473 protein-coding genes, 6 tRNA genes, 2 other RNA genes and 5 pseudogenes (2 of these 486 only partly in view) are annotated in these 441,603 nt (G+C 64.3%); 238 read left to right on the top strand and 248 right to left on the bottom strand.

Translation table 11 applies throughout. The features are described from left to right. The 8 genes from HMP06_RS03490 to HMP06_RS03455 all read right to left on the bottom strand — a co-directional run. Positions 1 to 660 carry the 5' portion of an SIMPL domain-containing protein gene (locus HMP06_RS03490; protein WP_176495847.1) on the bottom strand. It extends 69 nt beyond the left edge of the window, so only the first 660 of its 729 coding nucleotides appear in the window; it begins with the start codon at positions 658 to 660; the stop codon falls past the left edge of the window. Beyond that, entirely contained in the window at positions 654 to 2,492 is a 1,839-nt protein-coding gene (locus HMP06_RS03485; protein WP_176495846.1) for a M2 family metallopeptidase, read from the bottom strand. Before HMP06_RS03485 ends, HMP06_RS03490 begins: the two co-directional genes overlap by 7 nt. Before the next feature lie 52 nt (positions 2,493 to 2,544). Then, positions 2,545 to 3,303 carry an alpha/beta fold hydrolase gene (locus HMP06_RS03480; RefSeq protein ID WP_176495845.1) on the bottom strand — a complete coding sequence of 253 codons (759 nt, stop codon included), beginning with the start codon at positions 3,301 to 3,303 and terminating at the stop codon, positions 2,545 to 2,547. Continuing rightward, complete coding sequence (locus HMP06_RS03475; RefSeq protein WP_176495844.1) at positions 3,300 to 3,950, bottom strand: 2-hydroxychromene-2-carboxylate isomerase; 651 nt, start codon at positions 3,948 to 3,950, stop codon at positions 3,300 to 3,302. Before HMP06_RS03475 ends, HMP06_RS03480 begins: the two co-directional genes overlap by 4 nt. A 4-nt stretch (positions 3,951 to 3,954) precedes the next feature. Further along, entirely contained in the window at positions 3,955 to 4,545 is a 591-nt protein-coding gene (locus HMP06_RS03470; protein WP_176495843.1) for a DUF2238 domain-containing protein, read from the bottom strand. Positions 4,546 to 4,600: 55 nt separating this feature from the next. After that, positions 4,601 to 5,629, bottom strand: coding sequence for an aspartate-semialdehyde dehydrogenase (locus HMP06_RS03465; protein ID WP_176495842.1), 1,029 nt, complete (start codon positions 5,627 to 5,629; stop codon positions 4,601 to 4,603). A 58-nt stretch (positions 5,630 to 5,687) separates the two neighbouring features. Then, entirely contained in the window at positions 5,688 to 7,922 is a 2,235-nt protein-coding gene (locus HMP06_RS03460; RefSeq protein WP_176498346.1) for a S9 family peptidase, read from the bottom strand. Between the two features lie 89 nt (positions 7,923 to 8,011). Continuing rightward, positions 8,012 to 9,376, bottom strand: coding sequence for a DUF418 domain-containing protein (locus HMP06_RS03455; protein ID WP_176495841.1), 1,365 nt, complete (start codon positions 9,374 to 9,376; stop codon positions 8,012 to 8,014). Positions 9,377 to 9,497: 121 nt separating this feature from the next. Here HMP06_RS03455 and HMP06_RS03450 point away from each other — a divergent pair, with 121 nt between their 5' ends. After that, on the top strand, positions 9,498 to 10,361 hold the full coding sequence (locus tag HMP06_RS03450; RefSeq protein ID WP_176495840.1) for an alpha/beta hydrolase: 864 nt from the start codon (positions 9,498 to 9,500) through the stop codon (positions 10,359 to 10,361). A gap of 1 nt (position 10,362) precedes the next feature. On the opposite strand, the gene HMP06_RS03445 is transcribed toward HMP06_RS03450, so the two are convergent. Together HMP06_RS03445 and HMP06_RS03440 are read right to left on the bottom strand one after the other, a co-directional pair. Continuing rightward, positions 10,363 to 10,956: a M23 family metallopeptidase gene (locus HMP06_RS03445; RefSeq protein WP_232089850.1), complete on the bottom strand. Its 594-nt coding sequence runs from the start codon at positions 10,954 to 10,956 to the stop codon at positions 10,363 to 10,365. Positions 10,957 to 10,966: 10 nt separating this feature from the next. Continuing rightward, a complete protein-coding gene (locus tag HMP06_RS03440) occupies positions 10,967 to 11,980 on the bottom strand; it encodes a L,D-transpeptidase family protein (RefSeq protein WP_232089849.1) in 1,014 nt (337 codons plus the stop codon). A 25-nt stretch (positions 11,981 to 12,005) separates the two neighbouring features. On the opposite strand from HMP06_RS03440, the gene HMP06_RS03435 reads away from it, so the two are divergent. Further along, positions 12,006 to 12,602 (top strand): DUF882 domain-containing protein, encoded by a 597-nt coding sequence (locus HMP06_RS03435; protein WP_176495839.1) that lies wholly within the window; start codon positions 12,006 to 12,008, stop codon positions 12,600 to 12,602. Between the two features lie 82 nt (positions 12,603 to 12,684). On the opposite strand, the gene rplS is transcribed toward HMP06_RS03435, so the two are convergent. The 4 genes from rplS to HMP06_RS03415 are packed head-to-tail and all read right to left on the bottom strand — an operon-like array spanning position 12,685 to position 14,456. Beyond that, on the bottom strand, positions 12,685 to 13,077 hold the full coding sequence (rplS, locus tag HMP06_RS03430; RefSeq protein ID WP_176495838.1) for a 50S ribosomal protein L19: 393 nt from the start codon (positions 13,075 to 13,077) through the stop codon (positions 12,685 to 12,687). A 1-nt stretch (position 13,078) separates the two neighbouring features. Further along, a complete protein-coding gene (gene trmD, locus HMP06_RS03425) occupies positions 13,079 to 13,810 on the bottom strand; it encodes a tRNA (guanosine(37)-N1)-methyltransferase TrmD (protein ID WP_176495837.1) in 732 nt (243 codons plus the stop codon). Beyond that, a complete protein-coding gene (locus HMP06_RS03420; protein WP_176495836.1) occupies positions 13,807 to 14,184 on the bottom strand; it encodes a type II toxin-antitoxin system VapC family toxin in 378 nt (125 codons plus the stop codon). Before HMP06_RS03420 ends, trmD begins: the two co-directional genes overlap by 4 nt. Then, entirely contained in the window at positions 14,181 to 14,456 is a 276-nt protein-coding gene (locus HMP06_RS03415; RefSeq protein ID WP_176495835.1) for an AbrB/MazE/SpoVT family DNA-binding domain-containing protein, read from the bottom strand. The genes HMP06_RS03420 and HMP06_RS03415 overlap by 4 nt, the downstream gene beginning before the upstream one ends. 82 nt (positions 14,457 to 14,538) lie before the next feature. Here HMP06_RS03415 and HMP06_RS03410 point away from each other — a divergent pair, with 82 nt between their 5' ends. Continuing rightward, positions 14,539 to 15,444, top strand: a complete 906-nt coding sequence (locus HMP06_RS03410) for an NAD(P)/FAD-dependent oxidoreductase (RefSeq protein ID WP_176495834.1) — start codon at positions 14,539 to 14,541, stop codon at positions 15,442 to 15,444. On the opposite strand, the gene HMP06_RS03405 is transcribed toward HMP06_RS03410, so the two are convergent. From HMP06_RS03405 to ffh, 5 genes and pseudogenes are all read right to left on the bottom strand, one after another. Continuing rightward, positions 15,441 to 16,265: a TIGR04222 domain-containing membrane protein gene (locus HMP06_RS03405; RefSeq protein WP_176495833.1), complete on the bottom strand. Its 825-nt coding sequence runs from the start codon at positions 16,263 to 16,265 to the stop codon at positions 15,441 to 15,443. The genes HMP06_RS03410 and HMP06_RS03405 overlap by 4 nt on opposite strands. Before the next feature lie 2 nt (positions 16,266 to 16,267). Beyond that, on the bottom strand, positions 16,268 to 16,822 hold the full coding sequence (locus HMP06_RS03400) for a glycine-rich domain-containing protein (protein WP_232089847.1): 555 nt from the start codon (positions 16,820 to 16,822) through the stop codon (positions 16,268 to 16,270). Positions 16,823 to 16,889: 67 nt separating this feature from the next. Further along, the gene (rimM, locus tag HMP06_RS03395; protein ID WP_176495831.1) at positions 16,890 to 17,381 is read right to left on the bottom strand and encodes a ribosome maturation factor RimM; all 492 of its coding nucleotides are present in this window, start codon (positions 17,379 to 17,381) and stop codon (positions 16,890 to 16,892) included. 134 nt (positions 17,382 to 17,515) lie between these two features. Further along, a pseudogene (gene rpsP / locus HMP06_RS17870) lies at positions 17,516 to 17,983 on the bottom strand (30S ribosomal protein S16); the annotation flags it as partial. A gap of 41 nt (positions 17,984 to 18,024) precedes the next feature. After that, positions 18,025 to 19,497: a signal recognition particle protein gene (gene ffh / locus HMP06_RS03385; protein WP_176495829.1), complete on the bottom strand. Its 1,473-nt coding sequence runs from the start codon at positions 19,495 to 19,497 to the stop codon at positions 18,025 to 18,027. A gap of 311 nt (positions 19,498 to 19,808) precedes the next feature. On the opposite strand from ffh, the gene HMP06_RS03380 reads away from it, so the two are divergent. The 5 genes from HMP06_RS03380 (at position 19,809) to HMP06_RS03360 (ending at position 25,274) form a co-directional block, all read left to right on the top strand. Continuing rightward, positions 19,809 to 21,374: a putative bifunctional diguanylate cyclase/phosphodiesterase gene (locus HMP06_RS03380; RefSeq protein WP_232089942.1), complete on the top strand. Its 1,566-nt coding sequence runs from the start codon at positions 19,809 to 19,811 to the stop codon at positions 21,372 to 21,374. A 148-nt stretch (positions 21,375 to 21,522) separates the two neighbouring features. Then, complete coding sequence (gene mtaB / locus HMP06_RS03375; RefSeq protein WP_176495827.1) at positions 21,523 to 22,926, top strand: tRNA (N(6)-L-threonylcarbamoyladenosine(37)-C(2))-methylthiotransferase MtaB; 1,404 nt, start codon at positions 21,523 to 21,525, stop codon at positions 22,924 to 22,926. Continuing rightward, a complete protein-coding gene (gene ftsY, locus HMP06_RS03370; RefSeq protein ID WP_176495826.1) occupies positions 22,923 to 23,852 on the top strand; it encodes a signal recognition particle-docking protein FtsY in 930 nt (309 codons plus the stop codon). Before mtaB ends, ftsY begins: the two co-directional genes overlap by 4 nt. Next, complete coding sequence (locus HMP06_RS03365) at positions 23,849 to 24,484, top strand: inner membrane-spanning protein YciB (protein WP_176495825.1); 636 nt, start codon at positions 23,849 to 23,851, stop codon at positions 24,482 to 24,484. Before ftsY ends, HMP06_RS03365 begins: the two co-directional genes overlap by 4 nt. Before the next feature lie 61 nt (positions 24,485 to 24,545). Then, a complete protein-coding gene (locus HMP06_RS03360; RefSeq protein ID WP_176495824.1) occupies positions 24,546 to 25,274 on the top strand; it encodes a glycosyltransferase family 2 protein in 729 nt (242 codons plus the stop codon). Positions 25,275 to 25,313: 39 nt separating this feature from the next. On the opposite strand, the gene HMP06_RS03355 is transcribed toward HMP06_RS03360, so the two are convergent. Then, positions 25,314 to 25,916 carry a superoxide dismutase gene (locus tag HMP06_RS03355; protein ID WP_176495823.1) on the bottom strand — a complete coding sequence of 201 codons (603 nt, stop codon included), beginning with the start codon at positions 25,914 to 25,916 and terminating at the stop codon, positions 25,314 to 25,316. A gap of 67 nt (positions 25,917 to 25,983) precedes the next feature. Then, positions 25,984 to 27,030: a phage shock protein operon transcriptional activator gene (gene pspF / locus HMP06_RS03350; protein WP_176495822.1), complete on the bottom strand. Its 1,047-nt coding sequence runs from the start codon at positions 27,028 to 27,030 to the stop codon at positions 25,984 to 25,986. A 160-nt stretch (positions 27,031 to 27,190) separates the two neighbouring features. On the opposite strand from pspF, the gene HMP06_RS03345 reads away from it, so the two are divergent. The 9 genes from HMP06_RS03345 to HMP06_RS03305 all read left to right on the top strand — a co-directional run bounded on the left by HMP06_RS03345 (position 27,191) and on the right by HMP06_RS03305 (position 30,661). Then, positions 27,191 to 27,340, top strand: coding sequence for a hypothetical protein (locus tag HMP06_RS03345; RefSeq protein ID WP_176495821.1), 150 nt, complete (start codon positions 27,191 to 27,193; stop codon positions 27,338 to 27,340). A gap of 73 nt (positions 27,341 to 27,413) precedes the next feature. Beyond that, positions 27,414 to 28,082 (top strand): phage shock protein PspA, encoded by a 669-nt coding sequence (gene pspA, locus HMP06_RS03340; RefSeq protein WP_176495820.1) that lies wholly within the window; start codon positions 27,414 to 27,416, stop codon positions 28,080 to 28,082. 1 nt (position 28,083) lies between these two features. Continuing rightward, on the top strand, positions 28,084 to 28,356 hold the full coding sequence (pspB, locus tag HMP06_RS03335; RefSeq protein WP_176495819.1) for an envelope stress response membrane protein PspB: 273 nt from the start codon (positions 28,084 to 28,086) through the stop codon (positions 28,354 to 28,356). A 1-nt stretch (position 28,357) separates the two neighbouring features. Then, positions 28,358 to 28,735, top strand: coding sequence for an envelope stress response membrane protein PspC (gene pspC / locus HMP06_RS03330; RefSeq protein WP_176495818.1), 378 nt, complete (start codon positions 28,358 to 28,360; stop codon positions 28,733 to 28,735). Between the two features lie 33 nt (positions 28,736 to 28,768). Further along, complete coding sequence (locus HMP06_RS03325; protein WP_176495817.1) at positions 28,769 to 29,056, top strand: hypothetical protein; 288 nt, start codon at positions 28,769 to 28,771, stop codon at positions 29,054 to 29,056. An 11-nt stretch (positions 29,057 to 29,067) separates the two neighbouring features. Further along, the gene (locus HMP06_RS03320; protein ID WP_176495816.1) at positions 29,068 to 29,340 is read left to right on the top strand and encodes a hypothetical protein; all 273 of its coding nucleotides are present in this window, start codon (positions 29,068 to 29,070) and stop codon (positions 29,338 to 29,340) included. A gap of 197 nt (positions 29,341 to 29,537) precedes the next feature. Next, positions 29,538 to 29,807 carry a hypothetical protein gene (locus tag HMP06_RS03315; RefSeq protein ID WP_176495815.1) on the top strand — a complete coding sequence of 90 codons (270 nt, stop codon included), beginning with the start codon at positions 29,538 to 29,540 and terminating at the stop codon, positions 29,805 to 29,807. A gap of 29 nt (positions 29,808 to 29,836) precedes the next feature. Then, complete coding sequence (locus HMP06_RS03310) at positions 29,837 to 30,079, top strand: hypothetical protein (protein ID WP_176495814.1); 243 nt, start codon at positions 29,837 to 29,839, stop codon at positions 30,077 to 30,079. Between the two features lie 171 nt (positions 30,080 to 30,250). Further along, entirely contained in the window at positions 30,251 to 30,661 is a 411-nt protein-coding gene (locus tag HMP06_RS03305; RefSeq protein WP_176495813.1) for a SufE family protein, read from the top strand. Between the two features lie 236 nt (positions 30,662 to 30,897). On the opposite strand, the gene HMP06_RS03300 is transcribed toward HMP06_RS03305, so the two are convergent. From HMP06_RS03300 to HMP06_RS03250, 11 genes are all read right to left on the bottom strand, one after another. Then, positions 30,898 to 31,224: a hypothetical protein gene (locus tag HMP06_RS03300; protein ID WP_176495812.1), complete on the bottom strand. Its 327-nt coding sequence runs from the start codon at positions 31,222 to 31,224 to the stop codon at positions 30,898 to 30,900. Further along, positions 31,221 to 31,778 carry a J domain-containing protein gene (locus tag HMP06_RS03295; RefSeq protein WP_176495811.1) on the bottom strand — a complete coding sequence of 186 codons (558 nt, stop codon included), beginning with the start codon at positions 31,776 to 31,778 and terminating at the stop codon, positions 31,221 to 31,223. Before HMP06_RS03295 ends, HMP06_RS03300 begins: the two co-directional genes overlap by 4 nt. 157 nt (positions 31,779 to 31,935) lie before the next feature. Beyond that, positions 31,936 to 32,332, bottom strand: an RNA gene (gene rnpB / locus HMP06_RS03290) — RNase P RNA component class A. Between the two features lie 41 nt (positions 32,333 to 32,373). Continuing rightward, the gene (locus HMP06_RS03285; RefSeq protein ID WP_176495810.1) at positions 32,374 to 33,063 is read right to left on the bottom strand and encodes an N-acetylmuramoyl-L-alanine amidase; all 690 of its coding nucleotides are present in this window, start codon (positions 33,061 to 33,063) and stop codon (positions 32,374 to 32,376) included. 49 nt (positions 33,064 to 33,112) lie between these two features. Further along, a complete protein-coding gene (locus HMP06_RS03280; RefSeq protein WP_176495809.1) occupies positions 33,113 to 33,907 on the bottom strand; it encodes a CheR family methyltransferase in 795 nt (264 codons plus the stop codon). A 65-nt stretch (positions 33,908 to 33,972) separates the two neighbouring features. Further along, positions 33,973 to 35,052 carry a chemotaxis protein CheB gene (locus tag HMP06_RS03275; RefSeq protein WP_176498343.1) on the bottom strand — a complete coding sequence of 360 codons (1,080 nt, stop codon included), beginning with the start codon at positions 35,050 to 35,052 and terminating at the stop codon, positions 33,973 to 33,975. 14 nt (positions 35,053 to 35,066) lie between these two features. After that, positions 35,067 to 35,432, bottom strand: coding sequence for a response regulator (locus tag HMP06_RS03270; protein WP_176495808.1), 366 nt, complete (start codon positions 35,430 to 35,432; stop codon positions 35,067 to 35,069). 75 nt (positions 35,433 to 35,507) lie between these two features. Next, positions 35,508 to 35,936, bottom strand: a complete 429-nt coding sequence (locus tag HMP06_RS03265) for a chemotaxis protein CheW (protein WP_176495807.1) — start codon at positions 35,934 to 35,936, stop codon at positions 35,508 to 35,510. Then, positions 35,936 to 38,224 (bottom strand): chemotaxis protein CheA, encoded by a 2,289-nt coding sequence (locus HMP06_RS03260; RefSeq protein ID WP_176495806.1) that lies wholly within the window; start codon positions 38,222 to 38,224, stop codon positions 35,936 to 35,938. The genes HMP06_RS03265 and HMP06_RS03260 overlap by 1 nt, the downstream gene beginning before the upstream one ends. A gap of 69 nt (positions 38,225 to 38,293) precedes the next feature. Beyond that, positions 38,294 to 38,938, bottom strand: a complete 645-nt coding sequence (locus HMP06_RS03255; protein WP_176495805.1) for a histidine phosphotransferase family protein — start codon at positions 38,936 to 38,938, stop codon at positions 38,294 to 38,296. 84 nt (positions 38,939 to 39,022) lie between these two features. Then, positions 39,023 to 39,433 carry a Mov34/MPN/PAD-1 family protein gene (locus HMP06_RS03250; RefSeq protein WP_176495804.1) on the bottom strand — a complete coding sequence of 137 codons (411 nt, stop codon included), beginning with the start codon at positions 39,431 to 39,433 and terminating at the stop codon, positions 39,023 to 39,025. A gap of 16 nt (positions 39,434 to 39,449) precedes the next feature. Between HMP06_RS03250 and HMP06_RS03245 the strand changes: the two genes are divergently transcribed. The 3 genes from HMP06_RS03245 to mtgA all read left to right on the top strand — a co-directional run bounded on the left by HMP06_RS03245 (position 39,450) and on the right by mtgA (position 42,177). Then, complete coding sequence (locus tag HMP06_RS03245; RefSeq protein ID WP_176495803.1) at positions 39,450 to 40,400, top strand: RluA family pseudouridine synthase; 951 nt, start codon at positions 39,450 to 39,452, stop codon at positions 40,398 to 40,400. A gap of 57 nt (positions 40,401 to 40,457) precedes the next feature. Beyond that, positions 40,458 to 41,363, top strand: coding sequence for an RNA polymerase sigma factor RpoH (gene rpoH / locus HMP06_RS03240; protein ID WP_176495802.1), 906 nt, complete (start codon positions 40,458 to 40,460; stop codon positions 41,361 to 41,363). Between the two features lie 82 nt (positions 41,364 to 41,445). Continuing rightward, on the top strand, positions 41,446 to 42,177 hold the full coding sequence (mtgA, locus tag HMP06_RS03235) for a monofunctional biosynthetic peptidoglycan transglycosylase (RefSeq protein WP_176495801.1): 732 nt from the start codon (positions 41,446 to 41,448) through the stop codon (positions 42,175 to 42,177). Positions 42,178 to 42,275: 98 nt separating this feature from the next. On the opposite strand, the gene HMP06_RS03230 is transcribed toward mtgA, so the two are convergent. The 8 genes from HMP06_RS03230 to HMP06_RS03195 form a co-directional block, all read right to left on the bottom strand. Continuing rightward, a complete protein-coding gene (locus HMP06_RS03230; RefSeq protein WP_176495800.1) occupies positions 42,276 to 42,599 on the bottom strand; it encodes a YbaB/EbfC family nucleoid-associated protein in 324 nt (107 codons plus the stop codon). Then, a complete protein-coding gene (locus HMP06_RS03225; RefSeq protein WP_176495799.1) occupies positions 42,596 to 44,299 on the bottom strand; it encodes a DNA polymerase III subunit gamma/tau in 1,704 nt (567 codons plus the stop codon). Before HMP06_RS03225 ends, HMP06_RS03230 begins: the two co-directional genes overlap by 4 nt. 348 nt (positions 44,300 to 44,647) lie before the next feature. Then, positions 44,648 to 45,073: a hypothetical protein gene (locus HMP06_RS03220; protein WP_176495798.1), complete on the bottom strand. Its 426-nt coding sequence runs from the start codon at positions 45,071 to 45,073 to the stop codon at positions 44,648 to 44,650. A 208-nt stretch (positions 45,074 to 45,281) separates the two neighbouring features. Continuing rightward, positions 45,282 to 45,377: signal recognition particle sRNA small type (gene ffs, locus HMP06_RS03215), an RNA gene on the bottom strand. 40 nt (positions 45,378 to 45,417) lie between these two features. Further along, entirely contained in the window at positions 45,418 to 45,639 is a 222-nt protein-coding gene (locus HMP06_RS03210) for a hypothetical protein (protein WP_176495797.1), read from the bottom strand. A 58-nt stretch (positions 45,640 to 45,697) separates the two neighbouring features. Further along, a complete protein-coding gene (locus tag HMP06_RS03205) occupies positions 45,698 to 46,030 on the bottom strand; it encodes a 2Fe-2S iron-sulfur cluster-binding protein (RefSeq protein WP_176495796.1) in 333 nt (110 codons plus the stop codon). Continuing rightward, entirely contained in the window at positions 46,027 to 47,166 is a 1,140-nt protein-coding gene (locus tag HMP06_RS03200) for a cysteine desulfurase family protein (protein ID WP_443026495.1), read from the bottom strand. Before HMP06_RS03200 ends, HMP06_RS03205 begins: the two co-directional genes overlap by 4 nt. Further along, positions 47,124 to 48,158 (bottom strand): aminotransferase class V-fold PLP-dependent enzyme, encoded by a 1,035-nt coding sequence (locus HMP06_RS03195; protein WP_232089940.1) that lies wholly within the window; start codon positions 48,156 to 48,158, stop codon positions 47,124 to 47,126. Before HMP06_RS03195 ends, HMP06_RS03200 begins: the two co-directional genes overlap by 43 nt. Before the next feature lie 168 nt (positions 48,159 to 48,326). Between HMP06_RS03195 and HMP06_RS03190 the strand changes: the two genes are divergently transcribed. Further along, positions 48,327 to 48,983 (top strand): alpha/beta hydrolase, encoded by a 657-nt coding sequence (locus HMP06_RS03190; RefSeq protein ID WP_176495794.1) that lies wholly within the window; start codon positions 48,327 to 48,329, stop codon positions 48,981 to 48,983. Between the two features lie 104 nt (positions 48,984 to 49,087). Here the strand turns inward: HMP06_RS03190 and HMP06_RS03185 are convergent, their stop codons facing one another. Both HMP06_RS03185 and HMP06_RS03180 read right to left on the bottom strand, forming a co-directional pair. Further along, positions 49,088 to 49,255, bottom strand: coding sequence for a hypothetical protein (locus HMP06_RS03185; protein WP_176495793.1), 168 nt, complete (start codon positions 49,253 to 49,255; stop codon positions 49,088 to 49,090). 38 nt (positions 49,256 to 49,293) lie between these two features. Next, positions 49,294 to 50,262, bottom strand: a complete 969-nt coding sequence (locus HMP06_RS03180; protein WP_176495792.1) for a threonine ammonia-lyase — start codon at positions 50,260 to 50,262, stop codon at positions 49,294 to 49,296. Positions 50,263 to 50,399: 137 nt separating this feature from the next. Here HMP06_RS03180 and HMP06_RS03175 point away from each other — a divergent pair, with 137 nt between their 5' ends. From HMP06_RS03175 to HMP06_RS03165, 3 genes are all read left to right on the top strand, one after another. Next, complete coding sequence (locus tag HMP06_RS03175) at positions 50,400 to 51,623, top strand: type III PLP-dependent enzyme (protein ID WP_176495791.1); 1,224 nt, start codon at positions 50,400 to 50,402, stop codon at positions 51,621 to 51,623. A 125-nt stretch (positions 51,624 to 51,748) separates the two neighbouring features. After that, positions 51,749 to 52,792, top strand: a complete 1,044-nt coding sequence (locus HMP06_RS03170) for a 1,9-bis(guanidino)-5-aza-nonane synthase (protein WP_176495790.1) — start codon at positions 51,749 to 51,751, stop codon at positions 52,790 to 52,792. A 66-nt stretch (positions 52,793 to 52,858) separates the two neighbouring features. Next, positions 52,859 to 53,293, top strand: coding sequence for an MAPEG family protein (locus HMP06_RS03165; RefSeq protein ID WP_176495789.1), 435 nt, complete (start codon positions 52,859 to 52,861; stop codon positions 53,291 to 53,293). Between the two features lie 215 nt (positions 53,294 to 53,508). Here the strand turns inward: HMP06_RS03165 and HMP06_RS03160 are convergent, their stop codons facing one another. From HMP06_RS03160 to HMP06_RS03100, 13 genes are all read right to left on the bottom strand, one after another. Next, entirely contained in the window at positions 53,509 to 54,669 is a 1,161-nt protein-coding gene (locus HMP06_RS03160; RefSeq protein WP_176495788.1) for a putative 2OG-Fe(II) oxygenase, read from the bottom strand. 73 nt (positions 54,670 to 54,742) lie between these two features. Next, positions 54,743 to 56,635: an XrtA/PEP-CTERM system amidotransferase gene (locus tag HMP06_RS03155; protein WP_176495787.1), complete on the bottom strand. Its 1,893-nt coding sequence runs from the start codon at positions 56,633 to 56,635 to the stop codon at positions 54,743 to 54,745. 43 nt (positions 56,636 to 56,678) lie between these two features. Further along, a complete protein-coding gene (gene xrtA, locus HMP06_RS03150) occupies positions 56,679 to 58,208 on the bottom strand; it encodes an exosortase A (RefSeq protein ID WP_443026508.1) in 1,530 nt (509 codons plus the stop codon). Positions 58,209 to 58,218: 10 nt separating this feature from the next. Next, complete coding sequence (locus HMP06_RS03145) at positions 58,219 to 59,430, bottom strand: TIGR03087 family PEP-CTERM/XrtA system glycosyltransferase (RefSeq protein WP_176495786.1); 1,212 nt, start codon at positions 59,428 to 59,430, stop codon at positions 58,219 to 58,221. After that, positions 59,430 to 60,503 (bottom strand): FemAB family XrtA/PEP-CTERM system-associated protein, encoded by a 1,074-nt coding sequence (locus HMP06_RS03140; RefSeq protein WP_176495785.1) that lies wholly within the window; start codon positions 60,501 to 60,503, stop codon positions 59,430 to 59,432. Before HMP06_RS03140 ends, HMP06_RS03145 begins: the two co-directional genes overlap by 1 nt. Then, on the bottom strand, positions 60,500 to 61,345 hold the full coding sequence (locus HMP06_RS03135) for an XrtA system polysaccharide deacetylase (RefSeq protein ID WP_176495784.1): 846 nt from the start codon (positions 61,343 to 61,345) through the stop codon (positions 60,500 to 60,502). The genes HMP06_RS03140 and HMP06_RS03135 overlap by 4 nt, the downstream gene beginning before the upstream one ends. Before the next feature lie 61 nt (positions 61,346 to 61,406). Beyond that, positions 61,407 to 62,747, bottom strand: coding sequence for an AAA family ATPase (locus HMP06_RS03130; protein WP_176495783.1), 1,341 nt, complete (start codon positions 62,745 to 62,747; stop codon positions 61,407 to 61,409). Between the two features lie 39 nt (positions 62,748 to 62,786). Further along, positions 62,787 to 64,433 (bottom strand): hypothetical protein, encoded by a 1,647-nt coding sequence (locus HMP06_RS03125; RefSeq protein ID WP_176495782.1) that lies wholly within the window; start codon positions 64,431 to 64,433, stop codon positions 62,787 to 62,789. Further along, on the bottom strand, positions 64,430 to 65,350 hold the full coding sequence (locus tag HMP06_RS03120) for an AAA family ATPase (RefSeq protein ID WP_176495781.1): 921 nt from the start codon (positions 65,348 to 65,350) through the stop codon (positions 64,430 to 64,432). Before HMP06_RS03120 ends, HMP06_RS03125 begins: the two co-directional genes overlap by 4 nt. Next, positions 65,347 to 66,867, bottom strand: a complete 1,521-nt coding sequence (locus tag HMP06_RS03115; RefSeq protein ID WP_176495780.1) for an XrtA system polysaccharide chain length determinant — start codon at positions 66,865 to 66,867, stop codon at positions 65,347 to 65,349. Before HMP06_RS03115 ends, HMP06_RS03120 begins: the two co-directional genes overlap by 4 nt. A gap of 15 nt (positions 66,868 to 66,882) precedes the next feature. Continuing rightward, complete coding sequence (locus HMP06_RS03110; RefSeq protein ID WP_176495779.1) at positions 66,883 to 67,527, bottom strand: XrtA/PEP-CTERM system exopolysaccharide export protein; 645 nt, start codon at positions 67,525 to 67,527, stop codon at positions 66,883 to 66,885. A 118-nt stretch (positions 67,528 to 67,645) separates the two neighbouring features. Continuing rightward, positions 67,646 to 68,878 (bottom strand): pyridoxal-dependent decarboxylase, exosortase A system-associated, encoded by a 1,233-nt coding sequence (locus HMP06_RS03105; RefSeq protein WP_176495778.1) that lies wholly within the window; start codon positions 68,876 to 68,878, stop codon positions 67,646 to 67,648. Next, positions 68,875 to 70,374, bottom strand: coding sequence for an AMP-binding protein (locus tag HMP06_RS03100; protein WP_176495777.1), 1,500 nt, complete (start codon positions 70,372 to 70,374; stop codon positions 68,875 to 68,877). The genes HMP06_RS03105 and HMP06_RS03100 overlap by 4 nt, the downstream gene beginning before the upstream one ends. A gap of 107 nt (positions 70,375 to 70,481) precedes the next feature. On the opposite strand from HMP06_RS03100, the gene HMP06_RS03095 reads away from it, so the two are divergent. The 3 genes from HMP06_RS03095 to HMP06_RS03085 all read left to right on the top strand — a co-directional run bounded on the left by HMP06_RS03095 (position 70,482) and on the right by HMP06_RS03085 (position 72,414). Next, positions 70,482 to 70,754 (top strand): acyl carrier protein, encoded by a 273-nt coding sequence (locus HMP06_RS03095; protein WP_176495776.1) that lies wholly within the window; start codon positions 70,482 to 70,484, stop codon positions 70,752 to 70,754. 131 nt (positions 70,755 to 70,885) lie between these two features. After that, positions 70,886 to 71,647, top strand: a complete 762-nt coding sequence (locus tag HMP06_RS03090; RefSeq protein ID WP_332103021.1) for a hypothetical protein — start codon at positions 70,886 to 70,888, stop codon at positions 71,645 to 71,647. After that, positions 71,635 to 72,414: a hydrolase 1, exosortase A system-associated gene (locus tag HMP06_RS03085; RefSeq protein ID WP_176495775.1), complete on the top strand. Its 780-nt coding sequence runs from the start codon at positions 71,635 to 71,637 to the stop codon at positions 72,412 to 72,414. Before HMP06_RS03090 ends, HMP06_RS03085 begins: the two co-directional genes overlap by 13 nt. A 166-nt stretch (positions 72,415 to 72,580) precedes the next feature. Here HMP06_RS03085 and trxB read toward each other — a convergent pair whose 3' ends face one another. The 5 genes from trxB to HMP06_RS03060 form a co-directional block, all read right to left on the bottom strand. Further along, positions 72,581 to 73,546: a thioredoxin-disulfide reductase gene (gene trxB, locus HMP06_RS03080; RefSeq protein ID WP_176495774.1), complete on the bottom strand. Its 966-nt coding sequence runs from the start codon at positions 73,544 to 73,546 to the stop codon at positions 72,581 to 72,583. 100 nt (positions 73,547 to 73,646) lie between these two features. After that, a complete protein-coding gene (locus HMP06_RS03075; RefSeq protein WP_176495773.1) occupies positions 73,647 to 74,033 on the bottom strand; it encodes a VOC family protein in 387 nt (128 codons plus the stop codon). Between the two features lie 116 nt (positions 74,034 to 74,149). After that, a tRNA-Met gene (locus HMP06_RS03070) sits at positions 74,150 to 74,226 on the bottom strand. Positions 74,227 to 74,290: 64 nt separating this feature from the next. Then, positions 74,291 to 74,833, bottom strand: coding sequence for a 2'-5' RNA ligase family protein (locus tag HMP06_RS03065; RefSeq protein ID WP_232089845.1), 543 nt, complete (start codon positions 74,831 to 74,833; stop codon positions 74,291 to 74,293). Then, complete coding sequence (locus tag HMP06_RS03060) at positions 74,830 to 76,743, bottom strand: potassium transporter Kup (RefSeq protein ID WP_176498338.1); 1,914 nt, start codon at positions 76,741 to 76,743, stop codon at positions 74,830 to 74,832. Before HMP06_RS03060 ends, HMP06_RS03065 begins: the two co-directional genes overlap by 4 nt. Positions 76,744 to 76,938: 195 nt before the next feature. Between HMP06_RS03060 and ald the strand changes: the two genes are divergently transcribed. The 4 genes from ald (at position 76,939) to HMP06_RS03040 (ending at position 79,878) form a co-directional block, all read left to right on the top strand. Then, complete coding sequence (ald, locus tag HMP06_RS03055; RefSeq protein WP_176495772.1) at positions 76,939 to 78,045, top strand: alanine dehydrogenase; 1,107 nt, start codon at positions 76,939 to 76,941, stop codon at positions 78,043 to 78,045. Between the two features lie 10 nt (positions 78,046 to 78,055). Beyond that, the gene (locus tag HMP06_RS03050; protein ID WP_176495771.1) at positions 78,056 to 78,532 is read left to right on the top strand and encodes a DUF3237 domain-containing protein; all 477 of its coding nucleotides are present in this window, start codon (positions 78,056 to 78,058) and stop codon (positions 78,530 to 78,532) included. A gap of 6 nt (positions 78,533 to 78,538) precedes the next feature. After that, positions 78,539 to 79,786 (top strand): S1 family peptidase, encoded by a 1,248-nt coding sequence (locus tag HMP06_RS03045; protein WP_232089844.1) that lies wholly within the window; start codon positions 78,539 to 78,541, stop codon positions 79,784 to 79,786. 15 nt (positions 79,787 to 79,801) lie between these two features. After that, a tRNA-Pro gene (locus HMP06_RS03040) sits at positions 79,802 to 79,878 on the top strand. A gap of 151 nt (positions 79,879 to 80,029) precedes the next feature. On the opposite strand, the gene HMP06_RS03035 is transcribed toward HMP06_RS03040, so the two are convergent. The 4 genes from HMP06_RS03035 to HMP06_RS03020 all read right to left on the bottom strand — a co-directional run bounded on the left by HMP06_RS03035 (position 80,030) and on the right by HMP06_RS03020 (position 85,841). Then, on the bottom strand, positions 80,030 to 80,323 hold the full coding sequence (locus tag HMP06_RS03035; RefSeq protein ID WP_176495770.1) for a hypothetical protein: 294 nt from the start codon (positions 80,321 to 80,323) through the stop codon (positions 80,030 to 80,032). A gap of 112 nt (positions 80,324 to 80,435) precedes the next feature. After that, positions 80,436 to 81,380, bottom strand: a complete 945-nt coding sequence (locus HMP06_RS03030) for an autotransporter outer membrane beta-barrel domain-containing protein (RefSeq protein ID WP_176495769.1) — start codon at positions 81,378 to 81,380, stop codon at positions 80,436 to 80,438. A gap of 191 nt (positions 81,381 to 81,571) precedes the next feature. Continuing rightward, positions 81,572 to 82,924, bottom strand: a complete 1,353-nt coding sequence (locus HMP06_RS03025) for an IS1380 family transposase (RefSeq protein ID WP_176495742.1) — start codon at positions 82,922 to 82,924, stop codon at positions 81,572 to 81,574. Continuing rightward, positions 82,911 to 85,841, bottom strand: a complete 2,931-nt coding sequence (locus HMP06_RS03020) for a beta strand repeat-containing protein (protein WP_176495768.1) — start codon at positions 85,839 to 85,841, stop codon at positions 82,911 to 82,913. Before HMP06_RS03020 ends, HMP06_RS03025 begins: the two co-directional genes overlap by 14 nt. A gap of 465 nt (positions 85,842 to 86,306) precedes the next feature. Between HMP06_RS03020 and HMP06_RS03015 the strand changes: the two genes are divergently transcribed. Both HMP06_RS03015 and HMP06_RS03010 read left to right on the top strand, forming a co-directional pair. Beyond that, on the top strand, positions 86,307 to 87,209 hold the full coding sequence (locus HMP06_RS03015; protein WP_176495767.1) for a serine kinase: 903 nt from the start codon (positions 86,307 to 86,309) through the stop codon (positions 87,207 to 87,209). Beyond that, positions 87,209 to 88,069, top strand: a complete 861-nt coding sequence (locus HMP06_RS03010; protein WP_176498336.1) for a sulfotransferase domain-containing protein — start codon at positions 87,209 to 87,211, stop codon at positions 88,067 to 88,069. Before HMP06_RS03015 ends, HMP06_RS03010 begins: the two co-directional genes overlap by 1 nt. 93 nt (positions 88,070 to 88,162) lie before the next feature. Here HMP06_RS03010 and HMP06_RS03005 read toward each other — a convergent pair whose 3' ends face one another. Both HMP06_RS03005 and HMP06_RS03000 read right to left on the bottom strand, forming a co-directional pair. Continuing rightward, positions 88,163 to 89,674, bottom strand: a complete 1,512-nt coding sequence (locus HMP06_RS03005) for a CoA-acylating methylmalonate-semialdehyde dehydrogenase (protein WP_176495766.1) — start codon at positions 89,672 to 89,674, stop codon at positions 88,163 to 88,165. A gap of 68 nt (positions 89,675 to 89,742) precedes the next feature. After that, complete coding sequence (locus HMP06_RS03000; protein ID WP_176495765.1) at positions 89,743 to 90,273, bottom strand: phosphoribosyltransferase; 531 nt, start codon at positions 90,271 to 90,273, stop codon at positions 89,743 to 89,745. Positions 90,274 to 90,556: 283 nt separating this feature from the next. Here HMP06_RS03000 and HMP06_RS02995 point away from each other — a divergent pair. The 7 genes from HMP06_RS02995 to HMP06_RS02965 all read left to right on the top strand — a co-directional run bounded on the left by HMP06_RS02995 (position 90,557) and on the right by HMP06_RS02965 (position 96,387). Then, a tRNA-Ile gene (locus tag HMP06_RS02995) sits at positions 90,557 to 90,633 on the top strand. A gap of 502 nt (positions 90,634 to 91,135) precedes the next feature. Beyond that, complete coding sequence (locus tag HMP06_RS02990; RefSeq protein ID WP_269473396.1) at positions 91,136 to 91,771, top strand: curli assembly protein CsgF; 636 nt, start codon at positions 91,136 to 91,138, stop codon at positions 91,769 to 91,771. 15 nt (positions 91,772 to 91,786) lie between these two features. Beyond that, positions 91,787 to 92,749, top strand: coding sequence for a CsgG/HfaB family protein (locus HMP06_RS02985; protein WP_176495763.1), 963 nt, complete (start codon positions 91,787 to 91,789; stop codon positions 92,747 to 92,749). Between the two features lie 88 nt (positions 92,750 to 92,837). Then, complete coding sequence (locus HMP06_RS02980; protein WP_176495762.1) at positions 92,838 to 93,938, top strand: hypothetical protein; 1,101 nt, start codon at positions 92,838 to 92,840, stop codon at positions 93,936 to 93,938. A gap of 268 nt (positions 93,939 to 94,206) precedes the next feature. Further along, the gene (locus HMP06_RS02975; RefSeq protein WP_176495761.1) at positions 94,207 to 94,857 is read left to right on the top strand and encodes a hypothetical protein; all 651 of its coding nucleotides are present in this window, start codon (positions 94,207 to 94,209) and stop codon (positions 94,855 to 94,857) included. Positions 94,858 to 94,861: 4 nt separating this feature from the next. Continuing rightward, positions 94,862 to 95,425 carry a hypothetical protein gene (locus tag HMP06_RS02970; protein WP_176495760.1) on the top strand — a complete coding sequence of 188 codons (564 nt, stop codon included), beginning with the start codon at positions 94,862 to 94,864 and terminating at the stop codon, positions 95,423 to 95,425. Beyond that, a complete protein-coding gene (locus HMP06_RS02965) occupies positions 95,422 to 96,387 on the top strand; it encodes a hypothetical protein (protein ID WP_176495759.1) in 966 nt (321 codons plus the stop codon). The genes HMP06_RS02970 and HMP06_RS02965 overlap by 4 nt, the downstream gene beginning before the upstream one ends. Here HMP06_RS02965 and HMP06_RS02960 read toward each other — a convergent pair. Further along, on the bottom strand, positions 96,384 to 96,662 hold the full coding sequence (locus HMP06_RS02960; RefSeq protein WP_176495758.1) for a PqqD family protein: 279 nt from the start codon (positions 96,660 to 96,662) through the stop codon (positions 96,384 to 96,386). The genes HMP06_RS02965 and HMP06_RS02960 overlap by 4 nt on opposite strands. 235 nt (positions 96,663 to 96,897) lie before the next feature. On the opposite strand from HMP06_RS02960, the gene HMP06_RS02955 reads away from it, so the two are divergent. The 3 genes from HMP06_RS02955 to HMP06_RS02945 all read left to right on the top strand — a co-directional run bounded on the left by HMP06_RS02955 (position 96,898) and on the right by HMP06_RS02945 (position 100,198). Next, entirely contained in the window at positions 96,898 to 97,035 is a 138-nt protein-coding gene (locus HMP06_RS02955) for a hypothetical protein (RefSeq protein WP_176495757.1), read from the top strand. Positions 97,036 to 97,092: 57 nt separating this feature from the next. Continuing rightward, positions 97,093 to 99,021, top strand: a complete 1,929-nt coding sequence (locus HMP06_RS02950) for an asparagine synthetase B family protein (RefSeq protein WP_176495756.1) — start codon at positions 97,093 to 97,095, stop codon at positions 99,019 to 99,021. A 352-nt stretch (positions 99,022 to 99,373) separates the two neighbouring features. Beyond that, a complete protein-coding gene (locus HMP06_RS02945; RefSeq protein WP_176495755.1) occupies positions 99,374 to 100,198 on the top strand; it encodes a helix-turn-helix domain-containing protein in 825 nt (274 codons plus the stop codon). Here HMP06_RS02945 and HMP06_RS02940 read toward each other — a convergent pair. Then, positions 100,195 to 101,169 (bottom strand): polysaccharide deacetylase family protein, encoded by a 975-nt coding sequence (locus HMP06_RS02940; protein WP_176498335.1) that lies wholly within the window; start codon positions 101,167 to 101,169, stop codon positions 100,195 to 100,197. The two genes, HMP06_RS02945 and HMP06_RS02940, sit on opposite strands and share 4 nt — an antisense overlap. Before the next feature lie 74 nt (positions 101,170 to 101,243). Beyond that, on the bottom strand, positions 101,244 to 103,100 hold the full coding sequence (locus HMP06_RS02935) for a sensor histidine kinase (protein WP_176495754.1): 1,857 nt from the start codon (positions 103,098 to 103,100) through the stop codon (positions 101,244 to 101,246). A gap of 173 nt (positions 103,101 to 103,273) precedes the next feature. On the opposite strand from HMP06_RS02935, the gene HMP06_RS02930 reads away from it, so the two are divergent. Continuing rightward, the gene (locus tag HMP06_RS02930) at positions 103,274 to 103,741 is read left to right on the top strand and encodes an Lrp/AsnC family transcriptional regulator (protein ID WP_176495753.1); all 468 of its coding nucleotides are present in this window, start codon (positions 103,274 to 103,276) and stop codon (positions 103,739 to 103,741) included. A 53-nt stretch (positions 103,742 to 103,794) separates the two neighbouring features. Here HMP06_RS02930 and HMP06_RS02925 read toward each other — a convergent pair whose 3' ends face one another. Continuing rightward, a complete protein-coding gene (locus HMP06_RS02925; RefSeq protein WP_176495752.1) occupies positions 103,795 to 105,078 on the bottom strand; it encodes a hypothetical protein in 1,284 nt (427 codons plus the stop codon). A gap of 229 nt (positions 105,079 to 105,307) precedes the next feature. On the opposite strand from HMP06_RS02925, the gene yaaA reads away from it, so the two are divergent. The 4 genes from yaaA to HMP06_RS02905 all read left to right on the top strand — a co-directional run bounded on the left by yaaA (position 105,308) and on the right by HMP06_RS02905 (position 109,968). Beyond that, positions 105,308 to 106,060: a peroxide stress protein YaaA gene (gene yaaA / locus HMP06_RS02920; protein WP_176495751.1), complete on the top strand. Its 753-nt coding sequence runs from the start codon at positions 105,308 to 105,310 to the stop codon at positions 106,058 to 106,060. Further along, complete coding sequence (locus HMP06_RS02915) at positions 106,057 to 106,755, top strand: SDR family NAD(P)-dependent oxidoreductase (RefSeq protein ID WP_176495750.1); 699 nt, start codon at positions 106,057 to 106,059, stop codon at positions 106,753 to 106,755. The genes yaaA and HMP06_RS02915 overlap by 4 nt, the downstream gene beginning before the upstream one ends. Positions 106,756 to 106,846: 91 nt before the next feature. After that, positions 106,847 to 109,615 carry a DNA gyrase subunit A gene (gyrA, locus tag HMP06_RS02910; RefSeq protein ID WP_176495749.1) on the top strand — a complete coding sequence of 923 codons (2,769 nt, stop codon included), beginning with the start codon at positions 106,847 to 106,849 and terminating at the stop codon, positions 109,613 to 109,615. Continuing rightward, positions 109,612 to 109,968 carry a DUF952 domain-containing protein gene (locus HMP06_RS02905; RefSeq protein ID WP_176495748.1) on the top strand — a complete coding sequence of 119 codons (357 nt, stop codon included), beginning with the start codon at positions 109,612 to 109,614 and terminating at the stop codon, positions 109,966 to 109,968. The genes gyrA and HMP06_RS02905 overlap by 4 nt, the downstream gene beginning before the upstream one ends. A gap of 3 nt (positions 109,969 to 109,971) precedes the next feature. Here the strand turns inward: HMP06_RS02905 and HMP06_RS02900 are convergent, their stop codons facing one another. Continuing rightward, on the bottom strand, positions 109,972 to 110,403 hold the full coding sequence (locus HMP06_RS02900; protein WP_176495747.1) for a DUF488 domain-containing protein: 432 nt from the start codon (positions 110,401 to 110,403) through the stop codon (positions 109,972 to 109,974). Beyond that, a complete protein-coding gene (locus HMP06_RS02895; protein WP_176495746.1) occupies positions 110,400 to 111,029 on the bottom strand; it encodes a lysoplasmalogenase family protein in 630 nt (209 codons plus the stop codon). Before HMP06_RS02895 ends, HMP06_RS02900 begins: the two co-directional genes overlap by 4 nt. Before the next feature lie 242 nt (positions 111,030 to 111,271). Here HMP06_RS02895 and HMP06_RS02890 point away from each other — a divergent pair, with 242 nt between their 5' ends. The 5 genes from HMP06_RS02890 (at position 111,272) to trmFO (ending at position 117,117) form a co-directional block, all read left to right on the top strand. Then, positions 111,272 to 111,817, top strand: coding sequence for a GbsR/MarR family transcriptional regulator (locus HMP06_RS02890; RefSeq protein WP_176495745.1), 546 nt, complete (start codon positions 111,272 to 111,274; stop codon positions 111,815 to 111,817). A gap of 243 nt (positions 111,818 to 112,060) precedes the next feature. Next, positions 112,061 to 112,465 carry a hypothetical protein gene (locus HMP06_RS02885; protein WP_176495744.1) on the top strand — a complete coding sequence of 135 codons (405 nt, stop codon included), beginning with the start codon at positions 112,061 to 112,063 and terminating at the stop codon, positions 112,463 to 112,465. 183 nt (positions 112,466 to 112,648) lie between these two features. Continuing rightward, positions 112,649 to 113,467, top strand: a complete 819-nt coding sequence (locus tag HMP06_RS02880) for a fatty acid desaturase family protein (RefSeq protein WP_176495743.1) — start codon at positions 112,649 to 112,651, stop codon at positions 113,465 to 113,467. 700 nt (positions 113,468 to 114,167) lie between these two features. Beyond that, entirely contained in the window at positions 114,168 to 115,520 is a 1,353-nt protein-coding gene (locus HMP06_RS02875) for an IS1380 family transposase (RefSeq protein ID WP_176495742.1), read from the top strand. A gap of 283 nt (positions 115,521 to 115,803) precedes the next feature. Beyond that, positions 115,804 to 117,117, top strand: coding sequence for a methylenetetrahydrofolate--tRNA-(uracil(54)-C(5))-methyltransferase (FADH(2)-oxidizing) TrmFO (trmFO, locus tag HMP06_RS02870; protein WP_176495741.1), 1,314 nt, complete (start codon positions 115,804 to 115,806; stop codon positions 117,115 to 117,117). A gap of 143 nt (positions 117,118 to 117,260) precedes the next feature. Here the strand turns inward: trmFO and HMP06_RS02865 are convergent, their stop codons facing one another. Further along, positions 117,261 to 117,749, bottom strand: coding sequence for an EF-hand domain-containing protein (locus tag HMP06_RS02865; RefSeq protein WP_176495740.1), 489 nt, complete (start codon positions 117,747 to 117,749; stop codon positions 117,261 to 117,263). A gap of 60 nt (positions 117,750 to 117,809) precedes the next feature. Beyond that, complete coding sequence (locus tag HMP06_RS02860) at positions 117,810 to 118,469, bottom strand: squalene/phytoene synthase family protein (RefSeq protein WP_176495739.1); 660 nt, start codon at positions 118,467 to 118,469, stop codon at positions 117,810 to 117,812. Between the two features lie 123 nt (positions 118,470 to 118,592). Between HMP06_RS02860 and HMP06_RS02855 the strand changes: the two genes are divergently transcribed. Genes HMP06_RS02855 through HMP06_RS02845 form a run of 3 tightly spaced genes read left to right on the top strand, consistent with a single transcriptional unit; the run spans position 118,593 to position 121,896 of the window. Continuing rightward, complete coding sequence (locus HMP06_RS02855) at positions 118,593 to 120,572, top strand: TadE/TadG family type IV pilus assembly protein (protein WP_176495738.1); 1,980 nt, start codon at positions 118,593 to 118,595, stop codon at positions 120,570 to 120,572. After that, positions 120,569 to 121,159 carry a TadE family protein gene (locus HMP06_RS02850; protein WP_176495737.1) on the top strand — a complete coding sequence of 197 codons (591 nt, stop codon included), beginning with the start codon at positions 120,569 to 120,571 and terminating at the stop codon, positions 121,157 to 121,159. The genes HMP06_RS02855 and HMP06_RS02850 overlap by 4 nt, the downstream gene beginning before the upstream one ends. Further along, on the top strand, positions 121,156 to 121,896 hold the full coding sequence (locus tag HMP06_RS02845) for a TadE/TadG family type IV pilus assembly protein (protein ID WP_232089843.1): 741 nt from the start codon (positions 121,156 to 121,158) through the stop codon (positions 121,894 to 121,896). The genes HMP06_RS02850 and HMP06_RS02845 overlap by 4 nt, the downstream gene beginning before the upstream one ends. Positions 121,897 to 121,929: 33 nt before the next feature. Here HMP06_RS02845 and HMP06_RS02840 read toward each other — a convergent pair whose 3' ends face one another. Both HMP06_RS02840 and pdhA read right to left on the bottom strand, forming a co-directional pair. Then, positions 121,930 to 123,336, bottom strand: coding sequence for a pyruvate dehydrogenase complex E1 component subunit beta (locus tag HMP06_RS02840; protein WP_176495736.1), 1,407 nt, complete (start codon positions 123,334 to 123,336; stop codon positions 121,930 to 121,932). Next, the gene (gene pdhA / locus HMP06_RS02835; RefSeq protein WP_176495735.1) at positions 123,336 to 124,394 is read right to left on the bottom strand and encodes a pyruvate dehydrogenase (acetyl-transferring) E1 component subunit alpha; all 1,059 of its coding nucleotides are present in this window, start codon (positions 124,392 to 124,394) and stop codon (positions 123,336 to 123,338) included. The genes HMP06_RS02840 and pdhA overlap by 1 nt, the downstream gene beginning before the upstream one ends. A gap of 163 nt (positions 124,395 to 124,557) precedes the next feature. Here pdhA and HMP06_RS02830 point away from each other — a divergent pair, with 163 nt between their 5' ends. From HMP06_RS02830 to HMP06_RS02820, 3 genes are read left to right on the top strand one after another with little or no spacing between them, the layout of a single operon-like run. Continuing rightward, complete coding sequence (locus HMP06_RS02830; protein WP_176495734.1) at positions 124,558 to 125,856, top strand: MFS transporter; 1,299 nt, start codon at positions 124,558 to 124,560, stop codon at positions 125,854 to 125,856. Further along, a complete protein-coding gene (gene cysK / locus HMP06_RS02825; RefSeq protein WP_176495733.1) occupies positions 125,853 to 126,773 on the top strand; it encodes a cysteine synthase A in 921 nt (306 codons plus the stop codon). Before HMP06_RS02830 ends, cysK begins: the two co-directional genes overlap by 4 nt. Positions 126,774 to 126,797: 24 nt before the next feature. Next, positions 126,798 to 128,105, top strand: coding sequence for a cell wall hydrolase (locus HMP06_RS02820; protein WP_176495732.1), 1,308 nt, complete (start codon positions 126,798 to 126,800; stop codon positions 128,103 to 128,105). Between the two features lie 154 nt (positions 128,106 to 128,259). Here HMP06_RS02820 and HMP06_RS02815 read toward each other — a convergent pair whose 3' ends face one another. From HMP06_RS02815 to hisI, 4 genes are read right to left on the bottom strand one after another with little or no spacing between them, the layout of a single operon-like run. After that, complete coding sequence (locus tag HMP06_RS02815; protein WP_176495731.1) at positions 128,260 to 130,062, bottom strand: acyl-CoA dehydrogenase C-terminal domain-containing protein; 1,803 nt, start codon at positions 130,060 to 130,062, stop codon at positions 128,260 to 128,262. 4 nt (positions 130,063 to 130,066) lie between these two features. Beyond that, on the bottom strand, positions 130,067 to 130,495 hold the full coding sequence (locus HMP06_RS02810; RefSeq protein WP_176495730.1) for a MerR family transcriptional regulator: 429 nt from the start codon (positions 130,493 to 130,495) through the stop codon (positions 130,067 to 130,069). A 40-nt stretch (positions 130,496 to 130,535) separates the two neighbouring features. Then, entirely contained in the window at positions 130,536 to 131,051 is a 516-nt protein-coding gene (locus tag HMP06_RS02805) for a hypothetical protein (protein ID WP_176495729.1), read from the bottom strand. Next, entirely contained in the window at positions 131,048 to 131,410 is a 363-nt protein-coding gene (gene hisI, locus HMP06_RS02800) for a phosphoribosyl-AMP cyclohydrolase (protein WP_176495728.1), read from the bottom strand. The genes HMP06_RS02805 and hisI overlap by 4 nt, the downstream gene beginning before the upstream one ends. Positions 131,411 to 131,630: 220 nt before the next feature. Between hisI and purF the strand changes: the two genes are divergently transcribed. Next, positions 131,631 to 133,103 carry an amidophosphoribosyltransferase gene (gene purF / locus HMP06_RS02795; RefSeq protein WP_176495727.1) on the top strand — a complete coding sequence of 491 codons (1,473 nt, stop codon included), beginning with the start codon at positions 131,631 to 131,633 and terminating at the stop codon, positions 133,101 to 133,103. Between the two features lie 4 nt (positions 133,104 to 133,107). Next, positions 133,108 to 133,818, top strand: a complete 711-nt coding sequence (locus HMP06_RS02790) for an SDR family NAD(P)-dependent oxidoreductase (protein ID WP_176495726.1) — start codon at positions 133,108 to 133,110, stop codon at positions 133,816 to 133,818. Here the strand turns inward: HMP06_RS02790 and HMP06_RS02785 are convergent. Genes HMP06_RS02785 through HMP06_RS02775 form a run of 3 tightly spaced genes read right to left on the bottom strand, consistent with a single transcriptional unit; the run spans position 133,815 to position 137,422 of the window. Next, on the bottom strand, positions 133,815 to 135,011 hold the full coding sequence (locus HMP06_RS02785) for an SAM-dependent methyltransferase (RefSeq protein WP_176495725.1): 1,197 nt from the start codon (positions 135,009 to 135,011) through the stop codon (positions 133,815 to 133,817). The two genes, HMP06_RS02790 and HMP06_RS02785, sit on opposite strands and share 4 nt — an antisense overlap. A gap of 43 nt (positions 135,012 to 135,054) precedes the next feature. Beyond that, positions 135,055 to 136,422, bottom strand: a complete 1,368-nt coding sequence (locus HMP06_RS02780; protein ID WP_176495724.1) for a cryptochrome/photolyase family protein — start codon at positions 136,420 to 136,422, stop codon at positions 135,055 to 135,057. Between the two features lie 55 nt (positions 136,423 to 136,477). Next, positions 136,478 to 137,422: a histone deacetylase family protein gene (locus tag HMP06_RS02775; RefSeq protein WP_176495723.1), complete on the bottom strand. Its 945-nt coding sequence runs from the start codon at positions 137,420 to 137,422 to the stop codon at positions 136,478 to 136,480. Between the two features lie 34 nt (positions 137,423 to 137,456). On the opposite strand from HMP06_RS02775, the gene HMP06_RS02770 reads away from it, so the two are divergent. The 8 genes from HMP06_RS02770 (at position 137,457) to HMP06_RS02735 (ending at position 145,095) form a co-directional block, all read left to right on the top strand. Beyond that, on the top strand, positions 137,457 to 138,455 hold the full coding sequence (locus HMP06_RS02770; RefSeq protein ID WP_176495722.1) for an alpha/beta hydrolase: 999 nt from the start codon (positions 137,457 to 137,459) through the stop codon (positions 138,453 to 138,455). Next, positions 138,452 to 138,934 carry an RNA pyrophosphohydrolase gene (locus HMP06_RS02765; protein WP_176495721.1) on the top strand — a complete coding sequence of 161 codons (483 nt, stop codon included), beginning with the start codon at positions 138,452 to 138,454 and terminating at the stop codon, positions 138,932 to 138,934. Before HMP06_RS02770 ends, HMP06_RS02765 begins: the two co-directional genes overlap by 4 nt. Beyond that, positions 138,931 to 140,139, top strand: a complete 1,209-nt coding sequence (locus HMP06_RS02760) for a hydrolase (protein ID WP_176495720.1) — start codon at positions 138,931 to 138,933, stop codon at positions 140,137 to 140,139. Before HMP06_RS02765 ends, HMP06_RS02760 begins: the two co-directional genes overlap by 4 nt. Then, a complete protein-coding gene (locus tag HMP06_RS02755; RefSeq protein WP_176495719.1) occupies positions 140,136 to 141,152 on the top strand; it encodes an arginine N-succinyltransferase in 1,017 nt (338 codons plus the stop codon). Before HMP06_RS02760 ends, HMP06_RS02755 begins: the two co-directional genes overlap by 4 nt. 88 nt (positions 141,153 to 141,240) lie before the next feature. Beyond that, the gene (locus tag HMP06_RS02750) at positions 141,241 to 141,459 is read left to right on the top strand and encodes a hypothetical protein (RefSeq protein WP_176495718.1); all 219 of its coding nucleotides are present in this window, start codon (positions 141,241 to 141,243) and stop codon (positions 141,457 to 141,459) included. A 68-nt stretch (positions 141,460 to 141,527) separates the two neighbouring features. Continuing rightward, complete coding sequence (cysD, locus tag HMP06_RS02745) at positions 141,528 to 142,430, top strand: sulfate adenylyltransferase subunit CysD (RefSeq protein WP_176495717.1); 903 nt, start codon at positions 141,528 to 141,530, stop codon at positions 142,428 to 142,430. Beyond that, complete coding sequence (gene cysN / locus HMP06_RS02740) at positions 142,430 to 144,340, top strand: sulfate adenylyltransferase subunit CysN (protein WP_176495716.1); 1,911 nt, start codon at positions 142,430 to 142,432, stop codon at positions 144,338 to 144,340. The genes cysD and cysN overlap by 1 nt, the downstream gene beginning before the upstream one ends. After that, positions 144,337 to 145,095 (top strand): 3'(2'),5'-bisphosphate nucleotidase CysQ, encoded by a 759-nt coding sequence (locus tag HMP06_RS02735; protein WP_176495715.1) that lies wholly within the window; start codon positions 144,337 to 144,339, stop codon positions 145,093 to 145,095. The genes cysN and HMP06_RS02735 overlap by 4 nt, the downstream gene beginning before the upstream one ends. 117 nt (positions 145,096 to 145,212) lie before the next feature. Here the strand turns inward: HMP06_RS02735 and HMP06_RS02730 are convergent. Further along, positions 145,213 to 145,289 (bottom strand) — tRNA-Arg (locus tag HMP06_RS02730). An 82-nt stretch (positions 145,290 to 145,371) separates the two neighbouring features. Here HMP06_RS02730 and HMP06_RS02725 point away from each other — a divergent pair. After that, positions 145,372 to 145,887: a hypothetical protein gene (locus HMP06_RS02725; RefSeq protein WP_176495714.1), complete on the top strand. Its 516-nt coding sequence runs from the start codon at positions 145,372 to 145,374 to the stop codon at positions 145,885 to 145,887. Here the strand turns inward: HMP06_RS02725 and HMP06_RS02720 are convergent. Genes HMP06_RS02720 through hemB form a run of 4 tightly spaced genes read right to left on the bottom strand, consistent with a single transcriptional unit; the run spans position 145,884 to position 150,143 of the window. Next, complete coding sequence (locus HMP06_RS02720) at positions 145,884 to 148,088, bottom strand: fused MFS/spermidine synthase (RefSeq protein WP_176495713.1); 2,205 nt, start codon at positions 148,086 to 148,088, stop codon at positions 145,884 to 145,886. The two genes, HMP06_RS02725 and HMP06_RS02720, sit on opposite strands and share 4 nt — an antisense overlap. Further along, complete coding sequence (locus tag HMP06_RS02715; RefSeq protein ID WP_176495712.1) at positions 148,088 to 148,615, bottom strand: GNAT family N-acetyltransferase; 528 nt, start codon at positions 148,613 to 148,615, stop codon at positions 148,088 to 148,090. Before HMP06_RS02715 ends, HMP06_RS02720 begins: the two co-directional genes overlap by 1 nt. After that, entirely contained in the window at positions 148,612 to 149,154 is a 543-nt protein-coding gene (locus tag HMP06_RS02710) for a GNAT family N-acetyltransferase (RefSeq protein WP_176495711.1), read from the bottom strand. The genes HMP06_RS02715 and HMP06_RS02710 overlap by 4 nt, the downstream gene beginning before the upstream one ends. Next, positions 149,151 to 150,143: a porphobilinogen synthase gene (gene hemB, locus HMP06_RS02705; RefSeq protein ID WP_176495710.1), complete on the bottom strand. Its 993-nt coding sequence runs from the start codon at positions 150,141 to 150,143 to the stop codon at positions 149,151 to 149,153. The genes HMP06_RS02710 and hemB overlap by 4 nt, the downstream gene beginning before the upstream one ends. 110 nt (positions 150,144 to 150,253) lie before the next feature. Here hemB and HMP06_RS02700 point away from each other — a divergent pair, with 110 nt between their 5' ends. Next, positions 150,254 to 151,093: an SIMPL domain-containing protein gene (locus HMP06_RS02700; protein WP_176495709.1), complete on the top strand. Its 840-nt coding sequence runs from the start codon at positions 150,254 to 150,256 to the stop codon at positions 151,091 to 151,093. Between the two features lie 79 nt (positions 151,094 to 151,172). Continuing rightward, positions 151,173 to 152,066: a diacylglycerol/lipid kinase family protein gene (locus HMP06_RS02695; RefSeq protein ID WP_176495708.1), complete on the top strand. Its 894-nt coding sequence runs from the start codon at positions 151,173 to 151,175 to the stop codon at positions 152,064 to 152,066. Here HMP06_RS02695 and HMP06_RS02690 read toward each other — a convergent pair. From HMP06_RS02690 to HMP06_RS02665, 6 genes are all read right to left on the bottom strand, one after another. Further along, a complete protein-coding gene (locus tag HMP06_RS02690; RefSeq protein WP_176495707.1) occupies positions 152,063 to 153,529 on the bottom strand; it encodes an MATE family efflux transporter in 1,467 nt (488 codons plus the stop codon). The two genes, HMP06_RS02695 and HMP06_RS02690, sit on opposite strands and share 4 nt — an antisense overlap. A gap of 30 nt (positions 153,530 to 153,559) precedes the next feature. Next, positions 153,560 to 156,253 (bottom strand): valine--tRNA ligase, encoded by a 2,694-nt coding sequence (locus HMP06_RS02685; RefSeq protein ID WP_176495706.1) that lies wholly within the window; start codon positions 156,251 to 156,253, stop codon positions 153,560 to 153,562. Between the two features lie 127 nt (positions 156,254 to 156,380). Further along, positions 156,381 to 158,420 carry a S9 family peptidase gene (locus tag HMP06_RS02680; RefSeq protein ID WP_176495705.1) on the bottom strand — a complete coding sequence of 680 codons (2,040 nt, stop codon included), beginning with the start codon at positions 158,418 to 158,420 and terminating at the stop codon, positions 156,381 to 156,383. Positions 158,421 to 158,461: 41 nt separating this feature from the next. Next, a complete protein-coding gene (locus HMP06_RS02675; protein ID WP_176495704.1) occupies positions 158,462 to 158,962 on the bottom strand; it encodes a DUF2497 domain-containing protein in 501 nt (166 codons plus the stop codon). A gap of 35 nt (positions 158,963 to 158,997) precedes the next feature. Then, complete coding sequence (locus HMP06_RS02670; RefSeq protein WP_176495703.1) at positions 158,998 to 160,518, bottom strand: TolC family outer membrane protein; 1,521 nt, start codon at positions 160,516 to 160,518, stop codon at positions 158,998 to 159,000. A gap of 20 nt (positions 160,519 to 160,538) precedes the next feature. Continuing rightward, the gene (locus HMP06_RS02665; RefSeq protein WP_176495702.1) at positions 160,539 to 161,204 is read right to left on the bottom strand and encodes a protein-L-isoaspartate O-methyltransferase family protein; all 666 of its coding nucleotides are present in this window, start codon (positions 161,202 to 161,204) and stop codon (positions 160,539 to 160,541) included. Positions 161,205 to 161,389: 185 nt separating this feature from the next. Between HMP06_RS02665 and HMP06_RS02660 the strand changes: the two genes are divergently transcribed. Then, a tRNA-Cys gene (locus HMP06_RS02660) sits at positions 161,390 to 161,463 on the top strand. A 33-nt stretch (positions 161,464 to 161,496) separates the two neighbouring features. Here the strand turns inward: HMP06_RS02660 and HMP06_RS02655 are convergent. Then, the gene (locus HMP06_RS02655; protein ID WP_176495701.1) at positions 161,497 to 161,922 is read right to left on the bottom strand and encodes a (deoxy)nucleoside triphosphate pyrophosphohydrolase; all 426 of its coding nucleotides are present in this window, start codon (positions 161,920 to 161,922) and stop codon (positions 161,497 to 161,499) included. A gap of 58 nt (positions 161,923 to 161,980) precedes the next feature. On the opposite strand from HMP06_RS02655, the gene HMP06_RS02650 reads away from it, so the two are divergent. The 3 genes from HMP06_RS02650 to HMP06_RS02640 all read left to right on the top strand — a co-directional run bounded on the left by HMP06_RS02650 (position 161,981) and on the right by HMP06_RS02640 (position 162,709). After that, a complete protein-coding gene (locus tag HMP06_RS02650; protein ID WP_176495700.1) occupies positions 161,981 to 162,166 on the top strand; it encodes a Flp family type IVb pilin in 186 nt (61 codons plus the stop codon). A gap of 126 nt (positions 162,167 to 162,292) precedes the next feature. Continuing rightward, positions 162,293 to 162,460, top strand: a complete 168-nt coding sequence (locus HMP06_RS02645; protein ID WP_176495699.1) for a Flp family type IVb pilin — start codon at positions 162,293 to 162,295, stop codon at positions 162,458 to 162,460. A 78-nt stretch (positions 162,461 to 162,538) separates the two neighbouring features. Then, on the top strand, positions 162,539 to 162,709 hold the full coding sequence (locus HMP06_RS02640; protein WP_176495698.1) for a Flp family type IVb pilin: 171 nt from the start codon (positions 162,539 to 162,541) through the stop codon (positions 162,707 to 162,709). Between the two features lie 5 nt (positions 162,710 to 162,714). On the opposite strand, the gene HMP06_RS02635 is transcribed toward HMP06_RS02640, so the two are convergent. From HMP06_RS02635 to HMP06_RS02620, 4 genes are read right to left on the bottom strand one after another with little or no spacing between them, the layout of a single operon-like run. Beyond that, positions 162,715 to 163,662, bottom strand: coding sequence for an acetyl-CoA carboxylase carboxyltransferase subunit alpha (locus HMP06_RS02635; protein WP_176495697.1), 948 nt, complete (start codon positions 163,660 to 163,662; stop codon positions 162,715 to 162,717). A 12-nt stretch (positions 163,663 to 163,674) separates the two neighbouring features. Next, the gene (locus HMP06_RS02630; RefSeq protein ID WP_269473395.1) at positions 163,675 to 164,610 is read right to left on the bottom strand and encodes a tyrosine recombinase; all 936 of its coding nucleotides are present in this window, start codon (positions 164,608 to 164,610) and stop codon (positions 163,675 to 163,677) included. Then, positions 164,607 to 166,463 (bottom strand): hypothetical protein, encoded by a 1,857-nt coding sequence (locus HMP06_RS02625; RefSeq protein WP_176495696.1) that lies wholly within the window; start codon positions 166,461 to 166,463, stop codon positions 164,607 to 164,609. The genes HMP06_RS02630 and HMP06_RS02625 overlap by 4 nt, the downstream gene beginning before the upstream one ends. Continuing rightward, complete coding sequence (locus HMP06_RS02620) at positions 166,444 to 166,581, bottom strand: hypothetical protein (RefSeq protein WP_176495695.1); 138 nt, start codon at positions 166,579 to 166,581, stop codon at positions 166,444 to 166,446. Before HMP06_RS02620 ends, HMP06_RS02625 begins: the two co-directional genes overlap by 20 nt. Positions 166,582 to 166,671: 90 nt before the next feature. On the opposite strand from HMP06_RS02620, the gene HMP06_RS02615 reads away from it, so the two are divergent. The 4 genes from HMP06_RS02615 (at position 166,672) to HMP06_RS02600 (ending at position 169,258) form a co-directional block, all read left to right on the top strand. Continuing rightward, a complete protein-coding gene (locus tag HMP06_RS02615; RefSeq protein WP_176495694.1) occupies positions 166,672 to 167,226 on the top strand; it encodes a shikimate kinase in 555 nt (184 codons plus the stop codon). After that, positions 167,223 to 168,317, top strand: a complete 1,095-nt coding sequence (aroB, locus tag HMP06_RS02610; RefSeq protein ID WP_176495693.1) for a 3-dehydroquinate synthase — start codon at positions 167,223 to 167,225, stop codon at positions 168,315 to 168,317. Before HMP06_RS02615 ends, aroB begins: the two co-directional genes overlap by 4 nt. A gap of 114 nt (positions 168,318 to 168,431) precedes the next feature. After that, positions 168,432 to 168,575 (top strand): DUF2256 domain-containing protein, encoded by a 144-nt coding sequence (locus HMP06_RS02605; protein WP_176495692.1) that lies wholly within the window; start codon positions 168,432 to 168,434, stop codon positions 168,573 to 168,575. A gap of 245 nt (positions 168,576 to 168,820) precedes the next feature. Then, entirely contained in the window at positions 168,821 to 169,258 is a 438-nt protein-coding gene (locus HMP06_RS02600) for a hypothetical protein (protein WP_176495691.1), read from the top strand. A gap of 87 nt (positions 169,259 to 169,345) precedes the next feature. On the opposite strand, the gene HMP06_RS02595 is transcribed toward HMP06_RS02600, so the two are convergent. From HMP06_RS02595 to HMP06_RS02570, 6 genes are all read right to left on the bottom strand, one after another. Then, positions 169,346 to 169,675 carry a DUF423 domain-containing protein gene (locus HMP06_RS02595; protein WP_176495690.1) on the bottom strand — a complete coding sequence of 110 codons (330 nt, stop codon included), beginning with the start codon at positions 169,673 to 169,675 and terminating at the stop codon, positions 169,346 to 169,348. Then, on the bottom strand, positions 169,672 to 171,429 hold the full coding sequence (locus HMP06_RS02590) for a cation:proton antiporter domain-containing protein (protein ID WP_176495689.1): 1,758 nt from the start codon (positions 171,427 to 171,429) through the stop codon (positions 169,672 to 169,674). Before HMP06_RS02590 ends, HMP06_RS02595 begins: the two co-directional genes overlap by 4 nt. Then, a complete protein-coding gene (locus tag HMP06_RS02585; protein WP_176495688.1) occupies positions 171,426 to 171,863 on the bottom strand; it encodes an iron-sulfur cluster assembly scaffold protein in 438 nt (145 codons plus the stop codon). The genes HMP06_RS02590 and HMP06_RS02585 overlap by 4 nt, the downstream gene beginning before the upstream one ends. A 143-nt stretch (positions 171,864 to 172,006) precedes the next feature. Beyond that, the gene (locus HMP06_RS02580; protein ID WP_176495687.1) at positions 172,007 to 172,570 is read right to left on the bottom strand and encodes a CvpA family protein; all 564 of its coding nucleotides are present in this window, start codon (positions 172,568 to 172,570) and stop codon (positions 172,007 to 172,009) included. A gap of 336 nt (positions 172,571 to 172,906) precedes the next feature. After that, entirely contained in the window at positions 172,907 to 174,277 is a 1,371-nt protein-coding gene (radA, locus tag HMP06_RS02575) for a DNA repair protein RadA (RefSeq protein WP_176495686.1), read from the bottom strand. 10 nt (positions 174,278 to 174,287) lie between these two features. Further along, a complete protein-coding gene (locus HMP06_RS02570; RefSeq protein ID WP_176498332.1) occupies positions 174,288 to 174,692 on the bottom strand; it encodes an endonuclease domain-containing protein in 405 nt (134 codons plus the stop codon). A 162-nt stretch (positions 174,693 to 174,854) separates the two neighbouring features. Between HMP06_RS02570 and HMP06_RS02565 the strand changes: the two genes are divergently transcribed. Beyond that, positions 174,855 to 176,012 carry a glycosyltransferase family 4 protein gene (locus HMP06_RS02565; RefSeq protein WP_176495685.1) on the top strand — a complete coding sequence of 386 codons (1,158 nt, stop codon included), beginning with the start codon at positions 174,855 to 174,857 and terminating at the stop codon, positions 176,010 to 176,012. 92 nt (positions 176,013 to 176,104) lie between these two features. Here HMP06_RS02565 and HMP06_RS02560 read toward each other — a convergent pair whose 3' ends face one another. Continuing rightward, positions 176,105 to 176,428 carry a DUF2218 domain-containing protein gene (locus HMP06_RS02560; protein ID WP_443026507.1) on the bottom strand — a complete coding sequence of 108 codons (324 nt, stop codon included), beginning with the start codon at positions 176,426 to 176,428 and terminating at the stop codon, positions 176,105 to 176,107. Further along, entirely contained in the window at positions 176,428 to 176,988 is a 561-nt protein-coding gene (locus HMP06_RS02555) for a PadR family transcriptional regulator (RefSeq protein WP_176498331.1), read from the bottom strand. Before HMP06_RS02555 ends, HMP06_RS02560 begins: the two co-directional genes overlap by 1 nt. Positions 176,989 to 177,296: 308 nt before the next feature. Here HMP06_RS02555 and HMP06_RS02550 point away from each other — a divergent pair, with 308 nt between their 5' ends. Next, a complete protein-coding gene (locus HMP06_RS02550; protein WP_176495683.1) occupies positions 177,297 to 178,607 on the top strand; it encodes a replication-associated recombination protein A in 1,311 nt (436 codons plus the stop codon). Here the strand turns inward: HMP06_RS02550 and HMP06_RS02545 are convergent. Beyond that, a complete protein-coding gene (locus tag HMP06_RS02545) occupies positions 178,604 to 178,939 on the bottom strand; it encodes a YegP family protein (protein WP_176495682.1) in 336 nt (111 codons plus the stop codon). The two genes, HMP06_RS02550 and HMP06_RS02545, sit on opposite strands and share 4 nt — an antisense overlap. After that, positions 178,896 to 179,183 (bottom strand): BrnT family toxin, encoded by a 288-nt coding sequence (locus HMP06_RS02540; RefSeq protein WP_176495681.1) that lies wholly within the window; start codon positions 179,181 to 179,183, stop codon positions 178,896 to 178,898. Before HMP06_RS02540 ends, HMP06_RS02545 begins: the two co-directional genes overlap by 44 nt. A gap of 14 nt (positions 179,184 to 179,197) precedes the next feature. Between HMP06_RS02540 and HMP06_RS02535 the strand changes: the two genes are divergently transcribed. Both HMP06_RS02535 and HMP06_RS02530 read left to right on the top strand, forming a co-directional pair. After that, positions 179,198 to 180,058, top strand: a complete 861-nt coding sequence (locus HMP06_RS02535) for a hypothetical protein (RefSeq protein ID WP_176495680.1) — start codon at positions 179,198 to 179,200, stop codon at positions 180,056 to 180,058. A gap of 18 nt (positions 180,059 to 180,076) precedes the next feature. After that, a tRNA-Thr gene (locus HMP06_RS02530) sits at positions 180,077 to 180,152 on the top strand. Positions 180,153 to 180,207: 55 nt separating this feature from the next. On the opposite strand, the gene HMP06_RS02525 is transcribed toward HMP06_RS02530, so the two are convergent. From HMP06_RS02525 to HMP06_RS02430, 21 genes are all read right to left on the bottom strand, one after another. Further along, positions 180,208 to 181,140, bottom strand: coding sequence for a tyrosine-type recombinase/integrase (locus tag HMP06_RS02525; RefSeq protein ID WP_443026506.1), 933 nt, complete (start codon positions 181,138 to 181,140; stop codon positions 180,208 to 180,210). Continuing rightward, positions 181,035 to 181,280, bottom strand: a complete 246-nt coding sequence (locus HMP06_RS18065) for a hypothetical protein (RefSeq protein ID WP_443026505.1) — start codon at positions 181,278 to 181,280, stop codon at positions 181,035 to 181,037. Before HMP06_RS18065 ends, HMP06_RS02525 begins: the two co-directional genes overlap by 106 nt. 201 nt (positions 181,281 to 181,481) lie before the next feature. After that, positions 181,482 to 182,294, bottom strand: coding sequence for a hypothetical protein (locus tag HMP06_RS02520; RefSeq protein WP_176495678.1), 813 nt, complete (start codon positions 182,292 to 182,294; stop codon positions 181,482 to 181,484). Positions 182,295 to 182,351: 57 nt separating this feature from the next. After that, positions 182,352 to 182,639 carry a hypothetical protein gene (locus tag HMP06_RS02515; protein WP_176495677.1) on the bottom strand — a complete coding sequence of 96 codons (288 nt, stop codon included), beginning with the start codon at positions 182,637 to 182,639 and terminating at the stop codon, positions 182,352 to 182,354. Beyond that, a complete protein-coding gene (locus HMP06_RS02510; RefSeq protein WP_176495676.1) occupies positions 182,590 to 182,835 on the bottom strand; it encodes a hypothetical protein in 246 nt (81 codons plus the stop codon). Before HMP06_RS02510 ends, HMP06_RS02515 begins: the two co-directional genes overlap by 50 nt. Next, on the bottom strand, positions 182,832 to 183,596 hold the full coding sequence (locus tag HMP06_RS02505) for a hypothetical protein (protein ID WP_176495675.1): 765 nt from the start codon (positions 183,594 to 183,596) through the stop codon (positions 182,832 to 182,834). Before HMP06_RS02505 ends, HMP06_RS02510 begins: the two co-directional genes overlap by 4 nt. Before the next feature lie 105 nt (positions 183,597 to 183,701). Continuing rightward, positions 183,702 to 184,343 (bottom strand): hypothetical protein, encoded by a 642-nt coding sequence (locus tag HMP06_RS02500; protein ID WP_176495674.1) that lies wholly within the window; start codon positions 184,341 to 184,343, stop codon positions 183,702 to 183,704. Positions 184,344 to 184,386: 43 nt separating this feature from the next. Then, entirely contained in the window at positions 184,387 to 184,773 is a 387-nt protein-coding gene (locus HMP06_RS02495; RefSeq protein WP_176495673.1) for a hypothetical protein, read from the bottom strand. Further along, positions 184,766 to 185,053 (bottom strand): hypothetical protein, encoded by a 288-nt coding sequence (locus HMP06_RS02490; RefSeq protein ID WP_176495672.1) that lies wholly within the window; start codon positions 185,051 to 185,053, stop codon positions 184,766 to 184,768. Before HMP06_RS02490 ends, HMP06_RS02495 begins: the two co-directional genes overlap by 8 nt. Continuing rightward, entirely contained in the window at positions 185,050 to 186,807 is a 1,758-nt protein-coding gene (locus tag HMP06_RS02485; protein ID WP_176495671.1) for a helicase HerA domain-containing protein, read from the bottom strand. Before HMP06_RS02485 ends, HMP06_RS02490 begins: the two co-directional genes overlap by 4 nt. After that, complete coding sequence (locus HMP06_RS02480) at positions 186,804 to 187,049, bottom strand: hypothetical protein (RefSeq protein WP_176495670.1); 246 nt, start codon at positions 187,047 to 187,049, stop codon at positions 186,804 to 186,806. The genes HMP06_RS02485 and HMP06_RS02480 overlap by 4 nt, the downstream gene beginning before the upstream one ends. After that, a complete protein-coding gene (locus HMP06_RS02475) occupies positions 187,049 to 187,288 on the bottom strand; it encodes a hypothetical protein (protein WP_176495669.1) in 240 nt (79 codons plus the stop codon). Before HMP06_RS02475 ends, HMP06_RS02480 begins: the two co-directional genes overlap by 1 nt. After that, entirely contained in the window at positions 187,285 to 188,208 is a 924-nt protein-coding gene (locus HMP06_RS02470; protein ID WP_176495668.1) for a recombinase RecT, read from the bottom strand. The genes HMP06_RS02475 and HMP06_RS02470 overlap by 4 nt, the downstream gene beginning before the upstream one ends. 110 nt (positions 188,209 to 188,318) lie before the next feature. Next, positions 188,319 to 188,660 (bottom strand): hypothetical protein, encoded by a 342-nt coding sequence (locus HMP06_RS02465; RefSeq protein ID WP_176495667.1) that lies wholly within the window; start codon positions 188,658 to 188,660, stop codon positions 188,319 to 188,321. Then, positions 188,660 to 189,637 (bottom strand): hypothetical protein, encoded by a 978-nt coding sequence (locus HMP06_RS02460; protein ID WP_176495666.1) that lies wholly within the window; start codon positions 189,635 to 189,637, stop codon positions 188,660 to 188,662. The genes HMP06_RS02465 and HMP06_RS02460 overlap by 1 nt, the downstream gene beginning before the upstream one ends. A gap of 30 nt (positions 189,638 to 189,667) precedes the next feature. Next, a complete protein-coding gene (locus HMP06_RS02455; protein ID WP_176495665.1) occupies positions 189,668 to 190,057 on the bottom strand; it encodes a hypothetical protein in 390 nt (129 codons plus the stop codon). Beyond that, positions 190,054 to 190,212, bottom strand: coding sequence for a hypothetical protein (locus tag HMP06_RS02450; protein ID WP_176495664.1), 159 nt, complete (start codon positions 190,210 to 190,212; stop codon positions 190,054 to 190,056). Before HMP06_RS02450 ends, HMP06_RS02455 begins: the two co-directional genes overlap by 4 nt. Then, entirely contained in the window at positions 190,212 to 190,454 is a 243-nt protein-coding gene (locus HMP06_RS02445) for a hypothetical protein (protein WP_176495663.1), read from the bottom strand. The genes HMP06_RS02450 and HMP06_RS02445 overlap by 1 nt, the downstream gene beginning before the upstream one ends. Further along, positions 190,451 to 190,720, bottom strand: coding sequence for a hypothetical protein (locus HMP06_RS02440; protein WP_176495662.1), 270 nt, complete (start codon positions 190,718 to 190,720; stop codon positions 190,451 to 190,453). The genes HMP06_RS02445 and HMP06_RS02440 overlap by 4 nt, the downstream gene beginning before the upstream one ends. Before the next feature lie 88 nt (positions 190,721 to 190,808). Beyond that, positions 190,809 to 191,030, bottom strand: a complete 222-nt coding sequence (locus HMP06_RS02435; protein ID WP_176495661.1) for a hypothetical protein — start codon at positions 191,028 to 191,030, stop codon at positions 190,809 to 190,811. A 184-nt stretch (positions 191,031 to 191,214) separates the two neighbouring features. Then, the gene (locus HMP06_RS02430) at positions 191,215 to 191,703 is read right to left on the bottom strand and encodes a hypothetical protein (protein ID WP_176495660.1); all 489 of its coding nucleotides are present in this window, start codon (positions 191,701 to 191,703) and stop codon (positions 191,215 to 191,217) included. Positions 191,704 to 191,791: 88 nt separating this feature from the next. Between HMP06_RS02430 and HMP06_RS02425 the strand changes: the two genes are divergently transcribed. From HMP06_RS02425 to HMP06_RS02360, 14 genes are all read left to right on the top strand, one after another. After that, positions 191,792 to 191,959 (top strand): hypothetical protein, encoded by a 168-nt coding sequence (locus HMP06_RS02425; RefSeq protein WP_176495659.1) that lies wholly within the window; start codon positions 191,792 to 191,794, stop codon positions 191,957 to 191,959. A 121-nt stretch (positions 191,960 to 192,080) separates the two neighbouring features. Next, positions 192,081 to 192,476 (top strand): hypothetical protein, encoded by a 396-nt coding sequence (locus HMP06_RS02420; protein WP_176495658.1) that lies wholly within the window; start codon positions 192,081 to 192,083, stop codon positions 192,474 to 192,476. Beyond that, positions 192,476 to 193,237: a hypothetical protein gene (locus HMP06_RS02415; protein ID WP_176495657.1), complete on the top strand. Its 762-nt coding sequence runs from the start codon at positions 192,476 to 192,478 to the stop codon at positions 193,235 to 193,237. The genes HMP06_RS02420 and HMP06_RS02415 overlap by 1 nt, the downstream gene beginning before the upstream one ends. Then, positions 193,231 to 193,386: a hypothetical protein gene (locus tag HMP06_RS02410; RefSeq protein WP_176495656.1), complete on the top strand. Its 156-nt coding sequence runs from the start codon at positions 193,231 to 193,233 to the stop codon at positions 193,384 to 193,386. Before HMP06_RS02415 ends, HMP06_RS02410 begins: the two co-directional genes overlap by 7 nt. Before the next feature lie 38 nt (positions 193,387 to 193,424). Next, entirely contained in the window at positions 193,425 to 193,874 is a 450-nt protein-coding gene (locus HMP06_RS02405; RefSeq protein ID WP_176495655.1) for a hypothetical protein, read from the top strand. Between the two features lie 77 nt (positions 193,875 to 193,951). Continuing rightward, positions 193,952 to 194,440, top strand: a complete 489-nt coding sequence (locus HMP06_RS02400; protein WP_232089840.1) for a hypothetical protein — start codon at positions 193,952 to 193,954, stop codon at positions 194,438 to 194,440. Between the two features lie 34 nt (positions 194,441 to 194,474). Continuing rightward, complete coding sequence (locus HMP06_RS02395) at positions 194,475 to 195,374, top strand: DUF1376 domain-containing protein (protein WP_176495653.1); 900 nt, start codon at positions 194,475 to 194,477, stop codon at positions 195,372 to 195,374. Continuing rightward, positions 195,292 to 195,891: a hypothetical protein gene (locus HMP06_RS02390; protein WP_176495652.1), complete on the top strand. Its 600-nt coding sequence runs from the start codon at positions 195,292 to 195,294 to the stop codon at positions 195,889 to 195,891. Before HMP06_RS02395 ends, HMP06_RS02390 begins: the two co-directional genes overlap by 83 nt. Continuing rightward, positions 195,888 to 196,100, top strand: a complete 213-nt coding sequence (locus HMP06_RS02385) for a hypothetical protein (RefSeq protein WP_176495651.1) — start codon at positions 195,888 to 195,890, stop codon at positions 196,098 to 196,100. Before HMP06_RS02390 ends, HMP06_RS02385 begins: the two co-directional genes overlap by 4 nt. After that, positions 196,097 to 196,777 carry a hypothetical protein gene (locus HMP06_RS02380; RefSeq protein WP_176495650.1) on the top strand — a complete coding sequence of 227 codons (681 nt, stop codon included), beginning with the start codon at positions 196,097 to 196,099 and terminating at the stop codon, positions 196,775 to 196,777. The genes HMP06_RS02385 and HMP06_RS02380 overlap by 4 nt, the downstream gene beginning before the upstream one ends. A gap of 24 nt (positions 196,778 to 196,801) precedes the next feature. Beyond that, positions 196,802 to 197,014, top strand: a complete 213-nt coding sequence (locus HMP06_RS02375; RefSeq protein ID WP_176495649.1) for a hypothetical protein — start codon at positions 196,802 to 196,804, stop codon at positions 197,012 to 197,014. Next, positions 197,011 to 197,157, top strand: a complete 147-nt coding sequence (locus HMP06_RS02370) for a hypothetical protein (RefSeq protein WP_176495648.1) — start codon at positions 197,011 to 197,013, stop codon at positions 197,155 to 197,157. Before HMP06_RS02375 ends, HMP06_RS02370 begins: the two co-directional genes overlap by 4 nt. Then, positions 197,154 to 197,489 (top strand): YkgJ family cysteine cluster protein, encoded by a 336-nt coding sequence (locus HMP06_RS02365; RefSeq protein WP_176495647.1) that lies wholly within the window; start codon positions 197,154 to 197,156, stop codon positions 197,487 to 197,489. The genes HMP06_RS02370 and HMP06_RS02365 overlap by 4 nt, the downstream gene beginning before the upstream one ends. Positions 197,490 to 197,532: 43 nt before the next feature. Then, positions 197,533 to 197,829 (top strand): hypothetical protein, encoded by a 297-nt coding sequence (locus tag HMP06_RS02360; RefSeq protein ID WP_176495646.1) that lies wholly within the window; start codon positions 197,533 to 197,535, stop codon positions 197,827 to 197,829. Positions 197,830 to 197,957: 128 nt separating this feature from the next. Here HMP06_RS02360 and HMP06_RS02355 read toward each other — a convergent pair whose 3' ends face one another. The 11 genes from HMP06_RS02355 to HMP06_RS02305 all read right to left on the bottom strand — a co-directional run bounded on the left by HMP06_RS02355 (position 197,958) and on the right by HMP06_RS02305 (position 202,449). Then, positions 197,958 to 198,266: a hypothetical protein gene (locus tag HMP06_RS02355; RefSeq protein WP_176495645.1), complete on the bottom strand. Its 309-nt coding sequence runs from the start codon at positions 198,264 to 198,266 to the stop codon at positions 197,958 to 197,960. Next, complete coding sequence (locus tag HMP06_RS02350; RefSeq protein ID WP_176495644.1) at positions 198,263 to 199,795, bottom strand: DUF4942 domain-containing protein; 1,533 nt, start codon at positions 199,793 to 199,795, stop codon at positions 198,263 to 198,265. Before HMP06_RS02350 ends, HMP06_RS02355 begins: the two co-directional genes overlap by 4 nt. 117 nt (positions 199,796 to 199,912) lie before the next feature. Beyond that, the gene (locus HMP06_RS02345; RefSeq protein WP_176495643.1) at positions 199,913 to 200,125 is read right to left on the bottom strand and encodes a hypothetical protein; all 213 of its coding nucleotides are present in this window, start codon (positions 200,123 to 200,125) and stop codon (positions 199,913 to 199,915) included. Continuing rightward, complete coding sequence (locus HMP06_RS02340) at positions 200,122 to 200,481, bottom strand: hypothetical protein (protein ID WP_176495642.1); 360 nt, start codon at positions 200,479 to 200,481, stop codon at positions 200,122 to 200,124. Before HMP06_RS02340 ends, HMP06_RS02345 begins: the two co-directional genes overlap by 4 nt. After that, a complete protein-coding gene (locus HMP06_RS02335; RefSeq protein ID WP_176495641.1) occupies positions 200,478 to 200,834 on the bottom strand; it encodes a hypothetical protein in 357 nt (118 codons plus the stop codon). Before HMP06_RS02335 ends, HMP06_RS02340 begins: the two co-directional genes overlap by 4 nt. Continuing rightward, positions 200,831 to 200,968: a hypothetical protein gene (locus HMP06_RS02330; protein WP_176495640.1), complete on the bottom strand. Its 138-nt coding sequence runs from the start codon at positions 200,966 to 200,968 to the stop codon at positions 200,831 to 200,833. Before HMP06_RS02330 ends, HMP06_RS02335 begins: the two co-directional genes overlap by 4 nt. Next, on the bottom strand, positions 200,965 to 201,198 hold the full coding sequence (locus HMP06_RS02325) for a hypothetical protein (RefSeq protein WP_176495639.1): 234 nt from the start codon (positions 201,196 to 201,198) through the stop codon (positions 200,965 to 200,967). The genes HMP06_RS02330 and HMP06_RS02325 overlap by 4 nt, the downstream gene beginning before the upstream one ends. A gap of 57 nt (positions 201,199 to 201,255) precedes the next feature. Then, the gene (locus HMP06_RS02320; protein WP_176495638.1) at positions 201,256 to 201,663 is read right to left on the bottom strand and encodes a MucR family transcriptional regulator; all 408 of its coding nucleotides are present in this window, start codon (positions 201,661 to 201,663) and stop codon (positions 201,256 to 201,258) included. 35 nt (positions 201,664 to 201,698) lie between these two features. Next, entirely contained in the window at positions 201,699 to 201,869 is a 171-nt protein-coding gene (locus HMP06_RS02315; RefSeq protein ID WP_176495637.1) for a hypothetical protein, read from the bottom strand. Positions 201,870 to 201,935: 66 nt separating this feature from the next. Continuing rightward, on the bottom strand, positions 201,936 to 202,130 hold the full coding sequence (locus HMP06_RS02310) for a hypothetical protein (protein ID WP_176495636.1): 195 nt from the start codon (positions 202,128 to 202,130) through the stop codon (positions 201,936 to 201,938). 103 nt (positions 202,131 to 202,233) lie between these two features. Then, complete coding sequence (locus HMP06_RS02305) at positions 202,234 to 202,449, bottom strand: hypothetical protein (protein WP_176495635.1); 216 nt, start codon at positions 202,447 to 202,449, stop codon at positions 202,234 to 202,236. Positions 202,450 to 202,942: 493 nt separating this feature from the next. Between HMP06_RS02305 and HMP06_RS02300 the strand changes: the two genes are divergently transcribed. The 13 genes from HMP06_RS02300 (at position 202,943) to HMP06_RS02240 (ending at position 216,566) form a co-directional block, all read left to right on the top strand. Further along, positions 202,943 to 203,380 (top strand): hypothetical protein, encoded by a 438-nt coding sequence (locus tag HMP06_RS02300; protein ID WP_176495634.1) that lies wholly within the window; start codon positions 202,943 to 202,945, stop codon positions 203,378 to 203,380. 110 nt (positions 203,381 to 203,490) lie between these two features. Further along, positions 203,491 to 204,729: a phage terminase large subunit gene (gene terL / locus HMP06_RS02295; RefSeq protein ID WP_176495633.1), complete on the top strand. Its 1,239-nt coding sequence runs from the start codon at positions 203,491 to 203,493 to the stop codon at positions 204,727 to 204,729. A 10-nt stretch (positions 204,730 to 204,739) separates the two neighbouring features. Further along, positions 204,740 to 206,962: a phage portal protein gene (locus HMP06_RS02290; protein WP_176495632.1), complete on the top strand. Its 2,223-nt coding sequence runs from the start codon at positions 204,740 to 204,742 to the stop codon at positions 206,960 to 206,962. A 17-nt stretch (positions 206,963 to 206,979) separates the two neighbouring features. Further along, on the top strand, positions 206,980 to 208,584 hold the full coding sequence (locus tag HMP06_RS02285) for a hypothetical protein (protein WP_176495631.1): 1,605 nt from the start codon (positions 206,980 to 206,982) through the stop codon (positions 208,582 to 208,584). Between the two features lie 113 nt (positions 208,585 to 208,697). Further along, positions 208,698 to 210,332: a hypothetical protein gene (locus tag HMP06_RS02280; RefSeq protein ID WP_176495630.1), complete on the top strand. Its 1,635-nt coding sequence runs from the start codon at positions 208,698 to 208,700 to the stop codon at positions 210,330 to 210,332. A 90-nt stretch (positions 210,333 to 210,422) separates the two neighbouring features. Further along, positions 210,423 to 210,926 carry a hypothetical protein gene (locus tag HMP06_RS02275; RefSeq protein WP_176495629.1) on the top strand — a complete coding sequence of 168 codons (504 nt, stop codon included), beginning with the start codon at positions 210,423 to 210,425 and terminating at the stop codon, positions 210,924 to 210,926. Positions 210,927 to 210,957: 31 nt separating this feature from the next. Next, entirely contained in the window at positions 210,958 to 211,206 is a 249-nt protein-coding gene (locus tag HMP06_RS02270) for a hypothetical protein (protein ID WP_176495628.1), read from the top strand. Between the two features lie 3 nt (positions 211,207 to 211,209). Further along, positions 211,210 to 211,758: a hypothetical protein gene (locus HMP06_RS02265; RefSeq protein WP_176495627.1), complete on the top strand. Its 549-nt coding sequence runs from the start codon at positions 211,210 to 211,212 to the stop codon at positions 211,756 to 211,758. Next, positions 211,755 to 212,219, top strand: coding sequence for a hypothetical protein (locus HMP06_RS02260; RefSeq protein ID WP_176495626.1), 465 nt, complete (start codon positions 211,755 to 211,757; stop codon positions 212,217 to 212,219). Before HMP06_RS02265 ends, HMP06_RS02260 begins: the two co-directional genes overlap by 4 nt. Then, on the top strand, positions 212,216 to 212,635 hold the full coding sequence (locus HMP06_RS02255) for a hypothetical protein (protein WP_176495625.1): 420 nt from the start codon (positions 212,216 to 212,218) through the stop codon (positions 212,633 to 212,635). Before HMP06_RS02260 ends, HMP06_RS02255 begins: the two co-directional genes overlap by 4 nt. 67 nt (positions 212,636 to 212,702) lie before the next feature. Continuing rightward, positions 212,703 to 213,464: a hypothetical protein gene (locus HMP06_RS02250; RefSeq protein ID WP_176495624.1), complete on the top strand. Its 762-nt coding sequence runs from the start codon at positions 212,703 to 212,705 to the stop codon at positions 213,462 to 213,464. A gap of 5 nt (positions 213,465 to 213,469) precedes the next feature. Continuing rightward, the gene (locus HMP06_RS02245; protein ID WP_176495623.1) at positions 213,470 to 213,787 is read left to right on the top strand and encodes a hypothetical protein; all 318 of its coding nucleotides are present in this window, start codon (positions 213,470 to 213,472) and stop codon (positions 213,785 to 213,787) included. Positions 213,788 to 214,034: 247 nt separating this feature from the next. Next, entirely contained in the window at positions 214,035 to 216,566 is a 2,532-nt protein-coding gene (locus HMP06_RS02240; RefSeq protein WP_176495622.1) for a hypothetical protein, read from the top strand. A 4-nt stretch (positions 216,567 to 216,570) separates the two neighbouring features. On the opposite strand, the gene HMP06_RS02235 is transcribed toward HMP06_RS02240, so the two are convergent. The 3 genes from HMP06_RS02235 to HMP06_RS02225 all read right to left on the bottom strand — a co-directional run bounded on the left by HMP06_RS02235 (position 216,571) and on the right by HMP06_RS02225 (position 218,053). After that, the gene (locus HMP06_RS02235; RefSeq protein ID WP_176495621.1) at positions 216,571 to 216,786 is read right to left on the bottom strand and encodes a hypothetical protein; all 216 of its coding nucleotides are present in this window, start codon (positions 216,784 to 216,786) and stop codon (positions 216,571 to 216,573) included. Between the two features lie 428 nt (positions 216,787 to 217,214). Next, positions 217,215 to 217,784: a phage antirepressor N-terminal domain-containing protein gene (locus tag HMP06_RS02230; RefSeq protein WP_176495620.1), complete on the bottom strand. Its 570-nt coding sequence runs from the start codon at positions 217,782 to 217,784 to the stop codon at positions 217,215 to 217,217. A gap of 65 nt (positions 217,785 to 217,849) precedes the next feature. Continuing rightward, positions 217,850 to 218,053 (bottom strand): hypothetical protein, encoded by a 204-nt coding sequence (locus HMP06_RS02225; protein ID WP_176495619.1) that lies wholly within the window; start codon positions 218,051 to 218,053, stop codon positions 217,850 to 217,852. 71 nt (positions 218,054 to 218,124) lie between these two features. Between HMP06_RS02225 and HMP06_RS18060 the strand changes: the two genes are divergently transcribed. The 6 genes from HMP06_RS18060 (at position 218,125) to HMP06_RS17960 (ending at position 224,685) form a co-directional block, all read left to right on the top strand. Further along, on the top strand, positions 218,125 to 218,328 hold the full coding sequence (locus tag HMP06_RS18060; RefSeq protein WP_197940719.1) for a ribbon-helix-helix domain-containing protein: 204 nt from the start codon (positions 218,125 to 218,127) through the stop codon (positions 218,326 to 218,328). A gap of 77 nt (positions 218,329 to 218,405) precedes the next feature. Next, entirely contained in the window at positions 218,406 to 219,893 is a 1,488-nt protein-coding gene (locus HMP06_RS02215; RefSeq protein ID WP_176495618.1) for a DUF2460 domain-containing protein, read from the top strand. Beyond that, positions 219,893 to 220,753, top strand: a complete 861-nt coding sequence (locus HMP06_RS02210; protein WP_176495617.1) for a DUF2163 domain-containing protein — start codon at positions 219,893 to 219,895, stop codon at positions 220,751 to 220,753. The genes HMP06_RS02215 and HMP06_RS02210 overlap by 1 nt, the downstream gene beginning before the upstream one ends. Next, the gene (locus tag HMP06_RS02205; protein WP_176495616.1) at positions 220,750 to 221,190 is read left to right on the top strand and encodes a hydrolase; all 441 of its coding nucleotides are present in this window, start codon (positions 220,750 to 220,752) and stop codon (positions 221,188 to 221,190) included. The genes HMP06_RS02210 and HMP06_RS02205 overlap by 4 nt, the downstream gene beginning before the upstream one ends. Then, complete coding sequence (locus tag HMP06_RS17965; protein WP_269473394.1) at positions 221,190 to 221,315, top strand: hypothetical protein; 126 nt, start codon at positions 221,190 to 221,192, stop codon at positions 221,313 to 221,315. Before HMP06_RS02205 ends, HMP06_RS17965 begins: the two co-directional genes overlap by 1 nt. A 1-nt stretch (position 221,316) precedes the next feature. Next, the gene (locus tag HMP06_RS17960; RefSeq protein ID WP_176495615.1) at positions 221,317 to 224,685 is read left to right on the top strand and encodes a phage tail protein; all 3,369 of its coding nucleotides are present in this window, start codon (positions 221,317 to 221,319) and stop codon (positions 224,683 to 224,685) included. Here HMP06_RS17960 and HMP06_RS02195 read toward each other — a convergent pair. Continuing rightward, positions 224,650 to 224,925, bottom strand: coding sequence for a hypothetical protein (locus HMP06_RS02195; protein WP_176495614.1), 276 nt, complete (start codon positions 224,923 to 224,925; stop codon positions 224,650 to 224,652). The genes HMP06_RS17960 and HMP06_RS02195 overlap by 36 nt on opposite strands. Before the next feature lie 42 nt (positions 224,926 to 224,967). On the opposite strand from HMP06_RS02195, the gene HMP06_RS02190 reads away from it, so the two are divergent. The 7 genes from HMP06_RS02190 (at position 224,968) to HMP06_RS02160 (ending at position 228,310) form a co-directional block, all read left to right on the top strand. Continuing rightward, the gene (locus HMP06_RS02190; RefSeq protein WP_176495222.1) at positions 224,968 to 226,077 is read left to right on the top strand and encodes a hypothetical protein; all 1,110 of its coding nucleotides are present in this window, start codon (positions 224,968 to 224,970) and stop codon (positions 226,075 to 226,077) included. 255 nt (positions 226,078 to 226,332) lie between these two features. Then, positions 226,333 to 226,605 (top strand): hypothetical protein, encoded by a 273-nt coding sequence (locus HMP06_RS02185; protein WP_176495613.1) that lies wholly within the window; start codon positions 226,333 to 226,335, stop codon positions 226,603 to 226,605. Then, positions 226,602 to 226,811: a hypothetical protein gene (locus HMP06_RS02180; RefSeq protein WP_176495612.1), complete on the top strand. Its 210-nt coding sequence runs from the start codon at positions 226,602 to 226,604 to the stop codon at positions 226,809 to 226,811. Before HMP06_RS02185 ends, HMP06_RS02180 begins: the two co-directional genes overlap by 4 nt. A gap of 31 nt (positions 226,812 to 226,842) precedes the next feature. Then, entirely contained in the window at positions 226,843 to 227,124 is a 282-nt protein-coding gene (locus HMP06_RS02175; protein WP_176495611.1) for a DUF7940 domain-containing protein, read from the top strand. Beyond that, complete coding sequence (locus HMP06_RS02170) at positions 227,114 to 227,626, top strand: lysozyme (RefSeq protein WP_176495610.1); 513 nt, start codon at positions 227,114 to 227,116, stop codon at positions 227,624 to 227,626. The genes HMP06_RS02175 and HMP06_RS02170 overlap by 11 nt, the downstream gene beginning before the upstream one ends. A gap of 11 nt (positions 227,627 to 227,637) precedes the next feature. Then, the gene (locus HMP06_RS02165) at positions 227,638 to 228,081 is read left to right on the top strand and encodes a hypothetical protein (RefSeq protein WP_176495609.1); all 444 of its coding nucleotides are present in this window, start codon (positions 227,638 to 227,640) and stop codon (positions 228,079 to 228,081) included. Positions 228,082 to 228,139: 58 nt separating this feature from the next. Beyond that, the gene (locus tag HMP06_RS02160) at positions 228,140 to 228,310 is read left to right on the top strand and encodes a hypothetical protein (RefSeq protein WP_176495608.1); all 171 of its coding nucleotides are present in this window, start codon (positions 228,140 to 228,142) and stop codon (positions 228,308 to 228,310) included. 138 nt (positions 228,311 to 228,448) lie between these two features. On the opposite strand, the gene HMP06_RS02155 is transcribed toward HMP06_RS02160, so the two are convergent. The 3 genes from HMP06_RS02155 to HMP06_RS02145 all read right to left on the bottom strand — a co-directional run bounded on the left by HMP06_RS02155 (position 228,449) and on the right by HMP06_RS02145 (position 230,638). Then, positions 228,449 to 229,009, bottom strand: a complete 561-nt coding sequence (locus HMP06_RS02155) for a hypothetical protein (RefSeq protein WP_176495607.1) — start codon at positions 229,007 to 229,009, stop codon at positions 228,449 to 228,451. A gap of 436 nt (positions 229,010 to 229,445) precedes the next feature. Further along, positions 229,446 to 229,790 (bottom strand): hypothetical protein, encoded by a 345-nt coding sequence (locus tag HMP06_RS02150; RefSeq protein WP_176495606.1) that lies wholly within the window; start codon positions 229,788 to 229,790, stop codon positions 229,446 to 229,448. A 335-nt stretch (positions 229,791 to 230,125) separates the two neighbouring features. Further along, positions 230,126 to 230,638: a hypothetical protein gene (locus HMP06_RS02145; RefSeq protein ID WP_176495605.1), complete on the bottom strand. Its 513-nt coding sequence runs from the start codon at positions 230,636 to 230,638 to the stop codon at positions 230,126 to 230,128. Between the two features lie 277 nt (positions 230,639 to 230,915). Between HMP06_RS02145 and HMP06_RS02140 the strand changes: the two genes are divergently transcribed. From HMP06_RS02140 to HMP06_RS02055, 18 genes are all read left to right on the top strand, one after another. Continuing rightward, positions 230,916 to 232,148 (top strand): nucleotidyltransferase domain-containing protein, encoded by a 1,233-nt coding sequence (locus HMP06_RS02140; protein WP_176495604.1) that lies wholly within the window; start codon positions 230,916 to 230,918, stop codon positions 232,146 to 232,148. Continuing rightward, complete coding sequence (locus HMP06_RS02135) at positions 232,145 to 232,636, top strand: lasso peptide biosynthesis B2 protein (protein ID WP_176495603.1); 492 nt, start codon at positions 232,145 to 232,147, stop codon at positions 232,634 to 232,636. The genes HMP06_RS02140 and HMP06_RS02135 overlap by 4 nt, the downstream gene beginning before the upstream one ends. Before the next feature lie 89 nt (positions 232,637 to 232,725). Continuing rightward, on the top strand, positions 232,726 to 232,872 hold the full coding sequence (locus HMP06_RS02130) for a hypothetical protein (protein ID WP_176495602.1): 147 nt from the start codon (positions 232,726 to 232,728) through the stop codon (positions 232,870 to 232,872). 214 nt (positions 232,873 to 233,086) lie between these two features. Continuing rightward, positions 233,087 to 234,019, top strand: a complete 933-nt coding sequence (locus HMP06_RS02125) for a hypothetical protein (protein WP_176495601.1) — start codon at positions 233,087 to 233,089, stop codon at positions 234,017 to 234,019. After that, positions 234,016 to 234,873 carry a Stf0 family sulfotransferase gene (locus tag HMP06_RS02120; protein ID WP_176495600.1) on the top strand — a complete coding sequence of 286 codons (858 nt, stop codon included), beginning with the start codon at positions 234,016 to 234,018 and terminating at the stop codon, positions 234,871 to 234,873. The genes HMP06_RS02125 and HMP06_RS02120 overlap by 4 nt, the downstream gene beginning before the upstream one ends. After that, a complete protein-coding gene (locus tag HMP06_RS02115) occupies positions 234,870 to 235,136 on the top strand; it encodes a PqqD family protein (RefSeq protein ID WP_176495599.1) in 267 nt (88 codons plus the stop codon). The genes HMP06_RS02120 and HMP06_RS02115 overlap by 4 nt, the downstream gene beginning before the upstream one ends. Continuing rightward, a complete protein-coding gene (locus tag HMP06_RS02110) occupies positions 235,133 to 237,025 on the top strand; it encodes an asparagine synthetase B family protein (protein WP_176495598.1) in 1,893 nt (630 codons plus the stop codon). Before HMP06_RS02115 ends, HMP06_RS02110 begins: the two co-directional genes overlap by 4 nt. A 31-nt stretch (positions 237,026 to 237,056) precedes the next feature. Then, positions 237,057 to 237,332, top strand: coding sequence for a PqqD family protein (locus tag HMP06_RS02105; protein WP_176495597.1), 276 nt, complete (start codon positions 237,057 to 237,059; stop codon positions 237,330 to 237,332). Between the two features lie 19 nt (positions 237,333 to 237,351). Beyond that, entirely contained in the window at positions 237,352 to 238,047 is a 696-nt protein-coding gene (locus HMP06_RS02100) for an endonuclease/exonuclease/phosphatase family protein (RefSeq protein ID WP_232089838.1), read from the top strand. Between the two features lie 7 nt (positions 238,048 to 238,054). Next, positions 238,055 to 240,346 carry a patatin-like protein gene (locus tag HMP06_RS02095; RefSeq protein WP_176495596.1) on the top strand — a complete coding sequence of 764 codons (2,292 nt, stop codon included), beginning with the start codon at positions 238,055 to 238,057 and terminating at the stop codon, positions 240,344 to 240,346. Positions 240,347 to 240,423: 77 nt separating this feature from the next. Next, positions 240,424 to 240,753, top strand: a complete 330-nt coding sequence (locus tag HMP06_RS02090) for a hypothetical protein (protein WP_176495595.1) — start codon at positions 240,424 to 240,426, stop codon at positions 240,751 to 240,753. Then, positions 240,750 to 241,424, top strand: a complete 675-nt coding sequence (gene pyrF, locus HMP06_RS02085; RefSeq protein ID WP_176495594.1) for an orotidine-5'-phosphate decarboxylase — start codon at positions 240,750 to 240,752, stop codon at positions 241,422 to 241,424. The genes HMP06_RS02090 and pyrF overlap by 4 nt, the downstream gene beginning before the upstream one ends. Before the next feature lie 73 nt (positions 241,425 to 241,497). Next, the gene (locus tag HMP06_RS02080; RefSeq protein WP_176495593.1) at positions 241,498 to 242,136 is read left to right on the top strand and encodes a phosphoribosylanthranilate isomerase; all 639 of its coding nucleotides are present in this window, start codon (positions 241,498 to 241,500) and stop codon (positions 242,134 to 242,136) included. 137 nt (positions 242,137 to 242,273) lie between these two features. Next, complete coding sequence (gene trpB, locus HMP06_RS02075; protein WP_176495592.1) at positions 242,274 to 243,503, top strand: tryptophan synthase subunit beta; 1,230 nt, start codon at positions 242,274 to 242,276, stop codon at positions 243,501 to 243,503. Positions 243,504 to 243,633: 130 nt separating this feature from the next. Further along, positions 243,634 to 244,428, top strand: coding sequence for a tryptophan synthase subunit alpha (trpA, locus tag HMP06_RS02070; protein ID WP_176495591.1), 795 nt, complete (start codon positions 243,634 to 243,636; stop codon positions 244,426 to 244,428). Beyond that, the gene (accD, locus tag HMP06_RS02065; protein ID WP_176495590.1) at positions 244,425 to 245,282 is read left to right on the top strand and encodes an acetyl-CoA carboxylase, carboxyltransferase subunit beta; all 858 of its coding nucleotides are present in this window, start codon (positions 244,425 to 244,427) and stop codon (positions 245,280 to 245,282) included. The genes trpA and accD overlap by 4 nt, the downstream gene beginning before the upstream one ends. 134 nt (positions 245,283 to 245,416) lie before the next feature. Then, on the top strand, positions 245,417 to 246,751 hold the full coding sequence (locus HMP06_RS02060; protein ID WP_176495589.1) for a bifunctional folylpolyglutamate synthase/dihydrofolate synthase: 1,335 nt from the start codon (positions 245,417 to 245,419) through the stop codon (positions 246,749 to 246,751). Between the two features lie 68 nt (positions 246,752 to 246,819). Beyond that, complete coding sequence (locus HMP06_RS02055) at positions 246,820 to 247,287, top strand: DUF6628 family protein (protein ID WP_176495588.1); 468 nt, start codon at positions 246,820 to 246,822, stop codon at positions 247,285 to 247,287. Between the two features lie 108 nt (positions 247,288 to 247,395). Here the strand turns inward: HMP06_RS02055 and HMP06_RS02050 are convergent, their stop codons facing one another. Next, complete coding sequence (locus HMP06_RS02050; RefSeq protein ID WP_176495587.1) at positions 247,396 to 248,145, bottom strand: BTAD domain-containing putative transcriptional regulator; 750 nt, start codon at positions 248,143 to 248,145, stop codon at positions 247,396 to 247,398. Further along, positions 248,142 to 249,479, bottom strand: coding sequence for an AmpG family muropeptide MFS transporter (locus HMP06_RS02045; protein WP_176495586.1), 1,338 nt, complete (start codon positions 249,477 to 249,479; stop codon positions 248,142 to 248,144). Before HMP06_RS02045 ends, HMP06_RS02050 begins: the two co-directional genes overlap by 4 nt. Positions 249,480 to 249,542: 63 nt before the next feature. Here HMP06_RS02045 and HMP06_RS02040 point away from each other — a divergent pair, with 63 nt between their 5' ends. Then, positions 249,543 to 250,682, top strand: coding sequence for an aromatic ring-hydroxylating oxygenase subunit alpha (locus tag HMP06_RS02040; protein ID WP_176495585.1), 1,140 nt, complete (start codon positions 249,543 to 249,545; stop codon positions 250,680 to 250,682). 35 nt (positions 250,683 to 250,717) lie between these two features. Here the strand turns inward: HMP06_RS02040 and HMP06_RS02035 are convergent, their stop codons facing one another. Then, the gene (locus tag HMP06_RS02035) at positions 250,718 to 251,149 is read right to left on the bottom strand and encodes a response regulator (RefSeq protein ID WP_176495584.1); all 432 of its coding nucleotides are present in this window, start codon (positions 251,147 to 251,149) and stop codon (positions 250,718 to 250,720) included. A gap of 147 nt (positions 251,150 to 251,296) precedes the next feature. Here HMP06_RS02035 and HMP06_RS02030 point away from each other — a divergent pair, with 147 nt between their 5' ends. Both HMP06_RS02030 and rsmD read left to right on the top strand, forming a co-directional pair. Next, on the top strand, positions 251,297 to 252,565 hold the full coding sequence (locus HMP06_RS02030) for a pseudouridine synthase (RefSeq protein WP_176495583.1): 1,269 nt from the start codon (positions 251,297 to 251,299) through the stop codon (positions 252,563 to 252,565). Then, a complete protein-coding gene (gene rsmD, locus HMP06_RS02025) occupies positions 252,565 to 253,113 on the top strand; it encodes a 16S rRNA (guanine(966)-N(2))-methyltransferase RsmD (RefSeq protein WP_176495582.1) in 549 nt (182 codons plus the stop codon). Before HMP06_RS02030 ends, rsmD begins: the two co-directional genes overlap by 1 nt. 40 nt (positions 253,114 to 253,153) lie before the next feature. Here rsmD and HMP06_RS02020 read toward each other — a convergent pair whose 3' ends face one another. Beyond that, positions 253,154 to 254,812 carry an inorganic phosphate transporter gene (locus tag HMP06_RS02020; RefSeq protein WP_176495581.1) on the bottom strand — a complete coding sequence of 553 codons (1,659 nt, stop codon included), beginning with the start codon at positions 254,810 to 254,812 and terminating at the stop codon, positions 253,154 to 253,156. Positions 254,813 to 255,110: 298 nt separating this feature from the next. On the opposite strand from HMP06_RS02020, the gene HMP06_RS02015 reads away from it, so the two are divergent. Further along, positions 255,111 to 256,256: a glycosyltransferase gene (locus tag HMP06_RS02015; protein ID WP_232089831.1), complete on the top strand. Its 1,146-nt coding sequence runs from the start codon at positions 255,111 to 255,113 to the stop codon at positions 256,254 to 256,256. Here HMP06_RS02015 and HMP06_RS02010 read toward each other — a convergent pair. Beyond that, positions 256,232 to 257,383, bottom strand: a complete 1,152-nt coding sequence (locus HMP06_RS02010) for an aspartyl protease family protein (RefSeq protein WP_176495579.1) — start codon at positions 257,381 to 257,383, stop codon at positions 256,232 to 256,234. The two genes, HMP06_RS02015 and HMP06_RS02010, sit on opposite strands and share 25 nt — an antisense overlap. 48 nt (positions 257,384 to 257,431) lie before the next feature. Between HMP06_RS02010 and HMP06_RS02005 the strand changes: the two genes are divergently transcribed. Then, positions 257,432 to 259,816 (top strand): ATP-dependent helicase, encoded by a 2,385-nt coding sequence (locus HMP06_RS02005; RefSeq protein ID WP_443026494.1) that lies wholly within the window; start codon positions 257,432 to 257,434, stop codon positions 259,814 to 259,816. Positions 259,817 to 259,818: 2 nt separating this feature from the next. Here HMP06_RS02005 and HMP06_RS02000 read toward each other — a convergent pair whose 3' ends face one another. From HMP06_RS02000 to HMP06_RS01990, 3 genes are read right to left on the bottom strand one after another with little or no spacing between them, the layout of a single operon-like run. Further along, on the bottom strand, positions 259,819 to 260,922 hold the full coding sequence (locus HMP06_RS02000; protein WP_176495577.1) for a hypothetical protein: 1,104 nt from the start codon (positions 260,920 to 260,922) through the stop codon (positions 259,819 to 259,821). Then, positions 260,919 to 261,221, bottom strand: coding sequence for a HigA family addiction module antitoxin (locus HMP06_RS01995; RefSeq protein ID WP_176495576.1), 303 nt, complete (start codon positions 261,219 to 261,221; stop codon positions 260,919 to 260,921). Before HMP06_RS01995 ends, HMP06_RS02000 begins: the two co-directional genes overlap by 4 nt. Next, complete coding sequence (locus HMP06_RS01990; protein ID WP_176495575.1) at positions 261,221 to 261,508, bottom strand: type II toxin-antitoxin system RelE/ParE family toxin; 288 nt, start codon at positions 261,506 to 261,508, stop codon at positions 261,221 to 261,223. The genes HMP06_RS01995 and HMP06_RS01990 overlap by 1 nt, the downstream gene beginning before the upstream one ends. A 347-nt stretch (positions 261,509 to 261,855) precedes the next feature. Here HMP06_RS01990 and HMP06_RS01985 point away from each other — a divergent pair, with 347 nt between their 5' ends. From HMP06_RS01985 to HMP06_RS01975, 3 genes are all read left to right on the top strand, one after another. Beyond that, positions 261,856 to 262,206 carry a DUF3147 family protein gene (locus HMP06_RS01985; RefSeq protein ID WP_176495574.1) on the top strand — a complete coding sequence of 117 codons (351 nt, stop codon included), beginning with the start codon at positions 261,856 to 261,858 and terminating at the stop codon, positions 262,204 to 262,206. 107 nt (positions 262,207 to 262,313) lie between these two features. Continuing rightward, positions 262,314 to 262,583: a hypothetical protein gene (locus HMP06_RS01980; protein WP_232089830.1), complete on the top strand. Its 270-nt coding sequence runs from the start codon at positions 262,314 to 262,316 to the stop codon at positions 262,581 to 262,583. Positions 262,584 to 262,765: 182 nt separating this feature from the next. Further along, positions 262,766 to 263,731 (top strand): phosphatase PAP2 family protein, encoded by a 966-nt coding sequence (locus HMP06_RS01975; protein ID WP_176495573.1) that lies wholly within the window; start codon positions 262,766 to 262,768, stop codon positions 263,729 to 263,731. Here HMP06_RS01975 and HMP06_RS01970 read toward each other — a convergent pair. Then, positions 263,728 to 264,051, bottom strand: a complete 324-nt coding sequence (locus HMP06_RS01970; protein WP_176495572.1) for a hypothetical protein — start codon at positions 264,049 to 264,051, stop codon at positions 263,728 to 263,730. The two genes, HMP06_RS01975 and HMP06_RS01970, sit on opposite strands and share 4 nt — an antisense overlap. Positions 264,052 to 264,165: 114 nt before the next feature. On the opposite strand from HMP06_RS01970, the gene HMP06_RS01965 reads away from it, so the two are divergent. The 5 genes from HMP06_RS01965 to HMP06_RS01945 all read left to right on the top strand — a co-directional run bounded on the left by HMP06_RS01965 (position 264,166) and on the right by HMP06_RS01945 (position 269,403). After that, positions 264,166 to 264,582, top strand: coding sequence for a hypothetical protein (locus tag HMP06_RS01965; protein ID WP_176495571.1), 417 nt, complete (start codon positions 264,166 to 264,168; stop codon positions 264,580 to 264,582). A gap of 35 nt (positions 264,583 to 264,617) precedes the next feature. Beyond that, positions 264,618 to 266,897 (top strand): TonB-dependent receptor, encoded by a 2,280-nt coding sequence (locus HMP06_RS01960; protein WP_176495570.1) that lies wholly within the window; start codon positions 264,618 to 264,620, stop codon positions 266,895 to 266,897. Between the two features lies 1 nt (position 266,898). Continuing rightward, positions 266,899 to 267,315, top strand: a complete 417-nt coding sequence (locus HMP06_RS01955; protein WP_176495569.1) for a cupin domain-containing protein — start codon at positions 266,899 to 266,901, stop codon at positions 267,313 to 267,315. 61 nt (positions 267,316 to 267,376) lie between these two features. After that, complete coding sequence (locus HMP06_RS01950) at positions 267,377 to 267,868, top strand: pyridoxamine 5'-phosphate oxidase family protein (protein ID WP_176495568.1); 492 nt, start codon at positions 267,377 to 267,379, stop codon at positions 267,866 to 267,868. Between the two features lie 122 nt (positions 267,869 to 267,990). Next, positions 267,991 to 269,403, top strand: coding sequence for an MFS transporter (locus HMP06_RS01945; protein WP_176495567.1), 1,413 nt, complete (start codon positions 267,991 to 267,993; stop codon positions 269,401 to 269,403). A 47-nt stretch (positions 269,404 to 269,450) separates the two neighbouring features. On the opposite strand, the gene HMP06_RS01940 is transcribed toward HMP06_RS01945, so the two are convergent. The 3 genes from HMP06_RS01940 to eno all read right to left on the bottom strand — a co-directional run bounded on the left by HMP06_RS01940 (position 269,451) and on the right by eno (position 272,985). Then, on the bottom strand, positions 269,451 to 271,187 hold the full coding sequence (locus tag HMP06_RS01940) for a DUF885 domain-containing protein (protein ID WP_176495566.1): 1,737 nt from the start codon (positions 271,185 to 271,187) through the stop codon (positions 269,451 to 269,453). Positions 271,188 to 271,328: 141 nt separating this feature from the next. Continuing rightward, complete coding sequence (locus tag HMP06_RS01935) at positions 271,329 to 271,622, bottom strand: FtsB family cell division protein (RefSeq protein ID WP_176498328.1); 294 nt, start codon at positions 271,620 to 271,622, stop codon at positions 271,329 to 271,331. An 85-nt stretch (positions 271,623 to 271,707) separates the two neighbouring features. Beyond that, positions 271,708 to 272,985 carry a phosphopyruvate hydratase gene (gene eno, locus HMP06_RS01930; RefSeq protein WP_176495565.1) on the bottom strand — a complete coding sequence of 426 codons (1,278 nt, stop codon included), beginning with the start codon at positions 272,983 to 272,985 and terminating at the stop codon, positions 271,708 to 271,710. 143 nt (positions 272,986 to 273,128) lie between these two features. On the opposite strand from eno, the gene HMP06_RS01925 reads away from it, so the two are divergent. From HMP06_RS01925 to HMP06_RS01905, 5 genes are all read left to right on the top strand, one after another. Continuing rightward, positions 273,129 to 273,617, top strand: coding sequence for a hypothetical protein (locus HMP06_RS01925; protein WP_176495564.1), 489 nt, complete (start codon positions 273,129 to 273,131; stop codon positions 273,615 to 273,617). 22 nt (positions 273,618 to 273,639) lie between these two features. Next, entirely contained in the window at positions 273,640 to 274,002 is a 363-nt protein-coding gene (locus tag HMP06_RS01920; RefSeq protein WP_176495563.1) for a phage holin family protein, read from the top strand. Continuing rightward, entirely contained in the window at positions 273,999 to 274,331 is a 333-nt protein-coding gene (locus HMP06_RS01915) for a DUF3618 domain-containing protein (RefSeq protein ID WP_176495562.1), read from the top strand. The genes HMP06_RS01920 and HMP06_RS01915 overlap by 4 nt, the downstream gene beginning before the upstream one ends. Beyond that, complete coding sequence (locus HMP06_RS01910) at positions 274,328 to 274,843, top strand: hypothetical protein (RefSeq protein WP_176495561.1); 516 nt, start codon at positions 274,328 to 274,330, stop codon at positions 274,841 to 274,843. Before HMP06_RS01915 ends, HMP06_RS01910 begins: the two co-directional genes overlap by 4 nt. A gap of 80 nt (positions 274,844 to 274,923) precedes the next feature. Continuing rightward, positions 274,924 to 275,163, top strand: coding sequence for a DUF4170 domain-containing protein (locus HMP06_RS01905; RefSeq protein ID WP_176495560.1), 240 nt, complete (start codon positions 274,924 to 274,926; stop codon positions 275,161 to 275,163). A 209-nt stretch (positions 275,164 to 275,372) separates the two neighbouring features. On the opposite strand, the gene greA is transcribed toward HMP06_RS01905, so the two are convergent. The 5 genes from greA to HMP06_RS01880 all read right to left on the bottom strand — a co-directional run bounded on the left by greA (position 275,373) and on the right by HMP06_RS01880 (position 281,630). Continuing rightward, positions 275,373 to 275,849 carry a transcription elongation factor GreA gene (greA, locus tag HMP06_RS01900; protein ID WP_176495559.1) on the bottom strand — a complete coding sequence of 159 codons (477 nt, stop codon included), beginning with the start codon at positions 275,847 to 275,849 and terminating at the stop codon, positions 275,373 to 275,375. 81 nt (positions 275,850 to 275,930) lie between these two features. Then, positions 275,931 to 279,254 (bottom strand): carbamoyl-phosphate synthase large subunit, encoded by a 3,324-nt coding sequence (carB, locus tag HMP06_RS01895; RefSeq protein WP_176495558.1) that lies wholly within the window; start codon positions 279,252 to 279,254, stop codon positions 275,931 to 275,933. A gap of 1 nt (position 279,255) precedes the next feature. After that, a complete protein-coding gene (locus HMP06_RS01890) occupies positions 279,256 to 279,642 on the bottom strand; it encodes a ribonuclease E inhibitor RraB (RefSeq protein ID WP_176495557.1) in 387 nt (128 codons plus the stop codon). Between the two features lie 51 nt (positions 279,643 to 279,693). Continuing rightward, complete coding sequence (locus HMP06_RS01885) at positions 279,694 to 280,248, bottom strand: hypothetical protein (RefSeq protein WP_176495556.1); 555 nt, start codon at positions 280,246 to 280,248, stop codon at positions 279,694 to 279,696. A gap of 26 nt (positions 280,249 to 280,274) precedes the next feature. Then, the gene (locus tag HMP06_RS01880; RefSeq protein WP_176495555.1) at positions 280,275 to 281,630 is read right to left on the bottom strand and encodes a carbamoyl phosphate synthase small subunit; all 1,356 of its coding nucleotides are present in this window, start codon (positions 281,628 to 281,630) and stop codon (positions 280,275 to 280,277) included. 118 nt (positions 281,631 to 281,748) lie between these two features. On the opposite strand from HMP06_RS01880, the gene HMP06_RS01875 reads away from it, so the two are divergent. From HMP06_RS01875 to HMP06_RS01835, 9 genes are all read left to right on the top strand, one after another. Next, positions 281,749 to 282,216 (top strand): GatB/YqeY domain-containing protein, encoded by a 468-nt coding sequence (locus HMP06_RS01875; RefSeq protein WP_176495554.1) that lies wholly within the window; start codon positions 281,749 to 281,751, stop codon positions 282,214 to 282,216. 73 nt (positions 282,217 to 282,289) lie between these two features. After that, positions 282,290 to 282,700: an endonuclease domain-containing protein gene (locus HMP06_RS01870; RefSeq protein WP_176495553.1), complete on the top strand. Its 411-nt coding sequence runs from the start codon at positions 282,290 to 282,292 to the stop codon at positions 282,698 to 282,700. After that, complete coding sequence (gene dnaG, locus HMP06_RS01865; protein WP_176495552.1) at positions 282,697 to 284,586, top strand: DNA primase; 1,890 nt, start codon at positions 282,697 to 282,699, stop codon at positions 284,584 to 284,586. The genes HMP06_RS01870 and dnaG overlap by 4 nt, the downstream gene beginning before the upstream one ends. Continuing rightward, positions 284,586 to 286,622 carry an RNA polymerase sigma factor RpoD gene (rpoD, locus tag HMP06_RS01860; protein ID WP_176495551.1) on the top strand — a complete coding sequence of 679 codons (2,037 nt, stop codon included), beginning with the start codon at positions 284,586 to 284,588 and terminating at the stop codon, positions 286,620 to 286,622. The genes dnaG and rpoD overlap by 1 nt, the downstream gene beginning before the upstream one ends. Positions 286,623 to 286,767: 145 nt before the next feature. Next, entirely contained in the window at positions 286,768 to 287,655 is an 888-nt protein-coding gene (locus HMP06_RS01855; protein ID WP_176495550.1) for a hypothetical protein, read from the top strand. Positions 287,656 to 287,819: 164 nt separating this feature from the next. Further along, positions 287,820 to 288,482 carry a DUF6975 family protein gene (locus HMP06_RS01850; RefSeq protein WP_176495549.1) on the top strand — a complete coding sequence of 221 codons (663 nt, stop codon included), beginning with the start codon at positions 287,820 to 287,822 and terminating at the stop codon, positions 288,480 to 288,482. Between the two features lie 69 nt (positions 288,483 to 288,551). Beyond that, complete coding sequence (locus HMP06_RS01845; protein WP_176495548.1) at positions 288,552 to 289,400, top strand: AAA family ATPase; 849 nt, start codon at positions 288,552 to 288,554, stop codon at positions 289,398 to 289,400. Positions 289,401 to 289,579: 179 nt separating this feature from the next. Next, the gene (locus tag HMP06_RS01840; protein ID WP_176495547.1) at positions 289,580 to 290,137 is read left to right on the top strand and encodes a CHAP domain-containing protein; all 558 of its coding nucleotides are present in this window, start codon (positions 289,580 to 289,582) and stop codon (positions 290,135 to 290,137) included. A gap of 114 nt (positions 290,138 to 290,251) precedes the next feature. Then, positions 290,252 to 291,430, top strand: a complete 1,179-nt coding sequence (locus HMP06_RS01835; RefSeq protein WP_176495546.1) for a vWA domain-containing protein — start codon at positions 290,252 to 290,254, stop codon at positions 291,428 to 291,430. Here the strand turns inward: HMP06_RS01835 and HMP06_RS01830 are convergent, their stop codons facing one another. From HMP06_RS01830 to HMP06_RS01815, 4 genes are all read right to left on the bottom strand, one after another. Beyond that, a complete protein-coding gene (locus HMP06_RS01830) occupies positions 291,431 to 291,841 on the bottom strand; it encodes an endonuclease domain-containing protein (protein WP_176495545.1) in 411 nt (136 codons plus the stop codon). 74 nt (positions 291,842 to 291,915) lie between these two features. After that, the gene (locus HMP06_RS01825; protein WP_176495544.1) at positions 291,916 to 292,146 is read right to left on the bottom strand and encodes a hypothetical protein; all 231 of its coding nucleotides are present in this window, start codon (positions 292,144 to 292,146) and stop codon (positions 291,916 to 291,918) included. 68 nt (positions 292,147 to 292,214) lie between these two features. Beyond that, a complete protein-coding gene (locus HMP06_RS01820; protein WP_176495543.1) occupies positions 292,215 to 293,411 on the bottom strand; it encodes an exo-beta-N-acetylmuramidase NamZ family protein in 1,197 nt (398 codons plus the stop codon). Then, entirely contained in the window at positions 293,408 to 294,136 is a 729-nt protein-coding gene (locus HMP06_RS01815) for a DOMON-like domain-containing protein (protein WP_176495542.1), read from the bottom strand. Before HMP06_RS01815 ends, HMP06_RS01820 begins: the two co-directional genes overlap by 4 nt. Between HMP06_RS01815 and rimO the strand changes: the two genes are divergently transcribed. The 5 genes from rimO to HMP06_RS01790 all read left to right on the top strand — a co-directional run bounded on the left by rimO (position 294,127) and on the right by HMP06_RS01790 (position 299,214). Further along, positions 294,127 to 295,458, top strand: a complete 1,332-nt coding sequence (gene rimO, locus HMP06_RS01810; RefSeq protein WP_176495541.1) for a 30S ribosomal protein S12 methylthiotransferase RimO — start codon at positions 294,127 to 294,129, stop codon at positions 295,456 to 295,458. The genes HMP06_RS01815 and rimO overlap by 10 nt on opposite strands. Before the next feature lie 71 nt (positions 295,459 to 295,529). Next, the gene (locus HMP06_RS01805) at positions 295,530 to 296,930 is read left to right on the top strand and encodes a serine hydrolase domain-containing protein (RefSeq protein WP_176495540.1); all 1,401 of its coding nucleotides are present in this window, start codon (positions 295,530 to 295,532) and stop codon (positions 296,928 to 296,930) included. Next, entirely contained in the window at positions 296,927 to 298,315 is a 1,389-nt protein-coding gene (locus HMP06_RS01800) for a leucyl aminopeptidase family protein (protein WP_176495539.1), read from the top strand. Before HMP06_RS01805 ends, HMP06_RS01800 begins: the two co-directional genes overlap by 4 nt. Beyond that, entirely contained in the window at positions 298,312 to 298,704 is a 393-nt protein-coding gene (locus tag HMP06_RS01795) for a hypothetical protein (RefSeq protein WP_176495538.1), read from the top strand. Before HMP06_RS01800 ends, HMP06_RS01795 begins: the two co-directional genes overlap by 4 nt. Before the next feature lie 96 nt (positions 298,705 to 298,800). Next, positions 298,801 to 299,214: a hypothetical protein gene (locus tag HMP06_RS01790; protein WP_176495537.1), complete on the top strand. Its 414-nt coding sequence runs from the start codon at positions 298,801 to 298,803 to the stop codon at positions 299,212 to 299,214. A 96-nt stretch (positions 299,215 to 299,310) separates the two neighbouring features. Here the strand turns inward: HMP06_RS01790 and HMP06_RS01785 are convergent, their stop codons facing one another. After that, complete coding sequence (locus tag HMP06_RS01785) at positions 299,311 to 299,892, bottom strand: hypothetical protein (protein ID WP_176495536.1); 582 nt, start codon at positions 299,890 to 299,892, stop codon at positions 299,311 to 299,313. A 7-nt stretch (positions 299,893 to 299,899) separates the two neighbouring features. Further along, positions 299,900 to 300,634: a triose-phosphate isomerase gene (tpiA, locus tag HMP06_RS01780; protein WP_176495535.1), complete on the bottom strand. Its 735-nt coding sequence runs from the start codon at positions 300,632 to 300,634 to the stop codon at positions 299,900 to 299,902. Positions 300,635 to 300,763: 129 nt separating this feature from the next. On the opposite strand from tpiA, the gene HMP06_RS01775 reads away from it, so the two are divergent. Together HMP06_RS01775 and trpE are read left to right on the top strand one after the other, a co-directional pair. Beyond that, entirely contained in the window at positions 300,764 to 302,719 is a 1,956-nt protein-coding gene (locus HMP06_RS01775; protein WP_176495534.1) for a peptidylprolyl isomerase, read from the top strand. Further along, the gene (gene trpE / locus HMP06_RS01770) at positions 302,700 to 304,226 is read left to right on the top strand and encodes an anthranilate synthase component I (protein WP_176495533.1); all 1,527 of its coding nucleotides are present in this window, start codon (positions 302,700 to 302,702) and stop codon (positions 304,224 to 304,226) included. The genes HMP06_RS01775 and trpE overlap by 20 nt, the downstream gene beginning before the upstream one ends. 141 nt (positions 304,227 to 304,367) lie before the next feature. On the opposite strand, the gene HMP06_RS01765 is transcribed toward trpE, so the two are convergent. Continuing rightward, the gene (locus HMP06_RS01765) at positions 304,368 to 304,844 is read right to left on the bottom strand and encodes a hypothetical protein (protein ID WP_176495532.1); all 477 of its coding nucleotides are present in this window, start codon (positions 304,842 to 304,844) and stop codon (positions 304,368 to 304,370) included. A 109-nt stretch (positions 304,845 to 304,953) separates the two neighbouring features. Here HMP06_RS01765 and HMP06_RS01760 point away from each other — a divergent pair. The 4 genes and pseudogenes from HMP06_RS01760 to moaC all read left to right on the top strand — a co-directional run. Next, a pseudogene (locus HMP06_RS01760) lies at positions 304,954 to 305,532 on the top strand (anthranilate synthase component II); the annotation flags it as partial. Positions 305,533 to 305,618: 86 nt separating this feature from the next. Then, a complete protein-coding gene (gene trpD, locus HMP06_RS01755; RefSeq protein ID WP_176495531.1) occupies positions 305,619 to 306,614 on the top strand; it encodes an anthranilate phosphoribosyltransferase in 996 nt (331 codons plus the stop codon). Further along, a complete protein-coding gene (trpC, locus tag HMP06_RS01750) occupies positions 306,611 to 307,396 on the top strand; it encodes an indole-3-glycerol phosphate synthase TrpC (protein WP_176495530.1) in 786 nt (261 codons plus the stop codon). The genes trpD and trpC overlap by 4 nt, the downstream gene beginning before the upstream one ends. Further along, positions 307,393 to 307,860, top strand: a complete 468-nt coding sequence (moaC, locus tag HMP06_RS01745; RefSeq protein WP_176495529.1) for a cyclic pyranopterin monophosphate synthase MoaC — start codon at positions 307,393 to 307,395, stop codon at positions 307,858 to 307,860. The genes trpC and moaC overlap by 4 nt, the downstream gene beginning before the upstream one ends. 175 nt (positions 307,861 to 308,035) lie before the next feature. Here moaC and HMP06_RS01740 read toward each other — a convergent pair whose 3' ends face one another. Beyond that, a complete protein-coding gene (locus HMP06_RS01740; RefSeq protein ID WP_176495528.1) occupies positions 308,036 to 310,369 on the bottom strand; it encodes a TonB-dependent receptor in 2,334 nt (777 codons plus the stop codon). Positions 310,370 to 310,661: 292 nt separating this feature from the next. On the opposite strand from HMP06_RS01740, the gene HMP06_RS01735 reads away from it, so the two are divergent. Together HMP06_RS01735 and lexA are read left to right on the top strand one after the other, a co-directional pair. Then, a complete protein-coding gene (locus HMP06_RS01735) occupies positions 310,662 to 311,846 on the top strand; it encodes a molybdopterin molybdotransferase MoeA (protein ID WP_176495527.1) in 1,185 nt (394 codons plus the stop codon). A gap of 71 nt (positions 311,847 to 311,917) precedes the next feature. Beyond that, positions 311,918 to 312,595, top strand: coding sequence for a transcriptional repressor LexA (gene lexA / locus HMP06_RS01730; protein WP_176495526.1), 678 nt, complete (start codon positions 311,918 to 311,920; stop codon positions 312,593 to 312,595). A gap of 126 nt (positions 312,596 to 312,721) precedes the next feature. Here lexA and HMP06_RS01725 read toward each other — a convergent pair whose 3' ends face one another. Next, entirely contained in the window at positions 312,722 to 314,962 is a 2,241-nt protein-coding gene (locus HMP06_RS01725; RefSeq protein WP_443026493.1) for a ComEC/Rec2 family competence protein, read from the bottom strand. 41 nt (positions 314,963 to 315,003) lie between these two features. On the opposite strand from HMP06_RS01725, the gene gltX reads away from it, so the two are divergent. The 3 genes from gltX to HMP06_RS01710 are packed head-to-tail and all read left to right on the top strand — an operon-like array spanning position 315,004 to position 317,971. Further along, the gene (gltX, locus tag HMP06_RS01720; RefSeq protein WP_176495524.1) at positions 315,004 to 316,476 is read left to right on the top strand and encodes a glutamate--tRNA ligase; all 1,473 of its coding nucleotides are present in this window, start codon (positions 315,004 to 315,006) and stop codon (positions 316,474 to 316,476) included. 23 nt (positions 316,477 to 316,499) lie between these two features. Further along, a complete protein-coding gene (locus HMP06_RS01715; protein ID WP_176495523.1) occupies positions 316,500 to 317,786 on the top strand; it encodes a citrate synthase in 1,287 nt (428 codons plus the stop codon). Continuing rightward, entirely contained in the window at positions 317,783 to 317,971 is a 189-nt protein-coding gene (locus HMP06_RS01710; RefSeq protein ID WP_176495221.1) for a hypothetical protein, read from the top strand. The genes HMP06_RS01715 and HMP06_RS01710 overlap by 4 nt, the downstream gene beginning before the upstream one ends. A gap of 820 nt (positions 317,972 to 318,791) precedes the next feature. Here the strand turns inward: HMP06_RS01710 and HMP06_RS01705 are convergent. The 4 genes from HMP06_RS01705 to HMP06_RS01690 are packed head-to-tail and all read right to left on the bottom strand — an operon-like array spanning position 318,792 to position 322,816. Then, positions 318,792 to 320,171, bottom strand: coding sequence for a sensor histidine kinase (locus tag HMP06_RS01705; RefSeq protein WP_176495522.1), 1,380 nt, complete (start codon positions 320,169 to 320,171; stop codon positions 318,792 to 318,794). Beyond that, entirely contained in the window at positions 320,168 to 321,277 is a 1,110-nt protein-coding gene (locus HMP06_RS01700) for a DUF2336 domain-containing protein (RefSeq protein ID WP_176495521.1), read from the bottom strand. The genes HMP06_RS01705 and HMP06_RS01700 overlap by 4 nt, the downstream gene beginning before the upstream one ends. Positions 321,278 to 321,312: 35 nt before the next feature. Next, entirely contained in the window at positions 321,313 to 322,473 is a 1,161-nt protein-coding gene (locus tag HMP06_RS01695; RefSeq protein WP_176495520.1) for a hypothetical protein, read from the bottom strand. A gap of 49 nt (positions 322,474 to 322,522) precedes the next feature. Next, entirely contained in the window at positions 322,523 to 322,816 is a 294-nt protein-coding gene (locus HMP06_RS01690; protein WP_176495519.1) for an Hpt domain-containing protein, read from the bottom strand. 81 nt (positions 322,817 to 322,897) lie between these two features. Between HMP06_RS01690 and HMP06_RS01685 the strand changes: the two genes are divergently transcribed. Next, positions 322,898 to 325,225, top strand: coding sequence for a hypothetical protein (locus HMP06_RS01685; protein WP_176495518.1), 2,328 nt, complete (start codon positions 322,898 to 322,900; stop codon positions 325,223 to 325,225). 3 nt (positions 325,226 to 325,228) lie between these two features. Here HMP06_RS01685 and HMP06_RS01680 read toward each other — a convergent pair whose 3' ends face one another. From HMP06_RS01680 to panB, 5 genes are all read right to left on the bottom strand, one after another. Beyond that, positions 325,229 to 325,642: an Hpt domain-containing protein gene (locus HMP06_RS01680; RefSeq protein ID WP_176495517.1), complete on the bottom strand. Its 414-nt coding sequence runs from the start codon at positions 325,640 to 325,642 to the stop codon at positions 325,229 to 325,231. Positions 325,643 to 325,792: 150 nt separating this feature from the next. Next, complete coding sequence (gene der / locus HMP06_RS01675; protein ID WP_176495516.1) at positions 325,793 to 327,190, bottom strand: ribosome biogenesis GTPase Der; 1,398 nt, start codon at positions 327,188 to 327,190, stop codon at positions 325,793 to 325,795. 50 nt (positions 327,191 to 327,240) lie between these two features. Further along, a complete protein-coding gene (locus HMP06_RS01670; RefSeq protein WP_176495515.1) occupies positions 327,241 to 328,593 on the bottom strand; it encodes a PQQ-binding-like beta-propeller repeat protein in 1,353 nt (450 codons plus the stop codon). After that, complete coding sequence (locus HMP06_RS01665) at positions 328,590 to 329,291, bottom strand: tetratricopeptide repeat protein (RefSeq protein WP_176495514.1); 702 nt, start codon at positions 329,289 to 329,291, stop codon at positions 328,590 to 328,592. The genes HMP06_RS01670 and HMP06_RS01665 overlap by 4 nt, the downstream gene beginning before the upstream one ends. A gap of 87 nt (positions 329,292 to 329,378) precedes the next feature. Then, on the bottom strand, positions 329,379 to 330,239 hold the full coding sequence (gene panB, locus HMP06_RS01660; RefSeq protein WP_176495513.1) for a 3-methyl-2-oxobutanoate hydroxymethyltransferase: 861 nt from the start codon (positions 330,237 to 330,239) through the stop codon (positions 329,379 to 329,381). A 125-nt stretch (positions 330,240 to 330,364) separates the two neighbouring features. Between panB and HMP06_RS01655 the strand changes: the two genes are divergently transcribed. Both HMP06_RS01655 and HMP06_RS01650 read left to right on the top strand, forming a co-directional pair. Next, positions 330,365 to 330,799, top strand: a complete 435-nt coding sequence (locus tag HMP06_RS01655) for a hypothetical protein (RefSeq protein WP_176495512.1) — start codon at positions 330,365 to 330,367, stop codon at positions 330,797 to 330,799. Then, positions 330,784 to 330,996 (top strand): helix-turn-helix transcriptional regulator, encoded by a 213-nt coding sequence (locus HMP06_RS01650; RefSeq protein WP_176495511.1) that lies wholly within the window; start codon positions 330,784 to 330,786, stop codon positions 330,994 to 330,996. The genes HMP06_RS01655 and HMP06_RS01650 overlap by 16 nt, the downstream gene beginning before the upstream one ends. A gap of 4 nt (positions 330,997 to 331,000) precedes the next feature. On the opposite strand, the gene HMP06_RS01645 is transcribed toward HMP06_RS01650, so the two are convergent. The 6 genes from HMP06_RS01645 to HMP06_RS01620 form a co-directional block, all read right to left on the bottom strand. Beyond that, on the bottom strand, positions 331,001 to 331,396 hold the full coding sequence (locus tag HMP06_RS01645) for a hypothetical protein (RefSeq protein ID WP_176495510.1): 396 nt from the start codon (positions 331,394 to 331,396) through the stop codon (positions 331,001 to 331,003). Positions 331,397 to 331,718: 322 nt separating this feature from the next. After that, the gene (arsH, locus tag HMP06_RS01640; RefSeq protein ID WP_176495509.1) at positions 331,719 to 332,456 is read right to left on the bottom strand and encodes an arsenical resistance protein ArsH; all 738 of its coding nucleotides are present in this window, start codon (positions 332,454 to 332,456) and stop codon (positions 331,719 to 331,721) included. After that, positions 332,456 to 333,739: an arsenic transporter gene (locus HMP06_RS01635; RefSeq protein ID WP_176495508.1), complete on the bottom strand. Its 1,284-nt coding sequence runs from the start codon at positions 333,737 to 333,739 to the stop codon at positions 332,456 to 332,458. The genes arsH and HMP06_RS01635 overlap by 1 nt, the downstream gene beginning before the upstream one ends. Next, on the bottom strand, positions 333,739 to 334,179 hold the full coding sequence (arsC, locus tag HMP06_RS01630) for an arsenate reductase (glutaredoxin) (RefSeq protein ID WP_176495507.1): 441 nt from the start codon (positions 334,177 to 334,179) through the stop codon (positions 333,739 to 333,741). The genes HMP06_RS01635 and arsC overlap by 1 nt, the downstream gene beginning before the upstream one ends. 13 nt (positions 334,180 to 334,192) lie before the next feature. Continuing rightward, positions 334,193 to 334,525 carry an ArsR/SmtB family transcription factor gene (locus tag HMP06_RS01625; protein WP_176495506.1) on the bottom strand — a complete coding sequence of 111 codons (333 nt, stop codon included), beginning with the start codon at positions 334,523 to 334,525 and terminating at the stop codon, positions 334,193 to 334,195. Positions 334,526 to 334,644: 119 nt separating this feature from the next. Continuing rightward, entirely contained in the window at positions 334,645 to 335,406 is a 762-nt protein-coding gene (locus tag HMP06_RS01620; protein ID WP_443026504.1) for a COG4705 family protein, read from the bottom strand. 84 nt (positions 335,407 to 335,490) lie between these two features. On the opposite strand from HMP06_RS01620, the gene HMP06_RS01615 reads away from it, so the two are divergent. The 5 genes from HMP06_RS01615 to HMP06_RS01595 are packed head-to-tail and all read left to right on the top strand — an operon-like array spanning position 335,491 to position 343,036. Beyond that, positions 335,491 to 336,534, top strand: a complete 1,044-nt coding sequence (locus HMP06_RS01615; RefSeq protein WP_176495504.1) for an efflux RND transporter periplasmic adaptor subunit — start codon at positions 335,491 to 335,493, stop codon at positions 336,532 to 336,534. Beyond that, positions 336,534 to 339,635 carry an efflux RND transporter permease subunit gene (locus tag HMP06_RS01610; RefSeq protein WP_176495503.1) on the top strand — a complete coding sequence of 1,034 codons (3,102 nt, stop codon included), beginning with the start codon at positions 336,534 to 336,536 and terminating at the stop codon, positions 339,633 to 339,635. Before HMP06_RS01615 ends, HMP06_RS01610 begins: the two co-directional genes overlap by 1 nt. Beyond that, entirely contained in the window at positions 339,632 to 341,008 is a 1,377-nt protein-coding gene (locus tag HMP06_RS01605) for an efflux transporter outer membrane subunit (protein ID WP_176495502.1), read from the top strand. The genes HMP06_RS01610 and HMP06_RS01605 overlap by 4 nt, the downstream gene beginning before the upstream one ends. Positions 341,009 to 341,012: 4 nt before the next feature. Then, positions 341,013 to 341,687, top strand: a complete 675-nt coding sequence (locus HMP06_RS01600) for a response regulator transcription factor (RefSeq protein ID WP_176495501.1) — start codon at positions 341,013 to 341,015, stop codon at positions 341,685 to 341,687. Then, positions 341,687 to 343,036 (top strand): sensor histidine kinase, encoded by a 1,350-nt coding sequence (locus HMP06_RS01595; RefSeq protein WP_176495500.1) that lies wholly within the window; start codon positions 341,687 to 341,689, stop codon positions 343,034 to 343,036. Before HMP06_RS01600 ends, HMP06_RS01595 begins: the two co-directional genes overlap by 1 nt. Positions 343,037 to 343,335: 299 nt before the next feature. On the opposite strand, the gene HMP06_RS01590 is transcribed toward HMP06_RS01595, so the two are convergent. From HMP06_RS01590 to HMP06_RS01575, 4 genes are read right to left on the bottom strand one after another with little or no spacing between them, the layout of a single operon-like run. Further along, a complete protein-coding gene (locus tag HMP06_RS01590) occupies positions 343,336 to 344,586 on the bottom strand; it encodes a TolC family protein (RefSeq protein WP_332103020.1) in 1,251 nt (416 codons plus the stop codon). Continuing rightward, a complete protein-coding gene (locus HMP06_RS01585; protein ID WP_176495499.1) occupies positions 344,583 to 344,882 on the bottom strand; it encodes a DUF3240 family protein in 300 nt (99 codons plus the stop codon). The genes HMP06_RS01590 and HMP06_RS01585 overlap by 4 nt, the downstream gene beginning before the upstream one ends. Next, positions 344,875 to 347,949, bottom strand: coding sequence for an efflux RND transporter permease subunit (locus HMP06_RS01580; RefSeq protein WP_176495498.1), 3,075 nt, complete (start codon positions 347,947 to 347,949; stop codon positions 344,875 to 344,877). The genes HMP06_RS01585 and HMP06_RS01580 overlap by 8 nt, the downstream gene beginning before the upstream one ends. 10 nt (positions 347,950 to 347,959) lie before the next feature. Next, a complete protein-coding gene (locus HMP06_RS01575; protein ID WP_176495497.1) occupies positions 347,960 to 349,099 on the bottom strand; it encodes an efflux RND transporter periplasmic adaptor subunit in 1,140 nt (379 codons plus the stop codon). A 97-nt stretch (positions 349,100 to 349,196) separates the two neighbouring features. Between HMP06_RS01575 and HMP06_RS01570 the strand changes: the two genes are divergently transcribed. Further along, positions 349,197 to 349,853, top strand: a complete 657-nt coding sequence (locus HMP06_RS01570) for a response regulator transcription factor (protein ID WP_176495496.1) — start codon at positions 349,197 to 349,199, stop codon at positions 349,851 to 349,853. Beyond that, positions 349,850 to 351,202 (top strand): sensor histidine kinase, encoded by a 1,353-nt coding sequence (locus tag HMP06_RS01565; protein ID WP_176495495.1) that lies wholly within the window; start codon positions 349,850 to 349,852, stop codon positions 351,200 to 351,202. Before HMP06_RS01570 ends, HMP06_RS01565 begins: the two co-directional genes overlap by 4 nt. Positions 351,203 to 351,628: 426 nt before the next feature. On the opposite strand, the gene HMP06_RS01560 is transcribed toward HMP06_RS01565, so the two are convergent. From HMP06_RS01560 to HMP06_RS01550, 3 genes and pseudogenes are all read right to left on the bottom strand, one after another. Beyond that, positions 351,629 to 354,094: a glycoside hydrolase family 95 protein gene (locus tag HMP06_RS01560; RefSeq protein WP_176495494.1), complete on the bottom strand. Its 2,466-nt coding sequence runs from the start codon at positions 354,092 to 354,094 to the stop codon at positions 351,629 to 351,631. Positions 354,095 to 354,210: 116 nt separating this feature from the next. Further along, positions 354,211 to 354,531 (bottom strand): annotated as a pseudogene (locus tag HMP06_RS01555) (glucuronate isomerase); the annotation flags it as partial. A gap of 76 nt (positions 354,532 to 354,607) precedes the next feature. Further along, positions 354,608 to 355,633 (bottom strand): LacI family DNA-binding transcriptional regulator, encoded by a 1,026-nt coding sequence (locus tag HMP06_RS01550; protein WP_176498326.1) that lies wholly within the window; start codon positions 355,631 to 355,633, stop codon positions 354,608 to 354,610. A 305-nt stretch (positions 355,634 to 355,938) separates the two neighbouring features. On the opposite strand from HMP06_RS01550, the gene HMP06_RS01545 reads away from it, so the two are divergent. The 3 genes from HMP06_RS01545 to HMP06_RS01535 are packed head-to-tail and all read left to right on the top strand — an operon-like array spanning position 355,939 to position 358,195. After that, the gene (locus HMP06_RS01545; RefSeq protein WP_176495493.1) at positions 355,939 to 356,439 is read left to right on the top strand and encodes a hypothetical protein; all 501 of its coding nucleotides are present in this window, start codon (positions 355,939 to 355,941) and stop codon (positions 356,437 to 356,439) included. Continuing rightward, the gene (locus HMP06_RS01540; RefSeq protein ID WP_176495492.1) at positions 356,421 to 356,624 is read left to right on the top strand and encodes a hypothetical protein; all 204 of its coding nucleotides are present in this window, start codon (positions 356,421 to 356,423) and stop codon (positions 356,622 to 356,624) included. Before HMP06_RS01545 ends, HMP06_RS01540 begins: the two co-directional genes overlap by 19 nt. Continuing rightward, positions 356,621 to 358,195: a family 43 glycosylhydrolase gene (locus tag HMP06_RS01535; RefSeq protein WP_176495491.1), complete on the top strand. Its 1,575-nt coding sequence runs from the start codon at positions 356,621 to 356,623 to the stop codon at positions 358,193 to 358,195. Before HMP06_RS01540 ends, HMP06_RS01535 begins: the two co-directional genes overlap by 4 nt. On the opposite strand, the gene HMP06_RS01530 is transcribed toward HMP06_RS01535, so the two are convergent. From HMP06_RS01530 to HMP06_RS17850, 3 genes are read right to left on the bottom strand one after another with little or no spacing between them, the layout of a single operon-like run. Continuing rightward, positions 358,192 to 359,523, bottom strand: a complete 1,332-nt coding sequence (locus HMP06_RS01530) for a pectate lyase family protein (RefSeq protein WP_176495490.1) — start codon at positions 359,521 to 359,523, stop codon at positions 358,192 to 358,194. The two genes, HMP06_RS01535 and HMP06_RS01530, sit on opposite strands and share 4 nt — an antisense overlap. A 30-nt stretch (positions 359,524 to 359,553) precedes the next feature. After that, positions 359,554 to 362,574 (bottom strand): TonB-dependent receptor, encoded by a 3,021-nt coding sequence (locus HMP06_RS01525; protein ID WP_232089821.1) that lies wholly within the window; start codon positions 362,572 to 362,574, stop codon positions 359,554 to 359,556. Beyond that, positions 362,463 to 362,900: a hypothetical protein gene (locus HMP06_RS17850; protein WP_232089819.1), complete on the bottom strand. Its 438-nt coding sequence runs from the start codon at positions 362,898 to 362,900 to the stop codon at positions 362,463 to 362,465. Before HMP06_RS17850 ends, HMP06_RS01525 begins: the two co-directional genes overlap by 112 nt. A gap of 237 nt (positions 362,901 to 363,137) precedes the next feature. Between HMP06_RS17850 and HMP06_RS01520 the strand changes: the two genes are divergently transcribed. After that, entirely contained in the window at positions 363,138 to 363,971 is an 834-nt protein-coding gene (locus HMP06_RS01520) for an IS5 family transposase (protein ID WP_176495489.1), read from the top strand. A 326-nt stretch (positions 363,972 to 364,297) separates the two neighbouring features. On the opposite strand, the pseudogene HMP06_RS01515 reads toward HMP06_RS01520, so the two are convergent. The 6 genes and pseudogenes from HMP06_RS01515 to HMP06_RS01490 form a co-directional block, all read right to left on the bottom strand. Next, positions 364,298 to 364,541, bottom strand: a pseudogene (locus HMP06_RS01515) (integrase core domain-containing protein); the annotation flags it as partial. A gap of 75 nt (positions 364,542 to 364,616) precedes the next feature. Then, positions 364,617 to 366,122 (bottom strand): glycoside hydrolase family 28 protein, encoded by a 1,506-nt coding sequence (locus tag HMP06_RS01510; protein WP_176495487.1) that lies wholly within the window; start codon positions 366,120 to 366,122, stop codon positions 364,617 to 364,619. Between the two features lie 5 nt (positions 366,123 to 366,127). Next, a complete protein-coding gene (locus tag HMP06_RS01505; protein ID WP_176495486.1) occupies positions 366,128 to 366,400 on the bottom strand; it encodes a hypothetical protein in 273 nt (90 codons plus the stop codon). 30 nt (positions 366,401 to 366,430) lie between these two features. Continuing rightward, entirely contained in the window at positions 366,431 to 367,693 is a 1,263-nt protein-coding gene (locus tag HMP06_RS01500; protein ID WP_176495485.1) for an adenosylmethionine--8-amino-7-oxononanoate transaminase, read from the bottom strand. Further along, entirely contained in the window at positions 367,690 to 368,319 is a 630-nt protein-coding gene (bioD, locus tag HMP06_RS01495; protein WP_176495484.1) for a dethiobiotin synthase, read from the bottom strand. Before bioD ends, HMP06_RS01500 begins: the two co-directional genes overlap by 4 nt. Further along, positions 368,319 to 369,440 (bottom strand): 8-amino-7-oxononanoate synthase, encoded by a 1,122-nt coding sequence (locus tag HMP06_RS01490; protein WP_176495483.1) that lies wholly within the window; start codon positions 369,438 to 369,440, stop codon positions 368,319 to 368,321. Before HMP06_RS01490 ends, bioD begins: the two co-directional genes overlap by 1 nt. Before the next feature lie 194 nt (positions 369,441 to 369,634). Here HMP06_RS01490 and HMP06_RS01485 point away from each other — a divergent pair, with 194 nt between their 5' ends. Then, positions 369,635 to 369,970 carry a TfoX/Sxy family protein gene (locus HMP06_RS01485; protein WP_176495482.1) on the top strand — a complete coding sequence of 112 codons (336 nt, stop codon included), beginning with the start codon at positions 369,635 to 369,637 and terminating at the stop codon, positions 369,968 to 369,970. A 319-nt stretch (positions 369,971 to 370,289) separates the two neighbouring features. Here HMP06_RS01485 and HMP06_RS01480 read toward each other — a convergent pair whose 3' ends face one another. The 3 genes from HMP06_RS01480 to HMP06_RS01470 form a co-directional block, all read right to left on the bottom strand. Continuing rightward, positions 370,290 to 370,937 carry a DsbA family oxidoreductase gene (locus tag HMP06_RS01480; RefSeq protein WP_176495481.1) on the bottom strand — a complete coding sequence of 216 codons (648 nt, stop codon included), beginning with the start codon at positions 370,935 to 370,937 and terminating at the stop codon, positions 370,290 to 370,292. Positions 370,938 to 371,130: 193 nt separating this feature from the next. After that, complete coding sequence (locus tag HMP06_RS17845) at positions 371,131 to 371,310, bottom strand: hypothetical protein (protein ID WP_176495480.1); 180 nt, start codon at positions 371,308 to 371,310, stop codon at positions 371,131 to 371,133. Positions 371,311 to 371,391: 81 nt separating this feature from the next. Then, entirely contained in the window at positions 371,392 to 372,717 is a 1,326-nt protein-coding gene (locus HMP06_RS01470) for an MFS transporter (RefSeq protein ID WP_176495479.1), read from the bottom strand. A 119-nt stretch (positions 372,718 to 372,836) separates the two neighbouring features. On the opposite strand from HMP06_RS01470, the gene cyoA reads away from it, so the two are divergent. The 9 genes from cyoA (at position 372,837) to HMP06_RS01425 (ending at position 381,944) form a co-directional block, all read left to right on the top strand. Continuing rightward, a complete protein-coding gene (gene cyoA / locus HMP06_RS01465; RefSeq protein WP_176495478.1) occupies positions 372,837 to 373,973 on the top strand; it encodes a ubiquinol oxidase subunit II in 1,137 nt (378 codons plus the stop codon). A gap of 1 nt (position 373,974) precedes the next feature. Then, positions 373,975 to 375,999 (top strand): cytochrome o ubiquinol oxidase subunit I, encoded by a 2,025-nt coding sequence (gene cyoB / locus HMP06_RS01460; protein ID WP_232089817.1) that lies wholly within the window; start codon positions 373,975 to 373,977, stop codon positions 375,997 to 375,999. Then, a complete protein-coding gene (gene cyoC / locus HMP06_RS01455) occupies positions 375,996 to 376,634 on the top strand; it encodes a cytochrome o ubiquinol oxidase subunit III (protein WP_176495477.1) in 639 nt (212 codons plus the stop codon). Before cyoB ends, cyoC begins: the two co-directional genes overlap by 4 nt. After that, the gene (gene cyoD / locus HMP06_RS01450) at positions 376,631 to 377,020 is read left to right on the top strand and encodes a cytochrome o ubiquinol oxidase subunit IV (protein WP_176495476.1); all 390 of its coding nucleotides are present in this window, start codon (positions 376,631 to 376,633) and stop codon (positions 377,018 to 377,020) included. The genes cyoC and cyoD overlap by 4 nt, the downstream gene beginning before the upstream one ends. After that, entirely contained in the window at positions 377,017 to 377,715 is a 699-nt protein-coding gene (locus tag HMP06_RS01445; protein WP_176495475.1) for an SURF1 family protein, read from the top strand. Before cyoD ends, HMP06_RS01445 begins: the two co-directional genes overlap by 4 nt. Next, on the top strand, positions 377,712 to 378,998 hold the full coding sequence (locus tag HMP06_RS01440) for an ATP-binding protein (RefSeq protein ID WP_232089815.1): 1,287 nt from the start codon (positions 377,712 to 377,714) through the stop codon (positions 378,996 to 378,998). Before HMP06_RS01445 ends, HMP06_RS01440 begins: the two co-directional genes overlap by 4 nt. Beyond that, the gene (locus HMP06_RS01435) at positions 378,995 to 379,525 is read left to right on the top strand and encodes a response regulator transcription factor (protein ID WP_176495474.1); all 531 of its coding nucleotides are present in this window, start codon (positions 378,995 to 378,997) and stop codon (positions 379,523 to 379,525) included. The genes HMP06_RS01440 and HMP06_RS01435 overlap by 4 nt, the downstream gene beginning before the upstream one ends. 843 nt (positions 379,526 to 380,368) lie before the next feature. Beyond that, complete coding sequence (locus HMP06_RS01430; RefSeq protein WP_176495473.1) at positions 380,369 to 380,704, top strand: helix-turn-helix domain-containing protein; 336 nt, start codon at positions 380,369 to 380,371, stop codon at positions 380,702 to 380,704. Further along, a complete protein-coding gene (locus HMP06_RS01425) occupies positions 380,697 to 381,944 on the top strand; it encodes a type II toxin-antitoxin system HipA family toxin (protein ID WP_176495472.1) in 1,248 nt (415 codons plus the stop codon). Before HMP06_RS01430 ends, HMP06_RS01425 begins: the two co-directional genes overlap by 8 nt. A gap of 480 nt (positions 381,945 to 382,424) precedes the next feature. Here the strand turns inward: HMP06_RS01425 and istB (HMP06_RS01420) are convergent, their stop codons facing one another. Further along, positions 382,425 to 383,165, bottom strand: a complete 741-nt coding sequence (gene istB / locus HMP06_RS01420; RefSeq protein ID WP_176495471.1) for an IS21-like element helper ATPase IstB — start codon at positions 383,163 to 383,165, stop codon at positions 382,425 to 382,427. A gap of 13 nt (positions 383,166 to 383,178) precedes the next feature. Further along, positions 383,179 to 384,705, bottom strand: coding sequence for an IS21 family transposase (gene istA, locus HMP06_RS01415; RefSeq protein WP_176495470.1), 1,527 nt, complete (start codon positions 384,703 to 384,705; stop codon positions 383,179 to 383,181). A 176-nt stretch (positions 384,706 to 384,881) separates the two neighbouring features. Here istA (HMP06_RS01415) and HMP06_RS01410 point away from each other — a divergent pair, with 176 nt between their 5' ends. The 5 genes from HMP06_RS01410 (at position 384,882) to HMP06_RS01390 (ending at position 392,055) form a co-directional block, all read left to right on the top strand. Beyond that, positions 384,882 to 385,673 carry a hypothetical protein gene (locus tag HMP06_RS01410; protein ID WP_176495469.1) on the top strand — a complete coding sequence of 264 codons (792 nt, stop codon included), beginning with the start codon at positions 384,882 to 384,884 and terminating at the stop codon, positions 385,671 to 385,673. A 74-nt stretch (positions 385,674 to 385,747) separates the two neighbouring features. Further along, positions 385,748 to 388,372, top strand: coding sequence for an AAA family ATPase (locus HMP06_RS01405; protein WP_176495468.1), 2,625 nt, complete (start codon positions 385,748 to 385,750; stop codon positions 388,370 to 388,372). A 211-nt stretch (positions 388,373 to 388,583) separates the two neighbouring features. Next, positions 388,584 to 390,551, top strand: coding sequence for a site-specific DNA-methyltransferase (locus HMP06_RS01400; RefSeq protein ID WP_176495467.1), 1,968 nt, complete (start codon positions 388,584 to 388,586; stop codon positions 390,549 to 390,551). Then, positions 390,551 to 390,826: a DEAD/DEAH box helicase family protein gene (locus HMP06_RS01395; protein WP_176495466.1), complete on the top strand. Its 276-nt coding sequence runs from the start codon at positions 390,551 to 390,553 to the stop codon at positions 390,824 to 390,826. Before HMP06_RS01400 ends, HMP06_RS01395 begins: the two co-directional genes overlap by 1 nt. 63 nt (positions 390,827 to 390,889) lie before the next feature. Beyond that, positions 390,890 to 392,055 (top strand): IS3 family transposase gene (locus tag HMP06_RS01390; RefSeq protein ID WP_443026492.1). Its coding sequence is split into 2 segments (ribosomal slippage): positions 390,890 to 391,142 and positions 391,142 to 392,055, totalling 1,167 coding nucleotides; the frame shifts between segments, so codons are not numbered across the junction. A gap of 338 nt (positions 392,056 to 392,393) precedes the next feature. On the opposite strand, the gene istB (HMP06_RS01385) is transcribed toward HMP06_RS01390, so the two are convergent. Both istB (HMP06_RS01385) and istA (HMP06_RS01380) read right to left on the bottom strand, forming a co-directional pair. After that, positions 392,394 to 393,233, bottom strand: a complete 840-nt coding sequence (gene istB, locus HMP06_RS01385; protein WP_269473422.1) for an IS21-like element helper ATPase IstB — start codon at positions 393,231 to 393,233, stop codon at positions 392,394 to 392,396. Between the two features lie 17 nt (positions 393,234 to 393,250). After that, on the bottom strand, positions 393,251 to 394,738 hold the full coding sequence (istA, locus tag HMP06_RS01380; RefSeq protein WP_176495463.1) for an IS21 family transposase: 1,488 nt from the start codon (positions 394,736 to 394,738) through the stop codon (positions 393,251 to 393,253). An 80-nt stretch (positions 394,739 to 394,818) separates the two neighbouring features. Here istA (HMP06_RS01380) and HMP06_RS01375 point away from each other — a divergent pair, with 80 nt between their 5' ends. From HMP06_RS01375 to HMP06_RS01350, 7 genes and pseudogenes are all read left to right on the top strand, one after another. Beyond that, positions 394,819 to 395,301 (top strand): lytic transglycosylase domain-containing protein, encoded by a 483-nt coding sequence (locus HMP06_RS01375; protein ID WP_197940718.1) that lies wholly within the window; start codon positions 394,819 to 394,821, stop codon positions 395,299 to 395,301. A 292-nt stretch (positions 395,302 to 395,593) separates the two neighbouring features. Beyond that, a pseudogene (locus HMP06_RS18055) lies at positions 395,594 to 396,229 on the top strand (hypothetical protein); the annotation flags it as partial. A 180-nt stretch (positions 396,230 to 396,409) separates the two neighbouring features. Further along, a complete protein-coding gene (locus HMP06_RS18050; RefSeq protein WP_443026503.1) occupies positions 396,410 to 397,642 on the top strand; it encodes a DUF3363 domain-containing protein in 1,233 nt (410 codons plus the stop codon). Between the two features lie 68 nt (positions 397,643 to 397,710). Further along, the gene (locus HMP06_RS01365) at positions 397,711 to 398,295 is read left to right on the top strand and encodes a TetR/AcrR family transcriptional regulator (protein WP_176495461.1); all 585 of its coding nucleotides are present in this window, start codon (positions 397,711 to 397,713) and stop codon (positions 398,293 to 398,295) included. Positions 398,296 to 398,334: 39 nt separating this feature from the next. Next, positions 398,335 to 399,234, top strand: coding sequence for an NAD(P)-dependent oxidoreductase (locus tag HMP06_RS01360; protein WP_269473421.1), 900 nt, complete (start codon positions 398,335 to 398,337; stop codon positions 399,232 to 399,234). Then, on the top strand, positions 399,134 to 400,453 hold the full coding sequence (locus HMP06_RS01355; protein WP_232089808.1) for an MFS transporter: 1,320 nt from the start codon (positions 399,134 to 399,136) through the stop codon (positions 400,451 to 400,453). Before HMP06_RS01360 ends, HMP06_RS01355 begins: the two co-directional genes overlap by 101 nt. A 75-nt stretch (positions 400,454 to 400,528) precedes the next feature. After that, positions 400,529 to 401,428, top strand: a complete 900-nt coding sequence (locus HMP06_RS01350; protein WP_176495459.1) for a LysR family transcriptional regulator — start codon at positions 400,529 to 400,531, stop codon at positions 401,426 to 401,428. On the opposite strand, the gene HMP06_RS01345 is transcribed toward HMP06_RS01350, so the two are convergent. Continuing rightward, positions 401,420 to 401,632, bottom strand: a complete 213-nt coding sequence (locus HMP06_RS01345; RefSeq protein ID WP_176495458.1) for a helix-turn-helix domain-containing protein — start codon at positions 401,630 to 401,632, stop codon at positions 401,420 to 401,422. The two genes, HMP06_RS01350 and HMP06_RS01345, sit on opposite strands and share 9 nt — an antisense overlap. Before the next feature lie 207 nt (positions 401,633 to 401,839). Here HMP06_RS01345 and HMP06_RS01340 point away from each other — a divergent pair, with 207 nt between their 5' ends. The 16 genes from HMP06_RS01340 (at position 401,840) to HMP06_RS01265 (ending at position 415,704) form a co-directional block, all read left to right on the top strand. Beyond that, the gene (locus HMP06_RS01340) at positions 401,840 to 402,139 is read left to right on the top strand and encodes a DUF2285 domain-containing protein (RefSeq protein ID WP_176495457.1); all 300 of its coding nucleotides are present in this window, start codon (positions 401,840 to 401,842) and stop codon (positions 402,137 to 402,139) included. 117 nt (positions 402,140 to 402,256) lie between these two features. Beyond that, positions 402,257 to 404,251 (top strand): conjugal transfer protein TraG, encoded by a 1,995-nt coding sequence (locus tag HMP06_RS01335; protein ID WP_176495456.1) that lies wholly within the window; start codon positions 402,257 to 402,259, stop codon positions 404,249 to 404,251. A 12-nt stretch (positions 404,252 to 404,263) separates the two neighbouring features. After that, on the top strand, positions 404,264 to 404,698 hold the full coding sequence (locus HMP06_RS01330) for a CopG family transcriptional regulator (protein ID WP_176495455.1): 435 nt from the start codon (positions 404,264 to 404,266) through the stop codon (positions 404,696 to 404,698). 63 nt (positions 404,699 to 404,761) lie between these two features. Then, positions 404,762 to 405,298, top strand: coding sequence for a putative immunity protein (locus tag HMP06_RS01325; protein ID WP_176495454.1), 537 nt, complete (start codon positions 404,762 to 404,764; stop codon positions 405,296 to 405,298). A gap of 297 nt (positions 405,299 to 405,595) precedes the next feature. Next, positions 405,596 to 406,558 carry a P-type conjugative transfer ATPase TrbB gene (gene trbB, locus HMP06_RS01320; RefSeq protein ID WP_443026491.1) on the top strand — a complete coding sequence of 321 codons (963 nt, stop codon included), beginning with the start codon at positions 405,596 to 405,598 and terminating at the stop codon, positions 406,556 to 406,558. Continuing rightward, on the top strand, positions 406,555 to 406,887 hold the full coding sequence (locus tag HMP06_RS01315; RefSeq protein WP_176495452.1) for a TrbC/VirB2 family protein: 333 nt from the start codon (positions 406,555 to 406,557) through the stop codon (positions 406,885 to 406,887). Before trbB ends, HMP06_RS01315 begins: the two co-directional genes overlap by 4 nt. Then, positions 406,887 to 407,165: a VirB3 family type IV secretion system protein gene (locus HMP06_RS01310; RefSeq protein ID WP_176495451.1), complete on the top strand. Its 279-nt coding sequence runs from the start codon at positions 406,887 to 406,889 to the stop codon at positions 407,163 to 407,165. The genes HMP06_RS01315 and HMP06_RS01310 overlap by 1 nt, the downstream gene beginning before the upstream one ends. Before the next feature lie 10 nt (positions 407,166 to 407,175). Continuing rightward, positions 407,176 to 409,614, top strand: a complete 2,439-nt coding sequence (gene trbE / locus HMP06_RS01305; protein WP_176495450.1) for a conjugal transfer protein TrbE — start codon at positions 407,176 to 407,178, stop codon at positions 409,612 to 409,614. Continuing rightward, positions 409,611 to 410,372, top strand: coding sequence for a P-type conjugative transfer protein TrbJ (gene trbJ, locus HMP06_RS01300; RefSeq protein ID WP_176495449.1), 762 nt, complete (start codon positions 409,611 to 409,613; stop codon positions 410,370 to 410,372). Before trbE ends, trbJ begins: the two co-directional genes overlap by 4 nt. 10 nt (positions 410,373 to 410,382) lie before the next feature. Next, a complete protein-coding gene (gene trbK-alt / locus HMP06_RS01295; protein ID WP_176495448.1) occupies positions 410,383 to 410,745 on the top strand; it encodes a putative entry exclusion protein TrbK-alt in 363 nt (120 codons plus the stop codon). Positions 410,746 to 410,747: 2 nt separating this feature from the next. After that, positions 410,748 to 412,052 (top strand): P-type conjugative transfer protein TrbL, encoded by a 1,305-nt coding sequence (gene trbL, locus HMP06_RS01290; protein WP_176495447.1) that lies wholly within the window; start codon positions 410,748 to 410,750, stop codon positions 412,050 to 412,052. Beyond that, on the top strand, positions 412,052 to 412,735 hold the full coding sequence (gene trbF / locus HMP06_RS01285; protein ID WP_176495446.1) for a conjugal transfer protein TrbF: 684 nt from the start codon (positions 412,052 to 412,054) through the stop codon (positions 412,733 to 412,735). Before trbL ends, trbF begins: the two co-directional genes overlap by 1 nt. Continuing rightward, positions 412,735 to 413,793 (top strand): P-type conjugative transfer protein TrbG, encoded by a 1,059-nt coding sequence (gene trbG / locus HMP06_RS01280; RefSeq protein ID WP_232089936.1) that lies wholly within the window; start codon positions 412,735 to 412,737, stop codon positions 413,791 to 413,793. The genes trbF and trbG overlap by 1 nt, the downstream gene beginning before the upstream one ends. A gap of 80 nt (positions 413,794 to 413,873) precedes the next feature. Next, positions 413,874 to 415,010 (top strand): TrbI/VirB10 family protein, encoded by a 1,137-nt coding sequence (locus HMP06_RS01275; RefSeq protein WP_197940733.1) that lies wholly within the window; start codon positions 413,874 to 413,876, stop codon positions 415,008 to 415,010. Next, positions 415,007 to 415,234, top strand: a complete 228-nt coding sequence (locus HMP06_RS01270; RefSeq protein ID WP_176495443.1) for a DUF2274 domain-containing protein — start codon at positions 415,007 to 415,009, stop codon at positions 415,232 to 415,234. Before HMP06_RS01275 ends, HMP06_RS01270 begins: the two co-directional genes overlap by 4 nt. 197 nt (positions 415,235 to 415,431) lie before the next feature. After that, a complete protein-coding gene (locus tag HMP06_RS01265) occupies positions 415,432 to 415,704 on the top strand; it encodes a helix-turn-helix transcriptional regulator (protein ID WP_176495442.1) in 273 nt (90 codons plus the stop codon). On the opposite strand, the gene HMP06_RS01260 is transcribed toward HMP06_RS01265, so the two are convergent. Together HMP06_RS01260 and guaA are read right to left on the bottom strand one after the other, a co-directional pair. Then, a complete protein-coding gene (locus HMP06_RS01260; protein ID WP_176495441.1) occupies positions 415,694 to 416,950 on the bottom strand; it encodes a tyrosine-type recombinase/integrase in 1,257 nt (418 codons plus the stop codon). The genes HMP06_RS01265 and HMP06_RS01260 overlap by 11 nt on opposite strands. 318 nt (positions 416,951 to 417,268) lie before the next feature. Next, positions 417,269 to 418,840, bottom strand: a complete 1,572-nt coding sequence (gene guaA, locus HMP06_RS01255; protein ID WP_176495440.1) for a glutamine-hydrolyzing GMP synthase — start codon at positions 418,838 to 418,840, stop codon at positions 417,269 to 417,271. A 49-nt stretch (positions 418,841 to 418,889) separates the two neighbouring features. Here guaA and HMP06_RS01250 point away from each other — a divergent pair, with 49 nt between their 5' ends. Further along, positions 418,890 to 419,975 (top strand): 50S ribosomal protein L11 methyltransferase, encoded by a 1,086-nt coding sequence (locus tag HMP06_RS01250; RefSeq protein WP_176495439.1) that lies wholly within the window; start codon positions 418,890 to 418,892, stop codon positions 419,973 to 419,975. A 63-nt stretch (positions 419,976 to 420,038) separates the two neighbouring features. Here HMP06_RS01250 and rplQ read toward each other — a convergent pair whose 3' ends face one another. From rplQ to rpsL, 33 genes are all read right to left on the bottom strand, one after another. Next, positions 420,039 to 420,461 (bottom strand): 50S ribosomal protein L17, encoded by a 423-nt coding sequence (gene rplQ / locus HMP06_RS01245; RefSeq protein WP_176495438.1) that lies wholly within the window; start codon positions 420,459 to 420,461, stop codon positions 420,039 to 420,041. A gap of 120 nt (positions 420,462 to 420,581) precedes the next feature. After that, positions 420,582 to 421,649, bottom strand: a complete 1,068-nt coding sequence (locus HMP06_RS01240) for a DNA-directed RNA polymerase subunit alpha (RefSeq protein WP_176495437.1) — start codon at positions 421,647 to 421,649, stop codon at positions 420,582 to 420,584. 98 nt (positions 421,650 to 421,747) lie between these two features. Next, positions 421,748 to 422,137, bottom strand: a complete 390-nt coding sequence (rpsK, locus tag HMP06_RS01235) for a 30S ribosomal protein S11 (RefSeq protein WP_010164557.1) — start codon at positions 422,135 to 422,137, stop codon at positions 421,748 to 421,750. A gap of 54 nt (positions 422,138 to 422,191) precedes the next feature. Next, the gene (gene rpsM, locus HMP06_RS01230) at positions 422,192 to 422,560 is read right to left on the bottom strand and encodes a 30S ribosomal protein S13 (RefSeq protein WP_176495436.1); all 369 of its coding nucleotides are present in this window, start codon (positions 422,558 to 422,560) and stop codon (positions 422,192 to 422,194) included. A 199-nt stretch (positions 422,561 to 422,759) separates the two neighbouring features. Continuing rightward, the gene (locus HMP06_RS01225) at positions 422,760 to 424,124 is read right to left on the bottom strand and encodes a sensor histidine kinase (RefSeq protein WP_176498322.1); all 1,365 of its coding nucleotides are present in this window, start codon (positions 424,122 to 424,124) and stop codon (positions 422,760 to 422,762) included. Positions 424,125 to 424,138: 14 nt separating this feature from the next. Next, a complete protein-coding gene (locus tag HMP06_RS01220) occupies positions 424,139 to 424,831 on the bottom strand; it encodes a response regulator transcription factor (protein ID WP_176495435.1) in 693 nt (230 codons plus the stop codon). A gap of 241 nt (positions 424,832 to 425,072) precedes the next feature. Further along, the gene (locus HMP06_RS01215; RefSeq protein WP_176495434.1) at positions 425,073 to 425,723 is read right to left on the bottom strand and encodes an adenylate kinase; all 651 of its coding nucleotides are present in this window, start codon (positions 425,721 to 425,723) and stop codon (positions 425,073 to 425,075) included. Between the two features lie 33 nt (positions 425,724 to 425,756). After that, positions 425,757 to 427,109 carry a preprotein translocase subunit SecY gene (secY, locus tag HMP06_RS01210; protein ID WP_176495433.1) on the bottom strand — a complete coding sequence of 451 codons (1,353 nt, stop codon included), beginning with the start codon at positions 427,107 to 427,109 and terminating at the stop codon, positions 425,757 to 425,759. A gap of 260 nt (positions 427,110 to 427,369) precedes the next feature. Beyond that, positions 427,370 to 427,912 (bottom strand): 50S ribosomal protein L15, encoded by a 543-nt coding sequence (rplO, locus tag HMP06_RS01205; RefSeq protein ID WP_176495432.1) that lies wholly within the window; start codon positions 427,910 to 427,912, stop codon positions 427,370 to 427,372. 112 nt (positions 427,913 to 428,024) lie between these two features. Further along, complete coding sequence (rpmD, locus tag HMP06_RS01200) at positions 428,025 to 428,201, bottom strand: 50S ribosomal protein L30 (RefSeq protein WP_176495431.1); 177 nt, start codon at positions 428,199 to 428,201, stop codon at positions 428,025 to 428,027. A 6-nt stretch (positions 428,202 to 428,207) separates the two neighbouring features. Continuing rightward, positions 428,208 to 428,957, bottom strand: coding sequence for a 30S ribosomal protein S5 (gene rpsE / locus HMP06_RS01195; protein ID WP_232089804.1), 750 nt, complete (start codon positions 428,955 to 428,957; stop codon positions 428,208 to 428,210). A 2-nt stretch (positions 428,958 to 428,959) separates the two neighbouring features. Next, the gene (rplR, locus tag HMP06_RS01190) at positions 428,960 to 429,319 is read right to left on the bottom strand and encodes a 50S ribosomal protein L18 (RefSeq protein ID WP_176495430.1); all 360 of its coding nucleotides are present in this window, start codon (positions 429,317 to 429,319) and stop codon (positions 428,960 to 428,962) included. Then, entirely contained in the window at positions 429,319 to 429,852 is a 534-nt protein-coding gene (gene rplF, locus HMP06_RS01185) for a 50S ribosomal protein L6 (RefSeq protein ID WP_176495429.1), read from the bottom strand. The genes rplR and rplF overlap by 1 nt, the downstream gene beginning before the upstream one ends. A 1-nt stretch (position 429,853) precedes the next feature. Further along, complete coding sequence (rpsH, locus tag HMP06_RS01180) at positions 429,854 to 430,249, bottom strand: 30S ribosomal protein S8 (protein WP_010185507.1); 396 nt, start codon at positions 430,247 to 430,249, stop codon at positions 429,854 to 429,856. 10 nt (positions 430,250 to 430,259) lie between these two features. Next, a complete protein-coding gene (gene rpsN / locus HMP06_RS01175) occupies positions 430,260 to 430,565 on the bottom strand; it encodes a 30S ribosomal protein S14 (protein ID WP_176495428.1) in 306 nt (101 codons plus the stop codon). A gap of 1 nt (position 430,566) precedes the next feature. Continuing rightward, positions 430,567 to 431,133, bottom strand: a complete 567-nt coding sequence (gene rplE / locus HMP06_RS01170; RefSeq protein ID WP_443026502.1) for a large ribosomal subunit protein uL5 — start codon at positions 431,131 to 431,133, stop codon at positions 430,567 to 430,569. Between the two features lie 19 nt (positions 431,134 to 431,152). Then, positions 431,153 to 431,470: a 50S ribosomal protein L24 gene (gene rplX / locus HMP06_RS01165; RefSeq protein WP_176495427.1), complete on the bottom strand. Its 318-nt coding sequence runs from the start codon at positions 431,468 to 431,470 to the stop codon at positions 431,153 to 431,155. Position 431,471: 1 nt separating this feature from the next. After that, positions 431,472 to 431,840: a 50S ribosomal protein L14 gene (gene rplN, locus HMP06_RS01160; protein WP_010164574.1), complete on the bottom strand. Its 369-nt coding sequence runs from the start codon at positions 431,838 to 431,840 to the stop codon at positions 431,472 to 431,474. Positions 431,841 to 431,904: 64 nt separating this feature from the next. Further along, positions 431,905 to 432,177, bottom strand: coding sequence for a 30S ribosomal protein S17 (gene rpsQ, locus HMP06_RS01155; protein WP_176495426.1), 273 nt, complete (start codon positions 432,175 to 432,177; stop codon positions 431,905 to 431,907). Positions 432,178 to 432,187: 10 nt separating this feature from the next. Continuing rightward, positions 432,188 to 432,403, bottom strand: a complete 216-nt coding sequence (rpmC, locus tag HMP06_RS01150) for a 50S ribosomal protein L29 (protein WP_176495425.1) — start codon at positions 432,401 to 432,403, stop codon at positions 432,188 to 432,190. 1 nt (position 432,404) lies between these two features. After that, positions 432,405 to 432,839, bottom strand: a complete 435-nt coding sequence (rplP, locus tag HMP06_RS01145) for a 50S ribosomal protein L16 (protein WP_010164579.1) — start codon at positions 432,837 to 432,839, stop codon at positions 432,405 to 432,407. Between the two features lie 10 nt (positions 432,840 to 432,849). Then, the gene (gene rpsC, locus HMP06_RS01140; RefSeq protein ID WP_176495424.1) at positions 432,850 to 433,551 is read right to left on the bottom strand and encodes a 30S ribosomal protein S3; all 702 of its coding nucleotides are present in this window, start codon (positions 433,549 to 433,551) and stop codon (positions 432,850 to 432,852) included. Beyond that, positions 433,551 to 433,934 (bottom strand): 50S ribosomal protein L22, encoded by a 384-nt coding sequence (rplV, locus tag HMP06_RS01135; RefSeq protein WP_176495423.1) that lies wholly within the window; start codon positions 433,932 to 433,934, stop codon positions 433,551 to 433,553. The genes rpsC and rplV overlap by 1 nt, the downstream gene beginning before the upstream one ends. Further along, entirely contained in the window at positions 433,934 to 434,209 is a 276-nt protein-coding gene (rpsS, locus tag HMP06_RS01130; RefSeq protein WP_010164582.1) for a 30S ribosomal protein S19, read from the bottom strand. The genes rplV and rpsS overlap by 1 nt, the downstream gene beginning before the upstream one ends. Before the next feature lies 1 nt (position 434,210). After that, positions 434,211 to 435,065, bottom strand: coding sequence for a 50S ribosomal protein L2 (gene rplB / locus HMP06_RS01125; RefSeq protein WP_176495422.1), 855 nt, complete (start codon positions 435,063 to 435,065; stop codon positions 434,211 to 434,213). 4 nt (positions 435,066 to 435,069) lie between these two features. After that, complete coding sequence (locus HMP06_RS01120) at positions 435,070 to 435,381, bottom strand: 50S ribosomal protein L23 (RefSeq protein ID WP_176495421.1); 312 nt, start codon at positions 435,379 to 435,381, stop codon at positions 435,070 to 435,072. Next, complete coding sequence (gene rplD / locus HMP06_RS01115) at positions 435,374 to 436,000, bottom strand: 50S ribosomal protein L4 (RefSeq protein ID WP_176495420.1); 627 nt, start codon at positions 435,998 to 436,000, stop codon at positions 435,374 to 435,376. Before rplD ends, HMP06_RS01120 begins: the two co-directional genes overlap by 8 nt. 2 nt (positions 436,001 to 436,002) lie before the next feature. After that, positions 436,003 to 436,758, bottom strand: coding sequence for a 50S ribosomal protein L3 (gene rplC, locus HMP06_RS01110; protein WP_176495419.1), 756 nt, complete (start codon positions 436,756 to 436,758; stop codon positions 436,003 to 436,005). Positions 436,759 to 436,975: 217 nt separating this feature from the next. After that, a complete protein-coding gene (gene rpsJ, locus HMP06_RS01105) occupies positions 436,976 to 437,284 on the bottom strand; it encodes a 30S ribosomal protein S10 (RefSeq protein ID WP_007406109.1) in 309 nt (102 codons plus the stop codon). A gap of 161 nt (positions 437,285 to 437,445) precedes the next feature. Continuing rightward, positions 437,446 to 438,636 (bottom strand): elongation factor Tu, encoded by a 1,191-nt coding sequence (tuf, locus tag HMP06_RS01100; RefSeq protein ID WP_176495418.1) that lies wholly within the window; start codon positions 438,634 to 438,636, stop codon positions 437,446 to 437,448. Positions 438,637 to 438,741: 105 nt separating this feature from the next. Continuing rightward, positions 438,742 to 440,817 carry an elongation factor G gene (fusA, locus tag HMP06_RS01095; RefSeq protein ID WP_176495417.1) on the bottom strand — a complete coding sequence of 692 codons (2,076 nt, stop codon included), beginning with the start codon at positions 440,815 to 440,817 and terminating at the stop codon, positions 438,742 to 438,744. Positions 440,818 to 440,941: 124 nt separating this feature from the next. Then, complete coding sequence (rpsG, locus tag HMP06_RS01090) at positions 440,942 to 441,412, bottom strand: 30S ribosomal protein S7 (protein ID WP_176495416.1); 471 nt, start codon at positions 441,410 to 441,412, stop codon at positions 440,942 to 440,944. A gap of 57 nt (positions 441,413 to 441,469) precedes the next feature. Beyond that, positions 441,470 to 441,603, bottom strand: partial view of a 30S ribosomal protein S12 gene (gene rpsL, locus HMP06_RS01085; RefSeq protein WP_176495415.1) — the 3' portion only. Its footprint extends 238 nt past the window's final position; only the last 134 of its 372 coding nucleotides appear in the window; its start codon lies off the right edge, out of view — the gene reads right to left on this strand; it ends in the stop codon at positions 441,470 to 441,472.

Genomic DNA, 441,603 nt, shown 5'->3' with positions numbered 1-441,603 from the left:
CGTTGCGGCATTAGTCCGCGACGCGGTCACCACGATATCCTGACCGTTCTCCGCGAAGCTCGTCCGCTCGCTGATCCGCAAAATGCGGGAAACATGCAGGCCGAACGGCGTGGCATAGTCCGCCGCTTGCGCCTGCGCGACCGCAACCGCCGCTGCCCGCGCGCGCGACTTGAGCGGCGCGTCGTCAGCAAAATCGAACTGCGGGCCGTCAATCCCGCTCGCTCCGGCACCGGCCAGAGCATCGTAAACGCGCGCGACCATCGCCATGTCGCGCAGCTTGATGCTCAGCCGGGTCTGGGCGCGGTAGCCGATGATCACGTCAGTATCGTCACCGTCCTTGTCGGGCTTGAAACGCGGCCCGACCCGAAGCGCCTCTGTACGCATTGCAGCCTCAGGCACGCCTGCGGATCGAGCGGCCGCGATCAGGCGTTGCGCAACCTCGGCATTGCGCAAGCGAGCCTGGTCGGTCGAACTGCCGTCGCTCACCACATTGGTCGATAACGTCGCCTGATCGGGAACAGCCTTGATTGTGCCATGCGCGGAGACCTGCAACAGCGTCTCGCTGGACAACAATGGCGCTGTCTGGACGCCATTAGGCTGTTGCGCGCTGGCGCCACTCGCGGTGGCGCACAGGAGCAATGCGAGCGAATACTTTACCATCCGCTCGGCTTCCCCTTGTTCTGCTTGTCCAGCCACGCCTTCAGCGGCGCGAAATACTCGACCATCGCCTGCCCGGAAATCTCGCGGCTGCCGGTGAAGGTTTGCAGCGCGTCGGGCCACGGCTTGGACTGGCCCATCGCGAGCATCGCGTTCAGCTTCGCGCCGACCTCCTTATTGCCGTAAAAGGAGCAGCGATGCAGCGGCCCCTTCCAGCCCGATTGCTTGCACGCCGCCTGATAGAATTGGAACTGCAGCAAGCGCGCGAGGAAATAGCGCGTGTACGGCACGGCGGCCGGCACGTGATACTTCGCACCGGGATCGAACTTGGTCTCATCGCGCGGCACCGGCGGCACCACGCCCTGATATTTCAGGCGCAGGTCGTTCCAGCCCTTCTCATACCCCGTCGCCGGGATCGCGCCCGAGAACACGCCCCAGCGCCATTTGTCGATCAGCAGCCCGAACGGCAGGAACGCGACCTTGTCCATCGCCTGCTTCAGCAACAACCCGATATCCTTGTCGGGCGTCGGCACCTTCGCCTGATCGAGCAGGCCGATCTTCACCAGATAATCGGGCGTGATCGACAGCGCGACGAAATCGCCGATCGCTTCGTGGAAGCCATCGTTGGCGCCATTCTCATACAGGAACGGCTGCTTGTTATAGGCGCGCTGATAGTAATTATGGCCCATCTCGTGGTGGATCGTGACAAAATCGTCGCCATTCACCTTGGTGCACATCTTGATGCGAAGATCGTCCTTGCTGTCGACGTCCCACGCCGAGGCATGGCAAATCACTTCGCGGTCGAGCGGCTTGGTGATTTGCGAGCGTGCCCAGAACGTGTCGGGCAACGGCTTGAAGCCGAGCGAGGAGTAGAAGCCCTCACCGGTGCGGAACATCTTGACCGGATCATAGCCCTTCGCAGTCAGCAGATCGCCCGTGTCGTATCCGACATCGCCCGCCCCCTTGGGCGCGACCACGTCATAGATATTGCCCCATTCCTGCGCCCACATATTGCCGAGCAGATCGGCGCGGATCGGGCCGGTCTTGGGCTGCACCGCATCGCCATATTTGGCGTTCAAATTCCAGCGGACATAGGTGTGGAGCGCGACGTAGAGCGGCTCGACCTGCTTCCAGAGCTTGTCGGTCAGCGCGGCGAACTCGTCAGGCTTCATGTCATAGCCCGAGCGCCACAGCGCCCCGACATCGGCATAGCCGAGCTCCTGCGCGCCCTTGTTCGCGATCTCGACCTGCCGCGCATAATCGCCGCGCATCGGCGCGCCGACGTTATCGTGCCAGCTGACCCACATCTCCTTGGTCTTGGCGGGGTCACGCGTGGTGCCCATCGCCGCCTCGATGTCGCTGCCGTTGATCGGCTTGCCATCGAGCGTGCCGCGGCCCTTGCCGTAACCCGAGGACATGCGCGTCACGATCGTCGAGAGCTCGGTCGCGGCACCCGGCGTGGTCGGTGCGGGGAGCGTGAGGCCGCTGCGCAGGATATCGATCTTGCGCTTGGTGTCGAACGACAGACCCTGCAGCGACGCATATTTCGCCGCCTCGAGCGCGAAACGGACCCCCATCTCGGTCCCCTCCGCGCCGAATTTCGCGGCGATCGCGTCGGTATCGTCGGTGATGTAGGTCGCATTGATCCACGCCGCTTGCTGCGCCGGGGTCGAGAACTCGGCCAGTTCCTTCTCTGCGCGCGCGACGAAGGCATCCGCTTCGGCAACGCTCGGCGCAGCCGCCGCCGTTGCGGCGGGGGCCGCTTCCTCGGCAAAGGCAGGGACGGCCGCCAGCGACAGGATCAGGGCGAGCGAAGAAATTCCGGTGCGGATCATGCGAGTCCTCATGTGCAAAGCTGCCGCAACCTGTGCCGCAGCCCGCGTGCGGTCAACCCGTTACAAACGCTACGATCGCATCGCCGAGCTCGGGCTTGAGCACCGCGCTCATATGGTTGCCCGGCACTTCCTGAAAACGCGCGTCGCGCAGCACGGCGGCCAGTTCCTCGCCCGATCCATTGTCGTCATCATCCGCGCCGTTGACGACCAAAGTCGGCGTCGTGATCCCCGCCAGCACATTATGCGGCGTGTCCACGAAGGTGTCGAGGATGTGCAGCAACGCCACCGGGTCGCCTCCGGTGGTCTTGAGAAACGCCTCGGTCATCCATTCGCTGGATCCGCGCGCGAAGCTGCCGAGGTTGGTCAGCACGTTGCGGAAATATCCGCCCCTGCCCTGCGTCGAGGTGATACCCTGGTACCCCATGCCCGACAGCACCGCACGGCGCGGCGTCGCCCCGTTCGCCAGCATCCGCGCCGCCGTCCGCCCGCCGAGCGAATAGCCCACGAGGTCGTAGTCGGTTAGGCGAAGATGCTCGATCAGCGCAAACCCGTCGCGCATCAGCACATCGGGCGGATAGGCCGCAGCATCGTGCGGCTTGGCGCTCGATCCGTGCGCGCGCAGATCGGGCATGATCACCCGGAAACCCGCCGCCGCGACCTTTGCCGCATGGCCGTATTTGATCCAATTGATCGTCGCGTCGGAGAAATAGCCGTGGATCATCACCACCGGCCGCCCCTCTCCCACCTCGCGCCAGGCAAGGCGCGTGCCGTCGAAGCTCTCGAAAAACTGCGGGGTGATCGCGGTGCTCAAGCCCGCGTCTCCAAGCCTGCCGACTGCATCTTTGCAATCGCCAGATCGATACGATCCTGCCCGAAAAACGGCTCCCCGTTGAACACGAGCGTCGGCACGCCCCAATGGCCGGCGGCCTCCAGCGCGGCCTGGTTGGCGGCGATTTCGGCATCGAGCGCAGTGGCATCGTCACGCGCCTCGGCCTGCAGCGTTGCTAAATCGAGCCCCGCAGCCTCCGACGCCGCGCCCAGATTGGCGTCGCTGTGCCAATTCTCGGTCCCGCCCCAGATCATCTGCGACACCGCATCGGCAAAGGCAAAGCCGCTTCCGCGCCGCGTCGCCACCTGCCCCATCCGCACCACCGGAAAGATATACGGCTGCTCCGCCGCGATCTGCCGCGTGGCGATGTCCTGCACGATCGGGTCGGGGCGCGGGGGAAGCATCGGCACCCCGTCACGCGCAGCCAACCGCCACACATCCATGAAGGTGTAGCGCAGCCAATTGGGATGGTTGCGCTCGAAGAAGGTCGGCTCACGGATCGCCAGCGGGTAAACTTGGCGCAGCACGATATCGAGATCGTACCGCGCCATCGCCGCACGCCATTTCGGCATCGCCAGATAGGTGTACGGGCTGCGGAACGAGAAATAGAGGTCAGCGGTCAGCGTCATTGGCTCAGGATCCCCTCACATCGCGCGCGCGCCAAAAGCTGGCGATGAACGCGCCGAGCATGGCGATCGCCATGTCTTTCTGCGCGTCCCACACGTCCCCTTGCTGGCCGTTATACGCATCGGCCATCCCCGGCGCGAGCAGCATCGTCAGCAGCCATTCGAAGATTTCATAAAGCGCGCTGACGCAGCCAACGAACAGGACAGCGAACCACAGGCTGGTCCGCCACCCGGCACCCGCATAGCGCCGAACGATCTCGGCAACGGGCGCGACCCACAGCAGACCAAAGCTCAAATGCACCAGCCGATCGAAACCGTTGCGCGTCCAACCCATCGCGGCATCGATCGATTGCCCAGTAAGCGCTCGCCCCCACGCGTAGTAGGGAACGTTGGAATAGGTGTAGCGGCCGGCCAAGGTGTGCAGCAGGAGGAACGCCACCAACGACGCGACCGCGCAATCAGACAGCGGCCAGCGCCGCAGCAGCCACGGCGAGGCGAATAGCAGCAGCATCGTCGGGATATGCTGCAACGGCGCGATCTCTGGATACGGCTGCCACAGGTTCGCCGCGAACACCGCGACCGCCAGCGCGCAGATCATCCGACGCTGCGATAGCCGGACGATGCGCCAGCGATCGCGATAGGCGGCGATCAGATCACGCCGCCTTCTTCAGGAATTTCCGCCCCAGCAACTCCGCGATCTGCACCGCGTTCAGCGCAGCGCCCTTGCGCAAATTGTCGCTTACGCACCACAACGAAAGCCCGTTCTCGACGGTCGAATCCTCGCGCACGCGGCTGATAAAGGTGGCATATTCGCCGACGCATTCGACCGGGGTGACGTATCCGCCGTCTTCGCGCTTATCGACCAGCATCACGCCGGGGGCTTCGCGCAGGATCTTCTGCGCTTGGGCCGCCGAAATTTCGTTCTCGAATTCGATGTTGATCGATTCCGAATGGCCGACGAACACCGGTACGCGCACGCACGTCGCGGTCACCTTGATCTTGGGATCGAGGATCTTCTTGGTCTCGACGACCATCTTCCACTCTTCTTTGGTCGACCCGTCGTCGAGAAAATCGTCGATATGCGGGATGACGTTAAAGGCGATCTGCTTGGTGAACTTCTTCGCCTCGGCACTGTCACCGACGAAGATGTTGCGCGATTGCTCGAACAGCTCGTCCATCCCCGCCTTGCCCGCGCCGGACACGGATTGATAGGTCGATACGACGACGCGCTTGATCTTGGCGAAATCGTGCAGCGGCTTGAGCGCCACGACCATCTGCGCGGTCGAGCAATTGGGGTTGGCGATGATGTTGCGGCGGGTATAGCCCGCAATCGCTTCCGGGTTCACCTCCGGCACGATCAGCGGCACGTCCGGGTCCATCCGATAGAGCGACGAATTGTCGATCACCGTGCAACCGGCGGCGGCAAAGCGCGGGGCGTGGAGCTTGGTCCCCTCGCTACCGATCGCGAACAGCGCCATGTCCCAGCCGCTGGGATCGAAATTCTCGATATTCTGGACCTTGAGCTTGCGCCCGGTCTCGCCGAAATCGACCTCGTCGCCCTGGCTGCGCGACGACGCGACGACCGCGATGTCCGCCAGCGGGAATTCACGCTCCGCCAGAATATTGAGCATCTCGCGCCCGACATTGCCTGTCGCACCGACGACTACGATCCGATAACCCATAGAACCCTCCGATTTCGCTGCGCTCTTAGACGCAGCGGGATCGCAGCGCCAGATAGTGTTACTTCGCGGGCTTATCCCTCACGTTGCGGTCCAGGAACGTCAGGATCGTGTGCCAAAGATGCTCGCTGATCCCCGGCCCGCCGACACGGTGGGTGTAGCCGGGGTAGAACATCATCTCGAACGGGCGGTCCTTCTTCTGCATCTCGGCGGCGAAGGCCGTTGAGTTCTCGAAGAAGACGTTATCGTCCGCCATGCCGTGGATCAGCAGCAGCGGATCGGCGATCTTACCGGCATCCTGCAACGCGTCGGACGCGGCATAGGCTTTAGCATCCGCCACCGGCGAGCCCATGTAGCGCTCGGTATAATGCGTGTCGTACAGTTCCCATTTCGACACCGGCGCGCCCGACACCCCCGCCGCATAAACGCCGGGATTGGCCTGCAGCATCTTGAGCGTCATGTAGCCACCATAGGACCAGCCATAGGTCGCAATCTTGTCGGCCGCGACAAACGGCTGTTCCTTCAAGAACTTGGCGCCCGCCAGTTGATCCGCCACCTCGACCGTCCCCATCGCGCGATAGATCTGATCCTCGAACGCCTTGCCGCGGTTGAACGAGCCGCGATTGTCGATCTGGAAATAGATATAGCCGTGCTGGACGAGATATTGCGCGAGCGCCCCGCCCCAGGCGCGCGTTACCTGCTGCCCGGTGCCAGGGCCGCCGTAGTGCTGGAAGAATACCGGATATTTCTTGCCCGGCTCGAGCGGCGGGGTGATCATTTCCCAATAAAGCGGCGTGCCGTCCTCGGCCTTGATCGTGCCGAACTTGGTCTGCTGATGTGCGCTGAGATAGGGGTAATAAGGATGCCCCGGCGTCACCGCATTCTCGTTGATCCACGACAGCCGTTTTCCGGTGGCATCCGCCAGATAGAGCTGCGTCGGCTGCGTCGGGTTGGAGCGCGCGACGATGATCCGCGACGCCGCACCGTCCATCGAACCATTGTTCCACCAGCCCGTTTCGGTCAGCCGCGTGATGACGTTCGGATGCGCGATATCGACCGAATAGAGATGCTGTTCGAGCACCCCGTCCTTGTTGCCGACGAAATAGAGTCGCCCCTTGCCCTCATCAACGCCGGCGAGCGACTGCACCGCCCAATCGCCGCTGGTCAGTGCGGTCCACTTGCCCTTGGCGAAGCGGTAGAGATGGCCGAACCCGGTCCGCTCCGACCGCCAGATCAGGCTGCCATCCTTCATAGGGCGATAGGCATCGGACAGGTTGAGCCAGCTCCGCGCGCCCGATCGTTCGGTAAACAGGACGGTCGATTTGCCCGTCGCCGGATCGACCTTGAGCATGTCGAGCGTCTTCTGGTCGCGGCTCTGGCGCTGCACCAGCAGGGCCGATCCGTCCTGCGTCCAGTCGACCCGCGCCAGATAGATGTCGGGATTGCTGCCGAGATCGACCTTCACCCGGCCCGATCCATCCGCCTTCATCACATACAGCTCGACCAGCACGTTGGGCGTGCCGGCGGCGGGATAGCGCTGGTGATAGACCTTGGTGCCATTCGCGCCGATCGCCGCGCGCGTGACGATCCCGACGGGGGCTTCATCGAAGCGCTCGACCGCGATGTGCGTGTCACCCGGCGACCACCAATATCCGGTGCGGCGGTCCATTTCTTCCTGCGCGACGAACTCCGCCTCGCCCCAATGCACCGTGCCCGCGCCATCGGCCGTGAGCTGGGCCGCGACCCCGCCGTTTAGCGGCTGCACGAACAGATTCTGTCCGCGTACGAAGCTGACAAAGCCGCCCTTGGGGCTGACCGTCGGGTTGAGCTCGCCGTCGGGTGTGTCGGTTAGCCGCCGGGTCTTGCCGTCGAGCGTGGCGAGGTACAGGTCGCCATCGAGCGGCACCAGGATCGTTTTGCCATCGGGTGCCCAATCATAGGCGACAATGCCCTTCGATCCGGCGATGCGGGCGCGCTCGCGCTGCATCTTCTCGACTTCGGACAGCTCGGCGCCCGATCCGACCTTCTTCGAATCGACCAGCATCCGCTCCACGCCGGTGCGCGTGTCGAGCGCCCACAGATCGAACCGCTCCTTCTCGTCCGCGCGCGGTTTGAGCGAGGTCAGCAGCGTCCCGTCCGGCGAAAGCTTCAACCCGCGCGGCTGCACGCCCGACAGATCGGGGCTGCCGAACACGCGCGACAACGTCAGCTTCTGGTCGGGAATCTTGTCAGCGGCCATGACCGGCACCGCCACGCACGCGAGCATCACGCCCGCATAAGCCCAAATGCCGCGCATCATGCATCTCCAGTCCCGCTTATGTCCGCGCCCGACGAACGCAGGCGATGGCGGCGCTTATCGCGGGGCTTTTCAGCGGCGTAAAGGGGTCAGGCGAAGGCAGGATCGCCGCTGGGCGCGGCCGCCGCGAGCGGACGCTTGCGCCACGGCAGCACGCGGCCTTCCACCAGCGAGCGCCATGCCCATTCCACGGGTGCGATATCGCAGCGCTTGACCCAAAGGTTCGCGCCGATCAGCAACACCACGTTGATGACGAAGGCGGTGACCATCAGCGGCCCCCACGTCATCTTCCCGTACAGCCCGAGCATGAACGGCGGATAGAGCACCCACAGGCAGATCATCGTCTGCGCGATATAGATGGTGAGCGCCGTCCGGCCCGCCGCCACGAACGGGCGCAAAAATGCCGCACCAGACGCGGTCGTCACCAGCAGATTGATCAGCCCGACATGCCCCAGCGTCATCGCCAGCCGCGCAACTTCATAGGTCACCGGCGCGAGATGCGGCCCCGTTCCCGGCGGTGCCGTCATCGCGAAACCACCCCAGATGCGCAGCGGTATCGCGACGGCATAGGCGATCACCGTCAGCCAGACGTAGAAATTGCGCGACCGTCGTCCTTGCAGGATCCCCAATTTGTAGAGCGCGGCACCGATCAGCATCACGCTGCTGGCTTCCCACACGAACAGGATTTCGAGGAAATTCATCTCGAGTTCGATGATGATATGCCACTGCATCGCCGCCCAGGTCATGAAGGTGCCGGTGCGCGCGGCATCCTCGGCGGCGATGTCGGCCTTCGTTTTTGCCTTGGCCTTGGCGCGCTCCTTCTTGTTCTTGGCATCATCTGCCAGCAGTTTCTTGTCGGCCGCCGAAACCGGCTTGCCGGCAGCGACGCTCGTCTCGATCGCGGCGACCTGCGCGCGCGTCTGCAGTGTCTGATAATAACCGAAATATCCGCCCAGCGTGAGCGTCAGCACCGCGAGCAACAGCCCGATCGAAATCAGCCAGCGCGGCCGCAACCGCCGGAACAGAAACGCGACCAGCGCCGCGATCCCGTACGTGTGCAGGATATCGCCCGGCCACAACAGGATAAAGACATGCACCAGCCCAAAGGCGAACAGGATCAGGTTGCGGACATAGTACCGCCCCATGATCGCCCAGCCACTCGCCTTCTCTGCCGCCCGATCGGTCAGGATCACCATCCCCGCCCCGAACAGCATCTCAAGCAGGCACCGCGCCGTCCCGTTCGCCAGCACCTCGCGCAACCACCACGCCGCCTGATCGGTCGCCGACCAGCCGAGGTGCCGGATGTCGTCGAACGACGCGTAAAGCGATGCGCCCATATCGTTGATGTTCATGAACAGGATGCCGAGGATCGCGACGCCGCGCAGAATGTCGAGCACGGCGATCCGCGGCGCACCATCGGGCTCGGCGGCACTGGTCATGGCGAGATCGGACAAGCGCTTTTCCCCCCGGAAACGACGTCCTGTCATAGCGGAGACCCGTGTATCATGCAATTAGGACAGCGTTGGTTCATTTCGGGCGCGGCAGGGTAGTCGTGACATTCGGGGGAGGTGGAAAATGAAACGCTTCGATACGGGGTTTCGCGGTCTGGCCGCACTCAGCGCAGCGCTGCTCCTCGTCGCTGCCGCGACACCGCTGCTGGGCCAATCGATCCACGACCGCATCTATCCCGCGCCGACCGCGCCGATCGCCTCCGCGACCCTGCCTGCGGGCGCAACGCGCGTTACCGTCACCACCGCCGATGCCCGGGCGATCACCGGAGCCGAAATCGCCGCGCAACCGGGCAAACCCACCCTACTCGTGTTCCACGGCAACGGGTCGAGCGCGATGGACACGCTCCACTGGTTCGCCCCGCTGATCGCGCAGGGCTATGGTGTCGTCGCGGCGGAGTATCGCGGCTATTCTGGCAATCCCGGTCGCGCGGACGAAGTCGGGCTCGCGCGCGATGCCGACGCCTTCTATGCCGAGGCGCGGCGGATGGCGAACGGCGGGCGCGTGATCGTCGTCGGTCATAGCCTGGGTGGCGGCGTCGCGTTCGGCCTCGCGGCCCGGCAGAAGCTCGACGCACTCGTCACGATCGGCACCTTCACCAGCTTGCGCGCGATGACCCCGAAGATCGCCCGCGCCTTCATCTCCGACCGCTACGATAATCTCGCCGCCGTGCCCAAGCTCGACGAACCGCTCTTCATCATCCACGGCACCGCCGACGAAACCGTCCCCGCGCAAATGGGCAATGCGCTCCACAATGCCGCACTTGCCGCCAAGCGGAAGGGGTTCAGCCTTGTGATCCGCGGTGCCGACCATCACCCCGACGGCGCGACCATCGCGACACTGATCGACGTGATTGCAACGCACCTCGACCGGCCCGACGCCACGCTTCCGGCCATGCCGGAAACCGTGACGCTCTATCCCATCGGCTGAGCTATCGCGGAAGGGGTTTGCCCGCGAGATACGGATAAGGGTCGATATCGGTGCCTTGATACCAATGCTGTTCGGGCGTCGTGCGCGTCAGCCCGAAGTGCAGATGGTAATTCCCTACCCCGGCATTGCCGGTATCGCCGACAAACCCGAGCACATCGCCCGGCTTGACGATCTGCCCCTCGTGCACGCCGGGGGCGTAGCGCGCGAGGTGGGCGTAATAATAGGTCCAGTCCCGCCCGCGCGAGCGGACATAGAGCGCGGTTCCGCCAGCGACGCTCGTCCAGAGCTTCTCGATCCGGCCATCCGCCACGGCCAGCACCGGGGTGTCGGCCGGCGCGATCACATCGGTGCCATGGTGCGGGCGCGATCCATTGTCACGCGGATCACCCCAATTATCGCGGATCGCATCACGCGGCACCCCCGCCACCGGCACCGCAAGCACCGTCCCGCCGCCGCTTTGCACCTCTATCGCGGCGGGCGCGGCGGGCTCGCCGGCATCCCGAACCCCGGGGAGGAGGGTAAGCGCCGCGATCCACAGGCCGACCAGGCCAACCAGCAACAGCGCGATCGCAATGCCGATCCGCCGCAGGATCATGCGCCCGCCCTCATTTCTGGAACACCGCTGGCGTCCCTGATTTGACCATCAACGCAAGCCGGGCGGCGTCCCAATTGGTCAGGCGGATGCAGCCATGGCTTTCGGCGCGGCCGATCGTGCTCGGCTCGGGCGTGCCATGAATCCCGTAGTGCGGCTTCGACAGATCGAGCCATACCACCCCGACGGGGCCGTTCGGCCCCGGCGGCAGCAACGCCGCCTTAGCGCTCGCTTTGGCATCCCAGAACAGGTCGGGATTGTAATGGAACGGCGGGTTGTACGCCGGGCCGAGGATTTTCCAGGTGCCGATCGGCAAGGGATCGTGCTCGCTCCCCATCGTCGCCATGAACTGCGCGACGAGCTTGCCGTCCTTGTCGAGCACACGCAGCACTTCGTCCGATTTGTCGACGACGATCTTTGCGCCGACCGGCTGCTCCGCGTTGATGTTGAGGTTGGCCAGCGTCGTGCGCCACGCCTCCGGCAGTTTCGGATCATAGGATCGTGACGCCGGAACCGCGTTGGGAAACACCACTTTGCTCCCCGGTGCCAGCCGTGTCGTCGGGCTGTTCAGTTCGAGCAGGACGGCAGGGGTCGTGTGGAACATCTCGCCCAATTTCTCCATGATGGAGCGATAGCCGAGCGCCGGGAGCTTCGCCTGCACCTGCGGGTCCTTCGGCATCGGGTTGACGTAGGGACCAGCCAGCATTTCGGGCGTTAGCGCGATCGTCTGCGTCGGCCGCCACGCGCGGTGCGGATAGAGCGCACGTAGCGTGTTCTGGTCCATCTCCCCCGTCATCGGCAGACCCTGCTGCTCCTGAAACCCCTTCAGCGCCGCCACCAGCGACTTCCCCTGCCGCCCGTCGAGCACGCCCGGCGAGAAGCCGAGATGATCGAGAATCACCTGAACGTGCAGCGTCGAGCGATCGAGGCCGGCGGCCGGGGCCGACTTTGTTCCCGGGGCGGTCGCCCCAACAAGGCCAAGCGATGCTATTGCCAGACAGGCCGAACGCCTTAAGGTTTTTACCACGCCATCAATCCTCTACATATGTTTCATGCAGACAACGACAGACGACGCGCTTGTGTCCAACCTTGACGGCGGGGCGATCAAACTCTCCCGCCGGGCTCTCATCGGCGGGGCCTTAGCGGGCGGCGCCGCCCTCGCCTTTCCGCTTCCAGCGATGGCGGTCGGCACCGAATGGCGCCTCGCGATCCGCAACGTCCATAATAACGAGACGGTCGACGCGGTGTTCGCGCGCAGCGGCAGTTTCGTTCCTGAAGGGCTGGCCGAACTCAACCACGGCCTGCGCGACTGGCGCACCGGTCAGGCGACCGTGATGGACCGCAAGCTGCTCGCTTTGCTGGTGCAGCTGCGCGAAAAGCTGGAGTTGCGCGGCGGCGAGAAGATTGGCCTCATCTCCGGCTACCGCTCACCCGCCACCAACGCAGCACTCCGCTCCGCCGGGGGGGCGCATACGGGCGTGGCTACGAAGAGCCAGCACATGCTGGGCAAGGCGACTGACATCATGGTCCCCGGCGTATCGCTCGACCGGCTCCACGGTGCCGCGCTGGCGCTGGGCGGCGGCGGCGTCGGCTATTATCCGCGCGACGGGTTTGTCCATGTTGATACCGGGCGCGTGCGTCACTGGTAACGGCACCCGCCGCACCCCGAATGCAAAAAAAGGGCGTCGGAACCATGGTTCCGACGCCCTTTTCAATACTGGTACGAACCGCTTATTCGGCGGCGACGGTGCCCTTGGCAGGGCGCGTGTCGCGACGCTCGGCGATACGCGCCGACTTGCCGGTACGGCCACGCAGGTAATACAGCTTCGCACGCCGCACCGCACCCTTGCGCATGACTTCGATGCTGTCGATGTTCGGCGAATAGAGCGGGAAAACGCGCTCGACGCCTTCACCGAACGAAATCTTCCGCACGGTGAAGTTGGAGCCCATGCCCTTGTTCGAACGCGCGATGCACACGCCTTCGTAATTCTGCACACGGGTACGCTCGCCTTCCACGACCTTCACGCCGACCTTCAGCGTATCGCCGGGGCGGAATTCGGGGATCTTCTTGTTCTCGAGAAACTTGGCGATGTTCTCGGCTTCGATCGTCTGGATGAGATTCATCTCATGCGTCCTTCTTGTCTCGTCGCGCGCCAGAGGGCGACTGGACCCGAGCACCCTCATGGCGCTCCCACAGGTCCGGCCGCCTTAGCCGTGTTTCGGACTCGGCCATCGACTTGCGCCATGCCAAGATCCTCGCATGATCCCCCGATCGCAACACTTCGGGGATCGTGCGCCCTTCCCATTCAAATGGTCGGGTGTATTGCGGATATTCGAGAAGCCCCGTTTCGAAGCTCTCGTCCACGCCGCTAGAAGCCGCGCCCATTACGCCGGGAAGCAGCCGAATGCAAGCGTCGAGCAGCACCAACGCCCCCATCTCGCCGCCCGACAGGATATAGTCACCAATCGACACTTCCTCGATCTCGCGCGCGGCGAAGATGCGTTCGTCGAACCCCTCGAACCGCCCGCACAGGATAGTAACGCCCGGCCCGTCGGCCAGCGCCCGCACCCGCGCCTGCGTCAGCGGCGCACCGCGCGGCGTCATCGCCAGCAGCGGCGCACCTGGCGGCACGCTATCGATCGCGGCGGCGAGTATGTCCGCCCGCAACACCATCCCCGCGCCGCCGCCGGCCGGCGTGCCATCGACGGTGCTATGCTTATCGGTCGCAAAGTCGCGAATGTTGCGGGCGTCGAGGCTCCACTTCCCCTCCGCCAGCGCGCGGCCCGCGAGCGACACGGCGAGCGGCCCGGGGAACATGTCGGGATACAGCGTCAGGACGGTAGCGGCGAAGGTCACAGGGTCCAATTCTCGACCCTCAGGCCGGGCACGTCGGCGAAATCCGCCTCATTGTTGGTCACGATCGCGGCGCCAAGGCTCAGCCCATGTGCCGCCAGCAAGCGATCGAAGCGAGCGCGCTTGAACGGAAGCTGTGCGTACGCCCGAGCGGCTGCTTCATCGAAGGGCAGAATGGGAACCACGCGGACGAAGGCGTCCAGCACGGCCGGGCTTGGCGGCTTGCCGACATAGGTCCCAACGGCGATCTCCGCGAAGCTGATCGCGGAGATCGCCACGTCGCCGGGGTAACAGGCCGCCAGCCTGTCATTGAGCGGCGAATGCCGTTCGGCCATCGCATAGATCGCCATGTCGGCATCGATCAGGAACTTCGTCACGTATCGCGTGCCGCCAGACGTTTGGCGATCGTGCTAGGCCGTTCGTCGAAATCGCCATGCGGGATCAGCTTGGCCCCGGGCGCCTTCCCCGCAAAGCCGCTGATATCGATCGTGCGGCGCGGCGCATCGATCGGTTCGATCCGAAAAGACATGGGAGCCTCCTTGACCATTCGGACTTCGGTTCCCTCGGGAATACCCATGCCCTTGGGCAGCCGCAAGGCAACCGAATTGCCCGACTTGAATGTCGTGCCGTGATACGCTTCGTCGTCCATCGCAGCCTCCGTATACACGACATGTATATACCTTCATTCCCGACGTCAAGGAACATCCCTTTACATCACGCGTAGCGCAGCGATGGACGATTGCATCATCATCGGCGCCGGCCCCGCCGGTCTCACCGCAGCGATCTATCTCGCGCGCTTCCATCTCAAGATCCGGCTGTTCGACAACGGATCGAGCCGCGCCGCGCTGATCCCGCGCACCAACAATCACGCCGGCTATCCCGACGGCATCCCCGGCGTCGACCTGCTGCTGCTGATGCGTCGTCAGGCCGAACGCTTCGGCGCGGTGCGGGAGGAAGCGCAAGTCGATGCGATCGAGCCAGTCTCGGGCGGTTTTCGCGTTCATGTCGGCGACAAGGTTGCGCAGGCCCGCACCGTCCTGCTCGCCACCGGCGTCGTCAACAATCGGCCCGATATGCCCGACGACGTCCACGACGAAGCGCTCGCGCGTGGATTGCTGCGCTATTGCCCGATCTGCGACGGCTATGAAGTAACCGACAAACGCGTCGGCGTCATCGGTACGGGCGACCACGGAATGAGGGAAGCGCTGTTCCTGCGCGGTTTCACCAAGGACGTGACGCTGATCGCGCCCGGTGCGGCGCATGATCTGAACGACGCCTGTCGTGCCAAACTCGAAGAAGCGGGAATCGCCCATCTCGACGGCCCCTGCTCGTCCATCGCGATCGACGGCGATGTCCTGCGCATCGAAACGGCTGGCGGGCCGCAATGCTTCGACAGCGTCTACCCCGCGCTCGGTTCGGTGATCCGCTCCGAACTCGCCGTTGCGGCGGGGGCGCGGGCGACCGCGGAGGGCTGTCTCGAAGTCGACGATCATCAGCGCACCAGCATCCCCGGCCTGTTCGCCGCCGGGGATGTGGTGAAGGGGCTCGACCAGATCAGCCACGCCATGGGCGAAGCCGGGGTCGCCTCGACCGCGATCCGCAACTTGCTCGCCGAACGTGCGCCGCTGCTGCGTTAGGAGCCGCAGCCGCCACACCCGCCGCCGCCATCGCCACCGCCGCCACATCCGCTGTCGCTGCTGACCGACCCCTCACTCCCGCTCGAAGCGCGCAGCCGGTGATAGTCCGCCCAGGCCGATCCACTCAACACCATCGTGCCGAACAAGGCGACCGCAAGGCCAGTCTCCGCCGCCACCGGTGCGCGGCGCAGCCGCTTTGAACTCTCCTGTGCGGTATGCAACGCCGCCAGCCCGCTGCGCGTCCGGCGATCGACAACTGCGAACCGGATGAACGCGAAGATGGCCGTGAGAACCAGCAGGGCGCTCAGATATCCTACCGGGCGATCGCGCATCGTGCCGACCGCCCACTTGATCGCCCCGAAGGCCAGCAGCAGCAGATAAGGCGCGGTCTGAAAAAAGCGAAGTTGCCATGCTGTGCCGTCCTCGATCAGCGCCCCGGCCCGGCAGAGCGCCGCTTGTGCATCTGGCGCAGCGCGCGTGGCCGCTTGCTGTACTTGCGCCAGGCTCGTTGGCGACGGCAGGCTCAGAATCGCGCGTTCCGTTGCCGCCTGGCCCCGCGCTCCAGGCACGATCCGGAATTTGCCCATATCCTCCAAAACCAGCGTTCCCGCTGCAAGCAATCGCGCCACCGCAGCATCGGTCAGCCGTGTCGCGCCGCCCGCTAGATAGGCGAGCTGATCGACATCCGTGATCCGCCGCGTCCCGCCCTCGGGCCGCAGCCAGCGCGGGATCATCACTCCCGCGACCACCGTCGCCAGCAACAAAACTCCGTACAGCGCGAGAAACGCGCCTCCGGTCAGGTCGAAAGGTCCGAGTCCCATCCTCACCTCCACCACCACAGCAGGACCGCGACGAGGCCAATCCCGGTCGCGACCAGCAAACTCCATCGTGCTGCCCGGCGCGAGACGACGATCCCGTCGCGCGCATGCAGCCGGCGCGCGCGCGGATCCTCGATCAGGCGGCGCTGCGCATTGGGCCACAGATCGGCGGGGGCCGGGCCGAACACGGCCTCATAGCTCCGCAACGTCTGCGCATATTGTTCGAAATAGCGTCCTTGCTCGGCGCTGCCGCCCGCGGTCGGGCCGTGATGCAGCGCGCGGCCGAGCACATCGGGGCAGAACCGCTCCCAATAATCGCGGGTATAGGTAAGGTGCAGGTGCCACGCCTGATCAACCGCGTCGGAAGGCGTAACCGCATGCCCGGCGGTGACCGCGAGGAAACAGAAGCGGCGATATTCCTCGATGACGCGCGCGGCATGTGCCGCGCTCCAGCCATTCTCGCGCGCCAGTCGCGCCGCAAAGGTGAGAGCCGCGTCGTTTGGGCCGATGCTATAATGGGACAGTGCGCGCCACACCGGGTGGTCCAGGGAGATATCCAAGGGATCAGGAGATCCGCGCATCTAAACTCCCATTAAATTGATGGGAGTTCTTTGTCAAGCCGCGGCGCTATTCGATCCAGGCCGAATCGAGCACCAGACGTTCGTCATTCCATTCCGGCACGGCCTCGGCGCGCATCGGCACCATGAAGCGCTTGGCCGGCTTGCCCTCTTCGGCAGCGCGCTCGATTTCGAGGACGTCGCCCGCGCCAAAATCGTCGATCGCGACGACGCGTCCGATCGCCTCGCCCGCGCTCGACACGACCGCGAGGCCGAGCAGATCGGCATGATAATATTCGCCGTCATCAAGCGGCGGGAGTTCGGCGCGCGCGACGGTCAATTCGGTCCCACGCAGCGCCTCGGCGGCGTTGCGATCGGTCACTTCGGCGATCCGCGCGATCATGCCGTTGCTGCCGTGGCGCACCGATTTCAGCGACAGCGTGCCGCCGTTGAAGCTTTTATAACTGGCAAGGTCCTCGGTGAAGACCTTGAGACGGACCTCCCCCGTCACGCCATGCGCGCCGATGATGACGGCGAGCGTGACGGGGGCGTTCTTTTGCATCAGCCGTTTGCCGGGGTTTCTTCCGACGTCGCTTCGGCGACGGCTTCGGCTTCCGGGGTCGGCGCTTCGGTCGCGGCTTCTACTTCGGCAGCGACGACGGCTTCGGCCTCTTCATTGCTGTCGGCAGCAGGCGCGGCAGCAGCGGCTTCGGCGGCAGCAGCAGCCTCGGCAGCGGCGGTCGCCTTGGCTTCTTCCGCAGCGGCGGCCGCGGCAACCTTCGCTTCTTCCTCGGCAGCAGCGGCTGCGACCTTGGCTTGTTCAGCATCGGCCAGCTTCTTTTCGCGCTCTTCGATGCGCTCCACCGCCTTTTCGCCGGGCTTGCCCTTGTTCGGGTTGCTGCGGGCCGCGCGCTCACGCACACCAGCAACGTCGAGGAAACGCGCAACACGGTCGGTCGGCTGGGCGCCGACGCCGAGCCAATAGGTCGCACGCTCGCTGTCGAGCACGACGCGCTTGGCGTCATCCTTCGCGAGCAGCGGGTTGTACGTGCCGATCTTCTCGATGAACTTGCCGTCGCGTGCGGCGCGCGCATCGGCAACGACGATGCGGTAATACGGGCGCTTCTTGGAACCACCGCGCGAGAGACGAATGCTGACTGCCATGTTGAGTACCTTCTTCTTCTAATTGGTTGATTGTATTTACGTTATTTCTTCTTAAGCAAATTCTCGAAGCCGGGAGGAAGCTTGGTCTGGCCGCCGCCGAGGCCCGGAAGGCCGCCACCGCCGCCGCTGAGCATCTTGGCCGGGTCGATCCCGCCCATTCCGCCGCCGCCCATGCCGCCACCGCCGCCGAACATCTTGGCCATGCCGGCGAGGCCGCCCATCTTCTTGATCTTCTTCATCGCGCCAGCCATTTCCTGGTGCATCTTGATCAATTTGTTGACGTCCTGAACCGTCGTGCCCGATCCCTTGGCAATGCGGATCTTGCGCTTGGCGTTGAGCAATTCGGGCTTGCGGCGTTCTTTCGGCGTCATCGACGTGATCATCGCGTCCATCCGCAGCAGCACCTTCTCGCCGCCGACCGCATCGACTTGCGCCTGCGCCTTTTTCATGCCGGGGATCATGCCGGCGAGCGCACCGATGCCGCCCATCCGCCGCATCTGCGTCAGCTGCCCGCGCAGGTCGTCCATGTCGAACAGCCCCTTCTGGAGCCGCATCGCCATCTTCTCGGCATCTTCGACCTGGATCGCCTCGGCCGCGCGCTCGACCAGGCCGACCACGTCGCCCATGCCGAGAATGCGGCCCGCGACGCGCTTCGGGTCGAACGCCTCAAGCGCCTCGAGCTTCTCGCCCATGCCCGCAAACTTGATCGGTTTGCCCGTCACCGCGCGCATCGACAGCGCCGCGCCGCCGCGCGCATCGCCGTCCATGCGGGTCAGCACGATACCCGTCAGCGGGACTTGATCCGAGAAATTCTGCGCGACGTTGACCGCGTCCTGACCCGTCAGCGCATCGACCACGAGCAGGATCTCGGTCGGCTTGGTCACCTCGGCGACCGCGCGCATCTCGTCCATCAACGCCTGGTCGACGTGCAATCGACCCGCCGTATCGAGCATCAGCACGTCAAAGCCCTGCAGCTTCGCCGCCTGCACTGCGCGCCGCGCGATATCGACCGGCTGCTGCCCCTTTACGATCGGCAGCGTCTGCACCTCGGCTTGCGTGCCGAGCACCGCCAGCTGCTCCTGCGCGTTCGGGCGGTTGACGTCCAGCGACGCCATCAACACCTTCTTGCCCTGCTTCTTGGCAAGCCGCAGCGCGATCTTCGCGGTCGAAGTTGTCTTACCCGAGCCCTGCAGGCCGACCATCATGATGATCGCGGGCGGCGTCACACCGAGTTCGAGCTCGGCGGCATCCGCGCCGAGCATCTCGACCAGCGCGTCGTTGACGATCTTGACGACTTGCTGCCCCGGCGTCACCGAGCGCAGCACGTTCTGCCCGACGGCGAGTTCAGTTGCCTTGTCGACGAAATCGCGTGCAACCGGCAGCGCCACGTCAGCCTCGAGCAGGGCCACGCGCACTTCGCGCATCGCCGCACGCACGTCGGCCTCGGTCAGCGCACCGCGCCCCCGCAACCGATCGAACACACCGCCAAGACGGTCGCTCAGGCTCTCGAACATCCGAAAAAACCCTTCCAAAACACCGCGTCTGCACCGTAACGCAAAGAACGCCGGCGGACGAAACCTCGTCGGCCGGCGTAGCCCGATGGGCAGCCTTCACGGTCCTGTGCAGGAACGATCGGTCGGCGCAGTAGCGCAACGGAAGCATTTGCGCAACCATCCGGCTTAACACCATCTACATTGCTGGCGTGGCACGACACCATCTTGCACGGGGTGGGGCAGAGAGTGGCATAATGGCCGAGATCCAAACGACTGACACACACGCCGCCGAGCCGACCGGGCACGAACCGCGCGCGCCGCGCCGCGACATCATGAACGGCGCGATCACCGTGGCCTCGATCCTGATGTTCGTCGGCACCGGCAGCGCGGTACTATCGACGACGCTGCAGCATTATTTCAATGGCGGTGCCGAAACCGATCAGACCTTGGTGATCGCGCTGCTGCTCAATGTCGCGTTGATCCTGTTCGGCTGGCGCCGCCACCGCGAGCTGGCACATGAGGTCACGATCCGCACCGCCGCCGAGGAGCGCGCGCAACAACTCGCCTCGAAGGACCCGCTAACCGGCTTCCTCAACCGCCGCAGCCTGGCCGAAGACGGCGCGGCAATGTTCGTGCGGGCGCAAGCACGCGGCAAGGCGATGGCGCTGCTGATGCTCGATCTCGATCACTTCAAGACCGTCAACGACATGCACGGCCATGCCACGGGCGATGCGCTGCTGCAGCAAGTGGCGGTGCAGATTGCTGAGGCGATGCCCGGAGTCGCACTCACCGCGCGCTTCGGCGGCGACGAATTTGCCTGCGCCTTCCTGTTTGATCCAGGTCACCCCGCAACGGTCGAGCGGATCGCCGAAAAGCTCGTCAGCCGTCTCGCCCAGCCTTTCTATGCCGAGGGGCTGCAACTGCACATTTCGGTCTCTGCCGGCATTGCGCGTTCGGATTTCGATTGCGCCAGTATCGATGCGCTGATGCGCGCCGCCGACATTGCCATGTATGCGGCGAAAAACTCGGGCCGTAATCGCTTCGCCTGGTTCGACCAGTCGATGGAGCGCGAACTGCAAGCCCGTAACGATCTCGAAGTTGGCTTGCGCACCGCGATTCCCCGCGCCGAGATCGTCCCCTATTTCGAACAGCAGATCGATCTGGCGACCGGCCGCCTCAGCGGCTTCGAAGTGCTGGCGCGCTGGGAGCATCCGACGCGCGGGCTGGTCGGGCCCGATGCCTTCATTCCGATCGCCGAGGAGACCGGCATGATCGCCGATCTTTCGCTGTCGGTGATGCGCCAGGCGTTCCTGGCGGCAAAGGATTGGGACGGCGCGCTGTCGCTCTCGGTCAACATTTCGCCGTGGCAGTTGAAGGATGCGTGGCTCGCGCAGAAGATCATCAAGGTGCTGACCGAAACCGGCTTCCCTGCCAGTCGGCTGGAGATCGAAATCACCGAAACCTCGCTGTTCGACAATCTCGCGCTCGCGCAATCGATCGTCGGCAGCCTCAAGAATCAGGGCATCCGCCTCGCGCTCGATGATTTCGGGACGGGCTATTCGTCGCTGGCCCATTTGCGCGCGCTGCCGTTCGATCAGATCAAGATCGACAAGAGCTTTATCATGTCGATGGGCGACAATAGCGAAAGCGCGGCGATCGTCACCGCGATCACGCGGCTCGGCGACAGCCTCAACCTCCCGATTACCGCCGAGGGGATCGAGGACGCCCGGACCGAAGAGCGCCTGCGCACGCTCGGCTGCACCAAGGGCCAGGGCTATCTCTATGGTCGCCCGACCAGCATCGCCAACACGCGCCGCTTACTGGCGGAACGGCGCTTGCTGGCGGTGGCGGCGGTGGAGAAGTCGCCCGAGGTCGAGGACAAGCGCTTGGCGGGATAAACAACGCCGTGCTCTGGCGCAGGCCGGAGCCCTGGCCGAAGCCGCGCGGGCTGCCAACGCTCCGGCCCACGCCGGAGCACGTGCCGTTGCAGACTCATCGTAAGGCACCGCATGGACTTCGCGTCCCCCCGCCCCTAGATCGCGCGCAATGACCGTCGGTCCGCACATCATCAGCCTCGGCTGTCGCCTGAACATCGCCGAAAGCGAAGCGATCCGCACGCTGACGGCGGGGCGCGACATGGTCGTGATCAACAGTTGCGCCGTTACCAACGGCGCGGTGGCCGAAACGCGCAAAGCGATCCGCCGCGCGCGCGCCGATCGTCCAGGTGCGCAGATCGTCGTCACCGGCTGTGCCGCGCAAATCGATCCGAAGAGCTTCGCCGCAATGCCCGAGGTCGATCGCGTGATCGGCAATGCCGAGAAACTGCTGCCCGAAAGCTGGCAATCGAGTGATGCCATCTTGGTCGGCGATATCCAGCGCGTCCGCGACACAGCGCCCCACCTCGCCCCCGCATTTTCGGCGCACGCCCGCGCCTTTGTCGAGGTGCAGAATGGCTGCGCCCATCGCTGCACTTTCTGCATCATCCCGTACGGGCGCGGTAACAGCCGCTCCGTGCCTGCGGGCGCGGTGATCGATCGCATCAGCGCGCTGGTCGATGCCGGCCACCGCGAGATCGTTCTGACCGGCGTGGATTTGACCAGTTATGGCCCTGATCTGCCCGGCGCGCCGACGCTGGGGCTGCTGGTCGAGCGCATCCTGCACCACGTTCCCGCGCTCGACCGGCTGCGTCTGTCCTCGCTCGACGGGATCGAGATCGACGACCGGCTGTTCGCAATTCTGACGCAGGAGCCGCGCATCATGCCGCACGTGCACCTCTCGCTTCAGGCCGGCAACGACATGATCCTCAAGCGGATGAAACGCCGCCACGCGCGCGCCGAGAGCCTCGCGCTGGTCGAGCGACTCAAGACCGCCCGACCCGACATCGCGATCGGCGCGGATCTAATCGCCGGCTTCCCGACCGAAGACGATGCGATGTTCGCCGACACGCTCGCGCTGATCGACGATTGCGACGTGGTCCACGCGCACATTTTCCCGTATTCGGAGCGCGACGGCACCCCCGCCGCGCGGATGCCGCAAGTGCCGATGCCGGTGCGCAAGTCCCGCGCCGCGCTGCTGCGCGCGGCGGCTGCGCGGCGCAAGGCGGCGTGGCTTGCCAGCCTCGTCGGCACGACGCAGGACGTGCTGGTCGAACGCCCCGGCGACCGTGGCCATGCCGGGAACTTCGCGGAGGTGCGCTGGCCCCCCTCATCCGAAACGGACAGCCCCCTCCCCGTTCGCCCTGAGCCTGTCGAAGGGCACCTCTCCACCCAAGCGACATCGCCTGCGGAGAGCAGTGCTTCGACAGTGATGAGGTGGAAACGTCCCCCGGACGTTTCCAGCCGAGCCGGGGGCTCGGCGACCTCATCACCAGCACGAACGGAGGTGGGACGCGTTCACAGGATCCACATAAGCGCCACCGACGGCAAAACCCTCACCGGAACCCCCGCATGACCCCAAGCTGGCACGAAAAACTCCTCGGCGGGTTCAAACGCACGTCGGATCGGCTGATCGGCAATCTCGCCGCGCTCGGCACCGGTCCGCTCGACAACGCGACGCTCGACCAGATCGAGGAAGCGCTGATCGCCTCCGATCTCGGCCCCGAAACTGCCGCGCGGATCCGGGCACGCTTGTCGACCGGCGTGTTCGAACGCGACATGGAGGAGCTCGGCATCCGCCTCGTCGTGGCCGAGGAAATCGAGAAAGTGCTCGATACCGTTGCCAAACCGCTCGAAATCACCGGCTTCCCGCGCCCGCACGTCATCCTCGTCATCGGCGTCAACGGTTCGGGCAAGACGACCACGATTGCCAAGCTCGCGCATTGGCTGAAGGAGCAGGATTACGGCGTGATGCTCGCGGCGGGCGACACCTTCCGCGCCGCCGCGATCGGCCAGCTCGCGACCTGGGCGGAGCGTGCGGGCGTGCCCATCATCAGCGGCAAGGAAGGCGGCGACGCGGCAGGCATCGTCTATGAAGCCGTCAAGCAAGCCACCGCGACCGGCATCGACGTGCTGATCGTCGACACCGCCGGACGCCTGCAGAACAAGCGCGAGCTGATGGACGAACTCTCCAAGATCCGCCGCGTGCTCGGCCGCCTCAACGTCGATGCGCCGCACGACGTGCTGCTCGTGCTCGATGCGACCACTGGCCAGAATGCGCTCAATCAGATCGCGGTGTTCAAACAGGATGCCGGCGTCACCGGCCTCGTCATGACCAAGCTCGACGGCACCGCGCGCGGCGGCGTGCTCGTCGCGGCAGCCGAGAAATACGGCCTGCCGATCCACGCGATCGGCGTTGGCGAGGGTATGGGCGATCTCCGCCCGTTCGATTCCAACGAAGTCGCGCGGATCATTGCAGGCGTCGAGGGAGTCCGGAAATGACCACACCTGCCCCGCGCCCGCCGGTCAACCCATTGCTGCGACTCGGCATCGACGTAGCCCCGCTGGCGATCTTCTTCGCGGTCAATTTCCTCGCCCCCGGCCTGGCGCTGGAACGGCTGCTCGCGGCGACCGTCGCCTTCATGATCGCAATGGCGGTCGCTTTGGTCGTGTCGCGCTGGAAGACCGGGCACATCTCGCCGATGCTGTGGATCACCGCTGCGCTGGTGCTGATTTTCGGTAGCCTCACGCTGTATTTTCAGGACGGCACCTTCATCAAGATGAAGCCAACCTTCGTCTATGGAACGTTTGCGACGATCCTGTGCGTCGGGCTGGTCACCGGGCGGCCTCTGCTCCAGCAATTGCTCGACACCGCGTATCCCGGCGTCGACGCGATCGGCTGGCGCAAGCTGACGCGCAATTGGGCGATCTTTTTCGTGGCTATGGCGCTGCTCAACGAATTTGTCTGGCGCACCACCGCGCCCAACCCGACCGACGACACGACGTTCTGGGCGGGGTTCAAGCTGTGGGGCGCGATCCCGCTGACGTTGCTGTTCGCCTTTGCCAACATCCCGATGCTGATGAAGCACGGATTGAACGTGGGCGAGGAACCGCCGATCCCGCCTGAGGGCTGAATCGTAGCGCCAAGCCGTTGGGCTATGGCCACGCCGGTGATTGTAGAGCAGGAGCGCCAGCATGACTCAGGCCCTGCCTCGAACGATCAGCTTGGTGATCCCGGCCTATAACGAGGAGGCCTATCTTCCCGCCTGTCTCGACGCGGTGATGCGCAACGTCGCGAGCAAGGCGCTGGAGATCATCGTCGTCGATAATAACAGCACCGACGGCACCAAGCAGGTGATTGAGCGCTACCCTGCGGTGACCTATGTGTTCGAACCGCACAAAGGCATCACCCGCGCGCGCCAAGCTGGCTTGCTCAACGCGTCGGGAGACATTGTGGCTTATGTCGATGCCGACACCGTCCCCCCGCCCGGCTGGATCGAACAGATCGCACGCCATTTCGAGGCGGACAGCACGCTCGCCTGCCTATCAGGACCGTACAGCTTTTATGATCTGAGCGGAATCCGCGACCGGATTTCGACTGGCTGGTTCATTACCGCCCGACCACTCTACGCCCTCACCGGCTATATGATGGTCGGCGGCAATTTCGCGATGCCGCGCGCCATATTGCACCGGATGGGCGGCTTCGACGACAGCATCGAATTTTACGGCGAGGATGCCGACATCGCGAAACGCGCGAAGAAGTTCGGCAAAGTGCTGTTCTCGCCGTCGTTCGTCATGCCGACTTCGGGGCGGCGGCTGAAGAAACAGGGCCTGCTCAAAATGGCCGGGCTCTATTTCATCAATTACCTGTCGATCGTGTTTCGCAGCAAACCGGCGACACGAGGGTATCAGGACGTGCGCTAGGGAAAAGGGCCCCTCCCGAAGGAAGGGCCCCAAAGCACCTTATGCCTCGAAACGCTTGCCCGCTTCGTCCCAATTCACGACGTTCCACCAGGCCTTCAGATAGCCGGGGCGGTCGTTCATATAGGTCAGGTAATAGGCGTGCTCCCACACGTCGTTGGCGAGGATCGGCGTGCCCTTGTCCTTGGCATCGTCCATCAACGGGTTGTCCTGGTTCGGGGTCGACACGACCTTCAGCGCGCCGCTCTCGTCCTTGATCACCCACGCCCAGCCCGAACCGAACTGGCCCGCACCCTTGCCGTTGAAATCTTCCTTCAGCTTGTCGAGACCGCCATAGGCATCAATCGCCTCGGCCAGCTTGCCCGAAGGCTGCGTCGTGCCGGCCGGTGCCATGATCTTCCAGAAGAAATCGTGGTTCCAGAAACCGCCGCCATTGTTGCGCACCAGCGGCGGCAAGGTGGAGATCATGCCGAAGATTTCCTCGATCGTCTTGCCCTCCAGCTTGGGGTCGGCCGCGACGCCTTCGTTCAGCTTGGCGGTGTAGGCGGCGTGATGCTTGTCGTGGTGGTAGGTCATCGTCTCTTTCGAGATCGTCGGCTCCAGCGCGTCATAGGCATAAGGCAGCGGGGGAAGTTCGAACGCCATGGGGTCTTCTCCTGAGGTAACTCGATCAAGCAAACGTCACGCCTGCCAAATGGGTCCGGCGGCGTCGTTACGCAACCGATTCTGCGGCGGCACCCGAAATCAATCCGTGCCGCTTCAGCGCGTGGCGCAACTGGTCATAGCTCAGCCCCAGCGCCTCGGCGGTCGCGCGCTGGTTGAAGCGGTTTTCGGCCATCGCAGTCTGCAACAATTCGCATTCGAAACGGGCAAGGCGTGATTTGTAATCCATCGGCCCATCCTCCTTGGGCACGACGGTGACCGTCGCCTCAGCAACCGCGACCGGTGCCTCCGCCCCGGAAGCAACCGGCGCCGTAGTGGTGGGCCGATGCGGCGAATGAAACGGATCGAACTGGATCGCGTCGATCGGCCCGTCCTCATCCCAGCGATACACCGCGCGCTCGACAACGTTGCGCAATTCGCGGACGTTGCCCGGCCATTGATACGCAACCAGCGCCGCCTCCGCCGCCCGCGTAAAGCCCGGCCAGCCGTCGCGCTGCAATTCGGACGCCATGCGCCGCCCGAAATGCTCGGCCAGCACCAACACGTCGTCAACGCGCGCACGCAAAGGGGGCAAGGTCACGACCTCAAAGCTCAAGCGGTCGAGCAGATCGGCGCGGAACTGATGCCGCGCGACCTTGTCGGGCAAATGCTCGTTGGTTGCCGCCACGATTCGCACGTCGACCCGCATCGGCCGCGACGATCCGATCCGCGTCACCTCGCCATATTCGACCGCGCGCAGCAGCCGGTCCTGCGCCGCCATCGACAGCGTTCCGAGCTCGTCGAGGAACAGCGTGCCTTGATGCGCTTCCTCGAACCGCCCTGCCCGCGCCTTGGTCGCGCCAGTGAAGGCACCCGCTTCATGCCCGAACAATTCGGCCTCGATCAGCGTTTCGGGAAGTGCTGCACAATTCATGATGACCAATGGCTGGTCCCAGCGCGGACTCAAGCGATGCAAACGCTCGGCGACCAGCTCCTTGCCGGTGCCGCGTTCGCCGATCACCAGCACCGGCCGATCCAGCGCCGCCGCCCGGCTGGCCAGTTCGAGCGCGTCGAGGAAAGCGCTCGATTGCCCAATAACGTGATGCGTCCGTTCCATTCCCAAGTCTTGGCGTAAAATCCCAAGCCTTGGCAAGGAAGATTTCGTTCATCTGGCAGAAAGGCCCGGAAATCCGCCATTTTTGAAACTGGCACGCCACATGCAATGCTGTTGGCATAGCCCACACGGGCTGCACATTTTCAGATCAAGGAGACACCTCATGAACACCGAATACAAATCCAAGAACAGCGTTTCGCAAGTCCTCGTCGCCCTGGTTGCCACCGTCCTGCTCGGTTCGGTCGCGCTCGTCGGCGCAGTTGGGCCGGTCAGCGCTGCTCCCGCCCCCATCGCCGCCCTGACCCAGGGGTAAGGTGACGCCGGGGCGGCCGCCCCCATCCCGCCCCGGCACTTAATTTCTGCGTATCCTCGAAGGAGTAACACCAATGGGCATCTTCAGCCGTACCCGCGACATCGTCGCTGCAAACTTCACCGATCTGCTCGACAAGGCGGAAGACCCCGCGAAGATGATCCGCATGATCATCCTCGAAATGGAGGAAACCCTGGTCGAGGTCCGCGCCTCTGCCGCGCGTACCATCGCCGACCAGAAGGAGATGCGCCGCCACATCAGCAAGCTCGGCAGCTTGCAGGAAAGCTGGACCGAAAAGGCCGAGCTGGCGCTGTCCAAGGACCGCGAGGATCTCGCCAAGGCGGCTCTCGTCGAAAAGCAGAAGGCTGCCGACATGGCCGCACAATTGAGCAGCGAGATCGCCGTCCTCGATGAGTCGCTGCGCAGTTCGGAGGAAGACATCGCCAAGCTCACCGGCAAGCTCCGCGAGGCGCGCACCCGGCAGAATTCGATCGCGACCCGGCTCGAATCCGCACAGAACAAGTTCAAGCTGCGCGATCTCTATGCCGGCCCCAAGATGCACGATGCGTTCTCGCGCTTCGAGATCATGGAACGCCGCGTCGACATGGCCGAGGGTCGCGCCGAAGTCGCCGGCATGGGCGCCCCGCCCAAGTCGCTCGATGAGGAAATCGCCGAACTGAAGTCTGCCGAGAAAGTCGAGGCCGAACTGGCCGCGATGAAGGCCCGCGTCAGCAAGGACGGTTGAGATGGACGAGATCCTTGTTCCGATCTTCGTCTGCGGCACGCTCTTCGTCGGGATGCCGTGGGTGATCCTGCACTACATCACCAAATGGAAGCAGGCGCCCAAGATCACCAACGAAGACGAGAAACTGCTCGACGAACTCTACTCGCTTGCCCGCCGTCTCGAAGACCGGCTTGGCACCGTCGAGCGGATCGTCGCAGCCGACCACCCCGATTGGCGCAGCGGCATGCCGCTCGCCGAACCGACCACCCCCTATGATCCCACTCGGAGGAACTGAAATGTCCGCCAGCCGCACCAAATTCTACCTCGACAAACAGAACAGCAAATGGCTGGGCGTTTGCTCCGGGATCGCCGATTACACCGGCATCGACACCACCTGGGTCCGCGTCGGCACCGTCCTGCTGACCTTCGCCACCAGCGGATGGACGCTGCTCGCCTACATCGTCATCGCCTGCGTCGCCGAAAAGAAGCCGCTCGGCCTTTATGACAGCGCCGAGGATGCGAAGTTCTGGCAGGGCGTGCGCACCAATCCAGCGCGATCGACTGCCGAGGTCCGCAGCAAGTTCCGCGACATCGACCGCCGTCTCGCTGACATCGAGATGCTCTACACCAGCCGCAACAGCCGGCTCGCCGACGAGATCGACAGCCTGCGCTGATCGGATCCGGGGCTAACAGGGAAGGAATTTATCATGGGCGGTGGACAAATCTTCGTCCTGACCATCATCGCAATGTCGACGCTGGGTTGGGTCGTCACCACCTGGGTCCGGGCACGCCACGGCTACCCGATCGAGAATGAGTGGAGCGGCACGGCAACCCGCACCGACCCGAGCGCAGAGCGCAAGATCGAGCTGCTGAGCAGCGAGAACGAGGCGCTCCAGGGCAAGCTCAGCCGCCTCGAGGAACGCCTCGCCGTTCTCGAACGCATCGCCACCGATCCCGCCGAACGTGTCGCCCGCGACATCGACGCGCTGCGCTGAGAGGAAGTATCATGAGCCCTTACATCGTCTTCCTCATCCCGATCCTGGCGATCAGCATCGGTCTCGTCTCGGTGATCGGCGCCCAGTTCGTCCGGCCCTGGCTCAAGCTCAAAGAGCGCCAGATGGAACTCGAAGCGACGATGGTCGCCGAAAAGGCCGCACAATATGCGGCGCAGACCGAACGGCTCGAACAGCGCGTTCGCGTGCTGGAACGCATCATCACCGACCGCGGCGTCGATCTCTCGAACGAGATCGAAAGCCTGCGCGATACGCCCCTCAACTAACTCAACCCCCTTCTTCCCCGAGGATATCATGATCGTATTTTTCGCAGTGCTCGCCGTCATCACGGCGGGGGGTGTCTGGGCGACCGAAAGCATCGACCGCCCCCGTCGTCTCGAGCTTCGCCGCCGCCTTAGTGAAGCCGCAACGCAACCGCGCTGAGCCGCTTCCCTCTTCACAACGATAACAGGGAGTTAACAACATGAACCCATTTGAGATGGTCGTCGCGATCATCATCGTCGTCACGGTCGGACGCGTGCTTCAGGCCCGCTACGGCGTGGTCCGCACCAAGCGCGGCGAGAACTTCGCCTTCCGCGACGACAGCGCGACCCAGGCCGAGAACGACCGGCTCCGCGATGAGCTGAAGGCCATGAAGGACCGGCTCGCCGTCCTCGAACGCCTCGCCACCGACAACAACGACAGCGGCGCCCGCCTCGATCGCGAGATCGAGAAGCTCCGCGACCGCCCGTAATCATGACCCCTTTTTCAGGAGTAGGGATGATGACCGACCCGACCTTCTATGTGACCATGGCTGCCGCCGGCCTGGTAGGCCTCTCGATGCTGACCTTTGCCACCCTCACCGGCTGGCGCGGCTGGCTTGCCTTCAAGCAGCAGGAACTGCACGCTTTCGGCGAACCAGAGCGCAGCCCGGCCGTCCACAATGCCGGCGCCCGGATCGAGATCGCTGACCTGAAGGAACGGATCCGCAAGCTGGAGGCGATCGCGGCCGGGGTGGATCTCTGATCCTCCCCCTTCCCTACCACCTCTTTGCCTCCACCCCGGCGAACGCCGGGGCCCAGTCGGGAATTCGGAGCCAGCAGAGCGCGGTGCCCGACCACGAACCGCTCGAAACTGGCTACGACCTTCGCCGGGGAAGGATTGGCGGGGAAGCGGAAGCGCCGCTATAGCCCCCCCATGCAAACCCTCGCCGACCTCGAATCCGAATACAGCTTCCTCGAAGCCGACGACCGCTACCGCCTGCTGATCGATCTCGGCCGCGAACTGGAAGAGATGCCTACCCCGCTCAAGACCGACGCGACCTTGGTCCGCGGCTGCTCCGCCTCGGTCTGGGTCTATCCCACCGCCAAGGACGACGGGACGCTGCACTTTCTCGCGGATTCGAATGCGGCGATCACCAAGGGCATCATCGCTTTGGTCCTGCTGACGGTGCAGGATCAGCCGCCCGCCGCGATCCTCGCCACGGACATTCCCGGCGCGCTCGCCCCGTTCGACCTGAGCAAGCAATTGAGCTCCAACCGCACGCAAGGCATCCCCAACATGATCGCGCTGATCCGCGATACGGCGGCGCGATACGTAACCGGCTGAGGCGGGGGAGTTGGGGCTGTCCTACAAACGCTGATTGCATCAACATGCCGCAGCTCTTTGACATGTCCGGCTGCAAATAACCGCAGGTTGCGTGTCCATCCGACCGTTCGTGTCGAGCGAAGTCGAGACACCTGCCTCGCGATTGGGGCGGGTTTCTCGACTTCGCTCGAAACGAACGGGTTTATGGATAGCCTTCACCGGCGCGGATGACCGCCGTTGGTGCGACTCGTGTGACTTTAAGGATTTTCCGCTGCCATTTGGGTCGCTGCGTGCAGCCCCACTGCATCCACCACCGACTCGATGGCAGCACCCTCGCTGACCAAGAGCCATTCTCCCGGCTTGGCACCGTTAACGACCGTGACCGCTCCCTTGGGACACACGCCAAGGCACTTCACCTCAATGATCCCGAGAGCACCCTTCCGTCCCTTGCGCACACCAAGGTCCTGCCGCAACGCCTTGGCGAGTGACGTCTTGCCCTTCGGCCCGAACCCGCCATCCAATTTCTTCGAACATTTCTTGCAGACGAGGATCGTGTTGGCCCAGTCGGAGCGAACCGTCCTCAAACCGGCTTCCCAGATTCCGGCTTCCAGGTGCGCGCATCCTCCGCGGCCTTAAGCACGTCATACGCCGCCTGAATCGCAAGAAACCGCGCCGCGGCTTCCTTGTCGCCGGGTCTAACGTCAGGATGGTTCGATTTCGCCAGCCGACGCCACGCCATGCGCACCGCCTCGAAATCGGCATCGATCTCAAGCTCGAGCACATCGAGCGCGCGCATCTCGTCGCGCGACCGTGACCCGTCGCCCGGCCCTGCCCATTGATGATGGCGCGATTCGGTATAGCCCTCGGCAGTTTGCGTCTCGGCGCGCTCGCGTTCGGCCGCCTCCTCGGCGCTCAGGCCTTCGAAGTAATTCCAGCCGCGATTATATTCGCCAGCGTGCGTCTGACAGAAGTACCAGCGCTCGGGGCTGTTGGGGGATTTCGGCGCTGGGCAATCGCCCTTCTCGGTACAGCCATGCCGGTCGCACAGCCGCACGGTAGCCGCCGCAGTGCTCGCCTCGCCATAGGCACGCCAGCGCGGGAAGCCCCAGTCGACCGATCGTGATGTGGAGCGTGCCATAGCGGCCCATCTAAGCATCGCAGCGCGATAGCGCCATGACGCTTTTGCGACTCTTGCGCTTTTTCGCGGTGCCGGCCCGCTCCCCCGCCCGGCCTCCCATTCAGGATACGCTGTGGGAGGCCGGGCGGGGGAGCGGGCCGGCACCGCGACACAAACGAGCGCCAGAGGGCCTGTAAGCCGGGTTCTGTCCACCCCGCCATGCGACGGGGATAGGCGACCATTCCTCTAGGACGACGTTTGCACGCCGCCTCAAGCAATCAACCCGGGCGACGAGCAGAAACGATGCCCATGTGCCGCCCCTATTCGATCTTGCTCCCGGTGGGGTTTGCCATGCCGCCCCTGTTACCAGGCGCGCGGTGCGCTCTTGCCGCACCCTTTCACCCTTGCCTGTTCCAGTTACCCGATTTGCATCGAGAAAAGGGACATCGGCGGTCTGCTCTCTGTGGCACTTTCCCTAGGGTCACCCCCGCCGGGCGTTACCCGGCACCGTCGTTCCGCGGAGCCCGGACTTTCCTCGCGTGCCCGAAAGCACCCGCGGCCGCCCGACCCTCTGGCTGGGACGGCCCCTAGCGCGACTCTTGCGCGAAAGACAAACTCATTCGTCCCCGGTCGGCTTTGGCAACAGCAAGGCGAGCAGGATGCTGCGACACTCGCCATCAATGACGCCGTCGATCAGCTCGGGGCGGAAGCGGCGCTGGAACGCGACGATCGCGGCGAGCTTGTCGGACACATCATAGCCGAAACGTTCGAGCGCGACGAGGAAACCGGCATCGGACCATAAAGGGTCCATCAATTTCTGCGTCGGACGCGGCAACGCCAGGCGCACCTTGGCGAGGCGACTCCATGGGAACAGCTCGCCCGGGTCCTGCTTGCGCGTCGGCGCGATGTCGGAATGCCCGACGACATTGCCGCGCGTGATGCCGTGCCGCTCCTGGATGCTAGCGAGCAGCGGCACCAGCGCATCGATCTGCTCCTCCAGGAACGGGCGATAGCCGAATTCATGGCCGGGATTGACGATTTCGATCCCGATGCTGGCGGAATTGACGTCCTCGATCCCGCGCCAGCGCGCCTTGCCGGCGTGCCAGGCGCGCTTGTCTTCGGACACCAACCGCAGCACTTGCCCGTCCTCGGCGATCAGATAATGCGCGGAAACCTTGGCTTCGGGATCCCGTAACCGATCGATTGCGGCCTGCGCCGTCTGCATACCGGTATAATGCAGCACGACGATCGAGACGGGCAGCAGCCGCTCGTCGAAATTGGGCGAGGGCGTGTCGATGATGGTCATGGGCAGTCCCCGCGATAGCCGAACGTCAGCTTAAGCACGGACGCCGCGATCAAGGAACCCCGTGTGATGGCTCATAAAGGCCGCGATACCGTGCGCTCGGCCGAAACGCCTCGGTCTGCCCGATCACCGTCTCGCCCGCCCCGAGCACCAGAACGCCGCCTGGCCGGATCACCGTAGCAAAGCGCTCGAACGCCGTCCGTCGCAGCTCGGCATTCAGATAGAGCAGTACGTTTCGGCACAGGATCACGTCGAACCGGCCGATCGGGAGCGGATCGCTTACCAGGTTCATCGGACGAAACGCGATCCGACGGACGAGTTCGGGGTTGGCGACCCATGCGTCGCCCTCGGATTCGAACCAGCGCACCATGCGCCGGATCGGGAGCCCGCGCTGGATCTCGAACTGCGAATAGCGGCCCGAACGCGCCCGCGCGAGCGCGATGTCGGAGACGTCGGTCGCCACGATTTCGGGTGTCATCGTCGTGCGACCGACCCACTTTTCATCGAATAGCATCGCGAGCGATAAAGGCTCCTGCCCGAAGGAACATCCCGCCGACCAGATCCGCGGTCGGCGGCGCGGCTGCTCGGCGTGGATCCCTTCGACCGCCTCGGCGACCATGTCGAACACGGCGGCGTCGCGGAAGAACGAGCTTTCCTGATTGAGCAAGGCATCGGCTACCCGGTCGCCGATGTCAGACGAGCGTTGCGCGGCGCCGGCAAGCGCCTCGATGCTGTCGATCCCGAGATCACGCAGCAACGGCTTCAACACCGTCTCGACCCGCCATTCGCGGTTAGCGGCGAGTTGCTGGCCGGTGCGCGCTTCCAGGATCGCGGTCAGGACGGTCATAGCGCTCTTGGTCGAGGGTCGGGCTGTCGGCTGGCGGGGGGGCGGGGTGGCGGTATGTGGTGCGGTCATGCCGGACGTCGCCGCGCTGCGGCGAGGCGACCTATCTCGACCGGCGTCAGCACGGCGCTGGCGATGCCCGCGCCGACGATCGCGCCGGGCATGCCCCAAACGACCGAACTGGCCTGATCCTGCACGACGACCGCGGCTCCGCAGTTGATCAGTCTTTGCGCGCCTTCGCACCCGTCGCGCCCCATCCCGCTCAGCACGATGCCGAGAGCCCGGCTGCCATAGACGTCGGCAAGACTTTCGAACGTCGGATCGACCGAGGGCATGCAACCGCTTCGGCTCGGTTCGCTGGAAAGACGGACGGCGGTGGCGTCGCCGGTGCTCACGATCCGCATATGCGCGTTGCCGGGGGCGATGATCACGCGGCCGGGCCGAATCCGCATACAATCGGTGGCCACGTCGCACGGCCGATTGGCGAGCACCGCCACTTGCGCTGCAAAATAGGGCATGAACGATTCAGGCAAATGCTGCGTGATAAGGATCGGGACCGAGAAGGCCGTGGGTAATTCCCGTAACAGCACGCTGAGCGCGTGGATCCCGCCGGTCGATGCGCCGATCGCGACGATATCGAAGCCGTTGCCGACGCCGGTCAACGGCGCGGGTCCAGGCCGCTGCACCGGCAGATCTGCCGCAGTTTCAGACGTAAGCAAGCGCGTGAGTTTTTCGACCAGGGAAACCGAAAAACGCCCCGCAAAATCCCCAACGTCGGGCTTCACCAGCGTGTCTGCCGCGCCGAGCGCAAGCGCCTCGATCGTCGCTGCAGCGCCGTCGCTGGCGGAGGAGGAGACGATCAGCACCTTCGCCCCGCGTCCCGCCGCGATCAGATCGGGCAAGGCGACCAATCCGCTGATACCGGGCATCTGGATGTCGAGCACGATTCCATCGACCCGGTTCTGCCGCAGGAAGTCGAACGCGGCCGCCGCGCTTGAGACGGCACCTGCGACGACGAACCGGCCACCGTGTTCGACGGCGCGCGCGATCACGGCCCGCGCGACGACCGAGTCGTCGACGATCAGCACGTGCGGCGGCGCATTGCCAAAGGGGAGCGGATCAGGCCTGGGAGCAGTCTGGATGGGCATCATGCGCCGCCTCTTCAGGCCATGCCGACGATCTGAAGTTTGCTTTCCAGCGTTTCGCGGTCGAACGGCTTCATCACATATTCGTCCGCCCCGGCTTCGATCGCCGCGCGGATGTGCGCCATGCCATTCTCAGTAGTGCAGAACACCACCTTTGGGCGCGTCGGAATGCTGCTGTCGCGCAGCGCCCGCAGGAAATCCATGCCGCTCATCACCGGCATGTTCCAATCGAGCAGGATCACGTCAGGGGCCGAGACGAGGCAGGCGTCGAGCGCCTCGCGGCCGTCACCGGCTTCGCTCACCTGAAAGTTGAGTGTCTCCAGAATATGGCGTGCGACCTTGCGGATCACTTTCGAATCGTCGACGACGAGGCAGGTTTTCATGGAGTCACCCTGTTTAAGCACGCTTGCCGGTAACCTTGCGCCAAATGGGTAAGCGACCCGTTAATCCGCGAAAATTCAGGCAGCTATCGCGCCTGCCCCCGGGATGAGCGAATCGAGCGCAATCGCCAGGATCGGCTCGCCGTCACGCTCAACCAGCCCGCGACCGATCAGCCGCCACCCCTTGTCGAGCACGAGGCCCGTCGACAGCGGCATCAGTTCGAACGGTGCCACATCATCGAGCGCATCGACCAACACCGCGTAATGATGCCCGTCGACAATCGTGATAACCGCGCGCATCGCATCTTGCGGGCCAGGTTCGAGGCCGAGGGCAGCGCGCGTATCGATCACCGTCACGACTCTGCTGCGCAACGCCGCAAGCCCGCGCACGTGCCGTTCAGAACGCGGCACCGGCACGATCACGCCGATATCGACGACCGATTCGACTTGCCCGGACTCGATCGCCACGGTCCGTCCGGCGATCTGCGCGATCAGAAACAGCGCCATCATCGACCTCCCGCCGACCGTGCGACCGCCGCGAGCAGCCCCTGCCGGTCGTATCGGAAGACGCTGCCTTCATCGCCCTCCGCCTCGCGCCGCAAGCGCACGACAGGCGCGGACACCGCCGTGGTCGCGGTGTCGTCGGCCATACGAACCACGACCTGTGCGCGTTCGCCGGGCCGCAGCCCGGCGGTGACGCGGTATCCAGCACCTTCGAGCACCGGCTTCAGGAACGTCGTCATCCATGAGGATTCGGTGCCGTCGAGCAAGCATAACGGCGCGCCCACTTCGGCTCCGCCATGCGCATAGTGCGCAAAGATCCAGTGCAGATCGACAACTTCGACCTGATCGCCATCGATTGCCACCACCCCCGCGATCGGCCCTGGCTCCCGCGCGGCGACAATGGCTTCGGGAAGCTCGACGATATCGAGTGCCTCCCCGATCGCATAGCCGATCTCGATCCCGCCATCGCGCAAGCGCAGCACCGACACCGAGGACTTGGCCGCCCAATCCCCCAGGGCGACCAGCGGAATGATCGCATCCTCGACCGATAAACGCAATTGGCCAGCCGAGAAGCGGATCGATCCGGTCGATACCGGCTCGACCCGGTCGATCACCGACAACGGCACGATCCGCCGCGTGCCATCGAGATCGTCGAACAACAGCGCCTGGACGCCAGCGGCACGGATTTCCACCGCCACCTCGTCCGCCGCGGCTTCGCGGTGGAATTCCAGACCGGCCGCGTGTGCGATCCCCGCGCAATCGAGCATCAGCATCGGCAGCCCGCTGTCGGGCAGCGTCTGGCCCGCATAAATGCCGGTCGCCATGACGGCGGGCGAGGCCGGCTTGATCACCAGTTCCTCATGGTCGAGTACGGTATCGACCGCGAGTGCATAGCTGCCGCCCGACACGCTGACGATCACCAGCATCGCCGGTTCACTGGGCTCGAAGCCGAGCATCGCGCCGAGATCGATCAACGGCATCCGCCGATCCCGAACCGTTGCTGTCAGCGTGTCGCCGATCCGGTCGATCCGGATCGCGTCGCCGCCGACACGAACGATCTCCTCGATCGCCTGACGCGAGATCGCGAAGCGCTGATCGCGCACCCCAATCCCGATCGTCGCCATGATCGACAAGGTCAGCGGAACATGGATCGAGATCCGCACGCCCTTCCCCGGCGCATTGGCGAGATCGATCCGCCCGCCGATCTGTTCGACATTGGCGCGCACCACGTCCATTCCGACGCCGCGGCCGGAAATGGCGGTGACCGTATCCTTGGTCGACAGCCCAGGCTCGAACACCAGCTCGAGCCGCGCCTGCTCGCCAAGTGCGCGCAGCTCGGCTTCGCTGCGCAGGCCGCTATCGGCGATCTTGGCGACGAGGCGGTCGGTATCGATCCCCTGCCCGTCATCGCAGATTTCGATGATGATCTGGTTGCCCGACTGCCGCGCCGACACGTTAAGCCAGCCGTTTTCCCGCTTGCCCGCCATCCGACGCAGCGCCGGGGCCTCGATCCCATGGTCGATCGAGTTGCGGATGATGTGGACGAGCGGATCCCGCATCATCTCGATCATCTCGCGGTCGAGTTCGACGTCGCTGCCCTCGATGTGGAGCGTCACCGATTTGCCGAGTTCGGCCGCAGTATCGCGCACCATGCGCGGCAGGGCTGAAAACAACGCGTCGATCTTCTGCATCCGGGTCCGAGTCACGGTGTCGCGCATCTCGGCGACGGTCAGCGACAAGCGTTCGAGCGCCGCCTCTACGCTCGGGTTTGCGCCATCGTCGCGCATCCGCCGCGCAAGCTCGTTGCGCGCGAGCACCATGTCGGACATGCCGCTCATCATCCGGTCGAGCAAATCGACGTTCAGCCGCACGCTGCGTGTCGCCGCGCGCAATGTGGGTGCGGTCGCCGATACGACGGCTTCGGAACCAGTATCGAGCGCGGCGATCAACAAATCCTCGCCCGAATCGTCGAGCGCATGACCCGCATCGATCGCCTCGACGATCTCGCCGATCCGATCGACGATGGCGAGCACCGCGTTGACGAGGCGCGTGTCGGGACTCCGCTCGCCGGAACGGACTGCGGCGAGCACGTCTTCGGCGGCATGGCTAAGCCGTGCCAGCCGGGGCAGATCGAGAAAACCGCAGCTGCCCTTTACGGTATGGACGAAACGGAAAATCGCATCCAGCCGATCGCGATCGTCGGGCGCGGATTCCCACGCGACGATCTCGCCCGAGAGCGCTTCCAGCGTCTCGCGCGTCTCGGCGATGAATTCCTGTAGCAGATCGTCCATGAGCCCCCGCGGAACAGCAGGGTCTTGCATGGGCGGAGAGTGGTTAAGGAGCCGTTTAGCCGCGCCGGTTCAGGCGACTTTAAACGCCGCCCCGAACAGCAGGACCGCCTCATCCGGGTCCGACACCTGGACCATGCCGCCGCCTTCCTGAACAAGTGCATGGACGAGATAGGCCGCGGCCGCGCGCGGCGTGATCACCGCTTCGCCGTGCGTGCCGGTCAGCGCTGCGCGCATCTCTCCATCAAGCACGATGCGCGGGCCATCGGCACGCACGACGATCTCGACTTGACCATCGACACTCTCCGCGCCGACGTCGAGTTGGCCGCCGCGCACCAGCGCATCGCCCGCGATCAGCGCCAGATTCAGCAGCACCTTGATTGCCGGCTTGGGCAAAGTGGCGTCTTCGACCAGCCAGCCGAGCTTGACCTTATGCCCGTCGCCGAACAGCCCCTCGATCGCGGCGCGCGCTTCGCGCGCATCGACGGTCTCGCCAAATCCGCCTGCGGCACCAAAAGCGAGCCGGAAGAATTTGAGTTTGTTCGCCGATGCCTTGGCGCTATCGCTCAGCAACTCCAGGCAGCGCGCTCGCATTTCCGGGTCATGCTCGTCGGCCAACAGCTCGAGCCCGTTGTTGAGCGCGCCAACCGGGCTGAGCAAATCATGGCACAACCGCGAACATAACAGGCTGGCAAAATCGACGGAGGTCATCGTCATCTGGTGTTTGGCTTTCGGGTCAAAACGTGCCGCTCTTCTGACGATGCTGGCGCAGCGACGCAACCCACAGCGCAGCGACCCAACTCATGGTTCCACAATCTCGTGACGAACCGCGACGAAGCGGCGCTCGATCGCGCCGTTTTCGATCGCACAGAAAAATCCGGCTTCCCGTCGCGCGATGATCAGCCAGATCGCACCGTCCGTCATTGCTGCTGCAGCATCGCGCGCCGACGGCAGCGGCGGGCCAGAGGGATGCGAGTGGTAGCAGCCGACAATCCTTGGACCACCGCGACGCTCTGCCTTGTGCGCCGCAATCAATTGCACCGGGTCGATTTCGAAAGCGGACCGGGGATCGGGCGCCACATTGCAGCAGCGCAACGCTTGCTCGATCCGAGCAGGTGTGCCGAATAGCAACCCGCACACCTCATGCTCCGGGCTTCTTTCGGCTTCGTTTAGCAGTCCCACCAAGAGAGTGCTTGAAATCTCCAACGCCATGCCCAGATTCTAGTCCATGAACCGGGGGGTTGCCACCATTGAAGCGCGCGTCTCCGACGAGACCCCAAGCTTGCGCCTCGATCGCGCGCTCGCAGACGCCCTCCCTGAGGTTTCACGCGAGCGGCTTAAGGCGCTGATCACGAGCGGGGCGGTGACCGATGCGCACGGAAAGCTCGCCAGCGATCCATCGGGCAAGGCGATCCCCGGGGCAATCTACCACGTCACGTTTCCACCAGCCGCGCCATCCGAGAATGCGGCGCAGGACATCGCGCTCAACGTCGTGTTTGAAGATGAGTATCTGATCGTCATCGACAAGCAGGCCGGGCTTGTGGTGCATCCGGCTGCCGGCAATGCCGACGGGACGCTGGTCAACGCGCTGCTCCACCATTGCGCGGGCAATCTGTCGGGTATCGGCGGCGTGGCTCGGCCCGGTATCGTCCATCGCATCGACAAGGACACGTCCGGCCTGATGGTCGCGGCGAAGACCGACCGGGCGCATGAGGGTCTCGCCCGGCAGTTTCACGATCACAGCATCGACCGGCGCTACAAGGCGATCGTGTCTGGCCGCCCTGCCCCGCCGGCCGGAACGGTCGATGCGCCGCTTGCGCGGTCGCCGTCGAATCGCAAGAAGATCGCGATCGTCCCGGGCGGCAAGCGCGCCGTCACGCATTACAGCACGATCGAACGGCTCCGCGAAGGTGCTCTGGTCGAATGCAGACTCGAAACCGGCCGTACGCATCAAGTCCGCGTCCACATGGCCTCACTCGGCCACCCCTTGCTCGGCGATCCGGTTTACGGTAGAACAAAGCAGGGCCACAAAGCAGTTCTGGAAACCCTGGGTTTCCGGCGTCAGGCGTTGCACGCAGCCCGGCTTGGGTTCATTCACCCTGTCAAAAGTAACGCTTTGTCGTTCGATAGCGAAATGCCGTCGGACATGCAGGAACTCTTCGATACAATCTATATTTAGATTACCGTGCGGATGCAGCCTATTCTGGAGCAGCCGGCGCAAAAAGGGAGACTTACCATGGCAGCCCGCAGCAACGTCCCCGCGACGATCCCCGCCCTTGGCGGCGAGGCAAGCCTCAATCGCTATCTGAGCGAAATCAAGAAATTTCCGCTCCTCGCGCCCGAGCAGGAATATATGCTCGCGAAACGCTTCGAGGAGCATGGCGATACCGACGCCGCTGCGCAGTTGGTCACCTCGCACCTTCGCCTCGTGGCGAAGATCGCCATGGGCTATCGCGGCTACGGCTTGCCGGTGAGCGAGCTGATCTCCGAGGGCAATATCGGCCTGATGCAGGGTGTGAAGAAGTTCGAGGCCGACCGCGGCTTCCGCCTGGCCACCTACGCGATGTGGTGGATTCGCGCGTCGATCCAGGAATTCATCCTGCGCTCGTGGAGCCTGGTGAAAATGGGCACCACCGCCGCGCAGAAGAAGCTGTTCTTCAACCTGCGTCGGATGAAGTCCAAGCTCGATGCGTTCGAGGATGGCGATCTGTCGCCGGAGCATCTCGCCAAGATCGCCAAGGATCTCGGGGTGACCGAGGCCGAAGTCACCAGCATGAACCGCCGTATGGCGATGGGCGGCGACACCTCGCTCAACGTGCCGATGCGCGAGGATGGCGAGGGCCAGTGGCAGGATTGGCTGCAGGACGATGCGCCGCTGCAGGACACCGTCGTCGCCGAAGCGCAGGAGGCCGATGTGCGGCACGAAATGCTGACCTCCGCGATGAGCGACTTGAACGAACGCGAAAAGTTCATCCTGACCGAACGCCGCCTGACCGACGAGCCTAAGACGCTCGAGGAGTTGTCGCAGGTTTACGGCGTGTCACGCGAGCGTGTCCGCCAGATCGAGGTGCGTGCCTTCGAGAAACTGCAAAAGGCGATGATGCGGATTGCGGGCGACAAAAGGATGCTGGTCGCGGCTTGAGCCGAAGCGGGCCGGCCGGAAAATCTGCCTGTAAGTGGACAGTGCCGACCGGCTCCCCCTAGAAGACGGCATGAAAGCGTTTATGCCGTCTCCGATCTTGCCTGCATCACCGACATCGCGCCCGCGACCCCGCGGCATCGTGCGGCGGTTGGTCGGCTGGACTCTCCGCGCACTGCTCGGATTCGTCCTGATCTCGATTCTGATGGTCGTGCTGTATCGCTTCGTGCCGCCGCCTGTGACGCTGACGATGCTTGGCGATGCGATCGAGGGGCATGGCATCGACAAGTCGTGGCGATCAATGGACGACATAGACCCGAACATGGCGCGCGCCGCGATCGCGGGCGAGGATTCGCGTTTCTGCACGCATCACGGGTTCGATCTCAAGGCGATCGAGAAAGCCTATACCCGCAACGCGAAGGGCGGACGCATTCGCGGCGGATCGACGATCAGCCAGCAGACCGCGAAGAACGTATTCCTGATTCAGGGCGGAGGCTATGTCCGCAAGGCGTTCGAGGCCTATTTCACGGTGTTGATCGAGACGATCTGGGGCAAGCGGCGGATCATGGAGGTCTATCTGAACGTCGCAGAGACCGGTATCGGGACGTACGGCGTCGAGGCCGGAGCGCAGCGCTATTTCGGGCATGATGCGGGGCAATTGTCGCCGCAGGAAGCCGGGCGGATCGCCGCGATCCTGCCGCTGCCGAAGAAGCGCGCGGCGGTGGCGCCGAGTGGCTTTACCCGCCGTCACGGCAACGCGATTACGCGAACGGTGCGCGTCGTCCGCAATGGCGGGCTGGATGGGTGTCTGCGGTAAGAGGCCGTCGTGGCAAAGCCATGAGGTCGGACTCGCCGAAGCACGCCGGCCGAGCTTTCGCACGCGACAGCCGAGCGCGGTCGGCCGGCGCGCTGCGCTCAGAAAGGAAGCTTGAACCCTGGCGGCAGCGGGATGCCGCTCGTCATCTTCGCCATCTCCGCGCCCGAGGCCGCATCCGCTTTCGCCTTGGCGTCGTTGAAGGCGGCGACGACGAGGTCCTCGATCATCTGCTTCTCGCTCGGCTGGAGTAGCGATTCGTCGATCTCGATGCCGATGATCCGCCCCTTGGCCGAGGCACGCACCTTGACCAACCCGCCGCCCGCGGCACCTTCGACCTCGATCTTGTCGAGGCCGTCCTGCGCCTTGGTCAATTCGGCCTGGACGTTCTGCGCCATCGCCATGATCTCTTCGATGCTCTTCATGCACTCTTGCTCCGGTTTTTCATCAAACTCTCGATCTCGCTATCGGCGATCTCCGCCTCTGGAAACGCATCAAGCGCCGCGCGGACCATCGGACTCGCCAAGATTTCCGCTTTGAACGCCTCATATTGCGCCATGTCGAGCTCGCGCAGCGTCGGCGCGCCAGGCGTCTCGGCGGTGGCAATCTTCCAGTTGCGCCCGGTCGCGCTCTTCAGCGCCCCCGCCAGTTCGCCGATCAGGTCGGACGGGAGCGGACGGGCCGAACTCAGCACGAGATCGGTGCCCGCGAGGCTGACCAGGCTCGCGTGATGCCGGATACGCAGCGACAGGCCGATATTCTTGGTCCGCTCCAGCAGGCCGATAATCTCCTCGATCGACGCAGGCATCGCCGCTTCCGCCGATGCGCCCGTTGGCGCGGCAAGCGGGGCGACCGGCGCCGCGACCGACGGCATGAGGGCGGGGGGCGCGCCGTTCTGGATCATCCGCGCGAGGTCGCCCGGATCGGGCAGCGTCGCGGCATGGACCAACCGCAGCAGCGCCATCTCGCACGCCTCGATCGGCATTGCGGCGCGACCGACCTCCTCATGCCCCTTGAGCAGCAATTGCCACAGCCGGTGAAGCGACGCGAAGGAGAGCGATCCGGCCCAGCCTTGCAACGCCTCGCGCTCCTCGGTCGCTTGCCCCGGCTCGACCGCAGCCCCCAATTTGACGAGCGTGGTCGCGTGGACCGTTTCGAGCAAACCGCGCAGCACGCCGAGCGGATCGACGCCGAGATCATATTGCCGCCGCAGGGCCGCGAGCGCGCCGACCCCGTCGCCGGCGAGCAGCAGCGTCATCAAATCGCGGATCGCGCCGCGGTCCGACAGGCCGAGCATGTCACGCACTGCCGCCGCGCTCACTGCGCCGCCATCCATGTCGGCATGCGCGATCGCCTGATCGAGGATCGACAGGCCGTCGCGCGCCGACCCCTCCGCCGCGCGCGCGATCAGCCCGAGCGCTTCGGGCTCGGCGCTCACGCCTTCCATGTCCAGCACCCGCGCAAAGTGATCGGCGAGCTTTTCCGCCGGGATGCGGCGCAGGTCGAAGCGCTGGCAGCGCGACAGCACCGTCACCGGCACCTTGTTCACTTCGGTCGTGGCGAGCACGAACTTCACGCCCTCGGCGGGCTCCTCAAGCGTCTTCAACAGCGCGTTGAACGCGTTCTTCGACAGCATGTGGACTTCGTCGATGATGTAGATCTTGTAGCGCGCGACGAACGCCGTCATCCGCGAGGCATCGATCACCGCGCGCATGTCATCGACGCCGGTATGGCTCGCGGCGTCCATCTCGATCACGTCGATATGCCGGCCCTCGGCAATGCCGACGCACGGCTCGCAACGCCCGCACGGATCGATCGTCGGGCCGCCCTGCCCGTCCGGCCCGATGCAGTTGAGCGCCTTGGCGAGCAAGCGCGCGGTCGAGGTCTTGCCGACCCCGCGCACGCCGGTGAGCAGAAACGCATGCGCCAAGCGGCCCCGGCGGATCGCGTTGCCCAGCGTGGTGACCATCGCATCCTGACCGATCAGCTCCGCAAAGGTCTGCGGCCGGTATTTGCGGGCGAGGACGCGGTAGGCTTCGGTCTTTGCGGGCGCGGGTGGCTCGCCCAGGTCGAAGCCGGGGGTGTCGTCGGCGGGGCCGCCAAGAAGATCGGAGGAGTCGGACATTGTGCCCTATCTAGGGGTAGCGATGGGGATTGTCGAAGGGTTGGTTGGGGGCGGGGGTGGGCTTGTTGGAGGTGCCTAATTTTATGGCTAAAGTCGCACGAGTCACACCATCGGCGGGTTTTTGCGCGGCGTGAGCGCACGGAAAGTTAGGCTAGGGTTAGGCGTAAACGGAGTTTGCGCTGGACTTCAGTAGCGCGGAACGGCGCACGCCGTGCCGCCATGCGTCCAGCGGGTGATGGCGACAACGATAGGAAAGAGCAGTCGTGAGTTTGGCAGATCGCGCGGCTGTAGGACAGCTATGTCGGTTTGTGGTGGGAAGCGGAACGGCAGCTGCGGGACACCGCTAAGTCACCTCCCGGGGGGCGGCTTGTCGAAATGAGAGCCACAGAATATTTCCCAGCAACCGATCTTATACCGGAGCTGTATCCTTCTAATGACTGGATCGAAATCATCGAGCGCGCGAGACAGCTGTTCGTGGGCGGCATCAATATTTACGAAAGCGCGGCAGCTTGATGTGACAATAAGTTCACTTTTACTGACATGTCGATCCGCCTCCATCGCCTTAACTGCCGCGAGGACGACCGGGCCAAAGCGAGCATCAAAGGCCTTGCCCTGTTCTTTCTTAAGGCCTTGATCGCACAACCTCGCTCCGCTGGCATCAGCAGCCAACCAGTATATCTCACTTGGGACGTTTAATGTCTCGATTGCGTGGGCGGCCGCAGTCGGAGGTAAAGCTCCGACAACAAGCACCAGGCCATTCAGGAAGGCGATCATGGGTTCGACTCCTCACTCAATCTCGCCGCATCAATGACGACGGCGATTGGAATAGCGGTCAAGTCTTAATGGCTATAATTGGGCAAAAGCGGTCGATCGAAGTTTTCTGACATTGAAGCGACCCGGCAAAGCCGTGTCGTCGGACGGGCTTTGCCCGCCGGCCGCGCTTACCAGCGTGGCGCGCTGCGAGCGCGCTCTCGCTGGCTGCGCGGTGGGAGCCGGAACGACCCGGGGCGAAATCGTTGTGGCTGCTGCCTTCCGGCCCTGACCAGGTTGGCGACGACTCCGTCCGCCCGACTCCCACGGCGCATATGGCGGGGTCGGGCGGCGGGATCAAGGGCTGCTTAGCGACGGACCGTGCGGCAAGTGCGGATGCGCTTGTGATGGCGATACTTTACCGTGCAGACGCGGCGGGTGTGCGGGCGATAGCGGTCGCGCACGGTATAAACGGTGCGGCTGCGCTCGACCACGCGATCATGACGCTGGTTCATTTGCGCGCTGGCGCTGGCGGGAAGCAGTGCGGCGGCGGCGATCAGGCCGGCGGACAACAAGGCTGCGATTTTCATAGAATACCCTCTCCTGAAGTGCCGCCGCAACAATCCGCGCGGCACGGGAGCGTAATGATCAGCGGCCCTGCATGTTCCGCACCTCACCCGGAATGCGCACCGTCAGCCCGTCGAGCGCGTCGGTGAGCAGGATCTGGCACGCAAGGCGTGAGGTACGTGTGGCGCCGGCCGCAAGATCGAGCATGTCCTCCTCATCCTCGCTCGGCGGCGGGAGGCGCGCGAAATCTTCGGCAGCGACGATGACGTGGCAGGTCGAGCAGGCCATCTGACCCTCGCACGTCCCCTCCAGCGGCTGGCCGTCGGCTTGCGCGACTTCGAGCAGGCGGTCGCCCGGGTTGGCCGCGACCTCGCGCACCGCGCCGTCCAATCCGATGAAGCGAACCTGGATCATGCTGCGATTTCTCCTATACTCTGTTGCGCTTCGGCGGCGGCGATGATGCGGTCGATCGCCTCGGTCAACTCCGTCTCGGTCGTATAGCGCCCGAAGCCGAGCCGGATGGTGGAACGCGCCTGTGCTTCGCTGAGGCCCAGCGCGCGCAGCACGTGGCTGGAGCGGCCCGAGCCGCTGGCGCAGGCCGAACCGGCAGAGAAGGCGATGTCGCGCAGGTCTGACATGAGCCGCGCCACGTCGAGCCCGTCGCGGCGGAGGTTGAGGTTGCCGTGGTAGCGGTAGGTGGTGGAGCCGTTAATATGCCAGTCGCGCCCAAATCGACCGATGGCGCGTTCCCACAGCCGTTCCACATGCGCCGCATCGGCTTCGCGCCGTTCGGCCATCAACGCCGCCGCGCGCCCGAACCCGGCGCATAAGGCTGGCGAGAGTGTGCCGGAGCGCCCACCCTCCTGATCGCCGCCGTGGAGCAACGGGTCGAGCGTCACGCCGTCGCGGATCCAGAGCGCGCCGATGCCCTTGGGGCCGTGGATTTTGTGCGCGGAGATGGCGATGAGGTCGCAACCGGCGGGGATGGCCACGCGGCCATAGCCTTGCACCGCGTCGCACAGGAGAAGTGCTCCAACGCTATGCGCGGCCTCCGCGATTTGGGCGATCGGTTGCACGACGCCAATCTCGTTATTGACCAGCATCGCCGCGATCAGGCCGGTGTCAGGCCACGCCATGCTCCGCAGCATCGGAAGGTCGACGAGACCGTCGCAATCGACCGGCAAAACCGTCTGATTCCGGCCCAAGCGGCTCTCAGCCGACACGGTGTCGAGCACCGCGGCGTGCTCGGTCGCCAGCGTGACGAGTTCCCCGGATGCGCCCTTGATCGCCCAGTTGAGCGATTCGGTCGCGCCGCTGGTGAACACCACCCTGCCCCCGGCCGGCAGCAAGGCCGCAACTTGCTCGCGCGCGAATTCGACCGCTGCCTTCGCCTTGCGCCCCGCTGCGTGCGCCGAGTGCGGGTTGGCATGTTGATCGCGCAGCCACGGCAACATCGCGTCGAGCGCTTCGGGCGCGAGCGGGGTGGTCGCCTGATAATCGAGGTAGATCACGCACCGAACGCCCGCGCCGAGCGCGAGATCGCGCGCCATTCCTTGATGAAGCGGTCGACATCGGCCTCGCTGGTCGAGCGTCCGAAGCTAACGCGGACGACTTCGCGCGAGGCTTCCACGCTCCAGCCCATTGCGCCCAGCACATGGCTCGGCTTCATGCTGCCCGACGAACAGGCGCTGCCGGCCGAAACGGCGATGCCCGCCATGTCGAAGCGGATAAGCTGCGTCGCCGCGGCAAGGCCGGACATGCGGTACGATCCGATCGCCGGGTGGCGTGGTGCAGGGCCCGCCACGACGGTTCCGCCTGAGCGCAGGATCGCGTCGTCGAGTTTGGCGCGCAGCGCGAGCATGGCGGGAACATCCTCCGGCTCGGCCAGCGCGGCGGCAAAACCAAGCGCGCCGGGGAGGTTCTCGGTCCCGCCGCGATAGCCGCGTTCCTGCCCGCCGGTCGGGCTGAGCGTCGCCACGTCGCGCACCAACAGCGCACCGACACCCGGCGGCCCGCCGCGCTTGTGCGCGGAAATCGCGATGAAATCGGCGAGCGACGCAAGGTCCGCGTCTGCCCCCGGCGGCATTTGCGCGGCATCGACCAGCAGCAGCCCGCCACCGGCATGGACGATATCGGCGATGGCGGCGATCGGTTGGCGCACACCGGTCTCGCTATTGCACCATTGTACCGCGACGAGCGTCGGCTGCCCGGCGAGCACGCGCTGGAGCTTTGTTGGATCGACCCGGCCGTCGGGTTCGACGCGCACCACATCGGCCGCGTCGCCGCCCGCGCGAATCACCGCGTCATGCTCGACCGCCGAGATCAGCCGTCGCGCCACGACGCTCCGGCCGAGCGCGATCGCCAGCGCCTCGCTCGCGCCGCTCGTCAGGATCGCCTCCCCCGCCCAGCCATAAGCCGATGCGATCCGCGCCCGCGCATCCTCCAACGCAGCCCGCGCCGCGCGGCCCTCGGCATGGGGGGACGAGGGGTTCGCCCAGCGCCGCATTCCCTCCGCGACCGCCGCCATCGCGACGGGCAACATCGGCGTGGTGGCGGCATGATCGAGATAGAGCCGGGGAGCGGGAGCGTCGGTCAAAGGCGGTTCGGTTCCGGAATGATTGCGAAAGGGCGCGGTGTGCCTATATAGCGCGCAACTTGCCCTGCCCAAATATCTTGGGCCGCGCGCACATTTTTACAGTCAGCAGGTGCGATGCCCGAAGTCATTTTTCCCGGCCCAGACGGCCGTCTCGAAGGTCGTTTCATCCCCGCTCCGCGGCCGCGTGCGCCGGTCGCGATGATCCTTCACCCCCACCCGCAGGCCGGGGGCACGATGAACAACCACATCGTGATGGAGCTCTACAAGACCTTTCAGCGGCGCGGGTTTGCCGTGCTGCGCTTCAACTTCCGCGGTGTCGGGCGGAGCCAGGGCACGTTCGACAATGGCGTGGGCGAACTGTCCGACGCCGCGAGCGCGCTCGATTGGGTGCAGAGCTTCCATCCCGAGGCACAGACGACCTGGATCGCAGGCGTCAGCTTCGGCGCGTGGATTGGCATGCAATTGCTGATGCGCCGTCCGGAAATTCGCGGCTTCATTTCGGTCGCGCCGCCCGCCAACATGTACGACTTCACGTTCCTGGCACCGTGCCCGGCGAGCGGCATCATCATCCAGGCCGAGAATGACGAAGTCTCGCCCCCGCTCGCGACGCAGAAGCTGGTCGACAAATTGCGCACGCAAAAGCACATCACGATCCACCACGACACGATCCCCAAGGCGAACCATTTCTTCGAACATGAGATGCCGCAGTTGATGGGGTCGGTGGACAAGTATCTGGATATGCGGCTCGATCCGAATTCGCCGATTCGCTAGCCGCGCGAGGATTTAGCGAAAGCTAAATCCCGCTCAAAGCGGCGTGCGCGGCCGGCGTCGCTTCAACGTCGGCCGACGGCATGGGCTTTGCCCATGCCCCGCCGCTACATCGTCCAGATCAGCACATTTCCCACCAGTACCGCCGCCATCACCAGCATCAGCGCGCCTTTCTGCGTATTCTGGCGCTTGGCGATCAACATGCCACCGCCGATGAGGCAGGCGATCGCGGCGAGCATCGCGATGGCGGGGGCGAGTGATTCGAGGGTGGTCATGGGGGTTACTATCCAATCCTCCCCGGTACGGGGAGGATTTATAGGGTCCCCGCCAGCACCTGCCCGTAGGCCGCCAGATCGACATTGCCGCCGGACAGCAGAACGAGCATCCCCGGCTCGACCGCCACCCGTCCCGCCAGCAACGCCGCAAGCGCCACAGCGCCGCCGGGTTCGACCACCAGCCGCAATCGCTCCGCGGCCCAGCGTTGCGCTCCCCGAATCTCCGCTTCGCTCACCGCAACGCCGGTCGCACCACGGCGAGAAAGTACGTCGAAAGTCAGCTCCGACACGCGCTTCGTCTGAAGCGCGTCGCATGCCGTCGGCGGGGGCGAATCTCCGACTTCCTCGATCCAACCCGCCTCAAGCGAGCGGCGCATGTCGTCCCAGCCTTCGGGTTCCACCACCGTTACAGTCGCATCGGGCAAGGCCAGCGCCAGACCCGCCGCCAAGCCACCGCCACCGCACGGCACGACCACGCGAGTCGGCGCGCCGAGCCCCAGCGCCTGCATCTGCGCCGCCGCTTCAATCCCCGCACTCCCCTGCCCCTCGATCACCCACGGATCGTCGAAGCTCGGCACCAGCACGGCACCGCGCGCCTCGGCCAGGGCTGCGGCGATCTTCTCGCGGCTCCCGGTCGCGCGATCATAGGTCACCACCTCCGCCCCGAGCGCGAGAGTGCCCTCGCGCTTCGCTTTGGGCGCGTCCGACGGCATCACGATCAGCGCGGGCATGCCGAGCCGTTTGGCCGCCCAGGCGATTCCCTGCGCATGGTTACCTGAAGAGAAAGCGACGACGCCTTTGCTGCGGGAATCGGACTCAATTGCGGTCAGCCGATGCCACGCCCCACGCAGTTTGAACGCGCCCATCGGCTGCAGACACTCAGCCTTGAACGCCACCATAACACCTTGAATTTCCGTCACGAAAAGCGGCGATGGCGGCACGATCGCGGCGACCTTCGCGGCGGCATCGCGCACCCCGGCGCGGGTCGGCTGTCTTAAAATTGTCACGCACTGCCTCCGAGGGACCAAAACCGCTTTACAATAGAAAAGCGCAACCGTATTGCGCCCATCCGCTGCCCCATGGGACTTCCAACCGCAAGGCAGTGTTTCGTGAACTTGTCTGCGGACATTGGAGGTCCCTTGAATTGCACAATCTACATCGCGCGCTGGGGTTAGCGACCACCCCTTCGATCACCACTTCGGTTATCGACATCGCTAAGCAGCGGCCGGTTCAGCCGGTCACGCTGGTTCGTCCGCATGCGGCATCGCGTGCGGCCCGGTTCTTCGCCGAGAAGTTCCCGGGTCGTTCGATGTATGCCGTAAAGGCAAACCCGTCCCCTGCTCTCCTGCAGATCCTGTGGGACAGTGGTATCACGCATTACGACGTCGCCTCGATCGCCGAGGTGCGGCTGGTCGCGAGCACGCTGCCGGACGCGACCTTGTGCTTCATGCACCCGGTCAAGGCGGCGGAGGCGATTGCTTCGGCGTATTTCGACTATGGCGTGCGGACGTTCTCGCTCGACAGCGTGGAAGAGCTGGAGAAGATCGTCCGGGCGACCAACCATGCCGAGGATCTGACGCTGTGCGTCCGTTTGCGCGTGTCGTCGGAGCATTCGAAGCTAAGCCTCGCGTCGAAATTCGGAGCGGCCCCTAGGGAAACCAAGGAACTGCTGTTCCGCGCGCGGCAGGCGGCGGATGCGCTCGGCATCTGCTTCCATGTCGGCAGCCAGGCGATGACGCCCGAAGCCTATGCCAATGCGATGGAGCGCGTCCGCGCCGCCATCGTTGACGCAGCGGTGACGGTCGACGTGATCGATGTCGGCGGTGGGTTCCCCTCGACCTATCCCGGCATGGAGCCGCCCCCGCTCGAGCGGTATTTCGAGACGATCCACCGTGCGTTCGAATCGTTGCCGGTCAGCTATTCGTCCGAGCTGTGGTGCGAGCCGGGTCGTGCCTTGTGCGCCGAATATAGCTCGATCGTCGTGCGCGTCGAAAAGCGCCGTGGCGACGAACTGTACATCAACGACGGTGCCTATGGCGCGTTGTTCGATGCCGCACACCTCGGCTGGCGCTTTCCGGTCGAATTGCTGCGCGAGCCGGAAAGCCGGTCGAAGGACATGCCGTTCAGCTTCTACGGCCCGACCTGCGATGACATGGACCATATGGTAGGTCCGTTCTATCTGCCGGCGGACGTGCAGGCGGGCGACTATCTCGAAATCGGGATGCTCGGCGCGTACGGATCGGCGATGCGGACCGCGTTCAACGGCTTCGGATCGGACGAGACGGTGATCGTCGACGATGAGCCGATGGCGTCGCTGTATCTGGGCGACGAACAGCCAGAGGTCGCTTCGAACGTCGTCACGCTGTAACAGACTTAGGTAATGACTATCCGTTCCCCGGCGCAGGCCGGGGTCCTGGGTTACGCAGCCCTCCGCTTGTAACCCTGGACCCCGGCCCGCGCCGGGGAACGGCTGTGCTTTTGGAGACGCAAGAAATGAACGACATGTCCAACCGCAAGGCCGAGCTGCTCTCGACCACCGTCGAGCATATCGACATCACCAGCTTCGACGCGCGCCCGATCGTCGACGCGATGAAGAAGATGAGCTTCACCAGCCGCGACCTCGGCCGCGCGACCGACATCTATAACCAGATGCTCGCCGATCCCGAATGCTCGATCTTCCTCGTCATCGCTGGCTCGACCTCGGCCGGTGGCTGCATGGATCTCTATGCCGAGCTGCTGCGCAACAACATGATCGACGGCGTCGTCGCGACCGGCGCGTCGATCGTCGACATGGATTTCTTCGAAGGCCTGGGCCACAAGCATTATCAGGCGCTCGAAGTGCCCGACGACGACACGCTGCGCTCGCTGCTGATCGACCGGATCTACGATACCTATATCGACGAAGAGCAGCTCCAGGATTGCGACCACACGATCCTCGAAATCGCCAACTCGCTCGAGCCGCGCCCTTATTCGAGCCGCGAGTTCATCCGCGAGATGGGCAAGTATCTCGTCGAGAATGGCAAGAAGGACAACAGCCTCGTCAAGCTCGCGTATGAGCATGACGTGCCGATCTTTTGCCCGGCGTTCGTCGACAGCTCGGCGGGCTTTGGCTTGGTCAAGCATCAGGTCGACCGCGCCAAGGAAGGCAAGCCGTACATGGTGCTCGACGCGATCGCCGATTTCCGCGAACTGACCGACATCAAGATCAAGGCGGGCGTCACCGGCCTGCTGATGATCGGCGGCGGCGTGCCGAAGAACTTCATCCAGGACACCGTGGTCTGCGCCGAAATCCTCGGCCATGACGACGTGCAGGTGCATAAATACGCGGTGCAGATCACCGTCGCCGACGTGCGCGACGGCGCGTGCTCGTCCTCGACGCTGCAGGAAGCGGCCTCGTGGGGCAAGGTCAACACCGGCATCGAACAGATGGTGTTCGCCGAAGCCGGTTCTGTGATGCCGCTGCTGGCGTCGGACGCGTATCATCGCGGCCTGTGGAAGAACCGCGTAAAGCGGCGCTGGGGTGCCAGCTTCGATTGATCGGTTGCAAATCGAAACAGAGTAAGCGACCTATCCCCCCGGAAGCCAATTCCGGGGGGATTTTTCATGCCGCAACACGCTCAGATCATCGCGCCTGTGGTCGCACTTGTGGCGTGGTCGCTCGTCATGTGGGTGTGGATGTACGTCACGCGGATTCCGGCGATGCAGCGGGCCGGGATCGATACGGCCAATCTGGTCGGCGGCAGCGCTGCCGATTTGCGCGCGCGGATCGACCCGAAGGCGCAGTGGCCGGCCGACAATTACAACCATCTGCACGAACAGCCGACGATCTTTTATGCGATTGCGCTCAGCCTGGCGCTGATTGGTGCTGGAGATGGTCTGAATGCGACGATTGCGTGGGGTTATGTCGCACTGCGAATCGTGCACAGCCTGGTGCAAGCGACCGTCAACCGCGTGATCGTCCGCTTTGCGCTTTTCAGCCTATCGACGCTTTGCCTGATCGCGCTGACGCTGCACGCCGCGATTGCGGTGTTCCACTGACAGCGGCCGACGCGAGCGCCCCCCGTTTGGGTTGAGCCTGTCGCCCCCCACAAGCGGGCAGCAAGCCTAGGGCAGGATGACGTTAGCATGACCCGTTCGCCCTGAGCCTGTCGAAGGGCCCGTGCAACAAGCAAGGGCTCGCTTGTTGCGCGGGTGCTTCGACAAGCTCAGCACGAACAGATTGAGCCGCTGGATCTATCTAATGTCGTACCGCTCTAGCGGGGCAACAGGTCGGCCGCGACCGAGATGCGCGGCAGGGCCTCGCCCGACGGAACGACGTCATGAAAAAAATGCGATGGAAACAGGGTCAGCCAGCCCGAAACCGGCCTGACGTATCGAATACCCCAGCACGGCACATGGTTCGGTGCGCACTTGCCCACGACACCCAGCGCCAGCGCACCGCGATGGTCGGCCGCGGCAGTGATGCTGCCGGGCACCGACACATGATAGACCGCCGACACATACCCATCTCCGTGGATATGGACGCCGTTGACGCCGCGATTGCGCAATACGGTGTTCCCATAGAATAATTTGGCACTCGCCGGGGGCGGCGGCAGGACGTCGGCCAGTCCACGCTCGGCCCGCTTCGCCACGTAGGATTCCAGCGTGGTACGGATAATGTTCAGCAGCGTGGCCAACACGGGTTGTCGGCCCAGATCGGGCATGTACCGCAAACTGACATCGCCCGGGGACGCGCCAACGCGCAGAATTTCTTCTGACAATGCAGCGTTGAAGGCACCGATATCGGCATATCCGTCCGGCGCCGCGACGGGCAGGCGAAGGACATGACGATCGACATCGATCATGTGACGCGCGGCATCGGTCTTCCCCATCCGACTGTACGCCAGCGCCCGGTGCGCCCGCACCAGCGCCACATCCCCGATCTCCTTCTGTGCCTCATCACACGCTGCAAGTAAGCGCGCGCCATCGTCATCAAGCGCCAGCAACCGCAATAGCCCGTCGAACGCAGACCATCGTGTGCCACTGTCGCTACTGTCGCTGAGCGCGGCACGAAATGCGGCTTCCGCTGCGGGCACTTGCCCCATCAACCGCAAGACACGCCCGCGCTCGACGGTCAACGCCGCGCTCGGATCTACGCGGTCCGCGCGCCGGAGCGCATCGAGCGCCGCATCAAGTTGGAGACTTTTGCGATACCCGCGCACCAGCGAGGTCCAGCGCTCAAAACGGGTCGGATCGTCGCGCGCCGCAGAAGCGAAAGCGGCGGCGGCCCCAGCAAAATCGCGGTCGCGCATCAATGCGTCGCCCAGCAAGGTCTTCAACACCGTCGCGGTCGGATTGGCGACGATCAACGACCGCAACTGCTCTGCCGATACTTCTCGCACACGCGGCGCAGGATCGTCTTGGAACCAGATCATCGTACCCCCGTACAGAACAGGTGGATCGTGGCTCCGCTGTCGTCAATGCGCTAGGGCCTCGCGCTACGCCACTTCACGAAAACAACCGCGCCATCGATCGCTCCAGCATCACCAATTGCCACAGCGTGCGCCCATGGTCGGCGCGGCCTGCGCGGTGGTCCTCGGCGAGGCGGGCGATCGTGGCGGGGTCGAACCAGCCGGTGCCGACCAGCACGCGGGAGCGGGCAAGCGCCGCCGCCTCCCCCGCCAGCGGCCCCCGGAACCACGCACTGATCGGGGTGACGAAGCCCATTTTCGGGCGATAGAGAATGTCCTTGGGAAGATAGCGCTCCATCGATTTCTTGAGCAGCCACTTCCCCTGCCCGCCCCGCAAGCGCATCCCGACGGGGAGTTTCGCGGCGAATTCGACCAGGCGATAATCGAGCAGTGGCTCGCGCGCCTCCAGACTGACCGCCATGCTGGTGCGGTCGGCCTTGGTCAGGATGTCGCCGGGCAGCCAATGCTGGAAATCGGCATATTGCGCACGGTCGAGCGCGTCGCGTGCGGGGGCATCGCGCATCGATCGGACGTAGCGGTCCTCGGCGCGGTGTCCGCCGAGCGCGCTGCGGGCGGCATCGCTGAACAAGGCTGCGCGTAACGCGGGCGTGGTCACGCCGACCGAGCGGGCATAGCCCTCTGCGCCATCTTCGGCGAGCGCGAGCAGCGTGCTCTTCGCGCGGAGCGGGCGTGGTGCCCAATCGGCTTTGGGATAATAGCGCCCGAGCGTGCCGAACACGGTCTGGCGGATCGAGGCGGGCACGAGGCTCCGCACGCGTTCCTCCGCCGCTTGAAACTTGTAACGGCGATAGCCTGCAAACGCCTCATCCGCGCCATCGCCCGAGAGCGCGACCGTCACATCCTCGCGTGCGAGTTCGCATACGCGGTACGTGGCGAGCGCCGATGCGTCGGCGAAGGGCTCGTCGAACGCGTGGACGAGCGTGTCGATCAGGCTGAAATCGTCCGCCGCGACGATCCGCTCGCGGTGCTGCGTGGCGAAGCGGCGGGCGATCTCGTCGGCGTAGCGGCGCTCGTCGAGGCTGGCTTCGTCGAAGCCGATCGTACAGGTGCGCACCGCACCGCGCGATGCCTCCGCCATCAGCGCGACCACTGCCGAGCTATCGACCCCACCCGACAGGAAGGCCCCAAGCGGCACGTCCGACACCATCCGCGAGGTGACGGCATCGCGCAACAGCGCGAGCAGCTCTTCCTCAAGCGCCTTGGCGGAGCCGGTCGCGCGGCGGCTGAAATCCACGTCCCACCAGCGCGACGGCGCGGGTACGGACTTGCCGCGTTCGATCAGCAAAGAGTGGCCCGCGGGGAGCTTCTTCACGCCCGCGACGAGGCAGGTGTCGTCGGGGACGTAGCCGAACGCGAGATAATCCTCGACCGCGCTGATCTGCGGCGCGCGGCGCAGCAGTGGATGGGCGAGCAGGCCCTTCAGTTCGGACGCGAACGCCACCGCGCCATCGGACAGTTCGGCATAATGCAGCGGCTTCACGCCCAACCGGTCGCGCGCGAGGAACAGGCATTGCCGCCGCGCATCGTGCAGCGCGAAGGCGAACATCCCGTTCAAGCGATCGAGCATCGCAAGACCCCAGGCCGCCCAGCCGTGGAGCAGCACCTCGGTATCGCCCGCCGTCACGAACACCGCGCCCAGCGCCTGCAATTCGGCACGCAGCGCGGCGAAATTGTAAATTTCGCCGTTGTAGGTGACGGTCAGCGCGCCGTCGGCGCTGGCCATCGGTTGGGGAGAGCCCGCGACATCGATGATCGAAAGACGGCGATGCCCCAGGCCGACACCGGGCGCGGTCCACACGCCCGATCCATCCGGCCCGCGATGCGCCTGCGCGTCCGCCATCGCCTGGATCCTTGCGGGATCGACCGGCTTTGGGGTGGACGGATAATAAAGACCGGCGATGCCGCACATCAGGCGCGCTTACCGATCCCGGCGCGATCCGTCACCCCCGCGCTCACGGCATTCCCGCCGCGCGATCGGCGATGCGTTCGATCGGGCCGAGCGCCGCGACGAAACGCGCCATCGCCGCGCGCGGATCGGACCCCGGCGTGGCCTCGGCCGAGACATGCACCGCTACCGCGCGCTGCGGCCCGCCGAGCAGCTTGGCCCGAAGCGTTGCTAGCTTAACAACGGCCGGGCGATGGGTCAGGACGTCCCCTACGCGGTACCACGTCACGACTTGACGCTCGACCGGGCCGGGCGCGGTGATGCGCATCGCCGATCCGCCATCCAGATCGGGCAGGTCCGACACGCGGACCCAGCGGTCATCCTCACGCAACGGCCCGACGCCGAACGCAACGACCTCCTTGCCCTCGCGCTGGCTGCCATAAACGGCGATCGCCAGATCGACCGACTCACCGCTGGCATCGGTGTAGCGGCCGAACAGAAAATGATCGGCGTTCGGATAATTGGGCGACCAGGTGGCGCGGATGCTGGTCGCGCTGCGGTGCCAGCCGGGAACCTCCGGCAGCGCGATCCGATCCGGCAACGCCTGCGCACGCCCGGCGATTGCCGAAGACCATGCCGGGAAAACCGCAGCCGTCGCCAAGATCAAGGCTGCAGCAAGCGGCGCATCGAGGCGGAACCGCGGAACCGCCTGCAACCGCGCCGGATCGAACACCGGCGCATCGGGCGCGCGATCGAACCAGCGCCAGCCGATCGCGATCACCGCCGCCATCACCACGCCGAAGAACACCCAGCCATAGACGATATGGTCCATGCCCGTCGCTTGCTCGACCGAGGTGAGATAGGCCGCATAGATCGTCCCGAACGCCCGCAACCCATTGGCGAGGATCGGCACCACCAATGCGACGACCATGAAAATCGCGCGTCTGCGCCACGAGACGAAACAGACATTGGCGACCAGCGCGCCATAGGCGATCATCGCGATCACGAACTTCGCGCCGGAACATGCCTCGGCCACTTCGAAATAGCCGTTCGGAATGGTGATCAGCACGCCATCGACCTGCGCGGGGACGCCGAAGAGATGGAGCAACGGCATCGTCATCGCGACGGTCGCGGTTTGCAGCGGCTCCTCCAGCCCCTCGCCGAACGGCACGAGGAACACCGCGTAGCAAAGCGGAAACAGCAGCGCGCGCGCGACATTGGGGCCGAGCAACGTGACCACCGCACCCTGCAGCATCAGCACGATGCCGAGGTGCCGCGCGAGCGCCACGCCGCCCGCATCGCCGAGCAGCCAGCCGAGCCCGCCGAGCGCGACCAGCAGCAGCCCCGGTGCCCAGGCGACCGGGGTCAGCTGCGCTAGGCCCGCGCGGCGCTGCCACACCAGCCACGCCAGTACCGGCGGAATGAACAGGCAGTGCCCAAAGGTCGTGCTGGTCCACCATATCTTCGTCAGGGCAGTAACGTCATGCCAGAACAGCCCGACCAACAGCAGCGCCACGCCGCCCAGGATCGCGCTAGGCCGCCGCCATGCGGTCGGCACGGCGGGGTCGATCGCGAAGGCAGACGCGGGAACGGGAATGGTCACCGCATCACGCCACGACGCACCGCGACGGTGCCACGACTGCCAGGCCTAGGATTGCATCGAGCGGGGCGAGCCGCGCTTCCCAGCTATAGCGTGCCTGAACCTGCGCGCGGGCATCGCGGCCCATCTGCGCGGCTCCGTCCTGATCGTCGAGGATCGCGGTAATCTGCGCGGCGATCTCATCCCCGGTCCCGCCTACGCGAACCGTGTCGGAATGATCGATGCCCTCGGCCGCGGGAATCGAGGCGACCACCGGCCGCGCCATCGCCATCGCCTCGAGCACTTTGTTCTGCACGCCGCGCGCGAGCTTCAGCGGCGCGACCACCACCGATGCCGCGGCAAGCCAGCCGCGGACGTCTGCAACTTCGCCCGTCACGATCACGCCGGGCCGCTTGGTAAGCGCCTGCACCGCATCGCTCGGCGCGCGCCCGACGATGGCGAAGCGCGCATTCGGGTGGCGCTGCTGCACCTGCGGCAGGATCGCCTCAGCAAACCATGTCACCGCCTCGATATTCGGGCGGTAATCCATCTGTCCGGTGAAGACGATCAGCGGAGCGGTCGTGGCGATCGGTTCGAACGCGGCGGCGGGATCGAAGAAATCGGTGTCGATGCCGTTTTCGACGGCGTGGACGCGCGCGGCCCCGGTCGTGTCACGGAAAAGGTGCGCCTCGGCTCCGCTGACGAACAGGCTTGCATCGGCGGCTCCGGCGACGGCGCTTTCGTAGCGTTGCAGCAAGCGTGCCTCGCGCCCCATCATCCACGCCATCAGCCCGTGCGATTGCTTGGCATAATCGGCGAACTTGGCCGAATCCATGTCGACGAAATCCATGATGACCTGCTGGCGCGGATCCGCCGGCAGATATTGCGCCATCTGGCTGGAAAAGACGTAGATCGTGTCGATCGCGTGCGACGCCAAGGTGCGCTCGACCGCCGCGCGCAGCGACGCATCGTCGAACGCGGTCAGCGACACGGGTTTGCGCGATAGCAGCGCCTGCACCGCCGCCGTAGCGCGTGTTTTCGCGCGCCAGATGATCGTGGGGTTTCCGGTAACCTTGGCGAGTCCATCCGCCGGCTTCATGTCGCGCGCATCGTCGGCAAAGGCGATCAGATGCACGCGTTTGCGCGCAGCCAGGAATTTCAGGATGTGAAAGCCGCGGATCTTGTCGCCGCGATCGGGCGGATAGGGCACGCGGTGGCCCAGAAACAGGATGTCGCCCATCAGCCCAGGCCGCGCGAAATATGCGGCCCCACCAGGTTCGCGATCCACAGCGGCAGCGTCTTCCACAGCTCGACCTTACGGGCGTAGCGCGGGTCGAGCGGGTTGATCTCGCGCACCGGCTCGCCCGGTGCAGCGCGCTTGCCATAGGATAGTGGGACGCCCTCGAAGCCCCAATTCTTCTTGAACGCGGCGGGACCGGTACCCGCCTTGGAACGGCCGAAATCGAACCGTGTGCAGCCCTTGGCACGGGCGTGCGCCATCAGCGCGAAATACATCCGGTCGTTGGCGCGAAGGCCGCGCGCCGCGTGCGTGCCGCCGCCCCAATAGGGATAGACGGTGCCGTTGAAGTACAGGCTTAACACGCTCGCGACCGCGCGCCCGTCATGGCGGACGGTGAGGATATCGGCGGATTCACCAAATTCCTGCAGAACCGCGCGGAACAGCGCCGCCGGGAAGACCGGGGTGCCGAGATTGTGCACCGATTCGGCATAGACCGCATAATGCGCCTTCAGGTCGTCGCGCCCATGCCCGACCGTGATCGCCAGATCGGCATCGAGGGCCTTGCGCACCTCGGCGCGTTGCTTGCGCGGGATGGCGAGCAGTTCCGCCTCATCGCTGTCCGCCAGCGGACGGGTGAAACCAAGATAGGTGTCGGTATCGACATGCCACGCATCGCCCGGCAGCGGCCCGCCGCGCAGTTCAAGCGTCGGACACTTCAATCGCTGCGCCAGCGTCCAAGCGGCATCGCCCAATGCGGTGGTCGCCGCTGCGCTCTCGGCCAAAATACCGCCGCCAATCGCGAAGCCATTCGAGACCAAGGCCCGGCCGAACAGTGGCGAGCTGACCTCTGTCAGTGGCACGAAGCCGGCAAGCGATCCGTCGGCGCGTTCGGCGACGAGCGTATGGCTGGTCTGGCCGCAGCCCTTGGCGACGCCGAGGCTCCACGCCGTCAGGTGAAAGGGCGTCGCCTCCGGATGGGCGCGGACGAACGCATCGATCCGCGCGCGTTCATTCGCGTCGCGCAGATCGACCGCGCGGACCGCGACCAGCCCCGAGAGCGGCTGGACCGTCATGCGGCCAGCGCAATCGGCGGTTCGATCGGGTGAAGATCGCGCACGACTGCATCGACCCGGCCCCATTCGTGCCGCGACAACAGCCCGCGCAGTTTACCCGCCATTGCGCCCAGGCGGCTGTAATGCCGCAGCTTCGATTTGGCGGGGGCGTTGGCGACGCGCGGCTGGCCGGGGTCGATCTCCCACGGATGGAAATAGAACACGGCGGGCTGCCCCTGCCCCGCCACTTGCCGCACCGCATAATCGGTGAGCGCGGCGGGGAAGAGGCGGAAGAAGCCACCCCCGGTCGCCATCCGCCGCGAACCCAGTTCGGCGACCGTCACGGGCAATTCGATCAGAGCGGCATCGGCGAGCGGGCGAAAGGCGAAGCGCGGAGCCTCGGGCCAGCCGTAATGATCGTGGCGCAGCGGCGCGACGCTGGAGGAATAGGCATAGCCCTCCTCCGCCAGCACGTGATGCGCCCAGGGCGTGCGTGCGTCGATCGAGAAACTGGGCGCGCGATATCCGGTGATGGCGACGCCGCCGGCATCCTCCAGCGCCTTGCGCGCGCGGGCGATGTCGGCGCGGAAGCGGGCAGCGTCGAGCGTGAAGACGCGGTCGTGATCCCAGCCGTGACTCGCCAGTTCATGCCCCTGCTCGACAATCCGGCGGATCATAGCCGGGTAGCGTTCGGCCACCCAGCCGAGCGTGAAGAAGGTCGCCTTGGTCCCGGTTTCGGCGAACAAGGCCAGCACGGCATCGGTATTGCGCTCGACGCGCGGCAGCAGCGAATCCCAATCGTCCTTGGCGATCACCTTTTCGAAGGCGCCGACCTGAAACCAGTCCTCGACATCGACGGACATGCCATGAAGGGGGTGGCCGTGAAGAGGTTGGCCGTAAAGGGGTTGGCCGGGCCGCATCGCCTCAGCCCTCTGCGGCGTGGGGGGCAGCGACGTTCGGGCTCTGCTCGCCCTCGGCCCAATCGACCAGCAGCGTCAGCACGCGGCGCAGCGCCACGTCCTGTTCGTCCAGGCGCGCTTCGAGCGCGGCGATGCGCCCGGCGACATCGTCCTGCGCGGGTTCGGGCATCGCGACGGGTTCGGGCGCGGCAACCGGCTCGGGTTCAGCTTCGGCCATCGGCAGTGGCGCGATCCTGTCGGTCGGCTCGGGGCGCGTCAGGCGGATCGGCCGCGGTTCGGCGGGCGGCGGAATGTGCGCGATCGGTAGCGGACGCGCCGGCTCCGGCTCCGGCTCCGGCTCCGGCTCTGGCTCCGGCTCCGGCTCTGGCTCCGGCTCCGGCTCGGGCTCTGGCTCGGGCTCGAAAGCAGCGATCACAGGCTCGGGTTCATCGGCGACCGGCACATCGGGTTCGGCCTGAATTTCCGGTTCGGGCAGCGGTGCCGATGCCGGCGCAGCCACGAATGCCGGAACGGTGATCGGCTTCACGCCCGGCATGTCCCCGGCGATGTCGGCGACCACAGTCGCCACCGCGCGCCCGTCGATCGTATCGAGCTGCTCGATCGAACCGTAGAGCAAGACGCGACCGGCAAGCTGGTTGAGGCGGCGCGGCACGCCGTCCGATCCGGCATAGAGCGCGCCGAAAGCATCGGGTGTAAAATGCGGCCGCCCAGTCCAGCCGACGACGCCCAGGCGATGGCGCATGTACGGCTCGACCTCTTCGCGCTCCATCGGATCGAGATGGTGCATTGCGATCACGCGCTGGCGCAATTGTTCGAGCCGGTCCGAGCCGTGCAGCCGTTCGCGGAATTCGGGCTGGCCGAGCAGGAAGATCTGCAGCAACGCATGGCCGCCGGTCTGGAAATTCGACAGCATGCGCAATTCTTCGAGGCTCGACACCGGCAGCGCCTGCGCCTCATCGACGATCAGCAGCGTGCGCCGCCCGGTGCGCGCGGTCGCGTGCAACCCGCGTTCGATCGCGACCAGCAATTGCGCCTTGGTCAGGCCATCGCTGTCGACCTCAAGGCCGCCTGCGACCATCCGCAGCAGGTCCTCCGCCTCGATCTGGGTCGAGACGATCTTGATGACGTGCAGCCGCGTCGCATCGACCGTGGCCATCAAATGACCGACCAGCGTCGTCTTGCCCGCGCCGACATCGCCGGTGATGACAATGAAGCCCTCGCCTTGCGCCAGGCCATAGCCGAGATAGGCCATCGCCTTGCGGTGCGTCGCGGTATCGAACCAGAAGCGCGGATCAGGCGTCAGCGCGAACGGTCGGCCGCTCAATCCATAATGATCTTCGTACATGTTACCGTCCTCGCACGGGGTAATACTGTCCCAGGCGTTTCAGAATTGATACCGCACACCGACTTGGCCCTGCGCCGACAACTGATCGTCTGTGCCCTTTTGGCTGAACGAGTAGATGCCGGCCGACGCCGTCGTCGAGATGCGCCCGAAATTGCGATAATAGAGCCCGGTCGCGCCGGTGCTGAAGACGCCAGGGGCCGACGCAATCCCGCTATCGTAATAATTGGCGAAGACGTTGCCGTTCACGCCCGAGTTGCTGTCGATCGCTGCCGCCGCGAAGGCCTGCGCATAGTAGCTGTCATCGGTGACGCCGTTGATGTTGAAGCCCGTGCCGACCGGTGCCGAGAAGCGCCGCGTGGCATAGCCGCCGCCGACCCCGAAGCTTACCGCACCGCGCTTGGCGGCGATCACCGCATCGATTCCGCGTGCGCGGTATGCGGCGGTCGAGATCGACTGGAAAACGCCGTTCAGGCATCCGCCAGCCGAACCGCCCGCCGATCCGGCACCGGGCGCACCGGGATTGCCGAAGGTGCAGCCGCTAAACTGCTGCCCGAACGTGTCGCGCTGTTCGATGAAGCTGGTCGGCAAATTCGCAATCCCGTTGCGCAATTGCCGACCGAACGTATCGACGCTGTCATAGACGCCGACCTGAATGCCGAGCGCGCGCGATGCGGCATAGCTGAACGATCCGCTATAGGTCGTGCCCCCATAACGCCGCCCGGCGCGCGCCTGCAGCGTAGTGCGGCTCGACGGACGCCAGATCACTCCGGCGTCATAGATAATGCCATCGGTCTGATACGCGATGCGCTGCGGCGATGTCGGATCGGTGACGAAGCGACCGCGCGCGTCGGTGACGGGCACGCCGTTTCCGTCCCGCAGCGGGTCTTTCTGGCTGACGGTGATCTTCTCGTAACCAGCACCCGCAGTCAGCGCGAGCGTCGGCGCCACCGGCAGGACAAGGTCCACACGCGCGACCTTGCTCTCGAACTTCTGGTCCAGCTGCCCCGCAGTGCCGCGTTCATAGCCCACAGACACGTTGACGCCGACCGGCAGGATCGTGCCCGCCTTTACGCCGGCGCTGGCGTTGAAGACATGGCTTTGCGACGTGTCGAACGCATCGAGCCGGGGGCTGCCGGCGGGCACGCCGGTGACGCCGGGGGCTTCTACTTTGGTGAAGCCGTAGCGATAGCTCGCCGCAACCCCGACCGGGCCGACATGGCTGGCGAAATTGGGGCCGGCATAGACCGAATAGACTTGGCTGATATTGTCGACATTGCCCGCCAGTGTGCCGGGTGCCGCGCCGCGAATGTCGGAGCGGACGCGCGTCGCGATCGCGCCGCCTTCCAGCGTCAGGCCGGGCGCGACGATGAAGCTCGCGCGCGCCAAGCCGCTATGCACGTCGTCATCGCCGACGCGCTTGCTGTACGAAAAGCGGCGTTCGTAGCGATAGCTGACCTGAACCTGCGCGCGCTTGGTCTCGACCGAGGCACTCACCCCGGCGGCAACGGTCGAATAGGTCAGCACGTCGTTGTTCTTCAGGTCGGCAGTCACGACCTGGCCGATTTCGATAAACGGCGAAATCGATTTCCGGCGCTTCTGGTCTTGCGCGTGCGCGGGCACAGCGACGAGCAGGGCGATCAGCCCGGCACCCAGGACGGTCGATACAGATGCGATTGGGCGCGTCATGTCGCGTCCTCCTCCTTCGTGTAATAGGTGCCGAAGCGGCGACCGCCGGGTGCGAAGGCAACGGCATTGAGAACCAGTTGGACGTGTTCGCAGCCATCGAGCAGCGCGACCGCTTCGCGCAGGTCGCTTTCCCCGGTCCGGTCGGCGCGGACGACGAGCATCGCCTGCCCGGCATAGTTCGCCAGCACCGACGCAGGCGACGCGGCCAGCACCGGAGGCGAATCGAAGATCAGGATCCGCGTCGGATCGGCGGCAAGCAGTTGCGCGATCAGTTCGCCGGTACGTGCGCTGGCAACGAGTTCGGTGTCGGCGGTGGTCTTCGTCCCGCACGGCAGCAAGCTCAAGTGCGGCACGTCGGTGCGCACGACGCAGCGCTCGATATCGACCTTCGCATCGGCCAGCGCATCAAGCAGGCCCGGCCCTTCAGGCAGGCCAAGCCGCGCCATCACGTCGGGCTTGGCGAAATCGGCGTCGATCAGCAGCACCTCGACATCGCGTTCCGCCGCCAGGGAAATGGCGAGGTTGACCGCGCAATAGGTCTTGCCGTCATTGGGCTGCGCCGAGCAAACCAACATCGTGCGCGACAGATCGGCGTCGCTGCGCCGGATCGTGCGCGCGGTCGTCAGCAACTGCCGCTTCACCAGGCGAAATTCCTCGGTCAGCGCGTCGATCGGCGCACCCGGCACGATGATCCCGCGTTCGGCCAGCAAGGCGCGATCGATCGCCGTTACACCGCCGCGCGGTGCGAGCTTCACGAGCGCGGGGGGTGCGACCTGAGCCTTTGCAACCGGCGCTTGCACGACTGGCTGATCGGCCACCGGAGCGCTGCGCGCGCGCGCATGTTCGGCGAAGTCGTAGACCTCCGCCGCGCGTTCCAGCAGCGACGCCTTCACCTTGCGTGGTGTCATGTCGCTCATGCCGCCAATCCCCGCTGGAGCATCTCGACGCCGAGCAAGGCGACGTACGCCACGCCCAGCGCAGCAGCCCCGCCCCCATAATACATCAGCATCCGCCGACGTGTGGCCAGTTCGACCTTGGTCACCATTTCGCCGATCGACCCGATCACCGGCATCCCGGTCGCCTTTTCCAGCCGTCCGGCAGTCGCAAAGGTCGTCTTCAACTGGCCGAGCGCAAAGGCGATCGCGACGCCGACGCCGAGCGCAGCGATCAGCACGCCGGTCAGCAGCAACGGACGGTTGGGGGCGGCCGGCACGCGCGGTGCGGTCGGCGGATCGATGACGCTGAACTTGATCGAATCGGTCTGGCTTTGCGCTTGGCCGCGCAGCTTGATCCCCTCGCGATCGGCGAGCAGCTTGGCATAGCCGTCCTTGAGCACTTGATAGTCGTTCTCGATCTGCGACTGTTCGGCGGCGACTTGCGGGTTGCCCGCCAGCTTCGCGGTGATCGTGTCGAGATCGCCCTGCAGCTGGCTTTTACGTGCCATCAGCGACGCGACTTGCGCCTGCTTGTCGCCCTGCAGCGAGCGCAGCGAGATATACGCGGGATTGGACGACCCGCCGCCCGCGCCGCCACCGACCAGCGGCTCGCCACGCGCCGCCGACTGCGCGGACGCCAGCTGACTACGGAGCGCGATCACGTCGGGGTGGTTCTCGGTATAGCCGCGTGCCCGCGCATCGGCGAGCTGGCCCTGGATCGCATTCAGCCGCGCGCGGGCCGGACCGGCGCTGACGCTCCCGGCCGCGCCCGCGATATTGGCAGGGGTCCCCGCCATCTGCCCGTTGATCGCCGCCAGGCCCGATTGCGCGGCGGCAAGATCACTATCGACCTGCGCCATCGCCGAGCGCGCCGCGCTCATCCGGTCGGTGAGCGATCCGGTACCCGGCAAGCTGCCGAGATAGCGGTTCTGGAAATCGGTGCGCTTGGCATCGGCGTCGGCGAGCTGCTTCTGCCGCTCCTCCAATTGCGCATCGAGGAATTTCAGGCTGGTGCTCGTCTCGTCGCGATCACCCGACAGATTCTGTTCGACGAACAGATCGATCAGCTTCTGGACGATCTGCCGCGTGACCTTGGGGCTCGATCCGGTCGCGACAATCGAGAAGAGATTGTCCTGCTCGGCGGTGATCTTGATCGCCTTGGACAGGCCCGCGACGCGGTCCGCCACGTCGCGGTCGGTCTTGACTGTGTTCGCAAGATCGGTGCCGCGCACGACTTTTTCCAGGCTCATGGCCGAGGTGAGCGTCTGGCGAATCGTATCGACGTCGCGCTGCTGATCGGCGGCGCTGATGCCCACCGCATTGGGCAGGATCGTGTTCATCTGCACGAACACACGCGCCCGCGATTCGTAGCTATTGGGGATTTGCGCGACAGCGGCCCAACCGAGCACGGCCACGCCCCACGCGACCGCAAGCGCGATCCAGCGGCGTGTCCAGATCGTATGCAGCGCGATCCGCAGCTCGTCGTAAAGACCGTTCATCCCCCTGCGCGCTCCTTAAAACATGCTCTCGGGGATGATGATCACGTCGCCCGGTTCGAGCCGGACGTTCGCACGGCTATCGCCCTCCTTCAGCAGGGTCGACAGCTTGACGGTATATTCGACTTGCTTGCCGGTGTTACGATCGTAGCGGACCAGCTTCGCGCGGTTGCCCGCGGCAAATTCGCTCAAGCCGCCAACCGCGATCATCGCGTCGAGCAGCGTCATGTTCGCGCGGTACGGGATCGACGCGGGCTTCGCAGTGGCGCCGATGATGCGGACCTGCTGGCTGAAGGTGCCCGAGAAATTCTCGACGATGACCGAGACGATCGGGTCCTTGATATATTCGCCGAGCGCGATCTTCATGTCGTCGGCGAGCATCCGCGGCGTCTTGCCGACGGCGGGCATGTCGCTGATCAGCGGCGTGGTGATGCGGCCGTCGGGGCGCACCTGCACCTTGGTCGACAGTTCGGGGTTGCGCCACACGAAGATGCTGAGCTGGTCGAGCGGGCCGATCATATACTCTTCGCCCGGCTGTTCCTGCCCTGCGACGAAGGTGGCGGCGGGAAGTTGGGGGCGGCTGCCGCCGGCACAGCTCGTCAGCGCCATCGCAGCGACGCCAGCGACCAATACCCCCCGGAAAGACTTGAAGAAACGCGCCATGCAAACCTCCTGCCGCGCGGTTCCCCCGATACGTCACGTCTGACGTACCCGGACAGGGTCGCGGCTATCGTGCCGATATGCCGCGCGAGAGGTAAAGATTGCGTTAGGAATGGCGGACTTAGCCGCCGTGGGTGCCCACCAGCAGCTCGCGCGGGGCGGGATGGCCGAGGAAGCCGGTGGGGCTTGCGCTGAGGCCGTAGGCACCCGCCATGAACACTGCGACAAGATCCCCGGCCTGCGCCACGGGCAACGTCACGCGGTCGCCAAGACGATCAAGCGGGGTGCAGAGCGGGCCGACGACGCTGACGGTTTCGGTCGCGGCGTCGGGCGCGGCAGAGGCTATGGCAACGGGGTAGTTGCGCTTGACCACGGTGCCGAGATTGCCGCTGGCGGCGAGTTGGTGGTTCATGCCGCCATCGGTGACCAGGAAAGTTTCGCCGCGGCTTTCCTTCCGATCGACGATGCGGGTCAGGTACACGCCGCTCTCGCCGACAAGCCAGCGGCCGAGCTCGATCGCAAAGCCACCGTCTGCGCGGGTCAGCGGCGACTGCTCGATCGCTTCGCCGAGTGCCGCGCCGATCGCCATGACGTCGATCGGCATCTCGCCCGGGAAATAGGGAATGCCGAAACCGCCGCCGAGATTGGTGAGCTGCGGGACGGTGCCGACCTGATCCGCCAGCCGCTCGGCCAGGGCGAGCGCACCGGTCAGCGCATCGATCAGTGCGTTCACATCAAGCGTTTGCGATCCGGCGAAGATGTGAAGGCCCTGCCAATCCGCTCCGCCCGTGAGGATCGACTCGATCAGCGACGCGGCGCGATCGGCATCCACGCCGAACGGCGTCGCACGCCCGCCCATCCGCATCCCCGATCCGCGCAGTTCGAAATCGGGATTAACCCGCACCGCCACGCGCGGGCGGATGCCGAGCCGATCGCCGATCGCGCGCGCCCGCCGCCACTCGCCTTCGGACTCTAGATTGATCGTCGCGCCCGCCTCGATTGCGGCGGTCAGTTCGTCGTCGCGCTTGCCGGGTCCGGCGAAGCTGATCGCGGCGGCGGGCTTGCGCCGCAGCGCGATGCCCAATTCGCCGCCGGAGGCCACGTCCAGCCCGTCGACCAGCGGCGCGATGGCGTCGAGCAAAGACGCAAACGGGTTGGCCTTGATCGCATAATGCAGCTTCACGCGCTCCGGCATTGCCGCGCGAAACGTCCCGATGCGCGCCGAGATCACGCCGAAATCATAGACGAACAGCGGGGTATCGCCCGCGACCTTCGCCCAATGCTCGGCGTTTTCGCCCGCGATTACGAGCGGCGCGTGGGCGAATGCAGCGGGGATGGTGCCCATTGGCTTCATGACGCCACCTCCATCTTGAGCGCTGCGCGGTCAAGTTTGCCGTTCGCGTTGCGCGGCAATTCGGCGCGCCATTCGTAGCGCGACGGTTGCTGAAAACTCGGCAGATCGCGCCGGAGCCGCGCGCGCAAATCGGCTTCGTGTGTGCCGTCGCCCCGCGCCACCACGACGATCGCCTGCCCCAGCCGAGCGTCGGGCACGCCGATCGCCACCGCCTCGGCCGTCTCGCCGCCCGCCACGACGGCTTCCTCGATTTCGGTCGGGCTGATGCGGTTTCCCGCGCTCTTGATCATCTCGTCATCGCGCCCGACGAAACGGAATAAGCCGCCCGCATCCATTGTCACCGTATCGCCAGACCACACCGCCATGCCGCCAGACTCGGCCCAGGCGGGCGTCGGTCGAAAGCGCTGCGCCGTCCGCTCCGCATCGCCCCAATAGCCCTGCGCGACGAGCGGCCCGGCATGGACCAATTCCCCCGGCTCGCCGACCGCCGCCTGGCTCCCATCGGCGCGAACCGCCATCACCTCGGCAAAAGGAATCGCGCGGCCGATCGAATCGGGATGCGCGGCGACCAGATCGGGCGCGAGATAGGTCGATCGGAACGCCTCGGTCAGGCCATACATCGGATACAGGTGGGCCTGCGGGAAGCGTTGGCACAACCCGGCGATGATCGGCGCGGTCAACGCCCCGCCGGAATTGGTCAGCCTTTTCAAATTGAATGCGACCGCTTCTGGCCACTCGCTCACAAGCAATTGCACCCACAACGGCGGCACGCCTGCCAACGTCGTGGGCTCCAACCGCTCAACCGCCTTAACCACATCGCGCGCGGTCAGATAATCGAGCGGCGCATAGCTCGCGCCCGCCGCCCAGGTCGAAAAGATCTGGTTCTGGCCATAATCGAAACTGAGCGGCAGCACGCCGAGCACGCGATCGGCCGGCGTGAGCCCAAGGTACTGCGCGACCGAAATCGCGCCGAGCCAGAGATTGGCATGGCTGAGCATCACGCCCTTGGGCCGCCCGGTCGAACCCGATGTGTAGAGGATCGCAGCAAGCGTGTCGGGGTCGGCGGCGGAGGGCGGCAGTGCATCCGCGCTTTCAACGTCGCCCTCATCGAACGCCGTGCAGCCACTCGGCACATCCCCCGGCTCCAGCGACGCCAGCCGACCGGCCTGCGTCACCAACGCCACCGCCCCGCTATCGGCCAGGATATGCGCCACTTGCGCACGCTTGAGCATCGGGTTGATCGGCACGTGGACTAGCCCCGCACGCGGCGCCGCCATCGGCAGCACGCACGCCAGACGCGTCTTCGGCAGCCAGCTCGCCACGCGCGCACCCGGCGCAAACCCCCGCCCCTGCAGCCATGCCGCCACTTCGCCGGTCAGCCGCTCCAGCCCGGCGAAATCGAGCGTGCCGGCGCGATCGATCAACGCGACCGCATCCGCTGCCCCGCGCGATGGCAGCATGTCGATCGGATAAGGATGTGGGTCGAGTGCGATCATTGCACCCCTGATAGCCGCGACACCCCGCCCATGAACAGGCACCTCTTGGCATCTCCCGCACCAGTCTCTATCGCACCGCACCATAACAGAGCGAAACGGGCCTCGACTTGCTTCCTGAAGATTATCACCAGATCGAATCGACCATCCGCGCGGTGCTGCGCGACGTGCTTGGCCTGAGCGAGGCGCGCGTCGCCGCGTTCCACACTGAGACGCCGCTGTTCGGCGCGCTGCCCGAGCTCGATTCGATGGCGGTCGCGGGCCTGCTGACCGAGATCGAAGAGCGGCTCGGCATCCTGATCGAGGATGACGAGGTCGATGGCGAGATGCTCGAGACGTTCGGATCGCTCGTCCGCTTCGCGGCCGCGAAGGCGCCGCGGTAGCCGATGGCTGCACGACCTGTCCCTCCCACCGTTCGTGCTGAGCTTGTCGAAGCACCTGCGCCGCTGGGCAGGACGGCGCTTGCGGCGTGGGCCCTTCGACAGGCTCAGGGCGAACGGGATGCGGGGTTGGCGTGCGCTTGCCCCCGCAGGGCAGCCGGTTGAGGATCGACCATTACGACTGGAGCGGTGGCCGCGAGGCGATGCTCCGGTTCGGGCCTGCCACCGGCCCGGTTGTTGTGGTCGCGCTGCCGCTGTTCGAGGAAGCCAATCGCACGCGCGCCTTCGCGGTGACAATCTGCCGAGCGCTCGCGAAACGCGGCATGGCGAGCGTGCTGCCGGATTTGCCGGGTCAGGGGGAGAGCGAGACACCGCTCGAAAGCTTGTCGATCCTGGACCTGCAAACAGCCTATGATGCGCTGATCGCGGTGCCGGATCGCGAAGGACGGCGGAGTTACGGCGTTGGTATCCGAAGCGGGGCATTGTTGGACGCCCTAGGGCTGCTGTGCGGACGATGGCACTTTGCCCCGCAAGACGGCTCCGACCTGCTGCGTGACCTCACTCGCATGAAGCAGATGGAAATCGGGCCGTCGCGGACGCTGGGCGAAGACTGGTTCCTCGATGGAAGCATGCCGGAAGACGCGCCCGATCCTCCGGTGCGCATCGCGGGCAACCTCATTTCGACGTCGGCGCTGATGGAGCTGACCATCAAGACGCCGTTTGCTGAGGCCGGTATAGCGCTCCGCACCGTCCGCCTCGACACCGACCCGAAGCCCGCCGACCGCCATGTCCCCGGCACGCCGCTCTGGCGTCGGGCCGAGCCTGACAATGATCCCACGCTCGCTACCCTCCTGGCCGACGACATCGCCGACTGGGTCGCTGCATGCGAAGGCTGATGTCCTTTCCCTGCGCGGGCGACACGCTGTTCGGGACGCTGGATGAGGCGCCCGGCAAGACCGGACTGCTGATCGTATCGGGTGGCAATGAGATCCGCATCGGCGCGCATCGCGGGATGGCGTTGCTGGCGCAGCGGCTCGCGGCGCGCGGGATTCCGGTATTCCGCTTCGACCGGCGCGGGATTGGGGATTCGACCGGCAGCAATGGCGACTTTCTGTCCTCCGGCCCCGACATCGGCTGTGCCGCCGCGACCTTCAGCGCCGAGGCGGGAATCGAGCGGCTCGTCGCGTTCGGCAATTGCGATGCGGCCACTGCGCTCGCGTTGTTCGGGTCAACCGCAGGGATCGACCGATTGATCCTCGCCAATCCGTGGGTGGTCGAGCCGACCGACGATCTGCCCCCCGCCGCCGCGATCCGCAGCCGTTATGCCGAGAAGCTGAAGGATCCGCGCGAGCTGTTGCGGCTGGTGAGCGGTGGGGTGAATATTGCGAAGTTAGCCAAGGGGTTGACGCGCGTTGCTATTACGCCATCTGAGCCGAACGCACTGGCGCTGCGCCTCGCCACCGCGCTGGCCGGCTGGCAGGACCGCGCTACGATCCTGCTCGCGTCGGGGGATGCGACCGCGATCGCTTATCGCGACGCGATCGCGCGGACCGGGCTGACGTTGCCGACGTTCACGTGCGACACCGCATCGCACAGCTTCGCGCGCGAGGGCGATGCGGCGTGGTTGGAAGAACGGATCGTCGCGGCGCTGGGGCAGCGCTGAGATTCGCGATATGCCGCTTCCCGCATGCCGCTTCCCCGGCGCAGGCCGGGGCCCAGTCGAGGGGCAGAAGTAACAGCTGCCTGACCGCTATTACCTCCGCCATTCCAACTGGGCCCCGGCCTTCGCCGGGGAAGCGCAGGTGGGGGAAGCGCGACCTAAGGAAGCCCTACTCCGCAGCCTCGGCCAGTTCGAACTCGGCTTCCGCCAGGAACTTCTCGGCATCCAGCGCCGCCATGCAGCCCGTCCCCGCCGCCGTAACCGCCTGACGATAAATCTTGTCCATCACGTCGCCGCACGCGAACACGCCGGGCACGCTGGTGCGCGTCGATCCGGTCTCGACCAAGAGATAATGATCATCGTCGAGCTTCAGATGCCCGCGGAACAGTTCGGTCGCCGGGTGATGCCCGATCGCGACGAAGCCGCCCTCGGTATCGAGTCGCGACTTTTCGCCCGTCACCGTATCGATCAGATCGATCGCCACGAGACCGGCAGTGCCGCCGCCATCGACAAAGCTGTCGACTTCCTTGTTCCACAGCACGGTCACGCCCTTATGCGCGAACAGGCGTTCCTGCAGGATCTTCTCCGCCCGCAGCGAATCGCGGCGGTGGATTAGCGTCACGTCGGGCGAATGGTTGGTGAGGTACAGCGCCTCCTCGACCGCGGTGTTACCGCCGCCAATCACCGCGACCTTCTTGCCGCGATAGAAGAAGCCGTCGCACGTCGCGCAGGCGCTGACGCCCTTGCCCTTCAAAGCTTCCTCACTGTCAAGGCCGAGCCATTTGGCCTGCGCGCCGGTCGCGATGATCAGCACGTCGCCTTCGTAAATGTCGCCGCTATCGCCGACCAGCCGGAACGGGCGCTGCGACAGGTCGACCGACACGACCGTGTCGTACATCAACGTCGTGCCGACATGCTCAGCCTGCTTTTGCATTTGCTCCATCAGCCACGGGCCCTGGATGACGTCGGCGAACCCGGGATAATTCTCGACGTCGGTCGTCGTCATCAACTGGCCGCCGGGCTGAATGCCCTGGACGAGGATCGGCTTCATCCCCGCGCGCGCGCCGTAAATGGCGGCGGACAGGCCGGCCGGGCCGGAGCCGAGGATCAACATGCGGGTCGAATGGGTGGTCATAGGTGCTTTCTCGCCTCGTTCCGCGCCATTTCGAAGCGTCGGACCGGCCGGTTACATGGAATGCGGCGGAGCGACTCGCAAGGGCCGCTCCGCCAACAGCTCAGGCAGGGACGCGGTGCAATGCGCACAGCTTGTTGCCGGCCGGATCGCGCAGATACGCGAGATACAGCTTGCCCATCGCGCCGCCATCGCGAATCCCGGGCGCGTCCTCGATCGCCGTACCGCCCGCTGCAACGCCCGCCGCGTGCCACGCATCGGCTTCTTCCGGGGATGCTGCTGCAAAGCCGATCGTCCCGCCATTAGCGGCGCAGGCGCCCGCGCCGTCGATCGGCTTGGTTACGATGAGCAAACCGCCGCCATGCAGGTAGATCACCCGACCATAGGGATCGATTCGCCCTTCCTTGGCACCCAAGGCGCCGAGCGTTGCGTCATAGAATTTTTTTGAAGCGTCGATGTCGTTGGCACCGAGCATGATGTGGCTGAACATTGGCATCCCCTCAGAGAATTGCACCGCGCCGCTGCGGCGGTGTCGCCGCGGCGCTACCGCATTTCGGGGCACGGTGGAACCGATGATCGATGCTGAAGAACCGCGTTATAAAGCGGTGGTAGCGAAGGAGGGACTTGAACCCCCGACCCCAGGATTATGATTCCCGTGCTCTAACCAACTGAGCTACTTCGCCATGCCCGTTTGGGGGTGGACCCCTGCGTGCGAGGCGCGGGCTATAGGAATGCGCGCTCGAACGGTCAACCGCGATCTTGCGCGAACATGTGCCGCGACAGCGCTTCCCACGGGCCGCCGCGATACCAATAGGTCGCCAGCCCGGCGATTCGAACGTCACGTGGCCGGAATTCGCGATCGAGATCGGCTTGCAGCGCCTTGGCCACGGCAGGCTCGACCTTGTTCTGCACGGTGACGTGCGGCCGCCAGCCGGCGCGATCCTGTGGGGTCAGCAGCGGCGCAAAGGCATCGGCCAGTCGGTCGCGAATATCCTCCAGCGCGCTCGATTGGATCCGAAACGCCACGCCGCGGCCGAGCGACATCAGCCCCGCGATCCGCGCGGTCGGGGCAGCGACGCCCTTCGTTTCCGCAACCAACCGCTGCTTCAACTCGCGCTCCAGGCTCGGCGCGAGGTGATGGAACATCGTCAGATGCGCCTTCAACTGATTACGCTCAGGCGGGAAATGCCGGACGCGCAGGTCATCGAAGAAGGCCGTATCGGCCGCACCGAACAGTGCCGTCACGATGATCGGCGCCGGGCCGTCACCCCGATCTTGCTCCAGGGTCAAATCTCGACCTGGCTACCCAGTTCGACCACGCGGTTGGTCGGCAAACGGAAGAACTCCATCGCACTTTCCGCATTGCGCAGCATCCACGCGAACAGCTTTTCGCGCCAGATCATCATGCCCGGATGCGACGAGGCGAGCAGCGTCTGCCGCGACAGGAAGAAGCTGGTGTCGATCATCCGGAAATCCGCGCCGCAGCGATGCACGTTGGCAAGCGCCATGGGCACATCGGGCTCCTCGATGAAGCCATATTTCAGAACCATCCGGTGGAAACCAGAGCTCAGATCCTCGAGCGTGCAACGCTGCCCCTCGGCAACATAGGGCACGTCGGCGATCTTGATCGTCAGCAGGATGATCCGCTCGTGCAGCACCTTATTATGCTTGAGGTTGTGGAGCAGCGCGTGCGGCACGCCCTCGGGCGAGGAGGTCATGAACACCGCGGTGCCCGGCACGCGCGTTGCGGACGTCGCCGCCGACTGGATGAACACTTTGATCGGCATGGCCGATTCGCGCATCCGGTCGATCATCAGCTGCCGCCCCTTCGACCAAGTCGTCAGGAAGGTGAAGATGATGAACCCGACGAGCAGCGGGAACCAGCCACCCGACGGCACCTTGGTCAGGTTAGCGGCGAAATACGCCCCGTCCACGATGAAGAACAGCGCCAGCAGCGGCACGGAATAATAGATCGGCCAGTTCCACAACCGGAACAGCACGACCGTCAGCAGGCAGGTGTCGATCAGCATCGCCCCCGTCACCGCGATCCCGTAGGCCGACGTCAGGTTGGACGAGGTGCGGAAGAAGGCGACCAGCAGCAGCACCATCACCAGCAGCGCCCAATTGACCAGCGGGATGTAGATCTGCCCCACCGTCGCCGCGCTGGTATGTTCGATCCGCAGCCGTGGCATGAAGCCCAATTGGATCGCCTGCTGGGTCACCGAGAAGGCTCCGGAGATCACCGCTTGCGAGGCGATCACCGCCGCCGCCGTCGCCAGGAACACCAGCGGCAAACGAAAACTCTCGCCCGCCAGCATGTAGAACGGGCTTTCGAGGGCAGGTGCCCCGACGCGCGACAGCAACGCCCCCTGCCCCATATAATTCAGCATCAGCGCGGGCAGCACGAAAAACAGCCATGAGATGCCGATCGGCTTGCGGCCGAAATGCCCCATATCGGCATACAGCGCCTCCGCACCGGTTACCGCCAGCACCACCGACCCCAGCGCCAGAAAGGCACGCACGGGGTCGAGCGCGAAAAATTCGACCGCATAATGCGGCGAGAAAGCCCATAGGATGTCCGGCGTCTTCGCGATGCTCAGCACGCCGAGCGTCGCGATCACCGCGAAATACAGCAGCATGATCGGGCCGAAAAACAGGCCCACACGCGCCGTCCCGCTGCGCTGGATCGAAAACAGGCCGATGATGATCGCCATCGATATCGGCATCACCAGTCCACCTAGGCCCGGTGACGCGACCGCGAGCCCCTCGACCGCGGACAGCACCGAAACCGCCGGGGTGATCATCGAATCGCCATAGAACAACGCGGTGGCGAACACGCCGAGCAGGATGATGCCCTTCGACCAGCGCTTGTTCTTGGTCTTGCCGTTCACCAACGCGAGCAGCGCCAGGCTGCCGCCCTCGCCCTTGTTATCGGCACGCATGATGATCGTGACGTATTTCAGGCTGACTACGATCATCATCGACCAGAACATCAGGCTGACGACGCCCATGATGTGCGCCGGATCGAGCGCGAGCTTGTGGTGGCCAGCGAAGGTTTCGCGGAACGCATAAATCGGGCTGGTGCCGATATCGCCGAACACGATGCCGATCGCGCCAAGCGCGAGCTTGAGCGGGCCGTCCTTGCCGTGCGGATGCGGATCGCCGTCGGCAGACGCGAGATCGGAGTCGGACGCGGCCAATCCCTTGCCGACGCTGGGCTGAACACTGCTCACGCGGCTGCTATTCTTGTCCGGATTTCAGGGATGTAGATCATGGATAATGGCACAGTTCGAGGCCCCAATGGTGCGGCGCATTAGCACGCGCCTATTGCCCCCGCAACGCCAACTGTGGCAGCGCGCTTTCCAGTTGTTTCAAACGAAACCGGAGTCGATCTGATGCGTGTAGGCGTCCCCAAGGAAATCAAGAATCACGAATATCGCGTCGGGCTGACCCCGCCATCGGTATCCGATCTCGTCGCCGCCGGGCATAAGGTGATGGTGCAGACCGGCGCGGGCCTCGGCATCGATTTCGAGGATTCGGATTATGTCACGGCGGGCGCGACGATCCTGCCCGATGCAGCCTCGGTCTTCGCGCAGTCCGACATGATCGTGAAGGTCAAGGAACCGCAGCCGAGCGAGATCGCGCTGCTGGAACCGCGCCATGTCCTCTTCACCTATCTCCACCTCGCCGCCGACAAGCCGCAGGCGGAGGGGCTGATGGCATCGGGCGCGACTTGCATCGCCTATGAAACCGTCACTGCGAACGATCGCTCGCTCCCGCTGCTGAAGCCGATGTCGGAAGTCGCCGGGCGTATGTCGGTGCAGGTCGGCGCGCATTATCTGGAGAAGGAACAAGGCGGCCGCGGCATCCTGCTCGGCGGTGTGCCGGGCGTCGCCCCGGCCAAGGTCGCGATCCTCGGCGGGGGCGTGTCGGGCGTCAATGCCGCGCAAATGGCGGTCGGCATGCGCGCCGACGTCACGATCTACGACATATCGAACGCACGTCTGGCCGAACTCGACATGTTCTTTTCCAGCCAGATCAAGACCGCTTATGCCAGCAAGGCGGCGATCGCGGCGGCGGTGAAGAATGCGCATCTGGTGATCGGCGCGGTGCTGGTCCCCGGGGCGGCCGCACCGAAGCTGGTGACGCGCGAGATGGTCAAGGCGATGAAGCGCGGCAGCGTGCTGGTCGACATCGCGATCGACCAGGGCGGCTGCTTCGAAACCAGCCACGCAACGACGCATCAGGACCCGGTGTTCGAGGTCGACGGCGTAATCCATTATTGCGTCGCCAACATGCCCGGCGCGGTCGCGCGGACCTCGGCCTTCGCGCTCAACAATGCGACGTTGCCGTTCGCGCTGAAGCTCGCCAATCTGGGGGCGGAAGGCGCGATGAAGGCAGATCCCCACCTCGCCAACGGGCTCAACGTTTACAAGGGCAAGATCGCGTACAAGGCGGTCGCGGACGATCTCGATCTGCCGTTCGAGGCGTGGGTCGGCTGATCCGATGGAAATGCCCTCGGCCCTGCCCCCCGCCCTGCCCAACCGTCACCTGACCACGCTAACGCTCGACGTCGATTTTGCGAGCGTGGTGGCGATCGGGGCGACGGCGGCGGGGCATCGCGGCATCGCCCCGGTGCGTGGCGGGCGGTTCGAGGGCGAACGGCTCTCCGGGACCGTCGCGCCGGGGCATGACTGGTTCGTCTCGCGCACCGACGGGGCGCTGGCAATCGATGTGCGCCTGACGCTGACCACCGATGACGGCGCAACGCTGTATCTCGCCTACCAGGGCACGATGCGCGCCGCGCCCGAGGCGATGGCGCGCTTCCGCAAAGGTGAGCGCCTCGCGACCGAGGATTATAAGCTGCACGTCGTCGCCCGCTTCGAATGCGGCGACCCGCGCTATGCGTGGCTCAACGATATGATCGTCGTCGGGATCGGCGAACAGACGCTGGCCGGGCCGATCTACCGCCTGTTCGAGATCGGCTGAACCACGGTGCTGCGCCGCCTGACGCTCGGCGCGCTCCTCCTGTTCGCCCAGCCAGCCTTTGCGCAGGCACCCGTCGCACCGGTGCCGATCCTCGAAACCCCGGCCGAATCGCGGGAGCGCGATGCCGCCGAATATGCCCAGCAGTTCAACGTATCGCAGGCCGAGGCCAGCGCCCGGCTGACCGCGCAGGACGCCAGCGTTCCCGTCACCGACGCCATCGCCGAAACCTATCGCGACCGCCTCGCCGGAATCGCGATCGAACATCGGCCGACCTACCGCATCGTCATATACCTGACGGGCAGTGATCCCGCTCCCGGTCAGACGCTCACCACCGATGCCGGCACCGTGCCGATCGTGTTCCGCACCGGCGCCAAGGTCACGCGCGAGCGCGTCATCTGGGCGATGACCTATTATCAGGCCGCAATCCGCGCTGCGCTGCGGGCGCCGCCGGGCATGGGCCTCGATCCACGCACGGGCGAGCTGGTCGTCATCGTCGGCAGCCTGGATGCGGCCGATGGCACCGCAGCGTTGAAGGCCCGACTCGAGGCAATTGCGGGCGTGCCAGTGCAGATCCGCGTGCTCAACCACCGCGACGTCAATCTCGCCGCCGCGCTCCCCGAAGGCGGCGCGCGGGTCGAGGGGACCAACCCCGACGACGGCAAGCGCTACCTCTGCACCACCGGCTTCAACGTCACCGATGGCCTGCGCAGCGCCGTCACCACTGCCGCCCACTGCCTCGATCAGCTCAACTACCGCGATCCGCAAGGGGCCAGCGTACCGCTCGCTTTCGTCGGGCAATGGGGCTGGGGCTATCACGACGTGCAGATCAACACCGCGCCCGGTCCCCTGCCCCCGACCTTCTACGCCGACACCGCCAAGACCCGACTGCGCGCGGTAACCGGCCAGCGCAGCCGCACCAGCACGCGCGCGGGCGATTTCGTCTGCCACCGCGGCGAACGCACCGGCTTTAGCTGCGCGATCGTGCAACTGACCGATTTCGCGCCGGCGGGCGATCTGTGCGGCGGCCCGTGCCTGCCAACCTGGGTCACGGTCGCTGGCCCAACCTGCAAGGGCGGCGACAGCGGATCGCCGGTGTTCACCGGTACGACCGCGCTCGGTATCCTCAAAGGCGCGAGTTATCGTGCCGACGGATCGTGCGCTTTCTATTTCTACATGTCGCTCGATTATCTGCCGCAAGGCTGGTCAGTGCTGAAGGGCGATCCATCGCTTGCACTAACGCCCATCCCCCTCTAAGCGCGTCGCTCGCGTCGGGGAGTGGCGCAGTCCGGTAGCGCGCCTGCTTTGGGAGCAGGATGTCGCAGGTTCGAATCCTGTCTCCCCGACCATTTCCATTTTAAGCAATAATTTCAAGAAATCGGCCGCGTCTGATCGACTCGATTTGTAGCAGGCAAATGCGACCGGGCGCAGCGCTTGTTTGGTGCCATCTCTTCCCTCTGGGAATAGGTCACCGCCGCAGCGCCTGGTCTGATCAAGCGACTAGCGAGTAACTTCCGATATGTCCGCGCGCGCCTTCGCGACCGCGGCGGGCGTGCCGACTCGCCCGGCCTGGATAGCATCGGCGTCGGTCATCAGCCGCTCTCCCGCGGCAGACCCGGTTTCCGCAACCTCTGCGACATGCAGCTCGCGTCCGCGCACGATCGCCTCATCCACGCGGTTCGCACGGCGGCCCAATTGTGCCCGCCGGAGAGCTTTGCCGGAATGGCGTGTCGTCGGCGCGCGCCACGGTGTCCGCTCCCAGGAAGCGAACGGTACCTTATGGTCGCCCGCCATGGCGAGGATCGCAGCGCGATCGGCGTCGAGTGTAGCCGCGCTTTGGGGGTGCGCACGAAAATGGGCCGCTCCTTGCAGAGCGACCCATCCCTCGTTTCGTAGTGCGAACAGATCAGAAGCGGAAGCGAACGCCGGCGCGGCCGCCATAGCCTTCGTAATCGCCGCCATTGGCATAGCGACCTTCAAAGAAGCCGCTGATCGCGCCTTGCTGCGACCCGATGTTCACGCCGAGCGTGCCCTCGCCATAATCCCGCACGCGCTGATTGGCGAAGGCTGCGCTCTGGCCACCGCTGACGAAGACGACTTGATCCTGCCCCTTGAACTCATGGACATAATTGCCGCCGGCATAGACGGTGAACGTCGCTGCGCCGCGATCGGTGGTGAAGCCCAGGCGCGCGCCGCCCTTGCCGCGCACACCATCGGCATCGTTGAACGTGAACGCGCCCGACGCCACACCGAAATTGTCGATGTCGGAATGGGTGTAGGATACGCTCGCGGCTGGCTCGATCCACAGCGTCTTACCGACACGGAAGCCGACTTCGCCCTTGCCGCCATACACCCCGCCCTTCAGGCGCTGGTTGTAATTGCCCGAGATGCTCTGGTTGCGACCCCAGTAATAATCGTACTTACCCAGCGCGTTCACGAAGAACATCCCCGAGGCGTAGCTTGCATAGACGCCGCCGTTGACCGCGTCGAAATCGATCCGGTCCGCCGAATTGGCGAAATTCATGCTCGAATTCAAATACCCGCCGGTGACACCGAACGAGAAGGCCCCGTCACCCGACGGCGCGCCGAAATCGAGCCCGAGCTGACCACCGAAATAGTCCTGCTTATAGCCGAGATTGATCGGTGCGGTGATGCCGTTGTACGTGAAGCTGCGCGTGTTGGTACGCTGGTCGACCTGACCAATCGCCTGCGCCCAAAAGCGGCCACCCGCCCCGCCGGGGCCATTGGCCGCGACGTTGTCGCGCAATTCGCGCATGTGGCCCGACCAGGCATCGCCCGACTGCAGCCACAAATTGCGGACGCTCTCGGCGAACAGCGCCGTGCGATACACGCCGGCCCCCGGTGTACCGACCAGGCTAACCTGATCTATTCACCGGCAGCGTTTCTCAGCCGATGGGTCAGCGCAGGCGTCGTGTAGCCGCAGGCAGGGCGCATGGGTCCCAAGCGCCTGTCTCATCGCGGGTTCACAGTTTGGGGCGGAGTTGATGGGCGGGGTTCGTTTGGCGGCCACTGCCGCATCGATCATGGTCCCGTGGTGCGCAAGTTGAGCGCGATGGATCGGAACAGCGCGGCATCGGGACAGGCGCTTGCGAAGGCGATGCGGATGCGGCTGGTGGTTTCGACGACGCGCGCGGCGACCTTGAGCAGCCGCAGGCGGATGGTCGCGAACTCGGCGGTGCGGAGCGTGGCGGTTGCGGGCATAGCGTGCCGCACGGCCCACATCAGCCAGTAGGCGGCGGTGTGAAGGATGAGCCGCATCTGATTGGCGTTGGCCGAGCAGCAGGAGGTTCGGTCGCTCTTCAGCTGCGTTTTATGCAGCTTGATCAAGTTTTCCGCCTGGCCGCGGGCGCAGTAAAGCGTGTCATAGATCCGTTCAGCGCTGCCCTCGGCAAGCGAGGTGACAACGAGGCGGATGTCGAGGCCGAGGCTGCTCGCCTCGATGCGAGCAACGACGCGACGTTCGGTATTCCCCCAGGTTTTCGCAGCGTAGCGCGTCTCTGCGTAACGCCTTAGTTCGACCAGTCCCTGCAATGCCCGGTCGGTCGCGCAGGCATCGCCTTCCCGAACGATGACGGGATCGGCGTGGAGCGTGCGGTTGCCGGGCAGCCCGAAGATGTAGTCGATTCCGTTCGCCTCGCACCAGGCCATCGGCTCTGGCCGACCGTAATGACCATCGCCGCGCAGCGTGATCCGGGTATCGGGCCAGTGGCGACGGATACGTCGCACGAGCCGGCGAACATGGCCGGCGACTTCCTTGCCCGACGGCGTTTTGCCGGTGCGCAGCAGCATCGCAACCGGCCGCCCGGTAGCGGTGTCGTAGACATGGATCGGCAGGAAGCAGCGCTCGCCGTAGTGGCCGTTCCAGAAAGAGAGCTGCTGCGCGCCGTGTACGACGTCGACGGTATCATCGATGTCGAGCGTCACCGCCGCAGGTGGCACGGGGTAGCTCGCGCAATAAAGGTCGACCAGCGTACCGGTCAGACGGATCAACTCGCGCGTAGTCGGCGCGTTTTCCCACCGGCTCATCGTCGGCTGGCTGGCCAGCCCGAACGGATCACCCGGCAGTTTGCCGAGCGCCAGCTTGAACCCTGGATCATGCCGCAGGGCGTCGAGATCATTGGCGTCTTCATACCCACACGAGATCGCGAGCATGCGGGCGCGCAAGATGTCGGCGACCCGGTGGATCACCCGACCCTGATCGCGCGGATCAGCGATGCAGGCGGCGAGCCGATCCGCGATCCCCAACCGCCGCTCGGCCTGTGCGAGCAGTAGCACGCCGCCGTCCGACGTCAGCCGACCGCCGTCGAACGCGGCGGTGATTTTTCGACCACGAATGGCTGGGAAGGTGAAGGAGAACCCACTATCGTCGGCCATGGCGGTCGTGGCACTTTCTGTCTGGAGCAGAGGGATGGCGTAAGCACCCTTTCTCTACTCCAAACCAAAGACTTAGACCACGATCGCCACCACCGATTATCGCTCCCGATGAATAATCCGGGCTAAAGGCGAAGGTCGTCGGGTTGTAGATGATGCCGTACTGGATCAACCCCTGATCGACGTTCGCACTGTCGAGCGTGAACGCGCCCGCGTTCGACGCGGCACCGGCCTGAACCAGCACTGTGCCGGTCGAGGTGCTGAGCATAGCAGGCGTCGTGTTGAGCGCGGTGATCGAAACCACGGTCGAGCCGCTCGCCGCGCCACCAAGGCGAAGCTGATCCGCCGTTCCGGTTGCCGTGCCGAGCAGCACATCGACGCCGAGCGTTGCCGCGCCGCTGCCGCTATAGCTGCCAGGAAGCGCCAGCACGTCGCCGACATGGCCATTGCGCAGATCGACCAGGCCGTTGTTATTGAGCGTCTCGAGCCCGGTGAAGTTCACCGTGCCCGCGGTTGCCGACTGGCCGAGCACCCGGAGCGTCCCGCTGTTGTTGAACACGTCGTTGCCCGCACCGAAATCGCTGCTGGCATTCGCGTTGAACGTGCCGGCATTGGTCACCGTATCGGCATTGCCGGTCAGCAGGATCCGCCCGCTGATCGTGCCGCTGTTGGTGATCGTCGCCGCACCGCCGCTGATCGAAAGCGCATAATTGCCGCCCGAGATCGTGCCCGCGTTGGTCACCGTAGTGCCCGTGCCCGAGATGATCGTCGCGCCGTTATTGCCGCCCGAGAGTGAGCCCGAATTGACCGCCAGATTGGCAGTCGTCGCCGCCGCGACATTTACCCCATCGAGGGTGGCCGAGGTGTTGGTGCCGGCGAGCGTCACGCCGACCGAGCCAGCCGTGCTGTTAGCCACGATCGCCGCGGCATTGGCCCCGGACGTGGTCGTGCCATTGGACGCGACCGTCACCGCGCCGCCGCCATTGGCGACGATGCCGCGGCTGTTCGTGCCGGTCGTGGTCACCAGTGCCGAGATGATCCCGATCGTGCCCGACGTCGCAACGTTGATACCGTCCGAATTTGCGCCGACCGTGGAGATCGTCCCGGTGTTGTTCACCGTGATCGGGCCGGTCCCGGTAATGGCGACCGCAGTGCCCGTCCCCGTCGTGGCGGCGCCCGCGACCGTGGCGTTGATCGCGCCCGCGCCGCCGGTGATGCGCAGGGCATTGGCGCCGTTCGCGGCCTGGCGACCGCCCGTGAAGGTCACGGCACCGGTCGCATTGACCACCGTGCCGGTCGCGCCGGCTTCGGTCGCGGTGACCGTGCCGGTCGTCAGCGTCACGGCATTGGTGCCGGCATTGACGATGACGCCGTTACTGGTCGTCGCGACGTTGCCGATCGTCAGATTGACCGGTGCGGTCAGTGCCGTCACGATCGCACCTTGCGAGCCGACCCCCGTCGTCGTCACATTGCCCAAATTGCCGGTCACGCCTGCGCCGGTAACGGTGGCAGCGGTAACCCCTGCGCCATTGGTGCGAAGCGTTGCGCCGCTGCCGCGCAAGTTGATCGTGCCGGTTGAGGCGAGATCGAGCGCGCGCGCGGTATTGCCGCCAGCCCCGATGCCCGAAGTCGTGATGTTGCCATAGCCGACATCGATCGTGCCGGTGCCGGCGCGGCTGAACAGTCCGGTGGAACCGACGCCCGTCGTGGTGATGACGCCGGTGTTGGTCGTCACCGTGCCCGTCCCGCTGGTGTTTGCCGTAACGCCGTAGGACCCGACGCCCGAGGTGGTTGCCGAGCCGGTGTTGACCACCAGATTGCCGCCGCCCGAAGTCGCGAACACGCCGTTGCTATTGTCGCCGGTGGTGGTCAGCGCGCCGCAGTTGATGGTGCCCGTACCGGTCCCCTGGACCTGCATCGAAATCGCAGTCGCATTATTGCCCGTCGTGCTGACGCTGGGGCAGCCACCAATATCGGCCGAACCGGTGGCGTTGCCGATGAACGCGAAGATGCCGTTGTTGTTGGTGGCGGTGATCGCCCCCGTGCGGATCAACGCGGACCCGGTCGTCCCGAACACATTGGCTCCGACTCCGGCGCCGTTGACCGAATTGACCGCGCCGGTCGTGATCGTCGCATTTCCGGCAAACGACTGCCCAATCACGCCATAGCCGCCCGGCGTCGTGCCACCGTTGGTCGAGGTCGTCACGTTACCCGTCGTGATCGTCACCACGGCGCCATTGGCCAGGATGCCGCGATCGCCCGAATTGATATTGCCGACGACGGTGGTGTTCGTCCCCGTTCCCGAATTCGTGCGGATGCCGCGGCCGGTCGACGTGATGTTGCCTGCCGTAACCGAGATATTGCCAGTCTGAGTGGCGGTACCGGCGTCGATCGCCGTGCTGCCCGCTCCGGTCGTCGAGATATCCCCGGTCGTCAGCGTCAGCGCGCTATCGCCGATCGCAGCCACGCCGAACGCATTGGTTCCGGTCGTCGAGATATTGCCGAGCGTGGCGACCACTGGCTGACCGCCCGACGTGATGATCACACCGGTGGCGTTAGCGCCCGTTGTCGAGATGTTGAGCGCTGGGCTGCCGGTTGCTGGCGTGAAGCTGAGCGGTGCGCCGACTGTCGTCAGCCGGATCGCTGGCACGCCGGTCGTGGCGAACGTACCCGTGGCTGTGTAGGTCAGCGTTGCCGGGCTGCCGACGTTGATGGTCGTGAGGCCGGGGCCGGCAATGACCGCGGCGCTCGGCGGCAAGGTCTCGGTCAATACGGTAGTCGCACCGTCGACGCAGGTCACGGTCGTCCCGGTCTGCGAGCATGTCGTGGCCTGCGCATAAGCCGCCTGCGGCAGCGCGAGGATGGCCGCGGCGGTCGATGCGCCGCCAAGAAGTGCCAGTCGAAATGTCGAATTGAGCATGATCGTCTCCCCTTTTGTGGCAGCGTGCTACGCAGCATCGAAGCCTTGATTGGGCAGGCGTTAGGCACGTGGCTTGAACATCGTCAACGCCAAAATTTCCATTATAAAATATGTTTCTAGAGTCGGAACTTAAGAGGTTTTGCGGCGTATTTCTCTTCCCTTCGGACCTTCAAATCGCCCCCCCCCAGGTGCCGCCGATCCGCGCCTCGGACGAGGCGATGCCCGATCCTCGGAAGCGCGGATTGTGACGTGGCGCGGGAACGCAGGCGCATCGCCGTCCGACCGCTGCACGCCCAAGCTCTTTCACCCGTTTCGGCACTGCGCAAACCTTGCCGGGGCGCGCGCGCATCGCCTATGAGCCATGTCCGCTGCGCACGTCCTTTTCGATCCGTCTGCATGCGTTTGGCAGCCCGCGACCGTCCCCGCTGCGGACCTGCCGGGCGAGCGTCCCCGGAGGCCACCGCGATGAGCTATGGGCTTTGCGGGATGTGCGTGACGTCGCAACTCGAACTTCCTGAACTCGCACCGTGGCTGGGACCCGATCGCGCGCCGGACCTGGAAATCAGGATTGGCTCGGTTCCGCTACGACTGGCCGGGGCAACGTATGAAGGCCCGTTGCTGCAGATATCGTCCGATGGGTCGTGCCGATTGGCGATACCCGGCGTCGCAAGCTATCTGGCGCGCGGTGGCCGAGACATCACCGTGCAGCCGGAAATGGACGAGAATGCGCCCGACATCCGCCTGTTTCTGCTGGGGACGGTGTTTGCCTTCGCCTGTCACCAGCGCGGGCTGGTGCCGCTCAACGCTGGCTGCGTCGAAATCGACGGCGCGGCAATCGCCTTTTCCGGCGCGCCGGGGGTCGGCAAATCGACGCTTGCAGCGGCATTCCTGCGCCGGGGATTGCGCCTGCTGGCCGACGATCTGACGGTGATCGACGTCAGCGCGGAAGCCGGCCCGACGGTACTGCCGTCGTTTCCGCGCGTGAAACTGTGGCGCGATTCGCAAGAAGCGCTCGGCTGGGCGAGCGCCGCAGGAGAATGCGTCCGCAGCGGGATCGACAAGCTCCAGTTTCCGATCGGATCAGGATTCAGCCCCGCACCGCTTCGCCTCGGCGCGCTCTATCACCTCGCCCGCTCCCGCGAACCGCGCGCGCTGGAGGTTTCGACGCTGCGCGGCATCGACGCCGCGCAAGCGCTGCTGGGCGCGGTCTACCGGCACCAACGGGCGTTTCAAATGGGCTATGCGAAGGCGCTGACCTCGGCGGTATTTCGCATGGCTCCCGTGCCGAACCTGAGCCTTGCATGGGGCAGCGACCTGTCACGGGTGGATGAACTGGTCGACTGCATCGTGTCGCGGCAAAACCAATGATGGCCGCGGACACAGCCACGGCTGGATTCCAGTGGATCGCGTCCTATCCCAAATCCGGGAACACGTGGCTGCGCCTGGCGCTGCTTGCGCTGAGCCAGGGCGACGACGCGGTCGATCTGTCCCGGACCCATTCCTTTGCCCCGATGGCAAGCGCGCGCAGTGGCTTCGATGCCTGGCTCGATTTAAGTTCGAGCGATCTCAGCGATGCCGAAGTGACTGACCTTCGCCCGCATTTCCATGCCGCGCAGGCGCGAAGCTTGACCACGCCGCTGCTGCGCAAGGTTCACGACGCGTGGACCTACGCTCGCGACGGGACGCCGCTCTTTGCCCCGGCCGTCACGCACGCCACGATCTATCTGGTCCGCGATCCGCGCGATGTGGCCTTGTCGTTCGCGCATCACCGCGCCTGCTCGGTCGATGATGCAATCGGTTTGATGGCGGATTCCGCGTGTTGGCTGGCGCGAAAACGTCGCGGCGATGCCACCCAATTGCCGCAGCAGGTCGGATCGTGGAGCAGCAATGTGGCGAGCTGGCTCGATGCACCAGGCATGCCCACACCGCTGTTGATCCGCTACGAAGACATGCTGGCCGCCCCTGAGGACATGGTGCGTCAGGCTGCAGTCCATCTCGGCTGGACCACCGATTCCGCCGCGATCGCACGCGCGGTGGCGGCGACGCGTTTCGACGTCCTGCAGGCGCAGGAGGCGGCGGCCGGATTTCCCGAGAAGCCACAGAAATCGTCGAGCTTCTTTCGCCGCGGCGTTGCCGGCGGATGGCGCGATGCGCTGTCGCGCTATCAGGCATCCCGCATCTGCCGCGACCAGCAGGTGGTTATGGAGCGGCTCGGCTATCTTCCCTGACCATACCGCCCCCGACCGCGGTGCCTACCGAAACGAGCGCGGCAGAGGCGGCCGAAGACCAAAGGAGGCGACCCAGCGAGCCGCCCCCGCCCCTCACCCCATCGTCGGGATGACGAACGCGTTGGCAGCATCCCCCCCAAGGTTATTGGCGCCGCCATCGGGCCAGCGCTGCGTGACGGTCTTGACCTTGGTCCAGAACTTCACACCTTCCATGCCGTGCTGGTTGGTGTCGCCGAATGCGCTGCGCTTCCACCCACCGAAGGTGTGGTAGGCGACCGGCACCGGGATCGGCACGTTGATGCCCACCATTCCGACGTTCACGCGGCTCGCGAATTCGCGCGCCGCATGCCCGTTGCGCGTGAAGATCGCGACGCCATTGCCGTATTGATGCTCGCTCGGCAGCCGCAGCGCATGTTCGAAATCATCGGCGCGAACGATCTGCAGCACCGGCCCAAAAATCTCTTCCTTGTACGATTCCATGCTCGTCGTGACGTGATCGAACAACGACGGGCCGATGAAGAAGCCCTTTTCGTGGCCCTGCAGCTCAAACCCGCGCCCATCGACGACGAGTTCCGCACCCTCATCGACGCCCTTCTGGATCCAGCCTTCGACGCGCGACCGGTGCGCGGCGTTGACGACCGGGCCGTAATCCGCATCGCCATCGGTCGAGATGCCGATGCGCAATTTGGCGATGGCGGGGAGGAGTTTTTCGCGCAACGCGATTGCGGTCTTCTCCCCGACCGGGACTACCACCGGCAGCGCCATGCAGCGCTCGCCCGCCGAGCCGAATGCCGCGCCCGAGAGATCGGCGACGACCTGGTCGAGATCCGCATCGGGCATGACAATGCCGTGGTTCTTGGCGCCGCCCATCGCCTGGACGCGCTTGCCGGCCGCGACGCCGCGGCGGTAAACGTAATGCGCGATGTCGGACGATCCGACGAAGCTGACCGCCGCGATTTCGGGATGGTCGAGGATCGCGTCGACCATTTCCTTGTCGCCGTGAACGACCTGCAGGATGCCCTCGGGCAGGCCGGCGTCGGCGAACAATTCCGCGAGGCGCACCGGCACCGACGGATCACGCTCGGAGGGTTTCAGGATGAAGGCGTTGCCGGTCGCGATCGCCACGCCCGACATCCACAGCGGGATCATCGCGGGGAAATTGAACGGCGTGATGCCCGCGCCAATGCCGAGCGGCTGGCGCATCGAATAGACGTCGATGCCCGGGCCGGCGCCGTGGGTATATTCGCCCTTCATCACATGCGGGATCCCGCAGCAGAACTCGATCACCTCGAGACCACGCTGGATGTCGCCTTTCGAATCGGCGATCACCTTGCCATGTTCGGACGACAGCAAATGCGCGAGCTCGTCGATGTTGGCGTCCACCAGCCGCTTGAATTCTGCCATCACGCGCGCGCGGCGCTGCGGGTTGGTCGCGGCCCAGCCGGGTTGAGCCTTCAGCGCAGCGGCGACGGCGGTGTCGAGCGTGGCTTGCGTGCCGAGCGCGACGGTCGCCTGCACCAAACCGGTGTTGGGATCGAACACGTCGCCGGTGCGGCCCGCGCCGCCATCGGACAGGCCGACGATGTGATGGTCGATGGTACGCATCTTACTCTCCTGATTTTCGTCCGCTAAACCATGCGCGTGGGCGGTCCGCAAGCGTTAGCGGTGTGCGGTCACGCCAGCCGGTGCGGCACCGATTGCGCCTCTTCGATAATCGCCTCGGCGGCACCGATCGCCTCCCACGGGAAGACAAACCAGCGCTTGTCCTCAGCGCGATCGATCGTCTGGGAGCGGTACTCGACGCGGGCCTTGGAACGGAGGTTGTCGAGCAGCACGGCGAAGCGGATATTGCCGTCTTCACACCCATAATCGGCCAGCAAACCGCGGATCGTGTCAATCGTGCCGCCACTGTCGTTGATGTCGTCGACGAACAGCAAGGTCGTGCCCGCCGCGCTCTTCGCCGCCAGCTTGGCCAGCAACTCGGTGCCGAATTCCGGCACCTTGGACGAATGATCGACCGAAAGCGCCGGCACGTTCAGCGCGTGTGAGACATAGACCGCGGGAACCAGCCCGCCGCGTCCGACTCCGACAATGAAATCGGGCTTCCAGTCATTCTCGGCAATGCGGCGGACAAGCGCGTGCACGTCGCCGAGAAAATCGGCATCCGTAACGTGATGAAGCTGTGGCTTGGCGGCTGTGCCCATGGCGCGGTGATCCCGTTCGCGTGGTGGATGCGGCGCCGTAACCGCCTGCCCCGGCCGGGGCAACCGTCAGACCCTATGCGCGCCGGCCCCCGGATCAGCACCGGGTCATCGCGATGGCGGCCAATTGGCCTTATGCGCCCACTCTCCTTCGCCAAGAGGGTGCACACGCCGCAACCCGCGTCACCGGCCACGCTACGCGCCTTTCTGGATATCTTAGTGAACACCGGATCGGCACGGCCCGGGCTTGCCAGCATCCGCCGCGCGCGGCTAACGCTTCTCGCGGGGGCCTGTAGCTCAATTGGTTAGAGCTGTCCGCTCATAACGGATAGGTTGCGGGTTCAAGTCCTGCCGGGCCCACCATCTTCAACCGCTCTCGCCTTACCCAGCCCCGCCAACCGCGGGGCTGTCCGCACCGTGCGCGCGCGAAACACAGCGCCTCAATGTGCGAAATGTGAACGGCGCAAAGTCGCATCGCCGGAGGCCTCGCGGCGCTGACATCGTTGTAAGGAATGATCATTTACGGAAATTAAACCATCCCGTAAGCCACGCCATCCAGCGAAAACTTTGTGATGTGCATTGGTATTCCGTTTGACGCCCGAAAAGAAGTCGTGGTCCAAGCCTACGATAACCGAATACAAGATTGGGCATCCAGACTATAATAAGGTTGATTCCGCATTTAAAAAATCAACGAATCGTAAAGTATCTGAGAAAGCGAATGGCTGAGTATTATACGCATAATGCTGCACCTAGGAGCGTTTCTCACTTAATTTTCATGAAACTTCGAACGTGATTTTTTAAAATAAAAAATGGACCTTATCATTTATCCAGGTGGATAAATGATCCACTTCTTCAGAGGTAGACTATGAGTTTTTTTGGGGGGAATGTAGGTAGGAAAACTACTACGTTCGTGTCTCTCTTTATAGTGTTAACCACGCTATCCTTGACTCCTGCCACCGCGCAGGAACTGAAGTTTGATTTTAACTCGCCGTCATTCGGTGGAAATCCGTTCAACTCAACCAGCCTGCTTGCGATTGCCACGGCGCAGCGACCTGCTCCAAAAACTGTCGTGACAACGCCGCTGACCGCCGCCCAAACCTTCGCAGCGCAGCTTCAGGCGAGACTTCTCTCCGCTTTTTCCTCGGGCCTCGTCACCGCGATCACCGGGTCCGCCTCCGGCGCGTCCGGCAGCTATGATCTGGGCGGCCAACGCGTAACCTTCTCCAATGACGGTACGAACATCACCGTCACGATCGTCGACGACGCTACGGGCGAAACCACAGTCATCACCGTCCCGGTCTATACTTTCGGGAAGACGGCGGCGGCGGCGAATGCCGATCCCGCGCTGGTCACCACCTCCGTGTCGGCGTCCAGGACCTCGCTCGAGGCGTCGCTCGCCGGCTCCGCTCCGATTACGGGCTCCGCCACCTCGGCGCCTGGCTCGCTCGACTCAGCGCCCGTCGAAGGTCGCGCGCAGCCCGTCGACGGCGTGCCGTTTTAAAGCCCGATGATGTTCATGCCTCACACTCCATCGAAGCTTTTGAGCTTGCTTGCCGTGGCGACCACGATGACCGGCTGCACTGCGACCAAACAGGCGTTTCGCATGTCCGGCGCGCCGCCCTCCCTCGCGCAGAGCACGCCATCGCAGCGCGAGCTTTTTACGGTGCCCGTGCCGGCCCAGCCGATCGCGATTGCGGTTTACGATTTCACCGACCAGACCGGCCAGCTCAAGCCATCGGACAATATCCAGAGCCTGTCTCGCGCCGTGACACAGGGCGGCGCAAGCATGTTGGTCCAGTCGCTGCGTGACGCGGGCAATGGGCGCTGGTTCACCGTGGTCGAGCGCGAGCGGCTCGATAATCTGCTGAAGGAACGGCAGATCATTCGCGAAATGCGGAACCGGTATCTGGGCGAGAAGGAAACCCCGGCCGAGATCCTACCCTCGCTCCTGTTTGCCGGCATCGTGCTCGAAGGCGGTATCATCGGGTACGACACCAACCTGAAAACGGGTGGTATCGGTGCGCGTTTTCTGGCGATCGGTGCGTCGACGCAATATCGCCAGAACAGCGTGACGATCTATCTCCGCGCCGTCAGCGTGAAGACCGGCGAAGTGCTCGCGAGCGTCGTGACGAACAAGACCATCGTCTCGGTGTCGCTCAACGCCAGCACGTTCAAATTCGTGACGTTCGACGAACTGCTCGAGGCAGAGGCCGGCGTCTCGGTCAACGAGCCGACGCAGATCGCCGTCCGGTCGGCGATCGAGAAGGCCGTGTACGCCTTGATCATGGAAGGGGCGCAGGACGGCCCGCGTCGGCTGTGGAGTTTCTCGGACGGCGCGGCCGGTTCTGTCGCACTCGCCCGATATGCGGCGGAGAAAGCGCGATCGGGCGCGCTGACACGCGTAACTGTTTCTATGGCGCAGCCAGAGGAAAGTAAAAAATCAAGGAGGGCGAACGCAACACAGGGTTATGATAAATAAAGCAAAATAGCTGTTATATATTTAGAATATAGATTATCGGTTTCCGCACGTAGCTTCAATAAACCCCAATATTTTTAGGACATAATTCATGACTAAGTCTTTTCTTCGTAGCGCTTCGGTCATCGCATTGTCGGTGATGGCGACTGGCTTCTCCGCATCGGCAGTTGTCGCTGCAGGCAAGGCGCCAGCGACCTTGGTAGCGACCAACACCCAGACAACAACCCAGACCGGCAATAGCAATGCGATCACGATCAATCAGGTTGCCGGCACCAAGGAAGAGGCCAAGGTCCTTCAGAACGGCAATTCGAACACTGCCACGGTCACGCAGAGCGGTCAGGGCGATTTCGCCTTCTCGCAGGTCGTCGGTAACAGCAACACCGTCACGCAGACGTTTGGCGGTCAGGTCGGCGGAACGCTCACCAACAACAACAGCCAGGTCTATCAGTGCGTCACCGCTTCGTGCGACCCCGCCGCCACGGTAAAGCCGACCGGCAACACCGCGACGACCACGCTGACCGGCATCGACCTGGCCAGCTACATCGTGCAGGCCGGTAACAACAATACCGCGACGGTCGCATTGTCGGGCAACGGCGGCATCGGAACGGTCGCAAATGCGCAGATCGAGCAGTACACCGATTACAACACCGCCGAGGTCAACCAGAATGGCACTTCGGCAGGCCTGGTCAAGGTCATCCAGGGCGTCACGACGGCGGGTGCTACGCGCAACGTCGCGTACAGCGGTGCCTACACGGTGTCGACGGCTCCGGCTGCGCAGCTCGGAACGTCGCCCCTCGGCGCGAACAACAGCGCAACGGTGACGCAGGATGCCGCGGCCACCGACGGCGTCGTCAACATCTACCAGGGCGCTGACTTCAACCTTGCAACCGCGATCCAGCAGGGTTCGGACCAGTTCGTCGAAATCCGCCAGGATGGCGCGACCTCGGCGGACGCCTATGGCAATAACAACGCCAAGGTCACCCAGGAACTCGGCGGTACCGGCGCAGACGCGTTCGTTATCCAGAACGGCCAGTCGAACAAGGTCACCCTGACCCAGTCGGCGTCGAACGTAGCGGCGGATATCGCCCAGTTCGGCAATCTGAACAAGCTGACGCTGACCCAGGGCACGGCTGGCGCAACCGCGACGCTGACGCAAACCGGCAACTCGAACACGTTGACGATGAGCCAGTAAGTGTGGTCGGGCGACGTGCGATGCCCGTCGTCATGATCAACACAATTGCGAAGGGCGGCGCCATCAGCGCCGCCCCGAGCACCACGAAGGCCACGAAATGAAGTGCGGTTCTAACCTGGCAACGGTCGCTTTGACCCTCGTAGTCGGTTTGCTCGGGCTGAAGCCCGCCACTGCCGTTGCGCAGTCGGGGGGAAGCGCGAGTTGCTCGGGCGATGCCAATTCGGTCTGCGTCGCCCAGGTCGGCGATGGCAATCAGGCAACGATCGCGTTGAGCGGCGCGACCGCTGGCGGGGTCATCTCCGGCGCGGAAACCGGGAACTTAAGCGAGATCGGTTCGTCTAGATCAACCAGACCGATCAGCATTCCCAGCCAGATTGCCGGAACGGTATCGCAAAGCGGCAACAACAATCGGGTTTCGATCGCGGTGAGTGGGGACAATAATGCTTTCGCCGTTTCACAAAACGGCGATTCCAACAGCGCCAGCCAATCAATCGTCGGCGCAAACAACAGTTTGACGCTGCGGCAAGCCGACACCGGTTCGGGCGTTGGAAATAGTGCGGTCCAGATTCAGATGGGCAACGGCAACGCATCAGTTCTGGCGCAGACGGGATCGGGAAATTCCGCTCGGCTGATCCAATCCCACACTGCAGAGGCGATGCTTCTCGGTCTTGGCTCACCCGGTTCGGAGATCGATGTACCGCTCCGCGCAACGACGCTGGTCAGCGACTCCAACGTGATCGCACTCGATCAAACAGGGTCGAACAACCAGGCCGATCTTGGCCAGCAGGGCAGCGGCCACAGCATCGCCCTCCGTCAAAACGGCTACGCACAGATCCTGATCACGCAATCCGGTGTTGGCCGATCGATCTCGATCGATCAGCCCGTCGGTTCGGTCGGATTGCAGATCACGCAATATTAGTTCGATGCGTAAAGGCTGCGATCCATTGGTATCCCTTCTGAAGATTTTCACCGGCGTTTTTGTGGCTCTTGGCACGGCCGTCCTGACTTCGGTACAGGGGGCCAATGCACAGACCAGCGATGCGGCAACGGTGGTGCAGATTTCCGATCGGCCCGTGGCCGCGCCGCCCCTCATTACCTCGACTTCGCGTAAAGTCGTTCCCTCCCGCGTCGTGAGCCCGCAGGATTCCGCCCTTTCGCCCGCGCAAACTCAACAAATCGATCTCTGCCGGCCGGGCTTCGTACCGTCGCCGCAGTCCGGCAAGCGCCCGGCTTGTTCAAAAGTGCGCGCCGGAAGCGACGGTCTTTCCGAGACATCGTCGCCCTTCCCTGTAGATCTCACGGTCGACGATGCCAATCGGCAATCCTCCACGCGCCCTGCCGCCTCGGCACCAAATGCCGACGTGATCGCGAATCGCTTGCGGACGGGCGATGTGCAAACTTCCGCAGTCGCCGATTCGGTTGGGGTCGGATTACGAACCCCCGGTCAGTCCCCAAACCCCGAAGCCGCGCCGGTCGTCCCGCGATGACTTTTCTTGCGCGGCTGGCGCCCACTGTAGTGCCGATCGAACCGGCGGTTGAGCGCTTCGATTATGTCGTCTTCGGGCTCAGGGTACGATCCGAGATTCCGCTTCACGCGCTGACGCAAACAGCGATCGCGGCGCCCGATGTTGAAATTCGCATCGGATCCATTCCGAAACATCCAGGCGTCGAGCCGTTCGGGCTCTATGTCGGCGAAAATGGTGCGGTGCTGAACATTGCGGACGTCGGCCGTTTCCTGATCGCGAATGGCACCGAGATCGTCGTTGACGCAAACGACAGTACGTCGCCACGAAATGTCGAGCTGTTCCTGCTCGGGTCGGCATTCGCCGCGATCCTGCATTATCGCCACTTGCTGCCGCTGCACGCAAATGCGATCGAACTCGACGGTCGCGCGATCGCTTTCATGGGCCATTCCGGGGCGGGCAAATCCACGCTCGCGGCATGGTTCGCCGATCGCGGTTTCCGCATTTTGTCCGACGACGTCTGCGTGGTCAACTTCGATCCCGCCGGCATTGCCTATGCGAGCGCTGGAATTCCGCGCTTGCGTCTGTGGAAAGATGCGCTGAACGTCAAAGGCATCAGCGAAGATGGCCTGCTACGTTCATTCGATGGGCAAGACAAATTCGACCTCCCCATCCCATCTAATGCTGACAAAAATCCGATACGGATCGATGCACTTTATGTTCTGGGGCGGACCGATCACACGCAGATTTGCCCCATTATTGAGCCGGTTCTTGGGACTGACGCGGTCGAAGCGATCTCGGTCAATACATATCGAGGCGCGTACATCCCTATGATTGGGAATTCCTTTACGCACATCAAAAAATGCATTGCGCTTGCGAAGTGTGTCGATGTTCTAACGTTCAACCGTAGCTGGAACCACGCTTCTTTCGAGGATGATGCGTCATATCTCCTCAAGACCGCGCTTGCGAGAATTTCGAATATCTAGACGTTATCTAGAACGATGACATTCTCCACAACCAGATAATCTATGAGTTCGCCAACATCCTGCTTGCAGGTCGCCATATCGACTTCGAACTCGTCGCATAAACGGTCACATAGCGTTTGCATTGTGGTCGGAACCTCTACGATCTCCCAAATTCGCTGGGCGACCGTATTAAACATGTGAAATTTTGATGTACCCATGTGCAGCGCAATCAGCTCGTCGTTAAAATGGGTCTCCATCAAGTTATCTGACCGTGAAATTACCGTCCCTTCCAGCATTATTACTTTCCTGTTCTTGCTCGATATATTCAATACGAAATTTTTCTATACATAGCTCATATATAGCTCGTGAATCATAGCTGGCAGCCTCCCCGCTCGCAACCATAACGCCGGCAAAAAACATCATGCGTTGCAGCATATTAGGTAGACAGCAGGCTGCCGGCGCGCCATACTCGGTTCTCGTTTGTGGGCGTAAATTTGATTTGAGTTTTCGCTATTTTATTGGAGTATATTTATGACTCTTGAGACCATCGTAGTTTCCGACCAGGCCAAAACGCCATGGATCAAGCCCGTCGTACGCTCGGTGTCGGCTGGCTCGGCTGAAGCCGGCGGCGCGGTCAACCCGGACGGCCCGGGCACGCAGTCCTCGTAAAATACGGGTGCTTGTGCGGAATCGGCTTCTGCGCAGCAGCCTGTAACGACCCGGATTGTGAGTGCGATCGCCGGCATACTTGCGGACAGGCCAGATGAGTCGTTTCGGCTCTGTGGTCAAATGCTTGTTTCCCAACGCATTTACGGCCCAGATCAGGAATCGGTCGGAAGTCTCGGAAACGCGACTTTCGGCCGTTCCCTTTTTCGTCTTCTATGTGAAGATGCCTTTGATCGTCAGCCGGTCATCGGTTGCGACGAGACGGCCATGTTGGTGGCCGACCTTCGGATCGACAATCGCGATGAGGTAATCGCGCGGGCCGGAAACGCGGCGGAAGCGCGGACGTGGAGCGATTCGCGCGTGCTGATGCAGGCGTATGAGATGTGGGGCATTGGATTGCTCGATCACGTCGTCGGCGATTTCGCATTCGCTATCTGGGACCGGCGCCTCAATCACCTCTACCTCGGACGCGACCCGACCGGGCAGCGACCGCTTCATTATCGATATGCTTCGAACCGGCTGGATTTCGCATCCATGCCGGTCGGCCTGCTGGCGAGTAGGCCCGATTGGCCGCTGGTCAATGCCTCAAAAATTGGCGAGTTCGTGGGCAACAGGCCGACGTCGCGTTCATCCAGTTACTTCGAGAATGTCTTCAAGGTTCCACCCGGGCATTATGTCGCGTTTTCCGACGGCGTCCTGACAACACGGCAATATTGGAAACCGCGGCCCGAACTGCTTCGTCTTAACCGAGACGAGGATTATGTGGCCGCCTTTCACGAGCAACTTGAGCGATCCGTAAAGGCGCGGCTGCGTGACGCTGGCCCGGTCGTCGGTACCCAACTGAGCTCGGGGCGGGACAGCAGCGCGGTGACGGCAATCACCGCCCGCCTGCTCGCGCCAGCAGGAGCGCGCGTTCTCGCGGCAACCGGCGCACCCAGGGTCGGATTCACCGGCAGGGCACCGCACCGAAAGGTGCTGGATGAGAGTAGCATCGCCGCCGAAACCGCGCGGATGCATTCCAACATCGATCATCTGATCGTTCGGCCGGAGCGCTCTTTCGACTTCAACGACTATACGCAACTTTGGGATTACTATCAGGAGCCGTTTTTCAACGCTTGCAACTTTCCCTGGCTCGCCGGCATCAACACGAAGTTCGCCGAGGCGGGCGTTACGGTGTGCTTGACCGGCGATTTGGGGAATTTGACGATCACCGCGGGTGGGTTCGCCACCCTGCCCGATTTTCTGTGGCAAAAATCCTATCGAGCGTGGCTACGCGAGTTCCGGATCTTGAGTGTCGAAGGCAAGATGCGACGGCGGGGCGCCCTCGCGGTGTCGGCGGGCGGATATGTGCCGCGCGCCTTGTGGGGGTTGCTCGCCAAAGCGACGGGTCGCAGCCAGGCCGCTGCGCTACCGCTGGTGCGTAAAGACTGGCAACCGACCGATGGCGGCGGATTCAACGTGCCGCGGCCGCCGCGAAACACCTACCAGGATCGGATCGAAACGATCCTGAACACCAGTATTGGCAGCTTCCGGAAGGGTAATCTCGCGCAATTCGGGATCGATGAGCGCGATCCGACATCGGATCGACGCGTGATCGAATTCTGCTTGTCGTTGCCGGCGGATCAATTGTTGAAGGACGGTGTCGAACGACCGCTCTTTGCCAGGGCGATGGCCGGCCTTGTCGCGCCCGACGTTATCGCGGGCCAACAGCGGGGTTTACAGGCGGCGGATTGGTACGACAGCTACACGCGGTACGGCTTGCAGGACTATGTTTCCTCGATTTCCGCAAACCCGCGCGTGGCGGCGATCGTCGATGTGGAAGCACTCGAAGCGCTGACCGCGTCGTGGCCGGAAACAGCCATAGGCTCGCCGGACGACGTTGCAGCCTTTCGCGTTCCTTTGATGCGCACGTTGTCTGCGGCATATTTCATTCAGGCATCGGATGACGCAGCGCTGAGCCGACTGTCTGATGAAGCGGCAATATTATAGCGGTACTTGTTGACGTCTTGGTAAGCTCGGACACACCGACCGACGCGATTCGCGTAATCCGCATTGCCGCCAGAATGAACCAATGCGGGACTCTGTGCCGTCTCCAATACAACTTATAGCCGATTGATTTTGCAGCGCAAACGGCGGATGGTTCATCTGGCGTTAAGCATTTCACACAGTCTTCGCGCGCATTTCTTATCCACCGTGTTGCGTATGGCGATTAACGAAAATGATTGAGAGTGGTAGTCACAGGCCCGGCGTATTTGCGCGGGACTTTGGCCTTCCTGACCATACCGCCCTACGCTACGAACAGCCCGCGCCTGCACTCCGCGAGCTCCTGCCGAGCTATGCCGTGCTTGATTCCGAGGAAGGCTTTGCGCACACCGACGAGAGCTGGATGCTGCCCAGTTGGGCGATGATCTGGATCATCCTGGCGGAGGCGCCAATCTCGGTCAGCGTCGGCAATCGCCGCTATCCCAAGCTATCGACGGCGATCCTGTACGGCGTCACCAGCCGCGCCATGCCGGTGATATCGAACGGCGGCGTCACGATCGCGATCGATATCAGCCCGCTCGGTTGGGCCCGATTCTTCCGCGAGAGCGCGGAGACGCTGCGCGACCGCATCACGCCGTTGGAGGAGGTATTGCCGGCCGAACTCGTCGAGGAGCTCGTTCACCGGCTTTATTATTCGGATCGCGCGTTGGAGGTAAAGGGGATCCTCGACGACATTTTCACGCGCGCGCTGCCCCCGGAGCATCGCGACGAGCCTTTGATTGCAGACATCATGAAGATCGTGACGGCAAAAGGGACGACGGATTTGCGGGCCGCCGCGACGCAAATCGGCATTCAGCCGCTGAAATTGCGTCGGCTGTCGCAACGCTATTTCGGATTCCCGCCGAAGATCCTGCTGATGCGAGCGCGGTTCCTGCGGGTCTTTCTCGAAATGATGATCAGTCCTGACCATGCGCATGAGGCGGTGCTGACCAGCGTGTATTTTGATCGTTCGCATTTCCTCCGGGATGCGAAACGCTTTCTCGGCATGACGCCACGCCAGTTTATGGACATGAACGTCGAGTATCTGACCGCAGCGCTGCGGGCACGCCGACTGGTGCTTGGCGTGCCGACGCCCTCGCTGGATGTGTCGCCACCTGCCGCGGACATCTTAGAAACGCGCTAAACCGGCCTTCCGCCCGACCCGGAGCTTCGCGCCGCCGTGATGATCTCCTCCAGCGACGCCACGCGCACGCCGCGCCGCGCGAGGTCGCTCAGCACCGCATCCCACCACGCGTGGAAGCGCCGCAGGTCGGCGGCGTCGCGGACATAAGGCGTGAAGCCCGGCGCGACCGACGGCGAATGAAAGGCGAAGTTGAGCAGCCGTAGCCCCTCCCCCACCGCGACCGCGACGGCTTCCAGCGCGTCCTTCACGGGCATATCCTCCGGCGTCAGCGCCACGCGCGAGAGCAGTCCGGCCCGCGCAAACAGCCCCCGCCCCTTCGGCACCGCGCCAAGCAGCCGGTAGAGCCTTGTACCGCCGGCCCGCGCGCGCCCGGTATGCACCGTGGTCAGCGGAACTTCGATCATCGACCCGACCCGGAAAGCGTGGTTCCCGATTCCGCCGAAATCCGGCCCGCCATCCTGCACGTAACTATACCGCGACCGCATCGAACTATCGAGCCGATAGCCGCGCGCAGCCAGCAATCGCAGCGTGTTAGGCCCAATGCCGTACCGCCCAGCGCGATACGCGACCGGGCGTGTACCAAAGGCGGTCGCGATCGCATCGGTCAGTGCATCGATCTTCGCCGCCTCGGTCGCCTCGGGCAAGTTTCCGGCATAACTGTTGGCAGGGTTGAGCGCTTCATCGAACGGCGGGTTGACCCAGGGGTGCAATTGCGTGCCGACCGCCGACACGCCGTCGGCCAGATTGGCCCGAAGAATGTCGATTGCACGGGCGTCGGTCGCGATCGGATAATCGACCATATAGGTCAGCGGCACGCCGCGATCGGCAAAGCGGCGGTGCGCATCAGGCAAAGCGGCGATCGCGGATACGCCGTGTGTCTCACGCCCGAGCGGCGCGTCCCAGTCGAATTCCTCCTCGGTATCGACGAACACGGTGAAACGCGTACCGAAGTCGCGCGGCCAGTCGATCATATCGGCGGACGCGGGCGCAGGCGGGCAATAGCGCTCGACCGGTGCGGAGGAGGATGGCGCGACGACGGCCACGGTCAGTTAGAAGAAGCCTGCTCCATCTCGGCAGAGAAGGCGGCGGGCAGGCGCAAAGTCAAGACCTTGTCGCCGATCGTCAGGCTACCACGCAATTCCGCCGCGAGGTTGCGCGCCAGCCGCAGCGCGAAACCCGTGCCAAGCAACGGCGCGCCCTCGCGCTCCAATTCGACCTCGGCATCGATCGTCAGCAGCGTTTCTTCGGCATAGGCCGCAAGCGCAGCAGGCCGGTCGAACACGAGCGTTACACTAACATCGTCTCCGCACGCGGAAACGCCGAGCCGCTCGCCCGCGCTGCCCGACGCGACCAGCGTCGCCATCAACCGCGCGATCAGTCGCTCGACCGCGCGGTCATCGCCAAGGATCGCCAGGGCATCGTCGCTGATCCGGCGCTCAAGCGAGGCGCCGCGCAGCGTCGCGAGCGGGGTGAGATCGGCGAGAATCCGGTCAATCAAGGGCGTTACCGGAACATCCCCGGTCCGCAGGTCGAGCGCGTGCGTCTCGATCCGCGCGGCCATGTCGATATCGTCGATCGCGGCAAGTAAGCCGCTCGTCTGCATCCGGATCGCGGAAGCGTGCGCGCGGTATGCCGCCGGGACGGGCCCGAGCATTTGCGTTTCGATCATCTCGGCAAAGCCAGCGATCGCATTGGTCGGGGTGCGCAATTCATGGACCAGTTGGCGCAAGGCATCCGCGGCGGGATTGCGCGTTTCGCGCACCGGCTCGGCGGTCTCGTCCGCACGCGGGCGGCGCGCTGTGCCACGATAGCCGGTAAAGCGCCCGCTCGCGCGGTCGAACACCGGAATGCCGGTGATGCGCCACTGGCCGGCGGCATCCGAATGCCCATCGATCAGCAGCCGGGCATTGGCGAACCCAGCGCGGCGCCGAAAGGCCCCCGCCGCCACGCCATCGACGCGCGACCCGCCCGGCGTTGCCGCCAGATCGAGCGACAGCCCGATCAACGGCGCCCGCGCCGCGCCCTCGACCCAGCGAATGATGCCGTTCGCATCGGTTTCAAATCGGAACGACTCTGCCTGATGCGGCTCCCGCGCGAACAATTCCGGCTGGATCTCAAGGATCGGCGCAGCGGTCGGGGTCGCTTCACGCTGGCGCTGATACGCATCGATCCGGGCGACCAGTTCGGCGATCTGGAACGTCCCGTCGCTGGAATCGGGCCTGGTGGTCGAAACTGGGGGAACCGGCGGTGCGAGCACGGGGCGTTCAGCCTGACGCAGCGCCTCGGCGACCACCGGCAAGCCCGCCGCTACCGCCGCAATCGACACGAACGGTGAGACCGGCGCGATCGTCTCGGGAAGCTCGATCGCAGGCAAGGGCTCCGGGATTACCGTCGCAATCGGGGCGACCACATCCTTTGCAATGGCCTCTGCCGCAGGACCGGCTGCCGTCGGCGGAAGCGCCTGTGGGGCGGCCAGCACGAAATCCACGCTTCCGAACGTTTCGAGCGCGCGCCCGACTTCGAGCGAAAGATCACGCCGATGGCGCAGGATCGACCGCGCCGCCGGCGTCAGGCGCGGCAACAAGGTGCGCCATTCGGCGTCTGAAAGATTGGCCGCGCGCAGGACCGGTGCCGCGACCACCAGTTCATCTTCGGCGAACACCGCGACGAGATCCGCCGGCGGGGTAGCAAAGGCGAGCGCGCGTGCGCTGGCGGCGCGGACCGGTGGCGGAACGTCGCCGCGAATCGCGCGTAGCCGCCGGATCGCCGCGTCGTTCGCCGGCACGCGCCCGCGACCCATCAGATCGACCAACTGCCGCCATGTAGATTGCGCGCCGAACGGCGACGACGTTTCTGCCGAAAGAACCGTTTCAAGGCTGTCGTCGAAGCGCAAGAGGCTCATTCCCGGTCCGGTCGCGAAAGCGCCGTAACGATTTCTTAACTGCGCGGGACACGACTTGAAACCCCAAGTTTTTGATGCGTCGCAATGTGGGACAATTGCGTTCGTCGGCAATTATCTTATGCTCAGGCGATATAGGGCGATGCAAAACACGCGCGCCTGGGGAGCGGACTGAAATGCCTTTCGATTCGATCGATCGTCGTATCCTGGAATTGCTCCAGGATGATGGCCGTATGACCAACGTCGATCTCGCGGAACGGGTCGGGCTGACCGCGCCGCCGTGCCTACGCCGCGTCCGCGCGTTGGAGGAAGCTGGCGCGATCCGTGGGTATCATGCTGAAATCGATGCGGCGACGCTGGGGTATCCGATCACGGTGTTCGCGATGGTCAGCTTGCGCAGCCAGGCGGAGCATGATCTCGCCGCCTTCGAGGCACATGTCGCGACCATTCCGGAAGTCCGCGAATGCCACATGTTAAATGGCGAGATCGACTTCATCCTGAAGATCGTCGCAAGCGACCTGAAGAGCTTTCAGGACATTTTGATGACGCACCTGACGCCAGCCCCCAACGTCGCGAGCGTCAAGACCTCGCTGACGATCCGCACCGCAAAGGCGCTGCCCGGCATTCCGATCCGCAACCCCTGAACATGAAAAGGGCGGCCCGAAAGCCGCCCTTCCCTAGTCCGATCCAGCGAGGATCAGGCGGCAGTCGGCGGCGTGGTCACGAACACCGTCCACAACCGCGCGATCGCCTTGTTCGGCTCATTGGTCACGCGGGCAAGCGCCACCTTCGCGCCTTCGCGATCGCCCGACAGGGCAAGCGCCATGCCGAGACGCAGATTGTTGCGGTCGGCATCGGGCGCGCCCTTCGTTTCGCACAGGCGGTACATTTCGATCGCCTTGGCATAGTTGCGCACACCGAGATACGCGTCACCGGCCTGCTGCGCGAGATCACCCTTTGCCCCGGCCAGTGCATTCTTTTCCTTCACCGCCAGCGGCGAGCTGCCCGCGATGCCGGTCTTGGCGCGCGCCAGCAATTCGTTGCCGGTCACGTTCCCGGCCGGGATCGTGCCCGACGAGAGGCCTTCCTCGACCACGGTCTTGGCTTCGTTGGGAAGCCCGATCGTCAGCGCGGCATCGGCGTAATCGATATATTCGCGCTGACCGGCCTGGCTCTTCGTTGCCCACAGCAGGCGATAGAGGTCGATCTTGTTCTTGCTGTACTTGACCGCCGCGGCACCCTGGAAACCGAAGGTGTAGATCGCGCCGCGCCAGTTGGCGGGCGTGCCATAATCCGTCAGCCACGCCGCAGTCCAGGTGTCGGTGCCTTCCTGGTCGCCGGCCTTGCCGAGGCGCGTGAAGGCGTATTTGTACCATTCCTCCGGTGCCTTGCGACCCGCTGCCTTCTCCGCGGCAATCGCGGTGCCGATCTCGGCCACGCCGCCTTTCACGTCGCCGGTCTCGACCTTGGCTTGCGCAATCTGCAGCGAAAGATTGGCATCGGTCGCGCCGAGTTGGCGCGCGCGCTGCAAATACGTCAGGGCGTCGGGATACTTCTTCATTGCATAGGCAAGACCGCCACGCTCGAGGTAGCGACGTCCGATCTCTTCCTTCGGCGTTGCCGGATTGGCGATGATCGCGTCGAGAATCGGAATCAGCAGCGGAACGCGTTGTGCGTCGGACTGGCCCTTGGTCTGTGCATTGACCAGCGATAGGCGCAGGCCCTGCGACAGATATCGCTCGTAATCGCTCTTCGCCACGGTATCGAGCGTGTTGAGCGCGGTTTCTGCACCCGCGATATCCTTTGGTGTCGCGGCGAGCGCGGTCTGAGCAGCGACGGCTGCAGCACGCGCCTCCTTCGACAGGGATGGCGCTGCCGGGGCCTCTTCCTTCTTCTTGGCGATCGCCGGGGCAACGAACGCAGCACCGTTCAGTCCGACGATCAGGGCGGCGGACAAGGCAAATTTTGAAACCATCTTCATTGCGAACTCTCCTCATACGGCGCGGCGCGCGCGGCGAATTGCTGGCGCCGCTCTAGCGCCGCCGCTTGGACCGTCAAGCAACCGCGTTGCCGACCCTGACGTGAACGCCGCTTGAACCCATCGGCTCCCGCCGCACCTGCGCGCAAGGCCTCACCGCACCCGCGCAAAGCTTTGACGCAGGCGCGCAAAGCTTTGACGCAGCCGCGCCAGCCGCCTAACCGGCTCGGTGATGATCGCCTTGCTCTCCCCCGCCAAGACGCTCGATTACGAGCGCCCGCTCCCCGCTATCGCAGCGACCGTGCCGCGCTTCGCCGACACCGCCGACGCGCTCGCCAAATCGGCGGCGAACCTGACGCAGAAACGCTTGAGTACGCTGATGCACATTTCGCCCGCGCTGGCGAAGCTCAACGCCGATCGCTTCGCCGGATTCGCCGATGCCCTTGCCCGCCCGGCGCTCTTTGCCTTCGCCGGAGACGTCTATACCGGGTTCGAGGCGCGAACGCTGGACGAACCCGCGATCGCGTTCGCGCAGGATCATGTTCGGATGCTCTCCGGGCTCTATGGTCTGCTCCGCCCGCTCGACGCGATGAAGCCGTATCGGCTCGAGATGGGCACACGCTGGGCACCGCGCCGCAAGAGCCTTTACGAATTCTGGGGCGACCGCATCGCCGCCGCCGTGCGCGCCGATGTTGCCGCCGACGGGTCGGGTGCGGTGCTCAACCTCGCCAGCCAGGAATATTTCGCCGCCGTCCTCGGCAAACTGGACGGCGTTCGCGTGATCGACGTCGATTTCCGCGAACCCGGCCCCGACGGGCCGCGCTTCGTCAGTTTTAACGCCAAGCGCGCGCGCGGAATGATGGCGCGCTGGCTATGCGAACATCGGATCACCGATATCGAGGATATGAAGGGCTTCGACAGCGACGGCTATCGCTTCGACGCGGCCGAGAGCGAGCCTGATCGCTGGCGGTTCACGCGGGCATGACCGGCTCTGCGGTCATCATCGGCGCTTCGGGCGGAATCGGCGCGGCGTTTGTCGCCGCGCTGGAGGAAGAAGGCGCCTACGACGTCGTCCACGGTTTCGCGCGGAGTTGGAGCGGCACGCGCCATATCGACCTCACCGACGAAGCCAGCATCGCCGCCGCCGCCGCCGAGGTCGCCAAAGGCCCGCCGCCGACACTGGTGATCGTCGCGACCGGTTTGCTCCACGATGCAGAGCGCGGCCCGGAAAAGGCGATGCGCGAACTCGATCCCGCCTGGCTCGCCCGCAACTTCGCGATCAACGCAATCGGGCCGGCGCTCATCGCCAAGCATTTCCTGCCGCTCGGTACCAAAGGCAAGCCCGCCGTGTTCGCGGTGCTCTCCGCCCGTGTGGGGAGCATCTCCGACAATAAGCTCGGCGGATGGTACGGCTATCGCGCGTCAAAGGCGGCGCTGAACCAACTCGTCCGCACGCTCGCGATCGAGGAAAAGCGCCGCAACGACCGCAGCATCGTCGTCGCGCTCCACCCCGGCACGGTCGACACCGCGCTGTCGAAGCCGTTTCAGGGGAATGTCCAGCCCGGCCGCCTGTTCGACGCCGAGCGTGCGGCGCTGCAATTGCTCGACGTGATCGAGGGTCTGAAGGTCCCCGACAGCGGCAAGCTGTTCGATTTCGAGGGCAAGGAAGTGCCGTTTTAGCGTGCGCTTGCAATGCGCGTGGGGCTGGCATTCGCGCCCGCGCTCGGCTAGGGTTGTCGCATTCCCGTAACACAGCCGAAGGCACCGCAAATTGACCGACGAGATCGTGCTCGCCGACCCTTCCGATATTGCTCCCATCTCGATCGTCGACGAGATGAAGTCGAGCTATCTCGACTATGCGATGAGCGTCATCGTCGCGCGCGCACTGCCCGATGTCCGTGACGGCCTGAAGCCCGTCCACCGCCGCATCCTGTGGTCGGCGTCGGAAAGCGGTTTCCTCTACAACCGTCCGTACCGCAAATGCGCCCGCATCGTCGGTGACACGATGGGTAAATACCATCCGCACGGCGACAGCTCGATCTACGAAGCCTTGGTTCGCATGAGCCAGGACTGGTCGATGCGCGTGCCGCTGATCGACGGCCAGGGCAATTTCGGCTCGATGGACCCCGATAAAGCCGCCGCGATGCGCTATACCGAGGCGCGTCTCGCCAAGGTCGCAGGGTCGCTGCTCGAGGATATCGACAAGGATACGGTCGATTTCATCCCCAATTACGACGGGTCGGAGCGCGAGCCCGCCGTCCTGCCCGCGCGTTTCCCCAATTTGCTCGTCAATGGCGCTGGCGGCATCGCCGTCGGCATGGCGACCAACATCCCGCCGCACAATCTCGGCGAAGTGATCGACGCGACGCTCGCGATCATCGATTCGCGCACCGGCGCGCGTGAAGTGCCGAGCGACGAGGAACTGCTCGAAATCGTCCCTGGTCCCGATTTCCCGACCGGCGCGATCATCCTGGGCAAGGCGGGCGCACGCTCGGCTTATGAAACCGGGCGCGGCTCGATCATTATCCGCTCGCGCTACGTCGTCGAGGAAGGCCGCGGCGATCGGCGTTCGATCGTGCTCACAGAAATCCCGTTCCAGACCGGCAAAAACGGCCTGGTCGAAAAGATCGCCGAAGCCGCCAAGGACAAGCGCATCGAAGGCGTCAGCGACATTCGCGACGAATCGAGCCGTCTCGGCGTGCGCATCGTGATCGATCTGAAGCGCGACGCGACCCCCGAAGTCGTGCTCAACCAGCTTTGGCGGCACACCCCGGCGCAATCGTCCTTCCCGGCGAATATGCTGGCGATTCGCGGCGGACGCCCCGAATTGCTCAACCTGCGCGACATCATCACCGCGTTCGTCGTCTTCCGCGAGGAAGTGATCACGCGGCGTTCGAAGTTCGAACTCGCCAAGGCACGCGAGCGGGCGCATTTGTTGCTCGGCCTCGTCATCGCGGTCACCAATCTCGACGAAGTCGTCCGCATGATCCGCGGCTCGTCCAGCCCAGCGGCAGCGCGCGAAGCGCTGATCTCGCGCGAATGGCCGGTCGCCGAGATCGCGCCCTACATCAAACTCGTCGAGGCGGTCGAAGCCGAGGTCACTGGCGACACGTACCGCCTGTCCGAACTGCAAGTCCGCGCGATCCTCGATCTGCGCCTCCATCGCCTTACCGCGCTCGGGCGCGACGAGATTGGCAACGAGTTGCAGGGGCTGGCCGATTCGATCTCCGAACTGCTCGCCATCCTCGGCGACCGCGCCAAACTGTACGCCGTGATGCGCGACGAACTCGTCGCGGTGCGCAAGGAATTCGCAACCCCGCGCAAAACCGACATCGCCGCCGCCGCCGACGGCATCGACGACGAAGATCTGATCGAGCGCGAGGACATGGTCGTCACCGTGACGATGCAGGGCTATATCAAGCGCACCACGCTCGACACCTTCCGCTCGCAAGCGCGCGGCGGTAAGGGCCGCGCCGGCATGGCGACCAAGGATGCGGATGCGGTCACCAATCTGTTCGTGACGAGCACGCACACGCCGGTGCTGTTCTTCTCGACGCTCGGCAAAGTGTACCGAATGAAGGTCTGGAAGCTGCCCGAGGGCGGTGCCGCGACGCGCGGCCGGCCGATGATCAATCTGCTGCCGCTGGCCGAGGGCGAGACGATCTCGACCGTGCTTGCGCTCCCCGAGGACGAGGCCGAATGGGCCAAGCTCCACGTTATGTTCGCGACCGCGGGCGGCAGCGTGCGGCGCAATTCTATGGACGCCTTCACCAACGTCCCCACCGCCGGCAAGATCGCGATGAAGTTCGAAGGGATCGACGAGGACGATCGCCTGATCGGCGTTGCCTTGCTGAGCTCCGACGACGACGTGCTGCTCGCCACCCGCGCGGGCAAGGCGATCCGCTTCGCCGCCGACGAAGTCCGCGAATTCCAGAGCCGCAATTCGACCGGCGTGCGCGGGATGTTGCTCAAGGGCGACGATGCCGTGATCTCGCTCTCGATCCTCCACCGCGTCGGCGCGACGCCGGAAGAGCGCGAGGATTATCTCCGCTTCGCTCCGTGGAAGGAGCGGGAGGGCGAGCCGAACATGGATCCGGCGCGCTACCAGGAGTTGATGGAGCGCGAGCAGTTCATCCTCACGGTCTGCGCGAACGGCTATGGCAAACTGTCCTCGGCCTATGACTATCGCCGCACCGGTCGCGGTGGCCAGGGCATCACCAACATCGACAACATTCCGCGTAACGGCCCCGTCGTCGCAAGCTTCGCCGCGACCAAGGGCCATCAACTGATGCTGGTAACCGATCAGGCGAAGGTGATCCGCACGACGCTCGGTTCGATGCGCGTCATCGGGCGCAATTCGGCGGGCGTGAAGCTGTTTGACGTGGGCAAGAACGAGCATGTCGTCTCGGCCGCACGGATCGAGGAAGCCGAAGGCGAGGCCGAGGCCGACGTCCGCGACCTGACTGCGGTCGAGCTCGCACCCGACGACACCGCCGATACAAGCGATGACAGTGCGGCCGGCCCGGAAAACGGCGAATGACCGACTTTCCCACCACCGCCTACAAAGTGCTGACCGCCGACCAGATGGTGACGCTGGAACACGACGCCAGTTTCGCCGGCGCGGCGATCGATCTTGCTGATGGCTACATCCACCTGTCGACTGCCGAACAATTGACTGAAACGGTCGACAAGCATTTCGCCGGACAGAGTGACTTGCATGTAGTGGCGATCGATCTCGGGTCGTTCGGCGCGGGCCTGAAATGGGAGGAATCGCGCGGCGGACAGCTCTTCCCACACCTCTATGGCGGGCCGCTCCTGCTGGAGACGGTGATCGCCTATGGGCCGCTCGAACGCGATGCCGACGGCATGGTGAAACTGCCCGTCGCTGGGTAAGCGCTACACATACAGATCCACAACCTCCGCCCCCTGCCCCTCCGCCGCCAGCAACAGCGTGCGGTGGCAATGTCGCGGGTCACGCTCATAGCATAGCAAGGCGCTCGGCAGCTCCGCCGCCAAGGCCAGCATCTGCGCCGCCTGCGCCTGCGCTTCGGGCAGTTCGAGCTGGTCGGCATAGACCGCCTCGAGCGTCTCCACATCGCCCTTCTTTGCGGCGTCCCGCCCGCGCTTGGGCGTGCCGAGCGCCTTCAGATGCACATAGCCGATCCCCGCCGCGGCCAGCGATGCCGCGAGCGATGTCTTCGAAAACCCCGGGCGCCGTGACAGCGGCAACGCTCGCACGTCGATCACGCGCTGCACCCCCGCCCGCGTCAGCGCGGCGAGGAAATCGGCCATCGTGGCCGCTTCATACCCGATCGTGAAAATCTTCATCGCGCGCGCTCGCTCGTCACCACCCCGACCGCGATCATCGCCTGTCCGGCCAGGTATAACGGCCAGACAAGCAGATCGGGCACGATCGATCCGGCCAGCGGCCCCATCCGCGCGAAGATCAGCAAATCGGACAGCGCGAACAACACCGCCCCCGCCCCGACCTGACTGCGCGGGAAGCGGCTGATCCACGCCGTCGCCGCCATCGCGCCGAGCGCCAGCGCATAGAGCAGCACGCCCGGGCTGCCCGACACAGCATAAGCCGTCAGCGGCACGCCGAGCATCAGCAGAATCGCCGGCGTCGTCCCATCGCGCGCCGTGCGGCGGTTGCTCCAATACAGGGCAGTCGCGAGCACATGCCCGATCAGAAACGCCACCGCTCCGACCGTCAGCCCCGACGTCTCCAGCAACACATCGCCCAACGCGCCGAACGCGAGAACGAGCGCGATCCACCGTCCAGCGGTCGTCGGCGCGGACACGAACGCCCACACCGCGAGCAATGCGACGCCCGCCCCCTTCCACGCCGCCAGCACCGCTCCGGCGGGCAGGATATGGCTCGCCGCCCAATAGCTGAGGCCAGCGACCAAGGCGGCGAGGAACAGAGCGGGGTTGGGTATGCGGTGGGTCATAGCGATGGGATGTCCCAAGCAGCGCAGCACGGCAAGTGCTCCATCCCCAACGCTCCACCCCGGCGCGCTCCACCCCGGCGAAGGCCGGGGCCCAGTAGCGAAACGTCGGGAAAGACGCGCTGCGCTCTCTCCCTGAAACCTGCGTAACTGGGCCCCGGCCTCCGCCGGGGTGGATTACCCAACGAGAATTGACTCCCCCACAAATCCTGTTATTTCTGTTTTTACAGAAATTGGAGTATCCGGTGACCTTGCTCGACCATCCCGACGCCAAAGCCTTCATCCTCCACTGGGGCGAGATGGGCACGCATTGGGGCGTCAACCGCTCGGTCGCGCAAGTCCATGCGTTGCTCTATCTCTCCGAAAAGCCGGTCGATGCCGAGGCGATCGTCGAGGCGCTCGGACTCGCCCGCTCCAACGTCTCGACCGCGCTCAAGGAGTTGCAGGGCTACGGCATCGTCCGCCGCGTCCATGTCGAGGGCGACCGGCGCGACCATTTCGTCGCCGAGGGCGATCTGTGGGAAATGCTCATGCGCATCGTCGCCGAGCGCAAACGCCGCGAGATCGACCCGACCATCGCGCTCTTGGCCGAACTGTCCGAGCGGCTCAAGGCCGATCCCGCCGCCCCCGCCTATCTGCGCGACCGCGTGGTGCGGATGCACGAATTCCTCGCCACGCTCGGCACCTGGTACGAACAGGTCAAGGTGCTCCCCAAATCCACGCTCGTCACGCTGATGAAGCTGGGCGGCAAGGTCGCGCGCTTCATCCCCGGCGGGAAACAAAAGGGCTGAACCGATGCAACGCGCCCCTCCTCCACCTTATGACATCGCGCTGTAACTTTGACGCAGCCCTAACCCCGTTCGGGCTGAGCCTGTCGAAGCCCTGCTCGCCACAAGCTAGGCCGTACGTGTGGCGCGCTGCCCTTCGACAGGCTCAGGGCGAACGGAATATGGTGCGGCATAGTATTGGTACCACGCTCAAGCCACGCCGCTCTATTTCAGTTTTTACAGAAACAACAGTCACAGGAGTTTATCATGGTCGAGACCGCCTACCTCCTCTATCTCGCAATCACCCTCGCCATCACGATCTGGGTCGCGCGCACGCTGTCGAAGAATGGCGTGGTGTTCCTCATCCAATGCTTCGGCCAGAATGAGACGCTGGCCAGGTCCACCAACCATTTGCTCGTGGTCGGCTTCTACCTCGTCAATATCGGCTTCATCACGCTGACGCTCAGCCTCGGCAACGAACCGACCACGCTCACCGGTGCGATGCGCTTCCTCAGCAGCAAGGTCGGCCTCGCGGTGCTCGTGCTCGGCGCGATGCACTTCTTCAACATGGGCGCGATCGCGCGCTTCGGCCGCAAGGTCAGCGGCTGGCTCGAAACCCGCCCGCTCGCCGCCGCACACAGCACCCGCACCGACGAGCGGATCACGCGGTGAGCTTGAGCAATTTGTGAACTGGCCAATCCCCATGCCCCGTTCGCCCTGAGCCTGTCGAAGGGCCCGTGCCACGAGCGACTGGCCCGATCGAGGCATACTGTGCTTCGACAGGCTCAGCACGAACGGGGTGAGGTGAGCCGGTGGAATCACAAACCGCTCTGAACATAACAGGGAGTGCAGATCATGGGCATGCAGACCGTCGCAACCTACCGCCACCGCCTCGGCACAGTGGAATGGCGCGATCTTGTCGGGATGCGCCCGCGCGACGGGCTGGTCGAATGCCTCCACCCGCTGCCGTGGCTGGCGGCGAGCTGGGGCCTCGCGGCGATGGGGCTATGGCCGCTCGCCGCGGCGGCGTCCTTCATGCTCTTCCTGACAGCACTTCGGCTCAATCACGAGGCGATCCACGGCAATCTCGGCTTCACCAGGCGCACGCACCGGATCGTGATGCACGCACTCAGCGCGGTCATGCTCGGCTCGAACAACGCCGTCGCCTTCAACCATTTGCGCCACCACCGCCACCTCGGCACGGTGGAGGACACCGAAGGCGCGTGCGGCCGCATGACCTTCTGGCAAGTCCTGCGCGAAGGCCCGCGCTTCCCCTTACGCAACCACGCCGATGCGTGGCGGCACGGCACGCCCGCCTTGCGCCGCCGGATGCGGATCGATTTCGCGCTCAACCTCGCCGTCATCGCCGCCGCGCTCATCACGCTGCACCCGGTCCTGCTCTACCACGTCGCCGCGATGCTGGTCGCGCAGTGCCTCACCGCTCTGTTCGCCGTCTGGATCACCCACCACGATTGCGCCGAGGACGACATCGCCCGCACACAGCGCTCCACCCTGGTCAATGTCGCGACCTACAACATGTTCCTTCACCTCGAACATCATCTCTATCCAGCGGTGCCGGTCCGGCGGCTAGGCATCCTCGCCCACCGCATCGCCGATGCCGCGCCAGAGGTGGCCGCGCAGGAGCGGCTGGTGTTTCCGGAGGTGTGGCGGTGAGGAAGGGGTGAGCGGAGAACTGGACGGGGCCGGCTCCGCTCACTTGCGGACGCTACAGCAAGCTCGTCAGCCCTCCCACCATCTTATCCTCATTTCCTCAGCGCGCCCCTGACGCCCCTCCATCTTTGCGATGTATCGCAGCTTTATATGCCATGCCTGATCAACTGTCAGTTTAATCACACCACAATGGCGCAGGCTGCATGCTCGTGGGTGAGAACCATCGATAAGCGATATACCCCAAATCTCGTCGCCGTCTTGATCAACACTGACGCAAAGACACGGATGGTAGGCGCAATCCTCGTATATTTCGCCCGGGACAAACCAACGAACATTGTCTGAGCCTTGTTGGTCAATGACACTCTTCACGGTCGCTGCTCACACTTCCCAAAAGTACATCTTCCGTCATTTTGGCAGGATTGCGGAGGTTCCGCAAACCACTTGAAGAACGGATACACCCCCTGTCCTACACACCGTCGATCTGTCAGCCTCGGGGCCGTCCGCTCTTTGAAACTCTCGATAAACTCCGCAATCGGTGCCACCCGAAACCACCGCCGATAGTGCGACTCGTGTGACTTTAACCCGGATTATTCATCGGGAGCGATAATCGGTGGTGGCGATCGTGGTCTAAGTCTTTGGTTTGGAGTAGAGAAAGGGTGCTTACGCCATCCCTCTGCTCCAGACAGAAAGTGCCACGACCGCCATGGCCGACGATAGTGGGTTCTCCTTCACCTTCCCAGCCATTCGTGGTCGAAAAATCACCGCCGCGTTCGACGGCGGTCGGCTGACGTCGGACGGCGGCGTGCTACTGCTCGCACAGGCCGAGCGGCGGTTGGGGATCGCGGATCGGCTCGCCGCCTGCATCGCTGATCCGCGCGATCAGGGTCGGGTGATCCACCGGGTCGCCGACATCTTGCGCGCCCGCATGCTCGCGATCTCGTGTGGGTATGAAGACGCCAATGATCTCGACGCCCTGCGGCATGATCCAGGGTTCAAGCTGGCGCTCGGCAAACTGCCGGGTGATCCGTTCGGGCTGGCCAGCCAGCCGACGATGAGCCGGTGGGAAAACGCGCCGACTACGCGCGAGTTGATCCGTCTGACCGGTACGCTGGTCGACCTTTATTGCGCGAGCTACCCCGTGCCACCTGCGGCGGTGACGCTCGACATCGATGATACCGTCGACGTCGTACACGGCGCGCAGCAGCTCTCTTTCTGGAACGGCCACTACGGCGAGCGCTGCTTCCTGCCGATCCATGTCTACGACACCGCTACCGGGCGGCCGGTTGCGATGCTGCTGCGCACCGGCAAAACGCCGTCGGGCAAGGAAGTCGCCGGCCATGTTCGCCGGCTCGTGCGACGTATCCGTCGCCACTGGCCCGATACCCGGATCACGCTGCGCGGCGATGGTCATTACGGTCGGCCAGAGCCGATGGCCTGGTGCGAGGCGAACGGAATCGACTACATCTTCGGGCTGCCCGGCAACCGCACGCTCCACGCCGATCCCGTCATCGTTCGGGAAGGCGATGCCTGCGCGACCGACCGGGCATTGCAGGGACTGGTCGAACTAAGGCGTTACGCAGAGACGCGCTACGCTGCGAAAACCTGGGGGAATACCGAACGTCGCGTCGTTGCTCGCATCGAGGCGAGCAGCCTCGGCCTCGACATCCGCCTCGTTGTCACCTCGCTTGCCGAGGGCAGCGCTGAACGGATCTATGACACGCTTTACTGCGCCCGCGGCCAGGCGGAAAACTTGATCAAGCTGCATAAAACGCAGCTGAAGAGCGACCGAACCTCCTGCTGCTCGGCCAACGCCAATCAGATGCGGCTCATCCTTCACACCGCCGCCTACTGGCTGATGTGGGCCGTGCGGCACGCTATGCCCGCAACCGCCACGCTCCGCACCGCCGAGTTCGCGACCATCCGCCTGCGGCTGCTCAAGGTCGCCGCGCGCGTCGTCGAAACCACCAGCCGCATCCGCATCGCCTTCGCAAGCGCCTGTCCCGATGCCGCGCTGTTCCGATCCATCGCGCTCAACTTGCGCACCACGGGACCATGATCGATGCGGCAGTGGCCGCCAAACGAACCCCGCCCATCAACTCCGCCCCAAACTGTGAACCCGCGATGAGACAGGCGCTTGGGACCCATGCGCCCTGCCTGCGGCTACACGACGCCTGCGCTGACCCATCGGCTGAGAAACGCTGCCGGTGAATAGATCAGGTTAAGGCCCGCACCCACCCGGCCGCATCCACGCTTGCGAGCGCAACTTTCGCAACTTTCGGCCGTCCCCGCCCCCCGCTGCCCCTTTGCCACCCCGCCCCACCCCCGCTACAGCCCAAGCCATGACACACCAGATCCACATCATCGGCGGCGGGCTCGCCGGGTCGGAAGCCGCATGGCAGCTCGCCGAGGCGGGTTTCCGCGTAAAGCTCTCCGAAATGCGCGGTTCGGGCGAGATGACCCCGGCGCACCAGACCGATGGCCTCGCCGAACTCGTCTGTTCGAACAGCTTCCGCTCGGACGATGCCGACAGCAATGCCGTTGGGCTGATCCATCAGGAAATGCGCACGCTCGGCTCGCTGATCCTGCGCGAGGCGGACATTCACAAAGTCCCGGCCGGCTCCGCGCTGGCGGTCGATCGCGATCGCTTTTCGGACGGCGTCACCGCCGCGCTGACCGCGCACCCGAACATCGAAATCGTCCGCGAACGGATCGATACCCTCCCCGACACCGGCCCGGTGATCGTCGCGACCGGCCCGCTCACCGCCCCCGCGCTCGCCGACCAGATCGGCGGCGCCACCGGCAAGGATGCGCTCGCCTTTTTCGACGCGATCGCCCCGATCGTCCATTTCGACAGCATCGACATGGATGTCGCCTGGATGGCGTCGCGCTGGGACAAGGGCGATACCAAGGATTACATCAACTGCCCGATGACGAAGGACGAGTACCTCGCCTTCCACACCGGCCTGATGGAGGGCGAGAAGACAGAGTTCAAGGAGTGGGAGGACGTCCCCTATTTCGAAGGCTGCATGCCGATCGAGGTCGCCGCCGCGCGCGGGGTCGACACACTCCGCTACGGCCCGATGAAGCCCGTCGGGCTGGATGACCCGCGCACCGGGCGCTGGCCCCATGCGGTGGTGCAGTTGCGGCAGGACAATGCGTCGGGCACCCTCTGGAACATCGTCGGCTTCCAGACCAAGCTGAAACATGCCGAGCAAGTCCGCCTGTTCCGTACCATTCCCGGCCTGCAAAATGCCGAGTTCGCGCGGTTGGGAGGGCTGCACCGCAACACCTTCATCCGCTCGCCCGAATTGCTCGATCCAACGCTGCGGCTGAAGGCACGGCCCAACATCCGCTTCGCCGGACAGATCACCGGCTGCGAAGGCTATGTCGAAAGCGCCGCGATCGGCTTGCTCGCCGGGCGCTTTGCAGCGGCGGAGCTGGGCGGCGCGGCGATGACCCCACCCCCGGTCGAGACCGCGCTGGGTGCACTGCTCCACCACATCACCGGTGCTGCCGTGGCCGAGACCTATCAGCCGATGAACGTCAATTTCGGCCTCTTCCCGCCGATCACCGGCCGTACCAAAAAGGCCGACCGCAAGAAGATGTACACCGAACGCGCCCGGACTGCGCTGGGGGTATGGCTCGCGGCGTGAATGGCCTGCTTGAGGTCCAAAAACCGTCCGGGCTGAGCTTGTCGAAGCCCTTCTCTCCATAAGCAGCGCCGGACGGCGAGCACGCAGCCCTTCGACAAGCTCGGGGCGAACGGGATAGGGTGTGGCCGTAAGCAAGCAACACTTTAACTCTCCTCCCCCTCCCCCGCAGCTTCCGCCTTGGCCGCACCCGCCGGTGGACAATCGCGCCGCACCCGCGGGGGCTTGCGCTTCACCGCCGTGGTGGCGAATTCGGTCGTGTTCATCGCGCCCGACTTGTCCGTGTCGGCAACCGCGAACTTGGTCTCGGCCTTGATCGCCCATTCGTCGAACGACAGCGTGCCATCATGATTGGTGTCGAGCCGCGCATAGGCCTTGCGTCGGTTGGCGAGATACTCCTCGCGCGTCACCGCGCCGTTGCGGTCCTTGTCGTAGCGGTCGAAGCGCTTCTGCTCGCGCGTCCGGTCGCTCGCTTGCGGAACGCTGTCGGGGAGCGCACCGTCCTCAGCGGTCTGCGCGACGGCGCGCGGCGCGGCCGGGAGCGCAGCGACCGAACGCGCGCTCCGATTGAACAGCAAAACTCCCGCCCCGATCAGCGCCAGCGTCGCCAGACCGCCCACCAGATACCGCCACATCGCGTCCTCTCCCCCTGATCGCGGGGCAGAGGCTATCGCACTTGTGCCTTTCGCGAAAGTCTATCGCCCGGTCAGGCGATGCCAGGCGAGACGCGCGACCCGTTTGGGCGCGCCGGGGGCAGACCCGTCGGCGAGATCCATCCGCGCAATCAGTGCCAGCGCGCCGAGCGTTCGCCCGGCCCGGCTCCAGCGCCGCGCCATGGCCTCATGAAGCTTGGCCTGAGCCAGCGCCGCGGCGCGCGCCGTCACCTGCGCATCGCTCAGGTTCGCCGCCAGATCGGCGAGTGCCCAGCCCTCCCCCGCCGCAGCGACCATGTCCCCGGGCGGGCAGCCGAGCAGCATGGCGGCAGACGCGAACACTGCTCCCCCGCGTTTTGTCGCATGGGCGATCAGATCGGCCTCGGCGACCGGATCGGCCTCGAGCAGCACCTCCCACCCGTCGATCATCTGCCCGAGCGCCCCCCCGCTGACCCCGCGCGGCAGCACCTCGGCGGCCAGCGCCTGCAACACCGGTTGCGCCGGCGGCGGCGCGGTGTCGAGCGCGCACAGCGCCTGATGCCACCAGGTCAGCCGCATCTGCCCGACCAGTGGCTCACGCGTCGTCCGCAGGATTTGCGCCAGCGTATCGTCGAGCGCGAACAGCGCGGCGAGCGCGGCGCACGACTGCGGCGGTGCGTAGGACAGCGCGAGGGTGCGTTCGGGATCGGCCGGATCGGTCACCGCACACGCTCCCCGCCGCGATGCTTACCCGACGTTAACCACGCTCCTTCAAAGCCGGTTATGGCTTTCTGTCGCATAGCGCAGGCCGAACGATTTGCATTTTGACCGCGGGGCCATGGCGACATGAAGGGGGCAGCAACGAAAACGCCGACCAAGCAGCGCGGATTCCTGCGCTCGCTGGCGCGCGACGTGCGCGGCAATACGCTCGCCATGATGGCGATGTTCCTCATCCCGCTTTCGGGGCTGGTAGGCTCGGCGGTCGACATGAGCCGTCTCTATGTCGTCAAGGCGCGGCTGCAGCAAGCATGCGACGCGGGCGCGCTGGCCGGTCGCAAGTTCATGGTTGATCCCGGCCCGACGCTGGATTCCAACGCAACCGCACAGGCCCAGGCGTTTTTCGCCAACAATTTCAAGAAGGACGTGCCCGGCAACGGCACGCTCGGCTTCATGAACAGCAGCGCGGTCACCTTCACGCCAACCCGCACCACCGATAGCCAAGTCGCGGGGACCGCCTCGGCCTCCGTGCCAATGACCATCACGAAGATGTTCGGGACCAATGCGATCACGCTCAACGTATCGTGCCAGGCCCGCTTCGACGTGGCCGACACCGACATCATGTTCGTGCTCGACACGACCGGATCGATGGCATGTTTGCCGTCCGATAGCGATACGACCTGCAGCAATTACGCAAGCGCCGCCGCCAAGGTGGCCTACACGCGCCCGTCGGGTAGCGGCGTACCGGGCTATGCCGGCACGACCGGCGTCGGCACGACCGAAAAATCGGGGTCGCGCATCGCCGCATTGCGCGCGGCCGTGCTCAGTTTCTACGATACCTTCGCCGCCAACGCCGATCCATCGACCAAGGTGCGCTACGGCTTCGTGACCTACACCTCCTCGGTCAATGTCGGGCAGGCGATCCTCGACAAGTCGGCCAGCTATCTGGTCGGCGGCAACGGCTCTGAAACCCAGACCTACCAGTCGCGCAGCGTCTACGCCGACTATGTCATTTCGACCGCGACGAACAGCACCAACAACGGCCGCTCGTCCGCCAATTGCAATCGCTCGGTCCGCACGCCGACCACGGCGAAGACCTATTCGTCGCCAAGCGGCCAAGCCACGCGGGCCTATGATTCTTGGAATTCCGGCACCGGCCGGTGCGAGAGCAAGACCAACACTCTGGGCCCGCAATGGGAGTATAAGCCCGTCGCGTTCGACGTGAACTCGCTCGTGTCGGGCAACACCATTATCGATCCAACCAAGGTTCGCGGCCAGACCTCGCAATGGATCGGCTGTGTCGAAACCAGCGTCGACACCCCCGGCGCGACGAGCTTCTCGACCAGCAGCCTTCCGTCCGAGCTGAACCCCGATCTGTTCCCGTCGGGCAGCACGCGGTGGTGGCCGCACATGGCGGATTTGACCTACGCTCGAAACGGGTGGGGCAATTCGAACAACGACTATTCGAACGGCGACGATACCGCCTACAATCCCAATTACGGCGTGGATTCCAATCCTTCGAGCATCACCTCGGGCTACCCGACCACCTATTTGCGCAACGCCGGCGCGGTGTCGTGCGGCAAGCCCGCCAAGCGGCTCGGCGTGATGACGCGCGCCGAAGTCAGCGCCTATGTCAACGCGGCGGATTTCGTACCGATGGGCGGCACCTATCACGATACCGGCATGATCTGGGGCACGCGCCTGATCGCTCCGGACGGGCCGTGGGCAAGCGACACCGCAGCATGGCCCAATCGCCTCACCCCCAACCGCGTCATCGTCTTTCTGACGGATGGCGACATGGCCCCGTCGAACACCGCCTACAGCATGTACGGCGTGGAGGCGTTCGACAAACGCGTGTCCAATTCCGGCTCATCTTCTTCCGCGACCCTCAAAACCCTTCACAATGCCCGCTTCCTTGCGATTTGCTCGGCCGCCAAGGCCCGCAATATCGACGTCTGGACGGTTTCTATCGACACTAGCGCAAATACCGAGCTGACGTCGTGCGCAACCACATCGACACAGGCGCTCGCCTCGGCCGATGGCACCGGCCTGTCCACCGCCTTCGCCAGCATTGCGCGGCGGCTGGCGATGCTGCGGCTCACGCGATGATCGCGCACCTCCTCGCACGTCTGCGGCGCGACCGGCGCGGCGCGACCATTATCGAATTCGCCATCGTCGCCCCGGTGATGATGCTGTTGATGATGGGCCTGGGGGACTTGCTGTATCAGGTCTATGCGCAGTCGGTACTAAACGGCGCGGTGCAGAAAGCTGCGCGCGATTCGGGCATCGAGGGTGGCGCTGCCAACATCAGCACGATCGACGGCACCGTCCAGACGATCGCGCGCCAGATTGCCCCCGCCGCAACCTTCGTCCCAACGCGCAAAAGTTATGACAGCTTTGCCGAAGTCGCACCCGAGCCCTTCACCGACACCAACGGCAACGGCGTGCGCAACGCGGGCGAATGCTTCACCGATATGAACGGCAATGGCAGTTGGGATGCCGACCCAGGCAGCACCGGCCAGGGCGGCGCTAGTGCCGTGACGCTCTACACCATGACCATGACCTATCGGCGGCTTTTTCCCGTGGCGGGCCTGTTCGGCTGGCCGGCCACGCAAACGATCAGCGCGACGACGCTGCTGAAAAATCAGCCCTACGCGACCCAAGTCACCACCGCCAGCACGACGATCTGCACATGAAAATGCTACCCCGCCGCTTCTCCCGCAAACATGCGTTGCGCAGCCTTGCCCGCGATCGCAGCGGCCTTGCGCTGCTCGAATTCGCCTTTGCGCTGCCCATTGTCATGGGCCTCGGCGCCTATGGGCTGGAGGTGTCGAACCTCGCCCTGCTCAATTTGCGGATCAGCCAGATCGCGCTCAATCTCGCTGACAATGCGTCGCGCGTCGGCACCTACAGCACGCTCTCGACGCAACAGTTGCGCGAAGTCGATATCAACGATGTGCTGCAGGCCGCGCGCTATCAGGGCGCCAGCATCAACCTGACCACCAACGGCCGGATCATCCTGTCCAGCCTGGAAAACGTCCAGCAAACCTATGACACAGCGCCAGTCCAGCGGATCCACTGGCAACGCTGTCTCGGGCTGAAAGGGAGCTTGGGAGCCGACAGCGCCTATAATTCGAGCCACGGCACCACCACGACGACCGACGGCACCGATGCGACGGTCGGCAATGACGGGACGCTCGCGCCCACCGGCATGGGTCCTGTCGGCGGACAGGTCAACGCGCCGGCTGCCTCGGGCGTGATGTTTGTCGAAATCAACTATCTGACGCGCCCGCTGTTCGGCACGTGGCTGACCGCGCCGGCGCGGCTGAACTACATCGCGTCGTTCATCGTCCGCGACCGGCGCGATTTCGCGCAGCTCTACAACCCGTCGCCAGCGGCAACGCGGCTGACCTGCAACCTCTATTCGAGCTGATCCGCCGGGGCCTCAGCCCCCCGGCGGAGCCCCTCAACGGTTCACCACCTGCTTTAACGCCGCGACGATCTTGTCGGTGGTGACCAGCATCAGCTTTTCGAGGTTGGCCGCATAAGGCATCGGCACGTCCTCATTGGTCACGCGCAGCACCGGTGCGTCGAGGTCGTCGAACCCTTGCTCCATGCACACCGCCTGGATTTCCGACGCGATCGAGCACGTCGGCCAGCCTTCTTCCGCGACGATCAGCCGGTTGGTCTTCTTCAGGCTGGCCAGCACGGTCGCGGTGTCGAGCGGGCGCAGCGTGCGCAGATCGACCACTTCGACGTCGATCCCCTCGCCTGCCAGTTTCTCGGCCGCTTCGAGTGCCAAGCCCACGCCGATCGAATAGCTCACGATCGTCGCGTCGCTGCCTTCGCGCATAATCCGCGCCTTGCCGATCGGCAGGACATGATCGCCGACCGGAACCTCGAAGGTGCGCCCGTACAGCAATTCGTTTTCGAGGAAGACGACAGGATCTTCGGTGCGGATCGCGGCCTTGAGCAAGCCCTTGGCATCGGCCGCATCATACGGCGCGATCACGATCAGGCCGGGGACGCTCGCATACCATGGCGCATAGTTCTGCGAATGCTGCGCGCCAACGCGGCTGGCGGCGGCATTGGGGCCGCGGAACACGATCGGGCAGCGCATCTGGCCGCCCGACATGTAGTTGGTCTTGGCCGCCGAATTGACGATGTGGTCGATCGCCTGCATCGCGAAGTTGAAGGTCATGAACTCGACGATCGGGCGAAGCCCGCCCATCGCCGCGCCCGTGCCGACCCCGGCAAAGCCATATTCGGTGATCGGCGTGTCGATCACGCGCTTGTCGCCAAACTCGTCGAGCAACCCCTGGGTCACCTTATACGCGCCCTGATATTGCGCGACTTCCTCGCCCATCACGAACACGCGGGGATCACGGCGCATTTCCTCGGCCATGCCGTCGCGCAGCGCCTCGCGCAGCGTGATCTTGACCATTTCGGTTCCGGCCGGAATCGCCGGATCGGCGACTTCGGCAACCTTGTCGGTGATAAGTTGCGCCGTACCGCTGTCCGCTTTTTTGGGTGCCGGTGCCTCCGATTCCGCCGCCTTCTGCGCGACGGCGGGGGCCTCGGCTTTTGCAGGCTCCTCCGCTTTGGCGGGGGCGGCGGAGGAGGCTTCCTCACCCTCCACATCCAGCGTCGCAATGACCGTTCCGACCTTCACATTATCGGTGCCCTCGGCGATCATAATCCTGCCGATCGTGCCTTCATCGACCGCTTCGAATTCCATCGTCGCCTTATCGGTTTCGATCTCGGCCATGATGTCGCCGGATTTGACGACGTCGCCTTCCTTGACCAGCCATTTGGCGAGCGTGCCTTCCTCCATCGTCGGGGAAAGCGCGGGCATCTTGATTTCGATTGGCATCAGTAAGTTTCCACCAGCACGTCGGTATAGAGCTCGGCCGGATCCGGCTCGGGCGTCTGTTCGGCGAAGTCGGCCGCTTCATTCACGATCTTGCGGATTTCCTGCTCGATCTTCTTGAGCTCGTCCTCTTTCACGCCCTGCGCATCGAGCAGCTTCTTGACGTGATCAATCGGGTCGGACTTGTCGCGCACCGCCTGCACCTCGTCACGCGAGCGGTATTTCGCCGGGTCGGACATCGAATGGCCGCGATACCGATAGGTCTTCATCTCCAGGATGATCGGCCCCTTGCCCGCGCGCACCCAGGCGAGCGCTTCTTCGGCCGCACCGCGGCACGCCAGCACATCCATGCCATCGACTTGGATACCGGGAATGCGGAAGCTTTCGCCACGGCGGAACAACTGATCTTCGGCGGACGAGCGATTGACGCTGGTGCCCATCGCATATTGGTTGTTTTCGATCACATAGATGATCGGCAGCTTCCACAGCTCAGCCATGTTGAAGCTCTCGTAAACCTGGCCCTGGTTCGACGCGCCATCGCCAAAGTATGCGAGGCAGACGCCGCCATCCTCCGAATATTTGTGGCTGAACGCCAGGCCGGTGCCGAGCGAGACCTGCGCGCCGACGATGCCATGCCCGCCGTAAAATTTATGCTCGACGCTGAACATGTGCATCGAGCCGCCCTTGCCCTTGGAGATGCCAGCGGCGCGGCCCGTCAGTTCGGCCATCACGTCCTGCGGCGGGATTCCGCACAACAGCATGTGGCCGTGGTCGCGATATCCGGTAATGACGCTGTCTTTCTCGGTCAGCGCCGATTGCAGGCCGACCGCGACCGCTTCCTGGCCGATATACAGATGGCAGAACCCGCCGATCAGGCCGAGGCCGTACAATTGGCCGGCCTTCTCCTCGAAACGCCGGATCAACAGCATCTGTTTGTAGAATTCGAGCAGCTCGTCCTTGGACGCGGCATAGGATTGTGGCTCGTTCGGTCGCTCGCGATTTGGGGCGAGCGGCTGCGACTTTCGAGCGGCTTCTGGTTGAACGGCTGGGGCTTTGGCCACGTCGGGAGAACCTCATATCCTGGGGAGGAAGCGTCGCCTATAGGCGCGAAGCGATCCGCTTATCAATCATCGCCGCACCCGGAAGTTGCATCGCAGAAGTTTCCGTGCCCCAAGCACTTCGATGATTGCCCCGCGCGCGCCGATGGCCGTAAGGCACAGGCCGATGGCAGACACGATCCACCCCTTACGCATCGCCCGCTTCCGCTCCTATTGGGCAGCGCGCTTCACGATGACGATCGCGCAAAATGCGATGATCATCGTGATCGGGTGGCAGACCTATACGATCGCGCGTGACACCATGTCGCCCGCCGCCGCCGCCGCGCAGCTCGGGCTGATCGGGTTGCTGCAATTCCTGCCGCTGTTCGTGACGACGCCGATCACCGGGCTGGTCGCCGACCGGTTCGACCGGCGCTGGATCACGCGCATCACGGTACTTCTGCAACTGCTTTGCGCCCTTCTGCTGGCGCTGGCGACGTATCAGGGCTGGATTTCGCTGCCGGTGCTCTTCACCGTCGCAGTGTTGCTCGGCATAGCGCGGGCCTTTGCCGGACCGGCCTTCGGCGCGCTCGCCCCCAATCTCGTGCCGCGCGAGGTCCTGCCGACGGCGATCGCGCTCAGCTCGATCTCGTGGCAGGTCGGCACGATCATCGGGCCGGCAATCGGCGGCTTTGCCTATGCTCAGGCGCAATCGGGCGCCTATTGGCTGGCCGTCGGCTTGTTCGGGACCGCATTGGCAGCCTTGATGACGATACCGCCAGTGCCGCAGCCGCCGCGCTCGACCGCGCATCCGCTGCGGCAGATTGCCGATGGCCTCTCCTACGTCGGTGAGAACAAATTGGTGCTTGGCGCTATCACGCTTGATCTGTTCGCGGTGTTCCTCGCGGGCACCACAGCACTGCTGCCAATCTATGCGCATGACATCTTCAAGGTCGGACCGCAGGGCTTGAGTATGCTCGCCGCCGCACCCGCCGTCGGCGCGTCGATCGTCGCAATCCTGTTCTCGTTCCGGCCGCTCAAGACTAATGTCGGACCGCGGATGCTGATCTCCGTGCTGGTCTATGGCACCGCGACGATCGTATTCGGCGTCGCGCATCTGATCGTACCGGCCCATGCCTTTGTGGTCGCCGTCGCCGCGCTCGCCGTCGCCGGGGCTGCCGACATGTTCTCGGTCTACATCCGCTCGTCGCTAATCCAGCTCCACACGCCCGATGCGATGCGCGGGCGAGTCGGCGCTGTGTCGCAGCTGACGATTTCCGCATCCAACGAATTGGGCGAGGCCGAATCGGGTTTCCTGGCGGCAGCGCTCGGCCCGGTCGGCGCGGTATTGGTCGGGGGTGGCGGGGCGATTGTAGTCACGATCCTGTGGACCTATCTCTTCCCCAGCTTGAGAAACGCCAAGACCTTCGATCCCCCCGTCAGCCGGCGGGACGCCCAAACACTCGACCTGGAGGCCACGCCATGAAAGCCAATACGATCCTCGACACGATCGGCAACACCCCGCACATCCGCGTGCAGAAGCTTTTCCCGGGCGCAGAAGTGTGGATCAAGTCGGAGCGCTCCAACCCCGGCGGATCGATCAAGGACCGCATCGCGCTCGCCATGGTTGAGACGGCCGAGCGCGATGGCGACTTGCAACCGGGCGGTACGATCATCGAGCCGACGTCTGGCAATACCGGGGTCGGTCTCGCCATGGTGGCGGCGGTCAAGGGCTATAAGCTCGTGCTTGTCATGCCCGAGAGCATGAGCCTCGAACGTCGCCGCCTGATGCTGGCGTACGGCGCGACCTTCGACCTGACCCCGCGCGAAAAAGGCATGAAGGGCGCGATCGAGCGCGCGCTCGAACTGGTCGATCAAACGCCCGGCGCGTGGATGCCGCAGCAATTCGAGAACCCCGCGAACATCGATGTCCATGTCCGCACCACCGCGCTCGAAATCCTCAACGACTTCCGCGATTCGCCGATCGACGTGATCATCACCGGCGTCGGCACCGGCGGCCATATCACGGGCGTGGCCGAGCGGCTGAAGCAGGACTGGCCGAACCTCAAGGTCTATGCGGTCGAGCCTGCCGCCTCGCCGGTCATCTCGGGCGGCACGCCAGGGCCGCACGCAATCCAGGGGATCGGCGCCGGCTTCGTGCCTGCCAATCTCCACACCCAGTCAATCGATGGCGCGATCAAGGTCGATGCCGCCGTCGCCAAGGACATGGCGCGCCGCGCCGCGGCCGAGGAAGGGATGCTGGTTGGCATCAGCTCGGGCGCCACCCTCGCCGCGATCCTGCAAAAGCTGCCCGATCTGCCCGAGGACACGCGCATTCTCGGCTTCAATTACGACACCGGTGAGCGCTATCTGTCGGTGCCCGACTTCCTGCCCGAGAGCTGATCGCGCACTGATTCGTTGATAGTAATGTCGCAAACCACTCCCGGTCGCGCACTGCGTGGCGTCGGCGCGGCGATCGCCGCGCTGGCGATCGCCGCGCCGACTCTGATCGTCCTGACCGCACCGCCGGTCGCGCGTCACCGCCCGCCCCGCGCGATCCCGCAGCGCATCGTGTCGAAGGCCGAGCTTCCCCCGGTCGAGCCGGTCGCGTTTCAGGACCTAGACCCCGCCGATGCGCGCGCCTTCAATGCGGCGGTGCCATTCGTGGAGGGGCCGAACCCGGCCGCGCGTCCCTTCAAGCTACCCGGCGACGATCTGCAGCGCGCCCGCGCGATCGACTGTATGGCCGCCGCAGTCCTCTACGAAGCGGGCGACGATCCCACCGGGCAGCGCGCGGTTGCGCAAGTCGTCATCAACCGCGTACGCCACCCCGCCTTCCCCAAGACGATCTGCGGCGTGGTGTTCCAGGGGTCCGAACGCTCGACCGGGTGCCAGTTCACCTTCACCTGTGACACTGCGTTGACACGGCATCACTGGCTCGACGTGCAATGGACGCGCGCGCGGCAAGTCGCGACGGCGGCACTTGGCGGCGCAGTTTTCAAACCCGTTGGCTATGCGACGCATTACCATACCGACTGGGTCGTGCCCTATTGGCAGTCGAGCCTCGACAAGATCGCTGCGGTCAACACCCACCTGTTCTTCCGCTGGACCGGCTGGTGGGGCACGCCCCCCGCGTTCAACCGCCATGTTTCGGCGGACGAACCCTTGATCGCCGCGCTTGCCGCATATTCGGATGCGCATCAGGGCGCGACCACGTTGGCGAGCGGCGAGGATCTTTACATCGACCCCATCGCCGCGGCGACCCCGCTGCCGACGGCGCTCGCGACCGACCAGAACAGCTTCTTGCTGACGATCGATACGAAGCGGATTTCGCCTGACGGTTTCGCGCAGCTTGCGGCGCGCACTTGCGGCGATCGGCCCTATTGCAAGGTGATGGCTTGGGCCGACAAAACGAAGACCCCCGGCGCGCTACCGCTCCAGCCCGCCCAGATCCAGGCGATGGCGTTCAGCTATCTCCGCGACCGCCCGAGTGGCTTTGAAAAGGCGCTATGGAATTGTACCGAATTCCGCCGCGCCGATCCGTCGCAATGCATGAAGCAGCAAATCTATGTGCCGGTGGCGCGGAGCAGTAGCAGCGAGAGTTTCAGGCTTGAGGCGCTGCCGGGCGCGAGTCGCGCACCGCCTGTGGTTATGACCGTTCCGGAACTCGCGGGCGTGCGGCGGAAGGCGGAAGCGCCAGCGGCTAAGGCGATGCCGGTCGCTGAGGGACGATAGGTAATCCTCCCGGCACGGGAAGGGGAACCGTGAGCATTTAGCGAACGGTGGAGGGGGCCCGGCTCAAGCGATGTGCTCAAGTCCCGGGCCCCCTCCACCACTCGGCTGAAGGAGCCGAGCGGTCCCCCTCCCCGTACCGGGGAGGATTCAGACCTCAAGCCGCTTCGAACATCTCCGGGGGCAACGCCATCATCGCCTCGGCACCTGCTTCGATCTTGCGGCGAAGCGCACCCGCCTCAGGCATCACGCGCTCGGCGAAGTACCGCGCGGTCACCAATTTGGCATCGAGGAACGCCGGATCGCCCTCCCCCGCCGCCTTCAGCTTGGTCGCGGCGGAAACCATCCGCAGCCACATCACACCGAGCGCCACGATCCCCATCAGATGCATGTAGCTGTGCGCACCCGCGCCGACATTGTCCGGGTTCTTCATGCCATTGGCCAGGAACCACATCGTCGCCTGCTGCAACTCACCATTGGCCTTCTCCAGGGCCAAAGCGAACTCGGCAGTGGCAGGATCGGCCTTCGCAGCGGCCACGTCATCAGCGACAACCTTGAAGAAAGCCTGCACCGCGCGACCGCCATTCTGCGCGAGCTTGCGCCCGACCAGATCCATCGCCTGCACGCCGTTGGTGCCTTCATAGATCATCGCGATCCGCGCATCGCGGACGTACTGCTCCATGCCCCATTCGGCGATGTAACCGTGCCCACCGTAAACCTGCTGCGCGTTGGTCGCGATGTCATAGCCCTTGTCGGTGCCATAGCCCTTGATGACGGGTGTCAGCAGGCCGAGCAAATCGCCCGCTAGCTGACGCTCTTCCTCGCTTGGTGCTGCATGTTCGAGATCGGCCTGGAGCGCACCCCACAGGCACAGCGCGCGGAGTCCCTCGGTCAGCGCCTTCGCCTCCATCAGCATCCGGCGCACATCGGGATGGACGAACAGCGTGTCGGCCTTCTCGTTGGGCTCCTTGACGCCGGTCAGCGAACGACCCTGCCGACGGTCGCCCGCGTATTGCACGGCGTTCTGGTACGCGACTTCGGCGACGCCAAGCCCCTGCAAGCCGACACCCAAACGCGCCGCGTTCATCATGATGAACATGGCGGCGAGGCCTTTCATCTCCTCGCCGACGAGCCAGCCGGTCGCACCGTCATAGTTCATCACGCAGGTCGAATTGGCGTGGATGCCCATCTTATGCTCGATCGATCCGCACGAAACGGCATTGCGGCTCCCGAGCGAACCATCGCCGTTGACCAGGAACTTCGGCACGACGAACAGCGAAATGCCCTTCGAGCTTTCCGGCGCACCCGGCGTCTTCGCCAGCACGAGGTGGATGATGTTCTCGGTCAGGTCATGCTCGCCCGAGGAAATGAAGATCTTGGTGCCGGTGATCGCCCAAGCGCCATCCGCCTGCGGCTCGGCGCGGGTACGAATCAGGCCGAGATCGGTGCCGCACTGCGGCTCGGTCAAGTTCATCGTGCCGCCCCATTTGCCGCTGACCATGTTGGGGACGTACTTCGCTTTCTGTTCGTCCGACCCCTTGGCCAGCAACGCAGCGGTCGCGCCGTGGGTGAGGCCGGGATACATCGCGAACGCCATGTTGCCGGAACTCATATACTCCAGGAACGCCGTCGAGACGACGTGCGGCATCGCCTGACCACCGAATTCCTCCGGTGCGGACAGTGTGCCCCAGCCCGATTCGACATAGGCGTCATAGGCTTTCTTGAAGCCGGCCGGCGTCGTCACCGATCCGTCGGCGTGGCGCGTGCACCCTTCCTGATCGCCCGAATAATTGAGCGGGAACAACACTTCGGCGACGAACTTGCCGCCTTCGTCGAGCACGGCGTCGACCACGTCGGGCGTCGCATTGGCGAAGCCAGGCAGATTCGCATGGCTTTGCAGGCCGATGACATGGTCGAGAATGAAGCGGGTGTCGCGGACGGGAGGGGTATATTTCGGCATTGGTTCAGTCCTTCAGGCGCCCTTGCGCGCCATTGGTTTCGAGCAGGGTGACGAAATCGGCGAGCTCATGGATCGCCGCATCGATATCGTGTTTTTGTGCTTGGAGCAGCGCCATGCGGTCGCGGCACCGCGCGATCGTGGTCGTCTTCTGGACCTGGCGACCGTCGCCAATGTCATACAGATCGATCATCTCGCGGATTTCGCCGAGGCTGAAACCGACGCGCTTGCCGCGCAAGATCCAGGCGAGCCGCGCGCGATCGCGTTGCGAATAGATGCGGGATGTCCCTCTGCGTTCGGGCGCGATCAGCCCCTCGTCTTCGTAGAAGCGCAAGGCGCGCGCCGTGACGCCGAACTCGGCGGACAGATCCGAAATCGAGAAATGATCGCGGTCGGGATGGCGATCGATTACGGCGTAAGCGGCGCTGCTGGGCATGACCGCAATCTAGATGCCGTTTACGTGAACGTCAAGCGCGTCACTCACCCGCGCACAGCAACCGCCCCTTCGAATCGCGCAGGGTGGCCGCTTCCGAAACGGACTCACTGAGCCGCACAACGTCGAGCGCCGCGACCGATGCGCGACCGATGCACACTTTCTGACATGCCTCGGGCAGTCGCGCCGGGAATACGATCCGGTCACCTTCGAAGCGCGCATCAAAACTGCAATCGCTGCTGGTTACGCCGCGGCCCAGAGTGACATGCAGCGTCTCGCCAACGCGCGTGACGGTGCCCGCGCCACCGCAATTCTGCTGCTCGTCATAATCGACGAACACACCGATCCGGTACGCCTTAGCGGTCGGAACGATGCAGATACGGTCGCTTTCGCGGGCGTAGAGCCCGGTGATGTCGGTGTTGGCGGGATCGGGGATCACCCCGACCTGGATCGCCGCGGCTTCCAACCCCTGCGGCGTGGGGGTGGGCGCTGCCACCTTGCGATCATCGCGACCGCACGCCGCCAGTATCAGCACGGTCAGAAGCGCGGCACGCTTCACGCGACCGCCACCAGCCGTTCGCCCTCAATCCGGCGATAGAAACAGCTCCGCATTCCCGTGTGGCACGCCGGCCCCACTGGATCGACGATAAGCCACACTGCATCTTGATCGCAATCGATCCGGAGATCGGTCACGCGCAAGATGTTGCCCGACGTTTCGCCCTTCTTCCACAGCGCTGCGCGACTCCGCGACCAGAAATGCGCCTCGCCCGTCGCAATCGTAAGGCGCAACGCCTCGGCGTTCATATGCGCGAGCATCAGGATCTCGCCGGTGCTGCGGTCGGTCGCCACCGCGGTGATCAGGCCGGCGGCATCATATTTCGGGTCCAGCACAAGGCCGGTTTCGCGGGAATCGGGCATGAAACGGGTGTAGCCGGTCACAGCCCCTTGCGTCACCCCAGCGGCGCAATCGGACGATACGGCGCTGCATCCGATCATGCGCTTCGCTACAATCCACTGTAATAACGCCTAAAATACAAAATGCGGCTAATCACGCCGGACCGTGTGACAAAAGCGCGACAAACCCCGGCGCCGTCCCTATATGCCCGTCGAAGCTCTACTCCCCCCGCTGAAGGGCGTCATGCTGACCACGAACCCCCACGAAGACGACACGCTGCACGAAGAGTGCGGCATTTTCGGAATTTCCGGCGCGACCGATGCGGCGCGACTCGTTGCCCTCGGGCTGCACGCGTTGCAGCATCGCGGGCAGGAGGCCGCTGGCATCACCAGCTTCGATGGCACCGAATTCCATACGCACCGGGCCATGGGCCACGTCGCGGGAAATTTCGACCGCGAGGATGTGATGGTCCCGTTGCGTGGCACGGTCGCGTGCGGACATGTCCGCTATTCGACGACCGGCGAGACGGCGCTGCGCAACGTGCAGCCGCTCTATGCCGATCTCGCCTCGGGCGGCTTCGCGATCGCGCACAACGGCAACCTCTCAAACGCGATGCGGTTGCGGCGCGATCTGGTGCGGCGCGGGTCGATCTTTCAATCGACCAGCGATACCGAGACGATCATCCACCTCGTCGCCACATCCAACTATCGCACGGTGGTCGATAAGTTCATCGATGCGCTGAAACGCGTCGAGGGTGCCTATTCGCTGATCGTGATGACGCCTGAGGGGATGATCGCCTGTCGCGATCCGCTTGGCATCCGTCCGCTGGTCATGGGCAAGGTCGAACAGTCGGACGGCAGCGAGGCGGTCATCTTCGCCTCCGAAACCGTCGCGCTCGACGTCGTCGGCGCGACCTTCGTTCGCTCGATCGATCCCGGCGAATTGGTGATGGTGAAGGGCACCGAGATCACCTCCCACCGTCCGTTCGCGCCCCAAGCGCCGCGGCCGTGCATCTTCGAATATGTCTATTTCTCGCGGCCCGATTCGATCTCGGAGGACCGCAGCGTCTACACCGTGCGGAAAGCAATCGGCGCTCAACTCGCGATCGAGAGCCCGGTCGACGCCGATCTCGTGATCCCGGTGCCCGATTCGGGCACGCCTGCCGCACTCGGCTATGCGCAGCAATCGGGCATTCCATTCGAGCTCGGTATTATCCGGTCGCATTATGTCGGGCGGACCTTCATTCAACCGAGCGACAAGGTCCGCCACCTTGGCGTCAAGCTGAAGCACAACGCCAATCGCGCGCTGATCGCGGGGAAACGCGTCGTGCTGATCGACGATTCGATCGTACGCGGCACGACCAGCCTGAAGATCGTCGAGATGATGCGCGAAGCCGGCGCCGCCGAGGTGCACATGCGCATCGCCAGCCCGCCGACCGCGCACTCCTGCTTCTACGGCGTCGACACGCCCGAGCGCGCGAAACTGCTCGCTGCCACCAAGAATCTTGCGGAAATGGCTGCCTATATTAAAGCCGACAGCCTCGCCTTCGTGTCGATCGACGGTCTCTACAAGGCGCTGGGGGATCCGCAGCGCAACGCCATCCGGCCGAGCCATTGCGATGCGTGCTTCACCGGCGACTATCCCACAACGCTGACCGACCAGGACGATGTATCATCGGTCGATCAGTTCGCCTTGCTGGCCGAACGGGTGATTTGAACCGATGAGTGAAGGCGTTTTGCAGGGTCGGGTCGCGCTTGTCACGGGTGCCAGCCGTGGGATTGGTGCGGCAACCGCACTGGCACTGGGGGCGGCGGGCGCGCATGTCGTGCTGACCGCGCGCACCGTGAAGGGGCTTGAGGAGGTCGAGAATGCGATCTTCGACGCAGGCGGATCGGCTACGATCGCCCCGCTCAACCTGACTGAGACCGACAGCATCGCAAGGCTCGGCACAGCGATCGGCGAACGCTGGCCCGCGCTTGACATTCTGGTGCTCAACGCCGCCATGCTAGGGCAGCTTGGGGCGGTCCCGGCGATCGACCCGAAGGAACTGGCGCAGATCCTGACGCTGAACGTCAGCGCACAAGCCGCTTTGATCGCCGCGTTTGATCCGATGTTGCGCAAATCGGCGCACGGGCGCGTGATCGGCCTCACCTCCAGCGTCGCACGCAAGCCGCGCGCGTATTGGGGTATGTACGGTGCCTCCAAGGCGGGGTTTGAATCGCTCCTGCTGTCCTATGGCGACGAAATGGAGCAGATCAGCAAGGTCCGCACCGCGATCATCGATCCCGGCGCGACCCGCACCGCGATGCGGCACAAGGCCTATCCCGGCGAAGACCCGAAGTCAGTCAAGGAGCCGTCGGTGGTCGCGGACCGGATCGTCGCTTTGCTGGCAAAGGATTTCGAGACCGGCCATTTCGAACGGGTCGATTAAGCGCGCTTCACTAGCGTAATCTGCGCGGCATCAATCCCCTGCCCGCGAAATCCGCCTTCGCAATACATCAGATAATAGCGCCACAAGTCTATGAAATGGCGATCGAATCGCGGTGGAAGCCGATCCGCTTCGACCGCCGTATCGAAAGCGACGCGCCAGCGCCGTAGCGTCTCGGCATAATGCAGACCGAAGCTTTTATGATCGCGCCATTCGAGGCCGTGCGCCTCCGCCAGCGCGCGGAAGCGGCTTTCCGACAGCAGCATCCCGCCGGGAAAGATGAAGCGCTGGATGAAATCGACATTGGCGGCGTAAGCCTCGAAGATCGCATCATCGATCGCGATATATTGGAGCGCCGCCCGCCCACCGGGTTTCAGCGCCCGCGCGATCGCGGCGAGATAGGCCGGCCAATATTCCTGCCCGACCGCCTCGACCATCTCGATGCTCGCCACCGCGTCATAGGTGCCAGTTACATCGCGATAATCGGTGCGGGAAACGGTAACGCCGGAGAGACCTGCCGCAGCGATTCGGTCCGCAACCGCGCGCTCCTGCTCGCTCGAAAGCGTGATGGCATGCACCCCCAGCCCGCGTCGCGCCGCCGCCTCCGCAAAGCTGCCCCAACCGCAGCCGATCTCCAGGACTGTGTCGCCAGGCACGACGGCGATCCGGTCGAGCATCGCGTCGATCTTGGCCGCCTGCGCGGCTTCCAGGCTCTGCTCCGCCGCAACCGGCTCCTCGAACAACGCGCTCGAATAGGTCAGGCCGGGGTCGAGCCAAAGCCCGTAAAAATCGTTCCCAAGATCATAGTGAAACTCGATATTCTTACGAGAACCGGCGCGAGAATTACGGCGCAAACCATTGCGAAACCTGCGTAACATCCGCAGCAATCCGCCCGAACGCGCAGCCCCGCCGAGGGTGCGACTGTTGCGCATGAATAGCTCGAACAGCACCGTAGGATCGGGACTCGCCCACTCTCCCTTCGACCAAGCGACATACCAACCAGCTGATCCGCCCGTCGCCAGCCGCAGGAGCGCGCGCCAACTCCGCAGATCGACCACGGCCGCAGGCCCCGGCGCGCGCCCACCGAGCAGCCGCGCACGTCCATCGGGCAGCGTCGCGGACAGCGAGCCGTGGACAAGCCCCGCGTCGATCTGGTCGAGCAGGCGGTGAAACAGTGTCGCGAAGGCCCCAAGCATCGCGCACCCCCTCGCACCGACGCGCGCGCATCGCAACGGGGTTTCAGCGGAGTTGCTTCACCGCCGCCAACGCGCGCTCGCGGCCTTCGCGGTGGCCGATGATCTTGGCCGGGTACGCGCGTGGGCGGCATCCGGCCTCTTCGGGATCGTGGATTGCCTCGCCGCGCACGCCCGCCAATTCCGGTACCCACTTGCGGATATAGTCGCCCGCGTTGAATTTGGGCGACTGGACCAGCGGCGCCATGATCCGCACGAACATGTTCGAATCGACCCCCGTCCCCGCGGTCCATTGCCAATTGACCGCGTTCGACCCGTAATCGGCATCGACCAGACAATCCCAAAACCAGCGCTCGCCCGCACGCCAATCGATCAGCAAATGCTTGATCAGAAAGCTCGCGGTGATCATCCGCACACGGTTGTGCATCCACCCGGTCGCCCAGAGCTGGCGCATTCCCGCGTCGACGATTGGATAACCGGTGCGCCCCTGCTGCCATGCCTTCAGATCGTCGTCAGCCGCCGTGCCCGTCCGCCACGCCAACGCGTCGAGCGTCTCGCGCGCATTCTTCGAGCCGTAATCGGGGAATTCCCGGATGATGTTCTGCGCGTAATCGCGCCAGCCGATCTCGCCGAGAAACGTGTCGACCGATCCGCCCGCGTCGGCGACCGCATGCCAAACCTGTGCCGCCGAAATTTCACCGAAGTGAAGATGCGGCGACAGACGCGAACTACCCTCGACCGACGGCAAATTGCGCGTTTCGCCATAATTGGCGGCATGGCGTTTGAAGGCCGTCAGCCGGGCGTGCGCGCCGTCCTCGCCCGGTGACCATTCCTCGACGAATCCGCGCGACCAATCCGGCGTGGTCGGCAGCAGCCCCCAATCGCCCAGCACCTCACTTTTCGGCCAGTGCTCCGGCGCAGGAATGTCGGCTGGGGCGCGGGTCGGGTGGGGTGGCGGCATGGTTGCCTTGAGTGCGCGCCAGAACGGCGTGAAGATCTTATACTGCCCCCCGCTGCCCGTCGTAATCGACCCCGGTGGAGCAAGGTAATTGCCGTCATGGCAGAGCAGATCGAGCCGCTTTGCCACCGCGCGCTCGGCATTCCGCCACCACGGTTCGTGGTGACGGATGCAATGCACCCTGCTTGCGCCCGTCTCCTCCGCCAGCGTGGCCAGCACCACATCACTTTGCCCCCGCCGCAGGATCAGACGCGACCCCTTCGCCCGCAATGCCGCATCGAGGCTCGCTAGGCTGTGATGCAACCACCAGCGCGACGCGCCGCCCATGGCAAAGCGTTTCGGCGTCGCGTCATCAAGGACATAGACCGGGATGACCGGTCCCTCCGCAATCGCGGCGAGCAAGGCGGGCTGGTCGGCCAGCCGCAAATCGCGACGCAGCCAGAGCAGAGTCGTCATAGAATGGCTGCCACTGCTCGGTGCGGATGATGGTGGTGGGAATGGGAACACTGCATTACCGCGACATGCCCGCCCCTGACCCCTCCCGCAAGCGGGCGGGGAAATCGCGATATGCGTGCCCCAGCGTCAAAATCGCACGCACGTGCGCCGTCGCCAGTACCATGCCGTCGGCGCCATATCCGCCGCCCACCGTACTCGCCAGCGCAATGCCGCGCTTGGCGGCTGCCTGGGCAATGATCGTCTCGCGCGCCACCAGCCCACCGTCGGTAAGCGCCAACCGCCCGAGTCGATCGCTTGCAAGCGGATCGATGCCGGCCTGATACAGGATGAGATCGGGGCGATAATGATCAAGCATCGGCAGCAACGTCTCCGCCAGCCGCTCCAGATACGCCGCATCACCCGTCCCGTCGGGCAAAGCCACGTCGAGCGTCGAGCGCGCTTTCCGCGCCGGGAAGTTTTTCTCCGCATGGATCGAATAGGTTGCGATACCGGGCCGTCCGGCGGTCAGCGCGGCAGTGCCGTCGCCCTGATGCACGTCGCAATCGACGATCAGGATGCGCACAGCACTCCCCTCCTCCACCAGCCGCACCGCCGCGATCGCGAGATCGTTGAGCACGCAATAGCCCGCACCTGTATCGACGAGTGCATGATGGCTGCCCCCAGCGCTGTTCGCAGCGAACCCCCGCTTGAGCGCGAGCTTACCGGCAAGCCAGGTTCCACCGGGAACGACCTGCGCGCGCGCCGCGACCGCGGGCGTCACCGCAAAGCCGATCCGCCGCTCCTTCTCCCGCGGCACCCGCGCTTCGATCACCTCGGCGACATAGGCGGGGTCGTGCACCGCCTCGATCCACTGCAGCGGCATCATGTCGGGTTCGTGCCAATCGATCGCGCCGCCCTCGGCGCGCAAGAGATCGCGAATTGCGGCATTCTTGCTGAGTTGGCTCGGATTGGCGCTTTGCCCGACGGCAACATAGGCTGGGTGATGGACGACCGCGATCATCGCCCTTAGGTAGGCTCGACACTGGCTCAGACCAATGGAGAGATGCTTGACCGATCCTTACGTGCGCCCCGATGTTGCAGGCTTCCTCGCGTTTCTCAACGCCCTGCCCGGCCCGAAGATGCACCAGCTAGAAGCCCCGGCCGCGCGGGCGACCTATGCCGCGATGAAGGATATTGCCGATCCGCCCGTGGGTGAACTCGGCACCATCACCGATCTGACGATCCCCGGGCCGGCGGGCGATATTCCGGCGCGGCTGTTCGATGTGCAAGCAAGCAGGGTGCCCGGTCCGCTGGTACTGTTCTTTCACGGCGGCGGCTTCGTGATCGGCGACCTTGAAACCCATGCGAGCTTCTGCGCAGAAGTCTCTCGACTGCTTGATCTTCCGGTGCTGGCGGTCGATTACCGCCTCGCGCCCGAAGCGGTCTGGCCCGCGGCTCCCGATGATTGCGAAGCGGCGGCACGCTGGGCGGCGGGCAGCCCGGCGGCACTTGGGCGCAAAATCACCAGCCTGGTGACATGCGGCGATAGCGCAGGCGGCAACCTCGCGATTGTGGTGGCCATGGCCTTGCGCGATGCGCCCGCCGCCGTGCCGGTGATCGCGCAGCTGCCCTTCTATCCCGCGACCGACACGACGCAGGAATACCCGTCCTACAGCCAGTTCGCCGAAGGCTTCCTGCTGACCCGCGACAGTATGGAATGGTTCAATGCCGCCTATCAGGCGGAAGCCTCGCACATCCGCACCTCGCCGCTGAAAGGCGACCTGCGTGGCATGCCGCCCGCTGTCGTAGTAACCGCCAGCCTCGATCCGATCCGCGATCAGGGTCGCGCCTATGCCGCCGCGCTTGCGCAGGCGGGCGTCGCCACGGTGTATCGCGAGGCCGTGGGCAACATTCACGGCTTCATCACGCTGCGCAAGGCGATCCCCTCGTCGGTCGGCGATGTTGCGGCGGCACTGACGGCAGCGAAGGTCGTCATCGCCGAGGCCGAGGGCGCACGCGTCATGGCGCAAGCCGCGGACGGCGTGGCGGCGTGAGCGAGGCGACCACCCTGCCCTATCGCCCATGTGCCGGGATCATGCTGCTCAACCGCGACGGCAAGGTCTTCGTCGGGCAACGCATCGATGCGATGGTCGAAGCGTGGCAAATGCCGCAGGGCGGGATCGACGACGGCGAGGATGCCGAAACTGCCGCGTTGCGCGAGCTTGGCGAGGAAACCGGCATCGCCCCCGACAAGGTCACGTTCATCGCCGCAGCGACCGAGGAACTCTATTATGATCTGCCCGAGGAACTGGTCGGCAAGATCTGGAAGGGCAAATGGCGCGGGCAGCGGCAGTGCTGGTTCCTGTACCGCTTCCTCGGCGATGATGCAGACGTGAACATCGCCACCGCGCATCAGGAGTTCAAGGCGTGGGACTGGATCGCGCCGGAGACGCTGCCCGACGTCATCGTTCCGTTCAAACAGCAACTTTACCGCGAGGTGCTGGCGGCGTTCGCACCGCATCTGGCGCGATGACGGGGCTAAGCGCGATCGAGCGCGCTGCGGTCGTCCACGCAGGCGCGCAGCCGATGCTCGAACAGATCGAACGCTGGGCGGCGGTCAACAGCGGGACACGCAATCTCGCTGGTCTGGCCCAAGTCGCCGACATGCTCGTCGCAGCATTCGGTGCTTTGCCAGGCAAGATCGCGCTGGTGCGCGGCGATACCGCCGAAAGCGTCGGCGCGGACGGCGCGGTTGCGGTACTCGACCACGGCAAGCATCTACACCTCGTGGTACGCCCAGAGGCACCGGTCCAACTGCTGCTGACCGGGCACATGGACACGGTCTATCCGATCGACCACGCGTTCCAGACGCTGACCTGGCTGGACGACGGCACGCTCGGCGGCCCCGGCGTGGCCGATATGAAGAGCGGCCTTGCCGTGATGCTCGCCGCGCTCCGCGCGGTCGAGGCCAGCCCGCTCGCCGATCGGATCGGCTATGAAGTCGTGATCAATTCCGATGAGGAAACCGGCTCCTTCTCCTCCACCCAGCTGATCGCCGACGCCGCGCGCGGCAAAATCGCGGCGCTGACGTACGAACCCGCTTTGCCCGACGGCACGCTCGCCGGCGCGCGCGGCGGGACCGGGAATTTCTCGATCGTGGTCACCGGCAAGAGCGCCCATGCAGGCCGCAACCCCGAGGAAGGCCGCAATGCCGTCGTCGCCGCGTCCGATTTGGCGGTACGGCTGTTCGCGCTGCGATCCCCCACGCTGGCAGTAAACCCCGCGCGGATCGAAGGAGGCGGGCCGAACAATGTCGTGCCCGATCATGCGATGCTGCGGATCAATTTCCGCCCGAAGGATCACGCGGAAATCCACCGCGCGCAAGCGGCGCTCGACCGGATCACCGCCGAAGTCGCGGCGCTCCATGACGTGCAAATCGCGGTCCACGGCAGCTTCAACCGCCCCCCCAAACCGATCGACCCCGGCGCGGCTAAGCTCTTCGCGCTCGTCAAGGATTGCGGCGCCGACCTGGGGCTCGACATCGCTTGGCGCGCGACCGGCGGGGTGTGCGACGGCAACACGATCGCCGCGTGCGGCGTGCCGGTGGTTGACACGATGGGCGCGCGCGGCGGCGCGATCCATTCGCCAGACGAGTTTCTGATCGTCGATTCGCTGGCAGAGCGGGCCGCTTTGTCGGCGCTGACGATCCTGCGCATAGCCGAAAAGGGTGCCCTGTGACCTTCGTTATCCGCGCCGCGCACGACGGCGATCTGCAACCACTGTACGAAATGGCAAAGCTGACCGGTGGCGGCTTCACCAATTTGCCGCCCGATCGCGCCGCACTGACGGCGAAGCTGGAGCGCAGCGCCGCCGCCTTTGCCCGCACCGAGGAAACCAAGGCCGACGATCTGTTCGTCCTCGTCCTGGAAAACACCGCCACGGGCGAGGTCCGCGGCACCTGCCAAATCTTCACCCATGTCGGGCAAAGCTACCCCTTCTACAGCTACCGCCTCGGCACGCTGACGCAGCATAGCAAGGAGCTCGGCCGCACCTTCCGTGCGGACATGCTCGGCCTGACGACCGATCTTGAGGGGTGCAGCGAAGTCGGCGGCCTGTTCCTGCATCCGGGCGAACGCGCCGGGGGCCTCGGGATGCTGCTTGCTCGCGCGCGGTATTTGTTCATCGCGGGGCACCGCGCGCGATTCGCCGACCGCGTGCTGGCCGAGCTGCGCGGGATCATCGACGAGGCCGGCGGCTCGCCTTTCTGGGACGGCCTTGCCGGGCGCTTCTTCGGCATGAATTTCCAGGATGCCGATCAATTCAATGCGGTGCGCGGTCACCAATTCATCGCCGATCTGTTCCCGAAGCATCCGATCTACATCGCGATGCTGCCCGAATCGGCCCGCGCGGTGATCGGCTTGCCCCACCCTTCTGGCCGAGCGGCGATGCGGATGCTTGAAAACGAAGGATTCGCTTACGAAAACTATGTCGACATCTTCGATGGCGGCCCGACGATGCTCGCCAAGACCAACCATGTCCGCACGATCCGCGACGCCAAATCTGCGCGTGTCGTGGCAATCGATGCCGACGGCGGCGATGCGGCGCTGGTCGCGCGCGGGCGGCTCGCCGATTTCCGCTGCGCCTATGGCACGGTTCGGGCGAGCGCGGACGGTGTCGTATTGGGGAGCGCGGCCGCAACCGTGCTCGGGGTCACCGAAGACGATTTCATCAGCCACGTTCCCCGCGCGTAAGTGTCGGATTAACTTACAGCTAACCATCTTCTTTAAAGCGAACCCGCGCAAAACCGCGACTGGCCCGCGACTTGCTTAACGTATGGGTATGTGGACCAAAATCACCCGGCTGTTCGTCATTAAGAACAAATTCGAGGCGTTCGCGGTGATCTACGCGCTCGCGCTTGGGTCGGTCGAGCGGGGGGTTCATTATCTCGACCAATATCCCGGATTTGGTGGCTGGCTGTTGTTCGCGGTCTGCCCGATCGCGGTGTTCATGGCGGGCGCCCGGATTCTCGATTCGGTCGAGCGCAACGCAGCGCTCTGACGCGAACTTTATGCGACAACAGGATTAGTTGATCGCGCGGGTGCGTTTCTGCACTATTGCTTCGGATCATGACCGTCGCCCTTACCCATCTCCAGCGCCTCGAAGCCGAAAGCATCCACATCCTGCGCGAAGTCGTCGCGGAGGCGGAGCGCCCGGTGATGCTTTATTCGGTCGGCAAGGATTCGGCGGTGATGCTGCATCTGGCGAAAAAGGCGTTCTTCCCCGGCACGCCGCCCTTCCCGCTGCTCCATGTCGATACGACCTGGAAATTCCGCGCGATGTACTCGCTGCGAGAAAAGGCGGCGGTCGATGCGGGCATGGAACTGATCGTGCATCAGAATCCCGAAGCCAAGCGGCTCGGCATCAACCCGTTCGACCACGGCAGCCGCCACACCGACATGTGGAAGACCGAGGGTCTGAAGCAAGCGCTGACTGCGGGCGGGTTCGACGTCGCCTTTGGCGGTGCGCGGCGCGACGAGGAGAAATCGCGCGCCAAGGAGCGCATCTTCAGCTTCCGCTCGGCCAGCCACCGCTGGGACCCGAAGGCGCAGCGCCCCGAGTTGTGGCACCTCTACAATGCCCGCAAGGAACGCGGCGAAAGCATCCGCGTCTTTCCGCTGTCGAACTGGACCGAGCTCGATATCTGGCAATACATCCTGGCGGAGAGCATCGAAATCGTCCCGCTCTATCTCGCCGCCCCGCGCCCGACCGTCGAACGCGACGGGCTGCTGCTGATGGTCGATGACGATCGCTTCCCACTCGCCCCCGGCGAAGTCCCGATCGAACGCTCGATCCGCTTCCGCACGCTCGGTTGTTATCCGCTGAGTGGTGCGGTGGAGAGCGAAGCAACGACGCTGGCCGCCGTCATTCAGGAAATGCTGCTCACCACCACCTCCGAACGCCAAGGCCGCGCGATCGACCACGATCAGGCGGCGAGCATGGAAAAGAAGAAAGCGGAGGGGTATTTCTGATGACCGCTTATACCCCCGACGCGCTGATCGCGTCCGACATCACTGCATACCTTGCCCAGCACCAACACAAATCGCTGCTGCGTTTCATCACCTGTGGGTCGGTCGATGACGGCAAATCCACGCTGATTGGACGGCTGCTCTACGACAGCCGCGCGATCTTCGCCGATCAACTCGCTACGCTCGAGGACGACAGCAAGCGCGTCGGCACGCAGGGGCAGAATATCGACTTCGCGCTGCTGGTCGATGGCCTCGCCGCCGAGCGCGAACAGGGCATCACGATCGACGTCGCTTATCGCTTCTTCGCGACCGAGAAGCGCAAGTTCATCGTCGCCGACACGCCGGGGCACGAACAATATACCCGTAACATGGTCACCGGCGCCTCGACCGCCGACGCCGCCGTCATCCTGATCGACGCGCGCAAGGGCGTGCTGACACAAACGCGTCGGCACAGCTTTCTCGTGAAGCTGCTGCAGCTGCGGCACGTCGTGCTCGCGGTCAACAAGATGGACCTTGTCGGGTACGATCAGAACGTGTTCAACGCGATCGTCGCCGATTACCGCGCGTTCGCCGAGGCGATCGGGATCAAGGATTTCACCGCGATCCCGATCTCCGGTTTCGCCGGGGACAATGTCGCGACACACTCTGCCGCAATGCCGTGGTACAGTGGCCCGACGCTGATCGAGCATCTCGAAGCGGTCGATGTCGAGGCGGATGCGGCGCAGGCCCGCCCGTTCCGGCTGCCGGTCCAATGGGTCAACCGCCCCGATCTCGATTTCCGGGGTTTCTCCGGCCTGATCGCCAGCGGCAGCGTGAAGCCGGGCGATCCCGTCCGCATCCTGCCCTCTGGCCGCACCACTGCGGTCACAAGGATTGTCACGATGGACGGCGACCTCGATGAAGCCGTGGCAGGGCAATCGGTCACGTTGACGCTGGCGGACGAGGTCGATTGTTCGCGCGGAGACGTGATCGCTACCGCCGACGATCCACCGCAGGTCGCTGAACAATTCCAGGCGACGCTGGTGTGGATGACGGAAACCCCGCTGCTCCCGGGTCGCTCTTATTGGCTCAAACTCGGCACGCAGACCGTCTCCGCAACGGTGCAGGAACCGCGCCACGCGATCGACGTCAACACGCTCGCGGAGCTTTCGGTCAAGACGCTCGGCCTAAACGACATCGGCGTCGCGGAGATCTACACCGATCGCGCACTGGTGTTCGAGCCGTTCACCGACGGCGCAGATCTCGGCGGCTTCATCCTGATCGACCGCGGCACCAACGCAACGGTCGCGGCGGGTATGCTCAACTTCGCGCTGCGCCGCGCGCAGAACGTCCATTGGCAAGCGATCGACATCACGCGCGAGGCACACGCCGCGCAAAAGGGCCAGACGCCGCGCTTGCTGTGGTTCACCGGCCTGTCGGGCTCGGGAAAATCGACGATTGCTAACTTGGTCGAGAAAAAGCTCTACGCACTCGGCCGCCACACCTTCCTGCTCGATGGCGACAATGTACGGCACGGCCTCAACAAGGATCTCGGCTTCACCGATGCCGACCGGGTCGAGAATATCCGCCGGATCGGGGAACTCGCCAAGCTGATGACCGATGCCGGGCTGATCGTGCTCAGCGCCTTCATCTCGCCGTTCCGTGCGGAGCGCGACATGGTACGCGCGATGCTGCCGGAGGATTTCGTCGAGATCTTCATCGACACGCCGCTGGCCGAGGCCGAGGCGCGCGACGTCAAGGGCCTGTACGCCAAGGCACGGCGCGGCGAGATCGCCAATTTCACTGGCGTCTCCAGCCCGTACGAAGCCCCGGAGCGGCCCGACATCCGCATCGACACCACCCGCGAAAGCCCAGAGGCAGCCGCGGAGCGGATTGTCGAGCATATCATGGGCGTCTGGAGTCCCAACCTATGACCCAAGCCCCCCATCAAAGCGATGCCGACCTCGCGCGTTCAGTCGCGCTCGCTGCGGGTGCGGTGCTGCGTGGCTTGTGCGTCGGCGGGGCCTGTCCCGACGCCGAGCTTGGCGATCGCGGCGACAAGGATGCCAATACGCTGATCCAAAGCTTGATTCGCGCCGCGCGGCCCGATGATTTCATCCTCTCCGAGGAAGCCGCCGACGACGGCGCGCGTTGCGCCGCCAGTCGCGTCTGGGTGGTCGATCCGCTCGACGGGACGCGCGAATTCCGCGAGCGCCGCGACGATTGGGCGGTGCATATCGGTCTGGCAATCGACGGCGTGCCCGTGACCGGCGCCGTCGCCCTCCCCGCCGAGGATTTGGTGTTCGCAACTGACGATCTTCCCGAGGTACTGCCCCCCGCCCCGCTGCGCCCGCGCATGGTCGTCAGCCGCTCGCGCGCGCATCCGATCGTGATGCGAGTCGCGGAGGCGATCGGCGCGGACCTCGTGCCGATGGGGTCGGCCGGAGCCAAGGCTATGGCGGTGGTGCGCGGTGATGCCGAAATCTATCTTCACGCTGGCGGACAATATGAATGGGACAATTGCGCCCCCGTCGCCGTCGCGCTGGCCGCCGGGCTCCATGCCTCGCGCATCGACGGCAGCACGCTGGTCTACAATTGTCGCGATCCTTTGCTGCCCGACGTGCTGATCTGCCGCCCGGAGTATGCCGAACAAGTGCTGGCGGCGGTGGCCACGGCCACTGAGGGCTGAACCGAGCCCGATCGGCTGCATTTAAGCGGTGGAAGGGCGCGCCGGGTGCCAAGCACCCCGCCGCGCGCAGGCGTCGAGCGTGCCTCCCGGCAGGTGCCCAACGCGCAAAAGAAAGAATGGTGCACCCAGAGCGATTCGAACGCCCGACCCTCAGATTCGTAGTCTGATGCTCTATCCAGCTGAGCTATGGGTGCGTGGAGAGGCGCTGTTAGAGGCATCTTTGCGGTCGCGCAAGTGCGTTGCGTGAAGGTTTTCATCGGCATAGAGCATCAGGCGATGAAAAACCCATTCTCTCCGGCCCGCGCTGCCGCTTTGCTCATGTCGCTGGCCGTCGCGGGATGCGCAGCACAGCCTTCCGGCCGCTATCCCTCGCTGCTGCCGCGCGCGATCGAATCGCGCAGCGATGCCGAACCCGAAGTTGTCATCGCCCTGGCCGAGCCCGATTCGACGGTCGATGCTGCGCTACCCGATCTCCGCGCGACCATCGACGCCGTGATCGCCAATTTCAGAAAGGCGGCACAAACCACCGAGCGACTGGCCGGCACCGCACGGGGCGATCCCGTCGGCGGTGACCGCTGGATCGCTGCGCAAACCGCGCTCGCCGAGCTCGACGGCTATCGCGCAACGCTGTCATCGGCGGTGACCGATCTCGACACGCTCGCGCTTAACCGCGCGGCGGAGGGTAAGCCCGATTATCCGGCGCTCACCGCGTTGCGCGAAACAGCGCAAGCGGCTTTGGACGAGGAGGCGGCACAGATCACCGCAATATCCGCGCGTCTTCCCGCAGCTTAGCGGCCGACTTTTAGCAGCGGCAGGATCGTCGAATAATCGTCGGTCCACGGTGTAAACCCGCGACGCACCTTCACCGCCTGCCACGACGCATCATAGGTCTGCAGCACCCGAATGGTTTCGCGATCGCGCGACATGGCGATCCACAACGATTTGGTCGCAGCCGGCGTATCGTTCGGGCCCGGCGTGTAAAACAGCTTCACCGCCTGCCACCCGCCCTCGCGCGCGGCCGCCGCCACCACCGGCTCCAGGTCGAGGAAGCGATTCGAGATGTGGACGAGCAGTACGCCGCGCGGTGCCAGAACGCGGCCGTAACTGGCGAATGCTTCGCGCGTCATCAAATGCATCGGCACCGAATCGGACGAAAACGCGTCGAGCGCGAGCAGATCGAGCGACCCGGCTTGTTCCACCGCCAAATTCAGCCGCGCATCGCCAAGCACGATGCGGGGATTGGGCAGGCATCGCGACAGGAAGCTGAACTGCCCCGTATCACGCGCAATCCGCACGACGGTCGGGTCGATCTCATAGAAACGCCAGTCCTGACCGGCGCGCGCGTAGCAAGCCAGCGTCCCCGCCCCCAGCCCGACCACGCCGACGCGCGCATAGGAACCGTATAGCGTTGGAAGCGCCAGCATCGCTTGGCCGACGCCCGAACCCGGCACGTAATAAGCGGTCGGGGTCCGCTCCTTGTCGGGGGAACCGCGTAGCTGCGTGCCATGTACTGTCGTTCCGTGCGCCAATTGCTGCTGCATCGCGTTGCCGCGCACGGTGTAGATGCCGAAGTAGCTGCGCGTGCGCGCGCCGGGTTCGAGCGAGATATACACCGCACGATAGCCGCCAAACGCGATCAGCGACCCGAGCACCGCGATCGCAAACGCCCAGCGCGATCCGACCGCGACCAGCCCGATGCCGAGCATCGCGATCAGGGCGATCTGCTGCATCTGGCCAACGCCATCGACTGGCCCCGGAAAAGCCAACACCGCCGCGATCAGGCCCAGCACCGCAATCGCCACGCAATACAGCAGGATCCGCCCGCGCTGCGCGCTGCCTTCCCACAGCCGCCGAATCGGGCCGATCAGATAATGCTGCGGCATTAGAAGTGCCGCCATCATGATCAGGATCGGATATTCATAGGTCCAGTCGAACAGCAACGGCGCGACCAGCGCGGCGAATACGCCGCCGAGCGCACCGCCAACCGACATCGCCAGATAGAAGCCAGTCAGCCGGTCCGGCTCGGGCCGGAGCCGATACAGGCCGGTATGCAGCGCGACGGAGACCAGAAACAACAAGGCCAGCGCCATGATCGCGCCCAGCAGCGGAATGGCCGACAGTCCACCGACCAGAAACCCGCCGCACAACAGGATGCCGATCGGCGCCACCCGGGTCTGGATGTCGGCGGTCATGCGGTCGGTCGCAAAGGCGATCGTAAAACTGAGCAGATACAGACCGAGCGGCAGCACCCACAGCAAGGGCATTGCGACGATGTCGGTGGTGATCAGCGTCGATGTCGCCAGCATCAGTCCCGAGGGTACGAACGCGAGCAGCACCCAATGCGCAATCCGACCCCGCGTCGGCGGCGGCGACTTGGCGACGGGTTCGGCGGTAACCACGCTACCCCGCGGCAGCGTCGCGGCGCACAAGGCCACCAGCAGCGCGACCAGGATGTAACCGCTGCTCCACAAGATGCGTTGGCCGTAGAGCGCCATCCCCGGCTCGACGAACAGCGGATAGGCGATCAGCCCGGCAAAACTGCCGAAGTTCGAGGCGGCATAGAGCGCATAGGGGTTCTCATCGGAGCGTGAGAGACTGAACCAGCGTTGCAGCAACGGGGCCTGTGCCGAGATTGCGAAGAAAAGCGGCCCGATCGAGATGCCGAGCAGATACGGCACCCAGATCGCGGGTTGCGCGGTCGGCGAAAGCTCCATCGCCTTCAGCCCGATGGGCAACCATAAGGCCGCGACCAGCAGCACGCCGAGATGCGTTACCCCCTGCGTGCGCGGGCTCAGCCGTCCGAGCCAATGCGCATAGGCGTACCCGCCGAGCAGCAACGCCTGATAGACCAGCATCGCCGAATTCCACACCGCCGACGCGCCGCCCAGCCGCGGCAACGCCATCCGCGCGACCATCGGCTGGACGAGGAACAGCAAGAACGATCCGGCCAGAATCGTCAGTACGAACAACGGGCGTGCGAGCCGTGCGGGCATCAGGCGGACCGATCAATACGATAGAGGATGTGGCGCTTGAGCGGGCTGCTGTCGGGGACGTTGGGGTGATCGAAATCCTCATCGGGGTCGCGCGTCATGCCGAGCCGCTCCATCAGCCCCCAACTCGCGCGGTTGGCCGGCACGGTGATTGCGGTGATCCGCGGCACGCTCAGATTGGCCCAGCCCCAGGCGAGACTCGCTACGGCAGCTTCACGGGCATAGCCCTGCCCCCACACGTCGCGGCGCAACCGCCAGCCGATCTCGATTTCGCCTTCCAGAAAATCATCGCCACGCTGCAATCCGCAAAAGCCGAGGAATGCCCCGTCGCTCACGCGTTCGATCGCCCAAAAGCAATGCCCATGCTCGGCCTGCCGCGCGACGATCCGGCTGTAGCCCGCGCGCGCTTCCTCCAGCGTCATCGCCGGCCCAATATAGCGCATCACCTCGGCATCCTGGCACATCGCATAAAACGGCGAAATATCGTCCTCGCGCCAGCCGCGCAGGATCAGGCGCTCGGTTCCAATCATGCGCCTGCCGGACGATCGATCGTATAGACCACCATCCGCCCCAACGGATCGCCGACCGTGTAGAGTGGATGGTCGAAGTCTAAATCCTCGCGCCGCACCATGCCGAGCCGCAGCATCAGCCCCCACGACCGGTTGTTGGCGGCGTTGGTCCAGGCCGAAATGCGCGGACGGTCGGTATTGGCCCAACCCCAGGCGATGCTCGCCTCCGCGGCTTCACGCGCGACGCCCGTTCCCCAATAGCGCTCGGCGATGCGCCACCCGATCTCGAGTTCGTCCGAGACGCCCGTGCCGGGATAACCGCTGATCCGCACGCCGCAGACCCCCGCCAGCGCGCGATCGGCCTTATGCTCCACCGCCCACATCGTGTGGCCGTCCTTGGCCTGATTGGCGATGAGCTTGTCGATCAGCGCATCGATATCGGCGCGCGGGCGCACTCCACCGAAATGCAACATCATCGCAGGCGTGTTGATGATCGCGTTGAAGGTCGGCTTGTCGTCCTCGCGCCACGGGCGGAGGATCAGCCGTTCCGTCTCGATCACGCAGTCAGCAGCCGCGCCGCGTGCAGCGCATGATAGGTCAGCATGCCCGAACAGCCCGCACGCTTGAACGCCATCAGCGTCTCCAGCACCATCGGGTCGCGCTCGGCAGCACCCGCCGCGACAGCGGCTTCGATCATCGCATATTCGCCGCTGACCTGATACGCGAACACCGGCACTTCGAACGCCGATTTCACCCGCGCGACGATATCGAGATAGGGCAGGCCCGGCTTGACCATCACGCTGTCCGCGCCTTCCGCCAAATCGAGCGCAACCTCGCGTAGCGCTTCCTCGGCATTGGCCGAATCCATCTGGTACGTTTTCTTGTCGCCCTTCAGCAGCCCGCGGCTACCGACCGCATCGCGGAACGGGCCGTAGAACGCGCTGGCGTACTTCGCAGCATAGGACATGATTTGCACATTGTGGTGGCCTGCCCCCTCCAGCGCATCACGGATCGCGCCGATGCGGCCGTCCATCATGTCCGACGGTGCGATGATATCCGCCCCCGCCGCCGCCTGGTTGAGCGCCTGCGCGACGAGCACTTCGGAGGTGACGTCGTTCATCACATAACCAGCCGCATCGATCAGCCCGTCGTGCCCATGCGCGGTGTAGGGATCGAGCGCGACGTCGGTCAGCACGCCGATCTCCGGCACCGCATCCTTGAGCGCGCGCACCGCGCGGCACATCAGATTGTCAGGGTTGAGCGCCTCCTCCCCGCCCGCGCTGCGCAAATGGCCCGGCGTATTCGGAAACAAGGCGATGCACGGAATGCCGAGATCACGCGCTTCCTTCGCCCGCGCCACGATCCCGTCGACCGACCAGCGCGATACGCCGGGCAAGCTTGCGATCGGCTCCTCCACGCCGGTGCCGTCGGCAATGAACAACGGCCAGATCAGATCGGCGGGGGTCAGCACCGTCTCGGCATGGAGCCGACGGCTCCAAACGGCAGCGCGGGTACGACGAAGGCGGAGAGCGGGATACTGTGCGGTCATAGGCGAGCGTTCTGGGACCTGGCGCGCGGGGGCGCAAGATGGCTCTTGTGCGGGACCGTAATCCCTGCAAAGTTAGGTAATAGTATAACATATAAAAGAGAGGGCGCACGATGTATCGGAATAGTCTCTTACTGCTGTTTGCGGTGATGCCATCCCCGCTGCTGGCGCAAGCGATGGCCGACGGTCTGGCGCGGCCGAACACGATCCTCGTCTCAGCAAGCGGCAAGGTCGAAACCGCGCCCGATACGGCAACGATGACGCTGAGCATCCGCGGCGAGGGTAAGACGCCTGACGCCGCGACCGCTGCACTCGCCGCCAAGCAAAAGGCGATCTTCGCGGGCCTACGCGGACTGGACCCGAAGCTCGAGGTGCGCACCGGCGACATCGCCTTTCGCGAGGTACGGGGTGGAAATTGCGCAAATTCTCCCGATTCGGATGGCGCAATAAGTATGGCTCAAATGGCCGAAGACTTGGATAACGCCGCGACCATGGCGAGCACCGATGCGGCAGGCGGATCGTTCGATGCAAATGCGAAAGGACCGTGCCGCGTAGTCGGCCATCGTGCCACGACGGAGACGAGCATCCGACTGGCATCCGTCAAAGACGCGGGCACCGCAGTCGGTCTGGCAGGCAGACTGGGAGCGGCCAACGCGCGAGTCGAGAATTTCGGGTTGCGCGACGATAGCGTCGCCGCACGCCGCGCGCTCGATCAAGCCATGGCGAACGCCCGAAGCCAGGCAGCCGCGCTGGCGGCCGCGAGCGGGTTGAAGCTCGGCCCGGTCGTGTCGATCATGAATGGCGATGTCGCAGGACGTGCGCGGGTGATGGCGATGGAGAGCTATTCCATGGCCATGCCCGCCATTGCCCAAGCCCCGATCGTCGTCGACATCACCCCAACCCCGGTCGAGACAAGCGCTCAGCTTGTGGTGACGTTCGCGCTCTTGCCTTGATCTCGCGCCTTGGTGGATCGATTGGATCGATGCGAGCGTTACGCCCGCGAAACCGTTCCTTTCGAAAGCCTCCGTACCAATGCGCGAGATCAAATCCGCCGCGATGATCGTCAATGCCAAATCGCGCAAAGGGCAGGAACTCTTCGAGCACGCCTGCGCCGCAATGAAGGGCCTGCCCTTTCCGGTCGATGCGCATGCGGTGCGCGATCCCAAGGACCTCGATGCGACGATGGATGCGGCGCTCGCCCGGAAGCCCGACCTGATGATCCTGGGCGGCGGCGACGGGACAGTGAGCGGGCTGGTCGATAAGCTCGTTTCGACCGATGTCGCGCTGGCGGTCCTGCCGCTCGGCACCGCGAACAGCTTTGCCCGCACGCTCGGCGTGCCGCTCGATATCGATGGCGCGATCGGCGTGATCGCTGGCGGGCATTTCAAGCGGATCGATCTCGGCATGATCGATGACGATTACTTCGCCAATGGCGCGGCAATCGGCATCGCGCCGCAAATCGCCGAGCGAATTCCGCATGATTTGAAGAAGTATCTTGGGCGCGCCGGCTATCTCGGTTGGGCGGCGTGGGAGTTTCTGCGCTTCAAGCCATTCACGCTGATCGTCGGAGAAGGCCCGACCGAGCGCCGCATCGCCGCGGTGGAAGTGCGGATCTCAAACGGGCCGTACCACGGCGGCACCGAGGTCAATGACCAAGCCTCGGTCGATAACGGCGTCATCGTCGTTCAGGCGGTGACCGGCCATGTAAAGCGCCGGCTGGTCAAGAATTGGGCCGCATCGCTGCTACGGCTCGACGCGCGGCATGAGACGACCCAGGAAATCATCGGCACATCGCTGCGCATCCGCACCGAGCCGCCGTTGCCGATCTCGATCGATGGCGAAGTGCTCGCCACCACGCCCGTCACCGCACGGGTCGCGGCGGGAATCATCGAAGTGATGGTGCCAGCGCCCGAGGTGATCGCCTAACCCGCCGGGTGCAACCGACCGACCGGTTCACCGTCTCCACCATGCTCGGCCGGGGCTTCGGCCGGCACTACCATCCGCTGCGTCCGCCACCCGCCATAGCGATAATACCATGCCGCCATCGCCAGATTGGCGAGCGAGCCGAGCGGGAAACTCCACCAGATCGAATCCGCACCCAGGCTCCCTTCAAACGCCAGCGCAAACCCTAGGCGCACCGGGAAGAGCGACACAATCAGCATCGTCAGCGGCCCCCATACCGCGCCGTTCGCGCGCACTGTCGAAAACAGCACCATCGTCATCCCGAACACAATGAAGTTCCAGCTCGCCAGCACCTGGATATGCCGCGCGATCGGGATCGCCGGGCTATCGCTGCCCAGAAACACCCCCATCACGGGACGATCAAACGCGATGATCGCGACCACCATTGTTGTCGTCAGCAAGGCGCTGAACACCAAACCGGCGCGCGTGATTCGATCGACTCGGTCCCACAGCCCAGCGCCGATGTTCTGCGCCGCCATGCTGCTGACCGCCGCACCAACAGCGAGCGCGGGCATCTGAATATAGCCCCACAATTGCATCGAAACGCCGTACGCCGCGCTGGTATCGACGCCGTAGCGATTGACGAGGCCCGTCATCATCAGTGCAGCCAGCGACACGACGAGCATTTGCGCACCCATCGGCAAACCCTTGAAAAGGATCGTCCGCGCTAGCGCGGCGCTGGGGATCAGCCAGCTAATCTCATGCCCGCGCAACCGGATCGGCAAATCGCGCGCATAGATATAGACGAGCAGCCCGAGCGCCGAGACGTGCGACGCGATCAGCGTGGCGGTCGCCGATCCGGCGATCCCCATCTCCGGCATCCCGAACAGCCCGCGGATGAAGATCGGATTGAGCCCACTGTCGAGCGCCACGCTCAGCACGGTGAACCACAACGGCGTCACCGAATCGCCGACCCCGCGCAACGCCATGCTGAGCAACACCAGCAGCAGCGACGCCGGCAACCCGAGGAAGATCACACGCAAATAGGAGAGCGCGAGCGGCGTCGCGGCCGGTGGCGTCGCCAGCACGCGCAGGATATCGGGCGCGAAGATCCACCCCAGCGTCGCGATCACCACCGCGCCGGTCATGACGATCCCGATCGACCCGCCAAACGCGCGCCGCGCGGCCTCGACATCGCGCCGCCCCATCGATTGGCCGATTAGGATGGTCGATGCCATGCCAAATCCGAACACGGCGGCGAACATCAGGAACATGATAGTGTTGGCGTTGGCGGTCGCCGAGACCGCCCCCTCACCCAGGAAACGCCCGACCCAGATCGTGTTGATCGACCCGTTGAGCGATTGCAGGATGTTCGACCCAAGCGTCGGCAGCGCGAAGGCGAGCAGCGTCGCGGCGATCGGGCCGGTGGTGAGGTCGCGCTGGCCGGGGCGGGTGGGCGCGCCAGTGCGCGGTGGAGACGTTGCCATCGTTGCTCTTATCCCGCCCTTACTTGTCCGTCACCCCAATCGCGCGAGCGCCGCGCTCAGCCGCTCGGCCTCGGCGGCCTTGTCAGCGTGATCGGCGCGCGCCTTATCGACCGCCTCGGGCTTGGCGCGCTCGACGAAGCTCGGGTTGCCGAGCCGCCCGGCGAGCGTATCCCGCTCCTTTTCAGCGGCGGCGATAGCCTTGCTCAGCCGGTCGCGTTCGGCGCCGATGTCGATGACGCCTTCCAGCGGCAAGACGAAGGTCGTCTCGTCGATCACGACCTGCAACGCCCCGCCAACCGGCGCGGCCCCGCTCGCGAGATCGATCCGCGCGAGCCGCGCGATCGCTGCGGTTTGCCGCTCGATCCGGGCTGCGGTCTCGGCCGAGGCGTCCAGAACATGCGCCGCCATGCGCACGCCCGGCGCGATGCCAAGCTCGTTGCGCGCGGCGCGCACTTCGCTCACCAGCCGGATCAGCCAGTCCACCTCCTTGCTCGCTGCCGGGTCGATCGACTGCGCATCCGCCATCGGCCAATGTGCGACGATCAGGTTGTTCGCGCGCGCGTGCGCCGGATCGGCCATCGCATGCCACAATTCCTCGGTGATGAACGGCATGAACGGATGGAGCAACACGAGGATCTGGTCGATCACCCAACCGGCGACCAGCTTGCTCTCGGGATCGATGCTGCCCTTTTCCTCGCCAATCGACACTGGCTTGATCAACTCAAGATACCAGTCGCAGAACCGGCTCCACACGAACTGATAAACTGCATTCGCCGCGCCATCGAAGCGCAGATCGGCGAGCGCGAGATCGACCGCCTGGACGCACCCGATCGTCTCCGCGATGATCCATTTGTTGACCGCGAGCGTCGCGTCCGGCGCAATCGCCGAGCTGCTCGCGCCGATGCCGTTCGATTGCGCGAAGCGGCACGCGTTCCACAGCTTGGTTGCGAAGTTGCGATAGCCCTCGACGCGGCGCTCATCCATCTTGATGTCGCGGCCCTGGCTCTCCATCGCCGCCATGAAGAAGCGCAAAGCATCCGCGCCATATTTGTCGATCAGCCCGAGCGGATTGACGACATTGCCCTTGGACTTCGACATCTTCGCCCCGTCCGCCGCGCGAACGAGGCCGTGGAGGTAGAGCTTCCTGAAGGGCACATCCTTCATGAAGTGAATGCCCTGCATCATCATCCGCGCATCCCAGAAGAACAGGATGTCGAAGCCTGAGATCAGCACGTCGTTGGGGTAACGGCCGTGGAGATTGCGAGAGCTTTCCTCCGGCCACCCCATCGTCGCGAACGGCCACAGCGCCGATGAGAACCAAGTGTCGAGGACGTCGCTGTCCTGGCGCAGCGCGACGCCTGCACCGGCCTGCGCTTGCGCTTCGGCCTCGCTCAGCGCGACATAGATCGAGCCATCCTCGGCGAACCAAGCCGGGATCCGATGCCCCCACCACAATTGCCGCGAGACGCACCACGGCTGGATATTCTCCATCCAGTTGAAGAAGGTCTTCTCCCACGTCTTCGGCACGATCTCGATCGCGCCGCTGCGCACCGCCTCGATCGCCGGTTTCGCCAGCGTCGCTGCATCGACATACCATTGGTCGGTCAGCCACGGCTCGATCACCACGCCCGAGCGGTCGCCATACGGCGTCTGGATCGTGCGCGGTTCGGCGTCGTGCTCTTCGCCGTCCTTGTCGATGTGCGGGATCAGGAATCCCTCGGCCTTCAACTGCGCGACCACCGCCTTACGCGCCGCGGCGGTGGTGAGGCCGAGAAACGCCTCGGGGATCAGCCCGTCGGAAACCTGCACGACCTGCGCCTTGGCATCGAGCATGTTGAGCATGTCGCCCGCCGCGATTCCGGCGCGCTTGCCGACTTCGAAATCGTTGAAGTCATGTCCCGGCGTGATCTTCACCGCGCCAGACCCCAGCTCGGGATCGGCATGGTCGTCGGTGATGATCGGGATCAGCCGTCCGGTGATCGGCAGCTTCACCTGCTTCCCGACGAGATGCGTGTAGCGTTCGTCCGCTGCATTCACCGCGACCGCCATATCGGCAAGCATCGTCTCGGGCCGCGTCGTCGCGACTTCGATGAAACCCGAACCGTCCTCAAGCGGATAGCGCAGATGCCAGAAGCTGCCCTTGATCTCGCGCGTCTCGACCTCGAGGTCGCTGATCGCGGTGCCGAGGCCGGGATCCCAATTCACCAGCCGCTTGTCGCGATAGATCAGCCCTTCCTTGTGCAAGTCGACGAACACCTTGAGGACGGCCTTGCTGAAGCCCTCGTCCATCGTGAAGCGTTCGTTCGCCCAATCCATCGAGCAGCCGAGGCGGCGGAGCTGTTGCGTGATTTCCCCGCCGCTCTCTTCCTTCCATTCCCACACCTTGGCGACGAAATCCTCGCGCGTGTAATCGGTGCGCTTCTGCTGGCGCTCGGCCATTTGCCGCTCGACCACCATCTGCGTGGCGATGCCCGCGTGATCGGTGCCGACCACCCACAAGGCATCCTTGCCCTGCAAGCGCGCATGGCGCGTGAGGATATCCTGCAAGGTATTGTCGAGCGCGTGCCCGATATGGAGCGAGCCCGTCACGTTGGGCGGCGGGTTGACGATCGTCCACGGCTCGGCACCGGGGCGGTCGGGATGGAACAGCCCTTCCGTCTCCCAATGCGCATACCAGCGCTGTTCGATTTCGGCGGGGTCGAAGGTTTTGGTGAGTTCGGTCATAGTGCGGCGGCTTTAGCCAGCTCCCCTCTCGCCGTCACCCCGCCTTGTGCTCCTGCGCAGGCAGGAGCCCAGGGTTATGAAGGACGGCGCTCGTCACCCTGGGTTCCTGCCTGCGCAGGAATACGGCTCACTTTGCCCCGGTATATTTCCCCATCCACCCGAGCACTTCGCCATACCATTGGCGGCTCTCCTTGGGCTTGGTCACCCAATGGCTGCCCCCCGGAAACACCACCAGCCGCGAGGGGATGTCGCGCCGTTGCAACGCGGTGAAGGCGGCAATGCCCTGGGTATAGGGGATGCGGTAATCGCCCTCCGACGTGATGACGAGCTGCGGCGTCTTCCACGCGGTCACGTGATTGACCGGGTTCCATTTCTCGAACGCCGCCGGGTCCTCGAAATAAGCTTTGCCGCCATGTTCCCACTCGTCGAACCAGAGTTCCTCAGTCTCATACGCCATCGCGCGCGCATCGAACACACCGTCATGCTGGACGATGCACTTGAAGCGATCGGGCCACTTCCCCTCGATCCAGTTCATCATATAGCCGCCGTACGACGCGCCAAGCGCGCAGGCATTGTCCTTGTCGAGCCAGGCGAATTTGGTCGTCGCCGCATCCAGGCCCTTTTGCAGATCCTCGAGCGGCCAACCGCCCCAATTGTTGCGGATTGCGTCGGTGAAGCCCTGCCCGTAGCCGGTGGACCCGTGGAAATCGACCGCGACCAGGCCGTACCCCGCGCCCGCGAACACCGCCGGGTTCCAACGGTACGACCAGCTGTTGTTGCTGCTCCCCTGCGGCCCGCCATGCACCATGAACGCGATCGGCACCTTGCCGGTGCTGCCCGCCGGCTTCACCGCATAGCCCCACACGGTATCGTTGTTCGCGCCTTTGAAGTTGAAGCGCGTGACGGTCGGCATCTCCACACCCGCCAGCTTCGCCGCATTGACCGAGGTCAGCCGCGTCGTCTTCTTGCCGCTCAGCGCGTAAAAATCGTCCGGCGCAGTCAGCGAGTTCATCGCAAATACCACGCCCGTGGCGGTCGGCACCACGGCAGAGACATTGCCCTCACCGGTCAGCCGCGTGACCTTGCCGGTGACGGGCGACACCGACCAGACCGGATTTTCCTGCGTATCCTCGGCGGTCACGAAGATCGTCTTCGAATCGGGCGCCCAGGCGATCGACCCGACCGAACGATCCCACGCCCCCGTCAGCGCTGACACCTTGCCACTCGCGAGATCCCGCAGCATCAGTACTTGCCGGTCGGCTTCATAGCCCGGCCGCTTCATCGCGAACCAGGCGAGCGATTTTCCGTCGGGCGACGCGGTCGGAAGATTGTCCATCCCGTCATTCGCATCGGTCAGATTGACCGGCGCGAGCGATCCGTCCGCAGGCGCGGAAAAGATATCGAGGTTGGTCGAGAGCGGCTCGATCCGCCCCGCTTCGCGCAGCGCGAAAAACACCGTCTTGCCGTCCGCGCTCCACGACACTTCCTCGCCCCCGCCAAACGGCTTGGACGGTGCGTCACCGACCAGCTTGCCGCCGATCGCAACGCCATTGCCGGTCGCACTGCGCGCCGTCAGCGGCAGGACGAACAGTTGCGAGCGCGCGCCATCGGCCCAACTCGCCCAATGCCGCACGAACATCTGGTCATAGACGCGGCCATTCCCGGCGTTTGCATCCTTCTTCACCATCGCCGGTTCCAGGCTCGGCGCACCCGGCAGTCGGTCGGCCCAGACAAGCAGCTTGTCGCCCTGTGGCGAGACTTTGAAGCCGCCGATCCCGCCTGCGAACTGCGTCAGCCGCGTGACCGCGCCGCCAGCGATGCCAACCGACCAAACCGCATCGTCGCCGCCCTTGTCCGACTGAAAATACACCGTCTTGCCATCGTTCGAAAATTGCGGCGCAGTCTCGTTGACGTCACCCTCTGCGGCGAGCTTCTCCGGCGCAGCGCCCTTTTTCGTCAGATCGAGCCGCCAAAGGTCGAAGCGCCCGCCATCGATCGTCAGATCGGTCTCGCGCTGCTGCCACACCAGCCAATGTCCATCGGGCGACACCGCAGGCGACGACACGCGCGACAGCGCCGAGACGTCGTCGATGGTGAGTTGGCGGGCGGCAGCGGGGGCTGCGACGAGAGCGGCCGTCAATGCGGTCGCGGCAAGAAGTCTGTTCATGGGCGAGTTACAGCAGAACCCCGCCCGCCCCGCAACAGGCGTTACTTACTGGTGATTCGCTCGATCTCGCGCGCGACCATCGTCTCGACCATCGGCGGGAGATGCGCGTCGAGCCAGTCGCGCAACATCGGACGCAGCATCTCGCGCACCATGCCCTCCAGTGTGTCGGAACCGGCAATGTCGGGCTTTACGATCATCCGCGACAGGGCGTCGAGCGGGCCGCGCGTCGCCTCGGCAGTGCGTTCCGACAGGATCGCTTCGGCCGGGGCAGCGACGACCGGCCGCCGCGGTGCCGCAGCCGCCACGGGCTCGACTTCAGCGACTGCAGGCGCAGGCGCGTCATAGTCGGGCTCTGCCTCGGGCGCCGGCTCGCTGAGTTCGAGAATCTCGTCATGACCAAACGGCGTAGGATCGGAACGCGGGGGCAGCGTCCGCGCCGGGCGTTTTACGCGACCGGGGGCCGAATCATTTTCCTCGGCGATGATGCGCTTGATCGACGAAAGGATGTCCTCCATCGATGGCTCAGCGCTCAAATCCCCCATCGCCCGCATCCTTGTGAAGACTGGTTACCGCCGGTTTAGCGGTTTGGTGTCGTCTCACCTGCGGTAATCGGCGCACGTCTGTCAACGCCCCCGTCGAGAATAGGATCGAGCGGGCGCGTGACTTGCGCGCTTTGCGGACGCGTCATGTTGGTGCGCGTGCCGGTGATCGGCACGGCCGGCGCAGGCGCGAAATCCCAGATGTTGTTGCGCACGTGCTTCGCATTCACGGTCGGATCGTACAGCGGCCCGCCTTCGAGCCCGAGGTCTTGCGCCTCGGCCTTGCCCATTGCCGCCAGCAGCGCAAAGCCCGCGACGTAAGCGTCGCGGCGTGCGGTAACCAACGTCACCTGCGAATTAAGCAATTCCTGCTCGGCATTCAGAATGTCGAGGATCGTGCGATTCCCGACGCTGTTTTCCGCGCGCACGCCTTCCAGCGACAGCTTGTTGGCGTTGACCGCGATTTCGCTCGACGCGATCACCTGCAATGACGATTGCCACACCGCATAAGCCGAGCGCGCTTGCGAGATCACCAGGCGCTCGGCCTCCGTCACTTGCTCCAGCGCCTGGGCGCGGCGCTCCTGCGCCTGCCGGATTCGCGCCGCCGGGGCACCGCCCTGATAGAGCGGCAAGGTGAGACGCAGCCCGAGTTGCGCCGCACGGTCATATTGCGGTGGCACATTGGTTGGGCTGAAATTGCCGAGCGACCCGAAATAATTGGTGTAGCTGCCGCCAGCGAACGCATCGACCCTGGGAAGTCGACTGGCGCGCGCGACCCTCACGTCATACGCGCTTGCCTCGCCGTTCTTCTCGGCCGCCAGCAGATTGGGATTGTCGTCCAGCGCAATGCCGACCGCAGCGTCGGGATCGGACGGCAAATTGGGCAAAGGCGGCGGGGTTTCCAGCTCGGCCGGGGCGGATCCCACCAATCGCACGAAGCTCTCGCGGCTGCTGATCAAGCGCGCTTCAGCCGTCTGCAACTGGCCGCGCGCGATCGCCGATCGCGCGTCGGACTGCGCGACATCTGTGCGGGTCAAATCACCGACTTGAAAACGATCCTGCGATGCGCGCAGATTGACCTCGAGGACCTTCACATTCTGCCGGTTGAGCGCGACGATCGCCTCGTCGCGGATCACGTCCATATACGCCCCGACCACGGCAGAAAACAGATCGGCCTCGGTCCCACGCAACGCCGCTTGCCCGCCCTGCACGCGGATATCGGCGGCAGCGATGCCGTTCTTCACCGAGCCACCGGCATACAGCGAATAGGTCAGGTTGGCCTGCGTCTGCGACGTGCGCGCGGGCGCGGTAAACGCCGTCACCGGCAACACCACCGCCTCGGTATAGCTGCTTTGCAGTTGCACGCCCGGAAGCGCACTGGCGCGCGCGATCGGCACATTCTCATCGATCGCGCGGACGTTGGCACGCTGCGCGGCAAGCGTCGGATTGGTCTTATAAGCTTCGAGCAACGCCTCGCGCAGTGTCTCCGCCGAAGCCAGAGCGGGCGCCACGCCCAGCGCCAAAAGCGCCGTGCCGGTCAGGAAAGGAAGAGATCGCATCGCTCGCAGCTCTTTTCGCATCAGAAGGTAAAGGTGCGCGGCCGCGCAAAGCCGGGCAGCGGCACGCAATCGATGTCGGCAAAATCGAGCAGCCCGAAGCCGCCAGTGGTGCGCCGACCTGCGCTCAGTCGTGTCACCCCGCGATCGAGGATCCCCGCAACCACCCGCCCGCCGATCGCGACCTGTTCGATCAGTGCGGCGGGAAGTTCTTCGACCGCACCATCGACGACGATCACATCATATGGCGCGCCCGCGGGATGGCCTGCCTCAAGCGGACCTTCGATCAGCATCACCCGATCGATACCTGTCAGTGCAGCGCGCGCGACGCTCGCCAACGTCGGCTCGCTTTCGACTGCAACCACATCGGCGACCAGTTCGGCCAGCACCGCGGCGGTATAGCCCCCCGCTGCCCCGATCAGCAGCACGCGGTCGTCAGCACGCAACTCGGCCTGGGTGAGCAGGCGCCCGGTCGCGATCGGTACATTCTGCGCGCGCCCGTGACCCAGCGGGACCGCCGTATCGCGATAGGCGAGCGACGCCAGCTCGGCTGGCAAAAACGCCTCACGCGCGACGGTGTCCATCGCTGCCACGACGCGTACGTCGCTGACCGCATTGGTGCGAAGCTGGCTTGCCACCATTGCGTGGCGCATCGCCACAGCCCCCGAGTCGCGCATATTCAGTTTCATTGTGCTACCTTTATCGAGCACCCGGTTTCGCACAACTGCTTTAGTAATGCAATACACCGGGTGACGGCGATTGCTTCTATCGCGCTGTAGCGGGTTCGCCAAGCGAGCGATCGCCGCATTTTTACATGTCCGCGGTTGACAGCGCGAGCCAGCGCTTGCATCTGCCGCGCCTCGCAAAGCATCGAGGCCCGATGGCGGAGTGGTGACGTAGAGGACTGCAAATCCTCGCACCCGGGTTCGATTCCCGGTCGGGCCTCCAACTTGATCGACAGCGCCGACCAGTGCGCAACCGTCAAGCCAGGGTTAACGCCTTTTCCAAAGCAGCGACGAACGGCAGATCGGCGGGCGGCATCGCCAGGCCGCGCAGTGCCGACGGTGCATGCCATGCCAATGCCACCGCATCCAGCGCCTGCGGCTCCCCGTCCCATGCGCGACACAGATAGAGCAGCAATAGCAAATGCCGGTCGGCCAGCGGCTCACTCGCAAAGGTCAGCGGGCGCAACGCGTCGGCAGCGACGGTGATTCCCAGTTCTTCCGCCAATTCGCGCACTAATGCGGCCTCCGGCGTCTCACCCGGCTCGACCTTGCCGCCCGGGAATTCCCACAGCCCCGCCATCTGTTTGCCCGTAGGCCGCTCCTGCACCAACACCCGCCCTGCCGCATCGACAAGGGCAACGGCAACGACGAACAGGCCCGGACGGATGACCGCTTTAGACATTCGTTAACGCTCCTCCTTTAGATGTAATGGTATTGCACCAGCCACGGGCGGAACCCGCATGATCGTTGGAACACTGAAACGATTGCTGGGCAATAAGCGTGGCGGCACGGCGATAGAATATGGCCTGATCGCCGCACTCATTGTGCTCACGATGATGGCCGCTTTCATAGAAGTGGCAAACACCACCACCGGGATGTGGGGCAACGTCAACACCAAGATGGCCAATGCACGCGCAGGTACCTGAAGTGCGACTGCTGAAAAAGTTCCGTCCAGCTTAAACCTTTCTCAACCCTCGTCTCCTACACCGGCCTTGTTGGTCCGGTCCTCCGGTCCGACCGGGTACTGAAGCAACCACCACTGGAGACCGGACATGAAGACGATCCGCAATTTCATCAAGAATTCCAAGGGCGCGACCGCCATCGAATATGGCCTGATCGCAGCGCTGATCGCCGTTGCAGCCATTGCAGCGATGCAGGGCCTGGGCAACCAGCTGAAGACCACGTTCACGAACGTGTCGTCGAACATGAAGGCTTCGTAAGCTTCTTACGATACCCCTCTGATACCAGGGCGGCGGGACGCAAGTTCCGCCGCCTTTTTTTTCGCCCGGGACCATATTATGCTCAAATTCCTATTTACCTTGCTGCGTCACTCACGGGGCGCAACGGCGATAGAATATGGCCTAATCGCTGCATTGATCGCGGTCGCGGCGATCGCTGCGATGCAAGGTCTGGGCAACAAGATGAAGACGACGTTCACGAACGTGTCGTCGAACATGAAAGCGACCTAAGCGGCTTAGAGCCGCCCCATCGCCAGGAATTTCTCGCGGCGTGCACGGCGCAATTCGGTGGCATCCTTGCCGTCGAGTTTCGCCAGCGCCGCCGCGATCGCATCGCCCAACGCGACGATCGCCGCCGCCGGATCGCGTTGCGCGCCGCCCAGCGGCTCGGGCACGATCGTGTCAATGATGCCGAGTCCCTTCAGGTCCTGCGCGGTCACCTTCATGGCCTCGGCGGCGTCGGCTGCCTTGTCGGCGGTGCGCCACAGAATCGAAGCGCAGCCCTCGGGCGAAATCACCGAATAGACGGCGTGTTCGAACATCAGCACGGCATTCCCCGCCGCAAGCGCGATGGCACCGCCCGATCCGCCCTCTCCGACGATCGCGGCAATCAGCGGAACCCCAAGCGCCAGGCACGTCTCGGTCGAGCGCGCAATCGCCTCGGCCTGGCCGCGCTCTTCCGCCTGGACGCCGGGAAATGCGCCCGAGGTGTCGACCAGCGTCACCACCGGTAATCCGAAGCGCTCGGCAAGCTGCATCAAGCGGATCGCCTTGCGATAGCCTTCAGGCTTGCCCATCCCGAAATTGTGGCGCAGCCGGCTCGCGGTATCGTCGCCTTTCTCATGCCCGATGACCAGCACCCGCCGCCCGCGGAAGGTCGCGAAGCCGCCCAAGATCGCCTGATCGTCGCCAAACGCGCGGTCGCCCGCCAGCAGCATGAAATCGTCGAACAGTCCGGCGACATAATCCTTGAAATGCGGCCGCTCGCCATGGCGCGCCACTTGCGTCTTCTGCCACGGGGTCAGCCGCGCATAGGTATCGCGCAGCAATTTGTCGGATTTCGCCTGCAACCGACCGACTTCGGATGCGATGTCGATCGTCCCCTCGGCAGCGGTTTCGCGCAATTCGTCGATCCGGCCTTGCAGCTCGGCGATCGGTTTCTCAAAGTCCAGGAAGCTTGCCATAGGCCGCGCCGGTTAGGCCCCGCGCTTCTTCGCGTCAACGCGTGCCGTCGCTTCGGCGAGCGGATGGCGCGCATTGACCAGTTCGACCAGCCGGCTCGCGTCGACATGCGTGTAGATCTCGGTCGTGGCGATATCGGCATGGCCCAACATCGCCTGCAACGCCCGCAAGTCCGCCCCGCCCGCCAGCAAATGCGTCGCAAACGCATGGCGCAGGACGTGCGGGCTGACCCGTTCGGGCGGAATCCCCGCCTCGGCCGCCAGCGCCTTCAGCAGCTGATACAGCCGGATCCGGCTGAGATGCGTCCTGGCCGAGGGAAACAGCCACGGACTTTCCGCCGGGACGTTCGTCCGCCACAGCGCGACGGCGGCACGTGCCCGGTCGGATAGCGGCACCAGCCGCTCCGCGCCGCCCTTGCCGCGCAGGATCAGATAGGGTCGATCGGATGCAATGGCGCGGCGCGGGAGCGACACCAGCTCGGTTGCACGCAGGCCAGATCCGTATAGCAATTCGACCAGCGCCGAGAGCCGCAGATCGTTGGGATCGGGCGGATCACGGGCAATTCGCGCGGCAATCGCATCGAACAGCCGGTCCATATCGGCATGATCGAGCACCTTGGGCAAACCGCGCGATGCGCCGGGACGCGGCAGCGCCGCAGCAGGATCATCCCCCCGCAGCCCTTCGTCGGCCAGAAACGCAAAGAAGCGCCGCAGCGCCGCCGCTTTGCGCGCGACGCTCGATTTGGACAGCGATTGCCACTCGGCGCTCAACCGGGTCAAGTCGCCCGCCTCCGCGCTGCTCAGACGCCCGCGGAGGAAGCTAGATGCCAGCGTCAGATCGCTACGATACGCTGCGACCGTGTTCTTGGCTGCCCCTGCCTCCGCCGCCATCATTTCCAGAAAGCGGTCGATCAACGCGCGATCTTCGGTCGCTGGAAGCGCGTCGCTCAAAGCCCCAGCGACATCCGGCTGATCGCCTCGACCGCGACCATCCGGGCCTCGCCGGGCATGCCGACGGCGCGCAAGGCACTACAGATGTGATAGACCGTTTCGGGCGCGACACCGTGCCACAGCCGGGTCTGCATGCCGATCGCAGCGAGCAACGCGACGGTCCCAGGCTGCTGATCGAGCGCAGCCTGCTTGATGGCGCGCGTCCAGCTATCCTCACGCCCGACGCGCACGCCGAGCGACTGTGCCGCGCTTTCGAAGTCGCTCGCCCGCATTCGCCCCGTGCCCGCGGCGCCTGCAAAAAACATGCGCTGCTTCAGGCCCTCCGGATCGTTCGCGCCGCTAAAGGCCCCGATGTCGCCCGCGCTCAGCGCCGGGGCGGCCGGATCGACCAGCGTCAGCATCGCCCAGGCATTGCTGCCGCGCGGCGCGACAGCGCGCCAGCGAAGCGCCCGCGGATCGAAACCGACACTCAGCATAGACGCCACAAGCCGATCGACCTCGGCCTCCTTCAGCGTCGTCGGGATCCGCGCCGCGGCTCCTGCCGTCAGCACCAGCCGAGCGTAGCGCGCCTCATAGCCCTTGGGCTCATCCCACAGCCGCTTCAGCGCCTCGGCACGCGCCGCAACATCGGGCGCCTCATACGCCGCCCGCACATCGCGCGCGATGCCGACTTCGGCGAGCGACTGATCGTCCTCGCGCTCGATCGCGCTATACAAGTCGACCAGCGCCGCCCCTGACAAAATCCCCCGTGCCGCCGCCAGCTCGGCCACCGCCGCGCGCAGATGCGGCTCGAGCGCAGGCGACAAGGCCCGCCACCCCTGCACGGCAGGCGAGGTGTTCGCCAGCAACGTTTCCGGAATCTCGACCCCGGTTGCGGTGGCAAGGCCGTAACGCCACGCCGTCAGTTGCGTGACACTATCCCACTCGATCGTCACAGCCTGACGACCGCCCTGCCCGGTTCCGGCGACTTTCTGCGCCAGCAGCAAGTCGATTCCGCCGGCCAGACCAGAGCGGCGCGCCGCCGCAATCATCGGTTGCGCGCGCGCTCCCATGCCCGACAAGCCAGTGCACATCGCCTGGGCCAATACCCAGCCGCGTTCACGCTGCAGCTTCGCGCCGGCATCAACCATCGGGCACAACGCCGCCGGATCGCCGGTCGCGAGCGCCGCCTGCATCGCCGCTTCGAACAGTTTCGGCGTATAATCCTCGCTGTCGACCGCTTGCGCCAGCGCACGCGCCGCGACCGATTCGCCCATCCGTGTGAGCAACCACGATCGTTCCGCCGCGAAATCCGCACCGTTTACGCCGCGCGGCGTATCGACCCGCGCCAGCAGCGCGCGGCGTAGCGCGATCGAGACCCAGCGCGAAGCGATCGGCGCGCGCACGCGCTGCATCAAGGTTTCGAGATAGCGCCCATCCGCTTGCCCAAAGGCACGCGGCCCCATCGCGCCTTCAGCGGGACCGGCAGCGCCGACCCGCGCCAGCGAGCGGCGGGCATAATCGGGCATGTCGGCGCGCACGAAGGCGGCGAAATCGGTCGGCCCGGGCGGCGTCGCCACGGCAGTTGGGTTAGCACCCGGACTAGGGGCTGCGAGCGGTGCCTCGATCGCGCCGGTTTGCGCGGGCGCAGAAACTTGCGGCGCGGCCACGGTCGGCTGCGCCACCGGGGCTGGCGTCGTCGGCCGCGGGCGCGGAGCCTGCGTCGGCGCCGGTGTCGGATCGCCGAAACCCGGTGGCAGGATCGATTCGGGTCGATCCTGCCCCAGCGCCGGACCCAGCGCCGGAATCGCCAGGCCCGCCGCCGCGATCAGCGGCAGCGCGGCGAACGCGATGTTATTTCTGGAGATTCGCAACCGGCACGGCCTTTTCGACATGCTTCAGCGGCTTTTCGCGGGCAATCGACGACAGCCCGAACAGAACGCCCGCCAGCACGACGACCACGACAAGGACCAGCACGAGCAATCGGGACATAAGCGAGGGACCTGTTACAAAACATTTAGGGGCAACGCCCGCACAGGCCTTTTGCCCGAGACGCGCCTGCGCTGTATAGCCCCGACCTCAATGATGCAAAGCCCTGCCTCCCCGCAACCCGAAACACCGCGCTGGACCGGTCAACCGATCGTGCTGGTCGGGCTGATGGGCGCGGGCAAATCGACCGTCGGGCGCCGCTTGGCGACGCGGCTCGGCTTGCCCTTCGTCGATGCCGATACCGAAATCGAAACCGCTGCCGGTATGTCAATCCCCGATATCTTCGAACGTTTCGGAGAACCCTATTTCCGCGACGGCGAACGCCGTGTGATCGCGCGGCTGATGAACGGGGAGAAGCGCGTGATCGCCACCGGCGGCGGCGCGTTCGTCGATCCCGATACGCGCGCAGCGATCCTCGCGCGGGGCTTTGCGGTTTGGCTCGATGCCAAGCCTGCGGTGCTCGCCGACCGTGTTTCGCGCCGTGACACACGCCCGTTGCTGCGCGGGCGCGACCCGCTCGCCGTACTCGAGGAACTGGCGCGCGTGCGCAACCCGTTCTACGCGCTGGCACCGGTCCGCGTCTCCAGCCAGCGCGCGCCGCACGACGCGACGGTCAACACCATCCTGAAAGCCCTCGGCCAGTTATGACGACGATTCCGGTTTCGCTGGGTGCGCGCAGTTACGATGTGGTGATCGAAGCGGGGCTGCTCTCCCGCGCCGCCGACTGGCTCGCGCCCTTGTCGCGCGGTCGGACGATGGCGATCGTGACCGACGAGAATGTGCTGCCGCACCTCGCGACGCTGCAAGCCGCGCTCACCGCCGCCGGGGTGGCAAGCGAAGCAATCGTGCTGCCGCCGGGCGAATCGACCAAGAGCTGGGCGCAATTGGAGGCGCTGACCGACCGGCTGCTCGATCTCGGCGTGGAGCGTGGCGATCATGTGATAGCGCTCGGCGGCGGGGTGATCGGCGATCTGGTCGGCTTTGCGTGCAGCATCCTGAAGCGCGGCTGCGGCTTCGTGCAAATCCCGACGACGCTGCTCGCGCAAGTCGATTCGTCGGTCGGCGGCAAGACCGCGATCAATTCGCGGGCTGGGAAGAATCTGATCGGCGCGTTCCATCAGCCCGCCTTGGTGCTGATCGATCCGCAAGTGCTCGACACCTTGCCGGTGCGGCAAGTCCGTGCGGGCTATGCCGAGGTCGTGAAATACGGCCTGATCGACGACCCCGCGTTCTTCGACTGGTGCGAGGCGAATGCCGCAGCGCTGATCGCAGGCGACCCGGCGGCCCGCGAACATGCCATCGCGCATTCGGTCGCCGCCAAGGCGCGCATCGTCGCCGAGGACGAGCGCGAGACGACGGGTGCGCGGGCGCTGCTGAACCTCGGCCACACTTTCGGCCATGCGCTGGAGGCGGAAGCGGGCTTTTCCAACCGGTTGCTTCACGGCGAAGCGGTTGCCGCCGGGATGGCGCTGGCGTTCGGCTATTCGGCTGCACACGGTCTGGCGCGCGCTGCGGACGCCGAGCGCGTCGCCGCGCATCTGCGCTCGGTGGGATTGCCCGATGGCGCGACGGCGGCGGGGATCAGCGCGGACGGCGAGACGCTGGTGGCGCATATGCTGCACGACAAGAAGATGGATGCCGGGACGCTTCCCTTCCTGCTGGCGCGGGGGATTGGCGGGACGTTTCTGGATAAGTCGGTCGATCTGGCGGATGTGCGGGTGTTTTTGGACGGCGACTGAACCTGACGCCGTGCTCCGGCGCAGGCCGGAGCCCTGGGTGACGCGCGCAATCCGCTAAACCCACGGCTCCGGCCTTCGCCGGAGAACAGCTAACCACAAACGGAGCCCGCTACCATGCCCAACGGCATCGCCAAGACGAACCTGCCCACCAAGACCTGCCCGGTCTGTCAGCGCCCCTTTGCGTGGCGCAAGAAATGGGCGCGCGATTGGGACAATGTCGTTTACTGCTCGGACCGGTGTCGCAAGACCGGGCTGTAGTGTGTTGGATATGCCTGTTTTTGTGGCTAAAGTCACACAGAGTCCCACCATCACGCGGTTTCGATGCGTTCTGTCGCAGGATGGTTCTCAACGGTCTGAAAGAGCGGACCGTGATTATGACAGGCTAGGGTGATGTAGGACAGGCCAATGTCCGAAGGTGGTGGGAAACGGTCCGGCGGCTTTCCGAAATTCGATCACCTTTAGCGGACGTTGCCGACGTCATCGATCACAGGTAAATCGCGTGGATGCGCTGGAAAAACACCCCGGAGGACGAGGCGACGAGGCAGGCCATGGGGAAGGCTCTGGCGTTAGTATTTATACCGGCAGGCCTCATAATCTTTGGCCTGATCTATATAGTATCGCCGCGACGCGAGCCGACTTCTCAAGCGTGGGCAAATGGCACCTATGTAAACGCCTGCTGTCCGCCTGTAGTGCTGCAAAATGGACTTTTAGTCTCGGGGAATAATAAGGCTCATTACAGAGTCGATTACAATGATACAGGCTACTTTATATCTGTGGATCGCAAAATAGGCGTGAAGGACTCTGAGATTACCTTGTCCGGATACGCAGATTATGTGCCATTTAACAACAATAGCGAAGCACGACCAGCCATTCATAACGCAGAGGCATTGCATCTTTTTGGGGTCAGCGATTTCACCGACTACAGGTTTGTGAAAAAATAAGGCAATCTAAAACGTCCGCAATCGGGTGCAAATTAGATCATTCTGAGCGGCGAAAACTGGGCGGGAGCGGACACCAGCGGTCGGGCCTTACCCCCGCGCCGCCCAAGCTAGCCACAGCCACCCTGCAATCAGCATAGCCCCGCCGATCGGCGTGATCGCCCCGAACCAGCGCGGCGCGCCGAGTGCCATCAGGTACAGCGTCCCCGCGAACAGTGCGCCGCCGCCGATGAACAGCCACGCCGGGCCGCGCGCCTCCATCCGCAGCGCGACCAGCGCCGCGACCGCGTGGATCAGTTGATAGTGCGCGCCGGTCTTGAGCCACTCCTGCGCCTGACCGCTCGCGCCATGCGCGCCGAATGCGCCCGCGCCCACTGCAATCGCGCCCGACAGCGCCGCCAATACCGCGATCCAGTTCATCCCGCATTCTCCCCGGCCAACCCATCGCGCGCCGTCTGGTTGATGACGACACCACGCGCCGCGCGAATGTCGCCCGCCTCGACCTGCGCGCGCAGCCGCTCCCTGTCGCGGAGGCGATAGGTGTCTTCGGTACGGTCGATCTCCATATCCTCGACGCCGATGCTCTGGAGCGCCATCCGCCCCATCTTCACCGCTGATTCGAGCACTTCACGCACCACGCCGTCGAGCGGGGCGCCCTTCAGCTTGATCACCGCGCGCCGGTCATAGGCGCGCACGAAGATCGACGCCTTCGGGAAAGCCTTGTGCACACCCTCGATCAAATCCGGCGAGAGCTGGTCGCCATCCATGCAGAACAGGATCAGTTCTGCGTCGGCCGCGCCCGCCTGGCGCAGCAAATCCATCCGCGTGCCGTCGCCATAATAAACCTTGGCGCCGAACTCGCCCGCGATGTCGATCATCTCGATATCGGTGTCGATCAGCGTAACCGGCACGCCCTGCGCATTGAGCATCTGCGCGACCGTCTGGCCAAAACGCCCGTAGCCGACGATCAGCGCGTTCGCGCCGTCCGCCTGCGGCCCTTCGCGGTCGCCCTGCTTGATCGGTTCCTCGCGAATGCGCCGCGTGATCATCATCAGGAACGGCGTCGTCACCATCGACAGCGTTACGATCGCGCCGAACAGGCTGGCGGCCTCCGGTTCGATCAGCATCGCGCGCTGTGCCTGCGCGAACAGCACGAAGCCGAATTCGCCGCCCTGGCTGAGCAGCAAGCCCAAAGCGAGCGCGCTGCGCCACGTCATCTTGAACGCAACACCGATGCCGAAAATGATCACTGCCTTGGTCGCGATCAACGCCAGTGCCATGCCGATCACGAACAGCGGCCGCTCGGCGATCGCGCCCAAATCGAGCATCATGCCGACCGCGACGAAGAACAGGCCGAGCAGGATCGAGCGGAACGGCTCGACATCGGCCTCAAGCTCATGCCGATACGGGCTGTCGGCGAGCATCACACCCGCGACGAACGCGCCGAGTGCGGTGGAAAGGCCGAGCGACTCCATGATCGCCGCCGCTGCGATGACGGTGAAGAGTGCTGCAAACACGAACATCTCGCGCTCGCCGAGATTGCCGATGATCCGGAACAGGGGGCGCAGCAGGAAACGCCCGGCCAGCACCAGTCCGCCAATCGCGGCAACGGTATAGAGGAACAACAGCCAACCCGGCGGGCCGCCGGCATCGGCCGGATTGCGCGACAGCACCGCGACCAACGTGATCAGCGGCACGATCGACAGATCCTGGAACAACAGGATCGAGAAGGCGCGTTCGCCGAACGGCGTGCGCATGCGCCCGGCCGATTGCAGCATCGGCAGCACCTGCGCGGTGGAGGAGAGCGCCAGCGGCAGGCCGAGCACCAGCGCCGCCGATGTCGAGAAATGCACCGAGGCGACCAGTCCGGTGACCGCCAGCCCGCACAACAGAACTTGCAACAGGCCGAGCCCGAAGATTTCCTTTCTCAGCGCCCACAATCGACTGGGGTTCAGTTCGAGGCCGACGATGAACAGCAGCAACGTGATGCCGAGTTCGGCCACGCCGATCATCGATTCGGCATCGCCGACCAGATGCAGCACATGCGGCCCGACCACCGCCCCGGCGACGAGATACCCCAGCGTCGCGCCGAGGCCGAAGCGGCGGAAGATCAGGACGAAGACGAGCGCGAAACCGCCAAGGACGACACCGTCGCGCAGCAGCGATTCGCTCATACGGGCGCTTTTGCGGCGGCGGCGGCTTGCGCCGCTTCGGCGGCGGCTTCGAACGCGAGCCGGATCGAGGCGTGCCGCGCGCTATGCGGCAAGGCCGGGGTGAACAGCGCGAAGCCGGGCCAATCCGGGAGCGGCCCTCCCCCACCGAGCCAGGCGGCAAGCTGATCGCGCGCGGCAGCGACTTCGTCGGGGGTCTTGCCGATCACCACCGCGCCGAGCAGCGACGACGACGCCTGCCCGAGCGCACAGGCGCGCACCAGCATGCCGATCTCCGCGATGCGCCCATCGGCATTGATGTTGACATCCACCGTCACGCGGCTGCCGCAGATCGGCGAGCGCTTCTCGGCGGTCGCCATCGGCTCGGGCAGACGCGTCTGATGCGGGATCGTCGCCGCTAGCCGGAGAATCTCGGTATTGTAGAGGGGCGCGTTCATGGGGCCGATGTAGGACGGTGAGCGCCGAAACGCACCCCCCGACTTTGCCACTTCCGTTCGCCCTGAGCCTGTCGAAGCCCTGCACGCAGCAACCGCCGTCGGCCGTGCGGCGCGCTGCCTTCGACAGGCTCAGGCCGAACGGACTATGGCCGGTCGCTCGAATTCTCCGCCACGCGCGGCTTCCCGGCATCCCGGAACACCGGCTCGCCCTTGCGGCGGCGGTCGACGAAATCGGCGATCGCGGCGCTGGTTTCGTTGAGCAAGGGATAGGCCCGCGCCGAGGTCAGCCATTCCGGCCGGTGCGTCGGGCCGCCGCCGACCGTGTCGGTCATCAGCACGACGAGCAGGAAGGCGAGGCTTGCGAGGATCAGCCCTTTCAGCGCGCCGAAGCCGAAGCCGAGCGCACGGTCGACCGGGCCGAGGATCGAATCGCGCGTGCGCGCGCCGATCGCATTGGCGACCGCGCGCCCGGCAAAATAGGTGCCGCCCGACAAGATCGCAAAGGCCAGCACCGCCGCACCCGTGGTGGTGCCAACCACGCCGGTGAGCGCTTGGGTCAACGGCACATGAAACAGTTTCAGCGCGAAAACGATTCCGACCCAGGCGAACAGCGACAGCACTTCGGTGACGAACCCGCGCATGATGCCGAGCGTCGCCGCCCCACCGACGGCAAGCAGAACGAGAATGTCGAGCGCGGTGAGGTTCATGGCCGGCGTCTTATGCGAGTGGGACGGCGAGGTCGAGGGGGGGGGTTGCGATCGCCGCCCAATCCCGCTTCCCCGGCGAAGGCCGGGGCCCAGTTGTGAGCGCTTTGAAGGAGAGCGCGACGCGATGCGGCTAAACCTTCGCGGCTGGGCCCCGGCCTTCGCCGGGGTGGCGCAGTCCCATCCATTTTCCCTTCCGCCGACTAGTGAGATGAAACCGTCCGCACCGATCACAGCGATACGGCAGCAGCACGGCCTCCCCAACGACCGCCGCCCGCGCCGCATCCGCGCTCGCGAACACCCGCTTGCGGCGGCACACGCTCAGCCGCGTGCGGATCGTCAGCGCCCCAGCATATGTTCGACGAAACCGCCGAGCGTCTTGAAGCCGGTGAGCGTCAGCCCGCTCTTGTCGTCCGCCACTGCGGCGGGGACGAGGGCGCGCTCGAAGCCCAATTTGCCCGCTTCCTTCAAGCGCAGCGCACCGTGCGCGACCGGGCGGATTTCGCCCGACAAAGCGAGTTCGCCGAATACCACCGCATCGGCCGCGAGCGGCCGTTCCGACAACGCCGACACCAACGCCGCCGCGACCGCAAGATCGGCGGCGGGATCGGCCACGCGGTATCCGCCCGCAATGTTCAGATAGACTTCGCTCGACGAGAAACTGAGGCCGCAGCGTGCCTCCAGCACGGCCAGCACCATCGCGAGCCGCCCGCTGTCCCAGCCGACGACCGCGCGCCGAGGGGTCGCACCACTCGCCAGCCGCACGACCAGCGCCTGGATTTCAACCAGCACCGGGCGCGTACCTTCGAGCGCGGGGAACACCGTCGTGCCCGTAACCCCCTCCTCACGCTGAGTCAGAAACAGCGCGGAAGGATTTGAAACTTCGGCCAATCCCTCGGCAACCATGGCGAACACGCCGATTTCGTCGGTGCCGCCGAAGCGATTTTTGATCGCGCGCAAGATGCGATATTGGTGGCTGCGCTCGCCTTCGAAGCTCAGCACCGTATCGACCATATGTTCGAGCACGCGCGGCCCCGCGATGCTGCCATCTTTTGTCACGTGCCCGACCAGCACGACCGCCGTGCCGCGTTCCTTGGCAAAGCGGATCAATTCCTGGGCGGAGGCACGCACCTGGCTGACGGTGCCGGGTGCGCCTTCGATCAGGTCGCTGTGCATCGTCTGGATCGAATCGATCACGAGCAGAGCGGGCGGGGTGCCCTTGCCCAGCGTGGTGAGGATGTCGCGGGTCGAGGTCGCCGCCGCGAGCATCACCGGCGCATGGCCAAGCCCCAGCCGCCGGGCGCGGAGCCGCACCTGATCGGCCGCCTCTTCGCCCGAGACGTAGGCAACGGGCAATCCGGCGAGCGCCATTTTCGCCGCAGCCTGCAACAGCAAGGTCGATTTGCCGATCCCGGGATCGCCGCCGATCAGCGTTGCCGAGCCTTCAACGAACCCGCCACCCAATGCACGGTCGAACTCGGCGATCCCCGAGGGCATGCGCTCGGGCAAGGTGATCTCGGCATCGAGCCCGACGAGCTGCATCGTCCGTCCGCCCGACTGGAGGTTATGCTTCGCCTGGAACGGGGTAACGGTCGCCCCAGCCTCCTCGACCAGCGTGTTCCACTCGGCACAATCGGCGCATTGCCCCGCCCAGCGGTGCGACACCGATCCGCAGGACTGGCAGACGTAGCGTTTTTGAGGTTTTGCCATCGATTACGCTCTATTCAATCCCCCTCTCGCTTTCGCGGGAGGGGTTAGGGGAGGGTCTTCTTCTTTCCGACATGCGAGCGGCAAGCGCCAACCGAATAGCCTCCAGCACGCCATCGCGATTCTCTACGACGTCGCTGTTCCAGAAACGAAGCACGCGATATCCCTTCGCCTCAAGAAAGCGCGTGCGTGCAACATCCACCGCCTCGCTATGCTGCCCCCCGTCAAGTTCGACGATCAACCTTGCTTCGACGCACAGAAAATCGACCACGAACGCACCAATGGTGGATTGGAACCGAAATTTGAAGCTATCGCATTGGCGGTTGCGCAGGGATTGCCAGATTGAATCCTCAACGTCCGTCCGCTCTCGACGGAGGCGCGCGGCGTGAGGGCTGATCTGGCGGCGGACGGGGTACATTTCCAACGCATATCTTGGGAACGAATAGAGAACAATAGGAAAGAAGAAGACCCTCCCCTGGCCCTCCCGCGAAGGCGGGAGGGAGAAACAAACCGCCCACCGTTCAACACTCCTGCCATGGTGAGATAGCCATGCGCCCTCCGCTTCGCTATGGCCCCCGCGATGCAAGCATCCGACCTCCGCGTGGCGCTGTTCAGCGGCAACTATAATTATACGCGCGACGGCGCGAACCAGACGCTCAACCTGCTCGTCGGGCATTTGCTCAGCCGCGGCGTGAAAGTGCGGATCTATGCGCCGACCAGCCGCAAGCCTGCATTCCCGCCGACTGGTGACTTGGTCAGCGCGCCCTCGATCAAGATTCCGCTGCGTGGCGAATACAAGCTGACGCGTGGCATGGGGCACCGCGTGCGGCACGATCTCGATGCGTTCGCGCCCAACATGATCCACGTCTCGGCGCCCGACCGGCTCGGCCACAAGGCGCTGAACTATGCCGAGGCACATGGCATCGCGAGCGTCGCATCGTACCATTCGCGCTTCGAGACCTATATGCAGTATTACGGCCTGGGTTTCCTGGTCCGCCCGATGATCAACATCCAGAAGCGCTTTTACAGCCGAGTCGACGAAGTGCTCGCGCCCAGCCAGATGATGGGCGAAATCCTGCACGACTGGGGCGTGCCGACGCCGGTCACGCGCTGGTCACGCGGGGTGAACCATGCGCGCTTCACCCCCGGACGGCGCGACCTTGCGTGGCGGCGCAGCCTCGGCATCGGCGATGACGAGATTTTGGTCGGGTTCCTCGGCCGACTGGTCAAGGAAAAAGGCCTCGACGTGTTCGCCCAGGCGATGCGCGCGCTCGATGCGCGCGGCGTGAAGCACCGAACCTTCGTGATCGGCGAAGGGCCGGCCAAGGACTGGTTCGCGCAGCAGGTGCCCGATGCGGTGTTCGCCGGGTTCTTGACCGGCGACGATCTCGGCCGCGCGGTCGCATCAATGGATGTGTTCTTCAACCCGAGCCTGACCGAGACCTTTGGCAATGTGACGCTGGAGGCGATGGCGGCGGGCGTCCCCGTCGTCGCGGCACGCGCGAGTGGTGCGGTCGGATTGATCGACGACGGGGTGACTGGGCTGATCGTCCCGCCGACCGACATTTCGGGCTATGCCGACGCGCTGCAACGCTTTTGCGAGGATGACGCGTTCCGCACCGCGGCGGGTGCCGCAGGCCATGCCGAGGCGGCGACTTACCAATGGGACCGGATCAATCAGGTCGTGCTCGACACGTACCTGCGCGTCCTGGAGCGGCGGGGAACGAGCGCCGGTTAATGCCATCCGGTGCTCCTGCGCAGGCAGGAGCCTTGGGAGGCGGGCGCAGCACTCTATTGCCCACCGCTCCTGCCTGCGCAGGAGCACGACGGCTAGTTTGTCACCGCCCCCCAATCATAGGTGAGCGGTGCTTCGCGAAACGCGAAGCGATCAACATGCCGGGCGACCGCGCCCTTCAGCCCGTCGAGCTGTTCGGGCGATGTCGCATCGATCCGTACCTCCAGCACATCGGTATGCGCGTCGAACGTCACCGTCGCATCGCCGGGGTGATTCGCCCCGCGCGCATCCTTGGGAAACACGATCGTGCCATGATCGGGCGTAAAGCTGACCGCGAGGTTGTGCTCCCAATGCTTGCACGTCTGCTGGAGGTACTTGCTGGCCGAAGCGGTCGGCACGCGGGCGATGGCGCTCAGCATCACAGCCGCTCGATCTTCTGCGCGGCTTCGTCGATCAGCGCAACGATTTCGTGCAGCGTTTCCTTAGGCACCTCCTCGTGCCGGAGCCGGTGGATCAGCACCTCACGCAGGTTCCCCATCGCCCGGCGGACCGACGCGCTGTCGGTCCGCGCCCGTTCGGCCCCGACATCGGCGAGCCGCGCCATCAACGCGTCGACCTGCTCGGCATTTTCGGTGAGATGCGCCGTGCCGGTGTCGGTGACCGCGAACAGCTTCTTCGCACCCTCGGCCTGACGCGCCTCGATCAGCCCCATGTCGTCGAGCAAAGTGAGTGTCGGATAGACGACGCCCGGAGACGGCGCATAGGCCCCGCCGGTCAGCTCCTCGACCTGACGGATCAAATCATAGCCATGGCGCGGTTGGTCGGCGATCAGCTTGAGCAGGACGAGCCGCAGCTCGCCGCTGTCGAACATGCGTCGCCCACGCGGGCCGCCGCGTCCGCTGCCATCACGGCCGTCACCGTCACGGCCAGCGCCGTCCCTTCCGCGGCCAAAGCCGGAATGCCGCAAACCGCCGCGCATCATGCCCATCCGGCCCGGATGGCAGCCACGGCCGCCGCGTTCTACAAATACAAACATATCGTTCCTTTCTAGTAATACGATGGCCCTAAGATATATCTCGAACTGCAAGTTTCAAGATATATCTTTTGTGTTTTTTGAAAGCGCGCATCCACCCCGGCGAAGGCCGGGGCCCAGTTGGGATGGCCGAGGTGGATAGTGCAGCCGTCACCAATCGAAGTTGCGTCACTGGGCCCCGGCCTTCGCCGGGGCGGAGAGAGGGCGGAGGTATCGGACTGGCCCCACGCCACCGCACCCCCTATCTCTCCCGAATGCCCGATCTCTTCGCGACCTTCGATCCCCCCGCCCCCGATCACCCGAGCGAAACCGCACCGCTCGCCGATCGCTTGCGCCCGACGACCCTCGCCGAGGTGGTCGGACAGGATCACATCACCGGCCCAGAGGGCGCGATCGGGCGGATGGTCGCTGCGGGGCGGCTGTCGTCGATGATCCTGTGGGGCCCGCCGGGCACGGGCAAGACGACGATCGCGCGCCTGCTCGCCGATGCGGTGGGTTTGCGCTTCATGGCGATTTCGGCGGTGTTCTCGGGCGTGGCCGATCTCAAGAAAGCGTTCGCCGAGGCGCGCGATCACGCAAAAATCGGCAAGCGCACGCTGCTGTTCGTGGACGAGATCCACCGCTTTAACCGCGCGCAACAGGATGGTTTCTTGCCCTATGTCGAGGATGGCACCGTCACGCTGGTCGGTGCGACGACGGAAAATCCCAGCTTCGAACTCAACGCCGCCGTGCTCAGCCGCGCGCAAGTGCTGATCCTGCACCGGCTAGATCACGCCGCCTTGGGCCAATTACTCGACCGGGCCGAGGCAACCGAGGGCAGCCCCCTCCCCCTCACGCCCGACGCGCGCGACGCGATCATCGCCAGCGCCGATGGCGACGGCCGCTTCCTGCTCAACCAGGCCGAGACCTTGTTCGCGGTGAACTTGCCCGAGCCGCTCGACCCGGCTGGTCTCTCCGCCTTCCTGCAGCGCCGCGTCGCAGTGTACGACAAGGACCGCGAGGGGCATTACAACCTCATCAGCGCGCTGCACAAAGCGGTGCGCGGATCGGACCCGCAAGCCGCCCTCTATTATCTCGCGCGGATGCTGACGGCGGGGGAGGAGCCGCTCTATCTGCTGCGCCGGATGGTACGGATGGCGAGCGAGGATATCGGCCTCGCCGATCCCAATGCGCTCGTCCAATGCCTCGCCGCCAAGGACGCCTATGATTTTCTCGGGTCGCCCGAGGGTGAACTCGCGCTCGCGCAGGCGTGCCTCTACCTCGCGACCGCCCCCAAATCGAACGCCGCCTACAAGGCACAGAAGGCCGCCTGGAAATCCGCACGCGAAACCGGATCGCTGATGCCGCCCGAAAACATCCTCAACGCGCCCACCAAGCTGATGAAAGACATCGGCTATGGCAAGGGTTACGCCTATGATCCCGACACCGAACACGGCTTTTCGGGCGCGAACTATTGGCCAGCCGAGATGGACCCGCAGACCTTCTACATCCCGACCGAGCGCGGCATGGAGAAGCGCATATCCGAGCGCATGGCGTGGTGGGCGAGTTTGAAGGGGGAGGCTTAAGCTGCCTTCACGTCACCGGTTAGCAATTGCGAACGCAGCGCGTCGATCGCGCGGGCCGTCGCTTCTTTAGAGGCGAAAGCGGTTGCGCTTACGGCAAGATGCGTTCCATCACGATCTTTGAGGACCCAGTGCCAGCCACCGTCCACCGATCGGTACAGAACATATCGCACACCTGACCCCGAGGAGGTGCTCGCCTCGATTTCGAACGTATCGGCGTCCTCGGTAATCGCCGTCGCGATATCAGCGTCGCTCAAGGCACGAAGACGCGACCAATCGGTCCGATCGCCATCATTGGCCGTGTCCAAACTGATCCTGGTAATACCGTCGCTCATTCCGTCTCGCCCGCCGTGCGCTGATGATCCTGCGGAAGCCTTGCCGTAATGCATATACCACGCAAATCACCAGATCGTCATCGCCAATCGTCCCTAGCGCGGCCAGACGGGTTTCGGTCGGCATCTGGCGGCTAGCGGCAGGATCAATGACATCGCCACGCCAGATGGTGATCGCCCGGACAAAATCGATTCCGTGCTTCGCGATATTGGACTCGCATTTGGTATCGTTCCATTCGAATTCCATCGAGAAAGCGTAGCATGATTCCAAGCCACTTCACCCGCTTCGCCGCGATCGACTGGTCAGGCGCGAAGGGCGTGCGCCATCCCGGCATCGCGCTGGCGGTGTGCGACGCGGGAGACGCTGCGCCGGTGTTGGTCGCGCCGCCGCACCGCGCCTGGTCGCGCGGCGAAATCCTCCACTGGCTGCGCGAGCGTGCTCGGGAACCGATGCTCGTCGGCTTCGATTTCAGCTTCGCCCCGCCGCACGTGCTGCGCGGGGCCTACCTTCCGGGCGAGCCGGCTCCCGACACCGCGCGCGCCTTCTGGGCCTATGTCGACGCCCGCGCGCCCGATGCCGATCTCGGCGCCGCGTCGTTCCTGGAGGCGCGGCGCGGCACGCATTTCTATCTTGGCGCGGCCGACGGGACCAAAGCCGACTTTCTACATTTCCGACGCTGCGAAGCGCATGCCAATGCCGCAGGGTTCGGCAAGCCATCGACCGTCTATGACGCGATCGGCGCGGCACAGGTCGCCAAGGCGAGCTTCGCGGGAATGCGCCTGCTCCACCATCTCGGGCATCATGTGCCGGTCTGGCCGTTCGACCCGCCCCCGCAATCCGGCGCCTGCGTGGTCGAGATCTACACGACGATCGCCGCGCGCGCCGCCGGTCTGCGCAAAGGTCTGAGCAAGCTGCGCGACGCAGGCGCGCTCGATGCTGCGCTGGAGGCGCTCGGGAGCAGACCCCACGTCTTGCTGTCGCGCTACACCGACCATGCGACCGACGCGATCCTCACCGCCGCCTGGCTCCGCGCCAATGCCGCTCGCGCGGAATTATGGGCCCCGCCCGCACTCGGCGCGCAGATTGCGCGCACCGAGGGCTGGACCTTCGGCATATCCTGACGCATTTAGCGCGAATGTGCCGGTTTAGCTCAGTTGGTAGAGCGCCAGTTTTGTAAACTGGATGTCGCGGGTTCGATTCCTGCAACCGGCACCACGTTTTCCGCCATTTCTGCCCCGGCGAAACTTACGCTCCAAGGTTCCGATGAACCTCACCACGTCAAAGCCTCTGCCGCGCCCTTGAGGAAATCGGGCGAGAATTTGGCGTAAACGCGCTCGGTTATCCGGCTGTCGGTGTGTCCGAGAAAGCGCGCGATCTGCGGCATCGGTATGCCGGCCTCGGCCATCCACACGGCTGCGCTGTGGCGAAGCATGTGCGGAGAGACTTTGATCCCTGCCCGCTTGGCCGTCGAGCCGAAGCCTTTTTTGACCGACGCGATTTGCTCGCGGCCATGCTCCACCACGAATTCGGACAGGGCACCGGTTTTCGCATCGACCAACGCCTCACGAAGCTGCGCGTTCATCGGGACCGTCGCCCGATACTTGCTGGTCTGGACGCGCTCGATCGGGTTCAGGACGATCAGGCCGGTCCCGAAATCGACCCGATCCCATGTCAGGTCCAGCAGCGCGTTCGACCGCGCACCGGTCCCGACTGCAAGCATCATGAACAGCTTGATATGAGGGCTGACCGCGGCGTCGAGCAACTGGCGGAATTGCGGCTTTGTGATGTGCCCGACCGTCGAAGCGGGAAGCGGCGGCATCTGAATAAACGGCGCTTTCACGACCATCTTGTGCTTCTCGGCCCAATTCAGGGCGGAACGTATGATGGCGAGTTCGTTGCGGACGGTGATGGCCCTCACGCCGGAACGGCGCTTGCGATATTCGACTGAGGTTTCCACATCGACGCGGGCAATCGGCATGGCTCGCCAATAGTCAGACGCCACCTTCCACGACGATTTGACATTTCTGATCGAAGCCATGTCGGACTTCGCTTTGATGTAGAGGTCGACAGCTTCGCCCACGGTATGGACCCGCCCCCCTAGCGTCCGGCGTTGCCAGAATGAACGAGCTGCGGCCTCTGCCGATGCTCGATCAAGCGTTCCAAGCGAATGTCGGTGGCGTCGTCCGTCCTCGAACCAGACAATAGCAAGTTTTCCTCGGAACCGCTGGAGGCCGTACTCGTCCGACATTCGTATCGCTCCACGTCCAGGGCGCGGATCCGCAGCAGTTTCCCGCCCAATTTGAAGGACGGGAGTTCGCCGCCGCGAATCAGCGCGTACACCATATCGGTGCCGCAACCCCAATGGTCGGCCAAGGTGGCGACGCTGTAAACTGTGGCCCCTGATTTATTGACGATTCGTGCGGCAGACATCGGTTCATCCTCAAGGCAGATGCCGGTCTATTCCCGGCTGTCACCCTGCGCGGCAGGGACGCTTTGCGGATCAGGCGTCGATCTGGCGCAACCGCCGCGCGCGTTGGGCGGGGCTCATGCTGAGGTTTCCAGCTTCGAACGTAGCCAATCACGCACCTCACGTTCGCCTTCTTCATCCGCGTTGTAGAACCTGCTCGCTGCCTCCAAGCCCAACAGCACCAATCCAGCGTACGCCGTTTCGCCCAACTCGCGCTCCAACGCAGCACCCTTGTCGCCCTCTTGATGGACACCCCACCCCGCCAGGCAATGTGACGTGCCGCAGTGCCACTGCGACATTTCAAGGCGCGTGGGTTCCGCCTGAACGATCGCGGCGATGCGCCGAATGCGTTCATTGGCCTCGTCACCAAACGCGATCGCGTGGCCTCTGAACGTGCAGCCGCGCGAGCCGGTGAAGGCGGGGCAATCGATGACCCTGACCCACGATGCGAACGTGGTGCCGTCCGGGAAGCCGGTGAAGCCGGGGCAATTGATGACCCTGACCCACGATGCGAACGTGGTGCCGTCCGGGAAGCCGGTGAAGGCGGGGCAATTGATGACCCCGACCGACGATGCGAACGTGGTGCCGTCCGGGAAGCCGGTGAAGCCGGGGCAATTGATGACCCTGACCCACGATGCGAACGTGGTGCCGTCCGGGAAGCCGGTGAAGGCGGGGCAATCGATGATCTCGACCCACGATGCGAACGTGGTGCCGTCCGGGAAGCCGGTGAAGGCGGTGCAATCGCTGACCTCGACCCACGATGCGAACGTGGTGCCTGGCTCAATGCGGTCGCAGTCGTTCAGATAAACCGGGTCGCGGACGATGCCTGAGTAAATTGTCATTGTCGGTTCCTTCGTGTGGTAGGTCAGGGTCTTTTCCTGCACTTTCACTTTAGAATAATTGGCAGGGAATGATACTAAAAAGCGCATTAATGCGGCTTTTATTCGTCACCCACCAGATAATTCCTTTGCGGCATCCAAGGTCAGAATGGCGGCGTCGGCGAACGTCTTGCGGAGCGCGACTTGCGCAGGGTTGTTCATCGATGCCGCGATTTCAGTGGTCAGAACCGACAGCGCGCGAAGGCCAGTGGCGAGGACATCGCGCTTGAGGTTTGGCGCGGCATGGCTGGCGAGCGCGGCGCAGATCGCTTCCGCCGCCTCGATCGACGATCCTTGGGCGAAGTCTTTACCATCGCGCAGCACTTGCTTGCCGCAGCTGGTGAACGTCGGCGTCATGGCGCTTCGCCACAGCTGCCCGGTCCATCGCCGCGATCAGCACGGCCCCGCGCAACGGCACACGGTATCCCATCGCCCACGACTGCTCGTTTTCGAGCGCGCGGGCTTCTGCGATCAGGGTGCGCAGTTCAGCGGTTAGCGATTCGCGGCGGGCGTCGATCTGGCGCAACCGCCGCGCGCGTTGGGCGGGGGTCATGCTGCGGTTTCCAGCTTCGAACGTAGCCAATCACGCACCTCACGTTCGCCTTCTCCACCCTCGTTGTAGAACCTGCTCGCTGCCTCAAAGCCCAACAGCACCAATCCAGCGTACGCCGTTTCGCCCAACTCGCGCTCCAACGCAGCACCCTTGTCGCCCTCTTGATGGACACCCCACCCCGCCAGGCAATGTGACGTGCCGCAGTGCCACTCTGACATTTTAAGGCGCGTGGGTTCCGCCTGAACGATCGCGGCGATGCGCCGAATGCGTTCATTGGCCTCGTCACCAAACGCGATCGCGTGGCCTCTGAACGTGCAGCCGCGCGAGCCGGTGAAGGCGGGGCAATCGATGACCCTGACCCACGATGCGAACGTGGTGCCGTCCGGGAAGCCGGTGAAGCCGGGGCAATTGATGACCCCGACCGACGCCGCGAACGTGGTGCCGTCCGGGAAGCCCGTGAAGCCGGGGCAATTGCGGACCTCGACCCACGCCGCGAACGTGGTGCCGTCCGGGAAGCCGGTGAAGCCGGGGCAATTGCGGACCCCGACCGACGCCGCGAACGTGGTGCCGTCCGGGAAGCCGGTGAAGGCGGGGCAGTTGGCGACCCAGACCCACGCCTCGAACGTGGCGCCGTCCGGGAAGCCGGTGAAGCCGGGGCAATTGATGATCTCGACCGACGATGCGAACGTGGTGTCTGGCTCAATGCGGTCGCGGTTGTTGAGATAAACCGGGCCGCGGACGATGCCTGAGTAAATTGTCATTGTCGGTTCCTTCGTGTGGTAGGTCAGGGTCTTTTCCTGCACCTTCACTTTAGTATAATTGGCAGAGAATGACACTAAAAACCGCATTTATGCGGCTTTTATTCGTCACAGTCCGGCTTGCGGGCGATGTGGCGGATGCTGATTGGAGCGCCGCCAGAACATTGCCTCATCGCCGCGCATCAGGGCGAGGTGCGCGATCACGTCATCGGTCGGACACATCACTCCCGCCCAGCTGTCAGCGTAATATGCGATCGGGTGCATACAAAGCGCGGCGAGGATGCGCCGGTGCGCGCCTGGCGCTCCGCCAGCTGCGAGCGCGACCGTCGGCTTGAGCTTGCGGAACACGTAGGTCACGCCGGATCGCGGTGACGTTTCGATAAACATGCCGGTCAACAGATATTGCTTCAAAGCGTGGTGTCGCAGCATCGTGCCGAGCAGCTGGACCGCCCGCCCCTCTTGCTCAAGACCCCACGCCGCCGAACAGCCGAGCGTCCGCAGGTCAAGATCGATATGGTGGGACGCGGGCAGTTTGCCGTGCTCGATCCGACCATCCTTCTCCATAATCAGGATGTCGCAACGGTGCCGCGCCGAATACCACTGGTTGCGAAGCCGCCAGCCGTCGTCCGCGTCCTCGGCCGACACTGGCACGTCGAACGCCGCTGCAAACGGATAGGACGGCTCGACGATCAGTCGCTCGCCGCCAAGCGGCATCGGGATGCCAGCCCACTCGGCCCGGTGACCCGCCACCTCGAACAGGCGCTCCCGAAGGTGGTGGAGCGGATCGAAGGCCCTAACCGCCCGCAGTCCGCGCGACGGCGACGGCGTTGGTCGAACTGGCGGGGATGCGTTGCGCTTTTGCTTGGCGACGTGGGCGCGCCGGGACTGGCGGTTTTTGCTCATGGCTCTTGGGTTCCTTGGTGGTAGGGGCACCGGCGACGATGTATTCGACGGTTTCTGCATCGAAATCGTGGGCGCGCTGATAGATCGGACCCTTCTCATTCCGACCGACCTCGATCAGCAGAACGAAGCCCCGACGGATCATGTCTTTGACGATCGCCGCTGACCGCGCGGTTTCGGCCGGGTCGGTATTGTCGAACACCAGCTTTGTGTCGCCGGCGCCGACGTTGAGGATTCCTACGGAACCGGTAACGGTGCCATGCCGTTGTGCGTCACCCATCAGATAATTCCTTTGCGGCATCAAAGGTCAGAATGGCGGCGTCGACGAACGTCTTGCGGAGCGCGCCTTGCGCAGGGTTGTTCATCGATGCCGCGATTTCAGTGGTCAGAACCGACAGCGCGCGAAGGCCAGTGGCGAGGACATCGCGCTTGAGGTTTGGCGCGGCACGGCTGGCGAGCGCGGCGCAGATCGCTTCCGCCGCCTCGATCGACGATCCTTGGGCGAAGTCTTTACCATCGCGCAGCACTTGCTTGCCGCAGCTGGTGAACGTCGGCGTCATGGCGCTTCGCCCGGTAACGGGCGGCACAGCGCCCAGCGATCGCCGATCAGCTCGGCCACACCGTTCCGCCGAAGCTGTGCGAGCCCGGTGTTCCAGCTGCCGCCGCGCGGTGCTGCACCAAGCCCCGCCGCAAGGTCGGCCACGGTTTGCGCACTGTGCTCGAGCGCGGCGATCATGCGCGGCGCGACGCCGGTAAGAACGGACTTCCACAGCCGGAGCGCGCTTTCCCGCGTCATGCCGATCGGATCGGGCTGGGCCGACCGGATGAACTCGCCATCGACGACGATTCGCCCGCTCGCCAGCAGCCATTTCCGGGCGGTGTTGAAGCTGCCGCCGGTGGCCGCGCGGCCCGTCATCTGGGCGACCTGCGGCCATGTCAGCTTCGCCGGGTTCACGCGGTCGAGAAGGTCGGCCATCTCGATTGCCGCCTTGGGAGCACCACCCCTTGCGGCGGTCGCGGGCACGGTTTTCCGGGGTTCCGCGACCTGCTTCGCGATCCGTTCGGCGGCTGCGCGCACCACCTCAACAGGCGTGGTCGAGAAGGCAGCGTCATCGGCACAGCCTGTCTTGGCGTCCAGATCGCCCGGCTTGATCCAGCCATTGGCGTCGAGATGGACTTCGGCACCGTGGACATGGACATCGATGTAGCCCCACATCTCACCGGCATCGCGCCATGCCTTTTCAAACAGGCGGGACGCGCTCACGATTTCGGCGAGCAGGTCCTCGGCTTGGAGCGCGCGCTGTTCGAAGGCGTCACGCTGGCCGGTCAATTCCTCAAGCTGGCGCTGGCCGACGGCTTGCTCGATCGTCCATTCGTCGTTGCGGGCACGAAGGATTGCCAGCTCGGCGGCTTCGCCCGACGCCAGCGCGATCGCTTTGCCGGGGTCGGCAACCTGATCGGGCACCGGCGCGACTGCGGCGGCCGCCATCGCGGCAAGGATCTCGCGCAACGCTTCCGGCGCGGGCGGCGTCGGGAGCTTGGCCTGGCCGGATTTGACCATCGTGGTGTGGACATCGGCCACCTTGAACAAGACCGGCTCGGCGGCGATCGCCGGGCCAAATCCCCAGAATTCGCGCTTTTCCATGCGCAGCTTCAACCGACCCTCGGCTGGCGTGAACCCCAGCTGGTCGGCGATGACGTTGCGGTCGAGCGTCTGACCGACCCGGCCCAGCATCCAGTTCAAGAGGTCGCCGCGCACGTCGGCGCTGACCTTGGTCATGCGCTGGCTCGCGATGACGGCGGTAAAGCCACGCTTGCGGCCGCGACCGGTCAGCGCCTTGACGCCCTTCGATCCAAGCGTCGAGCCTTCGGACGGCGCGAAGTGGTGAGCTTCGTCGACCACCACCAAGCACGGCCCCCACAGATCGCGCGGTGCCGAAATCATGGCGTTAAGGAACCGCCCGACGAACTCGGGTGCATCCTCGCCCAGATCGTTCAGCTGCACGATCAGCGAATATTTGTGGGTCAGCGCGTCGAGCGCCAGCTTCTCCGGGTTGTTCATCGTGGCCGGGATATCGGCCCCGTCGCCCCCGGCGATGACGTAATCGAAGCGCTCTCGAAGCGTGTAAAAATCATCCTCGATGTCCAGCACGATATGCTGAATCTTGCCGTGGGTTTCCTCGAGCAAGCGGCGGACAAGCCCAGACTTGCCGCCGCCGCTGTTCGCGATGATGCCGATGTGCGAGCCGACCACCTCGTCCATATCGATGGTGATCGGAGTGCCGTCGTCGGTAGCACCGATGATGGCGGTCACGTCGACGAACACTCCGCGACCGCCCGCTCAATCGGACCAAACGCATCGAACAGCGGTAGCAGGACGTCGCGATTGTCGATGATCTTGCGCGCCAGCCCCGGCGTCATGCTTTCGCTGCCACCGTTGCCGATCCGGCCAAGAGCCTTCTCGACTTCCACGGTGAGCGCCGCTTCTTTGCTGGAATGAAGCGTTCCCGCGCTGTCGCGCCATGCCTCGACCGCCACGATTTGAAGTGGTGCCATTATGCTGTCCCTTCGGTTGAGCTGTCGATATGCTTCACCCGCGCCACCTCCCGGATCACCAGAAAGGTGGTGCCGGGAAAGTGTGCGCTAAGTTTGCGGGCCTCGGTTATTGCCTCGGTTTGAGTGCCGTGCCGCTGGTCCGGAATGGTGGCACCGTCGAGCCGCATCGAAACGGTGCGGCCCGCCAGCGGCAAGACCCGGAAATCCCCCGGGAAGGATTTGACATCGGCGACCATCACGCCGCTTGCCGCTTATAGCGGACCTTGCCCGCTGCGATTTCGTCGTCCAGGGCGAGCGCCACGTCCTCATCAACACCGTCGCGGCATCGCGCGAAATCGCTCTCCACGCCCAGCACATCGCCGATCATCTTCGCCGCGTTCAGGCGGTTGTAGAAGTCGTTGATAACGTCGTCGGGCACCGCATCGACCTCACCCCGCTGCATCGCGGCCAGCCGTTCCCTGTCGAGCGCGCGCTCGCTCTCCTCGGTTGCCGGGACATCGATGTGCGCGGCGGGCTTTTCGACCTCGCCCGTTGCTGGATCAAACGGTTCTTCGGGCAGGTCGGGCAGTTGACCGCGGCGCGGCATCGGCGTGACGTTGCGCGCGCGCTCCGGCTCGATGTCCAGTTCGTCCGGCGTATAGACGCCGAGCAACACCTCCGGGCAGTAGAGGCGTGCCCAAGCCCGCGTCAGGAGATAGGCGTGCTGCTGTTCCGGATCGGTTTTCCAGAGCGGCGAATTGCGGGTCGTGACGCGCGCGATCGATTGCGTCCGCACCTTCAAATCATCGGGGTCGGCGCGCAGATAGCCGCTCACCGTCGTCCGCAGCTTCTCGCCCTCACCTTCCCACTGGATCCGGAGCCGCCCGGATAGCGCGTTGCTGCTGTTGACGACGGCATTGACCAGCTGCGCCTCGAACGCCGGCGGCGCGCCGTCCTTCACAAAATAGGTTTTCAGGGCGACTGCGAACGGGTCCATTCCCCACCGCATCGAAATCATCAAGACCGCCATGCAGTCCCCTTCCTTCCCGCGAAGGTGGGCGGGGACAAAGTTGCTGTTCGCCATCATCTTGGCGAATTGCATCGCCTCGGTCATGTTCTGCGGCAGGAAGGTGGTGCGCAGCGCCGAGGTGGTGACATCTTGCGCCTCGATCAACGCCATCGAGCGGCGTTCCTCGCGGACGATTTCGCGGTCCTTCGCGCGCTCGAGTTCTTCAAAGGACGGCGCTTGTGCTGCTTCGGTAGTCATATCAGTTCTCCATTATGGCAGGGTCAGAAAGGGATCTGGTCGCGTTTCGGATCAAGCAGGGTCAGGATCGTGTCGACGAGGAAGAATGCGCGCTGGGCCAAGGCGGCGGTGTCGATACGGTGTTGCGCTTCCCGCTCGGCCGCGCGCACCGCCTCGCGCGCTCCCTCGGTTTCCGCGCCATGAAGCGCCAACTCCTGATCGATCAACAGCTGGACCGCTTTGCGTCGAACGCCGGTCAGCCGGTAGGAAAGCGCGTAAAGGCCGCGCAGCTGGAATATCTGGAACGCGCGTTGATGCGCGATCTTCTGCGCCGGAGAGCGCTTGTCCGGTTTGCCCGGCGTATATTTCCAGCCGCGCAGCGCCATCAGCCGCGCACCGCGGTGCCGGTGGTCGAATAGATCCGGCAGCCCTTGATCTCGCGTAGCTTGAGCCCGCCGCGCACCGAGGGTAGGATGATCTTGCGCAGCGCCTCGAGGATCGCCTCGTTCTTCAAGTAGAGGTCGGGCACCTGCCGGATATTCTCGATTTCAACATGCCACGTCACGACAGCCGACACCCTGGCGCCGAAATCGCCCTGCATCCGACTGACCGGGGCGGCGGTGTGCGTGAACACCGGAGCAGCGGCGATGATCGGCGCGGCCTCGACCTCGATCACCTCGGCGGTAACCTCGACCACAGCCGCCTCGACCACCACAGCCTTGACCTCGCGGGCCTCGGCGGCGGCGGCGGCTTCCTCTTGGGCTTGGAGCGCCACGCGCTTCGCCTCGGCCTCCGCATCGGCGATCGCTTGCAGCCGGACGCGCTCCGCCTCGACGCGGGCGTCCTCGATATCCTGCAACCGCTTCCGCTCAGCTTCGACCTTGGCGAGCGCGGCGGCGTTGGCCTCGTCGATCACCTTCTGCCGCGCGGCCTGTGCCTGGCGCTCAATCTCTGCGACGCGCGCCGCTTCGATCCGGGCCTTTTCGATCTTGTCCGCGACATAGGTATCGAGCAGCCGCTTGACCTTGATCCCGGCGTTCGTGGCATCGAGCGCGAGCGCATCGGCCCGCGCCTTTAGCGCGCGCTGCGTTGTCAGCAGCGGGCGGTTGAGGGCTTCGCGCTCGCCCTCGATCGCTTTCGCGGCCACGACGGTCATCCGGTAGAAGTCACCCATCTTGCCCGCATCGTCGTCGTTCTTGCAGGGTCCAGCCACGTCGGCGCGCAGCTTCATCGCAGCGATCCGCTCGATCAGCCCTTCGTGGTTGAGGTTCAGCGCCTCGTCGAAGGCGAGCAGCGTGCGATCTTCCAGGGGCGGCTCATTTGCGCCGATTCCGATGCGATCGTTGGGGTCGTTCAAAGCCATGTCATCGTTCCTTTGTGGTAGGTTGCGCCGTCACCATTCCGGCAAGACTTCGGTGAGCAGGTCGATCCTGCGTTTGGGATTGGCGAGCGCGCTGTTCGGCGCGTTTTGCTTTGCCCATGCCTCGACCGCGATCAGGTGCGCGGCCTCGGATTCTGTAATTTGGTCCTCGGCGCAGCGCGGCCACACCCGCTCCAGATCCACCGGCCGACCGTTCTCGGTCGCTTGCCAACGGTGGGACCGGTCGAGTTCCTCGCCGGTGTCAGGGTCGGTCGGCGCGCCGAACCAAACGCGGACGCCGACAAAGACGCCGCCGCTGCGCATCTTCATGCGGTAATGGCCGACGATCGGGACGTCGGGATTAAACCCGGCGACCGGCGCGGCCTCGCGGCGGACGGTGTAATCGAGATAGGCGCGGGTCATCGCAGCAGCGCCCGCAACCGCGCGAGCACCGGGTCGGTGCCGTGCTCGCGCAGGTCGCGCAGCGCCGCGCGCTCGCGCTCGCTGCACCGGGTATCGGAGGCGAGGAACTGGATCGCGCCGCGCACCTGATCCGGGGTAGAAATCGGCGCGCCCATCACAACAGGAAGCCCGCGCGGCTGGGACGCGGCAACCCGCGCCAGTCATGCTCCGCGTCAAACGCGTCCAGCGCCGGGCGCCAGAGCGGCACCAGCTTCCAGTCACCGCCATAGTCGTCGGCGTGGAGATAACTGATCTGACCGGCGATCGACTTCCAGCACTCGGCTAACTTTTCGTCGGTCAGAGCAGTGGGATCGGAGGCAAGCGCCTTGGCATCCTTGGGATACAGATGGTCGCTCACGATGCCCGCCCCTGCTGAAACGCGACCGCCTCGCGGTACGTCATCGCGTTCCAAGCCGCCTCGAACTCGGCATCGGCGCGCTGGCGCTCGGCCATCCCGGCGAGAAGCCGGGTTATTTCCGCCTCATGCTGATCGGCGCGCGTCCGGTGGTACGCGATCAGATCGTTGATCGCCGCCAACCACTTCTCGTTCGCGAGCCGTGCGCCGACCTCGGTTTCGAGAAACCGGAGGCCGCGCCCGCTGATGTTGCCGTCATGGTCCGACATTAGAAACGGACCCCGACCAGGAGGGCGATCAGGATGACCGTGGCGATTCCGGCGTAGAACGCGGTGACCTGCGTCATGGTGCGGCGGGTCACTGGCCGCTTCCGATCCAGGCATCGCGCGCTGCGATCGCATCGGCCTCGGTCGCGAAGCTGGCCGGGACGCCGCGCGCGATCGTCCCGTGCCGGGCGCCGTACCGACGGAGCAACCACGGCATCCGCGAATTGCAGATGTTGAACTCGATCGTCGCTGTGGGGGTGGCCGGATCAGCACCCGTCTGGCGGGCTGTTCCTGCGGTAGCTGTGGTAGGCATTCCTCGTCTCCCCAGCCCAAATTCCTTGGGCCGTGGGAATGGTATGACGCATTAGTGAGACTATGTAAACAACATTTATGAGGCGTTTTGGCGCTTTTTTTACTTTCCTACACGCGGTCGCGGTCCTACTTTAGTCGAAGGGGAAAACAAAAAATGTCAGCTGGTCGGTTGTTTAGTTTCTTTCTTACGTCTCGCCTAGAGGCCGCCGCGAGCGAATTGCGACTCGCGCTAGAGCACCCGACAAGCGAGGATCATTTATCGCATCAGGTTCAGCTTCGAGATGTAGAAGCGTGTCTCGCAAGGCTTCGGCAAACAGACGGTTCGTTGCGGCCGGAACCGGTTGATTTCCAAGGATTGCATGATGCAATTCCGCTACAATTTTCTCTAGCGACTCGACACTAGGAACGACCGAGATTGCGGGGCGCGCGGCCAGACCCGGCAGCGCCTCGCCGAGACATTCTGCCAGCTTCATCAATGTCGTAGTGGACGTGACGTGGGGGAAATCCACCCGCATCGCGCGCGTTACCGTATCTCGCCCGAGCTGGGCGCGTTCAGCCCAAGCGGTGGGCCTTATCCCCCGCCGTTCGATGACTTCCTGCATCCAGGCTACGATCTCTTTTTGTCTGTTTTGCATGGCCGCAAGAGTACCCGCTGCCGAATAAATTTGCGTCACCTCACAAACTCCGGTTGCGCAGCCTCATTTATGAGGATTATAGAGCGGTATGGAAAACGTATTAGACCCAACATGGCTTGCCTCCACGATGACCGCTGCGGACATACGCACCAGTCATCTCGTCAAAGCCAGCGGCATCAGCAAAGCACAGATTGAGCGGATCAGGGCGGGATCACCGACCCGAACCGACACGCTGCGCAAACTGATCGCTGGTATCGACGCGCTGAAAGCAAAGCCGCTCGAGGCGTCGGAGTGATCCGCGCTCGTCTCTTCAATCCTGGGTGCAGCCTCGTTCATAGTCCGGGATCATAATGATGTCGGGGGGGCAGTCAGCATCTGAAAGTGCGATTATCGGTCCCAATAGGGTCGCAGATACCATGCGCGCTATGTTTGCCGGTGCGACCGCATCGGGCTGGACACTTCACAGCATCTCGGTTGCATCCGGCGTTTCGTGCAGCACGATCAAGGGCTGGCTGCTTGAGGGCAAGGAACCAACCCTCTCGCGCGCGCTTTCGGTCGCGCTCGTGATCGGGCGCCGCGCCATAAACAGCATCAACGCGCTGGCCGGGTACGGTGGAGCAACGCCATTCGAGGAAACCGCAGGGCCGGATTTCGTTACGATGATCCCCGGCTGCCTTGAGGATTTAAGCATCATCGCCGCAGCCACAGCGCGCGGTGGGCTGGACCATACCGGCGAACCAGCGGCGCGCGCTGCAGCTGATCGCATCCTTGCCCGACTCCTTCCGATATCGAGCGCGGGTCAAGCCGAATAATGGCGCATCCCAAGATCATCCAGCAACGCTTGCTCGATTGGATCGCGGGCAACATGGGCGACAAGCAGCCGCTGCCGACCGATCTGCAAATAGCCGAGCGGTTCAACCTGCCCAGCCTCGAATCCGCGCGCGGGCTGCTGGCCGACCTAGCCGATGCTGGCAAGATCACGATCAAAGGTTTCGGCCCCAGCCGGGTCATCACGCTCGGCCACGCGAAAGCGGGCTTCGCCCCGGCCCGACCCGTTTCCCGGTCGGTATCCAAGCCACTCGAACCGATTGAAGATCGCGCTGACAAGATGCGTCGAATTCTGGGCGGGAACCGGCCCGCGCCAGCTGCCGCGGCTACCCCGGGCCCTCGTTTCTCGCCCGCCCCGGTGCGGCCAGAATGCAAGAACCCGGCACCGGCACCAGCGCCTGTCGTCGCCCCGCATCCGATCGTAGGCTTGGAAATGCCGCGGCCGCCGGTGACGGCGATCAAAGGGCCCCGGCACGTCAACGTGCTGTTGCCCGGTGAGGAATTCGCGAAGCTGGACGCATTGGCCGAGAAGGCAGACGTGATGCCCGGTCGGCTCGCGCGCGAGCAGATGATCTTGTGGCTCAACGAGACGCCGCCCGCCGCCGCGCCGCCGACGATCATTCCGGCATCGATCGCATCCGCCGCCATCCGCGACGGCTTCCCGGTGATCGAATTCGCGCGCCGCATGATGGTGCTCGGGCTGGCCGCTTACGCTTACGAAATGGTTGGAGAACCGCCGTGCTGAATATGCGCCTGTTCGACCCCTTCGCGCCCGCAGACGTCGCGGCCCTGCCGAAGAAGCTGCGCGATGCGGTCATCGCCGATCGCGCGGCAGTCGTGACCGAAGAACTCCGGCGCACCGCCGCGAGCATGAAGCGCCAGACGCGCATCTGACACACCCCCGCGCCGAGGCGCAATTTGGAGAGACGAGCATGGCTACAGCAGCACGAACCGACGATCAGGTCGAGGAATTGAAAACACCCGATTTCAAGGCGGCGGTCGCCCTCTACAAAACCGATATCCGTCCGGCGCAAGCCAAGGTCGGTGAGTTCGCCCAGGAACAGTCGACCGCGTACAAGCACATCAAGAAAGAGTTTGGCATCCAGCCACAGGCGGCAAAGGCCGCGTTCGCGCTGTACGAAATGGAGGAATCCAAGCGCGACGATTATCTGCGCTGTCGCAATGGGCTTGAGGCCGAACTTGGTATCGCGGTCCGCGTCGATCTGGTCGACATGGCGCATGGCAAGGATGCCGTCATCCCAGCAGCCGCTGGCAAGCGCGCGCCGCCGAAGCTGGTGACGATCCCCAAGGGACCGCCCGGAGACACGGACTTGAACCCCGGCGGCGAAGTCGGCTCGCTCATCGACAAGCTGGCCGAATAACGATGCGCGTCGTCGGTCTCGATTTATCGAAAGCCTCGGCAGGGTTCGCTTGTTGGGGACCCGGCGACGCGCGCGTTGTGTCCGGCACTTGGGTGTTGGGCTCGAGCTTCACGTCGGCTGGGCGGACCTATGCGAAGCTGCACGAGAACCTTTCCGATCTCAACGCCCTCGGCGCGATCGATGCGATTTTTTACGAGGAACCGCTCGATCCGCGCTTTCTTTCGGGCAGCACGAACAAGGACACCGTAGCGGTGCTGTTCGGCCTCGCAGCTCACACCGAGTCCTGGGGTGACGCCATGGGGTGCCGCATCGTCCGAGCTGTCAATCAGGTCACGTGGCGACGCCACTTCCTCGGCCCAATAAAGCGGCCAAAGGACGATCGCGGCAAGTTGGTACGCGTCGATTGCAAGTTGCTCGCGATGGATCGTTGCCGCGCGCTCGGTTTCAAGCCCGTCAAACATGACGAAGCCGAATCAATCGGTGTGCTGGACTTCGGCTGCAATAGCCTTGGTATCCCGATGCCATGGCATGACAAAACGCCTCGCGCTGGGGGGTTGTTCGCATGAACGCGATCTCTCATCCGAACCATGGCAGAGTCGAATGACCTGCCTCCCCGCGCCCCTGACCCCGCCAGACTGCGATGTTCAGGACTTTTCCTACATGCCGCTGCACGTTGCGCGGCTGCGCGATAGCGATCTTGCGGCCGAGGAAACGCCGGAAGCGTGCTGGTATGCTGTGCTGCTTTGGGCGGCATCTTGGCATCAAATTCCAGCGGCCAGCCTTCCGGACAACGAAACCGTTTTATGCAAGCTGGTCGGCCTTGGGCGCGATCTGAAAACATTCCGCAAAAATAAAGCGGGCATGATGCGCGGCTATATCCTCTGTTCCGATGGCCGCTGGTATCATCCAGTAGTCGCCGAGCGCGCCAATATATCGTGGGAATCCAAGCTGCAACAGCGCTGGCGTACCGAGTGCGCGCGCGTGAAAAAGGCCAACCAGCGCAACGACACGTCGATCCCTGTCCCCGAATTTGACACGTTTGTCCTCGAATACAGAAATGGTTTGTCCTCGGGGACTCTGCCGATTGTCCCTCGGGACATTGCATCCAAGGGAGAGGGAGAGGGAGAGGGAGAGGGAGATAAGAAAGAAGATTCAGGAGCTGGCGCTCCTGCCGCAATCGCGGCCGAAATCGCCCTCCCCGTCGATCCACCCAATCCCGAAAAGGTGATGTTCGACGCTGGCCTGACCCTGCTGTTCCAAGCCGGATACAGCGAAGCCCGCGCCCGGCCGGTCTTGGGCAAGTGGAAATCCCAACACGGAGCCGAGGCCGTCATCGTGGCCTTGGGCAAAGCGCAACGCGAAGGGGCGGTGGACCCGGTTGGTTTCATCAATGGATGTTTTAGAAATGGGGGAAGTAATGGATCAGGACCTGGCGCTGGTCGGCGCAACCGCTCTGCCGAAATTGATGACGCCTCTCGCCGCCTTGGCTTTGACGGATAGCGCCGACGGCACATGGAGCCGGGGCCACGCCATCGCAACGATCGATCGCGAAGGAATCGACGCCAAGCAGCTGCTGCTCCAGATCGAGCAGGAACTGCAACCGGTCCGCGACGACTGGCTGGACAAACGCCTCCGCCTTCTCTGGAAAAGCAGCACCCCAGCGAATAGCCTCGATGCGACGGCATGGCTGCACGAAACCCTGCGGCTGCTGCACGACCTGCCCGGTATCATTCTGGCCGAAGCAATCGACGCGGCAGTCCAGAACTCGCTCCGGGGCTTCATGCCGACCATCGGCGAAATCCGCGCCATTGCCATGCCCAAGGTCGAGGAACGCAAGCGCCAGGCCGCCCGGCTGCGTATCGTAATCTTCGGTGAACTCGGTCGGCCCCGATATTCATGGGAACGCGAGGAACGGGTCATCGCACCCGAGGATATTTGCACTCCCGCCCAAGCATCTGAAATCCTGCGGCGGTTCGGCATCCCGAGCATCCACGACGCGAAGCGCGCCGACGGATGACCGACGTCCACTCCCAGCTGGCGCACCTCGCGCCGCTCTGCCGCGAGCCGCAGCCGGGCGAAGGCTGGGCAATCGCGAAGGAGGCTTGGCACACCCACGGCATCGTCGTGCTTAACCTGGCCGAGGTCGACGCCCGGCACGGCTGGGTCGCCGCCCGCGCCGCCCGCAACCTCGCCGAGCAATGTTTCGGACCAAGGAACAAGAAATGACCGGTGCCGGGCGCAAGCCACGCAAGCTATATCAGGGGCCGGCCGCCCGCATGGCTGCCACGATCATCGCCGCCGAAAAGGCTGAGGCGCGTGATGCTCTGGCGAAAAAGTGGTCGTTCAAAAACGAGGGCACGCCCGAGACGCACGAGAAGTTCAACGCGCTGCCGCAGCGCCGGCGCGACTGGCCGCTGGCGCGTATGGTGCGCCTGGGCACGATTGATGCCGACGAACTGGCGTCCGCCCACGAAATCGCCTCGGTCGCCGAAATGATCGAGCGGCAGGTCGGTATCGGTTCCGCCAGTCTCGAAGCCCGCGTTGACCACAGCGCCAGCGCCCGCGATGCGCTCGTCGAATCGCTGGGCCGGGTCAGGATGGAGGTCGCCTATACCAGCTGGCGCGCGGCCATCATGGAACCGCGGCGCATGATTCTGGACATGCTGCTGACCAACGTCAGCTACGTCGATCTCGCCCGCATCAACGGGCTGCACTGGCGGACCGCGAAGAAGCGGTTGATCCACGCGCTTCGCATCTGGCCGTCGCACAAGATCGCGGCCCGCGTCGTCGACCGCGCGGAGGTAGAGGAAATCTATCGCCGGATCGGCGAAGGCATCCTGTTGCAGCCGAAGCCCAAGACCGAGGAACCGGCGGGATCGATCGCCGACGACACCGCACGATGAACCCTGCCACCAAGGAGAAATGAGATGGGAATCGGTATCTTGAAGGTCGACCTCGCGGTCCTGCCCGGGGTCGTGATGGCGATGCCGGCGGCTTGCACCATCGTCGGGTCTGCCGAGTGCGACACCGGCATTGCGCTCAAGGTTTCAGCGGATCGAATCCCCGACGGTGCCGAGTTGCGGATGGACATGCGCTACCACGGCCTGTCGTCGTCGGCCTGTGTGGTGATCGTAGAATGAACGATCCCCAATGGCTGGCCGAGTTCGAGCGCGGCTCCGACGCCTTCAACGCGGGTGCGGCCTATGACCGCCACGAAACCGAGGCGTGGCGGCAAGGTTACAGCGATGCCGTCGGAATCGCGCTGGACGAGGATCCGGCATGAACCGCGGTGGCCTCTGCGCTGTGTGCCTAGAGCCCGGCGCGTGCTGCAAGAAACTCACTCTATCCGGTGGCCCGCGCACCGCGCTTGGCGAGCATGTCGGCAGCACAATGTCGTTTGAGCGTGCCGAGCATATCGCGCTTGAGGTCGGCATTCCATTTCGCCCGAGCGAGCAGCGCGCGGACGGCACTTGGTTTTGGACCTGCAACCAGCTGACCAGCGAGGGCCTGTGCGGAATATACGAAAGCCGCCCCGAGCTCTGCCGTTTATTTGTACCCGGCGAAGGTCCGCTGTGCGTCCACTTCGTCCCCCACACCGAGAAGGTTTCAGTCTGAGTAGCGCCTAGCTATCTCTAAATGGAAAACCAGGAGAATTTCGATGGCTGACACGATGATCGAACGAATTGCTCGGCACCTCTGCAAGGCGGAGTTTTATGATCCAGACGACGTGGTCGGCACCGCGTCCGACGATGGCACCGACGATAATAATCCGGCGCTCTACTGGATTGAGTGGAGTGCAGACGCGAAGGTGATTCTCCAACTCTTGCGCGAGCCGACCGAGGCGATGAAAACGGCCGGTGTCACCGCCCCACATTACTTGGAGGACCAAAGCTCGCGACGCGGCTGCGGCAACATCTATTCTGCCATGATCGACGCGGCGCTAACGGAAGTCTAATCCGTCGCGCCGCGTCGCCGAACGTCCGCGCATCGTCCGCAGCGCCGCGGAATTAGAGTGTCGCCGCGCAGATGATCCGGGCGGCGATGTCGCCGACGCCCCCATCCCATCGACTGAACCATGGGCGTTCATTCGCGCGCGTGCTCGCGCCCCGCGCCGATCAGCCCGCCCTGCCCCTCCCAATCGAGCCGCTTCGACTTGCTGCCGTGGCACTGGCTCGGGCAGTCGTTGTAGAAGAACCGGGCCAGCCGCCGGAGATCGTCCAACCCGATCCCCTCCCCCGCATGACAGACTGCACCGAGCAGGTCGTTGTCGATGATCGAGCAGAGGAACGCGCCTGGGCGGATGCCGTCCTCGATGTAGCGGAGTAGCCCGCCGTGGAGGTGGGTCGGCAGGGCTGCGAGGCCCAGCCGTGCTTCGTCCAGCTGGGCGTTCACGACGCCTTCCGCTTCGTGACGGTTAGCACCACCGTATTGACGTTGGTCCCGGCATGGAGGAACGATCCTTCGGGCAAGTCGCGCCATTCTCGGCCATAGTAGCGATCGCGCTCCGCCGCGATCAGATCGTGCAGCGCCTTGTGCCGGGCATCGGTCCCGAACTCGGCCCGCGCCGACATCACCGCGACCAGCTTGCCGCCGGGTTTCAGGAAGCCGAAGGCGTGGCGGACATGATCGCAGTCGCGGCCTCTATCGAACGGCGGATTCATCAGGATCACGTCGAACAGATCGTCGGCGTCCGGCTTCATCTCGAGGAAGTCGGCGGTGCGGACATCGCTGAACCAATGCACCACCCGCAGTTCGTGCGCGAGGCCGGGCTGGATCTCGATGCAGGTGACGTCGGCACCCTTCTCGAGTGCGGCCTTGACGAACATGCCGGTCCCTGCCGACGGTTCCAGCACCCGCATCCCCGGCTTGAGATAGACGTCGTTCATCGCGAACTCGACCACCGCCTCGCTGGAATTGAAGGCCCCGAAATTCTTGGCGGGCGTGGCGTGGTACAGCGGCCCCGCCTCGTAAGACGGACCTTCACCGACATCGCCCTCGACGGGGTTGTAGTATTCGAGCAGCAACTTGTTGACCTGGGCGAGCAGGTCCTTTCGCTCGAACCAGAGGTGTAGGTTGCCGTTCTGGAACACGCGGACCCGGAAATAGTCGCCCTGCACCAGCGATGGCAGTCCGCCAGCGCGCTTTGCTGCCTCTACCTCGGCGACGATGCCGCCCTTGCCGCCCATCGCGATCGTGCCGGCGCCGTCCAGTTCTCGGAAGATGCGCTCGACATCGTGCAGGGTGTCGCGCCGGTTGCAATCGGACCAGCCGCCCCAGCTGTCGGCGTTCATGGCGCGCTCGATAATCAGGCGGTTGCCGATCGCGAAGGCGTCGTGGCTGCGGAAGCGACGATCCATCTTCATGAACACGTTGGCGATGCCGCGCAGGTACATTTCGCGGCGGCTGCCCCAGATCGTCGTGAAGGTCGCTTTGCAATTCTCGACGCTGAACTCCGGCGGCTCGGTCTTGAGGCTGGCTTGAAACTCCTCGCGCGCCTGTCGATCGAGCAGTTGGTCGAAACCCAGCTTGACCATCATGTGATCCCAGCAGCGACGATCGACCTCGGTCGTGATCGCCTTGAGCAGGTCGGCGCGGGCGTTGGACTTGATGCGCCGATTGACGCCGCGGTCATATCGCTCCGTCTCGCCCGTCGCCAGGAACAGCCGCGTGACGTTGATCCCGCTATAGCGGTCATCGCTCGGAGCGGACATGCCGATCCTGCCGCCAATCGAGGCTGCGGCCGCCGCGTCCATATTGCGGTGGAAGGTGTCGTAGGAGTCGAGCCAGAGCTCGATTGCGCGGGTCCGACCGGCCACCATGTCACCGAGGTTCGGCGGAAGCGCGAGGCCCTGCCCGGTTGGCGCGTCGGAGGTGGAATCGTCCTGGGTGGCGGCAACGATGCCGCTGTCTTGGTAAGTCATCGGGGTAGTCTCCTGTGGTAGGGATTTCAGTCTGGCACACCGGCGAACCGGGTAAAGCTGGATCGTCAAAAATTCGCAGTTTTCTGAGGTTTTTACCGTCGAACAGTCGCGTCGGCGTCACGGCAAAACGTCCTTCGTATGCACATTGGCAAGCCATGTCGGGCCGTGCGAATTGCGAAGGCCCTGCAACGACGCTCCCATCTCGGGATCGATGCCATACGGACCCGCCGTCTCCCACAGCTTCGCCAGCCATCGCCGCCATGCCGGGCCCTCGTCCGCGTGACACGCGGCGACCGCTTCGCGCTGTTCGGCGGTAAGGGGCGCAGTCACATCACCACCCCGTCGAACTTCCGCGCTTCGGCAATTGCCGCCAGCTTGTCGGACAGCGACAGGGATGCGGACAGCGCGGGGTCCGCGCGCCAGAGCGACTTAAGCGCCTGAACCCGCGCTTCTGCGTCGGCAGGAAGGGTCGCCGGTCCAGCGTAATTCACGCCCTCGGTCCCGAACAGCGAGGCGAGTTCAGCAGGATCGGAACCGGCATAGGGACCATCGAGACAGGCGCGGCAGATGCCGTAGCCGCGATCCCGGTTCCAGTGCTGCGCCCATCGCCCTGCCCCGCCGCCGCAACAGCAACAGGTGAGGCTGCGGATGACGCCGACGCCGTGCGCCTCGGCTTCGGCGCTCATCGTCCCGCCTCCGCGAGCGCCGCGCGCCCAGCTGCGACAGCCGCCACCATGCGCAGCGCGCTGCGTCCGGCATCGGCGAACGGTCCGCACATATCCACGAACTCGGCCAGCGCGGCGACCATATGGGCGTTGGAGGCTTCAAGGATCGGCAGCTGGGCTAACCTGGTCGCGTTCTCAATGTTCACCGCGACAGGGTGAGGCATCGGATACATATCCGCGACGCACACGGCGCGGGCATCCGTCGCGGACACGCCGCCGTCATCCCACAGGCGGAAGCCGTATAGCTTAACACCGCTTGGCGGGCATCTACGATCAGCGGTGTATTGCTCGATGCGGAATGGCTGCACGCTCATCGCGCCGCCTCCGCCAGCATGGCGCGGGCGCGGCGGATAAGCCCGTCCATCGCCTGATCGTTGCCGGTGTCATCGGTGCTGGTCATTTCTTCGACAAGGGTCATGCGGCTGATCTGCTCGACGAACTGCATCATCGTGGCGCTGCCCGGCGTCGGGACCGGAATCGTTCCCCGTCCTCGAACGCCGCGACCTGCACCACCTCGCGGTCCGTCTCGTCGCCGACGGTCATCTCGTCGATCAGGATCATGTGCTCGTTGCCGCCATCTTCGACGCGGCGCTGCGCCGCCTGGGCGTCGGCGGCGGTGACCAGCCAATCCTCGCTGATCGTCGCGGTGGCGTGGCAGGTTACTAGGAATTTCGGCATGTCATGTTCCTTCGGTGGTAGGGTGGGGGCGCGCCGATCGCACCGGCGCGCCCAAGATCAAGCCTTGGCCTTGCGGCCCAGCCCGTTGTCGATCGCCAGCTGCCGCCGCCGCTCGCTGTAGCCCGGTGCCGTCATCGGATAGGACGCCGGCAATCCGAACAAGGCGCGGTAGCTTTCCGGCGTGTGGCCGTTGAGCGAGAGATGCCGCCGCAGCATCTGGTACGGCTTGCCGTCGATCAGGCTGGTGAGGGCAGCGCGCGTGATCGTTGCGCGGATTTCGCGCTGGGTCAGCTGCGGGACAGTCGGCTCGGCCGTGACCGGCGGCGCGGACAGGGCGAGCAGCGCGGCGTGCGTGCTCGCGATCAGCTTCGGGATATCGCTCGCGGCGACGGCTTGGCTGCCGCCGAACGCGGCGCAGACGATCTCCGTCGTGTAGCCGATCATTTCGAGGTCGTGGTCGTTCATGTCATTCTCCGATGTGGCAGGGGTGGCGCTGGCGCTCACGCGAGTTGGTGACGGTCGCCGTGCTTGTCGACGACGGTGGGATGCGGCGAACCGGCGACGATCTTCGCGCAGCCCGCGATCTTCACGTCCTCACCCGCCACGTTCTTGCCGGTGATCGTGATCCCCGCGCTCGACCGCTTCGCTTCCCAATTCTTGATGACGTTCATCGTGTTCTCCGTTCTGGCCTGATGCCATCGCCGTCCCGCGCACCGCACGCGCGGGACAGGGGGGCGTCAGAGTTGCTCGGCGGCGCGTGCTAAAGTCTCGCGGATGATGCCAGCGATCCACGCCTTGCCGTCCTCTCCAAGCTCGTACCATTCCGGCGCGGCATAAATGGCAATTACCGGCTCGCTATCGGCGACAGCTTCGGCAGTCGAAAAGAAAGCGCTGATTGGCTGCGCTCGGATTGTTGCTGCATCCTGGCTCATGTCGTTCGTCCTTGAGAATCGGCCCCCGATGCGCCAGAAGGCTCGGGTTCCTGTGGTAGGGAAACCTCGGCCCGGTTGAGTTCGCTCACCGGGCCGTTGTATTTCAGCAGCTGCCGAGCAATCGCGCCTCGAACAGACCTTCTGCCCGACTGCGCTCGCCCGCATAGATCGGGTCCTCGACGCTGCCGTTTGGCGAAACCCAATAGATCGCGTGCAAGCTGGAACTGACCTTCGTCATCGCAATGGTGTGGCCGTCGACGCTCTCGTCCATCTTGATAAGACTTTGCCCTCGGGGCAGCTTGACGCTTTGGGTGTGCATGGTGTTCTCCGTGGTAGGGTTGCCGTATCTGGCCTGACGACTTTATGAGATCGCTGACCGGATGCAAGAACAATAGGCGCATTAATGCGGTATTATACGGCTGGCAACCCGCAAAATACTGGCACGCGCTTTTATCTTGCTGCATTTGCCCATTTAGGAAGGGCTAAATCTCGGTCCTGCGCCGAAAAGGACTGCGCAGAGTTCCGGCATAATCGGCTGGATCGCGTCATTCGCGCCTGTTGAGCCACATTTATGCGGCGGATTTGCAAGTGCCACGAAAAACGCGCATATCCCGACCTTCGATTTCCGCCTTCGCAGCGGTCGATATCAGAACTAGCCGCTGTTCATGCGCCGGACGGCCTCGCGCGACGGGGCGTTTCCCAGCCGCGTCGGCAAGGGCCGGGGGGAAACCTCCGGCCCTTTTCATTTCCGCCCTGCCACCAAGGAAACTCCGTGACCGCCAAGGCGCTGCTTCGTGAATTGGAGGTCAAGGATGGCGCGAGCACCGAAAATTGATCGATCCGCGCCCGGCCTGCAACGACGGCCCGCGCTCAAGCTGAAAGAGGTCGAAGCCGCGCTTCGTGCATCGGCTGGCATCCGCTCCGTCGCGGCGGCGCGCTTGAAGGTCAATCCGAGTTCGATCACCCGGTTCATCGCGAAGCATCCCCAGCTCGAGGAAATCGAAGCCGAAATCGTCGATGGCATCGTCGACCTCGCCGTCGGCAAGCTCGTCGAACAGATCCGCAATGGCGAGTTCCCAGCGATCAAGTATTACCTCGACAACAAGGGGCAGGCCGCGGGCTTCGGCGTCCGCAAGTTGGCCTTCTCCGACGGTGACGGCAATGTCATGCTGCCCGGCGTGCTGGTCGCTCCGATTCGTGAACTCGATGCTGACCAATGGGCCGCTCGCCACAAGCCCCCCGAGGGTTGAGCGGTGGATCGCGACCCGGCCAAGGTCACAACGGCGGTCCACCCCTAGTAGAATTTGCACCGCAGCCGGGACCGCAGGCCGCGCTGCTGACGTGCCCCGTCGAGGACATCATGTTCGGCGGCGCGCGCGGCGGCGGCAAGACATACGGGATGCTGCTCGATTGGATGAAGCACGCGCTCGCGCACGGACGGTTCGCCAACGGCATCTTCTTTCGTCGGATCGGCGTCAGCCTCGAAGAAGTCATCCAAGAGGCTCACCGCATCCTTCCCCACTTCGGCGGGCGGTGGATGAAACAGGCCGGAACCTACGTGTTTACGTCGGGTCCGGCGAAGGGTGCCCGCCTCAAATTCCGGCATCTCTGGGACGTCAAAGCCGCAGACGGCTACCAAGGTCACGCCTACACATGGATCTGCTGCGAAGAGCTGACGCAATGGCCGATCAAGCTGCCGATCGACATGATCCGCGCAACGCTCCGCAGCGGCAATGGCGTCCCCTGCGTTTTCCGGTCGACCGCAAACCCCGGCGGTGCCGGGCACCATTGGGTGAAAGCGCTCTACGTCGAGCCGAACCGCGCCGGGTACGAGGTGATCGTCGATCCGGAAAGCGGCGAGCGGCGGGTCTTTATCCCGTCCACGCTCGAAAACAATCGGATACTGACAACCAGCGATCCGCGTTACGAGGCGCGGCTCCGCGCGCTCGGATCGCACAATCTGGTCAAAGCCTGGCGCTACGGCGACTGGGATATCGTCGAAGATGGCATGTTCAAGCGGCACTGGCTGCCGATCGTCGACGCCGTTCCGGCCGGGATGCGGATGGTGCGCAAGTGGGACCTCGCCGCGACGCTGGCAACAGGTTCGAACGATCCCGACTGGACCGCCGGCGTCAAGATGGGGCGCGGCTCCGACGGCATCTTCTACATCACCGATATTGTTCGGTTCCGGGGCACCGCGCTCGATGTCGAGCGCGCCGTTTACAACACCGCGACCGCCGACTCGAAAAAGGTAACGGTCGGTCTTTCGCAAGACCCGGGACAGGCCGGCAAGGCGCAAGTGCAAGCAATGATCCGGATGCTCGCGGGCTGGAACGTCAAATCCGCACCGGAGTCCGGCTCGAAGGAAGTCCGCGCCGCACCGTTCGCCGCACAGTGTGAGGCCGGAAACGTCCGGATGCTGCGCGGTGCATGGAACGAGCCGTTCTTTGCCGAGGCGGAAATCTTTCCGACAGGCCCGCACGACGATCAGATCGACGGCGCAGCTGGCGCTTTCGAACTGCTCGCCGACGGGTCCGGTCCACAAGCCTGGGTCGACCACATGGAAGCGCGCACCGCCGCGCTCCGCAACCCGACATAGGAATTTCTGAATGGCTATCGCTCCGGGCATCGTCACGCGCACGCTGGCGATGCTGCGCTATGCTCGCACCGGAGACACACCCGCAGAATGGTTCGGGCCGGGCAAGGCGCGTACCAACATGGCACCGCCGTCGGTGCAGGGCCGCGCCTTCGACTATCCGGTCTTTGCCAACATCAACTTCCAGCCCCGCCGCGTCGAGCCGGTCGGGTTCCCGAAGCTGAAACAGCTCGCGCAGAATTGCGAGCCGTTGAAGCTGGTCATGGGGCGGCAGACCGACCTCCTGAAAACACTGGAATGGTCGATCAAGGCGCGGGCCAAGACCGCGACCGGTTCGACCGACCCGGACATCATCAAGATCACGTCGTTCCTGGAACGGCCCGACCGCACCCACGATTGGTCGCAATGGATCGGTGCCGTCATCGATCAGGTGTTCGTGTACGACGCGCTGTCGATCTATGCGCGGCCCAAGGTCGGCGGCGAACTCTACGCGCTCGAGCTCGTCGATGGTGCCACGATCCAGCCGCTGATCGACGCCAACGGTCGGCCGCCGATGGCGCCGGACGAGGCGTACAAGCAAATCCTGAAAGGCGTCACCGCCGCCAGCTACACTCGCGACGAGCTGATCTATTACCCGGAAAATTACCGGGTCGATCACCTCTACGGGCAGAGCCGCGTCGAGAAGATCATCATCACCGCCGAAACGCAGATCATGCGGGCGAAGTCGCACCTCGGCTATTTCACGCACGGCAACGTCGGCGACGGCTATTTCACCGCGCCCGAGCTGTTCCAGCCCGATCAGATCGCAAGCCTCGAGCGCAACTGGAACGCGCAGATGTCGGGCGATATGGGGCAGCGCCTCGCCGATCGCCGCGAAGTGCCGTGGCTCCCTGCTGGCACAGAGTTTCACGCGACCAAGATCGACATCTTCCAGGAGCTGTTCGACGAATGGCTAATCCGGCTGATCTGCTTCGGCTTCGGTGTCTCGCCAAGCCCGTTCATCAAGACGACGGGCCTCGGCAACAGCAACGCCGACAGCGATAAGGAAGCTGCGGCAGAGGGCGGCATCTCGCAGCTGATGCAGTTCATCCAGCGCTTGATGAATCACATCGTCGCCGACAAGTTCAAACGGCCCGACCTCGAATTTAGCTGGGACGAGAACCGCGCAATCGACCCGCAGATTGCGGCGACGATCCAGGACATAAAGCTGCGCAACGGCGTCATCTCGCTCGACGAAGCGCGCGATCAGGACGGCAAGGAGGCGCTGCCCGACGGGCTGGGCGCGAAGCCTCTGATCTACACCGCGCAAGGTGCCGTGACCGTCGATTCGATCCTCAACCCACCGCCGCCGCCGCCGATGCCTGCCACGCTGCCGATCGATCCAGCCGCGGACACCGCTGCACCCAAAACCGAGAAGCCGGGCGATCTGACAACCGCCAAGCCGGACCTGCTCGCCAAGGCCGCTGCTGACACCGAGGCCAAGCTGGCGCGGACGGTCGCGACCTTCCTGAAAGCACGCGGCAGCGAAATCGCGGCCGAACTGGCCGACGCGCTTGGCATGGAGAAGGCGGCAGACGAGGGGCCGGACTCGCGCATCGACAAGGCGTTCGACGACATTGATTGGGATTGGGGCGCGCTCGGCACCGTGACGGAGCCGATCATCGCCCGCCTCGCCGTCGCTGCAGCAATCGAGGCGGCGGGCGAGGTCGGCCTGTTCGACAAGGCCACCCTCAACCGGGTGACCGCGCGGGCAACGGCATGGGCGCACGAACGGTCGGCCGAATTGGTCGGCATGAAGTGGATCGATGGCGAACTCGTCGCAAACCCCAAAGCCGAATGGTCGATCAGCGAGAATACCCGCAAGATGCTGCGGAGCTCGATCAGCAAAGCGATGGAGGACGGCCTCTCGAACGCGGAACTCGCCAAGGCGATCCGCGCCGACACCGCGTTCTCGGCCGACCGGGCTTCGATGATCGCACGAACCGAGACAGCGATCGCCGATGTCCAGGGCAGCCTCGCTGGATACCGCGCAAGCGGCTTGGTCGAGGGCAAGCAATGGCTCTCGTCGGATGATTGCTGCGATGACTGCGCCGCGCTCGATGGCACGATTGTCGGCCTCGACGAGGACTTTCCCGGCGGCAGCGACGCCCCTCTGCACCAAAATTGCCGGTGCGACATCTTGCCGGTCCTGCCCGAGGACATGCCGGACGTCGAAGTCGCCCCCGAAACCACATGATCCTCAAGGAGACCTCGATGTCCAATCCCCTCGCCATGTTCATCCCGCTCGAGAAGGCGGATGCCGTTCAGCGGCTTGTGTTCGGATCGTTCACGGAGCGGAAGGACCGCGCTGGCGAGACGTTCGATTACGACGCCTCTAAGCCGCTCATCAAGGCATGGTCGGACGAGCAATTCGCGGCCAGCGGCGGCAAAAGCTACGGCAACGTGCGCGGCCAGCACAGCGGCAGCGTCGCGGCGGGCAAGCTGGTCAGCATCGAGTTCGATGACCTCGCCAAGTCGGTCCATTTCGGCGCGAAGATCGTCGACGACGGCGAGTGGACGAAGGTCGAGGAAGGCGTTTATACCGGCTTCTCGCCGGGCGGTTCCTACGCCAAGCGTTGGACGGTCGGCCTCGAAAAGCGGTACGCCGCCGGCATCCGCGAACTGTCGATCGTCGATGTCCCCTGCAACCGCGATGCGACCTTCACGATGGTCAAATCGGACGGCAGCCAGGTCGATGTCGAGTTCGTGCTCGCCAAGGCGTATGAGCCGGGCAACGACGCGACCAAGGCCCGCGCAAACGAGATGGCGAAGGCGGCAAACGCCGACGCTGACGACGCGCAGCTGGGCAACATCGCCAAGAACTATGTCGTCCAGGCCCGCGCCGACCTGATCGCCGAGAACGCGAACGCCGAACTGGCGAAGATGGCCGATGCGATCGAAGCTGAACCTGTCGTCGCCGTCGTTGCGCCTACGGCCGCGGAGGCCGTCGCAGACGCGCTTGCCAAGGCAGACGCGGCGCTCGCGGCTCCGGTCGCTGTGATCGATCTCTCGGCTCCCGAAATGCTGGCGAAGGGATTGGCCGAACTCGCCCAAGCGTTCGGCGAACAGCCGCTCGCCAAGGGGATGCGCGGCATCATGTCGCTTTCAAACGCCATCTATCAGGTGGTCGCGGTCCAGTCCGGCATCGCCCGCGAAGCTGCACGCGAAGCCGACGGCTCCACCGTGCCGCAGACCGTGGTCGACGGCATCAAGACGCTTTGCGACGCGCTCTGCACGATGGCGATGGAGGAAACCGCCGAGTTGCTGGCGGACATCGAGGAAACCGGGATGGTGGAGGACGCTTGGGATTCCAGCCTCGATCGTCTCGTTTATGCTTGCGCCGCGAGCATCGGTGACCTCGCCAAGGCCGACACCGGCCTCATGGAAAAGGCTGGCGCTCGCAACAGCAAGGGCGATTCTACCAAAATCCAGTCGATGCACGACAACGCCGTGTCGCTTGGCGCGACCTGCGATGCGACTGCCTCGAAATCCGTCGACCTCGCCGCCGAGAACGAACGCCTCGAAAAGGCGGTCGGTGACAGCCTTCCGCGCCTCACCGGCCTGATCGAGAGGGTCGACACGCTGAACGCCAGCAACGCCGACCTGACCGAGAAGCTGGCAAAGGCGCTCAACCAGCCCGCTCCGCCCAAGGGAGCCGTGTTTGCGGTGACCAAGGAACAGGATGCGGTCGGCGGCGCGCCAAGCCCCCAGCCGCTCGCCAAGTCCGATCTCGCCGACATCGCTGCAATGCCCAACGGCATGGCGAAGGCCAACGCGATCATCGCGCGCGTCGGCACCGTTCCCCTCCCCGCCCTCTAGCACCGACCCCGGCCCCCGCCGGACCCGCCTTATCGCCGCCGACCAAGGCATCGGCACACCGAACAGCCTCCACGCCGCCCCTCATCCGGGCGGCTTTTTTATGGAGAATCCCCATGAACGCTATCACTCCCCGGTCGGTTTTCTCCGACCGCCTGATGCTCGACGTCAACGGCAATTCGGAACTCTCCGCCTCCCGTTTCGGCCACCTCACCCGCGAGCGCGCCAACGAGGTGTTCGACCTCTCGAAAGCCACGCTCGGCAACGAACTGTCGGTGTCCGATTTTTGGGGCAACGAAACCGCCTCGATGTCGAAGGCCGTCACCCAGGCAACCGGCCTCACCTATTACGATCTGCGGGCACCGGCGCTCAACCTGTTCCCGACGATCACGCCGCTGCGCAACCGCTTCGCCCGCAAGCAGCGCGCCAATCCCGGCACGGCGCTGAACTACAAGACGATCACCTCGCTCGCCGGTTCGGGCTTCAACTGGATGGGCTGGGTTCCGGAAGGAACGCGCGCTGGCGCGATGACCTACACCGCGAACAACAAGTCGGTATCCTATGTCACGATCGGCGAAGAAGATTCGCTGACCGACGAAGCACAGTTCGCCGCCGAAGGCTTCGAGGACGAAGCATCGATGGTGCAGCTGCGCACGCTGCTCAAGCTGATGGCGAAGGAAGAAGCTGGTATGCTCTCGGGCAACGCCACCCTCGCGCTCGGCACGCCGACCGCCCCGACGCTTGCCGCTGCGGGCACCGGCGCCACGCTCCCGGCGCTGACCTATTCGGTCATCGTCGTCGCCCTGTCGCAGGCCGCGTTCATGCACGCCACCCTCGCAGGCGGTGTGCCCAGCACGGTATCGATCACCCCGAATGGCGGCGGCACGCCGTTTGTCCTCAACGGTGGTGCATCGATGCGCTCGGCATCGGCCACCCAGGCCATCACGCTGGGGCAGACGCTCTCGGCAACGGTGCCGCTCATCAACGGCGCAGTCGCTTATGCGTGGTATGTCGGCGGTGTCGGTGCGGAAACGCTCCAGTTCATCTCCACGATCAACTCGGCGACCTTCGCGCTTCCGCTGGCTGGCGCGCGCCAGGCGGCAACCGTGATCGCCGCCGATTATTCGGTGAACGCGGGCCTCGCCTATGACGGCTTCCTGACCACCGCGTTCCTCAACGCGCCGTCGACGGGATCGTATGTGCTTGCGCTTCCGACCGGCGTCGCCGGTGCTGGCACCCAGCTTACCTCGTCGGGTTACGGCTCGGTTGTCGAAGTCGACACGATGCTCAAGACGATGTGGGATACCTACCGCGTCTCGCCGACGGTCATCTACGTCAGCAGCCAGGAACAGCGTTCCATCTCGAAGCTGTCGATGGTCGGCTCGGGTTCGGCCCCGCTGATCCGTTACAACATCGATGAAGGTAACGCCAACGTCCAGGGCGTCGCGGGCAACGTCATCTCGTTCTACTTCAACCCGTACTCGCCAGAAGGCGGCACGAAGATTCCGGTGAAGATCCACCCGAATATCGCGCCGGGCACCATCATGGCGGTCTGCGAGACGTTGCCGCCTTGGTACGTCCAGAACGAAACCCCGGCGGTGGCCGAGGTGCTGACCCGCAAGGATTACTACACCGAGGCGTGGCAGAAGGTCACCCGGCGTCAGGATTATGGCATTTACTGCCAGTCCGCGCTGGCGATTTACGCCCCGTTCGCGGTCGCGGTCATCACCAACATCGCTCCAACCACCTAACCGAACGCTCTCCCCCCCTTGGGAGCGCACCTCGGGGCCCCGCTGGCACATGCTGGCGGGGCCTTTTTTCCATTCCATGGAGATACCCCGATGGCCGTCAAGCCCACCCACCAAAAGGCGGCTGCCGTCGCGGCTCCCGCGCCAGCGCCCGCACCCGCGCCCGCACATGCTACCGAGACGTTGCTCGCGCCCGAGACGACCCCGCCCGCCGAAGTCGATCTCGACACCGGCCCGTTTATCGCTGCCGATGGATTCGGCCAGGGCAACGACGCGCCGGTCGATCCGGTGACGATCGACATGACCGGCAAGTTCGATCCGGCGCTTGGTTTCGGCCACGCCGACGATGTGCTCGTCGAAGCCCTGCCCGATCCCGCGCTGATGGCGCAAGATGGATCGATGGCACCGCGCGATCCCGCCCTCGAAGCGGACATCACCCGCCAGCTCGAGGAATTCAACAGCGAGCCGATCGCCATGTCGCATCCCGACGGTGGCACCTCCGACCAATATGACACGAACCACGCGGGCCATATCCTCGTGCCCGCCACGGAGGCTGCCGCGATGAGCGCGCTTGGCTTCGTCGTCGTCGCCGACTGACCCATCCTCGCCTCGCACGAAAGGAAGCACCATGCGCTTTACCGCTCCGCCCCATATGACATCGGCCGACCTCACCTGCGGCCCAACGCCGGTAATCGACGGCATCATCGAACTGCCCGATAATGCCGGTCCCGGCGACATCGCTGGCCTGATCGCCAACGGCTGCGTCATCATCCCCGTCGATACGGTCGATGTCGAACTGTCAGCCGCACAGGTTGTCGACGCCGCCCCGGCAAAAGGGCGTCGCGCCGATAGCGCGCCAACCGAAACGGCGGCCTAAGTCATGACCGACCTGACGACGCTCGCCAGCTTCAAGGCTTATGCGGGCGTCGTCATTTCGACCGATGACGCCGCCATCCAAAACCTCATCACCGCCTATTCGGGTTTCGTGCGGACGTACTGCAATCGCGATTTCAGCGTGCAGTCCTACAGCCGCCGCTTCGATGGCCGGAACAATGCGCGCCAGACGGTCCCGCAATATCCGATCCAGTCGGTAACCGCGGTCACGATCGACGCGCAATCGATCGCCCCGCAAGCCACGTTCGGCGCGGTCGGATACCGCTACGACGACACGACCGTCATGGTCGACGGCTACCGCTTCACCAAGGGCAACGCCAACATTCTGATCGCGTGGACAGCGGGCTATCCGGTGGTGCCGCCCGATCTCGCGCAAGCCGTCAACGAGGTGGTCGGCCTTCGTTATGCGCTGCGCGACAAGCAAGGATGGTCCTCCAAGGCGCTGGCCGGTGAAACCGTCTCGCTCATCACGAAGGATATGCCGTCGTCGGTGCAGACGATCTTGAAGAACTATCGCGCGGTGGTGTCGCTGTGATCGGCTACGAAATCAACGACAGCGCGGTGATCGCCTCGCTCGATGCACGCGGCGCGCGCGCACACGGCGAACTGCGTGCCAGCATCGGACGGCTAGCGCTCAAATTGTCGGTCATGGTCAAGAGGGACAAGCTCTCCGGGCAGGTTCTCGGCGTCAAGACCGGTCGGCTCCGCCGCTCGGTACATGATGCCGTGGCCGATGTCGGCGACAACATCGAAGGCGTCGTCTCGACCAACGTCGGCTACGGCATCGGCTGGGAATTGGGCTGGCCGGGCGGCGGTTCGCCAAAACAGAGCCTCAACACGGCCAAGGCAAAATTCAGCCCGTCGTCGGGCGGTGACAGCTTCAAAAACGGTACGCCGAAGAAGCGGTCGTTCCTCCGCACCGCGCTCAAGGATCTCGAAGGTTCCGGCGCAATCCGGGCCGAACTCAACGAAGCCGCCGCAAGGATCGCGCGATGAACCGGGAACCGATCTATGCGGCTTTGTTCGCGCTGGTATCAGGCGGTCCCGGCCTCGTCACCACGAGCCGGAAGCTGCTGCACTGGAACGATGTACCGCCATCATCGCGCCCCGCGCTGTTCATGGCGCAAAAGCGCGAAGGTGCGTCACAGCGCACCGGATTGCCAACGGTTTGGAACCTTCACGTTGACCTATATCTCTACGTTTCGACGCAGGGCGATGTTGCGCCCGGCAGCGCGCTCAACCCCATCCTCGACGCGATTGCTTCCGCGCTCGACACTCACCCAGTGCGCGGGCCGCAGAGCCTTGGCGGACTGGTGCAATGGGCGCGGATTGAAGGCTCAATCGAGACAGACGAAGGCACGCTCGGCCAAGACGCCGTGGCGATCGTTCCAGTCAGCATTCTCTGCATCTAGCCGACGCACCCCTCTATTTTTGTTCACCCCTGTCCGCTCGCGCGGATGTTTCGCATGGAGACTTCACATGGCACAATACGGCTTCGGTTCGGGCAATCTGTGGGGCTCGCCCACCACCGACGCATATGGCACCGCCCTCGCCACCTCGACGCCGATCTTGTTCGGTGTCCTGCAGGAAGCGTCGATCGAAGTCTCTTTCGATCTGAAAGAGCTATACGGCCAGAACCAATTCCCGGTCGCGGTGGGTCGCGGCAAGGGCAAGATCAGCGGAAAAGCTAAATTTGCGCAGATGAACGGCCTGCTCATCAACTCGCTATTCTTCGGTCAGACGCTAACAACCGGCATCCTCTCGGACGTGTACGACACGACCGGCGCCGTCATCCCGTCGACGCCATTCACGATCACGCCGACAATTCCGGGCTCGGGCACATTTGCAGTCGACCTTGGAGTTCGCGACGCGAACGGCATCCCAATGCGTCGCGTCGTCTCCGGTCCGACCACGGGCCAGTACAGCCTGGCGGCTGGTGCCTACACGTTTGCCACCGCCGACGCGACTAAGGTGGTCTACATCTCATACCAGTACACCGCGACATCGACGGTCGCGCAGAAGTCGTCCGTCATCAACCTTCCGATGGGCTATGCCCCGACGTTCCGCTGCGATTTCTATTCGCCCTTCAACGGCAAGTCGCTGACGATCACGTTGCCCGCTTGTATCTCTTCGAAAATGATGTTCGCAACCAAGCTGGACGACTTCGTTGTGCCGGAGTTCGACTTCTCCGGCTTTGCCGATGCGGCCGGCAATATCATCACATATGCGCTGTCGGAGTAAGATAGATGGCGAAAGGCATCACGCTCACCCTTGGCGACGGCAACGCCTATGTCATGCCGCCGCTCACTCTCGGCGCGCTTGAAGACTTCCAGGACGGCATCGCGGCGATGGAACAAGGTGGCCTCGACAAGGAAACGATCGCGACGACGATCGACGTCGCGCTCGCCTCGCTTAAGCGCAATTACCCGGAGATGACGCGTGACATGGTGCGCGAACTGATCGACCTCGAGATCATGGCCGAGGTGTTCGAAGCCGTGATGGACGTCTCCGGGCTTCGTCGAAAGGCCATTGAAGCGGGGGAAGCGACGGGGGCGAGTTTGTAGGCTGGACCGCTCTCATCGCGCGCCTTGTCACCCAGACCGGGTGGACCTGGGATTACTGTCGCGATGGAATGGATCTGCCCCGTGTGCTCGCCTTGAACGAGCACTGGAAAACGAACCCGCCCCTAAGCCTCACCGCTCAGCTGATTGCCGAAGCAGTAGGGGTCGAATTCAACGCTCGACCTCTACCGGCCACGACCGACTCCCTGCTTGCTGAGCTAATTGCATCTATCCCCAAAGGACCAAACGCATGACTGAACAGGTTGAGGTCAAGATTGTCGGTACCTCGACCTCTGCCGTCGAGGCGATTGAGCGCGCGCGGAACGCGGTATCTGAATCTACTGGGAAAATGCGGGCAAAGCTGTCCGAACTCCAGGCGACATCGAGTGAGGCCTTTGGAGCGATGGGCCTGTCTGCCAAGCTGGGCGCGGATCGCGTCCAGGCCGCCGCGCGCGATACAGCCACAGCCACCCAGCGAATGCGTTCCGCTGTCTCTGGCGTTTCGACGTCCTTTAGGGGAATGGGCGTCGCAGCAGTCGGGGTTGCAGCGGTCGTAGGTTTTGCGTTGGGTTCGGTCGCGCGCGACCTAATCGATGTCGCCAAGGCTGGATTGGAATATGCCGGATCGCTCGGCGAAACCGCGCAATCGCTAGGCGTCACGACGGCGTTCATGCAGGCGTTCCGTTATGCCGCCACCCAGAACGGGGCGTCTGTGGCGGGCGCTGATAACGCTCTCGGTAAATTCTCGATCACCTTGGGAAAAGCCTTTGAAGGTTCAAAGCCCGCAATCGCTTCGTTCGAAAGCCTCGGCATCAATATGCGCGAGTTGGAGCAGGCGTCGGATAGCCGTCGGTTCGAACTTGTCGCCGACGCGATCTCGAGGATCAAGGATCCGGCGCGCCAGTCGGCCGCGGCGGTGGCGATCTTTGGACGCGGCGCGCGCGAGATCATCCCCACTCTTCAAGCTGGCGCGGCAGGGTTCCGCCAGCAAGCCGCCGAGGCTCAAAAATATGGGTTGATCCTATCCGACAGCCAAATCCAGAGCGCCGATAAAACCGCCGATAAAATCGACCAGCTGACGCAAGCGCTTCAGGTCAAGATCGCCGGAGTCGTCGCGTCTAACTCGGAAGCGATCGGCGTGCTGGCAAACTCGCTAGCGAACCTTGCCGATAAGGCGGTCAAAGCCGGAGCTGCTTATCTCAATTGGCGGAAGATCGTTGCGTCAGACGCTGGCGGTTCCGCTGGCGCAGCGTCGAAAAAGGATCTCTGGAGCACGCGCGATGGGCGAGTTTCCTATTATCAGAATCGTAAACAGAAGCTGGCTTACGAGCACACCAGTCTTACGACCGGGAAGCTGGTCACCAACACCCCTAAGAAAAAGCAGGAAGTCGAACAGCTTCAGCGCGAAATGCGCGAGGTCGCGCAGTATGACGCGATGATGCGCAAGCGCGAGGCCGAGGCGAACGCCAAGCCCACAAAGCCAAAGCCAGCGGAGCCGCCGACGATCACCACGCCGACTGGCGGTGGCGGCGGCAGCAAGGCCCGGCCCGAGCGATCGAGTAAGCCAGCCGCCGCGCAGGGGCCATCGATCGTCGAGACGTGGCGCGACGAGCTCAATGACGCCCTTGATGCGGAAAAGAATTGGGGCGCCGACGAAGCTGCGTTTACCGCTGACTTCTGGCAGAAGAAGCTGTCGGCCACCAAGGCCGGTACCGCCGAGCAGAAACAGATCGAGCGGGAGGTTGCGCGGTCACGGACCGCCGCGCACAAGGACGATATCCGCGAGCAGGCCGAAACGATCCGAGTTGAAGCCGAGATGCGCCAGGTGGCCGCTCAAGCCGAAATCGAGGGTGCCCGAACCGTTCTTGCCGGCAAATTCGATCTCCTCCAGCAGCAGCAGCAGCGTGGCGAAATCGGCAACGTAACCGCGGCACGGCAGCGCGCGGATCTGAACCGGCAGCTTTACGCGTTGGATTTAGCCGAAGCCGAGCGAGAGTATCAGATCAAGATCGATTCGCTCCGCGCAGAGGCCGCGCTCGGGGGCATCGAACTAGCCGAAAAACGCAAAATCAATCGACAGATCCAGCTATTGCAGACCCAGCACGACGCAGTGATGAAGGTGAAGACGAAGCAGGCGTCGCAACAAGAGGCGCAGGATGCAGAGCAAACCGTCTTGGCTCGGCGGCAGAATTTTGCCGAGATCGCGTCCGGCTGGAGCCAGTCTCTGTCGAAAATGCTGACCTTGCAGCAGGGTTTCGGGACGACGTTTCGATCTATGTGGGGCACCTTGGTCGGGGTATTCCAGCAGGCGATTGCACGCATGATCGAGCTGTGGCTCATTTCACTGGTCACCAAGGAAGCCTCGTCGAAGGCGTTCAACGCGACGCAAATCTTGTTGGACGCGAAGGCCGCTGCCGCCGGCGCGTGGCGAGCGGTCGTGGGCATCCCGATAGTTGGCCCGATCCTCGCGCCGATCGCAGCCGCAACTGCCTTTGCAGGCGTGATGGCTTTCAGTGCGCAGGACGGTTACGACGTGCCCTCGATGAGCGGGCCGGGGATCGACGGCAAGGGCGGTCAGGTCGGCATAGTCCATCCCCGCGAAATGGTGCTACCGGCTGACATCGCGGATCGATTGCGTAGTGGCGGCGGGGGCGGTGGGGACACGTTTCATATCCATGCGGTCGACGGTGAGAGCGTGCGGCGGATGGCAATGAAGCACGGCAGCGCCCTTGCCGATGGGCTGCGTCAGCACGTTCGGAAGGGCGGGCGTCTCGCGACGTGAGAGGTTAGTCGCGTCGATCGAGCAAACGACGAACGGCACCGCGGTGGAACGCACCAGCGATAATATACGGCACCGCCGCGATGCCGATGCCGACCGCGGATAGTGCGCAGGTCTGAACCGCTGAATTTGGCGGCAGCAAGGAGAACAGGATCAAGACGCCGCCACTCATCGCGGCTAAGACCGAAATAACGTCTAAAATTGTCGCGATGCCTTGGCGCATTTGCCGCTCCCCTAAAGCGCGCCAAATTAACCGGTCGGGTTGGGAAGTCCAGCGCGCGGCACTCTAGCAACCCTCGCCTCGACGCCGCCTTCGCCGGTTAGGACGGGAATGAAGTCGCAGCCGCAACAGGGCGCTCGCTCGCATCCCGCGATCGGCAGCGTTGGTGGGGACGACAGAGGAAAGATTATACCGGCTAGGCCCATAGAAAGAAGGCAGTCAGGGCAGCCTAACACTTCTACGCCATCCACTTGGCCCCCCTTGCGAAAGTCCGCGAGGGAGCGCTCGATTCCCTCCATCGCCCCAGGCGGAAACCTGCCGCGCCATTCTGGACCGAGTCGCATGACGGTACGTTATCGCGCCAGCCCTAAGAGTCGAGTCACGCAAAGAGGGCGACCCTTTCGGATCGCCCTCGCTGGCTTGCTCTCCAATTACGCCGCTTCGGACTCCGGGTGACGGATCGTGCTGGGATCAAACAGGTCAGCTTGCTGCTCGACCCGCATTGCTGGGACGATGGGCAGATCCTGCAAGAACCACATTTCGCGAGCGGCTCGGACCCCGAAGTAGCGACCGGCCTCGTTGACCATCCGGAGACGAACGCTGTCGCTGGAGTCGGTTGAGGCACCAAAATCGGGCAGTGCCGGGGCTGCGCGACCCGCAAAGTGGTCATAGAGAACGTCAGCGCATTCCTCTTGGTAGAGAAGGACGCGCTCGCGGACTGCCTCGTCCTTGATTCGGTTGGTATCGACCCCCGCCAGCCAGAAATTGACACGCTTGACCAGCAGGCAGGTGACCTCCTGACCCCGGCTACCGGCGAAAGGTGCGAGCATGATGCTCGCGGCTTTGCTCAAAATCGGGTCACGAGAGATGCGTTGGCGTTGCGCATCATAGGGGATGCCCATTGCTTCGCACATCGGTTTGACGGCCATGAACGTGCCATCGTCGCGCTTGAACCCATAAAGATCATCGCCACGGAAGTTGATTGTTACGATCTCGCTCATCTGAATTCTCCTGTGGAGGTTGTGTTCCGTGGTAGGGAACCTCGGCTCGGAGAAGTCAGATGGCGCTAGTGGATTGAGCGTCCGCCGCCGTTACGAAGGTTCAACAGGATGCTCGCTGCCAGGTGAAACTCGGCGAACGCCTCGGAGGATTCGAGCGGATCGATCGTTGCGAGCTTTTCCTCGCAGCGCTCGCGAAGGCAGCGCCGCGTGATTTCGCGGACCTTCGATTGGTAAAAAGTGTCACCGGTGGTATTGAGTGCCGCAGCCATGATCGATCTCCTTGGGATCGTTGGTGGTTAGGGCCGGTGCTAGGGGTGCAACCCTTGCGCTGGCCTGTTTAATGGGATATCCGCATTTTATGAGCGGGTCAATACTGGATATCCCAAAAAAGCGCGGGCGTCCCTCTACTGGGGGGCGGCAGGAGGGCGTTCTGGTTCGCCTGCCCGCTGAACAGCTGGCTCGATTAGATGCTTGGCGCGAGCCGAGCGGCCTTTCGCGACCAGAAGCCATTCGTCGCCTCGTTGAGGCTGGCTTGAAGACATAGCGGCTTTCGCCCGCACCACGCACCCACGAGGGCGGTCAGCAATGGCCGCCCTTTTTGATTCAGGATCGAACCGCGCAATGGCAATAGGCTTCGACTTTTCCGCTGGCGTCCTTCCGTCCGGGGCGACGCTCGCCCGCGCGGCTGGGTCGGCGACCTATTACAATTCGTCCGGCGCGCTCGTTGCTGCGGGCACGAACGTCGCGCGCTTCGATTACAACCCGTACACGCTGGCATATCGCGGGCTGTTGCTCGAGCCAGCCGCTACCAATGCTGCGCTGTACAGCGACGATTTCTCAAACGCTGCGTACACCTTCAACCTGATGACGGGAACGGCCACCGGCATCCGCGAGACGACCGCTTCGGGCTTTCATGAAGTAAGGCAAACCTTTAGCTACGGCGCTGTTTCGTGCATGTCCGTCGTCGCGAAGCTGGCGAGTGGAAGTCCTACGCGATACTTGCTGTTAAACACACCGGGCGGGGCAGGGTCAGCGATTTACGATCTGGCGGCTGGCACGACCGTCATCTTTGGAACCAACGTAACCGGCGCCGTCGCTGAGCGGGTTTCTGCCACAGAATTTCGCTGCTCGATGATTTACACGAATTCTGCCTCGACCGGTCCGTTTGCTCTCGGGTCGACGACCAACAACAACAACAATTCGTCCCATACCGGCGTCACGACCGCCGGATTTGACCTCAAGGGTTTCCAGTTTGAAGCTGGCTCGAAGCCGACATCGCGCATCCCGACGACGAGTGCAGCAGCTACCCGCCCAGCCGATGTTCTGACGCTCGACTGGAGCTCGTTCGGCGTACCCAACGGCACGATCACCGCGCGCTACACGTTCGACGATGGTTCGACGCAGGACGTTGTGACGGTCATCGCCGGCGGCGTCTCGGTGGTGCCAACGAACCTCAACCGGCCTTGGATCACCGGCGTCCTCGGCGTTGGCGTTACGGTCCCCGATACCTTCAACAATCCATCGATCTTCCCGCTACTGCCGGGCCAAATGTTCCCGGCGCTGAAAACCCCGATCTGGAACACCAAGATCGCGACGGCGGCATCGGGCCGCGAACGGCGGCGCAAGCAATGGGCCTACCCGCGCTGGCGCTTCAAGATCGGCCACGAGGTTTTGCGCGATACCGTCGCCTACCCGGAATTGCAGCGGCTCTTCGCGTTCTTTAACGCCAACGCCGGGCAATATACCGAATTCTCCTATTTCGACGCCTTCGATAACGCGGTGGTCGATCAGGCTTTCGGCACCGGCGACGGCACGACCACGACGTTCCAGCTGATGCGGACCGGCGGGGCCGGGGCGATCCTGTTCACGGAGCCGGTGCGCTCGGTCATCTCCTGCAAGGCGAAGGTCGCTGGCACGCTTGCGACGACGACCGTGAACTACGGCGGGACCGTCACCTTCGCCACCGCTCCCGCCGCCGGCGCCGCTCTGACGTGGACCGGTGCCTACATGTTTCTGGTCCGGTTCGAGCAAGACGACATGGATGCAAGCCAGCTGATGCAGGGGCTGTGGTCGCAAGCGGGCCTCGCCTTAATCACGGTGAAACGCTGATGAAAACCGCTTCCGCGCCGCTGCTGGCGCTGCTCAACAGCGGCGTCGATTTCCAGACCGCGGACCTGTGGACGATCACCCTCAACGGCGGCACCGTCATCCGGTGGTCCGGCGCCGACGTGAAGTTGGTATCCGGCGGACAGACCTTCGCGCTCGGCCCCGGTATCAGCCGCAACGCGATCACCGAAAAGATCGGCCTCGAGGTCGCCACGCTTGAGGTGACGATCACCGCGGATTCGGCCGACCTAATCAACGGGACACCGATCATCCCGTTCATCGCAAAGCGCGGGCTGGACGGTGCGAACGTCCGGCTCGACCGCGCGTTCCTGACCGACTGGAACCTGCCCGTCGTCGGCACGGTGCTGCGCTTTTCCGGCAAGCTGACATCGGTGCCGGTGGTCGGCGGGAGCGAGGCGCAACTGACAATCTCGTCGTGGACCGCCTACCTCAACGCCAACATGCCGGCGAACCTCTATCAGGCCGCTTGCCTCCACTCCCCGTATGATGCGGGCTGCACGCTGCTCCCGGCGACCTACGCCCAGACCGGCACGATCAGCGGCACGCCGACACTCACCGGGTTTTCATCCGGCATGACGACGACTGCGGGGGATTTTGCACAAGGCCGGGTCACCTTCACCTCCGGCCCGCTCACCGGCATCGCGGCGACGGTGCGCAGCAACGACGGTGCCGGCGGCTTCCAGTTCGTCCGCGCCTTGCCCGCGCTGCCGATCGCGGGAAACACGTTCAGCGTCATCCCCGGCTGCGACCTCACCATCTCGCGCTGCGGCACGCGGTTCAACAACCTGCTCAACCGCAAGGGCACCGACTTCGTGCCTGTGCCCGAAACGGCGTTCGGTTGACCCGCGATCCGCGGCGCGCCGCCGTCGTCACCGAAGCCCTGTCATGGGAATTGACGCCGTATCACGAACGCGCCCGGATCAAGGGCGTCGGGGTGGACTGTGCCCAATTTCCGGCCGCCGTGTACGAAGCCGCGGGCATGATCCCACACATCGAGCCGGACTATAATCCGCAATGGATGCTGCACCGGGACGAGGAACAATATCTCGGCTGGGTTCGCACCTATGCCCGCGAGATTGAGCGCGCGGCGGTGGGCCCCGGTGACTTCGCGATCTGGAAGTTCGGGCGCTGCTTCAGTCACGGTGCGATCGTCATCGCCCTCCCCGAAGTCATCCACGCTGTCATCGCTGGGAACGGCGTCCTTCGCGGCAACGCCGACCGCGACGAGGAACTGCGCAGCCGCGCCGTCAAATTCTTCACTCTATTCGAGGACCGATAATGCTGTTCGATATCGTCATCACGATCTGCGTCGTTTTGCTCGCCATCATGGTCTGGGCGCGCGGGGCGCAGGTCCAGAAGCTGCGGCGCGACGTGAACCTGCTTCGCGTTCTGCTCGGCCTGTAACATGGGCGGCAAGACCACCTCGACCACCGCGACAAAATTGAACTCGTTGGCGGTGCAGTCGTCGTCGCTTGGCTTGCCGATCAATATGGGCTGGGGTCGGGGTCGGATCACGCGCGCCAACCTGATCTGGTACGGCGGCTTCAACGCGATTTCGCACACCGTCACGACACGGACCGGAAAGGGCCTTGGCGGGGGCACGAAGGACACGACCTTCACGTACACGGCGTCGATCATCCTCGCACTCGGCGAGGGGGTCATCCCGAACATCGTCACCGTGTACCGCGATACCTCGGTTTTTACCGGCGGCACGGCGCTCGCCCAGGCTGGCTTGAGCCTGGCCACCGGCACCACGACACAACCGGTCTGGGGCTATCTGACATCGCGGTTCCCGGCGCAGGCGCTCAACTATTCCGGCATCGCCTATGTCTATGCGCAGGACTATCTGCTCGCGGACTCGGCGACGCTTCCGAACCACAGCTTCGAGGTGGATTTCGCGATCCAGCTGGGCGGCGGCGTGGTCGATGCGGACCCGAAGGACATCATCACCGACTTCCTGACTTCGCCTTCCAAGGGCGTGCCGGGCTGGGGTGCGGGGCTGCTCGGCGACCTCTCCGATTATTCGCTCTATTGCCGCGCGAGCAACCTGCTGCTGTCCCCGGTGCTCGAGTCTCAACAGCCCGCGAACACGTCGATCCTCGAGTGGATGCAATGCACCAATTCGGCGATCTATTGGTCGGAAGGCGTCTTGAAAATTCGGCCCTACGGCGATGCTGCCGCGACCGCGAACGGGGTGACATGGACGCCGGACATGACGCCGGCATACGACCTGACCGAGGACGATTTCGAGGATGACGATATCCCCGTTCGCCTCGCCATCATCGATCAGACCGAGGCTTTCAATCAGGCCCAGGTGGAGTTTCTGGACCGGGGGCACCAATACAATACGGCGATCGCGCCCGCCTATGACCTCGGCAACATCATCGAATTCGGGGCACGGAAACAGGACCCGATTTCGCTCCACGCGATCTGCGATCCGGCGGTCGCCCAGAACGTCGTGCAGCTCATCCTGCAACGCGCGCTGTACGTCCGCGAGGAATACACGTTCTCGCTGCCGTGGAACTTTGTGCTGCTCGAGCCGACGAGTCTGGTCACCCTGACAACCACGACCGACGAGTTGAAGCTGACGCGGGTGCTCGTCCGGATCAAGGAAATCACCGAGGACGAGGATGGCAAGCTGTCCTTCGTGGCGGAAGGCGTGCCCGGGGCAACCGCGTCGGCCGCAACCTATTCGTCGCATTCCGGTAGCGGCTACAGCCCCAACGCTGCGGTCGCGCCGGGAAGCGTCTCGGCTCCGTTCCTGTTCCTCGCACCGACAAACCTCTCCGGATTCAATTCCGAAATCTGGCTCGCTGCGGCATCGACCTCGGCGACATGGGGCGGCTGCGAAGTCTGGATCAGCGGCGACAACATCGCGTATTCCCGCGTCGGCCGCATCGAAGGACCGGCCCGCTATGGCACCTTGACCGCCGCGCTTGCCAGTCACGCCGATCCCGACACGGTGAACACGCTGGCCGTCGATTTGAGCACGAGCCTCGGCACGTTGAGCGGGACGACTGCCGCCGGGATGGCGTCGGGCGCAACGCTGGCGATCATCGACGGCGAGGTCATCGGTTACCAGAACGCCACGCTGACCGGCGCAAACCGCTATTCGCTCGCCCCGCTTGCGCGCGGCCAGCGCGGCACCGCCCCTGCGGCGCACGCCAGCGGCGCGAAATTCGCGCGGCTCGACGATGCGATCTTCAAGTTCGGATACGACCAGGCTGTCATCGGCGACACGATCTACGTCAAGCTGCCGTCGTTCAATATCTTCGGCGGGGCGCTGCAGGATATTTCGACGGTCGCCATTTATTCAATCGCGGTCCCGAACGCGGCCTCGCGCTTCCAGGCCGCGCTGAATGACATCGCGGCGATCACCTCGGACTCGATCTTGAGCCGAGGGAGCGAGAAGCAACGCACGAACCTCGACTATCAAGCGATCCTTAACGATCTGGCGGCGCTGGACGCCCGCTATACCGCTTTAGGGTCACCTGCCGACCTAACCTCGAGTAAGGCCACCGCTGATGCTGCTGTGGCGGCCCTGACGGCCTATCTCACAGGGCTGACGCCTTCGTGGACCGACCCGTTGACCGACACGCCGATTGTAGCAGCCACGTTTGTCGCCAAATTCACCGACGTCTATACCAAGCTCTCGCTGTTCCGCGCTGCGATCACTGGCCGCCCCGGCACGACCCAGCGCGGCATCTATCTGCGCTCGCTACCAACGCCTGCGACCCCGACCGGCAATGCTCCAGCTGGTTGGATCGACTCGATCCCTGCTGGCACCGATACGCTCTGGCAAAGCCTTGGCTATTTCGATGCGATGGGAAGCCTGATCGGCATTTGGGCGGCACCTCGCGCAATCTCGACCAACGCGCCGGTCGGGACGTATAGCAGCTCGACGGTCTATTATGTGACGAACAACGTCGGGTTCAACGGCGGCACATACACCGCGCTCCAAGATAATTTCAGCAACCAAGCGCCCAGCGGCACGAGCTCGGCCAACGCCTATTGGGGTGTGATCTCCGCTCCGGGGTCTGCTGGAACGCCAGCAACCCCGCCAGGCGCGTTCGCAGCGACGCTGGCGCTGACCTCTGGCGCTGCGATCAACCTGCGGACTGTGGCCGATGCGGCGGGGTACACCGGATTTTCCAATGCGACGATCACGTTCAATGTGCCAAGCGGCGTCACGATCCGAGGTCTTTCCAGCGGCGGGATCGGTATCGACACCGGTAACTGGCCGACAAGCAGCTATACGATCGCGCTCACGCTTGTCGTCCAAAGCGGCGGTATCGTTGACGGCGGGGGCGGTGCCGGTGGGGCCGGAAATTCCGGCAATGGCGCGGGCGGCGGTGACGCGATTTATGTCCAGGTGCCGATGACCGGCGGCATCACGATCAACAGCGGCGGCACGCTGCGCGCTGGCGGCGGCGGCGGCGGCGGCGGCGCGTCCTACTTCACCGGCGGCGCAGAGCCTTCGCGCGATGGCGGCGGCGGCGGTGGCGGTGGCGCTCCAAACGGAGCCGGCGCCGGCGGTTTTCGCGGCAATACCACCAGCGGTGGAAACGGCTCCGCAGGCACGACCAGCGGCGGCGGTGCTGGCGGCGCGGCGGGTGCAGCGGGCGCTGGCGCTGGCGCGGCGGGCGGCGGATTTGGCGCTGCTGGCGGTTCATCGACCGGCGGAACGAGCGGAGCGGCTGGCTACGCCGTCCGGAAAAATGGCAACGCGGTCACTGTCTCAAACAGCGGCACGATGACCGGCACCGCCGCTTGATCCTTCCCGAAACCACCCACGAAGCAAAGGAGAATACCGATGAAGTATCTGATGTTCGCTGCCGTCCTCGCGCTTGCCGCTTGCAATGCCCAGCCCCCAGCGACGCCGCAGGGCAATTACTCGACTGACATCAAGGATTGCAGAAAATGCACAAACCCCGACGGCTCGCCGCAATAGCTTCTGCGCCGCGGCCGCGCTGCTGACCATCAGTGGTTTGATGTACCTGAACGGCAGCGCCATGACTGGCTCCGCCGCTTAACTCTGCTCAATCGAGGAAAACAGATGAAATCGATCGGCATCAATCCGGTTTCGGCGGAATTGCGCCTGGCTATCGGCGCGCCGTACCGGATGCGGCTTCGGGTCCGTGACAACAGCGGCTCCTATGCTTCACTCACCGGGCGCAAACTCGTCTTCTCGATTTTTCGGAGCGGCCTCGCGACGGTCCAGCAGACGGGGACAATCGCGACCGACGCGATCAGCGACTATGCCGCGTTCGTGTTCGATGGGACGCTGCCGGGCACAATCCCGGCCAGTTCGTGTTGGGAAATCGGTGAGCCCTATACCGACGGCAAAGGGCCGATGCTGTCCGGCTCGATCTATGTTGCCGATGCGGCGCCGAACCCCGGAACCGGCACGTATTCATCCGCCGCTTACGACGATGCGACGTTTTCCGTCTCGACCGAGACGCTGATCGTTGTGAGCACCGGCGCCGTAGGCCCCGCGAGTACCGTGCCGGGGCCGGCAGGTCCGACCGGTCCAACAGGTCCGACCGGCCCCGCGAGTACCGTGCCGGGGCCGGCAGGTCCGCAGGGACCCTCGGTGCCAGCGGGCGCAAACAGCGACATCACTTCGCTGACCGGCCTCACAACGCCGCTCTCGATCGCGCAGGGCGGCACTGGGGGCGGAACGGCAGCGGCGGCACGAACTGCGCTCTCGGTAACGCAGACGCTGGCGCTGCTAAATGGCGCGGCATCCACTCCGATCACGGGCACCACGACCGAGACGACCTTCTCGACCGGCACGATCACCATCCCGGCGAATGCGATGGGGCCGAACGGCAGCGTCGAGATCATCCCGCTGTGGACGTTCACGAACAGCGCAAACACGAAGACGATGCGCGTCAAGTTCGGCGGGACGGCCTATTACACGCAAGCCGGGACCACGACCGCCGTCACGCAATCGATTGTCAAAATCCAGAACCGCAATTCGACTTCCTCGCAAGTAGGCGCTCCGGGGGCAAATTCGGGCGTCGGCAATTTCACCGCCAGCATCATCACATCGGCAGTCGATACGACTGCGCCCGTCTCGCTGACCATCACCGGGCAGCTCACCAACACGGGCGAGACGATGACACTCGAAAGCGTTCTCGTCCGCGTCACCTACGGCGCGTGATTCCTTCCTGACGTTCGGAGATTTACATCATGGCAACTGCTGCACGTTTGCACATCGCGAAGGCGGGTCTCGCCGCTGGCTGGTATATTGCGCCATGACCCTAACAGCAATCCACGCCCCGGCGAGTTGGCCGTCGGTGACTCGATCGAGATCAACAGCGATTCCAATGCTGCCGGGCAATTCGCCTGGATGAATTACTGGCTCTTCTGATCGGCCGCGTTTTTACCGACCTCTCTACATCATCCGGAGACACCGATGCCCGACGTTCCGCCTCGCCCCTCTTGGAAGGACTGGCTCCCTTTCATCGCGCTCGCGATCAGCATCTTGGGGTTCGCGTCATGGTTCGGCGGCTCCGTCTCGCGCGACGAGGATATCGCTCGGCGCACAACGATCCTTGAGCAACGCGAGGACCTGCGGGACCGCGACCGCTCCGAGGATAAGGACAAGCTGAATACGATCGATGTCCGTACCGCGCGGATCGAATCGAAGCTCGAGGTGCTGCTCGCGCCCAAGGAGCGAAACCAATGACCCGGCTGGGCTTGATCCTCATCCTGATCGGCGCACTCATATTCGCGTATGCGCCTATCGAGAAGATGGTGAGGCGGCGGCGGTGGCTCCGCTACGTCGCGGCGTGCGGCCTGTGGTCGCCAGCCCCTGTCCCGCCCAAGCCCGCCCCGCCGCCGGTCGTCGTCTATGCGACCGCCGAGATTGCCGAAATATACGACCGCGCCTGATCGGCGTACCTCCCACCCAAGGAATTGGACTATGACGCTGCTCGCACGGTGGCGCGCCTGGTTGCGCGCCCGCTTGGTCGATGACTGGACCCGCGCCCTCAAGTTTTCCTCGGTGCAGATGGCGACCGCTGGCGCGCTGCTGACCGCCTTCGTCCAATGGTTCCCGGGCACCGCCACGGAAGTCTGGAACGCGCTGCCGCAAGATATGCGCGCGCTGCTCCCGGCGTGGTTGACCTCGACCCTGCCCGTCATCCTGCTCGTCGCTATCGCGCTGGCACGCATTACCCGGAAGGCCCCGACCGATGGCAAATAGACCAACCCCAAAACAACTTGTCGGCGGCGGGCTTGCGACCGGCGCGGCGCTTGCGCTGGCGATGGCGGTCGCCACGCTTAAGCCGGACGAGGGCAAGCGCAATGTCAGTTACCTCGACATCGCGAAGATACCAACCTCTTGCTACGGCCACACCGGTAGGGACGTGCGCGTCGGCCAGTTTCGCAGCGATGCCGAATGCGAGGCGTTGCTGACCGACGACGCTAAGATCCACATGGCCGGCGTGCTGCGCTGCTCGCCGCAGCTGGCAGACCATCCGTATCAGCTGGCGGCGATGGTGCGCGGTTCGTTTAATTTCGGGGTCGGCGGATATTGCCGATCGACCATGCGCGCCCGCTTCGCCCGAAGCGACTGGCGCGGCGGCTGCAACGCGCTGCTGGCGTGGGACAAGGCGCGCATCAACGGGCGCATCGTGCCGGTGCGCGGGTTGACGTTGCGCCGCCAGCGCGAGCGCGCGATGTGCTTGACGGGGCTGCCGACATGATCGCCTCCATCGTGCTGGCGATTGCCGGGCGCGCGGCTCCGAAATGGCTGACCGGCCCGGTCAAGGCGCTGCTCGACGTCGGCATCGCGATCGGTGTCATCGTCGGTATCTATTTCGCGATCCATCACGACGGCGAAGTGAAAGGCGAGGCGAAGGCCGAGGGAAAGCACGCCGTCGCCCATGCCAAGGTCATCGCCGCCGCGCGGAAAGACGAGAAGGCCGCGCAGGTCACCACCGACCGGATCGGCGCTAGCGTCGCGCGCGCGGACGCACAGACCACCGACCTGCTCAAATCCACGATTGAGGAACTGCACCATGAACTCGCCGCCGCGAAACTCGCTTCGCCTTCTGGCGCTGCTCCCGTCCCTGTTGATACTGCAAGGTTGTCAGCACCCCTTGAGCGCGGGATCGGTAGCGTTAACCGATCGGCCGACGCTGCCGACGCGCAGCCCTGAACTCACCAAAACCGAGCGACTGACACCCATCGGACATCCTGAGAGCGGCGTTTTCGGATTGATCGACCTTGGGTGGCTCGAGGTCGTGATGCAGCGCCTCGCCGAAGCCAGCGCCGCCGTCGAGCGCGGCAATAACCGGGCGGGCGGAAACAAGCTGGCCGATCGCTGCATCCGCACCCTTTACGAAACCGGCAAGCCCGGCGAAGGCTGCCCGCCCGTCACGCCGTAGCGGCCACCACGATCAGACCAAGTAGCGGCTCGGGCTTCGGCCTGGGCCGCTTTTTTTGTGTCCGGCGAAGATGGATCGGCGCCGGGTGGCTACGGCGAGCGGGCGGATTCTGCGCTGGCGCTTTGTCTTAAGCCTTAGTTACCCCTCCCCTACGACTTGGGGACGAAGGGCGGCGATGGCTGCGGCGGCATCGCTTGCGAGCCATGCCCGCTTTGCATAATTCGCGTCCATTGGTTCGCGTGCCATGCCGCTGTTCCAGCCGGCAGTTAAAGCCTCCGAATAGGCCAGTCGCGCCACCCGTTCAGCCACGTCCTTATCCCGCTCGGGGACGGTGAGGGAGGTGATGCGAGCAAGCACAATATCTGCATCTGCGATTGATTTGAAACGCAATGCCTCAACCAAAAACGGGCTGGCACGGCGATGGGCCTCTGTGGGATCGTCGCTCCAAAGTTTCGGATCATAGGCGCGGGCTAATTGCTCGGCAGTCACCTCCCCCACAGCGAGGCGGTCGGTGGCGCAGGACTGTTCGGCGAAGGCGAGCATTGCTGCGATGGCGGGATGATCGTAGCAAGTCCATGCACCGGCTCGAAACGCTGCTGCCTCATCGCGATACCCAGCTTTATCGTAAGCATCGGCCAAACATTCCTGCGCCCGTTCTGCCTGTGTCGGGGATGGGGTGGTACTATGAACCTGCGCCATTTTCTCTCTCCATTGGGGGTGTTTAGGTACTGGTGGACGGGGCAACTAAATCATCGGACAGAACCTCAATAATGCGTATCACGGCCCCATCTCCGCTACATCGGGGTCCGTCATGGAATGATCTTGCGGCATTATTCTTCCTCCGTTGGTGGGGCGCGACATTCGGTCGGCCAATCATACGGCATCGACCGACGCTCGATCGTTTCGAGGAACGCCCACTTGCCCTGTTGGCCGACATGCTCAGACCAATGGCCGAGCGGGACGGGACGCCATGCAAACCAGCAGTGCCATTCGCGTGAAGGCGTAGGAAACAGCTTCGTAAGAAGCCAGTGGAAAGCCACCCCCAGAAGTACGAAAGGCGCGACGGCGATGGCTAACGGCACTGCGATAGGTGCCGCCATGAGCATCTGCGCCCGCTCAGACGGCGCTTGCCACTTCACAACCCATCTCCCGTTGGGGATGCGATACCGGGCCGCATGGACGTGTCAGTTCCAGCGATTGCCGCGTGCCAGTTGGCGATCGCAGCGGCGGTACTGATCGTGTGGTGCAGCGCCTTTTCAGTGTCGCCAGCCTCTTGCGCGCGGGCCGCTTTCTGCGCGAGATAGCCGATCAGCCAGAACCAGTCGTAAGCGGTCTTGCCGTCGTCATGGCCTGCCGCCCATCGCTCGCGTTGATGCGCCGCTTCGATCGGTACACCGGCCATGAAGTCCGCGGTTTCGGGCGTGTTGATGATGTCCCGGCGAACTTGCTCAATCAGCAATTCGCGCTCCAACTCCGTCATGCTCAATTCCTTTCGTTCGTGCTGGGAAGGGTGGGGGTGTCCGATCTGGCGGAGCCGCTACCAGTTCCGCCGCCAGCCGCTCGACCTCTAGGCAAGCCCAGCAGCGGCCGCACGGACGCAGGTCGGCGGGCGCGCCCTGCATCCGCGCGCGGCAGACCTCGACCTTCATGCGGTGACCTCTCGCCGCTGCGGCGTCCATTGCCGCATCCTGCCTGTCTCGCAGGACCAGCAAGCGAGCGTAAGCGGTCGCGGGGTCGGATTGTCTCGGTTCGCCAGAGTGTCCGTCTGAGCACCGCAGGGGCACGCAAAAAAGGTATGCCCTGCCCACCACGCCGTCACGACGGTCGCTCGGCGCGGATCGGCTCGAAACCTTCCACGTTGCTCTCGATCGTCATGCCGCTTCGAGTCCGCCACTTTTTCGTCATCGGCTCGGTAGCGTCCAGCCCGGCGATGTACGCGCGAATCGTGACGGCGCTCGCCTCCATAAGCACCCGCCCGAAATGCACCTGCCCCTGATCGCTCGCCGGGAAGGCTTCGACGGCATAGGTTTCGAGCATCGTCGCGGTGGCGGTCAGGCTCAACAGCGTTCCCGCCTCGGGATCGTCGTCGGCCCCGGTCGGATCGATCCCGCTCCGTCCCGCCTGATAGATCGCCTCCCCCGCCGGGTTCGGTTCCGGCGGTCGCGCCGCGCGCGCGGCGGCGGCGATCCGGTTCGCAGCTTCCTCGAGACACGCGCTCGATACCGGGTCGAGTTCGTCCGCGATCAACCGCACCGCGGCTTCGAGCGTCCCATCCTTGAAATTCTCATCGAGCGCCTGGGCGAGCGTGCGCGGGTTCATGTCGGGCATTTCGATATCCTTGTGGTAGGGAAGAGCGCCAGTTTGCAAAATATAGGCAACTATGGGTCTTGGGTACACCGTGAACCTTTGAACCTGCAAATGGCCCGATATCGGGGGTCAACAGCGGACAAAGTACGGCAGAAAACCCACGTTTTCGGGCATCGACGGACACCTGCCACCAGTTTTGTAAACTGGATGTCGCGGGTTCGATTCCTGCAACCGGCACCATTGCCACGCGCACCGCCAAGGCCTTTCCTTACACCGTCGAAATGCCTAACCGGGGGCCGTGACCGCGCCAGCCGATCCCGAATTATTGCTTGCCGCCGCTTGCTGCCGCTGGCCGCCCTCGCCTGCGCGCGACGCGGCGGTGCGCGCGGCGGTTGCGGGCGGTATCGACTGGGATCGCTTCAACCGCGTCGTCGTGCGGCAGCGCGTGCAGGGATTGGTCGATGGCGGATTGAAGGCGGCGGGGGTTGCCGTGCCGGAGCGGGTCGCTGCCCCGCTGGCGCGCCAGGCCAAACGCATCGTCCACACCAATCTGGTCGCAGCGGGCGATACGGCGCGACTGACCGGGCAGATCGCGGCCGCTGGCTATCCGGTGCTCGCGGTCAAGGGCGTGGTGCTCGGCGCGCTCGCCTACGGTACGGTGGGGGTCAAGCACAGCAAGGACATCGACCTGCTGATCCTGCCCGAACATATCGAACCTGTGCTCGCGCTGCTGGAGGAGGCGGGCTATCGCATAACCCAGCCCGCAGAAGAATTGAGCGCCAAACAACGTGCTGTGCTGCCGCGTTACGGCAAGGACGTCGCTTTGGTTCGCACTGCGCCGCATCTGCAAGTGGAACTGCACTGGCGGCTTTTTACCAATGCCGCGCTCCTGCCAACACTTGCGGCAAGCGGACCGGCACAGACGGTGATGCTCGGCACGAGCCTGAACGCGCCGACGCTCGCGCCGGCCGATCTGTACTCGTACCTCGTGCTGCATGGCGCGATTGATGGCTGGTCGCGGCTGAAATCGCTTGCCGACGTACATGCGCTGGTCGCGACGTCCGGTCAGGCTTTGCTGCCGGAATGGCATGATCGTGCCGTGGCGTTGGGCGCGGGTGCGGCGTCCGAACAGGCCATGCTGATGATGCACGATCTGTTCGCCTTACCGCTACCGGACGAGCTTGCCATGACGATCGGGACATCGCGCCGCGTCCGGATGCTCGTTGCGGGCGCATATCGGCTGATGGCGGTGCGCGATGGGGCCACGGAGATCGACGGCTGGGGTTATGGCCGGATGCTATCGTTGGCGATGCAGCCGCTGCTCGGCCATGGCATCGGTTACCAGTGGCAGATCGTACGGTCGGTGCTGTACATGCAAAGCGATATGTATCGCAGCAAGCTTCCGATGGCGCTTTACCCGCTCTATCCACTGGTTCGCATACCCGCCTGGCTGATCAACCGAATCGCGCGCATCGGCCGGCATTCGTCTGATAGTGACAAATCGGCCACGGTTGCTGGCAAATCGCAATGAAAACGCAAGTGCGCAAGAATTGGCGGCGGCTGCGCCACCGCATGCGGCGGCTTGGCCAAGTTGGTGTCCGGGACCATCGGCTGCTGGTGGAAGCAGCCGTAGGCCTGGCCGCGGCGCGGCTTGCGATCCTGACGGTTCCTTTCCCGCGGATCGCGCGCGAATTGGGTGGATTCATGGCACCGCACCATGCAGCCGACAAGGCAAGTCTTTCGCCGCCAACATCACAAGAGATGGAGATCGCGCGTAAAATTGGCTGGGCCGTAACCGTCGCCGCACGGAACGTTCCGTTCAAGGCGGTATGCCTGCCGCAAGCGATGACGGCACATCAAATGCTTCGGAAACGCGGTATTTTTAGCGTCATGCATTTTGGCACAGCACCTGGCACAGCGCTTTCGCTGGAGGCCCATGCATGGCTGAACGCGGGCGAAATCGAAGTAACGGGCTACCCGATCGGGCCCGAATTTACCGAGATTGCCTGCATCGCCTGAAGCTACCATTTCGCAACTGCGGCATTGTGTTGCCGGGTCCAATTCGGTATGCTTAGTTCGCAATTACTAGACTACCTAGGGAGTGTATTATGACCAGCAAGGACCAGACCGTGCGCAGCGTCTCGACTGCGAAGGACGAGTGGATCAAGCCAGAGATCACCGCTTTTGCGGCTGCGGTCGAAGCACAGGGCATTGGTGGTGGCGTTTCCGACGGTTCGGGCGGCAACGTTAGCTAACGCTGATGACACCTGCTCGCTGGAGCGATGCAGACGTTTCATTGTTGATTAGAAAAAGGAAAACGACTCATCGCACGGTGGGTCGTTTTTCTATGTGGGAACGTGGTCCCGTGGCGGAAAGTCACATGGGCTTTGCGATGGCTGCGGTCTCCTGCGAGTCGCGCTAACCCACGTCAGTGCCGCGCCGCCGCCACCGCATTCGGGGAAAGACCGATTGACCTTTGCGTATCGCTTTGCCGGGGTCCCGCTTCGCTCCCACGTCGCGCTTGCCGGGCTGCGGGAAGATCGGGTCGATGACGTGGCCGAGCACCGGCTCGACATCAGCTTTGAACCAGGCCCTGCACCCTCGGCGGATCAGCATATCTTCGCCTGGCCCGGACGCTATGAAACGCGGCTCGGCACGATCGGCGACGATTGGCTGATCGGCTCGCGGTTCGACGGGGTCTTCCGCGTCGACCGCGCAATCACGCGGGTGCGCCTCTACAGTGCAGAAATGCCGCCAAGCGCGGCGAGCGTCGATGTGTTGGTCCGCCGCATCCTGCCTCGGCTGATGGCGGCGCGCGGCGCGGCCACGATCCACGCCGCTGCAGTCGCAACGGCGGGTGCCGGGTTGCTGCTGCTGGGTGCATCGGGCGCGGGCAAATCGACGACCACCGCGGCGCTGGCAACGCTGCCAGAATGGGACGTCTTCAGCGACGATCTGTCGATCGTATGGGACGGCGCCGTCCCGCTCGTCGCGCCGGCCGCCACCGGCGTGTGCGTATGGCGTGCATCGCGGGACGGACTCGGCATCGACCCCGCATTGTGCCATGCAATGCCTGGCTATGACGGCAAATTCCGCTTCGAACCGTCCGTGCCGCTCGTAACCGCGGCACTGCCGCTGCGCGCTTTCGTCTTCCTTGCGCGCGACCCGACGATCGACGCCCCGCGCCTGACGACGATGAACCGCGCGCACGCACTGATCGAGGCCGCGCGACAGTTGACGCTGTTCAACCCCGCGGCACCGCCGTCGGAAGAACATGCCCCCGCGATCGCACGCCTCAACCGCATCGCCAGAGGGGCGAAGATGCTGCGGCTGTCCTATCCGTCGCGCTTCGACGCCCTGCCCGCCGTTGCCGAAACACTGGCTCAGGTGGCACGCGAATGAGCCGCTGGTCGATGGAAACGCGCAAACGCTACGATCTGACGCTGGCCGCGCACGATTATCCAGCATGGGACGGGCGGCCCAAGCGCACGATCCTGCTTTGCTCCGAACAACGCTCCGGCAGCACCTTACTGGGCGAGGCGCTGTACTTCGCCGGGGGCCTCGGCTGTCCGCTCGAATATTTTCATATCGGCTTCCGCCCCGATTTCGTCGCACGCTGGGCGACCGATAGCGCCGATGCGTATCTTAACGCGGTCCACCGCCACCGGACCGGCCCGAACGGCACTTTTTCCGCCAAACTGTTCTGGCGCGACGTGCTCGATCTGTTGGCGGAGCGCGACCTGCCGCTGCGCGATCACCTCGCCCGATCGCAACCAAACGACACCCCGCCCGATCTGTACCAGCGCGCCGCCGCCACGCTTGGGCCGCTGTTCGACGGCGCGACCTTCCTCCATCTCAAGCGCCTCGACCGAGTGCGTGGTGCGGTGTCCGGCGATCTGGCAGAGCAGACCGGACTGTGGCGCGCGATTCCGGGCGTTGGCGAACACGAACCCCTCACCGACCCCGAATTCGATTTCGACCGTATTGCCGCGCGGATCGCAAACACCGCCTGGGCGCACGCGCATTGGGCAAATCTGTTCGCGGCGATCGGCGCCACGCCGATTTCGCTCAGTTACGAAAGCCTGAAGCGGGATTATGCCGGAAGCGTCGGTAGCGTCCTACGCGCACTTGGCAGCGACGTCGCCCCCACCGCCCCGCGCATGAATCGTCAGTCCGACCGTCGCTCGGAGGATTTTGCGCTGCGTTACCTGCACGAGGCGCAAGCGCGCGTGATCGCATCGAAAGGCTCCGTATGACCCTGTTCATCCCCGCGCATATCGTCTGGCAGGACGTCCCGGGCGATCTTGCCCTGTTCGATACCGAAACTGGCAATTACTATGCGCTCAACGGCAGCGCGGCAGATATCTGGCGCGAGATTGCCGCGGGCGCGGACGCGGACACCGCCGCCGCCCGACTGGCCGAAGCCTATGGCGCGCCCCAATCGGACGTCCGGGCGGATGTGGCTGACTTCGTCGCGGATGCGCTCGACAAGGGCGTTTTGGTGGCCGCGCCGGCATGAGCGGCATCGCCGGCATCCTTTATGCCAGCGGACGCGACGTTTCTGCCGAGGCACTTGGCCACGTGGCCGACGCCGCCGCCATCCGTGGCGCGGACGGGATGACGCTGTGGCGCGACGGGCCGGTCGGGCTGATCCGGTTTCACCACGCGACCACGCCAGAGGCAGTCGGCGAGCGCCAGCCGCTCACCGGACCGTCCGGCGCCACGATTGCGTTCGATGGGCGGCTGGACAATCGCGCGGAGCTGATCGCTTTGCTCGGGCGACGCGGCGAAGCGCTACGCGCCTGTCCGGATTGCGACCTCGCGCTCGCGCTGTTTGAACAGGCAGGCGACGGCTTCCTGCGCCATCTGACGGGCGATTGGGCGCTCGCGATCTGGCAGCCCGACGCGCGACGGTTATTCTGCGCGCGTTCGCCCGCAGGGTGGCGACCGTTCCTGTTCACGCACGACGCCGACCGCCTCGCCTTCGCCAGCGAACCGCGCGCGCTGGTCGTGGGCCTCGCGCTGGAGCGGCGGCTCAACGAAGCTATGATCGCGGAGCATCTGACGCAGCGCGTGGTGACGCCCGGCGAGACCTTTTTCGAGGGCGTCGAGGCGCTGCCGCAAGGGGCGGCACTCGACTATCGCGGCGGTATGCTGCGCCGCTGGCATTGGGACGATGCGCCTTATGAGGATCTGACGCGCGCATCGGAAGGCGAGCATATCGAGCGCTTCACCGACTTGTTCGATCAAGCGCTGGTCGCGTGCTCGCGCAGCAGCACCGGAGTCGCCGCGCAGCTGTCGGGGGGGCTCGATTCGTCCTCGGTCGTGTCGCGCGCGGTACATTTGAACCGGGCGGGACGCATTGCCGCGCCGCCGACCGCGATCAGCGCGCACTTTCCCGGCTCGCCGATCGACGAGAGCGCGTATAGCAACGCCGTCGCGCAGGATCTGCGACTAAGGCTGCGGATCGTCAGCGGCGGCGTATTCGATCCTGATGTCGCGCGGGCCTGGAGTGCCGCGACGCTGTACCTGCCACTGCGGCCGAATACGATCGACACGCAGCAACGCATCTTTGCGGATCTGCAAGGCCGCGGCGAGCGAGTGTTGCTGTCGGGCGAAGGCGGTGACGAATTCCTCAACGGCAATCACGTCCATTGGGCCGATGAAATCCGGCGCGGACGAATCGACCTGATCGCGCGCGAGGCCTTGGCGATGCCGGGTAAAAGCCCGCTCGCGCGATTACGATCGATCGTCATGGAGAGCCTAGGCCCGCATCTCAGCAACGCGCGCTATCGCCGCGCCGCGCATCGCCAGATGTGGGCGGGAACGCCGATCCAGGATTGGCTGCGGCCCGAATGGATCGCGCAGACCGGCGTACTGCATCGGATTATGGACCGCCGCCCCGCACGCACGCTGCCGACGATCGCCGCGCAAAACCGCTATGCGATGGTCGCATATCCGGCGCGCGACACGCTGTTCGGCGGCAGTCAGGCATTCGCCGCCTGGCACGGCGTCGAACACCGCCATCCGCTCTACGATATCCGTCTCCAGCGCTTCTATCTCGGCGCATCCGGCGCGGTGCTGCTCAAGCGCGGGGTGCGGCGGCATCTGCTGCGCGAGGCGATGCGCGGCACGCTGGTGGAGCAAGTGCGGACGCGCACGACCAAGGCGCGGTTCGATGGCGCGGTGATCGAAGGGCTTGCCGCGCTCTACGCCGAACGGCCGATCGAACAGCAATGGCCGGTGCGGCTCGGCTGGGTCGACGGCGCAAAGCTCGCCGCGATCTGGCACCGGCTGCATGAATCGCATCTGCATGGCAGCGGCGATGCCCGGCCTTCCCCCACGTTCGGTGCATTATGGAACGTTGCCGCACTCGACATCTGGCTCGAACATGGATTCGGACTATAGAGAGCGCGCACGATATCGACGGATGACTAGCATGATCGACGACCACAGCATCATCCGGCGCAGGCCCGACCTCATCACCGCCGATGTCGATGGGGAAAGCATCGTGCTCAACAGCGTGACGGGCACCTTCTATCAACTCAACGCATCGGCCGCGCGTATCTGGCAGTTGGTCGAAAGCCCGCAAACGCTGGCCGCGATGGTCGCGCATTTGACCGAGCGGTTCGATGTGACCGCGGAGCAGTGCCGCGTCGATGTGCTCGAACTGATCGAATCGTTGCAGGGACGCGGGCTGGTCGAAACCGCGTGACGTCCGTAGGGGCCACCCGGTGATTAAGGTCGTCAGCTACAATATGCACAAGGGCGTCGGCCTCGACCGGCGCCGCGACCCGCGCCGCATCCTCGACGTGCTGGAGGAAATCCAGGGCGACGTCATCGCGCTGCAGGAGGCGGATCTGCGATTCGGCGCAAAGACGCGCATCATCCCGCACCACATGCTCGACGATCATTCACCGTGGCACGCGGTGCCAATCGCGCATGATGGCGGCAACATGGGGTGGCATGGCAATGCCTTGCTGGTGCGCAAAAACTGTTCGGTCGAAGCGAGCGCAGCGTTGCATCTGCCCGCGTTGGAGCCGCGCGGCGCGATTCGCGCCGATGTGGTGGTGGATTCGGCACCCATTCGCGTGGTGGGCATGCACCTTGACCTTTCCGGCCTGTGGCGGCGGCGGCAAGCGCGTGCGATCCTGGCGCATGTCGAATCGTGCGCCGCGCCGCTGCCCACCGTGCTGATGGGCGATCTCAACGAATGGACGCGCCAGGCGGGGTGCCTGCGCGATTTCGGGCGCGACTTCGCCAGCGTGGCCACCGGCCCGAGCTTCCACGCACGCCGTCCGATCGGTCGGCTCGACCGCATCTTCACACGCGGATTTCGCGTGATCGACTGTGGTGTACACGCCACCGCCGTCGCCCGCCGCGCGTCGGATCATTTGCCGATCTGGGCGGTGCTGGAGCCGCTAGGATGAAACGCCGGTGACCCGCGAGAAGGAACTCCGCCTTGCGCTGGTCTGCTATGGCGGGATCAGCCTTGCCGTCTACATGCACGGCATCACCAAGGAAATCTGGCGGCTGGCGCGTGCAAGTCAGGCGTTCCACGCCGGGGTCGCTCCGGCGGGGGGCAGCCAGGGTGTGTACCGCGCGCTGTTTCAGGAAATCGAGGCGGAAACCGGCCTGAGACTGCGCGTCCTCGTCGATATCGTCGCGGGGGCAAGTGCCGGGGGAATCAACGGCGTCGTCCTCGCGCAAGCGATCAGCACCGGACAGAGCCTCGAACCGTTGACCGATCTGTGGCTCGATTCGGCCGATATCGAGGCACTGGTCGACCCGAAACAAGCGCCGAGCCATCGCTTTTCCAAGGCCTGGGCGCTGCCGCTCGCGTGGATGGCGGCACGCCGCGACACGATCGATGCGACGGTCGAGCCCGGCGCGCGCGAGGAAGTCCGCGCCAAGCTGTCGCATTTTATCCGCTCGCGCTGGTTCGAACCACCGTTCGGGGGCGAGCGCTTCACCGGCATGATCTTAGACGCGCTCGACGCGATGGCCGCCGCGCCGCGTGAACCGCGGCTGCTGCCAGACGGCCAGCCGCTCGACCTGTTCGTCACCGTCACCGATTTTCGCGGCCATCCCGAACGCCTGACGCTCAACTCCCCGCCCGAAGTGGTCGAGATCGAGCACCGCGTCGTGGTGCCGTTCAGTGATCACGGCGCCAGCGGCGAAACGCTCGCGCATCCCGCCGAATTGGCGTTCGCGGCGCGCGCCACGTCGAGCTTCCCCGGCGCATTTCCGCCCTTCATGGTCGGCGAGCTGGATCGCGTACTGATCGCGCGCAAGCGCCCCTGGGCAGAACGCGCCGCTTTCCTGAAACGCATTCTACCCCGTCAGGCCGCCGCGAACGCCGCCGAGAGTGCTGTGCTGATCGACGGATCGGTGCTCAACAACGCGCCGTTCCGCCCGGCGATCGAAGCGTTGCGCGAACGCCCCGCGCGCCGCCAGGTCGACCGGCGCTTCGTTTATATCGATCCGCATCCCGGCGGCGCGATCCACTTCGGCAACACCGCAGACAAGGCACCCGGTTTCTTCCAGACGATCATCGGTGCGATTTCCGAACTCCCGCGCCAGCAACCGATTCGCGATAATCTCGAGGAGATCGCCGAGCGCTCGCGCCAAATCGAGCGGATGCGTACCATCATCGCCGGCATCCGCCCGGAGGTCGAAAAGCAAGTCGAGGATTTGTTCGGCTACACGCTGTTCCTCGATTCGCCGACGCAAGCGCGGCTAACGGCGTGGCGGCAACGCGCGCAAGCGGCGGCGGCGAAAAGTGCTGGCTATGGTTATGCCGCGTATGGGCATTTGAAGATCACCGGCGTGGTCGAGACGATCGCCGACCTGCTCCATCATGCCGGCGGCGAACCGGGGCCGCAGCGCTGGCGCGGGATTCGCGCGCACATTGCCGCCGCCGTCACCGCGCGCGGCTTTGACGACATGAAGCCCAGCTTTGCCGGTGGTGCGAGCGCCACGACGATCGCCTTTCTGCGCACCTTCGATCTCGGCTTTCGATTGCGCCGTTTGCGGTTGCTGGCACGCCGCATCACCGATCTCGAAGGCGACCAGCCCGAGGCCGAACTCGCGCCGATCCGCGACGCAATCTATCTGAGCCTGGCCGACTATCTGGAATGCAAGCGCACCGATCGCTACGCCGCGTTGCGCAAGGACGTGCGGCTGCTGCGCGGCGACGCCGGGCCGTTGCTCGACAAACTCGGCGCGGCGCTGGATTTGGAGACGCTCGACGAGCGCACCGAGGAAAGGCTCGCCACCGCCTTCGCCGGGCTGGCCCGTGAGGTGAAGCGGCCGATCCTGCTGAGCTATCTCGGTTTTCCCTATTTCGATGTCGCCACCTTGCCGCTGCTGCAAGGCGACGGGCTCGACGAATATGACGCGATCAAGGTCGACCGCATCGCTCCCGACGATGCGATCAGCATCCGCAGCGGGGGTGCCGCCGCCACACTGAAAGGCATTCAGTTCAACAGCTTCGGCGCGTTCTTCAGCCGCGCGTATCGCGAGAATGACTATCTCTGGGGCCGCCTCCACGGGGCCGAGCGGATGATCGATATCGTCCTGTCCGCGCTTGACCCGACGATGCGGCTGAAACCCGGCCGCACTGCCGAGATCAAGCGTGCGGCATTCCTGGCGATCCTCGAGGAGGAACAGGGCAAGTTGACGATGATTCCGGGACTGTTCGAAACGCTGCGGCGGGAAATTGGGTAGCCCCCCTCCCCTAAAGATGAGGGGCTAAAGGAGCGAGCGCACTGGCAATCGTAACGCGATCGCACTAACCTCGCCGCATGCAATTCCTGAAAATCCTGTTCTGGTGCCTGCTCGCCTTCATCGCGGCGATCTTTACGTTGGGGAACTGGAGCAGCGTGACGATCCATTTGTGGGGCGGGATGGACGCGTTGATCAACCTGCCGCTGCTGTTGCTGCTCACCTTTCTGGCTGGGCTCGTCCCGACGATCGCGTGGCATTCGACGTTGCGGTGGCGGCTACGCAACCGGCTGATAACGGCCGAGCGAACGCTGGCCGACATGCGCACCGCGATGGCGCCGCCGCCCTCTTCGCTACAGACCGCATCCGATCCGGTCGTGGTGCCCGCGCAACCGGACGACCGGATATGAGCAACCGTCTGTTCGTCGCGCTCGACACGCCCGATCTCGCCAAGGCGCGCGCGCTTGCCAGCAAGGTTCGACACCATGTCGGCGGGATCAAACTTGGTCTCGAATTCTTCATGGCGAACGGTCGCAGCGGCGTGCGTGAGATGGCGGAACTCGACTTGCCGATCTTTCTCGATCTGAAGCTGCACGACATCCCCAACACCGTCGCCAAGGCGATCATGGCGCTGCGCGGGCTCGATCCGGCGATCCTGACCGTCCACGCCGCCGGGGGCCGCGCGATGCTGGAGGATGCCAAGGCTGCCGCCCCGCTCGGCACCAAGGTGGTCGCGGTGACGACGCTCACCAGCCTCGACGGCACCGATCTCGCCTCGATCGGCTGCGTGAACAGCGCGCACGACCAGGTGCTGCGCCTCACCGAATTGGCGAAGGAAGCTGGCGTCGACGGCGTGGTCTGCTCGGGTGAGGAAGTCGCCGCCGCGCACAAGCTCTGGCCCAAGGGCTTCTTCGTCGTCCCCGGCGTCCGCCCGGCCGGCGGCGTCGTCGGCGATCAGAAGCGCGTCGTGACGCCACGCGCGGCACTTGATGCGGGCGCGTCGATCCTCGTCATCGGCCGCCCGATCACGCAAGCGCCAGACCCGGATGTCGCCGCGCGGGAAATCGAAGCGACCCTCTGACCGGCTCCACCCCGGTGGAGCTGTAAGCGCAGCGAACCTTGCGTTCGCGCACCCAAAGCGCGAGAGAACTGCCATGCACGTCACCGCCAAAATCTGCGGCCTGTCCACGCCAGAAACGCTCGACGCCGCGATCGCCGGCAGGGCGAGCCATGTCGGGTTGGTGTTCTTCCCCCCCTCCCCGCGCAACCTCTCCCAAACCCGGGCCGCGCAACTCGCCGCGCGCGTGCCGGGGCATGTCCAGCGCGTCGGCGTGTTCGTGAATCCCGATGACGCGACGATCGAGCGCGCGGTTGCCGCCGGGCATCTCGACATCCTCCAACTCCATGACACGCCGCCCGATCGTGCCGCCGCGATCAAGGCGCGCACCGGCCTGGCCGTCTGGATCGCGGTCGCGGTGCGGACGCGCGGCGATCTTGATGCGGCGCTGACCTACACCGGGGTTGCCGACAAGATCCTGTACGATGCCAAGACCCCGCCCGGCGCAGCACTTCCCGGCGGGATGGGCGTCCGTTTCGACTGGCGCTTGCTCGACGGGTTTCGCCATCCGCTCCCCTGGGCGCTGTCGGGCGGGCTCGATCCGATGAATGTCGTGGAGGCGGTGCGGACGACGGGCGCGACGGTGGTCGATGTATCGTCGGGTGTAGAAAGCGCGCTGGGGATCAAGGATGCGGCGAAGATCGGCGCGTTCTTGAGGGCGGTGAACGACCTCTAAACCCGTTCGGCCCCGGACTTGATCCGGGGCTGTCGAAGTACTGCTCGCCTCACGCCGATCGCCCGTTGCGAGCAGCCCTTCGACAGGCTCAGGGCGAACGGGGTTGGCTGGCGCGGCTTACATGCTAAAGCCAAGCCATGAACGCTCCAAATTCCTTCCGCACGCAACCCGACGACCGTGGCCATTTCGGCGCATTCGGCGGGCGCTATGTCGCCGAGACGCTGATGCCGCTCGTGCTCGAACTCGACGCCGCCTACCGCGATGCCAAGGCCGATCCAGCATTCAAGGCGCAGTTCGACGATCTGCTCGAACATTATGTCGGCCGCCCCAGCCCGCTGTATTACGCCGAACGCCTGACCGACGCGCTGCGCGAATCCGCCCCCGACGGAAAAGGCGCAGAGATTTGGTTCAAGCGTGACGAGCTGAACCATACCGGCGCGCACAAGATCAACAATTGCATCGGGCAGATCCTGCTCGCGATCCGCATGGGCAAGACGCGCATCATCGCCGAGACCGGCGCAGGCCAGCACGGTGTTGCCACCGCGACCGTCTGCGCGCGCTTCGGCCTGCCCTGCATCATCTACATGGGCGCGAAGGATATCGAGCGGCAGGCGCCGAACGTTTTCCGCATGAAATTGCTCGGCGCCGAAGTCCGCCCCGTCACCAGCGGATCGCATTCGCTCAAGGATGCGATGAACGAGGGCATGCGCGACTGGGTCGCCAATGTGCATGACACGTTCTACATCATCGGCACCGCCGCCGGCCCGCACCCCTATCCTGAAATGGTCCGCGATTTCCAAAGCGTGATCGGCAAGGAAGCGCGCGCGCAGATGCTGTCACGGATCAACCGCCTGCCGGATCTGCTCGTCGCCGCGATCGGTGGCGGGTCGAATGCGATCGGGCTGTTCCACCCCTTCCTTGACGATGGCGACGTGATGATGCTCGGCGTCGAGGCGGCCGGGCGCGGGCTCGACAAGGAACATGCGGCCAGCCTCGCGGGCGGTTCCCCCGGCATCCTGCACGGCAACAAGACGTACCTGCTGCAGGACGAAGACGGCCAAATCACCGAGGCGCATTCGATCTCGGCGGGCTTGGATTATCCCGGCATCGGGCCGGAGCATAGCTGGCTGCATTCGATCGGCCGCGTGGAATATACCAGCGTAACCGACACCGAAGCGCTCGACGCGTTCCAATTGCTGTGCCGGACCGAGGGCATCATCCCCGCTTTGGAACCCGCCCACGCCATCGCGGCGGTGGCGACCCGCGCGCGCGAAATGGACCGCGACCAGATCATCCTCGCCAATTTGTGCGGGCGCGGGGACAAGGACATCTTCACGGTGGCGGAAGCGCTGGGGGTCAAGATATGAGCCTCCTTTTCTTCCCCCCTCCCGCTTGCGGGAGGGGCCGGGGGTGGGCTCCCGGCCAGACATCAGCGGCAGCGACTGCAATAGAGCGCGCGCCCACCCCCAGCCCCTCCCGCGAGCGGGAGGGGAGCAAGTGAGTCCCCGCCTAGCCAGCGCCTTCGCCAAGCCCCATCCCGCGCTCGTAACCTTCGTCACCGCGGGTGACGGCCCGACCGCAGACATCCTCGACGCGCTGGTCGAGGGCGGCGCGGACGTGATCGAGCTTGGTATGCCCTTCACCGATCCGATGGCCGATGGCCCCGCGATCCAGGCCGCGAACATCCGCAGCCTCCTCGCGGGTACCAAGACCGCCGACATCCTGCGCATCGCCAAGGCCTTCCGCCACCGCCACCCGGACGTACCGCTGGTGCTGATGGGCTATGCCAACCCGATGACGATCCGCGGCCCCGAATGGTTCGCCGCCGCCGCCAAGGAAGCGGGCGTCGACGGCGTCATCTGCGTCGACATCCCGCCCGAGGAAGACCCCGAACTCGGCCCCGCGCTCCGCGCGGTCGGGATCGACCCGATCCGCCTCGCCACCCCGACCACAGACGCCGCGCGCCTGCCGACCGTGCTCGATGGCGCAAGCGGGTTCCTCTATTACGTCTCGGTCGCGGGCATCACCGGCCTGCAACAGGCCGCGCAAACCTCGATCGACGAGGCCGTCGCGCGCCTGAAAGCGCACACCGACTTGCCCGTCGCGGTCGGCTTCGGCATCCGCACGCCCGAACAGGCGGCGCAGATCGCCCGCGTGGCGGACGGCGTCGTGGTCGGCTCGGCGATCGTCGATCTGGTCGCCACGCACGGCGCCGCTGCACCGGCCTATGTCCGCGCTTATATCCAGTCCCTCGCGACGGCGATCCACGCCGCAACCAAGGAAGCCGCATGACCTGGCTCACCAGCGTCCGCAACGCGCTCGCTTACGTCGTCCCCGCCAAGAAAGAGACGCCCGACAACCTCTGGCACAAGTGCAAGGGCTGCGGGCAAATGGTGTTCTGCAAGGAATTGGAGGATAATCTCCACGTCTGCCCGCATTGCGACCATCATGAGCGGATCGGCCCGCTTGAGCGCTTCGAATATGTGTTCGATCCCGGCAGCTATGCGATCGTCCCGCTGGCGAAAGTGCCCGACGACCCGCTCAAATTCCGCGATACCAAGCGTTATGCAGACCGGATCAAGGCCGCGCGCCTTGCGACCTCCGAAGGCGATGCGCTGATCACCGCGATCGGCAAGATCGAGGGGCGGAAAGCCGTCGTCGGCGTGCAGGACTTCGCTTTCATGGGCGGATCGATGGGCCTCGCGGTCGGCGAAGCCTTCGTGCGCGGCGTCGAGGCCGCGATCCGCGAGACCTGCCCCTACATCATCTTCACCGCGGCCGGCGGCGCGCGGATGCAGGAGGGCATCCTCAGCCTGATGCAAATGCCGCGCTCGACGGTGGCGATCGCGATGCTCCACGATGCCGGCCTGCCGTATATCGTCGTGCTGACCGACCCGACGACTGGCGGCGTGACCGCAAGTTATGCCATGCTCGGCGACGTGCAGATCGCGGAGCCCGGCGCGCTGATCGGCTTTGCCGGGCAACGCGTGATCGAACAGACGATCCGCGAGAAACTGCCCGAGGGGTTCCAGCGCGCCGAATATCTGCTCGAACACGGCATGATCGACATGGTGAAGCACCGTAAGGATCTGCGCGCCACCCTGGCGAAGTTGATCGATTATCTGTGCGTTAAGCAGGCCGCATAATCTCCCTCTCCCCTTCAGGGGAGAGGGCAAGCGAGGCGAAGCCGAAGCGCGGGAGAGGGGAAGTCACTCGGACGTTCGCGTCAAACACGGCCCCTCTCCCCACCCCTCTCCCCAGAGGGGAGAGGGAGTAGAAGATGCCAGATCACGCGCACTCGAGTAACCCCGCGGTCCAGGCCCAGCTAGACCGCCTCTGGTCGCTCTCTCCCGGCGCGGACATCCTCGGGTTGGAACGCATCACCGTACTGCTCGACCGGCTCGGCAATCCGCATCTCCACCTCCCGCCCGTGCTCCACGTCGCAGGCACCAACGGCAAGGGCTCGACCTGCGCCTTCCTGCGCAGCGCGATCGAGGCGGCGGGGCTGACCTGCCACGTCTACACCAGCCCGCACCTCGTCCGCTTCAACGAGCGCATCCGTATCGCGGGACGCTTGATCGCAGATGACGCGCTCGCCACGCTCCTGGCAGAAGTGCTGGATCACGCCGCCGACCTCACCGCGAGCTTCTTCGAGATCACCACCGCCGCCGCCTTCCTCGCCTTCAGCCGCGCACCGGCGGATGCCTGCATCATCGAGGTCGGTCTAGGCGGCAGGCTCGACGCGACCAACGTCATCACCGCGCCGATCGCAACGGGCATCGCGCAACTCGGCATCGATCATCAAAGCTTCCTCGGCGATACGGCGGAGGAAATTGCGGGCGAGAAAGCCGGGATCGCCAAGCCCGGCGTTACGCTGGTCACGATGCGCTATCCCGAAAGCGTCGCCGCGCGGGTGGGCGCGGTCGCGGCGCGCGCCGATGTCCGCGTCAGTGCGCTCGATACCGGTTGGCACCTGACCGTAGGCGACACGCTCACCTACACCGACGAAAACGGCGTGATCGAAACCCCGCTGCCGGCGCTCGCCGGGCCGCACCAGCCCGAAAACCTCGGGCTCGCCATCGCGATGCTGCGGCACCAAACTGTGCTGGAAATCCCGCCCGAAGCGTACCGTACCGCCGCCCTCGCGACGCGCTGGCCCGCGCGGATGCAGCGGCTTCATCCCGGCCCGCTGACCGCGCTGCTCCCCCCCGGCAGTCAGCTCTGGCTCGACGGTGGCCACAACCCCGCTGCCGCCGCCGCAATTGCCGCGACGCTGGAGGCGATCGCGCATCCGGCGCTGGGGCGCAGCGAAGTGCATCTCGTGCTGGGGATGTTGTCGAACAAGGATCCGGCGGGCCTGCTCGCGCCCTTCGCAACACTGGCGACCACACTCCACGCCGTGCCGGTGCCCGATCACGAGCATCACGCGCCCGCCACGCTAGCGGCGATGGCGCACGACCTCGGCATCGCCGCGCACACCGCGCCGGACGTCGCCACCGCGCTCGCCGACATCACCGAAATCGCCGATCAGGCGGAGCCGCCGATCGTGTTGGTGCTCGGCTCGCTCTATCTTGCGGGTGAGGTGTTGGCGGCGAACGACGAAGCGCCGGAGTGATCCGTTATTGCGATTGACTTGCAATAGCAGATACTGGAGGATGCGTCGCAGCAACGGAGCATCCTCTCATGACGACCACACCTGCCCCCTCCCCCGCCCCCTCTCCGGCTCAGCATCCCAGCGCCCTCGCCGCAAGTTTGCAGGGTCCGCTGCCCGCCGACGCCAACGCTCGGCTCGCGTTGTTCGCCTTTCGCCGGATGGGCGCGCACGGGCTGAACGACGCGGCCACCTCGACCATGTTGATGCAGGCGTTCGGCGGTAGCTTCCGCCGCCCGCTGGTGCTGATGCGCGCGATGATGGCCGATCTCGCCCACGCCGCGCAGTGCCCGATCACGATCGCGCCCTGCTGCTGCGCGCGGATGACGGGTTCCGAAACGACGGTCCTGACGATCCTCGCCCGCGCCGAAACCGCTCCCGACAGCGCCCGAATACTCCTCGGCGACCTGATCGGCGTGCGCCGTCCGGACGGCGTGCTGGCGAGCATGACGCTGCTGGCGCAGTCCTTCGCCGACGCGGGTCGCCCGATCAGCCTTTAGCGCGTGGCGCGCTCACGCTTTATCCGTTCGTTTCGAGCGTAGTCGAGAAACTGATCCCAGGCACAGGTTTCTCGACTTTGCTCGAAACGAACGGTCATGGTGTAGCGGTCACCCTTTGGCGCGCAGTTCTGCAAGCCGCGCCATCGCCCAGCGATACATCTCCGCCTCGGCGGCACGCTGCATGCGGTCCATCACTTTCATCCGCCCCTCGACCTCTTCGAGCACGCCAAGCGCCTTTTTGTCCCACCCCTGCTCGATTAGCAAAGCGGCGTAGCGCACGCGCCCCTCCTCACCCGACAAGCGCGTGACGAGATCGGAATAAAGCTCCGGCGCCTCGTCCTTCCGCCCTAGCGCGTCCAAAATGCGCGCACGGAGCAGGCCGATCCGGTCGCGGTCGCTTTGCGCCGACGCGGCGGGCGCGGCGTGGAGCGTCGCCAGCGCGGCGGCGGGATCATCGCTCTCAAATTCGGCCCGCGCCAGTTTCTCAGCGCTGCGCAAATCGACCGGGCCGAGCGTCGTCGCCTCGCGGTACAGCGGCAGCGCTTCGCCATGATTCCCCAGCGCCGACAGCGCGTCCGCCAGCCGCATCCGGTTGGCGACGGTGTCGGCGGTGGCGAGCGCGACGCGTGCTGCGCGCACGTCCTTGTCTGGATCGAGCTTCGCCGCCACCACCGCCCGCGCGCCGCGGACATGGCGATTGCCTTGGAAGCGCGGATACACCTCCAGCACGACATAGGCGATCGTGCTGGCAACGGGCAGGAAGATCAGCGCCATGATCCACAATTGGTTACGCCCGTTGCGGATCACATCGATCACGCACAGCACCTGAACCGCGATGGTGAGGAGGTAAAAGATCATGCCGCCGTCTCGTCCGGGTCCGCCACCTCGCGCGTTCCGGCGTCGCCGATCGAACGATCGATGATTCCCGAGCGGCTCATCCACCAGAACAGGAACACGCCGGGGAAGGCGATCGCGGTCGTCATCCAGTAGAAATTCACATAGCCGAGCCGCTCGACCAGCGCCCCTGCCGTCGTCGCGGTCAGCAACCGCCCGACCACGCTCGACGCCGCCGAGATCAACGCGAACTGCGCGGCAGTATAGCGCAGGTCGCACAATGCCGAGAAATACGCGATCACGCTGACGCTGCCGATGCCGCTTGCCATGTTTTCGAAGCCGATCGTACCCGCCAGGCCGAGATTGCTGTGCCCCGTCGCCGCGAGCAGCGCGAAGCTGGCATTCGAAATCGCCATCAGCGCCAGGCTGATCAGCACCGCCCGCTTCAGCCCCAGCCGAGCGTAGAGCACACCGCCGATGAACACGCCGATCAGATAGGCCCAGAATCCGACGCCGACATCGTAGATCGCGATTTCGTCATTGGTGAAGCCAAGGTCGTTGAGCATCAGGCGCAGCACGATATTGGCGAGGGTATCGCCAATCTTGTGGATCAGGATGAAGATCAGGATGATCACCGCACCCTGCCGTTTGAAGAATTCCACGAACGGGCCGACAATCGACGCAACCATCTCCGACACGCCGCGCCGCGCCGCCGGGTCGCGATGCCGCTCGGGCTCGCCGAGCCACAGGCCGGTTAGGATCGCAGGCATCACGAAGCCTGCGCAGGAAAGATAGGCGAGCGACCAGCCGAAGCGTGCCGCGAGAAACAAAGCGAGCGAGGCGGCGGCGACATTGCCGATTCGGTAGCCATATTGCGCCATGCCGGATCCGACACCGAGCTGATACGGCTCAAGCTGTTCGATGCGGTATGCGTCGATCACGATGTCGAAGGTCGCACCGGCGAAACCGACGAGCAGTGCGGCGATGATCGTGCCCGACAAATTGGTGGCGGGGTCGACAAAGGCGAGATTGGCGACCGCCGCCACCACCAGCAGCCCGGAAAAGATCAGCCACGATGCGCGCTGCCCCAACGCACCAAGGATCGGCAAGCGCACGCCATCGACCATCCATGCCCACAGCGGCTTCAGATTATAGACCAGAAAGCCGAGCGTGAAGGCGGTGATCGTCTTCTTGTCGAGCCCGTCCTGCGCCAGGCGACTGGTCAGCGTCGCGCCGATCATCGCAATCGGGAAGCCCGAGGAGATGCCCAGCGTGAAGGCGGCAACCGGACCTTTTTCGACATACGGGCGCACCCCGTCCAACCAGCTTCCCGTGCCGCTTGCAGCCGTACCGTCCATCAACGCTTGCTCCCCGCCTTCATCGCGCCGACACTAGCGCGAAAGATGACGAGAGGAAGCGCGATGAATGCGCCTGTTACGATAAGTCTGCCTACGCCGGGCCAACTTGCGCTCGCCGCGCTGCTCGCGCGCGGGACGAGCGCCGCGGCAGGCGCGATCACTCATGTCGATGCCGCCGCCTATACCGCCCCCGACCGCCACGCCGCCGAGCAAGCGCAGATCTTCACCCGCGTCCCGCTCGTTATCGCGCCGTCCGCTTTGCTCCCGCAGAACAATATGGCGGTGCCGCATGACGGCTTTGGCAAGCCGCTGCTGATCGCGCGCGACAAGCTGGGCAACGCGCAGGTGTTCCTCAACGTCTGCCAGCATCGCGGCACGCGGCTGGTCGAGGGGAGCGATCCGGTCTGCGCCGCGCGGCTCGTTTGCCCGTATCATGCGTGGAGCTACACGCTCGACGGCAAGCTCGCGAGCCTGCCCCGGCCCGATGCGTTCCCGGGCCTCGACAAAGCGACACTTGGCCTGAAGAAACTCCCCACCCGCGAACTGGGCGGGCTGATCTGGTTCAGCTTCGACGAGGCCGCCGATTTCACCCAAGCCGAAGCGCTCGGCGCGGATTTCACCGCCTTCGATTTGCCCGGCCAATATCTCTTCCGCCGCCGCACGCACGCTGTCGCGGCGAATTGGAAGCTGATCATGGACGCCTTCCTGGAGAGCTACCACGTCCAGCGGCTGCACAGCGCGACGATCGGCCCGTTCTTCAAGGACGGCATTTCGGTCGCCGACCGGATCGGCCCGCATCAACGCTCGGCGGTCGGGCGCGAGGCGGCGCTCGCGGCGTGCGCGGCGGACGACTGGCCGACGCTCCGATCGGCGATCACCTACACCTATCAACTCTTCCCCGGCACCGTGCTGATCGTCAGCCCGGATTATATGAACCTCATGGTCCTGATGCCGCAGTCCGAAGGCCACGTGCTGGTCGAGGATTTCATGCTGATCCCGGCGGCGCCGGGATCCGAAAAGGCGCTGGCGCATTGGGAAAAGAGCTGGAATCTGCTCGACGGCGGCGTGTTCGCGGCCGAGGATTTCCGCGCCGCGGCGCTCGGTCAGGAAGGGCTCGCATCGGGGGCGATCGACCGGGTGACGCTCGGCACGCTGGAAACCGGCATCCGCCACTTTCACGATGCGGTGGAGGCGATGCTTTAGCTGCCCCCCTCCCCTTCAGCGGAGGGGCTTGCCGATCATTCCACGTCCACGAACAAGCTGAACCCGCCCGGCAACCGCTTCGGCACCTTTCCACCCAGCACCGACTCGATCGCGGCAATCGCCGCCAGCAAATCCCGCTGCGCATAGGGTTTGGACAGGCACCCGGCGGCAACCTCACGCCCGCCCTCGGGACATTCTCCGGTCACGAACAGCACCGGCACGCTCGCCGCGTGCGCCGCGCGCGCTACATCGATCCCGCTGCCATCGGCCAGGCTGATGTCGACCAGCACCAGATCGATGTCATCGCCCCCCTCGATCACGGCAAGCGCATCGGCGACGCGGTCGACCGTCGCCACGACCTCATAATCTGCCTCGCGCAGGAAATGTTCGGTGTCGAACGCGACGAGCGGTTCGTCCTCGACCAGCAACACGCGTACGATCCGCCGCTTCTTTTTACCGAACAACATTGGTCCGGAGCCCCGCCTGTTATGTCGTGCCGAAATGGCAGCGCGTATCGCCCTCGTTACGCACCCGTGCCTTAACGCGCGGCTACGAGATCGGGCCCAAGATTATTTTGTGCGTACGAAAGGATACAAATTCGCTATCAGGCGCAAGTGTCAAAAGCTTTTACCCCCAAACCCGCACCGAATGCAGCTCCAAAGGCGCCCGTCCGCCCCAAGGATGAGCAGCGCATTGCCAAATTGCTCGCCCGCGCCGGAGTCGCCTCCCGCCGCGAGATCGAGCGGATGATCGCTGAAGGGCGGATCGCGCTCGACGGCGTCGTGCTCGATACGCCCGCGACGATCCTGAAGTCGCTGAACGGCATCACCGTCGATGGCGTGCCCGTCGCAGCGCCCGAGGCGGCGCGGCTGTTCCTCTATCATAAGCCCCCCGGCCTGCTCGTCACCGAGCGTGATCCGGCCGGTCGCCCGACGATCTATGACCGGCTGCCGCAGGACCTCCCGCGCCTCGTGCCGGTCGGGCGACTCGATCTCAATACCGAGGGGCTGCTGCTGCTCACCACCGATGGCGAATTGAAGCGCCAGCTCGAATTGCCCGCCACCGGCGTAGAGCGCGCCTACCGTGCCCGCGCGTACGGTCCGATCACGCAGGAACAGCTCGAAGAACTCATCCACGGCGTCGAGATCGAAGGTGTGCGCTACGGCTCGATCGACGCCAATCTCGAACGCCGCACCGGCGCAAACGTATGGATCGAAATGATCCTGACCGAGGGCAAGAATCGCGAAGTCCGCCGCGTGCTCGAATATCTCGGCCTCAAGGTCTCGCGCCTGATCCGCACCCGCTACGGCCCGTTCGTGCTCGGCGATTTGCCGGTCGGCGAAATCGGCGAGATCAAGCAGCACGACGTCGTCGCCTTCCGCAAGGACCCGACCCGCAAGGGCGGCGGCGAAGTGCCCAAGCTGGTCGAGAAAGCACGGCCCGCACCGCGCGGCCTGCGCGAAATCCCCTCCGCGCCGAAAGCCCCTCAGCCCAAGCCAGCGCCGGCGCGGCGCATCACCAAGGCTTCGGCCAATCGCACCGACAAGGCCGCCTTCGCCGAGCCACGCGTGCCGCAGCCGGGCCGCGATCCGGTCGTGCTGACCAAGGCGACCAAAGTGAAGCGGTTCTACGACGCCAAACCAAAGGCCGGCACCGAGCCGGTTGCGCCGCGCGCGATCGCGCCAGGCCAGCGCCCCAAGGTGTTCAATCCAGAACTCGGGCGCAACGTCCGCGCGAAGCCTGCGCGCCCCGAGCGGACCGAGCGCCCCGAAAAGGTCGAGCGCGCGCCCGCAAAATCTACCCCGCGCACCGCCGGCAAGGCGCGCGCCGCGCCGTCCAAGCCGCGCACCGTCAAGATCCACAAGAGCCGGACCCGTAAGTAATGCGCATCATCGCCGGAAAATGGCGCGGCCGCCCGCTGGTGGCACCAAAGGGCGACGCGACTCGCCCGACCGCTGACCGCGTGCGCGAGGCGTTGTTTTCGATGCTCGCCAGCCGCATCGGCAGTTTCGAGGATCTCGCCGTCGCCGACCTGTTCGCTGGATCGGGCGCGCTCGGGCTCGAGGCGCTGTCGCGCGGGGCCAAGTCGTGCATCTTCGTCGAACAGGACAAGCCCGCGCTTGATGCGCTGCGCACCAACATCACCAAATTGGGCGGCGCGAAGGAAATCGGCGCCGACGTGCGCGCGCAAAGCGTGCTCGCGCTCGGCCATGCGGCGCATCCGCTCGATCTGATCGTGATGGACCCGCCTTATGCCAGCGGCGCAGGCGCGGTCGCGCTCGACAAGCTCGCCCGGCTCGGCTGGATCGGAGATGCGACGTGGGTGAGTATCGAGACCGCCAAGCCAGAGCTGGTCGAGGTGGCAGGCTTCGTCGAGGACGTGAGCCGCGTCCACGGCAAGGCACGGATCACGCTGCTACGGCGGGGCTAACCTAATAGCCCCTCCCCTGAAGGGGAGTGCCTGAGAGAGATCAGCTTCCCCCGACGCTCCCCGACAGCGTCAGGAACAGCCAGTACAGCCCGCCCGCCAGCGCCATCGCGGCGGGCAGCGTCAGCACCCACGCCAGCGCCATCGACCAGATCGTGCGCGGCTGCAGCCCCGCCCCGCTCGCGACCGAGGCACCCGCGACGCCCGACGACAGGATATGCGTGGTCGACACCGGAAGGCCGCCGAATTCCGCCCCCAAAATCGTCGCCGCCGCGACCAGCTCGGCCGAGGCACCCATGCCATAGGTCATGTGCGCCTTGCCGATCTTCTCGCCGACGGTCACCACGATCCGCCGCCACCCGACCATCGTGCCGAGCCCGAGCGCCAAAGCGACCGTGATCTTCACCCAAATCGGGATGTAGCGCGTGCCCTTTTCCAGGTTGGTTTGATACGCCTTGATCGACGCAAGTTCGCCCTCGCTAAAGGTCTTGGCTGCCTTTTCCTTGTCCTTGGTCGCGAGCCGCGCGCTGTCGAGCAGCAGATACATGTCGTTGCGCAGATTGGGCGTCGCCGCCGCCGGCACCTTATCGAGCGAGCCATAGCCGCCGATCCGCTGCGCCACGTCGCGCGACAGCGTGTCGACCGCGCCGTAAACCTGCGGCGTATCGGCATGGTGCGTCTGTAGCGCACTTGTCAGCACCGCGCGCGACGCCGCGAGATCGACCGGGCCGATTGTCGGCGCGGCGTGTGCAGCGAACGCCGCACCCGCTGCATTCACGCTCGACACAAAGGCCGGGGTCGCGCTTTCCGGCATCGTGCGGTTGAGCGCATAAGCGGTCGGCGCGCAGCCGATCAGGATCAGCATGATCAGGCCCATGCCCTTCTGCCCGTCATTGCCGCCATGCGCGAAGCTGACGGCTGTGCAGGTGAAGACGAGAAGCGCGCGAATGCCGGTCGGCGGCGGCGCATTGGCGTCAGGCGCACTGTACAATTTGGGGTCGCGCGCGATCCGCTTCATCAGGTGCAGCAGCAGGAAGGACGCGCCGAAGCCGATCAACGGGGCCATCCACAGCCCGGTCAGGATCTTGGTTGCTTGGCTCCAATCGACGCCCGACGTGCCGCCGGCACCACTCGACAGCAATTGGTTGGCGAAACCGACGCCCAGGATCGACCCGATCAGCGCGTGGCTCGACGAATTGGGAAGCCCTACGAACCACGTGCCAAGGTTCCAGATCACCGCCGCCAGCAGCAAGGCAAAGATCATCGCGAACCCGGCATTGCTGCCAACGTGCAGGATCAGATCGACCGGCAGCAGCGTGATGATCGAATAGGCGACCGCCCCGCTCGACAGCATCACGCCGAGGAAATTGAAGAAGCCCGACCACACCACCGCGACCGGGGCCGACATGGAATTGGTATAGATCACCGTCGCGACCGCATTGGCGGTGTCGTGGAAGCCGTTCACGAATTCGAAGCCCAGCGCGATCAGCAGCGCAAGTCCGAGGAACGCGAAGGTACCCAGAGCGAGGCCTTCGCCCACCTGCGCAGTGTCGGTGAAGATGCTGTACCCGGCGAAGCCGAGTCCCGCCACAAGGATGGTCAGGAAGATCCAGCGGCTTGCCGGGTGGATTCGTTGGTCGAGCCGGGGCCCGCCAGACGGGCGCTCAACCGCTTCCGGGAGCGCAGAAAAAGTCGTTGCCATGGCTGAAACGCGCATGCCTCTTTTGTGTTGCAGTTTGATGACAGTAGCTCGATGGCAGACGCCAAACGTTACGCCCCCGCCGCCCCGTTAGCGGCTCGGCGGTGCGCCCGCAACCGGGCCCGGATGTCCGATCGTTTCGAGCGCAGTCGAGAAACCGGTCCCGGGCGCGGCATAGGTTTCTCCACTGCGGACGAAACGAGCGGATCGGGGAATTCGGGTTGAATTCATCGCCATCTGCGGCATGGTCACTGCCGTGATGGGCACCTTGGCCGATCCCAGCCTGAACCCGATTGGCAGAATGTCCGCTCCGACCTTGCGCGTCCTCACCTTCCTCTACAGCTTCGCCCCTGGCGGGGTGGAACGCGTCGCCGCACGGCTACACGCCGCTTTTGTGCGGCACGGCGTGGAGTCGCGGGTCGTGCTGGCGAATGCGCGAATCGCCCCACCCTTCCCGCTCCCCGCCATGACGCAAGTCGCGCCCGAGCCCCGCGGCAGCACCATCTCTCGGCTCCTCGCGCTCGTGCGCGGCCTCCCCACGATCGTCGCGCGCGACCGCATCGACCTGCTGTTCTGCGCGGGCAACACCTATACCGCCCCCGCCGTGCTCTTGCGGCTGACGATGGGCCGCGCGTGCCCACCGATTCTCGCCAAGATCAGCAATGATCTGGTCCGCCCCGACATGCCATGGCTGGTGCGCCTCTTCTATCGCCGCTGGCTACGGATACAGGGCCGCTACATCGACCATTTCGTCGGCATGGCCCCGGCGATGCGCGGCGAAATCGCCACGCTGATCGGTGTGCCCGACGATCGCATCAGCGTAATCGAGGATCCCGCGCTGTCCGATGCCGATCTCGCGCGTCTGGCGCGGGTGCGCGACGCCGCGCAGCGCGACCACGCAGGCCGCCATTTCCTCGCGATCGGACGACTCGCCCCGCAAAAGAATTTCCCGCTGCTGCTCGATGCGTTCGCGCGAATCGTCCAGCCGGGCGATACGCTGCACATCCTCGGCGAAGGCCCCGAACGCGCCGCACTCGAAGCGCAGGCCGCCCGCCTCGGCATCGTCGATTCGGTCGCGCTGCCCGGCCACACCGATCCACTCGACGTCTGGCTGGGTCAGGCCGACGCTTTCGTCCTGTCGTCCGATTTCGAAGGCGTACCGGCGGTGGTGATCGAAGCGCTCGCCGCTGGGCTACCGATCGTCGCGACCGATTGCTGCGTCAGCATGGCCGATCTGCTTGGTCACGGCACGCTCGGCAGCCTAGTCCCGGTCGGCGATGCAGCGGCGTTAAGCGCAGCGATGGACACGGTCGCCTCGACCGAACCCGCCGAAATCGTCGCCGCCCGCCGCGCCGCCGCCGCGCGCTTCACGATCGAACACGCTACCGGCCGCTATATCGAGCTGATGCAACGCCTCGTCGATCAGAGGTACGGCGCGAGGGTATAACTGACCGGGCGCCGCGCGCCGCCGCGATCGAGCACCAGCGTCACCGCCTTGCCCGGCGGTCCGCCGATCATCCCGAGCGCGGCCTCCCACGGCATGTCGACCAGAACATCGCCCACCGCCACGCCCGCCTGCGCCGCCGGACTGCCGATGCCGACCGCCTTCACTTCAATGCGATCACGCTCGCGGTCGATCCACAGCCCCGACAGGCCGTAACGCTGCGGCGGCGGGTTCTGCGCGCTCGGCTTCACCCACAGCTTGCGCCCGCGCGTGTCGACCGACAGGTTGAAGCGCCGGATGAACGACAGTCCCACAATCCCGTCGAAATCTCCGCTCACATCACTGCCGAGCAAGGTCACCAACGGGCGCTCCTGCTTCGCGCCGCCCATTTCGATCGACTGCGTCCGCACGATCCGCGCGATCGGCCCGGCCCCGCCGATCCCGTTCGGCCGCGTCGGCGCAAACGGCGTGGTGGCATTCCACAACCCGAGCCGCCGCGCCGCGCTGTTGTTGAGCAGCAACGGACTGGGTGATCCGGTATCGAGCACGCAGCGGATCGGCCGCCCGTCGAGCAGCACCGTCGCGCTGATCTTGCGCGATCCCGCCGTCGGCCCGCCGCCGCGCGGAATTTCCGAATCGATCGCAACAAAACCCGGCCGGTCGCCGCGCCCGTCGGGATAGAATCGCATCTCGCCCGCGTCGAAATCCACATCGGTGTCGATCGCGGTGACCATCCCCGCCGCGAGCGCGCCGTAAATGCCCGAAGTATAGCCGAATTTGAACGCGTCGGAGAACATCACGTCGCCCTGCCGCAAGCCCCCGCCCATCAGCACGTCCCGCGCCAGGTACAGCGTGTAGGTGTCACTCCCGCCGACGCCGCGCGACCGCTCCGTCGCGCGGGCCTGCAATTTCAGCGTCTTGGCCAGGTCCGGCCGGATCAGGCTGAGATAGGTGCCGGTATCGATCATGAAGCTGTACGGCCCGCGCCCGCCGAACGTCACCGCCATGATCAGCCGCTCGTTCTCGACCGCGACGCGCGAGACGAAAATGCGCGGTTCCGCCCCTATCGCCACGCCCGGCAGCGCGATCCCGCCCGCCATCGCCGCCATCACTTCGCGCCTGCCGATCATCGAACGCCTCCACGCAACCGTCGTAACCGTCTAACGTCAGCGCCGGGAATGTACCACAACGCCAAGGGTTCCGCGCGGTTCGGCTTGCCCGCGGGGTACCCGTTCCCTAAGTGTTCACGCGTGACTCAGCTCGATACCCTCCCCGCCGATCCCCCCTATCTTCGCGGCCTCAACGCGCCGCAGCGTGAGGCCGTGCTCACCACCGAAGGCCCGGTCCTCGTCCTTGCCGGCGCGGGCACCGGCAAGACCGCCGCGCTTACCGCGCGCCTCGCGCACCTGCTCAACACGCGCAAAGCCTGGCCGAGCGAGATCCTCAGCGTCACCTTCACCAACAAGGCCGCGCGCGAGATGCGCCACCGCGTCGGGCGGCTGGTCGGCGATGTTGTCGAGGGGATGCCGTGGCTCGGCACCTTCCACGCGATCGGCGCGAAGATGCTGCGCCGCCATGCCGAGCTGGTCGGCCTGCAAAGCAACTTCACCATCCTCGACACCGACGATCAATTGCGCTTGCTCAAGCAACTCATCCAGGCCGCCGACCTCGACGAAAAGCGCTGGCCCGCGCGCTCGCTCGCCGGGCTGATCGACGGATGGAAGAATAAGGGCCTGACCCCGTCGCAAATCGATGCGGGCGAGTCCGAACTCTACGCAAACGGCCGCGGCCAGGAACTCTACGCCGCCTATCAGGCCCGCCTGATCGCGCTCAACGCCTGCGATTTCGGCGATTTGCTGCTCCACATGCTCGTCATCCTGAAGCGCGACCGCGACGTGCTCGCCGACTATCAGCGCAAATTCAAATACATCATGGTCGACGAGTATCAGGACACCAACAGCGTCCAGTATCTCTGGCTGCGGCTGTTGGCGCAGGAACGCAAGAACATCGCCTGCGTCGGTGACGATGACCAGTCGATCTATTCCTGGCGCGGTGCGCAGGTCGAGAACATCCTGAAATTCGAAAAGGATTTCCCCGGCGCGAAGATCATTCGGCTCGAGCAGAATTACCGCTCGACCCCGCACATCCTCGGCGCGGCATCGGGCGTGATCGCCAACAATTCGGGGCGCCTCGGTAAGCAGCTGTGGACCGAGCTCGACGCGGGCGAAAAGGTCAAGGTGCTCGGCGTGTGGGACGGTCCCGAGGAAGCGCGCCGCGTCGGTGAGGAAATCGACACCGCGCAACGCGCCGGAAAGAGCCTCGACGACATCGCCATCCTGGTCCGCGCGCAGCACCAGACGCGCGAGTTCGAGGACCGCTTCATCGCGACCGGCATCAATTACCGCATCGTCGGCGGCTTCCGCTTCTACGAACGCGCCGAAATCCGCGATGCGCTGGCGTACCTCCGCGTCGTCGCGCAGCCGTCGGACGATCTCGCCTTCGACCGCATCGTCAACGTCCCCAAACGCGGCCTCGGCGACAAGGCGGTCGCGCGCGTCCACCAACTCGCCCGCGCGCAAGGCGTGCCGCTCGTCACCGCCGCCGCCCGCATCCTCGACACCGACGAGCTCACCGGCGCGGCGCGCAAATCGCTCGGCAACCTCGTCATCGACATGGCGCGATGGCGCGCGCAAGTCACCGAAATCCCGCACGGCGACCTCGCGCGCATCATTCTCGACGAAAGCGGCTACACCGGCGTCCTCCAGGCCGAGAAATCGGTCGAGGCGGCAGGCCGCCTCGAAAACCTCACCGAACTCGTCCGCGCGATGGAGGAGTATGAAAGCCTCGGCGCGTTCCTCGAACATGTCAGCCTCGTGATGGACAATGAAGCCGCCGCCGAGGAACCCAAGGTCACGATCATGACGATCCACGCCGCCAAGGGCCTCGAATATGACACGGTCTTCCTCGTCGGCTGGGAGGAAGGCCTGTTCCCTTCGCAACGCGCGCTCGACGAAGGCGGCACCAACAGCCTCGAGGAGGAACGCCGCTTGGCGTATGTCGCGATCACCCGCGCCCGCCGCCGCGCGATCATCCTCCACGCCGCCAACCGCCGCATCTACGGCCAATGGACCAGCAGCATCCCGAGCCGCTTCGTCGGCGAATTGCCCTTGGAACATATCGAATCGGAATCGAGCATGGCCGGCGGCGAGAGCCTGTGGCGCGCAAATTGGTCCGAACGCGCCGACCCCTTCGCCGACGTTGCCCGCGGCACCGGGAGAGGCCCCGGCTGGCAACGCGCGGCGGGAGTCGACACGGTAAAACCGGGCGGCAGCTACACCCAACGCACCTTCACCCGCGAACCCTCCCGCGTCCGCGAATCCAGCGCCCCCGCCGTCAGCATCGGCAATTCCGGCCGCGCGGATGTGTCGGTCGGCCTGCGCGTCTTCCACCAGAAATTCGGCTACGGGCTTATTGCGGAAATCGAAGGCAACAAGCTGGAGATTGATTTCGAAACCGCCGGGCGAAAGCGGGTGATGGATAGCTTTGTGACGGTGGGGGAGTGAGCCTAGGTCTGCGCCCCAACATCATCTAAGACTCGTTCAACGAGAGCGAATGTAATGACATTCATACAGAGAACTAGCCTGGTTACGCTGCCCGCTTCGTCGGGAGTGTCGTTAAAATCGCTCGCTTCGCGCTCTACATACAAATATGATTGATGCACCACCCGAGACAAAGTCGGATAAAATCCTTTGTAAAAATTGACTCCAAGACTGGATGCTCGTGCCTTTTCGAACGTATTCGATAGAAAGGATTTAAAATTACGTAGGACATTCCCATCAACGCCACCCAATTCAGAATTATTTTCGATCATGCCCATAAATTGCATGCGGGGGCCGAAAAATTCGGGAGAAAGCCAGTCAAGACAGTAGTTCAGAAACGCTTCATAGGTGGATCTTGCAACCAACGATGCATGTTCTAGGCGACCTTCTTTTATCAAGAGTGATATGGAATTTAGAGCTCGGCCGTGTCGCCTTAAAACAGCATGAACCATCTGATGGTAGTGAACTTCAGTGTCACCGTCATGAAAATCTCTAACGGCATTTTGGGCGGCGATACATTCTTGTTCTAAGAAACAAAACGCCGTATCAACGTCAACGGAAATAGCATCACGGTAAGCCGCGTAGTCGCCGCTTAAAGGGCTTACAATCTGCGAGAGCGACGCGCAGGGGCCATCAGCCTCGATCCAAACCGAACCTTCATCGCCCGGGAGCTTCTTAGGCCTTAAAATGCGAACGGGAACTTTAACGATTCCTAAAGAAGCATAGATTTCCAACCACTCTGCATCTGGACAAACATAACCCCCACCTTTTGGTGCAAAATTGTTCCAATATACTTCAAGCGAAGGTCGACCCCCTGATTTTATATGGGATTGCATGATGCCGACCTCCCGTGGAGGATTTGACGAAATATGAATATTCCGTCCATTTTCGCGAATATAAAATCCCGGTACAACATCGCCAGATCTAAGGCGCGTCAAACCGATCTTTAAAGTGCCCTCATATTGCTGCTTAATGAGTTGCAAGTAACGCTCGTCCACCGCGCCTGTTCGATCAAATTCTATGTCTTCAATCGATATCTGTGTGACCTCTCTCCCGCGAATATGTTTCATAGGCACGCCGCCACCCGCTCCACATCGATCTCCCCCGCCCGCGCCCGAGCCGCTGCCAGATCATGCGCCGCCTGCATCCGCATCAGCGTATCGGCGCTCAGCCCGAAGGCCTTTTCGAAGCGGATTGCCATTTCCGCCGACAGTCCTGCCCGCCCGCCGAGCAAATTGCTCATCGCTTGCCGCGTGACGTGCAGCTTCGCCGCCGCGTCAGTTACCGACAGGCCGTGCGGCGTGACGATCTCGGCGCGCAACCACGCGCCGGGGTGGACCGCGAAACTGGAATGAAGCTTGATCGCCATCAGTGATAATCCTCCAGATCGAGGTCTTCGATCGCGCCGTTCGCGTTGATGCGAAACGTCATCCGCCAATTCTTCGTCACCGTCAGCGACCAGATGCCTGCCCGGTCGCCGGTCAAAAGGTGCGCGCCGAAACTCGGCGGCACCTTCAATTCGTCCGGTCCCGCGATAGCATCGAGATAGGCCAGCATATTGCGCAATCTCTCGACCAAATTGCCAGGCAAGCCTTTTGTCCGACCAGTTTCCGCGAAAGCGCGCAACGCTTTGTGACGGATGCTTTCGATCTCCACTTTACGTCTCTAACCCATCCAAACAGGACCGTCAAGCGTCACTTGACGCACGACATGGCCAGTAAAGCGGCCCTCGGGGTTAGCATCCAGCACCGCGTCCCGCCGGGCGAAAGTCTGTCCTACACACCCGATATCGGTCATGCTGCAACCCAACGGCTCTTTCTCATCTCCGACACCAACCCCGCGCGCGACATTGCCGACCGCCGCGCAGAAACACGCGTTTACGCCTAACTTTCCCCTCACCTTCCGCGCCACGCCGCCCCGCGATGGTGCGACCCTATGTGACTTTAGCCGCGCCACGACCCAGGCCACTGGCATCCCCTGCCCCACCGGCGCATAGGCCATCCATGCTCTACCTCGCGCTCAAAGCCCTTCTCTCCGGCATCCTCATCGCCGCCGCCTCGACGCTGGCGAAGCGCTATCCCGGGTTCGGCGCGCTGGTCGCGTCGCTGCCGCTCGTGTCGGTACTCGGCATGATCTGGCTGTGGAACGACAAGCCCGACAGTGCCAACATGGCGGCGCATGTCCAGGCGACCTTTTGGTACATCCTGCCCTCGCTGCCGATGTTTCTGGTCATCCCGGCGCTGCTACGGGCCGGCGTCGGTTTCTGGCCTTCGCTCGGGATCGGCTGCGCGCTGACCGTCGCGCTTTATTCGGCGATGGTCGCGCTCGCGCCGCGCTTCGGGATCGCCCTGTAACCGCCGTCGCCAACCTGTACCGCACCCTACGATCGCATTCAGCAACCATCGGTATTCAAAGGCCTATCCCGTCCTCAGCCCGATCACCGGGCCGGAAGGATGCAGACATGAAGTTCACCCATCTCATCGCCGCCGGACTTATGGTCGCGGGGCTTGGCGTCACCTCTACTGCCGCGTCGGCGCAGGATTACCGCGGCGGCGGTTATGATCAGCGCTACGATCGCGGGGATGACCGCCGCGACGACCGCCGTTTCGATCGGCGGGACGACCGCCGCGATTATCGCAATCATGGCCGCCATTATGGCTGGGATCGCGGGCGTCGCGCTGGAACAACCGTCGCAATTGCCGCGTCCAGTGGCGGCATCACCGTCGCGTGACGGTCTGCTACCGCTAATCGACCAACCGGGAGCGACGCACCGCGCGCCGCTCCCGGCCTCATCCAAAAATGCGATCGGCCAAATGTAATCTGGACGTCACAATATCTTCACGGCATGGTGGGTAACGGTCCGCTACGGACCTTTAACCGTCGGCGATCGATATCGTCTGCATTTTCAGGCGTATGCGCGTGTCGATCCCGACCACTTCCCTCTTCGCCATCCAAGCGCCGCCTTACCCGGGCAGCACGGCGCAGCGCGGGCTGATCGACGGGCATTGGATCGCCATCGGCCTTGCACTGAGCGTGATGTGCGTCGCCGCGCTGCTGTTCGATGCGCGCATGACGGTCGACCCGCGCTCGCCCGTCACCTGGGGCTTTGCCGGCGTGCTGCTGCTGTTCGGCGTGACTCGCTTGGTGTTCCGCACCCCGCGCAGCGCAGCGCAGCGTGTTGCGCGCGATCTCAGTGAATCCGTCGGCCTGTTCATCGGCATCTCGCTGCTCGGCGCAACCGCAACCTATCCACTGGCCGCCGACACAAACGGCTCGATCGATCCGCTGCTGCAATCGGTCGATGCCGCGCTGCATTTCAATTGGGTCGCCTGGTATCAGACGGTCGCGGCGCATCGCGCGCTGCAACTGCTCGGCACGGCCGCCTATCAGAGCATCTTCGTCACCCCGGCGCTGATCCTCGGCTATTGCGCCTGGTCGGATCGGCGGGCCGAGGCGCGCGGCTTCATCGCGACCTTCTGGCTCGCGGCGGTGGTGACGCTGCTGCTGTTCCGCTTCATGCCCGCCATCGGCCCGCTCGCGACGCTGTGGCACGGCCCGATCTCGTATCTGCCCGAAAGCGCTTTGTACGAGGCCGATCTGTTCCCGCTGCTGCGCGCGGGCAATCCATATATCGTAGATCTCAGCGCGCTCCGCGGGCTCGTCTCGGTACCCAGTTTCCATACCGCGAGCGGCGTCGTCTACATCGCCGCCGCCTGGCCGATGGCGCGGCTACGCTGGCCGGTGCTGGTGCTCACCAGCGCAATGCTGCTGGCGACCCCGGTGGAGGGCACGCATTATCTGGCGGACATGCTGGCGGGCGCAGCGGTCGCGATGGTCGCGGTGCTGACCGTCGCGGCGATCCGTCGCCGTCTGGCTTAAGCCTCGACCGCCATCAGCGCGGCGTCACCATATTTCGGGTCGTTCGCCGCAAACAGCGGGTTGGCCGCGAAATCGCGCTCGGTCAGCCCGACGCCATTCAGCCCTGTCAGCTTGAACGTGCCGAGCTTCAGCTCCTTGGGCGGCTTGCCGTCGCGCTCCAGCACAACGCCATCGACGAAGAGGTCGTCATGCCGCGTGTAGATGATGTGCGGCGCGAGCGTGATGTCGGTGCGGTTATAGGTGGCACGCAAGCAACGCTTGCGGACGATCGCCTCGAAGACGGTGGGAACGGGGCCGGACGGTGCTGTAGCGGTCTGCATGATAGCGCTATATCCAAAATGGTGCGTTGCAGCAAGTAACGACTGCGAAACGGAATGTTTCCACACAATCGGTGCGGGCTTGAGCAACCGATGATGAGGCGGTAGCGGGGCGCGATGGCGCGTCTCCGCCCCCTGCTCCCGGCCCGCGCCGCGATGATCGTGCTGCTGCTGTGCGTGCTGGCCGTGCGCGTGGTCGTGCCGCAGGGCTTCATGTGGGGCAGCAGCGCCGACGGATCGCGCGCGCTGGTGTTGTGCTCGGGCTCTGGTGCGCAAGCGCTGACGCCGGTCGCCGCCGCCGCGCTCGCCGCGCAGCACCGCAGCGACCAGCGCGATCAGGACGGCAAGACCGCCGACCACCTGTGCGCCTTTGCCGCCGCCAGCCTTGCGATCGATCTCGTCGGTGATGCCTACCCAATCGCAAGCGAACCAGCGCGCGCCTCCGCGCCGCGCCTCCTCCACATCTTCGCGCGTCCCGGCCTCGGCCTCGCCGCCCCGCCGCCACCCAAGACCGGACCGCCCGCCTTCGCCTGACGCCTTTGCCTTCCCGTCAGACGAAAGTATTTCCCATGAAGATTCCGAACTCGCGCGCCGCACTGCGCGCGTGCGCGCTGCTGGCATCCGCCGCCGCGCCTTATGCCGCTTATGCCGAAGATGACGACCAGCGCGACATCGTCGTCACCGCTCAAAAGGGCACATCAATCGAACAAGCGCCCTCTACCAAAGCCAGCATCACCGCCCGCCAGATCGAAGAACAGGTTAACGCGGTTAACATCGAGGACACCCTCAAATACCTGCCGAGCCTCGTCGTGCGCAAACGCCATATCGGCGACACGCAAGCCCCGCTCGCAACGCGAACATCGGGCGTCGGTGCCAGCGCGCGTAGCCTGATCTATGCCGATGGCGCGCTCCTGTCCGCGCTGATCGGCAACAACAACACCAGCGCCTCCCCGCGCTGGGGGCTGGTGTCGCCGCAGGAGGTGGCGCGGATCGACGTGCTCTACGGCCCCTTCTCGGCGGCCTATTCGGGCAATTCGATCGGTGCGGTCGTCAACATCACTACGCGCTCGCCCGACACGCTCGAGGGCGAGGTGAATGCCGGCATCAGCCTGCAGGACTTCAAACAATATGGCACCAGCCGCACGCTCCCGTCGTCGAATTTCGGCGCGACGCTGGGCGACCGTTTCGGCCCGCTCGCCGTGTTCGCGAGCTACAGCCATGTCACCAGCAGCAGCCAGCCGACCGTCTATATCACCGCGAACCGTCCCGCCGCCTCGAGTGTGGCCGGTGCGGCCACCACCGGCGGCTATGACGACGTCAACCGCACTGGTGCTGCGATCCGCGTGATCGGCGCGGGCGGGTTCGAACATCAGGTCCAGGATTTCGCCAAGCTCAAACTGGCACTCGACGTCACCCGCGACATCCGTCTCACCTATGTCGGGGGGCTGTTCCTGAACGCCACCAATTCAACCGTCGAAAGTTATCTGCAGAACGCCGCGGGGCCGGTCTATGCCGGATCGCTCAACATCGGCGGTTATGCCTACACCGTCGCGCCGACCGCCTTTTCGGGCAATGTCTATCGCTACGACCAGCGGCATTGGTCGCACAGCCTCGATCTCAGCGGCACCAGCGGCGCGATCGATTGGCAAGTGATCGGCACGCTTTACGATTTCGGGCGCGACGAACAGCGCGTGGCGGGCACCGCCCTCCCCAGCGCGACCGGCGGTGGCGCGGGCACGATCACCCGGCTCGACGGCACCGGCTGGTACACGCTCGACGCTAAGGCGCTGTGGCGCGCGGGCGGCGGCCACCGCATCAGCGCGGGCTATCACCGCGACCGCTACACGCTCGCCAACAATCGCTACGCCACCAGCGACTGGATTGCCGGCCCGCAAGGCGCACTCAACCTCGCCTCCAGCGGCAAGACCCAGACGCAAGCGGTGTGGGCACAGGATGCCTGGACGATCGCCGAGCCGCTGACGCTGACGGTTGGCGGCCGCTACGAATGGTGGAAGGCGTATGACGGCGTGAACTTCTCGCCGACCTTGCTGCCCACGCCCACCATCCTGCAGCCATCGCGCGCGGCCAAGCGCTTCTCGCCCAAGGCGGCGCTCGCCTGGACTCCGGCAAACGACTGGAAGATTTCGCTCTCGTTCGGTCAGGCCTATCGCTTCCCGACCGTCACCGAACTCTATCAATCGGTCACGGTCGGCGCGAACCAGCAGTCGCCCAACCCGACGCTCAAGCCCGAACGCGCGCTGTCGGAGGAACTGGCGATCCAGCGCGGGGATGGCGATCGCTATGTCCGTCTGTCGCTGTTCAACGAGGTGATCAGCGACGCCTTGCTCTCGCAGACCGGGCTGCTGCCGGGCGGCGCGAGCGTCGCGTTCGTGCAGAATATCGACCGCGTCCGCACGCGCGGCGTCGAGCTGGCGGTGGTCGAGCGCGATCTGCTGCCGCGCTTCGACCTGTCGGGCAGCGTCACGCTGGTCGATCCGCGCATCTGCGCCAACGCCGCACTCCCCGCCGTGATCGGCAAGCGCCCGCCGCAAGTGCCGCTGCGCAAGGCGACGATCGTCGCGACCTATCGCCCGACCGACGCGGTCTCGCTCACCGCCGCCGCGCGCTATGCCAGCCGCAGCTACGGCACGATCGACAATAGCGACCCGGTGTCGTTCACCTATCAGGCCTTCGGCAGCTATGTCGTCGCCGATCTGCGCGCCAATTTCCGCGTGACGCCGCACTGGCAGATGGCGGTCGGCGTGGACAATGTCGCCAACCGCAAATACTTCCTGTTCCACCCTTTTCCACAGCGCACGTTGAGCGCCGAGCTGAGCTACAAATTGTAACATGCCCCACCCGCTCATCGCCTCGCTCAACCTGTCGCCGCATCCCGAGGGCGGCTGGTACCGCGAGACGATGCGCCAGCCCGCGCCCGATCCTGCCAGCGGGTGCAAGCCCGACACAACGGAGCCGCGCGGGTTGGCGACGGCGATCCTGTTCCTGCTCGAGGATGGCCAGCGCTCGCACTGGCACCGCGTCGATGCGACCGAGCTGTGGCTGTGGCACGCCGGATCGCCCCTCACGTTGCGAATCGATCGGGAGGAGCATCTGCTAACCGGCGATACCCCGCAGGCGATCGTACCGGCGGGCGCGTGGCAATCGGCCGATGCGTCGCGCGGCTGGGCGCTGGTCAGTTGCGTGGTGACACCGGCGTTCGATTTTGCCGGTTTCGAGCTCGCGCCCGAAGGCTGGTCGCCCGCCTGACCAAGCGGCCTGACGGAACCGCGCGCGGCTTTGCCCGTTCGGTCAGGGAAGGAGACGCATCATGTCCAATCAAGCTGAAATCGAACACAAATTCTGGAAGGCCCTGCGCTCGGACATGACCGTAATGCTCGGTCTCGCCGGGGTCGACGAAGGCCATACCCGCCCGATGACCGCACAGCTCGACGGTGACGAGGATCGCGGCCCGATCTATTTCTTCGGCTCGAAGGAAACCGAACTGGTTTCGGAACTCAAGACCGACGGTCGCGCGATCGCGACCTTCGCCTCAAAGGGCAATGACGTGTTCGCGACGATTCACGGCACGCTCAGCATCGATAATGACCGCGCCGTCATCGACCGGCTGTGGAACAGCTTCGTCGCCGCCTGGTATCCCGGCGGCAAGGATGATCCCAGCCTGACCCTACTCCGCCTCGATGCCGATCGCGCGCAAGTCTGGATCGACGCGTCGAGCTTGCTGGCGGGTGTGAAGATGCTGCTCGGGGTGGACCCGAAACAAGACTATAAGGATAAGGTAGCCGAGGTTTCGCTGGCCTAACGCCTTACGCACCGACCAATGCTGCCATCCCCGTGAAAGCTGGGACCCATCCCTGACATCAGGAGACAGGTCCCCGCGTTCGCGGGGATGACAATGTTTGTTCCCATCGACAAAGGCAGCGCGTGACGACCCCCGATCCCACCGACGGTCTGCCCCTTCCCCGCCGCTACGCCGCCATCGCGACGCTGTGCCTCGGCACGGCGCTGATCATTATCGACGGCGGCGTCGCCAATATCGCGCTGCCGACGATCGCGCGCGAGCTTGGGGTAGATCGCTCGGCGGTCGTCTCGGTCGTCACTGTATACCAATTGATGCTGGTCATGCTGCTGCTGCCCTTCGCTGGCCTTGGCGAACGCATCGGCCTCAAACGGCTGTATCAATGGGGCCAGTTGCTGTTCGCGGTGGCGACGTTGCTGTGCTTCTTCGCCAAGAGCTTGCCGTTCCTGCTGATTGTCCGCGCGGCGCAGGCGATCGGCGCGGCGGCGGCGCTCAGTGTGTCGGCCGCGCTGATCCGCTCGACCTATCCCGCCAAGCAGCTCGGCAGCGGGCTCGGAATCAATTCCGCAATCGTCTCGGCGGGCGCGGCGCTTGCGCCGACGCTCGGCGGCTTCATCCTCGGAATCGCGCCATGGCCGTGGGTCTTCGCCAGCGCGGTGCCGTTCGGGATCGGCTCGCTGATCCTCGGCCGCGCGCTGCCCGATCCGCCGCCGCGCGATACACCGTTCGACGTGATCGGCGCGATTATGTGCGCGGCGATGTTCGGGCTGGTGATCGGCGGGCTGGAAAGCGGCGTGCATGGCGACAGCCCGATCGTCTCCGCCGCGATCGTGCTCGCGGGCGCGCTGGTCGGCCTCTATTTCGTTCGGCGTCAGCGCAACACGCCCGACCCGATCCTGCCGGTCGATTTGCTCGCACAACCGGTGCTGCTGCTGTCGGTGATCGGGGCCTATACCGCCTTCATCGCCTCGATGACGCTGATCATCTCGATGCCGTTCCGACTGCAAAGCGAGTTCGGCTTCACGCCCGTTGAAATGGGGCTACTGATGGCACCGTGGCCGCTGACCAACATCGTCGTCGCGCCGCTCTCGGGTTGGCTGTCCAGCAAGATTCCCGCAGGGGCGCTCGGCGGGATCGGCATGGCGATCTCGATCTTCGCGTTGATTCTCATCGCCAATCTGCCCGCCCACCCCAGCCATTTCGACGTGATCTGGCGGATGGCGCTGTGCGGCGCTGGCTTCGGGACCTTCCTGCCGCCCAATGCGCGCCTGATCATCGGCAGCGCCCCGCGCGAACGCGCCGCAGCGGCGGGCGGGCTGGTGTCGACGACCCGATTGCTCGGTCAGACCACCGGCGCGACACTGGTCGCGGCCTTGCTCGCGCTCGGCCTCGGCGGGGGCGCCACCCCGCCGCTCGTCGCCGCGACGCTCGCCCTCATCGCCGGATTGTGCAGCCTCGCCCGCCTGCGCCCGTCGATCCGCATGCCGCCGAGCGACGAGGTGGCGGAGGCGGTGCCGACGTTAAAGCAGTCGCGGTAGGGTACCACCACCCCGGCGAAGGCCGAGGTGGCGCAGAAAGAGTGGCGCTAGAACACCGCTTTCCCATCCCCACCCAGCATCGCCTTGCGCACCAATGGGATCGGCGGCCCGCCATAGCGCAGGAATTCGTCGTGAAACGCCTTCCACGACGCGCGTCCGCCATGCGTGGCGGTCCAATCCTCGCGCAGTCTACGGATCATCAATTTGCCCATCGTGTAATTCAGATAGGCCGGATCATACGTCCCGCGCGCCGACTGCTGCTTGGCATTGCCTTCGTCCTGATAGCATTGCTTGACGAACATCGCGCGAGACTGTTCCTGCGTCATCGTGCCACTGTGCAGCCCGATCGCCGAGAGATAGCGACAATTGCGCAGCAACGCGTTCGACAACTGCCCGACATGCGTCTCAGCATCCCCCTTATGAAGCCCCGCTTCCCACATCATTTCCTCGGCATAATGCGCCCAGCCCTCGGCAAAGGCGTACCCGACGAACAACCGCCCGAAGATCGAGGGTGAGGCATTGGCGTGGCGGAATTGCAGGAAATGCCCCGGCATCACTTCGTGGACGGAAGTGAACAGCAAATCCATCTTGCCCGGGATGAAGCCGTCCTGCTCGGCCTTGCTCCACGACGGGTCCGGCGGCGAGATGTAATAGACCGAAGGGATGCCCTTCTCGAACGGCCCGGGCGGATCGATATAGGCGCTGTTCTGCCGGTTATACGGCGGACTCTCCTCGACCAGCGCCTGTTCCTGGTCTGGGATCGTTACGATGTCGTTGGCCAGCACGAACGCGCGCAGTTCCGGGATCTGCTTGCGCGCCTCGGCGACCGGATCGTTATTGATGGGCTTGTTGGCGTTCATCTTGGCCATGCACGCCGGAATCGTCGCACCCGGTGCGAACTGCCCGCATGCCTCGGCCAGCGCCTTCTGGTTGCGGAGCAGATCGGCCTTGCCCGCCGCCTCCAGCGTGGCGAGCGGCACGTCGACACCCTCGGTCTGCTTGATCATCCGTGAGAAACGCTCGGCGCCCAGCGCGAAATCCTGCGTCGCATTCGGGCGCTGGCTCTCCAAATAGGCACCAAGATCGTGCATCGCCTTCGACGCGGCAGCGGCCGCCTGATCGAACTCGTCCTGCAGGGCAGGGCTCTTCACCTCGGCAAACGCCTTCTTCGCGTCGCCCGTATAATAATCCCCGAATCCGTTGAACGCGGCAACGCCGAAATTGATGTAGCTGAGCGGCATCGGCGTCTTAAGGTTCGCCTTGATCTGCGCGGCCGCGTCCGGAATTTTGCGCAGGAAGGTTACCATCGCGCGCATCCGCGTCGGCGCATTGGCGTAATTGCGCGCGATGTAGACGTTGGGGTCGAGCCCGGCATTCACATACCAGGCCGGGTTCTTGTGCGGGAAATCGGCGTCTTCCAGCCAGAACAACTTCCCCGACGCGACCGTCACCAGATAATCGCGCTCGAACGCCTCGTCCTTGCTCAGCTTGGCGGTGTCGAACGCCTTGGCCTTGTCGATCGCCTCGCGCAGGAAATCGCCTTGCCGCTTCAGGCCACCGGGCGTCCAATCGCCGAGGCCACCATCATAGTCGTGCTTCCCCTGATACACCGCATCGGCGGGCGAGACCTTGAACCAATCCTCGATGAAGGTGTCGCGAAAGCTCTTCCAGTCGGTCGTCGGCAGCGCGACGAGCGGCGCCATTGACCCTTTGGGTTCAGGTGCGGCGGAGGCGCAGGACGCCAAGGCAAGAGCCGCGATCCCGGCCAACAAAACTGAACGCATAGCGGCTCCCTCGATTCGGTATGGCGCGACGCTGCCACCTTGCGCCCGATCGCGCCAGTCCGACCGGAATCCTTAACGGCTCGAGGGAGAATCGACGCGCCGGATCGCAGGGTAGACCGCCCGTTTGGCCGGTACCGTCGATTATTTCGTGTCGGTCAGCGGGACGATCATATCGTCTTTGTGCACGACACCGAGGTTCTTGAGCGCCAACTCCTCGACCATGTCCGGATCGGCATGTTTCGGGTCGAGCAGCGCAACGCGATTTTTCAAATCCGCGCGATTTTTGTCGAGCATCGCGAGCTCGCGCTGCTTGACCGCCAATTGCCGCTCGATATCGCCATACGCAAGCGCGCCGTTCGGGCCGAAGATCGCATAGCCGCCGAAGAAAACGGCGACGATCAGCAACGCCGCCGGCGCGATCGCGCGGCGGAGCATCGTACGGAGGGTTGAGCGCTTCTTGACCACGGTCGCGACTGTCGCGCATCGCGACTCGTGGATCAAGCCCGTATTTTTACGGTCGTTAAACGCGGATGACAGAGCGTCCCGCATAGACTGCAGCGCCCTCCAGCTCTTCCTCGATGCGGATGAGCTGGTTGTATTTGGCCAACCGGTCGGACCTTGCGAGGCTGCCCGTCTTGATCTGGCCGCAATTGGTCGCGACAGCCAAATCGGCGATCGTCGAGTCCTCGGTCTCGCCCGAGCGGTGCGACATGACCGCAGTATAGCCCGCCCGTTGCGCCATCGAAACGGCTTCGAGCGTTTCCGTGAGCGTACCGATCTGGTTAACCTTCACCAGCAGCGAGTTCGCGGTGCGGGTCTCGATCCCCTGCTTCAGCCGCTTCGGATTGGTCACGAACAGATCGTCGCCGACGAGCTGAACCTTGTCGCCAATCATGTCGGTGAGCGCCTTCCAGCCCTCCCAATCGTCTTCGCCCATGCCGTCCTCGATCGAAAAAATCGGGTAACGGCGAGTCAGGTCGGCAAGATATTCGGCCATTTCGTGACTCGACAGGCTCTTGCCCTCGCCCGAAATCTCGTAACGGCCGTTTTTGTAGAATTCGGTCGCCGCGCAATCAAGCGCGAGCATCACGTCGTCGCCCGGCGTGTAGCCCGCGGTTTCGATCGAGCGCAGGATGAATTCGATCGCCTGATCGGTCGAGGCGATATTGGGTGCAAAGCCACCTTCGTCGCCAACCGACGTGGCCAAACCCTTTTCGTGGAGTGCTTTTTTCAGGGTGTGGAAGATTTCCGAACCGCAGCGGACCGCTTCGACGATCGACGTTGCGCCGACCGGCACGATCATGAACTCCTGGAAGTCGATCGGGTTGTCGGCATGCTCGCCGCCGTTGATGATGTTCATCATCGGCACGGGCAGGACATGCGCCGAGACGCCGCCGACGTAGCGATAGAGCGGCAGCGTGCGCGCATCGGCGGCAGCCTTCGCCACCGCGAGGCTGACACCGAGGATCGCATTCGCGCCCAAGCGGCTCTTGTTTTCGGTTCCATCGAGTTCGATCATCGTCGCGTCGATCTCGCGCTGATCCTCGGCCTCAAGGCCCGCAACCGCGTCGGCGATCTCGCCATTCACCGCATCGACCGCGCTCTGCACGCCCTTGCCGCCCCACCGGCTCTTGTCGCCGTCGCGTTTTTCGACCGCTTCATGCGCGCCGGTCGAGGCGCCCGATGGGACCGCAGCGCGGCCGAAACTGCCGTCTTCCAGCATCACATCGACCTCGACCGTTGGGTTGCCGCGGCTGTCGAGGATCGTCCGGGCATGAATGTCGATGATTGCGGTCATGGAACGATCCTTCTAACTGTCGGGCGGAAGTTTGCGCGTGCCTCTATCGGTTAACTCCCGCGCCCGCAATTCGCAGGGAGATGGGAACTAGGACAGGCGCTGACCGGTTACGTGTTTTCGATCATCAATGAAGGGCGCTCGTCATGGCTACCACCCCAGAATCCGCCAACGAATCCACCACGACCGAACATCTCAACGCGGCCTCCGCTGCCGCACACACGGCAGCCGACGAAGCGGGCAAGGCAACCGTCACCGCCACGCAATTGCTGAAGGACAGCGCGAGCAAGATCGGCAAGGAAGCCGTCGATCGCGCCAAGACCTATGCCGAGGATGGCAAGGCCCGCGCGGGCGGCGCGCTGGACGAAATCGTCAAGATGATCAACGATGCCGCTGGCACCGTCGATGAGAAGCTCGGCGAGCAATACGGCCAGTATGCGCGCGGCGCCGCCGATAAGGTTGCTGGCTTTTCCGAAGGGCTGAAGGCCAAGGAACTCGACGATCTGATCGACGATGCGCGTGGTTTCGTGCAGAAGAGCCCGGCAATCGCGATCGGCACAGCGGCCGCCATTGGCTTCGTGCTGGTGCGCTTGATCCAATCGGGTCTGGCCGCCGACACCACCGATAAATCCTGAGCCTGAGCGTCAGGGGGCAGTGATGGACGACGTGGCGCGCGACGAAACGGGCGATGACGACAGCATCGCGTCGCTGTTTGCGCGCGTCCTCGCCGATGCCGAGCATCTCGCGCGTGCGGAGATCGAGTTGCAGAAGGCGAAGGTCGTCGCGCGGATCGACGAGGCGCGCAACGGCGTGCTGTTGCTCCTTGCCGCCGTTGCGACGGCATCGGTCGCCCTCACTGCACTCGTCGTCGGCGTGTTGATGGTTTTAGCACCGTTGGTCGGCCCCGGCTGGGCCACGGCGATTGTCGTAGGCACGCTTGTACTCCTGTCCGTGTTGATGGGCTGGCTTGCCATGCGGCATTTCAAGCTGCTGTTTGGCGCAACCGAGGAGCTGCCATGACCGGACGCGCGATCGGCACGCGGCTCGCGCTGGCGCAGGCGCGGTCTGAGGCAGCACGGGCGCGGCTCTCGGGAACGATCAGCGCGCTGCAACGCCGTGCTACGCCTCGGGCGTTGGCGCAGGATATGGCGGAGACGCTGCAAACACGCGGAATCATTGCACTGAATGGCGTCGTCGAAACCGCCCGGCGGAGGCCGCTGGCCGTTGGGCTAGCGGTGACGCTGCTGAGCCTTTTCCTGGCGCGACATCGCATCGCGCGTCTTGTACGGCGGCGCCCGGCACCGCGCGCCATTCCCGCTACTTCCCCCAAACGAGGATCTTCGAAATGACCGACGCGAAATCTTCCAAGGCGCGCGGCAAGCAAGCTGTCGCCAAGGTTCGCAGCTCCGCCACCAAGGCGGTCGAAGCAACATCCGACACAGCCCGCGATCTCGCGCGAAAGACCGCTGAGGGTATCGAAGCCAATCCCGTCGGACTGCTCGCTGGCGGAATCGCCCTTGGCGTTCTGCTCGGCGCGTTCGTGCCGCGCAGCGCGCAGGAAGCAAAGCTGCTGGCCCCGGTCGGCAAGCGGATCAGCGATACGACGCGCGGCGCCGTCGACGCGGCGAAGGATACCGCCAAGGCCGAGCTCGACGTGCTTGGCCTCACCCGGTCTGCGGCGCGCGATCAGGTCGGCAAGCTGCTCGGCGGGGTGGTGCGGACGCTGGCAACGGCGGGTGCCGCCGCAATCGTCGCGGCCAAGGCACCGCCGACTGCCGAGACCAAATCTACCGCGGCATCGGGCGATGAAGCCGTCGCCAAGCCGAAGCCGAGCGCCAAAAAAGCGAAAACGCAGGCGTAATTTTTTAGGAAAGGTTCCCGAAAGGCATCACCGCCCCTAAGATGGGGCGAGCACAGTCATGCCTATCGGGACCTGAATTCATGAGCAAACTCCACCTCGTTTTCGGCGGGCGCGTGTCCGATCCGCGTACTCTGGATTTCGACGATCTCGGATCGATTGAGATCGTTGGCGTCTTTCCGGACTATGCCAGCGCCGAAAAGGCATGGCGCGCCGCCGCGCAGCGCACGGTGGATGATGCCGAAATGAAGTTCGTGGTGGTCCATCTGCACCGGCTGTTGCAGCCGGATTTGCTAGCGCCGGGGGCAGGCGCGTCGGCGTAGCGACGGCGCCGGTGCGCGTCAGCGCAGCCCCCGGGCCTGACGGCGGGTCGCATCTGCGAACCCGTCCGACGGCGGCTTTGCAGACGGCGTCTCACGAACGTGCGCGCTGACACGGGAATAAATCCCGTGTCGTCGGTCGGCGCTTTGGCGCCGCCGTCCGTAAGCGGCTAGTTCGCTTGCGATTAGCTTCGCTAATCGCTCGCCGCCGCTTAGATAAATTCAATCTTCGAAACAACGTAATAGCGGTCACCCGACGGTACGGTCACTTCGACTTCGTCCTCGAGCTTGCGCCCGATTAGCGCGCGCCCGAGCGGCGAATTGTACGAGATACGCCCGCCCTTGGCGTCCGCCTCGGTCTGGCCGACGATCTGATATTTCACCGGCTTGTCGTCTTCGTCGAGCAAGGTCACCGTCGCACCGAACACGACCTTGTCGCCCGACAATTCCGTCGGGTCGATCACTTGCGCGCGCGACAATTTATCCTCGATGTCGCTGATCGAGGCTTCGATCTGGCCCTGCCGCTCCTTGGCGGCGTGATATTCGGCATTTTCAGAAAGATCGCCGTGCGCGCGCGCTTCCTCGATCGCGTCGACGATGGTCGGCCGCTCCGCCTTCAGCCGTTTCAGGTCCGCATTGAGCCGATCATGGCCCTCTTGCAGCATCGGCATCTTCTCAACGGTAGCCATCCCTGTCGTCCTTCGTCTTCAAAATCACCCGGTTGGCCGGTCCGTTCTGGACCTGCCCGCACGCTGTTCTCATGTGGGGGATTAGGTGTGCGAGTGCGAATAATAGGATTGCAACGGCTTTACTTCAAGGCTGCGCGTCGAAAGCGCGACGATTGCCTTCGCCGCCTCGACGCTGGCGGGCGCAGTCGTGAAGTATGGAATCTTCAACGACAGCGCCGAACCGCGGATCGGCGAGCTGTCCTTCAGGCTCTGCCAGCCTTCGGTCGTGTTGAAGATCAAATCGATCCCGCGATCCTTGATCCGGTCAACGATGTGCGGCCGCCCCTGCGCGACCTTGTTGACGCGCTCCACGGTAACGCCCTGGGACGTCAGATAGTCCGCAGTTCCCGACGTCGCGACGATCGTGAATCCGTGCTCCGCCAATGCGCGGACGGCGGGCAGGATCACCGGCTTGTCGCCATCCTTCACGCTGACGAACACTGCGCCGCTTTTGGGCAGTACGGTCCCAGCGCCCAATTGCGACTTGGCGAAGGCGAGCGTGAAGTCGGCATCGATTCCCATCACTTCGCCGGTGCTCTTCATCTCTGGCGAGAGCACCGGATCGACACCGGGAAATTTGTTGAACGGGAAGACCGCTTCCTTGACCGCATAATAATCGATGTGCCGATCGATCTTGGGGAGGTCGGCAAGCTTCTCGCCCGCCATCACGCGCGCGGCGATCTTGGCGATGGGTGCGCCGATCGCTTTGGCGACGAACGGCACCGTGCGGCTGGCGCGCGGGTTGACCTCGATCAGGTAAACCAGGCCCTCCTTCACCGCGAACTGGATGTTCATCAGGCCAACGACCGACAGCGCCTTGGCCAGCGCCACGGTCTGGCGTTCGATCTCGGCAATGACCTCGGCGGACAGCGAATAGGGCGGGATCGAGCAAGCCGAGTCACCCGAATGTACGCCCGCTTCCTCGATATGCTGGAGCACGCCCGCCACCGTCACGTCGGTGCCATCCGAGATCGCATCGACATCGACTTCGATCGCGTCGCGCAGATATTGGTCGATCAGGACGGGGGAGTCGCCCGACACCTGCACCGCCGTCTGGATATATTCCTCGAGCTGCGGGCGACCGTCGACGATCTCCATCGCCCGCCCGCCGAGCACATAGCTCGGCCGCATCAGCACCGGATAGCCGATCCGCTCGGCCACCGCGACCGCCTCGTCACGGCTGCGGGCGATGCCGTTGGCGGGCTGGCGCAAACCGAGCTTGTTGATCAGCGCGGCGAAGCGCTCGCGGTCCTCGGCCAGGTCGATAGCGTCGGGGCTGGTGCCGAGGATCGGGATGCCCGCATCCTGCAGTGCCTGCGCGAGGTTGAGCGGAGTCTGCCCGCCAAACTGCACGATCACGCCGTGGAGCGTGCCGTTCGACATCTCGACATGCAGGATTTCCAGCACGTCCTCGGCGGTCAGCGGGTCGAAATAGAGCCGGTCGCTCGTGTCGTAATCGGTCGACACCGTCTCCGGATTGCAATTGACCATGATCGTTTCATAGCCCGCGTCCCCAAGCGCAAAGCAGGCGTGGCAGCAGCAATAATCGAACTCGATCCCCTGCCCGATCCGGTTCGGCCCGCCGCCCAGGATGACGACCTTCTTGCGGTCAGTCGGCTGGCTCTCGCATTCGGGCTCGCCGAAGCTCGGGGCTTCATAGGTCGAGTACATGTACGGCGTCTTGGCGTCGAATTCCGCCGCGCAGGTGTCGATCCGCTTGAACACCGGCCGCACGCCAAGCTTGTGGCGCAGCGCGCGCACTTCGGCCTCGGTCGTGCCGCCGGTCATCGCTTGGACGACGTCGTGGATCAGCCCGCCGCGTGCCATCGGCCGCTCGCGCAGATTGGCGGAATTGAGCGCGAGGAAGGCGAGCCGTTTGTCGCTGAAGCCCATCGATTTGAGCCGCCGCATCCCCGCCGCATCGCGCGGCAGGCCGTCGGTCGCGACTTCCTTCTCCGCCGCGACGATTTCGGCGATGCGTTCGATGAACCACGGATCGAACTTCGCCAGCGCGTGCACCTCGGCGACGGTGAAGCCCTCGCGCAACGCCTGCGCCGCGACCAGCAGCCGGTCGGGCGTCGCCACCGCCAGCGCCGCCTCGATTTCCGCGCGGGGAGCCCCCACCAGCCGGTCGACCATGTTGAAGCCCGACAGCCCGGTTTCCAGCCCGCGCAATGCCTTTTGCAGCGATTCGTGGATGTTGCGCCCGATCGCCATCACTTCGCCGACCGACTTCATCGCGGTCGACAGCACGTTGCTCGACCCCTTGAACTTCTCGAACGCGAAGCGCGGGATCTTGGTGACGACGTAGTCGATCGTCGGCTCAAACGCCGCCGGGGTCGCGCCGGTAATGTCGTTCATGATCTCGTCGAGCGTATAGCCAACCGCCAGCTTGGCGGCGACCTTGGCGATCGGGAAGCCAGTCGCCTTGGACGCCAGCGCCGAGGAGCGCGAGACGCGCGGGTTCATCTCGATCACGATCAGCCGCCCGTCCGCCGGATTGACCGCGAACTGCACGTTCGATCCGCCCGTCTCGACGCCGATCTCGCGCAGGCACGCAATGCTCGCGTTGCGCATGATCTGATATTCCTTGTCGGTCAGCGTCAGCGCGGGCGCGACGGTGATCGAATCGCCGGTGTGGACGCCCATCGGATCGACATTCTCGATCGAGCAGATGATGATGGCGTTGTCGGCGCGGTCGCGCACGACTTCCATCTCATATTCCTTCCACCCGATCAGCGATTCCTCGATCAGCACTTCGGTTGTCGGCGAAAGATCGAGCCCGCGCCGCACGATTTCCAGGAATTCCTCGCGATTATAGGCGATGCCGCCGCCCGACCCGCCCATCGTGAAGCTCGGGCGGATGATCGCCGGGAGTCCGGTCTTCTCCAGCCCCGCAAGCGCCTCCTCGACCGAATGCGCGATCGCCGAGCGCGCGCTTTCGAGGCCGATCTTGGTCATCGCGTCCTTGAACTTCAGCCGGTCCTCGGCCTTGTCGATCGCCTCGGCATCCGCCCCGATCATCTCGACCCCGAATTCCGCCAGCGTGCCATCGTTGAACAGCGCCAGCGCGGTATTGAGCGCGGTTTGCCCGCCCATCGTCGGCAGGACGGCGTCGGGCCGCTCCTTCTCGATGATCTTGCGCACGATCTCCGGCGTGATTGGCTCGATATAGGTCGCGTCGGCCAGCTCGGGATCGGTCATGATCGTCGCCGGGTTCGAATTGACCAGGACGATGCGATAGCCATCCTCCTTCAACGCCTTGATCGCCTGCGTGCCCGAATAATCGAACTCGCACGCCTGGCCGATGACGATCGGCCCCGCGCCGATGACGAGGATGGTGGAGATGTCGGTGCGTTTCGGCATGTTATTCGGTTCCGTCCTCGCCAGTGCCGTCCTCAGCCCCATCTTCGGCTGTGCAGCCCCAGCCGTCATATTCCACGTCATAGGCCTGCTCGATCTGCAGGCAGAGCTTGGTCAGCCCCTTGATCGCGGCATCATCGGTGGTCTGTTCGCGCATCAGGAACAGGCACACCTCGCCGTCATCATCCTCCTCGCGCTCGATCACTTCGAAGCCGAGCTCGGCGGCTTCTTCCTCGAGCTTGTCGAGCGCCTCGTCATCGCCGCGGAAGCTGACATCGACCGGGCGCACGATCTCGGTACGATCGCCATTCTCGCGCAGCGACGCGAGCACGTCCTTGTCGGCGGCCCATTCCTCTTCGAGGCGTGCGGGGGAGACTTCGGGGAGGGTCATTTAGGAGCCTTTTTTGTAACAAACGCAATGACTTTTGGTAGTCAAGCCATTCTAAAAAACTTTAGCTTCATGTAGTATCCAGAGCAGGGTGGCGACCGCTACGAGTGCACCAACCCAAGCACCCCAAGCACCAAACCAACCAGCTTTCGTAGCAGACTTTGAATCCGGAATAACGGGTGCCGCGACTTCCACCTTTTGCTCCGTGTGCGGAGAGAAATTGTTGTGGATGTGAATAGGCTGAACGGGTGACTGATCGACGTATGGAGCCGGCGAAACCCCGGGTGCATTAGGTGCCCTAAGAGCTTCCTGGGGGATCGCTTCAGAAAAGCCTATCGCGCCTGCCTTCTCAATCCACTGGGTGTTCTCACCATCCTCATGCCGCTCGAAATTTTGCTCTACGTAAAGCAATCCCTTGCGGCTAATGACAAATCCAGATGCCGTGAAATTGTCGAAACTACCCGAAACTAATCCCAGTTTTTGCAGGTGCTGAAGACCGGCACTTACTCTAACTTCACCAGCACCGCTTATTTTGGCCGACAACTGACGGACCTTAAGACGACCAGTACAGCGCTCCGATTCTTCGTAGAGAATCAGCAGTATACTCATCTCCAGGTCTTCTTGCCGCCCCGCCATCAGGTCATAGCCCCCAACATCCCCACAAACCGCTCGAACAGATACAGGCTATCCTGCGGCCCCGGGCTGGCCTCGGGGTGATATTGCACGCTGAACGCCGGGCGATCGGTCAGTTCGATTCCCGCATTCGAGCCGTCGAACAGCGACACGTGCGTCTCGCGCGCCGTCTCCGGCAGGCTCTCACGTTCGACCGCGAAGCCGTGGTTCATGCTGGTGATCTCAACCGCGCCGTCGCTGAGGCGCTTGACCGGGTGGTTGGCGCCGCGATGGCCCTGGAACATCTTGGTTGTTTGTCCGCCGACCGCGAGCGCGAGCAATTGGTGGCCGAGGCAAATGCCGAACAGCGGCTTGCCGGTGTCGAGCAGCTGCTGGATCACCGGCACGGCGTAGACGCCGGTCGCGGCGGGGTCACCCGGGCCGTTCGACAGGAAGATGCCGTCGGGGGCGAGTGCGATGATCTGGTCGAAGCTGGCGGTCGCGGGGACGACCGAGACGTTTGCGCCTGCGGCCACGAGGTTGCGGAAGATGTTGCGTTTGGAGCCGTAGTCGATGGCTACGACGTGGGGGCGCTTCTTCTGCTCCCCCTTCCCGCTTGCGGGAGGGGGTTGGGGGGTGGGCGCGCGCTCCGTCTCAAGCGTATCGCTGGTGGAGGTCGGGAGCCCACCCCCAGCCCAGTTCGGGGTCGGATGTGCCCCCGGCACATCCTCGACAGCGCGGGGCGCTGTCGACCCCGAACTCGCAAGCGGGAGGGGAGCAGCAGAATCATACCCCAACCCCAACCGCCAGACGCCGCCGTCCCAGCCATAATCCATCGCGGTCGTCACCGCGATCGCGAGGTCCATGCCTTCCAGCCCCGGCCACGCCTGCGCCTGTGCCAGCAATGCGGGCACGTCGAACTCACCCGAGGCCGAATGCGCGATCACACCGTTGGGCGCGCCGCCGCCGCGGATTTTCCGCGTCAACGCACGCGTATCGACGCCGGACAGTCCGATCCGCCCGTGCTTCGCCATCCACGCGTCGAGTCGCTCGACGCTGCGGAAATTGCTCGGCCCCGTCACATCCTCGCGCACGATCATGCCCAGCGCGTGCGGATCGTCCGCCTCCAGATCGTCCGGGTTCGCGCCGACATTGCCGATATGCGGGAAGGTGAAGGTGATCATCTGCCCGGCAAAACTCGGGTCGGTCATGATTTCCTGATAGCCCGTCATCGCGGTGTGGAAGCACACCTCGCCGACCGCTGCGCCCTCCGCGCCGAAGCCGCGGCCCCAAATCACTTCGCCGGTGGAGAGCACCAAAACGCCGGTCGCACCCTCCGGAGCTTTGGCAGGCGCGGTCACAGGTTTGGCGTCGGCCATTGCGGCGGGCACTCCTCAGGTTCATCGATGTCGCTAAGCGCCGTCGGTTAGAAGCGCAGAGCGGATGCGTCAATCGCATAAACCCGCTAGCGTCGCCCACCACCGAAAAGGACCGAGAATGATTCGCGACGACATCAAGGCAGCCCTCATCACCGCGATGAAGGGCGGCGACAAGGAAGGTACCGCCACGCTGCGCCTCATCCAGAGCGCGATCAAGAATCGCGACATCGAAGCGCGCGCGCCGCAATCGCGCGACGGCGTTGCCCCTGCGGACGACGATACGCTGGTCGTCGAAGTGCTGCAGAAGATGGTGAAGCAACGCCGCGAATCGATCGACATGTTCGTCAAGGGCAACCGCCAGGAACTCGCCGACAAGGAAGCGGCCGAAGTTGCCGTGATCGAGCGATTCCTGCCGCAGCAGATGGACGAAGCGGCAACGGCGGCGGCGATCGAGGCGATCAAGGCGGAGCTTGGCGCGACGGGCATGAAGGACATGGGCCGCGTGATGGCGGAGCTGAAAGCGCGCCACGCGACGACGCTGGACATGAGCAAGGCGAGTGCTGCGGTGAAGGCGGCGCTTTCGTAAAAGCGCCCCCTTTCGCGAGAGGGCGCTTATCAAACTGCCCTCCCGCTCGCGGGAGGGGTTGGGGGAGGGCCTGTTGGACAAAGCAAGCAAGCGCCCGACCTCCAGGTCCCGCGAATTGCGGGCCAACATGACGGATGCCGAACGCCGCTTGTGGGCATGCCTGAGTGCTCGGAAAGTCGGCGGCGTGCGCTTCAACACCCAATTTCCAATCGGGCCATTCATTTGCGATTTCGTCTCGCGCGGCGCAAAGTTGGTGATTGAAGTCGATGGCGGTCAGCATGCAGACTCGGAACGGCACGACGCGGCGAGAACGCACTATATTGAGCAGCAAGGGTATCGTGTGATTCGGTTTTGGAACAACGACGTGCTCAACAATATTGACGGCGTAGTCGCTGAAATCAGCCGCGTGCTCGCGGACATGCCCTCCCCTAACCCCTCCCGCGAGCGGGAGGGGGACCGCGTAGCGCGTGCGCAAAGGCCATGACCCTCTCCCCCCAATTCCTCGACGAACTGCGCAGCCGCACGCTGCTCTCCACGCTGATCGGCCGCACCACCAAGCTGCAAAAGGCCGGGCGCGAGTGGCGTGCGTGCTGCCCGTTCCATAATGAGAAGACGCCGAGCTTCTATGTCAATGACGACAAGGGCTTCTACCATTGCTTCGGCTGCTCGGCGCACGGCGATGCGATCCGCTGGATGACCGATCAGCGCGGCCTCCCCTTCATGGATGCGGTGAAGGAACTCGCCCAGGCGGCGGGGATGGAACTGCCCGCGATGGACCCGCGCGCCGCCGAGAAGGCCGAAGCCGCAAAGGGCCTGCACGAGGCGTGCGCCGATGCTGCGACATGGTTCACCGATCAGTTGAACGGCCTGACCGGTGCCACCGCGCGCGACGTGCTCGTCAAGCGCGGGATCAAGCCCGAGACCGCGCGCGCCTTCGGCCTCGGCTTCGCGCCTGATTCGCGCAGCGGCCTCAAGACCGCGCTGAAGGACTATGGCGATCCCCTGCTGGTCGAGGCGGGGTTGTTGATCCAGGTCGAGGAGAAAGCGCCCTACGACCGCTTCCGTGGCCGCTTGATGATCCCGATCCGCGATCCGCGTGGGCGTACGGTGGCGTTCGGCGGGCGCATCATCGGGGATGGCGAGCCGAAGTATCTCAACTCGCCGGAGACCCCGCTCTTCGACAAGGGCCGCATGCTCTTCAATCTCGACAAGGCCGCGCCTGCGTCGCGCAAGGCCGGGCGGCTGATCGTGGTCGAGGGCTATATGGACGTCATTGCGCTCGCCCAGGCGGGGTTCGGCGAAGTGGTCGCGCCCAACGGCACCGCGGTGACCGAGGCGCAACTGGAGCGCATGTGGCGCTTGAGCGACGTGCCGATCCTATGCCTCGACGGCGACAGCGCAGGGCAGAAAGCCGCAATCCGCGCCGCGCATCGTGCGATGCCGCTGCTCGCGCCCGGACGCAGCCTCGCCTTCGTCACGCTGCCGCAGGGGCAGGATCCCGACGATCTGGTGCGCCAGAAAGGCCCGGCGGCGTTCGAGGCGCTGCTGAAAGAACCCGAGCCGCTGGTCGATCGGCTATGGGCGAGCGAACTCGCCGCCGAACCGCTCGACACGCCCGAACAGAAAGCGGGCCTCAAGGCGCGGCTCGCCGATCTCGCCAAAACCATCGCCGACTCGAACGTCGCGCATGAATATCAGGCCGAATTCCGCCGCCGTTTCGACGAGACGTTCCGGCCGCAACGCAAGGCGTTCGAGCCGCGCGCGCCTTTCGTCCCGCAAGCGCGCGGGAGCCGAAAGGCTGGGCAGCAGTGGAAACCCGCTCACGGACCAGTTGGCCAAGGTGCGAAAAACATCCAAGCCCATGGCATCGATAGCACGTTGACTCTGCCGGTATTAGCCGGCCTGCTACGTTACCCTTCGGAAATCGTTCGGCATATAGGCGAACTCAGCAAGCTTCGAATCACCGATGAGCGGCACGCAAATCTCTTAGATTCGATGCTAGATTTGGCCATGGACGAACAAGCGCTTGATAGTGAGCGCCTTCTCACCATATTGGCAGCCTCTGGATTTGATATAATCACGCAAGGCCTGTTGCGGGCTGACAAAATGATGTGTTCGTTCACGCGAAGGGATGCCGACCCCATACGGGCACGCGAGGACCTTGATGAGGCGATCGCCGTTCTTGTGGCATGGCCGGAAGTGGAAGCGGCTTTGTCCGAAGCGACAGACACGATGAAAGCATCTTTTTCGGAAGAATCATACGAGCGACAGCAATCGCTCGTAAATGAAGAACAGGCCTTGCGTGCGCGGCTTGCAAATCTGGTGCAGTCGAACGAAGACGCCAGGGCTTTTAGTACTGAGGGCAGTTAATGGCGAAGACGGATATGGCGGACGCAAGCGAAACCATCGAGGGTAGCGATGCGCCGCTGATCGATTTGAACGATGCCTCGGTCAAGAAGGTGATCGCGCGCGCGAAGAAGCGTGGGTACATCACCTACGACCAGCTCAACGAAGCGCTGCCGCAGGGCGAGATGACGTCGGACCAGATCGAGGACATGAGCGCGGCTTTGTCCGAAATGGGCATCAACATCGTCGAAAATGACGAGCAAGGCGAGGATGGCGACGAGCCCGCCAAGGCCGAGGACGACGATGATGCCGAGCCGGTCGATGCGTCCGAGGATGCCGGCCCCGCGCTCGACGTAAAGAAGAAGGAAGTGATCGACCGCACCGACGATCCGGTGCGGATGTACCTGCGCGAGATGGGCGCGGTCGAACTGCTCAGCCGCGAGGGCGAAATCGCCATCGCCAAGCGGATCGAAGCCGGCCGCGACACGATGATCCTCGGCCTGTGCGAATCGCCGATCACCTTCAACGCGATTATCGATTGGTCGACCGCGCTCAACGAAGGCACGATGCAGTTGCGCGAGATCATGGATCTCGATGCGATGCTGTCGAAGGACCCCGCGCCAGAATCGCTGACCGATGAAGACGCCGAAAATGGCGGGGAAATCAGCGCGAAGACCGCCGGCCCGAGCTTCAAGGAAGAGGAAGAGCCCGAAGAGGCGCCTGCCGAGGAAGAAGAGGATTCGATGCAGGAGCGGCGCACGCCGCGCCCGTCCGATGATGAGGAAGAGGACAACACCCTTAGCCTCGCGCAGATGGAAGAGCAGCTCAAGCCGATCGCGCTCGAACGCTTCGCGAGCATCACCGCGCTCTACAAAAAGTTCAGTAAGGTTCAGCAGACACGACTCGACGCAATGGCGGCGGGCGGCGAATTGTCGGCGGCGGATGAGCGCAAGTATCAGAAGCTGCGCGAGGAACTCACCGCCGAGGTCGAGAGCGTCCAGTTCCACAATGCCAAGATCGAATATCTGGTCGATCAGCTCTATGCCTTCAACCGGCGCCTCACCGCGCTGGGCGGCCAGATGCTGCGCCTCGCCGAGCGCCACAAGGTGCCGCGCAAGGATTTCCTCGATCGCTATATCGGGCATGAACTCGACGAGCAGTTCATTCCCTCGGTCGCCAAGATCGACAAGAAATGGACCGCTTTCGTCACCAACGAAGCCGATGCCGCCGACCGCATCCGCGTCGAAATCAGCGAGATCAGCCAAGCCACCGGCATGGCGCTCACCGAATTCCGCCGCATCGTCAACATGGTCCAGAAGGGCGAGCGCGAAGCCCGCATTGCCAAGAAGGAAATGGTCGAGGCGAACCTGCGGCTCGTCATCTCGATCGCCAAGAAATACACCAACCGCGGGCTGCAGTTCCTGGATCTCATCCAGGAGGGCAATATCGGCCTGATGAAGGCTGTCGACAAGTTCGAGTATCGCCGCGGCTACAAGTTCAGCACCTACGCCACCTGGTGGATTCGTCAGGCGATCACGCGCTCGATCGCCGATCAGGCGCGAACCATCCGTATTCCGGTGCACATGATCGAGACGATCAACAAGCTTGTGCGCACCAGCCGCCAGTTCCTCCACGAGCAGGGCCGCGAGCCCACGCCCGAGGAAATGGCCGAGCGTCTGTCGATGCCGCTCGAAAAGGTCCGCAAGGTGATGAAAATCGCCAAGGAGCCGATCAGCCTCGAAACGCCGATCGGCGACGAGGAAGACAGCCACCTCGGCGACTTCATCGAGGACAAGAACGCGATCATCCCCGTGGATGCCGCGATCCAGGCGAACCTCAAGGAAACCGTCACCCGCGTCCTGGCGAGCCTCACCCCGCGTGAGGAACGTGTGCTGCGGATGCGCTTCGGCATTGGCATGAACACCGATCACACGCTCGAAGAAGTCGGCCAGCAATTCTCGGTGACGCGCGAACGCATCCGTCAGATCGAAGCCAAGGCGCTGCGCAAGCTCAAGCACCCCAGCCGCAGCCGCAAGATGCGCAGCTTCCTCGACCAGTAAGCGCCCCGGCGGCGGGCACGTCCCGCCGCCGCCGTACCCTGACTGGTCGCCGCGCCACCGCCGCGAAGGTTGCATTTTCCGCAAGATTGCTCCGATTTGGAGCGATATTGTGACGCAGGTGCGGGGGTCGATTATCCTTTTGGGGATGATGTCTCCCGCGCCGCGCCCCGAACAGATCGTCACTTCGTCCGACCTCGTTCGTCATTTCGGGCTGTGGCAGGAACGTGCCGCGCGTGCGCCACTCTACATCCTGCACCGCGGGCGTCCGCGCTTCGTGCTCACTTCGATCGAAACGATGGATGCGCTGTGTGCGACGCATACACCGCCCCTCCCCCCGCGCGCCGCCGGGGTCGATGCGACCGCGTTACTCGATGGCATGCGCGATTTGGCGGTGATGGCCGACCAGGACGGCATAATCACAGCGTCTAGCCGAACGGCGCGGGCGCATTTCGGCGCGACGGTCGCGGCGGGTGCCGCAATCGACATGATCGCACCGCCATCGACCCGCGCTTTCCTGACCGATGCGATCCGCCGCGTACTGGCATCGGGAATCGGGGATAGCCTTGATATCCCGTCGGCCACGCGCGCGGGGCGCGTGTTGTCGCTCGCGATCGAGCCGGCAGGTTCGGGCGTGGTGCTTTTCGCGCAAGATGGCACGCCCGAACGCGAAGCCGCCCAGGCGCTGGCCGGCGCGCAAGCGCTCGACGCTGCCCTGCTCGCTGCAACCGGCCTGGCGTGCGTAACGATTAACCCGCGCGGCTATGCAGTCGACCCGAGCGCCACGCTCGCTGCAATGACCGGCCTGACGCGCGACGCTTTGACGATGATTCGCTTCGTCGCATTGGCCGAGATCGGCGCGCGCGTGGCGCTCGGCGCAGCGATCGAACAGGCGATGGCGGGCAAGACCCCTGCCCCACTGCACGTCGGCCTGCTCGTCAACCGTGCCGATCCGGTAACGGTACGGATCGGCCTTGCCCCGTTGCGGATCGGCACCGCGATCACCGGCGTAACGGCCGTCTTGGTAGCGGGCTGACCAATTTCTCGGGCGCTCCGCCCCGCGACGAACCTGGTTTAGGTACACTTAACCGCGCCTACACCAGGTCTTTACGTGCTTCGGTATATCCCTTGCTCCACTGCTTGCCATTCGGGTGAGACCCGGCGCGGAGGCGCCGGTCGGGAAAGGACGAAACGGGGGTCATGGCGATCGCATCGACACAGCTTAAACCGACCCTTGAGGCAGGTAGCATCGCGGCGCTGGCGGCAAGCGACGGGTGCGCGCATCATCCGTTGCTGCGCCGCCTTACCCTGCCTGCCGTGGCAGGGCGCGATCTCGCCGATGCGGTGCACGCGTTGTGTGCGGTACACGGCCGCCTGACCGATCTGTTCGAGGAAGCTGCTCGCCGCCCGGTCGCCGACCTCGATACCGCCTGGCTGACCGATGCGACCGCCGCCTTTGGCATCGAACGCGCCTATCTCGCTCGCCTCACTGCTGCGGTCGGCCCGCTGCCTTCCACCCCCGGCCAGGCCGAAAGCGACGCGGCCTTTGCATCGCAACGCCATGCTTTCGACATGCTCGCCCGCTCGGATCGGGCGGGGTGCTCGATCGGTGCGGCGCTTGCACTGGTAATTGACTGGCATGCCTTCCACCGGATCCTCGACGCGGCGGCGCACCGTGCGGGCGTCCCCATCGTGACCTCGCAACTGCCAGATGAAATTGCGGTCGCGCAGATCGCAACCGCAGTCGGTCCCGCGGCACCGGTGCGTCGCGCCATGGCGTTCGGCGCGCAGCAGATCTTCGCGCAACATCGCGGCCTGTGCGACCTGATCGAGGCCCGCGCCATCGCGCGCGACGCGCTCTAGCCTGCTTGCACAAGCGGCGTATTTCCCGCTACCGCCGTACCCGCTATTCAAAAGAACGGGACGGATGCGATGAAACGGTTCGAAGGCACGCAAGGCTATGTAGCTACCGATGACCTGAAGGTCGCGGTCAATGCTGCCGTCACGCTTCGCCGCCCGTTGCTGGTCAAGGGCGAACCTGGCACCGGCAAAACCGTCCTGGCCTATGAAATCGCCAAGGCGCTCGATGCCGAATTGATCGAGTGGAACATCAAATCCACGACCAAGGCGCAGCAGGGCCTGTACGAATATGATGCGGTCGCGCGCCTGCGCGACGGTCAGCTTGGCGACGAGCGCGTTCATGACATCGGCAATTACATCCGCCGCGGCAAATTGTGGGAGGCGTTCACGCGCGACAAGCCACCTGTCCTGCTGATCGACGAGATCGACAAGGCCGACATCGAATTCCCCAACGATCTGTTGCAGGAACTCGATCGGATGGAATTCCACGTTTACGAAACCAAGGAAACGATCCGCGCGGTCGAGCGCCCGATCGTCATCATCACGTCGAACAACGAGAAGGAACTGCCCGACGCCTTCCTGCGTCGCTGCTTCTTCCACTATATCAAATTCCCCGATCGCGAGACGATGCAGGCGATCGTCGACGTCCACTTCCCCGGCATCCAGAAGATCCTGGTCAACCGCGCGATGGACATTTTCTACGACGTGCGCGACGTGCCCGGCCTGAAGAAGAAGCCCTCGACCTCGGAGTTGCTCGACTGGCTCAAGCTGCTGCTGCACGAGGACATGCCGCTCGACGTGCTGCAAAATCGCGATCCGACCAAGGCGATCCCGCCTTTGCATGGGGCGCTGTTGAAGAATGAGCAGGATGTGATGCTGTTCGAACGGTTGGCGTTTATGGCCCGGCGAACCAAGGGCTAGCGCAGCTAGCCCGCGGCGCAAAGCGGCCGGGCCGGCCGGCGGTGCCAAGGCACCGACCGACGGCGTGGCTTTGCCACGACGTGCCCCTTGCCGCCATCCTTTCGGACGATTCTCGGTAACCACGCCGTAAACCATTTCCCGCTACCAAAGCTTCGGGGGGTACCTGTCAGGGGTGCCTAATGCGGTTCGGGATTATCTTAGCTAGCGTTTGTGCGGTCGCCGCCGTGTCGGCCCCGGCACGCGCCACATCGCTGCTCGATTATGTCGGGCAATGCGTGCCCTTCGCGCGCGCCGCCTCGGGCATTCAAATCTACGGCGATGCGTGGACATGGTGGGACAAGGCCGCCGGCGTGTATCAACGCGGTGAGACGCCCCGCTCCGGATCGGTCATCGTGTTCGCCCGCACCGCCCGTCTGCCGCTCGGCCATGTCGCGGTCATCAGCCGCGTGGTCGACCGCCGTGTCGTCATGGTCACCCACGCCAATTGGTCGCGCCAGAATGGCGAGCGGGGCCATGCCGAGCAGGACGTGACGCTAACCGACGTGTCGCCCGATAACGACTGGAGCGAAGTGAAGGTGTGGTATCGCGACATGGAGGGGCTCGGCAGCACCGTCTATCCGACCTATGGCTTCATCTATGGCAAGGCGCTTGCGCACGGTGCTGCGGCCCGCCCCGCCCCCGAACTCACCAGCCGCGACCCCGATTATGTCGGGGCGTTGATCGACGCGTATCGGTGAAATCTCCCCTCCCACTTGTGGGAGGGGTTGGGGGAGGGCATGTTCGAAACATCGGCCTATCAACAGGCCCTCCCCTAACCCCTCCCGCAAGCGGGAGGGGAATGAGAAGTGCCCATGTTCCTGAACTTCCTTGACGAGCTCCGCAGCGCCGGAATCCCCGCCAGCCTCAAGGAGCACCTGTTGCTGCTCGAAGCGCTCGACGCCGAGGTGATCGACCGCACGCCCGAGGAATTCTATTACCTGTCGCGCGCCGTGTACGTGAAGGACGAGGGCCTGCTCGATCGCTTCGACCAGGTTTTCGCCAAGGTCTTCAAGGGCATCGCCACCACCTTCGGCCAGACTGCCGCCGAAATCCCTGCCGATTGGCTGAAGGCCGTCGCCGAGAAATACCTAACCCCTGAGGAAATGGAGCAGATCAAGTCGCTCGGATCGTGGGACGAGATCATGGAGACGCTCAAGCAGCGGCTCGAGGAACAAGAAAAGCGCCACCAGGGCGGCAACAAATGGGTCGGCACCGGCGGCACGTCGCCCTACGGCAATAGCGGCTACAATCCCGAAGGCGTCCGCATCGGCGGCGAAAGCACGCACAAGCGCGCGCTGAAAGTTTGGGACCAGCGCGACTTCAAGAATCTCGACAACACGCGTGAACTGGGCACGCGCAACATCAAGGTGGCGCTGCGGCGCTTGCGCAAATTCGCGCGCGACGGGGCCGCCGACGAGCTCGACATCGACGCGACGATCAGCGGCACGGCGCGGCAGGGCTGGCTCGACGTCGTGATGCGCGCCGAGCGCCGCAATGCGGTCAAGCTGCTGCTGTTCCTGGATGTCGGCGGATCGATGGACCCGTGGGTCAAGCTCTGCGAGGAATTGTTTTCCGCCGCGACGACCGAGTTCAAGAATCTCGAATTCTTCTACTTCCACAATTGCCCGTATGAAGGCGTGTGGAAGGACAATCGCCGCCGCTTTGCCGAGCGCACGCCGATGTGGGACGTGCTCCACAAATTCGGCCATGATTACAAACTGGTGTTCGTCGGAGATGCCTCGATGAGCCCGTATGAGATCACACATCCCGGCGGATCGGTCGAGCATTTCAACGAGGAATCGGGCGCGGCATGGCTGCAGCGGATGACCAACACCTATCCCGCCGCGGTGTGGCTCAACCCGATCCCGAAAGAACAATGGGGCTATTCGCAAAGCCTGCGCATCATCGCCGATCTGATGACCGACCGAATGTACCCGCTGACGCTGGCGGGCCTAGATGAGGCAATGCGGGAATTGACGCGGAAGCGGTGATTATTTGTAGCGTGGTGTCCGCTTCCTCCCCTCCCTGGAAGGGAGGGGTTGGGGGTGGGTGCCGCCGAGGCACTCGGCGGTCTCCGCCAGAATGCGCGAGGCAGCGCCGTCGGGGTTCGATAGGACGTCGGAGTTCCAAAGTCTGACGACACGCCAGCCCTGCGCCTCTAAATACGCCGTCCGCCCCATATCGTATCGAATCTGCTCGTGATGTTGGCTTCCATCCAGTTCTATCGCCAGCTTGGCGGCACGATTTGCAAGATCGATGATGTAGCGATCGTCAATCGAAAGCTGTCTTGTAAAAGCCGGTCTGTATCTTGAGAGCAACTTCCAAAGTTCACGTTCAGCAGGTGTCGGCTCGCGCCGCATCCGTCTTGCGTTCTCCGTTATGGATTTCGAAATCCGGCGCATGTGGTTAGTGTAGAGCGGCGAGCTTTGCCCGCCAACCCACCCCCAACCCCTCCCTTTCAGGGAGGGGAGCGAAGTCAGGCCGGAATCGCTTGCAGCTTCTGCAGGTACATCGCCACCAGCATCATCCGACGCTCGCGCGCTTCCTCGGTGATCGCACGCGCTGCGGCCTGACGTTCGGCGGTTACGCGCCGCATATAGAATTGACGGTCGGATTCCACGGCATCCCTCCGGTACGCGAATACTGGCCCCCCGGCCAACGAATCGGTGAAATCCTCATGGAATACCGCGCCTTGCGTGACCATCATCAATTGGCGTGAGAGGCGCGAGTCGTTGCTGCGTTGCGGTGAGACGAACAGGGCGCCGCCGAATCCGTCTAATACAGCAGGAAAGGCCGCCGCGACTCGGCCCAAGCAGCTTCGTCTGTCAGCGTCAGCGCATCGAGATCGCCCGGAGTCGCGCGCGAGTCGTCCACCCATTCGCGCAAGGCACGGCCGCCATTGATGACGTCGATCGCGAGCTTCCCGAACGCATATTCATACGGAAAATCGCGCCAAAGATCATAATCCGGATACAGCGCACGGATCGCCTTGAAGCCCAACGCCTGCACCCGCCACGGGCGGAACGCGGCGTGATCGTAGGATGGCCCCTCGGCGTGGATATGAACGCCGCTGCACAATTGGCCGACATGCTTGTGGAAGGTCGGCTCGAACCAGATGTCGCGCAGCGTACAGCCGTGCAGCCACTCGGGCGCGAGGCGGCGCATCTCGGCGATCACCGCCTTGGCATCGATATCCGGCGCGCCGAACAGTTCGAGCGGGCGCGTCGTGCCGCGCCCTTCGGACAGCGTCGCGCCCTCGACCATCACCGTGCCGGGGTAAGCGCGCGCCATGTTGAGGTTGGGGGCGTTGGGGCTGGGGTTGATCCACACGCGATCCGTAGGCCAGCCGAACCCCGGCGCGGCGTCGGGCTCCCACCCCTCCATTTCGATCACACGATAATCGACGTCGAGGCCGAGCTCGGCGATGAACCAATGGCCCAGCTCGCCCAGCGTCATCCCGTGCCGCATCGGCATCGGCCCGGCGCCGACGAAACTCTCCCAGCCGGGGCGTAGCGTAAGGCCTTCGATCGGCCGCCCGACCGGATTGGGCCGGTCAAGCACCCACAGCGCTTTCTTATGCTCTGCGCACGCCTCGAGCATATACCGTAGCGTGGTGATGAAGGTGTAGATGCGTGTGCCGAGATCCTGCAGATCGACCAGCACGACGTCGAACGTCCCCATCGATTGCCCGGTCGGTCGCCGCACCTCGCCGTAGAGGCTGAACACCGGGAAGCCGTAGGTCGGATCGGTGAAGTCGGGCGACTCCATCATATTGTCCTGCAAATCGCCGCGCATCCCGTGCTGCGGCCCGAACGCGGCGGTGATGTTGATGCCCGCCGCGACCAGCGCGTCGATGCTGTGCGTCAGGTCAGCCGTCACGGAGGCTGGATGCGCGAGCAACGCGACACGCTTCCCCTCCAGCGGCTTGCGGAGCGCAGGGTCGGCGAGCAGGCGATCGATACCGAAGTTCATGGCCGCTCAGGTGCCGGGAGGGTCGCGATAAAGCAATCCCGGTTGTGGAAATCCGGCGGCCCGGGGGCGTGGGCTAGCGCCCAATAGGATTTGGTGCCGTCGCGTTCTTCGATCACGGCGGAGAGGTTTAAGTGGCACGTAGCACTCGCATCAGCCTCGGGCGTCTCCGTCATGTCGAGTGCAACTGTAACCTCAAGGCGTCCTTCCGGTCGCTCGACATCAAAGTGCGGAGTGGGAAAAGGGAAGGAGCCGCCCGAAACGCGATAGGACGAGAATTTGAAGGCATCCCACGCCGTCGAGGGAGCGAAATTGAATTCGAGATAGTCCGCACCCTCCCCCGCCGAGACGAAGGCCTCAAAGCAGGTGTGTTGCCATAGATCGGGATGCCGGGACGCATATCGGACAGGTTGGGGAATCAGGATTCTGTCCGTATCGCCGCTAACCAAGTAACGAATGACGAACGTACCCTCGACGGTTCTCGCTGCTTCGACCGAAATCACGAGATCGGGCGCGGAAAATTGCGGATGCGGTATCAGGTCGTAGAGCACCAAACCTCCGTTCGGGCTGAGCTTGTCGAAGCTCTGCCCTTCCCGCCCACGGTAGAGAGAAAGACAGCCCTTCGACAAGCTCAGGGCGAACGGATGATCGGGTTCGGGCGAGCGGATCGCGGGTGGCTGGCAAATTACCTGCACAATCGCTACATGCCGCCCCTCCCATGGCAACACTCCTCCCCACCCCGCCGAAAATCGGCATGGTTTCGCTCGGCTGTCCCAAGAACCTGGTCGACAGCGAACGCATCCTGACCAAGCTGCGCAGCGACGGCTATCAGATGTCGCCCGATTATGCCGGCGCCGACGTCGTGCTCGTCAACACCTGCGGCTTTCTCGATTCGGCCAAGGAGGAAAGCCTCGAAGCAATCGGCGAGGCGATCGCCGAGAATGGCCGCGTCATCGTCACCGGCTGCATGGGCAAGGAAGCGGAGATGATCCGCGCCAAATTCCCGAACGTCCTCGCGGTCACCGGCGCGCATCAGTACGAAGAAGTCGTGGGTGCGGTTCACGAAGCGGCGCCGATGCCGCCGAGCGCGTTCCTCAACTTGGTGCCCGACAGCGGCCTGAAGCTCACCCCGCGCCACTACAGCTATTTGAAGATCAGCGAAGGCTGCAACCACCGCTGCTCCTTCTGCATCATCCCGAGCCTTCGCGGCGATCTCGTCAGCCGCCGCCCAGATGCGATCCTGCGCGAAGCCGAAAAGCTGATCGAAGCCGGCACCAAGGAATTGCTGGTGATCAGCCAGGACACGTCCGCGTACGGCGTCGACATCCGTCACCAGCCGCGGATGTGGCACGGCGAAGAGGTCCGCGCGCACATGACCGATCTGTCGCGCGAACTGGGCAAGCTCGGCGCGTGGGTGCGACTGCATTACGTGTACCCCTACCCGCACGTCGATCACGTCATTCCGCTGATGGCCGAGGGGCTGGTGCTCCCCTATCTCGACATCCCGTTCCAGCACGCCAGCCGCAACGTGCTCAAGCTCATGAAGCGCCCGGCGAACGAAACCAAGGTGCTTGAGCGCATCAAGAACTGGCGGACGATCGCGCCCGACATCGCGATCCGATCGACCTTCGTCGTCGGCTTCCCCGGCGAGACCGAGGACGATTTCGCCTATTTAATGGACTGGCTCGAGGAAGCGCAGCTCGACCGCGTCGGGGCGTTCCGCTTCGAACCGGTCGAGGGTGCCGCCGCCAACGACTTGCCCAATCACGTACCCGAGGACATCAAGGAAGAGCGCTACGCCCGGTTGATGGAACTGACCGCACGCATTTCGGCGGAGAAGCTCCAGGCCAAGATCGGCCGCACGCTCGACGTGATCATCGACGCAGTCGATGAAGAGGGCGGCGCGACCGGCCGCTCCAAGGCCGATGCGCCAGAGATCGACGGGGAAGTCTTCCTGCGCGATGCCGGGCACCTCAAGCAAGGCGACATCGTGGCCGTCGAGATCGAGGACGCCGACGAGCACGATTTGTACGGCGCGCCCGTCGCCTGAGCCACTTCTGGCTTTCCTTTTTCGGCACGGGGGTGACATATCGGCGTCTCAGACCCTGTGAAAGAGTGCCCGTGACGCCGTTCCGATCCTGTTTCGCCGCGATCCTGCTGGTCGCCGCCGCACCCCTCGCCGCGCAGGATTTGAGCCCCGCCGAAACGGCGAAGGTCGACAGCACCGTCACCGACACGCTCGCCAAATCGGGCGTGCCCTCGGCCTCGATCGCGATCGTACGCGGTGGGCGCGTCGTCTATGCCAAGGCGTATGGCAAGCAGGCCGAAACCGGCACGACGCGCGACGACGCCCCGTATCAGATCGCCTCGATCTCGAAGCAATTCACTGCCGCTGCCGTCCTGCTGCTGCAACGCGACGGCAAGCTCAGCCTCGACGATACGGTCGCAAAATACCTCCCTGATATCAGCGGTGGCGACACGATCACGCTGCGCCAATTGCTCAGCCACACCGCAGGGCTACAGGATTACTGGCCGCAGGATTACAGCTTCAAGGCGATGGCCACACCCGTCACACCGCAGCAGATCGTCGATCGCTGGGCGAAGAAACCGCTCGATTTCACCCCCGGCACGCAGTGGCAATATTCGAACACCGGCTATGTCGTCGCGGGCATGATCGTCGAAAAGGTCTCCGGCCAACCGCTGCTCGATTTTCTCCAAGCGCGCATCTTCAAGCCGCTCGGCATCAAAGCGTCCGACCAGGATCTCGCGATCGGGCCGGGCTTTCCGCAAGGCTACGGGCGCGCCGCGCTGGGACCAGTGCGCCCCGTCACGCCCGCCGCGCACGGCTGGCTTTACGCGGCTGGCGAGCTGTCGATGAGCGCAAAATCGCTCGCCTTGTGGGATGTCGCGCGGCTCGATCGCACCGTGCTAACGCCCGAGGATTGGGCGGCGCAGGAAACGCCGGTCAAGCTCGCCGATGGCACCACCAACGGCTACGGCCTCGGCGTGTTCAGCGGGTCCGCCAGCGGCCACCGCTTCATCGAGCATAGCGGCGAGGCAGTCGGCTTCCTCTCGGAAAACATCGTCTATCCCGATGACAAGGCCGCGATCGTCGTGCTGACCAACAGCTGGTCGAACGAAGCGTTCAAGGTCCTGTCCCAAAAGCTCTCGGGCATCGTGCTCACGCCGGCAGCGCCCGATCCGGCCGACACCGCCGCGCTCGCGCAAGTACGCCAAGTGTTCGATCAAGTGCGCGGCGGCACGCTCGACCGCAGCCGCCTGACCGAGAATGCGAACTTCTATTTCAACGCCACTACGCTCGGCGATTACCGCACCAGCTTGGCCCCGCTCGGCACGCCGCGCAGCTTCGCGCAGATGGGCAAGACGCGGTTGCGCGGCGGCTTCGTCAACCGCGTCTACCGTGTCGAATTCCCGACCATCACCCTTGTCATCAGCACCTATGCCGAACCCGGCGAGAACGGAAAGATCGAACAATTCCTAGTGGCACCCACCCAGCAATGACCGATTTCGCAAGCCTGCTGCAGCCCGATCGCGGCCAGCCCGCGCGGAGCATCCACGTCGTTCATCCCGATCGCTGGTCGGAATGGCTGAACGCGCAACCGCCGCGCATCCGCACCACCGTCGCGGCGCACCGGCTGACCGGCAAGGCGGGCAATCGCGCGGTCCTGCCAGGTGATGGCCCGGACGATTGGGCGATGCTGCTGGTGTGCAACGAAGGCGTCGACTCGCCGTGGCGGATCGCGTCGCTCGGCGAGCAATTGCCCGAGGGGACCTATCGCCTGGCCGAGGGCGAGCCCGGTGCCGCGATGCTCGGCTGGTGCCTCGCGCAACACAAGTTCACCCGCTACCGCAGCGACGATCCCGCCCAAGGGCCGCGCGTGCTGCTGACCGGCGAACCCGCGCGGATCGTCGAGACCGTCGCGATTGCGAGCGCCACCGCGCAAGTCCGCGATCTGGTCAACATCCCTGCCGCCGATCTCGGCCCCGCCGAGCTGGAAGCGGAAGCGAAAAAGCTGGCCGAGGCGCATTCAGCGACGCTCACGGTGACCAAGGGCGACGCGCTCGTCCAAGGCTATCCGATGATCCACACCGTCGGCCAAGCCGCCGCCAAGGGCCGCGAGCCGCGCCTGATCGAGCTCGAATGGGGCGACCCCAAGAACCCGCGCATCGCGATCATCGGCAAGGGCGTATGCTTCGATTCGGGCGGTCTCGACATCAAGACCGGCGGCAGCATGAAGCTGATGAAGAAAGACATGGGCGGTGCCGCGCACGCGCTCGCGCTCGCCGGGCTGGTGATGGGGCTACGTTTGCCCGTCCGGCTGCACCTGCTGATTCCGGCGGTCGAGAACAGCATCGCGGGCAATGCCTTCCGCCCCGGCGACATCCTGCGCTCGCGCAAAGGGCTGACGGTCGAGAACACCAATACCGATGCCGAGGGGCGGCTCGTCCTCGGCGATGCGCTGACCAAAGCGGCGGAGAGCAACCCCGGCCTGATCCTCGATTTCGCGACGCTGACCGGCGCAGCGCGCGTCGCGCTCGGCCCCGATCTGCCCGCAACCTTCGTCAATGACGACACGCTCGCCGATGCGCTGCTCGCGGCGGGCAGCGCGGTCGGCGATCCGCTGTGGCGGATGCCGCTGTGGGACGGGTACGATGCGATGCTCGACAGCGACATCGCCGACATGGTCAACGCGCCCGAGGGCGGCTTTGCCGGATCGGTGACCGCCGCGCTCTTCCTGCGCCGCTTCGTCGATGCGGGCACGCCCTGGGCGCATTTCGACACCTTCGCGTGGCGACCAGCGTCGAAGCCGGGCCGGCCCAAGGGCGGCGACGCGCTCGGCCTGCGCGCGGCCTGGGCGGTGCTGAAAGGGCGGTATCCGGGATGATCTACATCTGGCTCAACCTGTTCCCCATCCTGATCGCGACAACGATCGGGCTGACGACCGGTGCGGCCTATCGCGTGACGTTCGATCGGTCGGTGGGTCGAATGTCGATCGGCGCAATCGTCACCGCCGCGCTCGGCTTGTTCTGGTTCGCCTCGATCCTGGCGGGCGCGCTGATCCTAGCCCCGCCCAAGGCCGCCCCGTGGATCATGGCGGTGGGCAGCGCGGTGGTGATCTGGGCGGGCTTCGTGCTGCCGGTGGTCGCGATCACCCACAGCTATCGCAGCGCGCCGCCCCGCCGCGCCGTGGGCGACAGCCTCTACTGGCTGATCACGATGGTCGCGCAAGCGGTGGCGATGAAGCTGATCGGGTTGGTGCCCCCGCCGGTTTGATGCGTAGGGGTGGAAGGCCGCTTTGGTTGTCAGGAGACGGTCAGCTTTGGGCCCAATTCGTTTGAAACCAGACTTTGGTCGGCCTAGCTTCCGGATATGGTATATCCGACCCAGATCGATTGCACTTGGCTCGCCACTGACGCCGACGGGCGGTTGGCTGCGATGATAACTGCGGGCGAAGGCCCGATTCCTGCCGCCGTTTTAAAGAGCGGTATCGACGTGGTCGGTATCGAGGAAAGGCTGCTCAACTTGCCGGTCGTAGGCGATGCGACTGCAGTCGCTGCGGTGCCGAACCCAAGCTCATTCATCGATCTAAGCCGCCGAGGGTTCTTTGTGTACGACTGGACGGATGGGCATAGATCACGTGCTCAAGCGCTAGGCACCTACGAGTTGGTCGCATCTCCTTCTGTCTTCATTAAACCAGAGGATTTGCCTGCCGATCTGCGCGAGTTTCCGTCTATCGGAATGATCGTCGGCGCGATTGGGGCCGCTCATTTGAAAGTCGAGTAGGCGCAGAAGACTACCGCTTTGGGGTCGCACCAAAACGATGGCTGACGGCAAAAACCGGGCGGAAGCCGCAGCCTCCGATTCAATTCCACGTCTCCCCTACTCCTTCCGCCAGCGTGAAATCGCTCGGTCGTAGCGGTCGCGTTCCTCCGCCAGCGCATCGCCGCGCTCCTTGCTGTCGCGCTCATGCGCTGCCTCGAGATCGCGGCGTTCACGGTCAAGCGCGCGTTGCCGCGCGAGAAGCGCAGCGTCGGCGTCGCGGTAGGCATCTTCCAGATCGGCGAGCGCCTGTTCCGCCGCGGCGAGCGCGTCGCGCGAGGGCTTGGGCGGGGGTGGCGGTGTGGGTTTCGGTTCCGCTTTCCGCTCGGGTGAAGCCTTGCCCCCGCCCCGCTTGGTTTTGGCAGGCGTGGCCGGCGGATCGTCCTCCGCCGTCCGCACCGGCGCATCGGGCAGTGCGGCGATCTGCTCCGCCGTCGTCCCGCGCGAGCGTTTGATCACCGCGCCCGGATGCGCGAGCGGCTCGGCGGTGAGCGCCGGATCGGTAACTTCCTGCGCAATCCCCCGCGCAAACAGGTCGTGCTCGCTGCCCCAGGCCGCAAGCGCGGCCTTGCGGCTCGGTGCCGCGACATAGGCGTCGTGGAAGCCCGCGGGCACCACGAACACCTTGAGCTGCCGCGCCACCCGGCCCTCAGGCTGCTTCGATGATCGGCACGAACTTCGCCGCCGTCAGGCTCGCGCCGCCGACCAGCGCGCCGTCGACATCGCCCGCGTGCAGCAAGTCCGCCGCATTCTCCGCCGTCACCGATCCGCCGTACAGGATCCGCACCGCATCCGCCTCGTCGCCGATCAACGCGCGCAGCTTCGCGCGGATCGCGCCGTGCATCGCCGCCACATCCTCGACCGTCGGCGTGCGCCCCGTACCGATCGCCCAGACCGGCTCATAGGCGATCGACAGCCACTCCGCCGCCGCACCCTCGGGCAGCGATCCGGCGATCTGCGCCGTCACCACCGCCTCGGCCCGGCCCGCATCACGCTCGGCCAGCGTTTCGCCGACGCACAGGATCGCGCGCATTCCGTGGCGGTGCAGCGCCTCGGCCTTGGCCTTCACTTGCGCGTCGGTTTCGTGGCAGTCGGCGCGGCGCTCGCTATGCCCGACGATTGAGAAGGACGCGCCGGCTTCCTTGAGCATCGCCGCGGACAGGCACCCGGTATGCGCGCCCTTGTCGGCCGGGTGGACATCCTCCGCCCCGATCGCGAAGCCCGGCACGCGCTCGCCCGCAGGCGCGATCAGCGTGGCGGGAACCGCAATCGCCACGTCGACATCCGTGCTCGCCCCCGCCGCCGCGATCGCGACCAGTTCGGTCAGCGCCGCGCGGTCGCCGTTCATCTTCCAATTGCCCGCCACCAGCTTGCGTCGTGTCATCCCTCACCCTTCACGGTCGTGTTTGCGGATGCGATAACGCAGCGGCGCGCGCACGCAAGCTTGAAGCCGCCACGCCTCCCCCCTAAAGCGGCGCGCAACACGCTTTCAAAAGATCGGCCCTATCCGACCATGATCAGTTTCATTCGCCGCTTCATCACCAATCCGATCGGGGCTGCCGTTGCGCTCGGTTTCGTCGCGTTGATGGGGCTGCTCTTCGTGCTTAGCGACAATGCGGGTTCGTTGGGCGGCGCTGGCGGCGCGGCCAAGGGCGATGTCGCCGTCACCGTCGGCAAGACGAAGATCACAATTGCCGAGCTGCGCGCGGCGGCGCAGCGCGATGTCGATCAATATCGGCAGCAGAACCCGCAGCTCGACATGGCCGGTTTCATCGCGGGCGGCGGGTTCGAGGCGACGGTCGAGCGGATGATCGATTCGGCCGCCTTCCGCGCCTATGCCAAACAGCAGGGCATGGTCATCAGCAAGAAGTCGGTCGACGGCATCATCGCCAGCCAGCCAAGCTTGGCCGGCATAGACGGCAAGTTCGATCCGAAGAAATATGAAGCGGCGCTGCAGCAGATCGGCCAGACCGACGCGCAAGTCCGCGAGGACGTGACCGATCAGATCGTCACGCGCCACCTGATCGTCCCCACCGTCCGCGCCGCGCAAGTGCCCGAGCAGCTCGCCTTGCCCTATTCGAGCTTGTTGCTGGAGCAGCGTCGCGGCGTGATCGGCTTCATCCCGACCCAGGCCGTCCCCGCCGGCGCCGCGCCGACCGACGCCGAACTGACTCCGTATTATACCCGCAACGTCGCACGCTACCGCGTGCCAGAACGGCGCATCCTGCGCTATGCGCTGGTCAATCCCGCTCCGGTCGTGGCGCAGATCACGCCGACCGAGGCCGAGATCGCCGCCGCCTATAAGGCACAGTCCGCAAAATACGCGCCCGCCGATCTGCGCACGATCGTGCAAGTCGTCGTCGCCGATCAGGCCGCGGCAACCGCACTTGCTGCCAAGGTGCGCGGTGGTACCCCGATCGAAGCGGCCGCGCGTGCCGCGGGGCTTGAGCCCGTCACCGCGACCGACGTGCAGAAGGATGCCTACGTCAAGCAAAGCTCGGTCGAGCTCGCCAACGCCGCCTTTGCTGGCAAGGTCGGCGATGTCGTCGGGCCCTTGCGCGGGCCGCTCGGCTTCGTCGTGCTGAAGGTCGAAAAGCAGCGCACCCAGGCCGCCAAGACGCTCGCCGAGGCAACGCCGGAACTCAAGGCCGACTTGCTCAAGCAAAAGACCGGGACGGTGCTCAGCACGCTCCGCGCGAGCTTCGACGACAGCTTGGCGCGCGATCATTTCGACGGCATCGTCGCGAAGAACAAGCTCACCGCGCTCCGCACCCCCGCCTTGCTCGCAACGGGCGCTGACCCCGATGCGCCGACCACCCAGCCCGATCCGGCACTCGCGCAGATCGTCGCTGCGGGCTTTGCGGCGCAAGCCGGCGACGAAGCCCAGACCATCCCGCTCGGCACCGATGGCAGCTTCGCGCTGGCGCAGCTCGACAAGATCATCGCCGCCGCTCCACGCCCACTGGCGCAAATCCGTGAGATCGTTGCGCGCGATTTCATCATCGACCGGTCGCAGCGCGCCGCACGTCAGTTCGCCGCCACCGTCGTGGCCGCCGCCAACAAGGGCACGCCGCTTCCCCAGGCGCTTGGTGCCACGGGCCTGAAGCTGCCTGCGGCCCGTCCGATCGCGGGGCCGCGCGCGCAATTGCTGTCCAACCCGCGCGCCGTCCCGCCGCCGCTCGCAATGCTGTTCGCGATGGCGCAGGGCACTACCAAGATGCTGGAAGCGCCCGAAAAGGCAGGTTTCTACATCATCCATCTCGATACGATCGTGCCGGGCGATGCGCGCGGCAACAAAACCGTCATCGCCGGAACCCGTGCCGACATCGGCAAGGTGATCGGTCGCGAATACGCCGCCGAATTCGGCAAGGCGGTCCAGAACGCGATCGGGGTCACGCGCAATGCCGCCGCGATCGCCAAGTTGAAGGCCGACCTGCTCGGCGGCGCGAGTGCGACCGATCAGCCCTGATCGCGCCGGTCGATCGGCGGCACTGACGGCGCTCGCGGCCGGGCGCCCGGCCTTGCTGTGGCAGCGCCAGGTCGCCGACACCGAAACCCCGGTCGCCGCCGCGCTGAAGCTGATCGAACCGGGGCGTGGCGATTTCCTGCTCGAATCGGTCGAGGGCGGGGAGACACGCGGGCGTCACAGCCTGATCGGCCTTGCGCCCGACCTCGTCTTCCGCGCCGAGGGCAATAGCGCCGCGATCAACCCGCACTGGCTGACCGACCGCGACGCTTTCGCGCCCTGCGCCGAACCGACGCTCGACGCGTTGCGCACGCTGGTCGCATCCTGCCGGATGGACGTGCCGCCCGAGCTGCCCCGCGCGCTTGCCTGTCTGGTCGGCTATTTCGGCTATGAGACGATCGGCCTGGTCGAACGCCTGCCGCGCCCCGAGACGAGCGCGCTCGGCCTGCCCGACATGATGTTCGTGCGGCCGACGGTGATCCTGATCTTCGACCGGCTCGCCGATGCGCTGTTTTTGGTTGCCCCGGTGTGGCCCGATGCGACGCGTTCTCCTGAAGCCATTGTCGCCGAGGCGCTCGACCGGATCGATGCGACCGCCGCGCGCCTTGCCACCGCGCCGCTGCCCACTCCGGTCCGCGCCGAGGCTGGCGGAGAGATTGCGCTGCAACCCACGCTGCCCCCGGGCCGCTATGCCGAGATGGTCGCGGCGGCGAAGGACTATATCGTCGCGGGCGACATCTTTCAGGTCGTGCTGTCGCAGCGCTTTACCGCGCCCTTCACGCTGCCGCCGTTCGAGCTCTACCGCGCGCTCCGCCGCATCAACCCTTCGCCGTTCCTCTATCATCTGGATTTGCCCGGCTTCGCGCTGACCGGATCGAGCCCCGAAATCCTCGTCCGCGTCCGCGACGGCGAGGTGACGATCCGCCCGATCGCGGGCACGCGCCCACGCGGCAAGACGGCGGCGGAGGATGAAGCGAACCGCATTAGCCTGCTCGCCGATCCCAAGGAACGCGCCGAGCATTTGATGCTGCTCGATCTTGGTCGCAACGATGTCGGGCGGGTGGCGGAATCGGGCAGCGTTACCGTGACCGCGAGCTACACCACCGAATTGTACAGCCATGTCATGCACATCGTCTCGAACGTCGTCGGCCGGCTAAGCCCCGAGCACGACGCGCTCGACGCCCTTTTTGCCGGTTTTCCGGCGGGCACCGTCAGTGGCGCGCCAAAGGTGCGTGCGTGCGAAATCATCGCCGAGCTCGAAAACGCCGTGCGCGGGCCGTACGCGGGCGGCGTCGGCTATTTCTCGCCCGACGGATCGATGGATTCGTGCATCGTCCTGCGCACCGCGATTGTGAAGGACGGCGTCATGCATGTGCAGGCAGGCGCCGGGATCGTCGCCGATTCGAACCCGGATTATGAACAGCGCGAATGCGAGGCCAAGGCGGGCGCTTTGCTCGCCGCCGCGCGCGAAGCGATCGCACGGGCGGCCACGGTCGGCTTCGGCCAGTAAACGAACTCACGGGCATCGGAGCGCACAAGGACTCCCCACCCCGTTCGCCGTGAGCCTGTCGGAGGGCACGTCTCCAAAAGCACTCGGTGGGCGTGCGACGAGAGGGGGCTTCGACAAGCTCGGCCCGAACGGTCGAAATGATTAAGGAATCGAACGCTGCACGCGCCGGGCCTCGTTCCGCTCAGCGGCGAACTGTTCGGCGCGCAGCTTGGCGCAGCCGGTCTGCCCGCCCGATCCGGTCGGCGAGCATGTATCGGGCAACCCTCCCGCGCGGCGGCCCACTTCATCGGCCAGCGCGGTGCGGTTCACCCAGCTTTGGTTCTGGACCGGTATCGGCTTGTCGGCGCGCAATTCCTTGGGGATCCGATACGGCTCACCGGAGCGTGCGCAGACCACGATCTCCTCGTCGGGGTTGGTCGGTGCCGGGCATTTCTCGGTCCCCGTCAACATGATCGAGCGGATGCGCTGGGGCGGCTTGCCCGATTCGGCTTGCGCCGCCGCATTTGTCGTCGTGCTGGTCTGCGGCGTGGTAGGGGGCGTGGTCGGGGGGGCGGTCTGCGCGATACCCGCACCCGGAATCGCGACGAGCAGCAAGGCGACGGTCAGGGTGCGCAGCATGAGAATCTCCTAGAGGTGTACCAACGTCCGCGATCTAAGCTTGATCCAGCCTGAACGGACCCGATCACGATCATTGTCGCGCCCCCGCAAACGCGGTAGCGGCCCCGATATGATACTCGTGATCGACAATTACGACAGCTTCACCTGGAACCTGGTCCATTATCTGATGGAATTGGGCGCCGAGGTGAAGGTGGTACGCAACGATGCGCTCACCGCGGCGGAGGCGCTGGCCAGCAATGCGCAGGGGTTCCTGATTTCACCCGGCCCCAAAACGCCGACCGAGGCGGGCGTTTCGCTCGATCTGGTCGCGGCGTGCGCGGCCGCCGGGCGTCCGTTGCTCGGCGTGTGCCTAGGCCATCAGGCGATCGGTCAGCATTTCGGCGGGTCAGTCGTGCGCGGCGGGCTGATGCACGGCAAGACCTCGCCGGTCACGCACGACGGTACCGGCGTGTTCGCCGGCCTTCCCTCACCCTTCACCGCGACCCGCTATCACTCGCTGATCGTCGAGGATCTGCCGGCCGACCTGATCGTCAACGCACGTGCCGATGACGGCTCGGTGATGGGCATACGCCATGCGACGCTGCCGATCCACGGCGTGCAATTCCACCCCGAGAGCATCGCCACCGAACATGGCCACGCGCTGCTCGCCAATTTCCTCGCGGCGGCGGGCGTCGAACTCCCCTCCCGCTTGCGGGAGGGGCTGGGGGAGGGCCTGTTAAAACCGCAACGCCCGACATCCCCTCCCCTAACCCCTCCCGCAAGCGGGAGGGGAATTTGACCACGCTCACCCGCCTCCCCGATCCATCCTCCCCGCTGTCGCGCGAAACCGCGGCGCAGGCGTTCGCGGACCTGCTCGATGCACGCACGTCGGAGGAGGAGATCGCCACCTTCCTGATCGGCCTGACCGAACGCGGCGAGACCAGTATCGAAATCGCCGAGGCCGCGCGCGCGATGCGCAGCCGCCTCATCCCGATCGACGCCCCAGCGGGCGCAATCGATGTGTGCGGCACCGGCGGTGACGGGCACCACACGCTCAACGTATCGACCGCCGTGTCGATCGTCGTTGCCAGCACCGGCGTCCCCGTCGCGAAGCACGGCAACCGCGCCGCCTCGTCCAAGGCCGGTGCCGCCGATACGCTTGAGGCACTCGGCCTCGACATGCACCGCGCCGGACAGAATGCCGAAGCGAGCCTGCGCGATATCGGCATCGCCTTCCTCTTCGCCGCCAATCATCACCCGGCGATGAAGCGCATCACCCCGATCCGCCAGAAGCTGGGCATTCGCACGATCTTCAACCTGATGGGTCCGCTCGCCAATCCCGCCGGCGTCACGCGCCAGTTGATCGGCATCGCCCGCCCCGATTACGCCACCACCTATGCCGCCGCCCTCGAACAGCTCGGCACCGAGGCGGCGCTGGTCGTCTCGGGCGAGGAAGGCTTGGACGAACTGTCGAGCGCGGGCCCCAGCGTTGCGATCGGCGTCGGGCAAGTTACGCTGCCCGCCAACATCACGCCCGAGGACGCCGGGCTCCCGCGCCATCCGCTCAGCGCGATCCGCGGCGGCGATCCCGCGCACAATGCCGCGGCACTCCGCCGCTTGCTCCAGGGCGAGCGCGGTGCCTATCGGGACGCGGTGTTGCTCAACGCTGCCGCCGCGCTCGTCGTCGCGGGCCGGACGCACGACCTTGTCGATGGTGCCGCCATGGCGGCCGACGCGATCGACAACACTGCCGCCAACACCCTGCTCGATCGCTGGATCGCTTATTCATGACCGACATTCTCAACCGCATCCTCGAAACCAAGCGCGCTGAAGTCGCCGCCCGCAAGGCGACCGTGCCGCTTAGCGACCTAGACGCGCGCATCGCCGAACAGACTAAGCCGCGTGGCTTTCGTGCAGCACTCGATGCCCGCGCCGCCACCGGCTACGCGCTCGTCGCGGAGGTGAAGAAGGCCAGCCCGTCCAAGGGCATCATCCGCGAGGATTTCGACCCCGAAGCCCATGCCCGCGCTTATCAGGCGGGCGGCGCGACGTGCTTGTCGGTGCTGACCGACGAAGCGTGGTTCCAAGGCGCCGATGCGTATCTGGAGACGGCGCGCGCCGCGTGCGACCTGCCGGTCCTGCGCAAGGATTTCATGGTCGATCCATGGCAAGTCCCCGAATCGCGCAGCATCGGGGCCGATGCGATCCTGCTGATCATGGCCGCGATCGACGACGTGCTTCTTGCCGAAATCGAGGCGAGCGCGCTGGAATGCGGCATGGACGTATTGGTCGAGGTGCATTCGCAGGCCGAAATGGACCGCGCGATGAAGCTCAAATCGCGGCTGATCGGCGTCAACAACCGCGACCTGCGCACCTTCACGGTCGACTTTGCCCGAACCTACGAACTGGTGTCCAAGGCCCCGAAGGATTGCACCTTCGTCGCCGAAAGCGGCCTGATGACGCGCGCCGATCTCGATGCGATGGCCGAACATGACATCAAATGCTTCCTGATCGGCGAAGCACTGATGCGCGCGCCCGATGTCGAGGCGGCAACGCGAGTGCTGGTGGGGTGAGCGACCTCACCCACCTCGACGCCACCGGTGCCGCGCACATGGTCGATGTCGGCGCGAAAGCCGACACCCGCCGCGAGGCGGTAGCCACCGGTCGGATCGAGATGAGCGCAGAAGCAGCCCGCGCGATCCGCGAAGGCACCGCGCTGAAGGGCGACGTGCTCGCTGTCGCGCGCGTCGCCGGGATCATGGCGGCGAAGCGTACCGCTGAGTTGATTCCTTTGTGCCACCCGCTCCCGCTCACCCGCGTGGCGATCGATCTCGCGGTGGACGAAACCGGCGTCACCGCCACCGCCACCGCCGCGACGGCGGGCAAAACCGGGGTCGAGATGGAAGCACTCACCGCCGTCTCGGTCACACTGCTGACGATCTACGACATGGCCAAGGCGATCGACAAAGGCATGACGATCGGCGGGGTGCAGTTGCTCACCAAAACCGGCGGCAAATCGGGCGACTGGGCGCGCTGAGCAGCGCCTGCGCTTTCCCTAAAACGACGCTTCCCCGGCGAAGGCCGGGGCCCAGTCGGAATGGCAGAGGTAACGGAGCGCTGCCGCTCGCCTTCCACCGTTTCGCAACTGGGCCCCGGCCTCCGCCGGGGAAGGAAATAGGATCGACCTGCGCCGCAAGTCGATCCTGGATCAATCAGAACTTTCCCGACAGCGACACGCCGATGATGCGCGGGTCGTTGAAGACGGCGGCGTTGTAGTTATCGAGCACGCCCTTGAGGTTTTTCTCGTCGGTCAGATTGCGAACATAGACCGCGATTTCATACTTGTTGTCCGGCGCGGCATAACCCGCCTTCAAACCAACCTCGAACGTACCGTCGGAGGTGTATTCGATCGTCTTATACGGCACGAAGCTGGTGAAGCCCTGCACCGTCGCATCGCCCGCCAGGAACAGCTTGCCGCCATTGCCGAGCGGCAGGTCGTAGCGGGCATTGCCGTCGAACTGATACTTCGGCGCATTGGGCAATGCGTTGCCGTTGATCTGCGCCAGCGTCGCCGTACCGACATTGATCGTCGGGTTGAGCACGGTGCAGGTGACCACGCCGTTCAGCTTGCACACCGGCGTATAGACGCGCGTGTCGTTCACTTCCGTATGCAGCACGCTGCCGCCGAGGCCGAGCGTCAGGTTGCGCACCGGACGCCACGTCAGTTCGGCTTCACCACCCCAAGCCTGCGCCTGATTGGCGTTGAACAACAGGCCGTTGTTGTTGGCATCGTTGCCGTTCAACTGGATGTTCTTGACCTTGTAGTAGAACCCCGTCGCGTTGAAGCGCAGCGTGTTGCCGAACAGGTTCGACTTGAAGCCCGCCTCGTACGACGTGATCGTCTCCGAACCCGCCGTCACGAACGCCGAGCTGAACACGGCGTTGCGGCCCTGGATCGTCGGCCCACGGAAACCGCGCGAGACGCGCGCGAATACGTTGACGTCCGGGTTCACTTCATAGCGCAGGCTCCCCTCCCAACTCGGCTGCGTGTCGGCGAGCCGGACATTGGTCGCCGCCGTCACCGGGAAGGTCACCACGCCAGCAGCATTGCGCGGCGGCGTGACCAGACGCGTCGTCTTCTCGTCATAGGTCACGCGCACGCCGCCGGTCAGAGTCAGCTTCGGCAGAAGCTCGTAGCTCGCCTGGCCGAAGCCCGCGTACGACGTGTTGACGTTGCGCAGGACGACGAAATTGTTCGGGTTGGGCGTCGTACCAAACGAATTGTTGAGCAGGAAAAAGCCGCGCTGCGCGAATTCGGTGGTGTCGCGCGACTCGAAATAGATCCCGCCGACCTGCCATTTGAAGCGACCATTGCCATTGCTCGCCAAGCGGACTTCCTCGCTCAGCTGATCGAGATCGATCACGCGACCACGGCTCTGGCCGTAGAAGCGTCCGCCGGGGAAGTTGGCCGCGATCCCGCCGTCGGTGTCGCCACGGCTCGACCCCGAGGTCGTCTCATACGCCGTGATCGAGGTCAGCGTGACGCCGCCGAAATCGTTCTTCGCGTTGAACGATGCGCCGTACGTCTTGTACGCCTGCGGGCTGTTGAGCGCTTCGTCATTGCCGACGGCATCGCGCGGTTCGGCGCTCACGTCGTTCGACCCGAGCTTGATCGCGCCGCGATGGAACAGCGTCGCGGTGCCGCTGTAATGGCGCGCATGCGCCGACAGGATGCCGGTGAAGCCGGTGTCCGGCGGGGTCAGCATCAATTGGACGCGTACGTCCTTCTCATCGAAGCGGCCGAGCACGTTCTTGCCGCCGACGGTGCCGTCACCGCTGACGCCGTTGAAGGTGTTGTCGATCCAATTGTCGCGATGCTGGTACAGCGCCGAAACGCGGAACGAGAGCACGTCCTTGACGATCGGCCCGCCGACGCCCGCATCGACGCTGATCGTGTTGTAGCTGCCGTACGATGCCGTCGCGCGGCCTTCGAACGCGTTGCTCGGACGGATCGTGTCAAACTTGATGATGCCCGCCGTCGTGTTGCGGCCGAACAGCGTACCCTGCGGCCCGCGCAGCACTTCGATCTGGCGCACGTCGAACACCGGGTTCGATTTGAGCACGACATGCTCCAGCACGACATCGTCCTGGATGATCGACACCGGCTGCGATGCGCCGAGGTAGAAATCGACGTTGCCGAGACCGCGGATGTAGAAGCGCGGGAAGATGCGGCCGGTGGTCGATTCGACGTAGAGGCCGGGCACGCGGTTGGCGAGTTCGAGTAGCGTATCGCTGCCGCCCGTCGTGTAGGTGCGCAGATCGTCGCCTTGCAGCACGCCGACCGAGACCGGCACCGACTGCAGATTTTCGCGGCGGCGCTGGGCAGTGACGACGATGTCGCCGAGGCTGTCGCTATCGGTGGCCTGCGCGGTCGCGGCAGCAGGCGTCGCGACGGGCGCGTCCTGCGCGCTGGCGGCGCTTGCCCAAAGCGCGGAGAAGGCCGTGCCGAACAGAAGTGCGGACTTGGCGGCGAGCGATTTAGACATGAGAGTTTCCCACTTTTTGATTGAGCTATTGATATGAAGATGCGCGCGCAGGGCACTCCCGGGCTCCTGCGCTGCACTCTGCCGGACGACCTTCATCTGAGTGAAATGCCGCCGGTCACCGCGCGCTAGGCGCGGTTTAAGGCGTTATGATGACAGCGCGAATTGGCCGGTGGATTCTCATCGACTGTGGCTTTTTGGTCATCTCGCGTCGGGGCCAGCAACCCGCGAGAATCGGCGCTCCGAAACCGCGCGCCCCTCGACGCGGCACCCGCTGGCACGATACAGGCACGCCATGCCCCCACCCCTCCTCTCCGTCACCGATGCCCAAACCCGCCTGTTTGCGCTCGGCACCCCCGTCGCGGTCCAGACGGTGCCGCTGCGCGAAGCATCCGGGCGCTGGTCGGCGGCCGACGTGCTGGCGCTGCGAACGCAACCGACGACCGATCTATCGGCGATGGACGGTTACGCGCTCCGCTTCGACGATCTGCCCGGTCCTTTGACGGTGATCGGCGAAAGCGCGGCGGGGCGTCGCTTCGATGGCACGCTCGGTGCGAACCAGTCCGTCCGCATCTTCACCGGGGCGGCAATGCCCGCGGGTGCCGATAGTGTGCTCGTCCAGGAAGAGGCAGCGCGCGATGGCGAGACGCTCCGCTTGGCAGGCGAAGGTCCGAAACGTGGCGGCAATGTCCGCCGCAAGGGCCTCGATTTCAGCGCCGGCGAAACGCTTGTCGGCGCGGGCGAGCGGCTCACCCCGGCGCGGATCGCGCTCGCCGCCATCGCCGGGCACGGCACACTCCCAGTGCGCCGACGGGTCCGCGTTGCGATCATGGCGAGCGGCGACGAACTCGTCGCGCCCGGTGCCCCCCTCACCGCCGATGCGCTGCCCGAATCGAACGGCGTCATGCTCGCCGCCTTGCTGGCCGATCTCCCGGTCGAGGTGATCGATCTCGGCATCCTGCCCGATCGGATCGACGCGATCGTCGACACCTTCGCACAGGTCGATGCCGACATCCTCGTCACCACCGGCGGTGCCTCGGTCGGCGACCACGATTTGATCCGCCCCGCGCTTCAGGCGGCGGGCGGAAATCTCGATTTCTGGCGAATCGCGCTGCGGCCGGGCAAGCCGATGCTGGCGGGACGGTTGCGCAACACCGTCGTGCTCGGCTTGCCGGGCAACCCAGTGTCGGCCTTCGTGACCGCGACGATCTTCCTTCGCCCGCTGATCGCTCATCTGGCAGCCGCCGCCACCCCGCTGCCAGGCACACGCCACGCGATCCTCGGTGTCGCCCTGCCCGCGAACGACCACCGCCAGGACTATCTGCGCGCCACGACGAACGATGGCCGCGTCGCACCGGCGGACCGGCAGGACTCCTCGATGGTCCGCACGCTCGCCCGCGCCGACTGTCTCATCGTCCGCGCGCCGCACGCCCCCGCCGCTGCGCCCGGCGACTCGGTGGAAGTCATCCTGCTCGCGTAACCCGCCCGGCTTGACGCGCGATTTTTCGTTCCGTATAGGTTCGTCGTCTGTTCCGACGAAAGGGCCGCGACATGCTTACCCGCAAGCAGCATGAGTTGATCTGCTTCATCAACGACCGGCTCGACGAGACCGGGGTCTCCCCCTCGTTCGAGGAAATGAAGGAAGCGCTCGACCTCAAGTCCAAGTCTGGCGTGCACCGCCTGATCAGCGCGCTCGAGGAACGCCAGTTCATCCGCCGCCTGCCCAACCGGGCCCGCGCACTCGAAGTGCTCAAGATGCCCGAACGCGGGACCAAGGCACCGACCAAGGTCGCAGCCGAGGCCGCAGCGCCCAGCAACGTGCGCCATCTGCCCGAACCCGCCAACGACGTGATCGAAATCCCGCTGCACGGCCGCATCGCGGCCGGCGTGCCGATCGAAGCGTTCGAGGGTGCCTCGATGCTCGCCGTCCCCGCCGCCCTGCTCGGCAGTGGCGAGCATTACGCGCTCGAAGTGTCGGGGGATTCGATGGTCGAGGCGGGGATTCTGGACGGCGATTACGCGCTGATCCGCCGCCAGGAAATCGCCCGCGACGGCGAGATCGTCGTGGCCTTGATCGAGGAAAGCGAAGCGACGCTCAAATTCTTCCGTCGTGAGGGCGCGATGATCCGGCTCGACCCCGCCAACCGCGCTTACGATCCGCAACGCTACGCGCCCGCGCAGGTCCGCGTGCAGGGCAAGCTCGCCGGTATCCTGCGCCGTTACGATTGAACGGCGGGCGTCGGCTGCGCGGTGCGATCGACGCGATCGCCGGGCTTGAAGCAGGCCGCCGTCTCGAACCCGTTCGGCATGATCGGAACGCGGTCCAGCGGGCTTCGGGGCAATTTGGCAGTGCAGTTAGCGGGCCGGTCCGCCTGATCGGGCGCCATTTTTCACCTTGCCCCAAGTGCGCCGCAGCCGCTCCGGCGGCAGCGGCGCGGCGATCCACGGATGCGTATCGCCGGACTGCCGCACCGTCCGCACCGCGCCCCGCTCGAAGCTGATCGCCACGCCACCGGTCCGCACCAGTACCGGCCGGTCGAGCCGCAACCAGCGTGGCGTGCATCCGCGCGGTAATCGCCGCTCGCTGACCACGATATCCGCCGTCCGGCACGCCGCGATCAACTCGGCAACCGGCACCAGATAGGCACTCCGTGTCGCCACGACACGCCAGTCGCGCCCGCCCGCACGGCGCGTCATCAAACACAGATCGCGGCTGCACCGCGCCTCTGGATGGTCCGACAGCAGCATCGGCAGGCCGTCTATCCCGCCATTTTCTGTCAGCATATCGGCGGTGTAATCCCCCACCCGGTCGCGCAGCAACGCAATATCCCCACCATCGGTACGGATCGCGAGATGCCGCCCGTCTCCTGTCACCAGCAGATCGGGTGCTGGGGTCGCCAGCGCCCAGATCGCCCCTGCCGCCAGCGGTATCAGCCCCAGCCGCCGCCACCGCGTCCGCCACAAAGCGATCCACAGCCCACCCGCCACCATCAACGCATAGGCCCCGCCCGGCATCGCGGGCAGCGGCGCGACCGCTCCGGGAATTGCCGCCGTCGTCCGCGCGATCCACAGCAGCAGATCGAGCGAGCGCGCCGTCAGCCACCAGAACGGCGCTCCCGCCCCCACTGTGTCGAACAGCAACGCCAGCGCCTCCAGCGGCATGGTGACAAAAGTTGTCAGCGGGATCGCGATGATATTGGCGACCGCGCCGTACACCCCGGCCTTGTGAAAATGGAACAAGGAGATCGGGATCAGCGCCAATTCGACCACGATTCCCGTCAACAACAGCGCCACAATCCCACGCCCGATCGCCGCCGCCCGCGATTGCTCGCGCGGGGCGAACCACCGCCGCACCACAGGATGTTCGTTGAGCGCGATGATCGATGCGACCGCCGCAAACGAAAGCTGAAAGCTCGGCCCCGCCAAAGCCTCGGGGTATAGCAACAACACGATCACCGCCCCCGCCGCGACCAGCCGCAGCGTCAGCGCCTCGCGCCCCAGCACAAGCGCCACCAGCACGAAAAGTGCTGCGACGCATGACCGGATCGTCGGCACCTCCGATCCGGTGAGCCACGTGTACCCGATCGCCGCCAGCGCCCCCGCTCCCGCCGCGATCAGCGGGATCCGCCAGCGCAAAGCGACCCACGGGCTGAGCGCGAGCAACCTCGTCACCAGCAGCATCACCGCCGCCACCGCCGCGGTGATGTGCAACCCGCTGACCGACAGCAGATGCGCCAGGCCCGAGCGCCGCATCGCCTCATTATCCTCGGCGGGAATGCCCCCCTGATCGCCCGTCGCCAGCGCGGCCGCAATTCCGCCCGCCCCACTCCCACCGACAGCGCCGCCACCCGCGCTCGCCTGAATATGCCGCGACAGCCGCACGCGCAGCCCGGCATCCCGCGCGCCGCCGCCGGCCACCACGCTGACCGGCCCAAACCCGCGCCCGGTCGCGCCGATCCCGTCGAACCACGCCGTCCGCGCGTAATTATAGGCACCGGGCACAGAGGGTTCGGGCGGTGGCATCAGCCGCGCCGACAGCCGGAGCGTTGCCCCCAGCGCCAGCCCTTCGGGAACGTCCACGCTCGCCAGATTAACCCGAATGCGCGGCGGCAATGTTGGCAACGGCCGCGCCGGCCCGCGAGACTCGGGCACCGAAAGCACTTCCACCGGCGCCAACCGCAACCGCACCAAATCGCGCGCCGGCAGCGGCTCGATTCGCTCCACTCGGGCCGTGAACGTCGCAATCGTCGGCCGATGCAGCACGCCTTGCGCAACATGCTCCGCCCGCCACCAGATCAAGCCGAGCCCAAGCGCGACTGCCGTTGCGCCCACCGCAACCACCCGCGCCGCGCGCCCGTATCGCCCCGCCGCCAACCCGCCTAGCGCCACTGCAACCGCCGTCAGCCCGGCGATCTGCCAGCTCCGCGCGTCAGGTAAAACGAACCACAATGCGATCCCGCCGCCCAGCGCGACCGGCAACCACAAGGCAAGCTGATCGCGCTCCGCCTCCAGCCACTGTTCCAGCCGCGCGCCCAACCCACGCAAAGTGCCCCCGCCGATTTGAAGCGCGGCAAGGTGCGTGCTAGGGGCGCTCAAGGCTGATCCGGCCATCCATGTAAGTCTGGGAGTATGCGCGGTTGAGCGCAATATCTGATCCCGCCGCGGCCTCCGCCGTCGGCGCCACTTCGACCACCGCCAAGCAGCCTCAGGTCGTAACCCGGTTCGCGCCCTCGCCGACCGGGTTTCTGCACATCGGCGGCGCGCGCACCGCGTTGTTCAACTGGCTCTATGCCCGCCACAATGGCGGCAAGTTCCTGCTGCGGATCGAGGATACCGATCGCGCGCGCTCGACTCAGCCCGCGATCGACGCGATCCTGACGTCAATGCGCTGGCTCGGTCTCGATTGGGACGACAGCGAAGTCTATCAATTCTCCCGCGCCGCGCGCCATGCCGAGGTCGCGCACGCGATGGTCGCACACGGCCATGCCTATCGCTGCTTCCTCACGACCGAAGAACTCGACGCGATGCGTGCCGAGGCGCAGGCCGCCAAGAAACCGCTGCGCATCCGCAGCCCGTGGCGCGACCGTGACCCGGCCGAGGGTGGCGACAAGCCGTCCGTCGTCCGCCTGAAGGCCCCGCTCGACGGTGCCACCACGATCGAGGACCGCGTCCAGGGCAGCGTGACCGTGCAGAACGCCGAGCTCGACGATCTCGTGCTGCTGCGGTCGGATGGCACGCCGACCTATATGCTCGCGGTCGTCGTCGATGATCACGACATGGGCGTCACCCACGTCATCCGCGGCGACGATCACCTCAACAACGCCTTCCGCCAGCTCCCCATCATCCGCGCGATGAACGCGATCGAGGGCGGCTGGCCCGATCCGGTCTATGCCCACATCCCGCTGATCCACGGATCGGACGGCGCGAAGCTGTCGAAGCGGCACGGCGCGGTCGGCGTCGAATTCTACCGCGACGAGCTTGGCATGTTGCCCGAGGCGCTGGAGAATTACCTGCTCCGGCTCGGCTGGGGCCATGGCGATGACGAAGTCATCAGCCGCACCCAGGCGATCGCGTGGTTCGATCTCGACGGCGTCGGCAAATCCCCCTCGCGCTTCGATCTGAAGAAGCTCGAAAACCTCAACGGCATCTACATTCGCGATGCCGAGGATGCCCGGCTGGCCGAATTGGTCGCGACTCGTCTCGATTTCACGCCAAGCGATGCGCAACGCGCCGTGCTGGTCCGCGCGATGGCCTCGCTCAAACCGCGTGCTGCAAACCTCAACGAACTGACGCGCGGCACCGACTTCCTGTTCGCCACCCGCCCGCTCGACATCGCGCCGGACGCCGCACCGCTGCTGTCCGGGGAATCCCCTACATTGCTCGCAAAGCTCCACGCGGCGCTTGACGCGCTCGACGGCTGGGATACGGAGGCGCTCGAAGCGGCGGTACGGTCGGTCGCGGAAACGTCCGGGGTCAAGCTCGGTCACGTCGCGCAGCCACTCCGCGCAGCACTGACCGGACGCAAGACCTCGCCGGGGATCTTCGATGTGCTCGATTTGCTCGGGCGTGACGAGAGCCTCGGCCGCATTGCCGACCAGATGGCCGCGTAAAGACTTACGAAAGGACGATTTCGATGACCGACCCCGTCAAGCTGAACGCCGCAGGCAAGGATCTCGACCTCAAGGTCCTTTCGGGCAGCGTCGGGCCGGACGTGATCGACATCCGCAAGCTGTATGCACAGACCGGGATGTTCACGTACGACCCCGGCTTCACCTCGACCGCAAGCTGCGACAGCGCGATCACCTATATTGACGGCGATGAGGGTGTGCTGCTCCACCGCGGCTACCCGATCGGGCAATTGGCCGAACAGTCGAGCTTCATGGAAGTCTCGTACCTCCTGCTCAACGGCGAGCTGCCGACCAAGACCGAACTCGACAAGTTCAGCTACACGATCAGCCGCCACACGATGCTGCACGAACAGCTCGCGACTTTCTATCGCGGCTTCCGTCGCGATGCGCATCCGATGGCGATCATGTGCGGCGTGGTTGGCGCGCTCAGCGCCTTCTATCACGACAGCGCCGATATCACCGATCCGCAGCAGCGCATGATCGCGAGCCACCGTCTCATCGCCAAGATGCCGACGATCGCCGCGATGGCGTACAAATACTCAATCGGTCAGCCGTTCCTCTATCCCGACAATTCGCTGAGCTACACCGGCAATTTCCTGCGCATGACCTTCGGCGTTCCGGCCGAGCCCTATGTGGTGAACCCGATCGTCGAAAAGGCGATGGACCGCATCTTCATCCTGCATGCCGATCACGAACAGAATGCCTCGACCTCGACCGTGCGCCTCGCCGGTTCGTCGGGCGCCAACCCGTTTGCGTGCATCGCGGCGGGCATCGCCTGCCTGTGGGGCCCGGCGCATGGCGGTGCGAACGAAGCCGCGCTCAACATGCTGCGCGAAATCGGCACGCCCGACCGTATTCCTGAATACATCGCGCGCGCGAAGGACAAGAACGATCCGTTCCGCCTGATGGGCTTCGGCCACCGCGTGTACAAGAATTACGATCCACGCGCGACCGTGATGCAGCAGACCGTGCGCGAAGTGCTCGGCGAACTCGGCGTCACCGATCCGGTGTTCGACGTTGCGATCCAGCTCGAGGAAATGGCGCTAAGCGACCCGTATTTCATCGAAAAGAAGCTGTTCCCCAACGTCGATTTCTATTCGGGCGTTATCCTGTCGGCGATCGGCTTCCCGACGACGATGTTCACCGCCCTCTTCGCGCTCGCCCGCACCGTCGGCTGGGTCGCACAGTGGAATGAGATGATCGGCGATCCGGAGCAGAAGATCGGCCGGCCGCGCCAGCTCTACACCGGCCCGACGCAGCGCGATTACACCTCGGTCGAGTCGCGTTCGTGAAAGCAGCCGGGCTGATCGTCGGGCTGGTTCTGCTCGCGTTCGGCCTGCTGTTTGCTGGGCAAGGGTCGGGCCTCATCATGTGGCCCGCCTCCAGCTTCATGCTCGCCGCGCGGGTGTGGGTGGTCTACGGCCTGGGCATCGCGGCGGTCGGGGCGGCGCTGCTCTGGTGGTCGCGCCGCCGCTGACGCAGCGGCGGACGTCTGTCCTACACGCGGCTGATCGGGCATAGCGGGCCGGTTCTTTGACACCGCTGGTTTGAACGCAGTGATCGCCCGTTAACACGCGCGGCCAAACCCTACTTCGTCAGTCGGCCTCGTGCCGGAGTCCACCTCGCCACGTGGCCTGACCTCAAACCCCAAGCACACCCCCCCCCCCGCCCGGTGGCGCCGTGCACAAGCCTATCCGGAGCTTCATCGAGGGGCCGGGGTGATAATGAGTCGCGCGCGATTGTCTGGAAGTGGGTGGAAAGCGGACGTAGGCGGTTGGCGTAAAAGCTGCACGACTGGCTAGGGCTGCACATCATTCGACGCGGATGCTCGAATGATAACGTCTGGGAAACCCCCTTGCTCAGCCGCAGCCTTCGCGTTGCCGACACATTTGATCGGCGTTCCCGCTCTTACCGAGATGACCGCCCTTCGGCCCCCTTGTTTGTAGGTCCACTTCAAATACTTGCGGAGGCCTGAGGTTTTCTCAAAATATGCGTCGGGACTTTGCCAATAGGTGCAGCGTCCGTTCTGGAGGCTAACAACGACTCCAATTTCTGGCGGAAGTTGACCAGCGCTGAGCGCGAGCAAGCTGATCAAGAACATCATGTCAGCGGCAGGGTGCCCCGCCGAGTGAATGTCCGCAAGTGGGCGGAAGCCGCCGGTCCAAAAAAGCGCATTCCACGTGGTGTTCACCTGCCCACGTTAGTGCGACTCGTGAGACTTTAGCGGGCAGTCCGCGCACCAATCCGCGCCGAGACAAAACGCGTTTACGCCTAACCTTAGCCTAACTTTCCGCGCCCTACCCCGCCCGCATCGGCAGTGTAAAAACGAACCGCGCGCCCTGCCCCGGCGCGCTGTCGACGGTCACATTCCCACCCATCGCCCGCGCCAGCCGCCGCGCGATATACAGCCCCAGCCCCGATCCGCCCGCCTCGCGCGGATCGACGCGTTCGAACTTCTCGAAAATCCGCGCTTGGTCCTCCAGCGCGATGCCCTTGCCCTGATCCGCGACGATGATCGCGGCGACATCGCCCTCGCGCTCGGCGCGGACCCACACCATCCCGTCGGCGGGCGAATAGCGCACCGCATTGCCGATCAGATTGACCAACACTTGCAGCGCGCGACGGAACTCTCCGGTCGCAGGCAATACCTCGCCGATCGACGGCCGGTCGATCCGCACCTTCGCATCGGCCGCGCGCACTTGCAGCAGCCCGGCCGCGCGACGCGCGACATCGGCCAGATCGAGCGCCTCGTGCGCCACGACGAAATCGGGCCGCTCGATCGCCTGCAGATCGACCAGATCGTCGACCAGCCCCATCAAATGCCGCCCGGCGCTGGCGATGTCGGCGGCGTAATCGGCATAATCCTGGCGCAGCGGCCCTTCGGATTGGGCGTGGATGCTGTCGGCATTGGCGATGATCCGGTCGAGCGGCAAGCGCAGCGCCTGGTCGAGCCGCGCGGCAAAGGCCGCCGTAACCGCATCGGGCGCAGGCGGGGCCTCGACCGGCGGCACGCGCGCATCGTCGAGCATGTGCGCGGCCCCGACGAAGCCCGCGAACGCTCCGCTCGCGTCGGTCCGCACATTCGCCGCCAGCCGCACGCCGCGCCCGGTATCGCGGATCGTCGCGGGCTGATCCTCAAAACGCTGCTGCATCGCCAGCGCGCCGAGGATCGGGAATGCGCCGCCGTCGCTCTCACCCAGCACGAACAGCCGGGTGAGCGGATGGCCCAGCATCGCCGCCGCATCGAAGCCGTACAGCGCCCCCGCCGAAATCGTCAGGAAAGTGATCCGCAGCGCGCTGTCGGTTTCCCACAGCCAATCCGCCTCACTGCGCAGAAAATCGGAGGCCCGCTCGTCCGCGATCCCACCCGGATGCCACGCCGCGCGATTGCGCCAGCCGGTGATGGAAAGCCGCACGCCGCGCGGATCGGGCCGCGCGCGGACCCACAATTCGAGGTCGCCCTCGCCATCGCCCACCACGATCCCGCGCGACACCAGAATGCCGAGCCGCCCCGCCAGCCGTGCCAGCGTCGCGATCTGCGGCACGGCGAGCGGTTGCCCGATCCCGCCGCCGGCCCGCGCGTTCAGATCATGCAGACGCTGATCGGCCTCGACCAATCGGCCATCCCGGTCGATCAGCCCGCGCACCGGCGGCAGCATCGGTTCATTGACGTTCATCGCTTGCGTCCCAGCGCGACCAGAGCGGCGCGATAATCGCGGTGGAGCAGCAAGGGCGCAAGCGCTTGCCGCGCCTGGAGTGCATCAACCGCGACGATCGCATCGAGTCCCTCGGCAAAGCGATCGATATCGCGCCGCGGATCGGCGTCGCTCAGCGCCAGGCCAATGCGCGCGATCGATTCGCGATCGAGCTCGAGCGCACGCAGCAACAACCACAGCCGCTCCGCCCCCGGATCGAGCACGACTTCACGCGCATCTTCATAGTCGAGGCCAAGCGCGTGCGCGAGCAACGCGACGAACAGCGACAGGCGGCGATCGGCCAGCGCCTCGACCAGCAGGCCGGGCAGTTCGTTGGATTGCGGATCGAGTGCTGCGGCCAGGCGCAGCGCGGTCGCCTCCAGCCGGTCGCCCTCGTCATGCGCCGCGATGCTGCGCAACGCCGCCTCGGCGAGCGCACGGTCGAGCGCCGGAAGCGCCTCCCCCGCCGCATCGGCAAAGCGTTCGCGCAAGGCCGCAGCGATCCACCAGACGAGCCGGTGGTGCAGCTCCGCGGGCAAGTCGCTCGGGTTAGGCTGCCCCGGCGCGGGCGGCATGCGGCGACGGCTTTCCGCGGACAGCAAGGCGATCGCACTCGCCGCCACGACGCTGTCGCCATGCTGCGCCAGGCGCGGCAGCAGGCTCGCGCGGTCGGGGTCTTCGGGAGCGTCACTCGGCAGGGCATCGGCGAGCAAATCCTGCCGCACCCGCCCGAGCAGTTCGCGCATCAGATCGGCATCGCGCACCAGACCCGCGCCGATCAGACGATCAAGCATCCCACGCCCCTCCGCGCCGAGCGCCTCGGCCAGCGCACCGACATCGCGCGTGGCGAGCAAACGTGCGGCGTGGTGCCGCAGCGCGGCCTCGATCCCGCTGGTCAGGTCACCCAGCACCGCGGCCATCGCGATTCGCGTGCGCTCGTCGAGCCGCGCATCCTCGTCGAGAAAGAAGTCATCAATCGCGCCGCGCAGCCGCTCGTCGGCGCGCACGTCCGCTATCGCTGCACGGGCGAGCAGCGCGGTGGCACTCCAACGAGTCCCATCATCCATGTCGCGACGTTCAATCGACATGTGCTCGTATCTAGGGCGTTGTCGTTAAGGCGAGACTAAGGCTTTTCGCGAAACGCCTCAATTGCCGCGGCCAGCGTCACGGCGGCGTAGAGCCCGGCAATTGCTAGCGCGACCAGCGGCTCGCCCACGATCAGCAACGGCAGCATCACCACCGGATAGGCGAGCGGGCTCGCCCACAGCCGGCGCTGATGCTCGATCGGGGCCGCGCGCTCCAGCAAGGCGGCGGCGATTAACAGCGCAGCGGCGAGGATCAGTCCAGCCGGCCGATCCGCACCATAGCCGATCGATAGCGCCGAGCACGCGGCGATGCCCGGCGCGGCAAACGCGGTTGCGCGCACCAACGGTGCCTCGTCGCGCACCCAAGCCAGCGCGGCGGCGATCTTCGCGCCAAGCAGCGCGACGCACGCCACCGCCATGCCGATCGCCGGATGGCCCGAGCCGATCGTCACCACCGCGGAGACCGCCAGCGCCACCGCAGCGGCAAGCGGCGCAATCGTCGGAACGCCGCGTGTCATCAACGGCGGCAGCGCGAATCGCATTAGCGGCGCGAACAGAAATCGGTCGGCCCAGCGTAGCGGCCGCGCAACCAGCGCCGCGACCGTGCCGTTGCCGCGCTGCGCCAGCGCCACCGCGCTGCGTTCGATGCCGTGCCCGGGGGCCATATGCGAATCGAGCCGCACCTGATCGGCCCCCGCTTGCGCCGCGGTCCGCAACAGCGTCGATTGAAAATCATAATCGCGCGGCATCGCGGCAACTTCGGCAATACGCTTGCCGTCGAGTAAGGCGAGCCCGGCCCAGGCGGCATTGGCCCCGACGCGTTCGTAATGCGCATCGTCTTGGTCGGTCACCAGCAGCGTATCCTGCCCGGCGGCGGCGAGCGACTGGACGACATCGCCAGTCGTCACCACGCCGTCCGCCACGACCAGGACGCGCGCCAGCGGATGCAATTTCTCGACCGCTTCGATCGCCGTCCGTACGGCGTCAACCGCGACACCGCGCCGCCCGATCCGGCTGATCGCGCCGAGCAGTTCGGGCGTCATCCGCGCCACCACCAGCACGATCTGGGTCGCACCGGCCGATGCGAGCAAGCGCGCCTGGAACTCGATCAGAGTCAGCCCACCGAACGGCAGCGTCGCGGCAAGCACGCCTGCGCGGTCATCGGCATCTTCGGTCGCAAAAATCAGTCCAGCCAGCATCGCTGGGCTGTTAGGGTGTAAGTTCCCCTAAGGCAAAGCCCGTTCGGGCTTAAAGCCGTTCGACCGCGCGGCGCAGCCGACGGATCAGCCCGGCATCATGCGCTTCGCTTTCGGCGGCTTCGGTGGCGATCGCCATCAGCCGGATCGCGCCGAAACTGGCGGCAAGGCCGCGCAGCCGGAATGCTGCGGCGCGCCACGCTTCGTCACCCTCGGCGGCTTCGAGCACCGCAAGACCGCGTTTGACGCTGTCGAGAAACGCCTCGCGCAACTCCGCGATCAGCGCGGGTTCGTCACCGACTGCCGCCGCCAAAGTCGCATCGATTGCACCGGGATCATAGGCCATGGCGACGCTATAGGAGCAAAGGCCTTAAAGTTCAGTTTCGTAATTCGCTTTGCGTGCGCGGCTTTCGTGGTAAACGAAGGGATGAACGGGGGTTCGCGTATCATAGACTTGCGGCCGCACGGCGCCGCGCCAGCCAGCGAGCCGCGGGCGAGCGGGGTTTTGCCGGAGGCGGCTGCCGCGTCGGATTACGGACCGCTGTACGAGGAACCGATCGATCTGACCGAGCTTGCCGATGATGATGCGCCTGCCCACCGCCGCACCGGCACGTGGCTTGCGGCGATCGGTACGCTGATCGCGCTGGGCTGGGTCGGCGGAATGCTGTGGCTGTGTCGCGACAGCCTAACGACGCTCGCGCCTCCTGCGCTCGCCAGCTTCATCGCGGCTTTGTGCGTGCCGCCCGCCTTGATCGGAATCCTGTTGCTGCTCGCGCTGCGCACCAGCAGCGCCGAGGCCAAGCGCTTCGGCCGCACCGCGCAGGCCATGCGTGCAGAGGCCGCAAGCCTTGAACGCACGGTCGCCGCCTTGTCGAACAGCATCGAAACCAATCGCCTCAATCTTGCCGAGCAGACGACGGCGCTGATGGCAATGGGCGACGGCGCAGTCCTACGCCTTGCGACGGTCGGGTCTGGCTTGGCCGAACACGTCGCCACGGCAGACGCGCATGCCGCAACACTCGCCGCCGCGGCCGACGCCGCGCACACCCGCCTGCAAGTGCTGCTCGCGCTGCTGCCGCGCGCGCATGGCGAAACCGACTCGCTCGCGCAGCTGCTAAAGACCACCGGGGTAACCGCGAGCGAACATGCCGCTGCGCTCGACGCGCAACTCACCGCGCTGTCCGAACGTGGGCGCGAAGCCGATGCCGTGGCGAACGGCGCTGCGCAGAAGCTCGCGGCGCACATCACGCGGATGGAAGCGACCAGCGAGACCGCCGGGGCGCGGCTCGAACAGGTCACCGGCGACATGTCGAACGCGGTCGATGGCTTGCTCGGCCGCACCGCCGACGCCGTCGATGAAGCCCGCAAGGGCATCGCCGCGCAGGGCGACGCCATGCTCGCGATGATCGGTACCCACCAGGCTGCGCTGGATAGTGCAGCGCGCGACAGCGCCGAGGGGCTGGCCGCGCGGATTGCCGAGATCGAAACGCTGATCGAGCGTGTTGCGGTCCGCCTCGCCGAACAGCGTGACGCCAGCGAGACGATTGTTAGCGAAATTGATTCGGGCATCGCGCGCGTCAGCGGCTCGTTCGACACGCTGCACGTACAGGGCGTGGAGCGGTCGCAAGCGCTCGCCGCGTCGATCAGTGCGCTTGGCGGCTCGGCCGATGCGATGACCGAGGCGCTCAAGACCGGTGACATGATGGCGACGACCGCGATCGGCACCACCGACCGGCTCCTGCTGGCGCTCGATTCGGCCGCGCGCGAGATCGACGAGACCCTGCCCGAGGCGCTCAACCGCCTCGACGACCGGATCGCGTCGAGTCGCAAGATCGTCGGCGCGGCGCGGCCAGAATTGCTCGCGCTGGTGACGGCGGCAGAAAGCACGCATGACGCGATTGAGGCGATTGCCGAAGTAGTCGCCAGCCAGCGCGACACCGTCGGCACGCTCGCCGCGACGCTGCTCGACACGTTGAGCGATGGCAAGGTGAAGGCCGACGCGCTCGGCGAAATGGTCGAGGAAACGATCGACCGCACGCATCGCTTTGCCGAAGAAGCGGCCCCGCGCCTTGTCGAGGCGCTGCTGCGCGTCCGCGACACCGCCAGCGCCGCCGCCGAGCGTGCGCGCGAAACCCTGGCGACGGTCATCCCCGAAGCGGCGCTCGCGCTGGAACAGCAAAGCGCCGCCGCGGTCGAGCGCGCCGTCGCCAGCGCGGTAAAGCAGGAAATTGCCGGCATCGGTGCCGCCGCCGATGCCGCAGCCGATGCCGCGGCACGTGCGTCCGAACGCCTGACGCGACAGATGCAAGCCATCGCCGATTCGACCGCGATCGTCGAATCGCGGCTCGAGGAAGCGCGGGTTGAGCGCGAAAATGCCGATCAGGATACGCTCGCACGGCGCGTGTCACTGCTGATCGAATCGCTCAATTCTGCATCGATCGATATCGCCAAGGCCTTCTCCAGCGATGTCTCCGACAGTGCATGGTCGGCCTATTTAAAGGGCGACCGCGGCGTTTTCACCCGGCGCGCAGTGCGTTTGCTCGATGCAAGCGACGCACGCGAGATCGCCCGTCTGCATGAAGACGACCCGGCGTTCCGCGATCAGGTCAATCGCTACATTCACGATTTCGAAGCGATGCTGCGCCAGATCCTGTCGCAGCGCGACGGCTCGCCGCTCGGCGTGACGATCCTGTCGTCGGACATGGGCAAATTGTACGTTGCCCTGGCGCAGGCGATCGAGCGCTTGCGGACCTAAGAGTCAGTTCACGCGACGCCCGAACGCGGGGCGACGTTCCACCAACGGGTTCGATTCGCGCTCCAGCATCGACAGCGTTTTGTCGAACACCGGCCGCAGCGCCACGATATCGGCCAATGCCTCCTCCGGTGTATCGCGGTTCTCGACACAATCGCGCGCGATCGTCTCGATCCGTTCGGCGAGTAAGCCGAGCGGTTCGGCACCGAACTGGCGCGCTTCACCTTTTAAGGTGTGCGCCGGGATGACCATGCCTGCCGCGTTCTGCGCGCGCATCGCTGCTTCGATCGCGGCGACCGACTTCACGCCATCTTCGCGGAAGTAGCCGAGAATGCGGACGAAGCCCGCCCCGAGTTCGGCGCGGGCGCGCGTAAAGACGTTCCAGTCGATCAAGTCTCTAGCGTCGAGCGACACGGACATCTCCCGTTTCGAGCGACATCGCCCGAAAGTATGAGACGAGTGTACCGCGCTCAAGTAAACGAGGGGTTGACGCGCGCAATAAACATCATCCTCGGAAAACCGATAGGTCTCTGTAATGCGCGGTTAAGTCGGACCGGTCCGGACCTCCAGCTACCGGTCGAACGGATTCTTCGGCGCGCGCAGCGTTAGCCGCACCGGCACCGCGCCGAATCCCAGATCGCGGCGGATGCCGTTGATGAGATAACGCTGGTAGCTCGTCGGCAATTGATCGACCCGCGTTCCGAACAGAACGAAGCCCGGCGGCCGCGTTTTGGCCTGCGTCAGATAGCGCAGCTTGATGCGCTTGCCGCCGGGTGCGGGCGGCGGGTTGGCTTCGACCGCCTTTTCGAACCAGCGGTTGAGTTCGCCAGTGCCGACGCGGCGCGACCAGGCGTCGCGCGTCTCGAACGCGACCTTCAGCAGCATGTCGATGCCCTTCCCCGTAGCACCCGACACCGTCAGCACCGGCATGCCCTTGATCTGGCTCAGCCCTTCCTCGAGCGCAGCCTTGATCCCGTTGAACAGACTTGAGCCGTTCTCCGCGACATCCCATTTGTTGATCGCGACGATCAGCGCGCGGCCCTCCTGCAGCGCCGCATCGGCGATTCGCAAATCCTGCGATTCGAGCCCGCGCGTCGCATCGAGCAACAGCACGACGACTTCGGCGAAATCGATCGCGTGAAGCGCGTCGGCGACCGACAGCTTTTCGAGCTTGTCCTGGACGTTGGCACGCTTGCGCATGCCGGCAGTGTCGATCAGCCGAACCTTGCGCGCATCCTCGCCGGGCTCCCGCTCGGGATCGTGCCAGATCCAGTCGACCGCGATCGAATCCCGAGTGATGCCCGCCTCCGGCCCGGTGATCAGCCGCTCCTCGCCGAGAATGCGGTTGATCAGCGTCGATTTTCCCGCATTCGGCCGCCCGATGATCGCGAGCTTCAGCGGCGCGTCGGGGCTATATTCCTCATCGACATCGGCATTGGGGATGTCCTCGCCGTCGGCATCCTTTTCCGGCTCGATATAGGGCAGCAGCGCGTCGAACAGTTCGACCAGACCCTCGCCATGTTCGGCGGACAATTCGACCGGATCGCCAAAGCCGAGCGACAGCGATTCGAGGATGCCGTCGGCCCCGGCCTTTCCTTCGGCCTTATTGGCGACCAGGATGACCGGCGTGGTCGATCCCCGCAGCCAGCGCGCGATCTCTTCATCAAGCGGGACGAGGCCGACCCGCGAATCGATCATGAACAGTGCAACATCGGCTTGCGCGACGGCAGCCTCGGTCTGCTGGCGCATCCGGCCGGGCAGCGAGGCCGCGTCCTGATCCTCATAGCCCGCGGTATCGATCACGCGAAAATCGAGGCCGACCAACGTCGCTGCCCCCTCGCGCCGATCACGAGTCACGCCGGGGCGATCATCGACGAGCGCGAGTTTTTTGCCGACGAGACGGTTGAAAAGGGTGGATTTGCCGACGTTCGGCCGGCCGATAATTGCGACCACGGGGAGACTGGACATGCGCCCCCTTAAGGGAAACGCACGCTTTCGTCACCCCGCCTTGGGTGCGATCATTTATATGCGGTGATGTGACCCTTTTGATCGAGCACATACAGCGTCGAATTCGCCACGATCGGGGGCAAGGTAAACGCCGTCTTCGCATCGATCACGCTGGTAACCTTGCCGGTATCGACCGAGGCGGAAGCGATCTGGCCTTCCGAATTTGTCAGCACCAAGCGACCTCCCGCCAGGACCGGGCCATACCACGTGACCGGATTGGACTTCTTCGAATCCTTGATCGTGCCGTCCTTCTTGGTCTTCTCGCTCTTGTAGCGGCGAAGCTGGCTGATCCACCGCACCTTGCCGGTTGCGCGCGCCAGGCAGACGAGCCGCGCATCGTCGGTCACGATGAACACCCATTCGCCCGCGACCCAGGGCGTTGAGATGCCGGCGAAATTCTGTTCCCACAGTCGCTGGCCCGACACGATTTCGAGTGCGACCATGCGCCCGCCCTGCCCGACCGCGAACACGATGCCGCGGTCGATGACCGGATCGGCATCGATGTCGGCGAGCGAGGAGACCGAGGTCGAGATGGTCGAACGCGACAGCGCATCCTGCCACAATGTCCGGCCGTTCTCGTACCGATAGGCATTGAGCTCCCCCGACGAGAAACCGGCGACGACCGTCCCCTGGCTCACCGCAGGCGCTGCAACGCCGAACACGCCTTGGGTCTCGATCGATCCCGACTGAGTCCATTGCACGCTGCCATCGGCCTGCGACAGAGCATAGAGCTGGTTGTCCTGGCTCAGAATATAGACTTCGCCATTCGCAACCGTTGGCGCACCGCGCAGCGGCGCACCCGGCTTTGCACGCCACGCCACCTTGCCGGTGGCCGCGTCGAGTGCCACGACATCGCCCAACCCGTCCGTGGCGAACACCTTGCCATCGTCGAAGCTGACGCCGCCGCCGAAACGCGCGCTCTGCGATTTCTTGTCGCTCGTGGCGATGTTGGTGGTCCATACCGATGCACCGTTGGTCGCCGAAAAGGCGTGCACCGTGGCATTCACATCGATTGCATAGAGCCGCCCATCGGCGACGACCGGCGCCGCGCCCAGCCGTTGTCGTTTGCTGCCGCCGTCAATCGCGGCGCTCCACGCGCGCGACACATTGGCGCCAAGCGTAAGATTGCCGATCGACTTGGCGGCATTGCCACCGGGCTGTGCCCAGCTGTCATTCGGCGCGGTCGGCGGGACAAGCACTTCGACGCCGGCAATCGTCTTGTCGGCGCGAACGTCGTTTTCCCCGGCGAGGATCGAAATCCGCTGGCCCAGCACGGGGGTCTTTTTCTTGCCCTTGAACGTGGCGCAGCTGCTCAGCGCCACGGCGCCGACAGCAACGATCAGAAAACGGTTGGTCATCTTCATTGCGATTTCTGGTCCTTCGCCTGGGTAACGGCATCCACGCCCAATACGCCCGCCATCTGAACCGCGCGTTGCCGCATGGTCTCCGACATATTCGGATCCCGCGCGATTTGCGCAAACAGCGTGCCCGCGAGATCGCGTCGATTCATGCGCAAATACGAAATCGCGACCAGCTCACCGGCGCTGCCAAACCACGGATTGCCCTTTACCGCGATACCGCGGAGGCGGCCGATGACGACTTCGGGCTTCAACGTATCGAATTCCGCAGTGGTCTGGCGGATCAGCGCGAGATCGCGAAACGGCTGGCCGACCGACGCATCGGTCGCGACTTGCGAGAATTTGGTCGCCGCGCCACGCAGATCGTTTTTCTGCAACAGGATGTCGGCTTGGCTCATCAACGCGAGCGCGCGGTACCCCTCGATGTTCGATCCTGCGAGCTTGGTCAGCTTTTCCTGCGCAGCCTCGGGATGCGCGCCAAGGACATCTTCGTAGGCCGTGGAAAGCGTCTCGCCCTGTTCGCCGGCAGAGGTCAGCTGCTGCGAACGCCAGACGAGCCATCCCCCGAAAGCGACCAGGGCAAGCACGACCGCAACGATCGCCACCTTCCCATAGCTGCGCCAGGCCTTGGCAAGCTGATCGCGACGCAGCTCCTCATCGACTTCGCGCAGGAATGCAGCATCGGTATTCGGCGGGACAGCCAAGGGAAACTCCGTCGGGAAAGGGCATGGAAGACGCGGACCTTAGCGCCGCACCGCGCCAAACAAAAGCGTTCAAAAAAACCGGTCGGGTCAGTCCTTTGGCGCGTAAATTTGCTCAGCTCCGGGAAAGGCGCGCGCGCGGACATCGTCTGCATAGGTCGCGACAGCGGCGGAAATGCGGCCTGCCAGATCATCGAACTTCTTGACGAAACGCGGCGTGCGTTCGAACAGGCCGAGCATATCCTCCGCCACCAGCACTTGCCCGTCACACTGCGCAGAGGCGCCGATACCGATCGTAGGACAGCTGACGACACGGGTGATCTCGATCGCGATCGGCTCGACCACGCCTTCTATGACGATCGCGAAGGCCCCGGCGTCGGCAATGGCAACCGCGTCGGCGACGATCTTCGCCGCCTCCGCCTTGCTGCGCCCGCGCGCGCCGTACCCGCCCAGCGTGTTGACCGCCTGTGGCGTCAACCCGACATGCCCCATCACGGGGATGCCGCGCTCGGACAAGAATTTGACGGTTGGCGCCATCGCAGTTCCGCCTTCCAGCTTCACGGCTGCCGCGCCGGTCTGCTTGAGCAGATAGGCGGCACTCTCGAATGCTTTCTCCGGACTCGCTTCGTAACTGCCGAACGGCATGTCGATCACCACCACCGCATGATAACTGCCGCGGACCACCGCCGCGCCGTGCGCCGCCATCATCTCGAGCGTGACCGGCACCGTGGATGGCAAGCCATAAACCACTTGCCCCAGCGAATCTCCGACCAGCAGCATATCGCAATGTGGATCAAGCAGCTGGGCCGTCCGCACCGTATAGGCGGTGAGCATAACCAGGGGCTCGCCGCCCTTCTGCTTGCGGATCGCGGGCACGGTTAGCCGCTTCATCGGTGCCGGCATCGGATTGGCGCGGCTGGTAGCGGTGTCGATGGTGAAGGTCGTGGACATGGGGCAGAGCCATAGCGGCTTCAAACCACCACCGCCAGCGCACATGACGTTCCGCGTTCGCTCAGATTGACTCGATGTTACATATTATATACATAGAGCATAGTGATTCGAACATGGAGTGTGTAATGCCGTTCAGGGAAAAGATCGCGTGGATCTCCGTCGTCACGACCAGCGTGATCTGGGGCGGGTTTTTCGGTTTCATGGCCGTCACGCGGGGGCAGTACCACGGCGGGGTCTATGCGGTCAGTTTCTTCGGGGCACTGATCCTGCAGGCGATCTTGGTGGCCGCAGCCGCCATCGTCACAGCGATCTTGTCACCGAAGGAAGCCAGCGCCAGTCGCGACGAGCGCGACACGGCGATCTCGCACCGCGCCTATGCCATCGCCTATCCCGTCCTTCTCACGCTCGTGCTGTGCGTAATCGGCACTCTGCATCTCGGCATGAGTAAGATCGGCATGGCCTACGGCATCATGGGCGCGATCGTGATCGCCGAGATCGTACACTATGGCGCGCAGATCGTCGGCTATCGGATGGGCGGCGGACCATGGCAAAGCCCATGATCGCCAACCAGATCCGCACACTGCGCTTCATGGCCGGCGAAATGACCCAGGCCGAACTCGGCGAGCGGATCGGCGTCACGCGCCAGACGATCGCGGCGATCGAGGCGGGGAAATATTCGCCAACGCTGGAAGCGGCGTTCCGCATCGCGCACGTCTTTGGCAAGCCGCTCGACGATGTGTTCCAATGGGAAGGGTGACGGCCTAGCCGATCCACCCGCGTTTTCGGACCGTGTCCGCGAACCATATCTGGAACACCGCCGCCGCCGCGATGAAGGTCGGGAACGCGGTCGAGACTAACGGTCCCTTCACCGCGATCAGGTCGGTCGCGACGAACACCCACCCGAACATCGCCACGATCGCCACGAGCGATACGACGAAGATCGCGTGGGCGTGGCGCGACCGCGCCAGCAAGGCGATCGCGCCGATCATGCCAGACCATACCGCAATGCCGTAAGCCCAGACCTGCCAAGCAGGCTCATTCGCGCGAAACGCCCGGTCATAGTCGCTGAGGCGCGCCAGCGCCGCCGCATCGATCGTACGATCGGCATAGAAAGCGAAAACGCCGGCAGCGCCCCATAGCGCGATCACAATCGTCACGCACCAGAACCATATCGGCGGTCGCAGCCGTCCAGCCATATCACGTTATCCCCCGCCCTCTTGTGAACGAGAATGCGCTGATCAGACCGGCCTGGCAAGGTGGTTACGTGGCCGTACCAAACCCCGCCGAGGTCCCTGCCCTCGCCGTTCGCGCGGCAACAATATTGTGCCACGGGTTGGCAACGGGGTCACCGACCCAGACGCGGCCGTTCTGGTCGTGGTCGTTGAAAGGCCCGGTCTGGGCATGCGTCGTAATAAGCGTGTCGGTGCGTGTCGTTTGCACGACACGACAAGGCGCCGTCAAAACTGTTCGGACGCTCGCTCAGGCGGTCGCGATGGCTGACAGATCGGTAGCAGTATCGATCGGCACCCCCGCTTCCTTTCGCTCCGAATAGCGATCAACCAGTTGGGCTGCGTGCGGACGCAGCAGCACAGTAAACCGCACCAGCTCCTCCATCACGTCGACGATCCGATCATAGTAGCTCGACGGCTTCATACGCCTGGCGTCATCGAACTCGTTGAACGCCTTGGCGACACTCGACTGGTTCGGGATCGTGAACATCCGCATCCAACGACCGAGCAGGCGGAGGGTATTTACGCTGTTGAACGATTGAGATCCGGCCGACACCTGCATGACCGCGAGCGTGCGGCCCTGGGTAGGACGCATTCCACCGATGTTCAGCGGCAGATGGTCAATCTGCGTTTTCATGATGCCGGTAACTTGTCCGTGGCGTTCGGGAGAGCACCACACATGCCCTTCCGACCACATCGATAGCTCGCGCAGCTCGTGGACGGCGGGATGATCGTCCCCAATGACCTGATCGGGCAGCGGCAGCGTGGAGGGGTCAAAAATGCGCGTCTCGCAGCCAAAAAATTGCAGCAAGCGGGCAGCTTCCTCGATGCAAAGCCGGGAATAGGATCGCTCGCGCAGGGACCCGTAGAGCAGCAGGATGCGCGGGGGAGGATCACCGGCCCCCAACCCGAGGGCGGGACGTTCAAGCGCATAGCGGCGATCGAGCGCTGGAAGATGGTGAGGATCGGAGAGCGTGCGAAGCGGCATTACAGACTGAGCCTTATGGCGAGCGCGGCGAGTGTGACCAATAGCACCGGAATCGTGAGTGTCGCGCCGACCTTGAAGTAATAGCCCCAGCCGATCCGGATGCCCTTTTGCCCGAGGACGTGCAGCCACAGCAGCGTCGCGAGCGAGCCGATCGGCGTGATCTTCGGCCCGAGGTCGCAGCCGATCACGTTGGCGTAGATCATCGCTTCCTTGATAGTGCCCGTGGCGTGGGTAGCGTCGATCGACAGCGCGCCAACCAGCACGGTCGGCATGTTGTTCATCACCGACGACAGCAGCGCGGCGATGATGCCGGTGCCGAACGCCGCGCCCCATACTCCGCCTTGCGCGCTGCGATCGAGCAGGCCCGCCAGGTAGTCGGTCAGCCCAGCAGTACGCAGGCCATAGACGACCAGGTACATGCCGAGCGAGAAGATCACGACCTGCCACGGCGCGCCGGCCAGCACCTTGCGCGTCTGGATGACGTGGCCGCGCGCGGCGATGATGAGCAGGAGGACCGCGCCGGCAGCGGCGACCGCGCTGACCGGGACGCCGAGGGGTTCGAGCAGGAAGAAGCCGGCGAGCAGCAAAGCGAGGACGGCCCAGCCCGCCTTGAACGTGGCCTGGTCCCGGATCGCGTCAGCGGGCGCGCGGAGTTGCGCCACGTCGTAATTGGCCGGTATATCGCGCCGGAAGAACAGCAGCAGCACGACCAGCGTTGCGGCAATCGACGCCAGATCGACCGGCACCATCACCGAGGCGTAGTTGGCAAAGCTGATCCGGAAAAAGTCGGCCGACACGATGTTGACGAGGTTGGAAACGATCAGCGGCAGGCTGGCCGTATCGGCGATGAACCCCGCCGCCATCACGAACGCCAGCGTCGCCTTGTCCTTATATCCCAGCGCACGCAGCATCGCGATGACGATCGGCGTCAGGATCAGGGCCGCGCCATCATTGGCGAACAGCGCGGACACCGCCGCGCCCAGCAGGACGATCAGGACAAATAGCCGGCGACCATGCCCCCCGCCCCAGCGCGCGACATGGAGCGCCGCCCATTCGAAGAACCCAGCTTCGTCGAGCAACAGGCTGACGATGATGATCGCGACGAACGTCGCGGTCGCGTTCCAGACGATAGCCCACACCACCGGCACGTCGGAGAGCGAGACAACCCCGACGAGCAGCGCGATCGCCGCGCCGCCCATCGCGCTCCACCCGATACCGAGGCCCTTGGGCTGCCAGATAACGAGCGCGATTGTGGCGACGAAGATAGCGAGCGCGAGCAACATCAGGCGATGCGCTGACCCGAGGCGTCCACGACTTTTTCGCCGTCTTCCTTGGCAAACGCACCCTGTTGCGGCGCGGGCAGCAGATCGAGGACCGCTTCGGAAGGTCGGCACAGCTTCACGCCGAGCGGTGAAACAACCAGCGGCCGGTTGATGACGACCGGATGTGCCATCATCGCGTCCACCAGCGTGTCGTCGGACAGCGACGTGTCGCCCAAGCCCAGCTCGGCATAAGGCGTGCCCTTCTCACGCAACAGATCGCGGGGCGTGATCCCGGCGCGATCGATCAGCTCGACCAGCAGCGCGCGCGAGGGCGGTGTCTTCAGATATTCGACCACATGCGGCTCGATGCCGGCATTGCGGATCAACGCCAGCGTGTTGCGCGACGTGCCGCACTCTGGATTATGATAGATCACGATATCGACCGCCACGTTCTTGCTCATGATGGGCGTCCTTTCAGCGGCAGGGGGTGAGTTCGGCCAGGAGCGGCGCACACAGTTCAGGTGCGCCGGCGCAGCAGTCTTTGATGAGGAACAGCGTCAGCGCGCGCAGTCCGTCGAGATCGGCCCGGTAGAGGATCGACCTGCTATGCCGCTCGGAGCGCACGATGCCGGCGCGCGCGAGGATGCCGAGGTGCGCGGACATGGTGTTCTGCGGCACGTCGAGTTGGCGGGCGATCTCGCCCGCTGCCATGCCGTCCGGTTCATGCCGCACCAGCAGCCGGAACACATCAAGGCGGGTGCCTTGTGCGAGTGCGCCGAGCGCTGTGATGGCCGATTCTTTATCCATATATCCAGCTTATAGGATATATTAAAAACAGGCAATATAACGGCGTTGGCGAAACTCGGCGCGCAACGCCTTCCGTCTCGGAGCGTCATAATAGGCGCGGCTCGCGCGCCTGCCTCCGGCTACTTCATTATCGTCGTCGCAGCGCGCTTCGGAAGCAGAGCCACGAGCAGGACAATTGCAACCGCGAGCACAACTGATGCCAGTGGCCGGCTAAACGCCAGCCCGCCATGATCGAGCGGCTTGTCAAGAAAATCGCCTACGGCTGCGCCCAGCGGACGAGTAAGGATGAAGGCAGACCAGAAAAGCGTGACCCGGCTGATATTGGTCGCGAAATATGCCGTCGCCAAAAGCGAAAGCGCTGTAGCAAAGACCGCTGCGGCACCGATGTAGCCCAGGCCGCCGGTGTCAGCGAGCCAGTCGCCGAGCGCAGTGCCGAGTGTCTGTGATAGTGTGATCGTGATCCAGTAGAACAGTTCGGCCCGCGGCTCATGGACCGTCTCAACGGATATCGACCCCAGCGTCCGATACCAGACGAAAAGGGAGAGTAATACCAGCGTCAGCAGGAGCGCAAACCCTCCCGCATATCCGATTCCAAGCGAGCGGGTGGCGAAATCAGCCATCGTTGTGCCCGCAGTCGTCGATGCGATGATCGTCGCCCAATAAAGCGCAGGTCGATAGCGTGTTGCGGCAATCTGCCAAGCAACCAGTACGACAAGTACGCCTAGAAAGATCGCGCTGCCAACCAGATAGCCGAGGTTCAGCGTCATGCTGACAGTGTCGCCGGCTGTCTCTCCAAGCGTGGTCGCCAAGATCTTGATGATCCAGAACGCCAACGTGACGGAGGGCACTTTGACGAGTGCGCTGCGGGTCTGGTTCGTCAGGTAATGGGTTTCCTTCAAGCGCCCCCGCGCTTCACGTATACTCATTCTGCCACAACCAAAGCGGCCGGCCTCGACATTGGGATTTTGTATAGCACTGCCAAGCTGGCCCCAATCGCGCTGTCCTATCCAAGCGTGATGACGCGCGCGCTCCACCCCGTACTGCTGTTGCCGATGGTTTTGCTCCACGGCTGCGGCAACGAACCTTCAGCGAAACCTGTCGCACCGGCCAAGGCTGAAGCGATTGCTCACGAAGCAGACCTCCTGCAACTCACGCTAACGCCCCAAGCCCAGCGGCGGCTTGGCATTCGCGTCGTTCGGATCGGTGACAGTTCCGCTACCCGGACGCGCGAGACGAGCGGAGAAATCGTCGTGCCGCCCTCCGACGCGGGCGGCGTCCCTACCGGCTCGACCAGCAACATTGCCCAGATCGGCGCCAGCCAGGCGGCCGCAGATGGTGAGGTCGCCCGAACCCAAGCACTCGTTCGTCTCTCGCGCATCGCTCTTGCCAGAGCCGATGCGCTGGTCCGTGAGGAAGCAGGCAGCGTACGCGCGCGCGATGAAGCAGCGGCAGGATTCGCGACGGCACGCGCCGTGGCAGATGCAGCGAAGGCGCAGCGGCGACTGCTTGGGCCATCGGTGGGCGCAATGGGAAATCAGGCGACACTGTGGGTCCGCGTACCGGTATTTGGGACCGACATTGGCAGCGTCGAGCGGAGTCGGGCGGCGACCGTACGGCCCTTGGGCGACGCTGCCGCTCCACCGCGCAGCGCACGCGCCGTACAGGCGCCTCCGTCGGCCAATGCGACAGCGGGGACCGTTGACCTTTTCTTCGCGCTCGACAACCGCGACCGCACCTATCGTGTCGGACAGCGGGTGGCTGTCGCGCTGTCACTTGGCGGAACGGACAGCGGGCTCTCCGTACCAACCGGGGCGATCGTCCGCGATATATATGGTGGTGAGTGGGTCTACCGGCGCACCGCGCCAAATGTCTATGTCCGTCAGCGTATCGAGGTTGCGAGCGTCGCGGGCGACCGCGCCTTACTGTCCCGCGGGCTTGAACGCGGAGCGGAGGTCGTGACCGACGGCGCCGCCGAGTTGTTCGGCACCGAGTTCGGGACACCGCACTGATGCTGGCCTGGCTGGTTCGCGCCGCGCTGACCCAGCGCGTGCTGGTGATCGCCATGGCGGCGCTCCTCGTAGTCCTCGGCTTGCGCGCCACTGGTGACGTCCCGCTCGACGTCTTTCCGGAATTCGCGCCGCCAATGGTCGAGGTGCAGACCGAAGCGCCAGGCATGTCGACCGAAGAAGTCGAAAGTCTGGTCACTGTCCCAATCGAGGTGGCGGTAAGCGGCGTGCCTGACCTTGCGACGCTGCGCTCGAAATCGGTACTCGGGTTGTCCTCGGTCCAGATCCTGTTCAAGCGCGGCACCGATGTCATTCGCGCGCGCCAATTGGTGCAGGAGCGCGTGGCCCAGGCCCAGGCCCGCCTCCCCGCCGCAGCCCGGCCGCCAGTCATGCTGCCACCGCTTTCATCGACCAGCCGTGCGATGAAGATCGGCATCACCTCGACCAAGCTCGATCAGATGCAGATCTCGGAGCTGGCGCGCTGGACGATCCGGCCACGGTTGATGGCGGTGCCTGGGGTCGCCAATGTCGCAATCTGGGGCCTGCGCGACCGGCAATTGCAGATCCTCGTCGATCCTGACCGCCTGCGCGCGGCGGGGGTGACCCTTGCCGAACTGCGCTCAGCCGCTGGCGATGCCGTGCTGGTCGGTGGCGGCGGGTTCGTCGATACGCCCAACCAGCGGCTTGCCGTGCAGCAGACCAGTGCGATCCAGAGCGCCGGCGATCTAGCCCAGGCGATCGTCAAGCAAAGCGGTGACGCGCCGGTCCGGATCGGCGACGTGGCGCAGGTGGTCGACGGGTTCGCCGCTCCGATCGGCAACGCGATCATCGACGATGTGCCCGGCCTGATGCTGATCGTCGAGAAGCAGCCGACCGGAAACACCTTGCAACTGACCCGCGATGTGGAAGCCGCGCTCGCCGAACTCGCCCCCGGACTGCGTGACGTGAAGGTCGATACAACCATTTTTCGCCCCGCGACCTTCATCGAACGCTCGATCGACAACCTGACTCGCGCACTGCTGATCGGCTGCGTGCTGGTCGCGATCGTTTTGTTCGTGTTCACCCGAGACTGGCGGCAGGCGACGATCAGCCTGGTGGCGATCCCATTGTCGCTGCTCGGCGCGGGACTGGTCCTGTTGTGGAGCGGGGCGACGATCAACACCATGGTGATCGCGGGCCTCGTCATCGCGCTGGGCGAAGTGGTCGATGACGCGATTATCGATGTCGAGAATATCGCGCGGCGCCTGCGGCTCAATCGTGAGGCGGGCAATCCAAGGTCGGCTTTCGATGTCGTGCTGTCGGCCTCGCTCGAGGTGCGCTCCGCAGTCGTATTTGCGTCACTGATCGTGATGCTGGTGTTCCTGCCGATCTTCTTCCTCGGTGGCGTGGCCGGCACCTTCTTCCAGCCTCTCGCCATTGCCTATGTGTTGGCGATCGCCGCGTCCCTGCTGGTCGCGCTGGTTGTCACGCCCGCGATGTGCCTGTTCTTGCTGCCCAATGCGCCATTGAAGGCCAACCGTGACACCCGGCTCGTGGCTTCGATCAAGCGTCGCTACGCAGGTGCGCTGCCCCGCCTGGTCGAACGCCCGAGCCTCGCCATCGGGATTGTTGCGGGCGGACTGCTGGTGGCTGGCCTCGGCTACGCCAGCTTCAAGGACCAGTTCTTGCCCGACTTCCACGAAACCGATTTCCTGATGCACTTCGTTGAAAAGCCGGGGACGTCGATTGAAGCGATGGACCGAATCACCATCCGCGCCTCGAAGGAACTGCGTGCCATACCCGGCGTGCGCAATTTCGGCGCGCATATCGGCCGTGCCGAAGCCGCCGATGAAGTGGTCGGCCCGAACTTTACCGAACTGTGGATCAGCCTCGACGAAAACGCGCCCTATGACGAGAGCGTCGCGCGGATCAAATCCGCGATCGATGGATATCCCGGCCTTTATCGCGACGTGCTGACCTATTTGCGCGAGCGTATTAAGGAAGTGCTGACCGGCGCTGGGGCAACTGTCGTCGTCCGCATCTTCGGTCCCGATCAGGGCGAACTGCGCGCGGCGGCCGAGCGGGTGCGCGCCAAGGTGGCGGACATTCCCGGTGTCGCCGACCTGAAGGTCGAGCAGCAGGTGCTCGTGCCGCAGATACAGGTACTTCCACGCCCGGCCGACCTTGCGACCTTCGGCCTGACCGCTGGCGAAGTCCGCCGACAAGCGCAAACGCTGGTTGCAGGGCAGAAGCTGGGCGAAATCTACCGCGACCAGAAGGCGTTCGACGTCGCGTTGTGGGGCGAACCAGCCGTCCGTGGCGACTTGCACGCGCTGGCCGACCTGATGATCCAGGCACCGACCGGCGCGCCGGTACGGCTGCGCGATGTCGCCACTGTACGGATCATGCCTGCTCCCAACGAAGTAAAGCGCGAAAACGGCCAGCGCCGCATCGACGTGACCCTGAACGTCGCAGGTGCCGATTTGGGCGGTGTCGCCCGCGCCGTTGAGGCCGCAGTGGCGCAGGTGCCATTCGCGACCGGCTATAGTCCTCGCGTGCTGGGCGAATATGCCGCGCTCCAGGAATCACGCCGGCGACTGTGGAGCACGGGATTGCTGTGCCTCATCGGCATTCTGCTGCTCGTCTGGCTGGAGTTCCGATCGGGACGGATCACGGCCCTCGTCGCGCTTAGCCTGCCCTTCGCTCTGGTCGGTGGGGTGGTTGGGGTGGCGCTGACCGGAGGTGTTCTCTCGCTCGGCTCCCTGGTCGGTTTCGTCACCGTGATCGGCATATCGGCACGCAATGGCATCATGCTGCTATCGCACTACGACCATCTCCACCGCGTCGAGGGCGAGGCGTTCGGCCCAGCGCTGATCTTGCGAGGGGCTGAGGAACGGCTCGTGCCGATTCTGATGACCGCCCTTTGTGCGGGCCTTGCACTGCTGCCGCTGGTCATCGCCGGCGACGAGCCAGGGCATGAGATCGAGCATCCAATGGCGATTGTCATCCTGGGCGGGCTCGTCTCCTCGACCCTCCTCAACCTTTTCCTGATGCCGGCTCTCTATGCGCGATTTGGCCAGGAAAAGCCGGCCGCCGAAACCAAACTGACGGAAGTCTCGGCATGAAGCGGCTCGCTCTCACGATCACGCTCCTCGCAGGCGGTTGCATGACGGCTCCAACGCCCCCGGCGACCATCGCCCCGCCGACCGCGATCGGCCCATTTGCCAGCCTGCCTATCGCTTCGATTGCGCCGGTCCCCGGTGCCTGGTGGAAGCTCTATAACGATCCAGTGCTCGATGGCCTGGTTCAGGCGAGCCTCGCCACCAATGCCGATCTGCGCGTTGCCTACGCCAATCTCGACGGTGCGCGCGCTGCGCTGCGACAGGCACGTGCGGCGCGATTGCCATCAACGACCGTAGAGAGCGCAGGCACCATCGATGGCAGCGCCAGCCAGCCCAGCGCGTCGTCGAACGTGCCGACAACCGACTATGATCTTGCCCTAACGGCAAGCTGGGACGCAGATCTCTTTGGCCGCCTGCGATCGGGCGCACTAGCTGCTGCCGCCGACGCCGAGGCGCAGGCCGCCGCGCGCGACGGTCTAAGAGTCGCTGTCGCTGCCGATACCGTGCTCGCCTATGTTGAGTTATGTGGGGCGACACAGGCCATGCGTGTCACAGGCGAACAGGTGCGCGTTCAGGAACGCTCGGTCGCAGCGCTACGCAGTCAGTTCCGCGCTGGCGAGGTATCACCGCTGGAAGTATCGCAATCGGCAAGCCTGCTCGAAACAACCCGCGCGACGATCGCCCCCTATGAGGCGCTTCAGACGAACGCTCGTTACCGACTGGCGACGTTGCAGGGCCGCCCACCCGCTGACGCGCGCGCCAACCCGGTCGCTTGTGCCGCCCCGCCGACGCTTCGCACCAAGTCCCCCACCGGTGACGGACAAGCCATGCTCCTTCGCCGCCCAGACATCCGTGAAGCTGAACGCCGCCTCGCCGCCGCTGCTGCCCGTGTCGGCGTGGCGCGCGCCGACTTGTATCCCCGCGTCAATATTGGCGGTGCCGTCGGCCTGTTGACTGGCAATTTCGTCACGACCGCCTCGCCGCTGATTAGTTGGGCTTTCCCGAATCAAGCGCCTGCTCGAGCAAGGATTGCACAGGCGCGCGCCACCGAGCGAGCGGCATTGGCAGGTTGGGATGTTGCGGTTCTTCGGGCACTGCGAGAAGTCGAGACCGCGCTGGCGACCTATGACGCCGAGGCCCGGCGCAACGGCACACTCGGTGCAGCCTTGAGGCAGGCGGACCTGACGGCTCGCCGCGCCGCCGTACGTGTCCGGCTGGGTGACGCCGACTTCCTGATCCAGCTCGACGCCGAGCGGACCCGCGCCCAGGCCGCACTGGCGCAGGCGCAGTCCGATCTTGCTATTGCACAAGCCCAAGTCGCCTTGTTCCGCGCACTCGGTGGTGGGTGGCAGACCGGCAGCGTGCCGCTACAGTGACGCCATGCGCATCCTGATCGTCGAGGACGACGTAGACACCAGTCGATTCGTCGCACGCGGCCTGAGCGAACTCGGGCACCATGTCGTCACCAGTCCGGACGGCCGCGACGGGCTGTTCCTGGCAACGGAGGGTAGCTTCGACGCACTGGTGATCGACAGGATGCTGCCTGGGCTAGACGGTCTATCGCTGGTCAAGGCGTTGCGCGCAGCGGGCAGTACCGCGCCGGTCCTGATGCTGACGGCGGTCGGCGGCATCGCCGACAGGGTTGAAGGGTTAGAAGGCGGTGCCGACGATTATTTGGTCAAACCGTTTGCGTTTACCGAGCTTGCTGCGCGGCTTCAGGCGCTTGGCCGCCGCCCGGTCGCAGCCGTAGAGTCGGCACGACTGTCGGTCGCGGACATCGTCCTTGATCTCCATCGCCGCACGGTGATGCGCGCCGGGCAGCGCGTCACTCTGCAACCGCGCGAATTCGCGCTGCTCGCCGAGCTGATGCGCTATCCCGGCCGCGTGATGACGCGGACGATGCTACTGGAGAGGGTATGGGACTTCGATTTTGATCCCAAGACCAATATCGTCGAGACGCACCTCAGCCGACTGCGCTCGAAGCTTAATGCCGGGTTCGATACCGACGCGATCGAGACGGTTCGCGGTGCTGGCTATATGATCCGCGAGGCATAATGCCGGTATCGTTGGCGAAACGCTGGTGGCGGACAACATTCGGCCTGGTCGCACTCGTCGCGATTGGGTTCGGTCTTGCAACGCTCCTCGTGGGTGCAATCGCATTTGGCGTCGTCCATGAAGAGCTTGAAAAGCAGCTCGACCACCGCATCGCCGCAGAAACCGCTGCCCTAATCGACGAAGGCGATGATGGCCCCAGCGGCGTTGCCAAAGCGATAGCCAGGCGCGATGCGGCCCGGAGTACGGCGAGCCTGGAATATCGGCTCGTTGATGCAGCCGGCCGTCGCGTCGCTGGAAGGCTCGATGCGTCGGTGCCGAGCGAACCGGGCTATGTCGAACTACTCCCCTACACCCGTGATCGCGAGCGGCGGATCGCACAGTCTCTAACCACACGGTTGCCCGGGGGCCACCGCCTGCTCGTTGCGGCAGATCGCACGGTCATCGACGAAATGGACGCGACGATGATCCGCCTGTTCGCCGGCGCCTTCGGGGCGATCTTGGCGCTCGGCATCGGTGCCGCATGGATTGTCGGTGCGGTGACCCGTGCACGCCTCGCCCGGATCGACCGCACGGCGCTCGCCATCATCGACGGTGATCTGACCCAGCGAATGCCGATGACAGGCCAGGGAGATGAATTCGATCACGTCGCCGCAACGCTCAATCGCATGCTCGATCGTATTGGCGTCCTCATGGACAATCTGCGTCAGGTCTCGAGTGACGTGGCGCACGATTTGCGCACGCCTCTCACCCGTCTCCACAATCGATTAGACGAAGCCCTGAGCAGCGTAGATCGCGCCGTCCAGTTGAGCGCGATCGAAGCAGCCCGGGTGCAATCGCGCGAACTGCTGGACATCTTTGCTGCCCTGCTCCGCATCGCAGAGGTCGAAGGCCTGGGAGCTCGGGTGCCGTTTGGCGAGGTTGCGCTCAGCCATCTCGTAGAAGGGATCGTCGAAACCTATCGCCCCGATATGGAAGCCGGCGGTCACATTCTGGTCACCGACATTTCGGCTGATCTGGTTCTGGCCGGTGATCGCCGCTTGCTACAACAGCTCCTTACCAACCTTCTCGACAACGCACTGGCTCATACGCCGTCGGGTACGATCGTCACGGTCTCGCTGAAGCGCATTGGTGCGAACAATATTGACCTTGTGGTTGCTGACGACGGTCCCGGCGTTCAGGGCGACGTCACTAAACTGTTCGAGCGGTTCACCCGTGATGAAAGAAGCCGCACGACATCGGGCCATGGCCTGGGTCTCGCATTGGTCGCCGCGATTGCAGCGGCGCATCGGGCTCATGTGCGTATCACTCCGCCGCCCGGCTTTTGTGTAACGGTTGAATTGCCCGGTTGACCCGATTGCAGCCCCGGCCAGTGCGCTATCGTTGCCAAACCGCAGAGCTGCCGAATTACCAGCGACCTTCGACCATGCCGGGTTCTTTGCGTTGACCGGACCGCACAACGCATCGTGCGCGACCTGTCGCAAGCGGGGACGTCGGCCGCTACATCTGCTTCAGCTGCCACGAGCACCAGCCCGCTACCACCACAGCGGCTCTGGCGAGGGAGCGAGGGTCGAGAAGACAAGCCGATACCGAGCCCGTTAGATCGTGGTCGTTGCCGTATATTGGCAGGTCGGAGATCCCCTAATTTGCCTCACTCCGCTTCGCCGCCTGGTGTCCAGATCGTATGCGAGTCGATCCGCAGCCTGAACAGGGCCCGGGCCGCCTCAGCCCGCGCGGCGATTTCCGTGCGCCGGGCATCATTGGCCTGACGTTGCGCGTAAAGCACGTCGCTCAGGTCGATTACGCCCACCGTGTAGCCCCGAGCGGTCCGCGCTGCAGCGGCGGCGGCGCTGGTGGCGGCGTCACGACTAGCGCACCAGGCGTCGAACAGGGCCGCGCCGTCACTCATGTCGGTGTCGGCGATGACGGTGATCGACCGGCGGATGCGTTCCACATCGATGAGCGCGGCACTGGCCTCGGACGATGCCCGGTCGGCAAGCGCGCGCCGGTGGCTGCCGCCGAACGGCATCGAGGCGACGATCCCCGCTCCCCGCTCGAGGCCATCGCGCTCGCTAAACAGGCGGACCCCGAACGATGGATCAGCGACCCGATCGAGCTTCGCGCGCCGTGCAACCACCGCCAGACGCTGCGCTTCGCGGTCCGCCGCGCGGATCTCGTGGCTGCGTCCCAGCACGAGATTGCGCAGCGTCTGCAACCGCTCTTCGGGCATTTCGGGCGGCGCAAGATCGGGCGCAGCATTGCTCAGAGGAATCTGCGGAAACTCGGTCGCCAGCGCCAGCCGTGCCCGTTTGACCGCGCTCAGCGATTGCGCGGCTTGCGCCTGCGCTTGCGACAATACCGACTGCGTCTGATCGACGTCGAGCGCGGCGGCATCGCGCAGCGCCATCCGACGCTTCACGGCGGCAAGCGCCTGCTGATTATAGGTTATGTTCAGCTGATCGTTCCGGTACAGCGCCGATGCCAGCAGCCAATCATGCCACAGGCCAGACAGCATCAAGGCGGCTTGGTGCCGCGCATCCTCGGCATTGTTCGACGCGACTTCCACCCCGAGCGCACCCGCCGACCGGTCAAGCCGCGCCTTGCCCGGCAGCCGGAACGGGCGCGATACGGTGGCGTCGAACTCCGCATAGTCACGCTCCCGGGTAACCGATCGACGAATGGCACTGGCGCTGACCGTGACCTCATAGGGGCCAGCGCGCAGGGCATTCTCCGAAGCCTTGGCGGAATCGATCCGTGCCACCGAAGCGCGGACGGCCGGAGCATTGTCGAGCGCCTGAGCCACCGCCTCGGGCGGGGGCAAATCGTTCCTTTCGGCAAACGCCGGCGCGGCAATGAGGGCGCTGGAGGTAAGAAGCAGCACCAGCCTGAGCGACATCATCATTCAATCCTCCCGCGCGCCGCCAGCGCGATCGCGTGCCACCGCACCGGCATCGTGCGGCGTGCCGCAGTTACCGCCGCGACGAGCCCATCTAGCGCCGTTGCGGAGGCGATCACGGTGACAGCGGCTCGGTCCATGCTGCCGCGAACCTGTTCGGCGGTGCGGGCATCGCCGAAATCGTGACCGAACACCTGTTCGTACGCGACATGAACGGGCGCACCGGTTTCGGTGCGAAGGACGGCCACGAGAGCGTCCAGATCGCCCTTCGCGCAGTAAAAGGTGACGAAAAGGTCAGCCATGCGTCACCGTCGAGCGGGCTTCGCCGAAACGTTCGAAGAGGATTGGCAGCAGAACTAGGGTCAACAGAGTCGATGTGATCAACCCGCCGATCACGACGATCGCCAGGGGTTGCTGGATTTCCGATCCCGGCCCCGTCGCAAAGAGCAGGGGCACCAGTCCGAAGGCGGTGATCGCCGCCGTCATCAACACCGGGCGCAGCCGCCGCTCGGCGCCGCGCCGCACGCTTTCGGCCATGCTCAGCCCCGCGTCGCGCAGCTGCCGAAAATAGGCGACGAGGACGAGCCCGTTAAGCACGGCGATGCCCAGCAACGCGATGAAACCAACGGCGGCCGGCACCGATAGATAGGATCCCGACACCCACAACGAGACGATGCCGCCGACCAGCGCAAAGGGGATGTTCAGCAGGATCAGCACTGCGGCCCTGACCGAACGCAACGTCGCATAGAGCACAAAAAAGATCAGCAGCAACGCAACCGGCACTACCAGCAACAGTCGCGCCGACGCGCGTTGCTGGTTTTCAAACTGCCCGCCCCATACGAGCGTGTAACCCGCCGGCAGCACCACCTTGGCGGCAACGTTCGTCTTTGCTTCTTCGACATAGCCGACCAGATCGCGGCCAGAGACGAACGCCTGCACCAGCGCGAAGCGCGAGCCGTTTTCGTGCGACACCTTGACCGGCCCCTCGATGCGGCTGACGCGCGCCATGTCGCTCACCCGAGCGAGCGTGCCCGCTGGGGTCCGCAATTGCAGGTCGGTGAACAGCGCCGGGTCGTTGCGAATGACATTGTCGCCGCGGATCATGATCGGCACGCGCTTTTGCCCATCGGCGACGACGCCCGCCGGCATCCCCTCGAGCTGCGCGCGCATGGCATCTTCCATATCGCCGATCGGCATTCCGGCGCGCCCCGCCGCCAGCCGATCGATATCGAGCTGGAGATATCCAACATTGTCGTTGGCAACGGTCATCACTTCGGAAGCGCCGCGCACTTTTGACAGCTCGGCCTTCACTTGCCCGGCCAGGCTCGACAAGGTCTTGAGATCGGGCCCGAAGATCTTGACCGCGAGATCGCCGCGCGCGCCGGTGAGCATTTCCGAAACGCGCATCTCGATCGGCTGCGTGAAGCTCGGCGAAATGCCCGGCAACGCTTCCATCGTCTTGCGCAGATCGTTGATGATCAGCTCCTTGTCGCCGCGCCACTGCGACCGTGGTTTCAGGGTCATGAAGCCGTCAGTTTCGTTGAGGCCCATGGGATCGAGGCCAAGCTCGTCCGATCCGGTGCGGGCAATGAAGCTCGACACTTCGGGCACCGCCGCCAGCACCGCGCGCTGCACGGCCAGATCGTCCTGCAGCGAGCGATCAAGGCCGATCGACGGCAGCTTGGTCAGCTGCATAATCACCGATCCCTCGTCCATATTGGGCATGAAGGTCTTGCCGACTGCCGTATAGGCGACGCCCGCGAGTACCAGCCCGACCCCGGCGAGACCGTAGACCAGGCGCTTGCTGGCAAAGGCCCCTTCGAGCAGCGCGTGGTAGCGCGGTGCGAGTTGGCGCATGATCCACGGTTCGCCGTGATGCGCGCTCTTCAGGCCATAGGAGGCCAATACCGGCACCAGCGTAAGCGCCAGCAGCAACGACCCCACCAGCGCAAACACGATCGTCAGCGCGACCGGCGCGAACAACTTTCCTTCCAGCCCCTCGAGCGAAAGCAGCGGCAGGAAGACGAGCGCGATGATGATGATACCGGCGGACACGGGCACGATCACATCGTTGGTCGCGCGGAAGACAGCGTTGAGGCGCGGGCGCCCGTCGTCCGGATCGCTGTTCAGTCGCTCGACGATATTCTCGACGACAACCACCGCACCATCGACCAGCATCCCCAGCGCAATGGCGAGTCCGCCGAGGCTCATCAGATTGGCGGTCAGCCCGACACCGCGCATCAGCAAGAAGGTGATCAGCGCTGCCATTGGCAACACCACCGCCACGATCGCCGCCGCGCGCCAATCGCCTAGGAACACGATCAGCAGAATGACGACCAGCACCGTCGCCTCGAGCAGCGCTTCCTCGACCGTCCCGATGGCGCGCCCGATCAGATCGGACCGATCGTAGAAGACCTTGACCGATGTGCCCGGCGGCAGTGACTTGCGCAGGTCATCGAGGCGCGCCTGCACGCCTTCGACCACGCGCCGCGAATCCGCGCCGCGCAGCGCGATCACGAGGCCCTCGACCGCCTCACCTTCGCCATCCTTCGTCACCGCGCCATAGCGGGTCAGGCTTCCCATCGACACCGTCGCGACATCGCCGAGCCGCACGACCTTGCCCGCGCGATTGGCGAGCACCAGCATCTTGAGATCGTCGATCGACTGCACCGCGCCGACCGCACGCACGATGAGCGCCTCTTCGCCCTGGCCGAGCCGACCCGCACCATCGTTTCGGTTGCCGGTGTCGATCGCGCTGCGCATGTCGGCAATGGTGAAGCCTGCACTCGCGAGCGCGACCGGATCGGGGCGGACTTCGAACGTCCTGACGAACCCGCCGAGCGAATTGACGTCGGCCACGCCCGGCACCGTGCGCAGCGCCGGGCGGATCGTCCAGTCGAGCAGATCGCGCTTGGCTGTCAGGTCCAGTGGCCCGTCGATCGTGAACATGAAGATTTCGGACAAAGGGGTCGATATCGGCGCGAGGCCTCCGCTAACCGACGCCGGCATTTCAGCGAGCGCGCCGGTCAACCGTTCGGCCACCTGTTGGCGCGCCCAGTAAATGTCCGTCCCGTCGGCGAAGTCGATCGTGATATCGGCAATCGCATACTTCGCGGTCGAGCGCAGAATGGCCTGCTTGGGAATGCCCAGCATTTCACGCTCGATGGGCGTGATCACGCGGCTTTCGACCTCCTCCGGCGTCATGCCCGGTGCCTTCAGGATCATCTTGACCTGGGTTTGCGCGATATCGGGATAAGCATCTACCGGCAGGCTGCGGAACGCGAGCACGCCAAGCAAGGCAACCAGCACTGCCATGACGAGGACGAGCAAGCGATACGACAGCGAGGTCGCGACGAGGGAACGGAGCATGGCGGTCGCGCTACCGGCCGACGGCGAGCGATTTCAGCTCGCTCGTGCCGGAGATGGCCACCCGGTCGCCACGGGCAAGGCCAGACAGGATTACGGCGCTGCCGCCGCTGCTGCCGCCCCTGACGATGCTTCGACTGGCGAAGCCGGCGGACGTGCGGACGAAAACCACGTCACCGCCATTTGTGCTCGTCACCGCTGCAACCGGGACGACCACCGCTCCCGCAGGCGCCGGAGCGAACACCACGATCGTCGTCGCTCTGCCTGCCGCCATCGCCCCCTGTCCCGGGGTCGTCCCTCCCGCGATCGTTGCCTTCAGCATTGACGATCGGGTCATCGGATCGAGCGTCGCGCCGACCGAGGTCACAGTGCCGCTGATGCTTTCACCCAGCCGGATTGCCATGCCCGGCTTCACCGAACCGATCAGCCGCTCGGGAAGCTGCGCCTCGACTTCGTAGCGATCGGCAGCGTCGATGACATAGGGAGCAGATGTCCCATCGACCGGGCTGCCTGCCTGCAGGCTAGCGGTGGTCACGCGACCGGAAATCGGCGCGATAAGTGTGTACGTGCCCGCGCCGCCCGACGCGTTGGCGCGTGCCAGGATTCTGCCCTTTTCGGAGACATCGACCTGCGCTTCGCGCAGCACGGCATGCGCTTCGTCCGCCCGCGACCCCGCAATCACGCCCTCCCGACTGAGCTGGCCAAGGCGACCTGCATTGGCCTGCGCGAACCCCAGTCGGGCCCGCGCGCGCGCCAGATCTGCCCCCATCATCAGCACGTCGCGGCTGGCGATGATCGCCAGCGGCTGACCGCGCCGCACCGCTTCCCCCTCAATTACCAGAGTCCGCGTGACGACGCCGGCAAAGGTCGCGGCAACCGCCACCCGCGCGTTGGGCGGCGGCACGATCATTGCCGGCAGGCTTGCCAGCGGCACCACATCGGCTTGAGCCGCGGTTGCGAGACTGATGCCAAGTCGGGCAATCTGATCTTCGCTCAGCGCGATAGCGCCGGGCGAAGACGTGGCGACAGCGGCGGGCAGCGCTGCGCCGTCCCCACCATTGGCGATCGGCAGGGCGTTAACCCACCACATGCCGGCAAGGACGGCAGCCAGCGTAACCACCCCCGCCACGATCAAGTTGCGATTTTGCCTCATGTCGGTCGCCCTAGATCGGAAAGCTGTCGATTAGCTGTCAGATTGACAGGTAAATGGCAGAAAGTTGATCTAGGACCGCAATCAGGGAGTGAGCCGATTGCGGGTACTGATTGTCGAGGATGAGGTGGAACTGGCCGCGCGCATGGCCGCCAGCCTGGCGCGCCATGGCATAACCGCGGAAATCGTCGGCACCGCCGAGGATGCCGAGAGTTTTGCGTTCGACGGCTTCGTCGTTCTCGTCGTCGATCTGGGGCTGCCGGGCATGAGCGGTCTGGAACTGATCCGCTCGCTGCGTGCGCGTGGTCTGAAAACGCCGGTTCTGATCCTCACCGCGCGCGGCAGCTGGCAGGACAAGGTCGAGGGACTGAACGCGGGGGCCGATGACTTCATCGTCAAGCCAGTGCGCATCGAGGAACTGGTGGCGCGGCTTCACGCGCTGGCGCGGCGGGCGGCGGGGCACAGCGCGAGCCGACTGCGCGTGGGCACGCTCTCGCTTGATCCGGCGCTCAAACAGGCGTTCATCGGGGATGATGCGATCGACTTAACCGGCACCGAATATCGCCTGTTGTCGCTGCTCATTTACAATGCCGGACGTGTGCTCGGTCAGTCCGCCATCCTCGATCACCTCTACCCGCTTCAGGCCGAACGCGATCCCAATACCGTCGAGGTGCATATGGGGCGCCTACGCCGCAAAGTCGGTCGCGACCGGATCAAGACGGTGCGTGGCATTGGCTATCGGTTGATGACGGCATGAACGCCGATCTCAAGAGCTTGCGCCTGCGTTTCCTGTTTGCGGCCCTGTTGTGGGTCAGCGCGGCAACCGTGATTGCGGGCGGCTTCATCTCCAGCCTCTATCGCTGGCACACCACCGAACAATATCGCACCGACTTGACCGGGCATTTGAAGGAGCTGGCGATCCTGACGGCGATCGGCGCCGATGGGAGGCCGATGCTCCAGCGACCCATGTCGGACCCCCGCTTTCGCGAATCTGGATCGGGGTTTTATTGGCAGATCGAGGAACCGGGGAAACCGCCAGTCACGTCCGCAACGCTCGGCAATGCCGTTCTCCAAGGCCGCTTCGCGGTTCGGCCAGAGCCCCAATCGGGGTGGAACCGGGGCCCGTCCGGCGACGTCCTCGAGCTCGGCGTGACCCGGACTGCACGCGGTGTCCCGACGCCGCTGCGCTACACAATCGCGATCGATCGCCGGCTGATCGAAACCGCGATCGACAAGTTCAACCGCGACTTGGCCCTGTCGCTTGCCGTTTTCGCGATGTTGATGATCATCGGCGCGACCGTGCAGATTTCCTATGGTCTGCGCCCCGTCCGCGTGATCGGCGACAATATCGATCTGTTACGACGCGGCAAGCTGGCCCGTTTGCCGACCGACGTGCCCAGCGAATTCGCGCCGCTGGTCGCCCGGATGAATGCCCTCCTCGATGTGCAATCGGCAATCGTCCAGCGTGCACGTGTTTCGGCTGGCAACCTGGCGCACGGCCTGCGAACGCCGCTTGCGCTGATCGGTAGCGAGGCCGATCTACTCGGTGCCAGGGAGCAGGGTGCGTCGGCCGATTTCATTCAGGCGCAGTGTGATCGCATGCAGCGCCAGATCGATTTTCACATGGCGCGCGCAAGCGCCGCGGGCACCCGCGTCACGGGTTGCGTCGCCAATGTGGCGGCACTCGTGTCGCAGGTCGTCGACGTGATGCAGCGGCTGCACGTCGATCGCAATCTTGTCTTCCGCATCGATGTCGCAAGCGATGTCGAAGTGAACTGCGATCCGTCCGACCTAGCGGAGATGCTCTCGAACCTGATTGATAATGCTTGCAAATGGGGCATTCGAACGGTTGCCATCGCAGCATCTGCAATCAACGACTGCGTCATGATCACCATTGTCGACGATGGCCCCGGTATTTCACCGGAGTTGCGGGCTTCGGTCTTCGAAGTCGGTATGCGGCTCGACGAGACCAAGGCTGGCCGCGGGCTTGGCCTCGCTATCTCTCGCGACTTGGCGACACTTTATGGCGGCACGGTCGAACTGGCTGAAGCTGAGGGCGGCGGGTTGCTGGCAACGCTGAAGCTGGAATTGTCGGAAGGCGACTGACAGCGGCACGAAATAGGCGAAATTGCTGGGCCAAGCGCTTCCAGCCAGGGTCAACGATCAAACTTCATCTGAGCGGTTCCGGGACAATCGGGGCCTATCGATGTGAATAGGCGTCGAAGCGGGACCCGTGGATTTTTACCTATAACCTATTGGGATAGCACTGGAAATTGCTATCAAAGCGAGGTCCCGTTTCAACGCCTCTCTACACTCATCCTGATTGACGCGCTGCTCATCCAGATTGTCGCGCCACACAAATCGACCCTCGACGCAAACGATGATTTGATCACAATGGGTACTCTACCCAAACATGGCACCAAATCAGGGCAGCACGTCAGCGGAATGGCAATCCCTTGCCGGATAGACTTCGCCCTTAACGACGAACTGCATCGTGGCGTGAGCGGTTCGCAATGGACTGACAACGCCGGCTCAAGAATTATATTGCTCCAAACATTGTGCGCCCTTTGATTGTCTGAATGTGACGGGTTTTTTGGCCTGCAATGACACCACGACCGAACGGTTGCGCTGTCTGATCAAAACCTGTTGGTTGATCGGCGACTGCATCCGAACCGAGGTGACAACACCTTTCGACCAGGACATTTCGAGTGCAATTTCCCCCTGCAATCGCAAACCGCTGACCCAGCCACTTTGCCATTGCGCTGGCAACGCTGGCAGGAGATCAAAACGGCCGTTGTGTTGTTGCACCAATATCTCGACGATCGCGGCCACTGCACCGAAGTTCCCGTCGATCTGGAACGGTGGATGGAGCGTGAAAAGATTGGGGCAAAGGCGGCGGGTACTGAATAGCTTGGCCAGTGATTCATAGGCCCCGGCCCCGTCGTGGAGGCGCGCCCGGAGACAGGCGCGCCACGCTAGTCCCCAGCCGGTCGTATCCTGATCGTTCGCCAACGAGGCGCCGTAGCGCACAGCAAAATCGCCCATCCCGCTTGTGCCGCTCGCCTCGGATTTTCCGTCACCGCGCAATTCGAGCGTGCGCTTGGCTGCCTTTGCAAGGTCCGGGGTCTCGACTGGGTGAATTTGCCGTGAAGGGTACAAGGCATAAAGGTGTGAGATGTGCCGGTGATGCTGTTCGGGGACTTGAAGATCCCAATCTTGCGGCCATTCTTGCAGCTGCCCAGCGTTACCAATTTTAAGCGGACTCAGTTTGGCGATGTTCTTGGTCAGTTGATCCCTGAACTCGGATTCAATGCCGAGCGTTTCGGTGGCCTCGATCGTACAGCGAAAGAGATCGCGAATGATCTCGGTATCCATCATCGGGCCATAGCAGAGCGCTGTACCGAACGGGGTCTTGTTCTCAGGTGAAATGGACGGGGCGGTAACCAGATAGCCGGTTGCGGGGTCGACCACCATCGAGGTGAGGAAGAACTCGGCAGCGCCTTTCAGGATCGGCCAGATCGAAGCGAGGTAAGTCTCGTCCCGGTTGTACCGGTAGCGTTCGAACAGATGCAGTGTCAGCCACGCTCCGCCGGTTGGCCAGTAACCCGATCGGGCACGATCAATCGGTGCCGTTGCACGCCACAGATCGGTATTGTGATGCGCGACCCAGCCTTTTGCGTCCCAGTGATCAGCGGCAGTTTTCTTGCCTGTCTCGGCGAGGTCGCGGACCATCTGGACCAAGGGCTCGACACAAGCCTGCAATCCCACCTGCTCGGCCGCCCAGTAATTCATCTGGGTGTTTATGTTGATTGTATATTTGGATCCCCAAATAGGATCGTCGTCGGCATTCCACAGCCCTTGTAGTGTCGAAGGTTGGCATCCCGGCCGCGAAGACGCAATCAGCAAGTAGCGGCCATATTGCGCCATGAGCGCCGCAAGCTGCGGATCGCGTTCAAGGTTGTTGGCAGCCACCCGCTTGTCGGTTGGCCAAAGGCTAAGGTCTGTACCCCCTAAATCGATATCGAATGACCGAAAATAGCGCTGGTGCTCCGCGACATGCTCCGCCTCAAGCGCATCGACGCCCTTCGCCATCGCAGATTTCACCAGAGCACTGGTCAACGCCTCGGGATCTGCCGAGACATCTTTATAGTTGACGGAGTTGGTTGCAGTCGCAGCAACGATCTCGATGGTCTGGGCGCCAGTTACCCATAAGCCTTCGGCTACCGGCTCGAACGTCGCACCGGGGGCATTCACCAGCAGGTGCAGACAGAAGCGAAGTACACCGTCGACGCCATAGGCGGAACGATTGACCCCGCTAACGATCATCGTGCCATTCGGGCTTGCTTCGATCTGCACGCCCGCAGCTCGATGGTAACCGATCAGCAGGCGCCTAACCGCGGGCCCCGTCGCTCTGAAACGCCGTACCATGACATTGGCTGGCGCGCTGATGAAGGTGCTCCATTCGCCAACGCCTTCTGCCGTTGTGTACCGGGAACGCGCAATGGCGGTCTCAAGATCGAGCGAGCGTGAAAAGCTGGCTGTTTCCGCCAAACCGTCAAACTTGAACGTCAGTTCGCCGAGACTCTGATAAGGCATCTGGCGTGATGGCATTGCCATCATGTGTTCTTCGAGTATCGCCTGCGCTTCCAGCGGCTGGTTATTCAGCAGGAGGTTTTGGACCTCGCCCAGATGTTTATAGGCACCCGGACGCGATGGGCTGTACGGGCCGCCAGCCCAGAATGTGTCGTGGTTGAGCTGCAGCTTCTCGTAATCCGGCGCGCCATCCAGCATGGCCCCGAACTGACCGTTGCCAAGCGGAAGACGTTCGGTCCAGCTCATGGCCGGTTTATCATACCACAGCACCCATTTACCGCGATGTTGCTCGGCTGGCTTAGTTTTGCGCAGCAGCTTTGCGATGACTGGCTGTCCGCTGCCAAGGACCGCCAATATGCCACTGTAGCTTGCGGATCTCAGCAAAACCTGACGGCGCGAAAACATCTGCGAAATCCTTCCCTTAAACGGTATTTGCCAAGGATGCTTTTTGACGAGCCAGCGCCACTAAGAGTTGGCGCCGGATGCCAAGCCCTAGAATTCGGAGTTCAATGCGGCTTCGACCGATCAGGCAACGCGCGCGGACGAAATCCCTCGGTCGCCAGCTTGTCGCCGATCATGTCGAAATAGTGATCGGCGCTTGCTGTATCCCGCGTGATCTCGATACCGAACACATTGGCAAAGACGTGATCGAGCCACAGCCGTGGTGGCGTGCCCCGGAACAGGTGGTAATTGGCGGCGGACCACACAGGATCGGTGTGGCCGTGCGAGCTGACAATGGGCAGATTGGCAACCTGCGCAGACAAAGCACGCGCAATGCCCCGGATCGACGGATCAGCCGGAAACAACCGATCAGGATCAAGTCTGAGCTGTCGGGCCGCCATTTCATCTCCGCCACGGTGCATCGTGCGTGCTGGTCGAGACTGGTAACCGGTGTCAGATATCCTCGCAAGCGCGGGGTTATGATCCCGGCACGGCCACAGATGCCCGGCGGATCAGCGTCGAGAGGAATTGCGAGGGTTCCTCGACCGGATCACTGCCATCAACCCCCGCCAGCAATTTCAATGCAGCAGACCGCGCCATCGACACAATCGGCCAACGAACGGTGGTAAGCGGCGGCCACACATGCGCGGCCACGGGTGTATCATCAAAGCCGATGATCGACAGATCACGCGGAATATGCAGCCCGCGCTCCAGTGCGGCATGCATCACACCAGCCGCCATTTCGTCATTCGACGCAAAAATCGCCGTGGGCCGCGGCATCACATCAAGCAATCGATCCGCCGCGATGCGGCCCGAATCAAACGTGTAACTGCCATCAGCAACCATTGACCGCGGCAAAGCAATGCCCGCCGCGGCAAGTGCCTCCTCAAACCCCTCGCGCCTTTCAAATGCCGAGCGAAACCCATGCGGCCCAGCCACGAGGCCGATCCGTCGGTGCCCCTGCGCAATCAGATACTCAATCGCCATCCGCACCGCCTCCCGATCGTTGGAGGCAACCATGTGCGCGGAATCATCCAGCATGGCGGAACCCATTCGCACGTAGCGGCAGCCAATTTCGCTGCATAATCGCGCAATTGAATCATTTTCACTGATGGGCGGCATCAACAAGACCCCAAACAACCGCTGGCGTTCCAGAAAATGCCGCAGATCCTCCAGCATCGTGGCCGAACCGCGATCAAGCGGGCGCACCACCATTTCAAATTCAGTGCCATGTAACGCCTCCAGCATGCCCTGCTGAACATTCATCACTGTTTGCGCATTGGGATTGTCGTGCACCAACCCGATCAGGAAATTGCGGCGCAATGCCAGCGCGCGGGCCTGCGGATTAGGGATATAGCCCAGATCACCAATCACCTCCTCCACCTTGCGGCGGGTATCATCGTTCAGCAGCGGGGAGCGGTTGATCACCCGGCTGACGGTTTTTTTCGAAACCCCCGCAATACGGGCGACATCGTTGATGGTGGGTTGGCCGGTGCTTTTCATCATGGCCGCCATACTGCGCCCTATTGTTCGCGAACAGCCCCAGCAATACACTGCGCGCGCTTGCGCTAAGAGCAGCGGCGCGGCAGCGGGACCCGATTAATACCCCTTACCTAAAGTTTAAGGGAGGGCAGCTTTGGTGCACGCAGGCTTTGATTGCGCATGGCCCACCCTGTTTCATGCAGGCAACCTGACAGACAGCCGTTGACACCGGTTTCCCTTCGCCGCACGGTGCTGCACAGTAAGCGACGTGCTGGCTGATAGGAGCGGCCAAACTGCATAAAAAGCCAGGGGAGCGGGGTGAATTGATGCGGCGCGTCGTCGACCAGAATATTGCGCAAATTGCGACCCGCTTTGTCGATGCCAGACGCAGCGCATCAGTGCTGACCGATTATCCGGGGATCACTCCTGTCGACCTGTCAGACGCCTATGCCATTCAAGATTCGGCGATTGCGCTCATCGCCGGGGAAATCGTCGGCTGGAAGGTCGGTCGGATCAACCCGCCGATTGGCGATGTCGATCGCCTCGCCGGGCCGATCTACACCTGCGTCAATGCGGCTTCCACCGATGCGCCAACCGCAATGCGGGTGTTCGCAGGCGGTTTTGCGGCGGCAGAGGCCGAATATTTGCTGCGCATCGGGACCGCGCCAAACCCTGCCCAGCAGCATTTTTCAATCGATGAGGCCGTTACACTGATCGACGCGGTGCATGTCGGTATTGAAATCGCCAGTTCGCCCTTTGGCGGCATCAACGATCATGGTGCCGGCGTCGCGATCTTGATGAGATTCGCGTGTATGATCACGCTATGAACGATGGCGATGTCGCGCGCATCGCCAACGAACCCACCGTTCGAACCGCCGAGATTCTGGCGGTGCTGGCAATCGAAGCCGGTGCGCGGGGTAAGCGCGGGCGCGCGCTCATTGCGTTGCACCAGGCGATGCTGGTCGATGGGCGGATGCGGATCGATGAAATCGCAAGGCGGGCACAGGCATGACCATATCGAGACGAGAAGCATTGTTGGCAGCAACCGGCTCAAGCGCGCTAATGCTGCCCGGCGCGGCGCCGGCCCGGTTGGGGCAGCCTCGGCGCGGCTATGACAATCAGCGCGTGCCCGATTTGGGCAATGGCCGCTTCATTAATCCGGTGCTTGCAGGCGACCATCCCGACCCCGCGATCCTGAAAGACGGAGCGGATTATTATGCGACATTTTCCAGCTTTGACAGCTACCCCGGCTGCATCATCTGGCATTCGCGCGATCTGGTAAGCTGGCAGCCGATTGGCCCCGCTCTCATCCGCAATATCGGATCAGTATGGGCGGTTAGTCTGGCCAAACATACCGGCCGATATTTCTTGTATATCCCGGTGAAATCGAAGCCCAATTCGATCTTCGTGATCTATGCCGACCGGATAGAAGGGCCGTGGAGCGATCCGATCGACCTAACGCTACCCCACCATATTGATCCCTGCCATGTGGTGGGCGAAGACGGCGCCCGATGGCTGTTCCTGTCGGGCGGGGACCGTGTACGCCTCAGCGCCGACGGGCTCAGCACGGTCGGCGTGCCTGAACATGTCTATGATCCGTGGCGCTACCCCAGCGACTGGGTGGTCGAAAGCTTTTCTGCAGAAGGCCCTAAGATTGCGCAGCGCGGGGAGTGGTTTTACCTGATCACCGCAGTTGGCGGCACCGCGGGCCCGCCGACCGGGCATATGGTGATCGCCGCCCGATCGAGATCAATCAACGGCCCTTGGGAAAATTGCCCGCACAACCCGCTGGTCCGCACCCGCGACACTGCCGAACGCTGGTGGTCGCGCGGCCACGCATCGTTGATCGAGGGGCCGGCGGGCGATTGGTGGGCGCTGTATCACGGGTATGAAAACGGCTATTGGACGCTGGGACGGCAAATGCTGCTCGATCCCGTGCGCTGGACTGGCGATGGTTGGCCGCAGATGACGGGCGGCGATCTCTCCACTCCCCTTGCCAAACCCAAAGGCGGTCAGCCTGTGCCGCATGGCATGCCCCTGTCGGACCGCTTCGACAGATTTGCCCTAGGGACGCGGTGGAGTTTCTATCGCCCTGATGCTGAAGAACACCGTCGTGCCAGCGCAACCAATGGGGTCCTGACGATCGCCGCAAAGGGCACTGCGCCGTTCAACAGTTCGCCGTTGCTTACTATCGCCGCCGACACTGCCTATCGCTTCGAATGTTCGGTTGAAATCGATCCCGGCACCACGGCAGGCTTGGTGCTATTTTACGATGATCGGCTCTATTGCGGGCTCGGATTTGATGCGACCCGATTTGTCACCCACCAATATGGCGCCGAACGCGGCCGCCCTGCCAACCCGCATGGCACCTCCATGCGCATCCGCGTGACAAACGACCGCCACATCGTGACGTATGACACCAGCGGCGATGGCGGCAAAAGCTGGACGCGATTTGACCGCGGCATGGAAGTATCGGGCTACCATCACAATGTGCGCGGTGGTTTTTTAATGCTCCGTCCAGGGCTTTATGCCGGCGGAGCAGGCAGCGCTCGGTTCCGCGACTTCACCTATCGGGCGCTTTAACGAAGCGCCGTGACAAGGCCGTTCAGATACGCCTCGATATGCGAGTACCCCCCCGCACCGACGCCAGTGGAATCGTCTTTTTTGGGGTTCAGATGATGGGCAACCTCCCATGTATCCGGCATGCCATCGTGGTCGCTGTCGCGCGGCGCGGGCAGTGATTTTAGCGCAGGCCAGCCGCCCATGTCCCTCTGGCTGTCGATCTGGTGGCCGGTGCGGTCGCGGACGCCCTGCACCACCGCCAGATCAATTGGATCGCGCGATTTTGATGCGCCTGCCGCCGCCAGCACGCGCGCATAGGCGCTCGCCGCCGCATCCTGTGCCACCGGCCCAACATCAACCGGTGTCGCCAGCCGGTACCCATCGGGCTGAACGCCAACGACAAGACTCCACGGATCGACCGGGACGTTGCCGTTCATGCTGTTGCCCGCGAAATAGGCTTTGGCCAGCATATCCGATTCTTCAAACGCGATCGCTTTTTTCGATTGCGGCCCGGCGACATAGCTGTTGTCGATGAAATTATACCGTGACAGCGTCGCCTTATCGGCGTTGTAGCCCGAATGGCCCCCGCCCCAGTTGTAGAACACGTTGGAGCGGAAATCGAAAAATGCCCCAACCAGATCGACATCAGGCCCTGAATAATTGCCCGGCCGCGGCATTCGCGCCGCGTGGTTCGCCCATAGATTGTGGTGGAAGCTCGCCTTTGATCCCCGCCCGCCACGGATCAGGCTGCCATAGCCATGGTCGCCCTTAGCGTGCAGCGAGTGCGTCAGCGAATTGGCAATGATCGACCATTGCACGGTCAGGTCAAAATACCCCTCGCCCGGCTTTGTGTAATTGGCCGAGGCCGACAGCGTTTCATCGACGGACCAGCTTGCCGAAACATGATCCAGGATGATCCGATGGCCCGCCGCGACCCAGATTGCGTCACTCTCTGTTCTGGATTCGTCGCCTAACCGCGACCGGATGTAACGGATGACGACATCGTCGGCTGCCACCTCCAGCGGATGATCGCGCAACGTAATGCCGTCGCCCGGCGCGCTTTGCCCTGCAATCGTCACCCGCCCCTCGCGAATGCGCAGTGGCTTGGTAAGCTTGATTGTCCCCGAAACGGCAAACACAATGATTCGCGCGCCAGGCGTTTCCACCGCCACACGCAGGCTGCCAGGGCCGCCGTCCTCCAGCGTGGTTACGGTGAGCACCCGCCCGCCGCGCCCGCCAAGCGCCAGTCGTCCAGCGCCCTCAGCCCCTGGGAACGCCAGCTGTTCTGCCGCCGCTGGTGCCGTTGACAGCACCAGCAATCCGGCGAGCAGAACAGCGTGTTTCATCATCAGTTCCTCCGTCGTTACGCCGCGATCAGCTTAGAAAACCAAGCGCAATCCAGCGGTGATGATCCGTCCCGTTCCCGCATAGAGCGAGGTCAGCGGGTTGGCGGCATACATTGACCGGGACTGCGGTGTGTTGGTCATGTTGCGGCCCTCAAGCGATAGCCGGGCCCAGGGCGTCAGCGCATAACTGGTCGAGAAATCGAGGTTGAACGTATTAGCGTTATACCCGAAATCGGCGATCACTGGCGAGTTGCACACCCCACCGGCGTTAGTCGTCAAGCCCAAGCTGCAGGTACCTGTCGCCAGCGGAAAGCGGTTGACATATTCGGTGCGATACGCGCCTGAAATGCGTGCCGAAAACTTCTTATCCTCATAATAAAATGTGGCGTTGAAGGCGTCGGGTGACGTGTTCAGGAAAGGTGCGCTGGCAAAGGTATTAATGGCCGTTGGGGCCGTGCCTGTCTGGGTTGTCGACGACGTTGTTCCGGTCAAATAGCTCAGCCGTGATTCAATGTGTGTGTAGTTTGCGGTGACCCCGAAATTATCCCATGGCGCTGGCAAAAAGCTGAAGTTCGACTGAACGTTCACTTCAATACCCCGAATAACCCCGCCCGGCGCATCGTTGAACTGGCGCACCGCATACACGCCGTCTGCCTGGGTATAGGCAAGCAAGGTCGGCGAGATAATGGTCCCGAGAACTGCTTGGTACGTCGCTGGATCATAGACCGACGACAGCGGCACTTCCCCGGCAGTCTGCTGGGGGAAATTGGCAAGCTTCTTCGAGAACAGTGCAACCGCGATCAGTCCGTTCTTGCCAAAATATTTCTCGAAACTGAGATCGAAATTGGTTGCCCGGAACGGCTGCAGATAGGGATTGCCAACGGTGATCCCCGGAGCAGAGCCATTGGCCGGCAGGCCGGTGGGGAACGATGTAGTGCCGGGGGTTAGCGATGACAGTTGCGGCCGGGCGATCACCTTAGCCCCGGCAAAGCGGACCAGAAAGTTTGGCGCAACCGTCCATACCAGGTTTCCGGCAGGCAGCACATCAGTGTAGCTGTTACTTGCGGTAACGATTACGCCAACCACGCCATTGCCTGCGCCGCCAACTGATCCGGTGGCGTCGACCCGGGTATTCGCCACGCGAACACCCGCGTTGCCCCGGATTGGCCGCCCGAACAATTCGGTGTCCCAATCAACCTGGAAAAAGCCTGCCAAATCGCGCTCAGTCACGCGGTTCGCGTTGCGGCCATCGGTGAGCAGCCGGTAGTCCGAAAATTGGTTGACGCAGTTGCAGTCGATCCCGAGCGTACTGATGAACTTGTTGAGATCTGGCACGAAAAAGCTGGTGGGCGTGCCCGCCGGCAAGGTTAACCCCTGGCCAAATCCAAGTGTGCGGCCGAGGCTGGCGGCTGAGTTTAACCCGAGCTCGACCAGTGTTGGATTGATTGCCTCGACTGCCGTATTATTGCGCCCGGAGTTGCTGAAAAAGGTGAAGCGCTTGTACGTCATGCCCGCGCTCAGCTTTAGTTCCGGGCTGACATCCCAGGCCAGGCTTCCTCGGCTGACGGTGAACGTGTTTTGCACGTCATCCGTGAATATGCGGATCGTCGACAGGCCCTTCACCAGCGAAAAATTCGCGGGATTGGACACGTCGAATCCTGGGTTGAACACCGGCATCGACCCGCCGCCGCGCTCATCATAGGTATAGCCATCCTGGTCGATGGCATTGAATTCCGTCAGATAGCCCCGCGCTTTGAACTCTGAGCGCGAATAGCCGCCGGTATATTCAAAATGCACGTCGCTGCCGAAATCATGCTTCACGCCAATGGTGGCCTGCCAGAATGTTGTCTGTCCCGACTGCGAGTCGGCAAAGCTGCGCCAGTCAACATCGTCGAGCACGAGATAATCGGCCTGGCCTGCAGTATTCACATTGGCTGCGCGAATCTTGGTGTTGGGGCGGCCGATGAGTTCGTTAAAAAAACCGGTCTGGTTGGCGGTTGGTAAGAACCCGGGTGAGGCGGGGTTGTTGTAATAATCAAACGGATTAAGATTGCGCGGGTTAAGGCTGTTGAGAAAACCAGGCAGCGCTGCGCTTCCTACACCAGTTCCGTCCGCAGTTCCGTTACAGTCGAGCGCGGCAGATGGTACGCAGTTTGGGTACAATGCGACACGATCAGCATTGCCGTTCGCCGTTCCGACTGCACGTAGGCCATTTGCCCCGGTCTGCGCTACACGGGCATTGGTGCCGTTGCGGTTCAGGCCCACAGTCGTGATGCCGCTGACGGTCGAATCCTGTGTGTAGCGCGAATAGACGCCATCAAGGATGATTTCGGTATGATCAGTCGGCCGCCACTGTGCAGTCAGCGTCGCCCCCAGCCGCTCATACCCCAGTTCCTGGCGCGAGATTGATGGCAAAGCCGGAATGATTGTCGTTGGCGTCACCAGCGCATAGGCTGCCGGATCTGACCCAAAGGTCGCCCCCGTGCCCGCCGTGGAGGGGCGTGCAAAGCCAAAGGTGAGCGGTGTCACTCCGTTCAACTGCGCGTTGCGATAGGTATATTCGAACTGGCCCGGACTACGCCGGTACGAATCGATCAACTGATCCTGCTTTTGGTACGCAACCGTACCCAGAATGCCGAAATTATCGGTGATATGCTGGGATATCAGCGCCGTAAGCCGTGGATTGAAGCTTTTACCATTCTCGCGATATTCAGCCTCGCCACCAAAGGCATAGCGGCTCTTCTTGTTCGCCAGCGGGCGCCCCGTGTTCAAATCAATGATCGCACCCAGCGACCCCTCGTCATTTGAAGCCGCAGTTGATTTGGTAATTTTGACGCCGCCAAATAGCTCCGACGCGAAGGTGTTAAAATCGAACCCGCGGGAGCGGTTAGCGCCCGAATCGGACTGGTTGCCGCCCGAAATACTAAGCGCATCGGCGCCGTTCAGCCGAACCTGTTGGAAATCGCCACCGAGGCCGCGCACCGTGATCGTGCGACCTTCACCATTGTCGCGGTCAATGGAAACGCCGGGCAGGCGCTGGATTGATTCGGCCAAGTTAGCATCGGGGAAGTTGGCGATGTCCTCTGCCGTGATCGCATCGACGATCTGGTTGGACAGGCGTTTATGCTGAGTGCGTCTTGCAGCGATTTGCGGAAACCGGTGACAACGATGTCGCGCGACCCATCATTGTCGGCATCGGCCTGACTGGTCTGCGGCCCGGTTGCCTGATCCTCCGGCGTTGCAACCGCAATAGCCTTGGAACCCGGTGCGGCGGCAGCTGTTACCTGTTCAGCAGCAGCCGGCGAGCCAAATGCCAAACTGGCGACCACCACAATCAAGCTGGAACCTGACAAAAAACGGCTTGATGCCTTAGTCGTCATATAATCCTCCCCACTTTTAGCTTCGGTGGTTAAACACCACTCATCAACCTATATGACACCGGTATCAATAAAGCCAGGGCAATTCAAGTGGTGCTTTTATCTCAGGCGCGCACAGGGGTTGTCGGGCGGCCTGAAGTGAAGGTCTGTTGCCGGCGCCTAAGAGCCCGATCCGAAAGTTGTTGAGCAATACCAGCATGTTGTGATTCAAGCCGTCTTTGCAAAGAGATGGAGTGAACGATGGCATGGACTGGTATTGCCCGGCATGAGCATAGCCGGGAAGGGTTGCGCTATCCAAGCGATATGACGGATCGGGAATGGATGCTGACGGCACCGTTTATCCCGCCCGCGAAGCGGGGTGGGCGGCGTCGCACGACGGATATGCGAGAAGCAGTGAACGCCATGCTCTACATTGCCGCGAGTGGTTGTGCATGGCGGCTGTTGCCGAAATGCTTTCCGCCGGTTTCGACCGTGCGGCGCTATTTCTACGCCTGGCGCGATTGCGGTCTGTTCGATGCGATGAACATGGCGTTGGTCATGAACCTGCGCGAAATCGAAGGACGCGAGGCCTCGCCCAGCGCCGGTGTGATCGATAGCCAGTCGGTCAAAACAACGGAAAGCGGGGGAATTTGCGGCTATGATGCAGGCAAGAAGATCAAGGGTCGCAAGCGCCATATCCTGACCGACACATGCGGTTTTCTGGTCTTCATCCTTGTCCACGGGGCTGACATTCAGGACCGGGACGGCGCTGTCGATGTGCTCAAAGCGATCCGCCAGCGCTTCCCATGGCTGCGCCATGTCTTTGCCGATGGCGGCTATGCCGGGCCGAAGCTGCGCGACGCCATGGCTCGCCATGGCAACTGGACCATCGAGATCATCAAGCGCTCCGATACCGCCAAAGGCTTCGAAATCCTTCCCCGGCGCTGGGTCGTCGAGCGCACTTTTGCATGGCTCGGTCGATGTCGCCGCCTCGCCAAAGACTGGGAGACCTCCATCGCATCGTCAACCGCATGGGCGCTGCTGGCATCCATCCGAATGCTCACCCGAAGGACCGCAAAATACTGCTACGCTTGAGAAAGTTCTGAATCAGGCACTAAGGCCAAATCTCGCTATATTTCCGATGGGCTTACCAGCGGAAGATGGCTTTCAGCAAAACAGAATGCTTACTTGCTACTGACGTTGGTCGGTGTCGATCCGGCCAAAAAAATAGCCGCTACCCCTTTTTTTCCTTGCACTCGAAAGTTGATCAGCCAGTCGCCGCATGATCTGCGCAGGGCAACGAGTTCTTTTTGCACGCCGATTGACGAGACCCCCGCCTTTCATCCAGCGCCAGCCAAAGACCGGCCGTTTGTTAGGGTCACCCTGGTTTCTCATCCAGTCCGAAGGTAAGTATCCGGCGTTCATTTGGCGACGATCTGGGCTGCGGCCGCAGCATCTTCGATCGGCGTCGGCCAGCCAGGCGATGTATGAGGACAGCTCTCGTTACAGTCCCGCCGCCAGGCATCGATCTTGGCTCGGGCGTCTTCGAACCAACGGGTGTTCAGCCATTCGTCGCGCAGGCGATTACTGAACGATTCCACGAACGCGTTGTCCGTCGGCTTGGCCCACACGGCTAAAGCCTAGCGTCCCGCCGTCCTCGTACGCCGGCTCCGAGCCATGCCGAACGATGTTCTGCGCAACCATGCTGGTCCTCACTGCACGGGCAAGGACGGTGCCGCTTCACGCAATTACGACATCGTCGACATCTGTTTTCGTCAAGATCTTGGGTCGCGGATCAGGCTGGTCGACGACGAAATCGACATTTATCAGGGTCAGCCTCCGCACATGGCGAGCCCACAGGCCATAGGCCGGCGCGAGCTTCAAATTCTGTGCATCGGGGTATCGTTTGCGCATCTGGTCGATCTCGCTTTCATCCGGGCCTTCCGATGCAGACCCGGCGCCCCACAAATGAACATTCTTCAAGACCACATCTTCGATTTTGCGATCAGCGATGCCTAAAAAATATGACCCGCGGGAGTCGTTTTCTTTGCCGGAGATGTTTTCGAATACGATACGACGCATAGTCCCTGGTGCAGGCACAGGATCCTCCGGTCGAACCCGTCCGCGGTCGCCCAGTCGGAGGTAAAGCGGCGACTTCGAGCGGAATATCCTTGCGTCATGCACATAGACATCCTCAAGCGTGCCGCCATCGACGATAGCCCACGTAATGCCGGAGCTTGCGGTCCGCCGATTGATAGCAGGCATGTGTGCCGGCGTACCTCCAATCGTTACGTTACGGACCAGGATGCGCCGGAAATCACCCTGAGAATCAGTGCCGAATTTGATCGCATTGCAACTCGTGTAAAACTGGCAATTCTCGACAAGAACGTCTTCCATGGGGCGCTGGGACGCACCCTTGAAGCACATTGCGTCATCTTCTGAATTGATGATGCTATTGCGCACTATCACACGCCGACAACCATCAATGTCGAGGCCATCATTGTTGAAGTTTGCCTGGTTGCTTACGAAAATATCCTCGATCAGCAAGTCCTCGCAATTGAGATAGTTTTGCATCCAGCAGGCTGCATCATGCAGGCGAATGCCAACAATGTGGACCTTTTTGCAGTCGATCACCCGTATCAGAAAGGGGCGCCCTGGGGTCGTGCCAACCGTCTGTTTGCCAGGAAAGTTCGCCTTGCTTCCGCGGCCATCGATGATACCGTCGCCTGCGACGGAAATATTGGTAACGCCCTCGGCAAAAATCAAAGATTGATTCATGCCCATATTGGAGTCCATCACCGTTTTGCGGGCTGCAACCTTCTCCGGATAGTCACTGAGCGAAAGGCTACCTAGGAGGCGCGCGCCCTTGCTGACTTCCAGCCTGATGTTGGACCGCAACTCTATGGTTCCCGAAACATAGTCCCCCACTGTGAGGCGAACGGTACCGCCGCCTTGTGCGGCGAGTGCATCTACAGCGGCCTGAATGGCTACAGTGGCCGGGGCAGTTGAATTCGGAATGAATCCATAGTCCTCGGGAAGCGCGACAGTCTTCGGACCGGTCCAAGGCTTCAGTGTCTTGGTCAATGTGTGTGCGGCCATTGTCAGAGACTTCTTAAGCTCTGGAACCCAGGCTGGCGGGGCAGCGCCGTCGGCTCTGCGCGCGACAGAGAAAGCTGGGCACGCCAGCAAAGATGTCATGGCGGTGCTGCCGGCGGATAAAAGCACTACACGACGACTGATTGTCATGATGACTATCCTGCAATAAATGGAGGGCTTGGTTCTGGGTGACGGCCCCCGTCTTTTACCCAGCAGCAACCAAAGAAAAACCGTTTTTTTGACATGTTACCGTTCTTGCCCCCCGGCTGGGCGTCATTCAGTTCCTGCCGGTTGTGGCGGGTCATATGTGCCGCCGACCGGTTTACCAGCGGGATCGGCGGCTTGTCGCCGATCCCGCCCCATAATCGTACCGCGTTATAGCCTATCCGCCAGATTTCGCATTTTCCGACCGCGTCGTCGAGGCTCACGAACCAGTGCTGGCTTGCGTGCTCGACTCGCTACATCCGCGCGACCGCGTCTGCGGCGTCTGTGATGCCGTGATACAAGCGATCGAGATCTCCATCGGCGATGCAATACGGCGGCATCAGATAGACCGTATTCCCGAGCGGCCGCACGAGCAGATCGTGCGCCTGGAAATGCGCGAGCAGGTGCGGGCCGAGGTGCGAGAGATAACCGCTCCCCGTCGGGTCGATCAAGTCGATCGCGGTGATCGTGCCGATTTGGCGCGCGTGTCTTATGTTGGGAAGCGCGGCGAGCATTGGCAACCGATCCCGCTGCCGCGCCGAGAGATCGGCGATCCGCGCGAGCACCGGCTCCTCGCGCCAGATCGCCAGGTTCGCAGTGGCAGCGGCGCACGCGATCGGGTTGGCGGTGTAACTGGAGGAGTGAAAGAACATCCGCGCGCGGTCCTGCGACAGATGCGCTTCGAAAATCGCCTCGCTCGCCATCGTCACGGCAAGCGGCACCGCACCGCCGGTCAGGCCCTTGGACAGGCACAGGATGTCGGGCACGATCCCGGCCTGCTCGCACGCCAGCAGCGTGCCGGTGCGGCCCCAGCCGGTCATCACTTCGTCGGCGATGAACAGCACGTCGTGGCGCGCACAGATCGCGCGCATCTCGGCAAGCACCCAGGCGGGATAGATCAACATCCCGCCCGCCCCCAGGATCAGCGGCTCGACGATCAGCGCCGCCGGTGCCGCGCGGCACGCTTGCTCCAATGCGTCGAGTGTGGCCTGTTCGCCGCCCGCCACCGGAAACGGGATGGTGCCGACGTCGAACAGCAGCGGCGCATAGCTGGCGTTGAACGCACCGCGCGCGCCGACCGACATCGCGCCGATCGTATCGCCATGATAGCTATGCTCCAGCACCAGGATGCGGTGCCGCGGGCTCCCGCGATTGGCCCAGAAGCCAAGCGCCATCTTCAGCGCGACTTCGACGCTGGTCGAGCCTGAGTCCGAGAAGAATACGCGGGTGAGCGAGGGCGGCATGATCGCGGTCAAACCGCGCGCGAGCGTCTCGGCGGGTTCGTGGGTCCAGCCCGCGAAAATGATCTGGTCGAGCTTAGTAGTCTGTTCGGCGATCGCCGCCATGATGCGCGGATGGCAATGCCCGTGCGTGGTGACCCACCACGAGCTGATGCCATCAACGATCCGCCGCCCGTCATCGGTGTAGAGCACCGCGCCTTCGGCATGGCTGACGCGCGGGATCGGTTCGCCCAGACCATGCTGCGTGAAAGGATGCCAGATCGGCGAGGGCGTCATCGAAAATCGTCCAGGTCGAAGGCGGCAGCAAACGCTGCCGCCAGCGTCGCCGCATTCAGCGGATCGAGCAGCGGGAGGCGGCCAAGGCGCTTGACGCCGCCGATCTGCGCGATCGTCGCTTCGCTGTCGTCCTGCGCGTCACCGACGAAGGCGATGCCGAGGATCGGCACGCCGCGACCGCGCAGCGCCTCGATCGACAACAGGCTGTGGTTGATCGTGCCGAGCGCGGTCCGCGCGACCAGCACCACGGGGCACGCCCAGCGCGCAAACAGATCGGCGAACAGCAGATCGCGCGTCACTGGCACCAGCACGCCGCCCGCCCCTTCCACCACCAGCGGACCTGCGATCTGCGGGAGTGCCAGCCGATCGGACTCGATCGTCACCCCGTCGATCTCGGCCGCGCGGTGCGGGGAACAGGGGGTGTTCAGACGATAGGCTTCTGGCAAAATGCGCTCTGGCGGCAGGTCCGACAGCAAGGTCACGCTGGCGGCATCGCTCGACGGGTCCAGCCCGGCCTGAACCGGCTTCCAATACTGCGCGCCAAGGGCACCGGCCAAAGCGGCCGAAAAGACGGTCTTGCCGACATCGGTATCCGTGCCGGTCACGACGATCGTATTTCCACGCATTACTTCAGTTCCTTGAGGGCATCGGCCAGCGCCGTGATCTCTGCTTCGGTTACATTCAAGGTCAGCGAAAGCCGCAGCCGCGCGGTGCCAGGTGGCACGGTCGGTGGCCGAATGCCGCGCACGTCGAAGCCGGCCGCCTGAAGCGCGTTCGCCATCTCCATCGCCACCGCATCCGCGCCGACCATCAGCGGCAGGATCTGCGATCCAGTCGCCGTGACGCCGCACGGCGCAAGCGTGCGTTCGGCAAAGGCGATCAGGGCCGCGAGCCGCGCGCGGCGCCCGGGTTCATCGGCCAATATCCGCAAACTCTCGCGCACGGCGGCGGCGATCAGCGGCGATGGCGCGGTCGAGAAGATGAAGCCCCGCGCGCGATTGACGAGGAAATCGCGCATCGTGCGCGGGCCGCACAGCAACGCCCCCTCGCACCCGAGCGCCTTGCCGCAGGTGCGCAGCGTGACGACATTCTCCTGGCCCTCAAGCCCGGCGGCGAGGCCGCGGCCCCGATCCCCGAAGACGCCGGTCGCGTGCGCCTCATCGATCAGCAGCATCGCCTCATGCCGCTCCGCCACCGCCATCAGGTCGCCGAGCGGGGCGCGGTCGCCGTCCATGCTATACAGGCTTTCGACCGCAATCCAGGGGCGACCCACGCCTCCATCGCGTCGCCACGCCGCGATCGTCTCATCGATCGCGCTAGGGTCGTTGTGCTTGGCCGCACTCGTCGCCGCGCGGCCAATCCGCATCCCCTCGTGCGTGCTGGCGTGGATCAGCGCGTCGTAGACGACGAGATCACCCCGCTGCGGCAGCGTCGCGAACAGCGCGCTATTGGCGGCGTATCCACTGGAGAAGAATAGCGCCGTCTCGCTGCCGAAGAAGGTCGCTGCTTCCGCCTCGAGCGCCTCATGCTCCGGATCATTCCCCCGCAGCAACCGCGATCCGCCCGACCCGAGCGGGACGCCGCGGGCCAGCGCCGCCTCCACCGCAGCCCGCATACGGGGCGCGCCGGCCAGCGCGAGATAGTCGTTCGAGGCGAAATCCACGCCGCCACGCGGTTGCAACCTGCGCAAGCGATCAGCGTCGTTCAGGGTTGTAAGATCGTCAACGAGGGCCTGCAGCAGAGTCATGGCAGGCCCTATACCGAAGGCGTCGGGCAACGCACCCCCAAGGTTTCATCGATCGGCGTCAGGAATTCGGTCGAGCCAATTGGCCGGTACAGACGACCACGCTGTCCTCAATATCATTCTTTTCGGCGAAAACCCGGACCCAAACGATGGTCGGCCCATTGCCCCTCGCGACGGGCGTCTGTTAGCGTGAGCATATGACAACGCAGCAACGCACGGTCGATTATCTGCTCGAACAGGGATCGGGCGCTGGCGACCTGTTGATTCAGCCGATGTTCGGGGAATACGGCGTCTACCTCGACGGTAAGATGATCGGCTCGATCTGCGACGATCAACTCTACGTCAAGCCAACGGCATCCGGTCGCCTTCATGCCGAGCCGGTGTCGGAAGCGCCGCCTTATCCAGGGGCCAAGCCGCACCTTCTTATCGTGGCCGATCGCTGGGACGATGCTGAATGGCTCGGTAAAATACTGCGCGCCACCGCAGCGAAGCTGCCGGCACCCAAACCGCGGAAACCGAAGCGAAGCACGTAAATGCGCCCGCTGTACGTGTGCTAACAGCTTGGCAGGATGGTACTGCCGCTAAGGCTCGTTCGCGGAAAGGGTCACAATCCGCCATTCAGGGTAAGCCTTTCGCCTTCTGACGACAAACTAGTGTTCGGCTTCAGCCGCGACCTCCAGCGGGTGTTGGGCGAATGGGCAACGACAGGCAGCGGGTTCCACCTCTACTATTCCGGGCGGCGGCATCGTCCTACCGGACTGCGTTTGCTGATCGACCTGATCAAGGAGGTTCGGCCGTTGGTTCGCTAGCCAAGGCTTGCTTGCGGCGACGCACAGCAGGCCGTTTCCAGGGTCATGCTTCCGCGGCGATCTTGCGAAGCGCGCCCTCGAACGCCTCAGGCGGCTGACCACCCGAGATAAGATATTTTCGGTTGATGATAACCGCAGGAACCGCGGAGACACCTTGTGATTGCCACAGCCGCTCGTCCTCGCGGACCTCTTGCGCATACAAATTCGAAGTAATTACCTCGCGGGCAGCGTCCCCGTCGAGGCCGGCCTTCTTAGCCACTTCGACCAACACCTCGGTATCGCCCGGATTACGGCCATCCGTGAAATACGCCTCGAACAGCGCGTGCTTCACTTCACGCTGTCGGCCCTCGATCGCGGCCCAATGGAGCAGGCGATGCGCGTCAAACGTATTGTAGATACGACTGCCTTCCGACATCGCCATCCTGAACCCGAGCCCTGCCGCGCGGTCACGGATCGTCGCTCGATTGTCGGCGGATTGCTCGGGGGTGGACCCGTATTTCTGCTGGATGTGCTCGGCAATATCCTGACCTTCAGCCGGCATCTGTGGATTGAGCTCGAACGGCTGAAAGCGGATGTCAGCTTCGACCAGATCGCCGACATTGGCCAATGCCTGCTCAAGCCCCTTCAAACCGATCACACACCACGGACAGGATACGTCGGACACGAAATCGATCTGCATATGCGTGGTCATGTCAACGGGCCCTCAGGAATTGATGCCTCGATGTAGGGACCATTTTCCGGCATTTCATCAGCGTCACGAGCAAGCATCCTATGGAAAACCGCTAAACCGTCGGAATGGCAATATCTCGGTTGTGGAAAAGCGCCAAAGCGGGACCCCATTGTTTGGCGCTACAACCTCTCGAAGATGCTGACGAATGTGAGTTTTAAGGAGGTTCCGATCCCGCGGAGGCCAAGGTCGGCACTCGATCGGGGATCGTCGCGGTGGCCTCGGAATGCGTGACCAGCACCGCCGCCGCGCCACGCTCGCGGCACCAGCAAACAGCGTCAGGACGCGCCTTGGTCTCGGGATCGAGGTTGCCGGTCGGCTCCTCGGCAAGGATCAACGTTGGTCTATGGACCAGCGTCCGCGCGATCGCCACGGGTTGCAGCTCGCCGCCCGACAGGTCGCGCGCGTCGCCCCCCCGCTACGCCTTGCTCGCCAATTCCCGATTGAGGCCGAGTGCTATCAGTGTCGCCAGCGCGCCCGACAGAAGATAGGCACCCGATGCGATCAGTCCGAACTGCGACGACAAGAACAAGGCCACCAGTGGCGCGAACCCCGCCCCGACCAGCCAGGCGAGATCCGAGGTCAGTGCCGCGCCGGTATAGCGCGCTTCGCCGCTGAAGTTGGACGCCACCGCGCCCGATGATTGCCCGAAGGACAGGCCGAGCAACGCGAAGCCGAGCACCATGAATACGATCTCCCCCGTTTCGCCTGCCGCCAGCAATTGCGGCGCGAACCCGGAAAACACCGCGATCGCCGCGGCGCTCACGCCGAGCAGATAGCGTCGCCCGATTCGGTCCGCGAGATAGCCCGAGGCGACGATCGCCGCGACACCGATCGCCGCGCCGACCAGCTCGATGATCAAGAAACGCTCTGGCGTGGCACTGGTGTACAGGAACACCCAGGACAGCGGGAACACCGTCACCATGTGGAACAGCGCGAAACTGGCCAGAGGGGCGAACGCGCCGATCACGATCGTCCGGCCCTGCCCGCGTACCGTCTGCAGCACCGGCGCGGGTTGCAGCTCGCGGCTGTCGAACAAATCCTGATACGCCTTGGTGCTGACGATGCGCAGCCGCGCGAACAACGCGACCACGTTGATCGCAAAGGCGACGAAGAACGGGTAGCGCCAGCCCCAGTCGAGGAAATCGACCGCCGAGAGCGTCGCGGTGAAATAGGCGAACAAGCCGGCGGCGACCATCAGCCCGAGCGGCGCGCCGAGCTGCGGGATCATCGCATACCAGCCACGCCGATTTTCGGGGACGTTGAGCGCGAGCAGCGAAGACAGCCCGTCCCACGCGCCGCCCAGTGCCACACCCTGCGCGACGCGGAACAACCCGAGCAGGATCGCGGCCCACACCCCGACCGTGGTATAACCGGGCAAGAAGCCGATCGACACCGTCGCCCCGCCGAGCAGGAACAACGCGATCGTCAGCTTCGTGCCGCGCCCGTATGCGCGGTCGATCGCGAGGAACAGAAATGACCCGAATGGGCGCGCGACGAATGCAAGCGCGAACAGGGCGAACGAATAGAGCGTGCCGGTCAACCGGTCGACGTACGGGAAGACCACGCTCGGGAACACCAACACCGAGGCAATCGCGTACACGAAAAAATCAAAAAATTCAGAGGTACGACCGATGACGACGCCGATCGCGATCTCGCCGGACGTGACCTCGTCATGCGCGGCGTTGATGCGCCCGGCGTCTGCCTCGATCGCGCGCGAGCTGGGCGTGGCGGTGGCTTCCATGACGGTCAGATACTCCGGGCGAACATCGCTCTACGGTTGATTTAGCCTTCTTGCCGGACCGGTGGCATTGGACAAAGTGTCCAATGGGAGCTGCGTCGCGCTCGGCCTATCTGCGCCGCATGCCTATCCCCCTGCTTTCGCGTAGCGCGCTCCGGTCGATTGCCCTGCTGGCTGTCCCCGTCCTTGTTTCCGGGTGCAGCGCGGTCGTGCTCGATCCGGCGGGCGATGTCGCGGCACAACAGGGCAACCTCGTGGTGCTCTCGACCGCGTTGATGCTGCTGATCATCGTGCCGGTCCTGGCGCTGATCGCGCTGTTCGCGTGGCGCTACCGCCACACCAATACCGGCGCGACCTACACGCCCGACTGGCATCATTCGACCGCGCTGGAGCTGGTGATCTGGGCGGCTCCGCTGCTGATCATCATCTGCCTTGGCGCGGTGACATGGACGAGCACGCATTTGCTTGATCCGTACCGCCCGATCGGGCGGATCGACGCGAAGCGCCCGATCTCCGCGACCGCCAAGCCGCTGCGTGTGCAAGTCGTCGCGCTCGACTGGAAATGGCTGTTCATCTACCCCGAATACGGAATCGCCACGGTCAACGAACTGGCAGCGCCGCTCGACCGCCCGATCGAATTCGAGCTGACCGCATCGAACGTGATGAACGCGTTCTACGTACCCAACCTCGCCGGGCAGATCTACGCGATGCCGGGGATGACGACCAAGCTCAACGCCGTCGTCAACCGTCCGGGCAATTTCACCGGCTTCTCGTCCAATTTCAGCGGCGAGGGCTTCTCGGGAATGCACTTCCGCTTCCATGCGTTGCCCGAGCGCGGCTTCGACGGCTGGGTCCAGCGGATTCGCGCCGGCGGCGGGGCGCTCGACCGCGCGGGGTATCTCAAGCTCGCCAAGCCCAGTGCCGACGCGCCGGTGATGCGTTTTGCCGCGGTCGCCCCCGGGCTGTTCGATGCCGCCGCTAATCGCTGCGTCGCGCCGGGCGAGACGTGCATGCGCGACATGATGATGGCCGATGCCGGCGGGATGCCCGCGATGGCGCCGCATGCGGCGGGCCAGCATTCAGCCGACCAGCATTCAGGCGACCAGCACTCAACCGAGATGTCGGCAATGCCCACGCCGGCCAACCCACCCGTCACCAGGGCTGCGCCGAGCAAGGCGACCGCCAAGAATTCCGCCGACGACACCGCGCGCCTGACCGGTGCCGGCCTGCCGATGCCCGGCGTGCAGAGGACCAACTGACATGATGCCGCCGATGGACCATCCTACCCCGCCGGTCAGCCCTATTTTCGGGCGTCTTACGATCGACTCGCTTCCGCTGCACGAACCGATCGTGCTGGTGACCGTCGTTGCCATCGCGATCGGCGGCCTCGCGTTGCTCGCCTTGATCACCAAATATCGCGTCTGGGGCGTGCTGTGGCACGATTGGTTGACCAGCGTCGATCATAAGAAGATCGGCATCATGTACATCATCCTCGGGCTGGTGATGTTCGTGCGCGGGTTTTCCGACGCGCTGATGATGCGCGCGCAGCAGGCGATGGCGTTCGGTGACAATGCCGGATACCTCCCGCCCGACCATTATAACCAGATCTTCACCGCGCACGGCGTGATCATGATCTTCTTCGTGGCGATGCCGCTGGTCGCGGGGCTGATGAACTTCGTCGTGCCGCTGCAGATCGGCGCGCGCGACGTGTCGTTCCCCTATCTCAACAACGTCAGCTTCTGGATGACCGCGGCGGGTGCCGCGATCACGATGATTTCGCTGTTCGTCGGCAATTATGCGCGCACCGGCTGGCTGGCGATGCCGCCGCTATCGGGTGTGGTGGCAAGCCCCGACGTGGGGGTCGATTATTATATCTGGGGGTTGCAGGTGGCGGGCATCGGCACCTTGCTGTCGGGCGTCAATTTGATCGCGACGATCGTCAAGATGCGCGCGCCGGGCATGACGCTGATGAAGATGCCGATCTTCTGCTGGACTGCGCTGTGCACCAACACGCTGATCGTCGCCGCTTTCCCGGTGCTAACGGCCGTGCTCGCCTTGCTCTCGCTCGACCGCTATGTCGGGATGCAGTTCTTCACCAACGGCCTTGGTGGCAATCCGATGATGTACGTCAACCTCATCTGGATCTGGGGCCATCCGGAGGTCTATATCCTGATCCTGCCCGCTTTTGGCGTCTATTCCGAAATTGTCGCCACCTTCTCGAGCAAGCGCATCTTCGGCTATACCTCGATGGTGTACGCCACCGTGGTCATCACCATTCTCGCCTACCTCGTTTGGCTGCATCACTTCTTCACGATGGGGTCGGGTGCCAGCGTCAATTCGTTCTTCGCCATTACGACGATGATCATCTCGATCCCGACCGGCGCGAAGATCTTCAACTGGCTGTTCACAATGTACCGCGGGCGGATCCGCTACGAGCTGCCGATGATGTGGACGCTCGCCTTCATGCTGACCTTCACGATCGGCGGGATGACGGGCGTGCTGCTGGCGGTGCCGCCGGCCGATTTCGTCCTGCACAATTCGTTGTTCCTGGTGGCGCATTTCCACAATGTCATCATCGGCGGCACGCTGTTCGGGATGTTCGCGGGCATCAATTACTGGTGGCCCAAGGCGTTCGGCTTCAAGCTTGACCGAGTGTGGGGCAAGCGCTCGTTCTGGCTGTGGGTATCGGGCTTCTGGTGCGCGTTTGCGCCGCTCTACGCGCTCGGCCTGATGGGGGTGACGCGGCGGTTGAGCCATTTCGACGATACCGCCTATCAGCCGTTCTTCGCGGTCGCCGCATTCGGCGCGGTGCTGATCGCGCTCGGCATCGCGTGCATGGCGGTTCAGATCATCGTCAGCATCCGCAACCGCGAGGCGCTGCGCGACGTGACCGGCGACCCGTGGGATGGCCGCACGCTCGAATGGTCGACCTCCTCGCCGCCGCCCGACTATAATTTCGCGTTCACGCCGGTGGTGTACGACAATGATGCGTGGTGGGACATGAAGCAGCGCGGCGCGGTGCGCCCGACGGAGGGCTTCCGGGCAATCCACATGCCCAAGAACACCGGAACGGGCGTCATCCTCGCCGCGCTGAGCGTCGCCTTCGGCTTCGCAATGATCTGGTACATCTGGTGGCTCGCCGCCGTGAGCCTGGTCGGCCTGTTCGTGGTCACGATCGGCCATTCGTTCTTCTACAAGCGGGATTTCCACATCCCGGTCGAGGATGTCATGCGCATCGAGAATGCCCGGACTCGCCAGCTCGCCACCGAAGGCGTTGCGGCATGAACGCCCAGACGCACGAGGATTTCGGCGGCGCAACGCCGGTGTTCTACGACCTCGACGAGCACGATCACCCCGCCGGCGGCAGCACCGCGCTGGGCTTCTGGATGTATCTGATGAGCGACTGCCTCATCTTCGCGATCCTGTTCGCCTGTTATGCGGTGCTCGGCCATTCCTATGCCGGTGGGCCGGGGCCGAAGCAGTTGTTCGAGCTGCCGCTAGTCGCGCTCAACACCGCGATGCTGCTGCTGTCGTCGCTGACCTATGGTTTCGCGATGCTGACGCTAGAGCGCAAGGGCGCGAGCGTGCGCGCGGTGCAGGGCTGGTTGGCGCTTACCGGGCTGTTCGGTCTCGCCTTCCTTTGCATCGAGCTCTACGAATTTTCGCACCTGATCCATGAAGGTGCCGGGCCGCAGCGCAGCGCCTTCCTGTCGTCCTTCTTCACGCTGGTCGGTACGCATGGGCTGCACGTCACCTTCGGGCTGATCTGGCTGGTGACGCTGATCGTTCAGCTCGGGACGCACGGCATCGGACCCGACAATAAGCGCCGGCTGATGTGCCTCGGCATGTTCTGGCATTTCCTCGACGTCATCTGGATCGGCGTCTTCACCATCGTCTATCTCATGGGAGTGCTCGCATGAGCGCCGATACGCTGACCCCCGCCGCCGCGCATGACGACCATGCCGGCCATGACGACACTGGGCCGCACGGCACGCTGCGGGGGTATCTGATCGGCTTCGTCCTGTCGGTGGTGCTGACCGCGATCCCGTTCGCTTTGGTGATGAGCGGATATCTGGACCCGACGTCGACCGCGATCATCGTGCTCGGCATGGCGCTGGTCCAAATCGTCGTCCACATGGTCTTCTTCCTCCACATGACGACGCGGGCGGAGGGCGGCTGGTCGTTCCTCGCGCTGATGTTCACGCTGGTGGTCGTCATCGTCACGCTGGCGGGGTCGATCTGGGTGATGTATCACATGAACGCCAACATGATGCCGATGAGCCCCGCCGCAATGAGCCAGCAATGACCCGAACGCCCGCGACGAGCGCGCTGTTGGCGGTCGTCGCGGGTGTGCTGTGTGCCGGGCTGATCGGGCTCGGCGTCTGGCAGATCGAGCGCTTGGCGTGGAAGCGCGCGCTGATCGCGCAAGTCGATACGCGGGTGCGGGCCGCGCCGGTGGCGGCACCGGGGCCGGCGCAATGGGCAGCGATAACCGCCGAGCGCGACGCCTACCGCCACATCGTCGCGCGCGGCCGCTACCGCGACGACCACGCAACTTTGGTCCAGGCGGTGACCGAGCGCGGTCCCGGTTTCTGGGTGATGACCCCGCTCGTCATCGATCGCGGCTTCACCGTGCTGGTCAATCGCGGTTTCGTCGCGGGCCGGGGCGCGATCCCCCCGGGCGGGGCGGCGGCAGTGACCGGGCTTTTGCGCCTGTCCGAACCCGGCGGCGCTTTTCTCCGCCGCAACGATCCCGCCGGCGACCGCTGGTTTTCGCGCGATGTCGCCGCGATCGCCGCCGCGCGCCACGCCGGAGCGGTCGCCCCCTATTTCATCGATGCCGACGCCGTACCCGGCGCAGCGGCGAACGCCCCGGTCGGCGGCCTGACCGTGATACGCTTCACCAACAATCACCTCGTTTACGCGATCACCTGGTTTATCCTGGCGGCGATGGCCGCAGCGGGTGCCGTCGTGCTGCTGCGCGAGGCTCGCCGCATATGATGCCCACGGCCCCGCCCGCGATCGACACCACCGGGCGCGACAATATGCGCCAGCTCGTCAATCTGCGCTGGCTCGCGGTGATCGGGCAATGCGCGACGATCTTGATCGTCCAGTTCGTGATGGGCGTTGCACTACCAATACTGCCGATGCTCGGTGTGGTCGCGGCGCTGGTGCTGCTCAACATCTTCAGCATGTGGCAATTGCCGCGCCGCGCGACGATTTCGAACGGCAGACTGTTCGCCAGCCTGCTGGTCGATGTCGCGGCACTGACCGCATTACTGTATCAAAGCGGCGGCGCGACCAACCCGTTCATCTCGCTCTTTCTCCTGCAGGTTGTGCTCGGCGCGGTGCTGCTCGATACGTGGTCGAGTTGGGCGCTGGTTGCGACGACAAGTGCTGCCTTCGTGTTCCTGATCGAACGCCATTTGCCGCTTGCGCTGCCACCACGCGTCGTATCTGGCTGGGCCAATTTGTATGTCATTGGCGCGCTTCTATGCTTCGGGTTGGTCGCGGTGTTGCTGGTGGCATTCGTTACGCGGATCAACCGGAACCTGCGCGCGCGTGACGCACGGCTCGCGACGATGCGGCAACACGCGGCGGAGGAGGACCATATCGTGCGCATGGGCCTGCTCGCCTCGGGCGCGGCGCATGAATTGGGAACGCCGCTCGCATCGCTCGCCGTGATCATCAACGATTGGCGCAGGATGCCTGCCTTGACCGCCAATCCCGCGCTCCTTGAGGAAATTGACGAAATGCAGACGGCCATCGCGCGCTGCAAGACGATCGTTTCGGGGATCCTTGCCGCAGCCGGCGAGGCGCGTGGCGAGCACCCGTCGGTGACGACCGTCCACGCGTTTTTCGACGGTGTTGTCGCCGACTGGCGCGCGCAGCATGGCGAAGACGCGCTGGACTACGAAAACCGCTTCGGCGACGATATCGCGATTGTCTCGGACACCGCGCTCGGCCAGGTGATCCGCAATGTGCTCGACAATGCGCTGGAGGCCTGCGGTCAGCCCGTGTGGCTTCAGGTCAGGCGCGAGAACACCGCGCTTGCCCTCGATATCCGCGACCACGGCCCTGGCTTTAGCGACGACATGCTTGCCAATTTCGGCCAGCCCTACCGCTCCACCAAGGCACGGCAGGGGGGCGGCCTGGGGCTGTTCCTGGTCGTCAACGCGATGCGCAAGCTCGGCGGCACGGTCTCGGCGGCGAATCATCCCGAAGGCGGCGCGGTGATCTCGTTACGGCTGCCGCTGGCGACGCTGCAATGGAGCGCGCGATGACCTTGCCGTTTCTGCTGATCGTCGAGGACGATGTCGCCTTTGCGCGGACACTCAGCCGATCGTTCGAACGCCGCGGCTACGAAGTGGCGGTGGCGCCGGATCTCGCGACGGTCGAAGGCGTGATGGCGGAGCGACTGCCTGAATTCGCGGTGGTCGATCTCAAGCTCGGGGCGGCCTCCGGCCTAATCTGCGTCGCCGCGATTCATGCACGTGCGCCCGCCGCGACGATCGTCGTGCTGACCGGCTATGCCAGCATCGCCACCGCGGTCGAGGCGATCAAGCTTGGCGCTGCCAATTACTTGCCCAAGCCTTCGAACACAGACGATATCCTTGCCGCCTTTGCCAAGGCCGAGGGCGATGCCGACGTACCCGTTGTCGGCCGCTCAACCTCGATCAAGACGCTCGAGTGGGAACATATTCATCAAACGCTGGCTGACACCGGGTTCAATATTTCGGAGGCGGCACGGCGACTCGGGATGCATCGCCGCACGCTCGCACGCAAGTTGGAAAAGCAGCAGATCAAGTGAGCGGCGTAAGCGCCGGTTTCACGTTGCCGGAGCGCATGGCGAGCGCACTGAATGCGCGTCGCCGACTCAGCACTCTCCACGTCGTTCCTGTCGCGTTTCTCGCGACCCTGGAGCAAGCGAATGCGATAGAGTATTTGCCGCCAGATTGCTGATCGTCACGCGGCACATCGGTGTCACGGCGCAGCATGATGCAACGCAAAGCGGCGTAACCTCACGGCAACGTCTTGGCGATGCTGCGCACTAGTGCGACCGTGCATCTCCCAATTGGATCTGGGCTACATGGGCAAATTCGAGATGCCCCGGATCGACCAGCGCGCCTCCGTAATTGGGGATCGATCCGGTTACGCGCTCGCGACCGCCCGAGCCTGCGGCGGCGATGCCTGCGTCGAAAGAGAAACAATTATTTCAGAAGCGCTTACGCGCAAAATCGCGATCGTCGTCGGAGGTCTTCAAACGCTCCGAATCACTCCCACTCGATTATCAACTGATAGATTAAGCATATGAAGTCATTGCACAAAATATTTTCTCGATTTCCGTATACCGTCATATAGACCGTCAAAAGTACCGGCCTTTGAAATCATTGGCTTTTTCCGGCAGATCGCGGAAATTGTGGTTCCGCCATCTATCGGCAGGCGCGGCGGCGACATCATTCCGAAAGTCACCCCAGCCCGCACCGCCGCCTCTACGCCAGACTACGCCGGCCACGATTCAGCCTCCCGGAATTATACCGTCACGGGCTCGGTCCGCCATCCCCCTTTTAATGGGATGGCCATCGCGCGAGGGCTAGGAAAATTGTGATCTTCGTGCTACATATATAGCCAATCTGTAGTGCGAAGGTTTCAAATGCCTACACCACATAATCCTCCCGCCGCTGTGCGGCGCGCCCTGCGCAAGCTCGGTGCGGACATCCACGATGCACGTCGGCGTCGGCGGCTGCCGATGGCTGTCGTCGCGGAACGCGCCTTCACGTCCCGCTCGACCCTGCAAAAGGTCGAGGCTGGGGACACCAATGTCAGCATCGGCATTTATGCGGGCGTCCTTCAGGCGCTCGGCCTGCTCGACGGTCTGGGCCAGATCGCCGACATCGGCAACGACCCGGTTGGACAAGCGCTGGCCAGCGCGGAACTACCCAAGCACGTCCACCTCAAGCGAACAGTCGGATCATCTAGCGATGGCTGATTTCGAGGCACATATCGACCTGGACGGCCGCACGCGCCCTATCGGCCTGGCGAGGAGCAATCGCGTCCGAGGCACGGAGACTATCCTTTTCGAATATGATGCCGCGTGGCTCGTTGATCCCGACCGGTTCTCGCTCGAGCCTGCCCTTGCCCTGACCCGTGGTGCCTTCGCCCCTCCTGCCGGACTGGTGACTTTCGGCTCCATCGGAGACTCCGCGCCCGACACATGGGGCCGCCGCCTGATGCAGCGGGCCGAGCGCCGTCTTGCCGAACGCGAAAGCCGCGCCGTGCGCACCCTGGCGGAAAGCGATTACCTGCTCGGCGTCGCCGACGAGACCCGCCTAGGCGCACTCCGATTCCGCTGGGCAGGCGAAGAGACGTTTCAGGCGCCGATCCGCGCCGGTGTCCCCGCCCTGATCGAACTCGGGCGACTGCTCCAGATCACCGAGCGGATCCTCCGGGACGAGGAAACGGACGAGGACCTTCAACTCATCTTCGCCCCCGGCTCCTCCCTCGGCGGCGCGCGGCCGAAAGCGTCGGTCATCGACCAGCACGGACACCTCTCCATCGCCAAATTCCCGAAGGAGACCGACGAATACAGCATGGAGACGTGGGAGGAGATTGCGCTGCGGCTGGCTGACCAGGCCGGCATCACCACCCCTCACCATGAGCTGATTGAGGTCGCCGGCAAGGCGGTGATGCTATCGCGGCGCTTCGATCGCGCCGGCCCGATCCGCATTCCTTTCCTGTCAGCGATGGCGATGATGGGCGCCAAGGACGGTGAGCGCGGCAGCTACCCGGAGATCGTCGATGCTCTTACGCAACATGGTGCGCAGGGGAAGACGGACGCTCATGCCCTATATCGGCGCGTCGTCTTCAACGTGCTGATTTCCAATGTCGACGATCATCTGCGTAACCATGGTTTCCTTTGGCTCGGCAAGGCAGGATGGTCTCTTTCTCCGGCCTATGACCTCAATCCTGTGCCCACCGACCTCAAGGCGCGTGTGCTGACGACGAACATCGACCTCGACGAGGGCACCTGCTCGCTTGACCTGCTTGAGGCGGCTTCGGAGTTCTTCGGCCTCACACTGCTGCAGGCCAGAGCAATCGTCAAAGAGGTCGCGACCGTGACCGCGACGTGGCGTGAAACCGCCAAGACGGCCGGCGCCCGCTCTGCAGAGATTACCCGGATGGCCAGCGCCTTTGAGCACGATGATCTCAAGCGGGCGCTGGCGCTATGACCCGAACCTTCATCTACAGCTTCGCACCTCCATCACTTGACCCGTCCCCCGGCGCGACCATCGCGCTAGACGTCTCTGAGATCGAAGACGCCGGCATTCGCGAAGTGCTGCAGACGCCGGGCGCAGCCTATGGCGCGTGGTCAATCTTGGATGCACTGCTAGCACCGACCGGCGCGGGCACGTCCTTCATTTTCAGACAACCGCTTGGCCAGGCGCGCGAAGTGAAGGTCGCGTTGTCAGGCCTGTTCGGACGGTTCGTTGCCCGCGCTTATCTCGAGCGATATTTCGATCTCTCCATCTTCGCCCATCTCGGCAACCACATGATCGATCTCGACCGTCGCAAGCAGGTCAGGATGCTGATTCCGACGAAGTCGCCCCCCGTTTCCGAGATGATCGCGCCCCCTGATTCCGAGATGATGTCGCCCCCCGGAAGCGGGGCCTTGTCGGCAATGATCGTTGTTGTTTCGTTCGGTGCTTACGTCAAGCGATCTGGCTGGTTTTCGCACGCCGCATGCTATCGCCATCGAGGTCGAGCCGATGGGCGTTGTGGACGAGGCGATCGAGGATCGCGTCGGCATAGGTCGGATCCGCGATCACCTGATGCCAACTGGCGATGGGCAGCTGGCTGGTAACGATCGTCGAGCGCCGCCCGTAGCGTTCTTCGAGGATCTCGAGCAGATCGTGGCGCGCGAGTGCGTCGAGCGGCTCCAGGCCCCAGTCGTCGAGGATGAGTAGCTGCACGCCGCCGAGCTTTCGCAGCAAGCGTTCGTGACGACCATCCCCGCGGGCAAGCGCGAGGCTGGTGAACAGCTTGGGGACGCGCTGATAGAGCACCGAGCGATCGTCGCGGCAGGCCTTGTGACCAAGCGCGCAGGCAAGCCAGCTCTTACCGACCCCGGTGGGTCCGGTGATGACCAGATTGTCGTGGGCGGCGATCCAGTCGCCGACCACGAGCTTCACGACCAGCGCGCGGTCGAGCCCGCGGGGTTTGCGATAATCGATGTCCTCGGGCGAGGCCTGATGGCGCAGCTTGGCGAACCGCAGCCTGGCGGCAAGCTTGCGATCGTGACGGACGCCCCATTCGCGATCGAGGAGGAGTGCCAGCCATTCGGGATGGGTAAGCCGATCCGCTTCGGCATTGGTGGCAAGTTCGTCGAACGCCCTGGCCATACCGGCCAGGCCCATTTCGTTCAGCCGATCAAGCGTCGGATGTGCGAGCATCGTCGTGTTCCTTTCAGTGATAATAGCGTGAGCCCCGGATGTTGGGATGATCGACCGGCGGGCTCTCAACCGGAGGCGATGACGGGATCTGGTCGAGGTTCTTGTCGAGGATCGATCTGACCGAGCCGTAGGTGAGCGCACCGATATCGAGCGCGCGCGAACAAGCCGCTTCGATCCGCTTGGCACCGAAGCTGCGCGTCATGCGCATGATGCCCATACAGGCCCGGAAGCCCTGCTCGGGATGGCGCCGTTCAACGAGGATCTTCTCGCACAGCAATGCCGTACATGGCCCGATCGCGGTCGCATCGCGCGCGATCCGCTCTACTGTCCAGTCGGCAAAGCGCCGGTGCGACGAGGGCATATGCTCCGGGATCGTGGTATGGCGGCCATTGCCCGAGCCGCGCATGTGCGCGGCGATCCGCTCGCCCTTGTGGAACAGCTCGATGGTCGCCGCGGTGATCCGCGCTTCGATCGGCTCGCGTGCGAAGCGGTATGGGACGGAGTAATAATGCCGCTCGATCTCGACGTGATAATCGAGTCCTGCGCGCCTGCGCCGCCATTCGGCGTAGACATAGGGCTCGGCTGGCAGCGGCTTCAGCGCGGGCCGGTCGATCTCTTCGAACAACTGACGACGCGTCTGCCCAACCCGGCGCAGCACGCGCCGATCGTTCAACTCGGCAAGCAACCCGGCGATCGCGGCGTTCAGTTCGGCCAGGCTGTAGAAGATCCGACGCCGAAGGCGTCCGAACAGCCAGCGCTCGACGATCAGCACGGCAGCTTCGACCTTTGCCTTATCGCGCGGGCGGCGCGGCCGCGTCGGCAGCACCGTGCTGTCGTAATGCGCCGCCATCTCGGCATAGCTGCGGTTGACCTGCGGATCGTAAAGACAAGCCTTGATCACCGCGACCTTCGCATTGTCGGGCACGAACAGCGCCGGCGCACCGCCGAACATTGCGAGCGCGCGCGTGTGCGCCGCCAGCCAGTCGGGCAGCGTCTCGGTCCAGCTTCCCTCGGCATAGGTCAGGCTGGACGCCCCCAGCACCGCCACGAAGATATGCGCGTCACGCACTTCGCCCGTCAGTCGGTCGATCACCACCGCGATCTTGTCGCCCGCATAATCGACGAACAGCTTGTCACCCGGCGCATGGTTCTGACGCATCGTAACCGGCAGCTTCATCGCCCAGCCGCGATACAGGTCGCAGAATCGGCTGTAGCGATAGCCGGTCGGATGCTCGGCGATATACTCGTCCCACAACACCTGCAGCGTGACATGCTTGCGCTTCAGCTCGCGATGAACTTGCGCCCAGTCGGGTTCGGGACAGCGGCGGTGGCCGGTCTTCTTGCCCGCATCGCGGTAGAGTGATGCCTCCAGCGCAGCATCGCCGAGCGTCTCGTCCAGCGGCCATCTCAGTCCCGCATCCGCGACACGCTTCAAGGTCGCCCGCACCGTCGAGGGCACCGCACCCACGCGCAGCGATATCGCCTTGTATCCCAGCTCCTGTTCGAACCGGTATCTCATCATCTCGCGGACACGTCGCATACTCACCCTTCCCGCCGGCATCATTCACTCCTTCGGACAGACCCAAAGGAGCGACGATAACCCTGCCGGCGATCCCGGTCCGACCCACCCCGCAAGGGGGCGACATCATCTCGGAATCCGGGGGCGACTATTTCTCGGAATCCGGGGGCGGCATTATTTCGGAATGAGGGGGCGGCTTGCCTCGGAATCAGCAGGTCAGGATCAAGCGCCTTGCCCGAGGCGACCTCCCCGACTGGATCGCATGCAAATCCGATCTGACCTCACTCACGATCGCGGAGGCCAAGGGCTGTCACGACCCGGGCGGACCGGCGAAAGCACTCGCGCGCGCCTGGACGCAAGCCGGGCGCATCGACGTGACGGTCAAAGGCCGAAAGGTCACCGTAAAGCGGATCGCGGTCGCCAGTCGGTGGGGCGTGGCCAATTCCAATCCCGCTGACGCCCACCTGTCGGTTCGCGATCCCATCGACAAGGGCGATCCCATCGATCCGCAAGACAAGGACGCCCCCTTCATCGGCCTGCTTCGTCTGCATGTCGCCAGTATGATCGAACCTCTGGGGCATGCAGAACTCGCCCAGGCGCTGCGCGCTCTGACACGCCAACCCTTTCCGCGACCACTCCGGGATGCCGCCGCTCGCGCGCGCGGCGCACTCGACAGTGCGCCGATAGGACAAGTGGAAAAGACCCACGATATCGGCGGCCTGGTGGGCGGGATCGTCACGCGGGCCGGCCCGATTACCGACGCGGTCGCTAGTACCGTCGATCAGGAGGCCCTGGCCCGGCTCAACCTTCGTCCGGTTTTCGTCGGAGTAGACCGGGATCTGATCCGTGCGGCAATCGATGGCGAAGCGGAGACCATTCGCGGTCGTCTGGCTGAAAAGGTGAGCCCCGATGAGTTCGCGCGACCGGATCGCGCTGGCGGCTGGATCATCCCGCTCGGCACGGAACGACGCATAGTTGGAGGGGCCTGATGAGACACGGCCAATTGGAAATATCAAAAAAAGCTGGCCAATCAAAGTAGGGCCAAATGGGGGAGTCCAGGACGATGAATGAAGAGAGTAATGACCTCTCGAATGAGGCCGAGGCGCTTGCCGATATCCTGACATGGTCAGCCGACCTGCCCGGCTGGCAGCGTGACGCCTTGCGCCTGCTCTGCGGCCAGACGAAGCTTGAGCCCGCTGACATCACCGCCCTCGTTGCCGTCTGCAAAGGTGACAACCCTGCTGTTCCGCTGGACACCAGCCACATTCGCGATCCCGCCGCGAGCCACGCCGTCGTCAGCCTGGGCGCCTTGCATGGCCTGGCGAACGTCAACGCCCTCGCGCCGGGCGAGCGGCTGTCCTTCGGCAAGACCGGCCTCACCGTGATCTATGGCGACAACGGCGCCGGCAAATCGGGATACGCCCGCGTCCTCAAGCAGCTCTGCCGCGCACGCTCTCCGAAGGGCGACGCCATTCTGCCGAATATCTATGCCGGCTCTGGCGGCGTACCGACCGCCAGCATCGATTTCTTCATCGGTGGGCAGAAGCGCAGTGCGACGTGGAGCCAGGGCGGCTCAGCCGATCCGATGCTGTCAGCCGTCAGCGTCTTCGACTCGCGAACGGCCAACGTCCATGTCGAGAACACCAACGATCTCGCCTATACGCCGCTTCCTTTGCGCATTCTCGCCGGCCTCGCGCAGACGTGCCAGGATGTGAAGGCCAAACTGTCGGCCGAGATAAAGACGCTGGAACAGCAGACGCCAGTTGTCTTATCAAAACCTGAGTGCAAGCCGGACACGGCGGTGGGCAAGGTAATCGCCAGCTTGTCCGGCAAGACCAAGCCCGACACCATCGAGAAACTCGCCGGTCTCACCGCGCAGGAAGAGGCGCGGCTCCAGACCCTGATTACCGATCTCTCCGGTGATCCCGCCCGGACCGTCCGTCAGCTACAGACTCAGGAAACCCGCATCACGGCGGTGATAGACCAGATCAAGCGATTGATTGCCGGCGCTAGCGACGGGAACCGGACCACCCTGCGCGAAGCCCACCTCCGTCTCGCCACGGCGCGCGACGCGGCTGCGGCCGCCTCTGCAAGTCTCTTTGCCGAAGAACCGCTGCCGGACATCGGCTCGGATATCTGGAAGGCTTTATGGGAAGCGGCCCGCGCCTATTCGCGCGAAGCCGCCTATCCCGGACAGCCATTCCCAGTAACGGCCCCTGACGCCCATTGCCTACTGTGCCAGCAGCCGCTGGGCGAAGAAGCCGCAAGGAGGCTCACCAGCTTCGAAGCATTCGTCCAGGACGAGAGCAAGCGTCGCGAAGAGGATGCCGCTGACGCCTATGACGAACTGATCGAGCAGCTATCGTCTCAGGTCTTCCTGACGAAGAATATCCCGGTGTTCGTCGCCCTGATCCGCGACGATATCGGCGAGGCCGAGCTGGCGAAGGCCCTTCGCCGGCAGATCGTTCAGTTGTGCTGGCGCCTGCGGGCGGTGCTGCGAACCCATGCCCGTGAGGTCCTGCCGACGTTGCCACCGGAGGCCGTCGCCTCGCTGGACGAGTTGCGCGGCCTACTGGACGGGATCGCCACCCGGATCGAGGGCCTGCAATCGGAGGCAAACTCCCCGCAACGCGCCGCCCTTGTCGCCGAACGCGACGGCTTGGCCGACCGCAAATGGCTCGGCGGCGTGAAGGCCGACGTGCTTGCCCAGATCGAGCGCGCGAAAGCCGTCGAGGCGCTTGAAAAGGCCAGCAAGGACACTGCCACGAACAAGATCACGACGCAGAGCGCGCGGATCGCCCAAGCCCTCGTCACCAACCGCTTGCGCGGTCGCTTCGCAATTGAGGTCAACAAGCTCGGCGTTGCAGGCCTCGCGATCGAGCTTCAGCAGGCGAAGACCACGGCCGGCGTCCCCTTCTTTCAGGTGCGCCTGATCAACAAGCCGGCCGAACCCGTCGGCAAGGTTCTAAGCGAAGGCGAACATCGCTGCGTCGCGCTCGCCGCATTCCTCGCCGAGCTGTCGACAATCGACGCGCAGTCGGCGATCGTCTTCGACGACCCGGTGTCCTCGCTCGACCACCTGCATCGCGATCGGGTTGCCGCGCGTCTGGCTGAAGCCGGCGAGAGCCGCCAGGTCATTGTGTTCACCCATGACATGGCCTTCCTGCTGCTAGTCGACGAAGCCTGCCGGGCGACCAAGGACCGGGCGGCAACGCCCGTGTCCTACCGGCTGATTAGCCGCGGCACTGACCATGCCGGCTTCTGCCATCAAGATCCGCCCGCCAACGTCATGCCCCTCGACAAGGTGATCGACGGCATGAAAGCCCACCTGGCAAATGTGAAGATCCATCACGAACGCGGCGATCAGGCGAAATGGCAGTGGGAGGTAACATCCTTCCAAGACCAGCTTCGCACCACCTGGGAGCGCGCGGTGGAAGAAGTGGTAGGGCCGGTGATCCGTCGACTGTCCCGCAAGGTCGATACGACCGGTCTGATCAAGCTCACCATCCTCACTGACGTGGACTGCACGGTAATGCGCGAAGCTTTCGGCCGCTGTTCGGCGCTGCTTCACAGTCAACCTGGGGAGATTAATCCCCGTTTGCCCGCGCCTTCAGTGATCGAGATCGAGATCGACGCGCTGGCCATGTGGATCTCCGACATTCGCACCAGGCAGGAGAAGGCGGCATGACGGCTCATCGTTGCCACCCCGTTCGTGCCAGGCCACGGGCCCCAGATAGCCGCCCGCCGGCATTGGGCTTGGCCGACCAGCAAAACCCCCACTATAGCTCCTATCAAGGGGCCATGAGTCGCGCCCGGGGATTGCTCGACAAACAAGAACATAATAGGAACACTCTGGCGAATAGCCAGCGAGAATCCAAAATACTCAAGGTGACGAAGTGATGCCAGATCTTCAGGGCGACGAACTGAGTAACGAGCTTGCAAAACTCGACAGAGACGACCTGGAGCGGATGGTCAGGGGGCTGCTGACCAACGGGGTTGCCCTCAGCTTTTATGGCAAGCGAACTGCCCTCGAGATCTATCGCCGCGTCCGTCCCCGCGTGACGAGGCGGGAGCCGAAACTTCACGTCGGAAGCCCCGCAGACCAAGCCTGCAACCTTCTTATTGAAGGTGAAAACCTTCAGGCAATGGTCACGCTGTACAAATACCGTGGCGAGGTTGACCTGATCCTTACCGATCCGCCGTACAACACTGGGCAATCGTTCAGGTATAATGATAAGTGGGACAACGATCCCAACGACCCTGATCTTGGCACTATCGTTGCCAAAGAGGACGGCTCACGTCACACCAAGCGGATCAAAACCATCATGCCTCGCCTTCAAATGATGAAGGCGATGCTAAAGCCGTCGGGCGTGGTCGCTATTTGCATCGACGACAACGAACTCTTCCACCTTGGCATGATGATGGACGAGGTCTTTGGAGAAGAGAACCGTATCGCGATTATTAATTGGCAGAAGACCACACCGAAGAATGCGCGTCACGTTTCGACCGCCACGGACTACGCCTTGGTGTACGCGAAGGATAAGTCTCTTAGTTCGACCAAACTCCTTGCTCGATCTGAAAAAGCCGATTCTAGATTCGGCAACAGAGATGGAGATGAGACTGGGGACTGGAAACAGGGGGACGTGACCGGCAAGCGTAGCCCTACCTCGCACAAATCGAGCACCTATGCCATCCAGTCCCCATTTACCGGTGAGCTACATTGGCCGCTTGAAACGCGACACTGGGCATTCGAGAAAGCGACAATTCGAAAGTGGCTTTCCGAGTGGGGCTCTCAGTACGAGGAGCGAGAGTTAGGAGACGGCAAGCCGAAAGCGATCGTTATCAAGGGTGCGCCGACGCGGTCGTCCTCGTCATTCGATCCCGCCCATCCGAAACTGGTCGAAGCACGAGGGAAAGCACTGGCGAGGCTTGAAGCCGGGAACTGGCCTAAGTTGTATTTTGGTGTGAAAGGCGACGCCCAGCCGATGCTGAAAGTGCACGCCGCTCACGTGAAGATGGGCTCCGTACCAACGACGTTCTGGGTTGATGAGGCCGATCCAGACCGGCTGACCTCGATCGGCGCAGTATCCTGGGCAGCAACGGAATCGGGCCGTAATCGCGAAGGCATCGAAGAGCTGGATGCCATCGTCGGCAAGGGCCACGGTTTCGAGACCGTGAAGCCCATGTCCCTGTTCAAAAAGATCATCATGCTTTGGTGCCCGCCCGGCGGCTTGGTCATGGACCCGTATGCCGGTTCGGGGACGACGGGCCACTCGGTTCTCGCACTCAATCAAGAGGCGGACAGTGATCGTCGTTTCATTCTGATTGAACAGGGAGCACCGGAGAACGGAGACAAATACGCTCGGACGCTGACTTGGAAACGCTTGCATAATGCGGCGACAGGCCAGCGCCCCGATGGGAGCACCGCCGAGCCCCTTGGTGGAGGCTTCGAGTATCGCCTCCTGACGAAAACCATTGACGCTAAAACAGTGTTGTCGATGCAGCGCGACGAATTGATCGACATCGTCCTTACGTCGCATTGGGAGTCTCAGCGGAGAAGCGCGCCGAACTTGAGCGTGTTCGACGATACTGATTATCAGTATTTAATTGGCACAGACGATGCGGGCGAAGGTTACTTCCTGATATGGGACAACGGGGGACCTGTTGGTTCCCTTGATCTTGACACCTATAGGACAGTCGTCAACGAAGCCAAGCGCGCAGGAATCAAGACTCCGTATCATGTGTACGCACGCTACGAGACTTATCAGTCCCCCAATGTGAGGTTCTGGAAAATTCCTGACCGAATTCTTGCGCATCTTGGTCTCAATGAAAACGATGAATTCAATAGTCCGGAGGAGGTAGCTTAATGGACCTCTTCAAGTTCCAAGAGCAGGCTGCTTCGCAGATCGCTTCACGGTTTACCGACTACGCATCCAATCCGCTGATGGTAGATCGCCTGACCACGGTGCCATTCCTACAGACGCTCGCGTCGATAACGGGAAGTGGCAAGACGCTAGTCTTGGCAGATACGATCTCGCAGATACGTGACCGGCTGCCAGTACAGCCCATCGTGCTGTGGGTTTCCAAAGGGAAAATCGTTGTTGCGCAGACCTATGCCAACTTGTCGTCCGGCAGGTACTGACGTGACCCCCGTTTTTTCCTCCAGTTGGAGCTAGAGTCCGACCCCGGAAGAAGGGACGGACAGATGAAGCGGAAGCAGTTTTCGGAAGAGCAGATCATCGGCATCCTGAAAGAGGCCGAGGCTGGCGCGGTGGTGACGGATCTGTGCCGGCGCTACGGGATGTCCAGCGCGACCTATTATGCGTGGAAGGCCAAGTTCGGCGGTCTGGAGGTGTCCGATGCGAAGCGGTTGCGGGCGCTCGAGGAGGAGAACGCCCGTCTCAAGCGGTTGCTGGCGGACACGATGCTCGACAACGCGGGTCTGAAGGACCTGCTATCAAAAAAATGGTAACGCCTGCCGCGAAGCGGGAAGCGGTCGCGCATCTCCAGACGGCGCTGGGGATGAGCGAGCGGCGGGCGTGTGCTGTCGTCGGGGCGGATCGCAAAAGCATGCGGTATCGCTCGTGCCGGGCGGATGATGGCGACCTGCGGTCGCGTCTGCGCGAGTTGGCGCAGCAGCGCCGGCGGTTCGGCTATCGGCGGCTGCATATCCTGCTGCGGCGCGACGGCATGACGATCAACCGCAAGAAGACCCAGCGGCTCTACCGCGAGGAAGGTCTGACGGTGCGACGCCGAAAGGGCCGCAAGCGCGCCGTCGGTGCGCGGGCACCGGCACCCGTGTTGGCGCTGCCCAACCAGCGCTGGAGCCTGGACTTCGTCCACGACCAGATGGCCACGGGGCGGCGGTTCCGCATCCTCAACATCGTCGACGACGTGACGCGCGAGTGTTTGCGAGCGGTGCTCGACACGTCGATCTCGGGCAAGCGGGTGGTGCGCGAGCTGGGTGATCTGATCGCCGAGCGCGGTGCGCCCAGGATGATCGTCAGCGACAACGGGACCGAACTGACCTCGAACGCGGTTCTCGCGTGGTCGGGCGATGCTTGCGTCGAGTGGCACTATATCGCCCCGGGAAAGCCGACGCAGAACGGGTTCGTCGAGAGCTTCAACGGTCGCATGCGCGACGAGCTGCTCAACGAGACGCTGTTCTTCACGGTCCGCCAGGCGCGCTCGATCCTCGCGCACTGGGTCGATGACTACAACACCGAGCGGCCACATTCCTCGCTCGGCTACGCCACACCGGCGGCCTTTGCCGCCGACCTCGAAAAGCAACGGGCGGGTTTAAACCCGCCCGTTGCTTCGCCCGCGCTCCTGCGCGACAACAACGGTCGGTCTCTGGCTGCCGCTGGATGAAAGACGGGGGTCACGTCAGTACGCCGACAACATTGCTGGCTTCGCGGTTAAGCCCCTCCTCCAAGTGGCACCCTCCGACATTGAAGACACATCGAAAGGGCTGTTGCTCGTTGCAACGGTCGGTAAGTTCGCGGTGGAGGCCGAGTCCGGCGGGGATCGCAAGGTATTTGAGGCTCAACTTGATCTCGCCAGTGAATCGCTTTGGGATCTGCTGACTGTCAACGCCGGTCGGATTCCAGGCCAGCGGGGCGGAGTAAAAGCAGGCCATTGTTGATGCGGGCCTGACGATATGAAGAGGGCCCCGATCGGGGCCCTCTTCATATCGTTGTCGTCGTCGATCAGGTGTCGGTGATCTCGCCGGTTTCGGGGTCGATGATCTCGGTGCCCTGGTTTTGCTCTGCCCTTGCGGCCGAGCGTCGACGGCCGGCGGACTGCTTCAGCCGGTAGCTGTCGCCGTTCATCGTCAGGATGCTGACGTGGTGAGTGAGCCGGTCGAGCAGCGCGCCGGTGAGCCGCTCGCTGCCGAGCACCTGGGTCCAGTCCTCGAACGGCAGGTTGGAGGTGACGATCGTGGAGCCACGCTCGTACCTTTGGGAGAACACCTCGAACAGCAGCTCGGCGCCCGTGGGCGACAGCGGCACATAGCCAAGCTCGTCGATGATCAGCAGCTTCACCGCTGCAAGGTCGCGCTGCATCTTCAGCAGGCGCCGTTCGTCGCGCGCTTCCAGCAGCTGGCTGACCAGCGCGGCGGCGGTCGTGAACGTCACGGTAAAGCCCTTCTGGCAGGCGGCCAGACCGAGGGCGAGCGCGACATGCGTCTTGCCCGTGCCGCTGTTGCCCAGCGCGATGATGTTCTCTCGCCGCAGGACATACTCACAGCGGGCAAGCTCCAGGACGAGCATCTTGTTGAGGCTCGGGATCGCGGTAAACTCGAACGTGTCGAAGCTCTTCACCGCCGGGAACCGTGCCGCGCGGATGCGCCGCTCGATCGTGCGCCGTTCGCGATCGATCAACTCGAGCTCGATAAGCCGCAACAGATAGCGCGGGTGGTCGGTGCCATCGCGCGCGCACTCGCGGGCCACCTTGTCATACTCGCGCAGCACGGTGGGCAGCTTCAACTGCTTGAGGTGATGGGCCAGCAGCACCTGCGGCGTGCCGCTCATCGTGCCGACCGGCATCGTATCGGGTGCGCCGCTCATGCCGCCAGCACCGCATAATCGGCGGCCGAGGTCGTCTTCACCGCCGTTCGCGGCAGGTGCGGATACGCCGCCAGGTCGAGCCTGGCAGGTCGCTGCTCGATGCGCGCCAGCGCGATCAGCTTGATCGCATCGAACCCGACCGCGCCGATCTGGATCGCGTGAGTTACGGCACCCGTGACGATGTCGAGCGGCAGCGCCTCCAGCAGGCGCAGCACCTGGATAAACTCACGCTTGCCCCGGTTGCCCATCCGCGCTTCGAGCAGGTGTCGCAGGTGCTGGAACACGTCCGGCAACGCCCAGCCCTGCAACGCCGCGGCTTGGTCGAGCGCGCCGGGCTTGGTTTCGATCAGCGCCAGATAGTGGAGCGGGTCGGCGACGAACACGCCTTCGCCATAGCACCGCTGGTGGCGAGCGATCTCCTTGCCGCCGCACAGGATCACGACCTCGGCGACGAAGCCCTTCACCACCACGTCCTGGAAGCCGTAGGCGGTCGGCACCGAGTAGTCGTTGGTCCGATAGCGCACGAGCGCCATCGACGAGACCCGCCCGCTGCGCTTCTCGCAGGGCTCCAACGGCACCGCTGGCAGCGCCCGCAGCGCTGTGCGATCGGCCACCAGCCGCTCGCTGATCGTCTCGGCATGGCGGCCGGCACGATCGCGCTGTCGAGCGCGGCAGCGCTCTTCCAACATGGCGTTCAGATCGTCGAAGCTGGCAGCGTGCGGGACCGGCACCATGAAGTTGGCGCGCGAGAACTTGACCAGCCCTTCGACCTTGCCCTTGTCGTTGCCCTTGGCCGGCCGTGCGAAGCGATCGCGGAACAGATAGTGGCTGCACAGCTCGGTGAAGGCCCGCGTGCGTTCACGCTTCCCGTCGCCCAGGATCTTCGCCACCGCGATCGTCGTGTTGTCGTACAGGATCGACAGCGGCACGCCGCCGAAGAACGCGAACGCCGACACATGCCCGTCGAGGAACGCCTCCGTCGTCTCGCGCGGATAGGCCTTCACAAAGCAGGCATCCGACTGCGGCAGGTCCATGCACATAAAGTGGATCTTCTGACGCACGCCGCCGATCACGCCGACCGCCTCGCCAAAATCCACCTGCGCATGACCCGGCGGGTGTGACAGCGGCACGAACGTCTCGCGCCCTCGTGCCCGGCAGAGCCGAACATGGTCCTTCACCACGGTATATCCGCCGGCAAAGCCATGCTCGTCGCGCAGTCGTTCGAAGATCCGCTTGGCCGTATGCCGCTGCTTCACCGGCGCTGTCTGGTCCGCTTCCAGGATCGCATCGATCACCGGCAGCAGCGGCCCCAGCTTCGGCTTCGCTGCAGGCTCCTTGCGCGTATATCCCGGCGGCAGTGAGAACCGGCACATCTTGGCCACCGTCTCCCGGTTCAGCCCGAACACCCGCGCTGCCTCCCGACGGCTGTGACCCTCAACGAACACGAAGCGCCGAACGGCGGCATAGCTCTCCACGGCAAACATCCCCGGCCGCTCCCAAAAGAAGCAACCTTACCAACGGCCGGATTTTACTCCGCCACGCTCAGCACACCGCCGGCGTTCCGATGGCCTGCTTTGTCACCGCCGCATCCACGCCGACCTGGGCGGATTTGCGCGCCCGGTATCGGCTCGGCAGCGATCCCTACGAGCCGCGCGACAACATCCTGGCGGGCGCGGCGTATCTGCGCGAACTCTACGACCGCTACGGCTCGCCGGGATTTCTCGCCGCATACAATGCCGGTCCCGGACGCTACGAAGAGCATCTCGCGGGCCGTTCTTTGCCCGCCGAAACCCGCGCCTATGTCGCCACGCTCGCACCGCAGGTCGGCGGCGGCGAGATCACCGGGCCGGTCGTCGTCGCGGTGGCCGATCCACTGTCTTGGACCCGTGCGCCGCTGTTCGTCGCGCAGGCCGACCGCACGTCCGTAGCAGAAACTGCGCACTCCGGCGACACTTCGGCTGCGACGCCGGTGCGCGATGTCCCCGCCGTCGTGCCTCAGTCGGGCGGCCTGTTCGTGGCCCGAGCGGAACCGGGAGGGCCGCGATGAGAATGGCGCGGCAGTGTGGTGAGCCGTCCCTTTCAGTGTGCAGTAGGTTTGGGTGGGAACAGGCGGAATCAGGGTGGGGATGGGCAGAAGGGGTAGGAAGGCGGGAGGGCAAGATTAAAGCGGACGGCACCCCATGGGTCCGATCCGGGGGCCAAGCCCTTGTCTGCACACTGTTGGGGACGGCACTGTCGTTTCGCAGGGGTAGTGCCACGGGGTGCGGTAAACCCAGTATTCGCCGGGTTTTCGGCGGCACTATCGCCCGAAACCGGCGGTTCCGGCTCGGTTGCCGCCCATGAGCGGCGATGACGACAACCGCTTCCGGCCGAAGCCCGGTCGCATCCGCTTCGATGCGTCGAAGGCCGGCCAGGCGAAGAGCTTCCTCAGCAAGGTCAGGAAGATCGCCCGCCAGCATGGCGCGGCGTCCGGGCGGGTGTCGCGCGGCAGCGGCAGTGTATCCAGCAAGTCGGGCCGGAACGGCGCCGTCGCTTCCGGCCGGGGTGTGAAGCGCGGACGCGGCGCGGCTTTAGTTCGTGCCCGAAACCTGTCGAATGGCTGGAGTCATCGCCAGTCCGGCAGCCGCCGCATCATCGTCAAGTCGCGCTCGGTTCGTGCGGCTGGCAAGAGCGGCAAGGCCGCCGCCCATCTGCGCTATATCCAGCGCGACGGCACCTCGCGCGATGGCGAGCGCGGCCAACTCTATTCGGCCGGTGAGGACCGCGCCGACGGTGACGCCTTCCTTGATCGCGGCAAGGACGATCGCCACCAGTTCCGCTTCATCGTCTCGCCGGAGGATGCGACCGAGATCGAAGACCTCACGGGGCACACCCGCGATCTGATGCGCCAGATGGAAGCCGACCTCGGCACGCGGCTCGACTGGGTGGCGGTCAACCATTTCAACACCGGCCACCCGCATGTCCACGTCATCGTCAACGGCCACGACGATCTCGGCGAGGATCTGGTCATCAATGGCGACTATCTCGCCAATGGCATCCGCGAACGGGCAAGCGAGCTGGCGACGCTGGAACTCGGCCCCGTCACCGAGATCGAGCAGCGCCGCAAACTGTCTGCCGAGATCGACCAGGACCGCTTCACCCGCATCGATCGCGCGATGCTGAACGAGGCCGAAGGCGGCGCGCTCGATCTGCGCCACACGCCCGACGATCTGCGCGGTCAGGAGGACCAGACACTTCGCATCCGCCGTCTCGGCAAGCTGGAAAAGATGGGTCTCGCCACCGAGACGTCACCGGGCGTCTGGGAACTGAGCGATCGGCTGGAGTCGACGTTGCGCGAGCTGGGCGACCGCGGCGATATCGTTCGGACCATGCAGAAGGCCATGCGCGCCGAGGGCCATGACCGCGATCCGATGAGTTTCCAGATTCACGACGCCGCGCCCGCGATGCCGATCGTCGGCCGCGTCGTGGACAAGCATCTCTCCGACGAGCTGGGCGAGAACCTGACGCTGGTGATCGACGGCATCGACGGCCGCACGCATCACATCTCCGGCGTCGATCAGGCGAAGGTGGCGGACGCCCGCATCGGCAGCGTCATCGAGATCGGCGCGACGGACGCGGGACCGCGCCCTGCCGACCGCGCTATCGCCGGCATGGCCGAAGACGGCATCTACCGGCCGAGCCGCCATCTGGAGCAGGCTCGGTTCGATGGCCGTGTGCCCAGCGGCGACTATGAGGGGTTCGTCGATGCGCATGTCCGGCGGCTGGAAGCGCTGCGCCGCGACGGTATCGTCGAGCGGATCGACGTCGACCAATGGCGCATCCCGCAGGACTTCGAGGCCCGCGCTGCCGCACACGATGCGGGCCAAGGCCGCCAGCTCAATATCAGCGTTCTCTCGACCTTCGATCTGGAGAAGCAGATCATGGCGGACGGGACGACCTGGCTGGATCGGCGGTTGGTCGGAGGTGGCCCGTCAGACATCGGACCGGTGGGGTTCGGACAGGAGGTCAGCCAGGCGATGGAGCGCCGCCGCGAGCGTCTGATCGAGCAGGGCGACGCCACGCGCCAGCAGAACGGTCGCGTCCTCTATCGCCGCGATCTTCTATCGACGTTGGAGGCGCGCGAGGTCGCCCGCGCCGGGGCGGAACTGGCGGCGTCAAAGCCGATGCCGTTCCGTGCGGCCGGCGACGGCGAGACGGTGAGCGGCACTTTCACCGGGACGGTCCAGCTCACCAGCGGCAAGTTCGCCATTGTCGAGAAGAGTCACGAGTTCACGCTGGTCCCGTGGCGACCGGCGATCGACCGGCAGGTTGGCAAAGAGGTGACGGGGATAACGCAGGCCGGATCGGTGTCCTGGCAACTGGGACGACAACGGGGAATCACGATGTAACCAGGACCATTGACGGGCAGCAAACAGTGATTTATGGTATAGTCATTCAATAACTAAGTGACGCATTCATGGGCCGCCCGAGAGAGTTTGATGAAGAGCGCGTACTGGACGCGGTAATGGAGACCTTCTGGCGTCACGGCTATGAGGGCACTTCGGCGCAGTCTCTTGTCGATGCGACGGGCCTTGGGCGAGGCAGCCTTTATGCCGCTTATTCGAACAAGGATGGTCTTTTTGAGCAAGCTTTGCTTCGCTACCACAAGCGTGCGCGTGCGCATGTCGATCAACTCCGTCAGGAAGGCTCGCCAATTAATCGGTTGCGCGACCTGATGCAGGGCATTGTCGATGCCGATATCGAGGCTTCGGAAAAGCGCGGTTGCCTCGCTACCAACAGCGCGATCGAGATGGCCGGTCGCGATCCGAGAGTGGCCGACCTCGTACGGCAGAACTTCTCCATACTCACGCGCGGCATCGAGGAGACCATTCGGCGCGGCCAGGATGCTGGGGAAATTCGATCTAAGTTGGATGCCGAATCCCTGGCGCTCTTCGTCTTCAACTCGGTCCAGGGCCTGCGAGTCCTAGCCAAAACCACGCGTTTTGCAGACCGCGCTAAGCTTACCGCCATCATCAACCAGACACTGGCCGTGCTGACGTAATGGGCCTGTTTTTTTGGCCCATTATGGAACGTTCGTTAAATAAATACTTACAATCAGGAGCACCTCATGACAGACAACAATTCCAGACTTTCAATAGCCGTCCTCGGCACGGGCTTGATCGGCGCAGCCGTCGCTCGCAATCTCGCCCACAAAGGCTTTCAGGTTCGGGCGTGGAACCGCTCGGCCGAAAAGGCGCAGCGCCTCGCGATCGACGGCGTCCAACCTTTCGACAATCCGGCCGATGCTGTCCGTGACGCCGCCATTGTCTTGACCGTGTTGAAGGACGGTCAGGCAGTCATTGACGCGATGACTGCGGCATTGCCCGGTTTACGTCGGGGCGCGATCTGGCTCCAGCTCAGCACCGTAGGCGGCGAAGCCATTGACACGCTCGCCGGTTTTGCCGCCGACAATGGCATTGTCCTGTACGATTCTCCCGTGCAGGGCACGCGGCAGCCCGCCGAACAAGGCAAGCTGACGATTCTCGCTTCCGGGCCGGATAACGGACGCGACACGGCGCAGTCGGTTTTCGACGCCATCGGACAGCGCACCATCTGGGTTTCCGACAAACCCGGAGCGAGCAGCCGGTTGAAGCTCGCACTCAACGCCTTTGTTTTCGCCCTGACCCATGGAACGGCCGAAACCCTCGCGATCGCCGGGGCGCTCGGCATCGATCCGGCACTCGTGATCGAGGCCATCACGGGTGGCCCGCTCGATAGCGGCTATTTCCAGGGCAAGGCGGCCGCGATCCTGAAGGGCGACTATGCCACCAGCTTCTCGGTCGAGAACGGCGTGAAGGACGCGCGGCTAGTGGTGGAAGCGTTGGCCGGAACCGACATCCGTGCGGATCTCGTCGAGGCAGGTCTGGCTCGCTTTCAGCGCGTTGTCGCCGCTGGCCATGGCGAAATGGACATCGCCGCTTCCTTTCTGGCCGGTGCGTGATCCCATGACGGTATCCAAGAACAATCCCAGCTGCGCGCCGGAGACCGGGGCGACCCAAGATGGGTTGCCCGTCGGACAGTTGCTGGCGTTCACGGTGGCGGGGTTCCTCGCTATCATGACGGAAAACATGCCGGCCGGTCTGCTCCCACAGATCGGCACCGGTCTCGGGGTTTCCGAGGCAATGGCCGGTCAGACCGTGACCGTCTACGCGCTGGGATCGGTCGTCGCGGCCATTCCGATCATCGCGGCGACACGAAGCTGGAATCGCCGCCCGTTGTTCTTGCTGGCGATCGCGGGGCTTCTGTTCTTCAATACCCTGACGGCCATATCGGCGCATTACGGCCTGACGCTCCTAGCGCGCTTCATTGCCGGCATGGCAGCCGGGGTCATCTGGGGCCTTGTCGCAGGCTACGCGCGACGGCTGGCGCCGCCGCACTTGCAAGGCCGCGCACTGGCGATCGTCGGCGTCGGGCAGCCGATCGCGCTCTCGCTCGGCGTGCCACTCGGTGCCTGGCTCGGCGGTCTGGCCGACTGGCGGGCCGTCTTCTGGATCATGTCCGCCGTTGCGCTGGCCCTGCTGGTGTGGGTGCGGCTTGCTGTCCCCGATTTTCCCGGCCAGGCACAACAGGAGCGTCTCCCGGTGCGAAAGGTGATCACTCTCCCCGGTGTTCGACCGGTGCTGGTCGTGTTGTTCGCCTGGATACTGGCGCACAATATCCTGTACACCTATGTCGCCCCGTTTCTCATTGCGAGCCGCGCTGGACTGGGGGTCGAACTCATCCTGCTGGTCTTCGGCCTCGCATCCGTCATCGGCATCTGGGGAACCGGTATACTGGTGGATCGGCATCTGCGAAACGTCACGCTGCTTAGTCTGGTCGCGTTCGCAACAGCCGCTCTCCTTCTGGCAATCCCGCATGGTTCGGTGCCGCTCATACTGATCGGCGTTGGGATATGGGGGCTGACCTTTGGCGGTGCCCCGACCCTGCTCCAAACGGCCCTGGCCGACACTGCGGGCGAACAGGCCGATGTTGCGCAATCCATACTCGTTACGATCTTCAACCTTGCGGTGGCAGGCGGCGGACTCGTGGGTGGACTTGTAATGAACGAAGCCGGCGCAGGCTCGCTGCCATGGACGCTTCTGCCGCTGATCGTCATCGCGCTGGTCGCGGCATGGAATGCCACAAAGCACGGATTCCGCGTCGGACAACGGGCAACCTGAAGGGCGAGGTAGCGGGGCAAGCTCATGCGGCGACGATCACCAAATCGAAACAGTGCGGGCCAGAGGGCTGGCGCTATGGGGACGAGAATCCCTTTAGCCGCACTCAAGCAGGTGATCGTCGTCGCTGAATATCTGAACTTCCGACATGCAGCGAACTTCCTGGGTGTCAGCCAGTCGAGCGTCAGCACGCGGATCAAGGCGCTGGAAGAAGAACTTGGGATATTGCTATTCGAGCGTCGGCATCGGGGCGTGCGGTTGACCGAAGCCGGGCGCTCCTTCGTCGCGAAGATCACTGTGGGCATCGAACATCTGGATCTCGCCGTCACGACGGCTGGTGCGATATCAACCGGTGTGGTCGGACGTCTGCATATCGGCCTGCATTGTTCAATTGCGACCGGTTTCCTTGCCGATCTCCGCCGTCGGCATCGGAAAGTGTATCCGGATATGCAACTCGCGATCAGCGAGGGGCGGTCCGCTGAGGTACTCGGCAAAGTGCGGGACGGATCGCTTGATTTGGCCTTCGTCATGGGGGCCACGGATCTACCAGATTGCCATTCCCGTGTGGTATGGAGCGAAGCCTTCGTCATCGCGATGCCGATAGATCATCCAGTAGCGGGCGTGAAACGTTTGGAGTGGCTCGATCTCTCATCAGAAATCTTCATTGTCGAACACGGCGGCGCAGGTCCGCAATTACTGAACCATATCGCCCGCCGTATTGTCGAGCGGGATCGGACACCTAACATTCAGCGGTGCGACGTTGGCCGCGACACGCTGATGCACATGGTTGCCGATGGAGAAGGCATGACGCTCATACCCGAATCTGCTGCACATGTGCCTTTTCCCGGCATCGCGTTTCGGGCGATTGCTGACGAAACGGAACAGGCACGGTTCAGTGCGGTTTGGTCGCCGCATAACCGCAGCCCGGCGTTGAAAAACCTGCTCGACCTCGCCGCCGAGATGAACCGCTTAGCCTGATTTCTTTACAAGCTCAGCCGGTTCGATCCCGAGCGCGTCGGCGATCTGGCCGAGGACAGTGACGCTAGCCGACACATCGGCTCGCTCAACCGCCCCGATGTAACGCGCGCTCAAGCCTGCGCTGTCCGCCAGCTCTTCCTGCGTCAGTTGCTTGTCATGACGTATCCGACGCAGGTTGATCGCCATGATCTCCTTGAGATCCATGACGAAAGCGGAGCCTGAACAGGAATGATCGTTCCAGGAACGATAGTTCCGATTCGTTATGCGATGTGATATTCATCGGCTCGCTTCCACTATTGGCGGCGGCACGATGCTTGGTGCGACTGTAGCACCGGACATCGACCGTCTCACATGGGAAGCAAAAAAGAGGTATTCATCTTCCCGAGCCGCGGTGCCGGAAGGAGGCCGCAAATGCGCGTCAAATCCGAACTCGATCCCGATGTCGATGACCTAGCGCCCACCGGACCGGATGTGACCGTTTACGACGAAGTGCATTTCGTCACCTATTTGCGCCTGCTGGATGCCGATGCAGACCGTGCCGACTGGATGGAGGTAGCGCGCATCGTTCTGCATCGTGATCCGGTAACCGAGACTGGACGGACGCGAAAATGCTGGGAAAGCCACCTCGCCCGCGCACAGTGGATGACGAAGATCGGCTATCGGCGCATATTGGAACAGACCGTCGAGGAAGTCCGCAACACGGGGTGCTGACCCATCCGATTTCTACGCCACAGTATCCGGTGGCACGCCCGCTCCGCTTTCCTGTTGCCTCTCGCGAAACCGCCCATTCTCTGATCGGCTCCGTCTCTTTTGCCGATTGGATCCTGTATGTCGGGAAGCCGTGTCCTCTGGGGCCAAGTCACCATCGTTTTCGCCATCGTACTGGCGACGACATGGGGTGCGACCGAGTGGACGGCGTGGCGGCTCGGGTTTCAGGCGCAACTCGGATCGCCCTGGTTCGAGGTAGGCGGCTGGCCGTTCTACTATCCGCCCGCGTTCTTCTGGTGGTGGTATGCCTACGACGCCTATGCGCCCGCGATCTTCATCGAAGGTGCGATCGTCGCCGCGTCGGGCGGCTTCATCGCCATCGTCGTGGCGATCGGCCTGTCGATCTGGCGGTCGCGGGGAGCCAAGAACGTCGCCACCTACGGCTCTGCCCGTTGGGCTTCGTCCGAGGAGGTGAAGGCGGCCGGATTGCTCGGCCCCGACGGCGTGGTGCTCGGCAAGCTGGAGCGCGACTATCTGCGCCATGACGGGCCGGAGCATGTGCTGTGCTTCGCGCCGACCCGTTCCGGTAAGGGCGTCGGCTTGGTCGTGCCGACGCTGCTGACCTGGCCGGGCAGCGTCATCGTCCATGACATCAAGGGCGAGAACTGGGGCCTGACGGCGGGCTTTCGCGCGCGCCATGGCCGCGTCCTGCTGTTCGATCCGACCGACTCCAAGTCGTCGGCCTACAATCCCTTGCTGGAAGTCCGGCGCGGCGATTGGGAGGTGCGCGACGTCCAGAACATCGCCGACATCCTGGTCGATCCCGAAGGCGCGCTCGACAAGCGGAACCATTGGGAGAAGACCAGTCATTCGCTGCTGGTCGGCGTGATCCTCCACGTCCTCTATGCCGAACCCGACAAGACGCTGGCCGGCGTCGCCAACTTCCTCTCCGATCCGAAACGTCCGATGGACGCGACTCTGCGCGCGATGATGTCCACCCCGCATCTGGGCGAAGCCGGCGTCCATCCTGTCATCGCCTCGTCGGCGCGCGAGCTGCTGAACAAATCCGACAACGAGCGTTCAGGCGTGCTGTCCACCGCCATGTCGTTTCTCGGCCTCTACCGCGATCCCGTGGTGGCGAAGGTGACGGAGCGGTGCGACTGGCGCATCGCCGATCTCGTGTCGGGCAAGCGGCCGGTCAGCCTCTACCTCGTCGTGCCGCCCTCCGACATCGCCCGCACCAAGCCGCTGATCCGGCTGATCCTCAATCAGGTTGGGCGGCGGCTGACCGAGGAGTTGAAGGCGTCGGGCAATCGCCACCGGCTGCTGTTGATGCTCGACGAGTTTCCGGCTCTCGGCCGGCTCGACTTCTTCGAGTCGGCGCTGGCATTCATGGCCGGCTACGGCATCAAGAGCTTCCTGATCGCGCAGTCGCTCAACCAGATCGAGAAGGCTTACGGCGCGAACAATTCCGTGCTCGACAACTGCCACGTCCGCGTCGCCTTCGCGACCAACGACGAGCGGACCGCCAAGCGCGTATCGGACACGCTCGGCACCGCGACCGAGATGCGCGATTCCACCAACTATGCCGGCCATCGGCTGTCGCCCTGGCTCGGCCATCTCATGGTGTCGCGGCAGGAGACGGCCCGGCCGCTGCTCACCCCCGGCGAGGTGATGCAGCTTCCGCCGACCGACGAGCTGCTGCTGGTGGCGGGTGTGCCGCCGATACGGGCGAAGAAGGCCCGCTATTACGAAGATGCGCGATTCAAGGAGCGCCTATTGCCGCCGCCAGACCTGTCCGCCTGGGCAAAGGCGCCGAAAGCGCCTTCGGGCGACGACTGGTCGGCGCTGACAATCCCCACGCCCGCCGCATCACCGGCACCGCCGACACCCGCCGCCACCACGACCGATCCGGCCAATGCCGGCATCCGCCAAGAGCCGGAATTGCCCGAGCACGAGGAGATCGTGCCGGACGAACGCCCGGCGCCCGGCGAGTTCGACGTGCTCGACGACGAACCGGACGTGGACGCCGCCAAATCCCGAACCATGCGCCAGCAGGTCACGTCCGTCGCCCGTCAGGCAACGATGGACCCGGCCGACGGCATCGAACTGTAAGGAGCCGCCGTGATGCAGACCAAATCACGCATGAACGTCTATTTCGAGCCGGACCTGTTGAAGAAGGTCGAGGCGCTGTCACTTCGACGCAACGTCTCCAAGTCAGCCGTGATCGAAGCCGCCGTGGCGTCCTTCCTGTCGGCCGACGCCTCCGAACGGCTGGAGGCGGTGTTCGCTCGCCGCATGGACAAGCTCGGTCGGCAGGTCGAAGGGCTGGACGAGGATCTCGCCATCCTCGGCGAGACGCTGTCGCTGTTTATCCGCTTCTGGCTGACAGTCACGCCGCCGTTGCCGGACAGCGCACAGGCGTCGGCACGGGCGAAGGGCGCGGAGAGGTTCGACGGCTTCCTGCAATCGCTCGGGCGGCGGCTGGCGACCGGAGATCGTTTCCTGAAGGAGCTGACGCGAGACATCGATGCGACCCGTCCCGCCGTGGAGGATCGATGATACTTCAGACCTTTCGGTCATGGCAGATGCGGACACGAAAGCCGTTTTCCGTATAACGGGCTAATGCAGTCCGGTGAGTATATTGATCTCAGCATTTTCGAGCTTCGTGCGGTCACCAGCTATGCCGAGGCATGTGCCAGTCCCGCGCTGACGATCTTCGAAGAGGAATTGCCTGCTGATGAGCGACCTCGGCTTGCGATCGAGGTGGCGCGCGCGTTCGCGGATGGGGGCAAGCGCACCAAAGCTATACGGGATGCGGCATGGGCGGCAATGAGAGCATATAGAGATGCCCGCGATGGCGGAAATCCGGCGGCTGGCGAAGCGGCTCGGGCGGCGATGATCGCCGCAAGCGCAGCCTTCCTCCATCCCCTCGCAAATGCCGCTCAGGTGGGACACATTCTCGGTTCGGCAGCACATACAGCACGAGCGCTTGAACTCTCCACCCATGCCGATCCTACGGCATGGGCCGACCACATGGCGACATCGCGAAATCTCGCGACGCCGGTCGTGGTGAGCGTTTTGAAGCGCTATCCGCCGGCCCCATCGGGAGGTGGGAGAGTCGGGGAGCTAATCCGGGAACTGGATGCGGCTCTACGCTGATCCGGACGTGGCAATTTGATTTCAGCAATGGGAATTTACCCCTGTCCCGAAGCCCGAATGTGGCAGACCACTGCGTTAAGTCGTATCGATGATGATGTACGAGAACTAACAGCGGCCCGCCGATTGCCGCCTTTTCTTCGCGATACCCGCCCACTATCAGATACCTGTTGAACCGGCCCAACTTACGGCTCCTTTAATCATCCCCGTCGGGGAAGCGTCTGTGTCGTCCCCGACTGAAACGGGGATCGGGTGGCGGCTTCACATCACAATCGGCAAGGTCTGGAACGTGGCGCGCGGATGCTGCGCACCGCACTCGGCCCCGCCATCGCCCGGTTTCTGGAAGACGTCACCGTCGTCGAGGTGATGCTGAACCCGGACGGGCGGCTGTGGATCGACCGGCTGTCCGAAGGCCTGTCCGACACGGGCGAGCGGCTTGCCCCAGCGGATGGCGAGCGCATCGTGCGCCTGGTCGCGCACCACGTCGGCGTCGAAGTTCATTCAGGTAGCCCGCGTGTGTCGGCCGAGCTGCCCGAGACCGGCGAGCGGTTCGAGGGACTGTTACCGCCCGTCGTCGCAGCCCCGGCCTTCGCCATCCGCAAGCCCGCCGTCGCCGTGTTCACCCTCGACGATTACGTCGCCGCAGGAATCATGTCGGCGGGCCAGGCCGAAGCGCTTCGCATTGCCGTGGCGTCGCGCGCCAACATCCTCGTCGCCGGCGGCACCTCGACCGGCAAGACGACGCTGACCAATGCACTCTTGGCCGAGGTCGCCAAGACCACGGATCGCGTCGTCATCATCGAGGATACGCGCGAGCTGCAATGCGCCGCGCCCAACCTCGTCGCCATGCGCACCAAAGACGGCGTCGCCTCGCTCTCCGATCTCGTCCGGTCCTCACTGCGCCTGCGGCCGGATCGCATCCCGATCGGCGAGGTGCGCGGCCCCGAGGCGCTCGATCTGCTTAAGGCCTGGGGCACCGGCCACCCCGGCGGCGTCGGCACGATTCACGCCGGCTCGGCCATCGGCGCGCTGCGCCGTCTCGAACAGCTCATTCAGGAAGCCGTGGTCACCGTGCCGCGCGCGCTGATCGCCGAGACCATCGATCTCGTCGCGGTGCTCGCCGGTCGCGGGTCGCAGCGCCGCCTCGTCGAACTCGCCCGCGTCGAAGGCCTCGGCCCGGATGGCGATTACTGCGTCGTGCCGGCCGTCGGCGACGGCGGCGACATCCAGCACGCTCTCACCCTCACAGGAGAACTACGATGATCCGCTTCCTCTCGCACGGCTGCCGCCACATGGCGATAGCCGCCGCCACCGTTTCCCTCAGCCTGATGCTGGCGCCCGCCGCCTATGCCTCCGGTTCGTCCATGCCGTGGGAAGCGCCGCTGCAATCCATCCTCCAGTCGATCGAAGGCCCGGTCGCCAAGATCATCGCCGTGATCGTCATCATCTCGACCGGCTTGGCGCTGGCCTTCGGCGACACGTCGGGCGGCTTCCGCCGGCTCATCCAGATCGTCTTCGGCCTGTCGATCGCGTTCGCGGCGTCGAGCTTCTTCCTGTCGTTCTTCTCGTTCGGCGGCGGGGCGCTCGTCTGATGGCGGGCATCGTCGAGCAGGCCGAGGTGCCGGGCTATGCCGTCCCGGTCCACCGCGCGCTGACCGAGCATATCCTGCTCGGCGGCGCGCCGCGCGGTCTCGCCATCCTCAACGGCACGCTGGCGGCAGCGCTCGGCCTCGGCCTGCGCCTCTGGCTGGTCGGCCTCGTCATCTGGGTGGTCGGTCACATCGCGGCGGTGTGGGCGGCCAAGCGCGATCCGATGTTCGTCGATGTGGTGCGCCGCCATCTGCGCATCCCCGGCCACCTGTCGGTTTGAGGGGGCGGCTATGATGAACCTCGCGGAATATCGCCGCACCGCCACCCGTCTCGCCGACTTCCTGCCTTGGGTGGCGCTCGTGGGTGAAGGCGTCGTCCTCAACAAAGACGGCAGCTTCCAGCGCACCGCACGGTTTCGCGGCCCCGATCTGGACTCCGCCGTCCCCGCCGAATTGGTAGCGGTGGCCGGGCGGCTCAACAACGCCTTCCGCCGCCTCGGCTCGGGATGGGCGATCTTCGTCGAGGCGCAGCGCCATTCGGCCGGGGTCTACCCCGCGAGCATATTCCCGGATGCGGCCTCCGCGCTGGTCGATGCCGAACGCAAGGCCGATTTCGAGGAAGCCGGCGCACACTATGAATCCAGCTATTTCCTGACCTTCAGCTTTCTGCCACCCGCCGAGGACGCCGCCCGCGCCGAGACCTGGCTTTACGAGGGCCGCGAGCGCTCCGGCGTCGATGGCCGTGAGATGCTCACCGGCTTCGTCGATCGCACCGACCGGGTGCTGCAACTGGTCGAAGGCTTCATGCCGGAATGCGGCTGGCTCGATGACGCGGAGACGCTGACCTACCTGCACGGCTGCGTTTCGACCAAGCGCCACCGCGTCCGTGTGCCCGAAACGCCGATGTATCTCGACGCGCTCGTCGCCGACCAGCCGCTGACCGGCGGTCTGGAGCCGATGCTGGGCGACCGGCATCTGCGCGTGCTGACCATCACCGGCTTTCCGACCGCGACGACGCCGGGCCTGCTCGACGAGCTGAACCGGCTGGCCTTTCCCTATCGCTGGTCCACCCGCGCCATTCTGCTCGACAAGACCGATGCCACCAAGCTGCTGACCAGGATACGGCGGCAATGGTTCGCCAAGCGCAAGTCGATCGCCGCCATCCTGAAGGAGGTGATGACCAACGAGGCCTCGGCGCTGGTCGATAGCGATGCCGCCAACAAGGCGGCTGACGCCGACATGGCGTTGCAGGAGCTGGGCGCCGATTATGCCGGTCTCGCCTATGTCACCGCGACCGTGACGGTCTGGGACACCGACCCGCGTCTCGCCGACGAGAAGCTGCGGCTGGTCGAAAAGGTCATCCAAGGCCGCGACTTCACCGCGATGGCCGAGACGATCAACGCGGCGGACGCCTGGCTCGGTTCGTTGCCCGGCCACGTCTACGCCAACGTCCGCCACCCCCCCATCAGCACTTTGAACCTCGCCCATATGATACCGCTAAGCGCGGTGTGGGCGGGTCCGGAACGGGACGAGCATTTTGCAGCGCCCCCACTGCTCTTCGGTCAGACCGAAGGCTCGACCCCGTTCCGGTTATCCCTTCACGTCGGCGATGTCGGCCATACGCTGATCGTCGGCCCGACCGGTGCGGGCAAGTCCGTGCTGCTGGCGCTGATGGCGTTGCAGTTCCGGCGCTATGCAGGTGCGCAGGTGTTCGCCTTCGATTTCGGGGGATCGATCCGCGCCGCAGCGTTGGCGATGGGCGGCGACTGGCACGATCTCGGCGGCAATCTGTCGGAGGGGGCCGACGACAGCGTGTCGCTTCAGCCGCTCGCCCGCATCCACGATGTCCCCGAACGCGCCTGGGCCGCCGACTGGATCGTCGCCATCCTCATCCGCGAGGGCGTCACCATCACGCCGGAGGTGAAGGAACATATCTGGACGGCGCTGACCTCGCTCGCCTCCGCTCCGATCGGCGAGCGCACGATCACCGGCTTGGCGGTCCTGCTCCAGTCCAATGACCTGAAGCAGGCGCTGCGGCCGTATTGCGTCGGCGGTGCGTATGGCCGGCTGCTCGATGCCGAAAACGAACATCTCGGCTCGGCCACGGTTCAGGCGTTCGAGACCGAGGGACTGATCGGCACCGACGCAGCGCCTGCCGTGCTCGCCTACCTGTTCCACCGGATCGGCGACCGGTTGGACGGTAGCCCCACGCTCATCATCATCGACGAGGGCTGGCTGGCGCTCGACGACGAGGGGTTCGCCGGCCAGCTCCGCGAATGGCTGAAGACGCTGCGAAAGAAGAACGCCAGCGTCGTCTTCGCCACACAGTCGCTGTCGGACATCGACGGTTCGGCCATCGCGCCTGCGATCATCGAAAGCTGCCAGACCCGACTTCTGCTCCCCAACGAACGCGCGATCGAGCCGCAGATCACAGCGATCTATCGCCGCTTCGGCCTGAACGACCGCCAGATCGAGATCCTCGCGCGGGCCACGCCGAAGCGCGACTATTACTGCCAGTCGCGGCGCGGCAACCGGCTGTTCGAGCTGGGGCTGTCCGACGTGGCGCTGGCGCTCTGCGCCGCCTCGTCGAAGACCGACCAGACCGACATCGCCCGGATCGTCGCGGAACATGGCCGCGACGGTTTTCTCGCCGCCTGGCTGCGCCATCGCGGCGTCGCCTGGGCGGCAGACCTGATCCCCGACCTCACCAATATGGAGACACCATCATGATGCTTCGTCGTTCACGGGCGGCGTTTGTCGCCGCATCCATTCTGTCCGTTCCGCTCGCGCTGTCGCCGATGTTCACCACGCCCGCTGCGGCGCAGTGGGTGGTGTTCGATCCGTCGAACTATGCCCAGAACATCCTGACGGCGGCGCGCACGCTCCAGTCGGTCAATCAGCAGATCACCCAGCTTCAGAACGAAGCACAGATGCTGATGAACCAGGCGCGCAACCTCGCCAGCCTGCCATATTCGTCGCTGCAACAGCTTCAGCAGAGCGTCCAGCGGACCCAGCAGCTTCTGTCACAGGCGCAGGGCATCGCTTTTAACGTCCAGCAGATCGACCGTGCCTTTCAGCAGCAATACGGCAACGTCTCGATGTCGGCCACCGACAGCCAGCTCGTCACCGACGCCCGGTCACGCTGGCAGAACACCGTCGGCGGCTTGCAGGACGCGATGAAGGTGCAGGCCGGCGTCGTCGGCAACATCGACACCAACCGCGCCCAGATGTCGGCGCTTGTCGGATCGAGCCAGTCCGCGACCGGCGCACTCCAGGCGACACAGGCCGGCAACCAGCTTCTGGCGCTTCAGGCCCAGCAGCTCGCCGATCTCACCGCCGTCGTCGCCGCCAATGGCCGGGCGCAGGCGTTGACCGAGGCCGAGCGGGCGGCCGCCGCCGAACAGGGCCGCGAACAGCGCCGCCGCTTCCTGACGCCGGGCACGGGCTACCAGCCCGGCAACGCGCAGATGTTCAACAACGGCAATTGAGGGCGCGACCGTGGACGGCAGGACCCTCGCGCGCCTCGGCGCGGTCATCTTCGTTTCGATCGCCGTCACCGCGACGGCGATCGAGATGACCCGCACGGACGAGACGCCGCCAAACCCGGTGCCGGCCATCGCCGCGCCGGCCGCTCCCGATCCGTTGCGCGAGGGTCAGCGCCGGTGCCAGCGGCTCGGCGAGGCCGGTGCGCGTGACGCCGAATGCCTTCGCGTCTGGGCCGAAAGCCGCGACCGTTTCTTGGGCCTCGACCGGGAACGTCCGTCCACGACCCCGCAGGCCACGTCGCCTGCGCCGACTAGCGACGATCCCGTCAGCAAGCAGACTGCGCCAGCCACGCCGCTCCGGGCCGAGGAGCGCTGACCATGGGTGGCACCGGCGTCATCGACCAGTTCCTGGCCGTCTTCACCCGCTACATCGACTCAGGCTTCGGCCTGCTGTCGGGCGAGGTCGCCTTCATCGCCACGACGCTGATCGTCATCGACGTGACGCTGGCGGCTTTGTTCTGGTCGATGGGCGGCGACGACGACATCATCGGTCGCCTCATCAAGAAGACCCTGTTCGTCGGCGTCTTCGCCTACATCATCGGCAACTGGAACAACCTCGCCCGCATCGTCTTCGAGAGCTTCGCCGGCCTCGGCCTGAAGGCGTCGGGCACCGGGTTCACGACCGCCGATCTCCTGCGGCCCGGCAAAGTGGCGCAGGTCGGTCTCGACGCCGGGCGACCGTTGCTGGAATCCATCTCCGGCCTGATGGGCTGGATCTCCTTCTTCGAGAACTTCATCCAGATCGCCTGCCTGCTGTTCGCCTGGGCGCTGGTGCTGCTCGCCTTCTTCATCCTCGCCATCCAGCTTTTCGTCACCCTGATCGAGTTCAAGCTGACGACGCTGGCGGGCTTCGTGCTGATCCCGTTCGGCCTGTTCGGCAAGTCCGCCTTCATGGCCGAACGGGTGCTCGGCAACGTCATCTCGTCCGGCATCAAGGTGCTGGTGCTGGCCGTCATCATCGGCATCGGCTCGACGCTGTTCTCGCAATTCACCGCCGGGTTCGCCGGGCAGGCGCCGACGATCGATCAGGCGATGGCGATCGTGCTGGCGGCGCTGTCGCTGCTCGGCCTCGGCATCTTCGGCCCCGGCATCGCCAACGGCCTCGTCTCCGGCGGGCCGCAGCTCGGCGCGGGTGCGGCGATCGGCACGGGTCTCGCCGCTGGCGGTATGGTGGCTGCCGGAGGCGCGGCGATCGGTGCGGTCGCGTCCGGTGGCGCGGCGCTGGCCGCCGGAGCCGGCGCTGCCGCCCGTGGCGGTGCGACGCTCGTGGGCGGGGCGTCGGCTGCCTACAGCGCGGGCGGTGCATCGGGTGTCGCCAGCACCGGCGCGTCGAAGGCCGGGGCCGCCATCGCCAGCCCGTTCAAACGCGCCGCCGCGTCCATGAAAGACAGTTTTCAGGCCGGTGAACGTGCCCTCAGCGGCGAGGCCGCCTCAGCCGAAACCGCAGAATCTCCCGCCGCATCCTCTTCGTCCGCCAATGCCGGCGGCCCGCCCGCCTGGGCCAAGCGAATGAAGCGCGGCCAGCAGGCTTCCCACGGCATTCAGGCCGCCGCCCATGCCGTCAAATCCGGCGACAGCCATGGCGGCGGCTCTTCCGTCAACCTCTCCGAAAGCGACCGCTGATGTTCAAACGACCCGCCACCCATTACGGCAAGACGCCACAGCCCGACACGCCCTACCAGCGCGCCGCCCAGGTCTGGGACGACCGCATCGGCTCCGCCCGCGTGCAGGCCAAAAACTGGCGGCTGATGGCCTTCGGATCGCTGATCCTGTCGGCCGGGCTGTCGGGCGCACTGGTCTGGCAATCCGCCAACGGCTCGATCGTGCCGTGGGTGGTGCAGGTCGACAAACTCGGCCAGGCGCAGGCCATCGCGCCCGCGACCGCCGACTATCGCCCGACCGATCCGCAGATCGCGTTCCACTTGGCGCGGTTCGTCGAACAGGTCCGGTCGATCCCGTCCGACGCGATCATCGTCCGGCAGAACTGGCTGCGCGCCTACGACTTCACCACCTCGGCCGGCGCGATGGCGCTGAACGACTATGCCCGCGTCAACGACCCCTTCGCCAAGGTCGGACGCCAGCAGGTCGCCGTGGACGTCTCGTCCGTCATCCGCGCCTCGCCGAACTCGTTCCGCGTCGCCTGGACCGAGCGCCGCTATCAGGACGGCAGCCTCGCCTCGACCGAGCGCTGGACCGCCATCCTCACCATCGCCGTAGCTTCACCTCGCGACCCCGAAAAACTCCGGGCCAATCCGCTCGGAATCTACGTCAACGCCATCAACTGGTCGAAGGAGCTGGGACAATGATCCGGCCGTCGCATCTGACCGCCGGACATCCGGCGAACCGTACTCCCGCAAACCCGCCGATATGCAAAGCTGGAAAGGCGGCTTTCGCTGTCCTGCTGCTTTGCACGTCGGCGCTCGCCGGCTGCGCCACGCGCTCGATCCCGCCCGAGATCGCCTATGACGATGCCGCGCCCGCCGTCCAGACGATCGATCCGCCTGCACCCGTCACCGTCGTCGAACTGCCGCGCCCCTTGCCGCTGCCCGGACAGTTGAAGCCGGTGGAGCCATCCCGCCGTGCGCCCGAGCCGACCGATCCGGCCGCCCGCGTCAATCAGGCCAACGCCGCCGCCCGCATCCAGCCCGTCCGCGACGGATTCATCAATGCGATGCAGGTCTATCCCTATACCGGCGGCGCGCTCTATCAGGTCTATACCGCCGTCGGCCAGATCACCGACATCGCCCTCCAGCCCGGCGAGACGCTGGTCGGCGCGGGGCCGGTCGCGGCCGGCGACACGGTGCGCTGGATCATCGGCGATACGCTCAGCGGTTCGGGCGCGACGCAGCAGGTGCATATCCTCGTCAAGCCGACGCGGGCGGAGCTGATGACCAACCTCGTAATCAACACCAACCTGCGCACCTATCACATGGAGCTTCGTTCGACCGAGCGGACCTATATGGCGTCGGTGTCCTGGCAGTACCCGCAGGACCAGCTCATCGCGCTGCGTCGGCAGAATGCGCAGGCCCAGGCTGCGCAGCCTGTCGCCAGCGGCGTCGATCTCGCCAACGTCAACTTCCGCTATGCGATCGACGGCGACCGCGCGCCGTGGCGGCCCTTGCGCGCCTTCGACGACGGACGGCAGGTCTTCATCGAGTTCCCGCGCGGCATCGCGCAGGGCGAGATGCCGCCGCTGTTCGTCGTCGGCCCCGAGGGCAACACCTCCGAGCTGGTGAACTACCGGGTCAGCGGACGGCACATGATCGTCGATCGGCTGTTCGCCGCCGCCGAGCTGCGGTTGGGCACCGGCAACACCCAGCGCCGCGTCCGCATCACCCGCACCGACGGGAGGCCGGCATCGTGAGCGACATCGATCCGGGAAAAAAGCCAGCGCCGGAGCCGGATGACGACGCCCGGCCACTGATCGGCGAGACGGCCGCGCCGATGCGTCTGCGGGCCGAGCCGCCGCGCGTCACCCGACTGTCGCGCAAGGCGCTCGCCGGTCTCGGCCTCATCGGCAGTCTCACGGTCGGCGGTGCGCTGATCTATGCGCTCCAGACCCGCGATGGCGGCAAGCCGGAGGAACTGATCTCCACCGACAACCGCTCGACCCCGGACGGCCTCGCCGGTCTGCCCAAGGATTATACCGGCCCGGTCCTCGGCCCGGCTTTGCCCGGCGACCTCGGCCGACCGATCCTCGACGCGCAGAACCGGGGCCAGCCCGTGCCGGCGTCGGGCATCGCCGCGCCCACGCCGGGCATCAGCGCCGAGGAGCAACGCCGGCTTCAAGAGATCGAAGCGGCGCGGACTGGTCGGTTGTTCGCCTCGACGGAGACGCGCAATACCGCGCCGCCAGCCGCCACGGCCAATGTCCCGGCACCGCTGCCGGACCTGACCAGCCTCGGTCTCGCGCCGCCGCCGGCGACACCGACCGCGCAGGATCGTCAGCTCGCCTTCCTCAACCAGACGCCCGACAAGCGCACCGTTTCCACCGATCGCGTCGCGGGGCCGGCCTCGCCCAACATCCTGCAAGCCGGTGCGGTCATTCCGGCCGCGCTCATTACCGGCATCCGCTCCGATCTGCCCGGCCAGATCACCGCCCAGGTCACGGAGAACATCTATGACAGCCCGACCGGGCGTATCCTGCTCGTACCGCAGGGCACGCGGATCATCGGCCAGTACGACAACGGCGTCGGCTTCGGCCAGCGCCGTATCCTGCTGGTCTGGAACCGTCTGATCCTGCCCAACGGTCGCTCGATCGTGCTGGAGCGCCAGCCCGGTGCGGACGCCGAGGGCTTTGCCGGACTGGAGGACGGTGTCGATTACCACTGGTGGGATCTCGCCAAGGCCGCCGCCCTCTCGACCCTGCTCGGCGTCGGCGCCGAACTCGCCACCGACCAGAACGACCGCCTGATCGGCGCCATCCGCGACGGCGCGCAGGACACGATCAACGACGCCGGGCAACAGATCGTCCGCCGCCAGCTCAACGTCCAACCGACGCTGACCATCCGGCCCGGCTTTCCAGTCCGCGTCATCGTCACGCGCGATCTCGTCCTCGAACCCTATGGGGCCACGCCATGACCAAGCTGAAGCTCGGGCCGATCGCCGACGACAAGCCGGTGAAAGTAACGGTGGAATTGCCGGCCACGTTGCATCGCAATCTCGCCGCCTATGCCGACGTGCTCGGCCGCGAGAACGGCCATCCACCGACCGATCCCGTCCGCCTGATCGTGCCGATGCTGGAGAGGTTCATCGCCACCGATCGAGCCTTCGCCAAGGCGCGGCGTAACGCTGAAAGTGGCTAATGGCGTGCGACCGAAGCAGTTGTGGCCTTACATGAAGCATTACCTTGGTGAAAATTGAAAACCTGCCGATTAGGTTTGCAAACCGTCCGTTTCCCACGCCAGTACCGCCGTTTCTACGCCGACTTACGGACAAGTATTCCCAAACCTCACGTCTATCGCCTTCTATCGTACTCAGATTTTAGAATTGAGGTGCCGATATGATTCATCCCCAATCAGTCTTGAGAAAACAAACTATCCGCAGGCACCAGCTTCGTGAGATCGTCCCTCTCGCTGACACCACCATTTACGACATGGAGCAGCGGGGCGAGTTTCCGCAGCGGTTTTATCTGACCGCCCGATGCGTTGTCTGGGATCTCGCCGAAGTAGAGGCTTGGCTTGAACAACGTCGCGAAGCTTCCAGAGCGAAAAATGTCAGGCGAGCACCATCGCCTGACGTCAATCTAAGGAAGTTTCGGCCTGTCAGAGGCTAGGTTCAGGAACAAGAAGGTCCATGGACGCCGGATACAGCGTCGGAACGTATTTCTGACCGACGACCCAGGCGTCGACGAGATTGGCCCATTGCTGCATCATATGACGGCGTTGGTGCTCGTACTCCGCCTTGTTGTAAATGCCGCGGGACGAGCGCCCATCCTCATGCGCCAGACATTTCTCGATCCAGTCGCTATTGAAGCCCAGCTCGTTGAGCAGCGTCGAGCCTGTGCGGCGTATGTCGTGGACAGTGAAGGGTTCTAGCGGCAGTCCCTCCTTTTGTGCCCGCTCGACAACCGCATAGGTCACGCGATTGAATGTCGCGCGCGACATCGGTGCGCCCGCATCGTAGCGGGACGGCAGCAGGTATCTGGAATTGCCGGCGCAGGTCTTGAGAGCGACGAGGATGTCGATCGCCTGCTCCGGCAGATAGACGTTGTGAGCCTTGGATCGCTTCATCCGCTCCTTCGGAATCGACCATACCCCATTCTCGAAATCGACTTCATCCCAGGTAGCGTCCTGCAACTCGCTCTTGCGGACCATGGTGAGCAGGAACAGCTTCATGCCGAGCCGGATGGTCGGCAACGTCGCCACATGCTCAAGCTGTCCGAGCATGACCCGGATTTCGGCGGGAGATAGCGAACGGTCCTTGGGGACGAAGGTCGCGATCGACGCAGGCCCAACCTCATCGGCAGGGTTCTGCACCTTCTCCCCATGCAGGATAGCGAAGGCGTAAACCAGCTTTACAATATCGCGGACGTGCACCGCCGTGGCCGGGGCTCCCCGTCCTTTCACTTTCGCGCACATCGCTCGGAGATCCTCGGGGCTGATTTCCGTCAGCAACCGGTTCCGAAACGTCGGAAGAATGTCACGTTCATAGATTGCGCGGCGCATCGCGCGGGTGCTGTCGGCCATCCGGTGCTCTTGCAACCAACGTTCGCCAAATTCTCCGAACCTCTTTGCTTCCTTGATACGACGCTTGTCGCGCTGCTTCTCCTGAGCGGGCGACCGCCCTTCGAGGATAGCGCGCTGAGCGTCGATCAGCTTCTCCCGCGCACGCGCCAGCGAAAGGTCGGCAGGCCCGTATCGACCGAGCGTCAAAGTCTCGCGCCGGCCGTTCATGCGGTAGTCGTAACGGAACACGATCGACCCCGCCGGCTGGACCACCACATACATACCGTCACGGTCGGCGATCTTGTATAATTTGCCCTTTGGTTTCAGGGCCTTGATACCCGCGTCAGTCAGCATTGGTCCCTCCGAAATCGCTCAGAAAACGCGAGAGAGCCATCAAATATACCGTCAGGCCAAAAAGGGCCTCACTGGATGGCAAATTTCCTTTTATTCTCAATGGAATAATATCACAAAAAATACCGTCAAAGCTCTCTAAGCCATGACGGTATAACGAATCTGCCGATGCAACAAGAGTCGCCATACCGTCAGTAGTACCGTCAATGCGGAGGCTTACCCCGCGATAGACGACGATCGATGGCGGCTATTTTATTATTGTTTTTCAGATACTTATGTCGTGCCATAGCGTAGTTTCGGCGGCGTTCGGACGGGTCAAAATCATTCCCACTCGATCGTGCCAGGCGGCTTCGACGTATAGTCGTAGGTCACGCGGTTGATGCCTTTGACTTCGTTGACGATCCGCGTCGCCACGCGCGGCAGGAAATCGCCCGGAAACTGGAACGCCTCGGCGGTCATCCCGTCGGTCGAGGTTACCGCACGCAGCGCCAACACATTGTCATACGTCCGCCCGTCGCCCATCACGCCGACGCTGCGCACCGGCAGCAGCACCGCAAACGCCTGCCAGATCGTGTCGTACAAACCCGCCGCGCGGATCTCCTCAAGATAGATCGCATCCGCCTTGCGCAGGATATCGCAGCGTTCCTTGGTGACTTCGCCGGGGATGCGGATCGCGAGACCAGGCCCGGGGAACGGATGCCGGCCGACGAATGCCTCGGTCAAACCGAGTTCGCGGCCAAGCGCACGGACTTCGTCCTTGAACAGTTCGCGCAGCGGCTCGACCAATTGCATGTTCATGCGCGCGGGGAGCCCGCCGACATTGTGGTGGCTCTTGATCGTCACCGACGGGCCGCCGGTGAAGCTTACGCTCTCGATCACATCGGGGTACAGCGTGCCCTGCGCGAGGAAATCGGCACCGCCGACCTTCTTCGCCTCGGCTTCGAAAATGTCGATGAAGGCTGCCCCGATGAACTTGCGCTTCGCCTCCGGGTCGGTGACCCCGGCCAACCCCGCAAGGAACGTCGCCTCTGCATCCACATGGACCAGCGGGATGTTGTAATGATTGCGGAACAGCGTGACGACTTGCTCCGCCTCGGCCGTGCGCATCAGGCCGTGGTCGACGAAGACGCAAGTCAGTTGCGCGCCGATCGCCTCGTGGATCAGCACCGCCGCCACTGCGGAATCGACTCCGCCGGAAAGGCCGCAAATCACCCTGCCCTGACCGACTTGCGCGCGGATCTCGGCGATCTTGGCTGCGCGGAACTCGGCCATCGTCCACTCGCCGGTCAACCCGCAGACATGCCGCGCGAAATTGGCGATAAGCTTTGCACCGTCAGGGGTGTGCGCAACCTCCATGTGGAATTGCGTCGCGTAATATTTGCGCGAATCGTCGGCGACGACCGCAATCGGCGAGCCAGGGCTGACGGCGACCGGCCGGAAGCCGGGGGCAAGTGCAGTCACCTTGTCGCCATGGCTCATCCACACCGAATGCTTCTCACCGGTGTGCCATAGGCCGTCGAAGAGGACGCATTCGTCCGTCACTTCGATCACGGCATGACCGAATTCGCCGCTTTCGCCGAGTGTGACCGATCCGCCAAGCTGATGCATCAACACTTGCTGCCCGTAGCAAATGCCGAGAATCGGCACGCCGCTGTCGAGGATTGCCTGCGGAATGCGGGGGCTCCCCTCATCGAGCACCGAGGCCGGGCTGCCCGACAGGATCACCCCCTTGGGTGCCATGCGGGCGAAGGCCGCCTCGGCGGTGGTGAAAGGCGCGATCTCGCTATACACGCCGCTCTCACGGACGCGCCGCGCGATCAATTGGGTTACCTGGCTGCCGAAATCGACGATCAGGATAGAATCGGCGAGGAACGAGTCTGTCGGTTGGGTCATGCCGCCAGATAACAGATGCGCGGGCGGGGGAAAGAGGTTTGGGGGTGAAATGAACAATGGGGATGATCTGAAGGCCGTCGCGCGCGCTGGCTTCGAACCGATGGTGGTCGCGGCAGGACGCGACGGCCGCAAACTCGCTGCACTCGCCGGCCTTGCCTCAAAGATCGGCCTGGGCGCGCGGGTCTATCCGCTGGCGCTGCAGGCGCGCGAGCATGCCCCCGACGATGTCGAAGTCGCCGCCCGCACACAGCAATTGATCGGCAACAGCGTACCGCGCTGGCATTTCTCCATGCTGCGCGACGAACCCCGCAATACCGCGTTCGACGCCGCACTTCGCCGTGCCGTGACGCCGGGCACGCACGTGCTCGATATCGGCGCGGGCAGCGGGCTGCTGTCGCTGATGGCGGCACGCGCTGGTGCCGGGCGAGTCGTGGCGTGTGAGGAGAACCCCGCCATCGCCGATATCGCGACGCGAATCGTAGCCACCAATGGCTATGCCGAGCAAATTCGGGTGGTGACTGGCAATTCGACCGAACTTGACGTGGAAGCCGATCTGGAGGGGCGCGCGGACGTAATCGTCTCCGAAATCGTGTCGAACAATCTGCTGGCGGAAGGCGTTCTCAAGACGCTGGCCGATGCATCATCGCGATTACTCGCGCCCGGTGGCCAGATGATCCCGGCCGGTGGCGACGTGATGGTTGCGCTGGGCAGTTGGTCGGCGATCGAGGAACGCGATGTCGCGGTTGTCGATGGCTTCGATCTCAGCGGCTTCAACGCGCTGGCACAGGTGCCGCGCACCGTCGCCGTGGCCGATACGACGCTGACCTTGCACAGCGATGCGGTTGCGCTGCTGACGTTCGACTTCACTGCCGCGCCACCGCGCGAGCCGCATCGCGCGACGTCGACGCTGACCACGACTGGCGGGCCGATCGGCGGTGTCGTGCAATGGATCCGGCTGCAGCTCGACGCGGAGACCGCGTATGAGAACCGCCCCGGTCCCGCGGCGAAATCCCATTGGGGCGCGCAATATTATCCGTTCGATGAGCCGCTCGACCTACCGGCGGGGACTGCGGTTCGGATCGCGGGCCTGCATGACGGGCAGCGTCTGCTGATCTGGCGCGGCGACGAAGCCTGAAACGAGAAAGGAGCCGCACCCTGGACGGGTAAGGCTCCTTTTTAACTCCGAGACTCGGTCGGCTTACGCCGCTTCGTCATACTCGCCGTCGGTCATCACCGGACCCGAATCCTGGCCCTTGGCGCTGACGTCGCGATCGACGAATTCGATGATCGCCATCGGCGACGCGTCCGACATGCGGATACCTGCCTTGACGACGCGCGTGTAGCCGCCGTTGCGATCGGCATAGCGCGTGGCCAGCACGTCGAACAGCTTCACCAGTTGCGCATCGTCGAGCAAGCGCGTGTGTGCCAGGCGACGGTTGGACAGGCCACCCTTCTTCGCCAGCGTGATCAGCTTTTCAACGTACGGGCGCAGTTCCTTCGCCTTGGCGACGGTGGTGGTGATCTGCTCGTGCTTGATGAGGGCGGCGGACATGTTACGGAACAACGCAATGCGATGTGCCGAGGTACGCTGCAGTTTACGACCGCCTACGCGATGACGCATGATATCTTCCTTCGTTCGTTATGGGGCCGTGTGAGGTACCCCGTACCGGGCGGTGCGAAACGGGCCACCGCCCAAACCCTGCATCTTCGAAAGTGACGAAAGTGCCACCCGTAACGGGTTTTACCCCATGATCTCTTGTTCGAGCTTCTTGGCCATTTCTTCAATGTTTTCAGGCGGCCAGCCGGGGATTTCCATACCCAGTCGGAGGCCCATGCTCGACAGCACTTCCTTGATCTCGTTCAGCGACTTGCGGCCGAAGTTCGGCGTGCGCAGCATCTCGGCTTCGGTCTTCTGGACCAGATCGCCGATATAGATGATGTTGTCGTTCTTGAGGCAATTGGCGCTGCGGACCGACAGTTCGAGCTCGTCGACCTTCTTCAGCAGGTACCGGTTGATCTGCTGCGTATCGCCCGACACTTCGCCGCCGGTCGAGGCCGGTGCGGCATGGCCGATCGGTGCCGAACGCTGCACGCTCGAATCGTCGAAGCCGACGAACAGAGCGAGCTGGTCCTGCAGGATGCGACCGGCATAGCCGACTGCCTCTTCCGGGGTAATCGTACCGTCGGTTTCGATCGTCAGCGTAAGCTTGTCGTAATCGAGCTCCTGCCCGACGCGGGTGTTCTCGACCTTGTAGCTGACCTGCTTGACCGGCGAATACAGCGCGTCGACCGGGATCAGGCCGATCGGCGCATCGGCCGGACGGTTGGCGACGGCGGCGACATAGCCCTTACCGACGTCTGCGGTGAATTCCATGTTGAGCGTCGCGCCCTCGTCGAGGTGGCACAGCACGAGCGCGGGGTTCATCACTTCGATGTCGCCCGAAACCGCGATGTCGCCGGCCTTGACTGGCCCCGGACCCGTTGCCGAGAGCTGGAGACGCTTCGGCCCTTCACCCTGCATGCGCAGCGCGATCTGCTTCACGTTCAACACGATGTCGGTCACGTCTTCACGAACACCCGCCAGCGACGAGAATTCATGCAGCACGTTCTCGATCTTGATCGAGGTAACCGCAGCACCCTGCAGCGACGACAGCAACACGCGACGCAGCGCGTTGCCGAGCGTCAGGCCAAAACCACGCTCCAGCGGCTCGGCAACGAAGGTTGCTTTGCGCTTGCCGTCTCCGCCGGGCTTCTTTTCGAGGCCGGACGGCTTCTTCAGTTCCTGCCAGTTCTTTGCATTGACGGACATGGGCTATCCCTTGGTTTTGGGCCGAGATCGGGCAATCCCGGCCATGTTTGGACTCGAAAACCGTGCAGCGCGATCAACCGCGCACGGCCGAGACGAAATCAGACGCGACGACGCTTCGACGGACGCACGCCATTGTGCGGGATCGAGGTCACGTCACGGATCGACGTGATCTGGAACCCGACTGCCTGCAGTGCACGCAGCGCCGATTCACGACCCGAACCCGGGCCCTTCACTTCGACTTCGAGCGTACGAACGCCATGCTCGGCGGCCTTCTTGCCCGCGTCTTCCGCTGCGACCTGTGCCGCGTACGGGGTCGACTTGCGCGAGCCCTTGAAGCCCATTGCGCCAGCCGAGGACCACGAAATCGCGTTGCCCTGGGCATCGGTGATCGTGATCATGGTATTGTTGAAGCTTGCGTTCACATGCGCGACACCAGAGGTGATGTTCTTGCGCTCACGCCGCTTAATGCGTTGCGGTTCACGTGCCATTATCTTGTCCTAACCTTGCTGCAGGAGCGAGCCGCGGTCACCCGCGGCTCAAGCTCACTTCTTCTTACCGGCGATCGGCTTTGCCTTACCCTTGCGGGTGCGCGCATTGGTGTGCGTGCGCTGGCCACGGACCGGAAGGCCCTTGCGATGGCGCAAACCACGATAGCAAGCGAGATCCATCAAACGCTTGATGTTCATCGCGACGCTGCGGCGAAGATCGCCCTCGACCGTATAATCGGCGTCGATCGTCTCGCGGATGTGGAGCACTTCCTGATCGGTCAGGTCCTGCACACGTGCCGTCATCGGGATGTTCAGCTTGGTGACGATTTCCTTGGCCTTGGTGTTACCAATGCCGTGGATGTAAGTGAGCGCGATAACGACGCGCTTGTTGGTCGGGATGTTGACCCCGGCGATACGTGCCATGAACTTTTTCTCCTGCTCCACAGGGCTGCATGGCTGCAGACCCCATCTCATCGCGTTGCCTACCGTGTAACACGCACAACACCGGCGAGCGCAAACAGCGCCGCCGGAGACCGGTGTTTCGGAATGGTTGTGCGTTAAGCGTCGATTCGGGCGGTGTCAAGCGAGCCGCCCCGCTACGGTGACACCTGCATGCCCGCAACTAGCCCGAAACCGGCACCACCACCGCCGCCACCAGGCCCGGCGCATTGTCGCCGAGTTCTACTCGCCCGCCGTGCAGCCGCGCAACCGCCTCGACCAGCGCCATACCCAGCCCTGCCCCGGGCAAGCTGCGTGCTGCATCGAGACGACCGAAGCGGCGCAACGCCTGCGCCCGGTCGGCCTCGGCGATACCGGGGCCGCGATCTTCGACCTGGAAGCGCGCCGCGCCATCGGCGAGCGCGAGCCGGAGCGTAATGGCCCCGCCCTGCCCGGCATGCCGCAGCGCATTGTCGATGAGATTAGCCAGCGCCTGGGTCAGCAATTCCCGGTGCAGGACCAAGCGCGGCACGCCGCGGTCGATCACCGCCTCGAATCGCATCCCCGCATCCTCCACCACCGGTGCGTAAAGCTCGGCGATTTCCTCCATCAACGCCACCGGATCAACCGGCGCAAGCCGGTCGCGCGGGACCGATTCCGCCCGCGTGATCTCGATCATCGTCGACAGGATCCGCATCACCAGGTCGGTCTCAATCAGCAACCCGCCCATCGCCGCCTCGCGCTGCGCCGGTTCGGCCTGCAGGACCGCTGCCTCCGCCTTCGCCCGCAACCGCGCGAGCGGGGAGCGCAGATCGTGCGCCAGCCCGTCGGTGACGATCCGCAATTCCGTCATCAATCGCTCGGTCTTGTCGAGCATGGCGTTGAGCCGCGTCGCCAGCCGGTCGAACGCATCGCCGCTGCGGACCATGTCTGCCGCCGCATTCGCCACGCGGCGCGACAAGTCACCGCTCGCGACGCCCTCGATGACATCGGCGACGCTGTTGAGCCGCCGCCCGACATAGCGCGTTACGACCAGCCCGCCGCCAATGCCAAGCGCCAGCGACAATGCCATCGCCGCCAGCAATGCCCGCTCGATCCCGCGCTGTTCCTGCTCCCAATCGTCGAGCAGCCGCCCGCTGACCAGTCGGTTGGCATCGATCCGCCGAACGGCATAGCCTGCCTCACGTTCCGCCCAGAGCTGCCAGTCGCTCATCCGGCCAATCTCGAACAACGTGGGTTGCAACGCAGCGACATGCGCGAAATCGGGGCCGCTGCCCGCCACGCGCCGCCCGTCCGGCGCGATCACTGCAAGGATGTGCGCCGGGTCGGCAGGGGTCCGCCGCTCGGCAATGGTCCGTTGGAGGGCCGCCAGCCCGCCGGTGCGATATACCGCGACGAGGGCATCCGATTCAGCGATTGTATCCCGCCGCAATGCCGCGATGGCATCGTCGTGGACCAGCTTCCACACGAACGCGACAAGCACGATGTTCGAGGTGAGCGCCAGCGCGATCGCCAGCAAGGCGATCCGCGTCGTAAAGGTAAGCCGCAGTTTCACCGCCCGCGTCAGACCTCGGTCGAGAGCCGATACCCAGCCCCGCGCACCGTATGCAGGATCGGCGCGGCAAACCCGTCCTCGAGCTTACGCCGCAGCCGCCCGATATGGACATCGACGACGTTCGATCCGGGGTCGAAATGATAGTTCCAGATCTTCTCGAGCATCATCGTGCGCGTCACCACCTGCCCGGCATGGCGTGCAAGATATTCCAGCAGATTGAATTCGCGGGCGCCAAGCTGGATCGGGCGTCCGCCGCGCGCGACAGTGCGCGCGAGCAGGTCGATTTCCAGATCGCCGACCGACAACCGCGTCTGCTGGCCTTCGGAAACGCCGCGATCGACCCGGCGAAAGATCGCGTCGATCCGTGCGGTCAATTCGGCAAAGGAAAAGGGTTTGACCAGGTAATCGTCTGCCCCGGCGTTCAGCCCGTCGATCCGATCATCCACGGTGCCCAAGGCCGACAGGATCATCGTCGGCGTGCGTACCCCGGCCGCGCGAATTGCGCCGAGCATCGCGAGGCCATTCAGGCCCGGCAGCATTCGGTCCGCGATGATCAGGTCGAAAATGCCCTCGCTCGCCAGAAACAGCCCATCGCGCCCATCGCCGCACGTTTCAACGGCATACCCGCCCTCACTCAGCCCCTTGGCCAGATAGGCGGCGGTGGAGGCATCGTCTTCGACGATCAGGATCTTGCGGGTCACAGGCGGCATTCCGGGTGGTTTCCCTCGCGAGCCTAGCCAAAGATGAGGCCGACGGAAAGCAAGCCTTCCGCCGGCCAACGGCACTCCCGGGAGTGCGAGTGCCGATCTCGTTAAAATCAGGTCTGCGAATACAGGCTGCGACCGACGTTGCTTATGCGCGGCGCCGGCTCACGCCGCGATGACGTGACCGTGAACAAAGTGTCATTTGGTGAAAATGTCGTGCGACGTCGGCGCGCGACAATCAACCGGCGTCGAGGATCGCCTCAATCGCGGTGGTTACCGCGTCGATCTCACCCATGCCGTCGACCCGCGCAAGCAACCCGCGGGCGGCGTAGATCGGGATGATCGGCTCGGTTTTGGCACGATATTCCGCCATGCGCGTCCGCACGGTTTCCTCATTATCGTCCGGGCGCCGCTTGAACGCCTGGCCACCGCAAACGTCGCATGTGCCCGCGACCTTGGTCTGCTTGAACACGTCGTGATACCCGGTGCCGCACGATGCACAGGTGAACCGCCCGACGATCCGCGCGACCAGCTTGTCCTCATTCACCTCGAGCTCGATCACGTGGTCGAGCGTACGGCCGTGGTTGGTCAGGATCGCGTCGAGCTGCTCGGCCTGTGCCGCAGTGCGCGGATAGCCGTCAAAGATCACACCCTGGCCCGCATCGAGCGACGTTAGCTTTTCGTCGATCAGCGCGGAGACGATCTCGTCTGACACGAGACCGCCTGCCTTCATGATCGGGCCGACGATCAGGCCGACGGGCGTGCCGTTGTCGCGCGCTTCGCGCAACATGTCGCCGGTCGACAATTGGACCATGCCGCGATCCGCTTCGAGGCGGCTCGCCTGGGTGCCTTTGCCCGCACCCGGCGGTCCCAACAATATGATGTTCAAGCCGCCACTCCCGTTTGGCTGGTCGCGTCTCGCTTAACGGAGACGCCCGCCCTTCAACTTCGCCTTCTTGATCAGATCACCATATTGGTGCGCCAGCAAGTGCGACTGGATCTGCGTGACCGTGTCCATCGTCACGTTGACGACGATCAGCAGGCTCGTGCCGCCAAGGTAGAACGGTATCGACAGCGCCGACACCAGATATTCTGGCAACAGGCAGATGATCGCCAGATAGCCTGCGCCGATAACGGTGATTCGCGTCAGCACGTAATCGAAATAATTCTCGGTATTCTTGCCCGGTCGGATGCCGGGGATGAACCCGCCGTAGCGCTTGAGATTGTCAGCCGTCTCTTCCGGGTTGAACACAACCGCGGTGTAGAAGAACGAGAAGAAGATGATCCCAGCGCCATACAGCGTCATATACGCGATGCTGCCATGCTGCAGATACTGGTTGAGCCAGATGATCGCCGAGCCCCAATAACTGTCCCCGGAAACGTTGGTGCCGGCAAACTGCGTAATCGTCAGCGGCATCAGCAACAAGGAAGACGCGAAGATCGGCGGAATCACGCCGGCGGTGTTGATCTTAAGCGGCAAATGGCTGCGATCGGCCTGCATCCCGCGCTGGGTCTGGCGTTTGGGATATTGGATCAGGATGCGGCGTTGTGCGCGCTCCATGAAGCAGATGAACAGGATCAGCCCCGCTACCGCGATCGCGATCAGCACGACGGTGAACCCGGTCACGCTGCCGCCGCCGGTCCGCGCGGTCTGCGCGAGGTTGTAGAGCGTCGTCGGCAGATTCGCGACGATGCCCGCCATGATGATCAGCGACATGCCATTGCCGATCCCGCGGCTGGTGATCTGCTCGCCGATCCACATCAGGAACATCGTACCGCCGACCAGGCTGATCACGGCGCCGACGACGAACAACGGGCCGGGTTCGACCACCACGCCCTGGCTCGCGAAACCGAGCGCCAGGAAATAGCCTTGGATTACCGTCAGCGCGACCGTGCCGTAGCGGGTGTATTGGTTGAGCCGCTTGCGCCCGCTCTCGCCTTCCTTCTTGATCGCGGCGAGCGTCGGCGACAGCGAGGTCGCAAGCTGCACCACGATCGACGCAGTGATGTACGGCGTCACGCCCAGCGCGATCAAGCTGGCGCGCTTCAGCGACCCGCCCGAGAAGGCATTGAAGAAATCGAGCACGCCGCCGGTCGTGCGCTGTGCCAGCGCGGTCAGCGCGGTCGGGTCGATCCCCGGCAGCGGCACGTAGCTGAGCAAGCGGAACACGATCAGCGCACCGATCGTGAACCACAACCGCTTCTTGAGGTCGGTCGCCTGTGCGAATTTGGACAGGCTGATGCTGGAGGCCATCTGGTCGGCTGCGGATGCCATACTGCGTGTCGTCCCGGTAACGTATGTCAGGAAACAAAAAACGGCGGAAAGCGTTTGACCGCCCCGCCGCTCATATAGGGGTCCGAACGGACTTGTCTAATGGCTAGCGGTCGCCCTGAGCCAAAATCCCAACCGTCACCCCGGCCTCGTGCCGGGGTCCACCCTCGTCCGTACCCTTCGGCCGCAGAATTTGCGGCGCAGTGGACCCCGGCACAAGGCCGGGGTGACGGTGGTGCGGATAAGGCCGTCAATCGTCCGGCTTACGCCTTGAACGATTCCTTGTGCGCCTTGCGCTCGCGATACTTGACGCCCTTTTTGGCGGCAGCCTTCTCGGCAGCCGGAACGACATGGATGACGTCGACCTTGCCGCCGAGCTTCTCGACTGCCTCGATCGCGCCCTTCGACGCGCCGGCGACGGTGAAGCTGAGCACAGCCGTCATCTCACCCTTGGCGAGCAGACGGACGCCGTCCTTGCCGCCACGCGCCAGGCCAGCGGCCTTCAGCGCATCATGGTCGAGCGTTGCGCCCGCTTCAATCTTGCCGGCGTCGATCGCTTTCTGGATCGCGCCGAGGTTCACCTCGGCATAATCCTTGGCGAAGATGTTGTTGAAGCCGCGCTTTGGCAGACGCATGTGGAGCGGCATCTGGCCGCCTTCGAAGCCGGCGATGGAAACGCCCTCGCGGCTCTTCTGGCCCTTCTGGCCGCGCCCTGCGGTCTTGCCCTTGCCCGAACCGATACCACGGCCCACGCGCATGCGGGACTTACGGGCGCCATCGTTATCGCGGATTTCGTTCAGTTTCATGGTCGTGCACTCGCTTTCGCTTTTGTCGCGCTGATAAATGAGGAAGGGGGCCGTTAGCCCCCTGCCCCGTGTTTGTCACTAGTGTTCCGCACGAAGCGAAACCCAGAGAAGCTTACGCCTCGATCTTCACCATATGCGCGACCTTACGGATCATGCCACGAACTTCGGGCGTGTCCTGCAGCTCGCGCGTGCGGTGCATCTTGTTGAGGCCGAGGCCAATCAGCGTTGCCCGCTGGTCGGCTTCGCGGCGGATCGGCGAACCGGTCTGCGTAATCTTGATGGTTGCCATGATCGCTTACTCCACAATCGCTGCGGCTTCGGCTTCAGCCTGGGGCGCTTCCGCGCCACCACGACCGAGCAGATCGGCGATCTTCTTGCCACGACGCTGCGCAACCGACTTCGGGCTGACCTGTGCGGTCAGCGCTTCGAAGGTCGCACGGATCATGTTGTAGGGGTTGGACGTGCCGACCGACTTGGTCACGACGTCCGCCACACCCAGCGATTCGAACACGGCGCGCATCGGGCCACCGGCGATGATGCCGGTACCAGCAGGTGCCGAGCGCAGCGTGACGAGACCGGCACCGAAGTGACCGTTACCGTCATGATGCAGCGTGCGACCGTCCTTCAAAGGAACGCGGACCATTGCCTTCTTGGCAGCAGCCGTCGCCTTCGAAATGGCCTCGGGCACTTCGCGCGCCTTGCCATGACCGAAGCCAACGCGACCCTTGCCGTCGCCGACGACGACGAGTGCTGCAAAGCCGAAGCGCTTGCCGCCCTTGACCGTCTTCGAGACGCGGTTGATGTGAACCAGCTTCTCGATCAGCTCTTCGCCGCCATCGTCCGAACCCGGACGACCGCCACGATTGTCACGACCGCCGCGATTGTCGCGCCCGCCGCGGTTTGCACCGCCGCCAGGACCACGACCGCCGCCAGGACCACCACGACCGCCGCCGGGGCCACCGCGTCCACGCGGCGCTTCCGCCTGTGGAACGGGCGCGCCGTCGGGCGATGCTGCGATTTCGTTCGGAATGTTGTCGTCAGCCATAATTAGAACTCCAATCCGGCTTCACGCGCGGCAGTCGCCAACGCCTTGACGCGACCGTGGAACAGGAAGCCACCGCGATCGAACACGACCTGCGTGACGCCAGCGGCCTTGCAGGCCTCGGCGATGCGCGTGCCGACAGCCGTCGCCGCATCGACATTGGCACCGGACGTGTCGCGCACGTCCTTTTCCAGCGTCGAGGCCGACGCGAGCGTCAGCCCGCGTGCATCGTCGATGATCTGTGCGTAGATGTGGCGACCCGAACGGTGGATCGACAACCGCGGACGGCCCGAGCCCCGTGCGCGAAGCGCGGTGCGGTTGCGGCGGCGCCGCTTCTCGAAGAGAGACATACCTTTGGTCGACATTACTTCTTCTTCCCTTCCTTGCGGAAGATGAACTCGCCGTCGTACTTGATGCCCTTGCCCTTGTAGGGCTCGGGCTTACGCCAGCGACGGATCTCTGCGGCGAGCTGACCGACCTTCTGCTTGTCGGTGCCCGAAATCTCGATCGTCGTGTTGTCGGGGGTCTTGACCTCGATCCCCTCCGGCACGTCGATGTTGACGTCATGGCTGTAGCCAAGCTTCAGGTTCAAATTCTTGCCCTGTGCGGCGGCGCGATAGCCAACGCCGTTGATCAGCAGCTTCTTGGTGAAGCCGTCCGACACGCCGGTGATCAGGTTCTGCACGAGCGTCCGCTGCATGCCCCAGAACGCGCGCGCGCGCTTGGTCTCGTTTGCGGGGTTGACCGAAACGCCACCCTCTTCGAGCACATAGCTGATCTCTTCGCGCAGCGGCATCGCGAGGGTCCCCTTGGGGCCCTTCACGGTGAGCTGCTGGCCTTCGATCGTCGCGGTGACACCGCTTGGGATCGCGACCGGCTTTTTACCGATGCGGCTCATATCAGAACACCTCCGCGAGGACTTCGCCGCCGACATTCTGTTCGCGCGCTTCGGCGTCGGACAGAACGCCGCGAGGCGTGGAGACGATCGTGATGCCGAGGCCGTTCATGACGCGCGGCAGTTCGGTCGAGGCCGAATAGACGCGACGGCCAGGCTTCGAAACACGAGCAACGTGCTTGATCGCGGGCTGGCCCTCGAAATACTTCAGCTCGATGCGGATGCCGGCCGCGGGGCCCATCTGCTCTTCGCTATAGCCACGGATGTAGCCTTCGCGCTGGAGAACGTCGAGAACACGGGCCCGCAGCTTCGAGCCCGGCGTCAGGACAGAGTCCTTGCGCGCGCGCTGGCCGTTGCGGATGCGGGTGAGCATATCACCCAGGGGATCGGTCAATGCCATCTGTTGATCCTTACCAGCTCGACTTCGTAACGCCGGGGATGAGGCCCTTATTGGCCAGATCGCGCAGCATGATACGGCAGAGGCGGAACTTGCGATAATAAGCGCGCGGACGACCCGTCAGCTCGCAGCGGTTGCGGATGCGCGTCGGGTTCCCGTTGCGGGGAATCTCGGCCATCTTCAGACGCGCCTCGATCCGCTCGCCGTCGCTCAGCGTGCTGTCGGCAGCGATTGCCTTCAGCGCCGCGTACTTCGGGGCGTACTTCTTGACGAGCATCTTGCGACGCTCGTTCTTGTTTACAGAACTTACCTTCGCCATCTTATGCCGCCTTCTTTTCGGTCGATTCTTCAGTAACTTCCGGCGGGAACGGGAAGCCGAACAAACGGAGCAGCTCGCGCGCTTCGTCGTCGGTCCGTGCCGTCGTCGTGACGATCACGTCCATGCCGCGGATCTTGTCGATCCGGTCATAGCTGATTTCGGGGAACACCAATTGCTCCTTCAGACCGCAGGCGTAGTTGCCGCGTCCGTCGAACGACTTGGGGTTGAGCCCGCGGAAATCGCGAACGCGCGGCAGCGCGATCGTGATGAAACGGTCGAGAAATTCGTACATCCGATCACGTCGAAGGGTAACCTTCACGCCGATCGGCATGCCTTCGCGCAGCTTGAACTGAGCGATCGACTTCTTGGCCTTGGTCACGACGGGCTTCTGGCCGGCGATCAGCTCCATTTCCTGGGCTGCCTGGTCGACCTTCTTCTTGTCCTGCGTCGCTTCGCCAACGCCCATGTTCAGGACGATCTTGTCGAGCCGCGGGACTTCCATCGCGTTCTTGTAGCCGAACTTCTCGGTCATCGCAGCGATGATCTTGTCGTCGTACATGCCCCGCATCCGGGGCTTCATTGCAGCATCAGCCACTGATTTTCTCCCCGGTCTTCACGGCGACGCGGACTTTCTTCCCGTCCTGCGTCTCGAAACGAACGCGCGTCGGCTTGCCGTCGGCGGTCACGTGCGCGACGTTCGAAACGTGCATCGGTGCTTCGGCGCGCTTCAGGCCACCCTGCGGGTCACCCTGGCTCGGCTTGGTGTGGCGCACGGCGATGTTGACGCCCGATACCACGACCTTGTCTGCCTTGGGCAGCGCCATGGTGACTTCACCGGTCTTGCCCTTGTCCTTGCCGGACAGGACGATGACGCGGTCACCCTTCTTGATCTTAGCGGAAGCCATTTTACAGCACCTCCGGAGCGAGCGAGATGATCTTCATGTGCTTCTTGCCGCGGAGCTCACGCACAACTGGGCCAAAGATACGCGTGCCGATCGGCTCTTCGTTCTTGTTGACCAGCACAGCGGCATTCGAATCGAAGCGGATCACGGTGCCATCGGCGCGGCGAATGTCCTTCGCCGTACGCACGATGACGGCACGATGCACGTCGCCCTTCTTCACGCGGCCGCGCGGTGCGGCTTCCTTCACGCTGACGACGATGATGTCGCCAACGCCTGCAACACGACGCTTGGAACCCCCAAGCACCTTGATGCACATAACCCGCTTCGCGCCGCTGTTGTCAGCGACCTCGAGATTGGATTGCATCTGGATCATGGATCCGCTTCCTTCTCTTCTTTGGCACCGATTCCGACCGGTGCCGCCTCAATAAACCAACGCTTTACGCGTCGACGTCAACCCGCTCGGGCGTCGCGTGGGTGTTAACCCGATCGACGACCTTCCAGGTCTTCAGCTTGGAGATCGGTGCGGTCTCTTCGATCCGCACGGTTTCACCCTGCTTGAACTCATTGCCCTCATCATGGGCATGGTACTTCTTCGTACGACGGATGATCTTGCCGTAGAGCGGGTGCTTGACCTTACGCTCCACGTTCACGACCACCGTCTTGTCGCCCTTGTCGGAGACGATCAGCCCCGTCAGCACGCGCTTTGGCATGTCTAAATCCTTACTTGGCAGCGTCGCGCGAACGCGACGACTGGAGGGTCTTGATCCGTGCGATATCGCGACGGACTTCGCGGACCCGGCTCGGCTTTTCGAGCTGGTTGGTCGCCGCCTGGAAACGCAGGTTGAACGCCTCACGCTTCAGATTGCCGAGCTCTTCGCCCAGCTGATCTTCGGTCTTGGCGACCAGGTCGGAACGACGCGTGTCGATCTTGGCCATGTTATGCAACTCCCAGATGCGAGGTGTCGCCAAGACGGGCAACGACCTTCACCTTGATCGGCAACTTCATCGCTGCACGGCTGAACGCCATCGCGGCGATGTCACCGGGAACGCCGTCCAGTTCGAACAGGATCCGGCCCGGCTTGACGCGCGCTGCCCAATATTCCGGCGAACCCTTGCCCTTACCCATGCGGACTTCGGCAGGCTTGCCCGAGACGGGAACGTCCGGGAAAACGCGGATCCACAAACGGCCCTGGCGCTTGATGTGACGCGTGATCGCGCGGCGAGCCGCCTCAATCTGGCGTGCGGTGAGACGATCCGGCTCCATTGCCTTCAGGCCATACGACCCGAAGTTGAGCGTGGTGCCACCCTTGGCGTCGCCATGGATGCGGCCCTTGAAGGCCTTGCGGAACTTGGTCTTTTTCGGTTGAAGCATGATCTATTCCTTAGCGGCGCGGATCAGGCCGGACGCCGGAAGTCTGTGCTTCCATCATCAGCCGGTCGGTCGCCATCGGGTCATGGCCCAGGATTTCGCCCTTGAAGATCCACACCTTCACGCCGCACACGCCGTACGCGGTGTGTGCAGTCGCTTCAGCATAATCGACATTGGCGCGCAGCGTGTGAAGCGGAACGCGACCTTCGCGATACCATTCCGAACGAGCGATTTCGGCACCGCCGAGACGGCCGCCGCAATTGATCCGGATGCCTTCGGCGCCCAGACGCATTGCCGACTGCACCGCACGCTTCATGGCGCGACGGAAGGCGATACGACGCTCGAGCTGATCGGCGATACCCTGCGCGACGAGCTTGCTGTCGACTTCCGGCTTGCGGATTTCAACGATGTTCAGGCTGACGTCCGAGCTGGTCATCTTGCCGAGCAGACGGCGCAGCTTTTCGATGTCCGCACCCTTCTTGCCGATGATGACGCCGGGGCGTGCTGCGAAGATCGAGACGCGGCACAGCTTGGCCGGACGGTCGATCACCACCTTGGAGATCGCTGCCTGTGGCAACGTCTTCATGATGAACGCGCGCATCTTGAGATCTTCGAGCAAAAGACGACCGTAATCGGCGCCCTCGGCATACCAGCGGCTGTCCCAGGTGCGATTGATCTGCAGGCGCAGACCGATGGGGTTCGATTTCTGACCCATTACGCTTCTTCTTCTTCCATTTCGCGAACGACGATGCGCAAGCGGCTGAACGGCTTCAGGATGCGCGTCGACTTACCGCGACCGCGCGTGGCGAAACGCTTCATCACGATCGATTTGCCGACCGACGCTTCGGAAACGACCAGCGCATCGACGTCGAGGTTATGGTTGTTCTCAGCGTTGGCGATGGCCGAGGCCAGAACCTTGCGCGCTTCGATCGCCATACCCTTGGTCGAGAATTGCAGGATGTTCATCGCATCGCCGACCGGCTTGTTGCGGATGAGCGCTGCAACCAGGCCGAGCTTCTGCGCCGAACCGCGGATCTGCGTGCCGACCGAGAGGGCTTCCTTCTCGCCGACCCGGCGGGGGGATTTTGCCTTAGACATCAGCGCTTGCCCTTCTTGTCCGCGGCGTGGCCGGGGAAATAGCGGGTGGGTGCGAACTCGCCGAGCTTCATGCCCACCATGTCCTCGTTGACCGACACCGGCACGAACTTCCGGCCGTTATAGACGCTGAACGTGAGGCCAACGAACTGCGGCAGGATCGTCGAGCGACGCGACCAAGTCTTGATCGCACCACGCGCATTGGTTTCCTGAGCGGTTTCTGCCTTCTTGAGCAGATGAAGGTCCACGAACGGACCCTTCCAGACTGAGCGAGCCATGTTAGCCCTTCCTCTTCGTCGAATGACGCGAACGGATAATCATCTTATCCGTCGACTTATTGTGACGGGTGCGCGCACCCTTGGTCGGCTTGCCCCATGGCGTAACCGGATGACGGCCACCCGAGGTCCGGCCTTCACCACCGCCGTGCGGATGGTCGACCGGGTTCTTGGCGACGCCGCGCGTCAGCGGCTTCACGCCCAACCAGCGATTACGACCGGCCTTGGCGAGGTTGGTGTTGCCATTGTCGGGGTTCGACACGGCACCGACCGTCGCCATGCAATTCGCATGGATGTAACGCTGCTCGCCCGAGTTGAGGCGGACCATGACCATGCCCTTGTCGCGACCGACGACCTGCACATACGTACCAGCCGAACGGGCGATCTGGCCACCCTTGCCCGGCTTCATCTCGACGTTGTGGACGATCGTGCCAACCGGCATCTGGCCCAGTTCCATCGCATTGCCCGGCTTCACGTCGGTCTTCTTGTCGGCGACGACCTTGTCACCAACGGCCAGACGCTGCGGCGCGACGATATAGGCAACGTTTTCCTTGCCGTCTTCGGTCTTGCCATAGTTGATCAGCGCGATGAACGCGGTGCGGTTGGGATCATATTCGATCCGCTCGACCGTGCCCTCGACGCCCCACAACCGGCGCTTGAAGTCGATGATGCGATAGCGCTGCTTGTGACCGCCGGCGATACCGCGCGAAGTCACATGGCCCTTGTTATTGCGACCACCGGTCTTGCGCTTGCCTTCGGTCAGCGCCTTCACAGGGCCGCCCTTGTGCAGACCGGACCGGTCGATCAGGATCAGGCCACGGCGTGCCGGGCTGGTCGGGTTATAATGCTTCAGTGCCATCGGATCAGATCCCCGTCGTCACGTCGATGGACTGGCCGTCCTTCAACGTCACGATCGCCTTCTTGATGTCGGAGCGAGTGTAGGGCGCGCCCTTCCACTTCTTGGTCTTGCCCTTCTGGACGATCGTATTGACGCCCAGCACGGTCACATCGAACAGCGCCTCGACCGCAGCTTTAATCTGCGGCTTGGTCGCGTCGTTGGTGACGCGGAACACGACGGCGTTATGCTCGCTGAGCAAGGTCGCCTTCTCGGTGATGTGCGGTGCGACGATCACGTCATAATGACGCGCGTCGATCGCGGTTTTTGGCTTAGCCATTGAAGCGCGCCTCCAGCATGTCGACGGCAGCGCGGGTCAGGACCAGCGTGTCGTGCTTCAGGATATCATAAACATTGGCACCAGCGGCCGGCAGCACGTTGATCGTGTGCAAGTTACCCGCGGCCAAAGCGAAGCTGGTGTCGACCATGTCGCCGTCGATGACGAGCGCGGTCTTGCCGGTTCCGAGCTTCGCCCAATCCGCGATCAGCGTCTTGGTCTTGTTCTCGGCAACCGCCAGGCTGTCCATAACGATCAGCGTGCCGGCCTGGGCATGGCTCGAAAGCGCCATCTTGAGGCCGAGCGCGCGAACCTTCTTGTTCAGCGACGGGTTGAAGTCGCGGACGCGGGCGCCGTGCGCCTTACCGCCACCGACGAACACCGGAGCGCGGCGATCGCCGTGACGGGCGGTACCGCCGCCCTTCTGGTTGCCGAACTTCTTGCCGGTGCGAGCGACGTCGGCACGCTCACGCGTGCCGCGTGCGGTCGCACGACGCTTTTCGAGCTGCCATGTGACAACACGGTGCAGGATATCGGCGCGCGGATCGAGGCCGAAGACCTCGTCGTTGAGCTCGATGTCCGTGCCGGTCGCACCATCGAAAGACTGAGATGTAACCTTCATGATCAGCCCTCCTGGCCGTCGGTCGCATCCACGGTCGCGACGTCAGCAGGCGTCTCGGCGGGAGCGGTGTCGTTATTGTTCGCAACGGCGCGAAGACCGGCGGGGTACGGCGCATCTGCGTGCCGTGCGACCTTCACCGAATCCTTGACGAGCAACCAGCCGCCCTTCGAACCAGGGACCGAGCCCTTGACGAAGATGAGACCACGCTCGACGTCGGTCGAAACGATTTCGAGGTTCTGCTGGGTACGGTTCTTGTCGCCCATGTGCCCGGCCATCTTCTTGTTCTTGAAGACCTTGCCCGGATCCTGGCGTTGCCCCGTAGAACCGAGCGAACGGTGCGAAACCGAAACGCCGTGCGTCGCGCGCAAACCGCCGAAGCCCCAGCGCTTCATGCCGCCCTGGAAACCCTTGCCCTGCGTCACGCCCTGAATGTCGACGATCTGGCCGGCGACATAATGGTCGGCCGAGATGGTCGCGCCAACTTCGAGCACGGCGTCATCGGAAACGCGGAATTCAGCCAGCTTCGCCTTGGGCTCGACTTCGGCCTTGCCGAAATGGCCACGCTGCGGCTTGGCGACATTCTTTGCTTTTGCGGTACCCGCGCCCAGCTGGACTGCGACATACCCGTCTCTATCGGCCTCGCGAACGGCCACGACTTGCAGATTTTCCAGTGCCAGAACGGTCACGGGCACATGGCGCCCATCGTCCTGGAACCAGCGGGTCATCCCCATCTTTTTCGCGATCACGCCAGTGCGCATGATCAATGCTCCATTCAATGCAGAGGCACCCCACGGACCATTCCGTAGGGTGCGTACTCAGCCCAAACTTTATTTTATACTGCGGCCCCGACCCGGGCTGGTGCTCCCCGCGTGGGCGGTGGAGCGTGTCGGGGGACGCAGACCCAGGCGAACCTGGCGGTATCCCATCTATCTGGTGCCGCAGAAGGCGGCACCGAATCTCTGTGGAGGCGCGCTCTTACGCGAGCTTGATTTCCACGTCAACGCCAGCGGCGAGATCGAGCTTCATCAGCGCGTCGACCGTCTGCGGCGTCGGCTGAACGATGTCGAGCATGCGCTTATAGGTGCGGACTTCGAACTGCTCGCGCGACTTCTTGTCGATGTGCGGACCGCGGTTCACGGTGAACTTCTCGATGCGCGTCGGCAACGGAATGGGGCCACGGATCAGCGCGCCGGTGCGACGTGCGGTGTCGGCGATGTCGCCGGTCGCCTGATCAAGCACGCGATGATCGAACGCCTTAAGACGAATGCGGATATTGCTGTCCATAGTCCCTACCGATGCGAAAGAGCGGGCCCCGTAAGTCGTACGGCTTCGGGGCTCTTGCTGTTAAAACCAAAATCAGAGGCGGGCCACTAGCCGAGCCTCTCACAAATAGCAACCGCCCCGGCTGCCTTTCGGCGACCGGGGCGGCAGTATTTTTTTACGTCTTAGGCCGAGATACCGCTGACGATACCCGAACCTACCGTACGGCCACCCTCACGGATGGTGAAACGCTGGCCGACGTCCATGGCGATCGGTGCGATCAGCTTGACGCCGAGTGCGATGTTGTCGCCTGGCATGACCATCTCGGTGCCCTCAGGCAGCTCGACGGTGCCGGTCACGTCGGTCGTGCGGAAGTAGAACTGCGGACGATAGTTGGCGAAGAACGGCGTGTGACGGCCACCCTCGTCCTTCGACAGCACGTACACTTCCGACGAGAAGTCGGTGTGCGGCTTAATCGAGCCGGGCTTGCAGAGAACTTGACCACGCTCGACTTCTTCACGGCCAACGCCGCGGATCAGCGCGCCGATGTTGTCGCCAGCCTGGCCCGAGTCGAGCAGCTTGCGGAACATTTCGACGCCCGTGACCGTGGTCTTGCGCGTGTCGTTGATGCCGACGATTTCGACTTCTTCGCCAACCTTGACGATGCCGGTCTCGACGCGGCCGGTGACGACCGTACCACGACCCGAGATCGAGAAGACGTCCTCGATCGGCATCATGAACGGCTTGTCGAGCGGACGCTCGGGCTGCGGCAGGTACGTGTCGACAGCTTCCATCAGGCGGAGCACGGCATCATGGCCGATCTCGGGCGTGACGTCGTTGAGCGCTGCAACAGCCGAACCACGGATGACGGGGATGTTGTCCCCATCGAAATCATACTTCGACAGAAGCTCGCGGATTTCCATCTCGACCAGCTCGAGGATTTCCTCGTCGTCGACCAGATCGACCTTGTTCATGAACACGACCATCGTCGGCACGCCGACCTGGCGTGCGAGCAGGATGTGCTCGCGCGTCTGCGGCATCGGGCCGTCGGTTGCGGACACGACCAGGATCGCGCCGTCCATCTGAGCGGCACCCGTGATCATGTTCTTCACATAATCGGCGTGGCCCGGGCAATCGACGTGCGCGTAGTGACGTGCCAGCGTCTCATACTCGACGTGTGCGGTCGAGATCGTGATGCCGCGCTCGCGCTCCTCAGGAGCCTTATCGATGTTCGCATAGCTGGTGAAGGTGGCGCCACCGGTCTCGGCGAGCACCTTGGTGATCGCAGCCGTCAGCGAGGTCTTGCCATGATCGACATGGCCGATCGTGCCGATGTTGAGATGCGGCTTGTTCCGCTCGAACTTTGCTTTCGCCATGATTTCCTACCTTGATTGATTCGGTTCGCGGCCTTCAGGGCTCCACGCGAAGGCGCGCCCTTAACGACCTATTTCAGATAACGCCAGCCCTTAGCGCGATACGCCTCAGGCGAGCTTGGCCTTCACTTCGTCCGCCACGTTCGACGGCACTTCGTCATAATGCGAGAATTGCATGCTGTACTGCGCGCGCCCCTGCGTGAACGAGCGCAGCTGGTTGACGTAGCCGAACATGTTGGCCAGCGGCACGATCGCCTCGACCGTCTGCGCGTTGCCGCGGCTGTCGGTGCCCTGGATCTGGCCACGACGGCTGTTCAGATCGCCGATCACGTCACCCAGGTAATCCTCGGGCGTCACGACCTCGACCTTCATGATCGGCTCGAGCAGCTTGATGCCCGACTTCTGCGCGGCTTCACGCATGCAACCACGCGCGCAGATTTCAAACGCCAGCGCGCTCGAATCGACGTCGTGATACTTGCCGTCGGTCAGTTCGACCGAGAAATCGATGATCGGGAAGCCGATCATCGAGCCGGTCATCGCGGTCTCGCGCATGCCCTTTTCGACCGAAGGGATATACTCCTTCGGCACGTTGCCGCCCTTCACCGAATCGATGAAGACGAAGCCCGAACCGCGCTCGCCCGGCGTCAGCTTGACGCGGACTTCTGCGAACTGGCCCGAACCACCCGACTGCTTCTTGTGGGTGTAGGTCAGCTCGACCGGCTTGGCGAGGTATTCGCGATACGCCACCTGCGGCGCGCCGACGTTTGCCTCGACCTTGAACTCGCGACGCATGCGATCGACCATGATCTCGAGATGGAGCTCGCCCATGCCCTTCAGCAGGGTCTGGCCCGATTCGTGATCGGTCGAAACGCGGAACGACGGATCCTCGCGTGCAAGACGGTTGAGCGCGATGCCCATCTTTTCCTGGTCGGCCTTGGTCTTGGGTTCGACCGAGACTTCGATGACCGGCTCCGGAAATTCCATCCGCTCGAGAATGATCGGCTCGGCCTGCGAACACAGCGTATCGCCCGTCGTCGTGTCCTTAAGACCCGCCAATGCCACGATGTCGCCTGCATAGGCGATCTGGATATCCTCGCGGTCGTTCGCATGCATCAACAGCATGCGGCCAACCTTTTCCTTCTTGTCCTTGACTGAGTTGGTCACCGACGACGCCGTCTCCAGCTTGCCCGAATAGATTCGGGCAAAGGTCAGCGTACCCACGAACGGATCGTTCATGATCTTGAAGGCGAGCGCCGAGAATGGCGCGTCATCGGCAGCCGCACGGCTGTCGGGCGTCACGCCGTCGAGCTTGAGGCCGTCGATCGCCGGCACGTCGAGCGGCGACGGCAGGTAGTCGATCACCGCGTCGAGCAGCGGCTGGACACCCTTGTTCTTGAACGCCGAGCCACACAGCACGGGCACGAACGAGGAATTCAGCGTGCCCTTGCGGATCAGCGCCTTGAGCTGCGCGACCGTCGGCTCAGTACCTTCGAGATAGGCCTCCATCAGGTCGTCGTCCTGCTCGACGGCCATTTCGATCAAATCGCTGCGATACTTGGCGGCCTTTTCGGCCAGATCCGCAGGGATCTCCTGATATTCGAACTTCGCACCCAGCGACTCTTCAAGCCAGATGATCGCGCGGTTCTCGACCAGATCGACCAGGCCCTTGAAATCGCTCTCCATGCCGATCGGCAGATACAGCACCGCAGGCCGCGCGCCGAGACGCTCGACGATCGAATCAACACAGAAATAGAAGTCGGCGCCGGTGCGATCGAGCTTGTTGACGAAGCACATCCGCGGAACTTTATACTTGTCGGCCTGACGCCACACCGTCTCCGACTGCGGCTCAACGCCGGCAACGCCGTCGAAGCACGTGATCGCACCGTCGAGCACGCGCAGCGAACGCTCGACTTCGATCGTGAAGTCGACGTGGCCGGGGGTGTCGATGATGTTGATGCGGTGGTCGTTCCAGAAGCAGGTCGTGGCAGCGGACGTGATCGTGATCCCGCGCTCCTGCTCCTGCTCCATCCAATCCATCGTCGCGGTGCCTTCATGCACTTCGCCGATCTTGTAAGACTTGCCGGTGTAATACAGAATCCGCTCGGTCGTCGTCGTTTTGCCGGCGTCAATATGCGCCATAATGCCGATGTTGCGGTACATTGAGAGCGGATGGCTGCGGGCCATGATCGGTTCCTTGGGAATGTGGAGAGGCCGGAGCTATGCCCCGGCCTGCCCGATATAGGTACTAAACGTCATCGGCAACAGGCCGATTGCGCTGCTGTTACCAGCGGCGCGATCGAATCCGCTGTTACCAGCGATAGTGCGAGAAGGCGCGGTTGGCTTCGGCCATGCGATGCGTATCTTCACGCTTCTTCACCGCGTTGCCGCGGTTGTTGGCGGCGTCCATCAGCTCACCCGAAAGGCGTGCCGACATGGTGTTCTCGCTGCGCGCGCGCGCGGCCGTGATCAACCAGCGGATCGCCAGAGCCTGGGCACGCTCGGGGCGCACTTCGACCGGGACCTGATAGGTCGCACCACCGACACGGCGGCTGCGGACTTCGATGCCGGGCTTCACGTTGGTGAGCGCATCGTGGAAAACCGCGACGGGATCCTTCTTAGCGCGCTGCTCGACGGTTTCCATCGCGCCGTACACGATCAGTTCTGCGACCGACTTCTTACCGTCGAGCATAACCGAGTTCATGAACTTCGAGAGGACCTCATCACCATATTTAGGATCGGGGAGGATGATGCGCTTTTCTGGGCGACGACGACGTGCCATTTCAATTCTTCCTTCTAAACTTCAGCCATCTGGGATCGGCTATAAAAGCCGACCGGCTTACTTCGGACGCTTGGCGCCGTACTTGGAACGCGACTGGCGACGATCCTTGACACCCTGTGTATCGAGCACACCGCGCAGAACGTGGTAGCGCACACCGGGAAGATCGCGAACGCGACCGCCGCGGATCAGCA

The sequence above is a fragment of the Sphingomonas sp. HMP6 genome, from assembly GCF_013374095.1.
Classification (GTDB): Bacteria; Pseudomonadota; Alphaproteobacteria; order Sphingomonadales; family Sphingomonadaceae; genus Sphingomonas.
Note: the sequence above shows the minus strand (reverse complement) of the source record. Positions and strands in the feature narration are given on the sequence as shown.

What these genes read in the sequence shown, in the direction of transcription:
- HMP06_RS03465 (WP_176495842.1), bottom strand. Translation starts at nt 5,629, where the DNA reads ATGGGTTATCGGATCGTAGTCGTCGGTGCGACAGGCAATGTCGGGCGC.
- HMP06_RS02040 (WP_176495585.1), top strand. Translation starts at nt 249,543, where the DNA reads ATGAATGCGCCTGTTACGATAAGTCTGCCTACGCCGGGCCAACTTGCG.
- HMP06_RS02750 (WP_176495718.1), top strand. Translation starts at nt 141,241, where the DNA reads ATGTGGACCAAAATCACCCGGCTGTTCGTCATTAAGAACAAATTCGAG.
- HMP06_RS03035 (WP_176495770.1), bottom strand. Translation starts at nt 80,323, where the DNA reads ATGGCGGGCGACCATAAGGTACCGTTCGCTTCCTGGGAGCGGACACCG.
- HMP06_RS02390 (WP_176495652.1), top strand. Translation starts at nt 195,292, where the DNA reads ATGGATCAGGACCTGGCGCTGGTCGGCGCAACCGCTCTGCCGAAATTG.
- HMP06_RS02655 (WP_176495701.1), bottom strand. Translation starts at nt 161,922, where the DNA reads ATGTCTAAAGCGGTCATCCGTCCGGGCCTGTTCGTCGTTGCCGTTGCC.
- HMP06_RS02650 (WP_176495700.1), top strand. Translation starts at nt 161,981, where the DNA reads ATGATCGTTGGAACACTGAAACGATTGCTGGGCAATAAGCGTGGCGGC.
- HMP06_RS01980 (WP_232089830.1), top strand. Translation starts at nt 262,314, where the DNA reads ATGAAGTTCACCCATCTCATCGCCGCCGGACTTATGGTCGCGGGGCTT.
- mtgA (WP_176495801.1), top strand. Translation starts at nt 41,446, where the DNA reads ATGCCGTCTCCGATCTTGCCTGCATCACCGACATCGCGCCCGCGACCC.
- HMP06_RS01430 (WP_176495473.1), top strand. Translation starts at nt 380,369, where the DNA reads ATGCCTACACCACATAATCCTCCCGCCGCTGTGCGGCGCGCCCTGCGC.
- HMP06_RS03410 (WP_176495834.1), top strand. Translation starts at nt 14,539, where the DNA reads ATGGACGATTGCATCATCATCGGCGCCGGCCCCGCCGGTCTCACCGCA.
- HMP06_RS01545 (WP_176495493.1), top strand. Translation starts at nt 355,939, where the DNA reads ATGCGGCGCGTCGTCGACCAGAATATTGCGCAAATTGCGACCCGCTTT.
- HMP06_RS01695 (WP_176495520.1), bottom strand. Translation starts at nt 322,473, where the DNA reads ATGCTGGCTGGACTGATTTTTGCGACCGAAGATGCCGATGACCGCGCA.
- HMP06_RS02900 (WP_176495747.1), bottom strand. Translation starts at nt 110,403, where the DNA reads ATGAAGATTTTCACGATCGGGTATGAAGCGGCCACGATGGCCGATTTC.
- HMP06_RS02785 (WP_176495725.1), bottom strand. Translation starts at nt 135,011, where the DNA reads ATGCTTGGGGCCTTCGCGACACTGTTTCACCGCCTGCTCGACCAGATC.
- HMP06_RS02310 (WP_176495636.1), bottom strand. Translation starts at nt 202,130, where the DNA reads ATGAGCCAGGATGCAGCAACAATCCGAGCGCAGCCAATCAGCGCTTTC.
- HMP06_RS02270 (WP_176495628.1), top strand. Translation starts at nt 210,958, where the DNA reads ATGCGCTTTACCGCTCCGCCCCATATGACATCGGCCGACCTCACCTGC.
- HMP06_RS02985 (WP_176495763.1), top strand. Translation starts at nt 91,787, where the DNA reads ATGCCTCACACTCCATCGAAGCTTTTGAGCTTGCTTGCCGTGGCGACC.
- HMP06_RS01740 (WP_176495528.1), bottom strand. Translation starts at nt 310,369, where the DNA reads ATGTCTAAATCGCTCGCCGCCAAGTCCGCACTTCTGTTCGGCACGGCC.
- HMP06_RS03085 (WP_176495775.1), top strand. Translation starts at nt 71,635, where the DNA reads ATGCGAAGGCTGATGTCCTTTCCCTGCGCGGGCGACACGCTGTTCGGG.
- HMP06_RS01585 (WP_176495499.1), bottom strand. Translation starts at nt 344,882, where the DNA reads ATGGCTGACCTTTTCGTCACCTTTTACTGCGCGAAGGGCGATCTGGAC.
- HMP06_RS02285 (WP_176495631.1), top strand. Translation starts at nt 206,980, where the DNA reads ATGTCCAATCCCCTCGCCATGTTCATCCCGCTCGAGAAGGCGGATGCC.
- HMP06_RS02605 (WP_176495692.1), top strand. Translation starts at nt 168,432, where the DNA reads ATGCCCAACGGCATCGCCAAGACGAACCTGCCCACCAAGACCTGCCCG.
- HMP06_RS02450 (WP_176495664.1), bottom strand. Translation starts at nt 190,212, where the DNA reads ATGGGCGCGCCGATTTCTACCCCGGATCAGGTGCGCGGCGCGATCCAG.
- bioD (WP_176495484.1), bottom strand. Translation starts at nt 368,319, where the DNA reads ATGCGTGGAAATACGATCGTCGTGACCGGCACGGATACCGATGTCGGC.
- cysK (WP_176495733.1), top strand. Translation starts at nt 125,853, where the DNA reads ATGAAAGCCAATACGATCCTCGACACGATCGGCAACACCCCGCACATC.
- HMP06_RS01340 (WP_176495457.1), top strand. Translation starts at nt 401,840, where the DNA reads ATGCGCGTCAAATCCGAACTCGATCCCGATGTCGATGACCTAGCGCCC.
- HMP06_RS02235 (WP_176495621.1), bottom strand. Translation starts at nt 216,786, where the DNA reads ATGCGCCAAGGCATCGCGACAATTTTAGACGTTATTTCGGTCTTAGCC.
- HMP06_RS01490 (WP_176495483.1), bottom strand. Translation starts at nt 369,440, where the DNA reads ATGACTCTGCTGCAGGCCCTCGTTGACGATCTTACAACCCTGAACGAC.
- HMP06_RS02190 (WP_176495222.1), top strand. Translation starts at nt 224,968, where the DNA reads ATGAAATCGATCGGCATCAATCCGGTTTCGGCGGAATTGCGCCTGGCT.
- HMP06_RS01670 (WP_176495515.1), bottom strand. Translation starts at nt 328,593, where the DNA reads ATGAAGATGACCAACCGTTTTCTGATCGTTGCTGTCGGCGCCGTGGCG.
- HMP06_RS01590 (WP_332103020.1), bottom strand. Translation starts at nt 344,586, where the DNA reads ATGATGATGTCGCTCAGGCTGGTGCTGCTTCTTACCTCCAGCGCCCTC.
- panB (WP_176495513.1), bottom strand. Translation starts at nt 330,239, where the DNA reads ATGTCCACGACCTTCACCATCGACACCGCTACCAGCCGCGCCAATCCG.
- HMP06_RS02640 (WP_176495698.1), top strand. Translation starts at nt 162,539, where the DNA reads ATGCTCAAATTCCTATTTACCTTGCTGCGTCACTCACGGGGCGCAACG.
- HMP06_RS01265 (WP_176495442.1), top strand. Translation starts at nt 415,432, where the DNA reads ATGATTCATCCCCAATCAGTCTTGAGAAAACAAACTATCCGCAGGCAC.
- cyoC (WP_176495477.1), top strand. Translation starts at nt 375,996, where the DNA reads ATGAACGCCCAGACGCACGAGGATTTCGGCGGCGCAACGCCGGTGTTC.
- HMP06_RS02010 (WP_176495579.1), bottom strand. Translation starts at nt 257,383, where the DNA reads ATGATCGGCAGGCGCGAAGTGATGGCGGCGATGGCGGGCGGGATCGCG.
- HMP06_RS01995 (WP_176495576.1), bottom strand. Translation starts at nt 261,221, where the DNA reads ATGGCGATCAAGCTTCATTCCAGTTTCGCGGTCCACCCCGGCGCGTGG.
- HMP06_RS01885 (WP_176495556.1), bottom strand. Translation starts at nt 280,248, where the DNA reads ATGAGTATACTGCTGATTCTCTACGAAGAATCGGAGCGCTGTACTGGT.
- HMP06_RS01950 (WP_176495568.1), top strand. Translation starts at nt 267,377, where the DNA reads ATGTCCAATCAAGCTGAAATCGAACACAAATTCTGGAAGGCCCTGCGC.
- HMP06_RS02045 (WP_176495586.1), bottom strand. Translation starts at nt 249,479, where the DNA reads ATGGACGGTACGGCTGCAAGCGGCACGGGAAGCTGGTTGGACGGGGTG.
- rsmD (WP_176495582.1), top strand. Translation starts at nt 252,565, where the DNA reads ATGCGCATCATCGCCGGAAAATGGCGCGGCCGCCCGCTGGTGGCACCA.
- HMP06_RS03230 (WP_176495800.1), bottom strand. Translation starts at nt 42,599, where the DNA reads ATGAAGAGCATCGAAGAGATCATGGCGATGGCGCAGAACGTCCAGGCC.
- HMP06_RS03435 (WP_176495839.1), top strand. Translation starts at nt 12,006, where the DNA reads ATGCAGACAACGACAGACGACGCGCTTGTGTCCAACCTTGACGGCGGG.
- HMP06_RS03005 (WP_176495766.1), bottom strand. Translation starts at nt 89,674, where the DNA reads ATGCGTACCATCGACCATCACATCGTCGGCCTGTCCGATGGCGGCGCG.
- HMP06_RS01715 (WP_176495523.1), top strand. Translation starts at nt 316,500, where the DNA reads ATGACCGACCCCGTCAAGCTGAACGCCGCAGGCAAGGATCTCGACCTC.
- HMP06_RS02510 (WP_176495676.1), bottom strand. Translation starts at nt 182,835, where the DNA reads ATGACCCCCGCCCAACGCGCGCGGCGGTTGCGCCAGATCGACGCCCGC.
- rpsH (WP_010185507.1), bottom strand. Translation starts at nt 430,249, where the DNA reads ATGGCATTGACCGATCCCCTGGGTGATATGCTCACCCGCATCCGCAAC.
- HMP06_RS02775 (WP_176495723.1), bottom strand. Translation starts at nt 137,422, where the DNA reads ATGATCGCGGTCGTCCATCACCCAGCCTATGTTGCCGTCGGGCAAAGC.
- rplP (WP_010164579.1), bottom strand. Translation starts at nt 432,839, where the DNA reads ATGCTTCAACCGAAAAAGACCAAGTTCCGCAAGGCCTTCAAGGGCCGC.
- HMP06_RS01855 (WP_176495550.1), top strand. Translation starts at nt 286,768, where the DNA reads ATGATGTCTCCCGCGCCGCGCCCCGAACAGATCGTCACTTCGTCCGAC.
- HMP06_RS02240 (WP_176495622.1), top strand. Translation starts at nt 214,035, where the DNA reads ATGACTGAACAGGTTGAGGTCAAGATTGTCGGTACCTCGACCTCTGCC.
- HMP06_RS02360 (WP_176495646.1), top strand. Translation starts at nt 197,533, where the DNA reads ATGGCTGACACGATGATCGAACGAATTGCTCGGCACCTCTGCAAGGCG.
- HMP06_RS02060 (WP_176495589.1), top strand. Translation starts at nt 245,417, where the DNA reads ATGCCAGATCACGCGCACTCGAGTAACCCCGCGGTCCAGGCCCAGCTA.
- HMP06_RS01910 (WP_176495561.1), top strand. Translation starts at nt 274,328, where the DNA reads ATGACCGACGCGAAATCTTCCAAGGCGCGCGGCAAGCAAGCTGTCGCC.
- HMP06_RS17850 (WP_232089819.1), bottom strand. Translation starts at nt 362,900, where the DNA reads ATGACGACTAAGGCATCAAGCCGTTTTTTGTCAGGTTCCAGCTTGATT.
- HMP06_RS02350 (WP_176495644.1), bottom strand. Translation starts at nt 199,795, where the DNA reads ATGACTTACCAAGACAGCGGCATCGTTGCCGCCACCCAGGACGATTCC.
- trpC (WP_176495530.1), top strand. Translation starts at nt 306,611, where the DNA reads ATGACCGACATTCTCAACCGCATCCTCGAAACCAAGCGCGCTGAAGTC.
- HMP06_RS03015 (WP_176495767.1), top strand. Translation starts at nt 86,307, where the DNA reads ATGAGCTATGGGCTTTGCGGGATGTGCGTGACGTCGCAACTCGAACTT.
- rpoH (WP_176495802.1), top strand. Translation starts at nt 40,458, where the DNA reads ATGGCAGCCCGCAGCAACGTCCCCGCGACGATCCCCGCCCTTGGCGGC.
- HMP06_RS01315 (WP_176495452.1), top strand. Translation starts at nt 406,555, where the DNA reads ATGATCCGCTTCCTCTCGCACGGCTGCCGCCACATGGCGATAGCCGCC.
- HMP06_RS01700 (WP_176495521.1), bottom strand. Translation starts at nt 321,277, where the DNA reads ATGTCGATTGAACGTCGCGACATGGATGATGGGACTCGTTGGAGTGCC.
- HMP06_RS03315 (WP_176495815.1), top strand. Translation starts at nt 29,538, where the DNA reads ATGAACCCATTTGAGATGGTCGTCGCGATCATCATCGTCGTCACGGTC.
- HMP06_RS03105 (WP_176495778.1), bottom strand. Translation starts at nt 68,878, where the DNA reads ATGAAGCCAATGGGCACCATCCCCGCTGCATTCGCCCACGCGCCGCTC.
- HMP06_RS01485 (WP_176495482.1), top strand. Translation starts at nt 369,635, where the DNA reads ATGACAACGCAGCAACGCACGGTCGATTATCTGCTCGAACAGGGATCG.
- HMP06_RS02855 (WP_176495738.1), top strand. Translation starts at nt 118,593, where the DNA reads ATGAAGGGGGCAGCAACGAAAACGCCGACCAAGCAGCGCGGATTCCTG.
- yaaA (WP_176495751.1), top strand. Translation starts at nt 105,308, where the DNA reads ATGATCGCCTTGCTCTCCCCCGCCAAGACGCTCGATTACGAGCGCCCG.
- HMP06_RS02845 (WP_232089843.1), top strand. Translation starts at nt 121,156, where the DNA reads ATGAAAATGCTACCCCGCCGCTTCTCCCGCAAACATGCGTTGCGCAGC.
- HMP06_RS02735 (WP_176495715.1), top strand. Translation starts at nt 144,337, where the DNA reads ATGACCCAAGCCCCCCATCAAAGCGATGCCGACCTCGCGCGTTCAGTC.
- der (WP_176495516.1), bottom strand. Translation starts at nt 327,190, where the DNA reads ATGTCCAGTCTCCCCGTGGTCGCAATTATCGGCCGGCCGAACGTCGGC.
- HMP06_RS02595 (WP_176495690.1), bottom strand. Translation starts at nt 169,675, where the DNA reads ATGAACTGGATCGCGGTATTGGCGGCGCTGTCGGGCGCGATTGCAGTG.
- HMP06_RS03220 (WP_176495798.1), bottom strand. Translation starts at nt 45,073, where the DNA reads ATGATCGCCTTCCTGAATGGCCTGGTGCTTGTTGTCGGAGCTTTACCT.
- HMP06_RS03205 (WP_176495796.1), bottom strand. Translation starts at nt 46,030, where the DNA reads ATGATCCAGGTTCGCTTCATCGGATTGGACGGCGCGGTGCGCGAGGTC.
- HMP06_RS02915 (WP_176495750.1), top strand. Translation starts at nt 106,057, where the DNA reads ATGACCGGCTCTGCGGTCATCATCGGCGCTTCGGGCGGAATCGGCGCG.
- HMP06_RS03130 (WP_176495783.1), bottom strand. Translation starts at nt 62,747, where the DNA reads ATGTACGAAGATCATTATGGATTGAGCGGCCGACCGTTCGCGCTGACG.
- arsH (WP_176495509.1), bottom strand. Translation starts at nt 332,456, where the DNA reads ATGCCGCTTCGCACGCTCTCCGATCCTCACCATCTTCCAGCGCTCGAT.
- HMP06_RS03280 (WP_176495809.1), bottom strand. Translation starts at nt 33,907, where the DNA reads ATGACCGTCCTGACCGCGATCCTGGAAGCGCGCACCGGCCAGCAACTC.
- HMP06_RS03305 (WP_176495813.1), top strand. Translation starts at nt 30,251, where the DNA reads ATGCAAACCCTCGCCGACCTCGAATCCGAATACAGCTTCCTCGAAGCC.
- HMP06_RS01395 (WP_176495466.1), top strand. Translation starts at nt 390,551, where the DNA reads ATGGACCTCTTCAAGTTCCAAGAGCAGGCTGCTTCGCAGATCGCTTCA.
- HMP06_RS01765 (WP_176495532.1), bottom strand. Translation starts at nt 304,844, where the DNA reads ATGCTGCGCACCCTGACCGTCGCCTTGCTGCTCGTCGCGATTCCGGGT.
- fusA (WP_176495417.1), bottom strand. Translation starts at nt 440,817, where the DNA reads ATGGCCCGCAGCCATCCGCTCTCAATGTACCGCAACATCGGCATTATG.
- HMP06_RS01260 (WP_176495441.1), bottom strand. Translation starts at nt 416,950, where the DNA reads ATGCTGACTGACGCGGGTATCAAGGCCCTGAAACCAAAGGGCAAATTA.
- HMP06_RS01600 (WP_176495501.1), top strand. Translation starts at nt 341,013, where the DNA reads ATGCGCATCCTGATCGTCGAGGACGACGTAGACACCAGTCGATTCGTC.
- HMP06_RS01425 (WP_176495472.1), top strand. Translation starts at nt 380,697, where the DNA reads ATGGCTGATTTCGAGGCACATATCGACCTGGACGGCCGCACGCGCCCT.
- HMP06_RS01775 (WP_176495534.1), top strand. Translation starts at nt 300,764, where the DNA reads ATGATCAGTTTCATTCGCCGCTTCATCACCAATCCGATCGGGGCTGCC.
- rimM (WP_176495831.1), bottom strand. Translation starts at nt 17,381, where the DNA reads ATGCAAAAGAACGCCCCCGTCACGCTCGCCGTCATCATCGGCGCGCAT.
- HMP06_RS02830 (WP_176495734.1), top strand. Translation starts at nt 124,558, where the DNA reads ATGGCAGACACGATCCACCCCTTACGCATCGCCCGCTTCCGCTCCTAT.
- rpsM (WP_176495436.1), bottom strand. Translation starts at nt 422,560, where the DNA reads ATGGCACGTATCGCCGGGGTCAACATCCCGACCAACAAGCGCGTCGTT.
- HMP06_RS02635 (WP_176495697.1), bottom strand. Translation starts at nt 163,662, where the DNA reads ATGGCAAGCTTCCTGGACTTTGAGAAACCGATCGCCGAGCTGCAAGGC.
- HMP06_RS02395 (WP_176495653.1), top strand. Translation starts at nt 194,475, where the DNA reads ATGACCTGCCTCCCCGCGCCCCTGACCCCGCCAGACTGCGATGTTCAG.
- HMP06_RS01650 (WP_176495511.1), top strand. Translation starts at nt 330,784, where the DNA reads ATGGCAAAGCCCATGATCGCCAACCAGATCCGCACACTGCGCTTCATG.
- rplV (WP_176495423.1), bottom strand. Translation starts at nt 433,934, where the DNA reads ATGTCTAAGGCAAAATCCCCCCGCCGGGTCGGCGAGAAGGAAGCCCTC.
- HMP06_RS02375 (WP_176495649.1), top strand. Translation starts at nt 196,802, where the DNA reads ATGGGAATCGGTATCTTGAAGGTCGACCTCGCGGTCCTGCCCGGGGTC.
- HMP06_RS03365 (WP_176495825.1), top strand. Translation starts at nt 23,849, where the DNA reads ATGACCACACCTGCCCCGCGCCCGCCGGTCAACCCATTGCTGCGACTC.
- HMP06_RS03275 (WP_176498343.1), bottom strand. Translation starts at nt 35,052, where the DNA reads ATGCCCATCCAGACTGCTCCCAGGCCTGATCCGCTCCCCTTTGGCAAT.
- HMP06_RS02405 (WP_176495655.1), top strand. Translation starts at nt 193,425, where the DNA reads ATGGCTACAGCAGCACGAACCGACGATCAGGTCGAGGAATTGAAAACA.
- HMP06_RS01685 (WP_176495518.1), top strand. Translation starts at nt 322,898, where the DNA reads ATGAACGGGGGTTCGCGTATCATAGACTTGCGGCCGCACGGCGCCGCG.
- HMP06_RS02000 (WP_176495577.1), bottom strand. Translation starts at nt 260,922, where the DNA reads ATGAAACATATTCGCGGGAGAGAGGTCACACAGATATCGATTGAAGAC.
- HMP06_RS02815 (WP_176495731.1), bottom strand. Translation starts at nt 130,062, where the DNA reads ATGCCGAAATATACCCCTCCCGTCCGCGACACCCGCTTCATTCTCGAC.
- HMP06_RS02665 (WP_176495702.1), bottom strand. Translation starts at nt 161,204, where the DNA reads ATGAAACTGAATATGCGCGACTCGGGGGCTGTGGCGATGCGCCACGCA.
- HMP06_RS02180 (WP_176495612.1), top strand. Translation starts at nt 226,602, where the DNA reads ATGACCCGGCTGGGCTTGATCCTCATCCTGATCGGCGCACTCATATTC.
- HMP06_RS03155 (WP_176495787.1), bottom strand. Translation starts at nt 56,635, where the DNA reads ATGTGCGGCATCGCCGGTCTTTATTATCCGTCCACCCCAAAGCCGGTC.
- HMP06_RS03405 (WP_176495833.1), bottom strand. Translation starts at nt 16,265, where the DNA reads ATGGGACTCGGACCTTTCGACCTGACCGGAGGCGCGTTTCTCGCGCTG.
- HMP06_RS01915 (WP_176495562.1), top strand. Translation starts at nt 273,999, where the DNA reads ATGACCGGACGCGCGATCGGCACGCGGCTCGCGCTGGCGCAGGCGCGG.
- HMP06_RS02555 (WP_176498331.1), bottom strand. Translation starts at nt 176,988, where the DNA reads ATGCGCGGCGGTTTGCGGCATTCCGGCTTTGGCCGCGGAAGGGACGGC.
- HMP06_RS03010 (WP_176498336.1), top strand. Translation starts at nt 87,209, where the DNA reads ATGGCCGCGGACACAGCCACGGCTGGATTCCAGTGGATCGCGTCCTAT.
- HMP06_RS02120 (WP_176495600.1), top strand. Translation starts at nt 234,016, where the DNA reads ATGAGCCGCTGGTCGATGGAAACGCGCAAACGCTACGATCTGACGCTG.
- rpsG (WP_176495416.1), bottom strand. Translation starts at nt 441,412, where the DNA reads ATGGCACGTCGTCGTCGCCCAGAAAAGCGCATCATCCTCCCCGATCCT.
- HMP06_RS02280 (WP_176495630.1), top strand. Translation starts at nt 208,698, where the DNA reads ATGAACGCTATCACTCCCCGGTCGGTTTTCTCCGACCGCCTGATGCTC.
- rplC (WP_176495419.1), bottom strand. Translation starts at nt 436,758, where the DNA reads ATGCGCACTGGCGTGATCGCGAAAAAGATGGGGATGACCCGCTGGTTC.
- HMP06_RS02990 (WP_269473396.1), top strand. Translation starts at nt 91,136, where the DNA reads ATGAGTTTTTTTGGGGGGAATGTAGGTAGGAAAACTACTACGTTCGTG.
- HMP06_RS01635 (WP_176495508.1), bottom strand. Translation starts at nt 333,739, where the DNA reads ATGTTGCTCGCGCTCGCTATCTTCGTCGCCACAATCGCGCTCGTTATC.
- HMP06_RS03185 (WP_176495793.1), bottom strand. Translation starts at nt 49,255, where the DNA reads ATGACCACCCTCGAATCACTCGCCCCCGCCATCGCGATGCTCGCCGCG.
- HMP06_RS02150 (WP_176495606.1), bottom strand. Translation starts at nt 229,790, where the DNA reads ATGACGGAGTTGGAGCGCGAATTGCTGATTGAGCAAGTTCGCCGGGAC.
- HMP06_RS02515 (WP_176495677.1), bottom strand. Translation starts at nt 182,639, where the DNA reads ATGACGCCGACGTTCACCAGCTGCGGCAAGCAAGTGCTGCGCGATGGT.
- HMP06_RS01330 (WP_176495455.1), top strand. Translation starts at nt 404,264, where the DNA reads ATGCAGACCAAATCACGCATGAACGTCTATTTCGAGCCGGACCTGTTG.
- HMP06_RS01275 (WP_197940733.1), top strand. Translation starts at nt 413,874, where the DNA reads ATGCGTCTGCGGGCCGAGCCGCCGCGCGTCACCCGACTGTCGCGCAAG.
- ald (WP_176495772.1), top strand. Translation starts at nt 76,939, where the DNA reads ATGCGTGTAGGCGTCCCCAAGGAAATCAAGAATCACGAATATCGCGTC.
- HMP06_RS01960 (WP_176495570.1), top strand. Translation starts at nt 264,618, where the DNA reads ATGAAGATTCCGAACTCGCGCGCCGCACTGCGCGCGTGCGCGCTGCTG.
- HMP06_RS02230 (WP_176495620.1), bottom strand. Translation starts at nt 217,784, where the DNA reads ATGAGCGAGATCGTAACAATCAACTTCCGTGGCGATGATCTTTATGGG.
- HMP06_RS01350 (WP_176495459.1), top strand. Translation starts at nt 400,529, where the DNA reads ATGGGGACGAGAATCCCTTTAGCCGCACTCAAGCAGGTGATCGTCGTC.
- HMP06_RS01375 (WP_197940718.1), top strand. Translation starts at nt 394,819, where the DNA reads ATGGCCTGCTTTGTCACCGCCGCATCCACGCCGACCTGGGCGGATTTG.
- HMP06_RS01820 (WP_176495543.1), bottom strand. Translation starts at nt 293,411, where the DNA reads ATGAACTTCGGTATCGATCGCCTGCTCGCCGACCCTGCGCTCCGCAAG.
- trbB (WP_443026491.1), top strand. Translation starts at nt 405,596, where the DNA reads ATGCTGCGCACCGCACTCGGCCCCGCCATCGCCCGGTTTCTGGAAGAC.
- HMP06_RS02110 (WP_176495598.1), top strand. Translation starts at nt 235,133, where the DNA reads ATGAGCGGCATCGCCGGCATCCTTTATGCCAGCGGACGCGACGTTTCT.
- HMP06_RS02455 (WP_176495665.1), bottom strand. Translation starts at nt 190,057, where the DNA reads ATGACCCGCGCCTATCTCGATTACACCGTCCGCCGCGAGGCCGCGCCG.
- HMP06_RS02415 (WP_176495657.1), top strand. Translation starts at nt 192,476, where the DNA reads ATGGCGCATCCCAAGATCATCCAGCAACGCTTGCTCGATTGGATCGCG.
- HMP06_RS02340 (WP_176495642.1), bottom strand. Translation starts at nt 200,481, where the DNA reads ATGAGCGCCGAAGCCGAGGCGCACGGCGTCGGCGTCATCCGCAGCCTC.
- carB (WP_176495558.1), bottom strand. Translation starts at nt 279,254, where the DNA reads ATGCCGAAACGCACCGACATCTCCACCATCCTCGTCATCGGCGCGGGG.
- rpsQ (WP_176495426.1), bottom strand. Translation starts at nt 432,177, where the DNA reads ATGCCAAAGCGCGTGCTGACGGGGCTGATCGTCTCCGACAAGGGCGAC.
- HMP06_RS03200 (WP_443026495.1), bottom strand. Translation starts at nt 47,166, where the DNA reads ATGGCGCGCGATCTCGCGCTCGGCGCGGGCGTTCGGTGCGTGATCTAC.
- HMP06_RS02490 (WP_176495672.1), bottom strand. Translation starts at nt 185,053, where the DNA reads ATGACGCCGACGTTCACCAGCTGCGGCAAGCAAGTGCTGCGCGATGGT.
- HMP06_RS01795 (WP_176495538.1), top strand. Translation starts at nt 298,312, where the DNA reads ATGATCTACATCTGGCTCAACCTGTTCCCCATCCTGATCGCGACAACG.
- trbE (WP_176495450.1), top strand. Translation starts at nt 407,176, where the DNA reads ATGATGAACCTCGCGGAATATCGCCGCACCGCCACCCGTCTCGCCGAC.
- HMP06_RS02820 (WP_176495732.1), top strand. Translation starts at nt 126,798, where the DNA reads ATGTCGCAAACCACTCCCGGTCGCGCACTGCGTGGCGTCGGCGCGGCG.
- HMP06_RS01920 (WP_176495563.1), top strand. Translation starts at nt 273,640, where the DNA reads ATGGACGACGTGGCGCGCGACGAAACGGGCGATGACGACAGCATCGCG.
- accD (WP_176495590.1), top strand. Translation starts at nt 244,425, where the DNA reads ATGACCTGGCTCACCAGCGTCCGCAACGCGCTCGCTTACGTCGTCCCC.
- HMP06_RS02550 (WP_176495683.1), top strand. Translation starts at nt 177,297, where the DNA reads ATGCCCGATCTCTTCGCGACCTTCGATCCCCCCGCCCCCGATCACCCG.
- HMP06_RS02570 (WP_176498332.1), bottom strand. Translation starts at nt 174,692, where the DNA reads ATGTACCCCGTCCGCCGCCAGATCAGCCCTCACGCCGCGCGCCTCCGT.
- HMP06_RS01690 (WP_176495519.1), bottom strand. Translation starts at nt 322,816, where the DNA reads ATGGCCTATGATCCCGGTGCAATCGATGCGACTTTGGCGGCGGCAGTC.
- rpsJ (WP_007406109.1), bottom strand. Translation starts at nt 437,284, where the DNA reads ATGGACAGCAATATCCGCATTCGTCTTAAGGCGTTCGATCATCGCGTG.
- HMP06_RS02965 (WP_176495759.1), top strand. Translation starts at nt 95,422, where the DNA reads ATGACTTTTCTTGCGCGGCTGGCGCCCACTGTAGTGCCGATCGAACCG.
- HMP06_RS01840 (WP_176495547.1), top strand. Translation starts at nt 289,580, where the DNA reads ATGCGGTTCGGGATTATCTTAGCTAGCGTTTGTGCGGTCGCCGCCGTG.
- HMP06_RS03245 (WP_176495803.1), top strand. Translation starts at nt 39,450, where the DNA reads ATGAACCGGGGGGTTGCCACCATTGAAGCGCGCGTCTCCGACGAGACC.
- HMP06_RS02725 (WP_176495714.1), top strand. Translation starts at nt 145,372, where the DNA reads ATGAAAAACCCATTCTCTCCGGCCCGCGCTGCCGCTTTGCTCATGTCG.
- HMP06_RS01875 (WP_176495554.1), top strand. Translation starts at nt 281,749, where the DNA reads ATGATTCGCGACGACATCAAGGCAGCCCTCATCACCGCGATGAAGGGC.
- HMP06_RS03460 (WP_176498346.1), bottom strand. Translation starts at nt 7,922, where the DNA reads ATGCGCGGCATTTGGGCTTATGCGGGCGTGATGCTCGCGTGCGTGGCG.
- pspF (WP_176495822.1), bottom strand. Translation starts at nt 27,030, where the DNA reads ATGGAACGGACGCATCACGTTATTGGGCAATCGAGCGCTTTCCTCGAC.
- trbJ (WP_176495449.1), top strand. Translation starts at nt 409,611, where the DNA reads ATGATGCTTCGTCGTTCACGGGCGGCGTTTGTCGCCGCATCCATTCTG.
- HMP06_RS02700 (WP_176495709.1), top strand. Translation starts at nt 150,254, where the DNA reads ATGTATCGGAATAGTCTCTTACTGCTGTTTGCGGTGATGCCATCCCCG.
- rpmC (WP_176495425.1), bottom strand. Translation starts at nt 432,403, where the DNA reads ATGGCCAAGATCGACACGCGTCGTTCCGACCTGGTCGCCAAGACCGAA.
- HMP06_RS02770 (WP_176495722.1), top strand. Translation starts at nt 137,457, where the DNA reads ATGGAGAGATGCTTGACCGATCCTTACGTGCGCCCCGATGTTGCAGGC.
- HMP06_RS02790 (WP_176495726.1), top strand. Translation starts at nt 133,108, where the DNA reads ATGAGTGAAGGCGTTTTGCAGGGTCGGGTCGCGCTTGTCACGGGTGCC.
- HMP06_RS18065 (WP_443026505.1), bottom strand. Translation starts at nt 181,280, where the DNA reads ATGGTGTACGCGCTGATTCGCGGCGGCGAACTCCCGTCCTTCAAATTG.
- HMP06_RS01580 (WP_176495498.1), bottom strand. Translation starts at nt 347,949, where the DNA reads ATGCTCCGTTCCCTCGTCGCGACCTCGCTGTCGTATCGCTTGCTCGTC.
- HMP06_RS02470 (WP_176495668.1), bottom strand. Translation starts at nt 188,208, where the DNA reads ATGGCGTTGATCGAGGCGCAAGATGTCACCACCTCGGCGCTGCGCACC.
- lexA (WP_176495526.1), top strand. Translation starts at nt 311,918, where the DNA reads ATGCTTACCCGCAAGCAGCATGAGTTGATCTGCTTCATCAACGACCGG.
- HMP06_RS03170 (WP_176495790.1), top strand. Translation starts at nt 51,749, where the DNA reads ATGAACGACATGTCCAACCGCAAGGCCGAGCTGCTCTCGACCACCGTC.
- HMP06_RS02780 (WP_176495724.1), bottom strand. Translation starts at nt 136,422, where the DNA reads ATGACGACTCTGCTCTGGCTGCGTCGCGATTTGCGGCTGGCCGACCAG.
- HMP06_RS02850 (WP_176495737.1), top strand. Translation starts at nt 120,569, where the DNA reads ATGATCGCGCACCTCCTCGCACGTCTGCGGCGCGACCGGCGCGGCGCG.
- guaA (WP_176495440.1), bottom strand. Translation starts at nt 418,840, where the DNA reads ATGACCCAACCGACAGACTCGTTCCTCGCCGATTCTATCCTGATCGTC.
- HMP06_RS03475 (WP_176495844.1), bottom strand. Translation starts at nt 3,950, where the DNA reads ATGACGCTGACCGCTGACCTCTATTTCTCGTTCCGCAGCCCGTACACC.
- rplN (WP_010164574.1), bottom strand. Translation starts at nt 431,840, where the DNA reads ATGATCCAGATGCAATCCAATCTCGAGGTCGCTGACAACAGCGGCGCG.
- istB (WP_269473422.1), bottom strand. Translation starts at nt 393,233, where the DNA reads ATGCCGGTCGGCACGATGAGCGGCACGCCGCAGGTGCTGCTGGCCCAT.
- HMP06_RS02885 (WP_176495744.1), top strand. Translation starts at nt 112,061, where the DNA reads ATGGTCGAGACCGCCTACCTCCTCTATCTCGCAATCACCCTCGCCATC.
- HMP06_RS01520 (WP_176495489.1), top strand. Translation starts at nt 363,138, where the DNA reads ATGGCATGGACTGGTATTGCCCGGCATGAGCATAGCCGGGAAGGGTTG.
- HMP06_RS18060 (WP_197940719.1), top strand. Translation starts at nt 218,125, where the DNA reads ATGGGATATCCGCATTTTATGAGCGGGTCAATACTGGATATCCCAAAA.
- HMP06_RS03020 (WP_176495768.1), bottom strand. Translation starts at nt 85,841, where the DNA reads ATGCTCAATTCGACATTTCGACTGGCACTTCTTGGCGGCGCATCGACC.
- HMP06_RS02005 (WP_443026494.1), top strand. Translation starts at nt 257,432, where the DNA reads ATGTACCACAACGCCAAGGGTTCCGCGCGGTTCGGCTTGCCCGCGGGG.
- HMP06_RS03115 (WP_176495780.1), bottom strand. Translation starts at nt 66,867, where the DNA reads ATGAACGGTCTTTACGACGAGCTGCGGATCGCGCTGCATACGATCTGG.
- HMP06_RS02620 (WP_176495695.1), bottom strand. Translation starts at nt 166,581, where the DNA reads ATGTCCCGATTGCTCGTGCTGGTCCTTGTCGTGGTCGTCGTGCTGGCG.
- HMP06_RS02545 (WP_176495682.1), bottom strand. Translation starts at nt 178,939, where the DNA reads ATGAGCGACGGTATTACCAGGATCAGTTTGGACACGGCCAATGATGGC.
- rplD (WP_176495420.1), bottom strand. Translation starts at nt 436,000, where the DNA reads ATGAAGGTTACATCTCAGTCTTTCGATGGTGCGACCGGCACGGACATC.
- HMP06_RS02840 (WP_176495736.1), bottom strand. Translation starts at nt 123,336, where the DNA reads ATGCCAATCGAAATCAAGATGCCCGCGCTTTCCCCGACGATGGAGGAA.
- HMP06_RS02565 (WP_176495685.1), top strand. Translation starts at nt 174,855, where the DNA reads ATGCAAGCATCCGACCTCCGCGTGGCGCTGTTCAGCGGCAACTATAAT.
- cysN (WP_176495716.1), top strand. Translation starts at nt 142,430, where the DNA reads ATGACCGCTTATACCCCCGACGCGCTGATCGCGTCCGACATCACTGCA.
- HMP06_RS02320 (WP_176495638.1), bottom strand. Translation starts at nt 201,663, where the DNA reads ATGAACGACCACGACCTCGAAATGATCGGCTACACGACGGAGATCGTC.
- HMP06_RS02760 (WP_176495720.1), top strand. Translation starts at nt 138,931, where the DNA reads ATGACGGGGCTAAGCGCGATCGAGCGCGCTGCGGTCGTCCACGCAGGC.
- HMP06_RS03125 (WP_176495782.1), bottom strand. Translation starts at nt 64,433, where the DNA reads ATGACGCGCCCAATCGCATCTGTATCGACCGTCCTGGGTGCCGGGCTG.
- HMP06_RS03450 (WP_176495840.1), top strand. Translation starts at nt 9,498, where the DNA reads ATGAAACGCTTCGATACGGGGTTTCGCGGTCTGGCCGCACTCAGCGCA.
- HMP06_RS01470 (WP_176495479.1), bottom strand. Translation starts at nt 372,717, where the DNA reads ATGGAAGCCACCGCCACGCCCAGCTCGCGCGCGATCGAGGCAGACGCC.
- rplR (WP_176495430.1), bottom strand. Translation starts at nt 429,319, where the DNA reads ATGTCGACCAAAGGTATGTCTCTCTTCGAGAAGCGGCGCCGCCGCAAC.
- HMP06_RS02580 (WP_176495687.1), bottom strand. Translation starts at nt 172,570, where the DNA reads ATGAACCTCACCGCGCTCGACATTCTCGTTCTGCTTGCCGTCGGTGGG.
- HMP06_RS03260 (WP_176495806.1), bottom strand. Translation starts at nt 38,224, where the DNA reads ATGGACGATCTGCTACAGGAATTCATCGCCGAGACGCGCGAGACGCTG.
- HMP06_RS02560 (WP_443026507.1), bottom strand. Translation starts at nt 176,428, where the DNA reads ATGCTGAGCGCCATCGCCCGCGTGCCGACCGCTTCGGCCAGCAAGTAC.
- istB (WP_176495471.1), bottom strand. Translation starts at nt 383,165, where the DNA reads ATGCTCGCACATCCGACGCTTGATCGGCTGAACGAAATGGGCCTGGCC.
- HMP06_RS02670 (WP_176495703.1), bottom strand. Translation starts at nt 160,518, where the DNA reads ATGCGATCTCTTCCTTTCCTGACCGGCACGGCGCTTTTGGCGCTGGGC.
- HMP06_RS03320 (WP_176495816.1), top strand. Translation starts at nt 29,068, where the DNA reads ATGAGCCCTTACATCGTCTTCCTCATCCCGATCCTGGCGATCAGCATC.
- HMP06_RS01365 (WP_176495461.1), top strand. Translation starts at nt 397,711, where the DNA reads ATGGGCCGCCCGAGAGAGTTTGATGAAGAGCGCGTACTGGACGCGGTA.
- HMP06_RS03415 (WP_176495835.1), bottom strand. Translation starts at nt 14,456, where the DNA reads ATGGACGACGAAGCGTATCACGGCACGACATTCAAGTCGGGCAATTCG.
- HMP06_RS01705 (WP_176495522.1), bottom strand. Translation starts at nt 320,171, where the DNA reads ATGAACGTCAATGAACCGATGCTGCCGCCGGTGCGCGGGCTGATCGAC.
- HMP06_RS01335 (WP_176495456.1), top strand. Translation starts at nt 402,257, where the DNA reads ATGTCGGGAAGCCGTGTCCTCTGGGGCCAAGTCACCATCGTTTTCGCC.
- HMP06_RS01310 (WP_176495451.1), top strand. Translation starts at nt 406,887, where the DNA reads ATGGCGGGCATCGTCGAGCAGGCCGAGGTGCCGGGCTATGCCGTCCCG.
- HMP06_RS02440 (WP_176495662.1), bottom strand. Translation starts at nt 190,720, where the DNA reads ATGTCGGACCATGACGGCAACATCAGCGGGCGCGGCCTCCGGTTTCTC.
- terL (WP_176495633.1), top strand. Translation starts at nt 203,491, where the DNA reads ATGTTCGGCGGCGCGCGCGGCGGCGGCAAGACATACGGGATGCTGCTC.
- HMP06_RS02680 (WP_176495705.1), bottom strand. Translation starts at nt 158,420, where the DNA reads ATGAACAGACTTCTTGCCGCGACCGCATTGACGGCCGCTCTCGTCGCA.
- HMP06_RS02115 (WP_176495599.1), top strand. Translation starts at nt 234,870, where the DNA reads ATGACCCTGTTCATCCCCGCGCATATCGTCTGGCAGGACGTCCCGGGC.
- HMP06_RS03195 (WP_232089940.1), bottom strand. Translation starts at nt 48,158, where the DNA reads ATGTTGCCCGTCGCGATGGCGGCGGTCGCGGAGGGAATGCGGCGCTGG.
- HMP06_RS02335 (WP_176495641.1), bottom strand. Translation starts at nt 200,834, where the DNA reads ATGAGCGTGCAGCCATTCCGCATCGAGCAATACACCGCTGATCGTAGA.
- HMP06_RS02425 (WP_176495659.1), top strand. Translation starts at nt 191,792, where the DNA reads ATGACCGCTGCGGACATACGCACCAGTCATCTCGTCAAAGCCAGCGGC.
- HMP06_RS03355 (WP_176495823.1), bottom strand. Translation starts at nt 25,916, where the DNA reads ATGGCGTTCGAACTTCCCCCGCTGCCTTATGCCTATGACGCGCTGGAG.
- HMP06_RS01880 (WP_176495555.1), bottom strand. Translation starts at nt 281,630, where the DNA reads ATGGCCGACGCCAAACCTGTGACCGCGCCTGCCAAAGCTCCGGAGGGT.
- HMP06_RS02135 (WP_176495603.1), top strand. Translation starts at nt 232,145, where the DNA reads ATGAAAACGCAAGTGCGCAAGAATTGGCGGCGGCTGCGCCACCGCATG.
- HMP06_RS02365 (WP_176495647.1), top strand. Translation starts at nt 197,154, where the DNA reads ATGAACCGCGGTGGCCTCTGCGCTGTGTGCCTAGAGCCCGGCGCGTGC.
- HMP06_RS03120 (WP_176495781.1), bottom strand. Translation starts at nt 65,350, where the DNA reads ATGAGCGACATGACACCACGCAAGGTGAAGGCGTCGCTGCTGGAACGC.
- HMP06_RS01400 (WP_176495467.1), top strand. Translation starts at nt 388,584, where the DNA reads ATGCCAGATCTTCAGGGCGACGAACTGAGTAACGAGCTTGCAAAACTC.
- HMP06_RS01835 (WP_176495546.1), top strand. Translation starts at nt 290,252, where the DNA reads ATGTTCCTGAACTTCCTTGACGAGCTCCGCAGCGCCGGAATCCCCGCC.
- HMP06_RS02265 (WP_176495627.1), top strand. Translation starts at nt 211,210, where the DNA reads ATGACCGACCTGACGACGCTCGCCAGCTTCAAGGCTTATGCGGGCGTC.
- HMP06_RS02145 (WP_176495605.1), bottom strand. Translation starts at nt 230,638, where the DNA reads ATGCCCGACATGAACCCGCGCACGCTCGCCCAGGCGCTCGATGAGAAT.
- HMP06_RS02695 (WP_176495708.1), top strand. Translation starts at nt 151,173, where the DNA reads ATGCGCGAGATCAAATCCGCCGCGATGATCGTCAATGCCAAATCGCGC.
- HMP06_RS17965 (WP_269473394.1), top strand. Translation starts at nt 221,190, where the DNA reads ATGCTGTTCGATATCGTCATCACGATCTGCGTCGTTTTGCTCGCCATC.
- rplB (WP_176495422.1), bottom strand. Translation starts at nt 435,065, where the DNA reads ATGGCACTGAAGCATTATAACCCGACCAGCCCGGCACGCCGTGGCCTG.
- HMP06_RS02330 (WP_176495640.1), bottom strand. Translation starts at nt 200,968, where the DNA reads ATGATGCAGTTCGTCGAGCAGATCAGCCGCATGACCCTTGTCGAAGAA.
- HMP06_RS03255 (WP_176495805.1), bottom strand. Translation starts at nt 38,938, where the DNA reads ATGACGATGACCTCCGTCGATTTTGCCAGCCTGTTATGTTCGCGGTTG.
- rplE (WP_443026502.1), bottom strand. Translation starts at nt 431,133, where the DNA reads ATGCGGGGCATGTACGACGACAAGATCATCGCTGCGATGACCGAGAAG.
- HMP06_RS01435 (WP_176495474.1), top strand. Translation starts at nt 378,995, where the DNA reads ATGACCTTGCCGTTTCTGCTGATCGTCGAGGACGATGTCGCCTTTGCG.
- HMP06_RS03345 (WP_176495821.1), top strand. Translation starts at nt 27,191, where the DNA reads ATGAACACCGAATACAAATCCAAGAACAGCGTTTCGCAAGTCCTCGTC.
- HMP06_RS01530 (WP_176495490.1), bottom strand. Translation starts at nt 359,523, where the DNA reads ATGATGAAACACGCTGTTCTGCTCGCCGGATTGCTGGTGCTGTCAACG.
- HMP06_RS01790 (WP_176495537.1), top strand. Translation starts at nt 298,801, where the DNA reads ATGGTATATCCGACCCAGATCGATTGCACTTGGCTCGCCACTGACGCC.
- HMP06_RS02105 (WP_176495597.1), top strand. Translation starts at nt 237,057, where the DNA reads ATGATCGACGACCACAGCATCATCCGGCGCAGGCCCGACCTCATCACC.
- HMP06_RS02935 (WP_176495754.1), bottom strand. Translation starts at nt 103,100, where the DNA reads ATGAGCCTCTTGCGCTTCGACGACAGCCTTGAAACGGTTCTTTCGGCA.
- rpmD (WP_176495431.1), bottom strand. Translation starts at nt 428,201, where the DNA reads ATGGCAACCATCAAGATTACGCAGACCGGTTCGCCGATCCGCCGCGAA.
- HMP06_RS02585 (WP_176495688.1), bottom strand. Translation starts at nt 171,863, where the DNA reads ATGAACGCGCCCCTCTACAATACCGAGATTCTCCGGCTAGCGGCGACG.
- hemB (WP_176495710.1), bottom strand. Translation starts at nt 150,143, where the DNA reads ATGACCGCACAGTATCCCGCTCTCCGCCTTCGTCGTACCCGCGCTGCC.
- HMP06_RS01965 (WP_176495571.1), top strand. Translation starts at nt 264,166, where the DNA reads ATGGCGCGTCTCCGCCCCCTGCTCCCGGCCCGCGCCGCGATGATCGTG.
- HMP06_RS02155 (WP_176495607.1), bottom strand. Translation starts at nt 229,009, where the DNA reads ATGGCGCAGGTTCATAGTACCACCCCATCCCCGACACAGGCAGAACGG.
- HMP06_RS02865 (WP_176495740.1), bottom strand. Translation starts at nt 117,749, where the DNA reads ATGTGGCGGTATCTGGTGGGCGGTCTGGCGACGCTGGCGCTGATCGGG.
- istA (WP_176495470.1), bottom strand. Translation starts at nt 384,705, where the DNA reads ATGCGACGTGTCCGCGAGATGATGAGATACCGGTTCGAACAGGAGCTG.
- ffh (WP_176495829.1), bottom strand. Translation starts at nt 19,497, where the DNA reads ATGTTCGAGAGCCTGAGCGACCGTCTTGGCGGTGTGTTCGATCGGTTG.
- tpiA (WP_176495535.1), bottom strand. Translation starts at nt 300,634, where the DNA reads ATGACACGACGCAAGCTGGTGGCGGGCAATTGGAAGATGAACGGCGAC.
- HMP06_RS02615 (WP_176495694.1), top strand. Translation starts at nt 166,672, where the DNA reads ATGATGCAAAGCCCTGCCTCCCCGCAACCCGAAACACCGCGCTGGACC.
- HMP06_RS01890 (WP_176495557.1), bottom strand. Translation starts at nt 279,642, where the DNA reads ATGACCCTCCCCGAAGTCTCCCCCGCACGCCTCGAAGAGGAATGGGCC.
- HMP06_RS02690 (WP_176495707.1), bottom strand. Translation starts at nt 153,529, where the DNA reads ATGGCAACGTCTCCACCGCGCACTGGCGCGCCCACCCGCCCCGGCCAG.
- HMP06_RS02055 (WP_176495588.1), top strand. Translation starts at nt 246,820, where the DNA reads ATGACGACCACACCTGCCCCCTCCCCCGCCCCCTCTCCGGCTCAGCAT.
- HMP06_RS02880 (WP_176495743.1), top strand. Translation starts at nt 112,649, where the DNA reads ATGGGCATGCAGACCGTCGCAACCTACCGCCACCGCCTCGGCACAGTG.
- HMP06_RS02955 (WP_176495757.1), top strand. Translation starts at nt 96,898, where the DNA reads ATGACTCTTGAGACCATCGTAGTTTCCGACCAGGCCAAAACGCCATGG.
- HMP06_RS02505 (WP_176495675.1), bottom strand. Translation starts at nt 183,596, where the DNA reads ATGACAATTTACTCAGGCATCGTCCGCGGCCCGGTTTATCTCAACAAC.
- HMP06_RS02590 (WP_176495689.1), bottom strand. Translation starts at nt 171,429, where the DNA reads ATGAGCGAATCGCTGCTGCGCGACGGTGTCGTCCTTGGCGGTTTCGCG.
- HMP06_RS01510 (WP_176495487.1), bottom strand. Translation starts at nt 366,122, where the DNA reads ATGACAATCAGTCGTCGTGTAGTGCTTTTATCCGCCGGCAGCACCGCC.
- HMP06_RS01325 (WP_176495454.1), top strand. Translation starts at nt 404,762, where the DNA reads ATGCAGTCCGGTGAGTATATTGATCTCAGCATTTTCGAGCTTCGTGCG.
- HMP06_RS01680 (WP_176495517.1), bottom strand. Translation starts at nt 325,642, where the DNA reads ATGTCCGTGTCGCTCGACGCTAGAGACTTGATCGACTGGAACGTCTTT.
- HMP06_RS02090 (WP_176495595.1), top strand. Translation starts at nt 240,424, where the DNA reads ATGCAATTCCTGAAAATCCTGTTCTGGTGCCTGCTCGCCTTCATCGCG.
- HMP06_RS01405 (WP_176495468.1), top strand. Translation starts at nt 385,748, where the DNA reads ATGAATGAAGAGAGTAATGACCTCTCGAATGAGGCCGAGGCGCTTGCC.
- HMP06_RS02385 (WP_176495651.1), top strand. Translation starts at nt 195,888, where the DNA reads ATGACCGACGTCCACTCCCAGCTGGCGCACCTCGCGCCGCTCTGCCGC.
- HMP06_RS02435 (WP_176495661.1), bottom strand. Translation starts at nt 191,030, where the DNA reads ATGCCTACCACAGCTACCGCAGGAACAGCCCGCCAGACGGGTGCTGAT.
- HMP06_RS02170 (WP_176495610.1), top strand. Translation starts at nt 227,114, where the DNA reads ATGGCAAATAGACCAACCCCAAAACAACTTGTCGGCGGCGGGCTTGCG.
- HMP06_RS18050 (WP_443026503.1), top strand. Translation starts at nt 396,410, where the DNA reads ATGCTGAACGAGGCCGAAGGCGGCGCGCTCGATCTGCGCCACACGCCC.
- rpsK (WP_010164557.1), bottom strand. Translation starts at nt 422,137, where the DNA reads ATGGCACGTGAACCGCAACGCATTAAGCGGCGTGAGCGCAAGAACATC.
- HMP06_RS02370 (WP_176495648.1), top strand. Translation starts at nt 197,011, where the DNA reads ATGAACGATCCCCAATGGCTGGCCGAGTTCGAGCGCGGCTCCGACGCC.
- HMP06_RS03265 (WP_176495807.1), bottom strand. Translation starts at nt 35,936, where the DNA reads ATGGCGCTGTTTCTGATCGCGCAGATCGCCGGACGGACCGTGGCGATC.
- HMP06_RS01940 (WP_176495566.1), bottom strand. Translation starts at nt 271,187, where the DNA reads ATGCGTTCAGTTTTGTTGGCCGGGATCGCGGCTCTTGCCTTGGCGTCC.
- HMP06_RS02495 (WP_176495673.1), bottom strand. Translation starts at nt 184,773, where the DNA reads ATGGGTGACGCACAACGGCATGGCACCGTTACCGGTTCCGTAGGAATC.
- HMP06_RS02925 (WP_176495752.1), bottom strand. Translation starts at nt 105,078, where the DNA reads ATGAAGATGGTTTCAAAATTTGCCTTGTCCGCCGCCCTGATCGTCGGA.
- rplO (WP_176495432.1), bottom strand. Translation starts at nt 427,912, where the DNA reads ATGAAACTGAACGAAATCCGCGATAACGATGGCGCCCGTAAGTCCCGC.
- HMP06_RS01975 (WP_176495573.1), top strand. Translation starts at nt 262,766, where the DNA reads ATGCGCGTGTCGATCCCGACCACTTCCCTCTTCGCCATCCAAGCGCCG.
- arsC (WP_176495507.1), bottom strand. Translation starts at nt 334,179, where the DNA reads ATGAGCAAGAACGTGGCGGTCGATATCGTGATCTATCATAATCCAGAG.
- HMP06_RS01500 (WP_176495485.1), bottom strand. Translation starts at nt 367,693, where the DNA reads ATGACGCCCTCGCCGATCTGGCATCCTTTCACGCAGCATGGTCTGGGC.
- HMP06_RS03210 (WP_176495797.1), bottom strand. Translation starts at nt 45,639, where the DNA reads ATGAAAATCGCAGCCTTGTTGTCCGCCGGCCTGATCGCCGCCGCCGCA.
- HMP06_RS03190 (WP_176495794.1), top strand. Translation starts at nt 48,327, where the DNA reads ATGCCCGAAGTCATTTTTCCCGGCCCAGACGGCCGTCTCGAAGGTCGT.
- HMP06_RS02250 (WP_176495624.1), top strand. Translation starts at nt 212,703, where the DNA reads ATGGCACAATACGGCTTCGGTTCGGGCAATCTGTGGGGCTCGCCCACC.
- HMP06_RS17960 (WP_176495615.1), top strand. Translation starts at nt 221,317, where the DNA reads ATGGGCGGCAAGACCACCTCGACCACCGCGACAAAATTGAACTCGTTG.
- HMP06_RS01830 (WP_176495545.1), bottom strand. Translation starts at nt 291,841, where the DNA reads ATGCGCCGGATTTCGAAATCCATAACGGAGAACGCAAGACGGATGCGG.
- HMP06_RS01560 (WP_176495494.1), bottom strand. Translation starts at nt 354,094, where the DNA reads ATGTTTTCGCGCCGTCAGGTTTTGCTGAGATCCGCAAGCTACAGTGGC.
- HMP06_RS02225 (WP_176495619.1), bottom strand. Translation starts at nt 218,053, where the DNA reads ATGGCTGCGGCACTCAATACCACCGGTGACACTTTTTACCAATCGAAG.
- HMP06_RS01445 (WP_176495475.1), top strand. Translation starts at nt 377,017, where the DNA reads ATGACCCGAACGCCCGCGACGAGCGCGCTGTTGGCGGTCGTCGCGGGT.
- rplF (WP_176495429.1), bottom strand. Translation starts at nt 429,852, where the DNA reads ATGAGCCGCATCGGTAAAAAGCCGGTCGCGATCCCAAGCGGTGTCACC.
- HMP06_RS02020 (WP_176495581.1), bottom strand. Translation starts at nt 254,812, where the DNA reads ATGGCAACGACTTTTTCTGCGCTCCCGGAAGCGGTTGAGCGCCCGTCT.
- HMP06_RS01440 (WP_232089815.1), top strand. Translation starts at nt 377,712, where the DNA reads ATGATGCCCACGGCCCCGCCCGCGATCGACACCACCGGGCGCGACAAT.
- HMP06_RS02930 (WP_176495753.1), top strand. Translation starts at nt 103,274, where the DNA reads ATGCCTTTCGATTCGATCGATCGTCGTATCCTGGAATTGCTCCAGGAT.
- HMP06_RS02960 (WP_176495758.1), bottom strand. Translation starts at nt 96,662, where the DNA reads ATGCTGGAAGGGACGGTAATTTCACGGTCAGATAACTTGATGGAGACC.
- cyoD (WP_176495476.1), top strand. Translation starts at nt 376,631, where the DNA reads ATGAGCGCCGATACGCTGACCCCCGCCGCCGCGCATGACGACCATGCC.
- HMP06_RS03140 (WP_176495785.1), bottom strand. Translation starts at nt 60,503, where the DNA reads ATGACGGTCCAGCCGCTCTCGGGGCTGGTCGCGGTCCGCGCGGTCGAT.
- HMP06_RS03075 (WP_176495773.1), bottom strand. Translation starts at nt 74,033, where the DNA reads ATGTTCAGCCACATCATGCTCGGTGCCAACGACATCGACGCTTCAAAA.
- HMP06_RS02535 (WP_176495680.1), top strand. Translation starts at nt 179,198, where the DNA reads ATGATTCCAAGCCACTTCACCCGCTTCGCCGCGATCGACTGGTCAGGC.
- HMP06_RS02970 (WP_176495760.1), top strand. Translation starts at nt 94,862, where the DNA reads ATGCGTAAAGGCTGCGATCCATTGGTATCCCTTCTGAAGATTTTCACC.
- HMP06_RS01625 (WP_176495506.1), bottom strand. Translation starts at nt 334,525, where the DNA reads ATGGATAAAGAATCGGCCATCACAGCGCTCGGCGCACTCGCACAAGGC.
- HMP06_RS02895 (WP_176495746.1), bottom strand. Translation starts at nt 111,029, where the DNA reads ATGACCCACCGCATACCCAACCCCGCTCTGTTCCTCGCCGCCTTGGTC.
- rplX (WP_176495427.1), bottom strand. Translation starts at nt 431,470, where the DNA reads ATGGCTTCCGCTAAGATCAAGAAGGGTGACCGCGTCATCGTCCTGTCC.
- HMP06_RS01550 (WP_176498326.1), bottom strand. Translation starts at nt 355,633, where the DNA reads ATGAAAAGCACCGGCCAACCCACCATCAACGATGTCGCCCGTATTGCG.
- HMP06_RS02720 (WP_176495713.1), bottom strand. Translation starts at nt 148,088, where the DNA reads ATGCCCGCACGGCTCGCACGCCCGTTGTTCGTACTGACGATTCTGGCC.
- HMP06_RS03000 (WP_176495765.1), bottom strand. Translation starts at nt 90,273, where the DNA reads ATGGGCACAGCCGCCAAGCCACAGCTTCATCACGTTACGGATGCCGAT.
- trbF (WP_176495446.1), top strand. Translation starts at nt 412,052, where the DNA reads ATGTTCAAACGACCCGCCACCCATTACGGCAAGACGCCACAGCCCGAC.
- HMP06_RS02325 (WP_176495639.1), bottom strand. Translation starts at nt 201,198, where the DNA reads ATGCCGAAATTCCTAGTAACCTGCCACGCCACCGCGACGATCAGCGAG.
- HMP06_RS02380 (WP_176495650.1), top strand. Translation starts at nt 196,097, where the DNA reads ATGACCGGTGCCGGGCGCAAGCCACGCAAGCTATATCAGGGGCCGGCC.
- HMP06_RS02315 (WP_176495637.1), bottom strand. Translation starts at nt 201,869, where the DNA reads ATGAACGTCATCAAGAATTGGGAAGCGAAGCGGTCGAGCGCGGGGATC.
- HMP06_RS02460 (WP_176495666.1), bottom strand. Translation starts at nt 189,637, where the DNA reads ATGGCTTTGAACGACCCCAACGATCGCATCGGAATCGGCGCAAATGAG.
- HMP06_RS01955 (WP_176495569.1), top strand. Translation starts at nt 266,899, where the DNA reads ATGCCCCACCCGCTCATCGCCTCGCTCAACCTGTCGCCGCATCCCGAG.
- trbL (WP_176495447.1), top strand. Translation starts at nt 410,748, where the DNA reads ATGGGTGGCACCGGCGTCATCGACCAGTTCCTGGCCGTCTTCACCCGC.
- pspA (WP_176495820.1), top strand. Translation starts at nt 27,414, where the DNA reads ATGGGCATCTTCAGCCGTACCCGCGACATCGTCGCTGCAAACTTCACC.
- HMP06_RS03360 (WP_176495824.1), top strand. Translation starts at nt 24,546, where the DNA reads ATGACTCAGGCCCTGCCTCGAACGATCAGCTTGGTGATCCCGGCCTAT.
- trmFO (WP_176495741.1), top strand. Translation starts at nt 115,804, where the DNA reads ATGACACACCAGATCCACATCATCGGCGGCGGGCTCGCCGGGTCGGAA.
- cyoA (WP_176495478.1), top strand. Translation starts at nt 372,837, where the DNA reads ATGCCTATCCCCCTGCTTTCGCGTAGCGCGCTCCGGTCGATTGCCCTG.
- HMP06_RS01480 (WP_176495481.1), bottom strand. Translation starts at nt 370,937, where the DNA reads ATGACCACGCATATGCAGATCGATTTCGTGTCCGACGTATCCTGTCCG.
- pspB (WP_176495819.1), top strand. Translation starts at nt 28,084, where the DNA reads ATGGACGAGATCCTTGTTCCGATCTTCGTCTGCGGCACGCTCTTCGTC.
- cyoB (WP_232089817.1), top strand. Translation starts at nt 373,975, where the DNA reads ATGATGCCGCCGATGGACCATCCTACCCCGCCGGTCAGCCCTATTTTC.
- HMP06_RS03145 (WP_176495786.1), bottom strand. Translation starts at nt 59,430, where the DNA reads ATGGGCGACATCCTGTTTCTGGGCCACCGCGTGCCCTATCCGCCCGAT.
- HMP06_RS02290 (WP_176495632.1), top strand. Translation starts at nt 204,740, where the DNA reads ATGGCTATCGCTCCGGGCATCGTCACGCGCACGCTGGCGATGCTGCGC.
- pyrF (WP_176495594.1), top strand. Translation starts at nt 240,750, where the DNA reads ATGAGCAACCGTCTGTTCGTCGCGCTCGACACGCCCGATCTCGCCAAG.
- HMP06_RS02305 (WP_176495635.1), bottom strand. Translation starts at nt 202,449, where the DNA reads ATGCACACCCAAAGCGTCAAGCTGCCCCGAGGGCAAAGTCTTATCAAG.
- istA (WP_176495463.1), bottom strand. Translation starts at nt 394,738, where the DNA reads ATGTTTGCCGTGGAGAGCTATGCCGCCGTTCGGCGCTTCGTGTTCGTT.
- HMP06_RS02420 (WP_176495658.1), top strand. Translation starts at nt 192,081, where the DNA reads ATGCGCGCTATGTTTGCCGGTGCGACCGCATCGGGCTGGACACTTCAC.
- HMP06_RS03135 (WP_176495784.1), bottom strand. Translation starts at nt 61,345, where the DNA reads ATGTCCGTCGATGTCGAGGACTGGTTTCAGGTCGGCGCCTTCGAAAAG.
- aroB (WP_176495693.1), top strand. Translation starts at nt 167,223, where the DNA reads ATGACGACGATTCCGGTTTCGCTGGGTGCGCGCAGTTACGATGTGGTG.
- HMP06_RS01935 (WP_176498328.1), bottom strand. Translation starts at nt 271,622, where the DNA reads ATGCTCCGCCGCGCGATCGCGCCGGCGGCGTTGCTGATCGTCGCCGTT.
- HMP06_RS01925 (WP_176495564.1), top strand. Translation starts at nt 273,129, where the DNA reads ATGGCTACCACCCCAGAATCCGCCAACGAATCCACCACGACCGAACAT.
- HMP06_RS02940 (WP_176498335.1), bottom strand. Translation starts at nt 101,169, where the DNA reads ATGATCGACTGGCCGCGCGACTTCGGTACGCGTTTCACCGTGTTCGTC.
- cysD (WP_176495717.1), top strand. Translation starts at nt 141,528, where the DNA reads ATGACCGTCGCCCTTACCCATCTCCAGCGCCTCGAAGCCGAAAGCATC.
- rimO (WP_176495541.1), top strand. Translation starts at nt 294,127, where the DNA reads ATGGCAACACTCCTCCCCACCCCGCCGAAAATCGGCATGGTTTCGCTC.
- HMP06_RS02185 (WP_176495613.1), top strand. Translation starts at nt 226,333, where the DNA reads ATGCCCGACGTTCCGCCTCGCCCCTCTTGGAAGGACTGGCTCCCTTTC.
- mtaB (WP_176495827.1), top strand. Translation starts at nt 21,523, where the DNA reads ATGACCGTCGGTCCGCACATCATCAGCCTCGGCTGTCGCCTGAACATC.
- HMP06_RS03445 (WP_232089850.1), bottom strand. Translation starts at nt 10,956, where the DNA reads ATGATCCTGCGGCGGATCGGCATTGCGATCGCGCTGTTGCTGGTTGGC.
- HMP06_RS02035 (WP_176495584.1), bottom strand. Translation starts at nt 251,149, where the DNA reads ATGTTGTTCGGTAAAAAGAAGCGGCGGATCGTACGCGTGTTGCTGGTC.
- secY (WP_176495433.1), bottom strand. Translation starts at nt 427,109, where the DNA reads ATGGCATCCGCAGCCGACCAGATGGCCTCCAGCATCAGCCTGTCCAAA.
- rpsN (WP_176495428.1), bottom strand. Translation starts at nt 430,565, where the DNA reads ATGGCGAAGGTAAGTTCTGTAAACAAGAACGAGCGTCGCAAGATGCTC.
- rpsS (WP_010164582.1), bottom strand. Translation starts at nt 434,209, where the DNA reads ATGGCTCGCTCAGTCTGGAAGGGTCCGTTCGTGGACCTTCATCTGCTC.
- HMP06_RS02810 (WP_176495730.1), bottom strand. Translation starts at nt 130,495, where the DNA reads ATGCCCAGCAGCGCCGCTTACGCCGTAATCGATCGCCATCCCGACCGC.
- HMP06_RS01850 (WP_176495549.1), top strand. Translation starts at nt 287,820, where the DNA reads ATGGCGATCGCATCGACACAGCTTAAACCGACCCTTGAGGCAGGTAGC.
- HMP06_RS02300 (WP_176495634.1), top strand. Translation starts at nt 202,943, where the DNA reads ATGGCGCGAGCACCGAAAATTGATCGATCCGCGCCCGGCCTGCAACGA.
- HMP06_RS01905 (WP_176495560.1), top strand. Translation starts at nt 274,924, where the DNA reads ATGAGCAAACTCCACCTCGTTTTCGGCGGGCGCGTGTCCGATCCGCGT.
- HMP06_RS03025 (WP_176495742.1), bottom strand. Translation starts at nt 82,924, where the DNA reads ATGGCCGACGATAGTGGGTTCTCCTTCACCTTCCCAGCCATTCGTGGT.
- HMP06_RS01250 (WP_176495439.1), top strand. Translation starts at nt 418,890, where the DNA reads ATGAACAATGGGGATGATCTGAAGGCCGTCGCGCGCGCTGGCTTCGAA.
- HMP06_RS03165 (WP_176495789.1), top strand. Translation starts at nt 52,859, where the DNA reads ATGCCGCAACACGCTCAGATCATCGCGCCTGTGGTCGCACTTGTGGCG.
- HMP06_RS01970 (WP_176495572.1), bottom strand. Translation starts at nt 264,051, where the DNA reads ATGCAGACCGCTACAGCACCGTCCGGCCCCGTTCCCACCGTCTTCGAG.
- HMP06_RS02255 (WP_176495625.1), top strand. Translation starts at nt 212,216, where the DNA reads ATGAACCGGGAACCGATCTATGCGGCTTTGTTCGCGCTGGTATCAGGC.
- rpsE (WP_232089804.1), bottom strand. Translation starts at nt 428,957, where the DNA reads ATGGCTGACGACAACATTCCGAACGAAATCGCAGCATCGCCCGACGGC.
- HMP06_RS03310 (WP_176495814.1), top strand. Translation starts at nt 29,837, where the DNA reads ATGACCGACCCGACCTTCTATGTGACCATGGCTGCCGCCGGCCTGGTA.
- HMP06_RS02875 (WP_176495742.1), top strand. Translation starts at nt 114,168, where the DNA reads ATGGCCGACGATAGTGGGTTCTCCTTCACCTTCCCAGCCATTCGTGGT.
- HMP06_RS02600 (WP_176495691.1), top strand. Translation starts at nt 168,821, where the DNA reads ATGCGCTGGAAAAACACCCCGGAGGACGAGGCGACGAGGCAGGCCATG.
- HMP06_RS02715 (WP_176495712.1), bottom strand. Translation starts at nt 148,615, where the DNA reads ATGATTGGAACCGAGCGCCTGATCCTGCGCGGCTGGCGCGAGGACGAT.
- HMP06_RS03110 (WP_176495779.1), bottom strand. Translation starts at nt 67,527, where the DNA reads ATGGCGCGTTTCTTCAAGTCTTTCCGGGGGGTATTGGTCGCTGGCGTC.
- rpoD (WP_176495551.1), top strand. Translation starts at nt 284,586, where the DNA reads ATGGCGAAGACGGATATGGCGGACGCAAGCGAAACCATCGAGGGTAGC.
- HMP06_RS01575 (WP_176495497.1), bottom strand. Translation starts at nt 349,099, where the DNA reads ATGAGGCAAAATCGCAACTTGATCGTGGCGGGGGTGGTTACGCTGGCT.
- HMP06_RS02195 (WP_176495614.1), bottom strand. Translation starts at nt 224,925, where the DNA reads ATGGCGCTGCCGTTCAGGTACATCAAACCACTGATGGTCAGCAGCGCG.
- dnaG (WP_176495552.1), top strand. Translation starts at nt 282,697, where the DNA reads ATGACCCTCTCCCCCCAATTCCTCGACGAACTGCGCAGCCGCACGCTG.
- HMP06_RS03160 (WP_176495788.1), bottom strand. Translation starts at nt 54,669, where the DNA reads ATGATCTGGTTCCAAGACGATCCTGCGCCGCGTGTGCGAGAAGTATCG.
- hisI (WP_176495728.1), bottom strand. Translation starts at nt 131,410, where the DNA reads ATGCCCGATTCCCGCGAAACCGGCCTTGTGCTGGACCCGAAATATGAT.
- HMP06_RS03380 (WP_232089942.1), top strand. Translation starts at nt 19,809, where the DNA reads ATGAACGGCGCGATCACCGTGGCCTCGATCCTGATGTTCGTCGGCACC.
- HMP06_RS03270 (WP_176495808.1), bottom strand. Translation starts at nt 35,432, where the DNA reads ATGAAAACCTGCCTCGTCGTCGACGATTCGAAAGTGATCCGCAAGGTC.
- rplS (WP_176495838.1), bottom strand. Translation starts at nt 13,077, where the DNA reads ATGAATCTCATCCAGACGATCGAAGCCGAGAACATCGCCAAGTTTCTC.
- HMP06_RS03470 (WP_176495843.1), bottom strand. Translation starts at nt 4,545, where the DNA reads ATGATCTGCGCGCTGGCGGTCGCGGTGTTCGCGGCGAACCTGTGGCAG.
- HMP06_RS02275 (WP_176495629.1), top strand. Translation starts at nt 210,423, where the DNA reads ATGGCCGTCAAGCCCACCCACCAAAAGGCGGCTGCCGTCGCGGCTCCC.
- HMP06_RS01535 (WP_176495491.1), top strand. Translation starts at nt 356,621, where the DNA reads ATGACCATATCGAGACGAGAAGCATTGTTGGCAGCAACCGGCTCAAGC.
- HMP06_RS03485 (WP_176495846.1), bottom strand. Translation starts at nt 2,492, where the DNA reads ATGATCCGCACCGGAATTTCTTCGCTCGCCCTGATCCTGTCGCTGGCG.
- HMP06_RS02210 (WP_176495617.1), top strand. Translation starts at nt 219,893, where the DNA reads ATGAAAACCGCTTCCGCGCCGCTGCTGGCGCTGCTCAACAGCGGCGTC.
- HMP06_RS02050 (WP_176495587.1), bottom strand. Translation starts at nt 248,145, where the DNA reads ATGATCTTTTACCTCCTCACCATCGCGGTTCAGGTGCTGTGCGTGATC.
- HMP06_RS01735 (WP_176495527.1), top strand. Translation starts at nt 310,662, where the DNA reads ATGCCCCCACCCCTCCTCTCCGTCACCGATGCCCAAACCCGCCTGTTT.
- rplQ (WP_176495438.1), bottom strand. Translation starts at nt 420,461, where the DNA reads ATGCGTCATCGCGTAGGCGGTCGTAAACTGCAGCGTACCTCGGCACAT.
- HMP06_RS01655 (WP_176495512.1), top strand. Translation starts at nt 330,365, where the DNA reads ATGCCGTTCAGGGAAAAGATCGCGTGGATCTCCGTCGTCACGACCAGC.
- HMP06_RS02905 (WP_176495748.1), top strand. Translation starts at nt 109,612, where the DNA reads ATGACCGACTTTCCCACCACCGCCTACAAAGTGCTGACCGCCGACCAG.
- HMP06_RS02480 (WP_176495670.1), bottom strand. Translation starts at nt 187,049, where the DNA reads ATGGCACCACTTCAAATCGTGGCGGTCGAGGCATGGCGCGACAGCGCG.
- HMP06_RS03325 (WP_176495817.1), top strand. Translation starts at nt 28,769, where the DNA reads ATGGGCGGTGGACAAATCTTCGTCCTGACCATCATCGCAATGTCGACG.
- HMP06_RS03285 (WP_176495810.1), bottom strand. Translation starts at nt 33,063, where the DNA reads ATGACCATCATCGACACGCCCTCGCCCAATTTCGACGAGCGGCTGCTG.
- HMP06_RS01595 (WP_176495500.1), top strand. Translation starts at nt 341,687, where the DNA reads ATGCCGGTATCGTTGGCGAAACGCTGGTGGCGGACAACATTCGGCCTG.
- HMP06_RS03100 (WP_176495777.1), bottom strand. Translation starts at nt 70,374, where the DNA reads ATGATCGCACTCGACCCACATCCTTATCCGATCGACATGCTGCCATCG.
- HMP06_RS02685 (WP_176495706.1), bottom strand. Translation starts at nt 156,253, where the DNA reads ATGACCGAACTCACCAAAACCTTCGACCCCGCCGAAATCGAACAGCGC.
- HMP06_RS01120 (WP_176495421.1), bottom strand. Translation starts at nt 435,381, where the DNA reads ATGGCTAAGCCAAAAACCGCGATCGACGCGCGTCATTATGACGTGATC.
- purF (WP_176495727.1), top strand. Translation starts at nt 131,631, where the DNA reads ATGCTGACCACGAACCCCCACGAAGACGACACGCTGCACGAAGAGTGC.
- HMP06_RS02015 (WP_232089831.1), top strand. Translation starts at nt 255,111, where the DNA reads ATGTCCGCTCCGACCTTGCGCGTCCTCACCTTCCTCTACAGCTTCGCC.
- trpB (WP_176495592.1), top strand. Translation starts at nt 242,274, where the DNA reads ATGAACGCTCCAAATTCCTTCCGCACGCAACCCGACGACCGTGGCCAT.
- HMP06_RS03050 (WP_176495771.1), top strand. Translation starts at nt 78,056, where the DNA reads ATGCCCTCGGCCCTGCCCCCCGCCCTGCCCAACCGTCACCTGACCACG.
- rpsC (WP_176495424.1), bottom strand. Translation starts at nt 433,551, where the DNA reads ATGGGTCAGAAATCGAACCCCATCGGTCTGCGCCTGCAGATCAATCGC.
- radA (WP_176495686.1), bottom strand. Translation starts at nt 174,277, where the DNA reads ATGGCAAAACCTCAAAAACGCTACGTCTGCCAGTCCTGCGGATCGGTG.
- HMP06_RS02130 (WP_176495602.1), top strand. Translation starts at nt 232,726, where the DNA reads ATGACCAGCAAGGACCAGACCGTGCGCAGCGTCTCGACTGCGAAGGAC.
- HMP06_RS01825 (WP_176495544.1), bottom strand. Translation starts at nt 292,146, where the DNA reads ATGATGGTCACGCAAGGCGCGGTATTCCATGAGGATTTCACCGATTCG.
- HMP06_RS03250 (WP_176495804.1), bottom strand. Translation starts at nt 39,433, where the DNA reads ATGGCGTTGGAGATTTCAAGCACTCTCTTGGTGGGACTGCTAAACGAA.
- HMP06_RS01800 (WP_176495539.1), top strand. Translation starts at nt 296,927, where the DNA reads ATGACCGATTTCGCAAGCCTGCTGCAGCCCGATCGCGGCCAGCCCGCG.
- greA (WP_176495559.1), bottom strand. Translation starts at nt 275,849, where the DNA reads ATGGCTACCGTTGAGAAGATGCCGATGCTGCAAGAGGGCCATGATCGG.
- HMP06_RS02245 (WP_176495623.1), top strand. Translation starts at nt 213,470, where the DNA reads ATGGCGAAAGGCATCACGCTCACCCTTGGCGACGGCAACGCCTATGTC.
- HMP06_RS02645 (WP_176495699.1), top strand. Translation starts at nt 162,293, where the DNA reads ATGAAGACGATCCGCAATTTCATCAAGAATTCCAAGGGCGCGACCGCC.
- tuf (WP_176495418.1), bottom strand. Translation starts at nt 438,636, where the DNA reads ATGGCGAAAGCAAAGTTCGAGCGGAACAAGCCGCATCTCAACATCGGC.
- HMP06_RS02215 (WP_176495618.1), top strand. Translation starts at nt 218,406, where the DNA reads ATGGCAATAGGCTTCGACTTTTCCGCTGGCGTCCTTCCGTCCGGGGCG.
- HMP06_RS03295 (WP_176495811.1), bottom strand. Translation starts at nt 31,778, where the DNA reads ATGGCACGCTCCACATCACGATCGGTCGACTGGGGCTTCCCGCGCTGG.
- HMP06_RS02080 (WP_176495593.1), top strand. Translation starts at nt 241,498, where the DNA reads ATGCACGTCACCGCCAAAATCTGCGGCCTGTCCACGCCAGAAACGCTC.
- HMP06_RS02675 (WP_176495704.1), bottom strand. Translation starts at nt 158,962, where the DNA reads ATGGGGGATTTGAGCGCTGAGCCATCGATGGAGGACATCCTTTCGTCG.
- HMP06_RS01985 (WP_176495574.1), top strand. Translation starts at nt 261,856, where the DNA reads ATGCTCTACCTCGCGCTCAAAGCCCTTCTCTCCGGCATCCTCATCGCC.
- HMP06_RS02175 (WP_176495611.1), top strand. Translation starts at nt 226,843, where the DNA reads ATGACGCTGCTCGCACGGTGGCGCGCCTGGTTGCGCGCCCGCTTGGTC.
- pspC (WP_176495818.1), top strand. Translation starts at nt 28,358, where the DNA reads ATGTCCGCCAGCCGCACCAAATTCTACCTCGACAAACAGAACAGCAAA.
- HMP06_RS02465 (WP_176495667.1), bottom strand. Translation starts at nt 188,660, where the DNA reads ATGGCGCTGCGCGGCTGGAAATATACGCCGGGCAAACCGGACAAGCGC.
- HMP06_RS01270 (WP_176495443.1), top strand. Translation starts at nt 415,007, where the DNA reads ATGACCAAGCTGAAGCTCGGGCCGATCGCCGACGACAAGCCGGTGAAA.
- trxB (WP_176495774.1), bottom strand. Translation starts at nt 73,546, where the DNA reads ATGACCACCCATTCGACCCGCATGTTGATCCTCGGCTCCGGCCCGGCC.
- HMP06_RS01845 (WP_176495548.1), top strand. Translation starts at nt 288,552, where the DNA reads ATGAAACGGTTCGAAGGCACGCAAGGCTATGTAGCTACCGATGACCTG.
- HMP06_RS01345 (WP_176495458.1), bottom strand. Translation starts at nt 401,632, where the DNA reads ATGGATCTCAAGGAGATCATGGCGATCAACCTGCGTCGGATACGTCAT.
- HMP06_RS02540 (WP_176495681.1), bottom strand. Translation starts at nt 179,183, where the DNA reads ATGGAATTCGAATGGAACGATACCAAATGCGAGTCCAATATCGCGAAG.
- ftsY (WP_176495826.1), top strand. Translation starts at nt 22,923, where the DNA reads ATGACCCCAAGCTGGCACGAAAAACTCCTCGGCGGGTTCAAACGCACG.
- HMP06_RS01610 (WP_176495503.1), top strand. Translation starts at nt 336,534, where the DNA reads ATGCTGGCCTGGCTGGTTCGCGCCGCGCTGACCCAGCGCGTGCTGGTG.
- HMP06_RS02980 (WP_176495762.1), top strand. Translation starts at nt 92,838, where the DNA reads ATGACTAAGTCTTTTCTTCGTAGCGCTTCGGTCATCGCATTGTCGGTG.
- HMP06_RS03225 (WP_176495799.1), bottom strand. Translation starts at nt 44,299, where the DNA reads ATGTCCGACTCCTCCGATCTTCTTGGCGGCCCCGCCGACGACACCCCC.
- HMP06_RS01240 (WP_176495437.1), bottom strand. Translation starts at nt 421,649, where the DNA reads ATGTCCGTCAATGCAAAGAACTGGCAGGAACTGAAGAAGCCGTCCGGC.
- HMP06_RS01605 (WP_176495502.1), top strand. Translation starts at nt 339,632, where the DNA reads ATGAAGCGGCTCGCTCTCACGATCACGCTCCTCGCAGGCGGTTGCATG.
- eno (WP_176495565.1), bottom strand. Translation starts at nt 272,985, where the DNA reads ATGACCGCAATCATCGACATTCATGCCCGGACGATCCTCGACAGCCGC.
- HMP06_RS01565 (WP_176495495.1), top strand. Translation starts at nt 349,850, where the DNA reads ATGAACGCCGATCTCAAGAGCTTGCGCCTGCGTTTCCTGTTTGCGGCC.